The sequence below is a fragment of the Kosakonia sacchari SP1 genome, from assembly GCF_000300455.3.
Taxonomy (GTDB): Bacteria; Pseudomonadota; Gammaproteobacteria; order Enterobacterales; family Enterobacteriaceae; genus Kosakonia; species Kosakonia sacchari.
This window is the reverse complement of sequence record NZ_CP007215.2, coordinates 2,818,851-3,277,270: the sequence shown is the minus strand read 5'-3', so window position 1 is coordinate 3,277,270 and position 458,420 is coordinate 2,818,851. Positions and strand designations below refer to the sequence as shown.

The window sequence follows — 458,420 nt, the reverse complement described above, 5'->3', positions numbered from 1 at the left end:
ATGCTGAAAACAGGCCGCGTTGAGCTGGTTACGAATCGCGACGTTATCGGTGCAATCCAGCACCAGGTCATGGGCGGCAATCTGTGTGAGCAGCGCCGTGTCATCAAGCAGGGCGTTGATGGCGGTGTATTGCACATTCGGGTTGATGCGCAGTAACGATTCGCGCGCCGAGTCCACTTTTGCCACGCCGATATCCGCGTCGCTGTGCAGCGTTTGACGTTGCAGGTTAGAGAGCGCCACCGTATCAAAATCGAGCAGCGTCATCTGCCCGATACCCGCCGCCGCCAGATATTGCGCAGCGGCGCAGCCGAGGCCGCCGAGCCCGACCACCAGTACGCGAGCGGCTTTTAACCGCTCCTGGCCGTCGAAATCAAAACCGCGCAGAATAATCTGTCGGTTATAGCGCATCATCTCCGCGTCACTAAGTTCTTCAGCCATCTTTAGCCTCCGAAGAGATGGTTAAACATCTCGACATCCACCCATTCACCGGCTTCGACATTGCCTCGTTCGCGCTCCAGTACCACAAAGCAGTTACCCTGGCTAAAGGAGCTAAAAATATGTGAACCCTGGTGACCGGTGCTGCGCACTTCCAGCGTGCCATCGTCGCCACGGCTTAACACCCCGCGCTGAAAATCGAGACGTCCCGGCGACTTTTTCAGGCGCTCCACCGCACGGGCGCGAAAACGCAGCGGCTGCGTATCGGCGGTGTTACCACTCAGTTTCGCCAGCAGCGGTTGTACCAGCTGATAAAAGGTGAGCGTCGCGGAAACCGGGTTACCAGGCAGGCCGCAGAACCAGCTGTTCTTCAGTTTGCCAAAGGCGAACGGTTTACCCGGCTTGATCGCCAGTTTCCAGAACGCGATTTCGCCCAATTCATCAAGAATAGTTTTGGTGTAATCGGCTTCGCCCACCGACACGCCGCCGGAGCTCAGCACCACATCGGCCTGGCTGTCGGCAGCGATAAAGGTGTCGCGCAGCTTCTGCGGATCGTCCGGCACGATGCCAAGGTTAATCACCTCATAACCGAGCTGGCTCAGCATCAGATGAACGGACAAGCGGTTGGTATCGTAGATTTGTCCGTCAGCCAGCGGCTGGCCCGGCAGTTGCAGTTCGTCGCCGGTGGAAAACAGCGCCACGCGCACTTTGCGCAGCACACTGACATCGGCAATACCCAGTGAGGCAATAACCGGCAGCTCGGCGGCGGTCAGTTTTGTGCCCGCCGCAAAAACGCTGGCACCTTGTCGAATATCTTCGCCCGCGCGGCGAATATTCTGGTTAGCCCGCACTTCGGCGGTAAAACGAATACCGGCATCGGTCTGTTCTGTTTGTTCCTGCATTACTACCGCGTCGCATCCGGCGGGGATCGGCGCGCCGGTCATAATGCGTATGCAGGTGCCTGCCGGCCACTCGCCGTCGAAGGGCTGTCCGGCAAACGCTTTACCCGCCACTGGCAGGGCGTCACCGCTTTGTACTTCCGCCAGCCGCACGGCGTAGCCGTCCATCGCCGAGTTATCAAAACCTGGTACGTTCAGCGGAGAGATAATATCTTGCGCCACCACGCGACCAAAGCAGGCCACCAGCGGCAGGGTTTCGCTTTCAGTCAGCGGTGAAATGCGTGACAGCATCTGTGACAGGGCCGTATCGAGTGAGATCAGGCCGTTTGATGATTCCATAGTTAATATCCAGTCAACGCGATGAAGCGGCCATTATGGCAGAAAAGAGAAGGCCTCAACATGCCTTACGCCTACCCCGTTGTAATGACATTGCTTTACATCGTTGTAACGACTTTCTATATTCAGAAATCCCTCCAGGCGCAGAGAAATCCAGGCGGCACAAATGGTTAAAGCGGTAATCGCAATACACGGCGGTGCGGGTGCTATCGGCCGTGCGCAGATGAGTCCGGAAAAAGAGCAACGTTACGTACACGTGCTTTCGTCAATTATCGAAACCGGGCAGCGCATGCTGGAAGCGGGCGTTAGCGCACTGGATGTGGTAACGGAAGCGGTGCGGCTGCTGGAGGAGTGCCCCTTATTTAACGCTGGTATCGGCGCGGTATTTACCCGCGATGAAACCCATGAGCTGGATGCCTGTGTGATGGACGGCAACACCTTACAAGCGGGCGCGGTGGCGGGTGTCAGCCGCTTGCGCAATCCGGTGCTGGCGGCGCGTCTGGTGATGGAGCACAGCCCGCATGTTTTCATGATTGGCGAAGGAGCGGAAAAGTTTGCCTTTTCCCACGGTATGGAAGCGGTATCACCGAGCCTGTTTTCCACCCCAGAACGCTTTGCACAACTGATGGACGCGCGGGACGCCGGGCACACGGTGCTGGATCACGGCTCCGCGCCGCTTGATGAGAGCAAAAAATTTGGCACTGTGGGTGCGGTGGCGCTGGATAAGCAGGGCAACCTGGCGGCTGCGACATCGACCGGCGGCATGACCAATAAATTACCGGGCCGCGTGGGCGACAGCCCATTACCCGGCGCAGGCTGCTATGCCAATAACGCCAACGTGGCGGTCTCCTGCACCGGCACCGGCGAAGTATTTATCCGTGCGCTGGCGGCTTACGATATCGCCGCGCTGATGGAGTACGGTGGTTTGAGTTTGCAGGAAGCCTGCGACGCGGTGGTGATGGAAAAACTCCCGGCGCTGGGCGGCAGCGGTGGGCTGATTGCGGTTGATCGCGAAGGCAACGTGGCGTTGCCGTTCAACAGTGAAGGGATGTATCGCGCGTGGGGTTACGCGGGCGATGCGCCAAGCGTGGGCATTTATCGTGAATAATGCGAGTGGGGTTGAGCGGATGGAAACCGACGCTAACGTGGTGCTGGATGTCAGTAATCTGAACGTCGCTTTCAGCCATGACAAGCAACTCGTCCCGGCGGTTCGCCGTCTCTCCTTTTCCCTTAAACGCGGCGAAACGCTGGCGATTGTCGGCGAATCCGGTTCTGGTAAATCGGTTACCGCGCTCGCGTTGCTGCGCCTGATTGAGCAAGCGGGCGGCGAAGTGAGCTGCGATCACATGCGCCTGACCCGGCGTAACCGGCAGAATGTGGAACTCACCCGGCTGAGCGCATCGCAAATGCGCAGCGTGCGCGGCGCGGATATTGCGATGATTTTTCAGGAGCCGATGACCTCGCTCAACCCGGTGTTTCCGGTAGGCGAGCAGATCGCCGAGTCGATACGCCTGCACCAGAAACTGGGGCGCGAAGACGCCATGATGGAAGCGCGGCGTATGCTCGATCTGGTGCGTATCCCGGAATCGCAGTCGATTTTATCCAGCTTTCCACACCAGCTTTCCGGCGGCATGCGCCAGCGCGTAATGATTGCGATGGCGCTCTCCTGTCGCCCGGCGGTACTGATTGCCGACGAACCGACCACCGCGCTGGATGTCACGATCCAGGCGCAGATCCTGCAACTCATCGCCGTGCTGCAAAAAGAGATGTCGATGGGGGTGATTTTCATCACGCACGATATGGGCGTGGTCGCCGATGTTGCCGACCGCGTACTGGTGATGAACCAGGGCGAAGCGGTGGAAACCGGCAGCGTAGAGCAGATTTTCAACCATCCACAGCACCCGTATACCAACGCGCTGCTGGCAGCGGTGCCCAAACTGGGGGCGATGCATGGCAGCACGCTGCCGCGCCGCTTTCCGCTGATTTCGCCAAAAAACCAGGCGCATCAGGAAGCGGAAATCGAGCAGGATACGGTGGTGCCGGGCGAGCCGATTTTGCAGGTGCGCGATCTGGTGGCGCGCTTCCCGCTGCGCAGCGGCATTCTTAATCGCGTCACCAAAGAGGTGCACGCTGTGGAAGGGGTGAGCTTTGATCTCTGGCCGGGCGAAACGCTGTCGCTGGTGGGCGAATCCGGCAGTGGTAAATCTACCACCGGGCGCGCGCTGCTGCGCCTGGTGGAGCACCAGAGCGGTTCCATCACCTTTAACGGTGAGCGCATTGATACGCTGGCGGATAGCCAAATGAAACGAATCCGCCGCGATATTCAGTTTATTTTCCAGGATCCATACGCCTCGTTGGACCCGCGCCAGACCGTTGGCGATTCGATTATTGAACCGCTGCGGGTACACAATTTATTAGGGGCAGAAGAGGGCCGGCAGCGCGTGGAGTGGCTGCTGGAGCGCGTCGGTCTGAAGCCGGAACACGCATGGCGCTACCCGCATGAGTTTTCCGGCGGACAGCGCCAGCGTATTTGCATCGCCCGGGCGCTGGCGCTCAACCCGCGCGTGGTGGTGGCGGACGAATCTGTTTCGGCGCTGGATGTCTCGATCCGCGCGCAAATCATTAATTTACTGCTCGATTTGCAGCGTGAGATGGGCATTGCATTTCTGTTTATCTCACATGATATGGCGGTGGTAGAGCGCATCAGCCACCGCGTCGCGGTGATGTACCTTGGGCAAATTGTTGAGATCGGCCCACGGCAGGCGGTGTTTGAAAACCCGCAGCATCCGTATACACGTAAGTTAATGTCGGCGGTGCCGGTTGCCGACCCTGCGCACCATCACGCGCAGCGTGTGTTGTTGTCTGATGACATGCCCAGCAATATCCGCAAACGTGGCGAGTCAATGCAACGCGTGCAGTTGCAGAACGTGGGGCCGGGGCATTTTGTTGCCCGTTCGACGCCCGGCAGCACGCAATCCCGTTTTTAACTGAGCACTGGCAGGGTTCTTCAGGAGAGCAACATGACACAATTCATTTCACGGCACTGGCGGGGACTTGCCGGCGTGATGTTTGCGCTGACCGCCATCCCGGCCTTTGCGGCGAAAGATGTGGTTGTCGCGGTGGGATCCAATTTCACTACCCTCGACCCGTATGATGCCAACGACACGCTATCGCAGGCGGTGGCGAAATCGTTCTATCAGGGGCTGTTTGGCCTCGATAAAGATATGCTACTGGAAAACGTGCTGGCAGAGAGCTATAGCGTTTCCGCTGACGGCATGGTTTATACCGTCAACTTGCGCCACGGTGTAAAGTTCCAGGATGGGACGGATTTTGACGCCGCAGCGGTAAAAGCCAACCTCGATCGTGCCAGTAATCCGCGCAATAGCCTGAAGCGCTATAACCTGTATAAAAATATCGCGAAAACCGATGTGGCGGATGCCTACACGGTAAAAATTACCCTTAAGCAGCCTTTTTCCGCGTTTATTAATATTCTCGCGCACCCGGCAAGCGCCATGATTTCTCCGGCGGCGCTGCAAAAATATGGCAACGACATTGGTTTTCACCCCGTAGGCACCGGCCCATATGAACTGGAAGCGTGGAACCAGACCGATTACGTGAAAGTGAAGCGATTCGCCGGGTACTGGCAGCAAGGTTTACCCAAGCTGGACTCCATTACCTGGCGGCCGGTGGTGGACAACAACACCCGCGCGGCGATGCTGCAAACCGGCGAAGCGCAGTTCGCGTTTCCCATTCCCTACGAACAGGCGGAAGTGCTGAAAAGAAACAGCAAGCTGGAACTGGTCGCCAGCCCGTCGATTATGCAGCGTTACATCAGTATGAATGTCACGCAAAAACCGTTCGATAACCCGAAAGTGCGCGAGGCGATCAACTACGCCATTAACCGACCGGCACTGGTTAAAGTGGCGTTCGCCGGTTTCGCGACGCCCGCCACCGGCGTTGTACCGCCAACCATTGCCTATTCACAGGCCTATCAACCCTGGCCGTACGATCCGGCAAAAGCCCGAGAACTGCTAAAAGAAGCCGGTTATCCGCAGGGGTTCAGCACGACTTTGTGGTCGTCGCATAACCACAGCACCGCGCAGAAAGTATTACAGTTTACCCAGCAGCAACTGGCGCAGGTGGGTATTAAAGTGCAGGTAACGGCGATGGACGCCGGGCAGCGCGCAGCGGAAGTGGAAGCCAAAGGGCAAGCGCAGAGCGGCGTGCGCATGTTCTACACCGGCTGGTCGGCCTCGACCGGCGAAGCAGACTGGGCGCTGTCGCCGCTGTTCGCCTCGTGGAACTGGCCGCCAACGCAGTTCAACACCGCGTTTTACAGCAACCCGCAAGTGGATAAAGACCTCGCCGAGGCGCTAAAAACCACGGATGCTGCGGAGAAAGAGCAGTTGTACAAACAGGCGCAGGATCTCATCTGGCAGGAGTCGCCGTGGGTGCCGCTGGTGGTGGAAAAGTTGGTTTCAGCGCATAACAAGAAGCTCACCGGTTTCTACATTATGCCCGATACCGGGTTCAGTTTTGATAACGCGGATTTGGTGAAATAACTCACTCCACCTCGCAGAGCAAAAGGAGGCGTGAGGGAACGCACAATGCAAAATTATATTATTAAACGTTTGCTGGGCCTGATCCCGACGCTACTGATTGTGGCGGTGCTGGTGTTTCTGTTTGTCCACTTGCTGCCGGGCGATCCGGCGCGGTTGATTGCCGGGCCGGAAGCCGATGCGCAGGTCATTGAGCTGGTGCGCCGTCAGCTTGGGCTGGATCAACCGCTGTGGCGACAGTTCTGGCACTACATCGGCAATGTGCTGCAGGGTGATTTTGGAATATCGATGTCTTCGCGCCGCCCGGTGGTGGAGGAAATCGCCAGCCGTTTTATGCCGACGCTGCTGCTGACCATTACCAGCATGTGCTGGGCGATGCTGTTTGGCCTTGGCGCGGGGATTGCCGCCGCCGTGTGGCGCAACCGCTGGCCGGATCATCTGGGTATGGCGCTGGCGGTAACGGGCATGTCATTCCCGGCGTTTGCGCTCGGCATGTTGCTGATGCAGATCTTCTCGGTTGAACTCGGCTGGCTGCCGACCGTCGGTGCCGACAGCTGGCAGCACTATATTTTGCCGTCGTTAACGCTCGGTGCGGCAGTGGCGGCGGTGATGGCGCGTTTTACCCGCGCCTCGTTCGTGGACGTGCTCAACGAGGACTACATGCGCACCGCGCGTGCCAAAGGCGTGAGCGAGCGCTGGGTTATTCTCAAACATGGTCTGCGCAACGCGCTGATCCCGGTGGTCACCATGATGGGGCTGCAATTTGGCTTTTTGCTCGGCGGCTCCATTGTGGTGGAGAAAGTCTTCAACTGGCCTGGGCTGGGCCGTTTGCTGGTGGACTCGGTGGAGATGCGCGACTACCCGGTGATTCAGGCCGAGGTGCTGCTCTTCTCGCTGGAGTTTATTCTTATCAACTTAGTGGTGGATGTGCTCTACGCCGCCCTTAATCCCGCGATCAGGTACAAGTAAGGATGCGATTATTAAACTGGCGTCGACAGGCGGTGTTAAACGCCATGCCCGTAGTCAAACCGGGGCATGTGCGCACGCCGTGGCATGAATTCTGGCGACGTTTCTGTCGCCAGCCGCTGGCGATGGCCGCCGGGATTTTTGTGCTGCTACTGATCCTGCTGGCGATTGTCGCCCCGTGGATAGCCCCGTTCGATGCGGAAAACTATTTTGACTACGACCGGCTCAATGAAGGGCCGTCTCTGGTGCACTGGTTCGGCGTCGATTCGCTGGGGCGCGACATTTTAAGCCGCGTGCTGGTCGGCGCGCAGATTTCGCTTGCCGCCGGTCTTTTTGCGGTGCTGATTGGCGCGCTCATCGGTACGGTGCTGGGATTGCTGGCGGGTTACTACGAAGGTTGGTGGGATCGCCTGATTATGCGCATCTGTGATGTGCTGTTTGCGTTCCCCGGCATTCTGCTGGCGATTGCGGTGGTGGCGATAATGGGCAGCGGCATGGCGAATGTGATCATCGCCGTGGCGGTGTTCTCCGTTCCGGCATTTGCCCGCCTGGTGCGCGGCAACACGCTGGTGCTCAAGCAACAAACTTTTATTGAATCCGCGCGCAGCATCGGGGCCAGCGATGCGGTGATCCTGTTTCACCATATTCTGCCGGGTACGGTGTCATCGATTGTGGTCTATTTCACCATGCGTATCGGCACGTCGATTATCTCAGCCGCCAGCCTCTCATTTTTAGGTATGGGCGCACAGCCGCCAACGCCGGAGTGGGGAGCGATGCTCAATGAAGCGCGTGCGGATATGGTGATTGCGCCGCATGTGGCGCTATTCCCTTCGCTGGCGATTTTTCTGACGGTGCTGGCGTTTAACCTGCTGGGTGATGGCCTGCGCGACGCGCTGGACCCGAAGATTAAGGGATAGGAAATTCCCTCTCCTGCATGAGGAGAGGGAGGAAAGGTTTAAACGCGGGAACCCCACAGATCGTATTCGTCGGCGTTTTCCACTTTCACGCGGATAATGTCGCCCGGTTTAACACCGGTTTCGCCGTTCAGGTACACCGCGCCGTCGATTTCCGGGGCGTCTGCCATGCTGCGACCAATCGCGCCTTCTTCGTCCACTTCATCGATGATTACCAGAATTTCGCGACCGATTTTTTCCTGCAAGCGCTCGGCGGAGATCTGCTGTTGCAACTGCATAAAGCGGTTCCAGCGCTCCTCTTTCACCTCTTCCGGCACCTGATCGGCCAGTTCGTTGGCGGTTGCACCTTCTACCGGGCTGTATTTAAAGCAGCCGACGCGATCCAGACGCGCTTCTTTGAGGAAATCGAGCAGCATCTGGAAATCTTCTTCTGTTTCGCCAGGGAAACCGACGATAAAGGTGGAACGCAGGGTCAGTTCCGGGCAGATTTCACGCCACTGCTTAATGCGCGCCAGTTGCCTGTCGACCGCGCCGGGGCGCTTCATCAGCTTGAGAATGCGCGGGCTGGCGTGTTGCAGCGGGATATCCAGATACGGCAGGATTTTGCCTTCCGCCATCAGCGGAATGACGTCATCAACGTGCGGGTACGGGTAAACGTAGTGCAGACGTGTCCAGACACCAAGTTTCGCCAGTTGCTCGCACAGGCCAACCATGCTGGTTTTTACCGGCTCGCCGTTGTGAAAGCCCATGCGGTGTTTTACATCCACGCCGTAGGCGGAAGTGTCCTGCGAGATCACCAGCAGCTCTTTCACGCCCGCATCGACCAGACGTTTGGCTTCGGATAACACGTCGCCAATCGGGCGGCTCACCAGATCGCCGCGCATTGACGGGATAATGCAGAACGTGCAGCGGTGGTTACAGCCTTCGGAAATTTTCAGGTAAGCGTAGTGGCGCGGCGTCAGTTTGACGCCCTGTTCCGGTACCAGACTCAGGAATGGATTGTGCTTCGGTTTCGGCACATAGTGGTGAACATGTTCCAGCACCTGCTCATAGCTGTGCGGCCCGGTTATCTCCAGCACTTTCGGGTGCACTTCGCGGATCTGATCCTCTTTTGCGCCGAGGCAGCCGGTCACAATCACCTTGCCGTTTTCATTCAGCGCTTCGCCAATCGCTTCCAGCGATTCTTGCACCGCGCTGTCGATAAAACCGCAGGTGTTGACGATAACCATGTCGGCGTTGTCATAGCTTGGCACCACGTCATAGCCTTCGGTACGCAGCTCGGTGAGGATACGTTCGGAATCCACCAGGTTTTTCGGGCAGCCCAGCGAGACAAAGCCGATTTTCGGCTGCAGGTTCACATTGCTCATAGTTCAAAAATTAATCAGTTATAGGATCTTAGGGCAGGGATTGTACAGGGCTCTTGCCTGGATTTATAGGGTAATTAAGCGGGAGCGCAAGGAATTCTGAACAGCAACATTCGGCTTTTGGGCGAGAAAAGTGTCGCTGACGCGGCAACGCGGGCTGAAACCCCAACAACGGATCCTGTGTTACCGCGTCAGGATTTGCGAGCACGCTTCCAGTAATAGCACTCTCTTCAGGAAGTTAGCTTTAAAGCCTTGTCGCTTGTGCCACTTATCTTTATGTTTGCTCTGCGCCTGCAGAATCAGCCGTCGGGATTAGCCTCCTTGAAACGGTGTAGTAACACGTGGTGTCGCGTGTCCGGTCATAGCGCTTTTGACCCTATAAAAGCTATGTTGACAGCTTGGTTTGTTGATGGTTGTATTGTGCAACTATCCATTTCCCTCTGAGGTAACAACGTGGCTGCTGACCAATTGATCAACACTATTCGTAGCGCATCAAGGCGGATGGTGCGTGAGCTGGGCTTTATGAACAGCACGCTTGCAGCGACGGATTATTCCCCTTCCGCAGTACATACTTTGCTGGAAGTGGAAAAGCAGGGCGCGATGACGGCAGCGCAACTGGTGCAGATCCTCGGGCTGGAGAAATCAAGCGTCAGCCGTATGCTGAGCCGGCTTATCGCCGCCGGTGAATTGCAGGACGTTCCCTCGGCTGAGGATGCGCGCTATAAAACCTTGCAGTTGACCGCGCAGGGCAAAGCGAGCGTCACGCGTATTAACAGCTACGGCGCCATGCGAGTGCGTGAGGCGCTGCAGCATCTGACTTCTGCCGAACAGGAGGCGGTAGCTCGCGGCTTGTCGGCCTATGCCACAGCGCTTGAAGCCTGCCGCCAGGGTGCGCCGCTTCCGGCCCGTGAAAAGCCAGAAATCGTCACCGGTTATCTGCCGGGAATGATTGGCCGCATCAGCGAAATGCACGCCAGCTACTATTCGCAACATTATGGTTTCGGCTATTTTTTTGAAAGCAAAGTGGCTGCGGGCCTGGCCGAATTCGCCGGGCGTCTGGATAATGCGCGCAATAATATTTGGCTCGCGGTACATCAGGGCAAAATCGTCGGGTCGATTGCCATTGATGGGGAAGATTTAGGCAATAACGAGGCGCATCTGCGCTGGTTTATTCTTGATGATGAATGCCGTGGCACCGGCATTGGGCGTCAATTGCTCGCCAAAGCGATGCAGTTTTGCGATGAACAACAGTTTTCCGCCGTGCAGCTCTGGACATTCAGCGGGCTGAACGCCGCACGTGCACTTTATGAATCTTTCGGCTTCACCCTGAACAAGGAGTGGCAGGGCGAACAGTGGGGAAGCTCAATGCTGGAACAACAATTTACCCGCAGCAGGGAAATAGCGCAGCGTTAAGTTCGTTGCGCTATTAGCGGTTAGCCGTTAATAGCGCCTTGTATGTCCCGAACAGGCAGGCTTTTAACCGCTATGCCTGGACCTTATTTTCCCGTTTTTTCGGCGATTTTTTTATCGATATAGGTTTTGAGGATCTGCTGCTGCGCCGCGACAACATCACTTGATGACACCGCTTGCAGCAGCCCGGCGAGCGTTTCATTGTCTGGCCCCTCCGTTACCGTAATTTTCAGGGTATACGGCGTCACTTTTGCCAGCTCAATGGTTTTGCCGTGCGTAATTACCGCTTTTTGATTGTAATAGCGACCAACCTCTACTTTATCGAATTCCATCGTGACATCATTGCCACCAAAATCTATCGCCACGGTTAACCCGTGATGATTATTAATGCCGTATGGTCGCAGTTGTTTGGGGTAAAAAAGAGAATACGGAACAAACGATAATCGATCTTCGCTACGCTGGATTTTAATTTGCATGGCAAAGCCGAGATTGCTGGTTAATTGCCCGGCCAGAAGTGGCGTATTGTAATATTGATAGGGTAATCCGGGTGTTGTCAGGTTATTTTTCCCCGAACCGCCAAACTGACCATAAACCAGCGTCAAGCATTGCGCGCTGGAAATAATCGTGGTTTCATTCGGATAAATATAAGCATTTACCGGATAGGGTTTTGCCATATTGCTGCCAACTTTTGATATTAGCGAAAAGCCATATTTAAGGGTTTCACTAAGGATCGGCGTAGCCACCGCTAGTAATAGCGCGGCGGCTTCATTAGAACCTCTGTCCTCATCTAATGCCGCTGGGCAGGGCTCTCCCGATATAAACGCGCGCATCTCTTCAATTCCACCCTCTTTTATTGCCTGCGGGTTATAACTCACAGTGTTTACATGCTCACTTGCACACCCTGCCAGCAGTGCGCTGATAAAGAGAAGTGTTCTTTTTACAGGCATAGGGGATTACCTCTTAAAAGGGGAGTTTTGATTTCGGTACAGCGTAATTAGCCAGTAATTTTTCGCTGTCTAATTTGCACATCTCTTTACTGAGGGTCTGTTTTGATGAAATATGTATGCCACTTATTACAACGCTATTTTCTTTTTTGCTTTTCGTCACATTAACGATTGGCGCCCCGGAAAAACCCTCAAGCACAGTACACAGATGAATAAGACAGTTATCGTTGATATAAACCACTTTGCAGCTTTTATTTTGTTGGTTATCGGTTGCTGCCATATTAGAGGCCGGATAACGGTCCGGGATAATTTCAAGGGATGAAATAGCTACCCCCGGTATCCATAATTCATCATTAACGTCGGCTTGTTGCCACTGAAGAGGGGGCGAGACAATATCGATTTTATCAATCGTTAACGCAGCATAATCGCAATAACTTCCCTCGATTTTAAAACACACTTTGCCATTTTGTTTACTGACTTTCCTCGACTCGCCATTACTAAAATAAGCCGTATCAACATTACAATGCGCAGCGGTAACAACGGTGGTGGTGTTGATTAAAAAGCCGGTACACGCTTCTAATGAAGATCGCAGATAAACAACCGAAGGAATAAATTTAGCGGCATATCGAAATGTCTCAACGTTATTCTTTTCCAGCTTTTTTTGACAGCGGGTAATGACTAATTGCGCCGATTCTTTATTGCCGCGGGTACGATAAAAGTCAGCCGTAGCTGAATCACAGTCTGGTGTATTTTCCGCAATGCTGCTTGCCGGTAACTTCAGTTTCTCTATGACATTTTTATTATCTTCGTTACGCGTCGGGTACTGATTAATACCCTCCTGCTGCATGTCGCGGATGGCCAGATTGAACAGAATTGATTCTTGCTCAGCGGATTTTATTCCCTTCGCGAACGGATGTTTTTTGAGTAAATCATCCGTCTGGTATTGCTCAATATCTGGCCTGTTATTGCCGAGGGGGCTGGTTTCGCGAGCATCCACCTGCTTGATTAAGCCACATAAAATAAGCAGCAAAAGAGAGGGTATCGCTCGCATGGTCACGATCCAGAATGTGGAGGTATTGCTGAATTATCAGACGCAGCGGGGCAAAGTTTTCTCATACGAAAGTATGATTTTTGTTTCCAGATAAGAAGCCTGTAGCGGTTATCAGACGAGACCGCAGGATAGGCCATTTTGGTTGCAATCAATAATGATTCGCATTAACTTTGCTGCTGTTAGTTTCTGGTACCAGGGAAGGATAATGTTCACGCGTTCATTTAAAAATGGCTCTACATTCCTGCGGTTAGGCGCGTTTAACGCAGGGGGTTTTTCTATCTTTAGCGCAGTGATTCGCCAGTTGGCGGCGGTTTTGCTGTTGCTCTGCGCGGCTAACGGTTATGCCCGCCCGGACATGACGCCGTTGGGGCCGAATATCGCCGACAAAGGCTCTGCATTTTACCATTTCACCGTCAACACCTTTGATTCTGCCGACGGCAAGCGCCATTACAAAGTGTGGACTGCCATCCCGAATAAAAAACCGCCCGCCAGCGGTTACCCGGTGCTCTATCTGCTGGACGGCAACGCGGTAATGGACCGCTTATCTGATGACCTGTTGCAAAAACTGTCGCTGCGCGATCCGCCCGTGCTGGTGGCGATTGGCTATCAGACCGCTCTGCCGTTTGATTTAACCGCCAGAGCGTACGATTACACGCCCGCAACGCAAAGTAGCCCGCAAAATTTGCGTGGCAGAACCGGTGGTGGTAGCGCGGTTTTCCGCACGTTACTGGAGCACACCATTGCGCCGCAGGCTGAGAAAGATCTCGCTATCGACCCGCAAAAGCGGGCGCTGTGGGGTCACTCTTACGGGGGATTGTTCGTGCTGGAGAGCTTTTTGTCGTCCGACTTTTTTCACACGTTCTACTCGGCCGTTCCTTCGTTGGATCGTCATAACGCTGCGCTGCTCAACGCACTTGAGCAGGTCGATGAAGCGCAGGGCAGCCAGAAATCACTGTGGTTTATGGAAGGCGACGGCGACAGAAAAGCGCGGGACGAAAACGCCACGTCGGACGTGTTAAATGCGGTAAGCCAGACGGTTTCACGCCTGCGTAGCAGAGGGATATCGGCGACTTACCGCCTTTACCCAGGCCTCACGCACGGCGCGATGTTTGCAGCGTCAATGCGCTTGGCGCTGTTAGATATTTCCGGCGAGACACTTGCCGAAGCACAGTAAAAGAGGCCGCGAATGCGGCCTTCTGCGGCTTAGCTCAATGCATAAATCGCAGCGAAAATGGTAGCGGGAATACACCAGTCTTTGGTGAACTCTTCAAGCGCTTCCAGATTCTCTTTGAAATGTGCCAGCATGATATCAATTGCCTGCGCTTCGTCTTCTGCCTGGGTTTCAAACGGCATTTTGCGAAAGCCCTCAGCTTTAAGCTGGCGCACTTCTTCGGCGGACAAGGCTTTTTTCTCATAGACATTCACGGCAATGTCACTGGAGTAGAACACATAGGTTTTCATGACATCTTCCTTGTAAATGAAACGGTTGGGGCAATTGCGTTATCGGCATCAGGCTACGTTCGTTTACCCTGCACGATGTAAATTATTACTATGCGCTTCGCTTACGCGGCAAAAAAGCCCCTGGTTTTCGTCTTTTCTCGTGCTCACCAGCGCACAAAATTCATGCTAATTTGAACGTTTTCCGCACGTGTTAAGGGCAGAGTTATGGCAAGTTTCGACGTTCAGGAATGGCGTAAAGAGGATTATCTGGTAACAACCGATGCCGAAAAGCAGGACATTGCTGCTATCCACCGTTATCTGACGCGATCCACATGGGCGATAGGGATTGACCGGGAAACGGTGGCGACCTCTGTACAAAATAGCCTTAATTTCGGCCTTTTTCATGGTGATGAGCAGATAGGTTTTGCCCGGTTAGTTACCGATTACGCCACCTTCGCGTATCTGTGTGATGTGTATGTTCTGGAGGCGTATCAGGGGCAAAAACTGGGGAAATGGTTAATCGCCTGCTGCCATGCGCACCCGGTTTTTGAAAAACTGCGGCGGATTGTTCTCTTTACTTCCACTGCGCCCTGGCTGTACGCGCAGGCGGGTTATGTGCCAATCAACCGGCCCGATTACACGTGGACGATTGCTCGCCCGGATATCTACAGGAGCAGGAACAACCCGACGGAAAAGTAACGCGTCTGCACCATCGCGTTAAAAGTGGGTGATGCAGTTAACGCGTTGCCATTGCTATGCCGTTCCCGCGCTGGTAAAACCGTCCGGTTTACCAACAAAGGAAAGGGAAAAACGATGCGCACGGCAATCATGAAGATTCTGGCGGGGCTGCTGTATGTGGTGCTCGCCTTTTTTATTAGCGCTGTCATCAAGCCGGTTAACCAGTTCTGGGAATGGTCATCGGGCTGGTTATTTGATCTGCTCTGGCGGCATCAGTTGATTACCGATACCTACGAATGGGGAATGGATCCGCCGAGCACCATTATGCTGGTGATAATTGTGCTGGTGATCGCCTGGCTTTTAGCGCGCGGCGTGAAAGTGCTGCGCGCTAAAATGGGTCTCTAAGGGCGGCGTTTCACCAGCCATATTCAGAGTAGGATTGCCCGGCGGCAATCTGCTCAATCGCCTGTTTGACATAACCAATCGTGTTTTCAGGTAAATCGTTAATGGCGTGCCAGCATAAATCGCCATGTTTCTCCGGCTCGGCGATAAACGGTTCGCCCTGCCAGCGTGTGCAACTGAAAAAGTGCCCCATCCACGAGCGATTCTCTGTCCAGACATGCAGCGTATGCGCCAACTGAAGATCATCCGGCGCGATAATAACGCCTGTCTCTTCGTTGGCTTCCCGTGCCGCTGCTGCCCCCAGCGTTTCGTACTGCTCCAGACCACCGGCGGGTAAGCTATAGCAACCGTCCATCCAGCCTGTTCCGGTGCGTTTAAGCATGCAAATCTGCTTCTCTTTTCTCAGCAACACAAATACCGCAATCGATAAGTTATAGCGTTCTCGCTTCATTTGATTTCCACTATTTTTTCCCATTTCGCGACGCACTCCTGCGGCAGCCAACCCTTTTCCCCGTTCGTTTTCTGCGCGTAATACCAGCCGTTGAGGGCGTGAATCAGCGTAAGCGATTCTCCCGCATGCACGGTTAGTTCATGAGCGCAGTAGTCGTCAAGCGCACTTCCTTCACACGCGCTGAGTGGTGCGAAAAGTTGCTGCGGTGCCCAACCACTTTTCCCCGATGCTAACGTCACCCATACCCAGCCACGCCACTGCAAATCACAGTGGCTTATCAGCACGCGTTCGCCTTTGCCGACCGCAATCGGATCGGGATACGCCGACGTGTAATCGCGGATAACTTTCGCCTGGGGTAGCACCGCTTTACACCATGCCATTATTACCGTGGCGCAAAAATGCCGGGCGCTGGTTTAGTCGTTCAAACCACGCATCGATAGCGGGAACGGGCGGGTGGTCAAACGGTGTCATTTTCCAGCGGTTGACCGACAGCCCCAGCACCACATCCGCCAGCGTAAAGGTGTCGCCTGCGGCGAATGCTCCGGTGCGCTGCAACTGCTGTTCCAGAATACCGATGCAGTGATTCCACTCTTTGATGCCTGCTTCGATGGCTTTCGGGTCGTTAAATGCCGGATTTTTGCGCGCCAGCGCCGGGAAAACATAACGCCAGGCGTTGTTGAATTCGGTGGCCTGCCAGTCCATCCAGTGTTCGACGTCGGCGCAGGCTTGCGGCTCACCGGGGAGCAAATCTTCACGCCCGGCTTTACGCACCAGATAACGGCAAATCGAGTTGGACTCCCACAGTACAAAGCCGTCATCAATCAGGACCGGCACCATTGCGTTGGGGTTCATGGCGCGAAATTCTTCCGTTTCCGTGGAGGCAAAACCGCTGCCATAATCTTCTTGAACATAATCCAGCCCGGCTTCTTCGCAGGTCCAGAGCACTTTGCGCACATTTATCGACGTTGTTTTACCAAGAATTTTAAGCATGTTGCAGGTGTCCATTCGTGTAATTAATCGTTTAAAAACAATACACCAGACAAATGCATTCTGACCACTGGCAGATGAGTTACAACCTGCAGCAGCGCTTCGCGGTCGCTCATGACGTTAGTGATGCCAAACACCCCGGATAAAACGCAATGTATGGCACACGTAAGTGTGGGAACCGCGCTCCAGTAAAGTGGTGTAGGTATTCAGGCTCTGGTGGCGATGGGTAAGATTGAGCGAGTGAGTTGATTCATTTGTGAAATTTATGAATTGCAGGGCGCGCGCGACATGGCAAATTACGGCGGCTGGCGAGCGTGGCTCACTTTAAGTGAAATGTAAAGGTCCGGCAGACAAAATTAAATATTGACCAGACGCATGCTTTTGTTCAAAAAGCGACCATACTATGATCCTACACTGGCTGACAAGGGGGAAGATGTATGACCGTTGATGAACTTGCGCGTCGTCTGCTGACGAAGTTGATTGCTGCCCGAAGTGACCTTGCGGCCTATATCCAGATGCGAAAAGCGAAAGGGTATATGTCGGTCAGCGAAAATGATCGTCTGCGTGAACGCTTCTTTGCCCTGGCGCTGGAGATCCGCGACAAAGGCGAACGGCTAAATGAAATGCCGGATCGCGACTCACGTAGTGCGATATACCGCGCCGAGGAAGCGCTCTCCTCAGCAGCTGTTTGTCTGATGAGCGGGCGACAGGATTGTCCCACCTACATTTCGGTGAATGTCGATAAGCTGGAACGTTCGCTGAATGTGCTTAATTACTGCATTCAGTATCTGAACGAGCATTCACCGCTCGAAGAAGCCTGATACCAGGGGGAGGAAACTCCCCCTTTCTGTGTTTACCTCCTCCGCGTTGCCCCCGGTTTTACTGCAACAATCGCGATGCCCATGCGGTTGTGTATAGGGAGTGTAAAAGTCGCTTTTGCCGGCGCTGTGCGGTCTACCCTTTATCAGAATAAAAAACTGCATAAAGGAGCGCCGTATGCGCCAGATCCCGCTGCTTTTTCTGTTTCTCTCAATCTCTGTGTTTGCCGCGCCTGCTGCGGTAAAAGTCGATGTATTGCAAACCAAACTCGATCACCCCTGGGCGCTGGCTTTTCTGCCCGATAATCAGGGCATGTTAATTACCCTGCGCGGTGGGCAACTGCGTTTGTGGCAACAAGATAAGGGGATTTCCGACCCGATTACTGGCGTTCCCGAAGTCTGGGCGCATGGTCAGGGGGGCTTGCTGGATGTGGCGCTGGCACCGGATTTTGCCCAGTCGCGCCGCGTGTGGCTGAGCTACGCCGAAGCGGGTCAGGATGATAAAGCCGGAACGGCGGTGGGGTATGGACGTCTTAGCGAGGATTTTAAACGCCTCGACGATTTTAAGACGGTGTTTCGCCAGCAGCCAAAACTCTCCACCGGTAACCATTTTGGCGGTCGGCTGGTGTTTGATGGCAAAGGCTATTTATGGATTGCGCTGGGCGAAAATAACCAGCGTTCGACGGCGCAGGATCTGGATAAATTGCAGGGCAAACTGGTGCGGCTGACGGACCAGGGCAAGGTGCCGGAGGATAACCCCTTTGCCGGTAAAGCGGGGGCGCGAGCGGAGATCTGGTCTTACGGTATTCGCAATCCGCAGGGAATGGCGATGAACCCGTGGAGTAACGCGTTGTGGCTCAACGAGCATGGCCCGCGCGGCGGCGATGAGATCAACATTCCGCAAAAGGGTAAAAATTACGGCTGGCCAATTGCCACATGGGGCATCAACTATAGCGGGCTGAAGATCCCGGAAGCGAAAGGGGAGATTGTCGCCGGTACCGAGCAGCCGATCTTTTACTGGAAAAAATCCCCGGCGATCAGCGGTATGGCTTTCTACAATGCCGATGTGTTCCCGCAGTGGAAAAACAAACTGTTTATCGGCGCGCTGAAAGATGAAGATGTCATCGTCATGAGCGTGCAGGGCGAGAAGGTGACAGAAGATGGCCGAATTCTTGGCGATCGCGGGCAGCGTATTCGCGATGTACGGGTTGGCCCCGACGGTTATCTCTATGTGCTGACCGATGAATCAGACGGCGCGTTGTGGAAAGTCAGTCCGGCCTCCTGAAGCAGAAAGGGGATATTCCCCTTTCTTTATTCAGCGTATTAGTCGTGGCTTTTTTCTTTCTGCCGTTAACAGGGAAAAGCTATATTTTGTTTTTATATAAATGTTTTCTGTTAATTGTTTTTAAATAAAATAATGCCGCCATTTTTATTTTTATAGCGGCTGGCTATATGGCGTCTTTTATTTAAGTGCCAGCAGCGATTGCCGATAACTGAATATCTTAGAGTATGCGTTAAAGGAGAAGTAATAATGCATCATCAAGGTATTTCGGGGGCGTCGACGGATATTTATGAATTGATTTCCCGCATTGGCAACGTCACCCGCATGTTACGAAGTAGCCTGCGTGAGTTAGGTCACGATATCACCATTGTTGAACTGGCTAACTCTATCCCGGATGCGCGTAGCCGGTTGCAATATGTGGTTGATCTTACCGCGCAGGCATCGGGTAAGACGCTCAACTATATCGAACTGACACAACCCCTGCAGGAGCAACTGAGCCAGCAAGCCAGCCAGTTGCTTGCGCAATGGCAGCAGCATAATGATGAAGCCGCAAGTATCGACGAGACGATGGCGCTTGCCCGCGCCACGCGTGATTGGCTGGGTTCAGTGCCGACTTGCACCGAAGCCACCAAATCTTACCTGCGGGAAATTATGATGGCGCAGGATTTCCCGGATACCACGGCGCGGATTATTTTGCGCATGATGGCGTTGCTGGAAAATATTGAGAAAGAGTTCCTGAATGTGCTGTTAGAAAACGTACCGCGAGAAGGGCGCGCGGCCATCAATAAAGCCTGCGCTGATTCAGCTACGCAACCGACCGGGCAAGAGGATATTGACGAGTTGCTGAATAGCCTTGGCCTGTAATTTATGTTGTAAGTGCTTCACCCTCGTTGTTGTGCTTATTGATATCCTCTAATTGTTCTTTTGGTGAATGCAATATTATTGCATTCACTTTTTTTGCTGTTTATCTCGCATAAAAAACGCATTCCTTTCAATAAAAAAATCCCGCAATGCCATCAACATATGCGGGATAAAAAAGAAAAATAAATTCGTTATGCTCAATGAAGCCCGCCCTCATGACAAAGCGGGTGTTAGTCAAGGAATTACATCTTTGAAATCCGCTCTGAAGGAGGTAAGCGGATTTCACACCACTTAACGCAGCAGGGACAGCATGGTTTGAGGAACCTGGTTAGCCTGCGCCAGTACGGAGCTACCAGCTTGTTGCAGGATCTGCGAACGGGACATGTTAGAAACTTCTGTCGCGTAGTCAGAATCCTGAATACGGCTGCGCGCTGCCGACAGGTTGTTCGTCGTATTGTTCAGGTTGGAAATCGTTGATTCAAAACGGTTCTGGGAAGCACCGAGCAGGCTGCGTTCAGTATCCACGGCTTTGATGGCTTTATCCAGATCGGCCAGCGGATTACCGTCGGTGGTGCCGCCGGAGCTGACAACGCCCTGCAGCACGTCGAAACCATGCGCGTCAGTAGAACGTGCGCTGCCGTTGACGATCTGGCCTGTTGTTGCGGCCGTTGCACCGGTGGTGTTGTAGAGGTTGAATGCGTCGCTGCTGCTCACGGTAATGCTGATGGTTTCACCATCTTTCGCGCCAACCTGGAAATTATACTGGCTGTCGCCCGAGCCGGTATTCAGCACTTTCAGGCCGTTAAAGTCGGTCTGGGTGGTAATACGGTTGATCTCTTCCATACGCTGGTTAACTTCCGCCTGGATGGAGTCGACATCGGATGCTGAGTTGGAGCCATTCTGCGCCTGCACAGTCAGGTCGCGAATACGCTGCAGGTTATTATTCACTTCGCTCAGTGCGCCTTCGGTGGTCTGCGCCAGTGAAATGCCGTCATTCGCGTTACGCACCGCAACGGAAAGGCCATTAATATTTGACGTGAAACGGTTAGCAATTGCCTGACCAGCCGCATCATCTTTTGCGCTATTAATACGCAGGCCGGATGACAAACGCTCAATAGACGTTCCTAAAGAAGACTGAGATTTGCTCAGGTTATTTTGGGTCATTAAAGACAAGGTGTTGGTATTAATAACGGCCATTTCATTTCTCCAGAAATAAAGAATTAATCTATCAGTATTGCCCAATATCGCTGGGCGAAATGGATATCGTCCGCAGGGAATAAAACTTTAAATTTAAATGCCTAATAGTTTATTTTTATAAATGAAACGATTTAATGCGATGATTTTATGGCTAATAGTGGTTGTAAATATATTTTAATTGCCGCTGGAATATTCTATCTTAATAATATTTATAGGTATGCCCGATCATAATTCCGGATAGGTTGTCGATAAATAAGAATAACCGTACCAACTTGTTTTAGTATTGCTAAACTATAATTAAGTATTATTGAATGATCTTGGCGAAAAGATTATTTTTTGTAAGTTTAAAGCAGGTAAATTCGCTTTTCCTGACGCAAGGATGCTGTTAGGCTGATATTTAAATAGGTTGTTGTCTTCGACGTTATTTGTCTGAAAAGGTTAAATGTTGCCCATTGTGTGGGTACTAAAAGCAAATTCTTACATTATTGCATCGTTGCATCCTATTAAACGGTTGACGATATGAATTAACAATTAAAGTTTTGTGCCAGATTTTCGATTACTGATAAGAAAGAATACAGCGTTGTTTATATAACAAATAACTGAATAGTTGTGCCGAAAATGGCACTTAAATTAAATTTAGCACGAAAAATCACGCATCAGTCGCGGTTGTGTTTGCTACCCTGGCTGAAATATAAAAGGCTTATGTTGTGTGATGTTTTTGTGTTTTTTGTCTGCACACGGGAGAGTTGGCTTTATGAGAACGCAAGATTTGGAATACTTCGTCGCGTTGATAAAACATATGAATTTTCAGAAGGCGGCTGAGGAGTGCGATGTTTCTCAACCCACCCTGAGCATTCAAATCAAAAAACTGGAAGAGGAATTAGGCATTCCACTACTGCATCGTAAAGGCAAAGGGTTTAGCCTGTCGCCGATCGGTTTGCATTTGTTGCCGCTGATTGAAAATATTCTTCGTGAGGTACATAACCTGCATGAATTAGCCCAGCGGCTGCGTTTTCAGCCGGTTGGCGTTATCAATATTGGTGTCACCCCGACGCTTGGTTCCTATATATATGAAGATCTGTTCAGCGCCTTCAAAGAAAAATTCCCGGATAATGAGATCAAGCTCCATGAAGTCAGCGAAGATAATTTACTGAATATGTTAGGAAAAGGGCAATTACAGTTGGGATTACTGATTGGGCCTATTGATAACGATAACTTCCTTGAAGCTCAGCTCTATGAAGAGCAATTTGTCCTGGGCGTAAACAACAGCCATCCGCTGTCTCAACAAGAAGTGATTGATCTCAATGAGTTGAAAAAACATAAGCTCATTATGACCACATCGATGCCAGAACATCTCAATCTTGAACCTGGCAGCGAGGAGATACTCAACCATGCACGGAGTATTTCAAACGATCTGGAAACCATCAGATATATGGTAAAACATTCGGATAATGTCTCCTTTTTCCCGAAACTTTCAACGCTTGGTAACGAACACAATAGTATTAAATATATTAATATCAAAGATAATAATTTATCGCGCCGGGTTTTTATGATGGTGCGTGAAGGCGATATTATGAAGGAAAAATATTATAGTTTTGGCAGCGATGTCGGTGGCCGAATTAACGCAAGGCTGAATACGTTGTAGTGATTTTATTGTCTTAATTAAACGGTAATCACGGCGACATGATCGCTGGCTATAAAAATATGTTGAGATACAAACATTACGTTTTTGATAAGTGTTTGTCTCTCAGCAGTAGTGCTGGGTCTTTTTAGAATGTGTCTTTTTTATCGCGCTTAATCGTCAATAAAACGCCGGGTGTAGACGCTGGCAAATTTATGATGTCAGAGGTGACTCATGTTTCTTAACTCAAAATATACCAACGTTCATCGATCGCTACTTGCCATTATCAAACTTGCATTGAATGAGCATGCATTTGAAAACAAAAGGACAGATGCCTGCGTTGCGCTGAAAAAATTGATGGCCCTGTATAATGAGCTTCGCGATGAACTGACGCTGCAGCCATATCCGCCAGAGTTGACCGATTTTTTATTTACCTATGAGTGTGCGTTGATAACATTGGATGATTATTTAAATTCCAGCTCCCCCAGAGAAATGAGTAACGCCATTAGCACCTGCTTTCAATATATAGAAACCGTCCCGGTATTGCTTCGGCGTGTTTCGGTTCAGTACCGCATGCAAGCCATGTGAAAAATAATTATTTAGCAGTAACGAAAATCTTATATCACTTTACGAGATGGGTATGATGGATAATATCGCCACTGAGCAGTTGGGTCTTTCATTAGAACGGGCTAATTTTTTAAAGAAAAGATCACAATCATTTCTGTCGGTCGCCAGACAATCTGGCTTAGCCGGTCACGCTTTTACTCAGCGGGATGACGCGCTGAGTGATGATCATGCTGCGGTAATTTCGGGTATAGAGTGTGGCGAAGAGGTGGCGCTTTTGCAGGAGAGTTTGCAAAATATCGATTTTGCTATCCATAAACTCGACGCGATAAATAATGACGAAGTGGCCGAACCTGACGTGATGCCGTTTTATCAGGATGCAATCGAACTCCTTGATGAGGCAGAAGCGCTGCTGGAGGAGTGCTGTGAAGTAGATCTGATGGACTACGCAATGGATGAGATCGAGTGGGATGAAAGTAGCCTGGCTCCTTTAGAAGACGACCCGCTGTTTGCGGATGGCGAGGGTGATGAGGAGTAACCTCTCTGCGCCTGGACGCGAGACCGGCGAATTGCCGCGTGGGAGGACCGGATGGCGCCGGACGCATTTTACCATCAACAGCAGGTGATAATGCCAGCGCCACCGGTCAAAAAAATACTCAGGTTACCGGGATCATTACCGCGTTTTTGAAGCCGGGGCGTTCGCACAATTGCGCATACCAGCGTTGCAGGTTGGCGTGCGGTGCCCAGCGTAATCCGGGAATGTTGTAAAGGTTATAGATAAACGGAGCGACGGCAATATCCCCGCAGCCAAACGCTTCCCCGGAAAGCCACGCCTGTTTTGCCAGCACATCGTCGAGCAGCGCGAACAGCTCATCCAGCGCGTTTTTATTGGCTTCAATCGCGGCGTTGTCACGCTGTTCCGGCGCGGTGCGCACCAGTCCCTGTAATAGTGGGCCATGTTTTGGCGAAAGGGTGCTCAGCGCCCAGTCCATCCACTTTTCCCCTTGCGCACGCTCAGCAGGGGATTCCACCCACAAACGGCCCTGGCCGTACTGCGCCGCCAGATAACGCACGATGGTGTTGGATTCCCACAGCACCACATCGGTTTCATCATCACGCAGCAGCGGCACCAGACCATTCGGGTTCATTGCCAGATACTCAGGCTCATGGTTCACGCCGAATTCTCTGCCCGCCAGAATATGCTGGTACGGTAATTCCAGCTCTTCCAGCAGCCAGCGAACTTTTTTGACATTAGTCGAGTTATTTCTGCCCCATAGCGTTATCATTTTTACCTCAGTGGTGTGAATGAGTGTCGGTGTGACATTCATCGTGTGCCAATCTCCGTCATTCTTCAAGTTGCAGATGCGCGGGTTTTGTTACCGGTTCCTTCGTAAGCGTCGCTCCTTCGGTGCCAGCGCAAGCACGGCTCAACGCGCAAGGTGCAACTCGAATTATTCAGGGGATAAATATTCAGCACAAACGGCACGCACCACGCGGTTATTGCGTAAACTTTAAAAACTTTACCCAGTGACGGTTTTTTTCGTTCCGTTTGTGCGCTATTACTGACCGTTTGTTGCGGCACGGTGTTGTGACGTTTTTGAATGGATACTCGGGTGGCCCCTATGACGCATTTCTCTTTATCCCTTCGCAGCCTGGTTGCGGGCTCTGCGCTGTTGATGCTTTTCTCCCCTTCGTTGTACGCGGTGGAACAAACGCCGGGTGCGCCTACCGTCGATGCGAGGGCGTGGATCCTGATGGATTACGCCAGCGGTAAGGTGCTGGCAGAAGGCAACGCTGACGAGAAGCTTGATCCTGCCAGCCTCACGAAGCTGATGACCAGCTATGTAGTTGGCCAGGCGTTGAAAGCCGGAAAAATTCATCTCACTGATACAGTGACCGTCGGCAAAGACGCCTGGGCGACCGGTAACCCGGCGCTGCGTGGTTCCTCGCTGATGTTCCTGAAACCCGGCGACCAGGTTTCCGTTGCCGATCTCAACAAAGGCGTGATTATCCAGTCCGGCAACGATGCCAGTATCGCTATCGCAGATTTCGTGGCGGGCAGCCAGGACTCATTCGTAAGCCTGATGAACAGCTATGCGCAAAAACTCGGCCTGACCAATACCACCTTTAAAACGGTGCACGGCCTGGATGCGCCGGGGCAGTTCAGCACCGCGCGCGATATGGCGCTGCTCGGCAAGGCACTGATTCATGATGTGCCGGATGAGTATGCCATTCATAAAGAAAAAGAGTTCACCTTCAATAAAATCCGCCAGCCGAACCGTAACCGGTTGCTGTGGAACACCGGCATGAACGTGGATGGCATGAAAACCGGCACCACCGATGGCGCGGGTTACAACCTGGTGGCCTCGGCGACGCAAGGTGATATGCGCCTGATTTCCGTAGTGCTGGGGGCGAAAACGGACCGCATCCGCTTTAATGAGTCGGAAAAATTGCTTACCTGGGGTTTCCGTTTCTTCGACACGGTCACGCCTATTAAACCTGACGCGACATTTGTCAGCCAGCGCGTGTGGTTTGGCGATGAGAGTGAAGCGAAACTTGGCGCGGGTGAAGCAGGATCTATCACCATTCCTAAGGGGCAACTGAATAACCTGAAAGCCAGCTACACCTTAACGCAGCCGGAACTGCAGGCTCCGCTGACCAAAGGTCAGGTGGTGGGCACCATCGATTTTCAGTTGAACGGTAAAACGATTGAGCAACGCCCGCTGGTGGTGATGGAAGCGGTGAAAGAGGCCGGTTTCATTGGCCGGATGTGGGATTTTGTGTTGCTGAAATTTCATCAGTGGTTTGGCGGCTGGTTCTCCTGATACAACCTCGACCGTGCCCAGCCGGGCACGGTCAATAGAGCAACGTTAACTGGTGTTTTTTTGCTTCGTTCTCCAGCGCCTCGTCGGGGCGACAATCACTGACCAGCACATCAAAGCGGCTCAATGGCCCCATGCAGGCCGAACGCACTTTGCCGAACTTGCTGTGATCCACCACCAGAACGTGGTATTGCGCGCAGGCCATCGCCCAGTGTTTTACCGGCAACTCTTCCAGATTAAAACAGGTCGCGCCTTGCTCGGCATGCACGCCCGCCGCCGAATAAAAGGCGATATCCGGGCGCAGATTATTCAGCGTTTCGTTGAAATTCAATGGTTTGAAAATGGCGTTACTGGCGTGAAACTCACCACCACTGAGAATGGCGCGACACTGCGGTTTTTCCTGTAATGCCAGAAAGGTATTCAGCGAGTAACAGACGCCGGTGAAGGGCAGATCGTCCGCAATGGCTTCAATGATCCATGGCGTGGTGGTGCCACAATCGAAAAAGGCCATCTGATGTGCTTTAAGTAGCCCGGCGGCAAGTTTTGCCGCGTGGCGCTTCTCTTCTACCAGACGATTTTTTTGGTCGCTTAACAGATAATGGCTGGCGGAGCGCGGCTCCAGGACGATGTAACCGCCCAGCAGCACGACCGGCGCGCTGTTGGCGCTGAGATCGCGGCGAATGGTCATTTCAGATACGCCAAGCAGCGTCGCCGCCTCTTTCAGGTGCAGTTTATCGCTGCGCTTGAGCGCCGCCAGCAGCTGGCCTATCCGTTCGTCGCGTCTTGTTTCCATAATTCCCCTGAATAAAAGAAAGCCCTGCATTGAGCAGGGCGTTCATATTACCTTTGCCTCAGGGCTTAGTCACGTACCCAGCCGCGGCGAATCAGCATGGCGAAACAGGCTCGATAGAGTTGTTGCACACTGTGGTAGAGCGCCGGGCCAAAGCCTTGCCAGAGGATTTGCGCCGACAAACAGCCGCCGATACCCACCAGCAGCGCGCCGAGCATATCCAGCGGCCAGTGCACGCCAAGATAAACGCGTGACCACGCGATGGTCAGACCGATGACCATCAACAGCGCGCCCGACCACAAACGGTGCCAGGCAAGGAAAGCGACCGCAAAGGTGAAGATCACCGTGCCGTGATCGCTCGGGAAAGAACTATCCGGCGCGTGGTGCAGGAAGTTGTAGCCCACGCGATCGGCAAAGGGGCGATCGTGCGGGAAAAAATGCCCCAGCAACGCCGAACAGCAGAGACTGACCAGCATTGCCAGCGTGACTTTTATCACCAGTTGGCGTTGCGCATTCACTTGCTCGCGTGGACCCCATAACCAGAGGCCAACCGCCAGCAGCGGCACAATGCTGATCAAATCGCTGGCGGCAAAATCGGCAAACGCAATCAGCCAGCGCGGAGAGTCTGGCGTGGCGTTAATCCAGTAAAAGAGGGTGTAATTCAGGCTCTCTAACATACGCTTGTTACTCTTTGATGAAATAAGCAAAATTGACGCGAAAGCGCCCACCATAAAAGCGGCATGGTCAACGGTAAAGGGGTTTTGTCTTACTCATCTGAGAGTTAGACGATTCCTGGAGCGTACCACTGAGGGCGTATCTTACGGCTGCGCACTTAAGTGAACCTTAAACGAACTGAAATGTGCTTTATTTAATCTGTGACAGAAAATTTCCTATCGCTGCATAGCGGCATTGATTACACTCTGCGCGATTTTTCATAGATGAAGAGATTGCATGCAAAACCATACCTTAACGAGCCAACGTCTGGGACGACGGGCGCTACTGTTTCCCCTCTGCCTGGTGCTTTACGAATTCTCTACCTATATCGCCAACGATATGATCCAGCCCGGCATGCTGGCCGTGGTGGAGCAGTACAACGCCGGTATTGAGTGGGTGCCAACGTCAATGACCGCTTACCTTGCGGGCGGCATGTTTTTGCAGTGGCTGCTAGGGCCGCTGTCGGATCGCATTGGCCGTCGCCCGGTGATGCTAACCGGCGTGGTGTGGTTTATCGTTACTTGCCTGGCAACACTGCTGGCACAGGACATTGAGCAGTTCACGCTACTGCGGTTTTTGCAGGGTATTAGTTTGTGCTTTATTGGCGCGGTCGGTTACGCGGCAATCCAGGAATCTTTCGAAGAAGCGGTGTGCATAAAAATCACTGCGCTGATGGCAAACGTGGCGCTGATAGCGCCGCTGCTAGGCCCGTTGGTGGGTGCTGCGTGGGTGCATGCCGCGCCGTGGCAGGGGATGTTTGTGCTGTTCGCGTTGCTGGCGGCATTTGCCTTTTTTGGTCTGCAACGGGCGATGCCGGAGACCGCCACGCGGCTTGGTGAAAAGCTCTCCTTTAAAGCCTTGTGGCGCGACTATGCCGAAGTGATGAAGAACCTGCGTTTTGTCGCCGGGGCGCTGGCGACAGGTTTTGTCAGCCTGCCTTTGCTGGCGTGGATTGCCCAGTCGCCGATTATCATCATCAGCGGTGAGCAGTTGAGCAGCTATGAGTATGGCCTGTTGCAGGTGCCGATTTTTGGCGCGCTGATTATCGGTAACCTGGTGCTGGCGCGGCTTACTTCCCGGCGCACCGTGCGCGCGCTGATCATTATGGGTGGCTGGCCAATCGCGGCCGGGTTGCTGCTGGCAGCTGTCGCGACTGTTGCCTCTTCGCATGCTTACTTATGGATGACCGCCGGGCTGAGCCTGTACGCCTTTGGTATTGGGCTGGCAAATGCCGGGCTGGTGCGTCTGACCTTGTTTGCCAGCGAGATGAGTAAAGGCACCGTTTCGGCGGCAATGGGCATGTTACAGATGTTTATTTTTACCGTCGGTATCGAAATCAGTAAACACGCCTGGCTGAGCGGCGGCAATGGCTTGTTCAGCCTCTTCAACCTGGCTAACGGCGTGCTGTGGCTGGGCTTAATGGTGGTGTTTCTGCGTGATAAACGGGTGGGGAATTCGCTGGAAGGATAGGGCGGCGCTTATCAACAGCGCCGCCGCGCAATCAGCAGGTTTCAGCCTGGGTTTCCGGGGCCGGTTTGGCGACCGCGCGGGCAACCACGGCGGCAATCACCACCAGCCCCATCACCACCAGCATGGCGCTACGCAGGCCGTAGTGCTCGCCGAGAAAACCGAGCAGCGGCGGGCCGACGAGAAACGCCAGGTAGCCGGTAGTGGCGACCACGCTGACGCGGGTTGCCGCGTCCGGGCCGGTATCGCTGGCGGCGGAAATGGTCAGCGGGAAGCCGAGCGAGGCACCAAGCCCCCACAAAATCACCGAGAAGCCCGCCACCCAGGCACTATCAACGAAGATAATCAGTCCGATGCCCAGCGCACCCATCAACGCGCTGGCGCGCACTACTGTGACGCGGCTGTAACGGTCAATAAACCAGCCGCCGGCAAATCGCCCGACGGTCATTCCAAGGGTAAAACCGGTGTAGATAAGCGATCCGGACGTCGGGCTAAAGCCGTGCCCGTCCACCATCAATAGCGGCAGCCAGTCGTTGGCGGAACCTTCGGCAAATGCCATTGCGAGCACCACCACGCCAATCAGCAACAGTTGAGTATCACGCCAGAACGGCTGCCTTTTTTCCCCGCGCGCTTTCTCCTCGGCGGAGTCTTTGCCGGTGCCATGCGGAATGGCAGAAATCGCCAGTATGATGGGAACAATCGCCACCAGTGCCGCCGCCAGAATGTGCCAGTTGGCCGCCAGGCCAATAGCGGTAACGCTCATACCAATGCCTGCGCCGACCAGCGTGCCGAAGCTGTAAAAACCGTGCATCATTGGCAGCACGGTTTTGCCCATCTCACGCTCGACTTCCGCACCTTCTATGTTCATTGCCACTTCGCCCGCACCCAGACTGCCACCAAAAAGAGCCAGGCCGATGGCAAATAACAGCGGAGACGCCAGCCACAATGCGATACTCAGCACCATCATGCCGATGACGCTGAACGACATACTGGCGCGGATCACTTTTCGTGCGCCAAAGCGCTTTACCAGCCAGCCGGAGGAGAGAATGCCGCTCATCGAACCGACCGACAGGCCAAACAGCACCACGCCCATTTCCGCGGTGGAGACCGATAAAATATCGCGGATTGCTGGCGTTCGTGTGGCCCATGACGCCATTAATAGCCCCGGTATAAAGAAGAAGGTAAACAGCGCCCACAAGCGATGTTGCAGGGCTTTTCGCGATGCATTTTCAGTCATATTTTCACTGTGAAAAAGAAAAGATAAGACAACACTAGCAAGGAAGTGTACATTTGTACATAAATGAGTGAGAGGATCTATGGCCCGAAGACCCAACGACCCGCAGCGACGTGACCGCATTCTGCAAGCGACGCTGGATACCATTGCCGCACATGGGATTCAGGCGGTGACGCACCGTAAAATCGCCTGCTGTGCTGATGTGCCGCTGGGCTCAATGACCTATTACTTTTCCGGTATCGATGCGTTGTTAGAAGAGGCTTTCAGCTTGTTTACCCGCCAGATGTCGGCGCAATACGCCGCTTTCTTCGACGGTGTTGACAGTCAGGCAAAAGCCTGTGAGGCGCTAACCGAGCTGATTTACAGCGCTCAGGTGACCACCACGCGCAATATGGAACTGATGTATCAGTTGTATGCGTTTATGAACCGCCAGCCTACGCTGAAAAATGTGATGCAAGACTGGATGCGCACCAGCCAGACCACGCTGGAGCGCTGGTTCGAACCGATGACGGCACGTGCGCTGGATGCGTTTATCGAAGGGATGACGCTGCATTTTGTGGTCGATCGCGAGCCGCTGAGCCGCGAAGCCATTCGCTTAATGATCGGGCGTCTCGCCGGACAGTGAGCGATACGCGTTGTCGATTAATGCACAGGCGCGATGGCTTGCGTCAAGAGCAAGACACAATTCTACGTCTGCTGAAAAACCCCGTGCGTGGAGTTCGTTAGCGGACGCGCAGTGACGGAGATCGCTGAATTCGCTGTCATGAAAGGCAGCCTTTGCTGCTTGTGCTTCGGGCGATAGCTTACGCGCACCAAGTGCGGCGATAATGGCACCCGCAGCCAGATAATCCTCCACCGCCGGGCGCAGGCTGCCATCCGGCCAGCGTTCCCCGGCCGGGATCAGCAAAATACGCTCAAAACCTGCACAAGCCTTCGCAGTTGCCAGTCGGTTGCGAAAACACCCGCTAAATACTGCGCCGCCGCAGTCGCGTGCTTTAAACGAAAGGGTGGAACCGTTAGGCGAGGGGAGCACCAGCCGGTGTCCGGCGGGAATAGGCAATAGCGAGGCGGGCGAGAGCGTGTATTTGCCTCCGGCAAAGGTGCGGTTGAAGCTGGCAACATCGGCATGGTTTTCCTGCGCGTAGCGCTGCGCGCTGGCATCTTTCCACGGCCACGGGTAAATCAGCGCCTGGTTATCGGTGGCGATGCTAACGCACGTGGAGAATGACATCACGTCGACAATCACCACACAATCGGCTTCCCGCGCCAGGTGCTCCGCTGCAGCTAAACCCCACTCCAGCCGTACATCGAACGGCCTTTGGCTGTACCACTGTGCACACATTTTCTGCTCCTTTATTCCACGCGAAAAACATCGGGATGTTTTTCCGTTGCGGCCTCATGGAAAATATCCCCCAGCCAACCGGGGATCTCTGCTTCGCTTAATTCACCAGGAATAATGATGTTATAAAGCCGCGAATGCTTGCCTTCGCTTTTGTCCACGCGGAACACCTGCCAGTCATCCGCCACGCGCTTCACACCAATATAACGACCAAAAACGTTGTAAATCAGCATTAGGGGGCTCCTTGCAGTATCGGGTGATGGTTAAAAAGAGCACAATGAAGAACAAGGCGCTGGCGATCGCTTTAGTATTAATGCAAAAATAGGAAATTCAAACAACCTGTTGAAAAGGAATAGAATGTTGTTAAACACCGTAATGTGGCTGATATCCGCGGCAGCGTTTTTTGCCTGGATCTTTGGGATCACTTTAAAAAATACCTTTGCCACAAATGCGAAACATTTTGGCCTTTTTCTGCTGGTGCATCTGATATTAAGTGGTGCCGCCATTATGCTGAAAAAGCACGGCGTTGCGGGTGTTAGCAGAGACTCCGGTCCGTGGGTGTTTACCGGTCTCAGGTTGTTTTTGAAGTGTTATATGGCGTTTGCAATGATCATAACGGTGAGTTTTTTCCTTGCGCTTATCAGCAAAGGTGCGCAACAGATGACACACTTCCATAAAACTTATAACGCCGCCAATCTGCACCGCAACCCGCTTAAATTCTACCTGCGCCGTGAATCGGGGATTGTATGGGGCTACGGGCTCTGCTTTTTAGCGGGGGGTGTTTATGCGCTGTGGGCGATATGGTTTCGCGTGGTGTTCTAAGACGTTCTTGGCTGCGATTGTTCAACCGTCGCTTTTTTGTCGATATCGACAGATATTTTATGCGCGGCGTATAAACAGAATAGAATAATAATAAGATGCCCTAACTTTATCCCTCGCTGACTATTCATAATGGAAAAGAGTACAGCATTGTTGCGTTTTAATATGAAATAACACCATACATTGGCAAATAAGAAAATGAATAATACCGTTAATACAAAAGCGATTTGCATAAGGCTTTTATAGGTCACTTGAGGTTCTCTGTAAAAGAGAATCGCGAACGCCATTAATGATATTGTCAGTAACGCTGTAGAAACCCCGCTGGACCACAGCAGCAGATCGCTGGTCACTTTGCGCAGTGCTGCGCCAAGCTTGCCTCGCAGGGTCTCCATTCCCCAGGTATCGGGTTTCATGGCTTCCATATCTTTCATGAAAAAGGATACCGGGGCAATAATAAATAACACCATCCAGCCGTAATTAAGTTGCGGCATACTTTTATCTAAAAAACTAAGCAGATATTTTGCGACATCAAAATTCGCCGTTTTTCCTGCAATATAAAATGAAATAATGGAGATAACGCACCACATGCCGATTTTATAAAAAACATCGCGGTATAATGATTTTTTTAACCAGCTTTCGAGTCTATTTTCTTCCGCTTTCATCGTTTTCCCGTTATAGCGAGTAGAGCTGTTTCGGCATCGATATTACCAAATCTGCATTGCTTCGCCAGAGTCAGAGGAAAGGCGAAACACAGGCTTCTTATCGGTTCAAACCGATCAGGGCAATGAAAAAAGGCAACAAAAAACCCATTTATGTAAATGGGTTTTCAAAAACAACGACTTGTATAAAAATCAATGAATTAGGTTTGTGATGAGGAGGGGCAACTAAGGGGTAATGCCAACCTCTGCCGCCACTTTGTCGCCATTAAGTAGATTAGGGTATGCTATCAATTTGAAGGCTACTCAGACATTAGCTAAAGTAAGCTGGTCATATCTCACCTTCGATGCAACATCGCAGCATCGAACATTTTTTCAGTGGTGTAAACGCTTATGTTCTTGACTTATTGAAATTTGAGAAGATTATGATACTCCTAAGTAATTATATGTTAAATTATTTACCCACGAGGATTGACAATAATATTTTCTATGAAAATGATTGAGTTTTTATTTTTTTTAAAAACTGATTATTGTTTTAATTTATAAAATAATTCAATTTTTATAATTGAAGAGCGTTACTGGAGAAGTTAAATGATAGGGAATGGGGATTGTGATGACTAGGGCTGAAAAAGTTTTTGTTTATTTGCTTGCTTTCTTTGTTTTATTTTGTTTGAGGAATCCTATGATGGAACTTAGTACATGGGTGTTAACTAAAGGTAATAATATTGCTTGTTCGTATAAAGAATTGATTCAGTTCTTTGTAGCTTTTGGCACTTTGAGTTCTGTTTTTGTAGCATTGTATATTGCTACTAAAAATAATCGCAGAGATACTTTTGAACGTAATTTTTCTTTACTTCTTGAACAACATAATGATCAACTTAAAAGTTTGCTTTCAAGGAAAGATTTTGGTGATAAACTATCATCCATATTAGGACTTGGAAGTGAAAAAGATCTGATTTCATGCAATAAAAGAATGCACCAATTAGACGCGTATTATGGAAGTTATTTTCGTGTACTTTACTACTTGCTTAAGCATATCGATAAAAACTATTATGGTGCTGATTTTCTTGGTAAAAAAAGAAAATTTTACACAAGTATGGTTCGTTCATTCTTAGGTTCTGAAATTACACTCCTTTTAATTATAAATATTTCTCATGGGAATGAGGAGAACCAATATCGTGAGTACAGACGTTTAATTGAAAAATACATGTATTTAGAACATCTCATATTAGACGGGGATACGTTTGCTTCAGGTTGCTCTGAATCAGTTAGGAATGGCCTGATGTTAGAAGATTCTTATAATACAGAAAATTATGTGACTGGGCTAGAGGTGTTGGATGATATATGTAAGGAGTATCCAATATCTTCGTTTGGAAATAACGACTGGAAAAAGCTTGTTCTAAAAGTTAAAGATAAGAATTCGAATGGTGTTCCCTAATCGTTCCAATTATTGTTATGTGGGGTGATAAATATAAATGCTCACCCCTTTATGGGCTTACAGGGCTAAAAATTAATTTTTAAGATTCAATCATTGTGGCGAGTGGATTGAACCTGAGTGCCGTTTCTAAGTGATCTGGAGCGAGATGAGCATAGCGCATGGTCATTTTTATGTCGTGGTGCCCCAGTATTTTTTGCAATGCAAGGATGTTGCCGCCGGACATCATAAAGTGTGCTGCGAACGTATGGCGCAGTACATGAGTTAGCTGCCCACGGGGAAGCACAATCGATGTTTTCTCCATCACCGCCAAAAACTGAAAGTAGCAATCGTTGAAGAACTTGAAGCCGTCCAGCGCAATAATTTCTTCGTACAGCTCTTTGCTGATCGGAATGCTGCGGTTTTTCTTGCCTTTGGTTCTAACGAAGGTGATGCGGTATTTAGTGACCTGCGAACGGGTGAGATTCACCGCTTCGCGCCAGCGTGCGCCGGTACTGAGGCAAATTTTGACAACCAAAGCGAGAAGGGCGCTCTGACGGCTACAGTCGTATAGGAGTTCCGTTATTTGCTCATGCGTCAGCCAGGCCATCTCCTTTTCTGCGATGGTGAACTTACGCATATTCTCCAGCGGGTTCGGCGCGGTCCATTCCCCGAGGCGTGCAAGCTCACTGAAAACACCGCTTAAATAGCTCTGCTCAAGGTTGATGGTTACCGGGCTGGCTCCTTTCTTCCATTTCTCGTTAAAGTAGATTTCGCCGGTGAGACGTTTATCGCGGTAGTGCGCGAACATTTTGGAACTGAGATCGATAGCGAGAGGATTTCCGAGGGCATCGACCATCAGGAGCAGCTTGTCATAAACGTGCTCGCCAGCCGTCAAGGATTTACCGTGCAGTTTGAACCAGAGTTCTACGACGTCTTTAAGTGTCCGGCGATCTACCGATTCTCCAAGCCAGGGCTTAGTCTCTGCCTCATCCATCGTATGGCGTTCAAAAGCCAATGCCTCGCCTTTGGTGGCGAACTGCTTACGTACACGGCGACCGCTGCGCCCTGTGGGGTAGCATTCACAAATCCATTTCCCGTTTTCGAGTTTCCGTACTGTCATAAAAAAGCCCTCATATCTGAGGGCTAAATTTAACTGTGTGTTTGAACAGTGGTCAATGTTTAATGGTCTGCAATCAAACATTTCATTGAAGTAGGAAAACTTTTAAAGCGTTTTTAAATATTCTAACTGGATCTTCCATACCTGCACCTCCTTTTAAAATATGATAATCGCTTATTTCAGCCCATCTGTTTTTTTGTTTTTCATCAGAAGGAAGCAAAGGAGAACCCTCCGGCATATATTTATAAGTTATACCAAATAATTCATAATAGTAAATATCTGTGTTGTATTGGTCTGATTGATATGGGAGTCTATTAACACCGAAGAAATCGATTATTAACTGAGGGTCTACTTTATCTTCTAAATAATCAAGTGCCAGTTCGCGGCTAAATGCATAGAAAATTACCGCGAGTGTTCGATAATTGCAATAGCCGGGTATGAATTTTTTGCTTATCCCATTTTGAGATAAGATTTGGTAAATTTCTAGATATCTTGATAAAGTTTCAACTTCCCGCAGCGACAAGCCTTTTAAGCTAATGAATTTTTGGACTATATTAATGCTGCTCTCTTCAACATCTTTTAGGTTTTCAGACTCGTTACATAGCATTCTCCAATGAGAATTCGAAGCCAGAATATTATCATAATTGTTTTCAGTGAAAGTAACCGGAAGGCTGTAAGTGAATTTTATAAATTTATCAAGGTATCTTTCTGAATTAACAGCAGAGCCATAAATATGATTTATTGATGCTTTCAGTTGTGAAATGTTAGCAACTAACAAGAAATTAAGATTGTCAGTATCAAATACGTGCTTTATGTTCTCTATAATTGAAATGGCAAAGCTAGGTTTACATCGATCTAATTCGTCAATAATAATAGTAACTTTATTATTTCTAGTTAATTCTCCAAGAACTTCCTTGAGCGCAAATAGATGTTTCTTCGCTTCAATATGCTCGTCAAGCAGTGCTTCTACAGTACCATCTATAGCTGAGTTAGCAGCATCTTTAATAGCATCTTCAAATCCATCCGCAATATCATCTGCATTTTGTTTTAAAACCCAACCAGCTCCAGCTTTAAGCACAGTCTTGATCCCAAATCTCAATGCTGGTAATGCCTTTGATATTAACTCCTTCTTTTCACTCTCCGGATATAATGCAACAATTGCAGCCATTATCGTTAATATGGGTGCATCATTATGATCTTCAGTAAATGCATCAACGTATACGACCTTGTGCCCAGAATCGTTACTTTCAATTAATGCCGCTAATTTTTTTGAAAATTCTGTTTTACCGGTTCCCCAGTCGCCATCGATAACAATAGGGGATATTTTTAATGGTGACTCGAGTAAGCTTATTATTTTTTCCGCAATGCTTTTTCTTTTATACTCATCTCTGCTTTCAAAATTCATAGCATCATTCATATGAAGCCACCTTAGTTTTTAGCACATGTTTTCTTTGACTTACTTATAGTTCCATCGTTGCATACGAACTTTCCATCAGATGTGCAATGTGAAACGCCACCTTTCTTACCAGAACATGGATAATTTTTGGCAAAACTTGTAATGGGAAGAATTACAAATAAACAAACAAGTATATTTCGTATGGTGTTAGAAAACATATTTATTTCCTTATAAATTAACTTGCAAAATTCACTATCGCGCTTGTAATTTTTCCGATGATATCAATTTCATCTATTCTGCATTCAAAGGAGCTGTTACTGCCCTCGACATTTATACGATGCCCTGGCAGCCGGGTCAGCTTCCTGATAGCAACTTCGCCATCGATACCAACGATCCACTTACCATCACGTACATCTCCATAATCCTTATCACAGATATACTTTGATGTGCCATCGATCACAACAAAAGGGTTTTTCAGGTTTACAGGCAAAAAGTTGTTATCGAAAACGTAAAAACCATCAGGAAGTAGTTTTCCACTTGATAAAATCTTCTTTTCAATCTCTTTGATGTTTTCTTTTTGTGAACTTTTTAATGTGCCCTGACCAGTAGTTAGCCAGTTAAGCGACGTGCCAGTCTCAAGTGCGCACTGAATTACCCATTCAGCCGGGAAAGAGTCGCGCATGTAGCGCGTTGCAAGGGTACTTTTTGAAATCCCTAAATGGTCACACAAAGCTTGTCTCGTCTTAAAGCCATAGGCTTCAACCATTCGCTCTATAGCACCACGGCCGCCTTTTTCCAGATTCATGATCACCTCAAGTGAACTTTTGTCTTGACGATTTCATGGTGCGATCGTATGTTTATGGTGTTCACAAAATACAAACGATCAGTATTCACCCTGATTAATCATTGCTAAACGAGGAATGTTGCATCATGAGACCTAACATTTCAATCACTCTCATTACCCCCCACGTCACTATCGAAAGATATAGTGAACTCACAGGGTTATCTATCGACACCATCAACGATATGTTGGCGGATGGACGTTTGCTCCGCCATCGTCTTCGCAAGGACAAAAAGCGTGAAAAAGTGATGATCAACATCGCGGCAATGACGGTTGATGCCCTTTCTGATTGCAACGTGACTATCAACTAGTTCCATTCTGAGACTTTGCGGAGTAGCTGACTATGTTTGACTATCGCGTTTCACAACAACCGTATTTCAATGATGCCTGCCGTGCTTTCGCACTGCGCCATAATATGGCGAAGCTGGCGGCGCGTGCCGGAATGAACGTCCAGATGCTGCGTAACAAGCTGAACCCCTCGCAGCCGCACCAACTCACAGCAGCAGATATCTGGTTGCTGACCGATCTCACGGAGGACTCAACACTGGTCGATGGTTTCCTGGCGCAGATCCATTGCCTGCCGTGTGTTCCGGTGAATGAGGTAGCAAAAGAGAAATTGCCGCATTACGTCCTGAGCGCGACCGCTGAAATCGGGCGTGTCGCCGCCGGCGCGGTATCCGGTGAGGTGAAAACCACGGCGGGCCGCCGCGATGTGATCAGCAGCGTTAATGCCGTTACGCGCCTGATGGCACTCACTGCGGTGTCATTACAGGCGCGTTTGCATGTTAACCCTGCGATGGCAAGCGCGGTGGATACCGTCACCGGCCTTGGTGCGTCGTTCGGTTTGCTCTGAGGTGGCTATGTTGAGAAAAGAGCCATCATTCGCATCACTGCTTGTCAGGCAAAGCCCGGCAATGCATTACGGACACGGCTGGATACTTTTACCCGGCGGGAAAAAATGGCATCCATCTATTGAAGTGGTTCCCCGCCAGCAGGCTGTGCGGGGAACAGGAAGGACGAGAGTGCTTAAACCCCTGAACAGTTAACGTGGCAGGCACCCAGCGAACCAGGCGAAAAGTTTTTCCTGAAAGCTGAGGTTAACGTCATCGGTCAGACCACAGGCAATAGCCGCTCTTTTATAGGCCGGATTTAACAAAGAACCGAAAGTTGCGGAATCAGAGTGGTGCAGGGTTTTCAGTTTTTGTGCGATCAGTTGCGGGGTCAATTCATCCCCCTCATAAAGCAATTCACCATACTGACGGCTTTGTACGTTTGCCCGTTCAGAAATAATTGCGGGTTGCCACACAAGTTGAATTGTCGCGATAACGACGACAGGTAAAGCGAATAACCAGCTCAGGCTCATATTCGTAAATACAGCAGTTCCGCTAATAAGCTGGATCGCCGTCATTAATTTATCTGCTCTGCCATGAAACGTTGCTGTCATTGCTTCAAGGTAATAGCAGTAGGTTAAATGAAAATACTCGGAGCTTTGCTTAATCATGCCGGTTCCTATTTTTTATCTTGCCCCGGCTGTGGTTGCGGTGCAGGCGCGGGGCGAGGCAGTACGTGAAAATTGTCAGTGTCTGACATCAGGTTTCTCCTTGAGGGGGTAGATGGTTGTTGGCGCAAATAGTCTACCACCAGGGCACGCGCCGGGCGTGTTGAAAAATCCCGGCATATTTTCAAAAGGATGAACAAGGGGGGAACGATGGCTATTGAAGGCGATGTAGCGACTGTTCCAATAAACATTGGTCAACGTCTCGATGGGCTAAACCATATCGCGGAATTAAGAGCTAAAGTGTTCGGCCTGAATATTGAAGCCGAGCTTGAACGGTTCATAAAAGATATGCGTGATCCGCGAGACGTAAATAAGTTACAGAACGAGCGGGCACTGGCAGCCCTGTTCTTTATGGCAAAAATTCCGGCAGAACGTCACGGCGTCAATATTAGTGATCTGACTACTGACGAAAAGCGGGAACTGATTAAAGCAATGAATCATTTTCGTGCAGTGGTGAGCTTATTTCCAAAACGGCTAACCCTGCCGGATTAAACCAAACCAGAAATAAATGGCGTAAACCCGCCGGGCATTCCTTTGCCTGAATTCAGGAGAAGTTAAATGAAAAATACCCAGACACGTAAAACGCAAACCGGCCCTGACGATGCGGGAGTGAATATCCTGCTCACCGAGGCCCGGCTGGATGAGCGCAAAAACCGGGCATTTGCGGTTTCCATCCGCATGGAAGCCCTGGCGATTCATATTTTGCAGCAGGGAATGAATGGCATCGAAGCAGCGGAATTGCTGCGCCGTGAAGCTGCCCGCTGCGAGGCGGAATCAAGAGGGGACTGGCACTAATGGCAGACTCAATGGATCTCGTACAGCAGCGCGAGGAAGAAGAACGCCAGCGCCACATTCACACTGCCCGGCGCACCACACCGGGTATTTCCCGTTTGTTCTGTATTGAATGCGACGCGCCAATCCCGCCAGCGCGACGCCGCGCCGTTCCGGGCGTGCAGTGCTGCATCACCTGTCAGGAAATCGCTGAGCTGAAAGGGAAGCATTACAGCAGAGGCGCGTTGTGATCATGTGCGGTAATGGACGTTCCCTGTGAAGCCTTTAGCTCCGGTGATGAATAACCCTGGCGGCGCAGATAAAGCCGCCACAGTTTATTCATGGAATGCCCCTAAAAAAGCAGTTAACCCTTATCTGGACCCGGCGGAAGTTGCGCCGGCTTCTGCGCTTTCAAACCTGATCGCTCTTTACGCTACGGATAACGAGCATGAACGGCTGCGCCGCGAGGCGCTGAGTGATGAGGTCTGGCAACGCTATTTTTTCAATGAGAACCGTGATCCGTTTCAGCATGAAATCGAGCAGGATCAGCTACTAAGCCGCGTCACAATGGCGCACGAACAGCAGCGCTACAACCCTGATTTGGCGATTCTGGCTGACGTTCGCGCCATGCCGCCACATATCAGCAAGCCACTGCTGGAGCGGATTAATTACTTCCGCAGCCTGGGCAGAGTGAAAGCCTGGTCCCGCTACCTGCGCGAAACAATTCGTCCGTGCCTCGAGCGGCTGGAGCGCGTGCGCTGCAGTCAGGTATCTGCCTCGTTCCGATTTATGGCGAGCCAGCAAGGGCTGGACGGGCTGCTGGCACTGCCTGAAATGAATCAGGAACACGTTAAGCGCCTTTCCACGCTGGTTGCGGCGCATATGAGCATGTGTCTCGATGCGGCCTGCGGCGAGCTGTTTGTTACCGACGACGTTAAGCCCGAACAGATCCGCAAGTCGTGGGAACGAGTTGCCGCAGAGGCTATGCGCCTGGAGGTGATACCGCCAGCATTTGAGCAGCTACGCCGCAAGAAACGACGCCGTAAGCCAGTGCCTTATGATCTGATCCCCGGCTCGCTGGCGCGGATGCTGTGCGCGGACTGGTGGTATCGTAAGTTGTGGCAGATGCGCTGTGAGTGGCGCGAGGAACAGCTACGCGCCGTTTGCCTGGTCAACAGAAAAGCCTCGCCGTATATCAGCCTCGAGGCCGTGATCCACAAACGCGAGCAACGCCGCAGAGCGCTGGAGTTTTTCCGCTCGCACGAGCTGGTCAATGCCGACGGCGACGCGCTGGAGATGGAAGACGTAGTAAATGCGAGCAGCAGCAATCCAACGCACCGCCGCAATGAAATGATGGCCTGCGTTAAAGGGATGGAGCTGATCGCGGAAACGCGCGGAGACTGTGCGGTGTTTTACACCATCACTTGCCCGTCACGCCTTCACGCAACCCTCAACAACGGCAGGCCAAACCCGAAGTGGAGCACTGCCACGGTTCGCCAGAGCAGCGATTATCTGGTGGCGACATTCGCCGCTTTTCGCAAGGCAATGCATAAGACCGCGCTGCGCTGGTATGGCGTCCGTGTTGCAGAGCCGCACCATGACGGCACCGTGCACTGGCATTTGCTGTGTTTTATGCGCAAAAAAGATCGCCGTTCCATCACCACACTGCTGCGTAAATTTGCCATCCGTGAAGACCGCGAGGAACTGGGGAACGACACCGGGCCGCGCTTTAAGTCAGAGCTTATCAACCCGCGCAAAGGCACGCCGACCAGCTATATCGCCAAATACATCAGCAAGAACATCGACGGGCGCGGGCTGGCTAAAGAAATCAGTAAGGAAACCGGCAAATCACTGCGCGATAGCGCCGAGCATGTCAGTGCCTGGGCGTCGCTGCATCGCGTTCAGCAATTCCGTTTCTTTGGCATTCCAGGGCGGCAGGCATATCGCGAGCTGCGTTTGCTGGCGGGGCAGGTGGCGAGAGTGCAGAGCGACAGCAAAGCGGGCGTGCCGGTGCTGGATAATCCGCGTCTGGATGCGGTGCTGGCTGCCGCCGATGCCGGCTGTTTTGCCACTTACATCATGAAGCAGGGCGGCGTGCTGGTTCCCCGCAAGCATCACCTTATCCGAACAGCCTACGAGCTGAATGATGAACCGGGCGCTTACGGCGATCACGGCATCCGTATTTATGGCGTCTGGTCCCCGATTGTAGAGGGCAGGATCTGCACGCACGCCATGAAATGGAAAGTGGTGCGTAAGGCCGTTGACGTTCAGGAGGCGTCAGCCGACCAGGGCGCTTGCGCCCCTTGGACTCGTGGCAATAACTGTCCCCCTGTTGAAAAAATGAACTATTTCGAGAGTGATCCAGAGGAAACAGGCGAGGCAGATCCACCGCCTGATTTCCACAATATGAGCAAAAAGGAGCTGCGTGAGCTAAACGCGCGGCTGCGGTTGGTGAAACCGAGACGCCGGAAGGGGTACAAGCAGGATATTACCGAGCACCAACGGCTGCAGCTTGAGGCGGAATTGAAGTCCCGAGGATTGGCGGGCAGTGAACCGGAGATTGATTTGCTTCTGCGCGGCGGCAGCATTCCCTCCGGGGCCGGGATGCGTATTTTTTATCGGAACGGCAGGCTGCAGGAAGATGACAAATGGCGACAGTGGTATTGATATTTCGGCGTCAATAATTCATGCGGTTAATGATGTTAACTCGTTGAGTTAGTTGAAGTTAGAAAATGATTTACTTTCGGAAATTGCTGTTATACTGTTTTTATAAACAGTGTATTTATATACAGTTATCTGTATCAAAATTTAAGTTATAGGAGAGTAACATGCAGGATTATTTTTTGGAGTCGGTGAAGCTCCAGCGTATTGATTTTTTTATCAAGCTTGTCGCGATGAGTGAATGCAGCAACGAAGAAAAGGGGCTGGCGATCCAGTGGGTTTCAGAGCTGACCGACGAGCTGATGGCGAAGATCCGCAGCCATGAATACAGCAAATCAATGGAGGCCTCCAGCTAACCGCTGCGGGTTAAATTCGAGAACGTTGCCAGGGGAAAGAATGCTAATTCTGACGCTGGCAAGGTTGAACAACGAGCGCAGCGAGGCGTTAGCAAGTCGTGCATGGCTATGCTGCATGGATTCGCATGATCCCGTGAGGATCGTTTTTACCCCGGCCCGCCAGTTCTGGCGGGCTTTTGCTTATGTCATGCAGGCGCATGAAAACCACTACATAAAGCGGGCAGGCGTGGCGGGGATACGAGCGCGCGCTGAGCACACTATAATTGAATGTTGAATAATATGTTTCTATTAGTAAAATGTGAGAAGAAAACTTCAAAAAAATAGTTGCAGTTATATAAAGGATGAGGATTGATGTCATTCAAAATCAGATATATCATTCCCTGTATGTCAAACATTAATGTAAGTTATCATGCAAAAAGCAAATCTTTGGGATTGGGTTAAGGCTCTATTGTCTGTTGTTATTGTTTTTTTTGTTTCATTGAAATTTTACAACTCTACTTTTACAATGAATTTCGACTTCATTGCCTTGCTCTCAACTGTGCTTGCTTTATTTTCGGTTGGCCTATCAGCTGTTTTTTATTTCAAAGCGACTGAAACAAGCAACAGTTTTTATGATAATACATTTAAGTTCACAAAAGATATCGCAGGGTTACTTATTAGGATTGAAAGTGGTTTTGGTGAGAGGTTAAAGAGTTTAGATGAAAGCTATAATTCAATGAGGAGTATGATGTCTCCTGGGAAGAATGGCGATGTTACTGAAACAAAAGAAAAAATTGAATTAGAAGAAACTGAGCTTAATAAAGTTAAAGCTGAGCGCTCTAAGCTAATTGAGCAACTGCTAGAAAAAGCTAATCTTGAACATGAAGAAAAAGAAAAGATTCAGCATACTTTAAACTCGAAAGAAGAGGAGTTACAGAATCTTCAGTTTGAACTTGCAAGGTTAAATAAAAGATTGTTGACTGCGCAACTAAAAGACCGAGAGCAAGTCACCATGGCTGCAGATATGCCAGGACGCAACGATGCACAGGATAGGGTTGAAATGAATATGATTACTAGGGTGATTCCAGATTTAATGACTGCCATGGGTGTGCCTGACGGAAATTATAAAATAAACTTGCGAGATGTAATTAATTTTTTTAATCGAAAATATTGGAAAGATGGCCGCAGTCCCTTTTCTCAAGATATGGTTGAATTAGGTTATTGCAGTCCAGAGAGTGGTCTTAATTTTAGTGGCGCAAGATATATGCGCAATCTTATCAAATCCAAAATATAATGTATGGTTTTTATGACGGTGATGTAATTAAAATTATCACCGTCATAAATTTATTTGGTGTCGTTGTTAATACGGAAAGATAGCCATCTTTTTAAAATGGCACTTTTAGAGAGGCTATGATTGGTTACCAGTTTTATGCCATGGTAAGGTTTGTAGCCAGATTTTAATGCTTCCTCAGAAAAGTAAATTTTTAAATCTTTAGGATTAAAAGCTATCATTCCTAAATCAAATAAAGTATGTATGTCACTCCTTAATAATAACCCATTGCTAATATGATTGTGGCTGTCATTCCGATATGCATCGATGTGCGCAGCCTCGAGAATATCTACAAGCTCGCAACCAGTGACTGCGCATATGGGATTGGACTTTAACAGCTTATCCCGGAACGTTTTTTGTCCACGCCTTTGTTTGATTTGCCTATATGCAATTTTTCTTTGATCTCCTTCAAGTAAATCAGGCTGATCATTTTCAGCATCCTCTGAATTAAGAGGGAAAACTAATTCCGGTAGATTACCAATCAATTCTTTAGCCCAGTGAAGATTTACTTCTTGTATGGACAATTGGATATTGTAGCGTGGACTTTCTGTTTCTAGATTAAGTAAAGATACGTCTTTAAGTTCTTTGAAAAAGGAACCGTAGTTAGCTATAAATTCTGTTGCAGGTTCTAAAACTATTCTTCGTTCATCAAATTCATGCCCTTTGTCACAACGCCACCTAGGTTTTATTGTTTCTCTCGGGCGAATTTTTTTTGCATTACATTCCATATGGGGGCATTTATATACTATTTTATTTGTGCTGCGAGTTTCTAGCTTTTCTATAATAGATACGCCTAAAATTTTCTCTCTATCTCTGATTATTACAATGTCCCCTTGCTTCACCTTCTTGTGATTAGGTACAGAATCGTTATAACGATAAAAAACTGATGAGTCATCGTGGTAACCATCATTTCCCCAGTATCTAAGATCACCTTTCTCGATTGCTTTGAAGGACCACGCTTGCTGTGCCATGAACTTATCCTAATGCGTAAATTTATAGTTCGTTCTATCGAACAGCAAAGCATATTGATTTACAAGGATTATTATTCCAGTATGTATGACTCAAATCGCAAAACCTCTCCTTCTAACCAGTTGTTTACTTCTGTCATTCTTTTCTGTAGCGGTAGTAATTCATTCCTAACAAACACCATACTGGCCTTCTCTACATCCCCAAACCCCCCAACATTATTCGGCATTATCCCCATCATCTGCGGTGGTACGCGGTGCGCTGCCATCATGTCGTCCCGGCTTACGTTCTTGATGTTCAGAAACTCATCTTTTGCCGCCACCTCTGACAGCGGGATGATCTGAATGCCGTCTTTTTTTCCGTTGGGTGAGTACATGAACAGGTTGCGGAAGTTGCCCGGTCCCTTGGCACTTTTCATTGCCTGGCGGATGTTGTTTACGTCCTCCTGATTCTGCGCTGCATCGGTCATATACATGATAAAACCCGCATGGCTGCCGTTGATGTAGTACTTGCGGCGGAACAGCGTGGCGGACTCGTTAAGCAGCGCAGAAGGAATGGCGGACAGGTACTCCGGCAGGCCGTAAATCTCCTGGTTTAAATCCGGTTCCATCAGGTGAAAGATGCTGCCTTTGGTGAATTCATACGGCTGCGTGGTCATGCCGTACTGCACAAACCAGTAGGTATCCAGATCCAGACCACGGCGGGTATATTTCGCCAGCGATGGCTCCAGTGAAAGGATACCGCCAAGCCGGTTGGTGCGCTTCTCCAGATAGGCGTTACCAAACACCAGATAGTCCTGCACAAAACGGCTGAACGCCTGCTGGCTAAGCAGCGGATGCGGGATAAACGTGCTGGTCAGAATGTTGCGCTTAACGGCAATCGGTGAGCTGTGATGCACGGCGGCACGGTAGGTTCGCGCTAATCCGTCAAAGCTGACCGGCGGCTCATACCAGCGATCCATCGGCACACACTCCACGTAATCCAGCAGTTCGCGGCGGTCCAGCACCGGAATGGGATCGCCAAAGCTGAACGCCTCCGCAGAAAGGGTATTGCCTGGCTGCTCAACCGTATCCGTTGGCGCAATGCTGGTGAGGGCGTCGTGTTCACTCATCAAAAAATCTCCACAATATTGCTGGTATTGGCGGATTCGCCCTGCAGCGGTTCGTTAAACAGCGCGTGCATCGTTGCCCAGGCCAAATCGGCGTGGCTGGCTTCTTCGCTGCGGCTGGCTTCGTAAGTAGGGCGGTTGCCGCTGGCGGTGGTGGCGCGGCGGATAGCCATAAACGACTGCGCAATGTCGGTGTGCCCGGCGTCAAACTCCAGACGGCGGTGGCTGATAATGTCGTAGGCCTTGAGCACCAGGGCGTTTTTGACATTGGGGTTGTAGACAAACTCCCGCACGGCGGGAAAGAACGCTTTGACGTTCTCGTAAACACCGTGACCGACGCCGGTGGAGTCGATGCCGATATAGGTCACGTTGTACTGCTGCGTCAGTTTTTTGATGGCGTCCGCCTGCGCGCGGAAGTCCATGCCGCGCCACTGGTGGCGCTCCAGAATGCGGAATTTACCGCCCGGAACGGCTGGCGGTGCCACCACCACGCACCCGGCACTGTCGCCGTTCTGTGTACCTTTCGCCGGGTCATAACCGATCCAGACTTCGCGCCAGCCAAACGGTCGCAGCGCCAGCGCCTGAAAATCGGACCAGACTTCCCAGCTATCCACCATGCACGCCTGCAGCTCGCTGAGCGGGAACACCGACGCCAGATCGTCAATAAATTCACACATCAGCAGGTTCTGGTATTCATCCGGGCTGTATTCCATGCGCAACTGGTCGATGTCGAACAGGTTACAGCCGCCGCGCACCGCGTCCTCTACGGTGACGATCTGCCGATACTGCCCGTCCGGGCAAAGCAGGCCGGGTGCCAGATTGCCGTGGGTCAGGTCAATATCCACTTTGTCCGCTTTGGCGCGGCCCCGGTTGAACAGCGCGCCAGACCAGAACGGATAAGCGCTGTGAGTCAGGCTGGACGGCGTGGAAAAGTAGGTTTGGCGCCATTTTTTATGAATGGCCATCCCGGAGGCGACTTTACGCAGCTCCTGGAATTTCGGTATCCAGAAATATTCATCAAGATACAGATTGCCGTGGTAGCTCTGCGCCGTGCGGGCATTGGTGCCGAGGAAGTACAGGCACGCGCCATTGCTGAGCGTCATCGGGTCGCCTTTCAGCTCCACCTCAACCTCTTTGGCAAAGTCGATGATGTACTGCTTAAAGACGTGCGCCTGCGCTTTACTGGCTGACAGGAAAATCTGGTTGCGCCCGGTGGTGATGGCGTCAATCAGCGCCTCGCGGGCAAAAAAGAAAGTCGCCCCGATCTGGCGCGATTTAAGCAGATTGCGGATACGGTGGCGGTTGCCTGCGTTGAACCAGTGGCGCTGGTAATCAAACATGGAGCTGTGAAAAACGTCCTGCAGCTTCTCGATCTGCTCATCGGTAAAAACATTCTTTTCCGGCTGCCGGCGCGGGCCTTTGTTACGGTTGGCAACGTTCGGGTTTAAATCCGCTTCGTTCCCGCCATCATTGAATTTGCCGATCCGGGCATGACGTTCCGACTGGCGCGCCAGCAGGTCAATCTCTTTGAAGTCTTTCCCCTCTTTCTGCTCCTTCATGATGAGCTGGCAGTAACGCGCGGCGGTGGTGAGCTGCATCTGATCCAGCGGCCCAAAACTGCCCCACTTGTCGCGTTTCTTCCAGCTATGAACGGTTGCAACTTTCTCACCCAGCATTTCAGCAATGCGGGCGACGCGGTATCCCTGAAAATAGAGCAGCATGGCCTGCCGGCGGGGATCGAGGTCTGCGGGTGTCAGTGTGGTGTTCATGGCACAAGGTTACGGCCTTGAGTCAAGGCTTTCCCCGGCTTCGTTTTGTATAGCGGAGGGTACAAGCGCCGCGCGTTGTTTCACTCCACCATCACCGCAACCATAAGGCTCCAGTAAGTTTTTTAACGGAGCACGGTTCATGACAGTGAAAGCAAAGCGTTTCCGTATCGGGGTGGAAGGTGCCACCACCGACGGGCGCGAAATCCAGCGCGAATGGCTGGAACAGATGGCTGCCAGCTATAACCCGACTTTCTATACCGCGCTGATTAACCTCGAGCATATCAAGTCCTACTCCCCGGACAGCGCCTTTAACCGCTACGGCAAAGTAACGGCGCTGGTTGCCGAAGAGATCCAGGACGCTCCGCTGGCGGGCAAGATGGCGCTTTATGCCGATGTTGAGCCGACGGACTCCTTAGTGGCGCTGGTGAAGAAAGGTCAGAAGCTTTTCACCTCCATGGAGGTTAGCCCGAAATTTGCCGACACCGGCAAAGCCTACCTTGTTGGCCTGGCTGCCACTGACGATCCGGCGAGCCTCGGCACTGAAATGCTGGCATTCAGCGCCAGCGCCACGCATAACCCGCTGGCAAACCGCAAACAGAACCCGGAAAACCTGTTCACCGCCGCAGAAGAAACGGTGATTGAGCTGGAATTTCAGGACGACAAACCCTCGCTCTTTGCCCGTGTCACCGCGCTGTTCACCAAAAAAGAGCAGACCGATGACGCGCGTTTCTCTGATGTGCATAAAGCCGTTGAGCTGGTCGCTACCGAGCAGCAGAACCTGAGCGAACGCACGGACAAATCCCTGTCCGACCAGGATAAGCGCCTTTCCACGCTGGAGTCCTCCCTGCAGGAACAACAGACCGCCTTTGCCGAGCTTGAGCAGAAGCTGAGCCAGGAAGACAGCCGCAAAGATTACCGCCAGCGCGCGCCGGGCGGTGACGCACCGGCAGGCACACTGACCAATTGCTGATGGAGCATAAAACCCGATGAAAAAGAAAACCCGCTTTGCCTTCAATGCCTATCTGCAGCAACTGGCGCGCCTGAACGGTGTGGAGGTAAAAGAACTCTCCAGCAAGTTTACCGTGGAGCCATCCGTGCAGCAGACGCTGGAAGACCAGATCCAGCAATCCGCTGCATTCCTGACGCTGATTAACATCACGCCGGTTGCGGAGCAGTCCGGTCAGTTGCTGGGGCTGGGCGTAGGCAGCACCATTGCCGGAACCACCGACACCACCACCAAAGAGCGTGAGCCGACCGATCCGACGTTGATGGAGGACGCGGAATATAAATGCGAGCAGACCAACTTTGATACGGTGCTGACCTACGCCAAGCTGGATCTGTGGGCCAAGTTCCAGGACTTTCAGGTGCGTATCCGCGACGCCATCGTTAAGCGTCAGGCGCTGGACCGCATCATGATCGGCTTCAACGGCGAGAAGCGCGCCAAAACCTCCAGCCGTGCTGATAACCCACTGCTGCAGGACGTGAACAAGGGCTGGCTGCAGAAAATCCGCGAAGACGCGCCCGATCACGTGATGGGCAGCGCAACCAAAGACGGCGTAACCACTAAAGGCGCTGTGAAGGTAGGCAAGGGAGGTGACTACGCTAACCTGGACGCCGTGGTGATGGATGCCGTCAACGAGCTTATCGACGCCGTGTATCAGGATGATGACGATCTGGTTGTTATCTGCGGGCGCGAGCTGCTGTCCGACAAATATTTCCCGCTGGTCAACAAAGAGCAGGAAAACAGCGAGAAGCTGGCAGCCGATCTGATCATCAGCCAGAAACGTATGGGCGGCCTGCAGGCCGTGCGTGCGCCTTACTTCCCGGCGAATGCCCTGCTGATCACCCGTCTGGATAACCTCTCCATCTACTGGCAGGAAGACACCCGCCGCCGCTCTGTTATCGACAACCCGAAACGCGACCGGATTGAAAACTTTGAATCCGTTAACGAGGCGTATGTGGTTGAGGATTACCGCTGCGCGGCGCTGGTTGAAAACATCGAAATCAGTGATTTCAGCGCGTCTTTGGCCTCGTCAGAAACCCCTGAAACCGAAACCGGAGAGTAACGCATGAGCCTGAGTCCGGCACGGCAGCACCGCCTGCGCATTCAGGCCGAGCAGGCCGCCCGTGAGGGCGGCAGCGTTCGCCACACAACGGGCTATGACCTGATGCTGCTGCAACTGGCAGAGGACCGCCGCCGTCTCAAGGGCATCCAGTCCACGGTGAAAAAGGCGGAAATCAAGGTGGAACTGCTACCGAAATATGCCGCCTGGGCTGATGGCGTGCTGGCTGCCGACGGCGCGCAGCAGGACGACGTGCTGATGTACGTGATGCTGTGGCGTATCGATGCCGGCGATTATGCCGGTGCGCTGGAAATCGGGCGCCATGCGCTGCGCCATGGCTGGGTGATGCCGCTGGGCAATCGCAACGTGCAAACCGTTCTGGCAGAAGAAATGGCAGACGCGGCGCAAAGCGCGCTGCTTGCCGCCACCGCTTTTGATGCCGGTCTGCTCCTGCTGGCGCTGGATCTGACAACGGATTTCGATATGCCGGACCAGTCGCGGGCGCGCCTGCATAAAGCCATCGGACTGGTACTGAGTGAAAGCAACCCGGCATCGGCTCTGAATCACATCACCCATGCGCTGCAGCTTGATCCTCGCTGCGGTGTGAAAAAAGAAAAACAGCAACTGGAGCGCAGACTGCGCAACGACCGCTAAAGAACGTGCCCCGCGCACGGGCGGCACGGGGTGGCGAAAGGCATTGCCACATCAAAACCCCGTCCACCGCCCACTTATTCAGGAGAAACCCGCATGAAGTTTGTTGCCCCCGAACAGGCACCGGAGCAGGCGGAGGTCATCAAAAATACGCCGTTCTGGCCTGATGTGGATCTGTCGGAGTTTCGCAGTGTGATGCGCACTGACGGCACGGTGACGCAGCCACGTTTAAAGCAGGTGGTGCTTACGGCAATTTCAGAGGTTAACGCTGAGCTTTACGACTTTCGCCACCGCCAGCAAATGCTGGGTTATCGGGCGCTGGCTGAGGTTCCGACGGAAATCCTCGACGGCAAAAACGAGCGAATCCGGTACTACCACAACGCCGTTTATTGCTGGGCGCGCGCCGTGCTCAATGAGCGCTACCAGGATTACGACGCCACGGCGTCCGGTGTTAAGCGCGGGGAGGAACTGGCAGAGGCCAGCGGTGATCTGTGGCGTGATGCCCGCTGGGCAATCAGCCGGGTGCAGGATGCCGCGCATTGCACGGTGGAGCTTATCTGATGAAAGTGCGTGCGCACCAATATGACACGGTGGATGCGCTCTGCTGGCGGCATTACGGGCGCACGCAGGGCGTTACGGAGCAGGTGCTGCAGGCCAATCCGGGGCTGGCAGAGTATGGCCCACTTTTACCGCACGGGCTGCAGGTGGATCTGCCGGACATTACGGCAGCCACCACGATGCAGACCGTCCAGCTATGGGACTGAATGATGACGCTTGAAAGAATAAGTGCCTTTACCACGTACTGCATCGCCGTGGTGCTCGCGTGGCTGGGCGAGTTGTCGCTCAAAGATGCCTCTACGGTCGGCGGCGTGCTGATTGGTGTGCTGATGCTGGCGATCAACTGGTACTACAAGCACAAGACATACCTGCTGCTGCGCGCGGGGCAAATCACGCGGGAGGACTATGAATCCTTCAATCGCTAAGCGCTGCCTTATCGGCGCGGTGCTGGCTATCGCTGCTACATTGCCCGGTTTTCAGCAACTCCACACCTCCGTCGAAGGACTGAAACTGATTGCCGATTACGAAGGATGCCGGCTGCAGCCTTATCAGTGCAGCGCGGGGGTATGGACCGACGGAATTGGCAACACGTCCGGCGTGGTGCCCGGTAAAACCATCACGGAACGGCAGGCGGCGCAGGGGCTGATCACCAACGTGCTGCGCGTGGAGCGACGGCTTGAAAAGTGTGTAGCGCAGCCGGCGCCGCAAAAGGTCTATGACGCGGTGGTGTCATTCACTTTCAACGTCGGCACCGGCAACGCCTGCAGCTCCACGTTGGTTAAATTGCTGAACCAAAAGCGCTGGGCGGATGCGTGCCGCCAGCTACCGCGCTGGGTGTACGTCAACGGGGTGTTTAATCAGGGGCTGGAAAACCGCCGTAAGCGGGAAATGGCCTGGTGTCTGCAGGGTGTCAGCTCGTGACGCGCACGCTGGTGATGGTATTGGTGCTGCTGGCGGCGCTGGGCTGGCAGTCGTGGCGGCTCAACAACGCCAGCCACACCATCGAGACGCAGGGCGCGACGCTGGCAAGCCAGGCGCAGGAGCTGGCAAAGAAAAACAGCCAGCTGATCGGCCTGTCCATCCTGACCGAAACCAACAGCCGGGAGCAGACGCGGCTTTATGCAGCAGCGGAACAAACCACCGCGCTGCTGCGAAGTCGCCAGCACCGGATCGAGGAGTTGAAACGTGAGAACGAGGATTTGCGCCGCTGGGCTGACACTCCTTTGCCTGCTGATATTATCCGGCTGCGCGAACGTCCGGCCCTTGCCGGAGGTGCAGCTTACCGTGAGTGGTTGTCCGGGAGTGACGCAGTGCCGGCTGGAAAGATCAGCGCCGCGCAATAACGGCGATTTGAATGCGCTACTGGATGAAACAGAGGCCGCCTGGGCGCGCTGTGCCGACAAAGTGGACACGATAATTGCGTGTCAGGAGCGAAACAGTGAACAAGCCGCAGTCTTTACGCCACGCCCTGAATAAAGCAGTGCCTTACGTCCAGGACAACCCGGACAAGCTGCATCTTTTCGTGGATAACGGATCACTGGTAACAACCGGTGCCAGCTCCATGTCATGGGAATACCGCTATACCCTGAATGTGGTGATCGAAGATTTCAGCGGTGACCAGAATCTGCTGATGGCTCCGGTGCTGCTGTGGCTTCGTGCCAACCAGCCGGACGCCATTAATAACCCGGAGCTGCGCGAAAAACTGTTCACCTTTGAAGTGGATATACTGCGCAACGATATCTGCGATATCAGCCTTAACCTGCAGCTTACCGAGCGCGTGCTGGTCAGTGCCGACGGCGCGATCTCAACGGTTGAGGCGGAGCAGGAACCCGACGAGGCAGAAGAAATGTGGACGGTGAAACGTGGATAATCTGCACAAAGTGGATGACTGGCTAACGGCGCTACTGGCGAATCTGGAACCGGCAGCGCGTAAACGCATGATGCGCGAACTGGCGCAGGAATTACGCCGCAACCAGCAGAACAATATTCGGCTGCAGCGCAACCCGGACGGAACCGCTTACGAACCGCGGCGGGTAACTGCCAGAACCAAAAAGGGGCGCATCAAGCGCCAGATGTTCGCCAAACTCCGCACTGCCAAATACCTGAAAACTGCAGCCAGCGAGGACTCAGCCAGCGTGCAGTTTGCAGGACAGGTGCAACGCATTGCGCGGGTGCATCATTACGGCCTCAGTGATCGCGTTAGCCGTAACGGACCCGAGATCCGCTACCCACAGCGACGCCTGCTGGGTGTGAATGATGAGGTGGAAACCGTCACCCGCGACACCTTGCTGCGCTGGCTAGCTAGTTTTTAATTTACGTTAAATATTGGTAACTTTTTTCTATTTCTGATTTATTAAAAGCAGCGATTTTTTTATTTATATACAAATCAATAAACATAGCCTGTCCCATCATAAAGAAAAATGACAGGGATAAATAAACAATAGGTATTAAGATCATTAGACCTAGTGAGTTTTTATTAGCTACTTTGGATAGCTCGTCTTTTTTCTTGGGGTCTAGCATATATCCGCAAATGAATTCTTTGGTTTCAGGTTTTATTGATGTGATTTTATCTAATGCGCTTTTATTGATGCAAGTATCTGGCGAGATACTCCAGGTTGGAGCGTTTGGCTGATTCCTTGCTTCTTCCTGCTTTATCCAAAATGAGTCTTTAGTTTCTTTATGAGTGTAATCAATCCATTGTATAGGGCCACGAATAACGATATCGGTAAAATGATAAAAACCAATTAGGGATGTGAATATTATGGAGAAGCCAAAGCTAGCGAGAAATACTTTATTAAATTTGTTGTGTGGTTTGGTGCTTAACTTGTATCTGCAAAAGCTAAGCCTGATTAAGGGTTTTGCAATTCCTATATTAGATACCAAAAAATCTTCTTCTGAGTGAATTTTATTCAACCATGACCAAAATGAGGATACGCCACCTGCCAGCCATTTAAATATTAGGCCTCCAATCGCGGTGGCTAAGAAAGCGTTTATTTTATCAAATTCCATCTGGCATTCCTCTTTTTTAACTATCAGTGAGTATATGTATCAGAGACCAGACAATGAAGCACCGTTCTTTAAATATGAAATCACGGGCAATCTGACACCATGAACGCACAACTTACCGAAATCATGCGCCTTATCACCAATCTGATCCGCACCGGCATTGTGACCCAAGTGGACAGGGAAAACTGGCTGTGCCGGGTGAAAGTCGGCGAACTCGAAACCAACTGGATTAACTGGCTGACGCTGCGTGCCGGCGGTGCGCGTACATGGTGGTGTCCGTCGCCGGATGAGCAGGTGGTGGTGCTAAGCATGGGCGGCAATCTGGAAACCGCTTTTGCGCTGCCCGCGATTTATTCCAATCAATTTGCACCGCCGTCGGATTCCCTGGACGGCTGCGTGACGGAGTACCCGGACGGAGGCTGGTTTGAATACGAACCCGCCACCGGGCGCTGGTTCGTCAAAGGCATTAAATCCATGGTGATTGAGGCGGCAGACAATATCACCCTGAAAACCGGCGAGTTCGCGGTGGAAGCCAATACCACGCGCATTAACAGCGAGGTGGTGATCAATGGCGGCGTCACCCAGGGTGGCGGTGCCATGAGTTCCAACGGGATCGTCGTGGATAATCACGCCCACATAAAAGTGAAAGCGGGCGGTGATACCTCGGGAGGCCCGGTATGACACTCTATATTGGCATGAGCCGGAATGACGGGCAGACGATGACTGACACAGAGCATCTGCGCCAGTCGGTGCGCGATATTCTGCTGACGCCGCAGGGTAGCCGGCTTGCCCGCCGGGAATACGGTTCCTTGCTCTCCGCGCTGATTGACCAGCCGCAGAACCCGGCACTGCGCCTGCAGATCATGTCTGCAGTCTATGTGGCGCTGACCCGCTGGGAGCCACGGCTTACGCTGGATACCATCACTATCAATAGCAGCTTTGACGGCGCCATGCTGGTAGAGCTTACCGGTCAGCGTAATAGTGGCGCGCCTGTTTCCTTTTCCGTATCCACAGGAGCAGACAATGCCGGTTATTGACCTTTCCCAACTCCCCGCACCGCAGATTGTGGACGTACCGGATTTTGAGACGCTGCTGGCTGAACGTAAGGCGACATTCATTGCGCTTTATCCTGCAGAAGAACAGGCCGCCGTTCGGCGCACCCTGGCCCTTGAATCAGAACCCGTCACCAAGCTGCTGCAGGAAAGCACCTACCGCGAAATCCTGTTGCGCCAGCGTATCAACGAAGCCGCGCAAGCTGTCATGGTGGCGTATGCCATCGGCGGCGATCTTGAGCAACTGGCTGGCAACTACAACGTCAAACGCCTGACGGTAACACCGGCTGACAACAACGCCGTGCCGCCGGTTGCAGCGGTGATGGAAAGCGACGAGGCGCTGCGCTTGCGTGTTCCCGCTGCGTTTGAGGGGCTGTCCGTGGCTGGCCCGACGGCAGCCTATGAATTTCATGCTAAAAGCGCGGACGGGCGCGTGGCGGATGCCAGCGCAACCAGCCCGGCGCCGGCTGAGGTGGTGCTTACGGTTCTAAGCCGCGAGGGGGATGGCGCGGCAGAAACTGACCTGCTGGCGGTGGTTGAGCAGGCGCTTAACAGCGAAAATGTGCGCCCGGTTGCAGACCGTCTGACGGTACGCAGTGCCGAAATTATCCCCTACCGCGTGGATGCGACGATCTTTCTTTATCCGGGGCCGGAAGCTGAGCCAGTAATGGCAGCGGCAAAATCCAGCCTGCAGAAGTATATCGCCAGCCAGACACGGCTGGGACGTGATATCCGCCGCAGCGCTATTTATGCCGCGCTGCATGTTGAAGGTGTGCAACGTGTGGAGCTAGCGTTGCCGCTGAGTGATGTGGTGCTGGACAAGACGCAGGCGGCATCCTGCACGGAATGGCGCGTTACCAACGGGGGCACGGATGAATAGCCTGCTGCCGCCCGGTTCATCACCGCTTGAGCGCCGACTGGCGCAGAGCTGCAGCGCAATTACCGATTTGCAGGTGCCGCTGCGTGATTTGTGGAACCCGGCAACGTGTCCGGTCAGCTTTCTGCCGTATCTGGCGTGGGCATTCTCCGTTGACCGCTGGGACGAAAGCTGGACGGAGAGCGTCAGGCGCCGGGTGGTGCAGGATGCTTTCTATATCCATCAGCACAAAGGGACAACCAGCGCCGTGCGGCGCGTGGTGGAGCCGTTCGGTTTCCTGATCCGCATCATTGAGTGGTGGCAGATCGGCGAGACGCCGGGGACGTTTCGCCTGGACATTGGCGTGCAGGACCAGGGCATTACTGAAGAAACCTATTTCGAGCTGGAACGCCTGATCAGCGACGCCAAACCCTGCAGCCGTCACCTTGTCGGCATGTCCATCAACCTGCAGACCAGCGGGCCGTATTTTACGGGCGCAGCCAACTATAGCGGCGAAGAGATCACCATCTATCCGTACATCAATGAAACCATTATTTCCGGCGGCACTGCTTACGAGGGCGGCGCGGTCCATGCTACTGACACAATGAGAGTGCATCCATGAGCCAAAAATTCTATACCCTGCTGACGGAGATCGGCGCGGCAAAACTGGCAAGCGCCGCCGCGCTTGGTGTGCCACTAAAAATTACCCAAATGGCTGTGGGGGACGGTGGTGGCGCGCTGCCAACGCCCAGTGCCCAACAAACCACGTTGATTGGCGAAATGCGCCGGGCTGCGCTGAACATGCTGTATATCGATCCGCAGAACAGCAGCCAGATTATTGCAGAGCAGGTGATTCCTGAAACCGAAGGCGGTTGGTGGATTCGTGAGGTCGGCTTGTTCGATGACACCGGCGCGCTGATCGCCGTAGGTAACTGCCCGGAGAGTTACAAGCCGCAACTGGCTGAGGGCAGCGGGCGCACGCAGACCGTGCGGATGATACTGATTACCAGCAGTACGGATAACATCACGCTGAAGATTGACCCCTCCGTGGTTCTGGCAACCCGTCAGTATGTGGATGACAAGGTGCTCGAGCTTAAGGTGTATGTAGATGACCAGATGGCAAAACATCTTGCTGCTGCTGATCCTCATCCACAGTATGCGCCCAAAGAAAGCCCGACATTCACCGGCACGCCAAAAGCGCCGACGGCGGCGGCAGGAAACAGCACCACGCAAATTGCCAGCACCGCTTTTGTACAGGCTGCGATTGCAGCGCTGGTTGGCTCCTCGCCTGGGGCGCTGGACACGCTCAATGAACTGGCATCCGCGCTCAGTAACGATCCTGACTTTGCCACCACCATGACAAATGCCCTGGCGGGTAAACAGCCACTGGACGACACACTCACAGCCCTGAGCGGTAAAGGTGTTCCTGCTTTACTGAAATATCTTGGTTTGGCAGAAGCGAAATTTGTTACCAGCCGGGGCAGGAATGCAAATGGTGGCTGGGTTGTATGGTCAGATGGTGCCATTGAGTTATACGGAATGAGTGGTGTCCACGACAGAGGCAAAGCGACGATCACTTACCCAATCGCACTGCCTGAACTTTCGCGATACATCAGTATCGCTGAACGTATCTCGGGTGACAGGACTGATAACATGCTTCATGTTTCCATGATTATTGATAGTGAAGTCACTGCCTCCGGTTTTACCGCTCGTTGCCAGCAATATGATGGCACAACGTCGTCAAACTCATTCTCATGGAGGGTAATGTATGCGCCTGTTTAATCCGGTAACAATGACAGAGGTTTTACCTGGCTTTCATGATGTGACTGGTGCCGTGGAATTACCGGACGATAACTGGTTTTTCACAATGGTTGAGATCCCCGAAGGGAAACAATTGTCGGTCGACAAAAATGGCAGACCGGTACTGGTGGATGTTTCAGCCGAACGCAAGTGATTGAAGCCCCCGCCTCTGCGGGGATTTTTTTACCCCGCCCATTGTGCCATTCCTTAAACAAAGCCCGCCGCGTGCGCCGCGCGTATATCAACCAGAACATAGGCGCATCCCAGTAAACCAGAGAGACTGCCTTATGGCTCAGGATTACCATCACGGGGTGCGCGTTGTTGAAATCAACGAAGGCACCCGACCCATTACCACGGTGAGCACTGCCATCGTGGGCATGGTCTGCACCGGCGATGATGCCGATGCGTCTGTGTTTCCCCTCAATAAGCCGGTACTGCTTACCGATGTGCTGACCGCCAGCGGTAAAGCGGGTGAGTCCGGCACGCTGGCCCGTTCGCTCGATGCGATTGCTGACCAGGCTAAACCCGTCACCGTCGTTGTGCGCGTAGCGCAGGGTGAAAGCGAAGCGGAAACCACCTCCAACATTATCGGCGGCGTAACGGCTGACGGTAAAAAAACGGGTATGAAAGCGCTGCTGTCGGCGCAGTCGCAGTTTGGCGTCAAGCCGCGCATTCTCGGCGTGCCGGGGCACGATACGCAGGCGGTTGCCACGGAGCTGCTGAGCGTGGCGCAGAGCTTGCGCGGGTTTGCCTACCTCTCCGCCTACGGCTGCAAAACTGTGGAGGAAGCCATTGCCTACCGCGCTAATTTCAGCCAGCGCGAGGGGATGCTGATCTGGCCTGATTTCATCAATTTTGACACCGTGCTGAATGCAGATGCGACGGCTTACGCCACTGCCCGTGCGCTCGGTCTGCGCGCCAAAATCGACGAGCAGACCGGCTGGCACAAAACCCTGTCCAACGTAGGCGTGAACGGCGTTACCGGCATTTCCGCCGATGTGTTCTGGGATCTGCAGGACCCGGCAACCGACGCCGGGCTGCTTAACCAGAATGACGTGACCACGCTTATTCGCAAAGACGGCTTCCGCTTCTGGGGTTCCCGCTGCCTCAGTGATGATCCGCTGTTTGCTTTTGAGAACTACACCCGCACGGCGCAGGTACTGGCTGACACCATCGCAGAAGCGCACATGTGGGCGGTGGATGGCGTGCTTAACCCGTCGCTGGCCCGCGACATTATCGAAGGTATCCGCGCCAAACTGCGCAGCCTGAAATCGCAGGGCTACATCATCGGCGCAGACTGCTGGCTGGATGAGTCGGTGAACGATAAAGACTCCCTGAAAGCCGGCAAGCTCACTATCGACTACGACTACACGCCGGTGCCGCCGCTTGAAAACCTGATGCTGCGCCAGCGCATCACCGATCAGTACCTGCTGGAATTCTCCAGCCAGGCCAGCGCGTAAGGGGACACCATGGCTTTACCACGCAAGTTAAAACACCTGAACCTGTTCAATGACGGGAACAACTGGCAGGGCATCGTCGAGTCCCTGACGCTGCCGAAATTCACTCGCAAGTTTGAAAAGTATCGCGGCGGCGGCATGTCGGGCGCGGTTGATGTGGATATGGGGCTGGATGACGGCGCGCTGGACACGGAGTTTTCCATTGGCGGAATGGAGTCGCTGATCTTCAAACAACTGGGTAAACCGACCGCTGACGCTGTGCAACTACGTTTCACCGCCTCCATTCAACGTGATGACACTGGCGAAGTGCAGGCCGTAGAACTGGTCACGCGCGGACGCCCCAAAGAGGTGGATTCCGGCGAACTGAAAACAGGGGAGAGCAACGCCAGCAAAGTCAGCTTCACCAACAGCTACGCCAAACTGACCATCAATGGTGAGGTGCTGTACGAAGTTGACCTGATCAACATGATTGAAATGGTGAACGGTGTGGATTTGCTGGAAGCACACCGCAACGCCCTGGGCCTCTGATAACGCTTAACGGCGCGGGCTTCCGCGCACTGTTTCCGATTTAAGGACATAACCATGAGTGACAAAGCAAACGAAAAAACGGTGGTGCTGGATACCCCCATTCAGCGCGGAAAAAATCAGATCACAGAGGTGGTGCTGCGCAAACCGCAATCCGGCGCGCTGCGGGGCACCCGCTTGCAGGCCATCATGGATATGGATGTGAGCGCCATGATGACGGTGATCCCGCGAATCTCCACGCCCACACTCACCCCGCAGGAAATGGCAGAACTGGATCCGGCGGACCTCACCGCAATGTCCGTGGAGGTGGTCACTTTTTTGTTGAAGAAATCGGTGCTTGCCGATTTGCCGACAGTCTGACCGTTGATGACCTGGTGGCAGACATCGCCACCATTTTCCACTGGTCGCCGTCCGTCACTGACGCTATGCCGCTGGCTGAGGTGCTGGAGTGGCGGCATAAAGCGATCCTGAGAAGCGGGGCCAGCGATGAGTGACAACAACCTGCGTCTGCAGGTGGTGCTTAATGCGGTTGATAAACTCACCCGCCCATTCAAAAGCGCGCAGGCCAGCACAAAAAAGCTGGCTGCTGCGCTGAAATCCAGTAAAGACACGCTTAAATCGCTGAATGAGCAGGCCGGAAAAATAGATGGATTCCGCAAAGCGCGTTCACAGCTTTCCCTGGCTGAAAAGGATCTTTCAGCCGCAAAACAAAAAGCCGCAGCGTTAGCGATTCCGCACGCCGCGAATACGCGTGAAATGGCTCAGCAGATCAGGCAATTTGCACAGGCTAAAGCCCGCGTTAAGGCGCTGCAGAGCACATATGATGGCCTGCGTCAGTCCGTTCACCTCCAGCGTAAGTCGCTTAAAGAAGCCGGCATCGACACGAAAAACCTAAGCAGTGAACAGAGGAAGCTGCGTAAAAGCGCGGACCAAACCAGACAAGCGCTGGACAAGCAACAAAAATCGCTGAAACGGTTGGGGGAGCAGCAGGCGCGCATGAATGCCGCGCGCGCTGACTATTCCCGCCGTCTTGAAGTTCGGGATCGTATTGCCGGCGCTGGCGCCACCACCACCGCAGCGGGAATGGCAATGGGCGCGCCGGTCATGGCGGCAGTGAAAAGCTATGCCAGCATGGAAGATGCGATGAAAGGCGTGGCAAAGCAGGTTAATGGCCTGCGTGATGATAACGGCAACCGCACGGCCCGGTTCTATGAAATGCAGGACGCCATCAAAGCTGCCAGCGAACAGTTACCCATGCAAAACGGTGCGGTGGATTTTGCCGCACTTGTCGAGGGTGGCGCCCGCATGAACGTGGCGAATCCCAGTGATTCATGGGCCGATCAAAAACGCGATTTATTAGTCTTTGCTGCCACGGCTGCCAAAGCCTCCACGGCGTTTGAGCTTCCGGCGGACGAGCTTTCCGAAAGCCTCGGAAAAATTGCCCAGCTTTATAAAGTACCGACCCGCAACATTGAGCAATTGGGTGATGCGCTGAACTACCTGGACGACAACGCCATGTCAAAAGGGGCGGACATTATCGATGTTCTGCAGCGCATGGGCGGCGTGGCGGACCGTCTGGACTACCGCAAAGCCGCTGCGCTTGGTTCGACATTTTTAACGCTGGGTGCTGCGCCGGAAGTGGCAGCCAGTGCCGCTAACGCAATGGTGCGTGAGTTGTCGATTGCGACCATGCAAAGCGACCGGTTCATGGATGGCATGGATCTGCTGAAAATGAAGCCGGAAGTGCTGGAAAAGCAGATGACAAAGGATGCCATCGGCACTATTCAGCGCGTTCTGGCAAAGGTTAATAAGCTGCCGGTGGATAAACGCCTCTCAGTTATGACCATGCTTTTCGGCAAAGAGTATGGCGATGACGCCGCGAAGCTGGCAAACAACCTGCCGGAGCTGCAACGCCAGCTCCTGCTCACGTCCGGTAATGCTGCCAATGGCTCTATGCAAAAAGAGTCCAGTATCAATAAAGATTCGCTGTCCGCGCAGTGGCTGCTGGTTAAGACCGGGGCGGAGAACGCCTTTAGCAGTCTCGGTGAAACCCTGCGCGAGCCGCTGATGGCAATCATGGGCACCGTGAAGCAAGTCACCGGCGCATTTCGCCGCTGGATCGAAGAACACCCGAAGCTCGCCGGGGCGCTCCTGAAAGGTGTGGCTGCGCTGGCGTCGATTGCGGTTGTGCTGGGGACGGTGATGCTGGCGGTATCCGCTGTGCTTGGCCCTCTGGCACTGATGCGCCTGCAATTCTCCATCCTGGGCATAAAAGGCGGCGGTGCGTTTGGTCTTATCACCAAAGCTCTTGGCAGCGTGGGTAAGGGGATTGTGTGGCTGGGCCGCCTGATGTTCGCCAATCCGATCCTCGCGGTGATTGGGCTGATTGCCATGGCGGCTATTTACATCTGGCAGAACTGGGACACGCTGGGGCCGAAATTCAAAGCCATGTGGGATGCCGTTTGCGCTGCCACCACGGCGGCGTGGGAATGGATTAAACAGACCGCCAGCAACGCATGGGAGGGTATCAAATCCCTGTTTTTCAATTACACCCTGCCGGGCCTGATTGCCAAAAACTGGGAGGCCATCAAGAGTGGAGTGTCGCAGGCGTGGGCCAGTGTTAAACAGACCATTGCAGAAAAATGGGCTGCGATTCTGGCTGACGTTGCCGCATTGCCGGCGAAATTCCAGCAGATGGGCAGCGCCATCATTGACAGCATTCTGAACGGCATCAATGCGAAATGGGACGCGTTGAAAAACAAACTCGCTTCCGTCACGGATTACCTGCCGGACTGGATGACCGGCAATAATAGCGCAGCGGGCAAAACGCAGGTGCGGGTAGTTGGCGGCGCGGCAGTCGCTGCGGTTCCGTTTGCCGGCATGTATGACAGCGGCGGTGTCATTCCGCGCGGTCAGTTTGGCATTGTTGGCGAGAATGGCCCGGAAATTGTTAACGGCCCGGCACAAGTGACCAGCCGCAGGCGCACGGCGGCGCTCGCTTCGGTGGTTGCCGGCATGATGGGGGCTGCAGCCGCACCGGCAGAAGCCGTGCCGCTCCATCCGATGAGCCTGCCCGCAGCAGCATACCGTGCGCCGTCTGAGCCGACGACCCGCCAGTCGCCTGTGATGCATTTTGAAACCCATGCGCCGATCACCATCTATGCGCAGCCGGGGCAGAATCCGCAGGATATTGCCCGCGAAGTGGCAAGGCAACTGGATGAACGGGAACGTCGCATCCGGGCGAAAGCACGCAGCAACTTCAGTGACCAGGGGGGATATGATTCATGATGATGGTGCTGGGGTTATACGTTTTTATGCTGCGTACCGTGTCCTATCAGGAATTGCAGTATCAGCGCAACTGGCGGCACGCGACCAACAGCCGGGTGAACCGCCGCCCGTCGACACAATTTCTTGGCCCGGATAATGACTCCCTGACGCTTTCAGGTGTCCTGCTCCCTGAAATCACCGGCGGCAGGCTGTCATTGCTGGCGCTGGAGCAAATGGCAGAACGGGGTAAAGCATGGCCTTTAATTGAGGGCAGCGGCACTATTTACGGCATGTTTGTGATCGAGAACCTGAGCCAGACCAAAACAGAGTTTTTCGCCGGCGGTGAAGCGCGCCGGATTGAGTTTTCCCTGACACTGAAACGCGTTGATGAATCGCTGACCGACATGTTTGGTAACCTGGGCGATCAGCTTCGTAATCTGCAGGACACCGCCGCATCGACGATTGGCGATATCAAAAACACGGTGGGAGGATTACTGCCGTGAATTATGACCCTCATAGCAAAACGCCGGCTTTCAGCATCACCATTGCCGGCAAAGACGTGACGGAATTGCTTGATGCGCGCCTGATGAGCCTGACGCTGACAGATAACCGGGGCTTTGAAGCGGACCAGCTTGATCTCGAACTGGATGATGCCGACGGGCAAATTGTCCTGCCGCGACGCGGAGCGGTTATTAATCTGTCGCTGGGATGGAAAGGGCGGCCGCTTTTCCCCAAAGGGGCATTCACCGTGGATGAGATTGAACATACCGGCGCACCGGACAAGCTGACCATCCGCGCCCGCAGTGCCGATTTCCGCGAAACGCTGAACATCCGCCGGGAAAAATCATGGCACCAGACAACCGTGGGGGCGGTGGTAAACGAAATTGCTGCCCGGCATAACCTCAACATGGCGCTGGGTAAAGACCTGGCGGACAAAGTACTGGATCACCTCGACCAGACCAATGAAAGCGATGGCAGTTTCCTGATGCGGCTGGCGCGCCAGTTTGGGGCGATAGCGTCCGTAAAAAATGGCAACCTGCTTTTTATCCGCCAGGGGCAGGGAAGAAACGCCAGCGGTAAACCGCTGCCGGTTATCACTATAACGCGGCAGGCCGGTGACGGTCATCGGTTTACCCTGGCCGATCGCGGCGCGTATACCGGCGTGATCGCCAGTTGGCTGCATACCCGCGAACCGAAGAAGAAAGAGACAACCAAAGTTAAGCGCCGGCGAAAGAAAACCGCTGCGGCAAAAGAGCCGGAAGCAAAGCAGGGGGAATATTTAGTGGGTACGGATGAAAACGTGCTGGTTCTAAGCCGTACCTATGCCAACCGCAGCAATGCGGAGCGTGCCGCAAAAATGCAGTGGGAACGTCTGCAGCGTGGGGTGGCGTCATTCTCCATGCAGCTTGCAGAAGGACGGGCAGATCTCTACACCGAAATGCCGGTAAAGGTGAGCGGCTTTAAGCCGCCAATTGATGATGCAGAGTGGACCATCACCACGCTGACGCACTCCGTCAGCCCGGACAGTGGATTTACGACCAGTCTGGATCTCGAAGTGAAAATAGATGAGTTCGAAATTGAATGATTAGTTCCATATTGAGAACAATAAGGTATCATTATTGCGAACTGGTTAAGAATGAGGGCTGAAAATAATGATGAATTGTCCACTATGCGGGCAGGCCGCGCATACCCGCAGTAGCTTTCAGGTTTCCAGTGAAACCAAGGAACGATACAACCAGTGCACCAATATTGAATGCGGGCATACTTTCGTCACGCATGAAACCTATGTTCGCTCTGTGTGCCGACCGCAGAAAATCAGCGCGGCTCCGCCTCATCCAAAAGGAACGCAGGGGCAATTAGCTTATTGATTCTGACCCGCCGCTGGCGGGTTTTTTATTGCTTGAAGCTGTCATATTCAAACGCTGTCGGATTGTATTTTAGGCATATACTCTCAAATAAGAATTATCTTAAACAGCAAAGACTGAGGCTGGTCACTACAATTTTTTTGATTAATCTTTCCCGATGCATATTACGTGAGATGGATTTTATGGATGCAAAAATGATAGCGAAGGGCATTCTCGATGGCCTGGCTTCAATACCAGAGAGTGCTTATTTATCAGGAGTGAGAACGTGGGATTCACTGGGCGTTATAGACCGCAAGACCAGAGCCCGCAATGAAATTGAAAACGAGCGTTTTTTTCTTGTGCTCAAAAGTATGGCAACAAACGAATCACCGCTCAGACAACTTGTGTCCACTGTAATAACTGATTTTTATAAGAAGTTGGACGAAAAAGGCAAACAGGCCATTAATGAAAAGTTGCATTATGCTGATGCGAAATTGGGTAGTCGGGTAGGTGCTCAGGCTTTTATAACCCAGAAGATCGCAGAAATGATAATCCACCGTGTGCGCATGAAAAAAATCACACAGCGTCTGGTGCGTGTCGGTTCCGCTTTTACTTTCAATATTATTATGATTCAGGGGCTGATTGAGGAATCAGCAAGAGCATCGCGGCGGATGCAGTCCAGTTATCCAGAGACATATTACAAAGTATCTCCCATGAATCTGGATATGGTTTATTTTCTCGCTGAAAAAGAACTGGAACCTTATCTGATGTATATCCACAGTCACCCGATTCAGTGCAAAGGAATTGAGAATGAAATCTGCAAAATCCTCTCCCGCTAAGTTTTGCAAATTCATCGGGCTTCAATCTGCCAGTCTGGTTGAAGGGGTTTCGACCTGCATTTGTTCCTTTGCTGCTTTCGGTAGCCTGTTTGTTTTGGATGGCTGGTTTAAGTTGGCTGGATTTATAGGGTTCTTTATCCTGGCCTATCTGATCGCGTGGTTAATGGATGTTCTGAAAGGCGATGCGTAAAAGCATTTAGGCACAGAGGCGACACACAAACCAAAGGGGTTGAGTATTGACCCTGACCCGAAATCCTGTGCCATCCAGAAACAGAATGCCGGCATAATCTACACTCCCTGAACGGAGGTGGTGCCGTTGAAAAGCCTCCCGAACCGAACACTCACAGTCACCCCATGCAGTGTAAAGGGATACAGGATGAAATCTGCAAAATCCTCGCAAAATAGCGTTTCTGAAAAAATATGGGTGCATGCGGTCAACATGTTCGATGCTCTGGGGACGGGGATCTTGTCTATCGCGGCTTTTGCTTGCCTTATTGTCCTTGATGGCTGGGTTCTTAAGTTGGGCGGGTTTTTAGGCTGCTTTGCATTAATTTGCCTTGTTATCTTTCTGTCGGACAAACTTAAAGGCAAGGGTAAGTAATTTTACTGTGTCGCCACTTTGTCGCCTTTACTAAATTTCCACGACTGAAAGTGCTTGATTACAAAGACAATAAAATCAAGGCAACAAAAAACCCATCAACCTTGAACCTAAGCGGCGGGGTTGATGGGCTCCACAAAATGGGGACATCAAAGAAAAGCAGTGGCACTAGTTATGACTGACGCCCCACAAAAAAGTTCTGCGCATAACTGAAATATTTCTCAGCTTCAGACTTATCCGAGACCCGGCCAGATAATGATGATCAATGTCCCCGCAAGCGTCAGTAGAACGTTAGCGATGGCGTAGGTTCCCGCATAGCCCAGCGCCGGGATATTGCTGCGCGCTGTATCGCTGATGATCTCCATTGCCGGGGCGCAGGTGCGTGCGCCCATCATCGCGCCGAACAGCAAAGCACGGTTCATTTTCAGCACATACGCGCCAAACAGAAAACAAATTAACACCGGCACCAGGCTGACAATAAGCCCGGCAATCAGCATCTGACCGCCCACTGCGCCAAGACCGTTGCCGATGCCGCTACCGGCGCTTAAGCCCACGCCCGCCATAAATACCATCAGGCCAAATTCTTTCACCATCATCAGCGCGCCCTGCGGGATGTAGCCGAAAGTCGGGTGGTTGGCACGCAGGAAGCCAAGCATGATCCCGGCGAACAACAGGCCGGCAGCGTTACCCACGCCGAAGCTGAAAGAGCTGAACTGGAAGGTGATCATGCCGATCATCAGGCCAACAATAAAAAACGCGCAGAAGGCGAGCAGGTCGGTGACCTGGCTGTGAATAGAGATAAAGCCGATGCGGTCAGCAATGGTTTTTACACGACGCGCGTCACCGCTGACCTGCAAAACGTCGCCTTTGTTGAGCACAATATTGTCGTCAATCGGCATCTCGATCTGGCTGCGGATCACGCGGTTAAGAAAGCAACCATGATCGGTCAGCTTGAGCTGCGCCAGACGGCGGCCCACAACGTTGTGGTTTTTGACCACTACTTCTTCGGTGACGATACGCATGTCGAGCAGATCGCGATCGAACACCTCTTTGCCGTTGCGAAAACTCGGGTCAAGGCGCGCGTGGGCATCCGGGTAGCCGACCAGCGAAATCTCGTCACCCATTTGCAGCACGGCATCACCGTCGGGGCTGGCGAGAATGCCGTTGCGACGAATGCGTTCAATATAACACCCGGTCTGGCGGTAGATCCCGAGCTCGCGCAGGTTTTTACCGTCGGCCCATGCCACCAGCTCCGGCCCCACGCGGTAGGCGCGGATCACCGGCAGGTAAACTTTACGGTGCGCATCGGTATCCAGACCGCGTTCACGGGCGATCTGCTGGGCGCTGGTTTGCAGATCCTGGTGCTGCAATTTCGGTAAATAACGTGCGCCGAAAATCAGGCTCACCAGACCAATCAGGTACGTCAGGGCATAACCGAGGCTCAGGTTATCCAGCGCGCTGGAGAGTTGTCCACTCTCCATACCTGAATGGCGCAGCGTGTCGCCCGCACCCACCAGAACAGGTGTGGAGGTCATTGAACCCGCCAGCATACCCGCCGTCAGGCCAATATCCCAACCGAACAGTTTGCCAAGGCCTAACGCAATTAACAGCGCGCTGCCAACTAATACCAACGCCAGCATGAGGTAATTCTTGCCGTCGCGAAAAAAAATAGAGAAAAAGTTTGGCCCAGCTTCAACTCCGACACAAAAAATAAACAGCATAAAGCCAAGGTTAAGTGCGTCCGTGTTAATGCTGAAATGTTGCTGGCCTAATAATAATGAAACCACTAAAACGCCAATGGAATTACCGAGTTGAACAGAACCCAGTCGTAATTTACCGAGACAAAGTCCGAGTGCCAGAACGACAAACAATAACAGTATGTAATTCCCGTTTAACAAATCTGCGACGTTTATATTCACGGAGGCTAACTTCTTGTTTACTTGTAAGCTGTTGAAAGAAATGGTTATTTGAGCTAGTGTTTTGCTAATGCGCTGGCGTATGAAAAAAGCGGTGCAACACCAGACACTCCTCACAAAACAAAAACAGGCCGCTAGTTTAATCGTATTAGATTACAACGGCTAGTGAGAATCGCGTATTTACGTGGGTGCTTTTCTGGCACGGATTGCCGCAACGCTTTATCTGTCCGGACATTCTTTTGAACGAGTTGTTAGTGCGATAGAGAAAAAGTCAGGAGGCGTGTTTGAAGAACAGGCGAAGTCGGGTCGGCGTTATTTGCTGCGCATTACTTTTTATTGCGGTGTGTTTGTTGCTGGTCATAAATATGAAAGGCGCGCTACCCGTGTCTGGTAATCCTGAATTAGGCTTACTGCTTTTCACGCTTCCTGGTATTGTCGGTGGGCTGATTGCTCGCCGACGCAAAGCGATCGTGCCGCTTTTCGGCGCCGTGCTGGCGGCTCCATTCTGCTATGTACTGATTTACCTGCATTTAGCACCTTCGCAGTCGAACTGGCAGGTTATTGCCTGGTTGTTCAGCGCGATTTTCTGGTGCGGAATGGGCGGGTTATTCTATCTTTTCGTGCGCAAAATTCTGCGCTGCAAAAAATAAAACGCCCTCAATAAGAGGGCGTTGCTTGGCTCAGGCAAACAGGCCGAAATGTTCTTTGGCGTAGGCCTCGAAATCGGTGCAGCCGCCAATGTGTTTCTGGTCGAGGAAAATCTGCGGCACAGTTTCTACCGGTTTCCCGACGGTTTTTTCGAGGTCGGCTTTGGTGATGCCTTCCGCGTGAATATCCACGTAGCGATAGTTAAAATCGTCACGCTCGGCGGTCAGTTTTTCTGCCAGTTCTTTTGCGCGTACACAGTATGGGCAGCCAGGGCGGCCAAAAATTACAGCAAACATACTCTCTCCCAAATCTGAAGGTAACTGCCGGTTATCATGACCATAACTGCGCGTAATGAAAAGCAGGTTATGCCTGTTGCTTTAATCTTTACAACCTTTCAGCGCAAATTGCGGATACTGCGACGGCGCAGGCTTCGCCTATACTGAGGGACTTGTTTATTTGGGAGATTATTCATGACACCAACTATTGAATTGCTGTGCGCCCATCGTTCCATTCGCCATTTTACCGATCAGCCGATTACCCAGGCGCAGCGCGAGGCGATTATCGCCAGCGCGCAGGCGACATCCAGCTCCAGTTTTTTGCAATGCAGCTCGATAATTCGCATCACCGATCCGGCACTACGCGAGCAACTGGTGACGCTTACCGGTGGGCAGCAGCACGTGGCGCAGGCGGCGGAATTTTGGGTGTTCTGCGCTGATTTCCATCGTAATTTCCAGATTTGCCCAGAGGCGAATCCAGGTCTGGCGGAGCAGTTGCTGCTCGGCGTAGTCGATACCGCGCTGATGGCGCAAAACGCCTTCACTGCGGCAGAATCGCTCGGGCTTGGCGGCGTTTATATTGGCGGAATTCGTAACAGCATTGAAGCCGTAGGTGAGTTATTGCAAGTGCCAAAACATGTGCTGCCGCTGTTTGGCCTGTGCCTTGGCTGGCCGGCGGATGCGCCGGATAAGAAACCGCGTATGCCTGCGCAACTGGTGGTGCATGAAAACCGCTATCAGCCGCTGGATAAAGATGTGCTGGCGCAATACGACGAGGAGATCGCCCACTACTATATGACGCGCGACAGCAATACGCGGCGTGACACCTGGAGCGACCATATTCGCCGCACCATCATTAAAGAGAGCCGCCCGTTTATTCTCGACTATTTGCATAAACAGGGATGGGCGACACGCTAATTCCCGTTCATCCTGCACGTCGCTGCGTGTATCATACGCCTGCTTTGACAGGTCTTTTTAGAGAGGTGCAGGGTGAAAATTGCCATATTGTCCCGGGATGGAACGCTCTATTCGTGTAAACGCCTGCGCGAAGCGGCGATGCAGCGCGGTCATCTGGTCGAGATCCTCGATCCGCTTTCCTGTTATATGAATATCAGCCCGGCGGCTTCGTCCATTCACTATAAAGGCCGCCAGTTGCCGCATTTCGATGCAGTGATCCCGCGTATCGGTTCGGCCATTACCTTCTATGGCACCGCCGCGCTGCGTCAGTTTGAAATTCTTGGCAGTTATCCACTCAATGAGTCAGTGGCGATCACTCGCGCCAGAGACAAGCTGCGCTCGTTGCAGTTACTGGCGCGTCAGGGGATTGATCTGCCGGTAACCGGCATTGCCCATTCACCGGACGATACCAGCGATCTGATTGATATGGTCGGCGGCGCGCCGCTGGTGGTGAAGCTGGTGGAAGGGACGCAGGGCATCGGCGTGGTGCTGGCAGAAACCCGCCAGGCGGCAGAGAGCGTGATTGACGCTTTTCGTGGTTTGAATGCGCACATCCTGGTGCAGGAGTTTATTGCCGAAGCGAAGGGAACCGATATTCGCTGTCTGGTCGTCGGAAATGAAGTGGTCGCCGCCATTGAACGCCGGGCGAAAGAGGGCGATTTTCGCTCCAACCTGCATCGCGGCGGCAAGGCGCTGGTGGCACATATCAGCGAACGTGAGCGTGAAATCGCGCTGGCTGCCGCGCAAACGCTGGGGCTGGATGTGGCTGGCGTCGATATCCTGCGCGCCGAACGCGGCCCGCTTGTGATGGAAGTTAACGCCTCACCGGGGCTGGAAGGCATCGAAAAAGCCACCGGCATTGATATTGCGGGTCGCATGATCCAGTGGATCGAACGCCAGGCAACGCCGGGTTTTTGCCTGAAAACCGGCGGTTGATGTGATTTTCCCGCGCAATTAATGGTACGTTCTGGCCTTTTTGCGTAAGCTATGGCCAATTTTTTTGCTAAGAGAGCACTGCTTTATGGATTCACTCGTCGTTCCGGGTCTGGACACGCTGCGTCACTGGCTGGATGAACTGGGCATTAACTTTTTTGAGTGCGATAACTGTCAGGCGCTGCACCTGCCGCACATGCAAAATTTTGATGGCGTGTTTGATGCAAAAGTCGACCTTGTTAATGACGTTGTGCTGTTTACCGCCATGGCTGAAGTCAAACCGTCCGCGCTGCTGGCGCTGGCCGCCGATCTCTCCGCCATCAATGCCAGTTCTTTGACCGTGAAAGCGTTTCTCGACATTCAGGATGATAATCTGCCGAAGCTGGTGGTGTGCCAGTCTTTATGCGTCGGGCCTGGCATAACGTTTGAACAGTTCGCCTGGTTTATGCGCCAGAGTGAAGAGCAGATTTCCATGGTCATTATGGAAGCCAACGCACATCAACTGCTGTTCACGCCAGGCGAAGAAGAGATGGCGGCAGATGAAGAGTCGCACAATTTTCTCCACTGACTCTGCGCAGCATTAACGCAGTCGCTGCCATGGCGGCTGCATAATAAATATTTTTATTCTGCTATTAACCTTTCCTTAAAGAATTTTTCACCGCTATTCCTCGTGTAACGGCTTATCACATAGACGTATCCTGCATAAAAAATTGATAAAAGGCGTTTTTTAATCTGACCTATAGCCTCAAACCCTGGCTACAGTTATTCTTGCGATGCTTAAAACAGCATGCGGTGTCAGCCGGAAGCGTTTTCTTCTCCGGGACTGTGCAGAGTGACAAAATATGCATGATTCTTGCATATCTTATGATGCGTACATTTAGTTCGTATGTTAACGGACTTTCCAGAAGGAATGAGATATGACCGCCTTGAGCAAAAAATGGGTATCAGGTCTTGTCGCGGGTGCGTTGATGGCTGTCTCTGCCAGCACGCTCGCAGCCGAGCAAAAGACACTGCATGTTTATAACTGGTCTGATTATATTGCGCCGGACACCGTCGCGAATTTTGAAAAAGAGACGGGCATCAAAGTCGTTTATGACGTGTTTGACTCTAACGAAGTGCTGGAAGGCAAATTGATGGCGGGCAGCACCGGCTTTGACCTGGTGGTGCCTTCCGCGAGTTTCCTTGAGCGCCAGTTGGCCGCCGGGGTATTCCAGCCGCTTGATAAGAGCAAACTGCCGAACTGGAAAAACCTCGATCCGGACGTGTTGAAAATGGTCGCCAAGCACGATCCTGACAACAAATACGCTATTCCGTATCTGTGGGCAACCACCGGTATCGGCTATAACATTGACAAAGTGAAAGCCGCACTTGGCAAAGACGCGCCGGTAAACAGCTGGGATCTGGTGCTGAAACCGGAAAACCTGGAAAAACTGAAAAGCTGCGGCGTCTCATTCCTCGATGCGCCGGAAGAGATTTTTGCCACCGTGCTTAATTACCTCGGCAAAGATCCGAACAGCAGCAAAGCGGATGATTACAGCGTTGCCGCAACCGACCTGCTGTTAAAGCTGCGTCCGAACATTCGTTACTTCCACTCTTCTCAGTACATTAATGACCTGGCAAATGGCGACATCTGCGTGGCTATCGGCTGGGCGGGTGATGTGTGGCAGGCGGCAAACCGTGCGAAAGAAGCGAAGAATGGCGTAAATATCACTTACACCATTCCGAAAGAGGGCGCGCTGGCGTTCTTCGACGTCTTCGCAATGCCGGCTGATGCCAAAAACAAAGACGAAGCGTATCAGTTCCTCAACTACCTGATGCGCCCGGATGTGATTGCCCATATCAGCGATCATGTGTTCTACGCGAACGGTAACAAAGCCTCTGTTCCGCTGATCAGCGCAGAAGTGCGTGATAACCCGGCTATCTTCCCGCCGCCGGATGTTTTCGCCAAACTCTTTACGCTGAAAGTCCAGGATCCGAAAATCGACCGCGTGAGAACGCGCGCCTGGACTAAAGTTAAAAGCGGCAAATAATTCAATCACCTGAGTGGTGATAAGGCTGCACCGTGGCGGTGCGCCTGCCCCAAAAATGGACAGAGGTGATGCCGCCTCTGTCCAGTCATTTGTACGACAACTCGTTGAAACGGGTTGATGTTTTTGCCGGAGAGCACTTGAGTGAATGACGCTATCCCCCGCCCACAGGCGAAGAGCCGCAAGGATCTGACGCCGCTACTGGAAATTCGCAATCTGACCAAATCCTTTGATGGTCAGCACGCCGTTGATGATGTCAGTCTGACCATTTATAAAGGTGAAATTTTTGCCCTGCTTGGCGCGTCCGGCTGCGGTAAATCAACGTTGCTGCGCATGCTCGCTGGTTTTGAGCTGCCTACCCACGGGCAAATCATGCTCGATGGTGTAGACCTGGCGCATGTGCCGCCTTATCTGCGCCCGATCAACATGATGTTCCAGTCCTATGCGCTCTTTCCGCATATGACCGTGGAACAGAACATTGCTTTCGGCCTTAAACAGGACAAGTTGCCGAAAGCAGAAATCGCCAGCCGCGTGGCTGAAATGTTGCACCTGGTGCACATGAGCGAATACGCCAAACGCAAGCCGCACCAGCTTTCCGGCGGCCAGCGCCAGCGTGTGGCACTGGCGCGCAGCCTGGCGAAACGCCCGAAACTGCTGCTGCTGGATGAACCGATGGGGGCGCTGGATAAAAAGCTGCGCGACCGGATGCAGCTCGAAGTGGTGGACATTCTTGAACGCGTCGGCGTGACCTGCGTCATGGTGACCCACGACCAGGAAGAGGCGATGACCATGGCCGGGCGTATCGCCATCATGAACCGCGGTAAGTTTGTGCAGATCGGCGAACCGGAAGAGATCTACGAGCACCCGACCACACGTTACAGCGCCGAGTTTATCGGTTCTGTGAATGTGTTCGAAGGGCTGCTGAAAGAGCGTCAGGACGATGGTCTGGTGATCGACTCGCCGGGGCTGGTGCATCCGCTGAAAGTGGACGCCGATGCGTCGGTGGTGGATAACGTGCCGGTGTATGTGGCGCTGCGTCCGGAAAAAATCATGCTCTGCGAAGATCCGCCAGCCGACGGCTATAACTTTGCCGTCGGGGAAGTGGTGCATATCGCCTACCTTGGCGACCTCTCTATTTATCACGTGCGTTTGCAAAGCGGGCAGATGATCAGCGCCCAGTTGCAGAACGCGCATCGCTACCGTAAAGGCGCGCCAACCTGGGGCGATGAAGTTCGCCTCTGCTGGGATGCCGATAGTTGTGTGGTTCTGACGGTTTAAGGAGCGGCGATGAGTACACTGGAGCCACCGTCCCGCGTCGCAAAACCGGGCGGTTTTACGTTATGGCTGGGGCGCATGCAGATGCGTCACGGGCGCAAACTGGTTATTGCGCTGCCCTATATTTGGCTGACTTTGCTATTTCTGCTGCCGTTTTTGATTGTGTTCAAAATCAGCCTTGCAGAGATGGCGCGGCAGATCCCGCCGTATACCGATCTTATCGAGTGGGCGGACAGCCAACTGACGGTAACGCTGAATATCGGCAACTTCCTGCAACTTACCGACGACCCGCTCTATTTTGAAGCCTATCTGCAGTCGTTACAGGTGGCGGCGATCTCAACGATTTGTTGTCTGCTGCTGGGGTATCCGCTGGCCTGGGCTGTGGCGCACAGCAAACCGTCGACGCGCAATATTTTGCTGCTGCTGGTGATTTTGCCGTCATGGACCTCGTTTCTGATCCGCGTGTATGCGTGGATGGGGATCCTGAAAAACAACGGCGTGTTGAATAACGTCCTGATGTGGCTGGGCGTTATCGATCAGCCACTGACGATTCTGCATACCAACCTCGCGGTGTATATCGGCATTGTTTACGCCTATTTGCCGTTTATGGTGCTGCCGATTTATACCGCGCTGACGCGTATCGATTATTCACTGGTAGAAGCCTCGCTGGATCTCGGTGCGCGCCCGCTGAAAACCTTTTTCAGCGTGATTGTGCCATTGACCAAAGGTGGAATTATCGCCGGTTCGATGCTGGTGTTTATCCCGGCGGTTGGCGAGTTTGTCATCCCGGAACTGCTCGGCGGCCCGGACAGCATTATGATTGGCCGCGTGTTGTGGCAGGAGTTCTTTAATAACCGCGACTGGCCGGTAGCCTCGGCGGTGGCAGTGATTATGCTGCTGTTGCTGATTGTGCCGATCATGTGGTTCCACAAACATCAGCAGAAACAAGGGGAGGACCAGGCATGAACAACTTACCGGTAGTGCGCTCTCCGTGGCGCATTTTGATCCTCGTGCTCGGTTTTACGTTCCTGTACGCGCCAATGCTGATGCTGGTGATCTACTCCTTCAACAGTTCAAGGCTTGTCACCGTATGGGCAGGCTGGTCGACGCGCTGGTATGGCGAGCTGTTTCACGATGACGCGATGATGAGCGCGGTGGGTTTAAGCCTGACCATCGCGGCTTGTGCGGCGACGATGGCGGCGGTGCTGGGGACTATCGCGGCGGTGGTAATGGTGCGTTTTGGGCGCTTTCGTGGCTCAAACGGTTTCGCCTTTATGATAACGGCGCCGCTGGTGATGCCGGATGTGATCACCGGCTTGTCGCTGCTGCTGTTGTTTGTGGCGCTCGGCCATGCGATTGGCTGGCCTGCCGATCGCGGGATGCTCACTATCTGGCTGGCACATGTGACTTTCTGTACCGCTTATGTTGCCGTGGTGATCTCCTCGCGCCTGCGCGAACTGGATCGCTCCATTGAAGAGGCGGCAATGGATCTTGGAGCAACGCCGCTGAAAGTGTTCTTTGTCATCACGCTACCGATGATCATGCCGGCGATTGTTTCCGGTTGGCTTTTAGCGTTTACCCTGTCGCTGGATGACCTGGTGATCGCCAGTTTTGTTTCGGGGCCGGGAGCGACGACATTGCCGATGCTGGTCTTCTCCAGCGTGCGCATGGGGGTGAACCCGGAAATCAACGCGCTGGCGACGCTTATTCTGGGCGTGGTCGGGATTGTTGGTTTTATCGCCTGGTATTTAATGGCACGGGCGGAAAAACAGCGGATCCGTGATATCCAGCGTGCAAGACAAGGCTGAACTTATTAGAATCGTGAAATTGTGTTGCTGATGCCGCGCTTGTCGCGGCATTTTTCACAGGGAAATCATCGGATTGGGGTTCTTCAAGAAAACCGTTCACCACGCGAAATTGAATGTACCGGCACTGGTGCAGGTGGCGGCCATCGCCATTATTATGATTCGCTGCGTTGATGTATTGATGGTGTTTAATTTGCTGGGATGGCGCGGCCTGCTCGATTTTGTGCAACGCAGCGCGCAGACCTGGAGCCTGACGCTGGTTTTTCTTGGCAGCCTGTTTTTAGTGTTTGTCGAAATTCTTTGTGCTTTCTCGGTGGTGAAAGGGCGGCGCTGGGCGCGCTGGCTCTATCTCGGCACGCAAGTGGTGGCAACCGGTTATTTATGGGCCGCTTCGCTCGGGTATGGTTACCCGGAACTCTTCAGCATTGCCGGTGGTTCCCGACGTGAGATTTTCCACGCATTAGTGATGCAAAAACTCCCCGATCTGCTGGTGTTATTCCTGCTGTTTGTTCCCGCGCCCAGCCGACGCTTTTTCCGCCTGCAATAACGGTGGTACAATCCCGGCCCCGCAAAATGAAAGGCTTTACTATGCAGTGCGCTCTCTTTGATGCTGGTCGTTGCCGTTCCTGTCAATGGATAGAACAACCGGTCTCGCAGCAACTTACCGCGAAAATGGACGATCTCCACACGCTGCTGGATGGCTTGCCTGTAGCGCAGTGGTGTTCGCCAGTGAGTGGCCCGGAGCAGGGATTTCGTAATAAAGCCAAAATGGTGGTTAGCGGCAGTGTGGAAAAACCGCTGTTTGGCATGTTGCATCGCGACGGTACGCCCGAAGATTTGACCGAGTGTCCGCTCTACCCGCACTCTTTCGCCCCGGTTTTTGCCGCGCTCAAACCGTTTGTTGCCCGCGCCGGGTTAACGCCTTACAACGTGGCGCGTAAACGTGGTGAGCTGAAATACCTGCTGCTGACCGAAAGCCAGCAGGATGGCGGCATGATGCTGCGCTTTGTGCTGCGCTCAGAAGCGAAACTCGCGCAATTGCGCGCGGCCTTGCCTGTGCTTCAGGCGCAATTGCCGCAACTGAAAGTGGTTTCTGCCAATATCCAGCCGGTACATATGGCGATCATGGAAGGTGAGACGGAGATTTTTCTCACCGGGCAGCAGGCGCTGGCGGAAAACTTTAACGGCGTGCCGCTGTGGATCCGCCCGCAGAGCTTTTTCCAGACCAACCCGACCGTTGCCAGCGCGTTGTATGCGACCGCCCGCGATTGGGTGCGAACGTTGCCGGTTACCCATATGTGGGATCTGTTTTGCGGCGTCGGCGGTTTTGGTCTGCACTGCGCGACGCCGGAGATGCGCCTGACCGGTATTGAGATTGCCCCGGAAGCGATTGCCTGCGCCACACAATCAGCGCAGGCGCTTGGTTTACAAAACCTGCACTTTCAGGCGCTGGATTCAACCCAGTTTGCTACCGCTTCGCACGACATTCCTGATTTGGTGCTGGTCAACCCACCGCGGCGCGGAATTGGTGCGGCGCTGTGCGACTATTTAAGCCGCATGGCACCGCCGTACATCATCTACTCCAGCTGCAACGCCAGCACGATGGCGAAAGATATTCGTCTGCTGTCGGGGTATCGCATTGCGCGCGTTCAACTGTTCGATATGTTCCCGCATACCTCGCATTACGAGGTGTTGACGCTGTTGGTGAAGCAATAAAAAAAGCCGCGAGAGCGGCTTTTCTGTCAGAACCAATATGCGTTACTGCGGGAACCACTGATCGCTGATTTTCTGATAAGTACCATCAGCTTTAATCGCTTTCAGCGCGGCGTTCAGTTTTTCCAGCAGCGCTTTGTTATCCGGGCGCACCGCAATGCCAAGACCCGTGCCGAAGTATTGCGGATCGGTCACTTTCGGTGTCGCTACGCCCAGTTGCGGGTTGGTTTTCAGCCACTCGTTGACCACGGCGGTGTCACCGAACACGCCATCGATACGGCCATTTTTCAGGTCGATAATCGCATTCTGGTAGCTGTCATAAGCCACGGTTTTCACTTCCGGGTGCTTATCCTGCAGGTATTTCTGGTGCGTGGTGCCGTTTTCCATGCCGATACGTTTGCCTTTCAGATCATCAAAAGATTTAAAGGCATCTTTTTTGGCGATTACCAGCGCAGAGTTAGCGTAGTACGGGTCAGTGAAAGCGACCTGTTTGCTACGCTCCGGGGTGATATCCATACCGGAAATCACTGCGTCATATTTTTTGAATTTCAGCGACGGGATCAGGCTGTCGAAGGCGTGGTTGGTGAACGTACAATCGGCCTGCATCTGTTTGCACAGCGCGTTTGCCAGATCGATATCAAAGCCGACGATTTTGTTGCTCGCATCCATCGATTCAAACGGTGGATAAGTGGCAGAAACACCGAAGTTAATTTTATCTGCTGCAGAGGCGCCAGCGGCGAACGAAGCGAGAAGGGCGGCGAGTATCAGTTTTTTCATTATCGAACTCCTGTCGGTCAATCTTATTGTTGTTGCCGTGTCTAAAGCGTGACGCTAACCATGCCATTAAATGAATTTATATTCAATAAAAATGCTTAAATATATTTTTATGGAAATAAAAAAGGCGAGTAATGAAACCATTAGCTCGCCTTTGTTTACTATTTATGCAATTAATTGCGGCGTTCGAAGGCCAGCGCTTTACGCTCAATCAGACGCATCATCAGCGTTAACAGACCGTTGACCACCAGATAAATTAACCCCGCGGCACCGAAAACGGTGACGTCATAAGTGCGCCCGTACAGAAGCTGACCATGGCCCATGACTTCCATCAGCGTGATGGTGTAGGCCAGCGAGGTACTTTTAAACACCAGCACTACTTCGTTGGAGTAGGACGACAGCGCGCGTTTAAATGCATAAGGCAGCAAAATCGCCAGCGTATCTTTCTTGCTCATGCCGAGCGCGCCGCAGGATTGCCACTGCCCGTCCGGAATAGCGCGAATCGCGCCATAGAATAGTTGTGTGGTGTACGCCGCACTGTTCAGCGACAGCGCCAGCAGCGCGCACAGCCACGGTTCAGAGAGCAGATGCCAGATAACCGGATAGTTTTGCAGCGACGGGAACTGCCCCGGACCGTAGTAAATCAGGAAGATCTGCACCAGCAGCGGCGTACCGGTGAACAGCGTGATATAGCCGCGCACAATGTGCGTCAGCACTGGCGTTTTCAGCGTTAACACAATGGTGAACAGCAGCGATAAGATCAGCGCCACAATCAGCGACGCCACGGTGAGCGTCAGGCTGGTGTGCAGGCCTTTGAACAGCTCTGGTAAAAACTCGAGCATTATTCCGGCCTCCGTTCAAAGCGGGTTGCGCGCATATCGATGCGTTTAAGCACCCACTGGCTTAACAGGGTGATAACCAGGTAAATCACCGCCGCCACGATATACCAGGTAAACGGCTCCTGCGTACGGGTAGCAATGCTTTTGGTTTGCAGCATCAAATCGTTCACGCTTATCAGCGATACCAGCGCGGTATCTTTTAACAACACCAGCCACTGGTTACCCAGCCCCGGCAGCGCGTGACGCCACATTTGCGGCATCACCAGGCGGAAAAAGATAGCCCCTTTTGACAAACCCAGCGCCTGACCAGATTCCCGCTGTCCGTCCGGTACGGCTTTCAACGCACCGCGCAGGGTTTGCGAGGCGTAAGCCGCATACAACAGGGAGAGCGCAATCACACCGCACAGAAACGGGCTGACATCAAAGTTCTCAATCTGCATCTGCACCGGGATCTGCACCACGCCCAGATTGATGGTGAAACCATCAGAGAGCGTCAGCAGCAGCTGTGACGAGCCGAAATAGATAAACAGAACCACCAGGATCTCCGGCAAGCCACGCAGCACGGTGACCAGCGCGGTGCCAATCCAGGCAATAGGGCGCCACTTTACGGACTCCCAAACGGCAAAGATCATCGCCAGAATCAGGCCGATGATCAGCGCACAAACGGCAAGGCCGACGGTCATCCCGGCGGCGCTTGCTAATGGAAACATTTCGTTCATTAAGGATTACTTCTGGAACCATTTGTTATAGATGGTCTGGTAAGTCCCATCTTTCTTCACTTTTTCCAGCGCGGCATTGAATTTCTGCTGCAGATCGGTGTTGCCCTGACGTACTGCGATACCCAGACCAGTACCGAAGTACTCTTTGTCGGTTACTTTATCGCCAACTGCCGCCAGTTTCGCGTCCGCTTTCAGCCATTCTGTGACCACCGCAGTGTCACCGAACACGGCATCAATACGGCCGTTTTGCAGATCCAGACGCGCGTTCTGGTAGCTGTCGTAAGGAACGGTGGTGATTTCCGGGTGCTTGTCGTTAATGAATTTCTGGTGCGTGGTGCCGTTCTGCACACCAACACGTTTGCCTTTCAACTGGTCAATGCTGGTGAATTTACCCTGCTGACCGACAAACAGCGCGGAGTTGTCGTAATAAGGCGTGGTGAACAGCACCTGCTTTTCACGTTCCGGGGTGATGTCCATACCGGCCATCACCGCGTCGAAACGGCGGAATTTCAGGCTCGGGATCAGGCTGTCAAACGCCTGGTTGGTAAAGGTACAGGTCGCGTCGATCTCTTTACATAGTGCGTTCGCCAGATCGACATCGAAACCGACGATTTTGTTATTCGCGTCGGTGGATTCAAACGGAGGGTAGCTCGCCTCGGTAGCGAAACGGATAGTCTGGGCTGCTGTAGCGGTAAGGCTTACGCTTGCAAGTAGTGCGGCAATCAGTACTTTTTTCATTGTCATTAATCCCGATTCTTCAGTGAGATAGGTAATATTTAAACGCGTCGGTCTGCGGCACGGCAAAGCAGCCCGCATCCCCTTGCTCAACAATGTGACCATTTTCCATGTACACCACGCGGCTGGCGGTTTTACGCGCCACTTCCACTTCGTGGGTCACGATAACTTGCGTGATGCCGGTTTCAGACAGCTCACGAATGATACTGACGATTTGCGCGGTGATTTCCGGATCGAGCGCGGCGGTAGGTTCATCAAACAACAGCACCTGCGGCTCCATCATCAGCGCGCGGGCGATAGCGACACGTTGTTGCTGACCACCGGATAAATGCAGCGGAAAACGATCGCTATACGGTTTAAGGCGTAAACGCTCCAGCAGCTTCTCGGCACGCGCCAGCGCTTGATCTTTGCTTAAACCGAGCACGCGGCACGGCGCTTCAATCAGGTTTTGCAGCACGGTCAGATGCGGCCAAAGATTATATTGCTGAAATACCATGCCCACGTTCTGGCGCAATTCGCGAATCGCTTTATCAGACGGGGTTTTGGCAAAATCGAAGTGATTGCCTGCAATGCTTAACTGGCCGGAACGCGGCATTTCGAGCAGGTTGAGTACGCGCAACAGCGAACTTTTACCCGCACCGCTTGGGCCGAGCAGCACCAGTGTTTCCCCTTGCGGGCAATCCAGTGTGATATCGAACAGCGCCTGGTGTGCGCCGTAAAAGCAATTGATGCTGTTTAATTTAATACTCATCGAAGCAGTCTGATAGCAATTGAGGCCGCAAATAGTAACGTTGACAGAATAGTTATGCAATATTTGTGCGTTAAAACTTAAAAATAAACCAACTTCCTACATAAAGTTAGCACAAAATACCGAGCGGTGCGGGAACCAGGCATAAATGTCGGCATTCACCGTGGAATGCCAGACATTTTACGGGGGTTATCTATTGCAGCATGAAATAATTACCGATGTTCTACCGACTGACGTAGCGTTCCGGCGGGCGCATGAACGGTGCCGCCGAGATAGCGCACATCGTCTACCGCCCAGCACTGGCCTTCGCGGATCATCAGCACTTCATCCCGCCAGCTTTGGTCACCTTTGGTGAGCGTGACGCGCAGCGGAATATTTCGTGCATCGGTATTCGGAATGGTCGATGCGCTGGCGACGTCAGCCTTTTCAGGGGTGACGTTGCGGCTGGAGAACGGATCCGCTTTTAAAAGCGTGGCATTGCGTGAATCACGGCTGGCGGCGGTGAGCATTTTGCTCAGATCATCGCTCAGATAGGGGCGCAGCGTAGTCCAGTCGTTACCGGGGTGCGCGATGCGGTAGTCATAAAATTGCTGTGCTACGGAATCCGGGCCGCCTTCCACACACGGGCCAACGCGCGCGCCCGTATCCTTAAATGCAGGCGTTACCGTGGTGCAGGCGCTCAACAGCAGCGCGCATGGCAAGGCGAGAGTCAAAACTGAATAGCGCATATTGATTTCCTTATTTCTCTTCAGAAGTCACGACCTTTCAAGAATAGTGTATTGATCTGATAATGTGTGGTGTAACGCATTGAACGTTAAAAGGAGAAACCGATGCAGTTTTCAACCACACCGGCGCTGGAAGGGCAACCGATTGTCGAGTACTGCGGGTCGTTACCGGGGAAGCGATTCTCGGGGCGAATATTTTTCGTGACTTCTTTGCCGGCATCCGCGATATCGTTGGCGGCCGCTCCGGCGCTTATGAGAAAGAGCTACGCAAGGCGCGTGATATCGCGTTTCGCGAACTCGGCGAGCAGGCTAAAGCGCTGGGTGCAAACGCGGTGGTGGGCATTGATGTTGATTACGAAACGGTGGGCAAAGACGGCAGTATGCTGATGGTGTGCGTCAGCGGTACGGCGGTGAAAACGCGGGCATGAAAAATATCGCATTACTGTTGCTGGCACTCCTGCTCGCAGGTTGCGCCAGTGAAAAAGGCATTATTGATAAAAACGGTTATCAGCTTGATACCCGGCGGCAAGCGCAGGCGGCGTATCCGCGAATTAAAGTGTTGGTTATTCATTACACTGCCGATGATTTTGATGTGTCGCTGGCCACTCTGACGGATAAGCAGGTGAGTGCGCATTACCTGATCCCGGCAGAACCACCGCTGCATCACGGTAAACCGCGGATCTGGCAACTGGTGCCAGAGCAGGAGTTAGCCTGGCACGCAGGGGCAAGTTTCTGGCGCGGCGCGACACGCATCAACGATACCTCCATCGGTATTGAGCTGGAAAATCGCGGCTGGCAACGTACCGCTGGCGGAAAACAATTCGCACCTTTTGCGCCCGCGCAAATTAATGCATTGATTCCTCTGGTAAAAGATATAATCTCGCGCTACAACATTGCGCCGCAAAATGTTGTCGCACATGCGGATATCGCACCGCAGCGTAAAGACGATCCCGGCCCGTTGTTCCCGTGGCAAACGCTGTTTTCCCACGGGATTGGCGCCTGGCCGGATGCGCAGCGTGTGGCGTTTTACTTAAATGGTCGTTCTGCGCATGAGCCGGTAGATACGACTTCCCTGCTTGATTTACTGGCGCGGTACGGTTACGACGTGAAACCGCAGATGTCGCCCGCAGAGCAAAAACGGGTAATTATGGCGTTTCAAATGCATTTCCGTCCGGGGCTGTGGAACGGCATTGCTGACGCTGAAAGCCTGGCGATTGCCGAGGCATTACTGGAAAAATATGGCCAGGCGGGGTAATTCCCACGGCTTTTTTATGACGAGGTCAATGGAGATGAGGTTTCGCATCCTGTCAGGCGCGCTGCTGATGGCGGCTTTTTCTGCCCATGCCGCGCCAAACCCGGTGACGGTGTTCAGTTGTGCTTACTGGGATAAATCCACGGATAACGTGGAAAAACTCGATAAATGCGTTGAAGTAAAAGACGGCAAGCTCAAATTCCTGCCTGCGTTGTTTGCGAAAACTCGCGACGTCGAGGGGATGTCGTGGGTCGGTCTGTATGATTATATGCGCGCAGCCGGATTGATGGACGCCGATTACTATGTGCGTTCGCCGGACAGTTACCTTTCCGTTGTGCACTTTGATAATGGCCCGGACTGGTTTGTTGAAGGGCTGGTGCGCTCGCGCCAGAACGGCAAAGTAGGCTACTGGGACGACAATTTCCGTAACCGCATCGCGCCACAGTTCGATTACGGCTGGCAGTTTAAAGAGGGCAGAGCACTGGTGTGTAACGGCTGTAAACCGCAAAAGGATGGCGAGCATACCGCGCTGATCGGCGGGGAGTGGTTCTATATCGATAAAAGCGGGCAGAAAATTTCTGACGTCAAATCCGGCCCGTTTTAAATCATTCAGCGGTGCAGTTTGCCGTGGTCTTTTAACCAGTACGCCGTGCGTTTGATGCCTTCATCCAGCGTCACAATCGGCGTATAGCCCAGTTCCTGCTGGGCGCGGCTGATATCCAGCGTGAAATCAAAATTGAGCTTCGACACGCCATAATGGGTGAACGCAGGTTCTTTGGCGCGTTTATCACCGAAATGCTCCATGCTGCGCGCTACCATATCCAGCATCGCGTAGGGCACCGAGCGAATCCGGCAGTGAATACCCAGTTCATCAATTAATGTCTGCACGATGCTGCGCAGCGAGCGCGGCTCGCCGTTGGTAATGTTGTACGCCCGCCCGGAAGGCAGCTTATCGCACTGAGGCTGGCTGGCGAGCCACATCGCCTGCACCGCGTTTTCGTAATAGGTCATATCCACCAGCGCATCGCCGCCGCGCGGCAGCAACACGCTGCGGTAGTGGTGCATCATCTGCGCCAGACGCGGAATAAAGACTTTATCGTGCGGACCAAACAGGCTTTGCGGGCGCAGAATAGTGAAACGGGTGTTGGGGTTAGCCTGCGCCAGCAGATCGATCACCTGTTCCCCGGCCGCTTTGCTGCGGGCAAATTCGTTGGCGAAACGCGCCGGGCGAAAGTCTTCACTGATTTCGCGATGGTGGTGATAGTCAAAATAGAGCGAAGGGGAGGAGATATGAATAAAGTTGCGTACGCCCCAGGCGACGGCCCACTCACCGAGACGGCGAGTCGCGCGCACATTTGCCAGATCAAACGCTTCCTGGGTTCCCCACGGTGACGTGAAGCTTGAGCAGTGCCACAGCGTGTCGATCCCGGCAAGCATCACTTTTGCCTGCGAGGAGACCAGCTCGGTCAGATCGGCGTGCACAAATTCAGCGCCCATTTTACTGAGTAACTTGCCCATGGCTTCGTTACGACCAGTGGCCCTGACGATAATTCCTTTTTGCCGCAAATACTCGACCGCGTTTCGGCCTAAACCGCTGGTTGCGCCCGTGACCAGTACTTTCATATCGATCCATTGTGTTGAAAAGGCTTTATCGCGGGCATTCTTCCGTGAATTACGCTCTGATGCAATGGGATGACGAAAAGAAAAGCGGTGAAGCTCAGACTTTTTCTCTATTTTGTTCTGCAAGATGGGCAATGCGCTGCGCCATGCCGCGAAAAATAAACAGATGTGCCGGGAACATCAATAACCAGTACCACAGCCCCGGCATACCGTGCGGATGCCACCATGCGCGGACATCCAGCAGCCGGTGATCGCCTTTATCGGTCAGCGTAAAGCTGAGCCGCCCAAGCCCCGGCGCCTTCATACCAAACAGCAGCGCCAGTTGCTGCTCTGGCTCGACAATGATCACTTTCCAGCTATCAACTGCGTCACCGGTTTGCAAAAACGGGTGCGCAGGTCGACCACGCGGCAATTTGTGACCGATTAAATTATCCAGCAACGCCCGGGTTTGCCACAGAATGTTGCCGAAGAAGTAACGCTCTGTGCCGCCGATACGGTTAACCACTTCCCACAATGCGCTCAGACTGGCAGTGGTTTTCACTGTGTAACCCGCTTGTTTTGGGTAGTAACCATATTGTGGACGCCAGCGGGAAAACGCCTGTGGGTCGTAACCCCAGTCGCTGGAGTTGACCAGTTTTTCCTCTTCCTGCAGGGTACGGCGCACCGCGTCATCAAACGGGATCAGCGTCTGCGGGATCAGGCGGCGCAATTCGGTATCATCTGCCAGCAAATCATGCTTTAAGCCCTGAATTAACGCTTTGGCGATGGTCGGCGGTACCGAGGTAATGAGGTGTAAAAACCAGACGGAAATCAGCCGGGTAGGGAGGGGGAGCGGGATCAACGGGCGATGAACGCCGCTTACGCGCATAAAGTGATTGAACTGCTGCTGATAGCTCAGCACTTCCGGCCCGGCGGCCTCAAACACCCGGTGTTCCTGCGCGGGGTGCTGAAGCAGTTCGACCAGATAATGCAGTAAATTTTCCAGCGCAATCGGCGTGGTGCGTGAGCGCACCCAGCGCGGCGGCGTTAATACCGGCAGGTTAAACACCATGTCTCGCATCACTTCGAAAGCGGCGGAACCTGCACCAACAATGATGCCGGCGCGTAATTCGGTAACGGGAATGCCCGCCGCGCGTAGCAAATCGCCGGTGTATTGCCGGGCCAGCAGGTGGTCGGAATTCGTTTCGCCCTTCGCCTGCAACGAACTGAGAAAGATAACCTGCTTAACCGACGACCCCTGCAGCGCATCGCGCACATTCAGCGCGATTTGCCGCTCGTGGGCGACGAAATCACCGCTTTCGCCCATGCTGTGCACCAGATAATAGACCGTATCGACATCAGTCAATAACGCGGGCAACTCCTGCGGCCACCAGAGATCAACACGATGGCAACTGACGCCCGGCAGTTGTTGCTTTTGCAGGCGAGTTAAGTTTCTCGCGACCGCTTTGATCTGATGACCTTGCTGGCTGAGCGCTTCGACCAGCCGTTGTCCAATATAGCCGCTGGCACCAAGCACCAGGATCCGCTGCGCCACGTTCCGCTCCTTAGTGCTGTAAAAAGGTCTGCCAGTGGCGAACCACGTCTTCCAGTTGCTGACGATTAACATCCAGATGCGTGACCAGGCGCACCACTGGCGAGGCGTTGATCAACACGCCGCGCTCGCGCAGATACGCGCCCAACGCTGGCGCATTATCGCCCACCCGAATAAACAGCATATTGGTGTCGTGGCGCATCACATCTGCGCCAATCTCTTTCAGTTGCGCGGCCAGCCACGCGGCATTCGCATGGTCTTCTTTCAGCCGCGCGACATTGTTTTGTAATGCATAAACGCCCGCCGCCGCCAGAATCCCGGCCTGACGCATGCCGCCGCCGGTCATTTTGCGCCAGCGATTAGCGCGGGTGATATACGCTTTATCGCCCACCAGCAGGGAGCCTACCGGCGTGCCGAGACCTTTCGACAGGCAAATGGTGAACGAGTCGCAAAATTGGGCGATCTCTTTCAGCTCGCAGCCATATTCCACCAGCGCGTTGAAAATGCGTGCTCCGTCGACATGAAGCGACAATCCGCGTTCGCGGGTAAATTCCCACGCCTGTCGCAGGTAGTCGCGCGGCAGCACTTTGCCGTTGTGGGTGTTTTCGAGGCTCAGCAGTTTGGTACGAGCGAAGTGAATATCGTCGGCTTTGATTTTTGCCGCAACTTTATCCAGTGGCAGCGTACCATCAGCGGCGGCATCGATCGGTTGCGGCTGGATACTGCCAAGCACCGCCGCGCCGCCCGCTTCGTAGAGATAGTTATGCGCTCCCTGGCCGACAATGTACTCTTCACCGCGTTCGCAGTGGCTGAGCAGGGCGACCAGGTTGGCCTGGGTGCCGGTCGGCAAAAACAACGCCGCCTCTTTACCGCTGAGTTCGGCGGCGTAACGTTGCAGTTCATTGACCGTCGGGTCATCACCGTAAACGTCGTCCCCGACCGGGGCGGCCATCATCTGTTCCAGCATGGCGCGGCTCGGGCGGGTTACGGTATCACTGCGTAAATCGATCACGGCATTTCCTTATCTTACGATGGGTAATGCCCTCTGTTTTACCTGAGCCAGTTGGTTTTCGCCAGTTCGATCACCTCATCGCCGCGCCCGCTAATGATGGCGCGCATCATGTAGAGACTAAAGCCTTTGGCCTGTTCCAGCTTGATTTGCGGCGGGATCGCCAGCTCTTCTTTCGCCACGGTGACATCCACCAGCACCGGGCCATCGATCGAGAAGGCACGCTGTAGGGCATCGTCAACATCGGCTGATTTTTCTACGCGAATACCGGTAATGCCGCAGGCCTCGGCGATACGTGCAAAGTTGGTATCCTGCAGTTCTGTACCATCCGTCAGGTAGCCGCCCGCTTTCATCTCCATCGCCACAAAACCGAGCACGCTGTTATTGAAAACGATAATTTTCAGCGGCAGTTTCATCTGTACCACCGACAGGAAATCGCCCATCAGCATGCTAAAACCACCGTCGCCACACAGCGCAACCACTTGCCGTTGTGGGAATGTGGCCTGAGCGCCCAGCGCTTGCGGCATGGCATTGGCCATCGAACCGTGGTTAAAGGAACCAATCAGGCGGCGTTTGCCATTCATTTTCAGGTAACGTGCAGCCCAGACAGTCGGCGTGCCGACATCGCAGGTGAAAATGGCATCGTCGTCAGCGAAGTGGCTAATTTGCTGCGCCAGATATTGTGGATGGATCGCTTTGTCGCTCGGTTTTGCCAGATCATCCAGCCCTTTGCGCGCCTTGCGATAATCCTCCAGCGCTTTGTCGAGGAATTTGCGCTCGGTTTTTTCCTCCAACAACGGTAACAGAGCGGCAAGGGTGGCTTTGATATCACCCACCAGCGCCATGTCTACTTTGCTGTGCGCACCGATACTCCCCGGATTGATATCGATCTGGATAATTTTCGCATCAGTGGGGTAGAACGCGCGGTAAGGGAATTGTGTGCCGAGCAGCACCAGCGTGTCGGCATTCATCATGGTATGGAAACCCGACGAGAAGCCAATTAAGCCGGTCATTCCCACGTCAAAGGGGTTGTCATACTCCACATGCTCTTTACCGCGCATGGCGTGGACAATCGGCGCCTTTAGCTTACCGGCAAACGCTAGCAACTCTTTATGCGCCCCGGCACAGCCGCTGCCGCACATCAGCGCAATGTTAGTGGAATAGCGCAGCAGTTGCGCCAGTTTGTGCAACTCCTGTTCGGCGGGGGTAACAACCGGCTGCGGTGCGCTATACCAGTGGCTGCTGGCGCTTTCAGGTGCAGGTTTCAGCGCGACATCACCCGGCAGTACCACCACCGACACACCTTTGTTGAGAATGGCTTTGCGCATCGCGATCGCCAGCACCTGCGGGATCTGTTCCGGGTTTGACACCAGCTCGCAGTAGTGGCTGCATTCGCGAAACAGCTCCTGCGGATGGGTTTCCTGGAAATAGCCGCTGCCGATCTCACTGGAAGGGATATGTGCGGCAATTGCCAGTACCGGAACATGGTTGCGGTGGCAGTCGAACAAGCCATTAATCAAATGCAGGTTTCCTGGCCCGCACGAACCTGCGCAGACAGCCAGCTCGCCGGTCAGTTGCGCTTCTGCGCCTGCGGCAAAGGCGGCAACTTCTTCATGGCGGGTCGGCATCCAGTCGATGGTGCCCATGCGGTTCAGGCTGTCACTTAAGCCGTTAAGGGAATCGCCGGTGACTCCCCAAATGCGTTTTACGCCTGCCTGCTCCAGCGTTTTGGCGATATACGCGGCCACTGTCTGTTTCATCTACGACGCTCCTTTTTGTGATCTTGCCTACAAGCTTAGACAATGAATGCGTCACAAAGCGGATTTAGAATGAGCTTTTATAAAACAGGGGTTTATTTTTGTTACAGATCGGAATAGTCTGACACAGGTCGATGAAAACAGGAATCATTTCAAATGGTTAAATCATTGTTAAACTCAGTTAATAAAATGTTTTCGCATGAAGATTTTGGCCGTCTGCTGCTGCGTTTGATGGTCGGCGGGCTGATGCTATTCCACGGGCTGCACAAATTAATTGGCGGTATTGATGGGATTGCAGGAATGCTGGCGGCGAAGGGGCTTCCCGGTTTTATCGCTTATGGTGTGCTGATTGGTGAAGTGCTGTGCCCGATCCTGATTATCCTCGGCGTACTGACGCGTCCTTCTGCGCTGGTGCTGGCTTTCACCATGATTGTGGCCTGGTTGCTGGTCGGCGTGGGTAAAACCGGATCGCTGGATGCGACTGGCGCATGGGCGATTGAGAGCATGGTGTATTACTTTATTGCGGCGCTGGTGATTGCGTTTATTGGTGCGGGTCGTTACTCCGTTGCACCTGCCTGGAAGTAAACGGTTTTAGGAAAAGCGCCCTTCAGATGAGGGGCGCTTTTTTATTACGGATTATGCCAGTACTAAATCACCTTGCGGGTGGCAGGAGCAGGCCAGCACGAAGCCGTCGGCAATCTCTTGTTCCGTCAGCGTCATGGTGCTGCTGACGGTATATTCACCAGAAACTACCTGTGTTTTACAGCAACCGCAGACACCGGCACGGCAGGCAGCATTGACCGGCATTTTATTGCTTTCCAGCGCATCCAGCAGCGTGCTGCCTACTGGCGCATAGAAAGTTTTCATCGGCGAGAGTTTGCTGAATTTCAGTCCGCTGGTCGCGGCTTCAGCCACTGGCGTAAAAAATTTCTCTTTAAAGAAACGCGTCACGCCAAGCGCTTTGACTTCGCTTTCAACCCAATCCATATATGGCGCCGGACCGCAGGTCATTACCGTGCGTGCCGCCAGTTCCGGCACCTGGCTCAGCAACTCGCGGCTCAGACGACCAGAGGCAAAGCCCGCCGTGGCGTTATTTTCCGCCACCAGCGTGACCGGGTAATCCTGCCATTCGTCGGCAAAAATCACGTCTTCCGGCGAACGCACGTTAAAGATCACCTGTACGTCAGCATACGGACGGTAATGCGCCAGCCAGCGACGCATTGACATAATCGGTGTCACGCCGCACCCTGCCGCCAGCAGCAACAACTTATCGTTCGGTTCGTTATCGCAGGTGAATTCCCCTTGCGCATCGGAAAGCCACAGATAATCGCCACGTTTTATTTCCCGTGTCAGCCACTGAGAACCTGCGCCATCATCAATACGGCGTACGGTCAGCGTGATGTATTCGCTAACGCCCGGCGTGGACGAAATGGTGTAGGCCCGCAGCGTATCCGCGCTGTTGCGGATACTCACCAGCGCGTATTGCCCGGCGCGATACGGGTAGTAATCGTGGCACAACAGCGACAGTGTCCAGACATCCGGTGTTTCCTGCTGGATATGGTGAACCTGCATACGCCACGGGCATTGAGGGGTTGGCATGGTCATGGTTAGCTCCTTACGCGCTCAGCAACTGCTGCATATCCTGTTCAACGGTCGTGACCTGGCGCAGGCCGAATTTCTCATTCAGCACAGCCAGCAGATCCGGCGTCAGGAATCCCGGTGCCGTCGGCCCGGTGACAATATTCGTCACACCCAGCGAGAGCAGGGTCAGCAGGATGACAATCGCTTTTTGTTCGAACCAGGAGAGCACCAGCGACAGCGGCAAATCGTTAACGCCACAGCCCAGTTTTTCCGCCAGCGTCACCGCCAGGATGATGGCTGAGTAAGCATCGTTACACTGACCCGCATCAATCAGGCGCGGCAGGCCTTCAATGTTGCCAAAGTCGAGTTTGTTGAAGCGGTATTTACCGCAGGCCAACGTCAGGATCAGGCAGTCATCCGGCACCTGGGTGGCGAAATCAGTGAAGTAGCTACGTTCACCGCGCGCGCCGTCACAGCCACCGACCAGGAAGACGTGACGCAGTTTTTCACGGCTCACCAGATCAATCAGTGAATCCACTGCGCCAAGCAGCGTCTGGCGACCAAAACCGACGGTGATCAGGTGTTCGATTTCGCTGAACGGGAAGCCGGACATCTGTTGCGCCTGGCGGATCACCGGTGCGAAATCGTCGCCTTCCAGATGGTTGACACCCGGCCAGCCGACGATGCTGCGTGTCCAGATACGGTCGTCATAAGACCCAACGGTCGGATCGATAATGCAGTTGGAGGTCATGACGATGGGGCCCGGGAAGCGGGCGAATTCTACCTGCTGGTTCTGCCAGCCGCTGCCGTAGTTGCCGACCAGATGTTTGAATTTGCGCAGTTCCGGGTAGCCGTGCGCCGGCAGCATTTCACCGTGGGTATAGACGTTTACGCCGGTGCCTTCGGTTTGTTGCAGCAAGTTGTAGAGATCTTTCAGGTCATGACCGGAAATCAGGATACATTTACCGGCAACAGCTTTGACGTTGACCTGAGTCGGCGTCGGGTGGCCATAAGTGCTGGTTTCACCGGCGTCCAGAATGCTCATCACACTGAAGTTCATCTGGCCAATTTCCATTGAACATTCGAGCAGGGCATTCATATCAGAAGGCCAGGTACCCAGCCACGCCATGATGTTGTGGTAACGGGCGTAGATCTCGTTGTCGTACTGGCCCAGCACATGGGCGTGTTCCATATAGGCCGCCGCGCCTTTCAGGCCGTACAGACAGAGCAGACGCAGACCAAGGATGTTTTCGCCAATCGCCGCTTTGTCTTTGTTCGGCGTGAATTCAGCCGCCTGGCGTTGCAGATCGCCGAGATCGTCGCTGACCAGTTGCAGGTCGGCCATCGGGTTATCGACGTGGGCATGAGGATCGATAGCGAGGCAACGGGCTTTCAGCGCTTCACGTTTGGCAATCGCCTCGCGCGCGTAGCCGACAATACGCACGGAATCGAAGTTAACGTTGGTGAGGGTAGAGAAGAAGGCGCGCGGCGCGAAGTTATCGATCTCGTGGTCAATTAGATCGTAATCACGTGCTTTGCTGGCCCAGGCGGAGAGCCCTTGTAACGCGGCAATCAGTAGATCCTGCAGGTCGGAGGTTTCAGCGGTTTTACCGCACATCCCCTGCGCGTATGCACAGCCGTTGCCCGCCGGAGTTCGGATGGTTTGTTCACATTGCACACAAAACATGGTCACACCTTTATGTTAAAGTTATATTTGAAATGCATGTTTAAGATTATGCTGCTGTCCGGAGGCTTAAAAGCGATTTTGTTGGCAATTTAAGGGGATATTGATTTAGCGCAAGTTTGGCGGCAGGCATCTACCGCCAATGAAGTATCAGGCAGAGAAAAAGGCCATTAATAGCGGCACCAGCAAGCTGAGAATAAACCCGTGCACAATGGCGGCGGGCACCAGTTCCAGGCCACCGGAGCGCTGGAGGACCGGCAGGGTGAAGTCCATCGATGTTGCCCCCGATAACCCAAGCGCGGTAGAACGGCTGCGACGTACCAGACCTGGGATCAGCATGATGGCAATCAACTCGCGCGCCAGATCGTTAAAGAAGGCGGCGCTGCCGATCACCGGGCCGAACGATTCGGTAAGCAGGATGCCCGACAACGAATACCAGCCAAATCCCGATGCCATGGCAAGGCCCGTTTTCAGCGGCAGGCCGAGGATCAGCGCATTAATCACGCCGCCAATCAGTGAGCTGGCGGCAACCACCACGGCAATAATCATTCCCCGGCGGTTGAGGACAATCTGTTTCAGCGTCATGCCGCTGTTACGCAACTGAATTCCCACCAGCAGCAACAGGAAGATTAGCGTGTATTCGCTGGCTTCCGTGGCATAGCGTAAAAACGCCACCCCGGAAAGCCCAATGGCGAAACCGATCACCACCACACCGCACAGACGCAGGGACTCCAGCGCCATCGCAATCCGTGAAGGCAATTTTTCTTGCTGGTGCTGGTGATGCCAGGGCAGTGTACGCTCCAGCCACAGCAGCGCAGCAGCGTTACATAGCAGGATCACCACCACGCTGACCGCCGAATAGTGCAATATTGCCAGTAAGTTCGCGCTGAGATTATCGAGAAAGGCGAGGCTTATCCCCATAAAAAAGAGGATCAGATAGACAATCCAGCTGAGTAATTTATTGATAAGTTTGAGCGCAGCAGTGTGACGCAGGGGAACCAGATAACCGATGACCAACGGCAGAAGAATAATTAACAGTCCTGAAAGCATGAAGCGCCCGAATCCTTGCAAAGTGAAAACACCGGGGAACACACTACCCAAAGGTGGAAAATGAGTAAAGCTGCAAAAAATAAGAAAGATTATGCAAAAGACCCAGTAAAAAACCGGGTCTCTATATTACGTGCGTTTTTCCAGCAGCGTACGGTAGATAACGCCACCGAGGATACCGCCGATAATCGGCATCACCCAGAACATCCATAACTGCTCTAACGCCCAGCCGCCCTGGAAAATCGCCACGGCGGTGCTGCGAGCCGGGTTAACTGAGGTGTTGGTGACCGGGATGCTAATCAAATGGATTAAAGTCAGCGCCAGGCCAATGGCGATAGGCGCAAAACCGACAGGTGCATTTTTATCTGTCGCTCCATGAATCACTAGCAAGAAACCGCAGCTCAGGACAATCTCAATAATAATGGCGGAATACATTGAGTAATGTCCTGGTGAATGTTCTCCGTAGCCGTTGGAGGCGAAACCGCTGGCCGCTGCATCGAAACCGCTTTTACCGCTGGCAATTAAATAGAGCACGGCTGCGGCAATAATGCCGCCAGCCAATTGCGCGAGAATATATCCCACCACCTCTTTTGCCGGAAAACGGCCGCCAGCCCACAGGCCGAGCGTCACTGCCGGATTAAAATGTCCGCCGGAAATATGCCCGACGGCAAATGCCATGGTCATGACCGTTAAACCGAACGCCAGCGCCACCCCGGCAAAACCAATGCCGGTTTGCGGAAACGTTGCCGCCAGCACTGCGCTGCCGCAGCCGCCAAATACCAGCCAGAATGTGCCAAAACATTCCGCCGTTAATTTTCTAAACATAGCCACCTCAATAAAAACAGAAACGGGCCCGCGCCCGTGCCGTGTGTCAGACATCAATGGATGCGTGAATAAAAGCGTGCGTATTGTAGGGAGTAGCAAAATAAAATAACCAGTTATAAAAACCAGTAAATTGATTTCAAATAGATAATTTATCGCAAGTCATTGCTTTAAGTTGGTGTTAAGTTTTTACTTAATTCAATAAACAAGAAATATATGCTATTTAATATTGTGGTTCATTTTTTAAAATATAACAATGATGGAGCCATCGCATATATTTCAATGAAATATTGCACTTAGCGCGTGTTCTGCCGCTTTTCGTCCCGCTATACTCCTTCAAGAATAGACGGAAAAGCCCAGAGATGCCGGAGGAAGAATGATTCTGGAGCGCGTGGAAATTGTCGGCTTTCGTGGCATTAATCGTTTATCGCTGATGCTTGAGCAGAACAACGTATTAATTGGGGAAAACGCCTGGGGTAAATCGAGCCTGCTGGACGCGTTAACCCTGCTGCTGTCACCGGAAACGGATCTCTACCATTTTGTCCGCGATGATTTTTGGTTCCCGCCGGGGGATCTGCAAGGGCGCGAACATCATCTGCATATTATTCTGACGTTCCGCGAATCCGAACCCGGCCGCTACCGCACGCGGCGTTATCGCCCGCTGGCAGATTGCTGGGTTGCCGGGAATGACGGTTATCGCCGCCTGTTCTATCGGCATGAAGGCGAACTCTCCGACGATGGCAGCGTAATGACGCTACGCGGTTTTCTCGATGCGCAAGGGAATTTGCTGCCGCTGGAGGACATTGATGAAAGTGCCCGCCATCTGGTGCGGCTGATGCCAGTACTGCGGCTGCGTGATGCGCGCTTTATGCGCCGCATCCGTAACGGCAGCGTACCGGACACACCGTTGCTGGAAAACACCGCGCGTCAGCTTGATTTCCTCTCCCACGAATTAATCTCCCGCCCGCAAAATTTAACCGACGCGCAGATACGCCACGGGCTGTCAGCGATGGTGCAATTGCTTGAGCACTATTTTGCCGAGCAGGGCAGTGGCGCTTCACACCAGCGCCTGATGCGTCGCCGTTCACATGATGAGCAACGTAGCTGGCGCTATCTCGACATTATTAACCGCATGATTGATAAGCCCGGCGGGCGGATGTACCGGGTTATCCTGCTGGGATTTTTCGCTACGTTGCTCCAGGCGAAAGGTTCTGTTCATCTCGACCGTGACGCGCGGCCGCTATTGCTGGTGGAAGATCCGGAAACGCGGCTGCATCCGATCATGCTCTCTGTGGCCTGGCAGTTGCTGAACTTGCTGCCGCTACAAAAGATCACTACTACCAACTCAGGTGAGTTGTTGTCATTAACGCCCGTTGAACATGTTTGCCGCCTGGTGCGCGAGTCTTCGCGTGTGGCGGCCTGGCGTCTTGGCCCTGGCGGTTTAAGTGCCGAAGATGGGCGGCGCATTGCGTTTCATATTCGCGTTAACCGACCTTCTTCACTGTTTGCTCGTTGCTGGTTGCTGGTGGAAGGGGAGACGGAGAACTGGGTTATCAATGAACTGGCGCGGCAGTGCGGCCATCATTTCGATGCTGAAGGGGTAAAAATTATCGAATTTGCCCAGTCAGGCTTAAAGCCGCTGATTAAGTTTGCGCGCCGCATGGGCATTGAATGGCATGTACTGGTGGATGGTGACGAAGCCGGGAAGAAGTATGCCGCCACCGTGCGCAGCCTGCTCGATAACGACAGGGATCAGACGCGCGAGCATCTGACGGAACTTCCGGCGCTGGATATGGAGCACTTTATGTACCGCGAAGGGTTCGCCGATGTCTATCACCGTATCGCGCAGTTACCGGAAAATGTGTCGATGAATATGCGGCGTGTGATTATCAAAGCAATTCACCGCTCGTCAAAACCGGATCTGGCGATTGAAGTGGCACTGGAAGCGGGCAGACGCGGCGTGGAGTCGGTGCCGCATCTGTTTCGGAAAATGTTTTCCCGCGTGCTCTGGCTGGCACGCGGGCGGGCAGATTAGCTCTGGCAGTGAGCGGCAGTCTGCGCCTGCAGGCTGTCGAGCAACTCGTAGCGGCGGCGATACTCAGAACGCTTTTTGCTGGCGATCTCTTCCATCGGTTTGCGCGGCATCACCAGCGGCAGCACAAAGTCGCCGTGCTGGTCGGCAACGGCACCCAGCGATTCCCAGAAGCTGTTGTAATCGGCATGCAGCAACCCTTGTTTTTTCTTGCGATAACGGGCGTTGCGATAGATATGCGTTTCATTGCTGACGGCGCGGATCTCTTCCACTTGCAGAAATTTCGCCATCGTCATAGCGGTTTCCACCAGCAGACGTTTCGGGAATAGCCCATGACACGCTTTGGTCGCTACCTGAATCGCCTCATGCGGAACATGCGCTTTCGCGCCCTGCAGCCCACCAATATAGAGCGTGGTTTTACCGGTGAACTGGCACAAAGCAAAGGTCAGTTCCGCAAGTATGGTGTCTTGCGCATCGCAGAATACCAGTGTCGCTTCGCCCTCTTTATCCAGCATGAAATCTGAACGCAACCGCAGCGAATAGGCCTGCTCATCTTTACCGGTGAGCACAGCCAGCGTGAGGCCGGCTTTGCTGAGATAGCTGTTGATGAGTGACGCGGGCAGCAGGCGAATCATGTTTTCATAGTGCCAGCAAATAGCGTGCGCCGTTTGCGTACGGTTCATATTGGTTGACAGCCACGGGCGGTGTAAACGGCACGGCAGCCCAGGCTGAACGTGCAGCATCTGCGCCAGGAGAGGTTGCTGGACCAGGCGTGCCAGATAGCTCGCGGTGCTGACCGGCGTGGTCAACGAACGCAGCAAAAATTTACGGCGATATGCCGGGTTCTGCCAGGCGCGGCCTGGCATTAGTTCACCGGAGATTAAACAACGAAAGAGCTGCCCGGCGGTTTTCGGCAAAGACAGTTCAGCATGGGGGAGGTCGGCAATGGTGGACATGGTGCAATCCAGAGGTAACAAGAATTAGCACACTTCAGCACAAACAAGCTCAACGGCAGCTAAATGAAATATGGAGAAAATAAGAATTTTCTGTTTCGTTGATATTTTGTTTAGTTAAAAATGGTTTGATAAACCGCATGTCCGATTATCCGGGATTTTTATGAAACTGAAGGGAAAACGCAGGACGGTAATGATTGTGCTGGCAGTGGTGGTGTTACTGGCGGCAATTTGGTTGTGGGGCAAACTTAATGCCCCGGTGGTTCAGTATCAGACGCTGATTGTGCGGCTAGGTGAATTACAACAAAGTGTGCTGGCGACCGGGAAACTGGATGCGCTCCGTAAGGTTGATGTTGGCGCTCAGGTAAATGGTCAGTTAAAAACGCTGTCGGTGAATATCGGCGATAAAGTGAAGAAAGATCAGCTCCTGGGCGTAATCGACCCCGATCAGGCAGAAAACCAAATTAAAGAAGTAGATGCGACCTTAATGGAACTACGGGCGCAGCGCCGACAGGCGCAGGCTGAACTGAAGCTGGCGCAGGTGACGTTAGCGCGTCAGCAACAGCTGGTGAAAAGCAATTTGATCTCCCGCCAGGATCTGGACACCTCGGCGACGGATGTGGCGGTAAAAGAAGCGCAAATCGGTACCATTGATGCCCAGATCAAACGTAACCAGGCCACGCTGGATACCGCGAAAACCAACCTTGATTACACTCGCATTCTTGCCCCGATGGCCGGTGAAGTGACGCAAATTACCACGTTGCAGGGTCAGACGGTGATTGCCGTGCAACAAGCGCCGAACATCCTGACGCTGGCTGATATGAGTACGATGCTGGTGAAGGCGCAGGTTTCCGAAGCGGATGTCATCCACCTGAAGCCTGGGCAGAAAGCGTGGTTCACCGTGCTTGGCGATCCGGGAACGCGTTATGAAGGTGAGCTTAAAGATATTCTGCCGACGCCGGAAAAGGTCAACGATGCGATTTTTTACTATGCGCGTTTTGAAGTGCCAAACCCGGAGGGCGTGCTGCGCCTTGATATGACCGCGCAGGTGCATATCCAACTCACCGGTCTGAAAAATGTGATCACTATCCCGCTGGCGGCACTTGGCGATCCGGTAGGGGACAACCGTTACAAAGTGAAGGTGCTGCGTAATGGTGAAACCCGCGAGCGCGAGGTGACACTGGGCGCGCGGAATGATACGGAAGTGGTGGTGACGAAAGGCCTGGATGCGGGTGAAGAAGTGGTGATTGGCGAGAAAAGCGGAGCGGCGCAATGACCGCATTGCTGGACCTGAATAATATCCGCCGCAGTTATCCGTCTGGCGATGGCCAGGTCGAGGTGCTAAAAGGCATCACGCTGCGCATTAATGCCGGCGAAATGGTGGCGATTGTTGGTGCATCCGGCTCCGGTAAATCCACGCTGATGAACATTCTGGGTTGCCTGGATAAACCCTCCAGCGGCACTTACCGCGTGGCAGGAACAGATGTGTCGTTGCTCAGTAGCGATCAGCTTGCGCAACTGCGCCGCGAACATTTCGGTTTTATCTTTCAGCGTTATCATTTGCTTTCCCATTTGACGGCTGCGCAGAACGTCGAAGTTCCGGCGGTGTATGCGGGGACGGAACGCAAAGCACGGCTGGAGCGCGCAAAAGCATTACTGACCCGCTTAGGGCTGGGGGAGCGGGCAGATTATCAGCCGTCGCAGCTTTCCGGCGGCCAGCAGCAGCGCGTGAGTATTGCCCGCGCGTTGATGAATGGTGGCCAGGTGATTCTGGCCGATGAACCGACCGGCGCACTCGACAGCCACTCTGGCGAAGAGGTGATGGCAATTCTGCATCAGTTGCGTGATCGCGGGCACACGGTAATTATCGTGACGCACGATCCGCAGGTGGCCGCGCAGGCAGAGCGGGTGATTGAAATTCGTGATGGCGAGATAATCCGTAACCCGCCAGCCAAAACGGAAGCCGCTGCGCCTGCGAATCATGACGCGGTTATGACGCACGCCGGGGGCTGGCGGCAATTCGCCAGCCGTTTTCAGGAAGCGCTGACCATGGCCTGGCGCGCTATGGCGGCCAACAAAATGCGCACCTTGCTGACTATGCTTGGCATTATTATCGGTATTGCTTCGGTGGTCTCCATTGTGGTGGTCGGTGATGCCGCTAAACAGCTGGTGCTGGCGGATATTCGTTCGATAGGCACTAACACTATTGATGTCTATCCCGGCAAAGATTTTGGCGACGACGAGCCGCAATACCAGCAGGCGCTGAAATACGACGATTTGCAGGCGATTCAAAAACAGCCCTGGGTTAAATCTGCCACACCTGCCGTTTCACAAAACCTGCGTTTGCGCTACGGCAATATTGATGTGGCGGCGAGCGCCAATGGCGTGAGCGGGCAATATTTTAATGTGTATGGTATGACCTTCAGCGAAGGCGCCTCGTTTAATGACGAGCAACTGAAAGGCCGGGCCCAGGTGGTGGTGCTGGACAGTAACACCCGCCGTCAGTTATTCCCCAATAAAGCCAGCGTCGTCGGCGAGGTGATCCTGGTTGGTAACATGCCGGCGACGGTAATCGGCGTGGCGGAGGAAAAGCAGTCAATGTTTGGCAGTAGCAAAATCCTGCGCGTCTGGCTGCCGTATAGCACCATCTCCGGGCGTATTATGGGGCAGTCCTGGCTAAACTCTATTACGGTGCGGGTGAATGAGGGCTACAGCAGTGAACAGGCGGAACAGCAGCTCACGCGGTTGCTCAGTTTGCGCCACGGTAAGAAAGATTTCTTCGTCTGGAATATGGACGGGGTCTTGAAAACGGCGGAAAAGACCACACGTACTCTTCAGCTGTTTTTGACGTTAGTGGCGGTCATTTCGTTGCTGGTTGGCGGTATCGGTGTGATGAATATTATGCTGGTGTCGGTCACCGAGCGGACGCGTGAGATTGGCATCAGGATGGCCGTTGGTGCCCGGGCCGGCGATGTTTTGTCGCAGTTTCTGATTGAGGCGGTATTTGTTTGCCTGGTCGGTGGCGCGCTCGGCGTTACGCTATCCATGCTGATTGCCTTTACCTTGCAGCTCTTTTTACCGGGCTGGGAAATTGGTTTTTCACCGGTGGCGCTGTTAACGGCGTTTTTATGTTCGACGTTTACCGGTGTGCTGTTTGGCTGGTTGCCTGCGCGTAATGCCGCGCGGCTTGACCCGGTGGATGCGCTGGCTCGCGAGTAATAAAAATGCCAGCCGATTGGGCTGGCATTTTGACTGCGGCATGTACACAATGTGATAACAGGCTTCAGGCCATGGCTTCCACTTCTACGGGCACGATGACGCTGGCGTGATTGCCTTTAGGGCCCAGGTGTACATCAAACCGGACAGTCTGCCCGGCTTTTAACGTTCTGTAACCATCCATTTGAATGGTGGAGTAATGCGCGAAGATATCTTCGCCGCCGCCTTCAGGGCAGATAAAACCAAACCCTTTGGCATTGTTGAACCACTTAACAGTACCCGTTTCCATGCTTCGACATCCTTCGTAAATCTTATTTAAGTAAGATGGAATGAACCGGTGGTAGAGCTAGCGGGCTGTTCAAAACCTCGCCAACTCTCGACTGTACAATTTAGATAATTCGTATAACGCGTCAAGCATTTGGCAGGGGTTCTGGGAGGCGGCGCATCAAAATTTTGAAGCAGTTAACGCTATTACAAAGGAATGTGACAGCCGTCGCGAATGACAACGATAGATGATTGTTATCTGACATCTGATGTAGATTGAAAATACATCTAGACTCATGTAATCGGCCGATTAAACGCTGCCGGAAACTGTAACCTAAGATGAAACGCTAACGATGGGTAAGAGTAATAGCTGGCTGGATTTCGACCAATTGGCGGAAGATAAACTGCGCGACGCGCTGAAACCGCCATCCATGTATAAAGTTATGTTAATGAACGATGATTACACGCCGATGGAATTTGTTATTGACGTGCTACAAAAGTTCTTTTCTTATGATGTAGAACGTGCAACGCAACTGATGCTTACGGTTCACTATCACGGTAGGGCCATTTGTGGTGTTTTCACCGCCGAGGTTGCCGAGACGAAAGTCGCAATGGTGAACAAGTACGCCAGGGAGAACGAGCATCCGTTGCTGTGTACGCTGGAAAGAGCCTGAATGCAGGCATAAAACTTGGGGGAGGTGCCTATGCTCAATCAAGAACTGGAACTCAGTTTAAACATGGCTTTCGCCAGAGCGCGCGAGCACCGACATGAGTTTATGACCGTCGAGCACTTGTTACTGGCGCTGCTCAGTAACCCATCTGCCCGCGAAGCGCTGGAAGCGTGTTCAGTGGACCTGGTGGCGCTGCGGCAGGAACTCGAAGCCTTCATCGAACAAACCACACCCGTTCTACCCATGAGCGAAGAGGAGCGCGACACGCAGCCGACGCTCAGCTTCCAGCGTGTTCTTCAGCGCGCGGTGTTTCACGTTCAGTCATCCGGGCGCAGCGAAGTGTCCGGCGCGAACGTGCTGGTTGCCATTTTTAGTGAGCAGGAGTCGCAAGCGGCTTATCTGCTGCGCAAACATGAAGTAAGCCGCCTTGACGTGGTGAACTTTATCTCTCACGGCACGCGTAAAGACGAGCCAGGCCCATCATCTGACGCCACTGGCAGTAGCAGTAGCGGGCAGGTGAACAGCGAAGAGCAGGCAGGAGGGGAGGAACGTATGGAAAACTTCACCACCAACCTTAATCAGCTTGCTCGTGTGGGAGGAATCGACCCGCTGATTGGCCGTGGTAAAGAGCTTGAGCGTGCGATTCAAGTTCTGTGCCGCCGCCGTAAAAACAACCCGTTGCTGGTGGGTGAATCTGGCGTAGGTAAAACCGCCATCGCCGAAGGGCTGGCGTGGCGTATTGTGCAGGGCGATGTGCCGGAAGTTATGGCTGATTGCACAATTTACTCGCTGGATATCGGTTCTTTGCTCGCCGGTACCAAATACCGTGGCGATTTCGAAAAACGTTTCAAAGCACTGCTGAAACAACTTGAGCAGGACAATAACAGCATTCTGTTTATCGATGAGATCCATACCATCATCGGTGCAGGCGCTGCGTCTGGTGGGCAAGTGGATGCCGCAAACCTGATCAAGCCGCTGCTTTCCAGCGGTAAAATCCGCGTTATGGGTTCCACCACTTATCAGGAATTCAGCAATATCTTTGAAAAAGATCGTGCTCTGGCGCGTCGCTTCCAGAAAATTGATATCACTGAGCCGTCCGTTGAAGAAACGGTGCAGATTATCAATGGCCTGAAACCGAAATACGAAGCGCACCACGATGTGCGTTATACAGCGAAAGCGGTGCGTGCGGCGGTAGAGCTGGCGGTGAAATACATCAATGATCGCCATCTGCCCGATAAAGCGATTGATGTTATCGACGAAGCGGGCGCGCGTGCGCGTCTGATGCCGGTAAGCAAACGCAAGAAAACCGTTAACGTGGCGGATATCGAATCGGTGGTGGCCCGTATCGCGCGTATTCCTGAGAAGAGCGTTTCTCAGAGCGACCGCGACACGCTGAAAAATCTTGGCGATCGTCTGAAAATGCTGGTTTTCGGCCAGGATAAAGCCATTGAGGCATTAACCGAAGCCATCAAAATGAGCCGTGCAGGGCTGGGTCAAGACCATAAACCGGTCGGTTCCTTCCTGTTTGCTGGCCCAACCGGCGTGGGTAAAACCGAGGTGACAGTGCAGCTGTCAAAAGCGCTGGGCATTGAGCTTCTGCGTTTTGATATGTCCGAGTATATGGAACGCCATACTGTCAGCCGTTTGATTGGCGCGCCTCCGGGCTATGTAGGTTTTGATCAGGGTGGTCTGTTGACCGACGCGGTGATCAAACATCCACACGCGGTGCTGCTGCTTGATGAAATCGAAAAAGCGCATCCGGACGTCTTCAACTTACTGTTGCAAGTGATGGACAACGGAACGCTGACCGATAACAACGGGCGCAAAGCTGATTTCCGCAACGTGGTGTTAGTCATGACCACTAACGCCGGGGTGCGCGAAACCGAGCGTAAATCCATTGGTCTTATCCACCAGGATAACAGCACCGATGCGATGGAAGAGATCAAAAAGATCTTTACGCCGGAGTTCCGCAACCGTCTGGACAACATTATCTGGTTCGATCACTTGTCGACTGAGGTGATCCATCAGGTGGTCGACAAATTTATTGTCGAACTCCAGGTGCAGTTGGACCAGAAAGGCGTATCGCTGGAAGTCAGCCAGGAAGCTCGCGACTGGCTGGCAGAGAAAGGATACGACCGCGCAATGGGCGCTCGCCCGATGGCGCGTGTTATCCAGGACAACCTGAAAAAACCGCTGGCCAACGAACTTCTGTTCGGTTCGCTGGTTGATGGTGGCCAGGTCACGGTAACGCTGAATAAAGAGAAAAATGAGCTGGAGTATGGCTTCCAGAGTGCGCAGAAGCACAAACCGGAAGCGGCACATTAATCTTTGCGATTCAGGTCTAAAAACCGGGTGATATCAGCCCGGTTTTTTTATGCCTGCAAAAGCAGCTTCAAATTTCTCTGGTTTCGATACGACTGCGCCCGTGGCTTTTAGCAACATAAAATGCACGATCTGCTTTATCAATTAAACGTTTGTAATCCGGGTGGTAAACGAACCCGGCGACGCCGATGCTAACGGTGACCGAAAAGTGTTGCGCCGGCGCGACTTCAATTGTCAGCGCGGCAATTTTTTGCCGCAGCGCTTCAAGAATAATCTTCGCCTGTAACAGGTCAGATTCGACCAGCAGCACCATAAACTCTTCTCCGCCATAGCGGAAAACGTAACTACTGCTGCGTAAATGATCGTAGGTGACAGCGGCTACCGTTTTGAGCGTGGTAACGCCCGCGCGGTGCCCGAAGCTGTCATTGATTTTTTAAAGTGATCAATATCCAGCATCGCCAGAATAAAGGGTTTACGCACATTCAGTGCCAGCGAGATCTCCTGGCGCATAATGGTGGGAATAAAGCGGCGGTTAAGCAGCTGCGCCAGCGGATCTTTACCATTTCCAGCTCTCCCAGCGCATCGAACATCGCGGCTAGCAGGCAGTGGATTTGTCCGGTAAGTTGCCAAAAATTACGCGTTTGCCAGGCGTGGATCGAAACAGAAAGGAAGCTCTTTTACGGTTTTTAGCAGCTTATTAAAAGCAGGATGAAGCGGGTTAAGAATCGCATTATTCTCAAGCGGAATAACGCATGACGGCAGCACCAGTGCGACGGCGCTGTTGGCTTCCAGCCAGGTGGTACCTAAATCCATTGTCGAAAGCGGTGCGGGGTTTTCATGCCAGTCTGGCGGTAGCCATTGCTTATCCAGATGTTCAATATCCTTGTCAGGGATCTCAATACTGAACAGCCCATACTGGTTCAGAACCGTGTCGCTGTGCACATGTACCAGCATTTCGAGTGCGGCAAGTGAAACGGACGAAGCGACGTAAACCGCCGGATGACCCTTGTGATTCCAGCGCCCGCCATAAAGATTTGCACCGCTGCCTGTCCAGGCTTCGCTGGCGTAGCGGCGCGTTACCAGTCGATAGAAGATCACGCAAATACTCCGTGCTCCAGCCTGCCGAGCAGGTCGGTTACTTCCAGCGCGCCACTTTCGGTGGCAATCAGCGAAATCGGCGCTACGTTGCCAAGGCCGCGAATGGGGGTTTCCAGCCAGTCCCACGCCATCTTTTTGCTACCGAAAAACTGTACCGCAGCATCAACAACCCTCACCAAACGCGCAATGCGCTCACTTTCTTCCGGCGTGAGTGTGCGGCCGGCGCTTTTGCGACGCGCGACATTGCGTTCATTAATACCGGTGACGCGCAGAATGTCGGAGCGGGACATTTCTGTCCATTCATGAATATTGTCGAGAATGCTGACAGGCAAGCCCTCGTTTAACATCTGAACGAGTTTTAGCCCTCGGTTGGCAGGGAAACCGGCAAAGCGCCAGAGCGCATTTTCGACCGGTTTTTGATCCGGACTCCAGGTTCTCATTTTTCCTCCCGTGTGATGACATTTGTCAGGTTTAATTATAGACAATTGTCGTTATTGGTTAAAGTCTAATCAGGAAGGAGGTGTGTAAGAAAAACAAAAGACCGGGGGTTACCCGGCCTTCAAAATAGGTGCACTTAGCTGTGCTGATGGAAGATCTTAGCGGCTACGGAAGACAATGCGGCCTTTGCTCAGGTCGTACGGGGTCAGTTCCACAGTCACTTTATCGCCCGTCAGAATGCGGATGTAGTTTTTACGCATTTTACCGGAGATATGCGCAGTGACCACGTGACCGTTTTCCAGTTCTACGCGGAACATCGTATTAGGTAACGTTTCAAGAACGGTACCCTGCATCTCAATATTGTCTTCTTTGGCCATCTAATCCTCGGGGGTATCACTACCATAATTTTTGAACCGGCAAGATAATGCCGAAGTTCGTCTGTTAAGTAAAGATTTGCGCTGATAAAACGCAGCAAAACGACTTTTGCCAATTACCCTCATGCCACAGCCAGGACGCGCTAAAAGCGCAACCGTAAAGGGGAGCGGTGGAGTAAAGCGAAGGGCATCCCTGATACGAACAACTCCCGGATGGGGCGGGGCAACAGGCAAAAGCTGCTCTGAGCGTCCATTATAACACCCTGATAAAAAATGTGCCGAAAACATTCTTCAGAGCGATGAAAACAGCGTTCGGGGCACCCAGAAGTGGGAAGAGAGAGGTAATTTGCGCATTTTCTCGAGATGTAAAAGGTAATCCCGACGCGGGATCTCAATGGCGCCGAGCGACGCAGTATGGTTGTTCAGGACCTGGCAATCAATTAGCTCGCCGCCCATGCGTACAAATTCGCCGCTGAAAACAAGCAACGCTGTTTTGGAGGCATTTATACGGCGACTAAACATTGATTCACCGCAAAACAGCGCACCTTGCGATACGCCGTACATACCACCTACCAGCTCGTTACCTTCCCAGACTTCAATCGAGTGCGCATGCCCAAGCTCATGGAGACGATGATAAGCCATCACCACGTCAGGCGTGATCCACGTACCTTCATCGCGATCCTGCGAGCAGCCATCGATCACCTGGCCAAAAGCATGATTCAGCGTTACGCGATAGGGAGAGGTTTTATGAAAACGCTTCATACTGCGGCTGACATGGAATGTGTCCGGCCACAGCACGGCACGCGGATCGGGAGACCACCACAGGATTGGGTCGCCAGGCGAGAACCAGGGGAAAATACCACGCTGGTAGGCCATCAACAGACGCGCCGGGCTGAGATCACCGCCCAGCGCCAGCAGTCCATTGGGTTCACGCAACGCCGCTTCGGGCGAAGGAAAAGCGATTGAATGACGAGAGAGCTGCACCAGGCGCATGTCTTCTGTGCTCCACAACGCGACAAGGGACCCTACTTACTATCGTCATTTTGGCCGTTCCACTTTAACGTTGCCGTTACAGAAACGGCAAAATGACGAATAGCTACTACAGACGCTGCTTAAACTGGTAGTACCGACCCTGTTTCGCCATTAACGCTGCGTGATTACCTTGCTCAATTATTTGTCCGTTGTCCATCACAATTATCCGATCGCAACGCGCCAGCCCGCGCAGACGGTGTGTGACCATCAGCAGGGTTTTGCCTTTCATCACTTCGCCCAATAATTCAAGGATTTGGCTCTCGGTAGCAGCATCCAGACCTTCGGTCGGTTCGTCCAGAAGCACCAGCGGGGCATCATGCAATAACGCACGAGCAATCGCCAGACGGCGTAGTTCACCACCGGATAGCTGGCGTCCACCTTCGCCAAGCCAGGCGTTCAGCCCATTATCCTCAAGCAGTTTTTCCAGCCCGACACGGTTTAGCATCGCACTCAGTGTATCGTCATTAGCCTGCGGTGAGGCCAGCAGCAAGTTATCTCGCAGCGTCGCGCTGAACAGATGCACGCGCTGGGGCACCATGCTGATAAGTTTGCGTAAATCAGCTTCCGCAAAGCTTGCAAGCGGCTGGTCATTGAGACGAATCTCTCCATGCTGCGGATCCCATGCGCGCGTCAGTAATTGTAATAATGTGGATTTGCCGCACCCGGTTCGACCAAGGATCGCCACATGTTCTCCGGCAGCAATCGATAAAGAAATTGAGTCTAGTGCACGCTGTGGCTGGCCGGGGTAGTTAAACGTCAGGGCATCGAATCGCACGGCCACATCTGTTGGCGTGGCGGCACTATTTTGCGGGAACGTCACTTCTGGCTGGCATTCCGTTACCTGCGTGATACGTATGGCGGAAGCAATAACCTGGCCCATGTGCTGGAACGCACCGGTTACCGGGGCCAGCGCTTCGAAAGCCGCAAGCGCACAGAAGACAAACAGCGCAATCAATGCGCCAGGCTGCGTGTTACCACCAATATCGGCGGACGCAAACCACAGCATAACCAATACCGCCGCACCGCTGATGAGTAGCATTACGGCTTGCGAGACGGCACTCAGATCGGACTGACGGCGCTGGGCGTCATGCCAACTAAGTTCGGTGTTCTCTAACTGCGCACGATACCGCTGGCTGGCACCAAAAATGGTTAACTCCGCCTGGCCTTGCAGCCAGCTGGTTAATTGCTGGCGATACTCTCCGCGCAGAGCGGTCAGGTTTTCACCGGTAGGTTTGCCCGCGCGGTAAAATAACGGCGGCAGGATAATCAAGGTTGCCAGCATGATTCCGCCCAACATCAGCGCCAGCGGTATGTCCAGTACGCTTAAACCCAAGGTGACAACGATGATCACCACCAGTGCACCAACCAGCGGGGAGATCACGCGCAGGTATAGGTGATCGAGCGTGTCGACATCGGCGACGACGCGGTTCAGTAGCTCGCCCTGGCGAAAACGCACCAGCCCGGCAGGGGAGAGGGGGAGCAGTTTACTGAATGTCGAAACGCGCAAATGTTCCAGAACGCGAAACGTCGCATCATGGCTGACCAGCCGTTCAAAATAGCGCCCGGCAGTACGAATAATCGCTGCGCCACGCACACCGGCGGCGGGCAGCATATAGTTAAAACTGTAGATGCCCGCGACGCCAACCACGGCGCACGCAGAGAGGAACCAGCCGGAGAGCGTCAGCAGGCTAATGCTGGCCAGCAAAGTGATAACGGCGAGAATAACCCCGAGCATCAACATCCACTTGTGGCGTTTATACAGTGCGAGATAAGGCAGTAATGCGCGCATTTAAATCTCCTCCTGGCGATGGGCAAGGAGATCCGCGAAGATCCCCTGCGCAGCAACGAGTTCGGCGTAGCTACCTTGTTCCATAATCTGGCCATTCTGCATGACCCAGATAGCATCCCAGTCGGCCAGGTTTTCTAACTGGTGCGTCACCATCAGGGTCGTTTGCTGGCGCGAAGCATCGGCAAGCGCCTGCATCACGCGTTGCTCACTGTGGGCATCAAGGCTGGCGGAAGGTTCGTCCAGTAGCAGCAGTTTGCAGGGAGAAAGCAGCGCACGGGCAACGGCTACGCGCTGTGCCTGGCCAACAGAGAGACGTACCGCCTGATCGCCAGGCTGGGTCTCCAGCCCCTCTGGCAGCAGTGGCAGAAACTCGCTGACCCAGGCTTTATCCAGAACGGTTTGCAGCTCCGCATCGCTGGCCGTGGGGCGTGACAGCAACACATTTTCGTGCAATGTGGTGGCGGGAAGTTGCGGATTTTGCCCAACCCAGCTTATCGCTTCGCGCCAGCTATCCGGATCTAACTCACTCAGTTCGACACCGTTAACACGTAATGAACCTTCATAAGGCAGAAAACCAGAAAGCACATTGATCAGCGAACTCTTGCCGGAGCCGCTTCTTCCTACCACGACGACGCGCTGACCTGCGGACAGGGAAAAATTGAGCGGCCCGGCGAGCACCGCGCCTTCGGGTGATTTCAGCAGCAAATCGCTTGCCGTTAGCGTTACCGGCTCATCGGTTTTCAGCGTAATATTCCCTCGCTGCGGATGTGCGAGCGGTGCTTCCATAAATGTTTTCAGGCTATCCGCTGCGCCAATCGCCTGGGCTTTAGCGTGATAAAAGGTACCGAGATCGCGTAGCGGCTGGAAGAACTCGGGCGCCAAAATTAACGTGAGAAAACCAGCGAACAAGGTTACGCCAGCCCCGTAGTGACCAAAATTCAGCTCGCCAAGATAGGAAAAACCGAAATAGACCGCCACCAACGCAATCGATAACGAGGTGAAGAACTCCAGCACACCGGAGGACAAGAAGGCCATGCGCAGTACTTCCATGGTTCGGCTGCGAAAATCCTGCGAGGCTTGACGAATATTTTCTGTTTCCGCCGCGCCCCGGCCAAAAATGCGCAATGTCTCCATCCCCCGTAAGCGGTCAAGGAAATGACCGCTCAGGCGCGCCAGCGCTTTAAAGTTACGGCGGTTGGCGTCTGCCGCGCCCATACCAACCATCGCCATAAAGAGCGGAATTAACGGAGCTGTACCCAGCAATATGAGCGCCGCTGCCCAGTTAATTGGGAACAGGGTGATAACAATCAGTAGCGGTACGCTCGCCGCCAGCGCCATTTGCGGCAAGTAGCGAGCATAGAAATCGTGCATATCATCGATTTGCTCAAGTATCAACGTGGCCCAGCTTCCGGCGGGTTTCCCCTGGATCCACGCCGGGCCGGCCTGATGTAGGCGATCAAGGACCTGACGGCGGATTTCGAAGCGAATATGCGCACCTGCATGGAAACCGACACGTTCACGTAGCCAGACTACCCAACTGCGCAGGATAAAAATCAGGACCAGCAAGATGAAAGGCAGTAGCAGGGCTTCGCGCGGGATATTCTCCACAATCATATGGTTCAGAATACGCGCCATAATCCAGGCTTGCGCGACGATCAGCACGCCGCTGACCACGCCGAGCAGGCGGGAGAGCGTCAGCCAGCGACGGGAAATAATACTTTGCTGTTTTAACCAGCGGGTCAGTTCTTGTTGACGGGTTTTATTCATTGCGCGCTTTGCAGGTGAAGTTATCGGATTTTTGAGCTGGCGCAATGTTACATCGGGGCAAAAATAAAGGCGACTTATAGTCGCCTTTTTTACCTTTGTTACTGAGTTGTAAAGATTATTTGCGCTCAGCAAGCCCGTCGAGATAGCGTTCTGCATCCAGCGCGGCCATACAACCCGTGCCCGCAGAAGTGATCGCCTGACGGTAAATATGATCCATGACATCACCGGCAGCAAAGACGCCAGGAACGCTGGTTTGCGTGGCATTGCCATGAATACCGGACTGCACTTTGATGTAGCCGTTTTCCAGCGCCAGTTGACCTTCAAAGATGGCAGTGTTCGGACTGTGACCAATAGCCACAAACAGACCTGCAACTTCCAGCGATTCGATGTTGTCTGCATTCTGCGTATCGCGCAGGCGCAGACCGCTAACGCCCATCTGGTCGCCCGTTACCTCTTCCAGCGTACGGTGGGTGTGCAATACGATATTGCCGCTTTCCACTTTATCCATCAGGCGCTTGATGAGGATTTTTTCCGCACGGAAGGTGTCACGGCGATGAATTAGATGCACTTCAGAGGCAATATTTGCCAGATACAGCGCTTCTTCCACTGCGGTGTTACCGCCGCCAATCACCGCGACTTTCTGGTTGCGGTAGAAGAAACCGTCACAGGTTGCGCAGGCGGAAACGCCGCGACCTTTGAATGCTTCTTCTGATGCCAGGCCCAAATAACGCGCAGACGCGCCAGTGGCAATAATCAATGCGTCGCAGGTGTACTCGCCGCTGTCGCCAGTCAGGCGGAACGGGCGATTTTGCAAATCCACGCTGTTGATATGATCGAAAATGATTTCGGTATCAAATTTGGTGGCATGCTCATGCATGCGTTCCATCAGCAGTGGCCCAGTCAGATCGTGCGGGTCGCCCGGCCAGTTTTCCACTTCAGTGGTGGTGGTGAGCTGGCCGCCTTTTTCCATACCGGTAATCAGCACCGGCTGCAGGTTTGCGCGCGCAGCATAGACCGCAGCGGTATAACCGGCAGGGCCTGAACCAAGGATAAGCAGCTTACTGTGTTTGGCCGTACCCATGAGATCCTCATTGTTGTTTGGCAGACATTGGGCTGGATTGTAGGGAATTTACTGGCGTAAAAAAAGGGTACAGCGATTTTGTTAACGATATGTGTAATAGAAAGGACCGATGGCTGAAGGGCTGGTAACCGCCTAAATATAATAACTCCTACTGAAAAAGGGGCAGTTATAAGGTGATAAAATGATGATTAGGGAACGACCCTGATGAATATCTGGCATGTTGTACTAAAAAAAGATGTTTTGCTTTGACAATCCCCTGCGCATTTGCGAAAACATCAAAGGAAGAAAAAAAGCAGTGTTTCGCGCGTGATCCAAATTCATGCATGTAAATGCCATTTTTACCGGGCTAGCGAAATCTACGTATGGCGTGGACAGACGCCATTCGTGATATCGATAGCTGCCCCAGGCACCGGTCTTCTCAATACTGCCCCTGGGATTACGTGACGCGCTAATTAAAATTACGCGCCGCGTAGCGCGACGGGCAAAGACTCTGAACAGTGAAGTGCACAGGGTCAAGACAGGAGTAGGGAAGGAATACAGAGAGACAATAATAATGGTAGATAGCAAGAAGCGCCCTGGCAAAGATCTCGACCGCATCGATCGTAATATTCTGAACGAATTGCAAAAAGATGGGCGTATTTCCAACGTCGAGCTTTCTAAACGAGTGGGGCTTTCCCCAACGCCATGCCTTGAGCGTGTGCGCAGGCTGGAAAGACAAGGGTTTATTCAGGGCTATACAGCGCTGCTGAACCCGCATTATCTGGATGCATCACTTCTGGTATTTGTTGAGATTACTCTGAATCGTGGCGCGCCGGATGTGTTTGAACAATTCAACGCCGCAGTGCAAAAACTTGAAGAGATTCAAGAGTGTCATCTGGTTTCAGGCGATTTCGACTACCTGTTGAAGACGCGTGTGCCGGATATGTCGGCTTACCGCAAACTGCTAGGGGAAACCCTGCTGCGTCTGCCTGGCGTTAATGACACCCGCACATATGTGGTAATGGAAGAAGTCAAACAGAGCAATCGTCTGGTAATTAAGACGCGCTAATACGGAACAGGTGCAAAATCGCTGTTTTTTGATTACACTCCTGTTAATCCATACAGCAACAGTGCCGGGGAGACCCGGCGCTGTTGTCCGTTTTAGCATCAAGGACCTGGAGAGCCTGTCTTGAGCCAGGAATACACCGAAGACAAAGAAGTCACACTGACCAAGTTAAGCAGCGGACGTCGACTCCTGGAGGCGTTGCTGATCCTCGTTTCACTTTCTGCCGTCTGGTTAATGGCAGCGCTTCTCAGCTTTAACCCGTCCGATCCGAGTTGGTCGCAAACGGCCTGGCATGAGCCTATCCATAATCTTGGCGGCGTGCCTGGCGCATGGCTTGCCGATACGCTGTTTTTCATTTTTGGCATCATGGCTTACACCATTCCGGTGATCATTATCGGCGGATGCTGGTTTGCCTATCGCCATCGGGCCAGTGAAGACTATATCGACTATTTTGCTGTATCGCTGCGCATGATTGGCGCGCTGGCGCTGATCCTCACTTCTTGTGGTTTGGCGGCGATTAATGCGGATGATATTTGGTATTTTGCCTCAGGCGGCGTCATTGGCAGCTTGCTCAGTACCACGTTACAACCCTTGTTGCGTAGCAGTGGCGGTACACTGGCGCTGCTCTGTATCTGGGCCGCCGGTTTGACGTTATTCACCGGGTGGTCATGGGTGACCATTGCCGAGAAAATCGGCAGTGTGATCCTCAACATTCTCACTTTTGCCAGTAATCGCACCCGTCGTGATGACACCTGGGTCGATGACGAAGAGTATGAAGAGGATGATGAAGATAAAGGTGATACGGACCTTCCGCGCGAATCTCGCCGTACGCGTATTTTGCGTGGCGCGCTCGCGCGGCGAAAACGCATTGCCGAAAAGTTTGCGAATCCGATGGGGCGCAAAACGGATGAGGCGTTGTTCTCCGGTAAGCGAATGGATGACGATGAAGACGATATTGCTTATAGCGCTCGCGGCATCCCTGCGGATGCTGACGATGTGCTGTTCTCCGGGCATCGCGCAACTGAATCTGAACAGGAATACGATCCGCTGCTAAATGGTCGCAGTATAACGGCACCTGTTGCCGCCGCTGCGGCCGCGACGACTGTCGCTGCGCAGGCTTATGCCGCGCCGGTTGATCCGGTTGCGCAGGCGCCGCAGGAAATTGAATGGCTCTATGCGCAGCCACCGGTTCAACAGACCGCTGCGTATCAGCCAACGCCAGACGAGCAGAACTCTCTCGCATCTTACCAGCCTGTATCAAACCAATCGGTTTCACATGGAGCTGAATATCCGGCTGCACAATTCACTGAACCACAGTGGCAGCAACCTGTCGCGCAGGATAGCTGGGTGCCAGAAGCTCCGGTGACGGCACAGCCGCAAGAAGAAGATATTTATACGCATCCAGTACACGATCCGTTGCCATGGCAGGCTGAGCCACAGCCGCAGATCTCCCCTGCGCCAGAACGCGTAGTTGAGCCTGAACCTGTCGTTGAAGAAGTCAAACAGACTCGTCCACCGCTCTATTACTTCGAAGAAGTAGAGGAGAAACGTGCACGCGAGCGTGAGCAACTGGCGGCATGGTATCAGCCGATTCCTGAGCCTGAAAATAGTGAACCGGTCTCGAAGCCGACTGTGCCGACTATGCCATCGATACCGCCGGTTGAAGCAACCGTTGCGCCAGTTACAGCCGGAGTACAGCAGACCGCCAGTAGTGTCGCCGCAGCAACAACTGCTGCAGGTCCGGTGTTCAGCCTTGCAGCCGGTGGTACACCACGTCCGCAGGTGAAAGAGGGGATTGGCCCGCAACTGCCACGTCCGAACCGGGTGCGTGTACCGACGCGCCGTGAACTGGCTTCTTATGGTATCAAGCTGCCGTCTCAGCGGATGGCCGAAGAGCGCGCGCGCGAAGAAGATGAAACGCGCCATCCTAATGATCAATTCTCAGAAGACGCCGCTGATATGCAGCAGCAGGATGAACTGGCACGCCAGTTTGCCGCCACGCAGCATGATCGCTATGGTGATGGATACCAGCATGAGACGCCGCAATTCCAGTCGCAGCATGCTGTACCGAGTGAAGAAGACGCAGAAGAGGCGGAGCTTGCACGTCAGTTTGTGGCGTCGCAGCAGCAGCGGTATGCAGGTGAACAGCCTGCCGGGGCGCAGGCATTTATGCCGGAGGACTTTGCGTTCTCACCAATGAAGACGCTGGTAGATGACGGCCCAGGTGAGCCGCTGTTCACACCTGGTGTAATGCCGGAGCAGGAACCGTCTGCAGCGCAGCATCACCAACAACCGCCGCAGTATTATCAGCAGCCAGCTCACCAACCTATTGCACAGCCGCAGCAGTATCAGCAGCCGGCGCAGCAACCTGTCGCACAGCCGCAGCAGTATCAGCAACCGGCGCAGCAACCTGTCGCACAGCCGCAGCAGTATCAGCAACCGGCGCAGCAACCTGTCGCACAGCCGCAGCAGTATCAGCAACCGGCGCAGCAACCTGTCGCACAGCCGCAGCAGTATCAGCAGCCGGTTCATCAACCTGCTGCACAGCCGCAGCAATATCAGCAACCTGCTGCACAACCGCAACCGCAACCGCAACCGCAACCGCAACCGCAACCGCAACCGCAACCGCAACCGCAACCGCAACCGCAACCGCAAGAGAGTCTGATTCACCCGTTGCTAATGCGTAATGGCGACAGCCGCCCGATGCAAAAACCGACGACACCGCTGCCGTCGCTGGATTTGTTGACGCAGCCGCCAGCGGAAGTTGAACCGGTAGATACGTTTGCGCTGGAACAGATGGCGCGCCTGGTGGAAGCACGGCTGGCGGATTTCCGCATCAAAGCTGATGTGGTCAATTATTCTCCAGGTCCGGTTATCACCCGTTTTGAGTTAAATCTCGCCCCTGGTGTGAAAGCTGCGCGTATTTCGAACCTTTCCCGCGATCTGGCGCGTTCGTTGTCGACCGTTGCTGTGCGTGTGGTGGAAGTTATTCCGGGTAAACCGTACGTTGGTTTGGAACTGCCGAACAAGAAACGACAAACCGTTTACTTGCGTGAAGTGTTGGACTGCGTGAAATTCCGCGAAAACCCGTCGCCGCTGACTGTCGTGCTGGGTAAAGATATTGCAGGCGACCCGGTAATAGCCGACCTGGCGAAGATGCCGCACCTCTTGGTTGCGGGTACGACCGGTTCCGGTAAATCGGTAGGCGTGAATGCCATGATCCTCAGCATGTTGTATAAAGCGACGCCGGAAGAGGTGCGCTTTATTATGATCGACCCGAAAATGCTTGAGTTGTCAGTGTATGAAGGGATCCCGCATCTGCTTACCGAAGTCGTCACCGACATGAAAGACGCTGCCAACGCCTTGCGCTGGAGCGTCAATGAAATGGAGCGTCGCTACAAGCTGATGTCGGCGCTCGGCGTACGTAACCTGGCGGGCTACAACGAGAAGATCGCTGAAGCAGCGCGAATGGGCCGCCCGATCCCGGATCCTTACTGGAAGCCGGGTGACAGCATGGATGTTGAACATCCAGTGCTGGAAAAACTGCCGTATATCGTGGTGCTGGTGGATGAATTCGCCGATTTGATGATGACCGTCGGTAAGAAAGTGGAAGAGCTGATCGCGCGCCTGGCGCAAAAAGCGCGCGCTGCGGGTATTCACCTGGTGCTGGCGACCCAGCGTCCGTCAGTGGATGTCATTACAGGCCTGATTAAAGCCAACATCCCGACACGTATCGCGTTTACCGTTTCGAGCAAAATTGACTCGCGTACCATTCTTGATCAGGGCGGTGCTGAATCGCTGCTGGGGATGGGGGATATGCTCTATTCCGGCCCGAACTCGACTTCTGCACCGGTACGTGTACATGGTGCATTCGTTCGTGACCAGGAAGTGCATGCTGTTGTGCAGGACTGGAAGGCGCGCGGGCGTCCGCAGTATGTCGATGGCATTACCTCGGATAGCGAAAGCGAAGGTGGTGCCGGTGGCGGTTTTGAGGGGGGAGAAGAGCTTGATCCGTTATTCGATCAGGCTGTTAATTTCGTGACCGAAAAACGCAAAGCTTCTATCTCCGGCGTACAGCGCCAGTTCCGTATCGGCTATAACCGTGCAGCGCGTATCATCGAGCAGATGGAAGCTCAGGGGATCGTCAGCGAACAGGGGCATAACGGAAACCGTGAAGTGCTGGCTCCGCCGCCGTTTGACTAATATTTTAACAGCGCCATTCTGCCTCCATTTGCGGGAATTATCGACAATGGAGGCAGATTATGGAGATGATTAACGATATTTATTAATTTTTTCTAACTCATTCAATTCATCTTTCAAAGTAGATAAGCTATCACTTTCTTGGGTGATAGCAGTAGTGTTAAGGCCACATTCAGAAGCGGAGCTTGTATAGGTCACTGTTTCGAAATACTTTCCGGAACTATCATGGTTGCCATGATAGCACTTATATGTAACTGGTTGGTTATTTCCATTTGCAATAGCCGCTTTCAATACCTCAATTCTTCTTGGTAACCATTCATAACTCTTCCAATCAATAAGTAACTGATCCTCGGGGTTTATTAAAAAAGCATCCAACGTTGTAGATGCTCTATCGCTGTATTTTTCCACAGTGACTTCCATCACAGCTGTTTCTTGCTCGTGATTTCCATAAATCCTTGTAGCCCAACATTTCATAGGATATTCAACAACATGGTCAAAGTGCGGCCCATTTATGCTTCTGACGTTGGTAATGGCCACAACATCACGCTCAGATGTTGTATGAGTTCGATTATAGTAATTAATAAATTGAGGGGACTTAAAATACTCGTTAGCGCAAAACAGGAATGGTGCCCTATTGGAATTTGTCCTGTCGTCTAAAAATACCCAGTTAGTTAAATATCCATCCGTAGTGAGTGCCTTACAACCTGCTAGAAATAATGGCAGTGTCAATATTAATAGCCTAATATTCATAAATATTCCCTGTTAACTCTACTGTTGATAAAACTATTAAAGATGAGCTTAAGTTAAATTACTGATACGTTATGACGTAATTGTTGGATTGTATTATGTTCAGATGATTACGAATATACTATAGGATTTTTTAAAGGCGATAGAAATTATGAACTTATTTTCAAGAAGATGAGCGTCTTTAGAGATACAGGCTTTTGCTTAAGTGCAAGGCTTGGCTGATCGATTTCAGTTTTTTTACCAGGAAACTACGCTGCTGAATTGTTATAGTAGGGGAAGTTTTTTGCTTAGTCAGTTGACTGGCAGAATGGGAAAATTTAAGGAATCAAGATGAAAAAAATTGCCATCGCCTGCGCTTTATTTGTCAGCTTTGCCGCCAGCAATGTCTGGGCTGATGCTTCCAGCGACCTGAAAAGCCGTCTCGATAAAGTCAGCAGCTTTCATGCTACCTTCACTCAAAAAGTGACCGACGGCAGCGGTGCTGCGGTGCAAGAAGGTCAGGGTGATCTGTGGGTGAAACGCCCGAACCTGTTTAACTGGCACATGACCCAGCCGGATGAAAGTGTTCTGGTGTCAGATGGTAAAACGCTGTGGTTCTATAACCCATTTGTTGAGCAGGCAACAGCGACCTGGCTGAAGGACGCCACGGGTAACACGCCATTTATGCTGATTGCCCGTAATCAGGCAAGCGACTGGCAGCAGTACAATATTGAGCAGAAGGGTGACGATTTTGTGCTGACGCCGAAAGGCAATAACGGCAACCTGAAACAGTTCACTATCAACGTGGGGCGTGATGGCACTATCCATCAATTTAGCGCCATTGAGCAGGACGATCAGCGCAGCAGCTATAAGCTGAAATCACAGCAAAACGGCACCGTTGATGCGTCTAAATTTACCTTTACCCCGCCGAAGGGCGTAACGGTTGACGATCAGCGCAAGTAAGAGGCGTGCATGAGTAACATGTCGCTCGACTTTTCCGATAATGCGTTTCAACCTCTGGCCGCACGTATGCGGCCAGAAAATTTAGCGCAGTACATTGGTCAGCAACATCTGTTTGCGCCGGGTAAGCCGCTCCCGCGTGCGATTGAAGCCGGACACTTGCACTCAATGATTCTATGGGGACCGCCGGGAACGGGGAAAACCACGCTCGCCGAAGTGATTGCACGTTATGCCAGTGCAGATGTGGAGCGTATTTCGGCAGTGACCTCCGGGGTGAAAGAGATCCGCGAAGCCATTGAGCGTGCGCGTCAAAACCGCAATGCCGGGCGCCGTACCATTCTGTTTGTCGATGAAGTTCATCGCTTTAATAAAAGCCAGCAGGACGCTTTTCTGCCGCATATTGAAGATGGCACCATTACTTTTATTGGCGCGACAACGGAAAACCCCTCTTTTGAACTCAATTCTGCATTGCTGTCTCGTGCGCGCGTTTATTTGCTTAAATCGCTGACCACCGAGGATATCGAGCAGGTTTTAACGCAGGCGATGGAAGACAAAGCGCGTGGTTACGGCGGGCAGGATATTGTTCTACCGGATGAAACCCGGCGAGCGATTGCCGAATTGGTTGGCGGTGATGCGCGCCGGGCACTTAATACGCTTGAGATGATGGCGGATATGGCGGAACTCGACAATTCCGGCAAGCGTGTATTAAAGCCAGAACTGCTCACGGAAATTGCTGGTGAACGCAGCGCCCGCTTCGACAACAAAGGCGATCGTTTTTACGATTTGATTTCCGCATTGCATAAATCGGTCCGCGGCAGTGCGCCGGATGCTGCGCTTTATTGGTATGCACGAATTATTACTGCCGGTGGCGATCCTTTATATGTCGCGCGGCGCTGTCTGGCGATTGCCTCTGAAGATGTTGGCAACGCCGATCCGCGTGCGATGCAGGTTGCTATTGCCGCATGGGACTGTTTTACACGCGTTGGTCCTGCCGAAGGCGAACGTGCCATCGCGCAGGCGATTGTCTACCTTGCTTGTGCGCCGAAAAGTAATGCGGTTTATACCGCCTTCAAAGCGGCACTGGCAGATGCGCGCGATCGCCCCGATTACGACGTGCCGGTTCATCTGCGTAATGCGCCAACCAAACTGATGAAAGAGATGGGCTACGGGCAGGAGTATCGCTACGCGCATGACGAGCCCAATGCCTATGCCGCCGGGGAAGAATATTTCCCACAAGAACTGGCACAGACACGCTATTATCACCCCTCGACAAGAGGCCTTGAAGGTAAGATTGGTGAAAAGCTCGCCTGGCTTACCGAACAGGATCATAAAAGCCCTATAAAACGCTATCGCTAGTGCGGGCGTTGCGGTAAGGTTACGGCTTACACCATCGACCGCAGGCTGCGGTCGTATTCTTTTATTTCAATTCGATAAGCACAGGAAAAGCATGCTCGATCCCAATCTGCTGCGTACCGAGCCAGACGCAGTCGCTGAAAAACTGGCACGCCGGGGCTTTAAGCTGGATGTAGATAAATTACGCGCGCTTGAAGAGCGTCGTAAAGTCTTGCAAGTTAATACGGAAAACTTGCAGGCGGAACGCAACTCGCGATCGAAATCCATTGGCCAGGCGAAAGCACGCGGGGAAGATATCGAGCCTTTACGCCTGGAAGTGAACAAACTGGGTGAAGAGCTGGACGCGGCTAAAGCGGAGCTGGAAACCCTGTTGGCGGAGATCCGCGACATCGCGCTGACAATCCCTAACCTGCCAGACGATTGTGTTCCAGTCGGCCGTGACGAAAATGACAACGTTGAGGTCAGCCGTTGGGGTACGCCGCGCAAATTTGATTTCGACATTCGCGATCACGTGACGCTGGGTGAAATGCACAGCGGGCTGGATTTCGCCGCCGCGGTGAAACTTACCGGCTCTCGCTTTGTAGTGATGAAAGGGCAGATTGCGCGCATGCATCGTGCGCTGGCGCAGTTCATGCTGGATTTGCACACCGAACAGCATGGCTACGCAGAGAACTATGTTCCGTATCTGGTCAACCAGGATACGCTGTACGGCACCGGGCAGTTACCGAAATTCGCGGGTGATTTGTTCCACACTCGTCCGCTGGAAGAAGAAGCAGACAGTAGCAATTACGCGTTGATCCCGACAGCGGAAGTTCCGCTGACAAACCTGGTGCGTGATGAGATCATTGATGAAGATGATCTGCCGATCAAAATGACTGCGCACACGCCATGTTTCCGCTCAGAAGCGGGATCTTATGGGCGTGATACGCGCGGTCTGATCCGTATGCACCAGTTCGATAAAGTTGAAATGGTGCAGATCGTTCGCCCGGAAGATTCCATGGCGGCGCTGGAAGAGATGACGGGTCACGCGGAGAAAGTGTTGCAGCTGCTGGGGCTTCCCTATCGTAAAGTGCTGCTGTGCTCGGGCGATATGGGCTTCGGCGCTTGCAAAACCTACGATCTGGAAGTGTGGGTACCGGCGCAGGACACTTACCGTGAAATCTCTTCCTGCTCTAACGTCTGGGATTTCCAGGCTCGTCGTATGCAGGCGCGCTGCCGTAGCAAGTCCGACAAGAAAACTCGCTTGGTACATACATTGAATGGTTCCGGTCTGGCCGTTGGCCGTACGCTGGTGGCGGTAATGGAAAACTATCAGCAGGCTGATGGTCGAATTGAAGTGCCGGAAGTACTGCGTCCGTACATGAACGGCCTTGAGTTCATCGGCTAATCATCTGCATGTAGTGAATGTTAATTCTGAAAGCGCCTGCGGGCGCTTTTTTGTCTATTTAAAACCCCTCCTGCGAGTGGTTCAGCAGTAGGTTCAGGTTTAACGTTGACAGAACTGGCTGAAGCTTATTCTCATTTTTTTGGTACGCTCTTCACGGATGAAAACAATGCAGCCTGCTGTGGAGGGTAATAATTTTTACGGTATCTGTTTCAGCCTTTTTATGCCGGCATTCATCATGAATTTTTTCGACCGATAATTCTGCCTGTTAGCAAAAGTATTCTTTTATTTTCAATAGTGTGAATCATGTCGTCCATTGTTAGGCCCAACGCTGGATAAGTTTTACGAATCGTCGTGGTGCAAAACGTGTCAGCGTCCAAAATCCGTGGATTGACAATGTTCTTTCCGGTGGCATGATGCGCACGCAAACTGAATTTCCTCACGGTTTTTATCCATGTCCATCTATACCCGGCCAGTGCTGCTATTGCTCTGTGGCTTAATGCTGTTGACGCTGGCGATCGCGACGCTAAATACGCTCGTGCCGCTCTGGCTCGCCCACGAAAACTTACCGACCTGGCAGGTTGGGATGGTGGGTTCTTCTTATTTCACTGGCAACTTGCTGGGTACGTTACTGACCGGGCGTTTAATTCGCCGTCTGGGTTTTAACCGCAGTTATTATCTTGCTTCACTGATCTTTGCCGCAGGCTGTGTTGGCCTGGGGCTAATGATTGGCTTCTGGAGCTGGATGGTTTGGCGCTTTGTCGCTGGTGTGGGCTGCGCGATGATTTGGGTGGTCGTGGAAAGCGCCCTGATGTGCAGCGGTACATCGCGCAATCGTGGGCGCCTGTTAGCAGCTTATATGATGGTTTACTACGTCGGCACAGTGCTTGGCCAGGTGATGGTCAGTAAGTTGCCGACAGATCTGATGAGCGTACTGCCGTGGACGACTGCGCTGGTGTTGGCGGCGATCCTGCCGCTGCTGTTTACCCGCATTGTCAACCAACAGAACGAAGAACAGGCTCCGACCTCGGTATGGCCGATGTTGCGTCTGCGCCATGCTCGCCTGGGTGTGAATGGCTGTATTATCTCCGGGATCATCCTTGGTTCGCTGTACGGCTTGATGCCGCTCTATCTTTCGCACCAGGGGATTAGCGATTCGGGGATTGGTTTCTGGATGGCGCTCATGGTCAGTGCCGGTATTGTAGGGCAGTGGCCGATTGGTCGGCTGGCAGATCGTTTTGGTCGCCTGCTGGTGCTGCGTGTGCAGGTGTTTGTCGTGATCGTGGGTTGTTTTGCGATGTTGAGTAATGCCGCTATGGCTCCTGCGCTTTTTGTGCTCGGGACCGCAGGCTTTACCCTTTATCCGGTAGCGATGGCATGGGCCTGTGAGAAAGTGGAACATCACCAACTGGTGGCAATGAACCAGGCACTGCTATTGAGTTACACCATTGGCAGCCTGCTTGGTCCGACGCTGACCGCAATGTTGATGCAAAGCTACTCAGATAGCTTGCTATTTATCATGATCGCGGGTGTGTCGTTTATCTATCTGGTGATGCTGATGCGTAAACCCGGGCATCATCCAACGCCGGTGGCGCATGCCTGATATGTGCTGTTTCATAAATAAAAAAGCCACAACTCAACGATGTGGCTTTTTTGTCTCAGAGATGGCTCAGTACATCACTTTGTGACCGTACTGCTCCAGGATGCCTTTTACGCGCTCCATGGTCTCTTTCTTCGGCGGGTGAATACCGTCCAGCTTATACTCTTCACCCATCGCCACCCATTTATGTTTACCCAGCTCGTGATAGGGAAGGAGTTCGATTTTCTCAACGTTACCCATATCGCGGGTGAATTCACCAAGGCGATGTGCGGAATCGTCATCATCAGACCAGCCTGGCACAACGACGTAACGGATCCATACGTTGATATTTTTCTTTGATAAATATTGTGCGAATTCGAGGGTCCGGTGATTAGATACGCCGACCAGATTCTGGTGGATCTCATCGTTCATTTGCTTGAGGTCGAGCATCACCAAATCGGTAACTTCCAACAATTCATCGATCACTGGATCGTAACGGCGTACAAAGCCGTTGGTATCGAGGCAGGTGTGGATGCTCTCTTTTTTACAGGCGCGAAACCAGTCGCGAACGAATTCCGCCTGCAAGATTGCTTCCCCACCGGATGCCGTGACGCCACCGCCGGAGGCGTTCATAAAGTGCCGATAGGTAACGACGTCTTTCATCAGTTCTTCAACGGTGATTTCTTTGCCACCGTGTGTATCCCATGTATCGCGGTTGTGACAATACAGGCAGCGCATCAGGCAGCCCTGGAAGAAGGTGATAAAGCGGATACCCGGGCCGTCGACCGTGCCGCAGGATTCAAAGGAGTGGATGCGACCAATAACTGACATTGCGGTGTTTTCTCCAGATGTGGCCCATCCGGGGCCTGTGTCTGCGCAGTTTAATTCCTTCTGCGCTAAGTCTGTTTTGGCAGACATCCAGCAAGTATAGATGGCTGACGAAGCACACTTCAGGTGTTAAAAAGGCCCCACAGTCGTGGAGCCTTTATTATACGCTTTTTACTGCGTAGTTTCAGTCAATACCATTACATGGTCTGAGTGAATGTACGAGTGATAACGTCCTGCTGCTGTTCTTTAGTCAGGGAGTTAAAGCGTACGGCATAACCAGAAACACGGATGGTCAGCTGCGGATATTTTTCCGGGTTTTCCATCGCGTCGAGCAGCATTTCGCGGTTCATCACGTTCACGTTCAGGTGCTGACCACCTTCGATGGACGCTTCATGATGGAAGTAACCATCCATCAGACCCGCCAGGTTGGTTTTACGTACTTCGTCGTCTTTACCCAGCGCATTCGGCACGATAGAGAAGGTGTAAGAGATACCATCTTTAGCGTAAGCGAACGGCAGTTTAGCAACGGAAGTCAGAGAGGCAACAGCACCTTTCTGGTCACGACCGTGCATCGGGTTAGCACCCGGTCCGAACGGAGCACCAGCGCGACGGCCATCCGGGGTGTTACCTGTTTTCTTACCGTACACAACGTTAGAAGTGATGGTCAGAACAGACTGAGTCGGGATAGCGTTGCGGTAAGTGGTCAGTTTCTGAATTTTCTTCATGAAACGTTCAACCAGGTCAACCGCCATATCATCAACGCGAGCGTCGTTGTTACCAAACTGCGGATATTCGCCTTCGATTTCGAAGTCGATAGCCAGACCGTCTTCGTCACGAATCGGTTTCACTTTCGCGTATTTGATAGCAGACAGGGAGTCAGCCGCTACGGACAAGCCAGCGATACCGCAAGCCATGGTACGGATAACGTCACGATCGTGCAGCGCCATCAGTGAAGCTTCGTAGCTGTATTTGTCGTGCATGTAGTGGATGACGTTCAGCGCGGTGACGTACTGTTTAGCCAGCCAATCCATGAAGTGATCCATACGATCCATCACTTCGTCGAACTTCAGAACGTCGCCTTTGATAGGTTCAGATTTCGGACCTACCTGCATTTTCAGTTTTTCATCAACGCCGCCGTTGATTGCATACAGCATGGTTTTCGCCAGGTTAGCGCGAGCACCGAAGAACTGCATTTGTTTACCCACAACCATCGGGCTTACGCAGCAAGCGATAGCGTAGTCGTCGTTGTTGAAGTCAGGACGCATCAGATCATCGTTCTCGTACTGCAGAGAAGAGGTATCGATGGAGACTTTCGCAGCAAATTTTTTGAAGTTCAGCGGCAGTTTTTCAGACCACAGAACAGTGATGTTCGGTTCCGGAGACGGACCCATGGTGTACAGGGTGTTCAGGAAACGGAAGCTGTTTTTGGAAACCAGCGTACGACCATCAACGCCCATACCACCGATAGATTCAGTTGCCCAAATCGGGTCGCCAGAGAACAGTTCATCATATTCAGGGGTACGCAGGAAGCGGACCATACGCAGTTTCATGACCAGGTGGTCAATCATTTCCTGAGCGTCTTGCTCAGTGATTTTACCTGCTTTCAGGTCACGTTCGATGTACACGTCCAGGAAGGTGGATACGCGACCAAAGGACATTGCAGCGCCGTTCTGAGACTTAACAGCGGCCAGGTAACCGAAATAGGTCCACTGGATTGCTTCCTGAGCGTTGGTAGCCGGACCAGAGATATCGCAACCGTATTTTGCTGCCATCTCTTTGATCTGACCCAGTGCGCGATGCTGTTCAGCAATTTCTTCACGCAGACGGATAGTCGCTTCCAGGTTTACGCCGTTTTCCATGTCAGACTGCAGAGACAGGAACTGAGCGTATTTGTCTTTCATCAGGTAGTCGATACCGTACAGTGCAACGCGACGGTAGTCACCGATGATACGGCCACGACCGTAAGCATCCGGCAGACCAGTCAGAACACCGGATTTACGGCAGTTCAGAATATCTTTGGTGTAAACATCGAATACACCCTGGTTATGGGTTTTACGGTATTCGGTGAAGATTTTTTTAAGAGCAGGATCCAGCTCGCGGTTGTACGCTTTGCAGGAGCTTTCAACCATTTTGATGCCGCCGAACGGGATGATTGCGCGTTTCAGCGGAGCTTCAGTTTGCAGGCCAACAATTTTCTCTAACGATTTGTTGATGTAACCAGCGTCGTGAGAAGTGATGGTTGATGCAATGGAGGTGTCAAAATCAACTGGCGCATGGGTGCGGTTTTCCAGTTTAACGCCTTCCATGACTTTGTCCCACAGTTTGGTGGTCGCGTCAGTAGCGCCAGCCAGGAAGGACTCATCGCCTTCGTACGGGGTGTAGTTTTTCTGGATAAAGTCACGTACGTTGACTTCTTTCTGCCAGTCGCCTTTCGCAAAACCTTCCCAGGCTGTGGCTAATTTTTCATTAAGCTCGGACATGTAACACCTACCTTCTTAAGTGGATTTTTTATTTACTGCCTGAAACAACCATTAATGATGATCGTTGCCACGCAGGTAAATGACCCAGTATGTCAACCCGACTAATAATCCTCCACCGATGATATTCCCGATTGTTACAGGGATCAGGTTATCAGTGATGAAATTCATAATGGTCAGGTGAGAGAAACTTTCCGGGCTGGAGCCAACGGCGGTCCAGAACTCCGGGCTTGCAAAGTTGCGAATTACAATACCCATCGGGATCATAAACATATTCGCAATACTGTGTTCAAAACCGCTGGCAACAAACATCGCCACCGGCAGAACCATAATCATGGCCTTATCCATCAGGCTGCGGCCGGAATAACTCATCCACACGGCCATACACACCATCAGGTTAGCCAGAATACCCAGCGCCACTGCTTCGACAAACGTGTGATGTACCTTATGGTCAGCGGTTTGCAGTACATTTAAACCCCAACCGCCGTTGGCGACCATATACTCGCCAGATAACCACATTAACAACACAAACAGCAGCGCACCCACCAGGTTGCCGATATAGACGTTAATCCAGTTGCGGGCCAACTGCCCCCAGGTAATACGCCCACTGGCTTTCGCCACGACAATCAGTACGGTTGAAGTAAAGAGATCGGCACCGCAAATGATGCAAAGGATCAACCCCAGGGAGAAGCAGACACCACCGATAAGTTTAGCAATACCGTACGGCATTGCGCCGGTACCTGTGGTGGCGGTGATGTAGAAAACGAAAGCAATGGAGATAAACACGCCTGCGGTAATCGCAAGATAGAAAGTCTTAAGCGGATGTTTAGTCGCTTTATAGACACCAGCTTCTTCGGCAACTTTGGCCATCTCGGCTGGAAGAATAAGATCAAAAGGGTTGTCAGCTTTCACACTAACTCTCTCTTTATTAAGTCGGCGACGAGATACTAACAAAGCATTATAGAAGAGAATTTGATATGGATCATATCTCGCCTGGCTTATAGGACCGCAAAGCGTATGGTTTTTCTACGATCGCGGAGTAACTTGTTGATTATCATAATAAAAATAAAGTTTAAGAATTACAAAATGAGTTGAATTTTTTTATGCGGTCTCCCAAACAACAGTTAATTAAAATGGAGTAATCACCATAATAAGTAACAATATTAGTTTTAATGGATAATTATATTTACCCATATTTAACTTTAATATTACATATGGTTGTCATCGCCAAATAATAAATAAAAAGGGGCAATGAAATTGCCCCGTAATATAGCGTAGACCGTTCATTAAGCCTACATATTGTCGTACTACTTGTCGTTATTTCGACCAGAACGTACGTTTAGCTCGTTGTAATTTTTCGTAAGCCGCTAACAAAGACTGGTGTGCGGAGAAGGCTTTCAGCGAACCGTCTGCAGGCTGGAGATCGTAGAACGGTGCTTCACCGCTTAACGCGGCGCTGGCGGCTTCAACCGCTTGCGCACCATACATACGTACGAATGCATTCAGGTATTGCAGCGGCTCGCGATCCTCTTCCTGCGCCAGTAACAATAATGTCTGCAGGCAGCGGTAGTAGTTGGCCCTTTCGGCGCTAAAGATCGAGGCGTTGAATTCCATCGTCCATTCAGTCCAGGCCAATGCCTGATCCAAATCGCCGCCTGCCAGCGCCAGCATCGCTTTTAGTTCACCAATGCGCAGCGTGTACCAGCCATTGTCTTTGCCGGTCGCCAGACCCAACAGTTCACGAACGCGGGTGAAGTCATCATGACCTTCGTCATCAAGCTGTGAAATCAGGTTGAGGTACTCCTCTTTTTCCCATTCACTGCCAGGTAAAGAGAGGATGGTTTCGCGCAAATGGCTGCCCATGGTGTTGTTCGCCAGCCACAGATCTTCCGCCGGATAAATATCGGACATGCCAGGCACCAGGATACGGCAGGCGTAAACGCCCAGATGTTCATAATCGACAATGTAGACTTCTTTATCTTCCGCCTTAAAGATAGCCATAAGTGTGGCAAACTCTTCTTCCGTCGTGCCAGCGAAGCTCCAGTCAACAAACGGATAATCGGCATCTTGCTTGAACAGGTCCCATGAGATCAAACCGCTGGAGTCGATAAAGTGCGTTTCGAGGTTGGCATGCTCGGCCACTTCTTCATCATCAAAGGTTGGCGGTGTGAACACATCCAGATCTTTCAACCCGCGGCCTTGCAGCAGCTCGGTAACGGTACGCTCAAGCGCCACGCCGAAATCAGGATGTGCACCAAAAGAGGCAAAACAGGTGCCGTTAGCCGGGTTGAACAGGACAACGCAGATAACCGGATATTTACCGCCCAGCGAACCGTCGTAAGCGAAGATCGGGAAACCTTCCGCTTCCAGTTTAGCAATCGCTTCGACAACGCCTGGATAGCGCGCCAGTACATCCTGCGGAATTTCTGGCAGGCTGATGCTCTCGGCAATAATGCGATTTTTAATATGGCGTTCGAACACTTCGGACAGCCCCTGCACGCGGGCTTCATTGCGCGTGTTCCCGGCGGACATACCGTTAGAAACGTATAAGTTGCCGACGATATTCATCGGGATATAAACCGTCTGCTCATCAGACTGGCGGGTAAACGGCAGGGCGCAGATACCGCGCTCATCGTTGCCGGATTGCAGATCAACGAGCATCCCGGCAGCCAGTTCGTTCTGCGGGTCGTAGTAGGCGCGCAGACGCGCATCCAGAATGCCTTCCGGCAGGGAGTCATCTTCCGGCAGCGGGAACCATTTCTCATTCGGGTAATGAACGAATGGACCTTGTGCGATTTCATCACCCAGCCAGAAATCAGCGAAGAAGTAGTTGGTGGACAGACGCTCGAAATACTCGCCCAGTGCAGAGGCCAGCGCAGCTTTTTTGGTCGCGCCTTTGCCGTTGGTGAAGCACAGCGCGCACTCTTTATCGCGAATATGTACAGACCAGACGTTTGGCACCGGGTTCAGCCATGAGGCCTCTTCGATGTTAAAGCCGAGATCGGTGAGCTTTTGCTGGAAGCGGGCGATGGAATCTTCCAGCGCGGCGTCTTTGCCGGGAATAAATGTTTGAGTCATGGCGGTCACTTTTTTCGTACGTAAAGCGCGCAATGATACGGGTTTTGCGTGACTGACGCTATCTTCCACGTCTGACCGACGAAAATAAAACTTCTGGCTATGATTAAGAAAAGTAACGAACTGTTCAGGCATAAAAAATGAAAGCGTTTGATCTGCATCGTATGGCGCTCGACAAGGTCCCTCTTGATTTTCTCGGGGAAGTCGCACTGCGTAGTCTTTACACCTTTGTTTTGGTCTTTTTATTTCTCAAAATCACCGGGCGACGCGGCGTACGCCAGATGTCCCTGTTTGAAGTGCTGATAATCCTGACATTGGGGTCGGCCGCCGGGGATGTCGCTTTTTACGATGATGTGCCAATGCTGCCGGTGCTGGTGGTTTTTATCACTTTAGCGTTGCTCTATCGGTTTGTGATGTGGTTGATGTCGCACAGCGAAAAACTGGAAGATTTGCTGGAAGGCAAACCGGTTGTCATTGTCGAAAACGGCGAATTGGCATGGGACAAACTGCATGCGGAGAACATGACCGAGTTCGAGTTCTTTATGGAGCTACGTTTGAATGGCGTGGAACAACTCGGACAGATTCGTCTGGCAATAATGGAAACCAACGGTCAAATCAGTGTTTACTACTTCCCGGACGATGAGGTGAAACCCGGGTTGTGTATTTTGCCTGAAGGATGCAATGAGCGTTTCACGACGGTTCCCGAGGCGGGGGACTATGTTTGTGTCCGCTGCAGTAAAATCGTCGCCATGCAAAAAGGGGAAAAGCAATCTTGCCCGCGTTGTGCAAATCCGGAATGGTCGAAGGCAAGCCGGGCTGTTCGCGTGACATAACAGCGTTTTTATCGGGTCTGCGTTGAGCAAACAACACTTTCTGCTATGTGAGTTAGCGCACATCTTGCCACTGGCGTCCATTACCCGTTGCGGCGCGTAGCGCTGAATGATAAAACCGATGTCACAGGAATAACTTATTGCTTTATAGCGTGGTGAGGGGAAATGACTCAGGTCTTTAATTTTAGTTCTGGCCCGGCAGTATTACCGGCAGATGTGCTCAAACAAGCGCAACAAGAGCTGTGCGACTGGCAAGGTCTTGGAACGTCGGTGATGGAAATTAGCCATCGTGGTAAAGAGTTTATCCACGTGGCGGAAGAAGCAGAAAAGGATTTTCGCGACCTGCTGAATATTCCCTCTAACTATAAGGTTCTGTTCTGTCACGGCGGCGGTCGCGGCCAGTTTGCGGGCGTTCCGCTGAACTTGCTGGGCGATAAAACCACCGCTGATTACGTTGATGCGGGCTACTGGGCGGCGAGTGCGGTAAAAGAAGCGAAAAAATACTGCTCACCGAACGTTATTGACGCCAAAATCACTGTTGATGGTCTGCGTGCGGTGAAACCGATGCGCGACTGGCAACTGAGCGATAATGCGGCCTATCTGCACTACTGTCCGAACGAAACGATCGACGGTATTGCGATCGATGAAACACCGGACTTCGGTGATGTAGTCGTTGCCGCTGATTTTTCCTCAACTATTCTCTCTCGCCAGATTGACGTAAGCCGCTTTGGTGTGATCTACGCAGGCGCGCAGAAAAATATCGGGCCAGCGGGTTTGACGCTGGTGATTGTGCGCGAAGATCTGCTGGGTAAAGCGCATCAGACTTGCCCGTCGATCCTTGATTACACCGTGCTGAACGAAAACGACTCGATGTTTAACACGCCGCCGACCTTTGCCTGGTATCTCTCCGGGCTAGTGTTTAAGTGGCTGAAAAAACAAGGCGGCGTGGCGGCAATGGACAAAATCAACCAGCAAAAAGCCGACCTGTTATACGGTGTGATCGACAACAGCGATTTCTACCGCAACGACGTGGCGAAAGCGAACCGTTCGCGAATGAACGTACCGTTCCAGTTAGCAGACAGCGCGCTCGATAAAGTCTTCCTTGAGGAGTCGTTCGCTGCGGGTCTGCACGCGCTGAAAGGCCACCGTGTTGTCGGTGGGATGCGCGCCTCTATCTATAATGCGATGCCGCTGGCTGGCGTACAGGCGCTCACTGACTTTATGGTCGATTTCGAACGCCGCCACGGTTAATCACCCTGTTTTGACGTACCCCCGTAGTCTGACTGCGGGGGTTTTATTCTGTTTGTTGAGAGTGAAGTTTCATGGAATCCCTGACGTTACAACCCATCGCGCGAGTAGATGGCACCATCAATCTGCCTGGTTCAAAGAGTGTCTCCAACCGCGCCTTGTTGCTGGCCGCATTCGCGCGTGGCACGACTGTTCTGACTAACCTGCTGGACAGTGATGATGTGCGCCACATGCTCAATGCCCTCAGCGCGCTGGGGGTTCATTACACGTTGTCTGCCGATCGCACCCGTTGTGAAGTGACGGGTGTTGGCGGCCCGCTGCACTCAACAAAAAAACTGGAACTGTTTCTGGGTAACGCTGGAACCGCCATGCGTCCGTTGGCCGCTGCGCTGTGCCTTGGCGAGAACAATATTGTGCTGACTGGTGAGCCGCGCATGAAAGAGCGTCCGATTGGCCATCTGGTTGATGCGCTTCGTCAGGGCGGGGCAAAGGTTGATTATCTTGAGCAGGAAAATTATCCGCCACTGCATTTGCGCGGTGGCTTTACTGGTGGTGAAGTGAGTGTCGATGGCAGCGTTTCCAGCCAGTTCTTAACCGCATTGCTGATGACAGCCCCGCTGGCGCCCAACGACACGGTTATCACCATCAAAGGTGACCTGGTATCCAAACCGTATATTGATATCACGCTGCATCTGATGAAGACCTTCGGTGTTGAGGTTGAAAACCAGCAATATCAACGCTTTGTTGTGCGCGGTGCGCAGCAATATCAGTCACCGGGCCATTATCTGGTCGAAGGCGATGCGTCTTCTGCTTCTTATTTCCTCGCGGCCGGCGCAATCAAAGGCGGTACGGTGAAAGTAACCGGTATAGGCCGTAACAGCGTGCAGGGCGATATTCGTTTTGCCGATGTGCTTGAAAAAATGGGCGCAACCGTTGTCTGGGGTGATGATTATATTGCCTGCACGCGTGGTGAGTTGAACGCAATCGACATGGACATGAACCATATTCCCGATGCGGCAATGACCATTGCGACGGCAGCGCTGTTTGCCAAAGGCTCGACCACTCTGCGCAACATCTATAACTGGCGCGTAAAAGAGACCGATCGCTTGTTCGCGATGGCGACGGAGCTGCGTAAAGTTGGGGCCGAAGTGGAAGAGGGCGAAGACTATATTCGCGTAACACCGCCTGCCAGGCTGCAGCTTGCGGAAATCGGAACGTATAACGATCATCGTATGGCGATGTGCTTCTCGCTGGTGGCGCTGTCTGATACGCCGGTCACTATTCTTGATCCGAAATGTACAGCGAAGACTTTCCCGGACTATTTTGAGCAATTAGCCCATATTAGTACGCTGGCATAATTTCTCCCTTTTGCGGGCTGGTGTAAATCAGCCCGCTTCCCGCGCAATTATTCTACACTCAGTTGCATCCTCTTCGGTTATTCGCACGCAACAGTAACGGTTGTGGGCATTGGCGCGTATAATGCGCGCGGTTATGTAACGATATGCCTTGATTAAGGAGAGAAAGATGACAGCAATTGCCCCGGTAATCACCATTGATGGGCCAAGCGGCGCGGGTAAAGGCACGCTTTGCAAGGCAATGGCGGAAGCGTTGCAATGGCATCTGTTGGACTCAGGCGCAATTTATCGTGTTCTGGCGCTTGCCGCGCTGCATCACCATGTCGATGTTTCTTCCGAAGATGTTTTGGTTCCGCTGGCAGCGCACCTGGATGTGCGTTTTGTCTCAACAAATGGCCATCTGGAAGTCATTCTGGAAGGCGAAGATGTCAGCAGCGAAATCCGTACTCAGGACGTGGCGAATGCAGCCTCGCAGATTGCAGCGTTCCCGCGAGTGCGTGAAGCGTTATTACGTCGCCAGCGCGCATTCCGTGACGCACCAGGCCTTATCGCCGACGGGCGTGATATGGGGACTGTGGTTTTTCCGGACGCGCCGGTAAAAATTTTTCTTGACGCTTCTTCTGAAGAGCGTGCGCATCGGCGCATGCTACAGTTGCAGGAGAAGGGCTTTAGTGTTAACTTTGAACGCCTTTTGGCCGAGATAAAGGAACGTGACGATCGCGATCGAAACCGCCCTGTTGCACCGCTGGTTCCCGCTGCCGATGCTTTAGTACTGGATTCAACCAGTTTAAGTATTGAGCAAGTGATTGAGAAAGCGCTACAATATGCTCGCCAAAAATTGGCTCTCGCGTAAGCGACCGAATTCGTAGTACCTGCTGCAATGGAGTGTGAGCAGGCATGTGAAACAACCCCATCCGGCATGAAGCCAGGTGGACGTTAAATTGAAGAATCCTGAAGATTATCAATATGACTGAATCTTTTGCTCAACTCTTTGAAGAGTCCCTGAAAGAAATCGAAACCCGCCCGGGTTCTATCGTTCGTGGTGTTGTTGTTGCTATCGACAAAGACGTAGTTCTGGTTGACGCCGGTCTGAAATCTGAGTCCGCCATTCCGGCAGAGCAGTTCAAAAACGCCCAGGGCGAGCTGGAAATCCAGGTTGGTGACGAAGTTGACGTTGCTCTGGATGCAGTAGAAGACGGCTTCGGTGAAACCCTGCTGTCCCGTGAAAAAGCGAAACGTCACGAAGCTTGGATCACGTTGGAAAAAGCTTACGAAGACGCTGAAACTGTTACCGGTGTTATCAACGGCAAAGTCAAGGGCGGCTTCACTGTTGAGCTGAACGGTATTCGCGCGTTCCTGCCGGGTTCCCTGGTAGACGTTCGTCCGGTCCGTGACACTCTGCACCTGGAAGGCAAAGAGCTTGAATTCAAAGTAATCAAGCTGGACCAGAAACGTAACAACGTTGTTGTTTCACGTCGTGCGGTTATCGAATCCGAAAACAGCGCAGAGCGCGATCAACTGCTGGAAAACCTGCAGGAAGGCATGGAAGTTAAAGGTATCGTTAAGAACCTCACTGACTACGGTGCATTCGTTGATCTGGGTGGCGTTGACGGCCTGCTGCACATCACCGATATGGCATGGAAACGCGTTAAGCATCCGAGCGAAATCGTAAACGTTGGCGACGAAATCACTGTTAAAGTGCTGAAATTCGACCGCGAACGTACTCGTGTTTCCCTGGGCCTGAAACAGCTGGGCGAAGATCCGTGGGTAGCTATCGCTAAGCGTTACCCGGAAGGCACCAAGCTGACTGGCCGCGTGACCAACCTGACCGACTACGGCTGCTTCGTTGAAATCGAAGAAGGCGTTGAAGGCCTGGTTCACGTTTCCGAAATGGATTGGACCAACAAAAACATCCACCCGTCCAAAGTTGTTAACGTTGGCGATGTAGTGGAAGTTATGGTTCTGGATATCGACGAAGAACGTCGTCGTATCTCCCTGGGCCTGAAACAGTGCAAATCCAACCCGTGGCAGCAGTTCGCAGAAACCCACAACAAGGGCGACCGCGTTGAAGGTAAGATCAAGTCTATCACTGACTTTGGTATCTTCATCGGCCTGGACGGCGGTATCGATGGCCTGGTTCACCTGTCTGACATCTCCTGGAACGTTGCAGGCGAAGAAGCAGTTCGTGAATACAAAAAAGGCGATGAAATTGCTGCCGTTGTTCTGCAGGTTGACGCAGAGCGTGAGCGTATCTCTCTGGGCGTTAAACAGCTCGCAGAAGATCCGTTCAACAACTACGTTGCACTGAACAAGAAAGGCGCAATCGTAAACGGTAAAGTTACGGCAGTTGACGCTAAAGGCGCGACCGTAGAACTGGCTGACGGCGTTGAAGGTTACCTGCGCGCTTCTGAAGCTTCCCGTGACCGCGTTGAAGACGCAACTCTGGTTCTGAATGTTGGCGACGATGTTGAAGCTAAATTCACCGGTGTTGATCGTAAAAACCGCGTAGTTAGCCTGTCTGTTCGTGCGAAAGACGAAGCTGACGAGAAAGATGCAATCGCTTCTGTTAACAACAAACAGGAAGAAGGCAACTTCTCTAACGCTATGGCTGAAGCTTTCAAAGCAGCGAAAGGCGAGTAATATCAAGCGCTCTGAATTATTTACGCTGTACCAGGACGTAAGTCACACGACTGCAGCGTGAACGATGATGAGTTACTTGACAGATCACAGGATTCGTCCTGTAATCAATGACAAAGGGCGGCTACGGCCGCCCTTGTTAAAGCTAGTAAAGCTAATTTTGCGTTGAAGGAAACCGGAGGAATCATGACCAAGTCAGAATTGATTGAAAGACTTGCAAGCCAGCAGTCGCATATTCCGGCTAAAGCTGTGGAAGATGCTGTAAAAGAGATGCTGGAGCATATGGCCTCTACTCTTGCCCAGGGCGAGCGCATTGAGATCCGCGGTTTCGGCAGTTTTTCCCTGCACTATCGTGCACCTCGCACCGGGCGTAACCCGAAAACAGGCGATAAAGTGGATCTGGAAGGAAAATACGTTCCGCACTTTAAACCGGGTAAAGAATTACGCGACCGCGCCAATATTTATGAGTAATTTTTAGCTACACGCTGAAATTAACTTTGACGAAAAAAGCACCTGTAGGTGCTTTTTTTGTTTCTCTGACCTCTTCATTTCTGAAGCTGCTTCGCACAATTTTGCAGATGTCCTGCAAGTGCGTCGAAAGCACCCAGCCTGCACCGCAAAACGGTTATTACAAACGGAAAACACTGGCGACAGCGGGCATACTCTCCACGCAACAAGGAGGTATGCATGACATTACCGGCATTAGCGATATGCCTCATAATTGGGATTTTGCCATTACAGTGGATGCCTTCACTACCATCCACACGATGTGTGTGGTTTCTCATTGCCATAGGATGTCTATTCGCGTGTTTTCGACCTCGTCTATTTCGATACAGCGCAGTCACATTACTTGCATTCGCATGGGGAGTGCTGGCAGCAATGCAGGCTGTCTGGCCTGCCGGGCACATAGCTGGTGCGACTCACCAGGCTGAAGTGGTAATTACCGATACGGATCATATGACACGGCATTGGGGAAAAATCACTCGTCTGGATGGTAAGCGCTTGTTGCCATCACCAGGAATAAGCCTCTATGGCCAGTATTTGCCTGAGCCAGTTTGTACCGGGCAGCGATGGACAATGACGATTAGAGCACGTGCCGTCCACGGGCAATTGAATGATGGTGGTTTCGATACGCAGCGTTATGCAATGGCTTCCCACCTGCCGCTGAGTGGCCGTTTTATTGATGCCCGCCTGACCGAACCCCAGTGCACATGGCGCGCGCGCTACCTGCAATCATTAACCGAAACACTGACTAAATACCCCTGGCAGCAGGTGATACTGGCGTTAGGGATGGGCGAGCGCACAACGCTGGATGCCAGTGTTAAAGAGATCATGCGGCAGACCGGTACGGCGCATTTGATGGCGATATCAGGGTTACATATTGCTCTGGCGGCAATGTTGGGATGGCTGATTGTTCGTGGTGTGCAATGTTTCTTTCCCGGCGGCTGGATTAGCTGGCGTTTACCCTTGCTTATTGGCGTAGGGTTTGCAGTAAGTTACGCCTGGCTGACCGGGCTACAACCGCCTGCATTGCGTACCGCTATTTCTCTTAGCGTCTGGGCCGCGTTACGGCTATCCGGGCGATTGTGGTCACCCTGGCAGGTATGGCTTTGTTGTATTGCCGCTATCTTATTCACCGATCCCCTTGCCGTGCTATCAACCAGTCTGTGGTTGTCTGCTTTCGCAGTAGCCGCGCTGCTGTTTTGGTATCAATGGCTACCGGCCTCTACAAAACAACATACCTGGCTGGTCCAGAGCAGTATTAATTTGCTTCATTTACAAGTGGGGATGACCTTATTACTGCTCCCTGTGCAGTTGTCAATTTTCCACGGTATAAGCCTGAGCTCGTTAGCGGCAAATTTGCTGGCCATCCCGTTGGTGACTTTTATTACCGTACCGCTCATTTTACTGGGAATGTTGCTGCACCTGGTTGGCCCTGCAACGGGGGAATTGGCTTGCTGGTACCTTGCAGATAAGACACTGGATTTCCTGTTTGCTTTTCTGCATTGGCTACCTGCCGGATGGCTTAATGTGGATATGCGCTGGCAATGGCTGTCCTGGTTGCCGTGGCTGGAGCTAATTTTCTGGCGTTTGCATTTATGGCGGAGCATCCCGGCGCTTTGTCTGGCATGCCTGACATTGCTTACTCTGCCGTTCTGGCGCACAGAACGGCAAGGGGAGTGGGCGGTGCATATGCTGGACGTGGGGCAGGGCCTGGCAATGGTAATTGAACGTAATGGTAAAGCAATTCTTTATGATACAGGTGTTGCGTGGCCCGGCGGCGATAGTGGGCGGCAGCTAATTATTCCATGGCTGCGTTGGCATGCTTTACAGCCTGAAGGCATTATTCTGAGTCATGAACATTTGGATCATCGTGGTGGACTGGACTCACTGATGAATGCCTGGCCGCAATTATGGATTCGTAGCCCGCTGGGGTGGGCTGCTCACCAACCATGCTTTCGCGGTCAGCAGTGGCAATGGCAGGGGCTAACATTTACCGTTCATTGGCCGCTAAGCGATGTCGAGGCCAAAGGTAACAACCGTTCTTGTGTAGTCAGAGTCGATGACGGTCAACACAGCTTCTTGCTCACAGGGGATATTGAAGCGTCGGGGGAGATGGCGATGCTGAGCCACTATTGGACGCATTTGCAGTCTACACTAGTGCAGGTGCCTCACCATGGAAGCAATAGTTCATCATCGCTGCCCTTTGTGCAGCGAATTGGCGGCGAGGCTGCGTTGGCCTCGGCGTCGCGTTACAACGCGTGGCGGTTCCCCTCGAAAAAGGTGATTGATCGCTACCGTGAGCAGGGATATCGCTGGTACGACACGCCGCATCAAGGGCAGTTAACGGTATCGTTTTCGCCACAGGGCTGGGAAATCCATAGCTTACGAGATCAACTTTTACCGCGTTGGTATCATCAGTGGTTTGGCGTCCCCAGTGATAACGGGTAGAATATGCGGCTATTTCAACAAGTGCTGGTTTTTTGAATGCATAACGACAAAGATCTCTCCACGTGGCAGACATTCCGCCGATTATGGCCAACTATTGCGCCTTTCAAAGCGGGTCTGATCGTGTCGGGGATAGCGTTAATCCTCAACGCAGCCAGCGATACCTTTATGCTATCGCTGCTCAAACCATTACTGGATGATGGTTTTGGTAAAACCGACCGCTCTGTGCTGCTGTGGATGCCGCTGGTGGTTATTGGGTTGATGATCCTGCGTGGTATCACCAGCTACATCTCCAGTTACTGCATTTCCTGGGTTTCCGGAAAAGTGGTGATGACCATGCGTCGTCGCCTGTTTAGCCATATGATGGGCATGCCGGTCTCATTCTTTGATAAGCAATCCACCGGTACTTTACTTTCGCGTATTACCTATGATTCTGAACAGGTTGCTTCTTCTTCCTCCGGCGCGTTAATTACCGTCGTGCGTGAAGGGGCTTCGATCATTGGCCTGTTTATCATGATGTTCTGGTACAGCTGGCAGCTCTCTTTGATCCTGATTGTGCTGGCGCCGATCGTTTCGATAGCGATTCGTGTGGTTTCCAAACGCTTTCGCAACATCAGTAAAAATATGCAAAACACGATGGGCCAGGTGACCACCAGTGCGGAGCAGATGCTGAAAGGACATAAAGAAGTGCTGATGTTTGGCGGCCAGGAAGTCGAAACCAGCCGTTTTGATAAAGTCAGCAATAAGATGCGTTTACAGGGCATGAAAATGGTCTCGGCATCGTCTATTTCCGATCCTGTTATCCAGCTTATTGCGTCACTGGCGCTGGCGTTTGTGCTGTATGCCGCCAGTTTTCCAAGCGTAATGTCCACCTTGAGTGCGGGTACTATCACCGTTGTCTTTTCATCAATGATCGCGCTTATGCGCCCATTGAAATCCCTGACCAACGTCAATGCTCAGTTCCAGCGTGGTATGGCGGCTTGCCAGACACTGTTTGCGATTCTGGATAGCGAGCAAGAAAAAGACGAAGGCACGCGTGTGATTGAACGTGCGCGTGGCGATATTGAGTTTCGCAACGTGACTTTCACCTATCCGGGGCGTGAAACGCCAGCATTGCGCAATATCAACCTGACGATTCCGGCGGGCAAAACCGTCGCCCTGGTGGGGCGTTCCGGTTCGGGTAAGTCGACGCTGGCAAGCCTGATCACGCGTTTTTATGATGTCGATGAAGGGCAAATCCTGATGGATGGCCACGACTTGCGCGAATATAAGCTCACTTCGCTGCGTGACCAGGTTGCGTTGGTATCGCAAAACGTACATCTGTTTAATGATACGGTTGCCAATAACATTGCTTATGCACGTACCGAAGAGTACAGCCGCGAAGAGATTGAGCAAGCAGCGAAAATGGCCTATGCCTACGATTTTATCAATAAGATGGATGAGGGGCTGGATACGATAATAGGGGAAAATGGCGTGCTGCTTTCAGGCGGTCAACGCCAGCGTATCGCGATTGCCCGTGCGCTGCTGCGCGATAGCCCGATCCTCATTCTTGATGAAGCGACCTCGGCCTTGGATACCGAATCTGAACGTGCCATTCAGGCCGCACTGAACGAGCTGCAAAAGAACCGTACCTCACTGGTTATTGCTCACCGTTTGTCGACCATCGAACAGGCCGATGAAATTGTGGTGGTGGAAGATGGACGTATCGTTGAACGCGGCACCCACGCGGATTTGCTGGAACAACGTGGTGTCTATGCTCAACTTCACAAAATGCAGTTTGGCGAATGATTGCACGCATCTGGTCGGGTGAATCTCCCCTGTGGTTACTGTTGCTACCGCTCTCCTGGCTCTACGGCCTGGTGAGCGGTGCTATTCGTTTCGCCTACCGCATTGGTTTAAAAAAATCGTGGCGTGCGCCCGTTCCTGTTGTAGTTGTCGGCAATCTGACGGCAGGAGGCAACGGTAAGACGCCCGTTGTTATCTGGTTGGTGGAGCAACTACAGCAGCGTGGCATCCGTGTTGGTGTGGTGTCGCGTGGTTACGGCGGTAAAGCGGAGCGTTATCCGCTCGTGCTGACATCTGAAACCTCTACGGCCCAGGCGGGGGATGAACCGGTTCTGATTTATCAACGTACTGGCGCGCCGGTTGCGGTTTCCCCCGTCAGAAGTGACGCCGTCAGTGCGATCCTTGCGCTATACCCGGTACAACTGATCATTACGGATGATGGTTTGCAGCATTATAAGCTGGCGCGGGATAAGGAAATTGTCGTTGTTGATGGCGTCAGGCGTTTTGGTAATGGCTGGTGGTTGCCCGCAGGGCCGATGCGCGAGCGGGCGTCGCGTTTAAAAAGTGTGGATGCCATCATTACTAACGGCGGTGTAGCCAGAGCGGGAGAGATCCCAATGCGCTTGCGGCCTGGGCTGGCGGTTAATATGCTTACCGGCGAACGCCGTGACGTTCACACACTGCTCAATATCGTTGCGATGGCAGGGATCGGTCATCCACCGCGTTTTTTTGCTACTCTCACCGAGTGCGGAGCGACGCTGCAAAAAACGGTGGCGCTTGCCGATCATCAGGTGTTAACGCTGCATGATGTTAAGCCACTGGTGAAACCAGGGCAAACACTGGTGATGACCGAAAAAGACGCAGTTAAGTGTCGGTCGTTTGCTGAGGATAACTGGTGGTATTTGCCTGTAGACGCGCAGCTTGAGGGCGAGCAGGCGCAAGAATTACTGCAGGAATTGTTCACTCTGGCGCGCTGACGGTGGTCGCATCGGCTGCGCCCTGTTACTTAAACAGGAACTCCCATGTCCGTGCCGCAACTTTCTCTGACTGCTGCTCGTCATCTGCACCTCGCAGCCCAGGGGCTATTACGTAAACCTTCCCGTCGGGCAAAACCGGACAATATTCTCTCCACTATTCAGCGCATGTCGCTGCTGCAAATTGACACCATTAATATTGTTGCCCGCAGCCCTTATCTGGTGCTTTTTAGCCGCCTTGGGCACTACCCCCAGCACTGGCTTGATGATGCGCTACGCAACGGTGATTTGATGGAGTATTGGGCGCATGAAGCCTGCTTTCTGCCGCGCGAGGATTTTGCGCTGGTGCGCCATCGCATGCTGGCACCAGATCAAATGGGCTGGAAGTATCGCGAAGCGTGGATGCAGGAACATGCGGCGGAAATTGAGCAGCTCATTGCACATATTGAGCAAAATGGCCCGGTGCGTTCGGCTGATTTTGAACATCCACGTAAAGGTACCAGCGGCTGGTGGGAATGGAAGCCGCATAAGCGGCATCTGGAAGGGCTATTTACGGCCGGAAAAGTGATGGTGGTGGAACGTCGCAATTTCCAGCGTGTTTATGATTTAACGCAGCGGGTTGTGCCGCACTGGGATGATGCTCGCGACCTGCTGTCGCAGGATGCGGCGGAGTATCAGATGCTGGAAAACAGCGCCCGCAGTTTAGGGCTGTTTCGTGCGCAGTGGCTGGCGGATTACTATCGCTTACGGAAAGTGGCATTACCGTTAGTGCTGGAGAAGATGCAGGACGCAGGCACCATTTATCCCGTCAATGTCGAAAACATTGGTCCGGCCTGGCTGCATGCCTCTTTATTACCGCAGCTTGAACAGGCGCAGGCTGGCAAACTTGCCGCTACTCACAGCGCGGTGCTTTCACCGTTTGATCCGGTGGTATGGGATCGTAAGCGAGCCGAGCAACTGTTCGATTTTAGCTACCGTCTGGAGTGCTATACCCCAGCCCCTAAACGGCAATTTGGCTATTTTGTGTTGCCATTATTGCATCGTGGGCGACTGGTGGGGCGTATGGATGCAAAAATGCACCGTAAAGCGGGCATGCTGGAGATTATTGCGATGTATCTGGAAGATGGCGTTAAACCCGGGCATTCGCTGGAAAAGGGGCTGTTAGGTGCCATTACCGAGTTTGCCCGTTGGCAGGGAGCTCTGCGGATTACGTTCTCGCGATTGCCCGAGGGGTTATTTGCCGCATGCCGCGCCGGGCTGGAAATAGACGCGGCGTAAGAAATGAATATGATAAGCTTAAACCGTTAATTATCGGTGTATCAGGAGGAAAGATGGATCACCGTTTACTTGAAATTATTGCCTGCCCGGTGTGTAACGGCAAACTGAATTACACCCAGGATAAACAAGAGTTAATCTGCAAAATCGACAGCCTCGCCTATCCGGTGCGGGAAGGTATTCCGGTATTACTGGAAACCGAAGCACGTTCATTAACTGCCGAAGAGAGCCGGCCATGAGTTTCGTTGTTATTATTCCCGCGCGTTATGCTTCCACACGCTTGCCTGGCAAACCTTTAGTCGATATTAACGGTAAGCCCATGGTGGTGCATGTGCTTGAGCGCGCTCGTGAATCCGGTGCTGAGCGTATTATCGTGGCGACGGACAACGAAGAGGTGATGCATGCAGTACAGGCGGTTGGCGGTGAAGTCTGTATGACCCGCGCCGATCATCAGTCCGGAACGGAACGCCTTGCTGAAGTCGTGGAAAAATGCGGTTTCAGTGACGATACCGTCATCGTCAATGTGCAGGGTGACGAGCCCATGATCCCGCCAGCGATTATTCGCCAGGTGGCAGAAAACCTCGCCGCGCGTGATGTGGGAATGGCAACGCTGGCGGTACCCATTCACAGTGCGGAAGAGGCATTCAACCCGAACGCGGTGAAAGTGGTCATGGACGCCGAAGGTTACGCGCTCTACTTCTCCCGCGCCACGATCCCCTGGGATCGCGATCGTTTCGCACAATCTCGTGAGACGATTGGCGATACATTCCTGCGTCATATCGGCATTTATGGCTATCGCGCCGGTTTTATCCGCCGTTATGTCAGCTGGCAAACCAGCCCGCTTGAGCAGATAGAGATGCTGGAGCAACTGCGTGTGCTCTGGTACGGCGAGAAAATCCACGTTGCTGTTGCCAGTGTGGTGCCGGGTACCGGTGTGGATACTCCTGAAGATTTGGCGCGCGTCCGTCAGGAGTTGCGTTAATCCTTCCATCCCCTCCACTCGGAGGGGATTTGCCGCTTGCTGGCGAAATTCTCATGCTGTTTTGATCTCATCTGGATGACATCTGTGCTATCGGCGCTCATTATAAAAGCAGTCATCTTTGTGAGGGCAATCTGCTATGGAACAACTGCGCGCTGAACTGAGTCATCTGTTGGGTGAAAAACTGAGTCGCATGGAGTGCGTCAGCGAAAAGCCGGATTCCGCACTCTGGTCGCTGTATGACAGTCAGGGAAATCCGATGCCGCTGCTGGCACGAAGTTTTTCAACCCCTGGCATTGCGCGCCAGTTAGCCTGGAAGATATCAATGCTGGCGCGCGGCGGGGCTGTTCGCATGCCGGTTGTTTACGGCGTCATGACGCACGAAGAGCACCCGGGGCCGGATGTACTGCTCATCGAACGCTTACGCGGCGTACCGGTTGAAGCGCCAGCGCGCACCCCTGAGCGCTGGGAGCAACTCAAAGACCAAATCGTTGAGGCGCTGCTTTTCTGGCACCGCCAGGATAGCCACGGTTGTGTTGGCACCGTTGACAGTACCCAGGAAAATATCTGGCCTTCCTGGTATCGCCAGCGCGTGGAAGTGCTGTGGACCACGCTCAACCAGTATCACAACACCGGGTTGACGATGCAGGATAAGCGCGTGCTGTTTCGTACTCGCGAGTGCCTACCCGCGTTGTTTGAGGGTTTTAACGATAACTGCGTGCTGGTGCATGGCAGTTTTAACCTGCGCAGTATGTTGAAAGACGCCCGCAGCGACCAGTTACTGGCAATGGTTGGGCCTGGCATAATGCTCTGGGCGCCGCGCGAATATGAACTGTTCAGGCTGGTGGACGGTGCGCAGGCAGAAGGATTGCTCTGGCATTATCTTCAGCGCGCGCCGGTGGCGGAATCCTTTCTGTGGCGGCGCTGGCTCTACCTGTTATGGGATGAAGTGGCGCAGTTGGTGAATACCGGACGGTTTAACCGCGCTAACTTCGATCTTGCCTCAAAATCACTGCTCCCCTGGCTGGTCTGAACTGCCTTTCAACCACTGCCAGAGACGCCCTAACGTTTCATAACCCACCCGGTCGCTGTGCATCAGCCACACCGGGGAGGGGATAATGCGTTCCCACGGATTAAGCGGAGAGGCAATTGCCAGCTGGTTTGCCGGCGCGGGCAATGGATGCAGGCCAGCATGCTGGAAGAAAATCATGGCGCGTGGCAGATGAGACGCCGAGGTCACCAGCAGGAAAGGCGCATCACCAATCGCCTGTTTAACCGCAAGCGCTTCCCGCTCGGTATCTTTCGGTTGATCCAGCGTCATGATGGCGCTACGCGGTACGCCCAGGCTTTCAGCGACACGCGCACCCGCTTCCGCCGTGCTGACCGGGTTGGTTTGCGCCGCCGCACCGGTAAAAATGATTTTCGAACCGGGGTTGGCCTGCCACAGACGAATGCCCTCCGTCAGGCGCGGCAGGCTGTTATTAATCAGGTTTGAACTCGGCGCCCACGCGTCGTTCCAGGTATAACCGCCGCCGAGAATCACAATGTATTTTACCTGTTGAGTACCGCGCCAGGTGGGGTAGGTGTCTTCGATCGGTTGTAAAAAGCGATCGGCTACGGGCTGCATGCTCGACAGCAATAAAACCAGCCATCCGACGCTGATAAGAACTTTGCCGGTTTTCTGCCAGCGGCTAAACCAGATCAGAGCAATGCCCAGCCCGATCAGCAAAAGCAAAAAAGGCAGAGGCAGCATCAGGCCGCCGATGTATTTTTTAAGGGTAAAAAGCACCGTCTCCGTCTCCTTTTTGACCATATAGCAGGCCTTTTGCGCCGATCTTACACCAGATGGGTTCATTATCGGCACGGCTGTGACAAAATAGCGGTTTTGCCAGGAGCGTGGAGCACCCATGAAGGATCGCAATTTCGACGATATTGCCGAGAAGTTCTCGCGCAACATCTACGGCACGACGAAAGGTCAACTGCGTCAGGCGATTCTGTGGCAGGATCTTGATGCCCTGTTGACCCGGATGGGCAACGAGCCATTGCGCGTGCTGGATGCTGGTGGCGGGGAAGGCCAGACGGCGATTCGCATGGCGCAGCTAGGCCATCATGTCACGCTCTGTGATGTGTCGAAAGCGATGATCGCGCGTGCTCAGGCGGCGGCCGAAGAGAAAGGTGTGAGCGGTAACATGCATTTTATACAATGCGCCGTTCAGGACGTTGCTCAGCATTTGGAATCGCCGGTTGATCTGATATTGTTCCATGCTGTGCTGGAGTGGGTCGCAGAACCGGTTCCTGTACTGCAAATATTGTGGTCAGTGCTGCGCCCCGGCGGTGCGTTGTCATTAATGTTTTACAATGCCGACGGCTTGCTGATGCACAATATGGTGGCAGGAAATTTTGACTATGTGAAAGTCGGTATGCCGAAGCGCAAAAAACGTACCCTTTCCCCGGATTTTCCGCGTGCTCCTGCGGATGTTTATGGCTGGCTCGAACAGATTGGCTGGCAGGTAACGGGCAAAACGGGTGTGCGCGTGTTTCACGATTATCTGCGCGAAAAACATCAGCAGCATGACTGCTTTGACGCGCTACTCGAACTGGAAACACGCTATTGCCGCCAGGAACCCTATATTAGCCTTGGCCGCTATATTCACGTGACCGCGCTTAAGCCGCAAATCGATGAAAGGACAAACGATGAGTGAATTTTCCCAGACAGTCCCCGAACTGGTTGCCTGGGCCAGGAAAAATGATTTCTCCATCTCGCTGCCGGTCGACAGGCTCTCTTTTTTGCTGGCCATCGCCACGCTCAATGGCGAGCGTCTGGATGGGGAAATGAACGAAGGTGAACTGGTAGACGCCTTTCGTCATGTGAGTGATGCGTTTGAGCAAACCAGTGAAACCATTGCCCAGCGTGCCAATAACGCCATTAACGACCTGGTGCGCCAGCGTTTGTTAAATCGCTTTACCAGTGAGCTGGTGGAGGGCAATGCCATCTACCGTCTGACGCCGCTGGGCATTGGCATTACTGACTACTACATTCGCCAGCGCGAGTTCTCCACGCTGCGTCTTTCTATGCAGCTTTCCATTGTGGCCAGCGAGTTAAAACGCGCCGCAGACGCGGCACAGGAAGGCGGAGACGAATTTCACTGGCATCGCAATGTTTATGCGCCGCTGAAATACTCGGTCGCGGAGATTTTTGACAGCATCGATCTGACTCAACGCCTAATGGATGAACAGCAGCAACAAGTCAAAGATGATATTGCACAACTGCTGAATAAAGACTGGCGTGCGGCCATCTCCAGTTGTGAATTGCTGCTGTCTGAAACCTCCGGTACGTTACGCGAACTGCAGGATACGCTCGATGCCGCCGGGGATAAGTTGCAGACTAACCTGTTGAGCATTCAGGATGCGACCCTTGGGCGCGATGATCTTGAATTCCTCGATCAACTGGTCTTCAACCTGCAAAGTAAGCTGGATCGTATTGTGAGCTGGGGTCAGCAGGCCATCGATCTGTGGATTGGTTACGATCGCCACGTACACAAATTTATCCGTACCGCTATCGATATGGATAAGAACCGCGTCTTTGCTCAGCGTTTGCGTCAGTCGGTACAATCCTATTTCGATGCGCCGTGGGCGTTAACCTACGCCAGCGCCGACAGGCTGCTGGACATGCGTGATGAAGAGATGGCGCTGCGTGATGAAGAAGTCACAGGTGAGTTGCCGCCGGATCTGGAGTACGAAGAATTTAACGAAATCCGCGAGCAACTGGCGGCGCTTATTGAGCAGCAACTGGCAATATATAAGACCAAAGGTGTACCGCTGGATCTCGGCCTGGTGGCGCGCGAGTATCTGGCGCAATATCCGCGCGTTCGTCATTTCGACATTGCGCGCATCGTGGTTGATCAGGCGGTACGTCTTGGCGTAGCGCAAGCAGATTTCACCGGACTGCCGCCGAAGTGGCAGCCGATTAATGATTACGGAGCCAAGGTACAGGCGCATGTCATCGACAAATATTGAACAAGTGATGCCGGTTAAACTGGCACAGGCGTTGGCTAACTCTCTGTTTCCGGCACTGGACAGCGCATTGCGCTCAGGGCGACATATCGGCCTCGACGAGCTGGACAATCACGCATTTTTAATGGATTTCCAGGAGTATCTGGAAGAGTTTTACGCGCGCTATAACGTTGAGCTGATCCGCGCACCGGAGGGGTTTTTCTATCTGCGTCCGCGCTCCACCACGCTTATCCCGCGTTCGGTGCTCTCCGAGCTGGATATGATGGTGGGCAAAATTCTTTGCTATCTCTACCTCAGCCCGGAACGTCTGGCGAATGAAGGGATCTTCACCCAACAAGAACTGTACGACGAGCTGATGTCGCTGGCGGATGAAGCGAAGTTGCTGAAGCTGGTAAATAACCGTTCTACCGGTTCCGATCTTGACCGACAAAAACTGCAGGAAAAGGTGCGCTCCTCGCTGAACCGCCTGCGCCGTCTCGGCATGATCTGGTTTATGGGTAACGACAGCAGCAAGTTTCGTATCACTGAATCCGTATTCCGCTTTGGCGCCGATGTGCGTTCGGGCGATGATGCGCGTGAAGCGCAGCTGCGCATGATCCGCGACGGTGAAGCGATGCCTGTCGAAAACCATCTGCAGCTCAATGATGAGCCTGAAGATAATCAGCCGGATAGCTCGGAGGAAGAGTAATGATTGATCGCGGTAAATTTCGTTCGCTGACGCTGATTAACTGGAACGGCTTTTTTGCCCGTACGTTTGACCTTGATGAGCTGGTGACGACGCTCTCCGGGGGCAACGGTGCCGGCAAATCGACCACAATGGCCGCTTTTGTTACGGCATTGATCCCGGATTTGACGCTGCTGCACTTCCGTAACACCACCGAAGCGGGCGCGACCTCAGGGTCTCGTGATAAAGGCCTGCACGGTAAGTTGAAAGCCGGTGTCTGTTATTCGGTGCTGGATGTCATCAACTCGCGCCATCAGCGCGTGCTGGTGGGGGTGCGTTTGCAACAGGTCGCGGGTCGCGATCGCAAAGTGGATATCAAACCGTTTGCTATTCAGGGCTTGCCGACCTCGATGCTGCCGACGCAGCTGCTGACGGAAACGCTGAATGAGCGGCAGGCGCGCGTACTTTCACTGCAAGAAGTGAAAGACAAGCTGGATACGATGGAAGGGGTGCAGTTCAAGCAGTTCAACTCCATCACCGATTACCACGCGCTAATGTTTGACTTAGGGATTGTCGCGCGTCGTTTGCGTTCGGCCTCCGATCGCAGCAAGTTCTATCGCCTCATTGAAGCCTCGCTGTACGGCGGGATCTCCAGCGCCATTACGCGTTCGCTGCGCGACTATTTGCTGCCGGAAAACAGCGGCGTGCGCAAAGCGTTCCAGGATATGGAAGCGGCACTGCGTGAAAACCGCATGACGCTGGAAGCGATTCGCGTGACTCAGTCGGATCGCGACCTGTTTAAGCATCTTATCAGCGAAGCCACCAATTATGTGGCGGCAGACTATATGCGCCACGCCAACGAACGGCGGGTGCATCTGGACAAAGCGCTCGAGTTTCGTCGCGATCTGTTTACCTCGCGCCAGCAACTGGCGGCAGAGCAATATAAGCATGTCGATATGGCGCGCGAACTCTCCGAACATAGCGGTGCGGAAGGGGACCTGGAGGCCGACTACCAGGCTGCCAGCGATCACCTGAATCTGGTGCAAACCGCGCTGCGCCAGCAGGAAAAAATCGAGCGCTACGAAGCGGATCTCGACGAACTGCAAGTTCGTCTTGAAGAGCAGCATGAAGTGGTTGCCGAAGCCGCCGAGCGTCAGGAAGAGAACGAGGCCCGCGCCGAAGCCGCCGAGCTTGAAGTAGATGAACTGAAAAGCCAGCTTGCCGATTACCAGCAAGCGCTGGATGTCCAGCAAACTCGCGCCATTCAGTACAACCAGGCATTGCAGGCGTTGCAGCGCGCGAAAGAGCTGTGTCAGCTGCCGGATTTGACGCCGGAAAGCGCCGACGAATGGCTGGAAACTTTCCAGGCGAAAGAGCAGGAAGCGACGGAAAAACTGCTGTCGCTGGATCAGAAATTAAGCGTGGCGCAAACCGCGCATAGTCAGTTTGAGCAGGCGTACCAATTAGTAGCTGCGATCAATGGCCCACTGGCGCGTAACGAAGCCTGGGATGTGGCGCGCGAGCTGCTGCGTGATGGCGTTAATCAACGCCATCTGGCCGAGCAGGTGCAGCCGCTGCGTATGCGCCTGAATGAACTGGAACAGCGTCTGCGTGAGCAGCAGGATGCCGAGCGTTTGCTGGCTGAGTTCTGCAAGCGTCAGGGCAAACAGTATGACGCAGAAGATCTTGAAACGCTGCACCAGGAACTGGAAGCGCAAATCGCCGCCCTCTCTGACAACGTTTCCGCCGCTGGTGAGCAGCGCATGGCGATGCGTCAGGAACTGGAACAGTTACAGTCTCGTATTCAATCGCTGACCAAACGTGCGCCGGTATGGCTGGCGGCGCAGAGCAATCTGACGCAACTGTGTGAGCAAAGCGGTGAGCAGTTCGAGTCCGGGCAGGACGTGACAGAGTATCTGCAACAACTGCTTGAGCGTGAGCGTGAAGCCATCGTTGAGCGCGATGAAGTGGGCGCGCGTAAACGTGCTGTCGATGATGAAATCGAACGTTTAAGCCAGCCTGGCGGTGCCGAAGATGGCCGTCTCAGTGCGCTGGCGGAGCGTTTTGGCGGTGTACTGCTGTCGGAAATCTATGACGATGTCAGCATTGACGATGCGCCGTATTACTCCGCGCTATACGGGCCATCGCGTCATGCGATTGTGGTGCCGGATCTGTCGCAGGTCGCCGAAATGCTGGAAGGTCTGGAAGACTGCCCGGAAGATCTCTATCTGATCGAAGGGGACCCGCAATCCTTCGATGACAGCGTGTTTAGTGTTGATGAGCTGGAAAAAGCGGTTGTGGTGAAAATCGCCGATCGCCAGTGGCGTTATTCACGCTTCCCGACGCTGCCGCTGTTTGGCCGCGCGGCGCGTGAAAGCCGTATCGAAAGCCTGCATGCAGAGCGTGAAGCGCTGGCGGAGCGTTTTGCCACGCTCTCTTTTGATGTGCAGAAAACGCAGCGCCTGCATCAGGCATTCAGCCGCTTTATCGGTAGCCACCTGGCGGTGGCATTTGAGGACGATCCGGAAGCGGAAATTCGCACGCTCAGCAGCCGCCGTGGCGAGCTGGAGCGCGCAATCAGCAACCATGAAAATGACAACCAGCAAAACCGCGTGCAGTTTGAACAGGCGAAAGAGGGCGTTGCCCAGCTTAACCGCTTGCTGCCGCGCATCAATTTGCTGGCTGACGATACCCTTGCCGATCGCGTGGATGAAATTCAGGAGCGTCTGGATGAAGCGCAGGAAGCGGCGCGGTTTATCCAACAGTTTGGCAACCAACTGGCGAAACTTGAACCGGTTGTTTCCGTACTGCAAAGCGATCCGGAGCAGTTTGAACAGTTAAAAGCGGATTACGCCACCTCGCAGCAGGTACAGCGTGATGCCCGCCAACAAGCTTTCGCCCTGGCGGAAGTGGTACAGCGCCGTGCGCACTTCAGCTACTCCGATGCCGCTGAAATGTTTAACGGTAATAACGATCTCAACGAAAAACTGCGCCAGCGCCTGGAACAGGCAGAAGCGGAACGCACCAAAGCGCGTGAAGCGATGCGTAGCCATGCCGCGCAATACAGCCAGTACAACCAGGTACTGGCTTCGCTGAAGAGTTCGTTCGATACCAAAAAAGAGTTGCTCAACGATCTGCAAAAAGAGCTGCAGGATATTGGCGTTCGCGCCGACAGCGGCGCAGAAGAGCGGGCGCGTATCCGTCGTGACGAGCTGCATGCGCAGCTCTCCGGCAACCGCGCACGCCGTAACCAGCTGGAAAAAGCCATCACCTTCTGCGAAGCGGAGATGGATAACCTGACGCGTAAATTGCGCCGTCTGGAACGCGATTACCATGAAATGCGTGAACAGGTGGTTACCGCGAAAGCAGGATGGTGCGCGGTGATGCGCATGGTGAAAGACAGCGGTGTTGAACGCCGTCTGCACCGCCGCGAGCTGGCCTACCTTTCTGCCGATGAATTACGCTCGATGTCGGATAAGGCGCTCGGTGCTCTGCGTCCGGCAGTTGCGGATAACGAACATTTACGCGATGTGCTGCGTCTCTCGGAAGATCCGAAACGCCCTGAGCGCAAAATCCAGTTCTTTGTCGCGGTGTACCAGCATCTGCGTGAGCGTATCCGCCAGGATATTATTCGTACCGATGATCCGGTTGAAGCCATCGAACAGATGGAGATCGAGCTTAGCCGCCTGACGGAAGAGTTGACGTCCCGTGAACAGAAGCTGGCGATCAGCTCGCGCAGTGTGGCGAATATTATTCGCAAAACCATTCAGCGCGAGCAGAACCGTATCCGTATGCTGAACCAGGGGCTGCAAAGCGTCTCTTTCGGCCAGGTGAACAGCGTGCGCCTGAATGTGAATGTGCGGGAAACCCATGCCACATTGTTGACGGTGCTTTCTGAACAGCACGAGCAGCATCAGGATCTGTTTAACAGCAGCCGCCTGACTTTCTCGGAGGCGCTGGCAAAACTGTATCAGCGTCTGAACCCGCAAATCGATATGGGGCAGCGCACGCCGCAAACCATCGGCGAAGAGTTGCTGGACTACCGTAACTATCTTGAGATGGAAGTGGAAGTTAACCGTGGCTCCGATGGCTGGCTGCGTGCGGAATCCGGTGCGCTATCGACCGGTGAAGCGATTGGTACCGGGATGTCGATTCTGGTGATGGTGGTACAAAGTTGGGAAGATGAAGCGCGTCGCCTGCGCGGCAAGGATATCTCCCCATGCCGCTTGCTGTTCCTTGATGAAGCTGCGCGTCTGGACGCCCGCTCTATCGCTACGCTGTTTGAGCTGTGCGAACGTCTGGAAATGCAGCTCATTATCGCGGCACCGGAAAATATCAGCCCGGAAAAAGGCACCACCTACAAGCTGGTTCGTAAAGTCGTGCAAAATCATGAGCATGTGCATGTTGTCGGTCTGCGTGGTTTTGCCGCGCAACTGCCGGAAACGCTTCCCGGCACGGCGGATGCATCGTAAATCAGCCTCATGCGAAAGGGCGACAGCAATGTCGCCCTTTTTGTTTGCGGAAAGCTATTGCCAGCCCGCGTTTAATCTTTAAACTTCTTTACATTAGGTAAGGCAAATGCTTTTTTGTCTTTATATACTGAGAGAAAGGTGACGAATTCGTCACGAGCAATGTAAGAGAAACAGGGGGCAAGGGATGTTGCTTAAGAAGTCGTATGGTCGTCGAATGTCGGCGCTGAGTTTATGCCTGGCATTCGCATTCGCTCCACTGTTTACTGTGCAGGCCGATGAGCCTGAAATCGTGCCTGTGGATAGCTCGGCGACGCCAGGTGAGCAGCCAACTGTGCTGCCGCAGCCGCAAGAACAGTCGCCTGCGACGGCGATGTTGATCGGCGTTAAATCTTTCCCGTCCGGCGTTTCCGTTGCCGATGTGCGCACACAACTTCAGTCACAATTACCTGCCAACTGGACGCCGGTCTATATGGATCAGCTCGCTGCGTTGTATGCTGCGCGTGGGCAGAAACCGATGTGGGATAACCGCGACGCGGTACAGGCGTTTCAGCAGCAACTGGCTGAAGTGGCGATTGCAGGGTTTCAGCCACAATTCACTACCTGGGTTGAATTACTGACCGATCCGGCTGTTTCCGGCATGGCGCGCGATGTCGTGTTGTCTGACGCGATGCTGGGTTATTTGCACTTTGTTTCGGGGATTCAGTCAAAGGGGCAGCGCTGGCTTTATAGCGACAAACCTTATGCACTCGCAACGCCTGCCATTTCGGTCATTAACCAGTGGCAACTGGCGCTGGACAATGGATCTCTGACTGGTTTTATCGATCATCTGGCACCGCATCACCCGCAGTATGCTGCTATGCACCAGTCACTATTGGCGCTGGTGGGGGATTCGCGCCCGTGGCCGCAAATCACCAGTACGGTAACGTTGCGTCCGGGGCAGTGGAGCAATGATATTCCGGCGCTGCGTGAGATCCTGCAGCGCACCGGTATGCTGGATGGCGGACCAAATATTGCCTTACCTGGTGATAACGTCGCTGTCAGCCCTTCAGCTCAGCACGTGAAAAAAGCGTCGCAGACGCGCGCGGCATATGACCGACAGCTGGTGGAAGCGGTCAAACGCTTCCAGTCATGGCAAGGGTTGCATGCGGATGGCGTGATTGGTCAGGGCACGCGTGACTGGCTGAACGTGAGCCCTTCACAGCGTGCCGGATTGCTGGCGCTGAATATCCAGCGCTTGCGTTTGCTGCCGGGTACACTTTCGACCGGCATTATGGTCAATATTCCTGAATATTCGCTGGTTTATTACCTCAACGGTAACCAGGTGCTGGCCTCACGGGTGATCGTGGGCCGCCCGGACCGCAAAACGCCGATGATGAGCAGCGCGCTGAACAACGTGGTGGTTAACCCGCCGTGGAACGTGCCGCCAACGCTGGCGCGTAAGGATATTCTACCGAAGGTATGGAACGATCCGACTTACCTTGAGCGCCACGGCTACACCGTATTGCGAGGATGGAATAGTAAGGAAGCGATTGACCCGTATATGGTTGACTGGGCGACCATAACGCCCGCGAACTTACCGTTCCGTTTCCAGCAGGCTCCCGGTGCACAGAATTCGCTGGGACGCTATAAGTTCAATATGCCGAGCTCGGATGCTATCTATCTGCATGACACGCCGAACCACAATCTGTTCCAGAAAGAGGCGCGGGCATTGAGCTCGGGCTGCGTACGCGTCAACAAAGCCTCTGAGCTCGCTAATATGCTGTTGCAGGATGCGGGATGGAACGACACGCGGATTTCGGATGCGCTAAAACAGGGAGATACGCGTTATGTCAATATTCGTCATGATATCCCGGTCAATCTCTATTACCTGACTGCCTTTGTCGGTGCTGACGGGCGGACGCAGTATCGCACAGATATTTACAATTATGATCTGACGGCGCGATCGGGTGCACAAATCTTATCGAAAGCTGAACAATTAATCAGATAAATGAAGCAGTTTCAGTCAGCGTGTTGTCGTAATAACTGGTAGAAAATGGGCTCTGGAGGCTACAGAGCCCGTATTTACTGGGATGAGGCAGCCTTGACGTGGTGTTTGTAGCCCGGTAAGGTGCCTCTCGTGCGCTATAAGAGTGCATAAATTTTGTTCAACATTGCTTATCTGTAGAATTTATTATCATGGATAAATTTGACGCTAATCGCCGCAAACTGCTGGCGTTGGGTGGGGTCGCACTCGGTGCTGCCATCTTACCAACACCGGCTTTTGCCACCCTTTCCACGCCACGACCGCGTATTTTGACGCTGAGCAATCTTAATACCGGTGAATCTATTAAAGCTGAGTTCTTCGATGGCAGGGGCTATATTCAGGATGAATTAGCAAAACTTAATCATTTTTTCCGTGATTACCGCGCGAATAAAATTAAAACCATCGATCCTCGTTTGTTCGACCATCTTTTCCGTTTGCAAGGGCTGCTGGGAACACGCAAGCCGGTGCAACTGATCTCCGGTTACCGTTCTGTTGATACCAACAATGAACTACGCGCGCACAGCCGCGGTGTGGCGAAACAGAGCTATCACACCAAAGGTCAGGCTATGGATTTCCATATTGAAGGGATTTCGCTGAGTAATATTCGCAAAGCCGCGTTATCTCTGCGTGCAGGTGGTGTAGGATACTACCCCAGCAGCAACTTTGTGCATATTGATACCGGGCCGGTAAGGCACTGGTAAAACTCAGGCTGAGCTACAGGAGCAGTATGAACTATCGTATTATTCCGGTTACCGCGTTCTCCCAGAATTGTTCGCTTATCTGGTGTGAGCAGACCCAACTTGCCGCCGTGGTCGATCCCGGTGGTGACGCCGAACGGATTATTCAGGAAGTGGACGCTTCTGGCATGACCCTCACGCAGATCCTGCTTACACATGGTCACCTTGATCATGTTGGCGCGGCAGCCGAACTGGCACAGCATTATGGTGTGCCGATTATCGGCCCGGAAAAAGAAGACGAGTTCTGGCTGCAAGGCCTGCCGGCACAAAGCCGGATGTTTGGTCTGGAGGAGTGTCAGCCGCTGACGCCCGATCGTTGGTTAAGTGAAGGCGACAGCGTAACGGTGGGGAAAATAACGCTGCAGGTATTGCACTGTCCCGGTCATACGCCGGGGCACATTGTGTTTTTCGACGCACAATCCCGCTTGCTGATTTCCGGCGACGTGATTTTTAAAGGCGGCGTGGGGCGCAGCGATTTCCCGAAAGGCAACCATGGGCAATTGATTGATTCCATCAAGCGCAAATTGTTGCCACTGGGCGATGATGTTACTTTCCTTCCCGGACATGGCCCGATGTCTACGCTGGGCAATGAGCGGTTGCACAATCCGTTCCTGCAAGATGAATTACCGGTCTGGTAAATAAAAAAGGGTCGCTTCGGCGACCCTTTTTGTTACTGCCGTAACTTACAGTACGGCAACGATAGCTTCGCACAGTGGTGACATATTATCCGGCGTCATGCCTGCGACGTTAATGCGTCCTGAAGCAACCGCGTAGATACCAAACTCTTCACGCAAGCGCAGCACCTGCTCTTTGGTCAGGCCGCTGAATGAGAACATACCGTTCTGTTTGGTGATAAAGCTGAAATCGCGGTTAGCCCCTTTCTCCTGCAAGGTGTTAACAAACAGCAGGCGCATACGCTGAATGCGCTGACGCATGTCCGTTAACTCTTGCTCCCAAATGGCACGCAGAGCCTCGTTACTGAGAATGGTTGCAACCACGGAAGCGCCGTGCGCTGGCGGGTTAGAGTAGTTGGCACGAATAACGGCTTTCATCTGGCTGAATGCGCGATCGGCGCTTTCCGCGTCCGCGCTCACCAATGTGCAGGCACCGACGCGTTCATTGTACAGACCAAAGTTTTTCGAGAACGAACTGGCAACCAGCAGCTCTTTATGCAGCGCAGCAAACGCGCGTAATCCTTCAGCATCTTCTTCGAGACCTCGAGCAAAGCCCTGGTAAGCGAAGTCGAACAGCGGCAGCCAGCCTTTTTCAACGGACAGTTTCGCCAGTGTTTCCCACTGTTCCAGCGTTGGATCGATACCTGTCGGGTTATGGCAGCAGCCGTGGAACAGCACCACGTCGCCAGCCTGGGCGTTATTCAGGCTTGCCAGCAAACCGTCGAAGTCCAGCGCATGGTTTTGCGCGTCGTAGTAAGCGTACTCACACACTTCCAGACCGGCTGAATTAAACACGCCTTTGTGGTTCGGCCAGCTCGGGTTGCTCACCCAAACTCGTTTTGCAGAGGTGTTTTTGGCTAGGAAATCCGCCGCCACACGCAGGCCCCCCGTACCGCCAGGCGTTTGCGCGGTGCGCGCACGTTTGTCATTGATAATCGCGCTGCCTTTGCCGAACAGCAGTTCCTGAGTGCAACGGCCAAACTCAGGAATACCGTCGATACCGAGATAGTTCTTGGTGGTTTCATTTTCCAGCAGATAAAGCTCGGCTTTTTTAACGCTGGTCAGCACCGGGGTCTTGCCGGTTTCATCTTTATAGACACCGATGCCTAAGTTGATTTTATTGGGGCGTTCATCGGCGCGAAACAGATCGGCCAGACCCAGAATGGGGTCGGCAGGGGCGGCGGTTATATTCTCAAACATGACGAGGTTCCATTTTGATGACAGAAGGGAGATCCGCTATCAGGTTAACGGCTGACACAGGAATTGCCAACCGTTTGCGATAAAAAGCGCGATGCTTTTCAAAACTCATCGTGATTTATCTTGCAGGCATAAAAAAACAGGGCCAAAGGCCCTGTTTGATATGCATATAACAGTCGAGGGTGACTGATTAGAACTGGTAAACGATACCCACTGCTACGGTGTCGTCAGAACCTACACCCAGTTTGTTGTCTTTATCAATCTGGTTGATGATGTAGTCAACATAGGTAGACATGTTTTTGTTGAAGTAGTAGGTTGCACCAACTTCAACATAGTTGATGTAATCTTCGCTACCGATACCTTCAACATCTTTCGCTTTAGATTTGTAGTAAGCGATGGACGGACGCAGACCGAAGTCGAACTGGTACTGTGCAACGACGGAGAAGTCCTGAGTTTTGTTCAGGTAACCGTTAGACTTAGCGGTGTCTCCAGGCAGAGTTGTTTTCAGACGGGTCGCGTTGCGAGTTTCACCGTACAGTGCCGCCAGGTAGATGTTGTTAGCATCGTATTTGATACCGGTTGCCCACTGCTCAGCTTTCTCGCCTGTTGTACCGTAGGTTGTCAGAGCTTGCTGAGTATTGGTACGATCCGCTGCGCCGTATGCACCAACGATACCAAAACCTTCAAAGTCATAGCTTACAGAAGTCGCCCAGCCGTCGCCGTTGGAACGAGTAATGTCATCTGCAGAATCTGTCAGTGATGTAGCACGCTCGTTTTTACCCAGGTACTGAACGCCGAAGTTCAGACCATCAACCAGGCCGAAGAAGTTGTGGTTACGGTAAGTCGCCAGACCGCCGTTACGGCTGGAGAAGAAGTTATCGCTGTTCGCGGTATCACCACCAAACTCTGGCAGCATATCGGTTACACCGATTGCATCGTATACCAGACCGTAGTTACGACCATAGTCGAAAGAACCGAAATCGCCGAATTTCAGACCAGCAAATGCCAGACGAGTTTTGTTACCGCTTTGAGCATCGGTACCACCTTCAGAGTTGTTACCCTGGAAGTTGTACTCCCACTGGCCGTAACCGGTCAGTTGGTCGTTGATTTTGGTTTCGCCTTTGAAGCCCAGACGTGCATAAGTCTGGTCGCCGTTGCCGCCGTAGCTGTTGGCACCGTTGTCTTTAGAGAAGTAGTGCAGACCTACAGCTTTACCGTAGATGTCTACTTTGTTGCCGTCTTTGTTGTAGATTTCTGCAGCGTTAGCTGCACCGGCTGCCAGCAGAGCAGGGATAACCACTGCCAGAATATTGCGCTTCATCATTATTTATTACCCTCATTGGTTTTTTTGAACACCTGCCACTGCCGCCAATAAATTCCGTCAAAAAAAATTTACGGAACTATCGATGAGAGTTTGGTGTCTTTCTGTGTCTGAAAGGCATCTTTCCAAACATAACAACGTTTCGCTACCCTGAAAGTGCTACAAATGTCTTAAAGCAGTAACAAAAAGAAATATTGTGTAAGATTTTGTGTATTTCGGGGAACTTTGTGAACCATCTCAAAGTTCAGCACTGGGCGCTGGTTTAATGAGCGACATCATTGCTATTTATATGAATTACTTATATTTAATTAAGCTAAAGGCTTTTCTTATCCGCTAAACGCTCGTGCCGTGTGTTTTCTTATAACGGCATTTAGCCGTCCAGATAGCTGTGCGTATTTTAACCAAAAGTGCTAATTAACAGGCTGACATATTCCGCAATAAACAGAGTGGGTGATTTCTGTACAGAAGTTTTTCAGGTGTAAAAAGGTGCAAAGAAGAGTAAAAAACGCGGTGGGGATCGATGATGACACTTGTGAACTGTTAATAAAAGTTGACGGGCGTCACATAAATGAAAAAGGCCAGCGATAACGCTGGCCTTTAGAACATCAGAATGTTGCGGAGCGCGGAGTACGCGGGAACGGGATCACATCACGCACGTTCTGTACGCCGGTCACATAAGCAATCAGGCGTTCAAAACCGAGACCGAAGCCGGAGTGCGGTACAGTGCCGTAACGGCGCAGATCGCGATACCACCAGTAATCTTCTTTATTCAGCCCCATTTCTGCCATGCGGGCATCCAGGACATCAAGACGCTCTTCACGCTGAGAACCGCCGATGATTTCACCGATACCCGGCGCAAGCACATCCATCGCCGCCACGGTTTTACCATCTTCGTTAAGACGCATATAGAACGCTTTAATATCTTTAGGGTAGTTTTTCACCACCACCGGTGCTTTGAAGTGTTTCTCGGCCAGGTAACGTTCATGTTCAGAAGCCAGGTCAACGCCCCAGTAAACCTGGTTCTCGAACTTCTCACCGCATTTTTCGAGAATGGCGACCGCATCGGTGTAATCAACCTGGGCGAAATCGGCCGCAATGAAGCGCTCCAGACGGCCAATTGCGTCTTTGTCCACGCGCTCTTCAAAGAACTTCAGGTCATCCAGACGCTCTTCCAGCACCGCTTTAAAGGCGTATTTCAGCATCGCTTCAGCCAGACGTGCGTTATCGTCGAGATTGGCGAAAGCGATTTCCGGTTCCAGCATCCAGAACTCCGCCAGGTGGCGACTGGTGTTGGAGTTCTCCGCGCGGAAAGTCGGGCCGAAGGTATAAACCTTGGACAGGGCGCAGGCATAGGTTTCCGCATTTAACTGGCCGGAAACGGTCAGGAACGCTTCTTTGCCAAAGAAATCTTTATCAAAATCAACTTTGCCTTCCGCGGTACGTGGCAGGTTTTCCATATCCAGCGTGGAGACGCGGAACATTTCGCCTGCGCCTTCGGTATCTGACGCGGTGATAAGCGGCGAGGAAACCCAGAAGAACCCTTGTTCGTCAAAGAAGCGATGCAGCGCCTGCGCCAGCGTGTGGCGAACGCGCGCAACTGCGCCAATCAGGTTAGTGCGCGGGCGCAGGTGGGCGACTTCGCGCAGATACTCAATACTATGGCGTTTTGCCGCCATCGGGTAGGTATCCGGATCTTCAACCCAGCCGGTGACTTCGACAGAGGTCGCCTGAATTTCCAGACTCTGGCCTTCGCCCGGTGACGCCACAACTTTGCCGGTCACAATTACCGAGCAACCGGTGGTCAGGCGTAAAACATCCTGATTGTAATTGGGCAGAGAATTATTAATAACGGCCTGTACAGGATTAAAGCAGGAGCCGTCATAAACGGCGAGGAAGGAGATACCAGCTTTAGAATCTCGGCGGGTGCGTACCCATCCGCGTACGGTGACTTCACTGTCAACGGCAACACGGCTATGGAATACGTCGGCTACAGGCACAACGCTCATAATATTCTCTCTGTTAATAGTCGGAAAAAATAAACACTTGTCCGCCCGATTAGGGGGGATATCTATGTTACCTGGCGTACGCCATCAGACAAGCAGAATTCGCAGGAACAATTAATAAATTATTGGCAAAAAAGAAGGGAGCCTCCAGGCTCCCTTCTATTAACTGGCTTTTTTGACCTGCGGCAGGTCAAATGCTTCGCGTAAGGCGCGGACAAACGCCTTGTCATGGCAGATAGTTTTCCCGGGGCTGTCGGATAATTTCGCCACCGGTTTTCCATTGCACTCAACGAGCTTGATAACAATATTCAGCGGTTTCACGCCGGGAATATCACACGTCAGGCGTGTTCCGATACCAAAGCCCAGCTTGACGCGATCGGCAAAGTGGCAATAGAGATCCAGCGCTTTATTCAGGTCCAGATTATCCGAGAATATCAGCGTCTTCGACAGAGGATCGATGCCGAGTTTCTCATAGTGATCAATCGCTTTTTCGCCCCATTCCACCGGATCGCCAGAATCATGGCGCAGGCCCTGGTAGCGGGTTGCGAATTCCGGGCCGAAGTCACGCAAAAACGCATCCATCGTAATGCAGTCTGTTAACGCGATCCCTAGTTGGTTTGGGTACTCTTCAAGCCAGGCTGCGAGCGCCGCGCGCTGGCTGGTGGCCAAATCGGGGCTGATCTGCTGGTGGGCCTGGAACCACTCATGCGCCTGGGTTCCCATTGGCGTCAGCGACAGACGGCGAGCCAGATCATAATTGCTGGTGCCGATAAACCACGGTTCCTGTTGCAACCGTTCGACGATCGCTTGTTGCACATCGCGGGAGAAACGTCGGCGTGTACCGAAGTCCATAAGACGGAAACCGGACATATCTACCTGCGCGGTGCGCGCAGCGAAATCCGCCAGTTTATCTTCCAGATGCAGCAGAGCCTGCTGAACGCCAGTCTGCGGCGAACGGCAGCGGTGAACCACTTCACTGATTACTGCCAGCAGCGGTACTTCCCACATGATCACTTCACGCCACGGGCCGGAAAGGCTGATATGCAGCTTGCCGTTGTCGTTAGTAATCGTGACCTGGCGAGGGTCGTAACGAAAATGACGTAGCCAGTTAAGGTAGTCAGGCTGGAAGAAGGGGAGGCCGGACAGCCACAGATACTCGTCATCTTGCAGACGCAACGACTGCATGGAGTCGACCTGTTCGCGGATAGCATCGGCATAAATACCGAGCAGGTCATCGCCGCGACAGCGGAATTCAGCCGTGACATGCACGTCATAATAGTGGTGGAACACCGCTTGCTGCATGTGCAGCTTATAAGCGTCGGTATCCAGCAGCGTTTGCAGACCAGAGAAAGCGAGTTGAGTCATGGTGCGCAGTAGCATCCTCTTACAGGAGCGTTTAGTACAATAAACAAAGCAGAATGTCGCTGGAGTATACCTTGTTTACCTGGTTATTGAACCCTGATCACACCATAAGGCGTTGAATGGGTCGATGGCATTTCGTGCCGACTGTTATAAAAATGTAGCAGACAGAGCTTTTCCCTCTGAAAAGATGAAGATTCTGCGTGGCGCGTTTGCGGCAACCGGAATAGACTGGAGTCGTAACCAACAGAAGATGCTAAAGGTTTTTTATGACACAACAGCCACAAGCCAAATACCGCCACGACTACCGTGCGCCGGACTACCTAATTAGCGATATTGACTTGACCTTTGACCTTGACGCCGCCAAGACCGTCGTCACAGCGCTGAGCAAAGTGTCACGCCATAGCGCCTCTGCTGTGCCGCTGCGCCTGGATGGCGGCGAGCTGACCCTGATTTCCATTCACGTAAATGATGAGCCCTGGACCAACTATAAAGAAGAAGGCTCCCAACTGGTGATCGATGGCTTGCCAGAGCGTTTTACCTTGCGCATTGTGAATGAGATAAGCCCGGCCGCGAACACCGCGCTCGAAGGGCTATACCAGTCCGGTGAAGCGCTGTGCACGCAGTGCGAAGCGGAAGGCTTCCGCCATATTACCTGGTATCTTGACCGCCCGGATGTTCTGGCGCGCTTTACCACCAAGCTGATTGCCGATAAAACCCGCTATCCGTTCTTGCTCTCTAACGGCAACCGCGTTGATCAGGGCGAGCTGGAGAATGGTCGTCACTGGGTACAGTGGCAGGATCCCTTCCCGAAACCCTGCTATCTGTTTGCGCTGGTCGCCGGAGATTTCGACGTGCTGCGCGACACGTTCACCACCCGTTCCGGGCGTGAAGTGGCGCTGGAGCTATATGTCGATCGCGGCAACCTCGATCGTGCGCCGTGGGCGATGACCTCGCTGAAAAACTCCATGAAATGGGACGAACAGCGTTTCGGCCTCGAGTACGATCTCGACATCTATATGATTGTCGCGGTCGACTTCTTTAATATGGGCGCCATGGAAAACAAAGGGTTGAATATCTTCAACTCGAAATACGTGCTTGCCCGCACCGATACCGCTACCGACAAAGACTACCTTGATATTGAGCGCGTGATTGGTCACGAATACTTCCATAACTGGACCGGTAACCGCGTAACCTGCCGCGACTGGTTCCAGCTCAGCCTGAAAGAAGGCTTGACAGTGTTCCGCGATCAGGAGTTCAGCTCTGATCTGGGTTCCCGTGCGGTAAACCGCATTAATAACGTGCGCACCATGCGCGGTATGCAGTTCGCCGAAGACGCCAGCCCAATGGCGCACCCGATCCGCCCGGATAAAGTCATTGAAATGAATAACTTCTACACCCTGACGGTGTATGAAAAGGGCGCGGAAGTAATTCGCATGATGCATACGCTGCTTGGCGAAGAGAATTTCCAGAAAGGGATGCAGCTCTATTTTGAGCGTCATGACGGTAGCGCGGCGACCTGCGACGATTTCGTGCAGGCTATGGAAGACGCGTCAAACATCGATCTGTCGCATTTCCGCCGCTGGTACAGCCAGGCCGGTACGCCGGTGGTGACGGTGCACGATGATTACAACCCGAACACCGAGCAATACACGCTGACCATCAGCCAGCGCACACCGCCGACCGCGGAACAACAAGACAAACTGCCGCTGCACATTCCGTTCGATATCGAACTGTACGATAACGAAGGTAAAGTGATCCCGTTGCAGAAAGACGGGCACCCGGTACATAACGTCCTCAACGTCACTCAGGCGGAACAGACTTTTATCTTTGATAACGTCTATTTCCAGCCGGTACCGTCGCTGCTGCGTGAATTCTCCGCGCCGGTGAAACTGGAATATAAGTGGAGCGATCAGCAACTGACCTTCCTGATGCGCCACGCCAGTAACGATTTCTCTCGCTGGGATGCGGCACAAAGCCTGCTGGCAACACACATTAAACTGAACGTTGCGCGCCACCAACAGGGCCAGGCGCTGTCGCTGCCATTGCACGTCGCGGATGCTTTCCGCGCGATCCTGCTGGACGAAACGATTGATCCGGCGCTTGCTGCAGAGATCCTGACGCTGCCGTCGGCAAATGAGATCGCCGAGTTGTTTGAAACCATCGATCCTGTAGCCATCGCGGCGGTACGTGAAGCGCTGACGCGCACGCTTGCCACCGAACTTGCTGATGAGTGCCTGGCGGTTTACAACGCGCATAAACTCGATAGCTACCGCGTTGAACATGCGGATATCGGCAAACGTTCGTTGCGCAACACGTGCTTGCGTTACCTGGCGTTTGGCGATGCGCAACTGGCAGACAAACTGGTGAGCCAGCAGTATCACGACGCCGATAACATGACGGATGCCCTGGCGGCGCTCTCGGCGGCGGTTGCGGCGCAACTGCCGTGCCGTGATACGCTGATGCAAGAGTACGATGACAAGTGGCATCACGACGGCCTGGTGATGGATAAATGGTTTATCCTGCAGGCCACCAGCCCGGCGGAAGATGTGCTGCAAAAGGTGCGCAGCCTGTTGAAGCATCGCTCGTTCTCCCTCAGCAACCCGAACCGCATCCGCTCGCTGATTGGCGCTTTCGCCGGCAGCAACCCGGCGGCGTTCCATGCGCTGGATGGCAGCGGTTATCAGTTCCTGGCCGAGATGTTAACTGAGCTTAACAGCCGTAACCCGCAAGTGGCATCGCGTCTGATTGAGCCGCTGATCCGCCTGAAACGCTATGATGCTAAACGTCAGGCGATGATGCGTGCGGCGCTGGAGCAGCTAAAAGCGTTGCCAAACCTTTCCGGCGATCTGTACGAGAAAGTCAGCAAAGCGCTAGCGTAATAACAATGCCGCCTTCACCGAAGGCGGCATTGATTTTCCCCGTAAAGGGCATGCCGAAACCGTTATAAAGAAGCGTCTCCCAGTCCGTGATTTAACCTTCAAACCAATCGAACCGAGCCAGAGCCTGTTGATGATCACGCTGGCAGAGCGGTGTTCAGTGACTAATCAGCCTTAACGGGCGCGAAATGTGTCGGTTACTACAGAACATTAAGCGTGACGAGTTTTTGGTAACGGAACGGTTTCCGACTCGCCGCGTTTCATCACCCGGTTCAATACTTCCGCTTCTAGCTCCGCTAGCCTTACCGAACCCAGGCGGCGTGGACGCGGCAGATCGATGGCTAAGTCCAGCCCGATTTTTCCTTCTTCTATTAACAGTACGCGATCCGCCATCGCCACCGCTTCACTGACATCATGCGTCACCAGCACCACTGTGAAACCGTGTGTCTGCCATAATTGTGTGATGAGCGCCTGCATCTCCAGTCGGGTTAATGCATCCAGCGCACCTAACGGCTCGTCGAGCAGCAGCAACCCCGGTTGATGTACCAGCGCCCGCGCCAGCGCGACTCGCTGTTTCTGCCCGCCGGACAACGCCGCTGGCCACTCGCTGCCTCGCTGTTCCAGCCCGACCGCGCGTAACGCATCCTGCGCGGCTTCCCGCCAGCGACCTTTCAACCCTAAACCGACATTATCGATCACTGACTTCCATGGAAGTAACCGGGCATCCTGAAACATCATCCGCGTGTCATTTTGAATATTCGCCAGCGGCGTACTGCCTGCTAACAGCTTTCCGGCATTGGCGGTTTCCAGCCCGGCCAGCAGGCGCAGCAACGTGCTTTTGCCTCCGCCGCTGCGGCCTACCACGGCGACAAACTGCCCGGCGGCAATATGCAGATCCAGCCCGCTCAGCACGGTGTTATTGCCGTAATGCTTACTCACGCCATTTAATAACAGCGGGATCCCCTGAGTGAGTCGCGCAGTATTCATGCTGTTGCCTCCTTCACGTGATAAGCGGGATGCCAGCGCAGCCACAGGCGCTCCAGCAATTGCGCACTGACATCGGCCAGTTTACCGAGCAGGGCATAAAGGATGATGGCGACCACCACGACATCCGTTTGCAGGAACTCTCTGGCGTTCATCGCCAGGTAGCCAATTCCGGCGTTAGCGGAAATCGTCTCCGCCACAATCAGCGTCAGCCACATCAGGCCGAGCGCAAAGCGTACCCCGACCATAATCGACGGCAGAGCGCCGGGGAGGATCACATGAGCAAAGAGCGCAAAACCGGATAAACCGTAGCTGCGCGCCATCTCCAGCAATCCCCGGTCGATATTACGAATGCCGTGCCAGGTATTGATGTAAATGGGGAACAACGTACCAAGCGCTACAAGAAAAATTTTCGCGCTCTCATCGATACCAAACCACAAGATAACTAGCGGGATCAGCGCTAGATGCGGCACATTGCGCAACATCTGGATGGAGGTATCCAGCAGACGTTCTCCCCAGCGCGATAACCCGCTAATCAACCCCAGTGCCAAACCGATACTGCCGCCAATTGAGAAACCAATCACTGCGCGCCAGGAGCTGATCGCCAGGTGTTGCCACAATTCACCGCTCACGCTTAATGTCCAGAACGCTTCCAGCACGCCTTCCGGTGAGGGCAGAATGCGCGTGGAGAGTAAGCCGGTGGAGGAGGCGATTTGCCACACAACCACAATCCCCGCCGGCAGCAGCCAGGGGGCAATGTGCAGGAGCCATTTCTTTTCTGCCGCCATAATTGCCTCAGCTTTGCGCCACTTTTCGGGGAATAAATTCGTTCGCCACCGTTTCGCCCTGCAGTTGTAATGGCTGTGGCTGCGGAATTTGCGGCACCGCGACATCAAGGTGCGGGAACAGCAGTTCGCCGACGCGATATGCCTCTTCCAGGTGCGGATAGCCGGAAAGAATAAAGCTGTCGATACCAAGCTCTGCGTATTCATTGATTCTTGCCGCGACCGTCGGGCCATCGCCCACCAGTGCGGTTCCCGCACCGCCGCGCACCAGCCCAACGCCAGCCCACAGGTTGGGGCTGATCTCCAGTTGATCGCGTTTACCGCCATGAAGCGCCGCCATCCGCTGTTGACCGACGGAATCCTGACGAGAGAAGGCGGCCTGCGCTTTAGCAATGGTGGCATCATCCAGGTGAGCGATCAGGTTATTTGCTGCCTGCCAGGCTTCGGCATTCGTTTCCCGGACAATCACATGCAGACGAATACCGAAGCGCACTTTACGTCCGTGGGCGGCGGCTTTGGCGCGTACCTGTTCAATTTTTTCTTTTACCTGCGCCGGCGGCTCGCCCCACGTCAGATAGAGGTCAACCTGTTCAGCGGCCAGATCTTGCGCCACATCGGACGATCCGCCGAAATAGAGTGGCGGTCGCGGCTGCTGCACCGGCGGGAAAAAGAGTTTCGCGCCGCGCACATGAATATGTTTGCCCTCAAAATCTACAGTGTCGCCTTCCAGCAGACGACGCCAGACGTGAGTAAACTCCGCAGAGGCTTCATAACGCTGCGTATGATCGAGAAACACGCCGTCTCCGGCCAGTTCCTGCGGATCGCTGCCGGTCACCAGGTTAAAAAGCGCACGTCCATTTGAGAGCCTGTCCAGTGTGGCCGCCTGGCGTGCAGCGACGGTCGGCGACGTGACACTGGGGCGCAGGGCGACAAGAAACTTCAACCGCTGCGTCACCGGGATAAGTGAGGCGGCGACCAGCCACGCATCTTCACAGGAGCGACCGGTGGGGATCAGCACTCCGCTGAACCCTAAACGATCCGCCGCCTGCGCGACTTGTTGTAAATAAGCATGATCTACCGGGCGCGAGCCGTGGTCCGTCCCTAAATAGTGACCATCGCCGTGGGTGGGTAAAAACCAGAACAGATTTAAGCTCATGACTTGGCTCCTTGGTTGGCCGGTTGCCAGATACGGGTGCGAATATCGACTTTTTTCGGCAGCAAATGGTTCTCATAGAAGAGATCGGCCGTTTGCTGTTGCAGTGCGGCGGTGGTGTCATCGACCGGTGAGATTTTGGTCGGTGGGCGGTGATCGAAATAGCTGGCAATCACCGGCTGGGGCAGCCCCAGTGTTTTGGCAAACAGCGCGATGCTTTCGTCACGCTGGCTAAGGGTTAACGCGTCGGCTTCGCTAAAGGTATTCAGCACGCCCTGAATAAATGCCCCGTTTTTTTCCGCATAAGGACGCGACGCTAAATAGAAGGAGCCGGTCTGTTTCAGTGTGGTGCCGTCTTTTAATACGCGCACGCCACCCTGAAGCAGGGCCGCCGAGTAGTAAGGATCCCAGATGGCCCATGCATCAACGTTACCTTGCTGGAACGCGGCACGTGCATCCGCAGGTGTCAAAAACACGGGCTGAATATCGCTGAATTTTAGCCCAGCCTGTTGCAGTGCGCGCAGCAGTAAATTGTGTGAGCTGGAGCCTTTCTGGAAAGCGACTTTATGTCCCTTCAGGTCGGCAACCGTTTTAATCGGGCTGTTTTGGGCAACAAGGATCACTTCTGCTTTCGGCTTCGGCGGTTCAACGCCGACATACAGAAGATCCGCGCCAGCGGCTTGCGCAAAAATCGGCGGAATGTCGCCCGTGCTGCCGAGATCGATACTGCCAATATTCAGCGCTTCCAGCATTTGCGGGCCTGCCGGGAATTCCGTCCAGGTGATTTTGGTGTTCGGGTAGCGTTTTTCCAGCAGGTCATAGCTTTTTGCCAGCACCATGCTGACACTGCCTTTCTGGTAACCAATACGCAAACTCTCCGGTGCCGGTTCGGCGGCCTGTGTCCAGGCGGAAAGTGTCAGTAAACCGCTTAATGCCAGCCATTGTGCGCGGTTTTTGAACAGATTAAACATGCGCGACTCCTTGCGGCAGGTGGAAATCCGGCGCCTGGATATCCCGGCGGTGCAGCGCTTGCCAGAAAGTTTCCAGCGCTTTATCCAGACGGGTTTGCAGGTTGGGCGTCAGACTGGGCTTGTGCTGATAATCTAGCACCTGACTATCATCGGCGAAGACGCCATGCAGGATCTCTTGCGCTTTCAGCGCGCTGAGTACCGGCTTAAGGGCGTAATCCACCGCCAGCATGTGCGCAACGGTGCCGCCAGTGGCCAGCGGCAACACCACTTTGCCTTCCAGCGCCCGCTCGGGCAGTAGATCGAGCAGCGTTTTCAGGGAGCCGGAGTAAGCCGCTTTATAGATCGGTGTGGCGACAATCAACCCATCTGCCTCGTTAAGTTGCCCAATAAATGTTTGCAACGCGGGGCTATCAAAGCGGGCATAGAGGAGATCTTCCGGCGCGAAATTTTGCAAATGCCAGTGACACACTTCGATCTCCTGCGCATTCAGACGCTCGCGGGCATACTCCAGCAACGCGCTGGAGCGGGAGGGAAAGCGCGGGCTTCCGGCCAGGGTGATAACTCTCATAATCGCTCCTTATAACCAATTGTTTGCTTTTAGATAACATTCATAACAATTGAAGGCAGTGTGGCAGAGTCGATTTATTCCACTAAATGATTTATTCGATGAAAATATGCTGAAATTTGCATAAAGGAGAGGGGTTAGAGAAAACGATTGCGTCGATTCGTCTTTTTTTGCCGCAGGTCAATTCCCTTTCGTCGGGTAATCACTGATAATACGCCCCCGGTTTGCAACCGGGAATCCAGGAGAGTTCATGTACTACCCCTTCGTTCGTAAAGCCCTTTTCCAGCTCGATCCAGAGCGCGCTCATGAATTAACGTTCCAGCAATTACGCCGAATTACCGGCACGCCTTTCGAAGCCCTTGTACGTCAGCGTGTACCGGAGAAGCCGGTCAAATGCATGGGGCTGACCTTTAAAAACCCGTTGGGGTTAGCGGCCGGGATGGATAAAAATGGCGAGTGCATTGATGCGCTGGGCGCGATGGGGTTTGGCGCCATCGAAATCGGTACCGTAACGCCGCGCCCGCAACCCGGTAATGACAAGCCGAGGATCTTCCGTCTGGTTGATGCGGAAGGACTGATCAACCGCATGGGTTTCAATAATCTTGGCGTGGATAACCTGGTTGAGAACGTAAAGAAATCACACTTCGACGGTGTGTTGGGCATTAATATTGGCAAGAATAAAGACACGCCCGTCGAGCAGGGTAAAGATGACTACCTGATTTGTATGGAAAAAATCTATGCCTATGCCGGTTATATCGCCATCAATATTTCTTCGCCGAATACGCCCGGTTTACGCACACTACAATATGGCGAAGCGCTGGACGATCTGCTTACGGCAATTAAGAATAAGCAAAACGATCTGCAAAACCTGCATCATAAATATGTTCCGGTAGCCGTAAAGATCGCACCAGATCTTTCTGAAGAGGAATTGATCCAGGTGGCCGATAGTTTAGTTCGTCACAATATTGATGGTGTTATTGCCACTAATACCACGCTTGAAAGATCGCTGGTACAGGGAATGAAACATTGCGACGAAACGGGTGGGTTAAGTGGCCGTCCGTTGCAATTAAAAAGCACGGAAATTATTCGGCGGTTGTCGCAAGAATTAAACGGGCGCTTGCCGATTATTGGCGTAGGCGGCATCGACTCGGTGATAGCGGCTCGCGAAAAAATTGCCGCCGGGGCGTCACTGGTGCAAATTTATTCGGGCTTTATTTTTAAAGGCCCACCGCTGATTAAAGAAATCGTTACCCATATCTAATCTTTTATCCCTTCCTGCACAACCAGGGCTTTATTTCCCGCCCTGGTTGTTTTATATTCCACCACTGTTGCTAATTTAAACATTTTAGTCTTTTATTATTTAGGTAATAAACGAGGCGGCAAACAGGATGAAAAAGTTACAGGATGTTTAGGGGAAGGGGAGAGGAAAATGCGAATTAAACCTGACGATAATTGGCGCTGGTATTTTGATGATGAGCATGATCGCATGATGCTCGATTTAGCCAATGGCATGTTATTTCGCTCTCGTTTTGCCCGTAAGATGCTGACACCAGACGCTTTCTCGCCGTCTGGTTTTTGTGTTGATGATGCTGCGCTTTATTTCTCCTTCGATGAAAAATGCCGCGATTTGCCGTTATCCAATGAGCAACGGGCTGAACTGGTGCTTAACGCGCTGGTAGCGATTCGCTTCCTCAAGCCGCAAATGCCGAAAAGCTGGCACTTTATGACGCATGATTCCCTGTGGACGCCTGTTACGGGCGAAGGCGCTTGTGTCTGGCTGAGCGATACGCAGGAGTGTGTGAATCTGCTGGTGGTTGAACCGGGTGAAAATGCTGCGTTGTGTCTGCTGGCGCAACCCGGCGTGGTGATTGCCGGGCGCACCATGCAACTGGGCGACGCGATTAAAATTATGAATGATCGCCTCAAACCACAGCTGCATACCAATGCAATTCAGCTCGAACAGGCGGTTTAAGCCTCCAGTCGCAGCGATGTTTTCGGCACACAGCTACAGCAGAGAATTGAACCATCCGGCGCAACCGCTGATTTCTTCAGCGCACTGACTTCACCTTCCACTACGCGAATACGGCAGCAACCGCAAATCCCCGCGCGACACGAGTAGGGTACGCGAATTCCCTGGTTTTCCAGCTGTTCCAGCAACACTTGTTGGTTATTGCCGCGAAATGTTTGACCTTGCCAGTTGATTTCCACCGTCCCTGCGGGTTGTGCATCCTGTTCAACAGACTCTTCGACTTCGCCAGCGCCGTATGTTTTCGCGGGCCTCGTTGCCAGCACGACTACCTCATCGCCGACGCGAATCACACCGCTGTTACGGGCAATCAGGTTTTGACCAAAATCGATGGCGCCATTGTCCTGCGCAGTGCGAAAACGCTGTAAGGTCGCGAGAGGTTCACCGGAAGGGTGTTTTTGCCCGCGCTCCGGGCTGACGGTAGTGAACACGCAGCGGCTGCACGGTTTCACAACGTCGAAAACCACCTCGCCAATACGCACCACTTTCCAGCTGTCCTCTTCCCACGGCTGCGCGCCTGTTACCACCAGGTTGGGGCGAAACTGCTCCATTTTCACGCTGGCCGGGCAACGGTTTTGTACATCACGCAGCGAGGCTTCGTTAGCCAGCAGATACGGAAAACCATCGGCGAAAGATAACGCTACGTCCTCGTGGTGTTTGACGCGGCGGGTTAATTCAGGCCCAACCCAGCGCAATTGCACCTCGCGCGCAAAAAAGCCACTCAGCCAGCGGTTAATCTCTTCGGGTGCGATAAGGGCCATAAAGTGGTTACCCCACACTTCCGTGGGCGCGGCGTCGAGCGCAAACTCGGCAAAGCGAATCACCGCGCTGCTACCATCCGGTGCGGTCAGGTGCAAACCATCGGTTAACGGTGAGGGCGTAAAGCGCACCATCTGCGGATACTGTCGTGCGGTAATAAAAGTGCCATCGGGTTGCGTGACCATAAAAACACGGTCAAAAGCGAGGCCGCTGATATCGGCAAGTGCATGCGTCAGGCCAATACCGCGCATGGATTTTACCGGATGAATAAAAAGACGTGAAAGCGTTGGCACGTCTTCCCCCTGTCTGATGAAAATTAGCCCTCAACTTTATGACATGAACGCCAGATTAGCTATAATGCGCAACAATTTTCGTTGAATGTAAGTGACATTATGATTTCTCTGTTTGCCAGTACGGCCCGCGGGCTGGAAGAGCTGTTAAAAACTGAACTGGAAAAACTCGGCGCTGTTGAGTGCCGGGTGGTTCAGGGTGGTGTCCATTTTGAAGGGGACACGCGGCTCCTGTACCAGAGCCTGATGTGGAGTCGTCTGGCTTCGCGCATTATGCTGCCGCTCGGGGAGTGCAAGGTTTACAGCGATCTTGATCTCTACCTCGGCGTGCAGGCGATCAACTGGACAGAGATGTTTAATCCGGGCGCAACCTTCGCCGTCCATTTTAGCGGCCTGAACGATGAAATCCGTAACAGTCAGTACGGGGCGCTGAAAGTCAAAGATGCCATCGTCGATAGCTTTACCCGCAAAAATCTGCCGCGTCCGAATGTGGAACGTGAGATGCCGGATCTGCGTATTAACGTCTGGCTGAACCAGGATACGGCGAATATCTCCCTTGATCTGAGCGGCGAAGGTTTGCACCTGCGCGGCTACCGCGATCGCACCGGGATGGCGCCGATCAAAGAGAACCTGGCCGCCGCGATCGTGATGCGTTCTGGCTGGCAGCCTGGCACTCCGCTGCTCGATCCGATGTGCGGTTCCGGGACACTGCTGATTGAAGCTGCGATGGCAGCGACCGATCGCGCGCCGGGTCTGCACCGTGGCCACTGGGGTTTTGGTGGTTGGGCGCAGCACGATGAAGCGTTGTGGCAAGAGGTGAAAGCCGAAGCGCAAACGCGTGCGCGTGCGGGGCTGGCAAATTACGCCTCCCATTTTTATGGTTCAGACAGCGACGCGCGCGTTATCGATATCGCCCGTAAAAACGCCCGCCGCGCCGGGATTGGCGAGCTGGTGACGTTTGAGGTGAAAGATGTTGCCGGGCTGAGCAACCCGCTGCCAAAAGGCCCGTACGGTACGGTGATCAGTAACCCGCCGTATGGTGAGCGTCTGGAGAGTGAACCGGCGCTGATCGCGCTGCACAGCTTGCTGGGCCGTCTGCTGAAAGCGCAATTTGGCGGCTGGAATCTGTCGCTGTTTAGCGCCTCGGTTGATTTGCTGAACTGCCTGCAACTGCGCGCTGAGCGCCAGTTTAAAGCGAAAAATGGCCCGCTGGACTGCGTGCAGAAAAATTACCATCTGGCGGAAAATACTGGCGAAGCGAAAGCGCCGGCAATGGCCGAAGATTACGCGAATCGCCTGCGCAAAAACGTGAAAAAGCTGGAGAAATGGGCGCGTCAGGAAGGTATCGAATGCTATCGCCTGTACGATGCCGATCTGCCGGACTACAACGTCGCGGTCGATCGCTATGCCGATTGGGTGGTGGTGCAGGAGTATGCCGCGCCGAAAACGATTGATGCGCAAAAAGCACGTCAGCGCCTGTTTGACATCATCGCCGCCACCATTCAGGTGCTGGGAATTGCGCCAAACAAACTGGTGCTAAAAACCCGTGAACGGCAGAAGGGCAACAACCAGTATCAGAAGATGAATGAAAAGGGTGATTTCATGGAAGTGAGCGAATATAACGCTCGCCTGTGGGTCAACCTGACCGATTATCTGGATACCGGTCTGTTCCTCGATCACCGTATCGCGCGCCGTATGCTCGGCCAAATGAGTAAAGGAAAAGATTTCCTGAATCTTTTCTCTTATACCGGCAGCGCCAGTGTGCATGCCGGTCTGGGCGGTGCGCGCTCGACGACAACGGTGGATATGTCACGTACCTATCTGGAGTGGGCCGAGCGCAACCTGCGTCTTAATGGTCTGAGCGGTCGAGCGCATCGCCTGATTCAGGCCGACTGCCTGGCGTGGCTGCGCGATACTGATGAGCAGTTCGATCTGATCTTTATCGATCCGCCGACCTTCTCCAATTCCAAACGTATGGAAGAGTCTTTCGATGTGCAGCGCGACCATATGGCGCTGATGGAAGATCTCAAACGCCTATTGCGTAAGGGCGGCACGATTATGTTTTCCAATAACAAACGCGGTTTCCGTATGGATCTCGACGGGCTGGCGAAACTGGGTCTTAAAGCACAAGAAATCACCCAAAAAACGCTGTCGCAGGATTTTGCCCGCAACCGTCAGATCCACAACTGCTGGCTGATTACCGCAGCCTGAAAGGATAAATAAATGTCATTAATCAGTATGCATGGCGCGTGGCTGTCGTTCAGCGATGCGCCGCTTCTCGATAATGCTGAGCTGCATATCGAAGAAAACGAACGCGTGTGCCTTGTCGGGCGTAACGGCGCGGGGAAATCGACGCTGATGAAGATCCTCAACCGGGAAGTTAACCTGGACGATGGTCGCATTGTGTATGAGCAAGATTTGGTGGTGGCTCGCCTGCAACAGGATCCGCCGCGTAATGTTACCGGCAGCGTCTACGATTTTGTCGCTGAAGGGATTGAAGAGCAGGCCGAGTATCTCAAGCGCTACCATGAGGTTTCTCACCTGGTGATGAGCGATCCGAGCGATAGAAACCTCGCTGAGTTAGCGCGTGTACAGGAGATGCTGGATCACCACGGTCTGTGGCAACTGGAAAACCGCATCAACGAAGTGCTGGCGCAGCTTGGGCTGACGGCGGATATGTCGCTCTCTGCTCTTTCCGGCGGCTGGTTGCGTAAAGCGGCGTTAGGGCGCGCGCTGGTGAGCGGTCCGCGCGTGCTGTTGCTCGACGAACCAACCAACCACCTGGACATTGAAACTATCGACTGGCTGGAAGGGTTCCTGAAATCTTTCGGTGGCACCATTATCTTTATCTCTCACGATCGTTCGTTTATTCGCAATATGGCGACCCGTATTGTCGACCTCGATCGCGGCAAGTTGGTTTCCTATCCGGGCAATTACGATCAGTATCTGCTGGAGAAAGAAGAAGCCCTGCGCGTGGAAGAGCTGCAAAACGCGGAGTTTGATCGCAAGCTGGCACAGGAAGAGGTGTGGATCCGCCAGGGCATCAAGGCGCGTCGTACGCGTAACGAAGGCCGCGTCCGCGCGTTAAAAGCCATGCGCCGCGAGCGCAGTGAACGCCGTGAAGTGATGGGCAGCGCGAAGATGCAGGTGGAAGAAGCCTCCCGCTCCGGCAAGATTGTTTTCGAGATGGAAGACGTCAATTACGGCATTGATGGCAAAGTGCTGGTGCGCGATTTCTCTACGCAGGTGCAGCGCGGCGACAAAATTGCGCTGATCGGCCCGAATGGCTGCGGTAAGACTACGCTGCTGAAATTGATGCTCGATCAACTCAAAGCCGATAGCGGGCGTGTCCATGTCGGCACCAAGCTGGAAGTGGCCTATTTCGATCAGCACCGCGCCGAGCTGGATCCGGATAAAACGGTGATGGACAACCTTGCTGAAGGGAAGCAAGAAGTGCTGGTGAATGGCAAGCCGCGCCATATTCTGGGTTACTTGCAGGACTTCCTGTTCCATCCGAAGCGGGCGATGACGCCGGTACGTGCGCTCTCTGGCGGGGAACGCAACCGGCTTTTGCTGGCGCGCTTGTTCCTGAAACCCAGCAACCTGCTAATTCTCGATGAACCAACCAACGACCTGGATGTTGAAACGCTGGAGCTGCTGGAAGAACTTATCGACGCCTATCAGGGTACGGTTCTGCTGGTGAGCCACGATCGTCAGTTCGTTGATAATACCGTGACCGAATGCTGGATCTTCGAAGGCGAAGGCCAGATTGGTCAGTATGTTGGCGGCTATCACGATGCCCGTGGTCAGCAAGCAGCGTCGCAGATGCAAAAACAGGACGCCGCGAAAAAAAGCGTGGAAGCGCCGGTCGCCAAAGCAGAAACTGTCAAACGCAACAGTAACAAACTAAGCTATAACCTGCAGCGTGAACTGGAACAATTACCGCAAAAGCTGGAACAGCTGGAAGCGCAACTTGGGGATTTGCAAGCGCAGGTCGCCGATGCCAGTTTCTTTAGCCAGCCGCACGACCATACGCAGAAAGTCTTAGCCGATATGGCTTCGGCGGAGCAAGCGCTTGAGGAAGCGTTTGAACGCTGGGAGTATCTGGAGGCTCTGAAAAACGGCGCATGAAGGGAGCCTGTATGTGTGAACACCACCACGCCACTCGCCACATTCTCTGTTCGCAATGTGACATGCTGGTGGCGTTACCGCCGCTGCAACATGGACATAAAGCGGCTTGCCCGCGTTGTGGGACAACGCTTACGACCGAGTGGGACGCGCCGCGGCAGCGTCCCACTGCTTATGCTATCGTCGCACTGTTTATGTTATTGCTCTCCAACCTTTTTCCCTTCGTAAATATGAAAGTGGCGGGCGTTGCCAGTGAGGTGACGCTGCTGGAAATTCCTGGCGTTATGTTCTCGGAAGATTACGCCAGCCTTGGTACTTTCTTTCTGTTGTTCGTGCAGTTAGTTCCAGCGTTTTGCCTGGTGACGATCCTGCTGCTGGTTAATCGCGTACCGATGAATTTTCGCCTGAAAATTGGTCTTGCCCGCGTGTTATTCCAGCTTAAAAGTTGGGGAATGGCAGAGATCTTTCTCGCCGGGGTACTGGTGAGTTTCGTCAAACTCATGGCTTATGGCGATATTGGCATCGGCAGCAGTTTCATTCCCTGGTGCCTGTTCTGTCTGCTGCAACTGCGGGCGTTTCAGTGCGTAGACCGCCACTGGCTGTGGGATGACATTGCGCCAGCGCCCGCTGTTGCGCAACCGCTACATGTTGGTGTACCGGGTATCCGCCAGGGGCTGCGATCTTGCCCTTGCTGTACGGCGATAGTGGCGATTGACCAGCCGGTTTGCCCACGCTGCCATACTCACGGTCATGCGCGTCGGCGCAACAGTATTCAGTGGACGCTGGCGCTGCTGATGACCGCTATCATGCTCTATCTACCCGCCAATATTTTGCCCATCATGGTGACCGATCTGTTGGGCGACCGTATGCCGTCGACCATTCTGGCTGGAGTGATTTTGCTGTGGAGTGAGGGGTCGTATCCGGTCGCGTTAGTGATTTTTATCGCCAGCATTATGGTGCCGACGCTGAAAATGATTGGCATCGCCTGGCTGTGTATTGATGCGAAAGGGCACGGAAAGCGCGATTGCGAACGCATGCATTTTATTTATGAAATAGTGGAATTCGTTGGGCGCTGGTCAATGATTGATGTGTTTGTTATTGCCGTACTGTCTGCGCTGGTGCGGATGGGGGGGCTGATGAATATTTATCCTGCGATGGGTGCGCTGATGTTTGCGCTGGTCGTTATTATCACGATGTTTGCGGCAATGACTTTCGATCCGCGTCTGAGTTGGGATCGCGAGCCACAAACGCACCATGAGGAGTCGTTAAAGCATGGAGAATAAGAGTGGGGAAGCCAGGGTGCAAAAGGTGAGAAACTGGTCACCGGTGTGGATTTTCCCGATTGTGACGGCGCTGATTGGGGCCTGGATCCTTTTCTATCATTACAGCCATCAAGGGCCGGAAGTCACCTTAATCACCAATAACGCCGAAGGAATTGTCGGCGGTAAAACGACGATTAAAAGCCGCAGCGTGGACGTTGGCGTAGTGGAGAGTACGACGCTGACCGATGATCTTACCCACGTTGAGATCAAAGCGCGGCTCAATTCCGGCATGGAAAAGCTCCTGCATAATGACTCGGTGTTCTGGGTGGTGAAACCGCAGGTGGGCCGCGAAGGTATTAGCGGGCTTGGCACGCTGCTTTCTGGTGCCTATATCGAACTTCAGCCTGGTGTGAAAGGCAATGCACCAGAGCGCTATAACTTGCTCGATTCGCCACCGCTGGCACCGCCGGATGCGAAGGGCATCCGCGTGATCCTTGACAGTAATAAAGCGGGGCAATTAACCGCTGGCGATCCGGTGTTGTTCCGTGGCTATCGCGTGGGTTCGGTGGAAACCAGCACCTTCGATACGCAAAAACGGACCATGAGCTATCAGCTGTTTATTAACGCGCCGAACGATCGGCTGGTGACCAGCAATGTACGTTTCTGGAAAGACAGCGGTATTGCCGTCGATCTCACCTCTGCCGGGATGCGCGTTGAGATGGGTTCGCTGACGACGCTGTTCGGTGGCGGTGTCAGCTTCGATGTGCCGGATGGCCTGGATTTGGGGCAGCCGGTGGCGGAAAACAGTGCTTTTAAATTGTATGACGATCAGCGCAGTATTCAGGATTCGCTATACACCGAACACGTTGATTATTTGATGTTCTTTAAAGATTCTATCCGTGGCTTGCAACCCGGCGCGCCGGTTGAATTCCGCGGCATCCGTCTTGGTACGGTGAGCAAGGTGCCGTTCTTTACGGAAGGTATGCGCCAGGCGCTGAATGATGATTACCGTATTCCGGTTCTGATCCGTATTGAGCCTGAACGTCTGGCGAACCAATTGGGTGAAGATCCGGATATGAGCGCACATCTGAATGAGCTACTGAAGCGTGGTCTGCGAGGCTCGTTGAAGACCGGCAATATCGTTACCGGCGCGCTGTATGTTGATCTCGACTTTTACAATAATGCCCGGGCGATCAGTGGTATGCACGAGTTCGCAGGCTATCCTATCATCCCGACTGTGAGTGGTGGACTGGCACAGATCCAGCAACGGTTAATGGATACGCTGGATAAAATCAACAACTTACCGTTGAACCCGATGATCCAGCAGGCGACGAGCACGCTATCTGAAAGCCAGCAAACGCTCAAACGTCTGCAAACGACGCTGGATAACCTCAACAAATTGACCGCCAGCCAGTCGATGCAGCAACTGCCTGCAGATATGCAAAGCACACTACGCGAGCTCAACCGCAGTATGCAGGGCTTCCAGCCGGGCTCCGCCGCCTATAACAAAATGGTGGCAGATATGCAGCGTCTCGATCAGGTATTGCGTGAACTGCAACCGGTGCTGAAAACGCTTAACGATAAGAGCAACGCGCTGGTATTTGAAGCGAAAGGGAAACCCGATCCGCAGCCGAAGAGGGCAAAAGAATGAGGAAGAGCGCATTAGCGATACTGGCGTTATTGCTGACAGCATGCAGTAGCGGTGGTGATAACAAAAGCTACTATCAGCTGCCTTCGCCATCGCAAGTAAAAGCGCAGGCGACAGCCGGGCAGAACCAGGGAAATCGTCAGCTATGGGTAGAGCAGGTTTCGGTACCTGATTTTCTCGCCGGCAATGGCGTGGTGTACCAAACCAGCGATGTGCAGTACGTCATTGCAACGAACAATTTGTGGGCCAGCCCGCTCGATCAGCAACTGCGTAACACGCTGGTGTCCAATCTGAGCAATCAGTTGCCTGGCTGGGTGGTCGCCTCGCAGCCGTTAGGAAGCGAACAAGATACGCTAAATGTAACTGTAACCGGTTTTCATGGTCGCTATGATGGGCGCGTGATTGTAAGCGGTGAATGGCTGCTTAAACATCATGGACAACTGGTTAAGCGTCCCTTCCATATTGAGCTGAAACAGCAGCAGGATGGCTATGATGACATGGTGAAAATGCTGGCTCAGGGCTGGCAGCAAGAAGCGGTCAGTATTGCGAATGCGCTAAATCGTCTGCCATAAGTAAATCTTAAGTCTATGAAAACTGCCACAGATAAAATCTATGGCGGTTTTTTTATGTTTGGGGACAAACCATTAGTTGTGCTGGCTCACATTTTTTGTACAAATGAACTTTTGTGTAGCTCACATTTATGACACTGGCGTGAATTTTGCGCATTGACGACGAAGTCTATTCAAGGTATTTGTGACCTGTGGTTGCGCATTAAGTGACCACTGTTTTCTTTTCCACCAGATCAAATAATGAGGGAAACGAGGCATGAAGAGACAAAAACGCGATCGCCTGGAACGGGCACATCAACGTGGTTATCAGGCTGGTATTACCGGGCGCCCGAAGGAAATGTGTCCCTACCAAACCCTGAATCAAAGGTCCGAGTGGCTGGGAGGCTGGCGGGAGGCCATGGAGGACAGGGCAGTCATTGCCTGATTCTGTCTCTTTAAAAAAGAAACCTCCGCATTGCGGAGGTTTCGCCTTTACTGGGGTAAGTAACCCGGTATCAGAAATTAGACGTATCCTGGAACAGACCTACTTTCAGATCCGCAGCAGTGTAGATAACGCGGCCATCAACCAGCACTTCACCATCTGCCAGCCCCATAATCAAACGACGGTTTACAACGCGTTTAAAGTGAATACGGTAAGTCACGGTTTTCGCCGTTGGCAGCACCTGACCGGTGAATTTCACTTCGCCTACGCCCAGCGCGCGGCCTTTACCTTCGCCGCCGAGCCAGCCCAGGTAGAAACCAACCAGTTGCCACATAGCATCAAGGCCGAGGCAGCCTGGCATCACCGGGTCGCCAATGAAATGGCAGCCAAAGAACCACAGATCCGGGTTGATATCCAGCTCAGCTTCAACATAGCCTTTATCGAAGTTACCGCCGGTTTCAGTCATTTTGACCACACGGTCCATCATCAGCATGTTCGGTGCCGGCAATTGCGGGCCTTTTGCGCCAAACAATTCGCCACGACCAGAGGCAAGAAGATCTTCTTTTGTATAGGATTCGCGTTTATCTACCATGTTCTCAGTAAGCCTTATTTGTAGTTTCGGACGCAGGATAGCTAACACGTGTACGCTGAACAAGTCCGATCAGTTTCGGATAAACCAGTTCAACCAGCGAAGCGGCCACGGGAAGCGGTGGCGCGCATCCTGCTGTGTTGCCTGCGCGATACGTTCCTGGATGAGTTGCTTAAGGTTGTTTTGCCCGTCGGCATCCCACGGCAAGCCCGTTAATAAGGGTAGTGCATCCATCATGTCATCTACTGCCCAGATAAAAAATTGCTGCGCTTGGATAGCATCCAGAAGTTCCTGCTGCAGGCAGAGATGGCGCACATTTGCCGAAGGAATAATCACACCTTGTTTGCCAGTGAGCTGGCGCTGCTGACAAATAGCGAAGAAGCCTTCGATTTTTTCATTCAGCCCGCCGACTGGTTGGGAGCGACCAAATTGATCAACTGAGCCGGTAATAGCAATGCTCTGATTAAGCGGAACTTCAGACAGCGCGCTGATTAATGCGCACAGTTCAGCCATTGATGCGCTGTCTCCGTCGACTTCGCTATATGATTGTTCAAAAGTCAGTGAGGCGGAGAAGGGGATCTGTTGTTCCAGTTCCAGTTCCGCCATCAGGAACGCTTGCATGATCATCATGCCTTTGGCGTGGATATTACCGCCCAGCTCAGCTTTGCGTTCAATATCGTTAAACTCACCATCGCCAACATGTACCACACAACTGATTCGCGAGGGTTCACCAAAGGCTCGTGGATGTCCCGGAAACTCGATAACGGACAGCGCATTGATTTGGCCGATGCGTTCTCCCTCGGTTTCGATCAGGATTTGCTCAAGCAGGATCTCATCCTGCATGCGTTCCGCCAGGAAGCCTTCACGCCACTCTCGCTGAGCAAGCATTGTCTGGAACTCTTCCGCGCTGAAGGTTTCATCGGTAGACATTGCTGCCACTTCGCGCAGTTGCCGTGACAACCACATTGGGCAAAGTGGTAACGTTTCCTGATCGCCTGTGTAGCGGACGGCTTCACGAATGAGCTTTGTCCATGCGTCAACTGCAGGGGCAGGCAAGTGCGCATCGCGTGCGGTTTGCTCGACCCACTGACGCCATATGGACATCGTTTCGGCATCGGCAATTTGCAGCGTTTCTTCGTATTCGCTGTAAATAGCCTGCGACGCGAGTTCCGGCTCCATTTCCTGGAAATCCGCCAGTGATTCACGTTCACCCACCAGGATGACTTTGAGATCCATTGGCATAGACGGCACTATGACGGGCAGGGGGCGCGATTCATCAAAGGAAACCCAGTCGAAACGGCGCTGCGTTACCATGGTTTTCAGACGCATCCACAAAAGCGGTTGTGCGAGAAGAGTACGTAGGGAAATTATCAATACTCCACCGTTTGCCTGATGGACGAGGCCGGGTTGTAACGTGATTTCCTGATTAAACTGGCGAAGGCAGCCGAAAAGTTGTTCTGCCTCTACCCAGTCGGCTATCACGGTAGGTTTATTGCCGATAAAATTTGCCTGAGCATCAGCCGAAGGTTCAAAGTGAATCGCGGAACCATTGACATGATATTGGCCGCCAGAAAAAGGGCGGGCTTCGGGGATGAGCATTTCGGTGGCGCTGGCGATAAGCGCAAGATATTCGGCTTCTTCTGGCGCTTTAGCCAGCAAAAAGCGTGACGTCGCCTGCGGATAGAGCAATTGCTCCAGCGCGTACTGTAATCGGGGTTGCGTATCGGCCAGGGAGAAGTCCGTTTCGCGGGCTAATTCGGACGATTCAAATACTTCCTGATAGCTGGTGGTATCAGGAACCAGGTCGTTCCATTCAAGTTTTGTAATGGTCAAAGTCGTTTTTTTAGTCTGATGTCAAAGGCGCGATTATACCGTAAACGTTCGTGCAGCACACAGTCATTAGACGCTTTCGCGACGCGAACGCTATTGACCTAACCGAGGTTGTGATTTCTTTTCAGCAGAGTTGGAAAAAACTGATATTCTGGACTGAGTTACACGGTCACGTTGAGAGCGCAATGAAATATCAACAACTGGAAAATCTCGAAAGCGGCTGGAAATGGAAGTATCTGGTAAAAAAGCATCGTGAAGGGGAATTAATCACGCGCTACATTGAAGCCAGTGCCGCTAAAGACGCGGTCGATTTATTGTTGACACTCGAAAATGAACCCGTACAGGTCAACGATTGGATTGTACAGCATATCAATCCGTCATTGATTAACCGGATGAAACAAACTATTCGCGCCCGCCGCAAGCGGCATTTCAACGCCGAACATCAGCATACGCGTAAAAAATCGATCGATCTGGAATTTGTGGTCTGGCAGCGTCTGGCTGGGTTAGCGCAGCGCAGGGGGAAAACGCTTTCTGAAACGATTGTGCAACTGATTGAAGATGCTGAACACAAGGAGAAGTATGCCTCTCAGATGTCTACGCTGAAGCATGACCTGCAGGCATTGCTCGGGAAAGAATAGGTGCGTATTATCCCAGGCTTTTATTTCAGGCAATAAAAAACCCCGCTGATGAGCGGGGTTTTTTTTAGACGGGAACTTAAGCCTGCGGCTGAGTTACAACGTCTTTGCTACCTTTAACTTCGATCTCAACGCGACGATCCGGAGCCAGGCAGTCGATCAGCGCTGCACGCGGTTTCACGTTGTCACAGGTGCTGCCAGTAACCGGGTTGGATTTGCCCATGCCACGTGCGGAGATTTTGTTAGCCGGGATACCTTTAGAAACCAGGTAATCAACTACGGACTGTGCACGTTTCTCAGACAGACCCTGGTTGTAAGCGTCAGAACCGATACGGTCGGTGAAGCCCAGAACCACTACGGAACCGTCTTTCGGATCCAAGTTGCTCAGCTGACCATACAGCTGATCCAGCGCCTGCTGACCTTCCGGTTTCAGCGTCGCTTTGTTGAAGTTGAACAGAACGTCAGACTTCAGAGTGAAGTGTTTGGTCTGTACTTCCGGAGCCGGAGCCGGAGCCGGAGCAGCTACTACCGGAGCAGCGTCTTCCTGCTGGCCGAAGCGGTAGGAAACACCTACGCTCAGCATGCCGTTGTCCGGACGAGCACCAACGGTGTTTGCATCACCGATGTTGTTAACCCACTGGTATTCCAGGCGGGTAGCGATATCGCGGGTAACTGCCCACTCAACACCACCAGCGAAGACCGGGGAAACACCGGTATCGTGATCTTTGAAGCCCTGGTTGTTCTGAGCGTCTGCACGCCAAACCATACCACCCAGACGAGTGTACAGGTCCAGATCGTCAGTTACCGGGTAACCCAGTTTAGCAGTCAGCTGAACGCCCTGAGCTTTGAACGCGCCGTTAACGGTGTCGCCTTTGTACGGCATACGACCCAGCCAGTCATAGCCCAGTTCGAAACCTACGTACGGGTTAACCTGGTAGCCACCGAACGCACCAGCACCCAGTTGGCTTTCGTGGGTCGGGCCATCGTTCTGCCATACCGCACCTTTGTCATGATACTGGGACCAACCCAGTTTACCACCTGTATACCAGGTGTTATCTTTCGGAGCGGCCTGCGCTACGGTAGCGAAACCAGCCAGTGCCACTGCAATCGCGATAGCTGTCTTTTTCATTTTTGCGCCTCGTTATCATCCAAAAATCGCCATGGGAATCTCTGTTGAGAAGCCACGGTTAAATCCTTCACCGGGGGCATTGCTCACTGACAACTCTGCAGATATCTTTACCGATATCTTTGGCTTATGCCGAGCACCCCTGGCGATGTAAAGTCTACAACGTAGTTGGAAACTTACAAGTGTGAACTCCGTCAGGCATATGAAAAAAAAGGCTTTGTATACACAATATTTAACACTTCTGATGAATCTTTCGCCACGGCTATTTCTGTGCAAAGCGCGCTACACAGGCTTTCACGCTGTATTTTGACGATAAATTTGAAGTCCTACCCTTACGCAAAAAACATCCTAGGAAAACTCCTAAATTTACTCAATGATACAAATTCGAGTGAATTTTTATCCCGGAAAGCTGTCTCGCAGCCAGAGGATCGTGGCGTACAGGTCGCATAACGAAGCCTATTGCATTGCCTTCTTCTGCCGCCATAGCTAATTGGCGATGTTCCTCAGCGGTGAGCTCTTCAGAATGCCAGCCAATAACGACGCTATAGTTACCGGTGCGCAATGCACGAATCATTGAGTCCAGTGTTACGCTTGGAGAAAGCTGGTTCACCTGCATCACCTTGGTAAGGGGTAATCCAGCGGATTGCACCCACTCACGGCTGAGTTTTTGTTGAGGCGTCAACCACAACTGCCAACGGGATTGTTGCCCGAGTTGCTGCAGCAAAGGCAGCAAAAGAAGCTGCGTCATCCAGGGCTGGTCCTCACGATAGACCATTTCGCTAATCAGCCCGGTAGTGATGCTTGAAGGCTCAACGTGGTTCAATTTGTTGAGTGTAGAAGCGAGTGTTGTCGAACGATTAGCATAGTCTGAAGTGTACATAATCAATCCAGCCCTGTGGGTTACTGTATGTTTATACAGTAACCTGTACATGCTCAGAGATCAACCTCATTTTCTGAAACTATCTCGCATTTTTGTTTTGTCCCTGCCACGTAATGAAAAATTTGCTTGCCGTCTTGCTCACAGTTGCCTATGTTCCTGCGTAGTGGTTTCACTAATTTAAAACTGGCTTTTACTACGTGATTTATAAGGGAAAAATCATGGAAGACCTATCTTATCAACGGATATATCAGTCGCGCGAATACCTCATGCCTCTCGGAACAATTTGTCACCGCGCTCATTTTGGCGGTTACAGCTTGTCAGTGGATAAAACTGTTTTCGCTATGGTTGCCGAGGGGGAACTCTACCTTCGGGCTTGTGAAGAGAGTGCGCAATACACGGTTACGCAAGATGCTCCTTTGCTGGTATTCAACAAACGCGGGCGTCAGGTTTCGTTAAATTATTACTTCGTTAACGAGAGCCTGTGGCGTGATCGCTCGTTACTTCTGCAACTTTCGGCACTTTCACTCGATGCTGCCCGGCGTGATAAGGATCGGCGCAGTGCCAGAATGCGATTGCGCGATCTGCCTAACCTTACTTTTCAACTTGAAGCTCAACTCCATGAAGCGGGGGTACTGGATGCGCATACACTGCGGATGCTCGGGGCAAAAGTTTGTTGGCTTCGATTGAGAAAAACAAATAAGCACCTGAGCGCGAAAGTGCTTCTCGCCCTGGAGGGCGCAATTGTCGGGCTTCACGAGGCTGCGTTACCGGCGCCTCGACGCCGGGAACTGATGGAGTGGTTTAAGGGGGTGTTGAAGAAAGGGGCAAATCCTTATTGAGTGATTTGGCTTTTCAGACGGCACACTTCAGGCAATAAAGCGATCAGCAGGCCAATCTGTTGCAGTACCAGTGGCTCTTTGCTATCCGGGCGCGGTTCCAGGTGTTTAATGCGTTGGGATAGATCGACAAGGGTATCCTGCACACGCTTTTGGTCTGCTGGTAGGTGATGCAGGGCATCGTCAACATAGCAGACTGCATCATCAAGCAAACGTAGGATATCCGGCTGGGTGAGTTGCTCACGATGTGCGCCAAGCGCGGAAATATAACTGGTAAAGGTATGATTCAAGCATAATAAACGGAACGCGGCATCGCGAAGTTCAGGTGAGGTTCCGGGTTCGGAAGACATATTTGAAACGACCGATGCCAGTTCCGCATCACGGTTATAGGCATTACGTCTTGCGATGCGGTAAGCAAGCCGGTTATCGCGTCCCTGATGGTACTGTTCAAGGATGGCATCAAGGTAGCGGCAGTTCGCGTCGAAGGCTTGCTCAGTGACGCGGGGCAGGTGCCGAAAACGCCAGTCCGGCCAGATAAAACTCACTGCCGCCCAGGCGATAGCACATCCAATAAGCGTATCAATAATACGGGGAAGCGCGACTTCAAATCCTTCGCCCAGCAAATTAAAGCACAGCAACACCAGCAATGTGATGAACATCGTGGCATGCGCGTATTGCACTGTTCGAAATGCAAAAAACAGTACGCCGGTGATGACGATGAGTATCAGTTGCCCTTCATGTGAGGGAACGAAGTAAAGTACCGGCAATCCGATCGCAACGCCAATCAGCGTACCAATTACGCGTAATGTCAGGCGGTGGCGAGTAGCGTTATAGTTCGGCTGGCAGACAAAAAGACTGGTCAGTAAGATCCAATAACCATGCTGTAGCCCCGTTATTTGGATAAAAGCATAACCGATACATAACACCACCGACATGCGCACTGCGTGACGAAAGAGTGCGGATTCGGGCGTCAAATTATTACGTAACCGCTGTCGTATGTCGTTAAAACCACTCAGACTATCGTCCGAAAGCTGATTTTCAGTGTCATTTGATAATGAGGGCTGTGATTGCCCGGATTCAATAGTTGCTAACTGAGCGTCAATAGCCCTTAGGTTATCCAGAAGAAAACCAAGCGCTTTCATATGCTTCTGCGGTGTGATGCCATTAGCGCGAAGGCGATCAAGGGCCGCGTCAAGGTGGATAAATGCCCGTTCGAAGCGAGAATCATGTTGATACGGAGTGCGAAGCAAGATGGCGCGTGATAACTGAGCGCATGCATGCGATTGCATGGAAAGTAAGCGCTGAAAGCGGAACATTACATCGCTGTAACGGAAGTGTTCGCGCAGTGTTTTGTATTGAATATGTGACGAACTGGCTCGTTCGTGAATATCTTGCGCCGCAAAATAGTAATGTAATGTTTGACGTGTGCCGCGCTGCCCACGGTCTCCGCGCAAGCGCGTGAGCAACGTGGCTTTAGTTTGATTGAGCGTGTTCACTAACAGCCCATTCGCCAGGGCTAAATCATAGAGCGGCGCCTGACTATCATCTTCAATATCCGGGTCGAAAAGGCGTGATTTCAGTTCAAGATAATGTGCCAGTTGTTCATAGCAGCGAGCCAGGTTGTCTTGTAGGGCGCGAATGGGGAAAACCAGATGTCCGACTAGCGTAAGCAAGTTAAACCAGATGGCCCCGGCTAATAGCAGCAGTGGTTGCTGATACCACTGTTCGAATAGAGAAATCCCCAGCATGGTGTAGACCGCAATGAGCAGTGCACCAAAAGCAATGGTGGCGTAGCGCTGTCCAAGCCCGCCAAGCAGGATAAAACCAATGGTGGATGTCACAAGACCAAGCGCAAACAACCATGGCCACGGGAAGAGTAACTCCACAGATGCAGACGCAATAAAAAAGCATACCAGCGTAATTATCAGGTTTTTCAAGCGCCCCGTCAGGCGGTCATCCAGGTCGGCAAGCGCGGCGGCAACGACGCCAAGCGTTAACGGGATGGTCAGTTTCACCTCGCCGAGTAGCCAGGGCAGCAAAGCAGTCCCGCAAAGCGCAATAAAAATTCTGACGTTATAGAGCCAGGCACTGTTCCATGTATAACGGCGAAGCAGAGGACTTAACATAATGACAAGCGATCCGATTATTGAAAACGACGGTGCGCATTGGCTTCACGGGCTGCGCGAGCGGTTTCTACAGAGACCACTCGTCGGCCAACTGGCCACAGCGCAATCGCAGCGATTTTAAAGTTCGCGACGCCAACGGGAATGCCGATGATGGTAAGACACTGCGCGATACCGGCGGTAATATGCATAATGCATAGCCACCAGCCAAACAGAACAAACCAGACAATATTCAGTAACGTTCCGCCCGCATTTAATAGGCTGTTTTTGCTCTGTGGTTCGAGTTCATCAATGTGAATGGCTTCATTTCCCCAGGGGATAAGTGAGAGCTTTGTGATTTCCCAGCAGGAGCGTGTCAACGGCAGAGTGATAATGAGCAGGGCGCTGATTATTGTTGCGAGTAGCCATCCGAATGTTGTGGCGAAACCACCAAGCACAAAATTTAGAATATTCAAAACAGTACGCATAAAACCTCAGTACAAACTGGTCGGTAGTGAATGCCAGTAATTGTAACGATTATTTGGGCTGGAGCGCCAATTCTCTGGCAGGTAAACTGGCAATTATTGTCACAAGTTGAGAACGATAAGTCATGGAACTGAAAGCGACCTCACTGGGAAAACGTCTGGCGCAACACCCTTACGATCGCGCAGTCATTCTGAACGCCGGCATTAAAGTGGCAGGTGACAGACACGAATACCTTATCCCTTTCAATCAGTTGTTAGCGATTGAATGCAAGCGAGGGCTGGTGTGGGGAGAAATGGAATTTCAGCTTGCCGACAACAAAGTGGTTCGTCTTCACGGAACGGAATGGAGCGAAACACAGCGCTTTTACCATCTTTTAAATGAGCGCTGGAACCGATGGAGTGCGGAAATGAGCGAGGTCGCTGCCGGGGTTTTATCTGAGCAACTGGAGCTGATTTCCGGGCGTATTGAGCCAACGAAATGGCTTACCCGCAAGCAGCTTCAGGGGCTACAGCAGCAATTGCAGCAGGCGTTTGCTGCATTGCCGATTCCAACAAGCCGATTACCTGAGTTTGATAATTGCCGTGAGCTCTGGCGCCAGTGCCAGTCGTGGCTGACGGATGTTGAGAAGCGCCGGGCAGAGCACAATCAAACTTATACTGAAACGATGGTTACTCAGTACGCCGCTTTTTTTGAGCAAGTCGAAACATCTCCTTTAAACCCGGCACAGGCTCGTGCCGTGATCAACGGTGAACACTCTTTATTAGTGCTTGCTGGCGCGGGCAGCGGAAAAACTTCGGTTCTGGTAGCCAGAGCTGGCTGGTTGCTGGCTCGTGGCAAAGCCTCGGCGGATCAAATCCTTCTGCTCGCGTTTGGTCGCAAAGCTGCCCTGGAGATGGATGAGCGTATCCAGCAACGGCTACATACCGAAGAGATTACCGCGCGCACTTTTCATGCGCTGGCGTTATATATCATCTCCCAGGGAAGCAAAAAGGTGCCCGCGTTAAGCGAGCTGGAAAATGATACGTCGGCTCGCTTGTCCTTGCTAACAGACACCTGGTGCCAGCAGTGCAGTGAAAAGAAAGCACAGGCGAAAGGGTGGCGTCAGTGGCTGGAAGAAGAGATGGAATGGGAAGTTCCTGAAGGCAATTTTTGGGAAGATGCAAAATTGCAACGCCGCATCGCTCCACGTCTCGATCGTTGGATTGGACTGATGCGCATGCATGGTGGTGCACAGGCGGAGATGATCGCCAGCGCACCAGATGACGTTCGTGATCTGTTCAGTAAGCGCATTAAACTAATGGCGCCGATTTTAAAAGCGTGGAAAGCCGAGCTAAAGTCTGAAAACGCCGTTGATTTTTCCGGGTTGATTCATCAGGCAATCAATGTGCTTGAAAAAGGGCGTTTTATTAGCCCATGGAAGCATATTCTGGTTGATGAATTTCAGGATATTTCACCGCAGCGCGCGGCTTTGCTGGCTGCGTTGCGTAAGCAAAACTCACAAACGACACTGTTTGCTGTCGGGGATGACTGGCAGGCTATCTACCGTTTCAGCGGCGCGCAACTTTCCTTAACCACCGCTTTCCATGACTATTTTGGTGAAGGCGATCTCTGCGCGCTGGATACGACTTATCGTTTCAATTCACGTATTGGCGAAGTGGCGAATCGCTTTATCCAGCAGAACCCATGGCAGCTTGCAAAGCCATTGAATAGTTTGAAAACAGGCGATAAAAAAGCAGTGACGCTGATGGCGCAGGATCAACTGGATGCACTATTAGATAAGCTCAGTGGATATGCAACGCCGGAAGACAGGATCCTGGTTCTGGCTCGTTATCATCACGGAAAACCTGCCGTTCTGGAGAAAGCAGCCACCCGCTGGCCGAAACTTCAGCTCGATTTTACGACTATACACGCCAGTAAAGGGCAACAAGCGGATTATGTGATTGTTGTGGGGCTGAAAGAGGGCGCGGATGGTTTTCCTGCCCCGGCGCGGGAATCCATTATGGAGCAAGCCTTGTTGCCGCAGGCGGAAGAGTTCCCTGATGCGGAAGAGCGGCGATTGTTGTACGTCGCGTTGACGCGCGCACGCCATCGCGTCTGGTTGTTGTTTGATAAAGATGAACCGTCACGCTTTGTCGACACGTTAAAATCGCTGGATGTGCCAGTCGCGCGAAAACCGTGAAACGAAGGCGGCCGCTGCGGCCGCCAGGACTTATTTCAGACGCTCAGCGAGGTAACGTTGGTAGTCCGGGATGAGGATGTCGACGCTGTTATTAAACTGCGGAGAGTCGATAATAAAATCAGCGGTAGATAAATTGGTTGCAACCGGAATATTCCACACCGTTGCAAGACGTAAGAGGGCTTTCACGTCAGGATCGTGCGGGACAGCATTAAGCGGGTCCCAGAAGAAAATCAGTACGTCGATTTTGCCTTCTGAAATCAACGCGCCGACTTGCTGGTCGCCGCCCATCGGGCCGCTCAGCATTGCGTTGACTTCAAGGCCGGTTGCTCGCTGAATCAAATTTCCGGTTGTACCAGTCGCATAGAGCTCATGCTTGGCCAGTACTGGCTGGTGACGTTCTACCCATTTCATTAATGATTGCTTGCAATGGTCGTGTGCGACCAGGGCAATATGTTTGCGCACGGGTAAGGTGCGAGTGGTTGATTCCATAATCCGCTTCCGTCAGTGATTTTCGCTACAGATTACTGGAAGCATCTGATGCTGCAAGAGAAGTGGATAAAAAAATCCGAAAATGGTCGAGTGGGTCTGTTTGATTTACACTTTGGTGACATCGCCGGGAGGAGAACATGAAAGAAACCGATATTGCCGCTATTTTACAGTCGACCCAAACTATTGCGCTGGTTGGAGCAAGTGATAAACCCGACCGACCAAGCTACCGCGTAATGAAGTATTTGCTGGACCAGGGTTATCATGTGATTCCCGTCTCGCCGAAAGTAGCAGGCACTACCCTTCTTGGGCAGCAGGGTTATGCAACGCTTGCCGATGTGCCAGAAAAGATCGACATGGTGGATGTTTTTCGTAATTCGGAAGCGGCGTGGGGGGTTGCTCAAGAGGCGATTGCCGTTGGCGCGAAAACGCTTTGGATGCAATTAGGGGTGATTAATGAACAAGCCGCTGTGCTGGCGCGTGAGGCGGGGTTAAGTGTAGTGATGGATCGCTGCCCGGCGATTGAGATCCCGCGGCTCGGTCTGGCGAAATAAAAAATACCCCGCATCTGGCGGGGTATTTTTAGTTGCGCAGGCGCGGAGCCTGAAGCTGTCGGCGAATGGTTCGCGCCAGTTCGTCCATGGATGGCTGCTCCGGATGTTCATCCGTAATTTCGCTTGTCAGTTGTGCTTCTGCCAGATATGTGTGCACTGGCTGGCCATCATCATCTTCCATCACGACATGATACCAGGGCAGCGCGCGGAGTTCGTCGTTCACCGCCAGTTCGTCTGCTGACGGTTCATCCAGTGAATACTCAGGATCGATATCGACCACTACGCCAAGATACCCCAGCAGTGAGTGGCGAACTTGCTGACCGATACCGAATTTGCTGGCAATCATTGTCACCTCCCGGGAACCTTACATACCCGCAGATATGCGGGCGCGGTTCCAAATTTCAAGTTACATGACGCGGCAGGCAAACCCTTTCAGATACAGCCCTTCCGGGTAGGTAGCGATCACAGGATGATCGGCGGCCTGACGGAACTGTTCTATAAATTGTACATCACGACCAGCATCTATTGCGGCGTCAGCAATGATTTTCTGAAATAAATCTGTGGCCATCAAACCGGAACAGGAGAAAGTGAGCAGTACACCGCCGGGATTGAGGAGCTGGATCGCCAGCATGTTGATGTCTTTATAACCGCGACAGGCGCCCATTAACTGGCTTTTGTTTTCCACGAACTTTGGCGGGTCCATCACGATGACATCGAAAGTTTCGCCCTGATCGCGATATTTGCGCAGTAGTTTGAATACGTCGTCGCGAACAAATTCTGCTTTGCTTAAATCCAGCGCGTTCAGCGTAATGTTCTGTTTTGCGACATCCAGCGCTTCCTGCGAGGTATCCACACTAACGACCTGGCGGCATCCGCCCATCAGCGCGGAAACAGCAAAGCCGCCGGTGTAGGAAAAGCAGTTTAATACGCGCTTGTCTGCCACGTAGCGACGTGTTGCCAGCCGGCTGTCACGCTGATCGAGGTAGTAACCGGTTTTATGCCCACCCTGAATATCGACAAACAACTTCATGCCGTGTTCTTTAATAGGCAACAATGCGGGCGGCAGTTCGCCGGCCACCACCCCTTGCGAGAGTTCCAGCCCCTCTTTTTTACGCACGGCAACATCGCTGCGATCGTAAATCGCACATTGTGGATAGAGTGACTGGAGCGCTGAGATAATGGCTGGTCGCTGGTATTCAGCCCCTGCGCTAAGAAGTTGAAGAACAAGAAAATTATCGAAACGATCAATGGTTACGCCTGGTAACCCGTCTGATTCGCCAGCAATCAGGCGATAGCTGTCGAGACCATCGCGTTGCGCCAGCCAATCTCGCCACTGCTGCGCTTGTTGTAGGCGACGGGTGAAGAACGCGATATCAATGCTTTCATTTTTATCGAAAGTCCAGACGCGAGCACGAATCTGCGATGCAGGAGATAATGCTCCACGCGCCAGCCACTTGCCCTGATGATCGACGATATCAACTGTTTCACCGAGGCTGGCTTTGCCTTCCATTCGCGCTACCGCGCCGGAGAAAATCCAGGGATGACGGCGAAGCAGGGATTTTTCGCGCCCTTTGGCTAACACTAAACGTACACTCATATTCGGCTATTCTATAAACTGAAGAAAATGGGCGCTATTGTCACGGGTTCACCGGGCAAATGCAACGAGCCTGAGTCGAAAGGGGGTCAAAGATGGCACATGTCTGCACAATCGCCTGGGTACACGGAATGGTGCAGGGCGTCGGGTTTCGCTATACCACACAGCACGAAGCGCAGAAGCTGGGTTTAACGGGGTATGCACGTAACCTTGATGATGGCAGCGTTGAAGTGGTTGCGTGCGGTGACGAGCAAGCGGTCAATCAGTTGGTTGCGTGGTTAAAAGCAGGGGGGCCGCGTAGTGCCCGGGTTGACAGAGTGCTTGCCGAACCGCATCAACCCGGCAGGGAATGGACAAACTTCGGTATTCGCTATTAGATGCACTTCACCGGTTTTGGCAAACCCGCGATCTTTGTCGCCTGTTTAGCAGGCCCTTTTGGAAACAGGCGGTACAAATAGCGGCTGTTGCCTTTTTCTTCGCCAAATTTATTCGCCATCGCTTTTACCAGCATGCGAATGGCGGGAGACGTATTGAATTCCAGGTAAAATTCGCGCACAAAGCGCACCACTTCCCAGTGCTCAGGAGAGAGAACTATGTTCTCTTTCTCTGCAATGACAGGCGCTAAGGCTTCACTCCACAGAGTCGTGTCTTTTAGATAGCCTTCGCTATCGGTTTCGATTTCTTTACCTTCAAAGATCAACATAATTTTTCGCAGCGTTAGTCAACAACGGCGGAAGTGTAGCAAAAAATAAAGCCCCGCATAAGCGGGGCTAATCGGGAGTCAAGATTGTTTAATCTCGATTGGCGAAACCCAGAATACTCAATAGGCTGACAAAGATGTTGTATAGCGACACATAAAGGCTGACAGTGGCGCGGATGTAGTTGGTTTCACCACCATGGATGATATTGCTGGTTTCATACAGGATAGCGCCGCTGGAAATCAGGATGAATACAGCGCTGATTGCCAGGTGCAACGCTGGCAACTGCAAGAAAATGTTCGCGACCATGCCAATCAGTACTACCACTACACCCGCCATCAGCATGCCACCGAGGAAGGACATATCCTTGCGTGTCGTTAACACGTATGCGGAGCAGCAGAAAAAGACCAATGCAGTGCCGCCCAGTGCCAGACCAATCAGATCGCCCATTCCTGCTGAGAGATATGCATTAAGCATTGGCCCGAGGATGTAGCCGAGGAAACCAGTGAACGCGAACGCAGCCAGAATACCTGTCGGTTTGTTCGCCAGCTTATAAGTTAGGAACATTAAACCGTACATCCCAACCAGCGTCAGGATCAGGCCCGGAGAAGGCAACATTAATACGGTGCTGGCAGTCGCCGTAATTGCGGAAAACGTCAGCGTTAAGCTTAAAAGGAAATAGGTGTTACGCAGAACTTTGTGCGTACTTAGCAGGGAAGTACGGTCACGCGATGAAGTAATAATACGATCCATGAGTCACTCTCTTATGACAGATGTAATTGTTTGCAGAGTCTAAAAAAGTCTCTCTTGCTGACAAAGTTGTTTTACCCATCTTTACTCATAAAGCAGCGGTGCTGACACAGTGTTTCATGCGCAGTAATGAGCGCTACGCAGCATAAAGGAATAAATGTGAGGCAGATCCATACTGGTGTCTTATATGTCACTGAAATCTATTGCTATATAACTATTGGGACGCTAAGAGTGTAATCGCGGCGTGACAAAGTACATTATTAAGGCGAAAGGACATGAAACCACAAACACGTAACCACATTGCACTTTCATTATTCACTATCGGCATTCTGAGCGCATGCTCTGGCGCGTTTGCCGCGACGGTACCCGCAGGAACAACGCTTGCTGAAAAACAGGAGCTAGTGCGTAACAATGGCAGCGAGCCTGCATCGCTGGATCCACATAAAGTGGAAAGCGACGTCGAGTTCAACATTATCAGCGATATTTTCGACGGGTTGGTTGCAGTTAAGAAAGATGGAACCATTGAACCTCGGCTGGCGGAAAAATGGGAGAACAAAGATAACACTGTCTGGATTTTCCACTTACGCCCGGGGATCACATGGTCTGATGGTACGGCGATCACGGCAAAAGATGTGGTCTGGAGCTGGCAACGTTTAGTCGATCCGAAAACGGCATCCCCTTATGCCAGCTATCCCGGAAATATTCATATTGTTAATGCCGCTGATATCGCGCAAGGAAAAAAAACGCCTGATACGCTTGGTGTGAAGGCGTTAGACGATTCAACGCTGGAAGTCACTTTGACGCAACCTACGGCATCTTTCCTGCCGATGCTGGCGCATCCATCTCTGGTTCCGGTAGACAGCGTGTTGATCAATCGTTTTGGTGATAAATGGACAAAGCCGGAACATATTGTGACGAGTGGTGCTTATAAGATCACCGATTGGGTCGTTAATGAACGCATTGTTGCCCAGCGCAATACACGTTATTGGGATAATAAAGCGACGGTGATTAATAAGGTCACTTACCTTCCTATCAACGCTGAAACTGCGGACGTTAACCGCTATAAAGCCGGTGAGATTGATATTACCTACACTATTCCTGTGAATCAGTTTGCGCAGTTAAAGAAAACGTTAGGCGCTCAGGTGCATGTTGCTCCGCAACTGGCGACTTATTATTACGAGTTTAATACCACTAAGCCGCCCTTTAACGATCCACGAGTCCGCCGCGCACTCAATATGGCGCTGGATAAAGATGTCATCGCGGATAAAGTGATGGCACAGGGGCAGCGCCCTGCATGGGTAGTGAGCCAGCCAGAAATTGGTGGTGTGAAAATAGCATCACCTGATTACGCATCATGGCCGCGGGAAAAACGACTGGCCGAAGCGAAAAAACTCCTTAATGAAGCTGGCTTTAATGATGAACACCCACTGAGTTTCAGCCTTCTTTATAACACGATGGAAACACATCAGCGGATCGCGATTGCCGCAAGCTCAATGTGGCAAAAAAATCTTGGCGTTAATGCAAAGCTGCAAAACCAGGAGTGGAAAACCATGCTCGATACCATGCATACGGGTAATTTTGATGCGGTACGGTATGCATGGATTGCAGATTATGCTGATGCAGCCACTTTCCTGAATAATTTCCGTACCGGCGACAGTGAAAACACGAGCAAATACAGCAATCCGGCGTATGACGAAGCCCTGAAAAGTGCAGCGAAAGCAAAGGATATTGCTGAGCGTGGTAAATATTATCAGCAGGCAGAGGATATCCTTGGAGAGGATGTTCCGGCTATCCCGGTTTATCATTATGTTCGTACGCATCTGGTGAAGCCTTGGGTGGGTGGGTTTGCGCCCGATAGCCTGGGGGTATACCTGACAAAAGATATGTACATTGAGAAACACTGATCTTAGATGCGCTGAATAAACGGTCATTGTGCTGGTATTTCAATCTAACAACACGATTTTGATGGTTTTTCAGGCAAACAAACATTCCCGGGCTTTACATGAGACTCGAGGATGTTTATAGTGCGCCTCACACCGGAAGTGTGGCCGAGCGGTTGAAGGCACCGGTCTTGAAAACCGGCGACCCGAAAGGGTTCCAGAGTTCGAATCTCTGCGCTTCCGCCAAATATAAAGCCCCAGCTTACTAAGTAAGCTGGGGCTTTTTTTATTCCGAAAAATCAGCTATGGGTGCATTCAATCCATTTCTGGGCTTGTATAGGGAATGCGTGAATTACATTGATGTTCAATCAGCCTGGCTGTTGTTATTAAAGATGAAAGCAGGGGAGAACTGGTTTGGTCGTCCCCATCAGGCAAATTTAATGACCTTCGCTTACTTTTTTTAGCGGGCGCAAAAGAACAGCGGCCGTTTACCAATGGTGAAGAGAAATCCTTGCGATCCTTGAGGATGGATTGAATACGTGATGCTTTTATTCGGATAAACGTAAAAGCCGGGCAACACAGTAGCGATGACTTTATCCGGTAAGGTTTCCAGGCTATCGACTTTGTTTATCCCGGATGACTGAAAATTGTAGGTGCCGCGATTTTCGGTCCAGGTAAAAGAGATATCTCTTCGTATAGTGCCTTCTGGGTGCGTGTTTTCCAGATAACTTCCGCTTACTGAAACGATTCCACTTCTTTTTTCGTTATTGTACATAAAATCGAAAGTAATGTTGGCTTGTGTGCCTTTATGAAAAACAATCATTGAAGCGCTACAACTCTCAGCATTTCTATTTTTTATAAGCAATGAGTAATAAAAATATCCCGCCACAATCCCTACGCTTATAAAAATCAGACTTAGAAATAAGATTGCTTTTTTAGTCACCGTTTACTCCCCTGATTAAAAGTGAAATGCATCCTGGTGATGATGTTGTCGAGAATTTATTCTTGCAGACTAAAGCAGCGAGTGATGGTGAAGTCTGTGATGTTGGGAAATAGATCCAGGGATAATTTTTACAATTCAAACCGGAGTCTTTAATAAGAGATTTATATTTCAGGTAATATTCATTGTTATCATGGCTGTCATCCTTAGTGTAAAAATAACAACCATCTTCCTTTTCAATAAATTTATAACTTTCAAAAAAATCAGCATCATTATTAATATTCCATGCCAGGTAAACGACGAGTAGACCTACGATAAATGAGGCTGAAGCAGCGAAAACTCCATTCGACATTGCAAATGGCTTCTCTTTCGTAATCGTACGAGCGTCTGTTTCCGCAGGAAGAACTTGATCGTTCACATCATTCTTGGGCTGATTAAACACTTCAGGAATGTTATAAGTTGTTTGATTACTGGTAGTAGAAACAGGGAAAGGTGTAGCCGGTTCGTTATCGTTTCGCCTGGAGATTTTTACACTGTCATCTATCTGAAAACCTTTCCGGGGAATGGTTGCAATAAGTCTTCTGTCTGTCTCACCAACAGCACGCAGTCCACGGCGAACAATGGATATATTTTGGTAGAGCGTGTTCGTTGGAACTAACATTCCTTCTTCTTCCCAAACTTTCTTAAAAAAATCTTGTTGAAGTACAATATCTGGAGATGCTTCAAGCAGTAAGAGAAGGCAACGGCTGGCTGGCGATGTAAGCGTGACATTCATTTCAGGGTTATTTACTGAGGACAGTCTTTTCATTCCCGGTCTGAATTCAATGTTGTCGTTGATAATCCAGTACATATATATTCCAAAGCAGCCAGAGGCTGTGTCCTTTATTAGCAATGTATGTAATAGGTTAAAATGTCAGGTTATTAATTTCAGCATAACAATAGATATATTGCTATGTTTTTTACAACAATCGAAGCTGTCAGACTGATGATTGTATCGTAGATTGATTATTAACCAGTGCTATTGATACAACAACCTAAAAAAATCTTGATAGTTAGCCCGGTCCTGCTGAGTGCCAGAGTCAGGTATATATCTTAAATTTAATTTTGTTGCTTTAAAATCTTATTTAAGAGTGCAAAGTTGAAGGGCTATTCTTGCGAGAATACATATTTATAAAATATATAATTGCTTGATGCTAATGGCATGATGTTTCTCTATATGGTGTTTAAGGTTGAAGGGGGCAGGATTATCCCAGAATAGATGTTTTAGCGCTCTATTATGTGCTGAAATCACTGTTAAACCACCAGTGGTTGATCTGACAATAGCAAAGATAATTAACTGAATGCATAATTTTTGATTATGTATTATGTCAACAATATTACCACTGAAATAATATTGGAAGTTTAACGGGTGTTGATTTTTATTCTTTAAGGATAATTAAGTTGTTTTGGCTGTTGTTATGAAGATAATGGCAGTTGTTAGGCGTTCTCATACTTTTAATTTTTTTGAGGTTATGGAAAATAAATTTTATTTCTTAGCTTTCATTTTGCTATGCAGTGCTCGTGCGTATGCTGATACTCAGTTAGAACGACTAGCCAAAGAACAGCAAAAAAATGATAACAACACCGCTCTGGAAAACCGGATTGATAAAAAAGATGTTTTCTCGAAAGTTGAAGATAAAAATGTTATAGATTTTAAATTGCCCTCTGAAAAGGATTGTTATCCTATTGTAGAACTTATCCTCGAAAACGAATTTTTGGATAATAAAATGATTCGAAATATAAAGGATGAGATCTCGAACAGTTGCCTTGGTACGAAAGGTATTGAATATGTTGCGACGTACTTGCAGGATTATTATATAAAGGCCGGATATGTAACAACTCGCGTGAATATTCCTGTACAAAACTTAAAGGGAAAAAAGTTACAGCTAACTATTTCAACAGGAAGGATCAATAAGGTAATCATTGCAAAAGATGACATCAGAAGTTGGATCCTGCCATTTACATCAGGTGATATTCTTAATCTGCGAGATATTGAACAGGGGCTGGAGAATTTGCAGAAAGTTCCAGGTGTTGATGTTAAGATCAATATCGTGCCAGGAAATCGCGACGGCGATAGCGATATTGTGATCAACACTAATCGTAATAAATTATGGAATATCAGGACGACGTATAATAACTGGGGTGATAGAAGTACAGGAAAAATACTTACAGGTATTTCAGGTTATTTGTACAACTCTGCAAGGCTTGGCGATCTTTTTTATTTGGCGGGTACCAGCAGTACAACTGGCGGATATAAAAGCATCAGCACCTTTTATAGCATACCTGTAGGTTTTTGGGATTATGAAGTTTTCTACAGTAGTAGCATGTCTCGCCAGCGTGTAGGACTGAGTTATTGGGATTTAAACTATCAGGGAAAAAATCAATACTTTAGTTTAAAAGGAACCCGAACCCTTTTCCGCAATACGGATAAAAAAATAACCGGGAGCGTAGAAATATTAAGGCGTAGAGTTGCGTATCAATTGGGTGGCGTGGATTTAGCGCTGCAAGAGCGAGATATGGGTAATCTGCGCCTTGGGTTGAATTTTAAACAAAATCTCCAGGATGCGACGTTAGACTCCTCCCTTAGCTGGCAGCGTTTTATGACTTGGTTGGGTGGTGAGAAAACACCAGATATGGTGTCAGGGGATGTGAGTTCTACAAGCCAAGTTTTTAATCTGAATACAAACTATGTTAAATGGTTCAATGCCGAACCTTTGCTCTATTATTATGAATTAAATATGGGTGCTCAATTTTCGCAATCATCGTTAACACTACAAGATCAATTTACAATCGGCAGTCGATGGAACGTTAGAGGCTATGAAACCAGTACGGGATTAGACGGAAATAAAGGATTTTATATCCAGAATACATTCCATTTCCCTATCGGGGATTATAACTCTGAATTATATTTTGGTGCGGATTATGGACAGATTGCAGGTGAGATATACCCACAAAATGCTTTGGATGGGAAAAGGATAATTGGGTCAATCATTGGGGTTAAGGGAACAATTAAGTCACTAGGATATGATATTTCTTTATCAGCTCCCTTAATATCCCCGGCTGGCCTCGTTGAAGATCAATTTATATCTAATTTTAATATAACTTATCAACTGTAACCTTATGGAAAATGCAGGAATACGTATCGGTACCGATATCGTTGAGGTAGAACGGATCACCAACGCGATTAACAATGGCGGCGTGTATTTTTTACAGCGTGTATTTACAAAAAATGAGATAATAAAAATTAATGCCAATGAACCTGATTTTGAAAGGGCATCCGGATTCTGGGCAGCGAAAGAATCAATTGTTAAAGCGCTTGGTTGTGGTTTCCGGAATGGAGTGTGCTTTAAAGATATTGAGATAAATCATGATGAATATGGTTGTCCCTCTTTCTTATTTACTGGAAGATTGAACGAAGTAATAAAGGAAAGTGGTGTTGTTGACGTGTCACTTAGCATATCGCATTGTCGTACTCATGCCGTAGCTGTATCTGTTGTTAACTCAATTGTGTGTAATGGAAATGTATAAATATAATGATCTAAAAGGCAAAACAGTTTTGATATCAGGAGCCAGTGGTGACATTGGTATTGCCATCTGCGAAAAATTTCTGGAGCAAGGATGTGAAGTCTACGCATTGTATAATACCAATGCGGATCGTTTAAACGAGCTAAAAGAAAATGACTCAGTAGGGCAAAGATTAAATATATTGCAATGTGATATAGCTGATCCTGAAAAGGTGGCTACATTAATGACATATTTAAATGCTAAAGTAACGAAAATCGATGTATTAGTGAATAACGCCGGTATTGTTAAAGACAGTCTCTTTGCGTCAATGACTTTTGAAGACTTTAGTACTGTTATTGATACAAATATGCTGAGTACTTTCAGATTAACGAAGGAAGCTTTAATGCTGTTGAGATGTTCAGAAAGTCCCGCGATTATCAATGTTGCGTCTATAGCAGCTGTCATTCCAAGTGTAGGCCAGGTTAATTACAGTGCGTCAAAAGGTGCTTTGCTCGGTTTTACCAGAACATTAGCCGCAGAATTGGCCCCTCGAGGTGTGCGAGTGAACGCAGTTGCTCCTGGAATGATTGAATCGAGGATGGTAAAGAAAGTTTCTCGTACTGTGGTGCGTGAGGTTACTCATTCCATCCCTTTGAAACGTTTAGGGCAGTGTCAGGAAGTAGCAAATACAATTGTGTATTTAAGCTCTTCTGCCGCCAGTTATATTGTTGGCCAAACTATCGTGATCGATGGTGGCCTGGTTATGCGGTGATTTATGTCCAGATATTCTATTCCTTCAAAACTTTTTCTTGAAATGGGCGGGTGGCGGCAACCCTTATTAATGGTTGACAGAATAGATGATTATAAATATGGGGAAAATGGGTATGTGCAGATCGTAAAGCATATTACTTATAATGAACCCTATTTACTTGGCCACTTTCCAGATGACCCTATCATGCCCGGTGTTCTCATTGCGGAGATATTTGGTCAGGCAAGTGAGTATTTTTCATTTATTACTGATATTTGTGATATTTATTTTGAAGAGTTTGGTGTTGAATTAAAAAGCTTACGAGATATTTATGCGAAAATCCATCAGCAAGAGTTATTGGATATCATTCGAAAAAGACGTTCGCAAGTGCGTGGCGTATTAGCAGCGCAAAATTTAAAATTTAAAGATATTGCTTATCCGGGAGATACGATCGAGGTTACAAGCAAGCTGGCATTTTCAGATCCAACTGGGTTTAAGCACTATTCCGTGACGGCTAATGTGGGTAAAAAGTTAATTAGTCAGGGAACAATAATTAACTACCGTGAAGCGAAACACATCATTAATGGGACATAAGCAATGACAACGATGCATGATAATATCCAGGAACGTAAAAATGTACTTTTCACAATCAAAACCGAAATCATCCAGCGATTAAATATTCAAAGGGATGAAACGCAAATTGATGACGATACACCATTATTTGGTAACGGTTTAAAGCTGGATTCAGTGGACGCGACAGAAATTATTGTTTTACTTGATAAGGTTTTTAATATCCAGGTAAGTGAAGGAGACGATCCTTCTTACATGCGTAGCATTAATAATTTGGCATCATTTGTTATTACAAAAAAACGTTCCTGATTTTTTGATCAATTTACCCGAAGAGGTTTTATGAAGTCTCTTAATGATTTGCATCTGGAAAACAATGCCTGGATGGGCATTTATAATAATCACACTGTACCCGTAGCGTATCACGATCTTGCAATTGAATATAAAGCAGTCAGAGAAAATGCCTTACTCGTCGATTATTCACATATGTCTATCGTTAGTGTGATGGGCGATGATGCATGGGCTGTAGTGAATCATATGGCCTCTGCAGATATCTCAATCATTCGCGATGAACAAGGTATCTATTCATTGGTATTAAATGAGGATGGAACCATCCGTGGGGACATGTATGTGCTCTGTACCTCTGACGGTTATTACCTCCTTTCAGAAAACATCCCGGCGTCGGAGATAATCGAACGTCTTACTTCAATTTTAGAAAGCAGTGAAGAACTTGATATCGTTGAACTGCCGGAGATTAACTCTATGGCAGATAGCGGCTGGGGCGCTATTATGCTGGAAGGACCTTACTCCTGGGAAGTTATGTCAGAAATATATGGCTACGACATTATTGGTTTACCTTATTTTGAATACATTAATGAGGCCGATGAACTGGTCATCTTCCGCTGTGGAAAACATGGCGAATTTGCCTATATGGCCATTGGTCAGGAACCCGCTCTGGTGAAATTATGGGAAAACATCCTTTCGATTGGTGATAAATATGAATTGAAAACAGGTGGTATTCAGTACCAGGATATTGTTCGTCTTGAAAACACCGGATGGGATGAAAGTATTTTTTCCGGGTATAGCAAAAACCCGATTGAGCTGCAAATGCAATGGGCAATTCAATACGATAAAGAAAATTTTATTGGCAAGTCAGTGATAGAGCCACAGTCCCATAACCAGGGGGAGCGTAAACTCGTTGGTATGCTCCCAACTGCAGAGTGCAGTGGTATTAAATCTGATGATAAAGTTTTGGTTGAGGGTAAAGAGGTTGGCATTATTGTTAAATCCGGGTTTTCCCCTGCGCTACAATCTTTTATCTCGCTAGCTTTGATTGATAATGACTATGCTTTGGCGGATATCCCAGGGTTTGAAATTTTAACGGCAGAAGAAAATATCCCGGCCAGAACCCAAAGCGTGCCGTTTTTATATAACTTAAGTATGTTGGTTAATCCGGCTGAGCATAGTTATATTGATTCATCAAAGTCAAAGCGAATTATGTGACTCTAATAATTAAAATAAAAGTAAAGCGGCAGATATAAATATGTTGCTTTACTTTGGCTATTTATTGTGTGCTAAAAGGTTTTCTACTCCGGGGGATAACGATGAAGACAAACCGAAAACGAGTTGTAATTACAGGCATGGGGATTTTGTCATCCCTGGCCGAAACCATTGAAGATTTCAAAAAAGCGCTATTTGATAAGAAAAATGGTGTCGGCGACAGTGAGCGGTTTACAGCGTGGTTTGAAAATGCTCGTGCAGCGGAAGTTCTTCACGAAATAGATTATTCAGGGATCCCCGAAGACATCATTCATTCATTGGATAACGCTGCCTTATGGGCATACAAAGTGGGCAAAGATGCCCTGACTCAGGCTGGGCTTGTCGATAACAAAGCATGCCTGGATGAGACAGGGTTAATTGTTGGCGTTTCTTCCGCTGGCACAGAAGCGTTTCTGCCAATTTTCGAGCAGCGAATGGAGGATTTCTCGCTTCGTAAGGCTATTTATTCGGGGGGATTTTCTTCCTGTTGTTCAAGTGTTTCGACACTCTTAGGCCTTAAAGGCGGCGGGGAATTGGTCGCAACAGCCTGTACTGCCAGTCCTAACGCGATCGGGATGGCTTTTGACTATATCCAAAATGGTAAAAGTAAGACCATGCTGGCTGTCGGTACAGAACCGATCTATCTGCCGACGTTTGCTGGATTTTACGCTTTGAACGTAATGCACCCCGACACCTGCACTCCCTTTTCAGGTCAGTCTGGTATGTCTATCGGCGAAGGTGCCGGCGCGATCGTGCTGGAGGATTATGAACACGCTATCGCTCGCGGAGCCAATATTTACGGTGAGATTCTCTCTTACGCGACCTCCTGCGATGCCTACCACGAAACCGGCCCGGATCCCCGAGCCAGTGGTGCTGTACAGGTCATGCTTAAAGCCATGGAAAATGCTGGCGTAAAACCGGAACAAATTGATTACGTCAATACACACGGTACAGGTACCGAAGCGAATGACCGTATTGAAACGCTGGCGATGAAGAAAGTGTTTCCTGATAACGATCATTTGCTTGTCAGTTCAACAAAATCTTATTTCGGCCACAACATTGGTGCTGCAGGCATCGTTGAGCTCATCGCTTGCCTCGTGACGCTTCCTGAAAATAAAGTTTTACCGACTCTCAATTTCTCAATTGCGCGGCCAAATTGCGACCTGGACTATGTCGCTAATGAGTTTCGAGAAAAAGAAATTAATATCTTTATGAAAAATAACTATGCATTTGGTGGAAATAACTGCTGCATGGTGGTGAGTACAAAACCAGGAACGGTACCGGTCAGTCAATATGACCGTAAGCGTGTGGCTATTACTGGCGCAGGAGCCGTAACGGCGATTGGTCACACGGTTAATGACATTTTGCACAACGTCTGCCAAAAAAATAACGAACCCGTATTGGGCGGTGTTACGTTTCCTGATGACACCCTCGCAGAAGCGCGGGAATTGTTACGGGTGCTGGTAGCCACAAATCAACTCGAAGAAATTTTTGGCGATGAAGCCGCCATGAGCAACGGAACATTTCCGGAACAGGAACCGGATTTTAAGACCTTTCAGGTAATGGGGCTGGAGCCGCGTAAACATCTGCGCCGTTTTGATGCCCGAAAGGCAACACGTGGCGCTACGTTTGCACTTGTTGCACTGACCGAATCGTTGAATATGGCAAAACGTAAAATAAAACGTGATGGCGAAGAGCTCGGTATGATCATGGGGATGTCTCGTGGCCCTCAGGAGACAACTTATAAATATTTGCAGAGCCTGAAACCTGATCCGCGGAAAGTGAGTACCTCAGAGTTCCCGGGCTCGCTAATGAATTCTATTGCCACTTTCTGCGGGATTTCTGAAGGTATTAAAGGTTATACCACCACACTCGCTACCGGCGAGAACGCGGCACTCGGTGCATTAACCTATGGCTATGAGATTATCCGACAAAACCTGCAACCCCATGTGATAGTGGGCGGTGCTGATGAATATTTCCCCTCACTGTCTCTCTATATGGATGCGCTAACACAGAAAATCCATATGACTTCTGATGTCAACGATTATCAGATTTATGGTGAGCAGCCAAAGGGATTCATTCCCGGCGAAGGGGCTTGCATGTTGCTACTGGAGGACCCTGATGCTGCGGTAACGCGTGGTGTCGAAGTGATGGCCGAAATTGCGGGCTACGGTAAATCCAGCAGTAATAGTTACTTTGACGCATCGTTATTGAATGAAAAATCGTCAGCAATGTCGCTGGCCATTGAACGTGCGCTTAATGATGCTGGGGTTAATGCCGCAGATATCGATTTGGTTTGCGGCAGTAGTAATGGCAGTAAAGAAAATTCGCAAATTGAAATCGACGCCATCTACAACGTTTTCCAGGAAGAGAATCCACGGGTTCCGGTTGTTAACTATAACGCTTATTTCGGGTTCGTGGCTTCATCTGCCGGATTGCTCAATCTTTTGGTTCTTATTGATTGCATTAAAAAGCAAAAAGTGCCGGCTATTCCCTATACGCAAGTGTTCTTCGATTCACGTATAAACTTTGTACGGAGCCCTCAAAATTTAACGCTTAAGCATGTTCTTCTGGTTGGGGCAACAGAAGGCGGAAACTATTATGCATTCGTAATTAAGGAATAGAGCAATGGATAATGCGGCTATCATTGCTGGTTACAGTCTATATTTACCCTTTGCTGAAAATTATAGTCAGTTGATCAATAATCTTCGCGTCGGTAAGCGTGTTAATGAAAACTATTGGTTTGCATCTGATGAAGTAGCGCTGAAATGTGGGTTTAGAGGAAATAAGCGCGTGGCGAGGCTAGATCAGATAGATGATAGCCCATTAGCATTATTACATCGGTTAATTGATGATGCACTGGTTCAGGCTAATCTTAGTAAAAGCGCGCTTACCGGCGAAAGGGTAAGGGTATATTTAACCGGGCTGGGGCCTCGTGTTGATGGCATGGACTATAAATCTTTCTATGATCACAATGACGTTGAGGATCTTAAATGTTCACCATCAATAAGTCGGCTTCATGTAAACAATATGTCGCAGGATGAACTCGCCTATAACATTGCGCATAAATATCAATTAAAATATCTTCCGCCTAATTTACATTGCACCAGTAATTCATCATTGACTGCGGTTCATCTTGGTTGCCAGGCGATCGATAATGACGGGGCAGATATTGTTTGTGTAATTAATTGTTCAAAAATTAAAACGCAAGATATTTGGTTTCTCGAAAATCAATCTATGCTTGATAGCGAATCAGTACAGCCCTTTGGTCAAAATAGCAGATCGGTTTTATTTGCAGAGGGGTATTGCGTCATATTACTTGAGAGTAAAGCACATCGACAGGCCAGAGGAAGAAATGGGGGAGTACAGCTCAAATCCACCTATGCGCAAATTAGTGCGAGTCGCAGTAATGATTCAGCATGGTTAAGCGCCAATATTATTAAGGTAATCGGTAAAATATTGGATGATGCGAACGTTGGCCTCGGCGATTTATGCGCAATTATTCCTCATGGCAACGGTTCATCAAACAGCGACAAGGCAGAAGCCAAAGCAATAGCAATGCTTTCAGACAAGCAACCTGTTCCGGTTCTCGCATATAAAGGACAACTGGGTTACACCACAACGGGCTCAGGGATCGTCGATTTGATTATTGGTGAGCACTCCCTTCGCCAACGCGAATTACTTACTCCGGTAAGTAATGATGACATTATCGAAGAAATTGCGAGTCAGTTGTTGACTGACATCGGCGTCATCAAACATGAAAAGAAACATTTGCTCAAAACGGGACTTGGCGTTGATGGATCAATTATCGGTATCGTCATGTCTGATACCCGCATTTGAGATTAGTAGATATGAAAAATGAAATGTATCTGTCGTCATTTTCGCTTTTGGAACCAGACGAGATTTTTTATTTCTATGCTCCTCACTGGTTAAATGCCTGGGAGGCGTATTTGTATAATCAGGCGCTTAAATCCACCTCGGCAAGTGGCTGGGCGTTTAAGCGATTTGGCACTGATAAAGATACTTATGCGCGGGAAATGATACGTAAACCGCGTTATATTGATTATCTTGAGTCCATGGAGCAAGCCGCTGATGCCGCATTGCAACAGATGACCCCAAGAGATCGTATGTTATTGCTAAAATCGCGTGCTGCTTTCATTTATATCGATGCATGGGGTGAATCATCTGTCTTTGAAAATATCACCAGTGCACTGCATACTTCGATGATTGATACATTACCCAAAAATATCTTGAAAAAATTCTCAATCAAAAACGTGACTTGTAAAGTACGCGGAGAGAAGTTTTCACTAATACAAGCGATGCAATTAGCACAGGATTATCTACACTGGCAGGTTTTTGATTTTGTAATTATCTGCGGAGCGTACAGAACAATTCCCGTATTGGTCTTTTCAGACGAAGATACTCTTGCTATTAAAGGTAGCGTCAAATCGAAGCAAAAAAATGGTGTGCAACTCTCAGTCGAACGGACAGGGTGTTTTATTTTTAGCTTGCGCGAGAGTGGGCTAAGAGTCAGCTGCGGTAAGTATATCGCCCATGGCAACGTGGATGACATTCAACGTGAGATGACGAAGGATTTATCGGAAGATGATCTGCTTACCTTTTCTGGTAGAAAAGAGAATGTCATGCGAATAATACCTCAAACTTGCATCAATGTTGTCGATCTGAATGATATTTATGGCGCGAGTGGTTGTCTTACGCCTGCGCTGAGTTGGGAGTATCTACTTAACAATACGCATCCTGAAAAAAAGATGCGCACAATATTATCTGATAACTTCGGTGGGTATAGTTATTTTGATACTCTGTTTTCGTCGGGGGTAAATTATGAGCAATACAATAAAAGAACTCCCCGCAATCTTTATGCAGGATATTTGTAAAAGTTTTGGTATAAACGAAAATAAGGTCGATGCGCTAAAAAACATTAACCTTGAAATTAAGAAAGGTGAGTTTGTGGCGCTATGTGGGCCTTCCGGCAGTGGAAAAAGTACGTTGCTAAATATTCTTTCGGGTATCGATACGCCTTCCACCGGAACTGTCATGTTTCTCAATAATGTTCTTAATGATATGCCTGAAAAACGGTTAGCGTATATGCGAAGCAAATACGTAGGGTTTATTTTTCAGTTTTTTAACCTTATTCCAGTGCTCAGCGTTTTTGATAATGTATTTTATCCCCTTGTTCTGAATGCACATTTCAATAAGAAAGACGCGAAAGAACGCGCTTTACATTTCCTGGACAGCGTGGGGCTTGCCCATTTAGTTGATCGCAAACCCGGTCAGTTATCGGGGGGGCAACAGCAACGCGTTGCGATTGCCCGCGCGCTTGCGCATGAACCCAGAGTTGTCGTCGCCGATGAACCGACCGGGAACCTGGACTTAACAACGGGCGAGGCCATTTTAGAGTTGTTAATGAATATAAATCAGCAGACCAGCACCACATTTGTTATTTCCACGCATTCAACCCAGCTTAGAGATAGCGCCAGGCGGGTAATTGAAATTAAAGATGGAGTGTTAGTACATGGCTCAGATGCGTAAGTATTATTGGCCTCTCTGGGTGGGGTTGGTCTTTGCTGTGGTAGCGAATAGTGCTTATGCAATGCCTGCCCCGGAGGCCGATAAAGTGATACAGCACGGTCTCCCTGAACAACCCGAAGCGTTAGTGAAAACGACGCAGGCGCTTTTTCAGGAATTTGTAAAAACGAAGAACGTTACGTCGCTGATCTTTTATTCATATGGAATGCTACGGCAGGCGAATCACTTTTCGGCTGTTAATGATTTTATCCATGCTTCGGAATATGCCAAAACGGGCTTTTTTTATCTTGATGAAGCGGTAGATTCACATGACGAAAACCCACGGATTAGATATCTACGTGCACGGATCGACGCTTATTTACCTGCTGTAATAGGGCGTTGTGTGGTAACACTCGACGATACTGAACGGTTATTAAAAGAAAAAAATGTATTTGAGAAAGCTATAGTAGAACATATTGAGTATATGCGTTATAGAGCCCTGGTAAACTGTAATCAACATCAGCAGGCTGAATTGCTAATGGAAAAAATAAAGACGCAAACCGCCGTGGCTGCGAAGTTCCTGAGCCCAAACTTTCATACTGAACCGGAGTTGGATATGAATGAAGTTTCCCAGGTTGTTATTCCATTACTTAAAGGCGAGTAGTTCTACATGCACATGCTTTTAATGAATTTAGCTGTTCTCGTGATAATGTGTTTTGTCTTTTATTGTCTGTTTTTTAAGTTCAGGGATGCAAAGTTTTCATTTTTAAACTTGTTCAGGCATAAAAAAAGAACAGTTTCAACCACGATTGCCATTATGCTAGGTGGTGTGTCTATTTTTCTGTATGGTGGATTCATTGATTATTCTTTTTGGATTTTGAAGGAGCAGACGATTAGAACAAATATCGGACATGTACAGATCTATAATCCAAAATATTTTGAGACATCAAATAAAAGCCGCAGCCTGATCGCGGATTATGCAAACCTGAAAAAAGAAATACTCAATGACCGTGCATTGTCTGATGATATTTCAACTATTTCAGGACAACTAGAATTTAGTGGCGTCATATCACAATACGAAAATGAAACCTCCAGTTTTTTTTCAGGGTTAGGTGTAGAACCCTTGCCATCGTTAAAGCTTGGTTCTTTCGATAAGGTTATTTCTGGCAGTGACTTATCTCGAGTGAAAACCAATGAAGCTACCCTCGGAGAAGGGCTTGCCGGAACACTAAATGCTCATTATGGTGACTGGCTTGATATAATCACTGTCAATACTCATGGTGGTCAGGGCGCTCTTTCATTGAAGTTACGCGGCATCTTTTCCTCAGGGATTAAAGATTATGATGATGTTGCGATGAAAATGCCCTTAGCAACAGCACAAAAATTAATGGGTACAGATGGCGTAAGCAAGGTATTAATCTTGCTTAAAAAAGACAACACCGATATGTTCATCGACAGGTTGCGGCATTTTATTGATGAACATCATTTACCATTGATAGTTAAAAGCTGGAAAGATGCTTCGATTTTTTATCAACAGGTAGAGAGCTTACTTTCAGGTATTTATTTCTTTATCAAGCTCATTGTGGCCCTCATCGTCATTTTTATGATCGGTAATGCGATGACAATGAATATTATAGAGCGTACGAGAGAAATCACCACGCTGCGGGCTATGGGTTTACAGCCATTACATATTTCGCGGTTGTTTCTGCTTGAAGGTATATTTATTGGCACCCTCGGCGCGGTTGGAAGTCTTCTCATCGGCTTCATTCTGGCAGGTATCATTAATCTGCACGGTATCGCCATGCCTCCGTCCCCCGGGCAAACGCAAGGCTATACTGCATTCATTAAAACTAACAACGTCGAGTTGATATGGTTAACGTTTGTATTGCCTGTGCTAACCTCCTCGTTAGCGTCAATACTACCGGCTTTGCGAGCATCCAGATTAAATATATCCGATGCATTTAAATTTTCGTAAGGGTAAATATGCCTGGCGTAGCTAGTTTTCGAATCGTTATAGTGTCTGTTTTTTTTATCATGATAAATGTCAGCGCGGCGGCTGCAATCGAAGCGTCAGATATTATCCGGCGCGCTGACGAAATTCGCTCACCCAATAAACCTTTTCGCTATACGGTTACTGTGCTTGAGTACAAAGATGGTGTGGGAAAAGAAGAAAATAAACAGATTCTTGATATATCAATGCGTTTTATGAAACCTGAAAAAGGAATGCCAGCTGATGCTCGTTCTCTGGCTCGTTTTATTTATCCCCCCAGGGATAAAGGTAATATCATGTTATCTGATTGGTATGATTTATGGTTTTATACGCCCACGCTTCGACGCCCTATACCAGTATCGCGAGAGCAAAGGTTGGTTGGGCAGATTTCTAATGGTGACGTTATCGTTACCAACTTTGAATATTCTTATAGCGCAACGCTGGCCGGAGATAAGCCTTGCGGGGAATCGATCTGCTACGAACTCGTTTTGCTACGCAAATCGGATGCAGTGACATACCCAAAGATTATCTATTTAGTTGAAAGAGAGAATTATCATCCGTACAAGGCTTCTTATTATTCAATGGACGATAAACTGCTTAAAACAGTCAAGTACGAAAATTTTCAAAGGGTGCTAGGGGAAATGCGACCAATGAAAATTGTTGTGCGAGATGCAAAACATAGTAAAGGTTATTCTGTTATGGAGTACAGTGATGCCAGGTTTGAGTCTTTACCTGAGTCAAATTTTACCCGGGAATATATTCAGCGAGGTGCTAAGTGAGTTGCCGAATAAATCTGGTGACTTTATCAGTTATACTGTTACCTGTTAGTCTCTTTGCAAGTTGTCTTTCTGGTTCAGATATTCAAAAAAACGCTGATGTGACGCTGTCATTGCAAGGCTCTTATACAAAAAAGAAACCATCAATATGGAATGTTGAAGGAAAGAATGCCTATGTAAAAAATAATATTAATAATAGCGCGGGCGTAAAATTCAGTAGTGGTTGCTCGCTTATCGAGGAACGGCTGAATTTAGAACTATCACTTTATGGATTGACTTATTACCCATGGCGAACGCTGGGGAAGTTTGAAAAGGATAACCATCGTTCGCGAATGCTACTGAATCAGGCAAAACTTACGTTTATCGCTTCTGACAGCATTCGTCTGGAAGCCGGTAAGCTCAGAGATAAACCGGGTATTTTTTTTCTTAAATCGCCATCGGCTCTGCTAACCAATTACTATGCAGGATTTAAAAATGACCGCCTTTATACTCCGGCAATGAAGCCGGTTTATACCGAATCTTTTTGGGGGGCAAGCATCGTTCATGACACAAGGGATTACGGGCTGGCTTTCACTGTCGCACCTCGGTTAGCACGAATAAAAAAACGCTATGAGACGTCAGGCAATTGGTCTGCTGATCAACGATCTAATTCCAGCGAACGTTATTTGTTAAGCTATACAGAATATCGGCTTAAAAAGCATACTCCGTCAATTAATGTGATGTTAGGAGAATCTCGCTCTGTTGCTTTAACTGACAGTTTTAATTACACGCCGCAATGGATTATCAATGCTGAGATTGCCTTGCATTCAACCCAACAATGGCGGCATTTTTCACCGCAAAGTGCCGCTGCGGTGCAGAGTTATTCTTTCCCCTCTTCGCTCTATACCACCAATGATAACCAGGGCGTTGAAGTGGCTATAGGGGGGCAGTACACAACAGATAACTTCAGTTTGTTTGGCATCGAATACTATTTCCAAAGTGAGGGATATTCTGCACGCGAGTGGCGGCAACAAACTAATTTTGTTGATTATCTCAATACCAAAAATCAGTATGCTGTATTAGACCAGGTGTTTGATGCGTATAAATATCTTATGGGGGCAGAAATAAGTAATGTCGCCAATAAAAGTAATTTACAAGGCAAACACTACATCAATGCATATGCAAGTTTGGCTTTCAAAGGTGGTTCTGGTTTACAACCCTATATTATTACAAATATGGTAGATTACAGTTCGCTAATCGGGATGCACTACTCGACGCCATTGGATTATTTCGATGGGAAAGTTGAAGGTTATGCTGGTATGTTTTCAGCATTTGGCTCGCGGGATGCCGAGTTTTCCCACTTTGGTAGAACAGTCGGTTTTTATCTGGGAGTTGAATATCATTTATAAGGATATTATTTATGGATATAAATAGTACATCACAGCCTGTTGTTTTTCTTTTCGCTGGCCAGGGGAATCCTGTTATCGGAATGGGGGCTGATTTATGGAATATAAATCAAACAACACGTGCCATTTGGGATTGCGCCAGTGATATTTCGGGTATGGATATCAGGCGATTATGTTTAAAGGGGCCAATGAATCGCTTGATCCAGACAACAGTGCAACAAATTGCTGTAACCGCGATGAATGCAACGCTCTATACCCTTTGTAAAGACAAATTTGATAACACAAACGTTATAGGTTCATGCGGGCACAGCGTCGGGGAATATAGTGCTCTTTATGCTGCCGGAGCAGTAACACTAGAAAATTTGTTTCGCCTGATTCAGCTTCGCTCGCACGTGATGGATGAGGTTAGTAGAAAATACAAAGGTTATATGTTGGCGGTGAAAGACATCGATCATACGGCTCTCAGTCAAATGATTATTGAATCTGATCTACCAATCGATATCAGTTGTGATAATAGCTGCCGACAACAAGTTGTCGGCGGAACAATAGCTGCGCTTAATGAATTCTCTCGTCAGCTCCGTGCTGACGGTCATGAGACAGTGAAGCTTGGCGTAAGCGGTGCCTGGCATACGCGTTTGATGGCCGAAGGCGTACCCTTCATGCGCCAATACCTGTCTGATTTTGAATTTTGTCCTCCCCAACATGATGTCGTCATGAATGTGACGGGCAAGGCAGAAAATGAACCGGCAGAGATCAAAGAAAACCTCTCCTTGCATTTGACACATACGGTTAAATGGGCGGATTCAATGTCGTTTTTTTTAACCAATAACAGGCCAGTCTTATTCGTCGAAATTAGCAATAAAGCTTACCTTGGGAAAGTATTGAAGGATTTCGTAAACTTTGACCCTGAGATGATATTGCATTGCAGGGGATTATTTTCAATTTAATGGTGCTATTGTGATTCCAGACTATCTCAAATTTATCCGTATTCAGGACAAAAAAATACTACCCTTTCTCTTCCTTGTCGTTTTTATTATGATTGGTTTTTATTGGAAAAATAATGATTATGAATTAAATCACAGTGACGTTTATTATCTCAGTGGTATAGCAAGCATTTTACTCTTTAGCTCAATTTACGAACTTAAAGCTTTTTGGGCATATAAATGTGTTACTAAAGCAATCGATTTCAGTTTTTTTCCTGGAAAGAAACTCGGAAGGATGGAAACATGGTGTTCTCATCCTTTCGTTGCCAGTGTTTTATTTACTGTCGTCCTTGGGGTAATTATACAAGGGTTTTTTTTTCTTCACTTACCGATGTATATACTGATTCCTTTGCTGGCGATTTTACCGATCTTTATGTACATCGTGTTTCGGATCTTAAGAACCAGTTATATTAAGCAAGTTGCAACTGCAGCAGTTGATAAGGTGAAATATAAGCATCTTTATCGCTATATTTTTGCCTCCCTTTCTCTTGGCATTATTTTAAATTTACTGACTGTTTCTCCTTTGAAACGTGAGACGGATTTTTCATTGCTGGCTGGCGTTTTCTCTGTCAGAGTAGTGGTTGCAATGTTTATTTTGTGTTGCATTGTTTTGATGATGAATTTGCTTTTTACTCGTTTGTCAAAACGTTATATCTTTCTCGGTAGATTATTTCTAAAAGAAATTGACTTTTATTTTTCAGTTTCATTGCCATGGCCTGCATTCTATGACAAACCTTTTTGGGCGAGAATAATCCTGTTACTGATCATAGAGTTTGTATGGATCATTCTCGTTAGCATGCTGTTGGCATGGTCCGGATGGCAACTCTGGTTTGAGATCTATTTCCTGGTCTGCTTTTTACCCTGTATCGGCTTTAACTATTTGCATATTTATGCGCTTTGGCATCGGGATTTTCTGATGGCTTGTGACATGTACTTCAGGTGGGGAACGATCGAAAAACAGACACATCTTTGGTGATAAAAGTAAACCGCCTGTAGCATTTATATTTCTACAGGCGGTGACGATCTTGTGTGCATGTTTTAAAAGCTGTAGTCCAGTTCTCTTATACTGGCAGGAGAGGTGAAAAACGTTGATGATTCTTCAAGTAGTTTATCTTTTATTAAAAGCAGGTCACTTATTTTTTTTCCCCCTAATTTTTTGCACGCCTTGTTACGATAAGCGTAAACTCTTTTGGGCGGTATATTAAGTGTTTTAGCTATCAGATGAATGTTTTTGCCTTTTAGTGATTCTTTGAGAATAGTATTCTCGATATCACTGAGTTCACTATCTCTGATCGAAACCTCTTTTTTCTTTTTTACCACAACTCTAATCGCACGGCTTATGTCGAGAAGCGAGTCTCTGGATTTGATGACCAGGTCAGCATCATTAATCACGATATCTCTCGCGGCACCTAGAATAACCAGCAATTTACAGACTTTATTAAGTGGTGAGATCGCCTTGGCATAGGAGCTGTTTTTTGCATCCAGATGAAGGATTACGACGTCATCTGGTGTAAGTTGGTTAGTAAGTGAAGAATCTAATTCATGTGCAACTATGTCCCATCCTTTCGATTTGGCTAGTGAAATAATTCCATTTTGGAAATAAACATCGTCACTGATTGTATAAATATTCATGTGTTTGCTCGATATCATGTTGAATAATTCGAAAGATAATTCCTGGATTATAAGTAGGCAGGAGTGGAACCTGTAATTAAATAATCTTAAATAAGACCTTGTAATTAGATAAAGTCATGACGGAATAGATTGTAATTGCACATTTGCGGTCTATACTTCTCAAATGTGCTGCTTAATATTGTTCTTTTAATGTAGGGTGAAATTAATCCTTTGGTTTTAAGTGAAAATTATTTTTTTATTTTGTGGATTGCTTTTTATTTGGCATATAATTTCGTTTCTTTAAAAAGACTGGAGAACATTCAACATTTGTTGTGAGTTTCCGGCTTGCGATATTCAGCATAGTGATGAGGGCAAGCAGAGCGCGCGTTAACTATCGTAAGGGTTTAAGTAATGGAAAATTATCTTAAATTGATTAAAAGTGAGTGGACTCATCTCATTGATAAAACAGATGATCGTATTCGCTTTTTAGCTGCAGAAGTTGGCAAAACTCATGCACATATCCTGAGTCAGGAGTTCTACCGCATTGTGCTTACGGATCCTCATGCTGAGGAGTTCCTTTCCAATGAACAGGTAGAAAGAGATCTTAAAAGCGCTTTGGAAAAGTGGATTATCGATGTGTTGACTTGCCAGGTCGCTGATATAGATAAGGTTATTGCAATTCAGCAACACGTTGCTTCGATCCATGCACGCATTGGCATTTCGGTTGAAATCGTTGAAATGGGCTTTCGGGTTCTTAAAAAAATACTTTTCCCTGTTATCAATTCCTCAGCTCAAGAGGCAGCAGATAAGCTTGAAGTTTACCATTACGCCATTAACAGTATTGATCTGGCTATGGAAGTGATGTCGCGGGCTTTTACCTTTACGGAACACAACTCAGCGAAGGAGGATGAGAATTACCGCATTTTCTCCTTGCTGGAGAATGCGGAGGAAGAAAAAGAGCGCCAGAGTGCTGCGTTGTTAAGCTGGGAAATTGACCTTATCTACAAAATCATTATGGACGCCGATCTCGGTAACAGCCTGTCCCTCAGCCAGTCTGACTTTGGTCTGTGGTTCAACCATAAAGGCCGTCATTACTTTAGTGGTATCGCTGAAGTCGGGCATATATCGCGCCTCATCCAGGATCTCGATGAGGTTTTTCGTAATACGCGCAATACACCCAGAGCCTTAAGTAACAGAACGCTACGTATCAAATTTCTTATTCAGATCAGAAATACCGTTTCGCAGATTATTACCATGCTGCGTGAGCTTTTCGAGGAGGTTTCCCGGCATGAAGTGGGAATGGATGTGCTGACAAAACTCCTTAATCGACGCTTTTTGCCCACCATATTTAAACGCGAAATTGCCCATGCCAAGCGTATGAACACCCCGTTGTCGGTATTAATTATTGATGTTGATAAATTTAAACAAATTAACGATACATGGGGGCATCATACTGGCGATGAGATTTTACGCAAAGTCTCCAACGCTTTTTATGACAATGTTCGCAGCAGTGATTATGTTTTCCGTTACGGCGGTGATGAGTTTGTCATTATTTTAACCGAGGCGACGGAGTTTGATACTTTGCGTATTGCTGAGCGCATCCGCGGGCGTGTTGAGAAAACCAATGTTATTTCCCCGTCAGGTGAAAATATTGCCTTGTCCCTTTCTATCGGAGCGGCAATGTTTAGTGGTCACCCTGATTACGAACGCTTGATACAGGCTGCTGATGAAGCACTCTATATTGCAAAAAATAAGGGACGCAATCGCGTTGAATTATGGAAGGCACCAGATTGAACTGTCTGGATAAAATTAGCGCTATATTAGCTTGAACGGTATAGATCTTCTTTTCGTATTTTTTGAAAGGGAGAAGTCATAATTGGCCGTGATTAGTGAGACTGAAGCAGCTATGATTTTGGCGGTCATTAGCAGGCATGGTCGAATTAACCGCTTTAAGCCAAGCTACTTTGTTCGTCATCAGATTTTTCTCTGTCTGGTCTTGCTGAATTATCCGCATTTGTTACTCTTTTCTCTTTATGTCAATGGATGGCAGAAGTGAAAATTTGCTCTTATTTGCTCGCGCTCACACTCGGGTTCACCACTACGGCTGCCTGCGCGCAGCAGACATATATTCCGGTGCTGTTAAATCTTTCGACACTGCTCGATTTCAACCCGGTCAAAGGCCCTGTCAAAACTATCGATTCCGTGGGTACCGATGATAAAGGTAACGAGGTTTATACGCTCCACATGGCGTTATCCGCAGAGGGCTGCGTACAGACGTTACGTCGCGATGATAAGTCCAATAACAGCCATATCAATTTTGTGAAAGAAGAAAAGGCGTTAAAAGGGACATTTAATGGCCAGCCTGTTGCTTATGGACTGGATGACAAATGCAATTTAATGAGCCGCGATGACAGTGACGGGCATCTCGATTACAAAACCAATGCGCAAGGCTTGCTGGGCGAGACGATGCTACGGACACTAAAAATTACCGATCACTTCTACGACACTGCTGGCAATATCAAAAAGGTGCAATATTACTCAGGCGATCTCGTCGCCTCTTCAACCAGCATTCGCTACCCTGATAGCGTCAATAAACCGCTCGATTATACGATGGTCAATGAATCTGCTCTTGATGCCCGTTTTAATTTCACGGCGGTGAGTGAATGCCAGTACGACGAAAGGCAAGTTCCTGTCCTTTGCCACGTAAAAGTCACCCCGGCAAACTCCGGGAACGCGTTGACGCATATGACGGTCGCTACCCGCGCGAGTTTTTACTGAGTAATAAAATGAAGCCGTGGGTTGGCTCTGCTTTACTTACAAATTGCGACGGTGCCGCCGTCGACCAGTAATTCCGTGCCAACCACATAAGCGGACTCATCCGACGCAAGAAACAGCGCGGCCTTCGCCAGCGCCGTCGGTGTTCCCATTCTTCCTGACGGCGCCAGATCTTTAATTTTACTTTGCAGCGCCTCCTGTACAGAGCCGCTCAAATCCCTGCTTTGTCCCGATTGCATGTGTTAAATATGGCGGTGCGATTTAGTGAGTTGCAGCGCCGTTTCATCCATGACGCCAAAAAGAGCTGACCCGCGAGTCACTGTTGTTTGAGCAACGCGGGCGGGTCTCCCGGCAGGGTTATCCGGAAGTCCCGCCGTACGTCGAATATTGCATTACGCCGTTGGGGTGAACCTTACGAAGCGCGTTAGAGCCGGTGGCTGAAGGGATGCGTACTCACGCGATAAGTTAAAACGTTAAGCGCGTGAGTAACGTGAGGCCGGTTTGCCATTGCGCGAAGCGCTAAACAGCGCCAGCCGTGCCGCTTCCCAGTTATCCCACAGCTGTAAATCTTCAACTGGCGGAACCGTGACCAGCTCTCCCTGATCGAGCCCAGCCAGCGCCGCATCGACCAAATCTTCGCTGGTCATTACCGAGCCTTCAGGTAGCGCATCAAGTGTAATCCCGGAATGCCCCCAAATTTCAGTCGCGGTAGCGGCTGGCAGAACGGCCTGAATACGAACATTACTTCCGGCGAATTCTTCCTGCAAACCACGGGTGAAATTAAGCACCCACGCTTTTGTCGCGCTGTAAACCGCGCTGCCCGCACGAGCATGGAAAGCAACGACTGACGCAATATTAATGATGGTTCCCTGATCGTTTTCCACAAAACGCGGCAATACTGCCAGCGTCAGACGCATCAGCGCCGTCGTATTCAGCGTATTGATGGCTTCATGTTGATCGGCATTGCTGCTGAGGATAGGGGCAAGATTTGCTGCACCGGCATTATTCACCAGTAGACTTATTGTCGTATCGTCACGTAAAACCGCTTCAACCTGCTGGATGCCCTCAGCCGCGCTGAGATCAGCCACCAGAGTGCTGATTTTTACGCCATGGCGATGCTGCAAATCATCGGCAAGTGTGTTTAAACGATCGCCGCGACGCGCAACCAGCAGCAAGTCGTAACCGCGGGCTGCAAGACGGTCGGCATAGATGGCGCCAATCCCTGAAGAGGCGCCGGTAATCAGTGCAGTTGTCATTTTTTCGTACCTCGATATTAAATGGTTTTATCATAAAGCTAAATCTAGCTTCTGATATTTGGTTTTATAATGCAACCATATGAGGCGACAAAAAGTGCGGTTTTATAATCGTTAGAGATAACAGGCTGAATTGTCAGATTTTGGCAGTACGCAGTTGCACGTCCTCTGGCTGCAATTCACGGCCATCCTCGGCGCGCAAAGCCAGTTTTTGTAATGGGCGATGTGTATGGCTATCGACCAGTACGCTGGCGGGTTCACCCTGGTCAAACAACCATTCTTGCCCCCATTGCGAGAGTGCGACCAGCACCGTTTGCAGAGAGCGGCCTTTTTCTGTCAACACATATTCCTGCCAGGCGCTGCCATCAGAGGCGGGTTGCGTGCGCAAAATACCTTCATCCACCAGCAGCTTAAGACGTGCCGTCAGCATGTTTTTGGCAATACCCAGGTTTTTCTGAAATTCACCAAACCGCGTAACGCCTGCTAATGCATCACGCACAATCAGCAAGGACCACCAGTCGCCAATAATATTGAGTGAACGAGCAATAGGGCAGAAAGTCTCTTCAAAGCGGGTACGTTTCATTACGATTCTCCGGTTAATAGTTTAATTATAAAACCACGCTACGCAGCTTCATACTGCTTTTTGCGCCAGTGCACACTCCGGGGATCTTGTGCGAGTGAGTTGTCATGAATGTGTCACAATCTAATTTCGGGTAGAAAAATAAGGAAAGCACAATGAAAACGGTTTTTTGGCTTAGCGCAATAGCCACCACCATGGTACTTCCTGCCGCGATGGCGCAAACGGCACCACAGGGTTATCAGTTACAGCAAGTGTTGATCATGAGCCGTCATAACTTACGTGCACCGCTGGCGAATAATGGCAGCGTGCTGGAACAATCTACGCCTAACAAGTGGCCAGAGTGGGATGTGCCCGGCGGTGAGTTGACCACCAAAGGCGGCGTGCTGGAAGTGTATATGGGGCACTATATGCGCGAATGGCTTGCGGAGCAGAAACTCATCGCTACGGGCGAGTGCCCGGCACCAGAAAGCGTTTACGCCTGGGCTAACAGTCTGCAACGTACTGTCGCAACAGCGCAGTTCTTTATCAACGGCGCGTTTCCTGGTTGTGATGTCCCGGTACATCATCAGGAAAAGATGGGCACCATGGATCCGACCTTCAATCCGGTGATCACCGACGAGTCCGCCTCGTTCGGCCAGCAGGCGGTGAAAGCGATGGAAACTCAGCGCCAGCACTATGCGCTGGGAGAGAGCTATAAACTGCTGGAAAAAATCATCCACTACCAGCAGTCGCCAGCCTGTAAAGAGAAACAACAATGCTCACTGGCAGATAGCACCGATACCTTCAGCGCGAAATACCAGCAGGAGCCGGGAGTTTCCGGGCCACTGAAAGTGGGGAACTCGCTGGTAGACGCGTTCACCTTGCAGTACTACGAAGGGTTCCCAATGGACCAGGTGGCGTGGGGCGAAATCAAAACTGATCAGCAATGGAACATTTTGTCGAAGCTGAAAAATAGCTACCAGGATACGTTGTTCACCTCGCCGGAAGTGGCGCGTAATGTGGCCAAACCACTGGTGCAATACATCGACAAAACGTTGGTGGAAGAGGCTGGTCGCGCGCCGAAACTCACCCTGCTGGTGGGACATGACTCTAACATCGCTTCATTGCTCACGGCGCTCGATTTCAAACCTTATCAGTTGCATGACCAGAACGAACGCACGCCGATTGGCGGAAAGATCGTTTTCCAGCGCTGGCATGACACGGCAGGTAATCGCGATCTGATGAAGATTGAATATGTTTATCAGAGCCGCGATCAGTTGCGTAAAGCCGAAGCGTTGACCCTGAAATCCCCGGCACAGCGTGTCACGCTGGCCTTAAAGGGTTGCCCGGTAGATGGCGAAGGGTTCTGTCCGATTGATAAGTTCAACGCGGTGATGCGCGACGCGGCGAAATAAGCGAAACGAAAAGCTCCCCCGCGACGGCGAGGGAGCAGGATGCTACACGTTCTGCCGTTCTATGGTTTGCTCGCCCCAGAAAAGCGAATCTTTATCGGTTTTTTCAAAGGCGCGCAATAACACCTCATCGCTGCCTTCCTCCCAGATTTTTTCTGCCAGCTTTTCGTCATAATCGGCGAGTTCAAAGATCGCCTCGGCAATTTCCGGCGACGTATTACGTAAACTGGCCCATTCACCCACGCGATGGGCTTTTGCTTCTTGAGTTGGCATCTGTCTCCTCCTGTAGAAGGTTAACCGTTGAGTTTTACTGCCAGGCCCGCAACGTATTCGCCCTGATAACGGGCAATTGCCAGCTCTTCATTACTGGGCTGTCGGGAACCGTCAGCACCGGCAATGGTCGTTGCGCCATAAGGTGTGCCTCCGCGAACCTGCGAAATATCGAACAACTCCTGGGCAGCGTAGCCAATAGGCACAATCACCATTCCATGATGTGCAAGCGTAGTCCAGGTTGACGAGATTGTATGTTCCTGGCCACCGCCAGTGCCGGTGGAGCTGAAAACGCTCGCCAGCTTGCCGTACAACGCGCCCGAGGCCCACAACCCACCGGTCTGATCAAGGAACGTGCGCATCTGTCCGGACATATTGCCGAAACGCGTCGGCGTACCAAAAATGATGGCGTCGTAGTCAGCCAACTCTTGCGGCGTGGCGACGGGCGCGTTTTGCGTCTTACCACCTGATTTCAAAAATAGTTCTGCTGGCATGGTTTCTGGTACACGCTTGATGACAACGTCGGCACCATTCACTTTTTGCGCACCTTCGGCAACGGCATGCGCCATCGTTTCAATATGTCCATACATTGAATAATAAAGCACCAATACTTTGGCCATTTGCATCACTCCTGATTTGATGATTTCCGGCAGCAGTTCGCTGCATTCTTTTTAAGCGTATGACGTGATGGCAAGAGTGCAAATCAGAGCGCCATTTCTTTGATAAATAACAATTTTAAAAACAAAAGCCTGGCGCTTACAATTTGTCACATATAAACGCGGCGGATTTTTGGCGAGTTAAGAGGACGTTATCGGTTTCGCTTAGGGAAGGGGGACTGTTAGTAGTGCAAGCTGTTGCAGAATATTACCATTCACTGGCTGAATGCTGTCCTTCCACTAAGCTTAGTTCCACGCGGTGCAGATAAAGGCACTGCCTTTGCACCGTGCGGTGAAAGAATCCTCTTTTACTGAACGCAGTATGATGTCTGATATTTCACTCATCTGGAGGTAAGCATGGCAAACCATCGAGGTGGATCAGGTAACTTTGCTGAAGACCGTGAAAGAGCATCAGCAGCAGGCCGTAAAGGTGGCCAGCAGAGCGGGGGGAATTTCAAAAACGATCCCCAGCGTGCCTCAGAAGCCGGTAAAAAAGGGGGCAAAAATAGCCATGGTAGCCGCAGTAACAGCTAGTAATGGCGGCTGACAGCCCTGACCGGTTGTCAACCACGCCCGCCGCCGGGGAGACCCGGCGGTTTTTTTATCCTTGCACCGTCTGCGATGCCAACGCACACTAGCGTTTTTTCTCTGTTGCCGGTTGTGATATGTCTCTCTTCCGTTACGCCTTCTCAGTCAAACCTCAGGAAGCGCTGCTGATCCTCATTACCATGTTCTGGGGCGGAACGTTTCTCGCCGTGCAATACGCTGTAACGATGAGTGGCCCGTTCTTCTTCGTGGGGGCGCGCTTTGCCACTGCCGCGCTGGCGGTGGGGATACTCTCAGTGAATATCTTGCGTGGCTTAACCTGGCTTGAAGTGAAGGCAGGCGTCGTCATCGGCGTCGCTATCGCCCTGGGCTACAGTTTGCAAACCTGGGGACTCCAGTCTATTTCCAGCAGCAAATCCGCCTTTATTACCGCCATGTATGTGCCCCTGGTGCCGTTATTACAGTGGCTGTGTCTGGGACGATTGCCGGGGTTAGTGTCTTGTGTCGGCATTGCGCTGGCGTTTACCGGTTTGTTGTTTCTCTCCGGGCCGGAGGGGAACCTGCTGGCGCTGGGGGAGGGGGAAATCATCACGCTTGCCAGCGCGCTGGCGATTGCCGCCGAAATTATTCTGATCAGCGCCTGGGCCGGAAAAGTCAATGTTCGCCGGGTGACGGTAGTGCAGTTGCTCACCGCATAGCTGGTGTCTTTTGCCGCCATGGTGCCCGCCGGAGAAACCATACCGTCACTGACGACTGGTTTGTTACTGGTTGCGCTGGGCCTGGGTATTTTTAGCGCCATTATCCAGGTGGTAATGAACTGGGCACAGCGCAGCGTGTCGCCAACACGCGCCACGGTTATTTATACTGGCGAGCCAGTGTGGGCCGGGATTTTTGGCCGCATTGCCGGTGAGCGGTTACCGCTGTTAGCACTTTTGGGCGGCGCGTTGATTGTGCTTGGTGTGCTGGTGAGTGAACTGAAGCTGAAAAAGAGAAAAACATCTTCTGCCGCCGTAGCAACCGAGGCTGAGCAGGAGTCGAGATGGTGAAGGAGGGGGTGATGGCACAGGATGCAGCGAGCGGCGCCGGCAAACGCAAGCGCGCGGTGAGCGAGAAACGACAGGCGATTTTAACGGCAGCGCTGGATCTCTTTTCCCGGCTTGGTTTTCATGGCGCGCGCCTCGAACAGGTAGCGGAGCTGGCGGGGGTATCGAAGACCAATTTGCTCTATTACTACCCGTCGAAAGAGGCGCTTTATATTGCCGTGTTGCGCCAGATCCTCGACATCTGGTTAGCGCCGCTGAAAGCGTTTCGCGAGGATTTCGCACCGCTGGCGGCCATTCGCGAGTACATCCGTTTAAAGATGGAGGTTTCGCGCGATCATCCTCAGGCATCCAAACTGTTTTGCCAGGAGATGCTCCAGGGCGCGCCGCTGCTGAAAGCGGAACTGACCGGCAGTCTGAAAACGTTGATTGACGATAAATCGGCGATTATTGCGGGCTGGGTAGCCAGCGGCAAACTCGCCGCTGTCGACCCGCATCATCTTATCTTTATGATTTGGGCCTCAACGCAGCATTACGCCGATTTCGCCACTCAGGTGGAAGCGGTCACCGGCTCGACTCTGCAAGATGAGGCTTTCTTTCAGCGCGCGGTGGAAAACGTTCAGCACATGATCATCGAAGGCATCCGCGTGCGTTAATGACCCGGCGGTAATGGGCAGCTCAGGTCACCTTCGCCACATTGCAGCAGCGATGCCAGCCAGGCTTCACGCTCATTGGTTTTATCTGTCAGGCACTGGTTTTGCACCATCTGCTGGGCGCTGCCGCCCTCCACGCCAGAACTGACAAACGCGCAGTCGCTGTCGCGCAGGGTTATCCAGCTCTGCTGCGCTTTTTTCAGCATCGCCGCTTGCGGCGGCGTCGAACGTTTAAGCGCAGCCTGGAAGGTTTGATTAAGTTTCTTATCCGCGGCCTGGTATTGACCGGCAGTACAGCTGTTAAGCTGAGATTGTGTGGAGGCGTTATCGCACTCATCGGCCAGTACCGGGCTGCTGAGTAACAGCGCCGCCAGCGCCAGCATACGCGTTTTCATCACTTCCCCTTATTTCGCAAGGCGTTGAACCAGCGCTTTTATTAACATAGCCCTTCGCGAAAGTCACCCGCACAGCTGGAGTTTTGGGTAGCGTGTCAGCCAGCGTTTTTCATCAACCCGCTGGTCGAAAAGGTGGCGCTTCTCGTGCTGAAAACGAGGTGTCGGTTGCAGACGCAAGCAGAATAAATCCGCCAGCCCAAAAGGGGCGATAATCGTGAGGCGATCGTCTTTGTCTAAATGTACCGCTACGGCTGTCGCTGTTTCCGGCCAGTGCCAGAGGGCTTCGTCAAGCGAGGCGTACGGTGCATCGCCATTACGCGTGTGCATACGCGCCTGATTTTTAACCGACCAGGCAATATCGCCCGAGCGCTGGCGCAACTGTGCTTCCAGCTCTGCATCGCGTTCGGCACGCGTGTCCGCAGGCTCACGCCAGATAACATCCACATCCCCGGTGTGCGTGCGCGGCGTAAAGCCGTGCAATTGATCCCAAACGGCATCGCGTATAAACCCGGCGCCAATCCAGCACCCTTCGTGGGTTGCCTGCACCATTGCCAGGGCCGCCATTCGCTGTGAATCGGCGCGAAGCAGTGCTTCCAGTTCAGCCGCATAGCGCATTGTTACGCTCCGTTATCCATTAAGCCGCAAGGAGTACAAGGTTATCGCCACTGCTGGCGGGCGAGTATCGTTTTACGTTGAAAATAATGCAGTTGGCGTTGTTGCCTTGATCGTTTCAGTTCTCATTTTTAAAAACTTCTGGCGGTTGATAGGGGGTTTTGTTGTGTGAAAATATCTTCCACAACCCCTAAAATGAAAATAAATTGTTAATGATATGTTTATTGTTTGGTTTTATTTAACAATTTCAGCGCCATCGTTAGAGAGTTTTTGTCTTTATTTAACTTTATGTTAACCATGGATGATCTTAAATTTAACTTATTTGGGCTTATATCACATTTTTAAAATTCGCATTGTTTTGCCTCTTCCCTTCGTTGCTAACCTCCATTCCGCGACTTTCCTCTGTCCTCAAGAAAGGTACAACTATGAAATTCAAACTCGCATTACTCAGCGCAGCCCTCATTTCTGCCAGCATGGTGTCCGGCCAGGCGTTTGCGGCACAAAAATATGAGATCGCGGTGGTTGCTAAGGTGACCGGTATTCCATGGTTTAACCGCATGGAAACCGGGGTCAACGAAGCGGCGAAAAAACTGGACGTCAATGCGTACCAGACCGGGCCATCAACGCCGGATCCGGCGCAGCAAGTGAAAGTGATTGAAGATCTGATCGCCAAAAACGTCAACGCCATCATCGTGGTGCCGAACGATGCGAAAGTGCTGGAGCCGGTGCTGAAAAAAGCCCGTGACAAAGGCATTGTGGTACTGACGCATGAATCGCCGGACCAGCAAATTGGTCAGTGGGACATTGAAACCATCGACAGCGAAAAATATGCGCAGGCCAACGTCGATGAACTGGCAAAAGATATGGGCGGTAAAGGTGGTTACGCCATTTATGTCGGCTCTCTGACAGTTCCGCTGCACAACGCCTGGGCTGATTACGCCATCAAATATCAAAAAGAAAAATACCCGGATATGTTCGAAGTCACCTCGCGATTGCCGGTCGCCGAGAGCATCGACAAATCCTACGCCACCACCCTCGATTTAATGAAAACCTACCCGCAAATGAAAGGGGTGATTGGCTTTGGTTCGCTGGGGCCGATTGGCGCCGGGCAAGCCGTGCAGAAGAAACGGGCAAAAGACAAACTGGCTGTAGTGGGCATCGCGATGCCGGGTCAGGCCGCGCCGTATCTGATGCGTGGTGACATCAAAAAAGCGCTGCTGTGGGATCCGCGTGACGCCGGTTTTGCGCTGGTGACCGTCGCCGACCAGTTGTTGCAAGGAAAAGAAGTGACGCCCGATCTGACTATCGATGGGTTGGGCAAAGCCGATGTTGATATGAATAAGAAAGTGATCCGTTTTAATAAGATCCTCGAAGTGACCAAAGATAACGCACAATCACTCGGTTTCTGAGCCTTTCAGGCCACACCAGGGAACCGGAATGCCGGCCGTCAGGCCGGCCTCTTCCGCCGCAGATTTTAACCTCGCGCCCACCCCGGGCGCTGGCAGAGGTATTGTCGATGACCGACACCACCGCATTTATCACTCTTGAGAATATCAGCAAGCGATTCCCGGGCGTGCTGGCGCTGGATAATGTGAATTTAACGCTGGAGAAAGGCGAAGTTCACTGTCTGGCGGGGCAAAACGGCTGCGGAAAGAGCACTATCATCAAAGTTATCTCCGGTGTTTATCACCCGGAAAAAGGCGCTAACATCGCGCTCGATGGCAAGCTTTTTCACCAGCTCACGCCGCAACTTTCAGCGCACTACGGAATTCAGGTTATCTACCAGGATCTGTCGCTGTTTCCTAATTTTAGCGTGGCGGAAAATATCGCCATTCACCGCTACCTTCCCGGTGGCGATATCTGGGTGCGTCGTAGCGCGATGAAAGCACAGGCGCTGGCGGCCATGGATCGCATTGGCGTGCGCCTCGATCCGGATAAAAAAGTGGAAAAACTCTCTATCGCCGACCGCCAGTTGGTGGCGATTTGCCGCGCGATTGCTGCCGATGCCCGGCTGGTGATTATGGATGAACCCACCGCGTCGCTCACCCGCCAGGAAGTGAATGGATTGCTGCGCGTGGTCAATGAACTGAAAGCCGCCGGCATTTGCGTGGTGTTTGTCAGCCACCGTCTGGATGAAGTGATGGAAGTGGCCGATCGTATCAGCGTGATGCGCGACGGCAAATTGATTGGTACCTGGCCGGCAAGCGAACTGGATAGCCACGAACTGGCGTATCTGATGACCGGCCAGCGTTTTCACTACAGCCCGCTACCGGAAAAACCCCCGGTGGATCAATCACCCATGCTGGAGCTACGCCACCTTAGCCGCAAAGGCAAATATCGCGATATCAATCTGGCGCTGCGCAGCGGCGAAATCGTGTCGATTGTCGGGCTTTTAGGCGCCGGACGTACCGAACTCTGTATGAGCTTGTTTGGCATGACCAAACCGGAAGATGGCGAGATCCGCATCAATGGCACGCCGGTGAAACTGCGTAACAACCATGACGCGATTCGCCACGGCATTGGTTATGTGTCAGAAGACCGGCTGACGCAGGGGCTCATCATGGAACAGTCGATTTATGACAACACTATCGTCACGGTGTTCGACAAGCTGCACACGCGCAGCGGGTTGCTTGATCACGCGAAAGCCGGGCAACTGGTGGCCGATCTGATCCGCGAGCTGAATATCAAAGTCTCCGATGCGCAGTTGCCAGTGAAAACGCTCTCCGGCGGCAATGCGCAGCGTATTGCCATCGCTAAATGGGTGGCCACGCAGCCGCGCATTCTAATTCTGGATTCACCCACGGTTGGCGTGGACATCGCCAACAAAGAGGGGATCTACCAGATTGCCCGCCAACTGGCGGAGCAGGGGATGGCGGTGCTGATGATTTGTGACGAAATCCCGGAGGCTTATTACAACAGCCATCGCGTGCTGGTGATGCGCCAGGGGGAACTGGTGGCCGAATTTAATCCGCACCGTTGTACAGAGCACGAAATTGCCGAGGTGGTCAATGCGTAACGCGTCCTTTTCCCGCCTTGTCGGGCAACATGAATTCTGGCTGGGGCTGTTGGTTATCGCGCTGGCGATTTTTCTCAGCGCACGTACCGATGAGTTTCTCTCCCTCGGCAACCTGACGGATGTCGCCACCAGTTACGCCATCCTCGGGATTCTGGCCTGCGGACTGTTTGTGGTGCTGATTTCCGGCGGCATCGACATTTCATTTCCGGCGATGACCGCCATTGCCCAATACGCCATGGCCAGTTGGGTGATTGCCCACGGTGGTAATTTCGCGCTGGCGTTAGGGCTTTCGATGGTGGTCGGCCTGCTGCTCGGGTTAGTCAACGGCTTTCTGGTCTACTGGCTGCGCGTGCCTGCCATCATCATTACCATCGCCACGCTGAATGTTTACTACGGCCTACTGGTGTATGCCACCAAAGGGACGTGGCTGTACGGTTTCCCGGACTGGTTTATGAACGGCATCAACTGGTTCTCGTTCACCGCCGCCGATGGTTACGACTATGGACTGACGCTGCCGCTGCTGTGTCTGGGCGCGACCATTATTCTGACTGCCGTGTTAATGAATTACACCCGGCTCGGCCGTCAGATTTATGCAATGGGCGGCAACCGCGATGCGGCGTCACGCCTCGGCCTGAACCTGCTGAAGCTGCACTTTTACGTCTACGGTTTCATGGGCATCCTCGCGGGCGTCGCGGCTGTGGTGCAGGCGCAAATTACTCAGTCTGTCGCGCCCAACTCGCTGCTCGGGTTTGAGCTGACGGTACTGGCTGCGGTGGTACTTGGCGGCACCAGCATGTCCGGCGGGCGCGGAACGCTGACGGGCACGCTACTGGGCGTTGTGCTGCTGGCCTTCTTGCAAAACGGCTTAACGCTGCTGGGCGTCTCTTCTTACTGGCACACGGTGTTTAGCGGCGCAATTATTCTGGTGAGCATTAGCGCCACCGCGTGGAACGAAAAACGCAAACTTGCGAGGGAGTTATAAGATGAAATCCATCGTCCGAATTCTGCCCGGTGATGCCATCATCCGCTTGCAATGCGTGATTATCATCGTCGTGGCGCTGGTTTTCTCTGCGCTGCTCGGCAGCCGTTTTTTCAGCGTCGCTAACTTCCAGTCGATTGGTTCGCAGTTGCCGATTCTGGGCATGCTGGCGCTGGGCATGGGTATCACCATGCTGACTGGCGGCATTAACCTGTCGATCATTGCCGGTGCGAACGCCTGTTCGCTGGTGATGGCGGCAGTAATTGTCAGCCACCCGGATGACCCGCTGTTCCTGGCGCTGGCGTTACTCGCCGGGCTGCTGGTGGCGGTGGCGATTGGTACGCTGAACGGTGCGCTGGTGGCGTGGATTGGTGTTTCGCCGATTCTGGCGACACTCGGCACTATGACACTGATCTCTGGGCTGAATATTCTGTTCTCAAATGGCACGGTCATTTCCGGTTTTCCGGCGGCTATTCAGTTTCTTGGCAACGCAACACTGCTTGGCATCCCGGTCGCGCTGTTGCTGTTTATTCTCGTTGCGCTGCTGCTGTGGGTGTTACTCGAACACACGACGCTTGGGCGCAGTCTCTATCTGGTTGGCTCAAACGAGCAGGCCACGCGCTACAGCGGTGTGAATACCGTTCGCGTACAGATTTCGGTCTACATCATCTCCGCACTGTTGGGCTGGGCGGCCGCTATTTTGATGATGGCGAAGTTCAATTCGGCGAAAGCGGGCTACGGTGAGTCTTATCTTCTGGTGACCATTCTGGCGTCGGTGCTGGGCGGCATTAACCCGGACGGCGGTTTTGGCCGCGTGCTGGGGCTGGTGCTGGCGCTGGTAGTGCTGCAGATGCTGGAGAGTGGCTTTAATTTGTTGGGCATCAGCAGTTATCTGACGATGGCGCTCTGGGGCGCGGTGCTGATCCTCTTTATCGCATTACAAAATCGAAAAGCCTGAGAGCGGGAGAAAAAGAATGGCGAGCTACTTTATTGGTGTGGATGTTGGCACCGGCAGCGCACGTGCAGGCGTCTTTGATCTGACCGGCAGAATGGTCAGCCAGGCGAGCAGGGCGATTGAGATTTACCGCCCGCAGGCCGACTTTGTGGAACAATCTTCCGACAATATCTGGCAGGCGGTGTGCAACGCGGTACGCGATGCGGTCAACCAGGCAGACATTAACCCGATTCAGGTTAAAGGCCTCGGTTTTGACGCGACATGTTCGCTGGTGGTGCTCGACAAAGAGGGCAACCCGCTGACCATTAGCCCTTCGGGGCGCAGCGAGCAGAACATTATTGTGTGGATGGATCACCGCGCCATCTCGCAAGCGAACCGTATCAATGCCACGCACCACCGGGTGCTGGATTACGTGGGCGGGATCATCTCGCCGGAGATGCAAACGCCGAAACTGCTGTGGTTAAAACAGCACATGCCGAACACCTGGGCCAACGCCGGGTATTACTTCGACCTGCCGGATTTTCTCACCTGGCGGGCGACCGGCGATGACACCCGATCCCTGTGTTCCACAGTGTGCAAGTGGACGTATATGGGCCATGAGGATAAGTGGGACACCAGTTATTTCCGCCAGATTGGCCTTGAAGATTTGCTGGAGCACGACGCGGAGAAAATCGGCCGCTACGTGAAAACCATGGGCGAGCCGCTGGGTCGCGGGCTGACGCAGCGTGCGGCGACAGAAATGGGACTGATGCCCGGCACGGCGGTCAGCGTGTCGATTATTGATGCTCACGCAGGCACGCTGGGAACGCTCGGCGCCAGTGGGCCTTCGGGGGAAATGGCAGATTTCGATCGGCGCATCGCGCTGATTGGTGGTACATCTACCGGCCATATGGCGATTTCACCGCAGGCGCGTTTTATCGGCGGCGTGTGGGGGCCTTACTTCTCGGCGGTGCTGCCAGGTTACTGGCTGAATGAGGGCGGGCAGTCGGCGACCGGGGCATTAATCGACCATATGATTCAGTCACACCCATGCTACGAAACGCTGCTCGCTCAGGCGAAAGCGCAAGGGCAAACCATCTATGAAGTGCTGAATGCGCTGCTGCGCAAGATGGCGGGCGAGCCGGAAAACATCGCGTTTTTAACGCGTGATATTCACATTCTGCCGTACTTCCACGGTAACCGTTCGCCGCGCGCGAACCCGACATTAACCGGCGTGATCAGCGGGCTGAAACTCTCGCGTACGCCGGAGGATATGGCGCTGCATTATCTGGCGACCATTCAGGCGATTGCCCTCGGTACACGGCATATTATTGAAACCATGAATCAGAGTGGTTACAGCATTGACACGGTAATGGCGAGCGGCGGGGGCACCAAAAACCCGATCTTTGTTCAGGAACATGCCAATGCCACCGGCTGCGCGATGTTGCTGCCGGAAGAGAGTGAAGCGATGCTGCTCGGCGGGGCAATGATGGGCACCGTGGCGGCGGGCGTGTTTGACACTTTCCCGGAAGCCATGTCGGCGATGAGCCGCATTGGCAAGACGGTGACGCCGCAAACCAACCGCATCAAGCAGTATTACGATCGCAAATACACTGTCTTCCATGAGATGTACCAGGATCACATGAAATACCGTCAGCTGATGCAGGAGGAGGCATGAGCGACAGCTGGCGCCAGGCCTGCGGTGCCTGGCAAATCTATAGCGAAGAGATGGCGGCGCTGAGCCACCATCTTAACGATGCGTTGTGGAATGCGTTAATGGCGGAATTGCGCGGCTGTCGCGGCAAAATCGCGGTCACCGGCGTGGGAACATCCGGCATTGCGGCACGCAAGATTGCTCATATGCTGGCGTGCGTTGAGCGTCCGGCTATCTATCTGAATGCCACCGATGCCGCGCACGGTGATTTGGGGTTTCTGGATAGCAACGACCTGGTCATTATGTTGTCGCGCGGCGGTAATTCCGATGAGCTAACGCGGCTGCTGCCGGGGCTTGCACAGAAGGGCGTGCCGCTGATTAGCGTGACGGAAAACGCCGATTCCGCTATCGCCCGGGCTGCGTGGCTGGTGATTTCCACCGGCGTGCAGCGCGAAATTGATCCGCTTAATATGCTGGCGACTACCTCCATCGTGCTGACCCTGGCGATTTTCGATGCCGCCTGCGCCTGCCTGATGAGCGAAAGCGGTTATTCAAAAGAGACGTTACTGTCGGTGCATCCCGGCGGGGATGTCGGGTTGACGCTCAGAAAAAAAGCGCCGTAAGGCGCTTTTTTGTTACATGCTCAGTAAAATAAAAAACGCGGGCCTTATATTATTTATATTGATTTAGTCACGTAAATAAATTACTTCGCTGTCAGATTATTCAGTGTGAAATTCTTTAGCCAGATGCGTTTTGAATCCACATTCGTGGCAGAGTATGCCGTTATGATCGTGATGTTATATTCTTTGTTTTGCTCAAAATGGTAATTAACTGGAAGGCATTGGCCGGGGTTAACGATATAGGTCGGATTATCAAAATGATCCGCTTGCCAAATTTCCTGCATTTGCCTGTTACTATCGCGTGTCGAAAGCGTCAGCCGAAGCAATTTTGCCTGACCCTGTTCAATAGTGGGGTCGCCTTTTACTGAGACACAAAGTTTATTATCTTTTTTCGTGACATCAGCAATGCGAAATGGCGTGTTTTCACCCACGCAGCCGGTAAAAAGTGGCGTTAAGATAATCGGTATATACCATTTCATTTCCATAAGCTCCTTTTATCCGTAGGTGAAGCCAGAAAATACTGTAGCGTATTTTGGTACTTCGCGAGCAAGTCCGGTCCATGAATCCCTTGAAAATCAGTAACGCCTTTCCAGACATTATAACCTGCGGTAATCAGGGTAAAGTAATCAGCAATAATGTTAGCTTGTTGCTCCATGGGATAGTCAGCCAGTGTTTTTTCTTTAGGCAGGGAGTATGTATACCTTACGTACTTACTAATCAGCCCTCTAATTCTGACACCCATTCCCATCTGATGTTGCCAAATGTGGGCAAATTCATGTATGAACCAGTTTTTATCAGACGAGCTTTCCGCTGAAAAATCTTCTTTAAAAATGGGCTCTGGCCAGTACATGTTTCCATTCGGCGTGACCGCAGTATCCTGGTCTTGAAGATTAAAAGGGAAATAGCTGCCCTTATAAATCCTTACTGATCCATAATTGATCGTATCTTTGAAAAGAATACGGGCCATTCTGATTTCGCCAGCGGTGAGTGGTCTGAATGTATCTTTCCCGGTTGCCACCTTGATCTCTTTTTTATCTATAAATTTGGCTTCAGATTTTTCTACTCCCGGTTAAATGAGCTGTCAATGAACGCGTTCTGATTGTGCTGACTCATATCAGTAGTTCTATTTCCTCGCTTATAAAAATAAAGCCCCGCAATGCGAGGCTTTGGATTATCCAGTTACTCTGCTTCAGCCAATCGTCATCAGGCTGGCGTTGCCACCGGCAGCGGCGGTATTAACGCTCAACGAGCGTTCCACCCACAGGCGTTCAAGCAGGATGTTGGTTTCACCACGCGCAAAGCCCTGAACCGACACAATCGCACCATTGCGTGCGGCGACATTTTCGCACAGCGCCACCAGTTGGTCGGAATCACCGTGGAAAATCACCGCATCAAACGTCTGCGCCATTAACGCATCGGCTTTGGCAAACTGAATACGTTTGCTGACGCTTTCCGGCAGCTGTTTTGCTACATCGCGGTGCAACGTATCGTCCGGCCACAGCACCTGGCTGCCGCAGGCGATGACGGCTGCAAGTTGAATCAGCGCGTCCTGTTCGTTATCCGCCACGCACAGTACCCGCTCGCGCGGTACCAGCGTCCAGCTGTTGCGCTCGCCGGTCGGGCCTTGCAACAGACGCTGGGTTCCGGTCTGCGCCAGTTCGCCAAACTGCGTACACAACTGTTGCAGCGCAGAGTTATCTTTCGCCCACGCACGCAAGGCTTCCAGCGGTTGCTGCAGCGACGTTTTAAGCTGAGCATCCAGCGGGTGTTGTGCATCATGCCGGGCGAGGGTTTTCAGCACCGCGTTTTCCGGTCGGCTGCCTAACAGGCGGTATAGATAGAGTGGCCCGCCAGCTTTCGGCCCGGTGCCGGACAACCCTTCACCGCCAAATGGCTGCACGCCTACCACCGCGCCCACCATATTGCGGTTCACATATAAGTTGCCGACATGGGCATTGCCGGTAACCTGAGCAATGGTTTCATCGATACGGGTATGCACGCCGAGCGTCAGGCCATAGCCGGAAGCGTTAATCTGCGCGATTAATTGATCCAACTGGTTACGGTGATAACGAACCACGTGCAGCACCGGGCCGAAGACCTCTTTTTTCAGCTCGTCAAAACTTTCCAGTTCAATCAGTGTTGGCGCGACAAAGGTGCCGGTGCGCCATTCGCGCGCATCTTCGCTATTTTCACGCACCGCCTGGTACACCTTGCGCCCTTTGGCCTGCATGGCCTGAATATGTTTGTCGATATTCGCTTTCGCTTCGGCATCGATCACCGGGCCGATATCGGTGGTCAGTCGGCCTGGGTTACCCATGCGACACTCTGCCATCGCGCCGCGCAGCATGGTCAGCGTGTGATCGGCAATATCATCCTGTAAGCAGAGCACGCGCAGGGCTGAACAGCGCTGGCCTGCGCTATCAAACGCGGAGGCCAGCACGTCGATGACCACCTGCTCGGTAAGCGCGGAGGAGTCGACAATCATCGCGTTCATCCCGCCAGTTTCGGCGATAAGCGGCGTCGGACGGCCCTGGGCATCAAGATGTGTGGCGATACTGCGTTGCAGCAGCGTCGCCACGTCGGTGGAGCCGGTAAACATCACGCCACGCACGCGCGGATCGGCGGTAAGCTGGGCGCCTACGGTTTCGCCGCGCCCTGGCAGTAACTGTAAAACACCCGCCGGGACACCGGCTTCCAGCAGAATGGCCACGCCCTGAGCGGCAATCAGCGGTGTCTGCTCGGCAGGTTTTGCCAGCACGCTGTTGCCCGCCGCTAACGCTGCCGCAATCTGACCGGTGAAAATCGCCAGCGGGAAGTTCCACGGGCTGATACACACCACCGGACCCAGCGGGCGATGCGTTTCGTTATCGAAATCTGCACTCACCTGGTCTGCGTAGTAGCGCAGGAAATCGACCGCTTCGCGCACTTCGGCAATGGCATTGCTGAAGGTTTTACCCGCTTCACGAACCAAAATGCCAATTAACGACTGCATTTGATCTTCCATCAGCACCGCGGCGCGCTGAAGAATGGCGGCGCGTTCTTGCGGCGGCGTGGCAAACCAGATTGGTGCATGACTAACGGCGTTTTCCAGCGCCTGGTTAACCTGCGCTTCGCTGGCTTCCACCACATAACCAACGGTGTCTTTCGGTTCGGCAGGGTTGATCACCGCGACGGGTTCGCCGTCCACGACTACCTGTTCCAGCGTTGGACGGGCGTACCATTTCTGCGCCGCGCTGGCGAGCAGCGAGGAGGAGAGCGAGGCCAGCCGGTGTTCGTTCGCCAGATCCAGGCCCGCGGCGTTGATTCGGCCTTCGCCATACAGCGCACGGGGCAGGGCGATTTTCGGGTGCGGCAAGCCAACCTGACCTTCCTGGGCGGCGATTTTTTCCACTTCGCTCACCGGATCGGCGACCAGCGCGTCCAGCGGCAGCGTATTGTCGGCAATGCGGTTGACGAACGAGGTATTCGCGCCGTTTTCCAGCAGACGGCGCACCAGGTACGCCAGCAACGTTTCGTGGGTACCGACCGGCGCATAAATGCGGCACGGGCGGTTCAGTTTGCCATCGGCCACTTTACCCACGACTTGCTCATACAACGGTTCACCCATGCCGTGCAGGCACTGGAATTCGTACTGGCCCGGATAGTAGTTTTGCCCGGCAAGCTGGTAAATAGCTGCCAGCGTGTGGGCGTTGTGGGTGGCGAACTGCGGATAAATAAGGTTCGGCACCGCGAGCAATTTTTTCGCGCAGGCGAGGTACGAAACATCGGTGTACACCTTGCGGGTATAAACGGGATAGCCTTCCAGCCCTTCCATTTGCGCGCGTTTAATTTCGCTGTCCCAGTAAGCGCCTTTAACCAGGCGGATCATCAGACGGCGACGGCTGCGTGTCGCCAGATCCACAAGATAATCAATCACAAACGGGCAGCGCTTCTGGTAGGCCTGAATAACAAAACCGATACCGTTCCAGCCTGCCAGTTCTGGCTCGAAACAGAGTTTTTCCAGCAGATCGAGGGAGATTTCCAGACGATCGGCCTCTTCGGCGTCAATATTAATGCCGATGTCATACTGGCGTGCCAGCAAGGTGAGGGATTTCAGGCGCGGATAGAGTTCATCCATTACGCGGTCGTATTGCGCACGGCTGTAGCGCGGGTGCAGGGCGGATAACTTAATTGAAATTCCCGGCCCTTCATAAATGCCGCGCCCGTTGGAGGCTTTGCCAATGGCGTGGATCGCCTGCTGGTACGACACCATATACGCCTGCGCGTCGGCTGCGGTCAGCGCCGCTTCGCCGAGCATGTCGTAGGAGTAACGGAAACCTTTCTCTTCCAGTTTGCGCGCGTTAGCCAGCGCTTCGGCGATCGTTTCGCCGGTAACGAACTGTTCGCCCATCAGGCGCATTGCCATATCCACGCCTTTGCGGATCAGCGGTTCGCCACTTTTACCAATAATACGATTCAACGAATGCGAGAGATTGGCTTCGTTATGCGTGGAGACCAGACGGCCAGTGAACAACAGCCCCCAGGTGGCGGCATTGACGAACAGCGACGGGCTGCGCCCAATGTGTGACTGCCAGTTACCGTTGCTGATTTTGTCGCGGATCAGCGCATCGCGGGTGGCTTTGTCGGGAATACGCAGTAACGCTTCGGCCAGACACATCAGCGCCACGCCTTCCTGCGACGAGAGGGAAAATTCTTGTAACAGGCTTTGCACCATGCCAGCGCGGCCGGAGGCGGTTTTCTGGTTACGCAGTTTTTCTGCTAACTGATGTGCCAGCTTATGGGCATTTTCCGCCACCGGCTGCGGCAGGCGGGCTTGTTCCAGCAACATGGGCACCGCATCGGTTTCCGCCCAGCGCCATGCGCCGGTGATCGCGGCACGGGAAACGGACTGCGGCAGGATCTGCTCGGCAAAATCGAGAAACGGCTGGTGGCTGTCATCAACCACTACGGCACTGTCGTCTTCCTGCGCGGTGGCGGAGGCGGTCACCAGTTCCGGCAGGCCTTCGTTGTTTTCCAGCTTTTCCAGAAAATTGAAGATGGCTTGTTTAATCAGCCAGTGCGGTGTGCGGTCGATGGTCGCCGCGGCGGCTTTGATCCTTTCGCGTGTTGCGTCATCAAGCTTGACCCCCATGGTGGTGGTGCCCATGCTTTGCTCCTGTTTTTTACATTGTTTTGCGGTTCAGGCAGAAATATCCATCATGTTGCAACTTTGTGCAACCTTGTTAAATGTGACCTGGCTGGCAAGGTAAGAAATGAATGAAATGTTAACGGCTGGTAATTGCTAAAGGCGCTGAACAATTCGCTGGCAAAGCAGGTTTTATGCGGCAGATAACACTTTTTAAAGGTGCAACCTTTAAAAGTGTGACAGAGTACAACCTATAGGAAATTGTTATCAGAGCCGGGATGAATTTGATGTAAATGCTGTGTTAAATCAATTGTGAATAAGTGAGGCATCCGGCAGGATACGGGCGCTTCAAATAATCTAAACGCCCCAGCGCCTCGTTCCGGTGCTGGAAAAAAGCGGCAAGCAGTATTTGCCGACGAAGAATCCTGGAGACTTTTTAATGGCAATAAGCACACCGATGCTGGTGACTTTTCTCGTTTATATCTTTGGCATGATACTTATCGGTTTCGTCGCCTGGCGTTCGACGAAAAACTTCGATGACTATATTCTGGGCGGCCGCAGCCTTGGGCCGCTGGTCACTGCGCTGTCGGCGGGGGCATCGGATATGAGCGGCTGGCTGCTGATGGGGTTGCCTGGCGCGATTTTTATCTCAGGTATCTCTGAAAGCTGGATCGCCATTGGCCTGACGCTGGGCGCGTGGATTAACTGGAAACTGGTGGCCGGGCGTTTGCGTGTCCACACCGAAGTGAACAATAACGCGCTGACCTTGCCGGACTATTTCACCGGCCGTTTTGAAGATAACAGCCGCCTGCTGCGGATTATCTCGGCAGTGGTGATTCTGCTGTTTTTCACCATCTATTGTGCTTCTGGCATTGTTGCCGGCGCGCGCCTGTTTGAAAGCACCTTCGGCATGAGCTACGAAACCGCCCTGTGGGCCGGTGCCGCTGCGACGATCATTTACACCTTTATTGGCGGCTTCCTGGCGATCAGCTGGACCGATACGGTACAGGCCAGCCTGATGATTTTCGCGCTGATCCTGACCCCGGTGATTGTCATTATTTCCGTTGGCGGTTTTGGTGATTCGCTGGAAGTGATCAAGCAAAAAAGCATTGAAAACGTCGATATGCTGAAAGGCCTGAATTTTGTCGCCATCGTCTCGCTGATGGGCTGGGGACTGGGATATTTCGGCCAGCCGCATATTCTGGCGCGTTTTATGGCGGCGGATTCCCATCACACTATTGTCCATGCGCGTCGCATCAGTATGACGTGGATGATCCTGTGCCTGGCGGGCGCGGTCGCGGTGGGCTTTTTCGGCATCGCCTATTTCAATGAAAATCCGTCTGCTGCGGGCGCGGTTAACCAGAACGCCGAGCGCGTGTTTATCGAGCTGGCGCAAGTTCTGTTCAACCCCTGGATTGCCGGAGTGCTGCTGTCGGCGATCCTCGCCGCCGTGATGTCAACGCTGAGCTGCCAGTTGCTGGTGTGCTCCAGCGCGATCACTGAAGATTTCTACAAAGCGTTTTTGCGTAAAGGCGCAAGCCAGCGCGAGCTGGTGTGGGTTGGCCGTGCGATGGTGTTGCTGGTGGCGCTGGTGGCGATTGCGCTGGCGGCGAACCCGGAAAACCGCGTGCTCGGCCTGGTGAGCTACGCCTGGGCGGGCTTCGGGGCGGCGTTTGGCCCGGTGGTGCTGTTCTCGGTGATGTGGTCACGCATGACGCGTAACGGTGCGCTGGCCGGGATGATCATCGGTGCGGTGACAGTGATTGTCTGGAAACACTACGCCTGGCTGGATCTGTATGAAATCATTCCGGGCTTTGTTTTCGGCAGCATCGGTATTGTGGTGTTTAGCCTGCTGGGCAAAGCGCCTTCCGCGCAGATGCAGCAGCGGTTTGCCGAGGCAGATGCGCATTACCGCTCTGCGCCGCCATCGCGTTTACAGGCTGAATAAATTACCTCTTATGAAAAACCCGCTGCGGCGGGTTTTTTTATTGCTAAATAGTTGTAATTACGCTGTTATCTCACAACAAATAACAATGAGGATAACAATATGACGTTAAAGACAGGGTTCACTGCACTGATGATGGCGGGTTTACTGGTGGGTTGCGTTTCGCCTGCTGCAAAACAACCGGGTGCGGCAGCACAAACCTGCAAGGCTGAAAACCAGATGCAGCAAACCACGCTCTATTACGGCTTAACCCGCCAGGGCGGCAAAGCGATTACCACGCAGGAGTGGCAGCAGTATGTGGATAACGATGTCACGCCGCGTTTTCGTGACGGGTTGACCACATTTGATGCGCAGGGGCAATGGCTGGGAAGTAACGGGAAAGTATCAAAAGAGCCAAGCAAGGCGCTGATGCTGATCCACAGCGTGGATGCGCAAAGTGATGCGAAAATCGATGCGCTGCGTGATATCTACAAATCACGCTTTGCCCAGGAATCGGTGATGCGTGTCGATCAGCCGGTCTGCGTACAATTCTGATGTAAAGGCCCACTTGCGCGAAGTGGGCCAGTAAATTACAACACCACGCCTGCGAAAGCCGCCGAAAGCAAACTCACCAGCGTTGCGCCGTACACTAAGCGCAGACCAAAGCGGGAAACCGAATTCCCCTGTTGCTCGTTCAGCCCCTTAATTGCCCCCGCCACAATGCCGATAGAGGCAAAGTTGGCGAACGACACCAGGAACACAGAGAGGATACCCAGCCCGCGTGGTGTCATCTGCGCGGCGATTTTTTGTAGCTCAATCATCGCCACAAATTCGTTCGCCACCAGCTTGGTTGCCATAATACTGCCCGCGTGCAGCGCATCGCTCAGCGGAATGCCAATCAGCCATGCCAGTGGATAAAACACATAGCCAAGAAGTTGCTGAAAGCTGATGCCGAACAAGGCGGAGAAGAGGGCGTTGATGGCGCTAATCAGCGCAATAAAGCCAATCAGCATTGCCAGAATAATCATCGCCACTTTGAAACCCGCGAGGATGTACTCCCCGAGCATCTCAAAGAAGCTTTGCGATTCGTTGAGCTTTTCAAGTTTGACCTCGGCTTCCGCTTCCGGGCGCGTCGGGTTAATAACCGACAGCACAATAAAGGTGCTGAACATATTGAGGACCAGCGCGGCGACCACATATTTCGCGTCCAGCATGGTCATATATGCGCCGACAATCGACAACGACACTGTCGACATCGCCGTTGCTGCCATGGTGAACATGCGGCGCGAGGAGAGATCCGCGAGGATGCCTTTATAGGCAATGAAGTTTTCCGACTGGCCGAGGATCAGCGAGCTGACGGCATTAAACGATTCCAGTTTGCCCATGCCGTTCAGTTTTGACAGTAACGTGCCTATCAAACGGATAAAAATAGGCAGAATGCGCCAGTGCTGCAAAATGCCGATCAGCGCGGAAATAAAGACGATAGGGCACAGCACGCCGAGGAAGATAAAGGCCAGCCCTTTTTCGCTCATCCCGCTGAAGACAAAGCTGGTGCCTTCGCCCGCGAATTTCAGCAGTGCTTCAAAGAAACCGGAAACGTATTTAATCAGCGTTAACCCGCTTTGCGCGTGCAGGAAGAACCACGCCAGCGCCAGTTCAATGACAATTAATTGCAGGATGAAGCGAAAACGAATGTGTCGGCGGTCAAAACTCACCAGCCAGGCCAGCGCGAGGATCACCACCAGCGCCAGCAAAAAATGGAAGAAGTTAGTCATGTCTTTAATTTTGCAGGTAAACGAAACGGGGCGTTTATTTAGCCACAGCGCCGGAGTGGGGTAAATATAAAGTTAAAGATTTGTAAGCTATGTTTTTGCTTTATTTCAACTGCTTCCGCATAACGCATAAACCGCACGGTTAGCCTGCTACGCGGTTACATCCAGTTATCATTCTCAACATTTTTCGCTTGAGTTTCCTTGCGCCGTAATGATAATCACTATCAATGCAATTTACTTTTCTTTGCAACCATTGACCGCGCATGACATTAGGGGTTTCCTCCATGTTTGTTCCATTTTTGATTATGTTACGTGAAGGCCTCGAAGCGGCGCTGATCGTCAGCCTGATTGCCAGTTATCTGAAACGTACCCAGCGTGGGCGCTGGATAAACGTGATGTGGATTGGTGTTTTTCTTGCCGCCGCGCTCTGCCTTGGGCTCGGTATTGCGATCAATGAAACTACCGGCGAGTTCCCGCAAAAAGAGCAGGAGCTGTTTGAAGGTATTGTCGCGGCGATAGCCGTAGTGATCCTCACCTGGATGGTGTTCTGGATGCGCAAAGTGTCGCGCAACGTCAAAGTGCAACTGGAGCAGGCGGTCGACAACGCGCTGGCGCGCAGCCATAACCACGGTTGGGCGCTGATCCTGATGGTCTTTTTCGCCGTGGCGCGCGAAGGGCTGGAATCGGTGTTCTTTCTGCTGGCGGCATTCCAGCAGGATGTCGGCGTCTGGCCGCCGCTGGGCGCAGTGCTGGGTCTGACCACGGCGGTGGTGCTCGGTTTCTTGCTTTACTGGGGCGGCGTGCGTCTGAATCTCGGCGCGTTTTTCAAATGGACCAGCCTGTTTATCCTGTTTGTCGCGGCCGGGCTTGCCGCAGGCGCAATCCGCGCGTTTCACGAAGCGGGATTATGGAACCACTTTCAGGACGTGGCCTTCGATTTCAGTAACGTACTCACCACGCATTCCCTCACCGGTACGCTGCTGGAAGGTATTTTTGGTTACCAGGAAACACCAAGCGTCAGCGAAGTGGCGGTCTACTTTATCTATCTGATCCCGGCGCTGGTGATGTTTGTTTTACCGCCTCGCGCGGGGACGCAGCCTTCACGGGCGGCACCGTAATCGCTTTATAGTTACAACATACTAATTAAGGGAAAGGGCATGGCAATTCATTTTCGTCGTAGTGCATTACAGGCCGGGATGGCGGCATTAATCTCCAGTGCTTTCGCGGTGCAGGCTGCAGATATCCCGCAGGTGAAAGTTACGGTTACGGACAAGCAGTGTGAACCGATGAACCTGACGGTGAACGCGGGTAAAACGCAGTTTATTATTCTCAACCACAGCCAGAAAGCGCTCGAGTGGGAGATCCTTAAAGGCGTGATGGTGGTTGAAGAGCGTGAAAATATCGCGCCAGGTTTTAGCCAGAAACTGACGGCCAACCTGCAGCCGGGCGAGTATGAGATGACTTGCGGTCTGTTAACCAACCCGAAAGGTAAGCTGGTGGTGAACGGTGAAGCGACGGCCGATGCGGCAAAAGGTGACGCGCTGCTGAGCCTGAGCGGAGCCATTACCGCGTATAAAGCGTATGTGGTTGCCGAAACGGCGCAGTTGGTTTCCGGCACCAAAGCGTTCACCGATGCGGTAAAAGCGGGCGATATCGAAAAAGCGAAAGCGCTGTACGCGCCGACGCGCCAGCACTACGAGCGTATTGAACCGATTGCTGAGCTCTTCTCCGATCTCGATGGCAGCATTGATGCCCGTGAAGATGATTACGAGCATAAAGCCGCCGATCCGAAATTCACCGGTTTCCACCGTCTGGAAAAAGCCCTGTTTGGTGATAACAGCACCAAAGACATGGGCAAATATGCCGATCAGCTCAACTCAGATGTGGTTGATTTGCAAACGCGCATTAATGAGCTGGCGTTCCCGCCATCCAAAGTGGTCGGTGGTGCAGCCGGTCTGATTGAAGAAGTGGCTGCGAGCAAAATCAGCGGTGAAGAAGATCGCTACAGCCACACCGATCTGTGGGACTTCCAGGCCAACGTTGATGGCGCACAAAAAATCGTTGATTTGCTGCGTCCGCAATTGCAGAAAGATAACGCCGAACTGCTGGCGAAAGTCGATGCCAACTTCAAGAAAGTGGATACCATCCTTGCGAAATACCGCACTAAAGAGGGGTATGAAACCTACGATAAGTTGACCGACGCCGATCGCAATGCGCTGAAAGGGCCGATCACCACACTGGCGGAAGACCTGGCGCAGCTGCGCGGCGTACTGGGGCTGGACTAACACCATGAAGCAAGATGATAACAACGACGTCAGCGAACCTTCCCGGCGCCGTTTATTAAAAAGTATGGGCGCGCTGGGAGGCGCGCTTGCGCTGGCTGGCGGATGCCCGGTAGCACATGCGGTAACACCAAAGAGCGCTCCGGGGACGCTTTCGCCTGATGCGCGTATGGAGAAGCAGCCTTTCCTGGGCGCGCATCAGGCCGGTATTTTGACGCCACAGCAGGCGTCAATGATGCTGGTGGCGTTTGACGTGCTGGCTGCTGATAAAGCCGACCTTGAACGGTTGTTCCGCTTATTAACGCAGCGCATTACCTTTCTGACCACTGGCGGCCCGGCTCCGGATACCCCGAACCCACGCTTACCGCCGATGGACTCCGGGATTCTTGGGGCGTATATCGCGCCGGATAACCTGACGATGACGGTTTCCGTAGGCGAATCGCTGTTCGATCAACGTTTTGGTTTGCGCGCGCAGATGCCGAAAAAGCTGCAAAAGATGACGCGTTTCCCTAACGATTCGCTTGATGCGGCGCTGTGTCACGGCGACTTGCTGATCCAGATTTGTGCCAACACACAGGACACGGTGATTCATGCGCTGCGTGACATCATTAAGCACACGCCGGATTTACTCAGCGTGCGCTGGAAGCGGGAAGGGTTTATCTCCGACCATGCAGCGCGCAGCAAAGGCAAAGAGACGCCGGTTAACCTGCTGGGCTTTAAAGATGGCACTGCCAACCCGGACAGCAGCAATAATACGCTGATGAACGAGGTGGTGTGGGTGACGAAAGAGCAGGGCGAACCGGCGTGGGCGGTGGGCGGCAGTTACCAGGCGGTGCGTATTATCCAATTCCACGTGGAGTTTTGGGATCGCACACCGCTGAAAGAGCAGCAGACCATTTTCGGGCGTGATAAGCATTCCGGCGCGCCGCTGGGCATGAAAAATGAGCATGACGTCCCGGATTACGCCAGCGATCCGGACGGTGATGTCATAGCCCTCGACAGCCATATTCGTCTGGCGAACCCGCGGACGAAAGAGACGCAGTCCAGCTTGATGATGCGGCGTGGTTACAGTTACTCGCTCGGCGTGACCAACTCCGGTCAGCTGGATATGGGGCTGTTATTCGTCTGTTATCAGCATGATCTGGAAAAAGGCTTTCTGACGGTGCAAAAACGTCTGAACGGCGAGGCGCTGGAAGAGTACATTCGTCCGATTGGCGGCGGTTACTTCTTTGCGTTGCCCGGCGTACAAGCAGCAAACCGCTATCTGGCGCAATCTCTGCTCGAAGCGTGAAGATCCTATCCTGCCCGCTATCGGGCAGGATATTCTGTTATCTGTTGCATCCTGACATACTTTTTCTGCCATCCAGATATCATTTTTTCGTATGAGAAAGTATCTGTTATCTTTCTGTAATATTCATAACCGAGACTCTGTTCAACGACGCAGGGGTCATGCGCGTTATGGTTTCGTAAAAATAATGTTGCAATGATGCTAATCTTTGATGTAATTAGTGAGAGCGTTATCCCCTGCGGTGATGAAGTTTTTCTGGAGATCGCGGATGGTAAAGTCCAGTAGCGGACAGACAAAAAGACCACGCAAAACCCGGCACGGAGGTGCGACCTCCGGCAGCGACTTCTTCACCCCTGAATTTTCCTCCTTCTTTTTCATTCCTGATGTTGACGATGTGGCAGCCGATGCTGTTCGTCGCGTTGGCACGTCATTTTCAAAGGCAAGTCATGGCTTACAAGGAAGCCAACCCTCAGACGTTTGTGCGCATAATCGCGTCGATAGCGACGTGTGTGATGTAAACCAACAACTCAAGGTGCTATCCATGGGAAGACAAAAAGCAGTGATCAAAGCTCGTCGTGAAGCGAAACGCGTGCTGAGACGTGATTCACGCAGCCATAAACAACGTGAAGAAGAGTCGGTCACCTCGCTTGTGCAGATGAGTGGCGTAGAAGCAATTGGCATGGCGCGGGACAGCCGTGATACTTCTCCAATTGCAGCGCGTAATGAAGCTCAGGCGCACTACCTGAATGCTATCGAGAGTAAACAACTGATCTTTGCAACCGGCGAAGCCGGCTGCGGGAAAACGTGGATCAGCGCGGCGAAAGCGGCGGAAGCCCTGATCCATAAGGACGTGGACAGGATTATTGTAACCCGACCGGTTCTGCAGGCCGACGAAGATCTCGGTTTCTTACCCGGTGATATTTCGGAGAAGTTCGCTCCCTATTTCCGGCCCGTCTACGACGTGCTGTTGAAACGCCTGGGGGCGTCCTTTATGCAATACTGCCTGCGACCAGAGATCGGTAAGGTGGAAATCGCGCCGTTCGCCTATATGCGTGGACGTACCTTTGAAAATGCGGTGGTCATTCTCGACGAGGCTCAGAATGTCACGGCTGCGCAAATGAAAATGTTTTTAACGCGCCTCGGGGAGAACGTGACCGTTATTGTCAACGGTGATATTACCCAGTGTGACCTGCCATCCGGTGTGAAATCGGGTTTGAGCGACGCGCTGGCACGTTTTGAGGAAGATGAGATGATTGGCGTTGTACGCTTTAATAAAGACGACTGCGTACGCTCCGCGCTCTGCCAGCGCACGCTGAAAGCGTACGACTGACGGCGTTGATAGTTAGCGTTAAAACCCGGGAAACCGGGTTTTATTTTTTGCGGGGGGCAAACAGGCCGCGCTCTAACCCCGTCACCGATCTTCATCCCCTTGTGATAGGCGTAAAAGGCCACCTTTCCAGGCAAGCTCCTCTTTGAAAGGTGATGGCCGCGAACGGAACAAAACCATTACGGCTCAATAAGGACGTATAAATAACCGGATCCGTGTCGCGCCAGCTGACTGCGTGAGCCTGTTTTTCCAGCGAATGATTAAGCATTTGAAATGTGCAATATGTAATTCAACAGAACCTGACCGATGCTTTTGCCTGCGGTAATTATGTGTTTCAGCGCTTTTCTCGCCGCCAGGAGGTTGTGGTCAGTTAAGATCCGCTTCGCTTGCCGCAACACGCACGTATTCTTTGAGGATTGATGACTGATATTTTCCGGGGGCGTTCTTTATAAAATGGCTATCCCTGCTGCCGGAGCCCCTAAGGGAGGGGATATCTGGCACGTCATCACTCTTATCCCTGTGTTCACCCTGCCTGGTCTGGAGTGCTTTTTCTCCCTTACAAAAATCGCAGATCCGTACAGGATTTGCTGTCTGTTGATGAATCCATATTGATATCAGCGCGTTACATTTTCTTACGCAAAGCTGCCTTGATGAAATAATAACGCAATTGAATTAATGAAAAGTGAACGATGCCTGTTGCCGCTTTATCATGGTACTGGCTTACTGGTGATCCCGGAGGCACTTTTCAACCACGATGGGTCACGCAATTGGGTATCTGAAGAGCGCGTGCGCGCTGGAACGTCATGTGCTGCTTATAACAAAGCTCTTACATCCAGAAATGAAATAGTAACCATTGGTTATATTTGCGCAGGTAAATTAGTCCTGGCGCCATTTTAGAGGGATGATGATGAAGATTTTCGTATCGACACTCTGTATGTCCGGAAGTTTTTTTACGGGAGCCTCTGCGCCCATTTGTCTCAGTGCCCTTTCATCACTCTTAAGCGAACGCATGGCGTTAATGAGAGACGTTGCAGCCTGCAAAGCGAAGTACCATTTGCCGGTGGAGGATTTAGCCCGGGAACAAAAAGTGCTGTCGCAGGCGCGAAGCACTGCGCGCGAGGCTGGGCTGGAACCGAAGTCCGTAGAGCCGTTTATCAGTGCGCTGATGAATGCGGGAAAAGCGATACAGTATCGCTATCTGGCAGACTGGTTGCCTCGACCAGAATCATTTGTCACCCTCCTGGATCTTGATGGGATCAGACGGCGTATTAATGAACTGGACAAGCATCTGCTAATGGCTATAAGTCAGCGGCTTCGGGCAGGGACGCTCTCTTATACCGACCGGGCTGTGCTGGCGGAGAAAACAGTGTCCCCAAATCTTACTGACGCTGAGAAGGATAATTTACTGGATACCATGCGCTTTATTCAGCGTGCCCCGCAGGCACCCGATGCAGGGATAACCTGAAAGACAACATCACGATCTTACAAATATGCACCGAACCGATTGCTCCGTGCCGGTAAAAAGCAATATCAGTGATATTCACACTATTAATGAGGTTATGCTGCGAGCATTGATTAGATAATGTTATTGTGTCCAGGTTTAATTTTATAAAGATAAACTTATCTAATGAAAATTAGAGCGTCACTGTTTACGTTCTCGACTTTTATTTTACTTTGTTGCACTGTCGTTTACTTTTATGCCTCTGGATAACAACACTAATTATATGAAGTGAAACTAATGGCATTAATAACTATTTGCGGAGTGAACATGGGATATGACGCGCGTAATTTTATTAACTCTATCGTTAAAAATTTTAAAGAATCCATTGGAATAATGAACGTGTTGTTACTGGAACCTGATGAGCCCGACGCTTTGCGCTTATTGTACCTAAAACTGGACGTTATCAGGGCAGGCATTGAGCAGGATGTCCGCATGTTAACCAAAGCCCGTCTGGACAGCAACGCCGCACTTTGCCTTTACCAGGTACATAATGCGTTAAATGCTTTGAACTATTGCATTGGGATTGTCAGAAATATCCCGTTAAATCAGCAGTTTTATTACGATTTAGAAGATCTAAAGCGTATTGTGAACACTCTTGATGCAACATCCGGACGTGTTTTTACTAAACGGGATGGTAATGAGTACACATAAAGAGATATCTGTATTGCATGAAGTTAAAACGAAAGCAGCATGAAAAACCAATGCGGTTTGCTAAATCTCTTTCGCTTTAAGTGTAATGAATTAATACTGATTGATAATCGTGGAAATAAAAAAGGGGAAACATCTTATCACTTTTTCTCCGCTGAACTTAAACGCCAATTCAACTAAGTACGAATTCGGCAGTTTTTTATCGCAGCACTTTAACCATACTTCAACAATGCTAATGTCGGGATGATTATGTTTTCTCTGCTCCGTAATGTGAAAGGAATAATTGCCAGCCTCATTGTTTTCCCGGTATCAGGGTTCAGCGCGATGCTATTGGCCCAGAATAACGCTGATATGCCAGAACCAGTGCTGCCCGCGCATATCTGCGCAAGGCTGGCTTCTTCGTCAGGAGACGATACCCGACGGCTTCAGGCGGCGATGGATAACTGCCCTCGGGGTGAGGCATTACAACTCCTTGCGGGTCGTTTCTCCAGTGGACCGCTGACCATGAAGTCTGGCGTCACACTCTGGATCTCGCGGGGGGCAATGCTGGTTGCGAATAGTGACCCACGTGTTTATGACAAAAATGGCCATTGTGGCACGGTCGATCATAAAGGGAATGGCTGTCGGCCCTTTATTCTTTTTAAAAGCACGGACGGGGGCGGCATTGTCGGGGAGGGCGTTATTGATGGGCAGGGCGGTAAACCGATACAAGGACAGGAAGAGTCATGGTGGCAACTGGCTCGCCGCGCGCAGACGGAAGGCGGGGCGCAGAATGTTCCTCGCCTGATTGAAATAGAAGATGCCTCGCATATTATTTTTCACGGCATCACACTGCGAAATTCGCCTGGATTCCATGTCACGCTGAAAAACGTCCAGGATGCGACGTTCTGGGGCGTGCGTATTGATACCCCGGTGAATGCCCGTAACACCGACGGAATTGATCCCATTTCGTCGCAGAATATCCTCATCGCCCACAGCTTCATCAGAACCGGTGACGATAATGTGGCAATTAAAGCGGGCGCAGGCGGCGCCACGCGTCATGTGGTTTTGGTGGATAACCATTTTTACTGGGGACACGGGATGTCGATTGGTAGCGAAACGCTTGGCGGTGTCAGTGACATTCGGGTTCGTGATTTGACGCTTGACGGCACAACCTCGGGGCTGCGTATCAAAAGTGACATCAGCCGGGGCGGCGTTGTCAGCGATGTGCGCTACGAAAATGTTTGTATGCGGGGGAATCGCCGGCCGCTTGACTTTGATACCCGATATGATGCGCATGCGATCGGTAACAACATTCCCGTCTACCTCGATATCTCCCTGAGTCATATTGCCGGCGAAACCGGCCAGTTGGTACTACGCGGTTATGACGCCGTTCATCCTCTGCAATTTGCCCTGAACGGCGTGTCTTTCAACAACACTGCCCGTTGGCTTATTGAATCGGCGAAGATCGTCATTGGCCCCGACGGTGTCACACCTGCGCCGCCGGGAGAAACATCGTTACCACGATCGGCTGTCCCGGCGGATTGCGCAAAAAACTGGATCCCTTTCCCGATGACGGATGCATCTGAAGACTAAAAGGCACGCGAATGAAGTCTACTGGTGCTGATTATGCTGACAGTTCATAAACAGAGCATTATTTGGCACAGTCAGCGATGGCGGGAACAACAGCCCTCCTGCAAAGGAGGGCTGTTTGTTATCAGCAATCTTCGATGATCAAATACGCTGCGTTTACCGGACCATGAACGCCCACGACTTTTATCAGTTCAATGTCCGCTGTTGAACTGGGTCCTCCGATCAGGTTGATACAGGAAGGCATCCGCTCACCCGCCAGCGCTTTTTGATGTAGCGTTTGCGCCAGTTGTGACACGCGAGGAAGAATATTGCTTTTGCGCAACACAAAAATAGAGGAGGCGGGTAACAAACTCAGGGCTCTGCCGCGTTCAGGCGCAGAGAAAAGCACGACACCGCCCGATTCGGTTAAGCCATATTCTGCGTACACCACCCCAATTTTCGCCAGCTCAGCCTTGCGGATATTCTCTTCGCCTTTGGCCGGATCCCAGATGAAGGCATCATAAACTTCTTCAAGACGATGAGTGATGCCCAGCTCTTTCAACCGTGCATCGCCGCTGATGACAATTGGCTGACCGCCATATTTTTCGCATAAATTCAGCACGGCTTCGCCAGCCTTTTCCTCGCGGGTCAACTCACAGTGCGCCAGCATTACCGTTGAGGCGACATGGATAAATTCATCACAGCGTTGCTGTGGGCTTAGCCCGGTGAGACGTGTTTGCGCGTAGTTGTTAACAGGTGGCATTGCCTGCTCAGGCTGGTAACGAATCTCCCTTCCCAGTGCCTGGCTAATGGTGGTCAAAAATGCCATTCGGTTATCCATTCTTTTTCCCCTGCGCCTGATGTTTTTTGAACCAGCTACGAAAACTTTCGCCATCCGCTTCCGGCAGGTCACGCGCTTGCGTCCAGTCGCCGATCGCACCGATGTTGAGCGGTGTTTTGCCCCCTTTGATAAACCAACTGGCCACCTGCGCCCCGGCAATCATGCCGACTTTCCACAATCCTGGATGACTGTTGGCGTAGGCGAACATTTTCATCGCCCGCTGTTCCGCTTTAGGCGTTAACCCTTCCTCTGCCATCACCCGTCGATGGCGAAGGATCAGTTTGGACAGGGGAATTTGTACCGGGCAGACGCTATCGCACGCAGTACACAGCGAACAGGCATAGGGAAGATCTTTGAAATCTTTATATCCGCCGAGTAAGGGGGAGATGACCGCACCAATCGGACCTGGATAGATAGAACCGTAACCATGTCCGCCGATATGGCGATACGCGGGGCAGGTATTCATACACGCGCCGCAACGGATACAGCGCAACACATCGCGAAAATCGGATCCCAGCACCGCCGAGCGACCATTATCAATAATGACCAGATGGAACTCTTCCGGCCCATCCACGTTATCCGCCTCGCGGGGCCCTGTAAGCCAGGTGTTATAACCGGTCAAACGCGCCCCTACCGCGCTGCGGGCGAGCATCGTAATGAGAACATCCACTTCTTCAAACGTTGGCGCAATACGCTCCATCCCCATCACGGCGATATGCGTTTTCGGTAGCGTCGTGCACATCCGGGCATTGCCTTCATTGGTGACCAGACACACAGAGCCTGTTTCAGCCACTGCGAAATTACAACCGGTGACGCCGACTTCTGCGCTCAGGAATTCCTGGCGGATCTTCTGGCGGATAAACAGGGTCATGGCCTCCGGGGTTTCCGGGCCGTCATAACCGAGATGTTCATGCAGGACGCGGCGGATCTGATGGCGGTCTTTATGGATAGCGGGAACGACGACATGCGACGGCGGGTCCTGATCCAACTGCAGAATATACTCGCCAAGATCGGTTTCAATGACCTGGATACCGGCATCCTGCAGTACCGCGTTCATGCCAATCTCTTCGGTCACCATCGATTTGGACTTCACCACTTTGCGGGCGTTTTTGGCCTGCGCCACCTTTAAAATGTAGCGCGTGGCGTCTTCTTTTGTTTTCGCAAAGAAAACGTGACCGCCATTTTCCGTAACTTTCTCTGAAAGCTGATACAGATAGGCGTCCAGATTATCCAGAACGTGTTCACGGATCTGACTGGCGCGCTCGCGCCACTCTTCCCAGTTGCCCAGTTCTTCAACCATACGCTGGCGATTAATGCCAATTCGTTGCTGCGCGTTCGCGACCGCTTTACGCATAATAGGATCGTCTAACTGCTGGCGGATCCGTGATTTAAAATCTGCATTGCTGGTTTTTAAAGACACGATGTTCTCCTCCCGTTAGCGGCTCATCAGCACTTCGGCAATATGCATAACTTTCACATTTCGGCCTTCGCGCTGAAGACGCCCGCCAATATTCAGCAGGCAACTGACATCCGCGCCAATCAGATACTCTGGCTGCGCATCCATCAAATGTGCCGTTTTTTCCTTCACCATCTCGCCAGAAATTTCTGCCATTTTTACGGAAAAGGTGCCGCCAAAACCGCAGCAGGTTTCCTGCTCGGCAAAGGGAAGCAGCTCCAGACCTTTAACATGATTCAGAAGTGTCAGTGGCTCTTGCGTAACACCCAGCTTGCGGGAAAGGCTACAGGAAGGATGGTAAACGGCTTTCCCTGGCAGACTCGCACCGACGTCGACAACGCCAAGTTTATTGACGATAAAAGAGGTGAGATCGTGCATTCTGGCGGCCACTTTTTCGGCGCGCAGCGCCCATTCAGGCTCGTCGGTCAGATACCCTGGGTAGCTTTTGATGGCGTACGTGCAGGAGCCTGCTGGGGAAATAATCGGATCATCGTTTTCCTCCAGCGCGGCGATCAGGTTTTTCATGCCCGGGATCGCTTCTTTTGTATAACCGCTGTTCATGGCTGGCTGACCGCAGCACCCCTGTTTTTCAGGGAAGGTGACCTGGCAGCCGAGTTGTTCGAGCAATAACACCGAGTCGCGCGCCATCCGCGATTTCAACGCATCACCAATACAGGTGACGTAAAAATTGACGTTCATTGGAAACTCCATTGCTTTTTATCGAGTAGCGTTATTCCGCGATGCGGTGGCGTCAGGCCATAAACCAGTAATAGAAAAGGCCGACCTTAAGCCCAAGAATGAAGATGTAAGCGGCACAGTACTTCATGGTGCCAGTCATAATCGTGCTGCCCTGACCCTCCATTCGCGTGGCGGAGACGGCGATGGCAATACTTTGCGGGGAGATCATTTTCCCGCCGGTCGCCCCGGCGGTATTGGCCGCGGCGAGCCAGTTCGGATCAATATGCAGTTTTTCCGCCGCCATGGTTTGCAGCTTGCCGAACAGGACGTTGGAGTTGGTATCGCTGCCGGTGACAAAGGTGCCAAGCGCGCCAATAACCGGTGATATAAAGACAAACGCGCCGCCGGTGAGATGCACCATTGTTTGTGCCAGCGTGGAAATGAGCCCGCTGACATCCATCACGGTCGCCAGCGCGACGATTGCCATAATCGCGATAATGGAGTTTTTAAGCTGAAGAAGGGTTTCGACAAATACCTGCAACATTCCTTTTGCTGACGCCCCCTGGATAAAGCCGCCAATGAGGGTTGCAAAGATGATAAGCATGCCGGGAGTGGCGAGCCATTCCACCTTGAGCGTGAGTATTTGACCATTTGCCAGCGGGAAGTGCAGCACCGACGCAATCTGTGAAACGGCTGCTTTAATGCCAGGAAAAAGCGGTGAGCAGAGCAGAATGAAAACAAACATCAATATATAAATGGAGCAGGTTCTGAGCAGCACCACCGGAGAGCGCGGCGCGGTTTCCGCTTTATGTTTATTATCGACCCGCCATTCAGGTTCGGTCTTGCCGTTGCGCGCACGGCCAGCCAGCGCCACCACAATCAGGCTCACCAGACTGCCCGCAAAGGCAGGCAATTCCGCCCCGAGGTGAATGGCGACGAAGTACTGTGGGATCAGCGTTGCCACGCCGCACAGCAACGTAATGCCGAACACGCCACGGATAGCCCGAACGCCGCCGCCAATGACGCAAATGATCACAAACGGCAGCAGGATGTTGAACGCGGCCAGTTGCATGATGATGGTGCCGCCGAGGGCGTTAACCGGTAAATGCACCTGTTCGGCAAGTATCGTGACGGGAATACCGACAGCACCAAACGCCGTGGGCACGGTATTGGCAACCAGCGAAGCGATAGCGGCTTTCAGGGGCGGAAAACCAAGCGTAATCAGAATACCGATAGGAATAGCGACTGCGGTCCCGTAACCGGCTGCCGCTTCCAGAAAACCGCCAAAGCACCAGGAAATCAGCAGCACCTGAATGCGTTTATCGTCGCTGATGCCGATAAGAACATCCCGCAAGATGTTAAGTGCGCGGGTCGCTTGCATCACGTTGTAACTGAAAATCGCCCCCAGGATCACAATCACAATTGGCCAGAGACCTTTGAGGGCGCCGTATGTCAGGGCGGCGCGCAACGTTTCTGTTGGCATCTGCCAGAATACCATCGTCAACCCGCACGTTAATGCGAGCGTAATGAGCACGGAATAATGAATCGGTGTTTTCACTTTCAGTATTAAAAAAACCATAAGCATGAGCGGAACGAGGCCCAGCGCAAAAAGGAGGTATTCGGGCATTATCAAGTCCTGTTTTTAAATGTCGGTTGTTTTGTGTGACAAATGACAGGACGTGTTTATAACCGACTGTGTGCAGAGAAAACGTTCGAATGGATCGCTTCAGCAAATAAAAAAACTAAAAAAACCAACAAAAGATACGCATATATTTAAAGGTTGTTAATTTTTATTTAAATTTAGATACCACGATTAACCAATATAACAATATAGGGGTAGTTAAATTTAAACCCGGCATCATCCAGGCAAACCGGGTAAATATTGCGCTTAATTGTCCATTTTATTTTTAACGAACGTCGACAAACATGAAGATATGCAGGTGAAAATATCACCATGGATAAGCTCGTTTTCCGGCTCACAAGCGCATTACCGTTATGACGCTGGTTAAATCTGCAACCCCATCAAAGAGATCGACCGCGAAGCGGGGTTACATGTACTGGGAAATCTGATGGTGTTGACACGTCTGGTAGCAAAAAGATCACAGACGCTGATGACGATGACTTATTAAAACTTTTCTGCTGCCTGTAACACGCAGAAGAATTTCAGGTTAGGAAACATTATTTAATCCGTGGATCTTTGCGCAACGGGTGAGTTTAGCCGCGGGATTAATATCAAAGTAACGACTCGTGTGTGTCAGTGGAGGGGATTATTCGGCTAATTACGGCAAGTTGTTTGGCCTGGGAGATGAAATTCTCAGAAGGAGAAGAGGGTCGGGATAAAGTTTTTAGCGGAAAAAATAAGGGGGGCGCAAAATGATGATGCGGTTTGTAAATAATTACCGCCACTTTTCTTCATATCAGCGATAACACTTAAGCCGTGCAAGCAGTGCCGATTTTTTCAATGCGGCTATTTTGATGCAACGTCAAACCGCATGTGCCTGGCTGCCCGTAATATCGCTGGCCTGCAGTTATCAGGCCGACGATTTCATCCTGAACGCGTGTGCGAAAACCACGACGTGTTATGAGGATTGCTGGCGTAATTGCTGCGCCTGAGGGCAGCCGATACTGCGACGCCATGCGCCGGGTGCCTGGCCATACTGGCGCTTGAAACTGCGGTTGAAGGACTGCTGGGAGTCAAAGCCTAACGCAATCGCCACGTTCAGAATCGGCTCGTCGCTGTGGGTTAAGCGCTCAATCGATTTTTGCAGTTTTTGCGCGCGGATATACTCGGCGAGACGGTAACCCGTATGCTCTTTGAAGAGGCGCTGGAGGTGCCATTTCGAATAGCCGGCTCGCCTGGAGACAGTTTCAATGTCCAGACGACTTTCCAGGTTGTTGTCGATCCAGTCGAGTAAATCGTGAATAAATGCGCCAGTGTTCATCTTGTTATCCTCACGCCGCTTATTTAAAAGCATCTTTGTCTGTTGCATTTAAAAGTGGCCTGTTTTCGCATTAATTGCAAGTTTTATTGTTGCATTTAAATCCTTGCCAGAAACGCGACTTTTCCCCCTGACTCAAACAGCACATAAAGTGTATCAATTATTCTTGCACTAAATTTAGCGCCTCCCTACAATCCCCGCGATAGTGTATTGGCAACTGTTACAGTTTTGTGGCGATGAACGGCACAAATGGCCTGAAGCCAGCCCGGACAAAGGAAGTTGCGTAGCGTCTCCCCGCTGCGTCTTGCCCGGCGGCTACAATTAGCGGAATAAAAATAATGAGCCTGCAGAAACCTTGGGTTAACTTTCATCTGAATGCACTGGGAGCGATGTTGCTCTCCGTCGTGCTCGTCGGATGCGATAACGGTGTCGCGCAAAATGCCGTGCCACAAGCTCCCGCCGTCAGCGCCGCTGACGTGGTAGTGAAATCTATTAGCCAGTGGGATAGTTTTAATGGTCGGATTGAAGCGGTGGAGAGTGTTCAACTGCGCCCCCGCGTCTCCGGCTACATTGATAAAGTGAATTACACCGACGGCCAGGAAGTGAAAAAGGGCCAGGTGCTGTTCACCATTGATGACAGAACCTACCGCGCCGCGCTGGAACAGGCGCAGGCGACGCTGGCGAGAGCCAAAACGCAGGCCAGCCTGGCGCAAAGTGAGGCTAACCGTACCGATAAATTAATCAACACCCACCTGGTTTCCCGTGAAGAGTGGGAGCAGCGCCGTTCGGTCGCCGTTCAGGCGCAGGCCGACATTCGCGCCGCGCAGGCGGCTGTTGACGCCGCGCAACTTAACCTGGATTTCACCAAAGTGACCGCGCCTATCGATGGTCGCGCCAGCCGGGCATTGATCACCAGCGGTAATCTGGTCACTGCGGGTGACAGCGCCAGCGTACTCACCACGCTGGTCTCCCAGAAAACCGTTTACGTCTACTTTGACGTGGATGAGTCAACCTACCTCCACTATCAAAACCTCGCCCGCAGCGGGCAGGGGGCGTCCAGTAATCACCTGGCGCTGCCGGTAGAAATTGGCCTGGTCGGTGAGGATGGCTACCCGCATCAGGGCAAAGTGGATTTTCTGGATAATCAGTTAACGCCGAGTACCGGCACGATCCGCATGCGCGCGCTGTTGGATAACGCGCAGCGTCAGTTCACACCGGGGCTGTTTGCCCGCGTACGTCTGCCGGGTAGCGCTGAATTCAAAGCCACGCTTATTGACGACAAAGCTGTGCTGACCGATCAGGATCGCAAATATGTTTATATCGTTGATAAAGAGGGGAAAGCGCAGCGTCGTGATATCACGCCGGGGCGTCTTGCTGCCGGTTTACGCATCGTGCAGAAGGGGCTGAACCCTGGCGATAAAGTCATCGTCGATGGTTTACAAAAAGTGTTTATGCCGGGGATGCCGGTTAACGCGAAAACAGTGGCCATGAACGCCAGCCCCGCTCTCAACTGATCCCTTATCTGAGAATCCGACACATGGACTTTTCCCGCTTTTTTATCGACAGGCCGATTTTCGCCGCGGTGCTGTCGATTCTGATTTTTGTCACAGGATTGATCGCTATCCCGCTGTTGCCGGTGAGCGAATATCCTGACGTCGTTCCGCCAAGCGTGCAGGTGCGTGCGGAGTATCCAGGCGCCAACCCGAAAGTGATTGCCGAGACGGTGGCGACGCCGCTGGAAGAAGCAATCAACGGCGTTGAAAACATGATGTACATGAAATCTGTCGCAGGCTCCGACGGCGTGCTGGTGACTACCGTCACTTTCCGTCCGGGGACAGATCCCGATCAGGCACAGGTTCAGGTACAAAACCGCGTATCGCAGGCCGAGGCACGTTTGCCGGAAGATGTGCGGCGTCTGGGCATCACTACCCAGAAACAATCACCGACGCTGACGCTGGTGGTGCATCTGTTTTCGCCCAACGGTAAATACGATTCACTCTATATGCGTAACTACGCGACGCTAAAAGTGAAGGATGAACTGGCGCGTCTGCCCGGTGTCGGCCAGATTCAGATTTTCGGCTCGGGCGAATACGCGATGCGCATCTGGCTGGATCCCAATAAAGTGGCGGCGCGCGGCTTAACTGCCTCGGATGTGGTGACGGCGATGCAGGAGCAAAACGTGCAGGTTTCCGCCGGGCAACTTGGCGCGGAGCCGCTGCCGAAAGAGAGCGATTTCCTGATCTCGATTAACGCTCAGGGGCGTCTGCACACGGAAGAAGAGTTTGGCAATATTGTGCTGAAAACGGCGCAAGACGGTTCGGTCGTTCGCCTGCGCGATGTGGCGCGTATTGAAATGGGTTCGGGCAGCTATGCGCTGCGTTCTCAGCTTAATAATAAAGACGCGGTCGGGATCGGTATCTTCCAGTCTCCGGGCGCGAACGCCATCGATTTGTCTAACGCGGTGCGCGCCAAAATGAACGAACTGGCCACGCGTTTCCCGGAAGATATGAAATGGGCGGCACCTTACGATCCGACTGTGTTTGTTCGCGATTCCATTCGCGCGGTTGTGCAAACGCTGCTGGAAGCTGTAGTGCTGGTGGTGCTGGTGGTGATCCTGTTCCTGCAAACCTGGCGCGCGTCGATTATTCCGCTGATCGCGGTGCCGGTATCGGTCGTGGGAACGTTCAGCATTCTCTACCTGCTCGGCTTTTCGCTTAATACCCTGAGCTTGTTCGGGCTGGTACTGGCGATCGGTATCGTGGTGGATGACGCCATCGTGGTGGTGGAAAACGTCGAGCGAAATATCGAAGAGGGGCTTGCTCCGCTCGCGGCGGCGCATCAGGCGATGCGTGAAGTGTCCGGGCCGATTATCGCGATTGCGCTGGTGCTGTGCGCGGTGTTTGTGCCGATGGCGTTTCTCTCCGGCGTAACCGGTCAGTTCTATAAACAGTTTGCGGTGACAATCGCGATTTCGACGGTGATCTCTGCCATCAACTCGCTGACGCTCTCTCCAGCTCTGGCCGCTTTGCTGTTGAAGCCGCACGGCGCACCGAAAGACTTCCCGACGAGGCTTATTGACCGTCTGTTTGGTTGGCTTTTCCGTCCGTTTAACCGCTTTTTCCATCGTAGCTCGAACGGTTATCAGGGGCTGGTGGGCAAAACGCTTGGTCGACGTGGTGCGGTGTTTGTCGTTTATGTTCTGCTGCTCTGTGCCGCTGGCGTGATGTTTAAAGCCGTACCCGGCGGATTTATTCCGACGCAGGATAAGCTCTATTTAATTGGCGGCGTGAAGATGCCGGAAGGCTCTTCGCTGGCCCGTACCGATGCGGTGATCCGCAAAATGAGCGAAATCGGTATGAATACCGAAGGCGTGGATTATGCGGTCGCTTTTCCTGGGCTTAACGCGTTGCAGTTCACCAACACGCCAAATACCGGGACGGTCTTTTTTGGCCTGAAACCGTTCGATCAGCGTAAACATACCGCGGCGGAAATTAACGCTGAGATCAACGCTAAAATCGCGCAAATCCAGCAGGGCTTTGGATTCTCCATTTTGCCGCCGCCGATTTTAGGGCTGGGTCAAGGTTCTGGCTATTCGCTGTACATCCAGGATCGCGCCGGTCTTGGCTATGGCGCGCTGCAAAGCGCGGTGAATACGATGTCTGGTGCGATTATGCAGACGCCGGGGATGCATTTCCCCATCTCAACCTACCAGGCTAACGTTCCGCAGCTGGATGTGCAGGTTGATCGTGATAAGGCGAAAGCGCAGGGCGTGTCGCTGACCGATCTGTTCGGTACGCTGCAAACCTATCTGGGCTCGTCTTATGTGAACGATTTCAACCAGTTCGGCCGCACCTGGCGCGTGATGGCGCAGGCCGACGGGCCGTTCCGCGACAGTGTGGAAGATATTGCGAATTTGCGCACCCGTAATAATCAGGGAGAAATGGTGCCGATCGGCAGTATGGTGAATATCAGCACCACTTACGGGCCGGATCCGGTGATTCGTTACAATGGTTATCCGGCGGCGGATCTCATTGGTGATGCCGATCCTCGCGTTCTCTCTTCCTCACAGGCGATGACGCAACTGGACGGGATGTCTAAGCAGATACTGCCGAACGGGATGAATATTGAATGGACGGACCTGAGCTACCAGCAGGCCACTCAGGGGAATACGGCGCTGATTGTCTTCCCGGTCGCGGTTCTGCTGGCGTTTCTCGTGCTGGCGGCGCTGTATGAAAGCTGGACGCTGCCGCTGGCGGTGATCCTTATCGTTCCGATGACGATGCTCTCCGCGCTGTTTGGCGTCTGGCTGACAGGTGGCGATAACAACGTGTTCGTGCAGGTTGGTCTGGTGGTACTGATGGGGCTGGCATGTAAAAACGCGATTCTTATCGTGGAGTTTGCCCGCGAGCTGGAAATTCAGGGGAAAGGGATCATGGAAGCGGCGCTGGAGGCGTGCCGCCTGCGTTTACGCCCGATTGTGATGACCTCCATCGCCTTTATTGCCGGCACTATTCCGCTGATCCTCGGTCACGGCGCGGGTGCAGAAGTGCGCGGCGTCACCGGGATCACGGTGTTCTCCGGTATGCTGGGGGTGACGCTGTTTGGTCTGTTCTTAACACCGGTGTTTTACGTTACGCTGCGTAAATTCGTGACGCGCGGTAAACCGGTAAATGACGTTTTGCCTGCGTAATTTGTTGCAGATACAAAAAAACCGCCTTCATTGTGAAGGCGGTTTTTTTTCGTAATAAGCAAATAATTAAGACGTTTTTTTATACTGAGCGATAAGTTCCGGCACCGGATCCCAGCCGTTGGTATCGGCTTTTTTCACCTCTTCCAGCGCGCTTGCCACAGTATGGCGCGCTAATACCTGTAACGACGCCTGCTCCGCTTCTTCGGCGATAGACTTGAAGTACCAGCAGGCGTTGGCGCTGACCACGCAGCGGGCCGGTACGTCAGGACGCGACGCCCACAGTTTTTTATCTTCGATAACGGAAAGGTAGATATCGCGCAGGGTGATCTCTTCCGCCGGGCGGCCAAGGTGAATAGACCCGTTGCGGCCAAGCGTTGAGACGATAATGCCGTCACGCGTGAGCGGCACCATTAATTTGCGGATAAAGCTCGGATTCGCTTCCAGGCCGTAGGCCAGAATCGCACTCGTCGAACGTTCACCCACTTGCTCCGCCATCGCTACGCTGAGAACCATCTGCAAAGCTGTCGGGAAGCGGTAATCTAACATTTTATAGTCCTGGGTTGCGGTGAATCTTGTTCTTTTTGGCACCGCAGAGGTGAATAAGCAATGAGCAACAATATAACAAATGCGGTAATTTTTTTGAAGCAATCAACACTTAACGAGCCCCGTAAAAAAGAGTTTCCGCTGCCGTCACATGGAGGAAAAGTATTCATCCGCGCACGGGTTCTTGCACTCAAATTCATCGTTCAGATCCGCGGCACGCTACCTGCCGTGTAATTCAAGCCTGGCGCATCATGGCGACGCTCAAAAATACGACGGATAAATGCTGGCCTATTATCCAGACACTTCAATGGCTTTACTGTGCTCATTCTCCCGGTAGACGATCATGCCTGAATGTTTAGAACGTCTTTTCTGGCACAAAGGGGCAGTTCTGGGGAAACGATGTTCTGCATCGGCGGGAAGTGGGTAGTCTGATCTTCAAAAGAAAGCCATTGCGATACAAATAGTCTTCTGCACGATTAACGGGAAGGGGCTGCCAGTACAGATGCGCAGGTCACCTGTAGAGCATATTTTCCAGAAGATGTTGCGGGATGTTCTGCTGACTCCGGGCAGTAAATCGCTTTGCTATCAGGGCCAGCCACCCAGTAGGGGAGATAAGCGCTTCCCCTACCTTCAATGGCGGCATGACCCCGACCCCGACTCTGCTCAGAAATGAGAACGGACATTAACACCAGTCATAAGACAGGAATATCAGTTAGCTGATGCGGTTGGTCTGATGGTTATTTCTGTTGTATCAACGCTCTCAGGAGCCTCAATGACCTGCCGCACGGCACGGGCGATATCCGCAGGTTTAAGTGCCACAGCGCGGTACACATCCATCGCCGCCCTGGTTTCCGGATGCGTAATGGTTGAGGCAAGTTCACTTTCCACAACACCCGGATTGACACAGGTCACGCGAATATTTGGGCTTTCCTGGCGTAAACCATCTGAAATCGCGCGTACCGCGAATTTCGAGGCACAATAGACGGCGGCGGTTGGCACGACGGAAAGGGCACCGATAGAGCCAATATTGATTATCTGACCAGAGCCCTGCGCTTGCATCACGGGAAGCACAGCGCCAATGCCCCAGAGCACGCCTTTGATATTCACGTCGATAATTTGCTCCCATTCATCCTGTTTGCCGGCGGCAAGCGGAGAGAGCGGCATGATGCCCGCATTGTTGATGAGAACATCGACGCGGCCCCATTTATCCAGCGCGGCCTGCACGAAGCTGGTCATCGACTGGCGGCGGGTGACATCTAACTCACGGGCCTCAGCAATACCGCCCGCGCTGCGTATTTCTGCGGCAATGGCGTCAATACGCTCCAGTCTGCGAGCCCCTAATAACACCTTCGCACCTGCGTTTCCAAGCTCTCTGGCCATACCTTCTCCAATCCCGCTTGATGCGCCGGTAATTAATATCACTTTTTCCATAGCATGCTCCTTCAGTTGAGTTCGAAACGATCATAGAACGCAACGATTGGTTCCAGTATCCTGCTTTTACTGGACTCACTGGTTAGCACTGTTAAACAATGAAAATAGATCTCAACCTTTTACCGGTTTTTATCGCGGTGGCAGAAGAGCGTAATTTCAGCGCTGCCGCCGCTCGACTGGGCGTCACCCGATCGGCGATCAGTCAGGGAATAAGACGACTTGAAGATGCGTTTGGCACAATGCTGGTAATGCGTACGACGCGCTCAGTAACGCTGACGGAGACGGGAGAACGGCTGCGACAATCCCTGTCATTGCCGCTATCCAGTATTGAAACGGCGTTTGAAGAGGTTGCGTCGGAGAAGGTGCCGCGCGGATGTTTGCGGATTGCCGTGACCTCGATAGCCGAAGCATTTCTTTCCGGTCCGCTGATCGCCTCGTTTGCGGCGGCCAACCCTGCTGTGACGGTTGATATTGTCGTGACGGATGAAGAGTTTGATATTGTGGCTGCGGGTTATGACGCGGGCGTAAGGCTGGGAGAGGTGATCGAAAAGGATATGATTGCTGTCCCGCTGACCGAAAAACAACGTGAAATGGCGGTTGCCTCGCCTGCGTATCTCGTGACGAACAACGCCCCCACACATCCGCGTGAATTGATCCATCACCGGTGTATCGGCTGGCGTCCTGCCAAAGATGTCGCTCCTTATCGCTGGGAATTTGAGGAGGCGGGTGAACCTTTCAGCCTGGCGATTGAGCCGCAGATCACCACTAATGATCTGCGCCTGATGTTGCGGCTGGCGCTTGCGGGTGGCGGCATTACGTTTGCCACGGAGGATACGTTCAGACCGTTTGTTAAAAACGGGCAGCTTGTCTCATTGCTGGATGATTATCTGCCTTATTTCCCGGGCTTCTATCTCTACTTTCCTCATCGCCGCAATATGGCACCTAAGCTACGTGCCCTGGTCGACCATGTCAGGCAATGGCGACAGCAGGAGATTTAACGCCGATATTTGTTTTGCCTTGCGCGCTGATAGTGACCTGTTGTCATGAGCGATGTCTGTTTATGACGCTCAGAATAGGGCTGTGAGGGGGGATTGATTCGCTGCGCTCACCCTACGGGCAGATTCCTCGCGGGCTCGTCATCTGTCCAACTGGCTGGGCCAGTTGTCGAACCCCGGTCGGGGCTTCTCATCCCCCCTGCGGGAGTGCGCTATGCGAAAAAAAGCCCGCATTTACATGCGAGCTCTTCTTTGAATGATGGCGGTGAGGGGGGGATTCGAACCCCCGATACGTTGCCGTATACACACTTTCCAGGCGTGCTCCTTCAGCCACTCGGACACCTCACCACATTGTATCGCTGCCAGCCAGTACAGGGGGCAACGGGCGCTACTATAGGGAGTTGTACTGAAACGGTCAAGCAAGATTTTAAGCTTTCATGACTGTTCGCTTAAGGTGTGAGCAATGCGAAGATTTGCTGCGAAATCTGTATGCTTACCGGTCTATAAAGCAAAGCGAACAGGTACTGCGGTTGTCTTGCATTACACGTGAGTAAGCTTTGTTAATTCGCACGCAATTCTCAAAATTGTAAGACGCAATTTTTTCAGATGGACCGGCTCGATTTCACCACGCACCCGGCGAAATTTTGTCGCTCGACGCCGGACAAACCGTGTTTATTCCTGCTTCCACATTGGACTGGACGCTGAACATTACAGGGACATTATGTCGTGTTTATGCCTGATGTAAGGTGTACGAATCAATGGGGCTGCTATCTACTTGAAATCCTCGTTCAGCATTTTTCTGAGAAATAGCTCTAGAAAAAAAAAGCCCCGTCAGGGGCTTCGTGTCTGTAAAGACTATATACGCAGCGCTGATTTAGAAGCGATATTGCAGACCAGCGGTAATGGTATAGTTTTTGTTGGAAATGCCTGCAGCATCTCCGCCAATAGATGCTGATTGTCCACTGGTGGTATCAATAATCTGCGTACCGCCTTTGCCTTCTTCATAGCTGCTATAGGTGAATTCGGCAAAGACTTTGGCTTGCGGCGTAACGTAATAGCCGGCATCAATTGACGCACCGTAATAGCGTGAGTTGCTCGTTTTTTCACGGAAGGTCAGATCACGCATGTAGTGTTCATCGTTGTCATGAGCTTTGACCCAATCACTAAATTTGAACAGGGCGTTAAATTCAAAGTCATTAATACGATATTGGCCCGCGAGGCCAATGTACGGCATTGAGAAACGCTGGCTATAACCAATGCCACGCTCGCCTGCCGGGAAGTTTCCGGTATACGCGCCGTTATCGTAGTTGTAAGAACCGCCGGTCGCCGTCCAGCTAAAACGTGTTTCCTGATAACCAGCAACCACGCCAGCTTTATAGTTTTCGTCCTGGAAAACCCAGCCTTTTACATTGAGATCGTATTCATTGGCATAATTCACATCCGTACTCGGATGTGAGGAGTGATCTGTCCAGTCTCTCTGGCTGGCGTTCTGCCAGTCGTAATCATCCATATGACCGGAGCCAGATGCCAGAGATGTCCAGCCACGTGCGTTCAGTGTCAGAAAAGAGTACGCGTTCCAGGAAATGTCACCCTTCAGAATAGCGACATTTTTAAGTTTCCAGTCCAGCTGGCTGATCTTACGCCCTGTCACTTCGTCATAGACCATTTCATGGGATTTTCCGGCCAACATCCCGCCAGAAGCTGAAACAGTAACGCTCTCCGGGGATAAATCCGGTGTATATTGCATAGGATCCGCATAAGCTGCTGCTGAAAGAGCGGCCATCATCATCACTGCAACACTACTTTTTTTCATTTTTATTTCCCTAAACCAAATTTAATCAATAAGTTGCGTCTGAATTTTAAAGGTCATACAAATAGGAAGCAACTGCCAGTTTTGGTAATTTTTATAATTATTTTCAACGGACGACGGCCACATTGTATTCATTCTGAACCGGCGAACTATTGATGAGGGTTATGAAAAAGCGGTGCCGTTGAGTGGAAATAGTGGATATTACTAATCCTTACCGGAGTAGTCATTGTGAGTGTCAGGCACCATCCAGACTGAAGTATTTAAGGCTTGGCTTTTTCTGCGTCAGACTGTGAACGACATTGCGTAGCTTGTTACCAGCAACCGCGCTTTGCTCAACGCTGACCAGAGTGCCAATACCGCCTCTTCCTGCGGCGGGGGCTGGGATGCACGTTTTCACGGCGCTGGCGTTTTGTCTTTCTTCGGATCCAGATATTTAAGCAGGCGCGTCATTTTACTTTCTGCAGGGATATACCCGGGTTTGCTTGCATCAATCCAGCTTTCATCAGCTTCTGGATGAGGCCCGGTAAGCACAACCTTGCCTTTCCCATAGGTGTAGGCCGCCATTGCAACGTCACCATTCAGGTAATAAGCGATGGGGGTATAGCCGGGGCTTTTAGTACGGTTACTCAGATAGGGGCCATCCTGATAGTAAAACGATTCCTCTTTGCCTCCCCATTTTACGAAAAGCGTGTAATCACCTTCGTCATTAGCCTCTGCACCCGGCCGGCCAGCTTCTGAATCAAGGGGAGCATTAATAAGCCCTATCCAGTCCTTGTCCGCAAGATAAGCGCCCATACATAACCCAAGATAACCCTTACCAGAACGCACAAATTCCCGGATAGCGTTAGCGCCTTCATCACCTATCGCATTGTAAGCCGCAGGAATATCCTGTCCGCCTCCGGGCTGAATATACAAATCAAACTTCTTCAGGTTCTGGCGGTTTAATTTGAGCTTTTCGTTCTCGCCGATGTAGCTGATGGCGAGTTTCAGGCCGGTATTAACGAGCGATTTTACAACCATTTCTGAGCAGCCCTCGCAACCCGCTTCCCCCCGATAAACCGCGATATCCACAGGTTTGCTGTCTGCAGAGTGAGCCGGAGGTGTATATCCTGTCGTGAAGAGAGCCAGCACAGCGGTAAGCATAAAAATGTTCAGGTAGCGTCTGTAAGGGCGAACTCCAGATTTCATTAAATATTCCTGAATTTTTAGATGACAATGGGGAAGGGCAAAACGGCAAATTAGCGCGTACTCTCTGATTGACACGCAATCAGAATGCCTTAAAAGCGCGTTGCCAGGCCTGAACCATCATTAATCCTGTCGTGTCATTTTCACCACAACCCCAGACGTCAGCCTTTCGCTCACCGCTTTCCTGCTTCAGGGCTGGAGTAAAAACGGACACCGTTTAGCTTCCATGAGATACATCCACTTTATCCGTTAAATTCTCAACGTTTCTATAACCGCGCGCAGAACGGGCGGCACATTGAGGTGCAGATAATAGAGATATGAATCTTCCAGACGCGGGTATTTGCCAGAAACCCGGTGTTCGCGTATCGCGCATGGCGAAAAAGGTTGTGCTGTCGACGGGCAGGTTTGTGCCATCCACGAATGGCGTAATAAAGGGGAAAGCGCTGGTGGCGATCCCCTCTATTTAAGAAGGGCAAACTAGCTTTGTTGACAGAAGCGCAGCCGGTTGCCAAACGGGTCGTGGACTTCCATGACGTCTCCCCAGTCTTGCTTCACGATTTCCGGGCGACCGTACCCATATTGTTTGCCGTGGAGTTCATCTCTGAGCAACGCAATATTATTCAGAGGGATAAATATCGTTGCGCCCGGGCTGGCGTCACCGTGATGTTCAGAAAGATGTAACTGCAACCCTTCTCTGGCAATGCCCATATACAGCGGTAAGCCAGGCCCGAACCGGTGTTCAAACTCAACGCTGAATGAGAGAAATTCAAGATAGAACTCCTCTGCTTTGCGGACATCGAAAATTCGCAGGATGGGGATGGGTTTGCTGAATTGGATTTGAGACTGTGGGATCTGCGGGGGCAACGTTGCTGCCGCTGTGTTCCAGTCTTTGAAGCCTAACTGGTGTGCAACCGTTTCGAGTGCGGTGGAATAAGAAAGCTTATGTTCACGCAACTCAAGAGAGGCTTTTAACTTTGCAGCCATTTGTTTGGCTTGCTCGATGGAAAACATATTTTCTCCTGTTGTCAGGAAATGGTGGTGCTCGCATTACCACGTCCCGACCATCAAGAGTTTTAAAATTAATGAGGTTGAGGACAAACATGCTTTCACCTTTTCCTTTCAGGAAGCGAGCGGCGGGCAGCACGAGCCCTGAGTGAGAATACCCAGGCTCGTGAAACGCCACAAGTTTCCAGGTTCGAAAGAGGAGAGTGGCTACCAATTCAGGTAGTTAGGGTGAATGGATGACTGTATTCGAGACGTTCTGCTCATAATCCTTCAATACAATTCACAATGCTCTATTTTTATAGGCTAACCATTCTACCCAGATATTTTCTGCATCGAGATCGGGATAGCCCCGGCTTGCAAGCATGTCATGGGCAATGTCCGTTGGTAAGTTAATAGCGGTAGCATTATCCCGTATCGACTCAACCTCATGCCGGCTCAATTCGCGGCCGGTTTCTTTTTCCTGTGCTTCAAGCAATGCCACAAGAGAAGGGATGAATACAATTGTCAAGGGTGATCATACTCCGTGATTTGCTGAATTAATTATCCTTACATGTATTGTCTCTCAGAGCACTTTCTTTATAACAATTGTGTGAATGTTATTGCAGCATGAGTGAGAGGTGCTAACGTCCGCTTCGTGCTGTGAGTTCAACGGATATTGCAAGTATATCGATAGATTGATGAGCAGGGATAAAACCGTTTTTCATTTGAACGGGGTTTACAGGCGATAGTGTGATAGGGGAAATAATATTGTGAATAACGATATTTCAATAAATTATAACTTTTAAATATTTTTCTTTCTGACGGTCTATTATCTTTGGTATTTTCCATCGTTTATCGTTGTAAACTCACGCTTTCGTTGTCCATTCATTATTAAAAACCCTATAATGAAATTCATTGCTTGTTGATCCTTTGAAGAAAACCGCATCTTTCAACTCGTTAATTTTTTTAAGTTTCAAAGATTCAACTAAACCAATTGAAGCTATATTACGAGAGTCAATCAATGCGTCGATATGAGATAACTTATAATTATTGAATAAAAAATCTATTACCATCCGCACACACTGTTTTGCTATCCCTTTTTTTTGATACATCCCAAACACATGATAAGCAATATATGCCCAGTTTTTTTCAACCATAATGGTCGACTGGACATATCCAAGGTATGCACCAGACTGACGATGTATAATCACCCAGTTTAGCCAAATTTGACTCTTATCTGGCGAATAACACTGAGATATTCTCTCATAACGCGCTGTTAACTCATCCAGGTTTGCCGGTGGGTTGGTCGGTATAAACTTATAATCGTCAATAGAACATAATCCTGCATACATTTCGTTAGCATGAGATTTATCTAAGGGCTCCAGGATATATAAATCCGACATCAAAGGCTCAATTAATTTAGCATTCACAGTGAGGCCCTCCTAAAATATGATATGCGGAAATTACCTTTTAGCCACAATTCGCATTTCCACAAGTGCGTTTTCTGGAATGAATTCTGCTACACCAATAGCAGACCATGCCGGGTACGGCGCCTTTATATACTCATCTTTTACTTTAGAAAAAACGTCTATATGTTTTTTAAGATCAATATGGAAAGTGGTCATCTCAAGTATATGTTCATAGCCCAAACCGGCGGCGTTTAAATAAACACCCAGCTTATAAAACGCATCGTGGAATTGTTCTTCAGGATGCTTACTTATCGGTTTGTCCTTGCGTGCCGCGGTAACGCCTGAGAGATACACTGTGCCATCAGCGTCGATGATCGGGGAGAAGTGCCAGTCGTCGAAATAATGCTGAAATTCTTCAGGAACTATCGATTTTTTCATGATTTTTCTCAAATTGATGACTTAATAAATGCCAGCATGCACCAAACCGTTATGCTCTGTGGCAATTCCGTCAGGATTATCATCCACCCGCCGACGAAACAGGAATTCAGATGTCATTTACATTGAATCTGTTTCGGCAAGGTATCTGGCCAACCCCGCCATCACTTCCGGGAAATCTGCGCTGATCCCCTCGCCGAAAGCTTTAGCCTGGGGGCCATGGGTCCTGATCGCATAAATCACGATACTTTCATCGGATCCGGATGCCTCAATACGATGTTCAACGTTGACTCGTGTTTCATCCACCCAGGTCTCGTCAATAAAATATTTTTCTTTAGAAACATCAGTAAGCTGACTACGGACAACTTCTCCTTCAGGTAACGTCATTGTGAACCATGTTCCCGTATGAAATGGCCCCTCGATAGTGATTGACTTTACGCCTGGGTTCCATCGCTTCCAGTTATCGGTATCGACAAAGGCCTGCCATATTGCTTTTGGCGTGCTTCCCACAGTGAGCGTATAGCGCTTGCTCCAGGCGTTGTCTTCATTCATAAAATTGCTCATCAGATAGAGTAAGTGGACATCGTGAATGTGTACTTATAATGGCGTAACGGCAAAAATGCCAAACCTCATTTTTCGTTCAGGAGAGTCAATCTCGTTCAGGCAGGCATCTCAACACCTAATTATTCGCCAACAGACCAGTGAAAGGGCTTTGAGATTTGATGCCCGGTGGCGCTTTAAACGCTAATTTGAATGGTTAAAAAATGTCCGCCTCACGCGCAAAGCCGCCTGTCAGATAGCTTGTATTATCGGTTTTGACGCTCACTGAGAAAAAAGCACACTGTCCCGTTACCGGGATGCTGGCCGGGACCAGCCTGGCCAGTACATCAGCAGGGCAAGGAACAGCATCGTTGATTCTGCGAGTCGGGTGGATTTCAATAACGAGTGGCGTGCATAAATCATCTTTTACTGTACCAGGGGAGGTAAAGCCTCAGGGTTCCCCCCCAGAATATTCCGTCAATAAGCCCCGTCAGCCCGCCAAACAACATGCAAAAGCTGGTGGTTGACCTTAATCCAGGCTGCAGATAAAGGGCCGATGTCAGGGCAAACTTCATACTAAAAGCAATCACAATCAATCCCAGAGTCAGCGGTGTCCCGGCTCTGATGATCATGCCTGGATTATCTGTATTTCTCAGCGGTGGCTGTGAGCGCCATAATCGGTATCCGAGTGCGGTGCCTGCAAACAGCCCTGCGGTCATCATTGTAAGGCTTACTCCAACCCGCTCCGTCTCGGTGATAACGCCATACGCTCCCCAGGCAAGAAAAAGTACCGGGAGTAAAAACAATCGTCCGATTGCCATCTTCCGGTCATAAAGCGCAGCAAAACCGCGACGTAGTAAAAAGGCCAGCAATATCCATACCCATACGGGTGTTTCTCTTAAAAAATGTGCCATATCCATAATTTGTCCCGGTTACGAAAGTGGATCTTTTTTTTCAGCACCGGTGAACCGTCACACCTTAATTTTTCAGCGACACTCATCGCTGTTAACGTCCACTGCAATGCCGGTGATGAGACTGACATATCAGGCTGGCACTGCACACGACATCGCCATGACGGCAAGGTGACACATCAGTGACACAGGCCGGACTCGCGACATGACAAGCCTGGTCAGCGGTATTAAAGACCAGCCGGTTCAGTTCTGCCAGCATGCGGTAAGCAGGGCCGTTACGTTGTGTACGCAGTGAACCAGCTTTCTGGTAAACCGGCAAATTCCGCTTATTTCACTTTAAAAAAGCGCCGTCATGCTTTGACGGCGCAGGTGATCCCAAGACCTGCGACAAAGGCGATTGCGTAATAAATCATGCTCATGCGTTTCATACCTGCCAGTGCGACTGCGCCAGCGGCAGGAAGGTTTCTGCAAAAAAAGGGGGACTGTGTGATTAGAACGGGGGAGCTGAATAACTCCACGCTGGTAGCTCGTCCGCTTAGCCGGTTTCGCTGGGTAACCTGTGCCTCTCCGGCGTATCTCAGGGAATACGGGATTCCGCAGTCGCCCGATGAATTGTTGCAGCATCGTGCGATCCATTACTTTTCCGGCTCAGCCAGGCGTACGGGTGAATTGCGTTTTGCGCGTGGCGCTGAGACGCTGTCCGTTCCTGTTAATGGCGATGCGCCTGTTAACGAAACGGGGCGCTATATAAAAATGTGTCTCGAAGGTTTCGGACTGGCGCAGCTTGCCGGGCGCATTGTCTCAGAGCATCTGCAGGAAGGAAGGCTCATTGAGGTGCTTGCAGACTGGCAACCGCCACCAGTACCGGTCACTTTACTGTATCCGCATCAACGCTTTCTTTCTCCCGCCGTGCGCACATTTGCAGACTGGATAGCCGACATTATCTGATCTTGCCGCTACTCTGAGCGGCCATCCCTGGATGGCCGTCGTATGCATGCTTAAACCTGCGTCATGCCGCCATCAACGCAAATCTCTGCGCCGGCAATGTAGCAACTCTCGTCACTGGCGAGGAAAAATGCGGCGTTTGCAACTTCTTCAGGTTGGCCCATTCTGCCGAGCGGTATTGCGCTGGTTAAGCTTTTACGCACTTCATCAGACGTTGCCGCCATCATTTCAGTGTCGACAGGGCCGGGCGCGACAACGTTAACACGGATACCGCGAGTCGCAAGTTCACGTGTCCAGGTGCGGGCAAAAGAGCGCAGCGCGGCTTTACTGGCCGAGTAGACACCATAGCCATGTGTGCCGAGAACATCAGCAATAGAACCGATGAGAACGACACTGCTGCCGGGTTTCATCAACGGCAATGCTGCCTGCAGGGCAAAGACGGGGGAGCGAACATTCAGGCCAAACGTCTGGTCAAAATGCTGCTCACTTACCTCTTCAAGCGGGGCGTATTCCGATATTCCCGCATTGATTATCAGGATATCGATGTGACCTGATTTTTCTGAAACCGTCTGCATGATACGGCTCAGTTCGTTCTTCTGACTGACATCAGCCTGCAGTGGAATCGCGGTTCCTGATATTTTGCTTTTGGCTGTCTCAAGTTCTTCTTCCCGTCGGGAAGTGAACCAGGTGACGGCCCCCTCAGCGGCTAAACGCTGGCTGATCGCCAGCCCAATTCCTTTCGCACCACCCAGTACCACAGCGACTTTTTTCTCTATTCTGCCCATCTGATTTCTCCGATTGAGGTCGAAACCAGATGATATAAATTCTATACTTAATATCAATTACGCACTTTCGCTATACCAACTATAAGTGACTATATCGCCATGCAAGAAAACCACGATAACTGCCTGATAGACCAGAGAAATACCCGACTGGTGTTAGAACACATCACCAATAAATGGTCGATATTAATTCTGACCGTACTGTGTACGGAACCTTGCCGGTTCAATGAACTTCGCCGACGTCTGGACGGAATTACCCACAAGGCGCTGGCCGATGCGCTGAAACGGCTGGAGCGAAACGGTTTAATTAATCGCCAGGTTCTGTCCACTTATCCGGTGAGTGTGGAATACACCATTACGCCGCTGGCGCAGTCACTGCAGCAGCCTTTTATTGCGCTGGCGAATTGGGCGCAGGAGTTTGGTCCGGCCATTGCACTGGCGCAGGCTGAATACGATCGAACGCATGCGGATGAAAATAAATGCGAAAGTCAGGTTGAGGCCTGAGCAATGCGCCTGATCCTCTGAATAACGGCGAACAGGCTAACCCCGGGTGTTTATTCCCGGGGCCGGGGTTAATCCGATAAAAGATACCGGCTGCTTTGTCCTTTATTACCAGGGCCAACTGTTGTTCTCGTAATCGAGGAAAAGATGGCTTCTGGCGTTTCGGTGTTGCTCAATCACACTGATCATGCCCTCGACGCTGGTTTTTACATCAATCTCCGCGTTCACTGTACCATCCAGCGTGCCCATCGCCGTTGCCACCCAGCCAGGATGAATGGAGAGTACCGTCTGTGCTCCCTGGCTGATATCCATATAAATACAACGCGCCAGCATATTCAGTGCCGCTTTACTGGCCCGGTAAAGCTCAATACCGATCCCCGGTTCGGTATTGCCGGCAATGCTGCCCCGGTGCGATGACATGAAAACCAGGCTTCCCTCAGGTTTAAGTACCGGCAGGAGATGCCGGGCCAGGCGGGCAGGGCCAAACGCATTGGTCAGCATAATTTGCTGGAATTCCGCGTCAGACGCCTGCAACACGGATTGATGCAAGGGACCGTAAATACCGGCCACCATAAAAATTACGTCAAACTGCTGTTCGCGGAGCCTGCCGATAAGTGGCCCGATATGGGCGCTGTTGGTGACATCCATCTCACCGGTCATCAGCTTGCCAGGGTAACGCTCTGCCAGCGTGAGCAGGGCGGAGATATCCGCATCCGGTAAATGGGTGGCGAAAACGTCCCAGCCCCGCTCCAGATAGGCTGCTGTCAGCCCGTGCCCCAGCCCTTTCTCGGCTCCGATAATTAAAATGCTCTGCTTTTTCATCATGGGCTCCTTGTTACTGTGCGGTATAACCGCCGTCAGCGATTAATACCGTTCCCGTCACGAAGCTGGCTTTGGGCGAGGCAAGCCAGATAATGGCTTGCGCAATTTCTTCCGGCTGAGCCACCCGCCCAAGTGGATGCGCGTGGCCGTAGCTGGCAAGCGTCGCCCGACTGTCTTCGACTATGCCGGTCAGAATATTTGTTTCGACGACGCCGGGGGCGACGGCATTAACCCGGATGTCATACTCAGCCGCTTCCAGCGCCAGTACTTTCGTCAGTTGCGCGATGGCGCCTTTCGAGGCCGAATAAGCGGACGTGGCTTTCATGCCTACCATGCTCACCACGGACGCCACATTAACGATCGCGCCTTGCCGGCGGGGCTGCATCACCTTCAGGCTTTCCCGGCTCAGGAGAAAATACCCTCTGGCATTAATGGCCATAATGCTGTCCCACTCTTCAACGGATGTGTCGGTGGCGAGCTTATTCAGGGTTTTGCCCGCATTGTTGATGAGAATGTCCACGCCGCCGAATTCCGCCTGTGCAAGAGTGACAGCGCTGATCGCTTCCTGTTCCTTGCTGACATCGCATATCTGTGTCACCACCTGATTGCGCTGTGCCAGGGCATGAACCGCCGGGTCGATATCCAGCGCCAGCACCTTCACGTCATGGCTAACGAGATGTTTTACAGTGGATCTGCCAATATCCCCTGCGGCGCCCGTAACGATTGCCACTTTGTTCTGTAATCCAAAAAAATCTGCCATTTTTCTTCCTCAAATTTTGCATTGCGTCGCCTGAACGGCATCGTCTTCATCAGCCGATATGAGTGTTGAGAGGGAAAAGCGGTGCGACATAGGCAGGCGCGGCAGATGATCGCGAGATGTCTCGAAACGACGTTTCCGGTCAGTTCCTGCCAGACGCTTGATTCAGAATGAACTTGCATCACTTCTCCTCTTTGTTTTGCTGCAAAAAGAGTATGAGAAGCAGAGCAATGCAACAATGAAGGTTTCTGTACAAAGATTATCTTTTTCTGTCAGAATTTGGTTCGATAACCTGATAAAGGCGAAAAAGTTTATCCTTTTGTATATTCGGGGGCGCAGTGTCCGAACTTACCTCAAGCCTTACACGAAAAATGATCCCGGCTTTGCTGGCGCTTGCGCCTGATGAGGGCTACTCGCGCACCCGCATGACGGCGATAAAGCTGTTGCGGGTCAATGCGTCGATGCCCCACACGCCCGTCCTTTACGAACCGTGCATTGTTATTGTTCTGCAGGGAAAGAAAACCGCTTTGATGGGCGGGCGGGAATTCACCTACGATCCCGGACATTATCTGGTGGTCTCCGCGCCGCTTCCTTTCAGCAGCCAGACGACTGCCAGCCAGCAAGAACCGCTGCTGGCGATGTCGGTATCGCTCGATGTCGCCACGATTGCCGAATTACTGGTTGAAATGGGCGAAGGCGAGGTAAGTGGAAATGCGCAGGCGGGAATGATGTTTTCCAGCCCGCTGGGGGAAGAACTGGCCGATACGGTGTATCGCCTTCTACTGGCGCTTTCTGATGAGGAGCAGGCCAGAATTCTGGGGCCGGGGATTCTGAAAGAACTTTATTATCGCGTCCTGATTGATACGCAGGGAGCCTCCATCAGAGCGGCGCTCTCGGGAAAAGGGCATTTCAGGCAAATCGCTGGCGCTATTCGCACCATGCATACCCGGTTTATGGAGCCTGTTGACGTGGAGATGCTGGCGAAAGAAGCGGGCATGAGTTCTCCCTCTTTTCATCGTCATTTCAGAGCCTTTACCGGCACCACACCGAAACAGTATCTGATTTCCATCAGGCTGCACCAAGCGCGGTTTTTAATGGTGAAGCGCAATGTCACGGCCAGTGAAGCCGCTTTCAGGGTTGGCTACCTCAGTCCGACACAATTTAGCCGGGAATTTCGCCGGTTCTTTGGTTGCCCACCGCAAAAGGAAGCTCAGCGCTTACGCCATTTATTAAAAGTGAAAGCCGAATCGTACTGGCCTGAATAACCGCTTCCCGGCCGGAATGTCGTGCCAGTTAAAGAACGGATAAGCGCGGTTCATGCGAACATGAATGGTAAAACCGTGCGAAACATCGCGCCGTTACGATTCGATGTTGCATTCAGAATGCGGTTTCCAGTGAGTCTGTGACGCAGTAATCATCATCTACCAGTGGCAAATACCGCCACTTATCGAATGCGGTACAAGGGTGCGAAATACCACAACCCACCCAGTCGCCGGGCTTTAACCCATCCTCTTGCGGCAGTAACAAATAGGCGTGCTGATCGTTCACCTCGCTGATGCGCATGCCCGACGCTGCACGAGGGGCACTGCCGTCAACGTTGCGCACCCACAGCGGATTGGGCAGATCCTGATCGAACGGCACATCACGGCGTCCGAAATCAACAAACGCCAGGCCAGGCTCGGGGCGCGACAACACCCGTCCCCAGATCTCCAGCGCAGCGGTGAAATGATGCGTTGCACCGGGCTGCGCAAAAGGCGCAATTCGCGCGTACAGGCCGCTGTCGTGCGCCATGTAAGCTCCGGAGCGAATCAGCGGCGTCATGGGCAGGGGCAGGTTCGCGGACGTGAAACACGCTGAGACCACGTCAAACCACGCGCCGCCGCCGGCACTGAGGATAATCTGCTCGCTGGCAAACAACTGCTTTTCAGCCAGCAGCGCCGCCGTGGCGATCAGCATCTGGCAGTAATCTTTGACGCGCTGCACGCCTGCGGCATCACGTCCTGCACCGAGTGCGCCTTCATAACCCGCAACACCCACCAATTGCAGGGCCGGGCTGGTGGCAATCGCGGCGGCAATCTCCAGGGCTTCAGCGGATGAACGGCAGCCGGTTCGTCCGCCGCTGACCGACATTTCCAGCAGTACCGCAATACGGCTGTCGCCGAGATGTTGCTCCAGCAGACGAACACCTTGCAGCGAATCGACGTAGCACAGGAAATTATGGTCGGGATGCTGCTGTTGCCATTCGCCTATCCAGCGAATGCCGGCAGGATCGACCAGTTCATTGGCGAGGAAGACGTTACGAATGCCGAACTGGCGCAACGCGCGAACCTGCGCAGGGGTGGCGGCGCTCAAACCCCAGGCACCGCCTTCCGTGACGGCGCGGCGCAGGATCGCCGCAGACATTGAGGTTTTGCCGTGTGCCGCCAGCATGACGCCTTGCTCACGACAAAACGCAGCCAGCTGACGCAGGTTATTCTCCAGCGCGGATTGCTTCATCAACATCAGTGGGGAAAACACCTCAGGGCTGTTAAAGACCGGGGTGCCGTTAGCCAGCGGCTGATTACCGGAGCCGGCGACCGATTTAAAACGCGGCGCAGGGTGCAGCGCATCCAGCGCGCCGTCCGCCTGCAGGGGAAAGTGAATCGACATCATGCCTCCTGTTAGTGCTCAAGCACTCGCGATAAGAACTGCTGGGTGCGAGGATTGTGCGGATTGACGAAGATCTGCTCCGGCGAACCCTGCTCGGCGATCACGCCCTGATCCATAAACACCACGCGATCAGCTGTTTTACGCGCAAAACCCATCTCGTGGGTGACGACCACCATGGTCATACCTTCACGCGCGAGACTTCGCATCACCTCCATCACTTCGCCAACCAGCTCGGGATCGAGCGCTGACGTCGCTTCGTCGAAAAACATAATTTTCGGCTCCACTGCCAACGCGCGAGCAATCGCCACACGCTGTTGCTGGCCGCCGGATAGCTGAGCCGGATAATGATGCGCGCGCTCGGCCAGCCCGACTCGGGTCAGGGCTGCCATACCGCGTTTATTGGCTTCGGCTTCGGACAGTTTCTGCGCTTTAATTAACGCCAGCGTCACGTTACCGAGCGCGGTTTTATGGGGAAACAGATTGAACTGCTGAAACACCATGCCAACGTGGCCGCAGATCTCGCTGCTGCGTTTGCGGTCGTGCAGCGGTACTTCATTTACCCAGATTTCCCCGCCATCGGCGGTTTCCAGCCCGCTCATGATGCGTAATACGGTACTTTTGCCGGAACCGGATGCGCCAATCAGCACCAGCACTTCGCCGGGCGACACATCAAGGCTTATCTCTTTCAGTACCTGGGTTGAGCCAAAGGATTTAGTAATCCGGCTTAGCGTAATGGCGGATTTGCTCATGATAACTGGCTCCTGGTTTGATGATGTTGAACCCAACGGGAAAGCGGAAAGCAGACAACGAAGTAGAGCAGGGCGACCAGGCCGTAAATCACCACCGGCTGACCGATGCGATCGACAATGGCCTGACCCTGGTGCATCAATTCCGACATGCCGATCATGCTGACAATCGACGTATCTTTAATCAGCGAAAGATACTGACCCACCAGCGGCGGCAGCACGATGCCGCGCGTCTGCGGCAGGATCACGCTAAGAAACGTCTGGCGTTTTGAAAGACCAAGGATCCATGAGACTTCCCACTGGCCTTTGGGGACAGCTTCAATTCCGGCGCGGAATACTTCGGCAATGTAAGCGCCCTGATAAATGCTTAGTCCGAGGATACCGGCGGCGAACAGATTGATTTCATAGCCGAAGTACGCCACGCCGAAGTAGATAAACATCAGCGTGATCAGTACCGGCGTGCCGCGAAACAGCTCGGTATAGAACACGGCGATCTGTTTAGCGACCGGCAAACGGCTGGTGCGTAACACCGCTGCCAGTAAACCGAGCAGCGTGCTGCCGACGATAGCGGCGACGGAGAGCAGTAACGTGATGACCAGGCCTTTCAGCAGGATTGGCAGCGAGTTGATGATAAGTTCGCTCATAGCGCATTCTCCCGTTTCGCTGGGTTAATCAGCCATTTTTTTGCCCACTGCCAGCCGGGCTTTTTTACCGGTGTCACCAGCGGCGGATGGAACATCCGGCGTCCTGCCAGGTTACCAAGCCAGGAGAACAGGTTGCTCAGCACCAGATAGACCAGCGCGACAATACTGAAGGTCTGGATGTAGAGCAGGGTACGCGCATTGATCACCGTTGCGGTGCCGGTCAGTTCCGGCAGCGCGATGGCGGAGAGCAGCGACGTGCCGAGCAGTAGCTGAATCAGGTTATTGATAATGGCAGGCCACACCGCGCGTGCGGCCTGCGGCAGCACGACGCTCAGGAAGATTTGCCGGCGCGGGATCCCGAGGATATACGCCGCTTCCAGCTGGCCTTTTGCGACCGACTGGATACCGGCGCGGAAGGTTTCCGACAGATAAGCCCCCACGTTAATCCCCAGCGCCAGCACGCCTGCACTAAAGGCGCTCATAGTGATACCCAACGACGGCAGGCCAAAAAAGATAATAAAGATTTGCAACAGCACCGGGGTATTGCGGATGAACTCGACGTAGCAGTGGCTGAGCCAGCGTACCGGCGCCAGTGGCGAGGATTTTGCCAGCGCGGCAAGTAATCCAAGTGCCACTGCCAGTACAAACGCCAGCAGCGTGACCTGGAGCGTGAGCCAGGCGGCCTCCAGAAAAGTGTCGGCGTAGCGCCACAGGGTTAGCCATTGATAACTCATGGTGTGACTCCTTCAGGCGGTGCAGCATCGGCTGCTGCACCGCGGGCGAACAATCAGTATTGCGGATTCAGCGGGTAGCGTGGTTTACTGCCGAACCATTTCTCATACAGCTGTGCGTTTTCGCCGGATGCGTTGATTTCAAAAAGGAATTCGTTCAGGTAGTTGGTCCATATCTGGTCGCCCTGTTTCACACCGAAGGCGTTGTACTCCAGCGGCACCAGCGCTTCGTTGGTCACGGTCAGCGACGGATCGAGTTTCGCCTGATAGGCGAGGAAGTTGTTATCTTCGATCATCGCATCAGCCTGTCCCTGTTTCACCGCCAGAATCGCTGCCTGGGATGAGTCGTACTCCTGAATTTTCACGTCGATGCCAAGGTTGCGTACTTCATCACCGTTGGTGGAACCTTTCACCGTGGCGATGGTTTTTCCGGCCATGTCATGTGCGGACTGAATGCCGCTGTTTTTGCGCACCAGCATGGCTTCACTCGCCACGACATACGGGTTGGTGAAACCGATCTCTTTGGCGCGCTCCAGATTGCGGGTGAAATTACAGAACACCACGTCGACTTTGTTGGTTTGCAGGTTAGGGATGCGGTTGGCACTGGTGGTGTTGACCATCTCCAGTTTGACGCCCATCTCTTTCGCCAGCGCTTTAGCCAGATCGACGTCATAACCATCCGGGTTGCCGTCTTTATCGTAAAAACCAAACGGGGCAAAGCTCAGGCAGTCGCCCACGCGCAGTGTGCCGCGCTGCAGGACGGTTTGCAGTGCAGACTGCGGCGCCGCACCGGCTTCTTTTTTCTCTTCGGTCGGCGTACAGCCCACCAGAGCCAGCAATACCAGCGCGCCGGCCAGTGCTGTGGCACTTAATTTCAGCGATGTCGTTGCATTCATTTTTTATGCTCTCTTTTAATGTTTGACGAGACGGTGTAATACCGTGTCACCCGTAATAAGTCAGGCGATCGCCCGCGCAGCGGCAGCGCCGATTATTTCGGGGATATTCCAGTGAAAAAGCAAAAGCATTAATTAATAACAGGCGGCCCTGGTATTGACGAAGAAAAAATAAAAACGCGCAGCCTGTTTTAACGGTTTTAATTATTTGCGGTCAGCGCGGAAACATTTCATATCCACTTCCACTTTGCAGTCGACCACTAAATCCTGCACGCTACAAATACGCGCTGGCGGATTATCACTAAATATCTCTCTGAATACTTTATTAAATGAACTGAAATAGCGCGCGTCGGTTAATACCGCCGTAACGTGTACAACATCTTCCACGCGATAACCTGCTTCCCGCATGATGGCGAGACAGTTATCGAACGCCAGTTGCGTCTGTTCGATGATACCGCCTTCAACCACTTCGCCCTCGCGCATCGGTGTCTGGCCCGAGATATACAGCCAGCCATCGGCCTCAACTGCCCGTGCGAACGGCAGTTTCTGCCCACCCGTACCGGTGCCGCCTTCAATGCCATAACGCGTAATCGTCATGCAACGCTGCTCCTTTTTGTTCTGAAGAATACCCGTCAGTAGCGGGTGATTGTTGTCTGGTATATCAGACTGATATCTGCAATATCGGATAGAGCAAGATTTGCACAGGTTTTTTGTTTTTGCAATATATCGCGAGGAATTTAATTTCTCGTGATGTCGTTGCGATCGCAAAATAAAAAAGTAATTAAGGTAATTCCTGTCTGGAAATGTTACCGCTGTCGTTATTTAAAAAATCAATCTGCACCTCATGCGCTAAAATGAGGCCCCAAAATGGAACAAAGAAATATAAACACTGGCACTGAAATTTTAATTAACGGGGATGGGTTAACGGTGCCGCCGGGTGTATGATGCTTATCTTTTTTACTGTCTGGCGCGACCGCCCGACTGCATCAGGAGAATTTGCTTATGCCGGACGAGAAGCCATCGCGAGCGCGCGGTGTTGACCGGGTTATCGACATTTTTCGCCAGTTGCATATCGCTCGTCAGCCCATGGCGATGCGCGATTTGATCGACGCCACCGGCGCGCCGCGCTCCAGCGTATATGAACTTGTTAACCTGCTGAGTGAGGCCGGGTTGCTTGAACTGGATGCCGACGGCGCGGTGTTCTTTGGTCGTGAAATGCACTATTACGGTGCGGACTACATGGCGCATAACGATCTTATCCGCCGCTCACATCAGTTAATGGTGGAGTTAGTGGCCCGTCATGGCGAGACGGTGCAGCTCTGTATGCTGGAAGGGAATAAGTACACCGTCGTGCTGTCGGAAAGTAATGCCCACCCGTTCAAAATCACCTCTGATGTCGGGGTGCGGGTACCGATTCCCTGGACTGCTACCGGTCGCCTGCTGCTCAGTAACTGGTCGGACAGTGCCATTCTCGATCTTATCCCCGAAGAGGATTACCGTTTGGCGAACGGGCAGATCCTCGACAAACAGGCATTCCTCGAAGATATACATCGTGCCGGGCAACTGGGATATTGCCTGACCGAAGGCTTATCAGAGAGTTTTACCTGCTGCATGGCCGCACCGATTCGCTCCCGAAGCGGGCAGGCGGTGGCCGCAATCTGCTTTATGGTGAGTCGTGATACGCCGGAGGAGCGCCGTCAGATGTTGCTCAAAGAGCTGATCGTTTCCGGGCAAAAATTATCGGATTTCACCTGAGCCTCTATTTCCTGTGACGGGAAATACTGGATTTCCGGCTCGCCGGGTTACACCAGAGGGCGCAGAGTTGTATCGCTTGCGTCGTTGCGCTGCGAAAGCCCGCTGGTGTAGGCCCGCAGAACGCCCAATTCCCACAGCCACAGACGTTTTCAGTCCAACGGCGGGGCATCCGAATACCCGACATCCTCATCTTGTTTCTTCCCGGTAGTGCGCTGAAAAAACCGCTTTCCTGATCTCTGTACTCCCTTGCTTCTGCGTGTCTCAACCCGGATGCTGGCCTTTTGTTGATAATAACGATATAAAGAACCTTATAACGGACATTTAGACATCTATACGTTTAGAAGGTGATATGCAGACACAACCAGAAAATGGCGAGCTTAAGCGCACCATGAAAACCCGCCATTTGATTATGCTGTCATTGGGCGGCGTCATTGGCACAGGGTTATTTTTTAATACCGGATACATCATCTCTACCACCGGTGCGGCAGGGACTCTGCTGGCGTATTTGATTGGGGCGCTGGTCGTCTGGCTGGTGATGCAGTGCCTTGGCGAGCTTTCCGTAGCGATGCCGGTAACAGGCGCTTTTCATGTCTATGCAGCGCGCTATATTGGTCCGGCGACCGGGTATACCGTGGCATGGCTCTACTGGCTCACCTGGACAGTTGCACTGGGTTCAAGTTTTACCGCCGCCGGGTTTTGTATGCAGTACTGGTTCCCGCACGTTCCAGTCTGGATATGGAGCGCCCTGTTTTGTGCAGTGATTTTTTGTCTTAACGCGATTTCAACGCGCTTCTTTGCCGAAGGGGAGTTCTGGTTCTCGCTGGTTAAAGTCGCGACCATTCTCGTTTTTATCATCCTGGGCTGCGGGGTGATTTTCGGCTTTATCACCATGAAAGATGGTTCACCGTCGCCAGGGCTTGCTAACCTCACCAGCGAAGGCTGGTTCCCACACGGCGGTTTGCCCATTCTGATGACCATGGTGGCGGTGAACTTTGCTTTTTCCGGTACTGAGCTTATCGGTATCGCGGCGGGTGAAACGGAAAATCCGCACCAGGCTATCCCGGTCGCGATCCGCGCGACGATTGCCCGCTTGATCCTGTTTTTTATCGGCACCGTTTTTGTCCTTGCCGCGCTGGTTCCGGCGAATGTGGCAGGGGTTGAGAAGAGCCCGTTTGTGCTGGTCTTTGAAAAAATCGGCATTCCGTATGCGGCCGATATTTTTAACTTCGTCATCCTCACCGCTATTCTTTCCGCGGCGAATTCCGGGCTCTATGCGTCGGGCCGTATGTTATGGTCGCTGGCAAACGAAAAAACGTTGCCGGGCTGTTTTGCCCGCGTCAACAAAAATGGCGTGCCGTTGACAGCGCTGTCTGTCTCTATGCTTGGCGGTCTGCTGGCGCTGTTATCCAGCGTGATTGCCCCTGATACTGTCTTCGTTGCGCTCAGTGCCATTTCTGGCTTTGCCGTTGTCGCAGTATGGCTCAGCATCTGTGCTGCCCACTTTGTCTTTCGTCGCCGCCACTTGCCGTCGGGCAAGCCATCTGCGGCATTGAAATACCGGGCACCCTGGTATCCGCTGGTGCCGGTACTTGGATTCGTGCTGTGTCTGCTGGCCTGCATCGGGCTGGCGTTCGATGCGGATCAGCGCATTGCGCTCTATTGTGGTCTGCCGTTTGTCGCCCTTTGCTACGGTGCCTATTTTCTCACCCGGAAAACAAAATTGAAGGAGGCTGACTATGCCGCAGAGTAATTCCCTTGCCACGCTGCTTGAACATCATCCCTTTGCCGTGCTGGATGGCGCACTGGCCACTGAGCTTGAAGCGCGCGGATGCAGCCTTGTCGATAATCTCTGGTCTGCCAAAGTGTTAATGGAAAATCCGCAGCGTATTCGGGATGTGCATCTGGATTACTTCCGCGCGGGGGCACAGATAGCCATTACCGCCAGTTACCAGGCCACACCCGCTGGTTTTGCGGCGCGCGGGCTGACTGAGGCGCAGTCGAAAGCGCTGATTGAACAGAGTGTGCAACTGGCAAAAGAGGCGAGTGACATTTATCGCTCAGAAAACCCCAACGCCGGTCCGCTGCTGGTGGCGGGCTCTGTTGGGCCATACGGTGCTTATCTGGCAGATGGCTCGGAGTATCGCGGCGACTACGCGTGCAGCCGCGAAGTGTTTCAGGCATTTCATCGCCCGCGGATTGACGCGTTGCTCAATGCTGGCGTCGATCTGCTGGCCTGTGAAACGTTACCTTCTTTCGCCGAAATCGAAGCACTGGCAGATCTGTTATCTGACTACCCGCATGCGCAGGCATGGTTCTCTTTTACCTTACGTGACGACAAGCACTTGAGCGATGGCACTCCGCTGGTTGACGTGGTGAAGGCACTGTCTGGCTGCTCACAAATCGTTGCGCTGGGGATTAACTGTATTGCGCTGCATAAAACCACCGCCGCTCTCAAACATCTGCAAAGCCTCAGTGCGCTGCCTCTGGTTGTCTATCCGAACTCTGGTGAAACCTATGACGCCGTTACCAAGGCGTGGCATACACACGGCGAGAGCTGCGGATCCTTAGCGGCATATTTGCCCCAGTGGTTAGCGGCAGGAGCGAGAATTATTGGCGGATGCTGCCGGACGACCCCACAGGATATTGCCGCGCTGAGTGAACGCCGTTAACGGCGAAGAAATTTGCAGGGTTCGTGGGCCGAAACTTAGGGCCCGCGATGCCTTTCATCCGGCTGGCATGAAGGTGAATCGCTCTCGGCGTTATCGATGGCTGGCGAAAAGTTTGTTTGTGTCTGGCAACAGATAACCATCAGCCTGATGGCAGCGGTTCAGCCTGTGCACTGCCTGGCGGAAACATCCGTGGCTGAATCCGGATTGAAGAGTGAGACGTGACGGGGAAAAGGCGCGGAAAATTAACGTCTTTTAATCTTCCAGCCATTTGGTTGAGGGCGATAATTCCTGAGCCGTATCGTACGCGGACCTGGCGCCCCTGAAATACTCTGCAGATGAAATAATCCACGACCATAACGGCATCATTCTCACCAGCATCTCTTTTCCCGCATCGGTAATGGCATAAACGACCCGCGGTGGTTTCTCCTGAAAATCACGGCGGGAGATGAGCCCGTCACGCTCAAGATGACGCAGCGTTCGCGTCAACATTCTTTGCGTTACACCAGTAAGGTCGCGGCGTAATTCTCCGTGGCGAAGCTCTCCGCTGGTGCCCAGTAAATGCAGCACACCCAGCGACCAGCGATTTCCTGCGTGCGCGAGGATCTCACGTTTCAGTCCCTCATTATCGTTGCTTAATTGCGCACAAAATTCTTTCGAAAATTGCAGCAGCGCTTCCCGCTCGTAATCCATATCCCCTCCGGTATCACTCGTGTACCTGATTGAACCAGGTTCTGCCAGCTGTCAGGATGGCGCAGTAATACGACAGGAGGCAATAATGAAATTTGAAAACAAACCTGAAGATACTGTTCTCATTCTCGGCGCAGGAGAGCTGGGATTGCCGGTATTGCGTGCGATGAGCAGTAAAGTTCAGGAACATTCACCGGTGAAAATCAGTGTGTTGCTCAGAAGCAACGCCGCGCATGCCACATCCGGCCCGCTAAGGACACGGCTGGATGAACTCATGAAGCTGGGTATTGCTGTGGTTGAAGGCGATCTCCAGCAAAACAGTGTTGATGAACTGAGTGCGTTGTTTAGCGCCTTCAGTGCCATTATCAATTGCAGTGGTTTTGTTGGCGGGCCGGGAACGCAGATAAAGATTACGCAGGCGGTATTAAAGGCGGGAGTACCTCGCTATTTCCCGTGGCAGTTCGGTGTTGATTACGACGTTGTCGGTAACGGCAGCGGGCAGCCGGTCTGGGATGAACAACTCGAGGTTCGCCACCTTCTGCGCGCGCAGAGCACAACTGAGTGGGTTATTGTTTCAACGGGAATTTTTACCAGCTACTTGTTTGAACCTGGCTTTGGTGTGGTTGACGCACAACATAAAGTTGTCTGTGCTCCAGGAGACTGGAATTATGCGGTGACACTGACGACGCCTGAAGATATCGGCCGGCTGACTGCTGATATTTTCTTTCATCAGCCCGCTTTTCGTAATGAGATTGTCTATATCGCAGGGGACACGCTGACGTACGGTGAGATTGCCGATTTACTGCAGGCTCATTGGGGAACGTCGGTAAAAAGAACATTACTGGACAGGAAGAAGCTACAGGAAGATGTAGCGCATAATCCGGATGATGTCGGCGCAGCCTACCGGCTTGCTTTCGCCCGGCCTGACGGGGTGGCGTGGAAAAAGGAAGAGACGTTCAATTATCGTCAGGGAACGCAAACCACCACCGCGCGGCAATGGCTTGCCAGCCAGCATAAAATTTAACTTTCCCGTATTGTCGCAAGCACCACCCGCACCCTCAGGTAATGGAAGCCTGCCCGCACTAGCGATGCTCGACTATCCCGTTCAGATTTTAACGACGATGACGCTTTCGACAATCAATATCAATATGCGCTGAAGCCTGATGGGCAGGCTTCAGCGCCTGGCCGTTATTTTTACCTGGTCGTTACGGTTTTAAAGCGCATTGCTATCACTATTAACAGAATGACACCGGCGCCCATGATGAGCCACGCGGTAGTCAGTGACGCACCGCTGTCACGCACGATCCCGGCGATTAATGGCATCAGCGCCGCAATCAGGTAGCCGCCACCCTGCACCCGAGACAGGAGTTTCCCTGCTTCAGCCGGCGTTCGCGCATGATCAAATGTCACGATGAGCGATAGCGGGAACAGTGCGCCGATGCCGGTGCCAAGTAGCAATGTCGACACAACTGGCGTGGTTCCCGGAGCAAGGACAAGACACATCAATCCTGCCAGCAACACCAGCAGCACGGTGACCAGCGGAACACGGCGGTCAGGGAATCGGGAGATCAGGGCTGAAACGGCAAAGCCCGCCACAACTTCCGTTAACGTAAGCCAGGCCAGCATATATCCGCTGCTGCGTGCGCTCCAGCCCGCCTGGATATAGAGAGGAGGTAGCCACGCCAGTACCAGCGTATAGGCGCCTGTACCGATGCCAAAAAACAGCAGTAACAACCCTGTCCGGGAGGAAGATAATGTCACCTCTGCGAAGACCGTTTTTTCTGCCGGGCGGTGCCTGGCCCATGACAGCCAAAATATCAGGGCAAGAAGGGTTAACAAACCGGCTATGGCCAGCGTAGGCTTGAGATCAAGCCGGGTGAACAGCGGCTCGGCAGTGGCGGCAGCCAGCGCCGCGCCGGCCATAATACCGGTGCTGAACAGAGACATAAACGTGCTGGCCGATTGCGCATACTCCTTTTTTATCAGGGCTGGCATTAACGCCTGGATCATGCCAATACTTGCTCCACCCGCTAACGCCGTGCTCATAAGCCCGGTGAGTGACGTGCTAAAACCGCGAAATAAACAGGCAAAGAGCAAGATCGAAAGTCCTACTGTAATTCCCCGGACGGCACCGGTTCTGGCTAAAAGCCATGGTCCACTTAGCGCAACCAGCCCCATCATTGCGACCGGCAGGGTGGTTAGCAGGCTGAATTCTGTGGCTGATAATCCCGCTTCACGCTGTAAAACCGGAAATAACGGCCCGATGGAAGCCAGAATGGGGCGAAGATTCAACCCGATCAAAAAAGCGATAGATGCGAACATAAAGAGCGAAGATGTTATACGTTTCACGACGGGATCCTTTCAGGCATGTGATTGCTCCAGCAAAAATGCCGCAAACATTTATCTTAACATTAAGATAAATGTGTTCCCTGTGTAAGATGAAGCGCACAACTCGATAAATACCCCTATTTAAGGTGTGAAAATGCAAGACCATATCGATTTCGTTGTCAGCCAGTGGGACAGCGCAATGCCTGAGCTGGACGTCTCTTCAATGAAAATTTTTGGCCGAATGTTAAGGGTGATGAAACATCTGGCTAAGATGCGTGCCCAGGCGCTGGAGCCGTTCGGTTTTCGCGATGGTGAATTTGACGTCCTTGCCACGTTGCGTCGCGCCGGTGCGCCTTATTGTCTTTCTCCAACGCAGCTATATCGATCGCTGCTGGTCACGTCCGGAGCGATGACAAATCGTCTTAATCATCTGGAAGAGCAAGGGCTCATTGAGCGCCTTCATGATCCGGATGACAAACGCAGCTCACTGGTTAGCCTGACACCTCAGGGGCAAGAGCGTATCGAACAAGCGCTGATCGTCCACACGGCAACGCAAAACGCGATACTCGCCAACTTATCCGAAGAGCAACGGGAGCAGCTTGAATCGCTCTTAAGGCAGTTGTTGCTGACATTTCCAGGCTGAAAAAGATAGCGCTTGCACCGCCGGGTGGGTGTCACCCCGGTGTGGGATGGCGTCATGGATTGTGGCGCCAGCAAGAAAACGTAGGATCGATCGTATCGCTCAGGGCGGCGGGAACCGGCGCGCAGACAAACCGTATCAACGCATATGTCGGTCAGTCCGGTCATATCCGGCAAAAGGTGGGGCAGGGCAGCGAACACCCGTCCGCGACCTGAAAAGTAAAGATTCATTGTGCCAAAGGTAACAAGATGGCATCTGGCAAGCTGCACTATCAGCCAATTTTGATGACAAGTTTGCCGGTCACGTGGCCTTCTGCGCTTACCCGATGTGCATCGGCGGTCTGGTGCAATGGATATATGTCTTCGATATGAAGTTTAAACAGGCCATCGGCACAGAGGCGGGCAATTTTTGCGAGGACCAGTTCCGGTTTTTCAGGCGGGCCGTGGGAAAATTTCGCGCCATAGTGCTCTGCAGAAAAATCCGCGACGGAAAGTACGTGAGCGGGATTTCCCACGATGGAAATTAATTCAGGTATGACCCCTGAACCCGCAACGTCAATGGCAGCATCGACGCCCATCGGCGCTAAATGAGCAGTTCGTTCCTGTAAACCGGGGCCGTAAGTCGTCGCAATGGCGCCTAATGAGGCGAGATAGCCATGTTTAGGGGAACTTGCTGAACCAATAACGGTAATGCCGCGCAGGCAGGCGAGTTGGACGATCGCCGTTCCTACACCGCCTGCCGCCCCGCTAACCAGCAGCGTCTGTCCCGTTTCAATATTTACTTCATCAAGAGCACGACTGGCCGTATCAACAATCACGGGCAAGCCTGCTGCTACCTCAAAAGATACTGTAGCGGGTTTAGCTGCCCAGTGTGTGAGGATGGCTTTCTCCGCGACGGTGCCATCACCAAAACCGAATACCGCATCGCCGATGGCAACGCCGGAAACGCCATCGCCAATCTCATCAACAACGCCGCTGGCTTCCACGCCCACCGTGAGTGGAAACACCACATCCTCGAATGCCTGATACTGCCCCTCTCTGCGTTTCCAGTCCGATGGATTCACCCCGGCACAATGCACCGCAATACGAATCTGCCCTGGTCCGGCATGAGGAACAGGAATTTCATCAATGCGTAATTCATCAGGCCCACCGAAAGCGTGATAACGGATCGCCTTCATCGTGTTACTACCGTTTAAGCACGAAGGATGAGAAAAAGCAGGAAGGGAACGGACGGATAAAAGCAGATCAGAATTTGAGTTTGGCATAGGTACGCTCCGTTTATCATGCCGCTACCGACGGGTAGCGATAAGCGTTTTCGCCATTTCATGGCAGCAACGCGGTAGATTTCGAAGACGCTGGTCAAACTGTATGGAAACAGAATCGACGTGTACGCGATCAGTTCAACAGCAGAAATGATCGTTTTTCGCGACGTGCTGGTGAGCCTACTCAGGCTGAAATAAGCTGTCAATAGTGCCCTCGCTATTGCTTTTTTACGTCGTCAGTCAGGGGCATTATTGATAAATAATGACTGCCGACATGCCTGCCCCTTGCTCGGTTGCGGGTAGCCGGGAGCGGATGTTATTAACATGGCGATAGGTTACTTTCTGGGGAGCAGATCACGGCTTTTCGCTCTCAACACCACACGATTTTTTACCTTAATCCATAATGGGGACGTCGCTGTTCTCATGCTACGTTTTTCCACAGGGAGCATGTCAATGTCGATAACATCAATAAATTCAAGGGATTTATGTAACCTGAATACGGAGTGCTTGATGGTCACCACACATGTTTTTATCGCGGTTAGTCTTGATGGTTTTATCGCCCGAGAGGATGGCGATATTGAGTGGCTGTTGCAGCGCGATGATCCGACAGAAGATCATGGTTATGCAGCATTCATCGCGGACAAAGATTGGATCGTGATGGGTCGAGGCAGCTATGAGAAGGTGCTGACCTTTGACGAATGGCCTTATGACCGACCCGTGTTGGTGCTCTCCCGACAGCTAAGCGATACTCCCGTGCCCGAGAAGCTGAAGGGCAAAGTGCAGTTCTCATGCCGCACGCCACGGGAGGTGCTGGCTGACCTGGCGGTGCAAAACGCGCATCGCGTCTATATTGATGGCGGGCAGGTAATACAGTCGTTCCTGCGCGAAGGTCTGGTCGCCGATATCGTGATCACTACCGTTCCTGTCCTGCTCGGTTCGGGAAAACCGTTGTTCGGAGCCCTGATCGGGGATAGAGATTTGACTCTGTTATCAAGCCGCAGCTTCCCTTCGGGTCTGGTGCAGTCGCACTATCGGCTGACGTCATAAACCGCATATAAACGTAGCGGCAACCTCCGCTAAAGCTATCGTACCGCTCTGCTGCCAGCGGTACTGTTTTACTTCAGCGACCTTGCCTCAGCTCACTGAAAAGGAGTGCATCACTCAGCGTCAACACCTGCCCACATATAGTGGTTATCAACGCCTTCAGCTCGCTCAAAAATGAACCCTAAAGCGCGGTAGAAATCATTCGCCGGGCTCGCTTTCAACGCGATGAGTCGGATAGCTTTCCCAAGGAGCCTGGCTTTTTGCTGTATGCGTTTTACAATCTCTTTCCCCACGCCCTTACCCTGAAATTTATTGTTGATATAGAAGTGATCCAGATAGAGGTACGTCGGGAAATCCCGCAGCACGTAAAACCCCACGATCTCATCCTGGGAGCAGAGGATGAACGTCTCTTTATCCGTAAATGTCGAAAGGAAGCGTTCGCGTGCTCTGATGGGATCGAATCTGTTGATCGCCTCAAGACTCGGGCGCATAGCCTCAACGCGGAGTTCAGCCAGCATTGGCGCCTCATCAGCAAGAGCAGGGCGGATAGTGAGATTTAAGGGCAAAGGAACCTCGCATCGTGTTGGTGGTTTTCTACGCAGAATAACACGCTCTTCCAGACCACCAGCGCAGTACAGCGTGAGAATTCGCTCGTGGTTGGGCAATCAAGAATAATGTCATCACTGCGCTGTGATAAATGTTTTTCTTAACAGTCACTTATCTCCGGTTAATACCCGTGTCGACCGGTTCAGACAGCGAACCAGCCGGAGGGATATTGCTCGCAGATGAACGCCACGAAAGCCTTAACTTTGGGGCTCTGAAGGCGACGGGATGTGTGTAGCACCCAGAGTTCAGTCAATGTATCGGCTTCTCCCCAGCACACCAGCTCACCTTTTTCCAGCTGTTGGCTGACAATAGATTGCGGAAGCATCGCCGCGCCGGCACCCGCCAGGGTGGCATCCCGCACGGTCAGAAGAGAAGAGAGGCGCATCACCGGTTGCGGCGCGAAACGACGCTGCCCGCCCTGAACGGTCCAGAGCTCGCCGTCAGAATAAGTTGACATCACGAGCGCCGGGATCTCAGGCGCGTTTTGTGCATCGCCTGGCGGCATCTCAAGCGTGGGAACCGCCACCAGCACCTGTTTGTCTCTGGCAAACTGCCTGCCAACCAGCGCGCTGTTTTTGTGCGGATTAATACGGATCGCGACATCAAAATGCTCATCCACCAGGTCACTCATCCGGTTTTCAGCAATTACTTCCACATAAATGCGCGGATAGTGACGGCGAAATTCAGCCAAAAGCTGCCCAAGAGCCAGTTGCGAAAAGAGCAGCGGGGCCGCAATACGCAGCCATCCGGAGGGATTTTCCGACGCTTCCCGCGTGGATTTGACCGCTTCATCAATATCACGTATTGCGCCAACGGTGCGTGACAAAAGCCGTTCACCGGCCTCAGTGATGTGCAATCTCTGCCCGCCGCGCTCAATAAGACGCACACCGAGTGCCTCTTCAAGATCCGTCAGCCTGCGTGAAAGGGTTGCTTTGGGTTTTCCGCTGGCGCGACTGGCCGCGCCGATCCCGCCCGAAGCCGCGATGAGGTGGAAATCTTTGAGGGCATTAATATCCATGGAGTGTCTCATTTATGGAACGAACCATCTAAAAAATAGCATCTTCAAAGCGAAAATGGATCGCGATAGTGTTTGTTCACACCAACCAAACACCACGGAGTAAATACCATGACCATCCTGATCACCGGAGCCACCGGCCGCGTCGGCCGCAATGTTGTTAACCAACTTCTTCGCCGCGGCGCCGATTTCCGCGTGCTAACCCGTGACCCCGCAAAGGCCGGCTTTGCCGCAAATGTAGACGTTGTGAAAGGCGATTTGCTGGATATCGACGCCTTACGCGCCGCCTTCAGCGGTATCAAAACGCTGTTTTTACTTAATGCGGTCACGAGCGACGAATATACCCAGACGATGATTACCCTCAACATTGCCCGCGAGTGCGGCATTCAGCGCGTGGTTTATCTCTCTGTCTTTGGCGCCGATGTTGCCGTCAATGTGCCGCACTTCGCCGTGAAATATGGCGCCGAGCGCATGCTTAAAGAGATGGATTTTAGCGCCACGATCCTGCGACCAACCTACTTTATCGACAATGAGGTCATGATTAAGGATGTGGTCATGAATCACGGTGTTTATCCGATGCCGATCGGCGGGATTGGCCTGGCGATGGTAGACACACGCGATATCGCCGAGGTCGCGGCCATTGAATTGATACGACGCGATCAAGCGAGCGGAAAATTGCCTGTCGAGACGATTAATCTCGTTGGCCCCGATACGCTGACCGGCGAGAGCGCCGCCGCCGTATGGAGCGAGGTGCTGGGCCGCGAGATTATCTACGGCGGAGATAATCCGGGGGCATTTGAAGCAAGCATGGCGGAATTTATGCCGAAATGGATGGCCTACGAAATGCGTCTGATGGCTGAGCGCTACGTCAGCCACGGCATGCTCCCGCAGGATGGCGACAGAGAGCGTCTGGTCACACTTCTTGGCCGCCCGTTGCATACCTACCGCGACGTCGTGACGGCACTTGCCGCGCAATAACATGCCCTTCTGGCACGCGGGCGTGGGCTTAAGGAAAAGCCTGCTCCTTGCTTAACGCCGGGGAAGGTATTTGCGGGATCTTCTGGCGTCTGAAAACGCCTGGTGGAACGCCCACATAGTGAGTGAATGCCACGTTAAAGGCACTCGCTGACTGATAGCCGACGTGAAAGGCAATTTGTTCGATTTTCTCTTTGCTGCTGACCAGCGCTTTTTTCGCTAACGACATGCGCCAGAAGAGAAGATATTGCCCCGGCGGCATTCCGACTGTCTCACTGAAAGCGGCAAAAAAAGCCGAGCGGGACATGGCGGCGTGGCGGGCAAGCTGGGCGATTTGCCACTCAACACCCGGTTTTTCATGGATCAGATGCAGCGCGACGGCGATCTTTTCATGTTGCAGCCCTTTCAGGATGCCAGCTGTTTTCGGCAGATCATCATTACTGCGTAACGACTCGACCAGCAGCAGCTGTAAAAGCCGCATTAATACCTCGTCGCGCCCTGGTCGCCTGGCCCGGCTTTCATCCAGCAGAAGTTCAAGCAAGGTGGCGAAACGCCGTTGCCCTTTAATCAGGATCTCATTTGGCAGCAAAGAGACGATGAGTTGCTTATCCGGCGTATCGAATTCACAGTGGCCGACAGACATGATCAGATCGGCTGGCCCGTTTGTTGCGCCAATCCGCACATGCCCTTCGCTGATAATCGTAGGCGTTGTGATGTCAGTTGAGCCAGCTCCACCCGCGTTGGTGTTCTCGAAATCGTACGCTGCGGGTATCAGAATAAAATCACCGGCAACCAGCAACGTTGGACCTTTGCCGTTAACAGTGATCAGGCATTCGCCTTCCAGCACGGCGCAGTAAAAGGCCTCTCCGCCAGATTCCCGAACAATACGCCACTGCCCGCGCCCTTCAACGAGTTTTGAATGCGATGGCCTGGGGTTGAGCAGGGCAACAATATCGGTCAATGGATCTGACATTGGACTCTCTCTAAAGTTTACGCGACGTTTGATTATATATTGTCCTGCTGGTGGCCGCTATGATCGCTGCTCTTGCCATCAAAGAGGATCACATATGTCTACTGTACTGATTACCGGTTGCTCTTCAGGTTTTGGCCTTGCCGCCGCAAAACTTTTTTTACAGCAGGGTTGGGAAGTGATTGCCACCATGAGAACGCCTGACCCGACCTGTTTGCCCGCAAGCGACAAACTGACGATCCTGCCGCTCGATATCACTTCGGTGCAGAGTATTAACCATGTAGTGCAAGCGGCGGGCGCGATTGATGTGCTGGTGAATAATGCGGGTTTTGGCGCACCTGTACCGGTCGAGCTTACGCCGCTTGCCACCGCGCAGCAGTTAATGAACACCAATGTGCTGGGAACGTTGTCATTAACTCAGGCGTTTCTGCCGCTAATGAGAGAGAAGAAATCAGGGGTAATCATTAACGTCTCTTCATCCGTGACGACCCGGGCGATGCCGCTGATTGGCCTTTATCGCGCCAGTAAAGCGGCGCTGAATGCATGGAGCGAGTCGCTCGCCATTGAAGCCAGGCCTTTTGGTATTCGTGTTCACGTGGTGTTACCGGGGCGCTCCCCGGAAACGAAGTTCGGCGAGAATGCGCGCGAGTATTTTGCAGGCATCGACGATCCCGCTTATGGGCAAATGGTGCAGGAGTTTATCCAGAGTGTGGGTGATAGCAACTCACCCGTGACGCATGCGGATGATGTTGCGAATGCCATTCTCGCGGTTGCTCAGGATACCAATGCTCCGTTCTACACCGCCGCAGGTGAAGATGCCCAAATGATGCTGAAAGAGGCGCAGCATCGCTCACCCTTCTCTTACTAATTGCGCCGAACGAGAACGGGAGCCGTAAAAAAGTCGCAGAGGGGATATTCCCCTCTGCGTATTCGCAAATCGTGATGACTCCCGATTTCCATCTCTTCGCTGCGGCGAGAATGTTTTGCAAGGCCGCGACAATTTACCTTTTGATACTGGAAAACAGGCCGCGCGGCGCGTAACAAGCGTGGATGTGAAAAAACGGACGCTCAATTGACTGGGCGAATTCGGTGGTCATTCGTTCAGCTGATTAACGTTGATTACGTTACTTAAGTGAAAGGCTAGCCGGTGCTGAAGACAGACCGCTGGAGCGCCGGATAAGCCGGATACTTAATCCAGCGCCCGTGGCGAGACATACCGCCATCGCCAGCAGCGCGACGATAAAGGCATGCGTGATATTCGCACTGCTTTTACCGTTACCCAACATCCTGTAAAAAATGCCGCCGATGACAGCGACGCTCAGCGCCGTGCTGATTTGTAATGCCGAACTGGTGACGCCGGCAATCATGCCTGAAAACTCTGGCGCAACGCGGCCGGTTACCATCCGCACCAGTGTTGGCATCGCCAGCCCCTGGCCAAGACCGGTCACAAACAGCAGTACGGTGAGCGGCAACATGGCAGGCGCATTGCCCGTCAGCGTATGGGCAACTAACCATGCCAGACCTGCTAACCCCGCCGTTTCGCATCCCATCCCGATGGCGCTCAGATAATTTCCGACAAACCGCCGCAAGTAAGGCGTCAGCAGCGGCCCAATCAGAAAGCCAACGCCAAACGGCAGAAAAAGCAGGCCTGCGCTCAGGGCGTTTACCTGCAACGCGCCCTGTAGGTAGACAGAAAACAAAAGAAAGAAGGCCGCGATGGAATAAAACAACAACACGATCGTCAATCCCTGGCCCAGCCCTGGCGCGCGTAACACGGCAGGATTAAGTAACGGCGAACCGCCAGTCTGACCAAGGCGACGTTCATAACGCCATAACAACGCGCTTAGCAACGGGAAAGCAAGCAATAACAGCCACGTCCACCACGGCCATCCCGCCTCATGGCCTTCAATCAACGGCACAATCAGCGTACTGAGTGTGACGGTTGCCAGCAGCATGCCAATGGGGTCCAGCCGCTGCGCAGATTGTGCCCGCGTCTCTTTCAGCAACGGCAGTCCAAAGAGAATGACCAGTAGCGCCACCGGCAGGTTAACGAGAAAAATAGCCCGCCATCCCAGCCCAAACAGATCCGCTGAAATCAGGATGCCGCCCAACACCTGGCCAATAACGGAGGCGAGGCCAAACACGGCGCCATATATGCCCAGCGCTAACGGCTTCTCCGCTTCCGGAAAAATGGCCTGTACGGATGCCAGCGCCTGGGGCGCCATAATGGCGGCTGTGGCACCTTGTAACATGCGCCCGGTAATCAGTACCCACGGGGACCAGGCTACACCGCACAACAGCGATGCAGTCGCAAAACCGAGAAGCCCAAGAAAAAACATCTTCCCGCGACCATAAATATCGCCCAGTCGACCGCCGGTAATAAGTGTTACCGCATACACGCCCGCGTAGGATGAAATGACCAGCTGTTCAGCGGAAAAAGAGGCACCCAGATCGCTCTGAATAGCAGGTAGCGCAACATTGACGATAAAAAAATCGAGCGGCGGCAAGAATGCGCCGACCAGTAAAATGACAAACATCGCCCAGCGACGCGGCTCGGCTTGCGTGAGGCTATGTGCCGGCATAGAACACTCCATCGGTAGCGGTTCCGTCCCCGGTAAGAGACGTTTTGTTATGGCAAAAATTGTGCGGTTAATCTGTTTGGGCATGCTGGTTCGGGGCGTTTCGCCCCGATGCGACCCTGCAAGTGGGGAAAATCAGCGCATGCCGCCAGAGGCCAGAATTACCTCACCGGTTATCCATCCCGCGTCGTCTGAGGCGAGAAATGAGACGATCGGAGCAACATCCTGCACCTGACCGATGCGACCGAGTGGCGTGTGCTGTTCATTCCATCTCTGAAAGTCCGAGTTCATCGCGCCCGCACTGTGGCTACCTTGCGTTTCGATAAGGCCAGGGTTGACCGCATTGACGCGAATTCCCCGCGGGCCAAGCTCGCGTGAGAGTACGCCGGTGATGGCGTCAATCGCGCCTTTGGTGCCGCTGTAGATGGCGCTTTCGGCAATAAAAACGTGGGTGACGAACGAACTGATGTTGATGATGCTGCTGCCTTTACTGAGGTGTGGCACGGCTGCGCCAGTCAGCAACAGCGGGCCCAGAACATTGATGTCGAACTGCCTGCGATAAAGGGCTTCAGTGCTCTCTTCAATACTGGCGAACTGATAAATCCCGGCGTTATTCACCACAATGTCCAGACGCCCGAACGTGTCAATGGCCGAGTTGACCAGCGCCTCGACTTCTGGCTGGTGGGTGACATCTGCCGCAACCGCCACGGCCTTCCCACCGGCGGCTTCAATATCGGTAACCACTTTATCGGCACCACTTCTGCCTGAGGCGTAATTGACGATGACTTTCGCGCCGTCAGCCGCCAGTTGTCGGGCAATGCCTGCGCCGATACCGCTGGAGCCACCGGTCACAATGGCAACTTTGTCTTTTAATTTGTGCATATCTTCAGCTTCCTGATCACACCGCCTGGGGCGGTTTGGGTGAGGAGGCTATGGTGATATCTACATAATTGTTTTGGAACTGACACTTTTGTATATTCGATGTTCATTTTTGAACGGAGAGACAATGGTATGGAGTGGGGCGACGTCCGGATATTTCTTGCTGTCATGCGTAAGGGCTCTTTTGGCGAGGCGGCCCGCAGCCTTGGCGTGAGCCATCCGACGGTTGGGCGCAGAATAAAGGCGCTTGAGGATGAGGCGCAGCAGGCGCTATTTCGCCGGACAAGGGATGGTCTGGTGCTGACGGATGCCGGCGACAGGGTGATGACGCTGGCAGAAGCGATGGAAAACTCCGCGCTGGCGATGGAGCGGCGCCTGGCAGGAAACCACGAGCGTCTTGAAGGGATATTGCGGATATCGTCAGCCGAGTGGTTTGCTAATTATGTTCTGGCCCCTGTGCTGGTCGAACTGACGCGCCGCCATCCAGCGATTGTGCCGGAAATTATCGCCAGTTACCGCTTACTTAATCTGTCGCGCCGTGATGCCGACATAGCATTTCGCATCGTTCCCTTTACCGAACCAGATATTGTTCAGCGTCGGCTGATGAGCATGCCCTACGCGCTGTATGGAACGCAGGAAACCGCGCATCTCGCGGAGCACGACCCGGCCGCAGTGGGGCTTATTCTTATGAATACGGCACAATCCCACTTTTCTGATGTCGCCTGGCTGCTCGACAGATTTCCGCAGTCGCGGCGTGTGTTCACCAGCACCAGCCGGGCCGTTCAGGCGCAGATGTGCCAGCGGGGAATGGGGATTGCCGTGCTGCCACGGCCGCTTGGCGATGCCATCCCCGGATTGCAGAGCATTCGCATGCCGGAGCCGCCACCGTCCAAAGATATCTGGGTGGGATATCACTATGATCTGCGGCATATGGATCGCCTGCGGGTCATGCTGGATATTGTCGATGCCTTGCTGGCGGATCCCGCCCCGTCCGCAACGTGAGCCTGCTCTTCTGCTGATTCGCCAGCGGCGGTGAATAGATTTTATCCTGGCCTGGGTTGATGCTTTCGAATTTTCAATGTGTTGAGTTCCGCCCCGTTCTCTGAACCGGGGCGGAACGCAGAGGTTTTATTGGCCGTGCGCAGCCATAAGCTGGCGGGAAGCACACGACGAACAACAATCAGAAGCGATATGTCACCAGCAAGCTTCCTGTGGGCGATGTTTTTCGTTGCACAATCGGGCTATTGCGCGCATCCCCCGTCAACTGCGTAACGCCTGCTGCGGCAACTACACTCCAGTCCTGGTTGAACTTGTGGGTCCAGGTAAGATTCGTTGACCAGGCATAAATTCCCGCGCCGGGGTCATATCGGGTAAAGCCCGATGCGGCTGACTGGGAGGCACTGACCCCGTAGTAAGTCTGCATATACTTTTCAGTTCCCCAACTGCCGGTCAGCGCCAGCGTCACGGAGTTGTTCGATGAGGTATAGAGCGGGCTATTAATGCCGAAATGCAGGGCCGCACCATTGTTTCGCTGTGAAACCGGCACCTCAGCCTGCAATTGCAAATTAAGCCAGTCGGTCACTCCGTACCCCAGGCCAAGCACACCGAGAGCCGAGCCTTTGACATCGCCCATACCGCGCAGGTAGTCGCTGCCGTCGCTTAGCGAGTCGCTGTTCACGTCGCGATCCTTACGGCCTGCGCGATAGCTCAGCGCCGCGTTGTAATCGAACTTGCCGATGTTATTGCCGTAACCGATGCCCCGTGTGGTGCTAACGAAGAAACCATTTGCCATTGTGTAATCAAGCACCAGAGCCGTTGTGACGCGGCTTTTATCCGCGCCAGAATAGCGTGGCGTAACATTCGCGCCGCCTCCCAGGGTCAACGCATTGCCCGGATCCTGTTCTGCCGCCAGTATCGGGGTGGCCAGTAACGCCAGGACCGCGCCCGGCAACATTTTTTTCAGGCTGCGCCCCGAAAGTGGAAGGGGGAACTTATGACGCAGTTTGATGTTTCTCATTAAAGAAGTCCTTGTGGATTCAAATGATTACGATACAAGCAGGTGTTAAACGCCAGAACGCTCATTTTGTATGCGCATCCTAAAGTTCTCATGAGCCAAAAATGAAGAAAGGATGAAGCAAGTACAGGCGCTGCAAAGCTGGTAGATTTCCTGCTACCGTTTTTTTCTTCAGACGTTCTTCATTCACTGTTGATACCGTAACCATTGTGAAAATTCTCTTAATCGAAGACGACCTGGATCTCGGCAATGGCGTGCGTATCGCCCTTGCAGATCAAGGATTTGATGTCATATGGGTTCGCCGCAAAGAAGATGCGCTGCATCAGCTCGATGCCTGCGTGCCTGAACTTGTGTTGCTCGACCTCGGCTTACCCGACGGCGATGGCATGAGCCTGATGGCGCGCTTGCGTCAGCAACTCAAGGGCATTCCCATCATCATCCTGACGGCGCGTGGCACACTGCACGATCGCCTCTCCGGGCTGGACGCCGGTGCCGACGACTATCTCGTCAAACCGTTTGTTCTCGCCGAGTTATTGGCCAGAGTGAGGGCGCTTGCGCGGCGCAGTTACGGTTTTGAGAACGAGGCGATAGAGATTCGCGGATTATCGCTTCATGTGCCGACGCGACGCGTGACGGTGAATGCACGGCATGTTGAGTTGACGGCAAGTGAATACGCACTGCTTGAAACGTTGATGTTGCGTACTGACCGCGTGCTGACACGCAGTTTTCTGGAAGAGAGGATCTTTGGCGCCAAAGAAAATATGAGTAATGCGCTCGATGTGCATATGGGAAATTTGCGTCGCAAAATCGGCGACGGCTATGTGCGAACGGTGAGGGGCGTTGGGTATGTCATTGATACCGTCCCGATCCAGAAGGGGGCAGGTTGATGCGAAATTTTTGGCACCATCTGAGAACCCCAACGTTTGTCAGGCGCATTATGGTAGCCCAAATGCTACTGCTCACACTGCTCTGGTGTCTTTTTCTGACTTACGTTTTGTGGGAGGACTTGCGTAGCCCGCCGATATTAACGGGCAACAAGACGTACGAAACCATTTTTACTGTGGTTGAGAGTATGGACGATCGCCCGCAGGAGCGAACGCATGTGTTGGCTGCGCTCAGTAAAGCGGTGCGGGAAGATTATGGCGGAGGTGAAGATCCAGAGCTCTCGATCAGCCTTATCGTGCGCAAGAACAAAGCGATAATTTATGCCTCTGATGGCGCACCGGCCGGGGTGACAAACACCCGCTATGGAAAAATTGAGCGAATTCAAAGTGAAGGCCGCGCCTGGACCAGCCGCACCCTGAAGTCCGCGCACTCCGACACGGAAGTCACACTCATCACCCCTGCCGGAGGCTGGAACTTCTTTATCTATCTGAACTCGCGTGGCTACTACGTCATGCCGCTGCTGGTATGCATTCCTTTTCTTTTGTTTCCAGCGTGGCTGTCCATCCGCATTGCAATGCGCCCGTGGAATAAGGTGGTAAATGAAGTTTCTCTGCGCACGCCGGACGATCTCTCGCCCTTAAACGCCGTGCCAAAGCACAGGGAGCTTCACCAGATGGTCGACGCTGTAAATGGGTTTCTTGCCAGGGTGCGAGAAAGCTCTGAACGGGAACGCATTTTCATTGCCGATGCCGCTCACGAGCTGCGTACCCCGCTGGCTGCGATGCGAATCAATGTTGAGGCTTTGCAGTCCTATGTCAGCAATGACAGTCAAAAAGAGTTGCTGACAGGGATTATTCGCAGCAACAGCCGTGCGGCTCGTCTGGTCAATCAGTTGCTGCTGATGATGCACAGCGAAGCGCGCATTGACACGGTTATGGAGCCTGTGCCGCTGACAACGCTCATACAAGAACGCATGGCCGGGCTGGCACCGCTCGCGGCTGAGCGCAGGATTGAGCTTGAATTTTATGCTGAAGATGAAATCTGGATAACAGGTGTCCGCGAACGGTTGATGTCGCTTATCGATAACCTTATTGAAAATGCCGTGAAGTACAGCCCTGAGGGCGGGCGGGTCGAGGTGGCGTTACGATCCTTAGAAAAATCCACTCAGTTGCGTGTTGCAGATGCCGGGCCCGGTATTCCCGTTGAATTGCGTGAGCGTGTGTTCGACCGGTTTTTTCGCGATCCTAATCAGATGCAAAGCGGGAGTGGGCTGGGGCTTGCCATCGTCAAAGCGGTTGCGCAGCAACACAACAGCAGCGTAAGCCTCAATACGTCCGCAGAAGGTGGGCTGATAGTTACGGTGGATTTCCCACATCACAAGCCCGCCTGAAAGAAAGCACAACGCTGATCCGCCCAGGCGGGGGGCATCTACTGGAATGATGGAGTTAAAAGTGAAATACGTTGCTCTGGCAAGCCTGTTATTTTCGCTCTCACTCAGCGGGTGCGCGATTACCGTCAGTGAACTAAAGAGCAGCCAATCCTCTTTTGACGGCAGTTTCGTGAGCAAGACAGGGTCTTCTGATACCTATCGAACCATCAGGCACATGGCAAGACAGTGCCTCGAATATGAGGCATATTCAGGCAATCCGGTCATCGTATTAAGCGAGTTTGACGGTGAGCGCCAAACAGGTGAGATCAATCAAAAGTTCCTTTCACAGGGATTATTGATTAACAACACGCTCATTGAGATAGAAAACCGGGATGGCGACAACGCACAGGTCAGCCTGTATACAACCAAGAACCTCTTGAGCACGGGTATCCGCTCGCCTAAGATAAGTGATATCAAGCGCTGGGCTGGCGGCGATAAAACGTGCTAGCGCGACACTTGCGTATCACGCAGTACTACCGCAAAGCATCCCGGGTTATATGACTTGCGCCACATTGATTAACACACCGCAGTTTGAGTTATACCTTCGTCAGAAGGGAACTACTGCGAACATCCGCTTTTCATTCTGAGTGGACATGATCGCCCATGGACGAACGCTTCGACCATGAACGGACGTTCATAGTCATGATGCATATGTCACTGGCAATGCTTTAAGCTACCTGCACGGTAATGTATTGATTAATAGAATGATTATAAATCATCCATCTTGCTAACCTCTTGCCATAATTGATCTTTAGAGGTATTCATTTCTTTCATAATCAGTGTCATTCGATGTCTTTCTGAATTAACTGGCTTATAAATGTACCCCTCGTCTCCATTAATTCTTTCGATGACATTATTCTTAAGCATCAAATCAACTATCAATGTAATTGCTTTCTTTTCTTGCTGGTTTTTGAATCCCTTGATGAAAGATCGCTCTTTTCGCCCCCGACCATGCTGAAGATAAACTCGCCTTATGCAAGAAAGCAAAGCCATTTGATGGAGTCCAAAACCTAGGGATTTTATTTTTGATGTTGTATTAACAGAGCTAAATTGGCTGACTTTGCAACCAACAAAGTAATTGGGAAGTGCTGAGGCATCTGACACACCTGAGACTGTATTTATTTCACAATTATCAATAAGTAAACTCCCTTTAGGTTCAATATAACAATCACTAATATCTACAGATTCAATAATACATGAGTGAATGTTTAAATTTCCCAATGGTATATTGCTTAATTCTATTTTCTCTATAAAACAATCTTTTATTTGAATGTTTCGAAAGTCAACTAATTCATCACTGCTACCTTCGAAAAGAAATGCACAAAGTAAATCAGCAGCAGCTTGGGAATTCGTATTTGACCAGTAAGATATTTTGCTGATAATTTTCGTTGCTTCATTTATGTTAATTTTGTAAAAAAACAATCTTTGACCAAACTCTCTTAACGGATTTATCCAGTTTGATTTTTTTATGGCTTCATCAGAATCATAATGTGAAACCATATACTCTGCTCGCAAACCATCAAGCATATACATATCTATAAATTGATAGTCAGAGCTATCATTACCTACACGACCAAAAGATGGCAGCCGAGAAAGCATAATTGCTGATTCATCTGTTACCGTTCTTCCTGTTATATTATTAAAGATAATGCTTAGCTCATTATTGCTTATTGGTCCAAAATCATTGCTTTTCGTTCTTGTAAGATTTGCCAACTCTATTAATATTTGTTTTATAATTGCAGAGTCTAAAATAGCTTTGTTTATATTTGCCTCTCTATGACAAATAAAATCTAAGAGACTATCCCAAAATTCGTACTCATTATCATCGGATAATAAATCCAATCTCTCTGAAATGCTTGCTATCATTTGGAATATTAAAGGCTTCCATGGAGCCCAAGGAGGTATTACTAAACCGGGGCATCCAATATTTTGCATGTACTCTTTCATTTCATCTTCGCTGAATTGATCTTTACATTTAATATATATGGTTTCTCTCTCATTCAGCCCTAGAAATGAGAACATCTCTGAATCGCTATTGAAATAATTCTCTCTTCCCGTTATTAATAATCCGCCCTGGACATTAGTTATTAGATCTCTTACACCGGCCAATGCGTCTTGTTTGGCCTTACTTAGTTTGCTTGGTTCATTGCTCCAGTTCTGTGAACCAATCTCATCAAAACCATCAAGCATAAATACGGATTTTTTAAAGGTTAATAGTTTTACTGAATTATTTACTATTTCCGGAGGAAATGATAAGTCTTCAAAATGCCTTCTAACAATTTCATTTGCTCTCTTCAGACTCCAATTCTCTCTTAAGTTTATAACGAAACAATATGACGGGTCATTTTGATTTGAATAATTATCAAAAAGCTCACTTAAGCACCTGCTTTTTCCAGAGCCAAAACTTCCAGTCAATATAACTTTGGCTCCTTTATCTAAAAGTGATTTTATATCGCTTATTTTAAATTCTTTCTGCGTTTTTGCCTCTACGTATTTAACAGGGACATATGGGTTATGATCTAATTTCCCGGTCCATGGATCAATTGCACTGCCAATGTTTTTTTGTCTACGAGTGAAGATATAATTCTTGTAATCTAAAAATCTTCTTTCAAACTCATCTAAAGTCAGTAAGTCTATTTTAAAATCTAAAGCAGTCCCTTTCATCAAGTCCGTAGGTTCTTTTTCTAATATTAACAAACATTTAACAAATGCACCTTCAGATGCTTTTTTCATCCTTAAGGAAGCTAGTTTATGTATGTCTGCTCTTACCTTTTCGAGTGTGTGATTTTTAGTAACCTCAATACAAATATAGTGATCCTCTTCAATTTTAATAAAACAATCAAATTGCATTCCACTTATATTTATCGAACTCGAATCTCTATTGTAAATCAACCTTGAGAATTGCTTTACTCTATTTTCTAAATCTGTCCAGTTCATTATTTTACCTTTTTATAGATGGTTTGGGTTTTAACTGATGTCAGTATTTCTAATCGGTATTCGTTTCTAAGAAATTCATGAAATTATGATAAGAATGAAATCTCGTATTCGGCACTAAAAATTTTAGCAGAAACTTCGATATAAACGTCCCATGCACAATATTAATCATTGCACGTGTAATCCAGAAATAGAGAGATGGTTTAAATATCATGGAATATATCATATAGAATCACTTTCCTTTTCTCTTATTTAAAGCATCATTGAGATCATTCTAATTGCAAAATTCCTTGGAGTAAAACTAATTTAATCTATTGGAATTTATGAGGCTATCAGCATCACATTGTTAGCTGAGCAAAGGGAGAAAGTACGAAATACATATTAGCGAAACCTATTTAACGCGATCATAATGAATTATATGAATCCGTACAGCGTAAGTTCTCATTCTATTAGTTGACCCATTGATGCTAACCTCTGCTCCTTGCTCAAAACTGCCTCTCATGCCTGCTCAAAGAGCAGGCTTAGCGGGTGATTTTCGTTATGTTAAAGAAGTGAGCGGATCGCAGCCATAACGCCCGACGTCTACCCGCAGATCTCACGGTGAAACCAGCCACCACAGAATATTTACGGCTGCTGTTTATGAAGCTCACGCTGCGCAAGCTGTAAGGTGATTGTTTCGATACGCTCGGCCATTTCCCGGGTCATTTCGGTCAACTGAGTATTTTGTTTTAGCAATTCCAGCAGTTGTGCCGACTGCTCCTCGGCGAGTATCTGGCGTTTCGTCATTGCGTCGTCCAGATCTTCGCGGTGTTGTGCATCCGCCAGCGCATGCGCCTGATCGCGTTCCGCCTGGCGGGTTTGCGCCAGCAGGATCAGCGGTGCTGCATAAGCCGCCTGAATACTGAACGCAAGGTTGAGAAGAATAAAAGGATAGGGATCAAACTTCACGACACCTGCAACGTTCAGAACAATCCACACGATCACTGCGATAGTCTGTCCAATAAGAAATATCGGCGTACCAAAAAAACGAGCGAACGCTTCTGCTTTCAACGCAAACCACTCGTCGCCAAAAGTATGCGTAATACCTTTCAGGGGGCGATATAACCGAAATTTTTTATCTGTGTGCATATCATAAACTTCCTGCTGGTGGAGGTTGCCAGAATCGCCGAAACGTTTTTCATCATTGGGTACGACAGCCCAATCATAAAAATATACGTTACGGATGTTATACGTCAGGTAAAGCGCCTGCATAAAACGTATCAACCTCCACATTATCCCATCGCCAATATGATGGCTTGTGGCTGGCAAGTTCGCCCGGAACACCGCGAACGGTTCCTGATGATCCTGGCCTGCTGCCCATCTATTAACACGTGCCATCACGGGGGAAAATGGCGAACTTCCGTTTCTCACTCAGAGCGAGCATCATCTCTTCTGGTTCCGCCGCCAGGGGCGGATACTAGCGCCCTGGAGTTTTGAGCAAGTTGCAAAACCTGGAAGCCGCGCCAGAGCCCAAAAATCACCGTTGTTATTATGGAATTAACACTTACTCATCAAGGTATATGACATGTCGTTTAAGGTACGTGAAGCTAACGCTGAGGATTACGATGTATGGTTAAGGCTCTGGAACGGATATTTGCAATTTTCTGGCAGTACGCTGAGCGATGCCGTTACCTTATCGACCTGGCGTCGGGTGTTGTCTCCAGACTCTGATGTCATATGCCTGCTTGCGGAAGCCGAACAGGGCGTGGTTGGTTTTGCGATGTGCGTGTTGCATGAGGGAACGTGGGTAACAGAGCCTCATTGTTATCTTGAAGATCTTTTTGTTGATGAGCATATGCGTGGTCTTGGCGCGGGAAAAGCGCTGATTGAGGCAATATGTGATGAAGCCCGGACGAAGTCATGGTCTAAAGTCTATTGGGTGACCAGAGACTCCAATCCTGCGCGGGCCCTGTACGATAAGCTTGCCGTACTGGATAATTTTGTCCGATATACCGTCAAAATTTAAATACAGGGATATTTGAACCCAAATTACAGCGTCGCCTAAATAGCCGTCGATGATATTTTCGTGGACGGCTTTGCGCCAGTAGCTAATTCCCAGGCTCGCTATTCAACAGCGTGTCGTGCAGTTTATTTCTGTTCCTCCTTTAAAAATGGCACGAACGGAAAGATGTCACTCCGCCTCATCTTGTATATCTCCATCCACACTCATTAAAAAAGGATGCATGAAGATGCTGAGAGGTAAAAGAGCGGTTATTACCGGTGGCGGCGGGGGATTTGGCCGGGCGCTTTGCGTGTGGTTAGCGCGAGAGGGTATCGAGGTGGATTTTTGCGCACGGCGGGCTGAGGATATGCAAAAAACCTGCAACATAATTACTGCCGAAGGCGGCATGGCTAAAGGGTATATCTGCGATTTAACCCGGCCTGAGTCCCTTTCTCAGTTTTCTTCACAACTGTTAACTTCAGACAAGCCCATCGACATTTTAATCCTCAATGCGGCTCAGTGGTTGTCAGGGACGTTAGACGATCAACCTGACACAGAAATTATCACGACCATCAGTTCAGGACTGACGGGTTCGATTTTACTGACGCAGGCATTGCTGCCGGGGTTAAGACGTTCAGACAGTGCTGATATCGTCTCCATTATCTCTTCATGCGGGATCCCGAATTTTACGGATTCAATTGCCCATCCTGCTTTTTTTGCCAGCAAACATGGGCTTAGCGGGTTTACAACGAAATTGTCACAGCAGTTATCTGAAGAAAATATACGCGTAACCGGGCTGTACCCGCCGGATTTCGAACTGACCGGGGTAGATACGGCTGTCGATAATCACTCCAGAATGGGGGAACGACTACTGGATGGCCGATCAATTTGGGAAACGATTCGTTTTGTGCTGACTCAACCGCGTAGTTGCCATATCAGTAGCATCTACTTTCAGGGGCCAACTCGTGAAGATCTGAGGGGTAGGGGCTCAGTCCCCTGACGCTAAACAGAACGGCCTCCGTCCACTAAAGGCCGTTTATGTAAAGTAGAGATGCTTCAGTGACTGCAAATCACTTGTCCGTAATCGCCATATAAAGTTAAGGTAATAGCATGCAATTATCACTTGCGGCCCATAATTCAGATGCGTAGATCAACGGATTATGTTCTTAAAGAGCAACAGCTTTTCCGCGACAAGCGTTTTATTTTTCTCGGCGAATCCATACATGGTGTGGCGGAATATGCTCAATTAAGAAAGGATATAGCGGAGCGCTATTTTAAAAAATCGGCTGTATTGATATTTGAAGCGGATAGTAAAGGGATGTTATTTTCGCATCAATATAATGAAACTGCCATTTGCCGACTTCAAAACTTCCCCAGGATATTACGTACGCAGGAAACCTTAAATTTACTGACATGGGCTATATCCCGGCAAATTCCTTGTCTTGGAATTGACGCTATTCCTCGTCGATCTGTAACTGCCTTCCCCCCGGAATGGCAACCCATTCAACAACGAGAAAGGGATGAATATTTCAGGGCCCGATCGGGAATAAACTTTTTTACATGGCGTGACTTCCGCATGGCTGAAAATTTGATCAACTTAACTTCAGCATATCCAGAACACCGGATGTTAATAATGCTTCACAATCTCCATATAAAACGGCGCGGTAGCCTTGAGAAAGCAGAATTACAGTTAAAATCCGTACGAGAATATTTTGAGGATGCATTTCCCTTGCAAAGCCATTCTATTGCTCAGCTTGCCCAATGTGGCAGTGCTTTACACAATGATTTAACGCTATTTGATTTTCAAATTACCGATCCTCTTTCTGTCGAACTTTTATCCGCTGCGGCGGCGCACACTTTGCTTACAGCGGAACAAATACCTGATGCAAGCACTGCATGGCATCATGCTTTCGAACGTGAAACCGTCTCACCCAAAAATCAGTATGAGGGGTGTTTTATCTTTAAAGAGGTGCATCCCCCGATAATTATTTCATTATAAAATTCAGCGGATTATGCATAACCTCGCTTAGCCAGCACAGCATTTCAGGCTTTAGCGAGCGGCTTCATGCGAAAACTGATGCCCATACGATTAATGGCATTCATAGTGGCAATAACAATGGTCAGTTCAACCAGATCTTTTTCACCGAATACAGAAAGCGCTGCGGAATATGCTTCATCGCAAGCGTGTGTTTCACTGATACGCGTAATTTCTTCTGCCCATGCGAGCGCCGCTTGCTCAGTATCCGAGAATAAATAGGTCGCTTCGCGCCAGACAGGCACCAGGACGATCTTTTCGACGGACATACCAGCCTTGATAAGGTCGCGAGTATGTATATCGATACAATGCGCACAACCATTAATCTGTGAAACGCTTAAAAAAATTAAGTGAATAAGATCAGCGGGTAAATTTGTCCCGGTAGTAGCGTAATGATGGAGCGCTCCGATAGCCTTTCCACCTTCTGCAGAAACCTGAAACCAGTTTGGACGCTTCATACTTGTCTCTCCTTTTGAAATTGTTGAGGCACTCTCTGTTTATTATTCCGATGTCATAAAGAGCCATTACGACGAATTTGAATCAGCACGTCTGCTCAGACGTTGTGATATTAGCCATTCATGACATAAATAAAAGAGACAAATACTGAGTAAGAAGGTAGGACATTCACAGAAAAATTCTCTTCCAGTTAAACAGAGAGAACAATTCGTTAAAGACGATTCGCGAGTAATGATTAAAACACGATTAATATCCGCTTCTCATTCATACCAAACCTTCAATCCAACGCGTCGTGCCTGTGGAGCACGCCTCCAGCTCATCTGCACTTCAAAACAGCAAGCTTTTCGTTATCACTCACGGAATGCTTTTCCCTTTTTCGAAAATTATTTTTGAGATAATGGTTGACGAGGTAGAACGATCGTTCTACCTTTGTCGCATGAACAAGAAAACGACCGATACCCGAGAAAAAATCCTGTCTAGCGCAGAGCAATTGATCTATCAAAACGGTATTCATGCCACCGGCATGGACCTTCTGGTCAAGACCTCAGGCGTAGCAAGGAAAAGTATTTACCGCTATTTCGCGACCAAGGATGACGTGGCTGCCGCCGCGTTGAATGAACGTGATGAACGCTGGATGCACTGGTTCAGAACTGAATCTGATAAAGGCGACACCCCTCAGGATCGCATTTTGAATATGTTCACTGTTCTCAGGGGCTGGTTTGAATCAGAAGGCTTTCGTGGTTGTGCATTTATCAATACAGCCGGAGAAGTGGGCGACCCTGACGATCCCGTTCGCCAGATAGCAAAACTGCATAAACAGAAATTGCTGGATTACACGCTCGAACTCACAGAGCAATTAAATATCGAGCAACCTGCCGCGCTGGCCAGACAGCTACTGATTCTGATGGAAGGCGCTATCACCATGTCCTACGTAATGGGGGATTGCAGCGCCGCCGACAGCGCACAGGACGTTGCGAAACTCTTGCTGGAACAGGCCTCTTCATAACGCCTGCGTATCAAAAAATTATTTCTACTGCTATATCCGAACTTACAGGAGGCCTTACCATGTCCGAAACACAAACTCGCCCGCCACTTCCTCCTTTCACTCGCGAATCGGCGATTGAAAAAGTGCGGCTCGCTGAAGATGGCTGGAACAGCCGCGATGCCGAAAAAGTCTCACTGGCCTACTCACTGGATACCAAATGGCGTAACCGCGCCGAGTTTGCCAATAATCGTGAAGAGGCCAAAGCATTCCTTGCCCGTAAATGGAAAAAGGAACTTGAGTATCGTCTTATTAAAGAGTTATGGGCGTTTGACGGCAACCGCATCGCGGTCCGGTACGCTTATGAATGGCGTGATGACTCAGGCAACTGGTTCCGCTCTTACGGCAATGAAAACTGGGAATTTGAAGCAGATGGCCTGATGAAACGTCGCTTCGCCTGTATCAACGACATGCCTATCAAAGAGAGTGAACGCAAGTTCCACTGGCCGCTGGGACGCCGTCCGGATGATCATCCAGGTCTGTCGGAACTGGGCCTGTAAATTTGTCGCTAAGCCCCGGATACAGTGGTAGCCAGGGGGCTTTTTCTCCACGCAAAAGTCGCGCTACATATTCATTAAAATCAGGAGTCGATTCCGTTGCTGTCAATGGCGTTATGCGTTTGACTGGCCGTAACGTGACGCAAGTTTGTCGAGAAAGGTGAATAATTTCCTGTTCATTTCGCTGTAATCATTCGCCCGCAGTTCGTCTGGCGACTGGACGAAACGATATTCAGCGGCGCGGCGCAAATCGTTGTCGGAATGGGCAATCAATAATTCGACGATCTCCGGTGTCAGTTCCATATGACACTGAAACCCGTAAACCCGATCAGAGTAAGCGACTATCTGGCGTGGGCATCCCTCGCTCCAGGCGATAATTTCCGCCTCAGGCGTAAGCCCCGGCATATCGTTATGCCAGTGACCAACGGCAAGGGTATTGCCGAAGTGAGAGAACATCTCGTTCATCACACCTTTCTCGGTCATAAAAATGGGAAACGTGCCAATCTCTTTTTCCGGACTGTGAGCAAAAGGGGCACCCAATGCTTCGCCAATCAGTTGAGCGCCCAGGCAGACACCGATGACGGCTTTACCTGCATTCACCGCCGAGGCAATCAGCATCTGCTCAGATTTAGAATCAAAATGCGCGCACTCTTCCACACTGACGGAGGGATCCTGGGGGCCGCCCATGACCACCAGCAGATCGATGTCCCGTGCATCTGCGGGAAGTGGTTGACCGGCATAAACGCGGGAAAAGGTTATCTGATGGCCGCGACGTGTGGCCCAGGTTTCGTAAGCGCCAGGCGCTTCGAAACGTTCGTGAACAATGAAATGTACTCGCATAGACGTATGCTCCTGTAAAACGGGTCACAAACTGAATTAAGCGCGCTTTACCCTGCCAGCCTAATCACGCAGGTAAGGTCAGCCAGGTCATGGTAAACAAGAGGTTCTCATCTGAAATGCCAGTCAGCATTGATAAAACGCCAAGACATGATGAAGCGACGGGGTGGTCAGGAACGGCCATTTCTTACCGCCGTGGGGAGGTCGATCCCGCGCATTACCACCTTGAAGGGCAGCTATTATTTGCCACCAGAGGGGTAATGCTGGTTGAAGCCGCTGACAGACAGTGGGTTATTCCCCCGCAGCGCGCCCTCTGGATCCCACCGCTTATGGTTCACTCTTACAGCGTTCTGTCAGACACGGAATTACGGGCTGTCTACGTCAGCAGTAGCCTGATTGCGGCCTGTACAAACTTCAGCAGGAACAGCCAGGTTCATACCATTAGCGCGACGCCACTGGTGAAAGAGCTAATAAATGGCCTTTTTATGGGTGAATATAACGCGCCGATAAAGCGAAAAATGGCGCTTTTACTGCTGGATATTCTCAGCGAGGCACCCTCCGGGGGCGCAGAACTTCCCATGCCGCGTGATGAACGTTTATTTCGTGCCGCAAGAGAGCTGGTGTTCAGCCATCACTGGAACGCGTCGCTGATCGACCTGGCTGACATTGCGAACATGTCGGAACGGACTTTTTCACGTCAGTTTTTACGTGACACCGGATTCAGCTTCCGGACATGGAAACAGCGAGCCAGGATATACGCATCCTTAGATCTGCTCGCTGATAACGCCCCCGTAAAACAGATCGCCTATCAGCTCGGCTTCTCATGCCCTGCGGCGTTTTCTGCGGCATTCCGTTCTGTGATGGGGACAACGCCCGGTGAGTTTTAACCTGAGCGCGGCGGGGAAGTGAAATAACGACCGGTAATCAATGTCGGTATCAGTCAAAGTAGGGTTTTAACATTTCTTCAGTCCAGTTCATAAACGCTCTTACACGCTGCGACAAGTTGCGCCGGTGCGCGACAACAAAAAATGCAGCAAGCGGCGCGGGGCGAAACTGGGGCAACACTTCAACCAGTGCGCCACTATTGATGTGGGGCAAAAGGGGGGAATAGCCTCCCTGAATTAAGCCTAACCCCGCCAGTCCCGCCTCATGATAAGCCGGTACGCTGTTGACTCTTATGGTGCCTGGTAACATTACAGAGCGGTAACCCTCGCCTGCCAGATACTCCCATCCGTCAGGTTTCGAACCAAAGTTGCGCATATAATGAACCATCCTGTGCCCCTGACTGAGAAGATCATCAATCGTCTGCGGAACACCGAAACGATCAAGATAGCGGGGACTGGCCGCGTTGATCATGCGCAGATGCCCCAATGGGCGTGCAATAAGCGTTTCATCAACAATGGGGCCGAGGCGAACCACGCAGTCAAACCCTTCCTGAACCAGATCGACACGGCGGTCAGTACTTGAAAGTTCGATTTCCAGTTCAGGATGTGCATCCAGCAGCTGCGGCAAAGCAGGGATCACCACGCTTTGTGCCAGTACCGCCGGCATATCCACGCGGCCGGTGACGCTTCGTTCCGTTCATTTGCACGCTTGCATATGGCATCGACTGTGGTGGCAAGCCGATTTAGCTATCACAGGATCTCCCGCATTCAGAAATCCTCCTTCTGCACAAGGCGCACGGGATTATTGCCCTGGCAATGAGCGTCAGCGCTGTTTATTCCGCTGGCCCTGGCATGCTGATTAGCGGGTTCTGATTAACCTCCCTCAACCGGGCTAAAACACGGCTTCCGTCTGGAAGGGGGGAAAGTGGTACAGCATCCCGTCGATTTGTTCCAGAATCTGTCAAAAACACCAAAAACCTTACTGGAATATTTTTTGAAAGCTGACACGGCTGACAAAAAGATTCTCGATATTTCACAGCCATTTTTCAATTTCTTTTACGCTGCTGAATCTCTTGAAGAAAAACATGAATAACAGGCAGTTACTCAGCCGAACGTTGCGGACAATCTGAAAAGTCTGGTCGCCAGCAGTAACGTGACGCCCGTCGGCATACATATAGCCTCCGGTTTGCGAGGCGACTCCAGCCTGTTCCGTGATAAATACCCACTCGCTACTCACAGCGCCAGCGGGTGCTTTGTCTAAGGCCGGGCGTAAGTTCCTTGCCACATCAGAGTTTGAATATGCAGTCATGTCTGTCCTTCAGCTTCATGCCTTATGTATTAGTTACCTTGCCTGACAAAAAAGTACCAACGCGCATGTTGCTGTCCATACCGTTCAGTTTCATCAGAATGTACGCATCTTAATGAAAATAATATGGATATCAGCAAAATAAAGTCATCCAGGGAAATAACGCGTTACGACGATATTATCTTTTATAGAAACAATGTGTGGCATTTTAAAAATGTGAGCGGCAGAACGTTTTTTTCTAAAACGTCATTTTGTCTTATTCAATGCGATTTTATATGAAAACGCTGCACGATTTAAATTAAAGAATTTCAAATAAATGTCGTTATTACACCTAATTCAACCAGACGAGTGCCGCCATTATGACATGGAAAAATACCCAGGGCCGAATAGGCCTGCTGCTTATAAGCTTTTTCGTTATCTTATTGATAGTTACCTATATTGTTATCAAACTATTCGTCTCCCCGCAGATTATTGAAACTGAAACCAAAAATATTCAGGCGACGGTTGAATTACAAAGTAACGCGATTAAAGAGCAGATGAACCGTGTTAAGGCTCAGCAACGCTCCATCACTGAACTGGTTGTTGGTCTGCAAAGTGAGCAAATCGATGGATTATTACCGCACCTGGTTAACCAATACGGGGATTTAAACGTATTCGGCGGTGGGATTTGGCCTCTTCCTGGTCAGCGCGATCCGGCTCGGGACAAATTCAGTACCTTCTATGCCCGCGACGCAAGCGGCAATTTGCAGGTCAATACCGTCTGGAACCAGCCTGAATCGGCAAAATACTGGGAGCAGCCCTGGTATAAAGACGGCATGAATGCGCCGAAAGGCGAGTGTGCGTGGGCGAAAGCCTATCAGGATGCGGCCAGCCCGCAGCCGCGCACTAACTGTGCAATGGCGATCTGGAAAGACGGCAAAGCCTGGGGCGTGGCGACCATCGACGTGACGCTGGGCTTCTTTAACCAGCTGGCTGTCGACATGGGCAAAGCGGTAAACGGCAGCGTACTGATTGTTGAAGCGGACGGTAAAATCGTCGGTAACGGCTCTTCCGTACAGGATAAACCTGCGCTCTCAAACGTCCTCGATCTTGGTATTCCGGCGGCGGCACCGTTAATTAGCCTGTTAGGTCAGGGTAAAACAACGGAAGTGCGCGGGAGCTATGAGGGTGAAGACGGCGCGCATTCCCTGTTCGTTCTGCCCATCAGCGGCAGTCCGTGGTTCATGGCGGTTGATATTCCGAGCAGCCACCTGGTGAGTATGTCTGACGCTATTATGACCAAACTCACCATCGTGCAGGCGATTATCGGAATTCTTATCGTCTTTATCATGATGATTATTGTGCGCAATATTTTCCATAATGTGACGTTGCTCAATCGTAATATTGAAGCGCTTTCCAGCGGTGGTGCGGATTTAACGCAGCGCCTTGCGCAAAGTAAGAGCCCGGAATTTAACGCCATTATCAACAACTTCAATAAGTTTATTTCGTTCCTTAATGAGCTGATGCAGCAGGTAGGGAATAGCACGATGGCGATTTCATCGGCTTCGCGCCAGATTGCCAGCGGTAACCTGAACCTCTCCTCGCGCACCGAAGATCAATCGGCCTCGATCGTGGAAACGGCAGCGTCCATGGAAGAACTGACCAGCACCGTGCGCCTTAACGCAGAGAACGCGTTGCAGGCGAACAAACTGGCGGAAGAGGCGTCGGCGGTAGCGAAACAAGGGGCCAGTGTGGTTAACAACGTGGTCTCCACGATGAATAACATCAATGAGTCCTCCTCTAAAGTGGTGGAAATCATTAGTGTGATTGACGGCATCGCCTTCCAGACCAACATCCTGGCGCTTAACGCAGCTGTAGAGGCAGCAAGGGCGGGTGAGCACGGGCGTGGCTTCGCTGTGGTGGCTGGTGAGGTTCGTTCTCTGGCGCAGCGTAGTGCGCGCTCGGCTCAGGAGATCAAAAAGCTGATTGAAGAATCGGTGAGCAGCATTGAGCAGGGCAGCGGACTGGTTCGCCAGGCAGGTACAACGATGGACGGCCTGATGGAAAAAGTGGAAAGCGTGGGTGTGCTGATCTCAGAAATCAGCTCTTCCAGCGATGAACAAAGTCGCGGGATTGCCCAGATCAACATCGCCATCAACCAGCTCGACAGCGCCACGCAGCAGAATGCGGCGCTGGTGGAAGAGGTGGCGGCGGCCGCGCAGTCCATGGAAGAACAAACCGTCCAACTCGAAAACGTGGTTGGTAGCTTCAAGCTCTGACATAAAAATAGCCGACTCGGCAGAGTCGGCTTTCAGATATCTTGCAAGTCAGTTTAAATATCCGTGTTAATTATTCAGCCCATTCCGTACCAGTACCGGAGGCCTGAAAAGACAGCCATTCCCGTTAATACAGTAACAAACAGACTTCTCGTGATAATGCCGGATGCTGTAGCGGCAAATGCCGCAATCAATGATAGCGAAAGCCCTGTACTGGTTAATGACGGCTTACTGAGTAATTCACTGGCAATAATCGCCGCCATGATGGCGGAAGGAATGAAACTCAGCCAACGTTGAACCGGGCCTGGCAAACTGAATCTGGACAATAGCAATATTGGCAGTGTTCTCATCACTGCGGTCGCCATTGCTGATAGGATAATTGCCAAAATAATGGGTCTTTCCATGTTAGCTTCTCGTCCTCTCAATAAATCTCAAAAAAATCGTCGCGCTTGTTGCTGATATGATTGCTGCGACCATAACAACGACGCTGCTATCCAGATAATGTGACGAAAATAGGGTGATGATGACTGCGGTGATAATGGTAAAGCTCTCCAGCATTTTTCTTTTACTGGCAAACCAGGTCATTAGCACGAGGCCAATAAACATTGATACCAGGCTGAAGCTGAGCCCTTCCATGAGTGAAACCGGAACCACAGAGGCAAGCCATGCACCTGCCACACTTGCGATTACCCAGTTCAGCCATGCGGAAATATTCAATCCAAACATCCATGAAAAGGGGAGCGATCCATGTCGGCTGGCATACTCAGCGGCAACACCAAAGGTTTCATCCGTCAGTAGCAGACCATTAAGCAATTTTTTACGGGTGCTCTGTTTGCGGAAATAAGGACTTAAGGATGAACTCATAAGGAGATAGCGCAGGTTAATGAGCACAACGCTTATCATCACAGAAGACATTTCTGCGCCCGCCGCCCACAGAGAATAAAACAGGAATTGCGCCGAACCCGCATACAATGCACCGGCTAACAGCGCTACCTGAAAAATACTAAACCCCGACAAAGTACCCATTGCGCCAGCGGCAAATCCGATACTCCAGTAACCCGGAATTGTCGGCATACAGGCCAGTACGCCAGCGCGGAACATGCTGATAAAAGGGGGATCGTTGGTAACATGAATTTGAGACATCTATAGTACCTGCTTCTAAATCATCGGTGAGCACTCTATTCTAGGAATACGGCTGCTTCACGATAGGAAAAAGCTGCTCTGCATTTCACACATCTTATCTGCGCGGAAAATGAGGGGGCACATGGATAACAACAAGGAAAACATCGTTTTATGGAAAGATTCTGGTCTGTTTAATGGAACAGAATTCCTGCTGGCATCCTGTTATGAGCACAGTTACCCGGCGCATTTTCACGAAGAGTTTGTCATTGCCGCGTTTTCCCGCGGGGCTCAGCGGAATAGCGTATGCCGCAGAACGGGCATAGCCACGGCCGGGTCGATAATGGTAATACACCCGGGGGAAGTTCATACGGGGGAGGCTGTGGAGCGCGAAATGGGTTGGGATTATTGCGCCCTGTATCCATCAGAACAGTTACTTCTCGATATCGCTTATGAGCCTGACGCAGGAAACAAGTCGCTGAATTTTGGGTGCCAAAATATCCATCAGGATATCGCCCTGGCAAATACGCTCATCGCTGCTTCTGCAACACTTCGTTCTTGTCCCGATACGTTGGAAAAGGAGTGCACGTTATACGGCGTTTTAAGCGCGTTCATTTCCAGATATGGAATATTGACGACAAAAAATTCTACTTCCGCTGATCCGCGAGCAGAGGTGAGCCGGGGTCTGGAATATATTCATGATCTCTACGACCAGAATATTAATATCAAAGATATCGCAGATGCCGCTGAGATGAGCGAGTTCTATTTTATGCGCCTATTCCGCGCCAGTACCGGGATGTCGGTGCACAAATACCTCAACCAAATCCGGCTTAATCGGGCTAAAAAGTTGCTTTCAGAAGGCGTCAAGGCCACGGTGGTTGCGCATCGCGTTGGTTTTTTTGATCAAAGCCATCTCAACAGGAATTTTAAGGCTCAGTTTGGTATCACTCCAGGCAGGTATGCTGAAAGTTGTGTCTGAGGTAACGACCAGATATGCAGCCGTTTAACCACAGGATCTTTTTTCGCTTTTAGCGAATTTTCAGCGCGACTTGCCTGGCTGCTTTGTACCAGAAATGGACACTAATAACATTGTAAGAGATTACTTTATGAGGAGCAGGTCACTGCTTGTCACGCCATCCTGGATTCAACACTATGCGATTTTTTGCCCTAATCCATAAAGGCAACATTGTTACTCTCATGCTACGTTTTTCCACAGCGAGCATGTCACTATTGCTAACCTCCCTAAACTTAACAAGATAGGTAATCTGAATACGGAACACTTGATGGTCACCACACATGTTTTTATCGCGGTCAGTCTTGATGGTTTTATCGCCCGAGAGGATGGCGATATTGAGTGGCTGTTGCAGCGCGATGACCCGACAGAAGAGCATGGCTATGCGGCATTCATCGCGGACAAAGAGTGGATCGTGATGGGGCGAGGCAGCTATGAGAAGGTGCTGACCTTTGACGAATGGCCTTATGATCGACCCGTGCTGGTGCTCTCCCGACAGCTAATCGATACCCCCGAGCCCGAGAAACTGAAGGGCAAAGTGCAGTTCTCATGCCGCACGCCAGGGGAGGTGCTTGCTGACCTTGCGGCGCAGAATGCGCGTCGCGTCTATATTGATGGCGGGCAGGTAATACAGTCGTTCCTGCGCGAAAGTCTGGTCGCCGATATCGTTATCACTACCGTTCCTGTCCTGCTCGGTTCGGGAAAACCGTTATTCGGCTCCCTGACCGGGGATATAGATTTGACTCTGTTATCAAGCCGCAGCTTCCCTTCGGGTCTGGTTCAGTCGCACTATAAGCTGACGCCATAAACGACATATAAACATAGCGGTTAGTTGGCGCGGGAAGTTAAGGGCTGGCGAAATAATGCCGCTGGCGCGGCGTTATAATCATGGCGGGCTGCACAATTAGCGGGATCGTAAATTTTCAATTGCGCTGTCGCTTAGCGTTAACACCGATTTAACGCTGACGCTTATTCGGTCGATAATGGCCTGCCGGGGGCCAAGACGCCACGCATCACTGTTATAAAAATATGCCTGTGAGGATTCCAGGTGGGGGAGGCTGTCATAAGCTCTGATCAGATAGTAAGCATCATCATCATGGGCTGATAGACCGAAAGAAACGATATCCATACCGGCTGAACGGTGAAGTGGCGCACTCTCCTCCGTCATGATCTTGTGAAACGCTTTTCCTGTTCCGGGTTTGAGGGTGTACAGCAAAAATTCCACTGCTTTCATCTTCGATATCCTGCCTATTTTTGATTGCGAATTATTGCGCCCTGCAGCCGTGAGAGTCGACGGAGCACGGATTCTGTTCTGAGCGTTTCCTGCGAGTCAAAGCGAAAACCACTGATTATGACGCATTGTTTATCGCCGCAGGCCGCTAATTTAAAAATGTTTAAGCATATGCTCCAGAAACGCGCGTACCGCCGGATTGGAACGGCGACTTTCGTGCCAGACAGCCGAAATATTACGTCGCTCCACCGTAAAATCGGCGAGTACGGGAACTAACTTTTTATCTCTGACCAGGGAAGCCACCATAAAATTCGACGCCATGCCTATTCCGGCTCCGGCAGTCATTGCGGCTATGGCGGCCTCGCTGGCATCAACAATCACTGTTGATGAAGGTACGATTTCAATCTCCCGCTCACCGACACGGAACGGCCAGCGAAAAAGTTGCCCCGTGTTCTGATAACGCAGATTAATCGTTTGGTGTCCGATTAAGTCATCAGGATGTTGCGGTGTGGCGCAACGGGCTAAATATTCGGGCGAGGCATAACACCCTATTTGATACGGCGGGAGGCGACGCGCCAGCAGGTTTGAATCCGCAAGATCGCCGATTCGAAAGGCAAGATCAATATTCTCATCAACGATGCTTACCACCTGATCGTTCAACCGTAAATCGATCGTCACTTTTGGGTGAAGGGCGCAAAATTGCGCAAGTACAGGGGCGATCATATGAATACCCACCGGTAACGATGCCGCAATGCGTAACGTACCTGCCGGTTCCGCGCGGCTGCGTTTTGCTACTTGTTCGATCTCCTCGGCATCCCGTAGCAATCGCAACGCACGTTCATGCAGTTCGCGGCCTTCGGCCGTTAGCACGAGCGAGCGTGTCGTTCGGGTGAATAAGGTGACGCCGAGATGCTTCTCCAGCCGTTGGATACTTTTACTGATTGCGGAAGGGGAAACGGAGAGCGAGCGGGCAGCGGCGCTATAACTACCCAGAGCGCCGGCGCGAGCGAATGCGATAAGACCCGTGAGTCTTTCAAAACCTATTTGTTCCTTCATGGCACAATTAAAGCGAAATACAGCCACATTATCAATCTTGGATATTAGCCGTATGCTCTGTTACCTGAGTTGTTTTTAGAGCGAGACGGTAATGACTGAGATGATGAAAGCTGTACAGCTACATGCGTTTGGTGGGCCAGAAAACCTGCTTTATGAAGAGGTTCCCCGGCCTCAGGTCGGAAACGACGAGGTTCTTGTTCATGTGCAAGCGGCCAGCCTTAACCCGCCAGACTGGTATCTGCGTGACGGCTATCGGGCACTTCCGCCTGAATGGTGGCCCGAACCTTCCTTTCCACTCATTTTAGGGACTGACATATCAGGTGTTGTCGCAGCGGTCGGTAAACATGTTACCGGGTTCAGCATCGGCGATGAGGTCTATTCGATGGTGCGTTTTCCTGAAAAGGTGATGGAGGGCAGTGGCGCTTATGCTGAATATGTCAGTGTTCCTTCGTCGGAACTGGCACTGAAACCTCGTGGGATAGAGCATGTTCAGGCTGCAGGTGCTCCAATGTCGCTGCTCACGGCCTGGCAGTTTCTTATCGAAACGGGGCACAACGCACCGAATCCTTTCCAGCCTTTTCCACATAAAGCCGTTCCATTGAAAGGTCAGACCGTGTTGGTTAATGGCGCCGGTGGCGGCGTGGGACACCTTGCCGTTCAGCTTGCCCGCTGGAAAGGTGCGCGGGTCATTGCCGTGGCTTCCTCGCGCAATGAGGCACTTTTACGCGAGCTGGGAGCAGACGAGTTTATCGACTACACCAAAACCGCAGCCGAGAGCGTAGTAAAAAATGTTGATCTCGTTTTTGATGCGGTGGGTGGCGCAAATATGGCGCGCTTTCTGCGCTGTATCAGGCCTGGCGGTGCCCTCTTTCTGGTTAATCCGTTGGGCTTTTCCGCACATTCTGAAGCCGCGCAAAAAGCGGTGACGGTGTCATCGACGCAAGTGCGCTCCAGCGGTGCGCAATTAGCGCAAGCAGGCCGTCTTCTGGAAGAGGGGGGTGTCCGGGTGGTAATTGATAGCACTTATCCGCTAGCACTGGCATCTGCGGCCCATCAGCGCGCAGCAATGGGCAATATTCAGGGCAAAATTGTACTGACTAATGTTTGATAATCATGTCCCCGGACGGCCTGGCAGAGCGATCGGGGATGACAGATACAAGGCAACGCTATGCTCATCATTTGCGGTTATGTGAATATTAAACCCTCTGATTTACCACGCTTTATGGCCGACATGAACGTACTCGCGCAAACCGTGCGTAAACGTGCAGGAAACCTCTCGTATGACGTGGCAGTAGAGGATCATCTTGCCGGAAGCGTGCTCATATCGGAACGCTGGCAAGATCAGGATGCGCTGACCGCGCATCTTGCCGCTCCTCACACCCGGGCATTTATCACCCGCTGGCAGGAACGGATGACGGCAGAAATCCTGAAATATGATGCCTTTAACGAAAGAGGACTTCTGGATATGAAATGACAATGTGATAGCGATGAATTTTGATCCGCGGCTGTTTAAAAACGCTGACGGCGTTTTGTGCGGGCAGCCCACTCACTGCATTGCTGGTCTGTCCAACTGGTTGCGTCAGTTGTCGAACCCCGGTCGGGGCTTCTCATCCCCCTGGTGGAGTGCGCTATGCGAAAAAAAAGCCTGCAGTTGCCTGCGAGCTCTTCTTTGAATGATGGCGGTGAGGGGGGGATTCGAACCCCGATACGTTGCCGTATACACACTTTCCAGGCGTGCTCCTTCAGCCACTCGGACACCTCACCACATTGTCTTCCCGGTGTTACCGGGACGGGCGCTAATGTAGGGAAAACCCGGAACGCCGTCAATCCTCTTTTTCAATAAATTAGCGCGTTTAGACAAACTTCAAACAACCTGCTTCTTAAACGTTCTGAAATCGCTTTTTTTCTCGTCACGGTACTTTCTCCGCGTGGTACGGGAGAAATTTGTTATGCTGAGCGGCCTTTGCGAAAAATCATAATTGTTCCGGAAAAGAACCGGATACATCACATCAGATTCTGGAGTTGATATGGACATTATCTTTTATCACCCCTCATTCAATAACAATGACTGGATCCGCGCATTGCGCCAGGCGCTGCCGCAGGCAAATATCCGCGTGTGGACGCCGGGCGATAATGCCCACGCCGATTACGCGCTGGTCTGGCATCCACCGGTTGAGATGCTCAAAGGCCGACACTTAAAAGGCGTTTTTGCATTGGGGGCGGGAGTGGACTCGATTCTTAGCCAGTTGCAGGCTCATCCTGAAATGCTTCCCGAGTCTATTCCGCTGTATCGCCTGGAGGATACAGGCATGGGGCTGCAAATGCAGGAGTATGCCGTGAGCCAGGTGCTGCACTGGTTCAGACGCTTTGATGATTACCAGGCGCTAAAATTGCAGGCGAAATGGCAACCGCTGGATGAATATGAACGTGAAGACTTCACCATTGGCATCCTCGGCGCGGGCGTGCTCGGTACGAAAGTGGCTGAAAGTCTGCTTCTGTGGGGGTTCCCGCTGCGTAGCTGGAGCCGCAGCCGTAAAAACATACCCGGCGTGACCAGCTTTGCGGGTGGCGAGGAGTTGCCCAACTTTCTGCATGGCACACGAGTGCTAATCAATCTGCTGCCAAACACCCCGGAAACGGCAGGTATCATTAATGCTGCGTTGCTGAACCAGCTCGCTGACAACAGCTACCTGATAAACCTTGCGCGCGGCGTACATGTTGTCGAGCGTGATTTGCTTGCAGCCCTGGAGAGCGGCAAGCTGAAAGGCGCCATGCTCGATGTCTTTCGCCAGGAGCCGCTACCATCCGATAACCCGTTGTGGGCGCATCCCCGCGTGGCGATGACGCCGCACATGGCGGCGACGACACGTCGCAGTGAAGCCGTGGCTTTTATCGCGCAGGCTATTCAACGTATTGAGCGAGGTGAAGCGGTCAGCGGGCGGGTAGACAGAGCGCGTGGTTATTGACAGACGCCCGGTATCGCCGGGTTTTGTCATTAAACTCGCGAACGATAACTGCTATCCTTTGCAGAAATAACTACAGGAGTGAGTCATGTATCCCGTTGACCTGCATATGCATACCGTCGCCAGCACCCACGCTTACAGTACGCTTCACGATTATATTGCCGAGGCAAAACGCAAAGGGATCAAACTCTTTGCCATTACCGATCACGGCCCGGATATGGCGGATGCGCCGCACTACTGGCACTTCGTGAATATGCGCATCTGGCCACGTCTGGTCGATGGCGTGGGCATTTTGCGCGGTATTGAGGCCAATATTAAAAATACCGAGGGTGAAATCGACTGCACCGGACCGATGGTGACGTCGCTGGATCTGATCATTGCGGGTTTCCATGAGCCGGTGTTTCCGCCGCAGGATAAAGCCACTCATACTCAGGCCATGATTGCGACTATCGCCAGCGGCGATGTTCATATTATTAGCCACCCCGGTAACCCGAAATTTGACATTGATATTCCGGCCGTTGCCGCTGCCGCCGCGAAATATGGTGTCGCGCTTGAAATTAACAATTCGTCGTTTGTCCATTCGCGCAAAGGCAGCGAGGCCAATTGCCGCGCCGTGGCTGCCGCAGTGCGGGATGCTGGCGGCTGGGTGGCGCTGGGCTCGGATTCTCATACGGCGTTTACGCTGGGCGATTTCAGTGAGTGCCGTAAGGTGCTGGATGACGTCGGTTTCCCGGAAGATCGTATTCTGAATGTCTCGCCGCGTCGTCTGCTGGATTTCCTCGAATCCCGCGGCATGGCGCCAATTCCCGAATTTGCCGAACTTTAATACTGACTGGAACAACTGAATGAACGAATTTTCAATTCTCTGCCGTGTACTGGGCTCGCTGTTTTACCGCCAGCCGCAAGATCCTCTGCTGGTACCGCTCTATACCATGATCCGTGAGGGTAAACTGGCGGAAAGCTGGCCGCTGGAGCAGGATGTGCTGCTTGAACGGTTGCAGAAAAACTGCGATGCGCAGGCACTGGCGGCCGATTACAACGCGCTGTTTGTCGGCGAAGAGTGTCGCGTCTCGCCTTATCGTAGTGCCTGGGTGGAAGGTGCTACGGAAGCGGAAGTGCGTTCTTTTTTGTCCAGTCGCGGCATGCCGTTGACCGATGCGCCGGCCGATCATATTGGGACGTTACTGCTGGCGGCCTCATGGCTGGAAGATCAGGCCGCAGAAGATGAAAGCGAAGCGCAGGAAACCTTATTCGCCGAGTATATCCTGCCCTGGTGCGGCACCTTTTTTGGCAAAGTTGAAGCCCATGCGACAACGCCGTTCTGGCGCACCATGGCACCACTGGCGCGCGATGCGATTGCCGCAATGTGGGATGAGTTGCAGGAAGAATTAGAAGAGTGATTGTGATTTTAGTCACAATTAAAGTGCAACGAGATGTTTTGGTTTTCAAATAGTGTGCGCATTGTCGCATCTCAGCGGCGCGCATCTGCTATGATGCGCGCCATGAACATTCTCCTTTCTATCGCAATTACGACAGGCATTCTCTCCGGCATTTGGGGTTGGGTGGCCGTCTCTCTCGGTTTATTAAGCTGGGCCGGTTTTCTCGGCTGCACCGCCTATTTCGCATGCCCACAGGGTGGAGTGAAAGGTCTGCTTATTTCCGCCTGTACGGTAATGAGCGGTGTGGCCTGGGCGCAGGTCATTATTCATGGCGCAGCGCTGGCTCCGCATCTGCAGATCGTCGGCTATCTGATGACCGGTGTGGTGGCGTTTTTGATGTGCCTGCAGGCCCGGAATCTGCTGCTCTCTTTTGTGCCGGGGACATTTATTGGCGCCTGCGCGACATTTGCCGGGCAGGGCGACTGGCGGCTGGTCATCCCGTCGCTGGCGGTTGGGTTAGTGTTTGGCTATGCCATGAAAAACAGCGGGCTGTGGCTGGCTTCTCGGCGCGCGCAGCCGCTGCTTAAAGGGCAAGAAAAAGCGTGACCGGAAGTCACGCCTTTCTTTTTCAGGACTCCGGCGGCACCGCCATTTCGCGGTATTTTGCCAGCACGGGGTTATGACGATCGGCGCCTTGTTGCAAATCCCATAGTCCCCGATCAATCCCGTCATTTATCAACAAAATCACCCCGGTTTCAATCGCCGACATTAGACAGAGCATCACCGGTTCGTTGGCGGTATAGCCAATTTCTCCCTCCAGTAGCCGTTGGTAGTCAATAAAGCGAAATACCCCGGCTTGTACTTCATAGGAGAGGATGGTTTTACTGGTGTTGACCGACGAGAGAATTTCCCCGGTCGTGACATTAATCACCCGTAAATTCACCGCAATTTGATCCAACTGATATTGTGTGTCTCCGCCAATGCCGAAATAACGCGCACCCACACCGCCGGATTTTACATTGCTCTCGTAGCCAATAATGGATCCTTCAATCATGATATTTGCGGCAGTCAGAGAGGGAAGAGGGACGCGATTATTGATGGCCACCGTTCCGTTTTCTTGCGCCGCACGAATGATTTTTCGTTCATTTAGCAGATTCTGTAAACCCTGGCGTTCCAGTGGGACAAACCAGCGAGAATCTTTCAGCGCCGTCACCAGCATTGCGGTCGCGCTTTGCGGGACGGCGGTGGAAAAGTTACTTGCCGGATAGGGTTTAAATTGCCCGGTTTCATCCTGGATGTTATACACCGAGACGAAAATTTTTCCGCTTGGCATCGGCAGATGTGTCAGATCCTGATAACTTTGCGCCCGCGGCAACAGCGTCGGTTTAGCGGCTTGTTTTGGCGGCGCAGTCAGGCAACCGCTTAATAAACACACGGCGAATAAAATAAATAGACGCGACATAGTTGTTGTCCTGTTAGACAGTGGCTTAAAAGTCCGTTGAACCGCTTTGCAAGCCCGACACCTGAATTGTTGATGTCTTGCCGGTTTTTCTGTCGGTGACATTTAATTGCAGTTGTCCATCTTTGTTGGAAATATCCACGATAAAATCGCTGGTCACCATTCGCCCAGGTTTACCGGTATTAATATTGGTAAGTAGCCCGCCCAATATTTGTGATTGTATTGCCTGGGTGAAATTATCCAGCGCGGAAGTGGTTTCCACGCCGTAATCCTTATAGCTGGGATCGGTATAAGAATTTTGTGCCTGGGCGCTATTTAATAAAAATGCACCGTTATTAGGATTACCGCCGAAATTAGGATTACGAAACTGGAATGTCATGGTTCCCGCCCAGCATGCAGGCGCGACAAGCAACAGCGCAAGCAGGGTATATATGCTACGCATAATAGCCTCCGGAGATTTAACGTATTTTAGAATTCATCACTCGCCATATCGCCAACGCTCAGCAGCGCCTGGTTTATTTGCAGGTGATCGATCGCTTGCTGGGTTTGCGCCAACGCGATTTCAACATTTTTCTCAAAATCGCGGTGCGTCGGGAAAAGAAAAGTCTGGTAGACGACACTCTGATTGACGATTATCGTTATCCAGCTTCCCCAACGGGCGCTAGGTCGTTCATTAATGGTTAAATTCCCTTTCCAGCTACTTTCCCACTTATCACTAAATGCACGATAAAAATCGTGTCCGACAGACGATACCGTGTGATCGGCTAACAGCCCGGGAACTTCAACTTCAACAGCCGATACGTTTACGCTGGCAAACAGTAAAACGGCGGTTGCCAGACGACACCCATAACGTTTCATAGCGTTAACGCCTGAGATTATCGTTAGCCCAGGAGACGGCTTGCGTACGGTTTTTTACAGCTATCTTCCTGAAAAGATTATAAAGATGGGTTTTAACTGTATTTTCACTAATGAACAGCGAACGGGCTATTTCAACATTTGATGCACCGATACGCAGCTTATTAAGGATCTCTTTTTCGCGGTGGGTAAGCAGTGCAGATTCAGTGCTGTAGTAACGATAATTCCCGGCATGAGTGATGAGATAACTCGCCAGTTTTTGCGAAAAATAGCACTCACCACGTTGCACACCTTGTAACCCGTCGACCAACTGGCTTCTGTCCTCTGAAATGTAAAATACACCCGTAATATTTGGCCAGTTTTCTACATTCTGGAATGGGTAATCAAGAGGGGTATTCATCAGCAATAGCTTAATATCACCATTCTTTTGTGACAGGATATTCTGCCATTGTTGAATCAGTTTTTTATCTGCATCAATCATGTCGAATAAGACAATGCTCAATGCGGGAATGTCATCGAGAGGTCGTTGAATATTATGGAGCTTTCCGGGCAATGATAGCGCGAATTTTAAATGTTGCAGAAGCGCTGTTGCCTGTAATGAGGGTTTGGTTATTAATAATAAAACTGAAATAGCTGAACTATGGACTTCACTAAACATGATGAAACCCCGCGTATTTGTTTTTTGTTCATCAACTTCAACCCCGGTTATTCACCAGAGAAACCAGATGTACTGTCGGATGCGCTATTCTGTGTTCAGGAATAAGTGATCAGCCCGTGTAAGGGAGAAATAATACAAAGTAATGAGTGCTGCGAATTCAATCTAACGCTTGCTAACCTTAAAGCAAGTGTGAATCATGTAACAGAATGTAAAATTAAATATTGAAATGTTATTTTGATGTTCTGGTTCGTTGATATACAAACGCTAAAACAGCGTGAGTTTCAAAAGGATGTTGTGCGAAAATTTATAATAAGAACAACAGCCTGACTTTTTTTGGCTTCAGGTTTTCCTTATTTTTGCGTTTTGCTGTTGCCACCTATCATTTGCATTGACAGTTATAGCATCGGGATGACTATTTAAGAAAAATCATCTGATGCGGTCTCTGCTGCAAATGGGGGATAATTTTTCTTCATGCTTAAGAATGATATGAGTAATGAAAATCCAACTTGCTGGTGAGATATTTTCTTTTTATCCACGGCATACTCAGTTTTGCAACCCGGTATTAACAAATAAGTTTGGCGGTGACAGCATGAAGAACAAAATAGCCTTTATGATGTTAACCCTGCTAGGAATGCCGTGCCTCGTAACAGCAGCCGGATATGACCTGGCAAATCCGGAATATAATCTGGCGGTGAATGAACTGAGTCAGGCACCTTATAATCAATCAGCCAATATCGATCAACATGGTGCGAGTAATAATGCGCATATTGATCAACGAGGTTCTAAATTATTAGGTGTTATTTCGCAAAATGGCGGAAACAATTCAGCGCAAATTAATCAGTCCGGAAGTTATAACCTTGCTTATATCGATCAGGCAGGTAGCGCCAACGATGCAAGTATTACGCAGGGTGCTTATGGTAATAGTGCAGTTATTATTCAGAAAGGCTCGGGCAACCGGGCAAATATCACGCAGTACGGTACGCAAAAAACGGCAGTAGTGGTGCAACGACAGTCGCAAATGGCTATTCGCGTTATTCAACGTTGAAAGCGTTGCGACTTTAATCTCAATCCAACGGGGGTTTACCATGAAACTTTTCCAAGTGGCAGCATTCGCAGCGATCGTTGTTTCAGCAGGCGCATTTGCAGGCAGTGTCCCGCAGTATGGCAATGGCGGCGGCCATGGCGGTGGCAGCAATGGTCCAAATTCTGAACTGAGCATTTATCAATATGGCAGCGCCAACGCCGCCCTTGCTCTGCAAAGCGATGCACGTGAATCTGACCTGACTATCCATCAGTATGGTTCCGCCAACGCCGCCGATGTGGGCCAGGGTTCTGATGCCAGCTCTATCGATCTGGTACAGAACGGGGCGCAAAACAATGCCACTATCGATCAGTGGAATGGCCGCAACTCTGATATTTCTGTGAGCCAGTACGGTGTGGGTAACGGTGCGCTGGTTAACCAGACCGCATCGGGATCTAGTGTCACTGTCCAGCAAACCGGTTACGGTAACCACGCTACTGCGAATCAGTACTGATCCCCCGGGCAGGAATAAACAGGGCTGCGGCCCTGTTTTTTTGGAGGCGCTATGCATACCTTATTATTGCTGGCGGCGTTATCCAGCCAAATCACGTTCAATACCACCCATGACGGCGACAATTACACCATTACCCCGCTGGTGCAGGTTACGCAGGATTGTGTTTGCCAGGTGCAGATTATTACCGAGCGCGAAGGCGCTGCGGGTGTGAGCCAAAGCCGGCAACGAAACACAATGACGCTCCCGGCGAATCAAACGACCGCGATTTCGCGCATTCGCTTGAATATTTCCGCGCGCGATAACGTCAAAATTATCGTCACGGTGTCTGATGGTCAGTCGCTGCATCTCGCTCAGCAGTGGCCTGCCGAATAATAATTTTCATAATCCACTCAGTGACAAACATATTCCCCATCTGAATGCTAATTTTAATTAAGGAGCATGCTAACGGTGCCGATATTTAACGTATCAATGGCCGAAGCTCAACCGTCAGGGATGAGTGACTTACGAGGTGTTTATGCGTCTGTTTCATGCGTTCGTGTTGCCTGTTGCCTGCTTTTGCATAATGTCATCTGCCTATGCGGGAACTCAGCTGGCAGGAGGGGCAATCCATTTTCGTGGTGCCATCGTTGAAGGCGGCTGCGAAACCCACACTCAGAACCAAAATCTGCGGCTCTCCTGTCTGCAAGACAATAAAATGCAGACTCAGCAAATCCATATCACTGATGTAACCGGGCAATCACTCTTTCCACAGGTTGCGCAAGTCCAGATGCGCTATCTTGATGCGCAGCAATCCCGCGCCGAGGTTACCATCACCTATAACTGATGATTTTGAATATGTTGCCCTTGCTATTTCCGGGTACACTTAACGGTGTTAACGGGTTACTGGCCGGAAAGGGGGCAAGAATGCAACCACGTATGCAGGTGCTTCAGGGGGATATCACCACGCTTGAAGTGGATGTGATTGTGAATGCAGCAAACTCATCACTGCTCGGCGGCGGTGGTGTGGATGGCGCGATCCATCGTGCCGCTGGGCCAGCTTTGCTCGACGCGTGCCGACAGGTACGTCAGCAGCAGGGAGAGTGTCCGCCAGGCCATGCGGTGATCACGGCAGCAGGAAATTTAAAGGCGAAGGCGGTGATCCACACGGTTGGACCGGTCTGGCGTGGCGGAGAGGAGAATGAAGCGCGCTTGCTGGAGGATGCATACTGCAATAGCCTTCTGCTGGCGGAAGCCAATAGTTACACAAGCATTGCTTTTCCCGCTATCAGTACCGGCGTGTATGGTTACCCAAAAGCCGCGGCGGCAGAAATCGCCGTTAATACCGTTGCTACACATCTCATTCGTCGGCCTCAACTCCAGCAGGTAATCTTTGTTTGTTTCGATGACGAAATGACGCAGCTTTACCAGCGCTTACTGACTCAGCACATCCAATAAGGCGCGGCTGCTCTGCGGGCAGGGCAGCCGGAAACGTTATCTGGCGTGAGCATGACGCTTCGTGTCGTTTTGTTGCGGCTTGCCGGAAAAAAGGAAGCGTAGCAGCGGAATGCGCAGATGGATTTCATACAACAGCACCGCAATGCCAATGACGAAAACCAGTCCGGTAAGAAAACCAAGGAGATTGGACTGGATATGCGGTGTGATCCACGCGCCAAATAGCAACGTCAGCGGATGGTGTACCAGATAGATAAACAAGGACGCGTTCACGAAATAACTGACGCGCGCTGACTGGAAGTTCAGCAATTTGTGGCCCAATGAAAAGACCACATTGACCATCCACAGCCCCAGCAGCATGGTGATAACCGCCTCGGTTTCGTACATCCAGCCATCACCACTGCCATAGCGCTGGTTAAGCAAATAAGCACCAAAGGCCAGCGCTGAACCGAGCATGCACCATGGTGAAGGCGTGGTGAAAAGTGACTTCAGTCGCGAGTTAATGAATGCCAGCGCACCAAGAATAAAGAACGGAATGTAGAACAACGTCTGCATGACCGCAAAATTAAACAGCGCGTCACGCAATATATCCGGATAGCTCATCAACACAATTCGACGCAATGCAGCCCAGGCGATACCTAACAGCAGGAACCAAAGCGACAGTTTCGCCAGCGAAATATTACCAGCCAGCCAGTTAGCGCTATTTTTTAGTTTTTTAAACAGCACCATGCTAACCGTGGTTAATACCACAAGGACTAATAAGAACCATAAATGGGAGATGAGTTCCCATGACAGCGTGTTGAATTTGTCATAAGTCGATAGGGTGTGCCATTCAGCCGTTTTATCCTTCACATATTGCAACATAATAAATTGCGGCAGCGTCAGCAGCGGGATCGCGGTGAGCATTGGGATGCCGACGCGCTCAACACGCAGTTTCCACCAGCGCTTAAGCGGGTAACGCAAATACAACATGTATGAAAAATAGCCGGAAATAACAAAAAACACCTGCATACGGAACGCATGTATGGCGTCATTGAACAGCGTTAGCCACCATGAAGGGTAGGCGCTGTTTACGTGCCACATATGGCTGGAGTAGATCAGCGAAATATGAAACGGGATCCCAAGCAGCATCAACCACGCGCGTATGGAATCAAGGAAATATTCTCGTTGTGCGGGGGTTTTGGTCATATCACTCCGTACATTCTCAGACTTTTCGTCTTATCCATAAGACAAATAATGATTACATTCGCAACCAACCCTACACTATGACCGATAACCTGTCTCCAGGATAAGCCTGCAAAACGATAAAGGGTTAGTTTCATTTGCTTATTCATTGAGCCTGCAGGGAGAACAATGCGGGGATTCAGTTGTCGGATTGCCTGAGTTTCCATTAAAATGGATCGGATCGATTTAAGCACACAAAGGGGGAAGTGCTTAGTTATTATGAAACCTAAATTACGAATGATGAAAATGCGTTGGGTAGGTGCTGCTGTTCTGTTGTCACTTTATACGTCATCAGGCTGGGCCTTTTCTATTGACGATGTCGCAAAACAGGCACAATCACTGGCCGGTAAAGGCTACGAAGCACCCAAGACCAATTTGCCCTCTGTGTTCCGTGAGATGAAATACGCGGACTATCAGCAGATCCAGTTTAACCACGACAAAGCCTACTGGAACGCGATCAACACCCCATTTAAGCTTGAGTTTTATCACCAGGGTATGTACTTCGACACGCCAGTGACCATCAACGAAGTGACGACCACTGCCGTACGTAAAATCAAATACAGCCCGGATTACTTCAATTTCGGCAACGTCCAGCACGATAAAGACACGGTCAAGGACCTCGGTTTCGCCGGTTTCAAAGTTCTGTACCCCATCAATAATAAAGATAAAAACGATGAAATCGTCAGCATGCTGGGCGCAAGCTACTTCCGTGTGATTGGTGCAGGGCAGGTATATGGCCTTTCCGCTCGCGGTCTTGCCATTGACACTGCGTTGCCATCTGGCGAAGAGTTCCCGCGTTTTCGCGAGTTCTGGATTGAGCGTCCAAAACCGACTGACAAACGCCTGACCATTTACGCGCTGCTGGACTCACCGCGTGCAACAGGCGCATACCGTTTTGTGATCATTCCAGGCCGCGATACCGTGGTGGATGTGCAGTCCAAAGTTTACCTGCGCGACAAAGTGGGCAAACTCGGTGTTGCGCCGCTGACCAGTATGTTCCTGTTTGGGCCGACTCAACCCTCTCCTGCAACCAACTATCGCCCGGAATTGCATGATTCCAACGGCCTATCGATGCTGGCAGGCAACGGCGAGTGGATTTGGCGTCCGCTGAACAACCCGAAACATCTTGCTGTAAGCAGCTATGCGATGGAAAACCCGCAGGGCTTTGGCCTGCTGCAGCGTGGTCGTCAGTTCTCCCGTTTTGAAGATATCGATGACCGCTACGATCTGCGTCCGAGCGCGTGGGTGACACCGAAAGGCGAGTGGGGCAAAGGTAAAGTCGAACTGGTCGAAATCCCGACCAATGATGAAACTAACGATAACATCGTCGCTTACTGGACGCCGGATCAACTGCCGGATCCGGGTAAAGAGATGAACTTCAAATACACCATCACCTTTAGCCGTGACGAAGACAAGCTGCATGCGCCAGATAATGCATGGGTACTGCAGACGCGTCGCTCCACAGGGGATGTGAAACAGTCGAACCTTATCCGTCAGCCTGACGGAACTATCGCGTTTGTGGTGGATTTCACCGGCCAGGATATGAAAAAGCTGCCGAAGGATACCCCAGTAACCGCGCAAGCCAGCATTGGCGATAACGGTGAGATTGTGGAAAACACCGTTCGCTATAATCCGGTTACGCAAGGTTGGCGTTTGATGTTGCGCGTGAAAGTAAAAGATCCGAAGAAAACCACGGATATGCGCGCGGCGCTGGTCAACGCCGACCAGAACCTGAGTGAAACCTGGAGCTATCAGCTACCTGCCAATGAATAAGACAACTGAGTATATCGACATGTTGCCGCTTTCCGCCTCGGAAAAAGCGGCGCTGCCGACAGAGAGCATTCGCAGCGTGCATGAGGCGCTGGATAAAGAGCATACGAGCTGGACGCGTGAAGATGATACGCCGCTGGGTTCTGTGACAGCACGTCTGGAACATAGCTGGCCGGATTCGCTCGCCGAAGGGCAATTGATCAAAGACGATGAAGGACGCGCGCAGCTTCAGGCGATGCCGAAAGCCAAACGCTCCTCGATGTTCCCCGATCCGTGGCGCACTAACCCGATTGGCCGTTTTTGGGATCGTCTGCGCGGGCGCGAAGTTGCGCCCCGTTACCTTGCGCGTTTGACCAAAGAGGAGCAAGCGCACGAGCAGAAATGGCGCACCGTCGGTTCTATCCGTCGTTATATCCTGCTGGTGCTGACGCTGGCGCAAACCGTCGTCGCCACCTGGTATATGAAAACCATTCTGCCTTATCAGGGCTGGGCGCTGATCAATCCAACGGATATGGCGGGCCAGGATCTGTGGGTTTCCTTTATGCAGCTCCTGCCGTATGTGCTGCAAACCGGTATCTTGATCCTGTTCGCGGTGCTGTTCTGCTGGGTTTCCGCCGGGTTCTGGACTGCGTTGATGGGCTTCCTGCAACTGTTGATTGGCCGCGATAAATACAGTATTTCGGCCTCGACAGTGGGCGATGAACCGCTAAACCCGGAGCATCGCACAGCGCTGATCATGCCTATCTGTAACGAAGACGTGGATCGCGTGTTCGCGGGCTTGCGCGCAACCTGGGAATCCGTGAAAGCAACCGGCAACGCGGCACACTTCGATGTCTACATCCTGAGCGACAGCTACAATCCGGATATCTGCGTAGCTGAGCAGAAAGCCTGGATGGAGCTTATTGCAGAAGTGCAGGGCGAAGGGCAGATTTTCTACCGTCGCCGCCGCCGTCGCGTAAAACGCAAAAGCGGTAATATCGATGACTTCTGCCGTCGCTGGGGCAGCCAGTACAGCTACATGGTGGTGCTGGATGCGGACTCCGTGATGAGCGGTGAGTGTCTGACCGGGCTGGTACGCCTGATGGAAGCGAACCCGAACGCAGGGATTATCCAGTCGTCACCGAAAGCGTCCGGGATGGATACGCTCTATGCGCGCTGTCAGCAGTTTGCGACCCGCGTTTACGGGCCGTTGTTCACCGCGGGTTTGCACTTCTGGCAACTGGGTGAATCCCACTACTGGGGCCATAACGCTATTATCCGCGTGAAACCGTTTATTGAGCACTGCGCGCTGGCGCCGCTGCCGGGTGAAGGCTCGTTTGCCGGTTCGATTCTGTCGCATGACTTTGTCGAAGCCGCGCTGATGCGCCGTGCCGGTTGGGGGGTGTGGATTGCTTACGATCTGCCTGGCTCGTATGAAGAGTTGCCGCCGAACCTGCTCGATGAGCTGAAACGCGACCGCCGCTGGTGCCATGGCAACCTGATGAACTTCCGCTTGTTCCTGGTAAAAGGTATGCACCCGGTTCACCGCGCCGTGTTCCTCACTGGCGTGATGTCCTACCTTTCTGCACCGCTGTGGTTTATGTTCCTTGCGCTTTCCACGGCTTTGCAGGTGGTGCATGCGCTGACGGAACCGCAATACTTCCTGCAGCCGCGCCAGTTGTTCCCGGTGTGGCCGCAGTGGCGTCCAGAGCTGGCTATCGCGCTTTTCGCTTCGACAATGGTACTGCTGTTCCTGCCGAAGCTGCTGAGTATCATCCTGGTATGGTGCAAAGGGCCGAAAGAGTATGGCGGTTTTATTCGTGTAACAATTTCTCTGTTGCTGGAAGTGCTGTTCTCGGTGTTGCTTGCGCCGGTGCGTATGTTGTTCCACACCGTGTTTGTGGTCAGCGCGTTCCTTGGCTGGGAAGTGGTATGGAACTCGCCGCAGCGTGACGATGACTCCACGCCGTGGGGTGAAGCTTTTATGCGCCACGGTTCTCAGCTGCTGCTGGGGCTGGTGTGGGCTGTCGGGATGGCGTGGCTTGATCTCCGCTTCCTGTTCTGGCTGGCACCGATTGTCTTCTCGCTGATCCTGTCGCCGTTTGTGTCGGTTATCTCCAGCCGGTCTACTGTCGGTCTGCGCACCAAACGCTGGAAACTGTTCCTGATCCCGGAAGAGTATTCTCCGCCGCAGGTACTGGTGAATACGGATAAATACCTGGAGCTGAACCGCTCGCGCAGCCTGGAAGATGGCTTTATGCATGCGGTGTTTAACCCGTCATTCAACGCGATGGCAACGGCGATGGCAACGGCTCGCCACCGCGCAAGTCACGTGCTGGAAATTGCCCGCGATCGTCATGTTGAGCAGGCGCTAAACGAAACACCAGAGAAGCTGAACCGCGATCGTCGCCTGGTATTGCTGAGCGACCCGGTTACGCTGGCGCGTATGCATTATCGCTTGTGGGCGGCCCCTGAGAAATATCTGTCATGGGCGAGCTACTATGAAACGCTGAAGCTTAACCCGCTGGCGTTAAAGGCAAAGTAAGCCGACATTAAGGAAAATACCGGCCTGAGAGCCGGTATTTTTTTATCTGTATCAAAGAAGAAGAGGTTGCCTGTGAGAGTGATTTTAGTGGTATTCATGGCGTGGCTGCTTAGCGGTTGCGGCAGCATCGTCAGCCGGACAATCCCCGGCCAGGGACACGGTAATCAGTATTACCCTGGCGTTAAGTGGGATGTCCGCGACTCGGCGTGGCGCTACATTACCGTGCTTGATCTTCCCTTTTCACTGGTGTTTGACACACTTTTGTTACCGCTGGATGCTAATCACGGCCCTTACGAGTAATCAGCGCTCATCCCACTCATCAGCGGCTGTCTGTCCTTCTTCGGTATCAAGAGGCGGTTCCAGCTGGAATTCACCTTCGTCCCATTCGTGCAGCGTATTCTCTTCCTGCCACTCTTGGCTTATCTCGATTTCATCGAAATCACCGTCAAAGACACTTTGCGCGGCTTCACCGCTCAGAAGAGGCAGACACTCACCTGGCTCTTCTTCATCCGCAAAAAACTCAGCGCGCCACGCGATATCGCCATCCTGAAGAACATACTTTTGCACATTGAATTGCTGCACGCTGATTTCTTCTTCATCAAGATCCGGGTTATCGGCAATGAATAATTCCCGCGCGGCATCAATTGCTTCCGACAGTGTTGAGTAATACTCCAGTTCAGCTTCGGCCATATCATCGCTCCTGAGATAACAGTAAAAAAGGTATGCACAAACCTATAGACGTTGGTTTTGCGAGCGTCAAATTTGTCATAACTGAATCAGCGATTTCATGGCATAACGAGAAACGTGTAGTGCTGAATAACAGTTCGCCTGCGGGAACGGTAACTGATGCTTGTGGCTGCGTCTTATGTTTAATGTGTCGCAGTAGAGATATTGTCAGCCGCGCCAGTTATCCCGCTTTCGACTTTGATTGGCCCGGGAAATATGCACGAAACAGCTTCGTTTTCAGCGCTACTCCTGGCGTTGAACGCTGCGGGTTGCCTCGGTTCTGGCGCGACGGGCAGGGCGCTGCAAACTGAACCATGAATAAATGGCATTAAACAGAACAACGCCCGCCGTCACGCAAAATACCGCGCGAAAACCATAGCTGGCCGACACCGCCGCACCCATCAGCGGACCGGTAACATTTCCAATATCGCGAAAAGACTGGTTGTAACTGAATATCCGCCCGGCAATTTGATTAGTGGAGTTGTAGACCAGCAAGGTTTGCACCGCAGGAAGCAGCGCTCCGTCAGCAGCACCGAGCAGGAAGCGCAAAATGCCCAGTTGCCATGGAGTTTGCACCAGGGACATTGGCAACAGTAACAAGACGGAGATTATCAATGCCGCGACCAGAATTTTCTCCGGGCCGATTTTGTCTCCCAATTTGCCCAGACGGGGCGCGCTAAGCAGTGCCGCGACGCCAGGCACGGAGGCAATCATGCCGCTGATAAAAGCAATATTACTGACATTACCGGCCAGATCGCGCACATAAAGGGTCAGAATCGGCGCAATAGAACCCGTCGCCACCTGGATGATCATGGTGGTGATAAACAGGCTCAGTACCAGTTTGGGGCTTTTTAGCGAGGCGAAAACCTCTTTGAAGTGCAACATCTCGCGTTTTGCTACCGGGGTGAAATTTTCGCGGATGCAAAGTAGTGTGAGCAGAAAACAGATAAAAAGCACAGACGCGGTAATAAAAAAGACCATCCGCAAGCCCCAGGTATCAGCCAGCAAACCGCCAGCCAGCGGGCCAAGCAGCGCGCCGCTGACGCCTCCCGTCGAGAGCGTACCCAGCGCCCAGCCGCTTTTGTTGCGTGGCATTTGCGTGGCGATCAAGGCATTGGCGTTGGGGATAAAACCGCCCAGTAAACCGAGCAGCGCCCGCAGCACCAGAAGTTGCCAGACATTGTGTGCAATGCCCATTAACGCCATAACAATCGCCATACCGAGTGCGGAACGCAGTAGCATGATTTTCCGTCCTTTACGGTCGGCAAGGCCGCCCCAGAAGGGAGACGCGATGGCAGAGAACAGGAAGGTGATGCTAAAGACTAAACCGGACCACATATTGAGCGCGCCGGGATCGGTGATGCCAAGCTGCTCGACATAGAGGGGAATAAAAGGCATTACCAGGCTAAACGCCGCGCCGGTGAGAAAACAGCCAAACCAGGCCACGGTGAGATTGCGCTTCCAGTTTATTGGGGCATCAGAGTGAGACATAATCGTCCATAACAGCACACATTAATAATAGTCGATAGCAAGCATGCTAATTATGCGCCCGGGTTATGATTGCCGCAATGCGCTGACGCAGGTTTGTATGACAAAAAAAGAGCCTGCATTTGCAGGCTCTTTATCGATTCAGTAGCGAGAGGGGACGCCTTCCGGGCGCGTTTTGAAGCGGCGATGCAGCCACATATATTGCTCTGGCGCCATCATAATGCAGCGCTCAACCACTTTGTTCATCCATGCGGCGGTGGTTTCTGCGTCATCGAGCGGAGGGGAACATTCTGGCTCAAGGATAATCAGTTCATACCCTTTGCCGCCCGGTTTACGGCGTGGAACAAAAGGTACGATACAGGCCTGAGACATGCGTGCCAGCATCCAGGTTCCGGACGTGGAAGCCGCATCTTTAACGGCAAAGAAAGGGGCGAAAACGCTGGCGCGCGGGCCGTAGTCATGATCGGGCGCATACCAGACGACATCACCCGCTTTCAGGGCGCGGATCATACCTTTGAGATCTTTACGGTCGATCATGCTTTTATTAGAACGCATGCGACCCCAGGTTTGCAGCAGGTCAATAACCGGGTTGTCATTAGGGCGGTAGACTCCAATCCCCGGTTCGTTCAGACCAAACATGCGGGCACCAATTTCCAGCGTCAAAAAATGTACGCCGATCAGCAAGATTCCTCGGCCTTGCGCTTGCACGCTTCTGACATGTTCAAAATCGATAACGTCCATCCAGCGTGACATCCGGCGATCGGACCAGAACCAGGCCATGCCGGTTTCCATCAAACCCATGCCAACCGATTCAAAATTTTTCGCGACCATTTTCTGGCGCTCTGTTTCGCTCATGTGCGGAAAGCAGAGTTCGAGGTTGCGCTGCGCAATACGCGCACGACGTCTCATCAGGCGCTGCGCCAGGCGACCAATGCCGCAGCCGATGCGGTAAATCACGGGATAGGGGAGTTGAACAACTAACCACAGCATGCCGACCCCGAACCAGAGAGCCCAGTAGCGCGGGTGGAGAAGCGATGCCGTAAACTTGGGTAAATGCGTCATGACTGTCCTGTTTGAAGCAACAATTCCCTGTATTCTCGCATTTTTTCGGAATTAACCAAAACCAGGGCGCACAGAATGCCTGTTTTGTCAGGAATTGTTGCGTCGTAATCGTTAGAATGAGAGAAAATGTAGCGCAAAATGTGTGGATGTAAATTATCAGTATTTGCTTTATGATGCCGCCGTTTTTTCACCCCTAACTTTGCAGGACACGTACACCATGCCAGTGTTACATAACCGCATCTCCAATGATGAACTGAAGGCGCGGATGCTCGCGGAAACGGAACCCCGCGTTACCGTCTCGTTCTATAAGTATTTCTCGATTATCAACCCGCAAGCCACGCGCGACGCGCTCTACCAGGCTTTTAGCCAGTTGAACGTGTTTGGCCGTATTTACCTTGCCCATGAAGGTATCAATGCGCAAATCAGCGTGCCACAAAGTAAATTCGACGCCTTTCGCCAGGCGCTTTATGCGTTCGATCCGGCGCTCGACGGCCTGCGTTTAAATATCGCGATTGATGATGACGGTAAATCCTTCTGGGTGCTGCGCATGAAAGTCCGCGACAGGATTGTTGCCGACGGTATCGACGATGAGAGTTTTGACGCCAGCGATGTGGGGGATTATCTGAAAGCGGCGGAAGTGAATGCCATGCTCGACGATCCTGATGCAGTGTTCATTGATATGCGTAATCACTACGAATATGAAGTCGGACATTTCGCCGGTGCGCTGGAGATCCCGGCGGATACGTTCCGCGAGCAGTTACCGAAAGCGGTCGAAATGATGCAGGAACATAAAGACAAGAAAATCGTTATGTACTGCACCGGCGGTATTCGCTGCGAGAAAGCAAGCGCCTGGATGAAGCATAACGGTTTCAATAAAGTGTGGCATATCGAAGGCGGTATCATTGAATATGCGCGGCGCGCGCGCGAACAGGGCTTACCGGTACGTTTTATCGGTAAAAACTTTGTGTTTGACGAGCGTATGGGCGAGCGCATTTCCGATGACGTTATTGCCCATTGCCACCAGTGCGGCACACCTTGTGATTCCCATACCAATTGTCGTAATGACGGCTGCCATTTGCTGTTTATTCAATGTCCGGCCTGTGCTGAGAAATTTAACGGTTGCTGCAGTGAGCTGTGTAAAGAAGAGAGTGCACTCCCGGAAGAAGAGCAGCGTAAACGTCGCGCCGGTCGGGAGAATGGCAACAAAATCTTTAACAAATCCCGTGGTCGTCTGAATACCAAACTGGGCATTCCGGATCCGGAATAAAAGCTGAGGAGAGGGTTGCCCCTCTCCCGCAATCTTACTTCTGGCGCACGCCTTCCACGGAAATAATCAGTTCAACGTCCTGCGACGCCGGGCCCAGATCGGTGGTGATATTAAAGTCTTTCAGCTTAATTTTGCCGGAAGCTTCAAAGCCTGCGCGCACACCGCCCCACGGATCGTTGCCCTGACCCATCAGTTTCGCCGCCAGCACCACCGGTTTGGTGACGCCGTTCAGCGTCAGGTTTCCGGTGATATCCAGCCCGTCACCCGCTTTTTTCACCTCAGTTGACGCAAAGGTCGCCTGCGGGAATTTGGCGACATTCAGGAACTCAGCGCTGCGCAAGTGTTTATCACGCTCTGCGTGGTTGGTATCGACACTGTTAGTGTTAATGGTGACGTTCACTTTATCCGAGGCCGGGTTGGCCTCGTCAAAGCTAAAAGTCCCGTCGAAATCTTTAAACGTGCCATAGAGCCAGCTATAGCCGAGGTGCTGGATACGAAAATTAACGAAGGCGTGCTGACCCTCTTTATCAATTTTGTAATCCGCAGCGATAGCAGAACCCGTAGTAAACAGCAGCGAAGCGAGAGCGAGTCCCGGCAGGATTTTCTTCATATTATGCTCCAGAGTCAGGCGACGATTTTCCCAGCATGCGCTTGAGAGTGACGTCTTTATCGATGAAATGGTGTTTAACGGCGGCAAGGCCATGCAAAACAGACAGCACGACGACTGTCCATGCCAGCCAGAGGTGAATATTTCCTGCAAGGTCGGCTTGCGATCCGGCATCGGCAAGCGTTGCGGGGATCTCGAACAGCCCAAAAACGCTGATGGGTTTACCGTCAGCTGTGGAGATCAAATAGCCGCTGAAAAGAATGCCGAACAACAATAGATAGAGCGCGATATGGACAAACACAGCGCTGATATGCGTCAGACGTGAATAGCTGGCGAGCGGCTTTGGCGGCGGGGAAAAAAAACGCCACACGACCCGGAACACGAGGCCCAGCATGAGCAAAATGCCGATGCTCTTATGCAGCTCAGGCGCTTTATGATACCAACCGTCGTAATAGCTCAGCGTCACCATCCACAGACCCAACGCGAACATACCATAAACCACAATGGCCACCAGCCAGTGCAGCACAATGGAAACGGCGCCGTAGCGCTCAGGTGAATTGCGTAATGGCATAATTGTTAAGTATGGTTAATAATTGGTTAAATTAAAATGGCGGGAGAGAAACAATATTGCAACTCAAATTTACGATATTGGATCGTTATTTTTTCTATATCATCATTTTTGAATAACTTTGCGGGATAATGTTCAGCGCATTAGGTTGATTGGGGTGTAAGTTCTGAATTTATTAAGGTTTTATTGCGCTGGTAATATTTAAATATTCTGCCCTTGAAATATGTTTTTATAAATATTTGTCAATTTTTGTCAGTGTTTATCAGGGTAACCATACGATATAGATAATATCGATCAGCGCGATAAGTAACCACAGAGCAATATAAATCATCAAATGCTCACGCACGTTATTTATTAAGAAATGAAACAGACGGTGCATATTCTCTCCGCAAAAATGCAATAAGCGACCCCGAATGAGGCCGCTGAAGGTTTACCCGGCAAAGCGGGACAGTGAGAAAGGTTGCAAATCAAAATGCGAGCTTTTGCCGTGGGCAAATTCACAGGCGATCTCACCCAACACTGGTGCAAATTTGAAACCGTGCCCGCTAAGGCCTGTGACAATCAGCGTGTCCGGGAAGCCCGGCAGCGTATCAATAATAAAGTCTTCATCCGGAGAGTTATCGTAAGTGCAGGATGCACCGTACAAACACCCACCGATGCCGGGCAGGAACTGGCGCAGAAAAGCGAAACATTCGGAACCATCACCCGGTTCTTCGCCAAATGGCGTACGCTGCTGCGCTTCGCTGATAAGCTGCCCACCGTTGTGGCGGCCGATTTTTAATTCATTCTCTTCTGCCGGGAAACCGTAATACTGGTCGCCATTGGGCATTTCGCCGGTAAATGCCGGGAATTTGTTTTTGGTGCTGTAGCGGCCATCGGCCTGGAACCATGCAAAAACTTTGCGGACCGGTTGTATCGGCAGTTCGGGCAGCAGTTTTTGCACCCATGTCCCCGCGCTGACAAGAACTTTTTTGCCGTGGAATGTCCCTTCCTGGGTATCGATACTGATGCCGTCATCATGATGATGCAGCGCAGTGACCGGACAATTGAACAGCTGAGCGCAGCCCGCCTCTTTGGCAAGGCGGATCCAGGTCTTTATCGCCAGCTCGCTACGCAGCACACCGGAGTCTGCTTCAAACAGGCCGATGTAATCGTCGGGGACGCGGATTTCCGGCCAGCGTGCCATCAGTGACGGGGCATCGAGTTTTTCGACGACCAACTGCCAATGCGCTGCGCTTTGCGCGACGTTAGCCAAAAAAGCGGAATCAGCCGGACCAATGTTGATAACGCCTGTACGGTCAAACACCGCTTCGCCGCTTTCCGCCGCCAGTTGCTCCCACAACTGCTGGGCGCGCAACACCAGCGGAACATATTTCTCGCCTTCGCCGTAAGCATGACGGATTAAACGCGTATCACCGTGGTGGCTGCCTTCCTGATGCGGCGGCAGGTGAGCGTCGGTCATCAGCACGTTCAGCCCGCTTAGTGTGGCGTAATAGCCTGCCGCAGCACCGACAGAGCCGCTGCCAATAATAATGAGATCGTATTTCATGGTGGTGTTCTCCAGGCAAATGCGTGTTCAGGAGGGTAATTAACCTGGGAACGTTATACAAGGACAGAAATAAGAAAGGCACCACAAGGGTGCCTGTTGAGTCTATATAGCGCATTGTTGCTAATGCCTGCGATACTCATCTTCCTGGTAGTCGCCCGATTCAATCTTGGCAATGCCCGCTTCGAGTATCGATATAAACTGGCGGGCAACATCGGTCGTTAACCACAACGTCTGGCCGACTTCGGTCTCTTCCTGAGCGGCTCTGTTTGGGGTCTGGTAATGCAACCGGAGCATCAGTGCGTCGTAGCTATCCACGGTGCTGATGTCCCATCCGACCAGTGGATGGGTCTGGATGACTTCATTATTCTTTACCATCATAACCCCTTTATTGGCGTGTTTAATTCGACAACGACTCTTGAGGTTCAATGCGTGTTTTATTTGAAGCTTTTTCAGTATACCAACAAGTGGAGGAGTAGATCGAATAATTAAACACTCTGCAACATGTTTTTTCGGCCGTTAGATTTTTTTGAATAAGAAAACGGGCTCTTAACCATATATTTTTATTAAAAAAGATCTACGCCAGGATTGTGCTGAAAAAAACAACAAAAAAAGCCGGGGCGACCCGGCAATAAGCACAAACTTAAAGAGAAATTAGTCGGTGATAAACCAGTCGTCGGCGCTTTCCCAGGTTTCCTGCAAAATTTCAGTTATGCGATCTTTATCTTCTTTTGCACCGCCTAAAACCGAAAGATTATTTGCTGCGGCATAGCGAACCGTAATTTTGTTTTCGCGATCGGGGTAACAATTGTTCAGACGACGAGATAACTCGCCCGCCAGCGCATCAACAGCGCCAGGCGGTAAGGGTGTGGTTTTGGCGATAGTCACTTCAATGCGCATAATAGCCCCCTGTGTAATTTACTGTATGTTTATACAGTTAAGCGAAAAATATTACAACAGGGAGCGATAATTTTTTTATTTAACGCGCCAGCGCACGGTTTCACCCGCCAGGAAAGGCACCAGCGAATCTTCCGGCAGCGCAATTGTCTCTGGTACCAGGCACTCTTCACGCACCAGTTCAACCAACGTTTCGTTCACCGGTAAGCCATAGAATCGCGGTCCGTTGACTGAACAGAACGCTTCAAAATGCTGGAGGGCGTTCATCTCTTCAAACACGGTTGCATAACTGCCAAGCGCGGTGGGGGCGTTGAAACAACCGGCGCAGCCGCAACTGGCCTCTTTACGATGACGCGCATGCGGCGCGGAGTCCGTACCGAGAAACGCGCGAGTAAAACCGCTGGCAACCAGTTCGCGCAGCGCCTGCTGGTGAATATTACGCTTCAGGATCGGCAGACAATACAGGTGAGGGCGCACACCACCTACCAGCATATGGTTTCGGTTAAACATCAAGTGTTGAGGGGTGATGGTCGCGGCCAGCAGCTCATTGCCTTCACGTACATAGTCTGCGGCATCTTTGGTCGTAATATGCTCAAACACCACTTTCAACCCCGGCAGGCGCTGGCGCAGAGGTTCCATGACCGTTTCGATAAACCGTGCTTCGCGATCGAAAATATCAATATCTGCGTGTGTCACTTCGCCATGCACCAGCAGCGGCATCCCCAGTTTTTCCATCCGTTCCAGAACCGGCATAATCGCATCAATGCTGGTAACACCATGGCTGGAGTTGGTCGTGGCATTCGCCGGATAGAGTTTCGCTGCCGTAAACACCTGCTCGTTAAAGCCGCGTTCGACTTCATCGGCGTTCAGGCTGTCGGTCAGGTAGCAGGTCATTAAGGGCGTAAAATCATGCCCGGCGGGCACAGCATCAAGAATACGCTGACGGTAGGCGATGGCCGCATCCACGGTGGTAACAGGGGGAGCCAGGTTCGGCATGACAATGGCGCGGGCGTAAGTTTCGCTGGTCCATGGCACCACGGTTTTTAGCATTTCGCCATCACGTAAATGGACATGCCAGTCGTCAGGACGGCGGATTTTCAAAACCTGGGGTTGAGTCATTGGAGTGCTCCGGCTGGTGAGAAACAGGTGTTTTTTGCCGGGCACTAAGAATAAGCGGAAACGTTTTCGTTTGCATCTTTTTCCTGAAAAAAAGGGCGCTCGCGGCGCCCTGTCATTTAGTCTGTGAGGGGAATGATAATTTCGCCCGGTTTCACCTCAATCCCTTTGGCATATTTTTTCGCCAGCGCCTCGCCTTTGCTGCTGTCTTCTTTCAGCACATAGGCAGGACGTTGGTTAAAATAATTGCGTAGCGACTGATTAAGATAGGGCATCAGCGTTTGTAACACGGTCTGCATTTTTTCCGGTGACACGGTGGCGTTAACCACTTCCATCTCCTGCAGGTAAATCGCGCCTTTTTCCTTATCAAATACCGGCAACGCTTTGAGCTTCAATTTGATAATGGCTTTCTGGTTGCCAAATAGCGAGGTCATATCCAGATTCGCATCACCGGTCAGCGTGATTTTATTGGGTTCTTCGCGACCGATTTCACTGGCCAGGTTATTCAGCACAATATGGGCATCCGCAACGCCGGGCACACCAATGTCTTTGGCGAAGTCGTTACGTTTTTGTAGCGCCTGGTTAATCTCCTGTTCGCTGATAGAATATTGGGTCAGTTGATTGCACCCCACCAGCACACCGCTCAACAGTAATACTGCGGCAAAAATGATTCTCTTCATGAATTCCTCAACGTGATCGCCATGCTACGACGCAGGGGCGTAGCATGCGACACACGCTAAATAAAGGCCAGCGGAAAAAGCTGAAAGGCATGACGGAAGCGGGTGCGCTTCCGTCACGGGCGGTTAAATAGCCATCGATGACAGCAAGTTAATTTGTGTCTGTTTCGCCATATTGTCGCGGTACGCTGCAACGCGGCTTGGCCAGTTGATACCGCTTACCAGCGTCAGGTTACGTAGCAGCGGGAAGAGATGAATATCATCATCGGAGAGTTCCCCGTTCACCGCGTTGGGCTGAACAATCAGTTTATCCAGCGCACGTAAATCGTCGCTGATATTTTTCGCTAGCCCTGTGGAATGGCTGAGGTGCTCGGCAAAATCGCCAATGGCGGCCTCTTTTTTGGCAACGAAATAGGCCCGCGCCTGCGGCGTGGAAAATTCATCAAACGGCGATTTCGCGAAGCGCGGGATCAACAGCTTATTAACGTAGCCATTCACCTTACGCAGCCATTCTTCAATTTTCGGGTTTTGCTTGCCGGTGAGCAGCGGTTTGCCATCAAGCTTATCGACATAGTGAACAATATCCATGCTTTCCGGCAGATAGCGACTGTCATCCTTTTGCAGGATCGGCGCCATTTTCTGGCCAATCATTTTTGTGGGTGTGACTTCGTCATCATTGAGCAGGATCTTGAGTTCGACGGGGATGTTCTTAAGGCCGAAAATCATGCGGGCTTTAACGCAGAACGGGCAGTGATCGTAAATGTAGAGTTTCACGTTTCTCCTCCATACTGGCTTATCCATCAATTACCAGTATGGAAGAGGGAAAACCTGCGCGCAAATCAGGCACCGGGTTCAAGCATGGTCGGACGAATACGTTTGTGACTGAATTGCCACAGCAGCGCCATAGAGGTGATCATCCCGATAACGCCAAGCATCATCCACGGCAGTTCCGGCTGATTAAATGCTTTCCCGGCGTCAAACAGCCAGCCGCCACCGGCATAACCAAGCGCGCCCCCGAAGGCCAGCCCAAGACGGCTGAAACCCATATAGCTGCCGCGCGCACGGGCATCGGCCAGCTGTGCGCTTAACGTTTCGCGCGCTGGCTCGGCAATAATGGAGCCGATGTAGAAGGTGCAAATCAGCGTAAAGAGTTGCTGCAGCGTGCCGACCATCCCCACCGGCAACAGGCTGAATGACATCACCAGCAGACCCGCCATCAGGCGATGCTCAAGGCGAAAACGTTTTTCACTCCAGCGAGCAATGGGGTAGAGCAGCGTCAGCGACAGACAGGCTTCAATGGCGTACATCCACTTCACTGCCGCCGGGGAACCGGCAATGTCGTTCACCATAATCGGCAGCATCAACATAACCTGCACCGCCAGCATGTAATAACCGGTAAGGGTCAGCACGTAAGTCACAAAGCGCTTGTCACGCAGTACGCGCGTCAGACCTTCGCGCACCGGCGCTTTCACCGTCGAGAGTTTCCAGGCAGGCAGCAGCCAGGCGTTAAACGCGGCACACAAGATAAACATCAACGCACCAGCTGCGCACACCAGACGAAAGTCATATTGCAGCAGCCAACTGCCGAGCAGCGCGCCAATAACCGCGCCCGCGCTGTCCTGCATCATTAGCAGCGAGAAAAAGCGGCTACGCTGATTGGGGCGCACTAGTTTCACCACCAGCGCGGAGCGCGGCGGATCAAACAGCGTGCCGCCCAGCCCGGAAAGAATACAGGAGAGCCACAGCAGCCAGGGTTCATGTGCCACCGCCATCGCGGCAAAACCGCCTGCGCGCATCAGCATGCCGGTGACAATCAGCGGCTTGGCACCGAAACGGTCGGCAATCGCACCGCCGAAAATCCCCAAACCTTGTTGAATAAACTGACGCAAACCGAGGGCAATGCCGACCATTAACGCCGCCCAGCCAAGCTGGTCAACAAAGCGGATAGAAATCAGTGGGAAGACAACGAAAAAGCCGAGAACAACCAGCATATTATCGACAAGCAGGAAATATTTACCCAGGCTCCTTGCCTGCGATATGCGCGCCATTTCCCCTCCGGGAAATAAGAAAGATAAGACCTTCTTATTCTGCGGTTTCGTCGGGCCTTTTCCCATCTTCGCGGTGACAATATTTTTTTATCAACATCTGCCTTTGATTGAGACTTTTCATCGAAAATGGTGTTTGACGCAGAAAATGCCATGTTGCTGTTTTCCCACAGCGCCAGAGCAACTGTATAGTAAAGGGAAGGGGTTAAAAGTGTCGTAAAACGGAAGGAGTGGTAATGCATGTTTGGCTATCGCAGTAACGTGCCGAAAGTACGCTTAGTAACAGACCGCCTGGTGGTTCGCCTGGTGCATGAGCGCGACGCCTGGCGGCTGGCGGATTATTACGCCGAAAACCGCCAGTTTTTAAAGCCCTGGGAACCCGTGCGCGATGAAAGCCATTGTTATCCTTCCGGTTGGCAGGCGCGCCTGAGCATGATCAATGAGTTTCATAAGCAGGGTTCCGCGTTCTATTTTGCGTTGCTCGATCCGGAAGAGAAAGAGATAGTCGGCGTGGCGAATTTCTCAAACGTGGTGCGCGGCTCTTTTCATGCCTGTTATCTGGGGTATTCCGTCGGCCAAAAATGGCAGGGGCAGGGGCTGATGTTCGAAGCGCTCACCACGGCAATTCGCTATATGCAACGCACGCAACATATGCATCGCATTATGGCGAACTACATGCCACACAATAAACGCAGCGGTGATTTGCTGGCGAGGCTTGGCTTTGAAAAAGAGGGCTATGCCAAATCGTATCTGTTAATTGACGGGCAATGGCGCGATCACGTGCTTACCGCATTAACCACGCAGGAATGGACCCCCGGTCGCTAAGGAGTTTTGATGAAGTATCAATTAACCGCCGTAGAGGCGAGGGTGATTGGCTGTCTACTGGAAAAACAGGTGACGACGCCGGAGCAATATCCGCTCTCCATTAATGGTGTTGTCACGGCCTGTAATCAAAAAACCAACCGTGAACCGGTGATGAACCTTGCTGAACACGAAGTGCAGACGGTGCTGGATGAACTGGTCAAGCGCCATTATCTGCGCACGGTAAGCGGTTTTGGTAACCGGGTGACAAAATATGAGCAGCGTTTTTGTAATTCTGAATTTGGCGATCTCAAACTGAGTTCTGCCGAGGTGGCGCTCATCACCACGTTATTACTGCGCGGGCCGCAAACGCCGGGCGAGTTGCGCACCCGCGGCGAACGCATGCATCAGTTCAGCGATATGGCTGAAGTGGAAAATGCGTTAGAACACCTGGCGACGCGCGAAGACGGGCCCTATGTGGCGCGCCTGCCAAGAGAGCCAGGCAAACGCGAAAGCCGCTTTATGCATCTTTTCAGTGGCGATGTGCAGACGCTGGTGAATGTTGTTGAAGACGTCAGCCCGGCGGAAGCGTCACTTGCCGCGCGCGTCGACGCGCTGGAAGCGGAAGTGGCTGAACTGAAGCAGCGTCTGGATTCGCTACTCGCACATCTGGGAGATTAACGGTGACAACTTTACGTATCGGTGTGGTAGGGCTTGGCGGCATTGCGCAAAAAGCCTGGTTGCCTGTGCTAGGCGCAGCAACAGACTGGACGCTGGCGGCGGCCTGGTCGCCAACGCGGGAAAAGGCACTGCGCGTGTGCGAAACCTGGCGCATTCCGTATGCCGATTCTCTGACTTCCCTGGCGGCACAATGCGACGCGGTGTTTGTCCACACCTCAACGGCTTCACACTATGCGGTCGTCAGTGAGTTGCTCAATCTCGGTGTCCACGTCTGCGTGGATAAACCGCTGGCGGAAAATTTACAGGACGCGGAGCGGCTTATCGAACTGGCCGCGCGTAAAAAGCTGACGCTGATGGTCGGGTTTAACCGCCGTTTCTCCCCGCTGTACCGCGAGTTAAAACAGCAGATACCACAGGCCGCCTCGCTGCGAATGGATAAACACCGTACCGACAGCGTCGGGCCGCATGATTTACGCTTCACCCTGCTGGATGACTACCTGCACGTTGTGGATACCGCACTGTGGCTGGCGGGCGGTGCCGCGCAATTAAAAAGCGGCACACTGCTGACCAATGATGACGGTGCCATGATTTATGCCGAGCACCATTTCAGTGTTGAACACCTGCAAATTACCACCAGCATGCATCGCCGGGCGGGCAGCCAGCGTGAATGGGTTCAGGCGGTGACAGACGGTGGGTTGTTCGACATTACCGATATGCGGGAGTGGCGCGAAGAGCGCGGGCAGGGCGTTGTCGCCCGTCCAGTGGCGGGCTGGCAGAGCGTGCTGGAACAGCGCGGTTTCGCCGGATGCGCTCGCCATTTCATTGAATGCGTGCAAAATCAGACAGTTCCGGAAACCGCAGGCGAGCAAGCGATCCTCGCCCAGCGCGTTGTAGATAAGCTCTGGCGCGAGGCGATGAGTGAATAATGCCCGGTAACATCTGGCGATAGTAATTCGCCTTTTTCCCTGTAGACTAAGCGCTTCGCTGTACATCAACGCCTGCATTGCAGGCGTTGTGTCTTATGGAAACCAGAATGAACCTATTAAAATCGCTGGCGGCTGTCAGCTCCATGACGATGTTTTCCCGCGTGCTGGGTTTTGCGCGCGATGCCATTGTGGCTAGGGTATTTGGTGCGGGAATGGCGACCGATGCCTTTTTCGTGGCGTTCAAACTGCCGAATTTATTGCGCCGCATTTTTGCAGAAGGGGCGTTTTCTCAGGCCTTTGTGCCGATCCTCGCCGAGTACAAAAGTAAACAGGGTGAAGATGCGACGCGGGTTTTTGTCTCCTATGTCTGCGGGTTGCTGACGCTGGCGCTGGCGATTGTCACCGTGGCCGGGATGCTGGCGGCGCCGTGGGTGATCCTCGTCACCGCACCGGGTTTTGCCGATACGGCGGATAAATTCAACTTAACCTCGCAGCTGCTGCGCATTACCTTTCCTTATATTTTGCTGATCTCGCTGGCGTCGCTGGCCGGGGCGATCCTTAATACCTGGAACCGTTTTTCGGTGCCGGCGTTTGCGCCGACGTTCTTAAATATCAGCATGATTGGCTTTGCGCTGTTTGCCGCTCCCTATTTTCATCCGCCGGTACTGGCGCTGGCCTGGGCCGTTACGGTCGGCGGAGTGCTGCAACTGGTGTATCAGCTGCCGCACCTGAAGAAAATCGGCATGCTGGTGCTGCCGCGCATCAGCTTCCGAGATGCCGGGGCGATGCGGGTGATCAAACAGATGGGGCCGGCGATTCTTGGGGTTTCGGTCAGCCAGATCTCACTTATCATCAACACCATTTTCGCGTCGTTTCTGGTTTCTGGTTCCGTATCGTGGATGTATTACGCTGATCGCCTGATGGAGTTTCCCTCCGGCGTGCTTGGCGTGGCGCTTGGTACCATCCTGTTACCGTCGTTGTCGAAAAGTTTCGCCAGCGGTAACCACGACGAATATTGCCGCCTGATGGATTGGGGTCTGCGGCTCTGTTTTCTGCTGGCGTTGCCCAGCGCCGTGGCGCTCGGCATTCTGGCGAAACCGTTGATCGTTTCGCTGTTCCAGTACGGCAAATTCACCGCATTTGATGCGTTAATGACGCAGCGCGCTCTCATCGCCTATTCAGTGGGGCTTATGGGGCTTATCGTGGTGAAAGTGCTGGCACCAGGCTTCTACTCGCGGCAGAACATCAAAACGCCGGTGAAGATTGCCATTGTCACGCTGGTGATGACGCAATTGATGAACCTTGCGTTTATCGGGCCGCTGAAACACGCCGGGTTGTCGCTGTCGATTGGTCTGGCGGCTTGTCTGAACGCCGGGTTGCTCTACTGGCAGTTGCGTAAGCAGCAGATCTTTACGCCGCAGCCGGGCTGGGCAAGTTTCCTGCTGCGTCTGGTGATCGCGGTGTTGGTGATGGCCGCGGCGTTAGTGGGCATGCTGTATGTCATGCCGGAGTGGTCAACTGGCACTATGCCCTATCGCCTGCTGCGGTTGATGGCTGTCGTGCTGGTAGGGGTGATGGCCTATTTCGCCACGCTTGCGCTGCTGGGCTTTAAAGTGAAAGAGTTCGCGCGTCGGACTACAGCGTAAGTTTGTTCAGCGAAGTAGAAGCGAGAAAAAGAAAAGCAAATTGCCAGGGAATTATCCCTGGCAAAGAAGACGGGTCTTATTAAATCGAGATTTTCTTTCCGCCACGGCTGGCGGAAGCGGTATAACCATTCGCGCCGTACAGGCTCGGTTCCTGATGCGGCTTTAGCAGTTCCAGCGCTTGCTGGTTACGCGCAATTTGTCCTTCCAGCAGCCATCCGTTGTGCTGGTTAAGGTCGCGCAAATGCTGCGTTTTCTGCGTAATAGTTTGCCAGCGATCGGCGATATCGTCGTTCGCGCTATGTTGCGCTTTTTGTGTCGAACGACGCTGTTGCTCCAGGTAATCCAGTGTCGCGAGCAATGAGCTTTTTTCTTCCGTGATACGCTGCAGTGCGCTGCTTTGAATGTTACCTACGGAAAGCTGTTTTTGCTCAGCATCCATCACGTCTTTAAGAGCGCTCAGGATAACTGTCATTTGATCAAGAATGTCTGACAGTCGATTCATACTGTTATTTACTCTGCAAGTAACTCTTCGCTTCATCAATCAGGGCATCGGCGATCTTGCCGGTGTCCATCTTCAGTTCACCATTACGGATTGCGGTTTTCAGCTGTTCCACGCGTTCCATATTGATGTCATTCGCGCCAGCCTGCATCAGCTTGGTCTGCGCGCCGCTGAGGGTCACGCTGGTGCTGTTTGCCGTAGCCGCTTTTTCCAGACGCGTTTTCTGCGTTTGGGTCTCGTTAGTTTCGCGCTGTTGAACGGAACTAACCGGTTTTAAAGACGATGTGCGATCAATGCTCATAGTGTTGTCCTCATCGAGGTATCCCGGCGTTTCGGGCCTGATATCTTTAGTCGTTGCTTAATTATCGGCAGGCGACATGAATTCTTTAAAAAGATTATAGGTTAATCAGAATATTCCCATCAGCGTTCACTGTACCGCTGACAATCTGCCCTGAAGCCATGCGCACACGGGCGTTTTGCGCCACTGCCGCATTGTTCAGTGCCTGACCTTCGCCGTTCACACTAAAGCCATCGCCCGACGCCACGACCTGTACACGCTGACCCGCTTTAACCCGCCACGCCTGGCGCAACATTGACAGTTGAATCGCCTGGCCTGGGGTAAGATCGCGCAAACTGACCGCATCCTGCGCCTGGGTAATATCCAGCATCGTTCTCGGCGGCAACTGATCGAGACGGCCGCGTTTTAGCGTTACGCTGCCGGGCTGCAACAGGCTGCCTCGGGCAACGGACTGCGCTGCCACCACATAGTTACCGGTCGCCTGAACTTCCACCTGCAAATAGCGCTTCACTCCTGCGCAATTCGCCAGCACGTTCAGGTTCCCCCACAGTTTCGCGTTCCCGAGCACGCTCAGCGCTGGCTGCTCGCAACTGGGCAACAGATTTTGCGGGGTGCGTATATTTACCACTACCTCGTCGCTAAAGCCAGCAAGACGTTGAGCAAAAAATGACGTCAGCTGTGCTTGCAAGTCAGCGGCCTGAGCAAAGGCGCTTAAAAACAGTAAGGTCGCGGCTAAACCGCCTTTCAACGTGTTCATCGCAGACTCCTGCCTGTTGAGTGGTTGAGGGGATTTTAACCGCATGGTCAACCTATCAACGCAATAAATAGCGACGCATTTTGCCCTTATTCCAGCGATAAGTTTGTCAGCGGAGATTTAAGCTGTTGGCTAAATAATTGTCATCAGTGGGGGAGCCATGCTCGATAAACTTGATGCCGCACTTCGTTTCCAGCAAGAAGCGCTGAACCTGAGCGCCCAGCGTCAGGAAATTCTGGCGGCAAACATCGCCAACGCCGATACCCCGGGGTTTCAGGCGCGCGATATTGATTTCGCCAGCGAATTGAAAAAAGTCATGGAGCGTGGGCGTGCTGAAGGCAGTGGCGTGGCGTTGACCATGACCTCTTCGCGCCATATTCCGGCGCAGGCGATGAGCGGACCGTCTACCGATTTGTTGTACCGCATTCCGGATCAGCCCTCGCTGGATGGCAACACCGTGGATATGGATCGGGAACGTACGCAGTTCGCTGACAACAGCGTTAAATACCAGACCGGCCTGACCGTGCTGGGTGGGCAGATCAAAAGCATGATGAGTGTTCTGCAACAGGGGAACTAATTAAATGGCATTACTGAATATCTTTGATGTCGCAGGCTCCGCGCTGACCGCGCAGTCCAAACGTTTGAACGTGGCCGCCAGTAACATGGCGAACGCCGACAGCGTGACCGGGCCCGATGGTCAGCCGTATCGCGCTAAGCAGGTTGTGTTCCAGGTGGATGCTGCGCCCGGGCAAGCGACCGGCGGTGTAAAAGTTGCTGATGTGATTGAGAGCCAGGCACCGGACAAACTGGTTTACGAACCAGGTAACCCGCTGGCTGACGCGAATGGCTACGTCAAAATGCCCAATGTTGATGTGGTCGGCGAAATGGTGAACACCATGTCTGCGTCCCGCAGCTACCAGGCGAACGTTGAAGTGCTTAATACCGTTAAGGGCATGATGCTCAAAACCCTCACGCTCGGACAGTAAAGGAGACGCGCATGTCTATCGCCGTAAGAGTGGATGACCCGACAAATAACGGTGTCTCCTCAACCAGTAACAACACCAGCACAACCGGGACAAACAGTGCATCCGACCTGCAAGGCAGCTTTTTGACGCTGCTGGTCGCGCAACTGAAAAACCAGGACCCGACTAACCCGCTGCAGAACAACGAACTGACCACTCAGTTGGCGCAAATCAGCACCGTGAGCGGGATTGAAAAACTGAACACCACCCTCGGTTCGATTTCCGGACAGATCGACAACAGCCAGTCACTGCAGGCAGCAAGCCTGATTGGGCATGGCGTGATGATCCCGGGACAGACCATTCTGGTGGGTAAAGAAACTTCAACGCCGTTTGGCGTGGAACTAACGCAAGCCGCCGATAAAGTGACCGCTACCGTGACCAGCAAAGACGGTACCGTGGTGCGCACTATCGATATTGGCTCGCTGACTGCCGGTGTCCACACCTTCAGTTGGGACGGCAAGATGACGGATGGAACAGCGGCACCCGATGGCTCTTATAAAGTCTCTATCGCCGCCAGCTCTGGCGCAACACAGCTGGTTGCCCAGCCGCTGCAGTTTGCACTGGTGCAAGGTGTTACCCGCGGCAGCAACGGTAGCACACTGGATTTAGGTACTTACGGTACCACCACACTCGACGAAGTACGGCAGATTATCTAAGCCAAAACACTTATCAGGAGTAAGTCATGGCCTTTTCACAAGCGGTCAGCGGCCTAGATGCTGCGGCCACCAACCTCGATGTCATTGGTAACAACATTGCCAACTCCGCCACCTATGGCTTTAAATCCGGCTCTGCGTCCTTCGCCGATATGTTTGCCGGTTCTAAAGTGGGTCTGGGCGTAAAAGTTGCTGGTATCACTCAGGACTTTACCGACGGTACAACGACCAACACCGGTCGTGGTCTGGACGTGGCGATTAGCCAGAACGGTTTCTTCCGCATGGTTGATACCAACGGTTCTGTTTATTACAGCCGTAACGGCCAGTTCAAACTGGATGAGAACCGCAACCTGGTCAACATGCAGGGTATGCAACTGACCGGTTACCCGGTTGCGGGTACACCGCCTGTCGTGCAGACCGGTGCTAACCCAACGACGATTAACATCCCAACGACCGTGATGTCGGCGCGTGCCACCACCACGGCGACGATGCCGATGAACCTGAACTCGACGGCGACCATTCCGACGACGACACCGTTCGATCCGACTAACTCGGATACCTACAACAAAAAAACCACGGTAACGTCTTACGACAGCCTGGGTAACGAACATGCGGTTGACTGCTATTTCGTTAAAACCGCCGCTAACACCTGGGATGTCTACACCAAAGACTCCAGCATCTCCGGCTCTTCTTATGAAAAAGCCGCGCAGATGTCGTTCAGCTCCAACGGTACGCTCACTTCCGTGACTAACTACACCGAAGTGCTGCCGGCTACTACGCCGCGTACCTGGAACCTGAACGCTGCACCGAACGCGCAGCCGCAGATCAATATCGCGCTGGCCAGCCTTAATGGTTCTGCTGCCAGCACTTACTCGCTGAGCTTCCTGAACTCCATGCAGCAGAACACCGGCAGCAGCGGCGCAGCCTCTGTTGACCAGGATGGTTACCCGCCAGGATCACTGGTGAGCTACGCCATCAACGATGACGGTACCGTGGTGGGCAGCTACTCCAACGAGAAAACGCAGGTGCTGGGTCAGATCGTGCTGGCGAACTTTGCTAACAACGAAGGCCTGAAATCCGAAGGGGATAACGTCTGGTCTGCGACCACCGCTTCCGGCGTTGCTATCGTGGGTACAGCGGGTTCCGGCAACTTCGGTAAGCTGACCAACGGCGCACTGGAAGCATCAAACGTGAATCTGAGTAAAGAACTGGTGAACATGATTGTCGCGCAGCGTAACTATCAGTCGAACGCGCAGACCATCAAAACCCAGGATCAGATCCTTAACACGCTGGTTAACCTGCGTTAATCGTCTGACGGGATGGCTTAATGGATCACGCAATATACACCGCGATGGGCGCAGCCAGCCAGACGCTGAATCAGCAGGCTGTCACCGCCAGCAACCTCGCGAATGCGTCCACGCCAGGCTTTCGCGCGCAGCTTAATGCGCTGCGCGCGGTACCGGTAGAAGGGCTTTCACTGCCTACCCGTACGCTGGTAGTGGCTTCTACGCCTGGCGCCGATATGACGCCTGGGCAACTTGACTACACCTCGCGTCCGCTGGACGTGGCGTTGCAGCAGGATGGTTGGCTGGCAGTTCAAACGGCGGACGGCTCAGAAGGATATACCCGTAACGGTAATATCCAGGTGAGTTCAACCGGCCAGTTGACCATTCAGGGGCATCCGGTGATTGGCGACGGCGGCCCGATTTCGGTACCGGAAGGTTCGCAAATTAGTATCGCGGCTGACGGTACGATTTCATCGCTGAACCCTGGCGATCCGGCGAATACTATCGCGCCGGTCGGCAAGTTGAAGCTGGTGAAAGCGAATGCGCAGGAAGTGGTGCGCGGTGATGACGGGCTGTTCCGTCTGAGCCAGACCGCACAAGCGACCCGTGGTACGACATTGCAGGACGACCCGTCTATTCGCGTGATGTCAGGTGTGCTGGAGGGCAGTAACGTCAAGCCGGTTGCCGCGATGACCAACATGATCGCCAGCGCCCGTCGTTTCGAAATGCAGATGAAAGTCATCAGCAGCGTCGACGATAACGCCCAGCGCGCCAACCAATTGCTGTCAATGGGCTAATTAAACAGGACTACTTATGATCAGTTCATTATGGATCGCAAAAACCGGCCTCGACGCCCAACAAACCAATATGGATGTCATCGCCAACAACCTGGCGAACGTCAGTACCAATGGTTTTAAGCGCCAGCGCGCGGTATTTGAAGATTTGCTGTACCAGACAATTCGTCAGCCTGGCGCACAGTCTTCAGCACAAACAACGCTGCCTTCGGGTTTGCAGATCGGTACCGGTGTTCGTCCGGTAGCCACCGAGCGTCTGCACAGCCAGGGCAATCTGTCTCAGACCAACAACAGTAAAGATGTGGCGATCAAAGGGCAGGGCTTCTTTGAAGTACTGCTGCCGGACGGTACCTCGGCGTATACCCGCGATGGTTCCTTCCAGGTCGACCAGAACGGCCAGCTGGTAACGGCGGGTGGTTTCCAGGTGCAGCCTGCGATCACCATTCCGGCGAACACTCTGAGCATCACCATTGGCCGCGACGGCGTGGTCAGTGTGACGCAGCAAGGTAACGCCGCGCCGGTTCAGGTTGGCCAGTTAAACCTGACCACCTTTATGAATGACACCGGTCTGGAAAGTCTTGGTGAAAACCTGTACGCGGAAACGCAGTCGTCTGGCGCGCCAAACTCCACGACGCCGGGGCTGAACGGTGCGGGGATGCTGTATCAGGGGTTTGTGGAAACCTCGAACGTAAACGTGGCGGAAGAGCTGGTGAATATGATCCAGGTTCAGCGCGCTTACGAAATTAACAGTAAGGCAGTATCGACCACCGATCAGATGCTGCAAAAACTGACGCAACTCTAAGGCGTTATCCGGTGCGGTAAATGCCGCACCGGAACCCTGATTTCGAAGATGAATGCAATGCAAAAATACGCCGTGCGCAGCTATCCGATTATGGCTTTAGTGGCATTAACCCTGACGGGATGTGCCTGGGTTCCATCAACGCCGTTGGTTCAGGGGGCGACCACCGCTCAGCCGATTCCGGGACCGGTGCCGATGGTAAATGGATCGATTTATCAGACTGCGCAGCCGATAAACTACGGCTATCAGCCACTGTTTGAAGACCGCCGTCCGCGTAACGTGGGCGATACGCTGACGATTGTTCTGCAAGAGAACGTCAGTGCCAGTAAGAGCTCGTCGGCAAATGCCAGCCGTGACAGCAAGGCCAGTTTCGGCATGGATACCACGCCGCGCTACCTGGAAGGTCTGTTTGGTAATTCCCGTGCCGATCTCTCTGCTTCCGGCGGTAATACCTTTAACGGCAAAGGTGGCGCCAATGCCAGCAATACCTTTAGCGGCACGCTGACCGTGACGGTCGATCAGGTGCTGATCAATGGCAATTTACATGTGGTGGGTGAAAAACAGATAGCCATCAACCAGGGCACTGAATTCATCCGCTTCTCAGGTGTCGTGAACCCACGCACCATCAGCGGCAGCAACACGGTTCCGTCCACACAGGTGGCGGACGCGCGCATCGAGTATGTCGGCAACGGCTACATCAACGAAGCGCAGAACATGGGCTGGCTGCAACGTTTCTTCCTCAACTTATCGCCGATGTAACCGGGGTGAATTATGTCTAAGTATTTGACTGGTATCGTGTTAGCGCTGGTGGCGACCTTCGCCCAGGCTGACCGTATCCGGGATCTCACCAGTGTACAGGGCGTACGTGAAAACTCCTTAATTGGTTATGGCCTGGTCGTGGGGCTTGATGGTACAGGTGACCAGACGACCCAGACGCCATTTACTACTCAAACTTTAAACAACATGTTGTCGCAGATGGGGATTACGGTTCCTACCGGCACCAACATGCAGCTGAAAAACGTGGCGGCGGTGATGGTCACCGCGCAGTTCCCGGCGTTTGCACGCCAGGGGCAGACCATCGATGTGGTGGTCTCCTCAATGGGTAACGCGAAAAGCCTGCGCGGCGGTACGCTGCTGATGACGCCGCTGAAGGGCGTTGACAGCCAGGTTTATGCGCTGGCGCAGGGTAACATTCTGGTCGGCGGCGCAGGTGCTTCCGCAGGCGGCAGCAGTGTGCAGGTTAACCAGCTTAACGGTGGGCGTATCACTAACGGTGCGGTCATCGAGCGTGAATTGCCGACCCAGTTTGGCGCAGGTAACACCATTAACCTGCAGCTGAACCAGGAAGATTTCAGCATGGCGCAGCAGATTGCCGACACCATCAACCGTAACCGTGGTTACGGCAGCGCGACCGCGCTGGATGCGCGTACCGTGCAGATCCGCGTTTCTAACGGCGGCAGCTCGCAGGTCCGTTTGCTGGCAGACATCCAGAATATGGAAGTCGGCGTTACGCAGCAGGATGCGAAAGTCATTATTAACTCGCGTACTGGCTCGGTGGTGATGAACCGCGAAGTGGCGCTGGATAACTGTGCCGTCGCGCAGGGTAACCTGTCGGTGACGGTGAATCAGCAGGCCAACGTGAGCCAGCCGAATACGCCATTCGGCGGCGGTCAGACGGTGGTGACACCGCAAACGCAGATTGATTTGCGCCAGAGTGGCGGCTCGCTGCAAAGCGTCCGTTCCAGCGCCAACCTGAACAGCGTAGTCCGCGCGCTTAACGCGCTCGGTGCTTCCCCGATGGAACTGATGTCCATCCTTCAGGCGATGCAAAGCGCAGGCTGCCTGCGTGCGAAACTGGAGATCATCTAATGTTGACTGACAGCCGACTGTTGACGAGCGCGGCATGGGACGCGCAATCACTGAATGAACTGAAGGCGCAAACCCGGCAGGATCCTGGCGCGAATCTGCGCCCGGTTGCCCGCCAGATGGAAGGGATGTTCGTGCAGATGATGCTGAAAAGCATGCGCGAAGCGTTACCGAAAGACGGTATTTTCAGCAGTGATTCAACGCGGCTGTACACCAGCATGTATGACCAGCAAATTGCACAACAGATGACCGCGGGCAAAGGCCTTGGCCTGGCCGATATGATGGTTAAGCAGATGGCGGGCGATCAGGCGCCTGTAGAGCCTGCCGATCAGATGCAGCAGGTGCCGATGAAGTTCCCGCTGGAAACCGTGACCTCCTATCAAAACCAGGCGCTGACACAGCTGGTGCGCAAAGCGATGCCAAAAGTGCCGGAGGACGGCGACGAGCCGTTAACCGGCGACAGCAAAGACTTCCTTGCCCAGCTTTCACTGCCGGCGCGTCTTGCCAGTGAGCAGAGCGGCGTTCCGCACCACCTGATCCTCGCGCAAGCTGCGCTGGAATCTGGCTGGGGCCAGCGCCAGATCCCGCGTGAAAACGGTGAGCCGAGCTTTAACATTTTTGGTGTTAAAGCCACGCCTGGCTGGAAAGGGCCGACCACGGAAATCACGACGACAGAATATGAAAACGGCGAAGCGGTGAAGGTGAAAGCCAAGTTCCGCGTTTACAGCTCGTACCTTGAAGCGCTCTCCGATTATGTGGGTATGTTGACGCGTAATAAACGTTACTCGGCGGTGACCACTGCCGCGACGGCGGAGCAGGGCGCGCAGGCGTTGCAGAACGCCGGCTATGCGACCGATCCTAACTACGCCCGTAAGCTGACCAGCATGATCCAACAGCTTAAATCGATGGGTGAAAAGGTCAGTAAAGCCTACAGCACGGATATCCAAAATCTGTTCTGAAATATCTCAAGTTTTGCCCTGGGTTGCCGATAATCGTCAACAGGACTCATGTCTGAAAGTGTATAAGGAACCTCCATGTCCAGTTTGATTAACAGCGCCATGAGTGGGCTCAACGCAGCCCAGGCCGCGCTTAATACCGCCAGTAATAACATTGCCAGTTATAACGTAGCGGGTTATACCCGTCAGACGACGGTGCTCACCTCAGGCAACAGTACCCTGACCGGTGGCGGCTGGGTGGGTAACGGTGTACTCGTTACCGGTGTTCAGCGTGAGTATGACGCCTTTATTACTAATCAGCTGCGTGCAGCGGAAAACCAGAACAGCGGTTTGACCACGCGTTACCAGCAGATGTCAAAAATTGACGATGTGCTGTCGGATACCACTAACTCACTGTCAACCAGCCTGCAGAGCTTCTTTTCCAGCCTGCAAACGCTGGTAAGTAACGCCTCTGATCCGTCATCCCGTCAGGCAATGCTGGGTAAAGCGGACGGTCTGGTTAACCAGTTCAAAGTGGCCGACCAGTACCTGCGTGATCAGGATAAACAGGTAAACCTGTCGATCTCTTCAAGTGTTGATCAGATCAACAACTACTCCACGCAAATTGCCAAACTTAACGATCAAATTTCCCGTCTGACCGCGGTAGGTGGTGGGGCTTCCCCGAACGACCTGCTCGATCAGCGCGACCAGTTGGTCAGCGAACTGAATAAAATTGTCGGTGTTGAAGTCAGCGTCCAGGATGGCAACACCTACAACATCAGCATGGGTGATGGTTACTCTCTGGTGCAGGGCAGCGATGCGCGCCAGTTGGCGGCCGTCCAGTCCAGCGCCGATCCGGCACGTACGGCCGTGGCGTATGTTGACAAAACCGCAGGCAATATTGAGATCCCGGAAAAACTGATCACCACCGGTTCGCTGGGCGGTTTGCTGTCGTTCCGTTCGCAGGATCTTGACCAGGCGCGTAATACGCTTGGACAACTGGCGCTGTCGTTTGCTGATGCGTTCAACAAACAACATGAACAGGGTTTCGATGCGGATGGTACTCAAGGCGGCCAATTCTTTACCATTGGCGCGCCATCAACCACCAGCAACTCCAAGAACACCGGTGATGCCGTACTGACCGCAGCGGTCAGCGATAGCACAGCGGTGCAGGCGACGGATTATAAAGTGGCATACGATGGGACGAACTGGAAAGTCACCCGACTGTCCAACAATACCACTACCACCGTGACGCCAGATCCTTCCGATGGCACGCTGAATTTCGACGGTCTGAAAGTTAGCATTAACGCCACCACTGGCCCGAAAGCCAACGACAGCTTTACCGTTCGTCCGGTGAGCAATGCGATTGTGAATATGAGCGTGGCGATTACCGATGAGTCGAAAATCGCCATGGCTTCTGTCGCCGGTTCCGGTGCGAGTGATAACCGCAACGGCCAGGCGATGCTGAATCTGCAAAGCGCGAAAGTCGTCGGCGGCAACAAAACGTTTAACGATGCGTATGCCACGCTGGTCAGCGATGTGGGTAACAAAACCTCGACGCTGAAAACCAGTTCCACCACGCAGACGAACGTGGTGACGCAATTGACCAAGCAGCAGCAGTCCATCTCCGGGGTTAACCTCGATGAAGAGTACGGTAACCTGCAGCGTTATCAACAATATTACCTGGCGAACGCTCAGGTTTTACAAACTGCAAGCACGCTGTTTGATGCGCTGCTCGGCATTCGCTAAGTAAGGGGTGAAAAATGCGTATCAGTACTCAAATGATGTACGAACAAAGCATGCGCGGCGTGACCAACTCGCAGAGCGCGTGGTTGGGTTACGGCGAGCAAATGGCGACCGGGCAGAAAGTTAACCGCCCGTCGGACGATCCCATTGCCGCTTCGCAGGCCGTGGTGATTTCGCAGGCGCAGGCGCAAAACACCCAGTATGAGACAGCGCGTACTTTCGCCAAGCAGAAAGTGTCGCTGGAAGAGAGCGTATTGCAGCAGGTGACGTTAGCTATCACTGGCGCACAAGGCACCATTGTTAAAGCGGGCAACGGTTCGCTGAGTGATGATGACCGCGCTTCTCTGGCAACCGAGTTGCAGGGCTACCGCGATCAGCTGCTGAACCTTGCGAACAGTACCGACGGTAACGGCCGCTATATCTTTGGCGGCTATAAAACGGAAAGCGCGCCGTATGATGCCACGGGCACATATAGCGGTGGTAACCAGGCGATTTCCCAGCAGGTTGACGCCTCGCGTACCATGGTTATTGCACATACGGGCACTGAAGTTTTCAACCATATCAGCAGCAACGCCACGCCAGAACCGATTGATCCGGCTACCGGCCTGCCGGGTACCTCGGAAACCGATCTGTTCAAAATGCTCGATACGGCGATTACCGCACTGAAAACCCCGGTCGCGGGTGATGAAACAGCCAAAGCGGCAGCGCAGGCAGTAGTGGATAAAACCAGCCGTGGTCTGGGTAACTCCCTGAACAACGTGTCGACTGTTCGTGCTGAACTGGGTACGCAGTTGAACGAACTGGACACCCTCGATGCGTTGGGCGATGACCGTACGGTTGCGCTGAAACAGCAGAAGAGTGATTTGATCGACGTGGACTGGAACTCGGTGATTTCGTCTTACACCATGCAACAAGCCGCGCTGCAAGCATCCTATAAAGCGTTCACCGATATGCAGGGTCTGTCGCTGTTCCAGATGAATAAGTAATGTTTTCATTTTGAGCATGTCTTGAAACTGGGCATGTTCGGTATGCCCGCTCCATCACCCCGGAGCGGGCTTTTTTTTATCCTACGCTTTCTGCGCAGCTTGCTGGAGTTGACGGGCGTCGAACAGGCGAATCAGCAGGGCAACCAGACCCGACACCGTTGCCAGCACCACCACACCCTGCCATGACGCGACGGAGTACAGTTTACTGCCCAGCACAGATCCCAGCGCCATGCCAATGAACACACCGGTAAACAGCAGCGCATTCAGACGACCGCGCGCTTGCGGTTCAAGACCGTAAACCAGGTTCTGGTGAGCAACCAGACTGGATTGCAGACCCAGGTCGAAGCCTACCGCCGAGAGGGCAATCAGTGCCAGTTGACCATGCGGCGGCAGTACCGGCAGCAGGAACATCAGGGCGAAAGAAATCGTCACCAGACCCGCGCCTAACTGTGTGACTTTTTCGGCGCCCACTTTATCTGCCAGGCCACCTGCCAGCGGTGCCGCTAACGCACCTGCCGCACCGGCGATACCGAAAGTCCCCGCTACTGCGCTGCCGAACTGATATTTTTCCAGCAGCATCAACGCAAGGGTTGACCAGAACGCGCTAAACCCAATGGATAAAAAGCCCTGGGCGAAAGCGGCGCGGCGCAGTGCCGGATAGCGTTGCCACAGGTGCGCCATTGATTTCATCAGTGCCGGGTAGCTCAGCGTGGAGTGCGTCGCAAAGCGCGGCAGCACCGACCACATCAGCACACCAATCAGCGCAATGCTGACTGCGGCAAGCTGGTACATGATACGCCAGCCGAATGCCGCGCCGACAAAGCCGCTGACGGTACGGGAAAGCAGGATCCCGAGCAGTAAACCGGTCATCACCGTGCCGACCATTTTCCCCTGTTTGCCCGCCGGTGCGAGAATAGCCGCCGCCGGGACAATATCCTGCGCCATCGTTGCGGCCATGCCCAGTAACAGGCTGACAATCAGCAATGAAGGCAGATGGCTGGTCAGGCTACAGGCCAGTAACAGCAGCGCCAGTGCCGCGCTTTTAAACAGGATCAGACGGCGGCGGTCATGGCGGTCGCCCAGCGGCAGCAGAAACAAAATACCCAGCGCATAACCGGCCTGGGTGAGCGTCGGAACCAGGCCCATACCGTTGACGGTTAAGTGCAGGTCGCTGCCCATTAATGGCAACAGCGGTTGCGAATAGTAAATAGCCGCGACGCTGAATCCGGCGCCGAGCGCGAGGGCAAAAATGACCCAGCCAACAACATCTGACGAAAGAGAATGACGGTTCATAACAGGTTCCCCAGGAACGTTTGGTGTGAATAACGAAGTGAGGCCATTTTTACGCAGCCGGGCATGGCGCGGTAGCCAGCGGAGTGGTAAAACGGTTATACGTGAAACGTATAGGTAAGATAATAATGAAACGGCAAGAGCGTATAGATAGGGTGGATTTGATGCGGACCTACATCCGTATCGTGGAGGCCGGGTCGCTGTCGGCGGCGGCACGCCAGCTCGATACGACTCAGGCGACGGTCAGCCGTCGTTTGCAGTCGCTGGAGTCGCTGCTTGGCGTTAAGTTGCTCTTGCGCACCACCCATGCGATGAAGCTGACGGATGATGGCGAACGCTGCTACCAGCATGCAAAGCGCGTTGCGGATGCCTGGGTGGCGCTGGAAGACGAACTGAGCCAGTCCGACGACGAGCCGGTGGGGATTTTGCGCGTGCGCGCGCCGCATGCTTTTGGTCAGGAACAACTGCTCGGTCCGTTGACCCAGTTTCTTGAACGCCATCCGCAACTCTCCGTTGAATGGATGCTCAATGACAAGAATGTTGATTTTCTCAGTGCCAACATCGATTGCGCCATTCGCGTTGGGGCTGAAGTGGATCCGGCAACGGTATCGGTACTGCTGGCAGAAGTTCCCAGATCTATCGTGGCGTCACCGACGTTGCTGGCGCGCTTTCCCGCTGTTGACACACCGCAGCAGCTCTCCGCGCTGCCGTGGATTGCGCTCAGTACGTTCTACCAGCATGAAATTCATCTTAGCCATCTGCAAAGCAGTGATACGGAGCAGGTGGCGATTGCACCACGGCTTTATACCGACAGCCTGTATGCGGCCCGCAATACCGCCATTGGCGGGCTGGGCGTGACATTGATTTCCAGCTGGGCGGTGGAAGAGGAGCTGCGCAGTGGCAAGCTGGTAGCGCTGTTGCCGCAGTGGCAGGCCGCGCCGCTGCCGGTTCACCTGGTTTATCCGTGGGCGCGCTATTATCCCGCGCGGTTGCGGAAATTTTTACAACTGATGCGTGAAGTGATGCCGGGGCTTGGCGGTATGCGCCATCCTGTGCGGCAGGCATAAAAAAGCCGACCCGAGGGTCGGCTTTTTACTGCCTGTGAATTACTCAGCAACTGGCGGTTTCGTCGCGGGCGCGGTCGCGGCGTGCGTGGCGCTGTGGCCACCCGCAGAACCTTTACCTTCGAAGACGAAGTGCGGGCGTACCCAGTCACTGTGACGCGGCGCGTCCGGCACATAGGCAGGCGCTGGCGCTTTGGTCATTGGCGCGGTAGCCACTTTGCGTGCTACCGGAGCAACGTGCGCTACTACCGGCGCTTTCACCGGATCGGCAACAACTGGCGCAGCCGTTTCTTCGGCTGTTTCCTCTACCGCATCAGTGGCTGGTGTTTCTGCTACTGACGCGACTTCCTGCTGTGCGGGTTCGGCTTCTTCAGCTACTTCCTGCGCAACAGTTCGATCTTCTTCAGCAATCAGCTGCGGTTGTTCATCCACCGGCGTGTCGATGACTTCCGGGTGGGTGGTTTCAACGGCAACCGGCTGCGGTGCTTCAACCGCGGCTTGCGGTTCAACCACTACCGGCTCGGCATTTTCAACCGTCGCCTGCGGCTCAACAACGTCCGCTTGCTGATGCGCAACCAGTTGTGCTTCAGCCATAGCCGGAGCGATCTCCTGCTCAGGGGCGGCGGTGTTTTCAACGGCCAGTTCCTGAGTCTGCTGCTCTTCCTGCTGGCGCGGAACCGGGTAGCGGATCCACACTTTACCGGACGCCATTTCCGGTGACGCACAGGCGACGGTCAACGGCATGGCAGATTGCAGCGGATAGCGTTCATCACGGTAGCGACGGCGACGCTGACCACTCACGCGCAGGTGGCGCGGAGAACGGCGTGAACGGCGCGGCATCGCGTTTTCGCGTGCTTCAGCGTTTTCATCCTGTTCCTGTACCGGTGCGGTTTCAACCACTGCTGGCAGATCGACTTTCGCCAGTTGCGTGTTTTGTACTGCGACGTCCTGTGCGGTGGTTTCTTCAACGCGGGTTTCTATGTTGTTATCACCACCAATACGTACTTTCTGGCTGAGCTGACGCTGTTTACGACGCGGCATGACCTGCACGCGCTCTTCCTGTTCAGTTTCCTGAGCAGGTTGTTCATCGCGGTTCAGCTCTTTGACATCCTGCTGTGCCTGGCGTTTATCATCGTTACGACGACGGTTACGCTCACGGCGTGGTTGCTGCTGCTCGTCACGCGATTTCGCTTTTTCTGTTTCATCAACAGCGGCCGGCTGGCGAGATTCACGGGCTTCAGCGTTTTGCTGTGATTTCTCACGACGGTTACGACGATTCTCTTCGCGACCTTCGCGGTTATCACGGCTTTCGCGCGCCTCGTTGCCCTCACTGCGGTTGTCACGGCGGTCATTACGATCGCGGCGGTTGCCCTGGCGTGATTTACGGCGATCCTGCTGACGCTCTTGCTTCTCGTCTTTTTTCTCTTCTTTTACTTCAACCGGCGCCGGAGCAGGTTCACTCGCGAACAAGCCTTTCAGTGCAGAGACGAAACGACTAAGCAGGCCTGGCGCTGCTGCTGGTGTTGCGGCAGGTTGCGCCTGGCTCGCGCTCGCGGCCGGTGCTTGTGGTGCTGGCGGAACGTCTGGCATAACGAAAGTAGCCAGTGCTGGTTGTTCAGGTAACTTACGCTCGGCGTACTCTTCTTCAGACGGCAGCGCCATCTCTTCTTCGTGCAGTTTCGGCAGCAGATAGCTCAGCGTTGGCGTCTCTTCGCCTTTACGCACGCGCAGCACGGAGTAGTGCGGCGTTTCCATCTGGTCGTTTGGCACGATCACGCAGCGGACGCCACCCTGACGGGCTTCGATAGCGCTTACCGCGGCACGTTTTTCGTTCAACAGATATGACGCGACCGGAACCGGCACAATCGCATGCACTTCCTGGGTGTTTTCTTTCAGCGCTTCTTCTTCAATCAGACGCAGAATCGACAGCGACAGGGATTCGTTATCACGGATGGTGCCGGTGCCGCTACAACGCGGGCAGACATGATGGCTGGATTCGCCCAGCGACGGGCTCAGACGCTGGCGGGACATCTCCAGCAGGCCGAAGCGGGAAATATGGCTGATCTGAATACGCGCACGATCCTGACGCACCGCTTCACGCAGGCGGTTTTCCACCGCACGCTGGTGGCGCACCGGGGTCATATCAATAAAGTCGATAACAATCAGGCCACCCAGGTCACGCAGACGCAACTGGCGAGCGATCTCATCTGCCGCTTCCAGGTTCGTGTTAAAGGCGGTCTCTTCAATATCGCCACCGCGCGTTGCGCGAGCGGAGTTGATATCGATCGCGGTCAGCGCTTCGGTGGAGTCAATAACGATAGAACCACCGGACGGCAGACGGACTTCACGCTGGAAAGCGGATTCAATCTGCGACTCAATCTGGTAATGGCTGAACAGCGGGATTTCCCCAGTGTACAGTTTAATTTTGCTGCTGAAATCCGGACGACCCAGCGCAGCGATATGCTGGCGAGCCAGCTCAAGCACTTTCGGGTTATCGATAAGGATTTCGCCGATATCCTGACGCAGATAGTCACGGAAGGCGCGCACAATTACGTTGCTTTCCTGATGGATCAGGAACGGAGCAGGGCGGCTTTCAGCGGCTTTCTGGATAGCTTCCCAGTGTTTCAAACGGAAGCTCAAATCCCACTGCAGTGCTTCGGCGGATTTGCCCACGCCTGCAGTGCGTACGATAAGACCCATACCATCCGGTAATTCCAGGCTGGAGAGCGCTTCTTTCAGTTCGGTGCGATCGTCGCCTTCAATACGACGAGAAATGCCGCCCGCACGCGGGTTGTTCGGCATCAGCACCAGGTAGCTGCCCGCAAGGCTGATAAAAGTGGTGAGTGCTGCGCCTTTGTTGCCGCGCTCTTCTTTATCAATCTGGACGATAACTTCCTGACCTTCACGCAGTACGTCTTTGATGTTCGGACGTCCATGCGCGTTGTAATTAGCGGGGAAGTATTCGCGGGCGATCTCTTTGAGGGGGAGGAAACCGTGACGCTCGGCACCGTAATCAACGAATGCGGCTTCAAGGCTGGGTTCAATGCGGGTGATTTTACCTTTGTAGATGTTCGCTTTTTTCTGCTCGTGTCCCGGGCTTTCGATATCCAGGTCGTACAGGCGTTGTCCATCAACAAGTGCGACACGCAACTCTTCTTGCTGAGTTGCGTTGATTAACATTCTTTTCATCGTAACTTACTCATTATTCTTACATTGACGACTAAGCTGCGGGCAAGATAACGCCTTTCCGGGGGAGAACCGATGGCCTCGAGACTATTCACGTCGCCAACCTCACGGTTGTCGCTCGCTAAAGAGGCGCAGTGTGTCGGTTGCCTGTGTTTCCTGTGGAAAACACAGCGCAATTATCAGGGGAACAGCCTGGGAAAAACTCTCCAGAGAAGATTCCATCTACCGGTAAGGACTGCAACCCGCAGCCCGCTAACTGCCTGAAAGTTCAATACGTCTTACGCCATTGCTGCGTGTATGATCGGACAGGCAAAACTGGTCATTCCGCTCATTTACTTGTTTTAACAAGATTCAACACGGAAAACCGCAACATTATTCCTTGCGAACCCTGTTATAGCAAGCTGACTTTTACCATTTATCACCCGGTTACTCACAGTTTTTTCACCTTTGCCCGGAGATTGGTTTAATAACCGCCGAATCAACTGTGTAAAACGAAGTTACCGAGTTAATTGTAAATATAAGCATAGAAAAATGAGTGGCGCTATTCAGCGTGGCTATTTAGAATCGCCTCCCATGAAAACTGAGACACCATCCGTAAAATTTGTTGCTATTACCGCCGATGAAGCGGGGCAACGTATCGATAATTTTTTGCGTACCCAGCTCAAAGGGGTACCTAAAAGCATGATTTACCGCATCCTGCGCAAGGGTGAAGTGCGGGTGAATAAAAAACGCGTAAAACCAGAATATAAACTGGAAGCGGGGGATGAAATCCGTATTCCGCCGGTACGCGTGGCTGAAAAAGAAGAAGAGGCGGTTTCTCCGCATTTGCAAAAAGTTGCCCAGCTAACCGACGTCATCCTCTATGAAGACGATCATATCCTGGTGCTGAATAAGCCGTCTGGCACGGCGGTTCACGGCGGTAGCGGGCTGAGCTTTGGCGTGATTGAAGGCCTGCGCGCGTTGCGCCCGGAAGCCCGTTTCCTTGAGCTGGTTCACCGTTTAGATCGTGACACCTCCGGCGTTTTGCTGGTGGCAAAAAAACGTTCCGCGCTGCGTTCGCTGCATGAGCAGTTGCGCGGTAAAGATATGCAGAAGGATTATCTGGCGCTGGTTCGCGGCCAGTGGCAGTCGCATGTCAAAGTGGTGCAGGCACCCTTGCTGAAAAATATTCTGCAGAGCGGCGAGCGGATAGTGCGGGTGAACAGCGAAGGCAAGCCTTCAGAAACGCGTTTTAAAGTTGAAGAGCGCTATGAATTCGCGACCCTGGTGCGTTGTAGCCCGGTGACCGGACGTACGCATCAGATCCGCGTACATACTCAGCATGCCGGCCACCCGATTGCTTTTGATGATCGCTATGGCGACCGCGAATTTGATAAACAGCTGGCGTCGACCGGATTGTCACGACTGTTCCTGCATGCAGCGGCACTTAAGTTCACGCATCCACATACGGGCGAGACTTTACGGATAGAAGCGCCGCTTGATGAGGCACTCAAACGTTGTCTGCAAGTATTACGCAACGCGAAGTAATCTCTTCCCCCTTGCGTCTGCGAGGGGGAAAACGTGGTTTGCTTACGGCTTCAGCCATCTGTCGAGCCACGGAAACACTTCACTTTGCTGCTCCTGATAAAAGACGTGTCCCAGCTCAGGCCAGCTTTTCGTCACCAGTTTGTCGTTTGCCTGCTGCGAAGACCAAACCCGATGCACTTTGTCGAAAGCGTCTTTTACCGCCTCTGCCGGGAATAGCTTGTCTTTGCCACCGCTGAAAATCAGCATTGGCTTCGGCGCGGCGATGCTGGCGATATCCGGAATATCCATATGGGCGGGCATCCCTGGATGCAGCATATAGAAAGCAGACTGGCCGCGTAGCACGTTATTACCGGGTTGCATCAGGCCGTTATAAGTTCCAAACCACGAAATAACCGCTGTAGCCGCGACTTTTTCGCTCAACGCCGCCAGTTGCCAGGCGCGAAAACCACCCATTGAGAACCCCAGCACGCCAACGCGTTTACTGTCCACTCCGGCGTGCGCGGCGATAAAATCGACCGTGCGCATATCTTCATAGGCTACTTCGCCTGCCAGCGAGCGCCCCAGATTGAAGTAGTTGCTGGCCAGCGCTTGTTGCTGCTCATAAACCATCGGACCGCGATCGCCCCATCCGGGGCTGTCGATAGCGATGACCGCATAACCCCGGCTCGCCAGTTCATCGCCAATGAATTTTCCGCTGAAGAATTTGTCAGCCCACGCTTGTGCACTGGCGAGTTGTTCCGCGTTACCCCATGGGCGGATCAGCTTCTCTTTGCCGATATCAAATTTCGAACCATGATCATGCAACAGAACGATAGCAGGATGCGGGCCGGGTGTTTTCGGCATCAATAACAGGGCGGAAATGCGGTTATCATCCGTAATATTCAGCGATAATTTTTCAGCGGTGTAGCTACCGCGATCTTCTTTGGCTATCGAGTGAGGGGAAAAGGGTTTAGTGGCATCCGGGGTGAGCAGGGCGCTGCGAAATAGCTGGCGGCTGTGTGCTTGCCACTGGTGGAAATCTTTGAAGTGGCCTGATAACCACGAATCGGGATAGTGCAGCTGCGCTTTTAGCGTTTGCCAGCTTGCCGGAAGATTGCCTTCAACAACGCCCGTTGTTTGCCACTCATCTTGCGCATACACATTGCCGGACGTCAGCAGTGCAAACATCAGCGGCAACGTACGTAAAATCTTCATCACCTCTCCTTAAATTAAAACGTCGTTTTAATATTGGTGATGAATGTAGCGTTTGACTAAAAAAGAAACTGTGATCGCGAAAGCATTAGCTTAACAATGGGTTACAATGTTCACGCCGCAGCATCTGGCACAACGCGATCAGCGGCAGACCTACCAATGTATTAGGGTCGCGTCCTTCAAGACGTTCAAACAGCGCAATACCCAGCCCTTCGCTTTTGAAACTACCGGCACAGTTAAGCGGGCGTTCTTTGCGCACATAGTCGTCGATTTCCTGTTCACTTAAGCGGCGAAAATGGACGTCGAAAGGCTCACATTCCGTTTGCAAATGACCGGTTGCGGAATTAAACAGCGCCAGACCAGTATAAAAAGTCACAATATTGCCGCTGGCCTTCATTAATTGCTGGCGGGCATTCTCTTCCATATGCGGTTTCCCGGTAATTTCACCGTCAAGCACGCACACCTGATCGGAACCAATAATCAAATGTTGAGGGTATTTTTGCGCCAGTGATTGCGCCTTTTCCTGCGCCAGTCTGAGCACTAAATGGCGAGGCGCTTCGCCTGCATGCGCTGTTTCGTCTGTCTGCGGCGCGGCGCATTCGAACGGTAAACCGAGCTTGTCGAGCAGGGCGCGGCGGTAGGGAGAAGTGGAAGCGAGAATAATTTGCGACATATTTTTTTCACCAAATATGGCTTAACAATGACAGGCATTTTAAACTGTAGGCCGCAATGTGTGCGAATTATTGGCAAAAGGCAACCGCAGGCTGCCTTTTTCTTTGACTATATGACGTTACAAAGTTAATATGCGCGCCCTATGCAAAAGGTAAAATTACCCCTGACTCTTGATCCGGTTCGCACGGCTCAAAAACGCCTTGATTACGAGGGTATCTATACTCCCGACCAGGCGGAGCGTGTCGCTGAATCTGTAGTCAGCGTAGACAGTGATGTGGAATGCTCCATGTCGTTCGCTATCGATAACCAACGTCTTGCCGTTTTAACCGGTGATGCGAAAGTCACGGTATCGCTCGAGTGCCAGCGTTGCGGGAAACCGTTCACCCATCAGGTCTACACCACGTATTGTTTTAGTCCTGTCCGTTCAGACGAACAGGCTGAAGCACTGCCGGAAGCGTATGAGCCGATTGAGGTTAACGAATTCGGTGAAATCGATCTGCTGGCGCTGGTCGAGGATGAAATCATTCTCTCCCTGCCAGTAGTTCCGGTGCATGATTCTGAACACTGTGAAGTGTCCGAGGCGGACATGGTCTTTGGGGAACTGCCTGATGAAGCGCAGAAACCAAATCCATTTGCCGTATTAGCCAGCTTAAAGCGTAAGTAATTAAGGAGTAAGGTCCATGGCCGTACAACAGAATAAACCAACCCGTTCCAAACGTGGCATGCGTCGTTCCCATGACGCGCTGACCGCAGTCACCAGCCTGTCTGTAGACAAAACTTCTGGTGAAACCCACCTGCGTCACCACATTACCGCCGACGGTTTCTACCGCGGTCGCAAGGTTATCACTAAGTAATCACGCGCAAGCGTGATGAAGCTTAGTGAGGATTTCCCCGCGTAAGCGGGGATAGACCGAACCAGGCTGCGACGATACCTTGACACGTCTAACCCTGGCGTTAGATGTCATGGGGGGAGATTTTGGCCCATCCGTGACAGTGCCTGCAGCTTTGCAGGCACTGAACTCTAATTCTCAACTCAACCTTCTTTTAGTCGGCGATCCCGACGCTATCACGCCATTACTTGCCAAAGCTGATTTCGAGCAACGCTCGCGCTTGCTTATTGTTCCTGCCCAGTCAGTTATTGCCAGTGATGCGCGCGCCGCGCAGGCTATTCGTAATAGCCGTGGTACCTCTATGCGCATGGCGCTGGAGTTGGTCAAAGAAGGTCGCGCCCAGGCCTGTGTCAGTGCGGGAAACACCGGTGCACTGATGGGCCTGGCGAAAATGCTGCTCAAACCGATTGACGGGATTGAGCGCCCGGCGCTGGTGACCGTGTTGCCTCATCAACAGAAAGGCAAGACCGTTGTGCTGGATCTCGGGGCAAACGTCGATTGTGACAGCACGATGCTGGCGCAATTTGCCGTGATGGGCGCGGTGATGGCTGAAGAGATCCTCGGTATTGCCAACCCAAGAGTGGCGCTACTGAATATTGGTGAAGAAGAAACCAAAGGGCACGATAGCATTCGTGATGCTGCGGCATTATTACGCTCCATGTCCTCAATGAACTACATTGGTTATCTTGAAGCGAACGAATTATTGACCGGCAAAACGGATGTGCTGGTGTGTGACGGTTTTACCGGAAACGTCACATTAAAAACCATGGAAGGTGTTGTCAGAATGTTTCTTTCGCTGCTGAAATCGCAGGGTGAAGGAAAAAAAAGGTCGTGGTGGCTGATTTTATTAAAGCGTTGGTTACAAAAAAGCCTGACAAGGCGATTCAGTCACCTCAACCCCGACCAGTATAATGGCGCCTGTCTGTTAGGATTGCGCGGCACTGTGATTAAGAGTCATGGTGCGGCGAATCAGCGCGCATTTTGCGTAGCAATTGAGCAGGCAGTGCAGGCGGTGCAGCGGCAGATTCCACAACGGATCACCGCTCGCCTGGAATCTGTGTATGCACACTCGTCTTCGTCTGCAACGGATGGCGAAAATCAGAGCGTGTGTATATTACCCAAGAGTGACTGAGCGTACATGTATACGAAGATTATTGGTACCGGCAGTTATCTGCCTGAGCAGGTTCGGACAAACGCCGATTTAGAAAAAATGGTGGAAACCTCTGACGAGTGGATTGTCAGCCGTACAGGGATCCGTGAGCGCCGCATTGCCGCTGCAAACGAAACAGTTTCGACCATGGGCTATGAAGCCGCTAAGCGTGCGCTTGAGATGGCGGGCATCGATAACGATCAGATTGGCTTGATCATTGTTGCTACCACTTCTGCAACGCATGCCTTCCCTAGCGCCGCTTGCCAAATCCAGAACATGCTGGAAATCAAAGGCTGCCCAGCGTTTGACGTTGCTGCTGCCTGTGCGGGCTTCACCTATGCGCTGAGCATCGCCGATCAGTATGTTAAATCCGGTGCGGTGAAACATGCGTTGGTCATTGGTTCTGATGTACTAGCACGCACATTAGATCCAGACGACCGCGGTACGATTATTCTGTTTGGCGATGGCGCCGGCGCTGTTGTTCTGGGCGCTTCCGAAGAGCCAGGCATCATCTCCACACATATGCACGCAGACGGGAGTTACGGTGAACTGCTGACGCTGCCTAATCTTGATCGTGTGCATCCGGAAAACCCGATCTATCTGACGATGGCGGGTAACGAAGTATTCAAAGTTGCGGTGACAGAGCTGGCGCGTATTGTTGATGAAACATTGACGGCCAATAATCTTGAGCGCAGCGAGCTGGACTGGCTGGTGCCACATCAGGCTAACTTGCGCATTATCAGCGCCACAGCGAAGAAGCTCGGTATGTCGATGGATAGCGTCGTCGTTACGCTGGATCGCCATGGCAACACCTCAGCAGCTTCCGTTCCCAGCGCGCTTGATGAAGCGGTACGCGACGGACGCATTAAACCGGGACAACTTGTCCTGCTGGAAGCGTTTGGTGGCGGGTTCACCTGGGGCTCGGCGCTGGTTCGTTTCTGAGTATAAGGATAAAAAAATGACGCAATTTGCTTTTGTGTTCCCGGGACAAGGCTCCCAAACCGTCGGTATGTTAGCTGATATGGCTGCAGCTTATCCGGTGATTGAAGAGACATTCGCTGAGGCATCAGCTGTTCTGGGTTATGATCTCTGGTCTCTGGTGCAACAAGGCCCGGCGGAAGAACTGAACAAAACCTGGCAGACACAACCGGCGCTGCTGGCCGCTTCTGTCGCGCTTTGGCGAGTATGGCAGCAGCAGGGTGGTAAAGCGCCTGCGCTGATGGCGGGGCATAGCCTGGGCGAATACTCCGCATTAGTGTGTGCGGGGGTTATCGCGTTTGCGGATGCGGTTCGTTTGGTTGAACTGCGTGGAAAATTCATGCAGGAAGCCGTGCCGGCGGGTACTGGCGCGATGTCTGCTATTATCGGCCTGGATGATGCTTCTATTGCCAAAGCATGTGAAGAATCTGCACAAGGGCAAGTTGTCTCTCCGGTGAACTATAATTCGCCAGGCCAGGTGGTCATTGCCGGTCATAAAGAAGCTGTTGAGCGCGCAGGTGCTGCTTGCAAGGCTGCAGGTGCCAAACGTGCGCTGCCGTTGCCGGTGAGCGTACCGTCGCACTGTGCTTTGATGAAGCCTGCCGCAGAAAAACTGGCCGCTGAATTAAATAACATCGATTTTAACGCGCCGCAGATCCCGGTTGTAAATAACGTGGATGTGCAGTGCGAAACGACGCCAGAAGCGATTCGCGATGCGCTGGTGCGCCAGCTGTACAGCCCCGTGCAATGGACGAAGAGCGTTGAATTTATGGCATCGCAGGGCATTGAACATCTGTATGAAGTTGGCCCGGGTAAGGTCCTCATCGGCCTGACTAAACGTATTGTTGACACCCTGACTGCATCTGCGCTCAACGAGCCAGCTGCCGTGTCAGAGGCACTTGCGCAATAAAAGAGGAAGACCATGAGTTTTGAAGGAAAAATCGCACTGGTAACCGGTGCAAGCCGCGGTATTGGTCGCGCTATTGCTGAGACCCTCGTTGCCCGTGGCGCGAAGGTAATCGGTACGGCGACCAGCGAGAGCGGCGCGCAGGCGATCAGCGACTATTTAGGTGCGAACGGCAAAGGTCTGCTGCTGAATGTGACCGATGCTGCATCAATCGAATCTGTTCTGGAAAACATTCGCGCAGAATTTGGCGAGGTTGATATTCTGGTAAATAATGCCGGAATCACCCGTGACAATCTGCTGATGCGCATGAAAGAGGATGAGTGGAACGACATTCTCGACACCAATCTTTCATCTGTTTTCCGTCTGTCAAAAGCGGTAATGCGCGCTATGATGAAAAAGCGTCATGGGCGTATTATCACTATCGGTTCTGTGGTTGGTACCATGGGAAATGCTGGTCAGGCCAACTACGCTGCGGCGAAAGCGGGTCTTATCGGTTTCAGTAAATCGCTGGCGCGTGAAGTTGCGTCCCGCGGTATTACTGTAAACGTTGTTGCTCCGGGTTTTATTGAAACGGACATGACGCGTGCGCTGTCTGATGATCAGCGTGCGGGTATTCTGGCGCAGGTTCCTGCGGGTCGCCTTGGCGGTGCTCAGGAAATCGCCAGTGCGGTTGCATTTTTAGCCTCTGACGAGGCAGGTTACATCACTGGTGAAACCCTGCACGTCAATGGCGGAATGTATATGGTTTAACCACGATGAAAATTATTTGCGTTATTAGGGCGAAAGGCCTCAAAATAGCGTAAAATCGTGGTAAGAACTGCCGGGATTTAGTTGCAAATTTTTCAACATTTTATACACTACGAAAACCATCGCGAAAGCGAGTTTTGATAGGAAATTTAAGAGTATGAGCACTATCGAAGAACGCGTTAAGAAAATTATCGGCGAACAGCTGGGCGTTAAGCAGGAAGAAGTTACCAACAATGCTTCCTTCGTTGAAGACCTGGGCGCTGATTCTCTTGACACCGTTGAGCTGGTAATGGCTCTGGAAGAAGAGTTTGATACTGAGATTCCGGACGAAGAAGCTGAGAAGATCACCACCGTTCAGGCTGCCATTGATTACATCAACGGTCACCAGGCGTAAGTGAACATCTCCAGGCGGTCACTCGACCGCCTGAGTTTTATCTGTAGTTATCCCACGAATCTCTTTTTTTATCCCTCCCTGGAGGACAAACGTGTCTAAGCGTCGTGTAGTTGTGACCGGACTTGGCATGTTGTCTCCTGTCGGCAATACCGTAGAGTCTACCTGGAAAGCTCTCCTTGCCGGTCAGAGTGGCATCAGCCTGATCGACCATTTCGATACTAGCGCCTATGCAACCAAATTTGCTGGCTTAGTAAAGGATTTTAACTGTGAAGACATCATCTCGCGCAAAGAACAGCGCAAGATGGACGACTTCATTCAATATGGAATTGTGGCTGGCGTTCAGGCCATGCAGGATTCCGGCCTTGAAGTCACAGAAGAGAACGCATCCCGTATTGGCGCAGCGATTGGTTCTGGTATCGGCGGCCTCGGCCTGATCGAAGAAAACCACAGCTCCCTCGTCAAGGGTGGGCCGCGTAAAATCAGCCCGTTCTTCGTACCTTCAACAATTGTCAACATGGTGGCAGGTCATCTGACTATCATGTTCGGTCTGCAAGGTCCGAGTATTTCCATCGCGACAGCGTGTACCTCTGGTGTGCATAACATCGGCCATGCGGCGCGTATCATCGCTTACGGCGACGCCGACGCAATGCTGGCAGGCGGCGCGGAAAAAGCCAGTACGCCGTTAGGCGTGGGTGGTTTTGGCGCAGCGCGCGCGCTGTCTACCCGCAACGACAATCCGCAGGCGGCAAGCCGTCCGTGGGACAAAGAGCGTGACGGCTTTGTTCTCGGCGATGGCGCTGGCATCATCATGCTGGAAGAGTATGAGCATGCGAAAAAGCGCGGCGCGAAAATTTATGCTGAAATCGTCGGCTTTGGTATGAGCAGCGATGCTTACCATATGACGTCTCCGCCGGAAAACGGTGCGGGTGCCGCGAAGGCGATGGTTAATGCCCTGCGTGATGCCGGCATCACTCCAGCCCAGATTGGCTATGTTAATGCGCACGGTACGTCCACGCCGGCGGGCGATATGGCTGAAGCGCAGGCTGTGAAATCGGTATTTGGCGACGCGGCTCGCACAGTAATGGTCAGCTCGACCAAATCGATGACCGGCCATCTATTGGGGGCGGCAGGCGCAGTAGAATCTATCTACTCGATCCTCGCCCTGCGCGATCAGGCTGTTCCGCCGACCATCAACCTGGATAACCCGGATGAAGGTTGCGATCTGGATTTTGTGCCGCATGTTGCACGCCAGGTGAGCGGTATGGAGTACACCCTGTGTAACTCCTTCGGTTTTGGTGGCACCAACGGCTCATTGATCTTCAAGAAAGTCTGATCATTTATCTGTGTACTAAAGGCCCGCTTGTCGGGCCTTTTCTATTCAGGTTTATCCCCTTGTCCTGCGCTTTTCATCCTGCCAAACTGTCCGGCCAGACGCATAAGGAGCCCCCTATGTTCTTGATTAATGGTAAAGAGCAGCAATGGCTTGCCGCCAATGATCGGGCGACGCAATTTGGCGATGGCTGTTTTACCACCGCGCGCATCCTTGACGGGCAAATCCAGTTTCCTGATGCGCATCTCCAGCGTCTGCGTCTTGCCTGTAAACGGCTCCAGATCCCTTATCTAGACTGGGACGTACTGGCGCGGGAAATGACCCACCTCGCGAGAGAAAAAGAAGAGGGTGTGGTGAAAGTTATTATCAGCCGTGGCAGTGGCGGACGAGGCTATAGCGCAGCTGGCTGTGAAGCGCCGACGCGGATAGTGTCGGTATCAGCAAGCCCTGCGCATTACGCTCGCTGGCGGCAGGACGGGGTAACACTGGCGCTGAGTGATATTTGCCTCGGGCGCAATCCGATGCTCGCCGGGATAAAACACCTTAACCGCCTGGAGCAGGTATTGATTCGTACCGGGCTTGAGCAGACCTCTGCCGATGAAGCGCTGGTACTGGACAGCGAAGGCTGGCTGATTGAATGCTGCGCCGCCAATATCTTCTGGCGGCAGGGTAAGAAGGTCTTCACGCCGCGCGTTGATCAGGCCGGTGTTAATGGCATTATGCGTCAATATTGTTTGCGCCAGTTGAAAACTTCCCCTTTTGAGGTTGTCGAAGTCAATGCGCGGCATGATGTGTTGATGCTGGCCGACGAAGTCGTTATTTGTAACGCGTTGATGCCAGTTGTTCCCGTCCGTCAGTGGGCAGAAAAGCACTGGTCAGCGCGCGATTTATACCACTTTTTAGCCCCCTTGTGTGAGCGCATAAATCCGTCATGAAGAAAATGTTACGCGTAGTTCTCCTCCTGTTGGCTTTGCTGGTTATCGCAGCGGGAGCCGGTGTCTGGAAGGTTCGCCAGTTAGCGGACAGCCAGATCCTGATTAAAGATGAAACCATTTTCACGCTGCCCGCCGGAACTGGTCGGGTGGCGTTGGGTGAATTGCTGTATCGCGAAAAGGTAATTAATCGCCCGCGCGTGTTCCAGTGGCTGCTGCGACTGGAGCCTGATCTTTCACATTTCAAAGCTGGCACCTATCGTTTTACACCGAAGATGACCGTGCGCGAGATGCTGCAGTTACTGGAGAGCGGGAAAGAAGCACAGTTTCCGCTGCGTCTGGTTGAAGGCATGCGCCTGAGTGATTACCTCAAGCAACTGCGCGACGCACCATATATTAAGCACACACTGAAAGATGATGATTACGCCACGGTGGCCGAGGCGCTGAAACTGGAACACCCGCAATGGGTTGAAGGTTGGTTCTGGCCCGATACCTGGATGTACACCGCTAATACGACCGACATTGCGTTGCTCAAGCGCGCGCATCAGAAAATGTCGCGTGCGGTGGAGCAAGCCTGGGAAGGGCGCATGGAAGGGCTACCGTATAAAGATCAGAATCAGTTGGTAACCATGGCGTCGATTGTCGAAAAAGAGACGGCTGTCGCCAGCGAACGCGATCAGGTGGCATCCGTCTTTATCAACCGCTTGCGCATTGGGATGCGCCTGCAGACCGATCCGACGGTTATCTACGGGATGGGCGCGCGTTATAATGGTAAGCTGTCGCGCGCCGATCTGGAAACGCCGACCGACTATAACACCTATGTGATTAGCGGCTTACCGCCGGGCCCCATTGCCACACCCGGTGAGGCCTCGCTGAAAGCGGCGGCGCATCCGGCGAAGACGCCGTATCTCTATTTCGTCGCGGATGGTAAAGGCGGACATACATTTAATACCAATCTCGCCAGCCATAACCGGGCAGTGCAGGACTACCTAAAAGTACTTAAGGAAAAAAATGGGCAGTAAATACATCGTTATCGAAGGGCTTGAAGGCGCAGGGAAAACCACGGCGCGCGATGTCATCGTTGAGACGCTGAAAGAGCTTGGCGTCGGTGAAATGGTGTTTACGCGTGAACCAGGCGGTACGCTGCTGGCAGAAAAATTGCGTAGCCTGGTGCTGGATATCCGTTCCGTTGGTGATGAAGTCATTACCGATAAAGCCGAAGTTCTGATGTTTTACGCAGCCCGGGTTCAACTGGTAGAAACCGTCATTAAACCCGCACTGGCGCGTGGTTGCTGGGTGATCGGCGATCGCCATGACCTCTCAACGCAGGCGTACCAGGGTGGCGGACGAGGCATTGATCAGACCATGCTTGCCACGCTGCGCGATGCCGTACTGGGAGATTTTCGCCCGGATTTGACGCTCTATCTGGATGTCACGCCGGAAATCGGCCTGAAACGTGCACGTGCGCGTGGCGAGTTGGATCGCATTGAACAAGAGTCGCTGGATTTCTTTAATCGTACCCGCGCGCGCTACCTTGAACTGGCTGCGCAAGATGGACGCATTCGCACCGTTGATGCGACTCAACCGCTGGATAAAGTGATTGCCGACATCCGCCAGACGGTAACAGTCTGGGTGCAGGAGCAGGGCGCATGAAATGGTATCCGTGGCTGCGTCCCGATTTTGAGCAACTGGTTGCCAGTTATCAGAGCGGTCGTGGGCACCACGCGTTGCTGATCCACGCCCTGCCGGGGATGGGTGAAGATGCGTTGATTTACGCCATCAGCCGTTTCCTGTTATGTCAGACACCTGAAGGCCATAAAAGCTGCGGTCACTGCCGCGGCTGCCAGCTTATGCAGGCTGGAACGCACCCTGATTACTATGCACTGGCACCGGAAAAAGGAAAATCCGCGCTGGGCATTGATGCGGTGCGTGAAGTGAGTGAAAAGCTTTACGAACATGCGCGGCTGGGCGGCGCGAAAGTGGTGTGGATCCAGGATGCTGCGTTATTGACCGACGCTGCCGCCAACGCGTTGCTGAAGACGCTGGAAGAGCCCCCCGCGCACACCTGGTTCTTCCTCGGCTGCCGCGAACCGGCGAGATTATTAGCGACCTTGCGCAGCCGCTGCCGCTTGCACCACCTTGCGCCTCCCGCAGAAAACTATGCCTGCAGCTGGCTTGCACGGGAAGTTACCGCCTCGCATGAGTCGATTCTGACCGCACTACGTTTGTGCGCCGGTTCGCCTGGTGCGGCAGAAGCGCTGCTTCAGGACGATGCCTGGGCGCAACGGCAGACGCTTTGCCAGGCGGCAGAGGCAGCGCTGAATAACGGTGACTGGCTGGCGATGCTTCCGACGCTCAACCACGATAAAGTGGCTGAGCGTTTACAGTGGCTCTCTGCGTTGCTGCTTGATGCATTAAAAATGCAGCAAGGCGCGACGTTGCTCAGCAATGTTGATGCCTTAGCGCTGGTAGAAAAGCTGGCGCGCCAGGTGCAAGCGCCAACGCTACACGCGCTACTGCATGCTATTTTTACCTGTCGTGAACAGTTGCTTAGTGTGGTTGGGGTTAACCGCGAGTTGCTGCTGACTGATTTATTGTTAACGCTGGAACGTTACCAGCAAACAGGCGTAACGCTTCCTGTCTCCCATCTGTAAGAGAAGATTATGTTTTTAGTTGATTCGCACTGCCACCTCGATGGCCTTGATTACCACTCTTTGCACAAAGACGTTGATGACGTGCTGGCGAAAGCTGCCGCGCGCGATGTGAAGTTTTGTCTGGCGGTGGCCACGACATTACCGGGTTATCGCGCAATGCGTGAGCTGGTGGGGGAGCGCCCGAATGTGGTCTTTTCCTGCGGTGTGCATCCATTGAACCAGGATGAAGAGTATGACGTCGAAATGCTGCGCCAACTGGCAGCGGAAGAGGGCGTTGTGGCAATGGGCGAAACCGGACTGGACTATTTTTATACGCCGGAAACGAAGCCACGCCAGCAGGAATCCTTCCGTAACCATATCCGCATTGGCCGTGAACTGAACAAGCCAGTGATAGTCCATACGCGCGATGCGCGAGAAGACACGCTTGCGATTTTGCAGGAAGAGCGCGTGACGGATTGCGGCGGTGTGTTGCACTGCTTTACTGAAGATCGCGAAACGGCGGGTAAGCTGCTGGATATGGGGTTTTACATCTCGTTCTCTGGTATCGTCACTTTCCGCAACGCTGAGCAGTTGCGTGATGCCGCTCGTTACATTCCACTCGATCGCTTACTGGTCGAAACCGATTCGCCTTATCTCGCTCCGGTGCCGCATCGCGGCAAAGAGAACCAGCCAGCGATGACGCGCGATGTGGCGGAATATATGGCGGTGCTGAAAGGCGTTTCTGTCGAAGAGCTTGCGCAACAGACGACACAGAACTTTGCCCGTTTGTTCCATGTTGACCCATCCCGCCTGCAATCTGCCTGATCTGTCAGCTTATTTTAGTACTCGTAATTAATAAACGATCGGAGTAAAGTTCACCGCCATAAAAAAGGCGGTGGCGGTCGTTTTTCATACGAAAGCCGACACCTTTTGTAAATCAGTGTGAGTTTCGTGACCGGCGCTAGCTGAAACGTGATAGCCGTCAAACAAACTTTTACTGATTTATTTTACTCTGTGTAATAAATAAAGGGCGCTTAGATGCCCTTCCCACGGCGCGGTTCTCCCCCCTCGCCAATGCGTGAAAGCGTAGAAAAAAGCACTAATACTCAGGAGCACTCTCAATTATGTTTAAGAATGCATTTGCTAACCTGCAGAAGGTCGGTAAATCGCTGATGCTGCCAGTATCCGTACTGCCTATCGCAGGTATCCTGCTGGGCGTCGGTTCTGCAAACTTCAGCTGGCTGCCAGAAGTGGTTTCCCACGTTATGGCCGAAGCGGGCGGTTCCGTTTTTGCTAACATGCCGTTGATCTTCGCTATCGGTGTTGCGCTTGGCTTCACCAATAACGACGGCGTTTCGGCGCTGGCCTCCGTTGTTGCCTACGGCATCATGGTGAAAACCATGGCTGTGGTTGCGCCGCTGGTTCTGCATTTACCTGCTGAAGAAATTGCCGCAAAACACCTGGCTGATACCGGTGTGCTCGGCGGTATTATCTCCGGCGCGATTGCTGCGTATATGTTTAACCGCTTCTATCGCATCAAGCTGCCTGAGTATCTGGGCTTCTTCGCTGGTAAACGTTTCGTGCCGATCATCTCCGGTCTGGCCGCGATTTTCACCGGCGTGATCCTCTCCTTCATTTGGCCGCCGATCGGTACTGCGATCCAGACCTTCTCCCAGTGGGCCGCTTACCAGAACCCGGTTGTGGCGTTCGGTATCTACGGTTTCATTGAACGTTGCCTGGTGCCGTTTGGTCTGCACCATATCTGGAACGTACCTTTCCAGATGCAGATTGGCGAGTTCACCAACGCGGCAGGTCAGGTGTTCCACGGCGATATCCCGCGTTATATGGCGGGTGACCCGACTGCGGGTAAACTGTCTGGCGGCTTCCTGTTCAAAATGTACGGTCTGCCGGCTGCTGCTATCGCTATCTGGCACTCTGCAAAACCGGAAAACCGCGCGAAAGTGGGCGGTATCATGATCTCCGCAGCGCTGACCTCGTTCCTGACCGGTATCACCGAGCCGATCGAGTTCTCCTTCATGTTCGTTGCGCCGATCCTGTATGTTATCCACGCGATTCTGGCTGGTCTGGCATTCCCGATCTGTATCCTGCTGGGTATGCGTGACGGTACCTCGTTCTCTCACGGTCTGATTGACTTCATCGTGCTGAGTGGTAACAGCAGCAAACTGTGGTTGTTCCCGGTTATCGGTGCGTGCTACGCGGTGGTTTACTACACCATCTTCCGCGTGCTGATCAAAGCGCTGGATCTGAAAACCCCGGGTCGTGAAGACACCACTGAAGAGAGCAAAGCTGGTGTTACCAGCGAAATGGCGCCGGCTCTGGTTACGGCGTTCGGCGGGAAAGAGAACATCACCAACCTGGATGCGTGCATCACGCGTCTGCGTGTCAGCGTGGCTGACGTAGCGAAAGTGGATCAGGCTGGCCTGAAGAAACTGGGTGCTGCGGGTGTGGTTGTTGCTGGTTCCGGTGTGCAGGCAATTTTCGGTACTAAATCCGATAACCTGAAAACCGAAATGGATGAGTACATCCGTAACAACTAAGCCATAGTCTGGGGAGACTGAGGGAGCCTGATGGCTCCCTTTTTTATTGCCCACTGAAAACCACGTTCATGGGGGTGGTCAGTAGCAGGTTTTGGTTGCGGATTTACATTTCACGGAGCAGACAGCGATTTCCTTTTCAGACCGTGGGTATGCCTCTTCTGGCGCAATCAATGTGTTTTTTATAACGGCGAAGTTTCAATGTTCTGAAAAAGCAAAGGAGAAAGACCGTCGCCGCCAGCAGGCTGTGTGCGGTTAACCGCCTCCGCTCCTACACACTCGCTGTGATTGCCTCCGAATGTGGCTCACAAACGTGCCCACAAACTCACGTCAGGTTTAGCGATAAACGTACGGCGGTAAAAGGTCTGCCATAAACGGCCCGTAGATACTGGCTGGGGGCAGAATGCAGGGCAGTTAAAACATAATCTTTAGAGCATAAAAAGCCCGCGTGTCGTACGGCGGGCTTAGCGAGTATACAGCTGTGATTATCAGAAGCTGTAACTGGCACTTATGGAGAAGTTACGCGGCGCACCGTACACACCATAAGTGCCCAGATAATCGTAATACTCTTTATCGAACACATTGTTCAGATTGGCTTGAACCGCAAAGTTTTTGGTTGTCTGGTAGCGGGTGAAGAGATCCACCACCGTATAACCGCTCTGGGTGATGCGCATATCGCCGCCCGGGCCTTTGATATCCTGCCAGGTTTTATTCTGCCAGCGCGCGCCGCCGCCAACGGAAAGTTCCGGCAGCATCGGCAACTGGTAACGCGTGAACAATTTCATCGTCGTGCGCGCCTGTTCCGGGTTAACGGCTACACCGTCACCATCTTCAGCCATAAACCGGCTGGCACCAAAGGTGAGCTGTAAGTTGTCGGTGAGGGCACCATTGAGTTCAAATTCGACACCTTTGCTTACGGTGCCGTTGACGGATTTATACGCTGTCTGGCCGCCGGAATTCGGAATGTACTCGCCGGTCGATACGGCAACGTGATCCTGCTCGGTACGGAATACCGCCAGGGTCGCCGTCAGACGTGTGTTATACCAGTCGCCCTTGATCCCGGCTTCATAGCTTTTACCGGTCGTAGGTTCCAGGAACTCGCTGTTGATATCGCGCTGGCTGGACGGTTCAAAAATAGAGGTGTAGCTACCGTAAACAGACCAGGTGTCATCAATGTCATAAATCAGACCAGCGTAGGGCGTGACGTCATCGGACTTGCTGGTACGGATCTCATCCGGCTTACGTTCCAGATTATATTTTGCGCTCCATTCGGTATAACGCGCGCCGAGGATCAAGTGCAGCGGATCGGCCAAAGAGATACGCGTTGCCGCATACAGTGATTTCTGGCGGATCACATCGCGCTGGTAGAGCGCCCACTCAGACCAGCTCGGGTCGGCCAACGTGTTACCGTTATAGTTATGAATGTTGCCGACATCCATCAGGCCGGAATTATCATTAACCGGATAGGCGTTGTCATAATTGTTGCGCTGGCGGCTGTAGCTGCCACCGAACATCACTTCATGCTGGCGACCAAGCAAATCGTACCCACCGCGCACAAACGCATCGATGGAGTCTTGTTTGCGCTCGCCACGGTTCCAGCCGCCCCATGCGCCTTGCCACTGTGAGGCATCATACAGACCGGTGGTTTTATCCGGGTAACCGTCGATATACATCAACTTGCTGTCGAAGTTGGTTTCCGCATGCATAGCGTTAACTTTCGCTTCCCAGCCGTTATCAAAACGCTGAGTCAGGTTGGCGAAAATTTTTGAAGAATCGACATTGGAGTAAGCCCAGTTAGCAGCGGTGTTGAAACCGCGACGGAAATGCGTGCGGCTGCCGTCGCTGTATAGCGAGGGGAAACCGCCCCAGGTTGGGCTGTCTTCTTCACTTTCCTGATAGTCGTAGCCAAGAGAAAGGGTGGTGGAGTCGGTGATATCCGCATCCACTACGCCGGTGATGAATTTTTTGCGGTAGTGATTACGTTCAACCCACGAATCTTTATCCTGGTAACCGGTGATAACCCGGCCACGCACGTCGCCGGATTCGGTCATTGGTGCTTGCAGATCCAGCACATAGCGCTGATCGTCCCAGCTACCGTAAGTCGCGGTTGCGGTTCCTTTAAACTCTTTGCTGTCTGCATGTTTACGCACCATGTTGACATAAGCAGAGGGATTACCTGTTCCGCTCATCAGACCGGCCGCGCCGCGCACCACTTCAATTTTGTCATAGATTGCCGTGTCGCCTGCGGTATCACCAAAATTCCAGCGGTTATCAAGGAATGTCGGCATATCTTCATAAGCAAAGTTACTGACGAAAAAGCCGCGCGCGAAGAAGTTCGTGCGGTGGGTATCAATGCGCGATGCGCTGACGCCAATCGTATTATCCAGCACTTGTTCGATGGTATTTAACTGCTGATCCTGCATACGCTGCTGGCTGACCACACTCACTGATTGCGGGATGTCACGCGGAACCAGTAATAGCTTGGTGCCTGTGGTGGTGGTTTTCACGCTGTAGTCTTGTGCCTGGCTGTCAGCGGTGCTTAACGCTGCGCCATCAACCACAATCGTATCTTCAGATGCTGCAGCGGTATCTGCCGCAAACGCAGCAGAGGGGACTAAAGCCATTGCAATGCAGGCGGCAAGCAGAGACGGTGTAGCGGCTAATGAACGCGCTTCGCCCCTGGCGTGATGAATGAAAGACATGAATAAACCCTTAATGGTGCGTTAGAGGGAAAGCCTTGTAGCGATACGTTGTCGCGTCAGGCGGGTTTTGTAATTCGTCTGATAATAATTGCGCATGAAAATGCAAATGCGAAATATACGCATTCACCACATGAATGTAAACAGATGTAATATTCACTACTGAAATGCCGTTTCACCGCAGCGCGGCTTAAACGCGGGAGATTTGCACCCTAACAGCACGGGAAAGGTGAAAGAAAAACAGCGTTTTGGTTGAAACAACAAGAGAATCTCGATCATACTCTAGGGCACGTAATTGACGACGGCTGCGGGCTGGCTCCGCGTACATAAAAGGAAAACGTCATGGCCGAAGAAACCATTTTCAGTAAAATCATTCGCCGCGAAATTCCCTCGGATATTGTTTACCAGGACGAACTGGTCACCGCTTTTCGCGATATCTCTCCGCAGGCTCCAACTCATGTCCTGATTGTGCCAAACATCCTGATCCCAACCGTGAACGACGTGACCGAAGCGCATGAGCAGACGCTGGGGCGCATGTTGACCGTTGCGGCGAAAATCGCCCGTGATGAGGGGATTGCTGAAGACGGTTACCGTTTGATCATGAACTGTAATCGTCATGGCGGGCAGGAGGTTTATCATATCCATATGCACCTGCTCGGCGGGCGCGCACTGGGGCCGATGCTGGCTCATAAAGGTCTTTGATATGATGAACGGGCGTGTCGCGTTATGGCTGGCAGCGCTGGCGCTGGTGGGATGCAGCTCACGTCCAACGATCCCGGTCGCCGACGACCAGACGTTAGTAATGGAATCGAGCATTCTGGCCTCAGGGATTATCGCGCAGCCGCCGACGTTAAATACGCAGGAACTCCAGCCTTCCGCGTCTTCACGGTTGTTTAATGAACGACAGCAGCCCGTTACCGTGCATTATCGTTTTTTCTGGTATGACGCCAGAGGTCTGGAAATGCACCCGCTGGAAGCGCCGCGAACCGTCACGATCCCGGGGAATTCGGGCGTGACGCTCTATGGCAGCGCCAACTATTTGGGTGCGCACAGCGTCAGACTTTATCTTTACCTGTAAGGGGTGACTCTTGATTAAAACTATTGGACGCTACGCGCTTTTGACAACCCTGGCCGTGTTGCTTGCGGGCTGTATTAGCGATCAGCAACCCGCGCCAGTTGATCAGGCGGGTGGTGCAGGCGCACCTCAACAACCCACGCCGGTACAGCCGCAACAACCGGTGCCTGAAGTGCCTTCTGTCCCCACGCTGCCGCAGCAGCAACCGGGGCCAATTGAGCACCAGGATCAAACGGGGCAACCCGCGCCGCGCGAGCGTCATTTTGACTGGAACAGCGCCGTTCAGCCGATGGTCGGTAAAATGTTGCAGGCCAGCGGTGCGAACGCAGGCAGCGTGCTGTTAGTGGATAGCGTCAATAACCGAACCAACGGTTCCATCAACACGGGCGAAGCAACAGGTGTGGTGCGCAACGCGTTAGCCAATAACGGTAAATTCACGCTTGTTACCGAGCAGCAACTGGCGGTCGCGAAGCAACAACTGGGGCTCTCTCCCCAGGACAGCCTCGGTACGCGCAGTAAAGCCATCGGTATTGCCCGTAATGTCGGGGCGCAGTATGTGCTCTACTCCAACGCGACCGGGAATGTCAACGCACCGGCGCTGCAAATGCAATTGATGCTGGTACAGACCGGCGAAATTATCTGGTCGGGTAAAGGTGCGGTTCAGCAACAATAAACAGACGCGTGACGCGGTGCTGTCACGCTACTTTCCGACTTATACTCCCGTCGCCAGCCAAAATACCGGCCTCAGCGGCGGGAGTTGTCTTATTAGCGATGGACGGCATACGCTGGTGCTGCGAAAACGGCACCAGGCGACATCATCGCCTTTTCTGCGCCAGTATCGCTTACTCCGCCGCTTGCCAGCGTCAATTACGCCGCGTCCGCGCTTATTCACCGGCGAGTGGATGGCGGTCGATTATCTCCCCGGCGAGGTCTGCGCCGGGCTGCCGCAGGCCGGGGTGCTGGTGCCGTTACTGTACGATTTACACCGACAACCGCTGTTTGGCTGGCGGATAACTTTATTGCCGCTGCTTGATGGGTATTGGCAGCAGAGCGCACGTTCGCGGCGGACACCGTTCTGGCTGCGCCAGTTAAAGCAGTTGCGCCAGCAAAAAGAGCCTGTGCCGCTACGGCTGGCACCATTACATATGGATGTCCACGCCGGAAACCTGGTGCAGAGCGCTTCGGGTTTGCGTCTGATCGACTGGGAATACGCGGGCGATGGCGATATCGCACTGGAATTGGCGGCAATATGGACGAAAAACGAAGCAGAGCGACAGACACTGGTGAATCACTATGCGCAACAGTCTGCCATCAATCCTGCTCAACTGTGGCTCCAGGTCCGGCGCTGGCGCCCGTGGGTTTTGATGCTGATGGCTGGCTGGTATGAGTGCCGCTGGCAGCAAACGGGCGATCAACAATTTATTACGCTGGCGAATGCAACATGGCGTCAGTTAGCGACAAAAGAATAAGAGAGGTAAATGTGGGCCCAGTGATGTTGGATGTGGAAGGGTATGAACTGGATGCGGAAGAGCGCGAGATTCTGGCGCACCCGCTGGTTGGCGGCCTGATCCTCTTTACCCGTAATTATCACGATCCCGGGCAATTACGGGAACTGGTGCGCCAGATCCGCAGCGCTTCGCATCATCGTCTGGTGGTGGCGGTCGATCAGGAAGGCGGGCGCGTACAGCGTTTTCGCGACGGATTTACGCGTTTACCCGCCGCACAATCTTTCGCTGCTTTGCATGGGCTGGAAGAGGGTGGACGACTGGCTCAGGAGGCGGGGTGGCTAATGGCCAGCGAAATGATCGCCATGGATATCGACATCAGTTTTGCCCCGGTGCTGGATATTGGGCATATCAGCGCGGCGATTGGCGAGCGTTCGTATCATGAAGACCCGGTGAAAGCGCTGGCTATGGCGACGTGCTTTATCGACGGGATGCACAGCGCTGGGATGAAAACCACCGGTAAACACTTTCCCGGTCATGGGGCGGTTACGGCCGATTCCCATAAAGAAACGCCACGCGACCCGCGACCGCAAGGCGAGATCCGTGCGCATGATATGACGATTTTCCGCAACCTGATTGAGCAAAACAAACTCGATGCGATTATGCCCGCGCATGTGATCTATACCGACGCGGATCCGCGTCCGGCCAGCGGCTCGCCATATTGGCTGAAAACCGTATTACGCGGTGAGCTGGGTTTTGACGGCGTGATTTTTTCGGATGATTTGTCAATGGAAGGTGCGGCGATCATGGGAAGTTACGCTGAACGTGGACAAGCATCGCTGGATGCCGGTTGCGATATGATCCTGGTCTGTAATAATCGTAAAGGCGCAGTACGCGTGTTGGATAACCTGTCGCCGATCAATGCACAACGTGTTACGCATTTGTATCATAAAGGTTCATATTCTCGTCAGGAGTTGATGAGTTCAGCGCGCTGGAAGGCGGCTCATAACGAGCTGGAGCAGCTGCATGCACGCTGGCAGGAGCACAAAGAGGCTCGTTAATTCCTGCGGACGCGATGTCGAAGTGGTGAGGATACCATGATTATCTATTTACACGGTTTTGACTCAAACAGCCCCGGCAACCATGAAAAAGTGTTGCAGCTGCAATTTATTGATCCGGATGTGCGCCTGATTAGCTACAGTACGCGCCACCCGAAGCATGATATGCAGCACCTGCTGAAAGAAGTGGATAAGATGTTGCAGCTCAATATCGACGAGCGTCCGCTGATTTGCGGTGTTGGCCTTGGCGGTTACTGGGCAGAGCGCATCGGTTTCCTGTGCGATATCCGTCAGGTGATACTCAATCCTAACCTGTTTCCTTACGAGAACATGGAAGGGAAAATTGACCGCCCGGAAGAGTACCAGGACATTGCCACCAAATGCGTGTCCAACTTTCGTGAGAAAAATCGCGATCGTTGCCTGGTGATCCTCTCGCGCCAGGATGAAGCACTGGACAGCCAGCGCTCAGCCGGGGAGTTGCACCCCTACTATGAAATTGTCTGGGACGAAGAACAGTCGCATAAATTCAAGAACATCTCACCGCATCTCCAGCGAATTAAAGCCTTTAAAACCCTCGGTTAATTCCCTTCCGGCAGGTTATCTCACCTGCCGGCGCTATTTTTATCTGTGCGTTTCGCCGGGCATTATTTTGTCTGTCGGCTACACTTGCTCATCTTTTAAGCATCAAAACTTGATGCATATCAATTTTGGTATGACCATTGAACCGTTCGTGTTATTCTCGACGTCAATATCTGGTTGTAAGTGCGTAACCTGTTGTTAATTAAAGGCTATTTTTATAACTTTTAATTAACAATTGGTTAATATTTTAGGGGGTCACGTTGACTACACCATTGAAGAAAATTGTGATTGTAGGCGGGGGTGCTGGTGGTCTGGAACTGGCGACGCAGTTAGGTAAAAAGCTTGGCCGCGGAAAAAAAGCGAAAATCACGCTTGTCGATCGTAATCACAGCCATTTGTGGAAGCCGTTGTTGCATGAAGTGGCAACCGGTTCGCTGGATGAGGGTGTCGATGCGCTGAGCTACCTGGCACACGCGCGTAATCACCATTTTCAGTTCCAGCTTGGCTCTGTCGTGGATATTAACCGCGAAAGCAAAACCATTACGCTTGCTGAATTGCGCGATGAGAAGGGCGATTTACTGGTGCCAGAACGTAAACTGGCCTATGACACGCTGGTAATGGCGCTCGGCAGTACCTCGAACGACTTCAACACGCCTGGCGTGAAAGAGCACTGTATTTTCCTCGACAACCCGCACCAGGCTCGCCGTTTCCACCAGGAGATGCTCAATCTGTTCCTGAAATACTCGGCAAACCTTGGCGCTAATGGCAAAGTCAACATTGCGATTGTTGGCGGTGGGGCAACCGGCGTTGAACTTTCTGCGGAGCTGCACAACGCGGTGAAACAGCTGCACAGTTATGGTTATAAAGGTCTGACAAACGAAGCGCTGAACGTGACGCTGGTGGAAGCCGGCGAACGTATTCTGCCTGCGCTGCCGCCACGTATTTCCGGTGCCGCGCATAACGAGTTGACCAAAATGGGCGTACGTGTACTGACTCAAACGATGGTGACCAGCGCCGATGAAGGCGGTCTGCACACGAAAGAGGGCGAATATATCAACGCCGATCTGATGGTGTGGGCGGCGGGTATTAAAGCGCCGGACTTTATGAAAGAGATTGGCGGGCTGGAAACCAACCGCATTAACCAGCTGGTGGTCGAACCAACATTACAAACCACCCGCGATGCGGACATTTACGCAATTGGCGATTGCGCGTCGTGTGCACGACCGGAAGGTGGTTTTGTACCGCCGCGTGCGCAGGCTGCTCACCAGATGGCAAGCCTTGCTTTGCATAACATTCTGGCGCAGATCAAAGGTAAGCCGCTGAAATCGTACGTTTATAAAGATCATGGTTCTCTGGTTTCCCTGTCCAATTTCTCGACGGTTGGCAGTCTGATGGGCAACCTGATGCGCGGTTCGATGATGGTTGAAGGCCGTATCGCACGCTTTGTGTATATCTCGCTGTACCGTATGCACCAGGTTGCGCTGCATGGGTATTTCAAAACGGGCTTGATGATGCTGGTCGGTAGTATTAACCGGGTGATCCGCCCGCGTCTCAAATTGCACTAACACTGTTCTGCTCCCTGCGGCTTTACCTGCCAGGGAGCAGCATATCGCTCTACAGGGGGCGTAAAACCGCTCAGATAACTCTGAATGTCGTCATTTTCCTGCCCACTATCCCTCTTTTTACGTTCTTTCTGATTGGCTTCCTTGCTTGCGAAGTTGCAAAATTGTTACCAATAGCAAACAGGGAGAGAATCCTGATGAACAAATCAATGTTAGCGGGTATCGGTATTGGCGTGGCCGCTGCACTGGGCGTTGCCGCAGTTGCCAGCCTGAACGTGTTTGAGCGCGGTCCTCAGTACGCGCAAGTGGTTTCTGCGACGCCAATCAAGGAAACGGTAAAAACGCCACGTCAGGAGTGTCGAAATGTGACAGTGACGCATCGTCGACCCGTACAAGATGAAAATCGAATTACCGGTTCTGTTCTTGGCGCGGTGGCGGGTGGCGTGCTGGGGCACCAGTTTGGTGGTGGTCGCGGTAGAGATGTCGCCACGGTCGTTGGTGCGCTGGGCGGCGGTTACGCCGGTAATCAAATTCAGGGCGGGATGCAAGAAAGGGATACCTACACCACGAATCAGCAACGTTGCAGCACCGTGTATGACAAGTCAGAAAAAATGCTCGGTTATGACGTGACGTATAAAATTGGTGACCAACAGGGAAAAATCCGCATGGATAAAGATCCTGGTACGCAAATCCCGCTGGATGGCAATGGTCAACTGGTTTTGAATAACAAAGCGTAAAACAGAAGTACTCTGCATGTTGGCTCCTCATCGCTCAGGCTGAGGAGCCTTTTTTCATTAAAAAAGCCTCACATTCCTGCAAGGCTTTAATCAGTCAAATGAAGTCGTGTTGGCGAACCAGCAGCAGGCCTGTTATCACAATTGAGATAAACGCAAACAGTACTGAACCACCCAACAAAACCCACAGACCAAATAATAATGTTATTACTATTAACACTTTAATGAATGGTAATAGCAAAATCATCTCCATTTTCCTTCTGCATGTGTTAAGTACAGGTAAATACCCTTTATCCTCGGAAGTCGTTTAATTCAGCACTTAGGGTGAGAGCAAAGGAAAGCAAGTACATAGCTGCATCATCATGATGCTCATTATTTGTATCATCCGGACTAATCATTAGCCGCGAAATAATCACAATTAAGAATAGCAAAGCGGGGGAAAACGCTGATAGATTTTACCTATTGTTGAAATGTGATATCTCTATCACAGAGGCGAGATGAGACGGTTTCCCGTCTCATTTTTTTTCAGGCTTTGATCAAATCTGGCCACAACCGCAGGGTGGTTTGAATGATTTGCAGCAGTTTTTCACAACTTGCGCCTTCACGCGCGCTGATAGACATACCCTGCAAGATACATCCTAAAAACTGTGCTAATACAAGCGTGTCAACCGCTTGCGGAATTTCGCCGCGTAGCTGGCGAGCGGTGAGAAACTGACGCAGCGTCTCTTCCTGCTGCGCATGTCGGGATTTTATGGTGTTCGCAATTGCCTGTGACGATGCCGCCAGCGTCGCCGAGGTGTTGATCATAAAGCACCCAGCGGGCGTATCCGTGCTGGTAAAGCACTTCGCCACGGCGGTGAAGTAATCCCGCAGCGCGCTTTCCACCGATTTTTCTTCGCACAACAACTGCGCTTCGTGCTGACGTGCGAATCGGGTGATGTAACGATCGAGGACGGCGCGAAACAGTCCCTCTTTGTTGGTGAACTCGGCATACAGCGTCGGCGCTTTCGCCCCGGTCGCTTCGACGAGATCGGATAATGATGTGGCTTCGTAACCATGTTGCCAAAATAGCGTCATGGCTTTGTCGAGCGCCGCTTCCCTGTCGAACACTTTCGGTCGGCCACGGCTTTTTTTGGTGCAACTACTGACTTCACTGGTCATATCGCCGCCTAACCTTTGTTAGTTTGTTGAACGACCATTATAAAAATATTCCCGCCAGATAACCAGCAGCAAATTAGCACATATTGATAAATTCTATCTTTATGAATTTTAAATGAATTTTATTTTATTTAACGATCATTATAAAAATGAATTGACGCATGATGCAGATCACATCTACGATTTGTGTATCGATCGTTAACTTAATGTTTAACGACATCCTTCACCTGCATCCAGGAAAGACATCATGAAAAATATCACTGCGCTGTTTACTGCTGCTGTGCTGAGTTCTCTCTCTTTCGCCAGTTTCGCTGCTGTTGAAGTGCAATCTGCTCCGACAGGCCAGCAGGAAGTGGCGACCATTGGTGTGCGTGCGAACTCCAACCTCGCTTCTGTTGAAGATCAACTGGCACAGAAAGCCGATCAGATGGGCGCGAAATCGTTTCGCATCACTTCTGTGACCGGCTCCGATAACCTGCACGGCACGGCTGTTCTTTACAAATAAGCGCAACATATTACGTCAGAGTTATATAAAAAAGGCCCCGCGAATTATCGCAGGGCCTTTTTTTACGTCGGCAGGGCAGTTACATCACCTGCGACACATTTTCAATATGGCGGTTGATATCGACCGGCATCCCGGAACGCACTTCCATCGCATGGCTCATCACTGCTGCATCGCTGCGCGCATCATCTTTGAACGCTTGCATCGCGGCGTTCAGCACGATGGGTAACGTTTTAGGATCATCGTTAATCGATTTCGATAGCGGCTGATGCACTTCAACCAGCCGTCTGCCATCGGGTTCAACTGACGCTTTGATCGGCGTATTGATGATATTCACTGGCGTACCCGGGGAAACCTGGGCAAACAGATTAGAAATGTCTTTGTCACGCAGGCGAATGCAGCCGGAGCTAACGCGCATACCAATACCGAAATCGGCGTTAGTGCCGTGCAGCAAATAGACGCCACCAAACGCGGCAAGGCGAATGGCGTGGTGTCCCATCGGGTTATCCGGCCCGGCAGGCATCACTGCGGGAAGATTTATTCCCTGTGCTTTATAGCGCGCGCGAATATTCGCGGTCGGTGTCCAGGTGGGGTTCGCGCGTTTATCAGAAACCGTGGTGACCATGGTGGGCGTCAGCGTGTCGCCACCCAGTTGGCCAATGCCGATTGGGTAAACCGTGACTTCGTTTTTACCTGGCGGATAGTAATAGAGGCGCAACTCGGCGAGGTTGATCACAATGCCTTTGCGCGGCACATCGGGCAGCAGCGTTTGCAGCGGAATAGTCAGGACGCTGCCCGCGCGCGGGACATACGGATCGATACCGGGGTTGGCCTGCAAAAGCGCAAGGAACCCCACATTATATTGCTTAGCAATCGCCTCCAGTGAACCGCCGTCATTCTGCACGACATGAAAACGGTTCTCGCCAACGAGGTTACTGCCGGAAGGGGGTAAAGGCCAGGTATTAGCGCGTGCGGGTAGGGCGAGAGCGACAGTGGCGGCCAGCAGCGCGAGCCAGTGAACGAAACGCGACATTTTTATCATTACCATAATCCATGTAAATCATAAGGTTATTGCTATAAGGCTGTGTGATGGAATTATGGTAGGTCAGCGTGTAGGGAAACCCTGGGGTATTGCAAAATATTTGTAAATGTTGAGGAAAGTAAGGGTGCCGGGTCGTGCGACCCGGCCCGGATCATTTTTGTCACGCTACCGCGTTTTCGGCGAGTTGCTGCATAAAGTTACGAACCCAATCCATCCGCACTTTGCGCTCGCTGAGGTCCTGCATAAATTTCAGCCGCGTTGGGCCATCGAGGCGGAAATGTTGCGGTTGTTTCTGCAGCAAGCCAATCAGCCACGCCGGGTTGACATGATTTTTCGCGTTGAACTCAATCATGCCGCCTTTCTCGTTGCCTTCCAGCTTGCGGATCCCCAGTTTTTGCGCCTGCTGGCGCAAGCGGGCAATATCCAGCAGGGTACGCGCCGCATCAGGCAACAGGCCGAAACGGTCAATCAGCTCGACTTTAATCTCCTCCAGTGCGTTCTCATCTTTGGCGCTGGCGATGCGTTTATAGAATGACAAGCGCGTGTTGACGTCAGGAATAAAGTCATCCGGCAACAGCGAAGGCATACGTAATTCAACTTCAGTTTGCTGGCTGGTGAGATCTTCCAGCGACGGTTCACGGCCGGCTTTCAGCGCATCGACCGCGTTTTCCAGTAGCTCCATATAGAGTGAGAAGCCGATGGTTTCCATCTGCCCACTCTGGTCTTCGCCCAGTAGTTCTCCCGCGCCGCGAATTTCCAGATCATGCGTTGCCAGCGCAAAGCCCGCGCCTAAATCTTCCAGCGAGGCGATAGCCTCCAGGCGTTTTTGCGCATCGGTGGTCATGGCTTTAGGATGCGGCGTCAGCAGCCAGGCGTAGGCCTGGTGGTGCGAACGCCCGACACGCCCACGCAGCTGGTGTAGCTGGGCAAGACCGAAGTGATCGGCGCGTTCAATAATGATGGTGTTGGCGGTCGGAATATCGATCCCGGTTTCAATAATGGTGGTGCACACCAGCACATTGAAACGTTGATGGTGGAAATCATTCATCACCCGCTCCAGCTCGCGTTCACGCATCTGGCCGTGACCGATGGCGATGCGCGCTTCTGGCACCAGTTCCGCCAGCCGGTCGGCGGCTTTCTGAATATTTTCCACATCATTGTAGAGATAGTAGACCTGCCCACCGCGCAGGATCTCACGCAGCATCGCCTCGCGCACCACCAGATTGTCGTACTCGCGCACAAAAGTTTTCACTGCCAGGCGTCGTGCGGGTGGGGTGGCGATAATCGACAAATCGCGCATCCCGCTCATCGCCATATTCAGCGTACGAGGGATCGGCGTGGCGGTCAGCGTCAGGATATCCACATCGGCGCGCATCGCTTTAATACGCTCTTTGTGACGAACACCGAAACGGTGCTCTTCATCGACAATTAACAGACCGAGATCCTTCATCTTGACATCGCTTTGCAGCAGCTTGTGCGTGCCAATCAGAATATCGATTTTCCCCTCGGCGGCTTGCTCCAGGATCTGCGCCTGCTCTTTGGCGCTGCGAAAACGTGAAAGCATTTCGATGCGCACCGGCCAGTTGGCGAAGCGATCGCGGAAGTTATCGAAGTGCTGCTGAGCGAGCAGAGTGGTGGGCACCAGCACCGCCACCTGCTTATTATTCTCGACCGCGAGAAATGCGGCGCGCATCGCGACTTCAGTTTTACCGAAGCCGACATCGCCACACACCAGGCGGTCCATTGCCAGCGGCTGGCACATATCGCTGAGCACCGCGTTAATAGCCTGCGCCTGATCCGGCGTGGTTTCAAACGGGAAACTGTCGCAGAAAAGTTGATACTGCTCTTTGTCATGTTTAAAGGCGAAACCCGCTTTGGCGGCGCGCTGTGCGTAAATATCCAGCAGTTCTGCGGCAACATCGCGCACTTTTTCCGCCGCTTTTTGCCGCGCGCGCGACCAGGCATCGCTGCCCAGTTTATGTAGCGGCGCGTTCTCTTCCGCACCACCTGCGTAGCGGCTGATTAAATGCAGCGACGAAACGGGCACGTACAATTTGGCATCACCCGCGTAGGTCAGCATCAGGTATTCACCTTTGATGCCGCCCGCTTCCAGCGTGGTCATACCGGCATAACGCCCCACGCCGTGCTCCAGGTGCACCACTGGCTGGCCGTCATGCAGCTCGGCGAGGTTGCGGATCAGGGTATCCGGGTTGATGGTGCGTCGTGTATCCTGGCGGCGACGCGCGACGCGTTCACCGAGCAGATCGCTTTCACAAATCAGCGCACGGCTGCGCAACGTATCGATAAAGCCATGTTCTGCTGAGCCGATCATCAGATATGCGCCAGGCGCTTCGGCTTCGTCGAGACGCATAATGCGCTTAGGCGCAACTTTGATGCGTGCCAGCAGTTCAATTAATGCCTCGCGACGACCTTCACTCTCAACGGAGAACACCACCGGTCCGGCGAAGGATTCCAGGAACTTACGCAGGTTATCGAGCGGCGATTTCTGCTGCGCCTGTACCGCCAGATCCGGTAACGACCGATAACCGAGGTTAACATGTGCGGCTTTGTCGGACAGTTGTTCGGTTTTTAACTGGATGCGCGGCCATTTCTTCAGCTCGCTATAGAGTTCATCAACGCGAAGCCACAGCGTCTCCGGCGGTAGCAAAGGGCGCATGGGATCAACACCACGATTCTCAAAACGCGCCTGCGTCTCCTGCTGGAAGCGCTCGGCGCTGTTTTCCAGATTACCAGTGTTGACCAGCAAGGTGTTTGCCGGGAAATAACTGAACAACGGCGGTAGCGGTTCGCTGAAAAACAGCGGTTGCCAGTACTCAATCCCGGTAGGCAACGTACCTTTGCTGACTTGCTGGTAGATATGCTCTGCGTCGCGTTTGACCTCAAATTTATCGCGCCACTGGCTGCGGAACAGCTCAATGGCGTTTTTATCGGTCGGGAATTCGTGCGCGGGCAGTAAGTTAATTGCTTCGACTTCTTCCAGCGTACGCTGGGTATCGGCGTCGAAAAGACGCAAACTATCGATTTCATCGTCGAAAAAGTCGAGGCGGAAGGGTTGCTCGCTACCCATCGGGAAAAGATCGAGCAGCGCGCCGCGCGTGGCGTATTCCCCATGCTCCATAACCTGATCAACATGGCGATAGCCCGCGCTATCCAGTTGGCTGCGCAGTTCATCGCGCGACAAACGTTGCCCTTTTTTCATCACCAGCGCATGGCCATGCAGGTAACTGTGCGGGCAAACGCGTTGCATCAGCGTATTTACCGGAACAATCAGCACGCCGCGCTGCATGGAGGGGAGTTGATATAACGTCGACAGGCGGGAAGAGATAATTTCCTGATGTGGCGAGAAACTGTCATACGGCAGCGTTTCCCAGTCGGCAAGGTTCATCACCAGGTTATCAGTAAATTGACCAATCTCATCTTGCAAGCGCAGCGCGTTTTGCATATCCGGCGCAATCAGCACGACCGGGCCAGGATGGCGCTCAATGATTTCCGCAACTTCGGTGGCGCAGGCAGCACCTGTCAGTTCGCCAAACTGGCGCTGGTCGCCTGCTTTGACAGGCAGGGAATAACGGTATTGTTCAGGCATGGGGATATCAAGATCTCGTTATGGATATGCCCCCGTTATGGGGGCATATCCCTGATACGCAATACCATTATTATCTGTGATTAGGCGGCTTTAGCCAATACGACGTGCGGGATTAACGCGCGTGCACCGTTGTGAGATGTTTCGTTGGCGGCGTGAAAAAGAGATCGGCGAACAGCGCCGACGACAATTTTCGCACCATCAGCCCAGCCAGCGTACAAATCAGCAACGTGGCGAACGGATAGACTAGCAGCAGCGCCAGTTCGACCGTTTGCGGCCATGCGCCTTCGTTCATGGGTTTGAGTAGCGCAAGGCTGATAGCCTCAATCAGAATGCGATGCGTGGTGTAAATCGCCAGCGTATTAGATCCGACCACGTTCAGCAGGCTCTTTTCGTTGGGTGGAAAACGCTGCTCCAGCATCTGGAACAAACGCATAATGCCCACGATGGAAAGCAGGCACAGCGGCAGTGGCATATTGAACATCCACAGCCCGAAAGCCACCACGGCCGCCAGCGCGAACAGCAACCCGTAACGGCGGATCGACACAGTTTTGACCCACTCCATTACGCTTGCCCCATACCAGGCACCGAGCGAATAGAAAATCATATTGCGCACCACGCTGTTCATCCCCCACCACGGCAGCGGCAGGTAATTAATCGCCAGGCTTGCCAGGATCATCAGCGCTAATACCGGTACTTTCCAGTTGCTGAGCAGTTTACAAAGCGTGAAATAGACCACCAGCGCATAGAGATACCACAAGCTGGTGCTGGCGGTGAGCATGCCCTGCGCGAACTCGCGCCAGTTCTCCGCGTAAGCCGCGTTGGCGGCATTACTCAGATCGCGCTGCGGCGCAAGCCAGTCATTAATCTGGCTTAGACCAGCCCATTGCAATATGCCCCACAGCGCCAGCACATAGACGATGCTCCAGATACGCTTATCGAGCGTTTCTTTCCACGGCACATCGTCTATATAACGGCGAATAAGATAGCCGGAGATGAAAAAGAACACCGGCATACGAAACGGCGCGAGATAGAGGTTGAAATAAATCCAGCATTTAGAGAGCGTTTGCGACCATGGATGCTGGAAAGTCGACAGGTGCGGGTAAAACGTGATGACTGAGTGATAAACTACGACCAGACAAATACATAACCCCTTGATTTGATTAATCCATAATGCTTTCTGTTTCATTAACACGGTTGCCTGTTTTGCCAAATTCTGGCCATTGATCCTGGTCAGGCATGAGGACGATGTATTGGGGAAGTGTCTGTATTTGTTCATTTTCGGATTAAGGTGAGGGGGAGTTAACGGTCAACAGCCGTACAAACAAACGGAAATGCAAACTGGCCGATGGTTGTTTATTGGTTTGATTTCACGGAATTTTTCCTTATCTGTCTGACGAATACTTACCGTTTCACTCATTTACGCTCTGTGCTTTCGCTTATATACTCCTCACTCTGCTATCAGCAACCAGACGGATTTCATGTACCAGCCTGTCACTCTTTTCATAGGCCTGCGCTATATGCGCGGGCGCGCAGCGGACCGCTTCGGCCGCTTTGTCTCCTGGCTGTCAACCATTGGCATCACCCTCGGTGTTATGGCGCTGGTAACGGTGTTATCGGTGATGAATGGCTTTGAACGCGAGCTGCAAAACAACATCCTGGGGTTGATGCCGCAGGCCACGCTCACCACGCAAAACGGCTCACTGAATCCAGCGCAACTCCCGGCAAGCCAGGTCAAATTGCAGGGCGTGACGCGTATCGCGCCGCTCACTACCGGCGATGTGGTGTTACAGAGCGCGCGCAGCGTGGCGGTTGGCGTGATGATGGGCATCGATCCAGCACAACCCGATCCGTTGACGCCGTATCTGGTCAATGTCAAACAAAGCTTCCTGCAAGCGGGCAAATACAACATTATCCTCGGCGAGCAACTGGCTGGTCAGTTGGGCGTGAACCGTGGCGATCAAATTCGCGTGATGGTGCCGTCTGCCAGCCAGTTTACGCCGATGGGTCGCTTGCCGAGTCAGCGCCTGTTTACTGTAGTGGGTACATTTGCGGCGAACAGCGAAGTCGACGAATACCAGATGCTGGTCAATATTGATGACGCTTCACGACTGATGCGCTACCCGGCGGGGAATATCACCGGCTGGCGTTTATGGCTGAACGAGCCGCTGAAAGTCGATGTGCTCAGCCAGCAAAAATTGCCGGAAGGCACCAAATGGCAGGACTGGCGCGATCGTAAAGGCGAGCTGTTCCAGGCCGTGCGGATGGAAAAAAATATGATGGGACTGCTGCTGAGCCTGATCATCGCCGTGGCGGCCTTCAACATTATTACCTCGCTGGGTTTGATGGTGATGGAAAAGCAGGGCGAGGTCGCGATTTTACAAACCCAGGGCTTAACGCCACGGCAAATCATGCTGGTGTTTATGGTGCAAGGGGCGAGCGCCGGGATTATTGGCGCGCTGCTGGGTGCCGGGCTGGGGGCGTTGCTCGCCAGTCAGTTGAATAATTTAATGCCGATTATCGGCGCGTTTCTTGATGGCGCAGCCCTGCCGGTGGCGATTGAGCCGCTACAGGTGATTGGTATTGCGCTGGTGGCAATGACCATCGCGCTGCTCTCTACGCTTTATCCTTCCTGGCGCGCTGCCGCCACTCAACCCGCCGAGGCTTTACGTTATGAATAAGATCCTGTTGCAATGCGACAACCTGTGCAAACGCTATCAGGAAGGCAGTGTGCAAACCGACGTACTGCATGATGTCAGCTTTAGCATGGCGGAAGGGGAGTTAATGGCGATTGTCGGCAGTTCCGGCTCCGGCAAAAGTACGCTGTTGCACCTGTTGGGCGGGCTGGATACGCCGACCTCGGGCGATGTGATTTTCCGTGACCAGCCGATGAGCAAACTCTCCTCCACCGCCAAAGCGGAGCTGCGTAACCGGGAGTTAGGCTTTATCTACCAGTTTCACCATCTGTTGCCGGACTTCACCGCGCTGGAAAACGTGGCAATGCCGCTGTTGATTGGCAAAAAGAAACCGGCGGAAATTAATGAACGTGCTCTGGAAATGCTGCGCGCGGTTGGGCTTGAACATCGCGCCAGCCACCGTCCTTCCGAGCTTTCCGGCGGCGAACGCCAGCGTGTGGCGATTGCCCGCGCGCTGGTCAACAATCCGCGCCTGGTACTGGCGGATGAACCGACCGGGAACCTCGATGCCCGTAACGCAGACAGCATTTTCGAACTGCTGGGCGAACTGAATAAAATGCAGGGCACGGCTTTCCTCGTGGTGACACATGATTTACAACTGGCGAAACGCATGAACCGCCAACTGGAAATGCGCGATGGCCGCCTGAATACTGAAGTCACCCTGATGGGGGCCGAGTAATGGCCTCCCCCCTCTCTTTACTGATTGCGCTGCGTTTTAGCCGTGGTCGCCGCCGTGGCGGTATGGTGTCGCTGATTTCGGTGATCTCCACCGTTGGTATCGCGCTGGGTGTGGCGGTGCTGATTGTCGGTTTAAGTGCGATGAACGGTTTCGAACGTGAACTGAACAACCGCATTCTGGCGGTGGTGCCGCACGGTGAAATCGAGCCGGTGAATCAGCCATGGACGAACTGGGACACGGCGCTGGAAAAAGTGAAAAAAGTGCCGGGCATCGCCGCCGCTGCGCCCTATATTAATTTTACCGGGCTGGTGGAAAGTGGTGCGAATCTGCGCGCGATTCAGGTGAAAGGCGTTGACCCGGCGCAGGAATCACAGCTTAGCGCTTTGCCGAAATTTGTGCAGGGCGACGCCTGGCAAAATTTTCGTGCCGGTGAGCAGCAGATCATTCTCGGTAAGGGCGTAGCCGATGCGCTGAAAGTGAAGCAGGGCGACTGGGTTTCCATCATGATCCCCAACTCCGATGAGGCGCATAAACTGCTGCAACCCAAACGCGTGCGTTTGCATGTGACGGGCATTCTGCAACTGAGCGGTCAGCTTGATCACAGCTATGCGATGATCCCGATGCAGGATGCGCAGCAATATCTGGATATGGGCGCAAGCGTTACCGGTATCGACATCAAAGTAAATGATGTGTTTAACGCCAACAAACTGGTGCGCGACGCCGGTGAAGTGACCAACAGCTACGTCTATATCAAAAGTTGGATCGGCAAGTACGGCTACATGTATCGCGACATTCAGATGATCCGCGCCATAATGTATCTGGCGATGGTTTTAGTGATTGGCGTGGCCTGTTTTAACATTGTCTCGACGCTGGTCATGGCGGTAAAAGACAAGAGTGGTGATATTGCCGTGCTGCGCACGCTTGGGGCGAAAGATGGGCTTATCCGCGCCATTTTCGTCTGGTACGGTCTGCTGGCGGGCCTGCTTGGCAGCATCAGCGGTGTGGTGATCGGCGTTGTCGTGTCGTTGCAATTAACGCCAATCATTAACGTGCTTGAGACGCTTCTCGGCCATCAGTTCCTGTCGGGGGATATCTACTTTATCGATTTCCTGCCATCGGAGCTGCACCCGCTGGATGTCGTCTATGTGCTGGTGACGGCGCTGGCGCTAAGCCTGCTGGCAAGCTGGTATCCGGCGCGCCGGGCGAGCAATATTGATCCTGCACGAGTGCTGAGCGGGCAGTAATTCCGCGTGGAACGGGCCACAACGAAGGAGTGGCAATGAATTACGGATTTGATATCGGCGGCAGTAAAATCGCGTTGGGCGTCTTTGACGCCAACCGGCGCTTACAATGGGAAAAGCGCGTCGCCACCCCGCACGACAGTTATGAAGCGTTTCTGCGCGCCATTGCCGATCTGGTTACCGAAGCAGATGCGCATTTCGGCGTCAAAGGTAGCGTCGGCGTTGGTATTCCCGGCATGCCGGAAACCGCCGACGGTACGCTGTATGCCGCTAATCTTCCCGCCGCCAGCGGTCGACCGCTGCGCGCCGACCTTACTGCGTTGCTTGGGCGCAATGTGCGTATCGACAACGACGCCAACTGCTTTACGCTCTCCGAAGCCTGGGATGACGAATTCCGCCAGTATCCGCTGGTGATGGGGTTAATCCTCGGTACTGGTGTTGGCGGTGGGCTGGTGGTCAATGGCAAATCCATCTCTGGCCGTCGCTTTATTACCGGTGAGTTCGGTCATATCCGCCTGCCGGTGGATGCGCTGGGGCTGATGGGCTTTGATTTCCCGCTGACTCGCTGCGGCTGCGGAAAAATCGGTTGTATCGAAAACTATCTCTCTGGTCGCGGTTTTGCGTGGTTGTACCGACACTTCTATCATCAATCCTTGTCAGCGCCGGAAATCATAACGCGCTGGGAACAGGGCGATGCGAAGGCGCTGGCGCACGTAGAACGTTACGTGGATTTGCTGGCGGTGTGTCTGGGGAATATTCTGACCATCGTCGACCCGGATCTGCTGGTGATTGGCGGCGGTTTATCGAATTTCAGCGCGCTGACCCGGCTGTTGCCGGCGCGTATCGCGCCGCATCTGTTACCGGCAGGCGATGTACCGCGTATCGAACGCGCGCGCCACGGCGATGCGGGCGGGATGCGCGGCGCGGCCTTTCTTCACCTCACTGACTAATCTGAGAGGATGCTATGCAATCGCGACGTTCACATCGTCTCAGCCGTTTTCGCCGTAACAAGCGCCGTTTGCGCGAGCGCTTACGTCAGCGAATTTTTTTCAGAGACACAATGGTGCCAGGCGTAATGGAAAAACCAAGAGTCGTCGTTCTGACGGGAGCGGGCATTTCCGCTGAATCCGGTATTCGTACCTTCCGCGCGGCAGACGGGCTGTGGGAAGAGCATCATGTTGAAGACGTGGCGACACCGGAAGGTTTCGCCCGCAATCCGCAACTGGTGCAAACCTTCTATAACGATCGGCGCAGGCAACTGCAACTGCCAGATATTGTGCCGAATGCCGCGCATCTGGCGCTGGCGAAGCTGGAGCAGGCGCTGGGCGATCGCTTTTTGCTGATCACGCAAAACATCGACAACCTGCACGAACGCGCGGGCAATAAAAACATTATCCATATGCACGGCGAGCTGCTGAAAGTGCGCTGTTCGCAAAGCGGGCAGGTGCTGGCGTGGACAGGCGATGTCACGCACGATGACAAATGCCACTGCTGCCAGTTCCCGGCGCCGCTGCGCCCGCATGTGGTGTGGTTTGGCGAAATGCCGCTGGGGATGGACGAGATCTACAGCGCGCTGGCAATGGCGGATGTGTTTATCGCGATTGGCACATCCGGGCATGTCTATCCGGCCGCCGGGTTTGTGCATGAAGCGAAACTGCAGGGTGCGCACACCGTAGAGCTGAATCTCGAACCGAGCCAGGTCGGCAGCGAGTTTGAAGAGAAGCATTACGGGCTGGCAAGCCAGGTCGTGCCGGAATATGTCGAAAAGCTGCTGAAAAAGCTTTAACGATCAACGCCATCCTTTTTAGCTACGAGGATGGCGGTTTACCGCGCTTTTTGCTCATCTGTTCGCCACGCGCAAGCGTGAAAATAGCCGGTAAGTTCCCCGTAAGACAACGCCCCTGATGATAGCGTTTCCACCGCTAACAGGAGCCTCATCATGGGTGTTGTGCCACGTTGTGTTGTCGCAGCAAGTCTCGTCTCTGTTGTCTTTGCCGCCCAGGCCGAAGAACCGCCGGTTTGGGGAGTTGGCGTCGGCGTGATTAGCACGCAAAAGCCTTACCAGGATAGTGGCCGTCAGTACACCCCGATCCCGATTCTGCATTATGAAAACCGTTATTTCCGTTTTTTAGGCACGGCGGCTGAAGTTAAATTGCCCGCGCTGCATCTGAGTGAAACCCAACAGCTCAATTTCGGTCTAATAGCCCGTTACGACGGCGCAGGCTATTCGTCCGATGATGCCGATATCCTGAAAGGGATGGCGAAACGCAAAGGCGGATTCTGGGGCGGAGCGGGCATTGAGTGGCAAAACCCGGTGGTGGATCTATTTGCCGACTGGACGCACGATCTTTCCGGCAACAGCAGTGGGCAGCGTTTACGCCTGGGCGCAGAAAAAAGCTGGCATCTGAGCGAGCAATTTACGCTGACGCCGCGCCTGGTCGCCAGCCGTTATAACAGCAACTATGTCGATTATTATTACGGCGTGCGCCGTAGCGAAGCACGTCCGTGGCGGCCTGCGTACCGTGCGGATGCGACGATTAACACCGAAATGGGCGTACGTAGCCTGTACGCATTCAATGAGCATCACTCGCTGATGGTTGATGTGGAAATGACGCTGCTGGCGTCAGAAATTAAGGACAGCCCGCTGGTGAACAGGACTAACGAAAACCGCATCTTTATGAGTTATCTGTACTATTTCTGATGAGCCGAATATTACTGATTGAAGATCACGACCATCTGGCGCGCCTGATTGCTAAAGGGCTTGCGGCGGCGGGAATCGCTGCGGATATTGTCGGGCGCGGCGATGCGGCCTGGACGGCGATAGCGCAGGTCTCCTACCAGGGGCTGGTGCTCGATCGCGGCTTGCCCGATGGTGATGGTATCCAGCTGTTGTATCGCCTGCGCCAGGCGCAGGTCGCGATCCCCTGTTTGATCCTCACCGCCCGCGATGCGCTGCACGATCGCGTCGAAGGGCTGGAGGCGGGCGCGGATGACTATCTCCCTAAGCCGTTTGCCATGGAGGAACTGGTGGCGCGCGTGCGTGCCTTGTTGCGCCGTCCGGTGCAAAGCCAGCCGCTGCAACCGGCGTGGGGCGATTTAACCCTGTCGCCGGAAACCAGCATTATGCAGTGTGGCGAACAGCACATTGCGCTGGCGCCTGCGGAGCTGCAAATCATGTTAGCGCTGGTGGGCAAGCAGGGCGGCGTCGTGCGCCGCAGCCGGATGGAAGCCGCCGGATGGGGCTTAAGCGATGCGGTGACGCCAAACGCGCTCGACGTCGCGCTGCACCGGTTAAGGCGCAAGTTAACGGCGATTGGGTCGCGCTTGCAGATTGTTAACCTCAGAGGATTAGGCTATGCCATCCGGGAAAAAACGTTGGCTGAATAGCCTTGCGCTGAAGATCCTGCTGGCGTTTATCGCCGGAGCGCTGCTGAGTATCGCGTTGCTGGTGCTGTCCGGGCGGCTGGTGAAAGAGCGCTTACCGGGAATGGATCTTTCTGACTACACCCACAGACTCGCTCAGGAATTACAGTTTGACTCGCGCGGACAGCCGACCGGATTCAACAACGGCGATCAGTATCCACTGTGGATTTACCAGAGCATCACCGATGATGTGGCTTATCGTGTGCTGGATGACGAAGGGCTAATTGTGCTGATGTCGCCCGGTGCGCAGCACTGGCCGACGCTGACACCGCAAGTATCACGAGAGTTTAAATTTACCCTTAACGGCATGATTTACGATGGCGCGACTGAACCGTATGTTCTTGCAGGTAAAACCTGGTGGATCCAGATGGCCGCCAGCTCACGCATTATCGATTTTCTGCATCGCGGATTTGCCTTGCCGTTTATCCGCTTCGGTATTGAATTGTTCAGCCTGGTGCTGCTGGTGGTATTCGGGCTGTGTGCGTGGGTGACGCTGAAATATTCCCTGAAACCGCTGCGCAATGTTTCAACGGAGGCGGCGCTTATTTCGCCGCGATCGCTGGATGCCCGTCTGCAAACGCACGGGGTACCGACAGAGATCTCCCCGCTGATTGATAGCTTCAACAAGGCGCTGGCGCGGCTGGAGAAGGGGTATCGCAATCAGCAAGATTTTCTGGCGAAGGCGGCGCATGAGTTAAAAACGCCGCTGACGCTAATACGTGCAGAAGTCGAGCTGATGGATCAACGACTCGACGCACGCGAGCCGCTATTGTTGCAGGTCGAGCATCTGGCGCGTCAGGTTCAGCAGTTATTACTGCTGGCAGAGGCCAGTGAACCGCTTAGCTACCGGTTTGCTCCGGTTGATGTACCGGCGATTGCCCGCGATAGCGTGCAGTTTCTTCAGCGTATTGCCGTTGACGCACAGGTTTCGCTGACCCTCACGATGGCGGAGGAGTCGCTGCGCTGGCGCGCCGATCGCGGGGCGTTATTCACCCTGCTAAAAAACCTGATCGAGAACGCTATCCAGCACGCGCCGCCCGGTACGCTAGTGCATATAACCGTCAGCGAAAAGGGATTTACGGTACGCGATGTCGGGCCGGGCGTGGCGGAAGAGGAATTGCCTTTGCTGTTTTCACGTTTCTGGCGCGGCGCGCATCGACGCGATAGCGGGGCGGGACTGGGGCTGGCGATTTGCCATGAAATTGCGCTAGCACACGGCTGGACGTTGCTGGCGGAAAATGCCTGCCCGGGGTTGCTTCTGACGGTGTCGACCGGGTGAGCGACCCGGTCGACGATAGCGTTAACGGCCCGCTTTTAACTTCTGGTAATACTCTTCATAAATGGCGCTGGCGCTACCAACATCGTTTTGCCATTCACCTTTCTGGATGGTTTCGGCATCCGGATAGAGAGATTTATCGTTTGCCACCTCAGGTTTAAGCAGCTTACGCGCCGCCAGATTTGGCGTCGGGTAGCCGATGGTTTCCGCCACCTGTTTGGCGATTTCCGGGCGCAGCAGGAAGTTAATCAGCTTCAGGGCGCCGTCGACGTTTTTCGCATTAGCGGGAATCGATAAGCTGTCCATCCAGAAAATACCGCCTTCTTTTGGCCACACCACTTCCAGTGGCGTTCCCGCCTGGCGCGCAACCCAGGCGGAACCGTTCCATACCATGCCAAGGTTCACTTCGCCTTCCATATACGGGTTCGCCGGGTTATCAGAGTTAAACGCCGCCACGTTCGGCATCAGTTTTTGTAGCTCTTTATACGCGGCTTCAATCTCTTTCACATCGGTCGTGTTGCCGGAATAACCGAGTTTGCGCAGCGCCATCTGGAACACTTCGCGCGCATCATCGGTTAACAGCAGGCTTCTTTTGTATTCCGGTTTCCACAGATCCGCCCAGCTGGTGATGGTTTTCGCATCGATGGCGTCAGTGTTAACACCAATCGCCGTCGCACCCCAAATGTACGGAATCGAGTAATCGTTATTCGGATCGAACGGTTTGTTAAGCATCTCGGGATCGAGATTGTTGAAGTTGGTCAGCTTCGTTTTGTCGATCTTCTGGATCATGCCCTCTTTGCGCATTTTGTCCACGAAGTAGGTCGACGGCACCACCAGGTCGTACGCACCTTCTTTGTACGTTTTGAGCTTGGCGTACATGGTTTCATTCGACTCATAGGTCGAATAAATAACCTTGATGCCGGTCTCTTTGGTGAACTGCTCCAGTAGGCCCGGCGGCACATACTCGGTCCAGTTATAGAAGTAGAGTGTTTTGTTGTCGTCAGCGTGTGCGGCGCTCATGCCGAGGGCTAGCGCGCCCGCCGCGAGCAGGTGGCGTGACCATTTTTTCATTCAAACGTCCCCTGAGTTAGAGCCTGTCTTGCAGGCTATTTTATTTGCCATTCCGGGTCTGGACAGTGCCCGAACGCCTCACGTACTGCGGCGTCTGTGCGCTACCCGCCCCGATCTGGCTGCATCCATTACGCCTTGCGAGGCAGGCTTTTTGTTTTCGTCGTATCACGCGCAATCAACTGGCTGGCAATCACCAGCACCAGCGACAGCACCAGCAGGATTGTCGCCAGCGCGTTCACTTCCGGCGATACGCCGACTTTGACCATCGAGTAAATCTTCAATGGCAGAATTTCATATCCCGGTCCGGTGACGAAAGAGGAAACCACGACGTCATCCATCGACAGGGTAAAGCTCAACAGCCAGCCAGCGGCGACAGCGGGCATCGCCAGCGGCAGGATGATTTTGCGCAAGATAGTCATCTCACTGGCACCCAGATCTTTGGCCGCTTCCAGCATCCGCACATCAAACCCTTTCAGCCGTGAGAACACCGTGACCACCACAAACGGCAGGCAGAAGGTGATATGTGAAAACAGCAGCGACCAGAAACCCAGCTGCACGCCGAGCAGCATAAACAGCACCAGCAGCGAAATTGCCATCACGATATCCGGCGACATCATCACCACAAACAGCATGCCGCTAACAAACGGTTTGCCGCGAAAACGGTAGCGGTAAAGCGCCACGGCGGTCAGCGAGCCAATCAGCGTCGCGAACGTTGCCGACAGCACCGCCATCGTCAGCGAGTGCTGCGCCGCCTGCAGCAGGCTGTCGTTATTCATCAACAGGCTGTACCACTGGGTGGAAAAGCCCTGCCAGTTGATGCCAAAGCGTGAGCTGTTAAAGGAATTGACGATCAAAATAATGATCGGGATATAAAGGTAAGCGTAAATGGCGGTCATAAAACCGCCGCGCAGCAGTCGACCGATCATTCGAGCTCCACCTTCTTATTCAGCAATCGCGCGGCGCGCCAGTAAACCAGCAGCATCAGCCCCATCACGATGGTCAGCGTGATGCTGGTTGCCGACCCAAACGGCCAGTCGCGGATGTTCAGAAACTGGCTCTTAATCACGTTGCCGACCAGCAGGTTTTTTGCGCCGCCCATCAAATCCGAGACGTAGAACAGCCCCATCGCTGGAAGCATCACCAGCAAACAACCGGCGACAATCCCCGGCATCGTCAGCGGAATAATGATGCGTATAAAGGTTTGTAGCTTGTTGGCACCCAAGTCTTTTGCTGCTTCCAGCAGCGGTTTCTCGAGCTTTTCGATACTGGAGTAGAGCGGCATCACCATAAACGGCAGCAGAATGTAGACCAGCCCGATAATCACCGCGCCGGGGGTAAACATAATGCGCAGCGGCGTATCGATAACGCCCAGCCACAGCAGGAACTCGTTAAGATACCCTTTGGTGCTGAGGAAAATTTTCAGCCCATAGATGCGGATCAGCGAGTTAGTCCAGAAAGGGACAATCAGCAAAAACAGCAGTAACGGGCGCGCCTTTGCGGGCAGTTTCGCCAGAAACCAGGCAAACGGGTAGCCCAGCGCCAGACACGCCAGCGTGGCGATAAACGCCATGTTGAGCGAGTGCAGCAGCACGTCGAAATAGAGCGGATCGAGCAGCCTGGTGTAGTTATCCAGCGTGAAGACCAGTTTGACGAAGTTTGCGTCGTCGCGGGTCAAAAAGCTGGTGGCGATAATCATCAGGTTGGGTAGAAAAACAAACAGTACAAGCCAACCGACGATGGTCGCGATCACGCCATTCTGGAATTTACTTGTACTCTTCATCAGCCAGTACGACCTCCCAACTCTCTACCCAGTTGATGGCCATTTTCTGGTCCAGCGAATGGTCAAAATCCGGATCGTCTTCATTAAAGAACTCGCTGACCATCACCATCTTGCCGTTTTCCAGCTCGACCATCGATTCCAGCGTCATCCCTTTATAGTTACGTTCGCGCACATAGCCAATTAGCCCTTCGGCTTCGGCAATATCATGGATCTCTTCGACGCGCAGATCTTCCGGGCGCAGCAGCACGTTCAACTGCTGACCTTTTTCCACCGCGAAGTTGACATAGATATTGCACTCGCGGCCTTCGACATTTGCCCGCACACGGCTGTCGTCCATACGCTCAATTACCGTGGCGCTGAAGATATTGATTTCGCCAATAAAGCTGGCGACAAACAGGTTTTTCGGCTCTTCATAAATTTCGCGCGGCGTGCCGTCCTGCTCGATGCGCCCGTCGCGCATCACCACGATACGATCCGACATGGTCAGCGCTTCTTCCTGATCGTGGGTTACAAAGACAAAAGTAATACCGAGTTTACGCTGCAACGCTTTCAGTTCGTTCTGCATCTGCTTGCGCAGCTTATAATCGAGCGCGGAGAGGGACTCATCCAGCAGCAGTAAGCGCGGTTTATTCACCACCGCGCGGGCAATGGCGACACGCTGTTGCTGGCCGCCAGAAAGCTGGTGTGGTTTACGCTGGGCGAAAGCATCAAGCTGCACCATGCGCAGCGCTTCGGTGACGCGCGGGGTAATTTCTTGCGCCGGGGTTTTTTGCATCCGCAGGCCAAATGCCACGTTCTCGAACACGGTCATATGCGGGAAGAGGGCGTAACTTTGAAAAACGGTATTCACATGGCGATGTTCTGCCGGAACGTGGGTGATATCCTGGGCATCAAGATGAATATGGCCGACATCAACGCTTTCCAGCCCGGCGATCAGGCGCAGAACCGTGGTTTTACCGCAGCCAGAAGGGCCAAGCAGCGTCAGAAATTCGCCGTTATTGATGGTGAGATTAAAATCAGAAATGACATTTTTGCCATCAAAGCTTTTGCGAATACCGGCCAGTTGCACCAGCGGTGAACGCGAACGCGATTGTGTGTTCAATTATTTACTCTGTCCCGTGTTTGCGCATCAAAAGTGATATCCGATGCGGGGTTTGTGATGAACCACCTTCAGGGTTGTGCACGATTTAAGGGCTGGCATTCTACGGCAAACCCATGAAATCGCCAATTGTTGTTCTCTTTTGTCCGCGCAACACCACATGTTCTCAACAATACTGACTACGCCGCGCGCAATTTTGAAAATATTGCCGTTTACGGGGTAAAAGTGACCTGACGCAATATTTGTCTTTTCGCGCTTACTGATAATGTTGTGACATTTTGTAGGGGGGCTTCATGGACAAATTATTAGAGCGTTTTTTGCAGTACGTTTCTCTGGATACTCAATCAAAGCCCGGCGTCCGCCAGGTGCCGAGCACAGACGGCCAATGGAAGCTCCTGCGTTTACTTCAGAACCAACTGGAAGAGATGGGGCTGGAAAATGTGACATTAAGCGATAAAGGCACGGTGATGGCGAAACTGCCGTCGAATGTGCAAACGCCAGTTCCGGCCATCGGTTTTATTTCTCATGTCGACACCTCGCCGGATTACAGCGGCAAGAATGTTAACCCGCAAATCGTTGAAAACTATCGCGGCGGCGATATTGCGCTGGGCATTGGCGATGAGATCCTCTCGCCGGTGATGTTCCCGGTGCTGCACCAGATGCTGGGCCAGACGTTGATCACCACCGACGGCAAAACGCTGCTTGGCGCGGACGACAAAGCCGGCGTCGCCGAAATCATGACCGCGCTGGCGGTGCTGAAAAAGAAAAATATTCCGCATGGCGACATTTGTGTCGCCTTCACGCCGGATGAAGAAGTGGGCAAAGGGGCGAAGCATTTTGACGTCGAGAAATTCGGCGCGAAATGGGCCTATACCGTTGATGGCGGCGGGGTGGGCGAACTGGAGTTTGAGAACTTCAACGCGGCGTCGGTGAACATAAAAATTGTTGGCAATAACGTGCATCCCGGCACGGCGAAAGGGGTGATGGTTAACGCCTTGACGCTCGCCAGCAAAATTCACGCGCTGGTGCCGGAAGAGGAGAGCCCGGAACAGACCGAGGGCTACGAAGGTTTCTATCATCTCACCAGCATTAAAGGCACGGTTGATCGCGCCGACATGCACTACATCATCCGCGATTTTGACCGCAAAAACTTCGAAGCGCGTAAACGTAAGATGATGGAGATCGCCAAAAAAGTTGGCAAGGGTCTGCATCCGGACTGCTATATCGAACTGGTGATTGAAGACAGCTACTACAATATGCACGAGAAAGTGGTCGAGTTTCCGCACATTCTGGACGTGGCGCAACAGGCCATGCGCGACTGCGATATTGAGCCGGATCTGAAACCGATCCGCGGCGGCACTGATGGGGCGCAGCTGTCGTTTATGGGATTACCCTGTCCGAACCTGTTTACCGGCGGCTATAACTACCACGGCAAACATGAGTTTGTAACGCTGGAAGGTATGGAGAAAGCGGTGCAGGTGATTGTACGCATCGCCGAACTGACCGCCAAAGCTGAGTAAACCTTCTCTCATTGCCCGGTAGCAAACGCCGCCGGGCAATCTCAGGCATTAATCTTCAAAGAACCAGTAACCGCTGTTAACCAGCGCCGCCAGCATGGCGAGGAACGAGGGATCTTCCAGCGCATCGCCGAGCAGCTCTCCCGTCAGCACGATATGGCTGGCGAGTGCCTCCTGCGCCGGGCGGTGCGGGGAGTTGATCCGCTCGCCGTTGGCGAACACATCTTCACCGATGCGCAATACGCGCAAGCCGCCAAGGCGCACCAGTTTGTCGCCTTGTTGCAGCGCATCGTAAATCTCATCCGGTTGATAAGGCGGCTCTGGCGGCGCGACATCCAGTTCGTGGCGTGACTGGGAGATAAATTCGCCCATCCACTCCCTGAACTGCTCCGGTTGATTAATCAGCTCCAGCATCATTCCGCGCAGTTTATCCAGTTCGTGCGGCAAAATATCCGCCGGATGGTCGCGCAACTGTACGTCTGGATCGCTGTAACGCTGGCTGCCGAGCTCACGTTGCAGAACATAATCGGCGAAACCACTGATTAGCTCGCGACCGCTTGGCGCGCGAAAGCCCACCGAGTAGTTCAATGAATTTTCCAGCGAATAGCCTTCGTGCGGGAATCCTGGCGGAATATAGAGGATATCGCCCGGCTCCATCTCTTCATCAATAATGGCTTCGAACGGATCGACCTGAAGCAGATCCGGGTGCGGACAGTGCTGCTTGAGCGGCGTTTTATCGCCGACGCGCCAGCGGCGACGGCCGGTTCCCTGAATAATAAACACATCATACTGATCGAGATGCGGACCAACCCCGCCGCCGGGCACTGAGAATGAGATCATTAGATCGTCGGTGCGCCAGTCGGGCAAAACGCGGAATGGGCGCATCAGCGCTGCGGCCGGCTGATGCCAGTGGTTCACCGCCTGCACCAGCAGTGACCAGTTGTTCTCGCCGAGGTGATCGTAACTTTCAAAAGGACCGTGCCCGACCTGCCATTTGCCATCAAGGTGGCTAACCAGCCGGCTGTCTACTTCATTTTCCATTGCCAGCCCTGCCAGCTCATCGGGGCTTATCGGGTCGACGAAATTCTTAATGCCACGCTTCAGCACCACCGGGCGTTTTTGCCAGTAGCGTTGAATAAAGTCTGGCCAGTTTATCTCTACGTGATATTCCATATGCGTTTCCGGCAAATAATCAGTGGCTGAATAAAGGATCATAGTAATGCTGATATGTCATTTTGTCTGCGTAACGATGTGACATAAAAGTAAAAAGGAGCCATATGGCTCCTTTTTGTTCTTTTTGCCCGCGCTGTGACGGTGAAGGATTAATCATTGCCCGCCATCGTCTGCTGACGGCCAAAAATAACTTCCATTTTCGCACCACCGAGCAGGCTTTCATCGGTCAGGATCTGCCCTTCGTACTGATCAACAATTTCTCGCGCCACAGCAAGCCCAACCCCCTGGCCGGGGCGTAACGTGTCGGCGCGCTGCCCGCGATCAAACACCATCTCACGTTTCGCCGCAGGAATTCCCGGCCCGTCATCTTCCACCAGAATATGCAGCGTATCATCGCTTTGCCGGGCAGAGACTTCGACAAACTCCAGGCAGTATTTGCAGGCGTTATCCAGCACGTTACCCATCACTTCCATAAAGTCGTTTTTCTCACCGACGAAACTGATTTCCGGTGAAATATCGAGCGTAATATTGACGCCTTTGCGCTGATAAACTTTATTCAGCGCTGAGGTGAGGCTGTCGAGCAAGGGAGCGACCGGGTGCAGTTCCCGGCTGAGCAAACCACTGGAACCGCGCATGGTTGCCCGGTGCAGGTAGTAACCAATTTGCTGGGATATCCGGCTGATTTGCTCCAGCATCACCGGTTCAGCGTCGCTGACGGTCATTTTCTCGCCGCGCAGCGATCGCAGGGTACTTTGCAGCACCGCTAACGGCGTTTTCAGGCTGTGAGTCAGATCGGTGAGAGTGGTGCGGTATTTGTCGTACCGTTCGCGTTCGCTTTTTAACAACCGGTTGAGGTTGCTCACCAGGCTGGTGAGTTCGCGGGTGGTTTCCGGATTGAGCTGCTCACGATGGTGCTCTTCCAGCTCGCGCACTTCGCGCGCCAGATCTTCAATGGGCCGCAAGCTCCACCACGCCGCCAGCCACAACAACGGCACGACTAACAGCAGGTTGGCGGCGAGCACGTAAACGAACCAGCTCCACACCATATAAGAGCGTTTAAGCTCAATGGGGATGGTATCGACCACCACAATGGTTAACTGCGGCATGTGCGCCGTTGCCGGGTAGATATTCACTGCGACCGAGTGCGTCATCTCGGAGCTGCTGTCATCATCGCGGATCTCTTTCAGCTTCTGGGCAACCGAGTGGTCGTCATCAATCAGCGTACTACTGTTATCGACATCGGCTTCTATCTCATGAAAGCCGTTAGCGGTAAGCCAGTCCGGCTCAATGAGATTTTGCAGCCACGGTACGTCTTTCTGCGACCAGATAAGATTACCCTGCTGATCGTAAATCAGCGCCACCGTCGGGCTTTGCAAATTGAGGGTGTCAGGCAGATCCACACTGAGTCTATGGTTATCCCAGTGCGCCAGGGTATAAAACAGGTTGCTTTCGCCACGCAGCAGGCGAAAGGTCGTTTTGTCGAAGCTGACGCTATAACCCACCAGCGCCACCATACCGTAGGCCAGAGAAAGCACCATCACGACGGCGGCCGTGGCGAGTAAAAAACGAACCCGCAGAGAAAGCGGCAGAAAATGCCGCAGCAGCCGTCTCATTTCGGCAGTTCGAACAGGTAGCCCTGGCCGCGCACGGTGGTGATAACGTCGTCAGGATAGAGCGTCTGGATCTTCTTACGTAACCGCCCCATTAATACGTCGATGGTGTGGCTTTCACGCAGCTCGGCGTCGGGGTAAAGCTGTAGCATCAGCGAATCTTTGCTGACCACTTTGCCACTGTTGCGGATAAGCGTTTCCATAATGGTGTATTCGAAAGCGGTGAGTTTTACCACGTCGTCATTAATGGAGAGTTCACGGCGGGAGAGATCGACCTGGAACGGCGGCATGGAGATCAACTGAGATGCGAGGCCGCTGTTGCGGCGCATCAGCGCCTGGATACGCGCGACCACTTCTTCAATGTGGAACGGTTTGGTGACGTAGTCATCTGCACCGGCACTCAACACTTCCACTTTGTCCTGCCAGCCTTCGCGTGCGGTAAGCACCAGTACCGGCAGCGTGACGTCATGGCTGCGCCAGCGGCGGATCAGCGACAGACCATCTTCATCCGGCAAGCCGAGATCGACAATGGCGATGTCCGGCAGGTGTTCGTTAAGAAAGTAATCCGCTTCCTTTGCATCTTCTGCGGCGTCGACCTGATGTCCTAACTCCTGCAACTGAACCTTTAAATGGTGACGCAACAGAGCATTATCTTCCACAACGAGTACGCGCATCGTCAGAACTCTCCATATATTTTTGATATAAATAGTTTAACGCTGATTGTGGTGCGCAGGGGATAAACATTTCTTAAACCGGGGGAGAAAGAAACCCTCTTTCGCGGCGGAAAGAGGGCTAACAGCAACGGCGGGGGATTATTTCAACTCATCAACCATAGTGATGGCACGACCAATGTAGTTGGCCGGGGTCATCGCTTTCAGGCGCTCTTTTTCGTTTTCCGGCAGCGCCAGGCTGTCGATAAACTGCTTCATGCCTTCGGCATCAACGCGTTTACCACGCGTCAGCTCTTTCAGTTTTTCGTACGGTTTTTCGATGCCGTAGCGGCGCATTACGGTCTGGATCGGCTCGGCCAGCACTTCCCAGTTATGATCCAGCTCGTCGAGCAGGCGGTCGCGGTTCACTTCCAGTTTGCTCACGCCTTTCAGCGTCGACTGGTAAGCGATCAGCGCATAACCCACGCCAACGCCCAGGTTACGCAATACGGTGGAGTCGGTCAGATCCCGCTGCCAGCGGGAAACCGGCAATTTGCTGGCCAGGTGCTGCAACACGGCGTTGGACAGCCCAAGGTTGCCTTCTGAGTTTTCAAAGTCGATCGGGTTAACTTTGTGCGGCATGGTTGAAGAACCAATTTCGCCGGCGATGGTTTTCTGCTTGAAGTGGTTCAGCGCGATGTAACCCCACACGTCACGGTCGAAATCGATGAGGATGGTGTTGAAACGCGCCATGCAGTCAAACAGCTCGGCAATATAGTCATGCGGCTCAATCTGCGTGGTGTACGGGTTCCACTGAATACCCAGCGAGGTGACAAACTCTTCGCTGAACTGATGCCAGTCCACTTCCGGGTAAGCGGCGATATGGGCGTTGTAGTTGCCGACTGCGCCGTTGATTTTGCCCAGAATTTCCACCTGGTTAAGCTGGCGGAACTGGCGTTCCATGCGGTAAGCCACGTTCGCCATCTCTTTACCCAGGGTCGACGGCGTTGCCGGCTGGCCGTGAGTACGGGAGAGCAGGGGGATATCACGGTACTGAACGGCCAGATCTTTTACCGCCTCGATGATCTTGCGCCAGTACGGCAGGATCACCTCGTCGCGCGCGGTTTTCAGCATCAGCGCGTGAGACAGGTTGTTGATGTCTTCTGAGGTGCAAGCGAAGTGGATAAATTCAGACACGGCGTGCAGCGCCGGGATATCAGCCACTTTCTCTTTCAGGAAATACTCCACCGCTTTTACGTCGTGGTTGGTGGTGCGTTCGATGGTTTTGATGCGCGCGGCATCTTCTTCGTTGAAGTCCTCAATGATTTTATCGAGGTAACCGTTTGCGTCGGCAGCAAAAGCAGGAACTTCCTTGATCGCCGCGTGGGTCGCCAGTTTTTGCAGCCAGCGTACTTCAACCTGAACGCGAAATTTCAGCAAACCGAATTCGCTGAAGATGCCACGCAGTGCGCTGACTTTATCGCCGTAACGTCCATCGACAGGGGAAACGGCGGTCAGGGAGGATAATTCCATAAGTCACAACTCCGGGAGGTTAACAATGAGCGAGAATGTGTTTGGCCTGCGTCGACAGGCGATTTCGGGAAAACATTAACTGTAGACGACCGCCGCCAACCTGGTGCCACAGCACCGCAGCGCGGATACCGGCCAGCAAGGTGGCGCGGACTTTCGCCTGCACCTGCGGGCTTTGCAGCACGGCAGGCGAGCCGGTGACCTGAATACGCGGTCCCAGCGGGCTGATAACGTCGACATAGATGGCGGCCATCGCGCTAAGCAGGGTTTCTGACTGCAGGTCAAAATGCTCAAGCTGGCGTTGTAAGCCAGCAATGCGGTTACCGAGCGTCTCCATCGCGCCTTTGCTGGCAGCGAGCTTACGCTCCAGCACCATCATACTGAGCGTGTAGCGGGTCAGCTCACCGTTGAGACCCTGGCGGTTGCTGGCGTTCAGCACGCCGAGCAGCGTTTCCAGCCCGGTGCGCAGGTTGGTTTCGCTGCCGCCAAAGACGCCTAAGGTGGAGTCTGGATTCAGGTCGATTACGCTATTTAACGAGACATGCAGCGCGTCAGCGTCACAGTGTCCCTGGTGCGCCAGTTGCTGCACCAGACGAGCCGACTGGCAAATTCCCGCCAGCGCCAGGGTAATATCGTAATAGTTCTTCGCCACACTCACTCCTTTATCTGCCCGTCAACACATCGTTGCTGCGGGCGTTGGCCAGTCCGGTTGTGCAAAAGGTCTTTTAAAGGGGCAGCGGCAGACGCTGCTCAATAATTCCGCCACCGAGGCACACTTCGCCCAGGTAGAATACCGCTGATTGCCCCGGTGTAACCGCGGCAACCGGTTCATCGAAGCGCACATCAATGCGATCATCATCCAGCGCGGTAACCGTGCAGGGAATATCTTCCTGGCGATAACGCGTTTTTACCGTGCAGCGCAGCGTGCCTTGCAGCGGCTCGCGATCAACCCAGTGCAACTGTTGCGCAATCAGCCCGACAGACATCAGGCGCGGGTGATCATGTCCCTGGGCGACAATCAGGATATTGTTTTCAACATCTTTATCGACCACGTACCACGGTTCTTCGCTGCCTTCTTTGGTCCCGCCGATGCCCAGCCCTTTACGCTGGCCGAGCGTGTGATACATCAGCCCCTGGTGCTCGCCGATCTCTTCACCGTCAACGGTGAGGATTTTACCCGGCTGGGCGGGCAGATAGCGGCCAAGGAATTCGCGGAATTTACGCTCGCCAATAAAGCAGATACCGGTCGAGTCTTTTTTCTTCGCCGTCACCAAACCCAGTTCTTCGGCGATTTTACGCACCTGCGGCTTTTCAAGTTCGCCGACCGGGAACAGACTTTGCGCGATCTGCTCATGACCGAGCGTATAAAGGAAGTAGCTCTGATCCTTATTGCCATCGAGACCGCGCAGAAGACGGCTTTTGCCGTCAACGTCGGCGCGGCGCACATAGTGGCCGGTGGCAATATAGTCAGCGCCCAAATCTTCGGCGGCGAACTCAAGGAAGGCTTTGAATTTGATCTCTTTGTTGCACAGGATATCCGGGTTCGGCGTGCGTCCGGCTTTATATTCAGCCAGGAAATGCTCGAACACGTTGTCCCAGTATTCTGCAGCGAAATTGACAGTGTGAAGCTCAATACCGAGCTTGTCGCAAACGGCCTGCGCGTCGGCAAGATCCGCCGCCGCAGTGCAGTATTCCTCGCCGTCATCCTCTTCCCAGTTCTTCATGAACAGGCCTTCCACCTTGTAACCTTGTTGTTGCAACAGGTAAGCGGAAACGGAAGAGTCGACACCGCCGGACATGCCGACGATCACTTTTTTTGGGCTATCAGACATAGAATACTCGCGACTAAGAACTTCAGGGCGGCGTATTCTAGCACGGGCTGGCGGCTCAGGCATCCCCTGTAAACGGCCAGTTAAATTCTGCGATGGTTTCCAGCGGCAGGCGCTTGCCCGTCTGGTAGCAGCGAATGCTCTCCGCAACCAGCGGCGAACGCAGGTTTGAGGCGTTGAGGATCTCGTCGGCGGTGACCCAGTGGCAGCAATCGATGTCGCTGTCATGCGGCTCAGTGGCGCACATTTCGTTAAGCTCGACGGCAAACAAAAAACGCAGGAATGGGGTGCGATCCGGTGCCAGCCATTGGTGCATGCGGATAAAATGCTGCGGCTCGGCGTGAATGCCGGTCTCTTCCCACAGCTCACGCTTTGCTGCTTGCAGCAGGGTTTCGTCGGCTTCGAGGTGGCCTGCGGGTTGATTCCACAGCGCCTTGCCGCGAATGGTTTCTTCAACGACCAGAAATTTACCCTGCGCGTGTACCACGCAAGCGACAGTCACATGGGGTTTAAACATCATAGCCTCCCTGATTAAGCGTCACGCCATTCGCCTGTAGCGAGATTATCCAGCGTGTAGTTTCCCATAGCGTAGCGGATGAGGCGCAGGGTAGGGAAGCCAACATGCGCAGTCATGCGCCGCACCTGTCGGTTACGTCCCTCATACAGGGTGATTTTCAGCCAGGCTGTCGGAATCGATTTGCGCTCGCGAATCGGCGGATTACGTGGCCACAACCAGCCCGGCTCCTCGACGCGTTCAACGCCTGCTGGCAATGTCGGACCGTCGTTCAGTGTCACCCCGGTACGCAGCGCTTCAATTGCATCCGGTGTCGGTTCTCCTTCCACCTGCACGTAATAGATTTTGCCGGTACGTTTGCCCGGCTGCGTCAGGCTTGCCTGTAATGCGCCGTCATTTGTCAGCACCAGCAGCCCTTCGCTGTCGCGATCCAGGCGGCCTGCGGCGTAAACACCCTGTACCGGAATAAAATCTTTTAGCGTGCTGCGTCCGGCTTCGTCGGTGAATTGCGGCAAAACATCGTAGGGTTTATTGAACAGAATCACGCGTTTTGGTTGGTTTTGTGGTTCAGACCTGGTGGCTTGTCGTGAGCTGAATCGCTTAAGGCGGTGATTTCTAAAAGAAGTTTTGTTCATGGTATTTTCAGTAGTTATCAATTGCCGCATTATAGCTGAATCACGATTGCCTTTCATGGAGCCTGAGTATCGGTTAGTATGTTCGGGCTCATTACAATTCATTAACAAAAACGGTTTGCTCTGTGTGAATCACGTAACAGGTGAGCGGACGCAGTCTGAGCGCCCCGGCATGAAGTCAGCGAGCAAACAACCAGAAGCGCTCGAAGGAGAGGTGAATGGAAAGCAAAGTAGTTGTTCCGGCGGAAGGTAAAAAGATCACCCTGCAAAATGGCAAGCTCAACGTTCCGAATAATCCGATTATCCCGTTCATTGAAGGTGACGGTATCGGCGTGGACGTGACCCCGGCGATGCTGAAAGTGGTGGATGCCGCCGTGGAGAAAGCCTATAAGGGCGAGCGTAAAATTTCCTGGATGGAAATTTATACCGGTGAGAAATCTACCCATGTTTACGGCCAGGACGTCTGGCTGCCGCCTGAAACACTTGATCTGATTCGTGATTATCGCGTTGCGATTAAAGGCCCCCTGACCACGCCAGTTGGCGGCGGCATTCGTTCCCTGAACGTTGCGCTGCGCCAGGAACTGGATCTGTACATCTGCCTGCGCCCGGTACGTTACTACGAGGGCACGCCGAGCCCGGTAAAACACCCGGAACTGACCGACATGGTCATCTTCCGTGAAAACTCAGAAGATATTTACGCGGGTATCGAGTGGAAAGCCGACTCTGCCGATGCAGAGAAAGTGATCAAATTCCTGCGTGAAGAGATGGGCGTGAAGAAAATTCGCTTCCCGGAACATTGCGGTATTGGCATCAAACCGTGCTCCGAAGAAGGCACCAAGCGCCTGGTGCGCGCCGCGATTGAATACGCAATCACTAACGACCGTGATTCTGTAACGCTGGTGCACAAAGGCAACATCATGAAGTTCACCGAAGGCGCGTTCAAAGACTGGGGCTACCAGCTGGCGCGCGAAGAGTTCGGCGGCGAGCTGATCGATGGCGGCCCATGGCAGAAAATCAAGAACCCGAAAACCGGCAAAGAGATCATCATTAAAGATGTGATTGCCGATGCGTTCCTGCAACAGATCCTGCTGCGCCCGGCAGAATACGACGTTATCGCTTGTATGAACCTGAACGGTGACTACATCTCCGACGCCCTGGCGGCGCAGGTTGGCGGTATCGGTATCGCTCCTGGTGCGAACATTGGCGACGAGTGCGCGCTGTTCGAAGCGACTCACGGCACGGCGCCGAAGTACGCAGGTCAGGACAAAGTGAACCCGGGTTCAGTGATCCTTTCTGCGGAAATGATGCTGCGTCACATGGGTTGGGTTGAAGCGGCTGACCTGATCGTCAAAGGCATGAGCGGCGCGATTAACGCCAAAACCGTGACCTACGATTTCGAACGTCTGATGGAAGGCGCTAAACTGCTGAAATGCTCAGAGTTTGGCGACGCGATTATCGCGAACATGTAATCCGCCTTGCGGGTTAAACAAGAACGGGAGCCGGATGGTTCCCGTTTTTTTTATGGACTGCAAAAAATCTTCCCCAAAACTGGACAGAAATTAATCCCTTTTCGTACTGACAATTGTCCAGTCTTTACCGCGATCGTCATTATATTTATCGGTCATTTTTCTTGATTTATGACCCAATAAATTCTTCGTACAAAATTCTTATGCCTAAAATCCGGATTATATTTCTCACCAGCGCGTTACCAGATGTGAGATAAAAAGTGCTGTTGGAATCGCACGATCAGTAGGCATTTCCCTCACCCGGCAGGACCCAACACCATACATTTGGAACTTGCCAGCAAATCATTGAGGCATGCTGTTAAGTTTCTCTCTTAATTCTAGTATTTTATTGTAGTATTCAGTACCTTGCTTAATCTGCTGCAGATGTCTATCAACCATCTGGCTGAAAGAACGCCCTTGCTTATTCACTGGGTTAGGGTTAGCTCCGTGCTCCAGCAAAAAGTCAACTTTATCCAAATCGGCTTTAAAAAAAGCGTCAACAAGCGGAGTATTACCCAAGGTATCTAGGATATTTACATCGGCACCCCGTTCTATTAACAATGCAAGCGTGCCTGTATTTTTTGAATTTAATGCTGAGAAAATAAGAGGAACATTTAATAATTTATCGCGAGAATTTGGATCAAGCCCGCCGTCGATAAGCGCTTTAAGCCAGATATCTTTATCTCCCATCGCCATCATTTGTGCAGGAGTGCCTGGCATATTCGGTTGAGCTTGCTGGGGATCTGCACCAGCGCGTACAAGCTCGGTGACAATATCTAACCTTTTTTGAGCGTTGCCGTTATACATGGCCTCATTAAGCGCAAAAAAAAGCAGAGTCAGTTGTTCATTTCCTGGGGTGTTCAGATCAGTCACTTTTGACAGTCGAAGAACTGATTCACTGTCTGCAACCTGGATAGCCTTAGCCAGAATCAGTTGCGGGCCAGAAAAATATTTTTCAGGTTCTACCTTTTTCATATCATTACACGCCGATAAAAAAACAAACAGAAAAGAAAAAAGCATCACGGATGCGAGTTTTTTCATGCTAAACCCTACTTTTAATGATTCTAATATCCTCATCCTTTTGTACCTCAATGCAGTCTATTACCTGTACCATACCGTGTTTGTCCAGCATGCTTCCAGTACCGCCAGCAAGCTCGGTTGGTTTACCTATCGCATTAGGTAACATATTTGAAGCGCCTGCTTTTAGTGCAAAAAGGGATGTGTCAAAATTCGCATCTGCCAGATCCTCAATGCTCACTTCCTGAATTTTAGTCAGCATCTCTCCATTAACTCTGTAGGCGGATATTGCAGAGCCATCACCCATAAGTTGGGCACCATATTTTTCAACCGTATCGTGATTGAGCCCTGCGGCATTGAATGTCCACGTTTGCTGACCGCTGGCCATCCCGGCTGCAGAAGCTAGTCCACCGCCAAGAGAATGACCAGCTATGTCAATTTTGCTAGCATTTTCTGCAATCATGCGACCAATATTTACTGCTTTTTCATAATATGATGAGTTAAAGCCTGCTCCCTGAGCAAAGTTATTGCCCCAGTCGGCCATTTTATCTGGTCGCGTCCCTCTGAAAACAACTGTTGGATTCATATCATCTCCAAAGACATATGTGTCAGGGGCATAAACGCGACTAAAAAAATTGGGGTCAACCGACTCGTCAAACAACATCTCGCGTTTTAAGCCAAGAGAGGACAATGCATTCTCATCATTACTTATATCAACCCACCCCTCAGGCACATCCGGCATAGATTCGAGAGCATTTATGGGCTGTCCCGCACGTCCATAAATATTCTGCGCAAGCTTAGCCTTTTCAACCGCCACATTATTTTCTGCCAGCCGGTTAGCTGCGGTCTGCGCATCGGGATACACGCTACGCTGGCCTTTACTGATGAGATTTTTTCTCTCCTGCCAACGCTCGGCTTTTGTGAGCGGGCGAGTGGGCCCATCCATTCGGCTACGACGGCCGCCACCCGAGCTGGGTTCTTCACCTCGCATGGGTGAATTAGTGCGCGTAAATTGCCCTTGAGGAATATCTGTTGGAGGGGGGCGTTTTCCGAATGTACTGACCATTTCTTCATATCGGCGGGTGATAGAGCTGACAGGATAAGTAACGGACAGGCTCGTCGAAAAAAGCTGAAGGCGTCCTTCATTATCAATAAAGAACAGGGCTGTCACCGGGGACCACAAACGGAAACTGTCATCAATAGCCACCATAGTGCCACATTCAAGATCGACTGCAACGGCAGTACGTATATCCCGACCAGACTGATTGGGATTTGCGCCGCTACGTGAGCGAAGCGTGTCCTGACGGCTTAGCATCGTGCTTACCGAAGAGGGAGGCATCATTCTGATTCTTTGCAATGCAAGTTGAGGGTGGATAATGAATGAAAACCGCCACGGAGCGACTTTATCCTCAAAAATATACGTCAATGACATGTAATTTGTCATGATATCGGCTCCCGGTTCACGCCATTCCATTTACGGGTATGCATTGTTCTCCAGAAGAGAAATAATTGCTCTGCGGGACGGAGGCCGCAGTCTGGTCGCTGGCAAACTCCTGCCCGGTCGGATAAAGAAGTATATAAATTCGAAATTTACAGTAATGACGCCAAAAGTCGCCTACCAAGACCAGTGGGTATGGATACGGGGGATCCACATACACGCAAACAGCATCAGTACCTGGTTCGGCTATTTCCTGGTAAGTGTTATGGGGACGTTTGGTCGGCTCGGAAGAATTTGAGTCCTCGCGCCAGAGCCCATGAAAATGGGTTAAACGGACTCCCACGAAGCGAACAGCTACTTACGATAAGTCGTGTTATCGCAGGTTTATGCACTGGTTTATAAGCGCATGTTGGTCAAACCCGACGCATAAGCGACAGGCTATGTTGTGCCAAAAAGTGGCTATCAAACCCCAAAAACAACTTTTAACAATCACGGGTTATCAGTCAGCACAAATTCAATGTATCAAAAGCAAAGATCGGTTATTTGTTAATTTTATCTATACAATAACAATGATCTTATTAACCAACATAGCGCCACATGGGCTGGGTTGAAGCGGCTGACCTGATCGTCAAAGGCATGAGCGGCGCGATTAACGCCAAAACCGTGACCTACGATTTCGAACGTCTGATGGAAGGCGCTAAGCTGCTGAAATGCTCAGAGTTTGGCGACGCGATTATCGCGAACATGTAATCCGCCTCGCGGTTTAAACAAGAACGGGAGCCGGATGGTTCCCGTTTTTTTATGGTTATATATCAGCCTAATTAAAAATAAGCATCCGCTATATGGTTGAGGTAATAAACATTATTTATTCTAATAATGTGTGCTCACTTTTGAGGTATAAAGATCATGTTTAAACGTCGCACTCTTAAGGCTGCATTTGCGGCGGTGATTTCGTTGGCCCTATTTTCCGCGCCTGTGTTCGCAAATCCTGGAAACGGAAACGGAAACGGAAACGGAAATGGAAATGGAAACGGCGGTAATGGCAATAGCGGTAACCATGCTAATAAAGGTAATAACCCTTCCTCTGATGAGCAGGTTAACCGTAAAAACTATGGAAAGCCGGACCATGTTGAGTCAGATATCAGTGTCTCGCGCGCCCGGTCTCTTGCAGTCAACTACGGCCTGACCGGCTATCAGTCTCTCCCGCCGGGGATTGCGAAAAATCTTGCCCGTGGCAAACCTTTGCCTCCGGGAATTGCGAAAAAAGCAGTACCGGCATCCATGCTTGGTCAGTTGCCTTATTATCCCGGTTATGAGTGGCGCATTGTCGGAAACGATCTGGTTCTGGTCGCGCTGAGCACCGCTATTGTTACCGCGATCATCAACGGTGTTTTTGATTAACACGGCTCGCGTTTTACCTTCAAGGCCTCGCAATGTGCGGGGCTTTTTTATACGCAAAAAAAGAAAGTCATGAATTCTGTGAATGTTTAATAAGGTCGTTTTGCTATTGGAATTTGCCAGAAGAAAAGGCAACGATTGAAATTATCTTCTGCTGCTCAGTGAGTGCTACGTTTAGCACGATGACAGACGAGTAAAATACTTTTTTGACTTAAGGTAAATCCAGACCGCCGGAATATAATTGCCAGTCGCTATTTGTTAGATTGTCCTCGTTTATAAGACAAGCCTTACAAAAGGAAGATGATGAAAATTAACGCCGAACATGCGTTGCTATTGGTGACGTCATTATTACTCCTGGGTTGTACACAGACCGGTTCTGCAACGCAGCGCGCAGAGGCGAACGCTGAAGTTGATAATATGTTTGCCGGGTATAAAGGGACACAGGCAACTGCGGCGGAAAGCGATATCAACCACTATGCAGGGCAGATCAAATCGGCAATTGAGAACCACCTTTTTGAGGCGGGTCGTTACGCCGGAAAATCCTGTACGCTACAAATCAGGCTTGCTGAGAATGGCGCATTAGAAGATGCGCAGCAGACAGGCGGCGATCCTGCACTCTGCCGCGCGGGTATTACCGCTATCAGGCAAGCGAGACTCCCGAAACCGCCTTCCCCGGCTGCTTATGCGGCCTTCAAAAACGCGACGCTGGAATTCAAGCTCTAATGGGTAATACAAGTGAGCACAGATAAGCGGCACACGACTGCCAGTGCAAGGGGGAAAATTACTCCTGCACCAGCCACATGTCCGACTCTTCAAACATCTCCTCAAGCATACGGTTGAGCTTTTCACGATCGCTTTTGCTGGCGTCGCTGTTGAGGCCATTGGCCTGCATCGGTTTTACGCGCACATCAGCATCAGGAAAGATGCGACGCACACGTTTAGTCAGTTCTTCGAGGATAATCTCTTTAGCGCCGGGTAAACCCGCAACATTACGCTTGTCATAAACCAGTTCAACAAACACAAGGCAGCCCTTTTCACTGTTTTTTCGTACAGCACTTATACTGGATGAAAAGCCAGTATTCAAGTGAAGAATCCTTTTTCGTTCAACGAAGGTAAGATATTTGGGCCGCAGTGGAAGGCGTTGCACAAAAAATCCCGCACGAGGCGGGATGGTAGGCGAGGTTAATTGACGCTTTTTTTCTTTTTAAAGTTCTCATCGTTTATCACATGCTGGAACGAATCCAGTATCAAGCCTGAGATCCGTAATACATCTTCGGGATGGTCGAGATAGATTCGTGTGCCATCATGTTCCAGCCCCGCGCGTGCCACTTCATTTAGAGCAATAGTCGTCAATTCAATAGGCAACTGAATAGATGAGCGATTTTTCTTATCAAAATAACGAACAATCCAACGGTTGGTTTTTCCCTGATAGAGCACGCTGTAATACGACTCGGTATCTTTTGGCTGCAGATCTTTTTCCGGCCCGATAATCGAGACAATTTTTTCATATAGCGCGCGTTCATTATGCGTCGTAATAATGTTGGGATTGTCTGGATCGATATGATCCGCTTTTTCATCAATTGATACCGCTTCGTCGATGCCCTGGTTTGCCAGCTCTTCCCGGATAGGCTGATGGGCGGTAAGTCCGGAGACCACCATCGCGCTGACGGAACGCTGAACCGCCTCTCTTACCAGCGGGGTGATCGCATCAATAAATCGCTGATTGAGCTGTCGACCAATATTGGCGCGTGAGGCGACATACCGAACAAATTCTGAATCCACCTCTTTCAGGCTGGCAGTGATAACTTTAGAGAATGAAGAGATATAGACGCTCTCTTCAGCAAGCGTTCGTAATGCTTCCGGTTTGAATTTGTCGTGGCGAAAGCGGAAGAGTTGTTCGGCGTCTGCGTCGGTAATATCGTCCATGCGAATGCGCAAAAATGGCGTGGGATCCATAATGTTTTTTTCCTGCAGATCGGTAAAAAAACGCCACTCCTGGCCATTCGTAATCGCGGAAATTGTCACTTCTGGCGTGCAGTTAAAGTATCGGGAAAGCTGTGGGCAGTGATTATCGATTTTTTCTTTATACGGTTTTGCTTCGATGAACATGACAGGGACACCCTGGCAAAATAACGCATAATCAACACGTTCGCCCGCTTTAACACCGGGAAAGTCGGCGCCATATTCCGCTCTGACTTTTTGCGGGTCGTAAGCATTGAAGCCGAGAATATCTAAAAAAGGCAGGATCAGCGCTTGTTTGGTGGTTTCTTCCGTTGTGCAGTGAACGCCAACGTTTTTGACGTGCTCGATATGGTTTTTAAGTCTTAGTTTGAAGTTTTCCATTTCTTTCCCATAACCTTAGAGTGTGTAGTCACTCAAACAGAATCAACGATTTCGGGTTAATAATACCTGTCCGCATGTAGCTGCTATTTCAGTCTGGAACGAATTAACTCAATGCTTAAATGGTTACAACGCTCTTATCTTTTTAGTCAGCGTTTGCTAATGCTGAAAGTAATTCATTTCCTATGATTTTATTGCGCAGGAAATAAGTAATCTCACCAAGCGTCTGGATACTCCATGATCCAGATCATCATTGACAGATGAGTCAGCGCGAATCTTTATTTTCGATCGCGATAATGTTTGCGAGTTAACAAATTTGAATATGGATTCAATACCCATGGAAGAAATATCTCATCTTCAGGCCGATATATTTTAGCGCGGGTCAGTTCCTATGCTCGATTGTTTAAAAAACGGGTAAACCTGTGCCAATAGTCGGCAACAGCAAACAAGCCATGAAGCACACTATTTTTAGCGATCTGGTTCATGTCGGGCATGGCCGAATTTTCATCGATCGCCACTGAGGTTGCCTCCTCAGAGCCAGTGATAAAGATATCTACCCGCTTAATAATGAAGATGAGTATTAGCTTAATTAATTTCACTTAAAACCTGCTTTCGCCATGCACATAGAGACATTATCCGTTGAGCTAATCTACGCTTCAGCCGCATTTTGTGCGTACTCCTGTGCGCCGCTGCTGTGGTGTGGTACTGTTGTACCTATAAGCGGTATGTATTGTTTTACAGGAGTTGTTGTGTTTGCCGAATATGGAGTTCTCAGTTACTGGTCCTATTTTATCGGTGCCATTTTCATCATTTTACTGCCAGGCCCGAATACCTTTTTTGTATTAAAAACCAGCGTTGCTCATGGATTACGCAATGGCTACGTTGCAGCAAGCGCCGTGTTTATTGGTGATGCGGTCTTGATGTTTCTGGCTTATGCAGGCGTCGCCACACTGATTAAAACCACGCCGGTATTATTCAATATTGTTCGTTATCTGGGGGCGTTTTATCTGCTCTATCTTGGTATCAAAATGTTGTACACCACGCTTAAACGCGGCGCGAAAGAAGAGGGCGATCATGACGTGCATAAAGGCGATATCTTCAAGCGGGCGCTGATATTAAGCCTGACGAATCCGAAAGCGATTTTGTTTTATGTCTCTTTCTTTGTGCAATTTATCGACATTACCTATGCAAGACCTGGAATGTCATTCTTTATTCTCGCCAGTACGCTTGAGCTGATCAGTTTCTGTTATTTCAGTTTCCTGATCGTTTCCGGTTCGTATCTCACACAGTGGGTAAAAACCAGGGAAAAGCTCATCCGGTTGGGTAACTCACTATTGGGGCTCGTTTTTGTTGGTTTCGCCGCGCGCCTGGCGACGCTGCAATCCTGAACCCTGGGGCAATAGAGATGCGTTTCTACATCGCGACTTACCGAAATGCTTTCCGCCGAAGCCATACATTGAGCGGGAAACAACTGGCCAAATTTCTGCTTTATAGCATCGGGTTTTTTGCGCTGTTGATGGGGCTGTATCTGTTGGCGTGGCAAGTGGTGATTTATACACCGATGGTAGATTATTTAACCGCGCCAGGTGTGATGCAATTTTCAATTTATGCCGTTCATTTTTTCCAGTTTATCGTCTTGCTGCCCGTGGTTATCCTCCTTATGAAAATGGTGACCACTTATTTTTGTCGCAAATAATTATTCCACTGCAATGACCTGATTGCTGAAAAACCACGTCCGAAGACGTGGTTTCAACACGCTCACTGCGTTAATTCTGGCATATGATCCATCACAAATTTCAACACCTTCTCACCATCCATTGACGCGAAAGGATAGCTTTCAATGATGGCAATCGGTGCTTCTTCAGCAATATGGCGTTTGAGTTCATCAAGTTTGTACTGGATGTGCGGCGCAACCAAAAAACAGTCAAAAGCAGGGGCGACGCTGGCGAAATTATCCAGGCCGACAGCGCTGACGAGCAGGGGATAACCGTGCTCATTCGCCGCTTTTTGCATCTTTTTGGCCAGCGATGTGGCGGTATTGCCAAAAAGACAACATATTAATAGTTTTTTCATAGGTGCCTCCTGTGGTAATTGCGACCACACTATGCCCACTGTTGGCGAGAAAATGAGCGCAATATCCAGGTTTACACCATGTAATACGAAAGTTTATGCGGGCATGATTCAAAGCAGTTTATTCATGTTATAGCCGGTAATCTGGTAACCATTCGCTTCATAAACTTTCCTGGCACATTCGTTTTCGGCCGCCACGCGAAGTTTAATTTGCCGAATTCCCGCCGCACTAAGACTGGATTCCAGAGATTGCATTGCCTGACTTCCCAAACCTTTGCCGCGAAAGGCAGGCCGCAGGAAAAAATCATAAATAAAAGCGGATTTATCGATGAAGTCGGCTCTGTACCACAGCGATCCAACAATCTGTGTAACGCCATTGTCGACAAGCGTAATAGTCGTCAATGAATGGCCTGGCGTTTTCTGCGCCGCAGGCAAACTGGTTTCGATTTCACGCCTGGCTTGTTCTGTCGCCTCGGCGAGGGATAAACGATAATTTGCTGCAATTTCTGAAGCATAATCAGGGATGAAATAAGCAACAAAATCAGCGAATTCAGCCGCTGACATGGGACGTAACCGAATCATTTTCAACCTCAATGTATTCTCCGGGCGTTTTCGCCCGGAGTGCTCTTCGCAAAGGGTTAGCGAAACACCGATATCGCTTCCGCCAGGCGAATGGCCTGCTGGTTCATGCGACCGGTCGCTTCCGCCCCTTCTTGTACTCGTTGTGCATTCTGATGGGTGATCTTATCCAGATCCTCCACCGCCAGGCTGGCTTCGCTCAACGCTGAAGCCTGCTCGGCGGTTGCTGCGCTGATCTGAGCTATCAGCGAGGTCACATTTTGCACTTGCTCAACGATCTCCTTCATGGTTTTTCCCGCGTCGTCCGCTAGTTGGCTGCCAGAATTAACATGCGTAACGCTGTTTTCAATCAACTCTTTGATTTCGCTGGCTGCACGCGCACTGCGCTGCGCCAGACTGCGTACTTCTCCTGCAACGACGGCAAATCCTTTACCTTGCTCACCCGCTCGCGCCGCCTCAACCGCCGCGTTCAGCGCCAGAATGTTTGTCTGAAAAGCGATACTGTCGATAATACTGGTGATACTGGCGATTTGCCGTGAACTTTCCGCAATCGCCGACATCATTTCTATCATCTGGTGCATCACCTGGCCACCTTGCTGTGCGGCATCGCGTGTACCTTGTGACAAGGCGGTGACTTCAGCGGCGGTTTCCCGGTTACTTTTTACCGTGGCGGTTAATTCGTTCATCGTCGCGGCCGTTTGCTCAACGTTCGCCGCCGCCTGTTCTGTCTGGCGGCTCAGGTCATCATTGCCTTGTCGCAGAGATTCTGAGGCTTTCAGGACGGTCATCGCCTGGCCGCTGACATCATTGACCAGCCAGCGGAACATTAGCCCGAGCTGGCTTATCGCGCGCAATGTTATGCCGACTTCATCTACCCGATTCAGTTGATCCACTTGATGTGCTTCGCCGCTTGCCACCTGTAAAGCCTGGCGGCACAACCGCTCAATCGGGCGGACAATTTGCAGCTCCAGCCAGATATTGATAAACAGCAGCAGGAGCGCCATAAAACTGGCGAAACTACCCAGTTGACCGGGCGTCAGATCATGTCCCCAGGCAGCGGCAAGGCTGAATAACAGCGCGACGATCAACGCAGAACGCAGTCGCCAGCGCAGAGGCATGGTGACAAACAGAGAGCGCCAGCGCATCAGACCCGTGCGGATAATCAGCCCTTTATGGAAACGCCGGCCGTTCGCCTGGCCTTCACGAAACTGGCGATAAACTTCTTCGGCGGCAGTAACTTCCTCTGCCGCTGGTCGGGTACGTACCGACATGTAGCCCTTCACTTTGCCCTCGCGAATGACCGGAATCGCGTTAGCGCGCACCCAGTAATGATCGCCATTACTGCGGCGATTTTTTACCAGCGCAGTCCAGGGTTCTCCTTGTTGCAATGTCGACCACATATCGGCAAACGCCTGCTTTGGCATATCCGGATGGCGCACCAGATTGTGCGGCTGGCCTTTGATCTCCTCCAGCGAGAAGCCGCTGACATCAATAAATGCATCATTGGCATAATTGATGTAACTGTCCGGATCGGTGGTGGACATTAACGTTGCATCATTATCGAAAACGTACTCTTGCTGTGTAACGGGCTCATTGTTGCGCATAGTGAGTATTCTCGGGAAAAAGAAAGGGCATTGGATATTTCTAAATTCTTATATCTATTTACGGCATGGTTCACTCAGAGCTTTATATTTTTTGACACGCCTCTGATAACCGTAAAACAAAAAGAGGTTTTACGCCATAAACATAGGCATACAAAATAAACGTGCTTTAATTATGGTTGGGTAAAGAAAACATTATATATCTGGAATTTTTAGCGCCTGGTCAGAAAAGTCGTTTGTGAACACGCCAGATAGTTAGGGTGCTGACGAATATTTAAGATAAGGCGCATAAAGAAATAGCTGAATCGTTCTCTGGCTCACTAAAACCAGCAATGAGTATTTCCGCTACGCACGGATTCAGCTAATCTGAAATGAACAACAACGAAAGGATTGTTCATATGAAAGCTACTGTCGTTCATCACGAACACCGCATTGGGTTTATTGTTATCCGCGACGAGAATGGCGAGTTTGCTGTCGCGGAGCTACTGGGGCGCTACGATGTCGAAAGGGGCGATGTCGTGTCCGGCGAGCTGCAGACCAGCGGCGGCGGAACGCTATTCAATGAGACGCAAGATGAGTCGATGGATGTTTTTATGAAGGGGTACGGGCTATCAGAGCAGGATGCGATAAGCTATATCCTGCGTACTCATTAAACAGCGTCAGTATGTGCGGCTCGCCCCTTGCGGGCGAGTTGACGAAAGCCTTCACATTTTTATCCGGGCCGGGCATTTTTTCTCTAGAAAAGACGTTTTTCTGTTGCCATGCAGGACCTTAAGCTAAATTCTCTGTCCATTGACTGAGGAATACGCAAGGGCAGTTGCAGACGATTCTGCAAGACAATTATCCGACTCTGCGTAATGCTAATGTCAGATTAACGCATTATCTTTTTTCTCATACTTTAGAATTTTTTATGTTTTTACCTTTCAGGTATTTAAAGTTAATGAGCTTAGGATAGATGATGAATACGATCCCGCATAAGATCCATCAGGTCTACACCAGGGGGTTGGCAGCACTACCAACCGAAGTGCATGCCTCCATCGAAAGACTCAGGCAATTAAATCCCGGCTGGGAATATTATTTTTATGACGAGAAAAAAATACTGGCTTACCTGCATGAGCACTATGATCAGGAAATGCTGGCGTTATATGAAAAAATAAACCCTCAGTATGGCGCTGCGCGCGCGGATTTTTTCCGCTATTTATTAATGTATCGCGAAGGTGGCGTTTATTTAGATATCAAAAGTTCTTGTACTGTGCCGTTTAGCGAAGTCATTCCACCAGATTGTGAAATATTATTATGTAACTGGGATAATAAACCACAGGGTTGCGATAATAATATGGGCAAACATGAAGAGCTCGCTTTCCTCAAAAACGGAGAGTACCAACAATGGAATATTATTGTCGCACCGGCTTCACCCTATATTAAAGCCGTTATTGATGAGGTCGTTGCTCGACTCAAACGCTATAAACCGTGGCGCTATGGTGTCGGAATGCGAGGGGTGCTAAATACCACCGGGCCGATCCCATTTACGTTGGGTATTGAAAAAGTACGTAAGTGCGAGCGTTTTCGCCAGCAGGAAAACCACCGTGACGTGGGGCTGGTCTATCGCAACGTCAGTAAAAAAGTCATTAAGCAATTCAATGCCAGCCACTATAGCAAGTTACGATCGCCTGTTGTTACTCTGACCGGGGTCGATCATTTCTATTATTTGCTCTGGCGCGCTTTCGTTTTTCCGTTCTGGCGTTTGAAGAAAAATACGATTAACGAGAGCAAAAAGGTGCTGAGCAAGCTGAAGTCGAGATGTACCTGAAGGGAAGAGAGAAGGCCAAAAGAAAGATGGCAGTTTCGACATCAAAACTGCCAGCGAAGATTTTTTGAGATTGTTAAAGCGTATATCCATCACTTGCGCACTTTATAACCTTTTGGCATAAAGTGCGCAAACGCAAATTTTTCTGCGGTTGGATTGATAAAATTTATGATCAGCGTATTAATTCATCACTATTGCTGATTGACCAGCCCCTGCGACATGTCAGGAACTGGTCACAAGACGCTATGCCGGGGTGCGCTGCTCATGCAGTTTGAAAATTTGCACCATCGCTAACAGATTCTCGGCCTGCTGCTGCATCGCGTGCGCGGCGGCTGAGGATTCCTGCGACAGCGTAGCGTTCTGCTGTGTAGCGGCATCCATCTGGGTAATGGCGATGTGCACCTGATCGATGCCCGTACTTTGCTCATTACTGGCCAACGAAATCGTCTCCACCAACTGGCTGACGCGTCCCACGCTTTGCATGATCTCTTCCATGGCGTTACCGGCGTTTTTCACCAGTTTATTACCTTCATCAATACGGCTGACTGAGCGCTGGATCAAATCACTGATCTCTTTCGCCGCTGTCGCGGAGCGTTGCGCCAGCGCCCGGACTTCTGCGGCGACAACTGCAAAGCCGCGGCCTTCGGTTCCTGCGCGTGCGGCTTCAACGGCAGCGTTCAGCGCCAGAATATTGGTCTGGAAGGCGATACTGTCGATAACGCCAATAATGTTGCTGATTTCCCCAGAGAGCAGATTAATTTCACTCATTGTGGTGACTACTTGTTCAACCACTTCGCCGCCCTGGTTTGCCACACGGGTCGCTTCACGGGTGATATCGCTGGCAACACGCGAATTCTCTGCGTTGTTTTTTACTACCGAGGTGAGTTCTTCCATCGACGCCGCCGTTTGTTCCAGCGCGCTGGCTTGCGCTTCGTTACGCGATGAAAGCTCACGGCTGCCACTGGCGATTTGCTGTGACGCACCGGCGATCGTTTCAGTCCCGGAACGCACGCCGGTCACGATGCGTGTCAGGTTGCCGTTCATCTCCTGCAGGGCGTGCATCAGCTCGGCGGTTTCATCGCGCCCGGATACCACGATAGCAGACTGTAAATCACCGGCTGCGACATTACGGGCAACCGAAACTGCCTGCGCCAGCGGGTGAGTGATACTGCGGATCAGCCACCAGGTGATCAGCATGCCAACCATCAACGTGAATGCCATCACCAGCATCAGCATCAGGCGTGTCTGCTGGTAATGCTCATGATTACTCGCCTCGGTCTGTGCGCGAATAAGCTCCGCTTGTTTCAGCGTGCTGGCGACCATCTCATCAATCATCCGTGTCGGCTCGCGATCGATTCCCGTTACCAGGTGATCGACGCGCTGGGCGCTGGTGGCGTCCTGAACATTGTACTGTTGCAGCGCAGCCAGATAATGGCTTTCCAGTTCAGCGTGTAAATTGATGGTTTTAATGGCCTCGGTATTGGGCAGCCCAATTTGCGGCAGCAGTTCGCTGAGCGTTTTCAACAGCGCCTGCGTTTTCTGGCTCTGTTCGACAAAGGCGTTTTTATACTTGTCGAACGCTTGTTGTCCCTGCGTGCCGCGCAGCAGGGTGTTTTTCCACTCCTGCACCTGAATCTTAAACTGCACCTGCGCGTTGCGGGCCGTATCGATACTCTCCGCAACCACCTTCTCCGTGGCCATGATCTGTTGGTTTTGTACTAATCCGCTGGCGTTAATCGACAACCCGCGAATACCCATAAACAGCGTTGCCAGTAAAAGAATGGCCGCCAGGAAACCGAGCCGTTGCCCGATAGTGAGATGGTTGAGCTTCATCAATCGATACTTCCCATAGTCAGTGAGGCGCAAAAAAGAGCGCACATCAGCAATATCGACGGGTTTAAGCGCAGCTTTAATGGGGGAAAGGGCAGTAAGCACGCAGAATTTGGGTTAACTATTTGAAGCGGAATGTAATCGATGTTTTATGACATTTTCGTGACACGGCCTGACTGTTGCGAAATACAACAGTCAGGCTAATTTATCGGCATTACGAACCGTACAAATGTTGCTGCTGCGGCTCTGTCGCGATCTTCGACAATAAGCGGAACGGTTTGTTATCCGCGAGCCAGGCCGGGATCTCCTCGGGCGACAACGGGCGTGAGAAAAGATAGCCCTGTGCCTCATCGCAGCCGTACTCGGCAAGCATTCGCGCGGTTTCCAGATCCTCAATCCCTTCCGCCAGCACCACATAATGCAACTCTTTGAGCATCATAATGACGTTGCGGGCAATAATCCGGCTGCCGGTGTCAGTGGTTACCTGGCTAACCAGCGAACGATCGAGCTTAATCACATCAATGGGGATGCGTCTTAAGTAACTAATATTGCTGTATCCTGCACCAAAATCATCCAGCAAAATGGTAAAGCCGAGCAATTTTAAACGGTCAAGTTCTTCCAGTGCCGGATCGCTTTCCAGCACTTTCTCCGTCTCAAGGCATTCAATGCGAACATCCGAGGTGAACAGCCCGGCGGCCAGCACGTTCTGTTCCAGCTCATCGGCAAATCCCGGACGCGAAAAATCACTGACCGTAACGTTAATTGACACCGGCAGCAGAATACCTTGTTGTTTCCAGCGTTGAAGCTGAGAGATCACCGACTTAATCACCCACTGCGTCAAATCCGTCATCAACGTGGTTTTTTCCGCCAGCGCCACAATCACCGCCGGTGAAATTTGACCCAGTTCCGGGTGCTTCCAGCGTAACAGCGCTTCCACACCTTCGGTTTTGCCGGAACGCAGCGAAATTTTGGGTTGAAAAACGAGGTAGAGCTGATCGGTGGCCTTAATTGCCTCGCTGAGATCGTAGAGCAGTTTAAAATCTTTATTCCGTTTGTGATCGAGGATCGGATTGAACTGCAACACCCGAATCTTTTCGCGAATCGATTCATGCAGCGCGCTGATGCCCTGACGCACAATCTCCTGCACGTTATCGTCCTGCGGCGAAAATTTCACATAGCCTGCGTGAATCGTTAGGTTGATATCGATATCACCGGTGATTTTCGCCTTTATCCCGGGCAATTTTTCTGCCCGTTTCGCCAGCGTCAGCGCATAGTCCATATCCACCAGCACCGCGTAACGCCCGGTGGTAAAAGCATACAACGTGGTCTCTTCTTTCAGCCTTAAACGCAAACGCAGCAGTGGTCCGAAACTGCGCAGCATCTTCTCCAGCGCTTCCACGCCCAGGTAGCGGGATAACTCATACGCGCGCGGCATATCAATGCAGTCAAAAATCATCAGGGCGTAGCTACCGCTCGTTTTTTCCAGCGTCAGCCGCTCCATCTCTTTCACCAGAAACTGACGATTCGGTAAACCGGTGAGGGCATCGATTAAGCCAATGGTATAGCAGGACTCAAGATAAACAGTGGCGAGTGCGGCGACGCGGTGGAAATTGGTTATCTGGCGGGATGTCGGCGTGTAGATTTCAGGATGACTGACACATAACGTGCCCAGCACCGTACCTTCTTTATTTATCATCGGTGCTGAAGCGTAAAAAAGAATATTTCCGCTTTTTACCAAAGGTTGATGATTAAAACGTTCATCGAGCCGGGTATCAGAACTAATAACGGTCTGGCAACCGTGCAGTGAATATTGGCACATGGTCTGTTCGATACGAATTTTGACGTGCTCAATGGGGATATTCTTAACATATTTGATATATTGATATTCGTCGTCGAATGTTGTGATAAAACATCCTTCGACGCCCATCACTTCACATGCCAGACGTGCAAATTCGGCTAGCGCTGCATCGCGGGATTTGTCTTCCTTACTCAGCAGCTCCAGCGCGGCAAGCCGTTTGCTTTCGCTTTTTTTGAGACCAGTGAACATAGCGAGCTCCTGCCCAAATCAATGAGTTGGTGGTGTTCTGTTCAGATGACTCCATCATGCGCTTAGGCTTACGGCTTAATAAAAATCCTGACGCGCAATTACCACCAACCGAATTGGGTTCCGGCCACAGCAATAACCGCCACGATGAGCATAATGATGGTTGTCTTTTTCACGAAAACTCCTTGGCTGGCGATAATCGCCAGAAATCAATTGTATAAGAAATAGAAGAAAATGAGATTTTTCTCAAGCCTTCGCGTCACAGAGATTCACTTAATTGAGACGAATAAAGGGTTTTTTTTCTTTATTCTTCTTCACGTGATACATCGCTTCATCCGCCGCTTGTAACGCACCGTCAGCATCGGTCAGTTGCGGGTTGATTTCGATGACGCCCACGCTGGCGCCTGGGTAGAAAATCCGTTTTTCCCCGAGCTGATATTCGCCGGTAATGCGTTTATCGAGGCTCTTTCTCAGCGACATCAGATGCATTCCCTCCGCCTGCTTCAGCGGTCCGCCAAGGCAAGCGAGTAAAAACTCATCCCCGCCAAGACGCCCGACAATATCGTCTTTACCGCGATCCGCCGCCAGCCGTTGACCCACGTCAATCAGAAACTGATCGCCAGCCTCATGTCCCAACTGGTCATTGATACCTTTGAAATTATCAAGATCGATAAACGCAATAATCACGTGCATTTCCAGATGGCGGGCGAGGGAAAACAGCGTGGCGAGATTTTCGAAGATAGCGCGCCGGTTGGGTAAACCTGTCAGCGCATCGGTGTAGGAGTAGGCGATCAGCGCCGCGTTTGCTTCGCGTAACTGGTCAACAAGACTCTCTTTTTCAATGAATTGCGCAATCAACCCGGCAAACAGCCGCAGGACCTGTTCGCCACGCACGCTCAGCGATTTTTTGGCATGACTGGCGGCGCACAGCGTGCCGTAAAGCGAACCGTCGGTCAGATGAACCGGGGTACTTAAATAGGTGGTGATGCCCAGCGCCTGCGCCGCTTCGCAATCTTTCCAGCGGTTGGCAACGTCATTGCTGAACGGGCAGCCCTCATCCAGCGCGCGCTTGCACAGACTATCGCCCCACGGCAGGGAGAAGCCCTCCGGGATAGCAAGCTGTCTACTGTTATGTGAATAGACAATATGTTGCAGGCGGGGATTGTCACTAATGATTGTTAAGTACGTCGATTCCATATCCGTCACCATTTCCAGCATTTCCAGAAACTGGCGAACTAAACCTTCAAGCGAGTGCTCTTTTGACAGCGCTTCAGAGACACGGGCGAGAATGAAATCGGACATGACTTTTTTACTCCTGTGCCCTGATGATATGGACATTAAAGCTGAAGATTTTATGGCGCGTCATTAAATCATGAAAGAAGCGTGATTTACATATCGTTGCGGGATGGCAGTAAAAAGTAGCAGGCGGGAACGAAAAAAAGCCCCGTTGATGAAGCGGGGCAAAAACTCATTGATTACGGAATGATGTTCTCTGGTCATGGGTGAGAACGAGGCTAACTATACCCGCTCAAAGTGCAGTAAGAATGGAGAAATCATGGAGATATCTCTGTTGCGTGGCTATGCTGGAAAGCGGTTTACAGGCGATTTAAGGAAAAAAAAGATGCGTTATTGGTTACTGGCGTTACCTGTTGTTCTCGCGGCGTGTTCTTCCACACAGCCTGAATCTCCCCGCCACCCCCAAATCGGTATGGCTAACCCGGCGGCGGTTTATTGCCAGCAGCGGGGCGGCGAACGCGTGCCGGTGCAAAGCCCGCAGGGTGTTCGTACGGAGTGCAAATTGCCGGGCGGCGAAGTGATCGATGAATGGGCGCTGTGGCGGCGCGATCACCCGTAATCGCACCACGTGACAATCGCCGGGTTGCCAGGGTACACTTCGCACTCAGAATTATCCTATTTTTAGCTGGCGCGGGAGCGCATGAGAGAAGCATGTTCCAGTTACGTCCGGGCAGCCCGGCTTTAATTATCGGCGCCCAAACCGCCAATGGCCGCAGCAATATTGGCAAATCCGTTGAGCTTTTTGGGCTGTGTCAGCCCGGCGAGCGTTTTCTTAATCCGGTGAACGGCGTGGTAACAGAAATGCCGCATAATGCCGCGCGTGCGCTGTGGCTGGTGACCGGCGATGTGACCGCTTTTGATGGTCAGCATGGCTTCGCGTTTGTGCGCGCCGAACATTTGATGCCGCTGCAGCCGGACAGCGAACCTCAGGATGTGCGCGAGCGCGTTATCGGTTAAGCCAGCGAGCGCAGCCACTGAGCCAGCACCAGTGCGTGGTTCTGCTCACTGTTTTTTGCCGCGTATAACAGCGTGACGGTACCTTTTTTCCCGCGTGCCGCCAGCGTTTTTCCTTCCGCTTCCTGCGCGGCAAGTTCCTGACGGTAGCTTTCACTGAACGCGGCGAAATTAATGGCGTCGCCGTGAAACGCTTTGCGCAGCTCCGTTGACGGTGCCAGCGTTTTATTCCACTCATCACAGGGTAAATCGCTTTTCTTAATACCGCGCGGCCAGAGCCTGTCGACTAACACCCGATAGCCGTCGTCATCGGCGGCGGGATCATACACCCGTTTGCATTGGATCATGGTTATCTCTCCCTCTCGTTAATCCACGCCACCAGCGCAGGTAATTGCTGGTCGGAAAAGACGCGAATGCCGTGTTCTTCCAGTAGCGCAGCCGCGACACCCATACCTTGCTGCCGCGTACCGCTGAAGGTTCCATTATAGATAAACTGGCTGCCGCAGGTGGGGCTACCATCGGTGAGCAATGCTGCGCGGCAACCCGCGTTTTGTGCAGCCTGCAGCGCCAGCCAGGCGGCTAACTGATAGTGTGCGGTAACATCCCGCCCATCGTTTTCGACAATCCGCGCCTGTTCGCGCATCACGTCTGCGCCATGGCCTGCGACAATCTCTGCCGGTCTTCGCGGCACGGGTAAACCAGCGGCCAGCTCCGGGCAGTGGATCACCAGACGTTCTTCCTGCTGCCAGCGTCGCAGCGCCTCATGTAGCGCCGCTTTAGCACTGCCGTTATAACGCACGTTGAAGCCCATCAGACATGCACTGACGAGAATTTTGGTTTGGTGCATAGTTTTCGCCTTAATGCCTTGCCGGAAATGTATTTTTCATAATTTTACATGATATATGCCCGCTGATTTTAAGGTGTTGTGATTACATTAAAAGACAGCTAAGGTGATATTCCTTATGTTATTCGTTATCCGCTCCGGCATAAGGACACTTTCATGCATCACATTCCTCCGAAAAAAACATTACGCATCGCGTTGGTCGGCGATTACAGCCACGACGTTGTCGCGCATCAGGCTATCCCGCTGGCGATTGACGATGCCGCCGCCGTGCTGGAAATCACCGCAGATTACGACTGGTTACCCACCAGCGAAATCAACAGCGATGAAGATCTGGTTGGCTATGACGCCATCTGGGTTGTGCCGGGAAGCCCCTATAAAAACGCCAATGGCGCGTTTATTGCCATCAAATACGCACGTGAAAACGCGGTGCCGTTCCTCGGGACGTGCGGCGGCTTCCAGCATGCGGTCATTGAATATGCCCGCAACGTGCTGGGCTGGGCAGATGCGGCGCACGCCGAAACGGAAAACATTGGCCGGATGGTGATCACGCCGCTGACCTGTGCGCTGGTGGATCAAAACGGTGCTATCGAGCTGCGTCCTAACACGTTAATTGCCCGCGCTTATGGTCGCGAGCTGATTGAGGAAACCTACCGGTGCAGCTTTGGCGTAGCAGAAGAGTTTGCCCGCGAGCTGGAAAGCGGCGATCTGCGGGTTACCGGTTGGGATGAAGATGGAGAAATCCGTGCCGTTGAGCTGGTGACGCACCCGTTTTTTGTCGCCACCTTGTTCCAGCATGAACGCGCGGCGCTCGCCGGGCGTCCGGTGCCGCTAGTTCAGGCGATGCTGCGTGAGGCATGTGAATAAAAAAACAGGCCTGCGGGCCTGTTTTTGTTTGTACCCCCTAAACCTCTCCTGGAGAGGGGGAGTGATTTTCACGTATTACACTACTTCGCGATCGCGCCCGGCGAATGCTCCGCACGCCGCCATAACGACCGATAACACAGCACACGCTAGCAGCGGAAGATGCCAGTCGCCGCTGGCATCATGAATTTTCCCCATTAGCGGCGGCCCGCAAGCCGCCAGCAGATAGCCGACCGATTGCGCCATACCGGACAGTGCGGCAGCCTGATGAGCGGTGCTGGCACGCAGCCCGATAAACGTTAACCCAAGGATCATGGTCGCACCGGAGCCAAAGCCAAAAACAAGGGTCCAGAGCGTGGCATGGTCCGGCACCAGCCACAATCCCAGAGAACCGACGGCGCACAGCAGCGCGACCACGACAGCGATACCGCGCTGATCTTTCAACCGGTGCAGAACCAGCGGCACCAGCAGGCCTGGCATTGCCGTCGCCAGTTGCAAAATACCGTGTACAGAACCCGCCTGCGCGTCACTAAAACCCTGGGCTATCAGAATCGACGGCAGCCAGCCAATCACGATGTAATAGATTAATGAGTTGATCCCCAGAAACAGCGTGACCTGCCAGGCAAGCCAGGAGCGCCAGATCCCGCGGTTATGCAGCGCGCCAGCGCTACTGAGTGCCGCAGGTGCGCCGTGGCGCAGCCTGGGGAGCCACAGCAACAGCGCCAGTAACGGAAAGATCATCAGCATCAATAATGCGCCATGCCAGCCCGCACCGTATTGCGCCAGCGGCACAACTACCGACGAGCCGAGCGCCGCCGCTGCGCCCATAGTGAGTGAGTAAGCGCCCGTCAGTTTCGCCACATGCTGGGCGAAGTCGCGTTTTATTATCCCCGGCAGCAGCACGTTGCCGAGCGCGATCCCGCAGCCGATGATCGCTGTCCCCGTAAACAGCAGCAGTGCTGAGGGCAGGGAACGAAGGGCGATACCAAGGCAAATCAGCACCATCGCCACGAACAGGCTGCGTTCCATACCGAAACGGCGCGCCACACCGGCCGCCAGCGGCGATATCAACGCAAAAGCCAGCAGCGGCAGGGTGGTGAGCATGCCGGTTTGCGCGGTGGTTAACCCATATTCCGCACGAATCGCATCCAGCAGCGGCGCTGCGCCAGTAAAGGTGACGCGCAGCGTGGTGGCAATCATCAGGATCCCGGCAATCAGCAGCACGCTTTGCTTACCGCGGGAGGGGAGGCGGTTAGTCATTGTCTTCTCTGAAAAAATAACAGGTCGCTACGATAACGTTTTTTTCTGCGGTTTGAATCAAGCTAGAATGACACTTTATCGCTAAAGTCGGACAATTTAATGCACGGACTTGGGCTCGGTGGCTACGATCCTGACAGCCAGCAGGAAATGGCGGTGGCGTTCAGCATCACCGTTGAAGAGAGTGAACAATTGATCCCGGCGCATCACCATCGCAAAGGGCAACTTATTCTGGCATTGAAAGGCGCGATCACCTGCGAGGTCGAACATGCCCGCTGGATGGTGCCACCGCACCATGCGATGTGGCTTCCGGGGCAGGTTCCGCACAGCAACCGCGCCACGGCGAATGCACAGCTCTGCTTCCTGTTTGTTGAACCCTGGTCGGTGGTGATGCCGGAACATTGCTGTACGCTCAAAGTTTCGGCACTGGTACGCGAGTTGATCCTCACATTAGCCACCCGCACGCCTGCCCAGCGGCGGCAGCCCGCCACCCGGCGGCTGGTGCAGGTGCTGTTTGATGAACTGCCGGCACAGCCGCAAATGCACTTGCAGTTACCGGTTTCCGCACACCCGAAGATCCGCCAGATGGTCGACAGCATGGAAAGCAATCCGGCAGACAGGCAAACACTGGCACAGTGGGCGCAGGTGTTTGCCATGAGTGAGCGCAATCTGGCGCGTCTGGTGGTGAAAGAAACCGGGCTAAGCTTTCGTCGCTGGCGGCATCAGATGCAGTTGATCCTCGCGCTACGGTTATTAATTGATGGTCATCCGGTACAGCGCATTGCGCAGGCGTTAGGGTATGACTCGACGACTGCGTTTATCACCATGTTTAAAAAGGGGCTTGGGCAGACGCCGGGGCGTTATCTGGCGGCGCTCGGCGAAGCGTGACATTTTCTGCTCTCTATTCCGTTTCTTTTATGTGGGTTTAGTGCGTTTGTTCTGGCAGGGCGTGAAAGATAAGTAGTAAGTATGGGATGGTTGTTTTTAATAACTTTTTCAGATAATCAATGCACTTTTTGATATTTGTCTGATGAATAAGGTTGTGTGACTTTAGCGCTCAATTAACACAATAACAGGGCATAAGGATTAGCATGGCAACCTCATTACACACGAAAAAAACAGGCGCAATTAGCGCACTGGCGCTGCTTTCAGCGCTCTCTTTTTCCGCGCACGCGGACAAACTGGCGGATATCAAAGCCGCAGGCGTCGTCAAGGTGGCGACGTTTGACGCCAACCCGCCGTTCGGCGCTATCGATCCTAAATCGCATGATATCGTGGGTTATGACGTCGATTTTGCCAAAGCGCTGGCAAAAAGCCTCGGCGTAAAACTGCAACTGGTGGCGACGAACCCGGCCAACCGCATTCCGCTGTTGCAATCTGGCAAAGTGGATTTGATCGTTGCGGATATCACCATCACCCCGGAACGCGCACAGGTGATCGACTTCTCCACGCCGTATTTTGTCACCGGTCAGCAATTCCTCGTACCGGCTTCTGCGGCCGACAAGCTGGATGCCTACAGCAAAGCGCGCATCGGCGCGGTAAAAGGCACCACCGGTGAGCAAACGCTGCACCAGCGTTTCCCGCAAGCTCGCGTGCTGGCCTATGATGATATCCCGCTGGCGCTGACCGCGTTACGTAACGGCAACGTGCAGGCGATCACCCAGGACAGCACCATTCTGGCCGGACTGCTGGCGGAAGCGCCGGACAAAGCGAAATTCAAAATCCTGCCGGAACTGTTGTCAAAAGAGGAGATCGGCGTCGGCGTCAGCAAAGGCGAAACCGCACTGCTTAACGCAGTCAATGCTGAACTGGTCAACCTTGAGAAAAACGGCGACGCGGCAAAAATCTACGACACCTGGTTTGGCCCGCAAACCAAAACGCCCGCTCCACGCAGCTTTACCATAGAAGCGAAGTAACTATGCTGGCAGGTCTATTTTCTACCTCTGTGGCGGATGCCACAGAGGCTTTGCCCGTGGCGAAAGGCACGGTGGAGTTCCGCCAGGCGAGCAAACGCTACGGCGACAACGTGGTATTAAAGTCGATTGATTTACGGGTTACCGCCGGGGAGGTGCTGGCCGTGTGCGGGCCGTCGGGTTCAGGTAAATCAACGCTTATCCGTTTGATTAACCAGCTCGAAACCCTGAGCGGTGGGGAGATCTATGTTGACGGCCAGCCGACCAGCCAGTTGAAAGGGCGCCAGCTTCGTGAGTTGCGCCGCCATGTCGGTTTCGTCTTTCAGCAATTTAATCTTTATGCCCACCTCAACGCGCTGGATAACATTACGCTGGCGTTATGCCGTATTCACGGCAAGACCGCCGCCGAGGCGCAGGCCATCGCGCTGGCGTTGCTGGCTCGCGTTGGCTTGCAGGATAAAGCGCATCACTATCCGGCGCAGCTTTCCGGCGGGCAGCAGCAACGCGTGGCAATCGCCCGTACGCTGGCCGCCGATCCGCATATCATTCTGTTTGATGAGCCAACCTCGGCGCTTGATCCGGAGATGATTGGCGAAGTGTTGCAGGTGATGAAATCGCTGGCGCACAGCGGCATTACGCTGATTGTGGTGACCCATGAGATGCAGTTTGCCCGGGAAATTGCCGATCGCGTGATCTTTATCGACGGGGGCGAAATCATTGAGCAGGCAGCACCGGCGCAATTCTTCTCTGCCCCGCAGCACCCGCGCGCACAGCGCTTTTTACAGAAAGTGCTCAACCCGCTGCACGCGGATAGCAAGGAGTTGTAATGGCGCTGCATCTCGACTGGGCGGGCGTGCTGACCGGGCAGCCCGCACAATGGATCATTTCCGGTTTTCTTACCACCCTCTGGGTTACCGTGGCGGGAACCGTACTGGCGACGGTATTGACGGTACTGCTGCTGGCGCTGCGTCTGGCCGGTGGCCAGGTCGGGCGGGGGGCGGTGGCGGCGTGGGTGTCGCTGTTTCGCAATACCCCGCTTCTGGTGCAGTTGTTGTTCTGGTATTTCGCTGCCTGGAATGTACTGCCGCAGAGTTTCCGCCAGTATGTTAACGACGACCACGCATTCAGCATTTTGCCGGGCGATGTCTGGTGGTTTACGCCAGAGTTTCTCTCCTCGGCCTGGGCGCTGGGGCTGTTTACCGCTGCTTTTCTGGTTGAAGAGATCCAGGCGGGTCTGCACGCGGTGCCGCGTGGACAGATTGAAGCCGCGCAGTCGCAGGGCTTTGGTCCGCTGGCGTTATTCCGTTGGGTGCTGCTGCCACAGGGGTTACAGAATGCCTGGCAGCCGGTAGTGGGGCAGTATCTGAATCTGATGAAGCTCTCTTCACTGGCGACCGGCATTGGGCTGGGGGAATTAACTTACCAGACCCGGCAAATCGAGAGTTTTAACGCCCACGCGCTGGAAGCGTTTGCCATCGGCAGCGCGCTCTATTTGCTGCTGGGTCTGGTGATGAGCGTGTTGTTTAACCTGCCACGCCACTGGCGGGCGCTGCGCCGTGCAGCGGAGGTGCAACATGATCGCTAATATCACCGTGATCACCGATAACCTCGACTATTTACTGTGGGGGCGGGCGGCGCAGGGCGAGCCGGGTGGGGTGCTGTTATCGCTGATGATGACTGTCGGCGCGGCGATTCTGGCGTTTCCCGGCGGTATACTGCTGGCGTGCTGCGCATGGCGCTTTCGCGGCTGGCCACGCAAAGTGCTCTTTCTTTGGGCGGAGTTGATTCGCGGCATTCCGCTGATCTTCGTTATCTTCTGGCTGTGGTTTTTACTGCCCTGGTTAACCGGTGCCGATCTTCCCGGTGCGGTGACCGTGACGCTGGCGCTGGCGTGGTTTACCTCGGCGGCGGTGATGTATTCGACGCTGGCTGCGCTCGGGGCGTTGCCGAAAGGGCAGTATGAAGCCGCGCTCAGTAGCGGGTTTGGCAGTGCGCAAATCCTGCGGCTGGTGCTGTTGCCGCAGGCGTTACGCAACGCGTTGCCGTCGTATATCGGTTTGCTTATCGCGCTGCTGAAAGACACGTCGCTGGCTTTTATAGTCAACGTACCGGAACTGACGACTGTCGCAGGTCAGGTGAATAACCGGGTGCAGGTCTATCCCGCCGCGCTATTTGTCTTTACCGGGCTGGTCTATTACCTGCTGTGCAGCGCGCTGGAGTTCACGGTCAAACTGTGGCAGCGGCACAACTCACTGCCGGCCAATTAGCAGCGAAACTAACCCTGCCGCAATCAGTGGCCCGACCGGAACGCCCCGGAACAGGGCCACACCCAACACGGTGCCGACCAGTAATCCCGCCACCAGCGACGGTTGTGAACTCATCAATGTTACGCCGCGACCACCCAGCCACGAGACAAAAATACCGACCGCAATCGCAATCAGCGATTTCCAGTTCACAAAAGAGTGCAGCAATGTCGAGGGCGGTAATGAACCGCTGGCAATCGGCGCCATTACGCCAATGGTGAGGATAATAATGCCGACGGTCAGCCCCTGTTTTTCAATCCACGGGAAGAAGGTATTGAGTGGAGTGATGCGTACAATGATCAGCACCAGAATGGAGACCGCAACGGTGGTGTTATGGCTGACAAAACCCAGCGCCGCGAGCGCCAGCAGAATAAACAGCGTGGTATCAAACATCAGAAATTCCTTGCCAACAAAGAAACCTGTTTACTCTACGCATAAAGCAGTGATGAAACAGGCTTTTTTCATGCAGGCAGACAATTTCAGGCAGTTGCCAAAAGCGAAGGGCAGTTTTTAATCAAAAGTCGGCTGAATTGTCATCAACGATTCATAATTCGGAGATATGAATTAGTCACTGCCAGGCTTTTGCGAGTTACCATCATGCCTTCAGATGTGTTGATTATCACCGCGCTGTTCCTTACGCTGGCCGCCGGGCTGGTGATTTCCGTGTTGATTCTGGAAAGAAGCGGCTGGTAAGCCGGACAAGCGCGTTATTCGCGGCGAAAATCCACCAGTTCCGGCTGGGCGATGCGCAGGTAGTCGCCAGTATTCATGATCACCGATTTCTCCAGTAATCCGGCGTTAAAGGCGATGTCATCAAAGCGCTGAAACAGTACCGGGTCGGCAACCAGGTGCAGATCCGGGTGAAAGCTGAACGGGGGAATGGCGCCAAACACGCACGCCGTCAATTCATCCACTTCCGCCGGGCTTGCCAGCGAGGCTTTACTGCCACCAAAGTGCTGCGCTAAGCGTGAAAGGTCGGCCTGTAAGTCGGCGGCCAGGATCGCCAGCACATGCTTCTTCACTCCGTTACCTTTGATCTTACACAGCAGTGCTTTCGCGCCCTGACCCAGCGCGGTACCGCGAATTTCACTGACGGCCTCGCATTTGCCGACGGCCTCGTGTTCAACAACGCGAAAGCGCGCGTCGTGCTGTTCAAGCAGGTTTATCAAATGCTGGTGGACGTTACGGCTGGCAATTTCAGACATGTTCACTCCCGATGAAAACGTTGAAGATTAAGAATAATTCACGCACCGGGAGATGAAAATAAAAAAGCCGCCTTAAAGAGGCGGCGAAAAAATACAAGCACTACAAACAACGCTTTTTGTGTGTACTGTTAGTTTCTTTTCAAAAGGTAGCCATACGCTACCAGGCTCAATGCGTTCATCAGGATGAACTGAGCGCAACAGCACCGACGCAAACGTTATCCACGCCCGCCGTGCCACAAATGTTTCGATGAGACTACTGTGCCACATTTACGCGCGGGCAAGAGGGTAAATAGCCGCTATTTTGTACGGCAATTCATCCATTAGCCCGGCAAAATGCGTTTTTTTACCCAGATGCGCAATGAAGAGACGCAGCCGGAAAGGGTTCCCGGCTGCGGAGGTTTAACTGGTAGATGTCGTCTGTTTATGGAACAGTTCGCGGAATACCGGGTAGATGTCCTCCTGATCGCGAATATGTTGAATGGCGAAATTATCGAACATCGTTTGCAGGTGTTCATATTCGCGCCATAACGTCTGGTGCGCCCGGCGGGTGATTTCGATATAGCTGTAGTAACGCACCACTGGCAAAATTTTCTTCGCCAGGATTTCGTGACACAGCGGTGAATCGTCCGCCCAGTTATCGCCGTCCGACGCCTGCGCAGCGTAGATATTCCACTGCGCCGGGTCGTAACGATCTTTAACCACTTCATCCATCAGTTTCAGCGCGCTGGAAACGATGGTGCCGCCCGTTTCTTGTGAGTAGAAGAACTCATGTTCGTCCACCTCTTTCGCCTGCGTATGATGGCGGATATAGACCACTTCGACATTCTTATAGGTTCGGCTCAGGAACAGATAGAGCAGAATATAAAAACGCTTGGCCATATCTTTGGTCGCTTGATCCATAGAACCCGAAACGTCCATCAGGCAGAACATCACCGCCTGGCTGGAGGGTTCCGGCCGTTTTTCGTAATTTTTGTAGCGTAAGTCAAAGGTGTCGATAAACGGCACGCGCTCAATTTTTGCCCGCAGTTCCGCAATCTCTTTACGCAGACGCTCCTCTTCAAGTAATTGCGCAGGTTCGCTTTTTGCGACCGTTTCGAGGCTGCTTTCCAGTTCGCGCAGCTCACGACGTTTTCCCGCCGTCATGGCTGTGCGGCGCGCCAACGAGTTTTGCAACGAACGTACGACGCTGATATTCGCCGGTACGCCGTTGGCGGTGTAGCCCGCGCGGTGCGTTTTGAACTCATTAAGCTGCCGTTGCTGGTTCTTTTTCAGGTTCGGCAGTGCCAGATCCTCAAACAGCAAATCGAGGTACTCATCTTTGGAGATCTGGAAAACAAACTCATCCTGGCCTTCACCGTCAGGGCTGGCTTCGCCCTGGCCGCCACCACCGCCACCGCCGCCTTGTGGGCGCTCGATGCGGTCATTTTGCACAAAATGATCGTTTCCCGGATGTACGCGGTGGCGCAAGCCGCCACGCCCCTGATGGAACATCGGTTCGCTGATATCTTCCGTCGGGATGGAGACGGATTCGCCATTCTCTACGTCGGTTACCGAACGCTTGTTGATCGCTTCGGAGATCGACTGCTTTATTTGCGCTTTATAACGGCGTAAAAATCGCTGGCGGTTAACCGTGCTTTTATTTTTACCGTTCAAACGCCGGTCAATGAACCAGGTCATAGTTCCCTCCCGCTGCGTATGCCAACGTTGCAACAGGCCGCGCGCAGAGCGCGGCCTGCGCGTTGTTATGATGATTTACGTACACGCAGATACCATTCGCACAACAGGCGAACCTGCTTGCGGGTGTAGCCTTTCTCCATCATACGGTCGACAAAATCGTCGTGCTTTTTCTGCTCGTCGGTAGAGGTTTTGGCGTTGAACGAAATCACCGGCAACAGCTCTTCGGTGTTCGAGAACATTTTTTTCTCGATTACCGTGCGCAGTTTTTCGTAGCTGGTCCAGTTCGGGTTGCGTCCGTTGTTATTAGCGCGGGCGCGCAGCACGAAATTAACGATCTCATTACGGAAATCTTTCGGGTTGCTGATCCCAGCCGGTTTTTCAATTTTTTCCAGTTCCGCGTTCAGGGATTCACGGTCAAACAACTGGCCGGTATCCGGGTCGCGGTACTCCTGATCCTGGATCCAGAAATCCGCATAGGTGACATAACGATCGAAGATGTTCTGCCCATATTCGGAATAGGATTCGAGGTAAGCGGTCTGGATCTCTTTGCCGATAAACTCGGCGTATTTCGGGATCAGATAGCCTTTCAGGAATTCCAGGTAACGTTCGGCCAGCTCCTGCGGGAACTGCTCACGTTCAATTTGTTGTTCCAGTACGTAGAACAAGTGAACCGGGTTGGCTGCCACTTCAACATGGTCGAAGTTGAACACGCGCGAGAGGATCTTAAAGGCAAAACGTGTCGACAGGCCGTTCATCCCCTCATCGACACCGGCGTAGTCGCGGTATTCCTGATAGGACTTCGCTTTCGGATCGGTGTCTTTCAGACTTTCACCGTCGTAGACGCGCATTTTCGAGTAGATGCTGGAATTTTCCGGTTCTTTCAGACGCGAAAGAATCGAGAAGCGGGCCAGCGTTTCGAGCGTTCCCGGCGCACACGGCGCATGGGAGAGCTCACTGTGGTTGAGCAGTTTTTCGTAAATTTTCATCTCTTCCGAGATGCGCAAGCAATAAGGCACTTTGACGATGTAAACACGGTCAAGGAACGCCTCGTTGTTTTTGTTGTTACGGAACTGCACCCATTCGGATTCGTTCGAGTGGGCGAGGATGATGCCGTTAAACGGCAGGGCGGAGATGCCTTCAGTACCGTTGTAGTTGCCCTCCTGCGTGGCGGTCAGCAGGGGGTGCAGCACCTTGATCGGCGCTTTAAACATTTCGACGAATTCCATGATCCCCTGGTTTGCGCGGCACAGTGCGCCGGAGTAACCGTAGGCGTCAGGATCGTTTTGCGCGTGGTTTTCCAGTTTACGGATATCCACCTTCCCAACCAGTGCCGAAATGTCCTGGTTGTTCTCATCGCCTGGTTCCGTTTTGGCAATCGCAATCTGTTCCAGAATCGACGGCCAGACTTTTACCACGCGGAATTTGCTGATATCTCCGCCAAACTCGTGCAGGCGTTTGGCGGCCCATGGCGACATAATAGTGCCGAGATAACGGCGCGGGATGCTGTACTCTTTTTCAAGAATTTGCGCGTCTTCCTGCGGATTAAACAGGCACAACGGGTGGTCGTTAACCGGGCTACGTTCGCCGTTGGCGCTCAGCACGTAAATTGGCACCCGCTGCATTAAGGATTTCAGACGTTCGGCCAGGGACGATTTACCCCCGCCCACCGGGCCGAGCAGATAGAGGATCTGTTTCTTCTCTTCCAGACCCTGCGCGGCGTGTTTGAGGTATGAGACGATTTGCTCAATCGCCTCTTCCATTCCATAAAATTCTTCGAACGCGGGGTAGCGTCCGATAACCCGGTTCGAAAAGAGACGGGAAAGCCGTGGCTCCTGGGCAGTGTCTACCATCACAGGTTCCCCTATGGCCATCAGCAGCCTTTCAGCAGCATTCGCATAGGCGCTGCGATCTTGCTTACAGATGGCAAGAAACTCCTGCAGAGTGAACTCTTCGTCCTTGGCAGCTTCATAACGCTGGCGATAGTGATCGAATATATTCATGGCATGCCGTCCTTTCGTAATCTGTGGGAACAGTACAGCTATCAGTTTTTCCACTTTTAGCGTCGCAAACCAACGGGATAAAAATTATGCTCCGTCCTATTTGTTATGAGCGTGTATCCAGCTTTGATCAAGTTATCACTGAAGAAGATTCTGATGGCAGAGGGGCTTTTTTCGGCCTGTATTTGGATTAAATATCTATTGGATGGAATTTATACAGATTTTTTATATTTGATATGGGGTTTCTGCGCTGGAAAATGCCAACATTTTACATCGGGCGAATGTTGGTAAATTTTTACAGGATGTGCGGGATCGCAAGTATAGAAAAAGTGACGCCGTCATGGTCACTTCATCGGAGCAGAACGATAACCGACAACAGAAGTACGCGAACTGTGTTAAAGGATGATGACAGGCAAGATTTCCATGGCGGTTGTCGCCAGCAAAACGAAAGAAGCGGTGCCAGGAGATAACGCCCGACACCGCAAAACGACATGTTAGCCGCGGTGCTCTTCAATGTATTGCGCGAGGTCCGCAGGGGTTTTCAGCACGCTGGCGACTTCCGTTGGCGGGATCATGCAGCCGTAAACGTCCTGCACTTCCAGCACCATATCAACGGCGAGGATGGAGTCGAGAATATCGGACTCAATCAGCTCGTCGTGAAAGCCCACTTTGCGGGATAAAATCTTTTCAAACAGCGCGAGAATTTCTTGTTCCATGATTTTTCCTGTCTACTCAGTTGCTGCGGGCATGGGTGTCCAGCAGTTTACGGTCGATTTTGCCGTTAGGGTTCAGCGGCAAAGCCTCCTGGATAATGATTTGCGACGGCACCATGTATGGCGGCACCACCTGTG

The 458,420-nt window shown here is 52.2% G+C and carries 453 protein-coding genes, 3 tRNA genes and 9 pseudogenes (2 of these 465 cut by a window edge); 265 read left to right on the top strand and 200 right to left on the bottom strand.

What is annotated here, in order from left to right:
• A protein-coding gene (moeB, locus tag C813_RS38515; RefSeq protein WP_017456047.1) for a molybdopterin-synthase adenylyltransferase MoeB crosses the window boundary here: on the bottom strand, positions 1-438 show its 5' portion. It extends 315 nt beyond the left edge of the window; only the first 438 of its 753 coding nucleotides appear in the window; its start codon is at positions 436-438; the stop codon falls past the left edge of the window.
• A 2-nt stretch (positions 439-440) separates the two neighbouring features.
• Complete coding sequence (gene moeA, locus C813_RS38510; protein WP_017456048.1) at positions 441-1,673, bottom strand: molybdopterin molybdotransferase MoeA; 1,233 nt, start codon at positions 1,671-1,673, stop codon at positions 441-443.
• Positions 1,674-1,836: 163 nt separating this feature from the next.
• On the opposite strand from moeA, the gene iaaA reads away from it, so the two are divergent.
• From iaaA to gsiD, 5 genes are read left to right on the top strand one after another with little or no spacing between them, the layout of a single operon-like run.
• A complete protein-coding gene (iaaA, locus tag C813_RS38505) occupies positions 1,837-2,778 on the top strand; it encodes a beta-aspartyl-peptidase (protein WP_017456049.1) in 942 nt (313 codons plus the stop codon).
• A 19-nt stretch (positions 2,779-2,797) separates the two neighbouring features.
• The gene (gene gsiA / locus C813_RS38500; RefSeq protein ID WP_167578995.1) at positions 2,798-4,657 is read left to right on the top strand and encodes a glutathione ABC transporter ATP-binding protein GsiA; all 1,860 of its coding nucleotides are present in this window, start codon (positions 2,798-2,800) and stop codon (positions 4,655-4,657) included.
• Positions 4,658-4,690: 33 nt separating this feature from the next.
• Positions 4,691-6,232, top strand: coding sequence for a glutathione ABC transporter substrate-binding protein GsiB (gene gsiB / locus C813_RS38495; RefSeq protein ID WP_017456051.1), 1,542 nt, complete (start codon positions 4,691-4,693; stop codon positions 6,230-6,232).
• Positions 6,233-6,277: 45 nt separating this feature from the next.
• Positions 6,278-7,198 (top strand): glutathione ABC transporter permease GsiC, encoded by a 921-nt coding sequence (gene gsiC, locus C813_RS38490; protein WP_017456052.1) that lies wholly within the window; start codon positions 6,278-6,280, stop codon positions 7,196-7,198.
• 2 nt (positions 7,199-7,200) lie between these two features.
• Positions 7,201-8,112 (top strand): glutathione ABC transporter permease GsiD, encoded by a 912-nt coding sequence (gene gsiD, locus C813_RS38485; protein WP_017456053.1) that lies wholly within the window; start codon positions 7,201-7,203, stop codon positions 8,110-8,112.
• 38 nt (positions 8,113-8,150) lie between these two features.
• Here gsiD and rimO read toward each other — a convergent pair whose 3' ends face one another.
• Complete coding sequence (gene rimO, locus C813_RS38480; RefSeq protein WP_017456054.1) at positions 8,151-9,476, bottom strand: 30S ribosomal protein S12 methylthiotransferase RimO; 1,326 nt, start codon at positions 9,474-9,476, stop codon at positions 8,151-8,153.
• Between the two features lie 450 nt (positions 9,477-9,926).
• Here rimO and C813_RS38475 point away from each other — a divergent pair, with 450 nt between their 5' ends.
• Complete coding sequence (locus tag C813_RS38475) at positions 9,927-10,886, top strand: bifunctional helix-turn-helix transcriptional regulator/GNAT family N-acetyltransferase (RefSeq protein ID WP_025263683.1); 960 nt, start codon at positions 9,927-9,929, stop codon at positions 10,884-10,886.
• 83 nt (positions 10,887-10,969) lie between these two features.
• Here the strand turns inward: C813_RS38475 and C813_RS38470 are convergent, their stop codons facing one another.
• A complete protein-coding gene (locus tag C813_RS38470; RefSeq protein ID WP_040016490.1) occupies positions 10,970-11,830 on the bottom strand; it encodes a hypothetical protein in 861 nt (286 codons plus the stop codon).
• Between the two features lie 13 nt (positions 11,831-11,843).
• A complete protein-coding gene (locus C813_RS38465; RefSeq protein WP_017456057.1) occupies positions 11,844-12,878 on the bottom strand; it encodes a trypsin-like serine peptidase in 1,035 nt (344 codons plus the stop codon).
• A 205-nt stretch (positions 12,879-13,083) separates the two neighbouring features.
• Between C813_RS38465 and C813_RS38460 the strand changes: the two genes are divergently transcribed.
• Positions 13,084-14,052: an alpha/beta hydrolase gene (locus C813_RS38460; protein WP_017456058.1), complete on the top strand. Its 969-nt coding sequence runs from the start codon at positions 13,084-13,086 to the stop codon at positions 14,050-14,052.
• Between the two features lie 29 nt (positions 14,053-14,081).
• Here C813_RS38460 and C813_RS38455 read toward each other — a convergent pair whose 3' ends face one another.
• Complete coding sequence (locus C813_RS38455; RefSeq protein ID WP_017456059.1) at positions 14,082-14,339, bottom strand: hypothetical protein; 258 nt, start codon at positions 14,337-14,339, stop codon at positions 14,082-14,084.
• Between the two features lie 204 nt (positions 14,340-14,543).
• Between C813_RS38455 and C813_RS38450 the strand changes: the two genes are divergently transcribed.
• Complete coding sequence (locus C813_RS38450) at positions 14,544-15,017, top strand: GNAT family N-acetyltransferase (protein ID WP_017456060.1); 474 nt, start codon at positions 14,544-14,546, stop codon at positions 15,015-15,017.
• A gap of 114 nt (positions 15,018-15,131) precedes the next feature.
• A complete protein-coding gene (locus C813_RS38445; protein ID WP_017456061.1) occupies positions 15,132-15,401 on the top strand; it encodes a hypothetical protein in 270 nt (89 codons plus the stop codon).
• A gap of 10 nt (positions 15,402-15,411) precedes the next feature.
• On the opposite strand, the gene C813_RS38440 is transcribed toward C813_RS38445, so the two are convergent.
• The 3 genes from C813_RS38440 to C813_RS38430 are packed head-to-tail and all read right to left on the bottom strand — an operon-like array spanning position 15,412 to position 16,839.
• Positions 15,412-15,849, bottom strand: a complete 438-nt coding sequence (locus C813_RS38440) for an NUDIX hydrolase (protein ID WP_017456062.1) — start codon at positions 15,847-15,849, stop codon at positions 15,412-15,414.
• Positions 15,846-16,229, bottom strand: a complete 384-nt coding sequence (locus C813_RS38435; RefSeq protein WP_017456063.1) for an SH3 domain-containing protein — start codon at positions 16,227-16,229, stop codon at positions 15,846-15,848. Before C813_RS38435 ends, C813_RS38440 begins: the two co-directional genes overlap by 4 nt.
• Positions 16,216-16,839 carry a glutathione S-transferase family protein gene (locus C813_RS38430; RefSeq protein ID WP_025263681.1) on the bottom strand — a complete coding sequence of 208 codons (624 nt, stop codon included), beginning with the start codon at positions 16,837-16,839 and terminating at the stop codon, positions 16,216-16,218. Before C813_RS38430 ends, C813_RS38435 begins: the two co-directional genes overlap by 14 nt.
• Positions 16,840-17,273: 434 nt before the next feature.
• Between C813_RS38430 and C813_RS38425 the strand changes: the two genes are divergently transcribed.
• From C813_RS38425 to C813_RS38415, 3 genes are all read left to right on the top strand, one after another.
• Positions 17,274-17,657 carry a biofilm formation regulator BssR gene (locus C813_RS38425; RefSeq protein WP_017456065.1) on the top strand — a complete coding sequence of 128 codons (384 nt, stop codon included), beginning with the start codon at positions 17,274-17,276 and terminating at the stop codon, positions 17,655-17,657.
• 175 nt (positions 17,658-17,832) lie between these two features.
• Positions 17,833-18,939: a PQQ-dependent sugar dehydrogenase gene (locus C813_RS38420; protein ID WP_017456066.1), complete on the top strand. Its 1,107-nt coding sequence runs from the start codon at positions 17,833-17,835 to the stop codon at positions 18,937-18,939.
• 246 nt (positions 18,940-19,185) lie between these two features.
• Complete coding sequence (locus C813_RS38415; RefSeq protein ID WP_017456067.1) at positions 19,186-19,800, top strand: protein phosphatase CheZ; 615 nt, start codon at positions 19,186-19,188, stop codon at positions 19,798-19,800.
• Between the two features lie 288 nt (positions 19,801-20,088).
• Here C813_RS38415 and C813_RS38410 read toward each other — a convergent pair whose 3' ends face one another.
• Positions 20,089-20,994 carry a flagellin N-terminal helical domain-containing protein gene (locus C813_RS38410; protein WP_017456069.1) on the bottom strand — a complete coding sequence of 302 codons (906 nt, stop codon included), beginning with the start codon at positions 20,992-20,994 and terminating at the stop codon, positions 20,089-20,091.
• Between the two features lie 754 nt (positions 20,995-21,748).
• Between C813_RS38410 and C813_RS38405 the strand changes: the two genes are divergently transcribed.
• The 3 genes from C813_RS38405 to C813_RS38395 all read left to right on the top strand — a co-directional run bounded on the left by C813_RS38405 (position 21,749) and on the right by C813_RS38395 (position 23,717).
• Positions 21,749-22,639: a LysR substrate-binding domain-containing protein gene (locus C813_RS38405; RefSeq protein ID WP_017456070.1), complete on the top strand. Its 891-nt coding sequence runs from the start codon at positions 21,749-21,751 to the stop codon at positions 22,637-22,639.
• A 210-nt stretch (positions 22,640-22,849) separates the two neighbouring features.
• The gene (locus C813_RS38400) at positions 22,850-23,203 is read left to right on the top strand and encodes a hypothetical protein (protein WP_017456071.1); all 354 of its coding nucleotides are present in this window, start codon (positions 22,850-22,852) and stop codon (positions 23,201-23,203) included.
• A 52-nt stretch (positions 23,204-23,255) separates the two neighbouring features.
• On the top strand, positions 23,256-23,717 hold the full coding sequence (locus tag C813_RS38395) for a hypothetical protein (RefSeq protein ID WP_238593039.1): 462 nt from the start codon (positions 23,256-23,258) through the stop codon (positions 23,715-23,717).
• A gap of 118 nt (positions 23,718-23,835) precedes the next feature.
• On the opposite strand, the gene C813_RS38390 is transcribed toward C813_RS38395, so the two are convergent.
• Positions 23,836-24,465 (bottom strand): glutathione S-transferase family protein, encoded by a 630-nt coding sequence (locus C813_RS38390; protein WP_025263679.1) that lies wholly within the window; start codon positions 24,463-24,465, stop codon positions 23,836-23,838.
• A 336-nt stretch (positions 24,466-24,801) separates the two neighbouring features.
• Between C813_RS38390 and dacC the strand changes: the two genes are divergently transcribed.
• Positions 24,802-26,004 carry a serine-type D-Ala-D-Ala carboxypeptidase gene (gene dacC, locus C813_RS38385; protein WP_017456074.1) on the top strand — a complete coding sequence of 401 codons (1,203 nt, stop codon included), beginning with the start codon at positions 24,802-24,804 and terminating at the stop codon, positions 26,002-26,004.
• 31 nt (positions 26,005-26,035) lie between these two features.
• Here dacC and deoR read toward each other — a convergent pair whose 3' ends face one another.
• Positions 26,036-26,794 (bottom strand): DNA-binding transcriptional repressor DeoR, encoded by a 759-nt coding sequence (gene deoR, locus C813_RS38380; RefSeq protein ID WP_017456075.1) that lies wholly within the window; start codon positions 26,792-26,794, stop codon positions 26,036-26,038.
• A 65-nt stretch (positions 26,795-26,859) separates the two neighbouring features.
• Entirely contained in the window at positions 26,860-27,468 is a 609-nt protein-coding gene (gene ybjG / locus C813_RS38375; protein ID WP_017456076.1) for an undecaprenyl-diphosphate phosphatase, read from the bottom strand.
• Between the two features lie 274 nt (positions 27,469-27,742).
• Between ybjG and C813_RS38370 the strand changes: the two genes are divergently transcribed.
• Positions 27,743-28,975, top strand: a complete 1,233-nt coding sequence (locus tag C813_RS38370) for an MFS transporter (protein WP_017456077.1) — start codon at positions 27,743-27,745, stop codon at positions 28,973-28,975.
• 31 nt (positions 28,976-29,006) lie between these two features.
• Here the strand turns inward: C813_RS38370 and C813_RS38365 are convergent, their stop codons facing one another.
• A complete protein-coding gene (locus C813_RS38365) occupies positions 29,007-30,209 on the bottom strand; it encodes an MFS transporter (RefSeq protein ID WP_017456078.1) in 1,203 nt (400 codons plus the stop codon).
• 79 nt (positions 30,210-30,288) lie between these two features.
• Here C813_RS38365 and C813_RS38360 point away from each other — a divergent pair, with 79 nt between their 5' ends.
• Positions 30,289-30,831, top strand: coding sequence for a TetR/AcrR family transcriptional regulator (locus C813_RS38360; RefSeq protein ID WP_017456079.1), 543 nt, complete (start codon positions 30,289-30,291; stop codon positions 30,829-30,831).
• Here the strand turns inward: C813_RS38360 and C813_RS38355 are convergent.
• A complete protein-coding gene (locus C813_RS38355; protein ID WP_017456080.1) occupies positions 30,802-31,548 on the bottom strand; it encodes a 2-phosphosulfolactate phosphatase in 747 nt (248 codons plus the stop codon). The two genes, C813_RS38360 and C813_RS38355, sit on opposite strands and share 30 nt — an antisense overlap.
• Positions 31,549-31,559: 11 nt before the next feature.
• On the bottom strand, positions 31,560-31,778 hold the full coding sequence (locus C813_RS38350) for a DUF7661 family protein (protein ID WP_017456081.1): 219 nt from the start codon (positions 31,776-31,778) through the stop codon (positions 31,560-31,562).
• Positions 31,779-32,151: 373 nt separating this feature from the next.
• Here C813_RS38350 and C813_RS47555 point away from each other — a divergent pair, with 373 nt between their 5' ends.
• Positions 32,152-32,367, top strand: a complete 216-nt coding sequence (locus tag C813_RS47555; RefSeq protein ID WP_238593038.1) for a hypothetical protein — start codon at positions 32,152-32,154, stop codon at positions 32,365-32,367.
• Here the strand turns inward: C813_RS47555 and C813_RS38340 are convergent.
• Positions 32,364-33,026, bottom strand: a complete 663-nt coding sequence (locus C813_RS38340; protein WP_017456083.1) for a hypothetical protein — start codon at positions 33,024-33,026, stop codon at positions 32,364-32,366. The two genes, C813_RS47555 and C813_RS38340, sit on opposite strands and share 4 nt — an antisense overlap.
• Positions 33,027-33,621: 595 nt before the next feature.
• On the opposite strand from C813_RS38340, the gene C813_RS38335 reads away from it, so the two are divergent.
• A complete protein-coding gene (locus C813_RS38335; protein WP_017456084.1) occupies positions 33,622-34,458 on the top strand; it encodes a putative phage abortive infection protein in 837 nt (278 codons plus the stop codon).
• 79 nt (positions 34,459-34,537) lie between these two features.
• Here C813_RS38335 and C813_RS38330 read toward each other — a convergent pair whose 3' ends face one another.
• From C813_RS38330 to C813_RS38320, 4 genes are all read right to left on the bottom strand, one after another.
• Positions 34,538-35,557, bottom strand: a complete 1,020-nt coding sequence (locus C813_RS38330) for a phage integrase (protein ID WP_017456085.1) — start codon at positions 35,555-35,557, stop codon at positions 34,538-34,540.
• A gap of 82 nt (positions 35,558-35,639) precedes the next feature.
• Complete coding sequence (locus C813_RS38325) at positions 35,640-36,971, bottom strand: KAP family P-loop NTPase fold protein (RefSeq protein WP_017456086.1); 1,332 nt, start codon at positions 36,969-36,971, stop codon at positions 35,640-35,642.
• A gap of 11 nt (positions 36,972-36,982) precedes the next feature.
• Positions 36,983-37,168, bottom strand: coding sequence for a YdcA family protein (locus tag C813_RS46495; RefSeq protein ID WP_083200633.1), 186 nt, complete (start codon positions 37,166-37,168; stop codon positions 36,983-36,985).
• Between the two features lie 17 nt (positions 37,169-37,185).
• Entirely contained in the window at positions 37,186-37,755 is a 570-nt protein-coding gene (locus C813_RS38320) for a phage repressor protein CI (RefSeq protein ID WP_017456087.1), read from the bottom strand.
• A 125-nt stretch (positions 37,756-37,880) separates the two neighbouring features.
• Between C813_RS38320 and C813_RS38315 the strand changes: the two genes are divergently transcribed.
• Genes C813_RS38315 through C813_RS46490 form a run of 3 tightly spaced genes read left to right on the top strand, consistent with a single transcriptional unit; the run spans position 37,881 to position 38,837 of the window.
• Positions 37,881-38,102 (top strand): hypothetical protein, encoded by a 222-nt coding sequence (locus C813_RS38315; protein ID WP_004223867.1) that lies wholly within the window; start codon positions 37,881-37,883, stop codon positions 38,100-38,102.
• 32 nt (positions 38,103-38,134) lie between these two features.
• The gene (locus C813_RS38310; protein WP_017456088.1) at positions 38,135-38,644 is read left to right on the top strand and encodes a phage regulatory CII family protein; all 510 of its coding nucleotides are present in this window, start codon (positions 38,135-38,137) and stop codon (positions 38,642-38,644) included.
• A gap of 7 nt (positions 38,645-38,651) precedes the next feature.
• Positions 38,652-38,837, top strand: coding sequence for a phage filamentation protein Fil family protein (locus tag C813_RS46490; RefSeq protein WP_017456089.1), 186 nt, complete (start codon positions 38,652-38,654; stop codon positions 38,835-38,837).
• Here the strand turns inward: C813_RS46490 and C813_RS38305 are convergent.
• A complete protein-coding gene (locus C813_RS38305) occupies positions 38,834-39,292 on the bottom strand; it encodes a hypothetical protein (protein ID WP_017456090.1) in 459 nt (152 codons plus the stop codon). The two genes, C813_RS46490 and C813_RS38305, sit on opposite strands and share 4 nt — an antisense overlap.
• Positions 39,293-39,499: 207 nt before the next feature.
• Between C813_RS38305 and C813_RS38300 the strand changes: the two genes are divergently transcribed.
• The 6 genes from C813_RS38300 (at position 39,500) to C813_RS38270 (ending at position 44,410) form a co-directional block, all read left to right on the top strand.
• On the top strand, positions 39,500-39,841 hold the full coding sequence (locus C813_RS38300; RefSeq protein ID WP_017456091.1) for a DUF5347 domain-containing protein: 342 nt from the start codon (positions 39,500-39,502) through the stop codon (positions 39,839-39,841).
• 66 nt (positions 39,842-39,907) lie between these two features.
• On the top strand, positions 39,908-40,144 hold the full coding sequence (locus C813_RS38295; protein WP_017456092.1) for a DUF2732 family protein: 237 nt from the start codon (positions 39,908-39,910) through the stop codon (positions 40,142-40,144).
• Positions 40,144-40,371, top strand: a complete 228-nt coding sequence (locus C813_RS38290; protein WP_017456093.1) for a TraR/DksA family transcriptional regulator — start codon at positions 40,144-40,146, stop codon at positions 40,369-40,371. Before C813_RS38295 ends, C813_RS38290 begins: the two co-directional genes overlap by 1 nt.
• Before the next feature lie 46 nt (positions 40,372-40,417).
• A complete protein-coding gene (locus C813_RS38285; protein ID WP_017456094.1) occupies positions 40,418-42,787 on the top strand; it encodes a replication endonuclease in 2,370 nt (789 codons plus the stop codon).
• A gap of 161 nt (positions 42,788-42,948) precedes the next feature.
• A complete protein-coding gene (locus tag C813_RS38280) occupies positions 42,949-43,137 on the top strand; it encodes a hypothetical protein (protein WP_017456095.1) in 189 nt (62 codons plus the stop codon).
• Between the two features lie 409 nt (positions 43,138-43,546).
• On the top strand, positions 43,547-44,410 hold the full coding sequence (locus tag C813_RS38270) for a hypothetical protein (protein ID WP_017456097.1): 864 nt from the start codon (positions 43,547-43,549) through the stop codon (positions 44,408-44,410).
• Between the two features lie 50 nt (positions 44,411-44,460).
• Here the strand turns inward: C813_RS38270 and C813_RS38265 are convergent, their stop codons facing one another.
• The 3 genes from C813_RS38265 to C813_RS38255 form a co-directional block, all read right to left on the bottom strand.
• The gene (locus tag C813_RS38265) at positions 44,461-45,417 is read right to left on the bottom strand and encodes an HNH endonuclease (protein WP_017456098.1); all 957 of its coding nucleotides are present in this window, start codon (positions 45,415-45,417) and stop codon (positions 44,461-44,463) included.
• A gap of 71 nt (positions 45,418-45,488) precedes the next feature.
• Positions 45,489-46,523: a phage portal protein gene (locus C813_RS38260; protein WP_017456099.1), complete on the bottom strand. Its 1,035-nt coding sequence runs from the start codon at positions 46,521-46,523 to the stop codon at positions 45,489-45,491.
• On the bottom strand, positions 46,523-48,289 hold the full coding sequence (locus C813_RS38255; protein WP_017456100.1) for a terminase ATPase subunit family protein: 1,767 nt from the start codon (positions 48,287-48,289) through the stop codon (positions 46,523-46,525). Before C813_RS38255 ends, C813_RS38260 begins: the two co-directional genes overlap by 1 nt.
• 139 nt (positions 48,290-48,428) lie before the next feature.
• Between C813_RS38255 and C813_RS38250 the strand changes: the two genes are divergently transcribed.
• From C813_RS38250 to C813_RS38205, 11 genes are all read left to right on the top strand, one after another.
• The gene (locus C813_RS38250) at positions 48,429-49,259 is read left to right on the top strand and encodes a GPO family capsid scaffolding protein (RefSeq protein WP_017456101.1); all 831 of its coding nucleotides are present in this window, start codon (positions 48,429-48,431) and stop codon (positions 49,257-49,259) included.
• A gap of 16 nt (positions 49,260-49,275) precedes the next feature.
• Positions 49,276-50,355, top strand: coding sequence for a phage major capsid protein, P2 family (locus C813_RS38245; protein WP_017456102.1), 1,080 nt, complete (start codon positions 49,276-49,278; stop codon positions 50,353-50,355).
• Positions 50,356-50,358: 3 nt separating this feature from the next.
• On the top strand, positions 50,359-51,006 hold the full coding sequence (locus tag C813_RS38240) for a phage terminase small subunit (RefSeq protein WP_017456103.1): 648 nt from the start codon (positions 50,359-50,361) through the stop codon (positions 51,004-51,006).
• A gap of 93 nt (positions 51,007-51,099) precedes the next feature.
• Positions 51,100-51,564, top strand: coding sequence for a head completion/stabilization protein (locus tag C813_RS38235; protein WP_017456104.1), 465 nt, complete (start codon positions 51,100-51,102; stop codon positions 51,562-51,564).
• Entirely contained in the window at positions 51,564-51,767 is a 204-nt protein-coding gene (locus tag C813_RS38230; protein WP_017456105.1) for a tail protein X, read from the top strand. Before C813_RS38235 ends, C813_RS38230 begins: the two co-directional genes overlap by 1 nt.
• A gap of 3 nt (positions 51,768-51,770) precedes the next feature.
• The gene (locus tag C813_RS38225) at positions 51,771-51,986 is read left to right on the top strand and encodes an HP1 family phage holin (protein ID WP_025263677.1); all 216 of its coding nucleotides are present in this window, start codon (positions 51,771-51,773) and stop codon (positions 51,984-51,986) included.
• Positions 51,967-52,482 (top strand): lysozyme, encoded by a 516-nt coding sequence (locus C813_RS38220; RefSeq protein WP_017456107.1) that lies wholly within the window; start codon positions 51,967-51,969, stop codon positions 52,480-52,482. Before C813_RS38225 ends, C813_RS38220 begins: the two co-directional genes overlap by 20 nt.
• Before the next feature lie 14 nt (positions 52,483-52,496).
• A complete protein-coding gene (gene lysB / locus C813_RS38215) occupies positions 52,497-52,904 on the top strand; it encodes an Rz-like lysis system protein LysB (protein ID WP_040016548.1) in 408 nt (135 codons plus the stop codon).
• On the top strand, positions 52,789-53,037 hold the full coding sequence (gene lysC / locus C813_RS47550) for an Rz1-like lysis system protein LysC (RefSeq protein ID WP_238593060.1): 249 nt from the start codon (positions 52,789-52,791) through the stop codon (positions 53,035-53,037). The genes lysB and lysC overlap by 116 nt, the downstream gene beginning before the upstream one ends.
• Positions 53,000-53,431, top strand: a complete 432-nt coding sequence (locus C813_RS38210) for a phage tail protein (protein WP_025263675.1) — start codon at positions 53,000-53,002, stop codon at positions 53,429-53,431. Before lysC ends, C813_RS38210 begins: the two co-directional genes overlap by 38 nt.
• Positions 53,424-53,873 (top strand): phage virion morphogenesis protein, encoded by a 450-nt coding sequence (locus C813_RS38205; protein ID WP_017456110.1) that lies wholly within the window; start codon positions 53,424-53,426, stop codon positions 53,871-53,873. Before C813_RS38210 ends, C813_RS38205 begins: the two co-directional genes overlap by 8 nt.
• A gap of 1 nt (position 53,874) precedes the next feature.
• On the opposite strand, the gene C813_RS38200 is transcribed toward C813_RS38205, so the two are convergent.
• Positions 53,875-54,570 carry a DUF6216 family protein gene (locus C813_RS38200; RefSeq protein ID WP_017456111.1) on the bottom strand — a complete coding sequence of 232 codons (696 nt, stop codon included), beginning with the start codon at positions 54,568-54,570 and terminating at the stop codon, positions 53,875-53,877.
• A gap of 99 nt (positions 54,571-54,669) precedes the next feature.
• Here C813_RS38200 and C813_RS38195 point away from each other — a divergent pair, with 99 nt between their 5' ends.
• The 17 genes and pseudogenes from C813_RS38195 (at position 54,670) to C813_RS38125 (ending at position 66,808) form a co-directional block, all read left to right on the top strand.
• Complete coding sequence (locus tag C813_RS38195) at positions 54,670-55,248, top strand: phage baseplate assembly protein V (protein ID WP_017456112.1); 579 nt, start codon at positions 54,670-54,672, stop codon at positions 55,246-55,248.
• Entirely contained in the window at positions 55,245-55,604 is a 360-nt protein-coding gene (locus C813_RS38190) for a GPW/gp25 family protein (RefSeq protein WP_017456113.1), read from the top strand. Before C813_RS38195 ends, C813_RS38190 begins: the two co-directional genes overlap by 4 nt.
• On the top strand, positions 55,591-56,499 hold the full coding sequence (locus C813_RS38185; protein ID WP_017456114.1) for a baseplate assembly protein: 909 nt from the start codon (positions 55,591-55,593) through the stop codon (positions 56,497-56,499). The genes C813_RS38190 and C813_RS38185 overlap by 14 nt, the downstream gene beginning before the upstream one ends.
• Positions 56,492-57,097, top strand: coding sequence for a phage tail protein I (locus tag C813_RS38180; protein ID WP_017456115.1), 606 nt, complete (start codon positions 56,492-56,494; stop codon positions 57,095-57,097). Before C813_RS38185 ends, C813_RS38180 begins: the two co-directional genes overlap by 8 nt.
• Positions 57,094-57,933, top strand: a pseudogene (locus C813_RS38175) (phage tail protein); the annotation flags it as partial. The gene C813_RS38180 and the pseudogene C813_RS38175, both read left to right, overlap by 4 nt.
• A gap of 310 nt (positions 57,934-58,243) precedes the next feature.
• Entirely contained in the window at positions 58,244-58,429 is a 186-nt protein-coding gene (locus C813_RS38170) for a hypothetical protein (RefSeq protein WP_017456117.1), read from the top strand.
• Between the two features lie 133 nt (positions 58,430-58,562).
• Entirely contained in the window at positions 58,563-59,735 is a 1,173-nt protein-coding gene (locus C813_RS38165; protein ID WP_017456118.1) for a phage tail sheath protein, read from the top strand.
• Positions 59,736-59,744: 9 nt separating this feature from the next.
• Positions 59,745-60,260 (top strand): phage major tail tube protein, encoded by a 516-nt coding sequence (locus tag C813_RS38160; RefSeq protein WP_017456119.1) that lies wholly within the window; start codon positions 59,745-59,747, stop codon positions 60,258-60,260.
• Between the two features lie 54 nt (positions 60,261-60,314).
• Positions 60,315-60,617, top strand: coding sequence for a phage tail assembly protein (locus tag C813_RS38155; RefSeq protein ID WP_017456120.1), 303 nt, complete (start codon positions 60,315-60,317; stop codon positions 60,615-60,617).
• A 14-nt stretch (positions 60,618-60,631) separates the two neighbouring features.
• Entirely contained in the window at positions 60,632-60,751 is a 120-nt protein-coding gene (locus tag C813_RS46485) for a GpE family phage tail protein (RefSeq protein ID WP_017456121.1), read from the top strand.
• Entirely contained in the window at positions 60,744-63,545 is a 2,802-nt protein-coding gene (locus tag C813_RS38150) for a phage tail tape measure protein (protein WP_017456122.1), read from the top strand. The genes C813_RS46485 and C813_RS38150 overlap by 8 nt, the downstream gene beginning before the upstream one ends.
• Positions 63,542-64,027: a phage tail protein gene (locus C813_RS38145; protein ID WP_017456123.1), complete on the top strand. Its 486-nt coding sequence runs from the start codon at positions 63,542-63,544 to the stop codon at positions 64,025-64,027. Before C813_RS38150 ends, C813_RS38145 begins: the two co-directional genes overlap by 4 nt.
• The gene (locus C813_RS38140) at positions 64,024-65,109 is read left to right on the top strand and encodes a phage late control D family protein (RefSeq protein WP_017456124.1); all 1,086 of its coding nucleotides are present in this window, start codon (positions 64,024-64,026) and stop codon (positions 65,107-65,109) included. The genes C813_RS38145 and C813_RS38140 overlap by 4 nt, the downstream gene beginning before the upstream one ends.
• 67 nt (positions 65,110-65,176) lie before the next feature.
• Complete coding sequence (locus C813_RS46480) at positions 65,177-65,392, top strand: ogr/Delta-like zinc finger family protein (protein WP_017456125.1); 216 nt, start codon at positions 65,177-65,179, stop codon at positions 65,390-65,392.
• A gap of 179 nt (positions 65,393-65,571) precedes the next feature.
• On the top strand, positions 65,572-66,207 hold the full coding sequence (locus C813_RS38135) for a hypothetical protein (RefSeq protein WP_139164738.1): 636 nt from the start codon (positions 65,572-65,574) through the stop codon (positions 66,205-66,207).
• On the top strand, positions 66,179-66,397 hold the full coding sequence (locus tag C813_RS38130) for a hypothetical protein (protein ID WP_017456127.1): 219 nt from the start codon (positions 66,179-66,181) through the stop codon (positions 66,395-66,397). Before C813_RS38135 ends, C813_RS38130 begins: the two co-directional genes overlap by 29 nt.
• 186 nt (positions 66,398-66,583) lie before the next feature.
• Positions 66,584-66,808, top strand: a complete 225-nt coding sequence (locus tag C813_RS38125; RefSeq protein ID WP_017456128.1) for a hypothetical protein — start codon at positions 66,584-66,586, stop codon at positions 66,806-66,808.
• Between the two features lie 230 nt (positions 66,809-67,038).
• Here C813_RS38125 and C813_RS38120 read toward each other — a convergent pair whose 3' ends face one another.
• Positions 67,039-68,724, bottom strand: coding sequence for an aspartate:alanine antiporter (locus C813_RS38120; RefSeq protein ID WP_017456129.1), 1,686 nt, complete (start codon positions 68,722-68,724; stop codon positions 67,039-67,041).
• A gap of 281 nt (positions 68,725-69,005) precedes the next feature.
• Here C813_RS38120 and ybjM point away from each other — a divergent pair, with 281 nt between their 5' ends.
• Positions 69,006-69,371 carry an inner membrane protein YbjM gene (gene ybjM, locus C813_RS38115; protein WP_017456130.1) on the top strand — a complete coding sequence of 122 codons (366 nt, stop codon included), beginning with the start codon at positions 69,006-69,008 and terminating at the stop codon, positions 69,369-69,371.
• A gap of 30 nt (positions 69,372-69,401) precedes the next feature.
• On the opposite strand, the gene C813_RS38110 is transcribed toward ybjM, so the two are convergent.
• The gene (locus C813_RS38110) at positions 69,402-69,665 is read right to left on the bottom strand and encodes a GrxA family glutaredoxin (RefSeq protein WP_017456131.1); all 264 of its coding nucleotides are present in this window, start codon (positions 69,663-69,665) and stop codon (positions 69,402-69,404) included.
• A 174-nt stretch (positions 69,666-69,839) separates the two neighbouring features.
• Here C813_RS38110 and nfsA point away from each other — a divergent pair, with 174 nt between their 5' ends.
• The 9 genes from nfsA to rlmC all read left to right on the top strand — a co-directional run bounded on the left by nfsA (position 69,840) and on the right by rlmC (position 78,357).
• A complete protein-coding gene (gene nfsA, locus C813_RS38105; protein WP_017456132.1) occupies positions 69,840-70,562 on the top strand; it encodes an oxygen-insensitive NADPH nitroreductase in 723 nt (240 codons plus the stop codon).
• A 72-nt stretch (positions 70,563-70,634) separates the two neighbouring features.
• Entirely contained in the window at positions 70,635-71,537 is a 903-nt protein-coding gene (rimK, locus tag C813_RS38100; RefSeq protein WP_017456133.1) for a 30S ribosomal protein S6--L-glutamate ligase, read from the top strand.
• 85 nt (positions 71,538-71,622) lie between these two features.
• Positions 71,623-72,102 carry a type III secretion system chaperone family protein gene (locus tag C813_RS38095; RefSeq protein ID WP_017456134.1) on the top strand — a complete coding sequence of 160 codons (480 nt, stop codon included), beginning with the start codon at positions 71,623-71,625 and terminating at the stop codon, positions 72,100-72,102.
• A gap of 349 nt (positions 72,103-72,451) precedes the next feature.
• The gene (potF, locus tag C813_RS38090; RefSeq protein WP_017456135.1) at positions 72,452-73,564 is read left to right on the top strand and encodes a spermidine/putrescine ABC transporter substrate-binding protein PotF; all 1,113 of its coding nucleotides are present in this window, start codon (positions 72,452-72,454) and stop codon (positions 73,562-73,564) included.
• Between the two features lie 141 nt (positions 73,565-73,705).
• The gene (gene potG / locus C813_RS38085; protein ID WP_017456136.1) at positions 73,706-74,839 is read left to right on the top strand and encodes a putrescine ABC transporter ATP-binding subunit PotG; all 1,134 of its coding nucleotides are present in this window, start codon (positions 73,706-73,708) and stop codon (positions 74,837-74,839) included.
• Between the two features lie 9 nt (positions 74,840-74,848).
• Positions 74,849-75,802, top strand: coding sequence for a putrescine ABC transporter permease PotH (potH, locus tag C813_RS38080; protein WP_017456137.1), 954 nt, complete (start codon positions 74,849-74,851; stop codon positions 75,800-75,802).
• On the top strand, positions 75,799-76,644 hold the full coding sequence (gene potI, locus C813_RS38075; RefSeq protein WP_017456138.1) for a putrescine ABC transporter permease PotI: 846 nt from the start codon (positions 75,799-75,801) through the stop codon (positions 76,642-76,644). Before potH ends, potI begins: the two co-directional genes overlap by 4 nt.
• Positions 76,645-76,717: 73 nt before the next feature.
• Entirely contained in the window at positions 76,718-77,188 is a 471-nt protein-coding gene (locus C813_RS38070) for a YbjO family protein (protein WP_017456139.1), read from the top strand.
• 41 nt (positions 77,189-77,229) lie between these two features.
• Positions 77,230-78,357 carry a 23S rRNA (uracil(747)-C(5))-methyltransferase RlmC gene (gene rlmC, locus C813_RS38065; RefSeq protein WP_017456140.1) on the top strand — a complete coding sequence of 376 codons (1,128 nt, stop codon included), beginning with the start codon at positions 77,230-77,232 and terminating at the stop codon, positions 78,355-78,357.
• Between the two features lie 42 nt (positions 78,358-78,399).
• Here the strand turns inward: rlmC and artJ are convergent, their stop codons facing one another.
• From artJ to C813_RS38035, 6 genes are all read right to left on the bottom strand, one after another.
• The gene (artJ, locus tag C813_RS38060) at positions 78,400-79,131 is read right to left on the bottom strand and encodes an arginine ABC transporter substrate-binding protein ArtJ (protein WP_017456141.1); all 732 of its coding nucleotides are present in this window, start codon (positions 79,129-79,131) and stop codon (positions 78,400-78,402) included.
• 170 nt (positions 79,132-79,301) lie between these two features.
• Entirely contained in the window at positions 79,302-79,970 is a 669-nt protein-coding gene (gene artM, locus C813_RS38055) for an arginine ABC transporter permease ArtM (RefSeq protein ID WP_017456142.1), read from the bottom strand.
• Positions 79,970-80,686 (bottom strand): arginine ABC transporter permease ArtQ, encoded by a 717-nt coding sequence (gene artQ, locus C813_RS38050; protein ID WP_017456143.1) that lies wholly within the window; start codon positions 80,684-80,686, stop codon positions 79,970-79,972. The genes artM and artQ overlap by 1 nt, the downstream gene beginning before the upstream one ends.
• Positions 80,687-80,692: 6 nt before the next feature.
• Positions 80,693-81,424 carry an arginine ABC transporter substrate-binding protein ArtI gene (artI, locus tag C813_RS38045; RefSeq protein ID WP_017456144.1) on the bottom strand — a complete coding sequence of 244 codons (732 nt, stop codon included), beginning with the start codon at positions 81,422-81,424 and terminating at the stop codon, positions 80,693-80,695.
• A 19-nt stretch (positions 81,425-81,443) separates the two neighbouring features.
• Positions 81,444-82,172: an arginine ABC transporter ATP-binding protein ArtP gene (artP, locus tag C813_RS38040; protein WP_017456145.1), complete on the bottom strand. Its 729-nt coding sequence runs from the start codon at positions 82,170-82,172 to the stop codon at positions 81,444-81,446.
• Positions 82,173-82,381: 209 nt separating this feature from the next.
• Positions 82,382-82,897 (bottom strand): lipoprotein, encoded by a 516-nt coding sequence (locus C813_RS38035; RefSeq protein WP_017456146.1) that lies wholly within the window; start codon positions 82,895-82,897, stop codon positions 82,382-82,384.
• Positions 82,898-82,999: 102 nt separating this feature from the next.
• Here C813_RS38035 and C813_RS38030 point away from each other — a divergent pair.
• From C813_RS38030 to C813_RS38020, 3 genes and pseudogenes are all read left to right on the top strand, one after another.
• Positions 83,000-83,322 (top strand): annotated as a pseudogene (locus C813_RS38030) (heavy metal-binding domain-containing protein).
• On the top strand, positions 83,319-84,149 hold the full coding sequence (locus C813_RS38025; RefSeq protein ID WP_017456148.1) for an N-acetylmuramoyl-L-alanine amidase: 831 nt from the start codon (positions 83,319-83,321) through the stop codon (positions 84,147-84,149). Before C813_RS38030 ends, C813_RS38025 begins: the two are co-directional and overlap by 4 nt.
• A 34-nt stretch (positions 84,150-84,183) precedes the next feature.
• A complete protein-coding gene (locus tag C813_RS38020) occupies positions 84,184-84,750 on the top strand; it encodes a WG repeat-containing protein (RefSeq protein WP_238593037.1) in 567 nt (188 codons plus the stop codon).
• 5 nt (positions 84,751-84,755) lie between these two features.
• Here the strand turns inward: C813_RS38020 and C813_RS38015 are convergent, their stop codons facing one another.
• The 4 genes from C813_RS38015 to poxB all read right to left on the bottom strand — a co-directional run bounded on the left by C813_RS38015 (position 84,756) and on the right by poxB (position 90,066).
• Positions 84,756-85,769 (bottom strand): NAD-dependent epimerase/dehydratase family protein, encoded by a 1,014-nt coding sequence (locus C813_RS38015; RefSeq protein ID WP_017456150.1) that lies wholly within the window; start codon positions 85,767-85,769, stop codon positions 84,756-84,758.
• A gap of 94 nt (positions 85,770-85,863) precedes the next feature.
• Positions 85,864-87,300 carry an SDR family oxidoreductase gene (locus C813_RS38010; RefSeq protein ID WP_017456151.1) on the bottom strand — a complete coding sequence of 479 codons (1,437 nt, stop codon included), beginning with the start codon at positions 87,298-87,300 and terminating at the stop codon, positions 85,864-85,866.
• A gap of 10 nt (positions 87,301-87,310) precedes the next feature.
• Positions 87,311-88,309 carry a low-specificity L-threonine aldolase gene (gene ltaE, locus C813_RS38005; RefSeq protein WP_017456152.1) on the bottom strand — a complete coding sequence of 333 codons (999 nt, stop codon included), beginning with the start codon at positions 88,307-88,309 and terminating at the stop codon, positions 87,311-87,313.
• Between the two features lie 38 nt (positions 88,310-88,347).
• Entirely contained in the window at positions 88,348-90,066 is a 1,719-nt protein-coding gene (poxB, locus tag C813_RS38000; protein WP_017456153.1) for a ubiquinone-dependent pyruvate dehydrogenase, read from the bottom strand.
• Positions 90,067-90,219: 153 nt separating this feature from the next.
• Between poxB and C813_RS37995 the strand changes: the two genes are divergently transcribed.
• The gene (locus C813_RS37995) at positions 90,220-90,648 is read left to right on the top strand and encodes a DoxX family protein (protein WP_017456154.1); all 429 of its coding nucleotides are present in this window, start codon (positions 90,220-90,222) and stop codon (positions 90,646-90,648) included.
• A 51-nt stretch (positions 90,649-90,699) separates the two neighbouring features.
• Here C813_RS37995 and hcr read toward each other — a convergent pair whose 3' ends face one another.
• The 4 genes from hcr to aqpZ all read right to left on the bottom strand — a co-directional run bounded on the left by hcr (position 90,700) and on the right by aqpZ (position 95,200).
• Positions 90,700-91,668 (bottom strand): NADH oxidoreductase, encoded by a 969-nt coding sequence (gene hcr, locus C813_RS37990; protein WP_017456155.1) that lies wholly within the window; start codon positions 91,666-91,668, stop codon positions 90,700-90,702.
• A 10-nt stretch (positions 91,669-91,678) separates the two neighbouring features.
• Positions 91,679-93,331: a hydroxylamine reductase gene (hcp, locus tag C813_RS37985; RefSeq protein WP_017456156.1), complete on the bottom strand. Its 1,653-nt coding sequence runs from the start codon at positions 93,329-93,331 to the stop codon at positions 91,679-91,681.
• A gap of 147 nt (positions 93,332-93,478) precedes the next feature.
• Positions 93,479-94,378, bottom strand: a complete 900-nt coding sequence (locus tag C813_RS37980; RefSeq protein WP_017456157.1) for a lysine exporter LysO family protein — start codon at positions 94,376-94,378, stop codon at positions 93,479-93,481.
• A gap of 126 nt (positions 94,379-94,504) precedes the next feature.
• Positions 94,505-95,200 (bottom strand): aquaporin Z, encoded by a 696-nt coding sequence (gene aqpZ, locus C813_RS37975; RefSeq protein ID WP_017456158.1) that lies wholly within the window; start codon positions 95,198-95,200, stop codon positions 94,505-94,507.
• A 373-nt stretch (positions 95,201-95,573) separates the two neighbouring features.
• Here aqpZ and C813_RS37970 point away from each other — a divergent pair, with 373 nt between their 5' ends.
• Complete coding sequence (locus C813_RS37970; RefSeq protein ID WP_017456159.1) at positions 95,574-97,232, top strand: ATP-dependent endonuclease; 1,659 nt, start codon at positions 95,574-95,576, stop codon at positions 97,230-97,232.
• Here the strand turns inward: C813_RS37970 and C813_RS37965 are convergent.
• On the bottom strand, positions 97,229-98,185 hold the full coding sequence (locus C813_RS37965) for a VirK/YbjX family protein (RefSeq protein ID WP_017456160.1): 957 nt from the start codon (positions 98,183-98,185) through the stop codon (positions 97,229-97,231). The genes C813_RS37970 and C813_RS37965 overlap by 4 nt on opposite strands.
• Positions 98,186-98,345: 160 nt before the next feature.
• Here C813_RS37965 and macA point away from each other — a divergent pair, with 160 nt between their 5' ends.
• Together macA and macB are read left to right on the top strand one after the other, a co-directional pair.
• A complete protein-coding gene (gene macA / locus C813_RS37960; protein WP_017456161.1) occupies positions 98,346-99,458 on the top strand; it encodes a macrolide transporter subunit MacA in 1,113 nt (370 codons plus the stop codon).
• The gene (gene macB / locus C813_RS37955; protein ID WP_017456162.1) at positions 99,455-101,401 is read left to right on the top strand and encodes a macrolide ABC transporter ATP-binding protein/permease MacB; all 1,947 of its coding nucleotides are present in this window, start codon (positions 99,455-99,457) and stop codon (positions 101,399-101,401) included. Before macA ends, macB begins: the two co-directional genes overlap by 4 nt.
• Positions 101,402-101,465: 64 nt before the next feature.
• Here the strand turns inward: macB and cspD are convergent, their stop codons facing one another.
• Positions 101,466-101,687 (bottom strand): cold shock-like protein CspD, encoded by a 222-nt coding sequence (gene cspD / locus C813_RS37950; RefSeq protein ID WP_017456163.1) that lies wholly within the window; start codon positions 101,685-101,687, stop codon positions 101,466-101,468.
• Positions 101,688-102,015: 328 nt separating this feature from the next.
• Between cspD and clpS the strand changes: the two genes are divergently transcribed.
• The gene (gene clpS / locus C813_RS37945) at positions 102,016-102,336 is read left to right on the top strand and encodes an ATP-dependent Clp protease adapter ClpS (protein WP_017456164.1); all 321 of its coding nucleotides are present in this window, start codon (positions 102,016-102,018) and stop codon (positions 102,334-102,336) included.
• A gap of 30 nt (positions 102,337-102,366) precedes the next feature.
• A complete protein-coding gene (gene clpA / locus C813_RS37940) occupies positions 102,367-104,658 on the top strand; it encodes an ATP-dependent Clp protease ATP-binding subunit ClpA (RefSeq protein ID WP_017456165.1) in 2,292 nt (763 codons plus the stop codon).
• A 67-nt stretch (positions 104,659-104,725) separates the two neighbouring features.
• Here the strand turns inward: clpA and C813_RS46845 are convergent.
• The 8 genes and pseudogenes from C813_RS46845 to trxB form a co-directional block, all read right to left on the bottom strand.
• Positions 104,726-105,281, bottom strand: a pseudogene (locus tag C813_RS46845) (GGDEF domain-containing protein); the annotation flags it as partial.
• 7 nt (positions 105,282-105,288) lie between these two features.
• Positions 105,289-105,753, bottom strand: a complete 465-nt coding sequence (locus C813_RS37930) for an RES family NAD+ phosphorylase (RefSeq protein ID WP_017456166.1) — start codon at positions 105,751-105,753, stop codon at positions 105,289-105,291.
• Entirely contained in the window at positions 105,750-106,193 is a 444-nt protein-coding gene (gene parS, locus C813_RS37925) for a type II RES/Xre toxin-antitoxin system antitoxin (protein ID WP_017456167.1), read from the bottom strand. Before parS ends, C813_RS37930 begins: the two co-directional genes overlap by 4 nt.
• A 156-nt stretch (positions 106,194-106,349) precedes the next feature.
• On the bottom strand, positions 106,350-106,568 hold the full coding sequence (gene infA, locus C813_RS37920; protein WP_001040187.1) for a translation initiation factor IF-1: 219 nt from the start codon (positions 106,566-106,568) through the stop codon (positions 106,350-106,352).
• 288 nt (positions 106,569-106,856) lie between these two features.
• Positions 106,857-107,558: a leucyl/phenylalanyl-tRNA--protein transferase gene (gene aat, locus C813_RS37915; protein ID WP_017456168.1), complete on the bottom strand. Its 702-nt coding sequence runs from the start codon at positions 107,556-107,558 to the stop codon at positions 106,857-106,859.
• A gap of 106 nt (positions 107,559-107,664) precedes the next feature.
• A complete protein-coding gene (cydC, locus tag C813_RS37910) occupies positions 107,665-109,386 on the bottom strand; it encodes a heme ABC transporter ATP-binding protein/permease CydC (protein WP_017456169.1) in 1,722 nt (573 codons plus the stop codon).
• On the bottom strand, positions 109,387-111,153 hold the full coding sequence (gene cydD / locus C813_RS37905) for a heme ABC transporter permease/ATP-binding protein CydD (protein WP_017456170.1): 1,767 nt from the start codon (positions 111,151-111,153) through the stop codon (positions 109,387-109,389).
• A 115-nt stretch (positions 111,154-111,268) separates the two neighbouring features.
• Positions 111,269-112,234: a thioredoxin-disulfide reductase gene (gene trxB, locus C813_RS37900; protein WP_017456171.1), complete on the bottom strand. Its 966-nt coding sequence runs from the start codon at positions 112,232-112,234 to the stop codon at positions 111,269-111,271.
• A 553-nt stretch (positions 112,235-112,787) separates the two neighbouring features.
• Between trxB and lrp the strand changes: the two genes are divergently transcribed.
• Together lrp and C813_RS37890 are read left to right on the top strand one after the other, a co-directional pair.
• Complete coding sequence (lrp, locus tag C813_RS37895) at positions 112,788-113,282, top strand: leucine-responsive transcriptional regulator Lrp (protein WP_000228469.1); 495 nt, start codon at positions 112,788-112,790, stop codon at positions 113,280-113,282.
• Positions 113,283-113,402: 120 nt separating this feature from the next.
• On the top strand, positions 113,403-117,482 hold the full coding sequence (locus C813_RS37890; RefSeq protein ID WP_025263671.1) for a DNA translocase FtsK 4TM domain-containing protein: 4,080 nt from the start codon (positions 113,403-113,405) through the stop codon (positions 117,480-117,482).
• Between the two features lie 69 nt (positions 117,483-117,551).
• Here the strand turns inward: C813_RS37890 and C813_RS37885 are convergent, their stop codons facing one another.
• On the bottom strand, positions 117,552-118,229 hold the full coding sequence (locus C813_RS37885; protein ID WP_017456174.1) for a hypothetical protein: 678 nt from the start codon (positions 118,227-118,229) through the stop codon (positions 117,552-117,554).
• Positions 118,230-118,556: 327 nt separating this feature from the next.
• On the opposite strand from C813_RS37885, the gene lolA reads away from it, so the two are divergent.
• From lolA to C813_RS37865, 4 genes are all read left to right on the top strand, one after another.
• Complete coding sequence (gene lolA, locus C813_RS37880) at positions 118,557-119,168, top strand: outer membrane lipoprotein chaperone LolA (RefSeq protein WP_017456175.1); 612 nt, start codon at positions 118,557-118,559, stop codon at positions 119,166-119,168.
• Positions 119,169-119,177: 9 nt separating this feature from the next.
• Entirely contained in the window at positions 119,178-120,521 is a 1,344-nt protein-coding gene (gene rarA, locus C813_RS37875) for a replication-associated recombination protein RarA (protein ID WP_017456176.1), read from the top strand.
• Positions 120,522-120,612: 91 nt separating this feature from the next.
• Positions 120,613-121,905 (top strand): serine--tRNA ligase, encoded by a 1,293-nt coding sequence (gene serS, locus C813_RS37870; RefSeq protein WP_017456177.1) that lies wholly within the window; start codon positions 120,613-120,615, stop codon positions 121,903-121,905.
• Between the two features lie 451 nt (positions 121,906-122,356).
• Positions 122,357-123,505 (top strand): MFS transporter, encoded by a 1,149-nt coding sequence (locus tag C813_RS37865; protein WP_017456179.1) that lies wholly within the window; start codon positions 122,357-122,359, stop codon positions 123,503-123,505.
• Positions 123,506-123,571: 66 nt separating this feature from the next.
• Here the strand turns inward: C813_RS37865 and pflA are convergent, their stop codons facing one another.
• From pflA to ycaO, 4 genes are all read right to left on the bottom strand, one after another.
• Positions 123,572-124,312: a pyruvate formate lyase 1-activating protein gene (pflA, locus tag C813_RS37860; RefSeq protein WP_017456180.1), complete on the bottom strand. Its 741-nt coding sequence runs from the start codon at positions 124,310-124,312 to the stop codon at positions 123,572-123,574.
• Between the two features lie 194 nt (positions 124,313-124,506).
• Positions 124,507-126,789 carry a formate C-acetyltransferase gene (gene pflB, locus C813_RS37855; RefSeq protein ID WP_017456181.1) on the bottom strand — a complete coding sequence of 761 codons (2,283 nt, stop codon included), beginning with the start codon at positions 126,787-126,789 and terminating at the stop codon, positions 124,507-124,509.
• 51 nt (positions 126,790-126,840) lie between these two features.
• Positions 126,841-127,698 carry a formate transporter FocA gene (gene focA / locus C813_RS37850; protein WP_017456182.1) on the bottom strand — a complete coding sequence of 286 codons (858 nt, stop codon included), beginning with the start codon at positions 127,696-127,698 and terminating at the stop codon, positions 126,841-126,843.
• A gap of 405 nt (positions 127,699-128,103) precedes the next feature.
• Positions 128,104-129,864, bottom strand: a complete 1,761-nt coding sequence (gene ycaO / locus C813_RS37845; protein ID WP_040016547.1) for a 30S ribosomal protein S12 methylthiotransferase accessory factor YcaO — start codon at positions 129,862-129,864, stop codon at positions 128,104-128,106.
• Positions 129,865-130,001: 137 nt separating this feature from the next.
• Between ycaO and C813_RS37840 the strand changes: the two genes are divergently transcribed.
• From C813_RS37840 to C813_RS37780, 13 genes are all read left to right on the top strand, one after another.
• Positions 130,002-130,694, top strand: coding sequence for a DUF421 domain-containing protein (locus C813_RS37840; RefSeq protein WP_017456184.1), 693 nt, complete (start codon positions 130,002-130,004; stop codon positions 130,692-130,694).
• A gap of 162 nt (positions 130,695-130,856) precedes the next feature.
• On the top strand, positions 130,857-131,942 hold the full coding sequence (serC, locus tag C813_RS37835) for a 3-phosphoserine/phosphohydroxythreonine transaminase (RefSeq protein WP_017456185.1): 1,086 nt from the start codon (positions 130,857-130,859) through the stop codon (positions 131,940-131,942).
• A gap of 71 nt (positions 131,943-132,013) precedes the next feature.
• A complete protein-coding gene (gene aroA / locus C813_RS37830; RefSeq protein WP_017456186.1) occupies positions 132,014-133,297 on the top strand; it encodes a 3-phosphoshikimate 1-carboxyvinyltransferase in 1,284 nt (427 codons plus the stop codon).
• A gap of 166 nt (positions 133,298-133,463) precedes the next feature.
• Positions 133,464-134,147 (top strand): (d)CMP kinase, encoded by a 684-nt coding sequence (gene cmk, locus C813_RS37825; protein ID WP_017456187.1) that lies wholly within the window; start codon positions 133,464-133,466, stop codon positions 134,145-134,147.
• Between the two features lie 113 nt (positions 134,148-134,260).
• The gene (gene rpsA, locus C813_RS37820) at positions 134,261-135,934 is read left to right on the top strand and encodes a 30S ribosomal protein S1 (protein ID WP_017456188.1); all 1,674 of its coding nucleotides are present in this window, start codon (positions 134,261-134,263) and stop codon (positions 135,932-135,934) included.
• Between the two features lie 183 nt (positions 135,935-136,117).
• Positions 136,118-136,402, top strand: coding sequence for an integration host factor subunit beta (gene ihfB / locus C813_RS37815; RefSeq protein WP_007374142.1), 285 nt, complete (start codon positions 136,118-136,120; stop codon positions 136,400-136,402).
• Between the two features lie 216 nt (positions 136,403-136,618).
• Positions 136,619-138,883: a ComEC family protein gene (locus C813_RS37810; RefSeq protein ID WP_017456189.1), complete on the top strand. Its 2,265-nt coding sequence runs from the start codon at positions 136,619-136,621 to the stop codon at positions 138,881-138,883.
• Positions 138,884-138,919: 36 nt separating this feature from the next.
• Positions 138,920-140,668 (top strand): lipid A ABC transporter ATP-binding protein/permease MsbA, encoded by a 1,749-nt coding sequence (gene msbA, locus C813_RS37805; protein ID WP_017456190.1) that lies wholly within the window; start codon positions 138,920-138,922, stop codon positions 140,666-140,668.
• Complete coding sequence (gene lpxK / locus C813_RS37800; RefSeq protein ID WP_017456191.1) at positions 140,665-141,642, top strand: tetraacyldisaccharide 4'-kinase; 978 nt, start codon at positions 140,665-140,667, stop codon at positions 141,640-141,642. The genes msbA and lpxK overlap by 4 nt, the downstream gene beginning before the upstream one ends.
• A gap of 45 nt (positions 141,643-141,687) precedes the next feature.
• Positions 141,688-142,917 carry a winged helix-turn-helix domain-containing protein gene (locus C813_RS37795; protein ID WP_017456192.1) on the top strand — a complete coding sequence of 410 codons (1,230 nt, stop codon included), beginning with the start codon at positions 141,688-141,690 and terminating at the stop codon, positions 142,915-142,917.
• 53 nt (positions 142,918-142,970) lie between these two features.
• Complete coding sequence (locus C813_RS37790; RefSeq protein ID WP_017456193.1) at positions 142,971-143,153, top strand: Trm112 family protein; 183 nt, start codon at positions 142,971-142,973, stop codon at positions 143,151-143,153.
• Positions 143,150-143,896 (top strand): 3-deoxy-manno-octulosonate cytidylyltransferase, encoded by a 747-nt coding sequence (gene kdsB / locus C813_RS37785; protein ID WP_017456194.1) that lies wholly within the window; start codon positions 143,150-143,152, stop codon positions 143,894-143,896. The genes C813_RS37790 and kdsB overlap by 4 nt, the downstream gene beginning before the upstream one ends.
• 136 nt (positions 143,897-144,032) lie before the next feature.
• The gene (locus C813_RS37780; RefSeq protein WP_017456195.1) at positions 144,033-144,926 is read left to right on the top strand and encodes a YcbJ family phosphotransferase; all 894 of its coding nucleotides are present in this window, start codon (positions 144,033-144,035) and stop codon (positions 144,924-144,926) included.
• Here the strand turns inward: C813_RS37780 and elyC are convergent.
• Entirely contained in the window at positions 144,903-145,682 is a 780-nt protein-coding gene (elyC, locus tag C813_RS37775; protein ID WP_025263670.1) for an envelope biogenesis factor ElyC, read from the bottom strand. The two genes, C813_RS37780 and elyC, sit on opposite strands and share 24 nt — an antisense overlap.
• 118 nt (positions 145,683-145,800) lie before the next feature.
• On the opposite strand from elyC, the gene cmoM reads away from it, so the two are divergent.
• From cmoM to C813_RS37740, 7 genes are all read left to right on the top strand, one after another.
• On the top strand, positions 145,801-146,595 hold the full coding sequence (gene cmoM / locus C813_RS37770) for a tRNA uridine 5-oxyacetic acid(34) methyltransferase CmoM (RefSeq protein ID WP_017456197.1): 795 nt from the start codon (positions 145,801-145,803) through the stop codon (positions 146,593-146,595).
• Positions 146,588-147,910 carry a chromosome partition protein MukF gene (gene mukF / locus C813_RS37765; RefSeq protein WP_017456198.1) on the top strand — a complete coding sequence of 441 codons (1,323 nt, stop codon included), beginning with the start codon at positions 146,588-146,590 and terminating at the stop codon, positions 147,908-147,910. The genes cmoM and mukF overlap by 8 nt, the downstream gene beginning before the upstream one ends.
• The gene (gene mukE / locus C813_RS37760) at positions 147,891-148,595 is read left to right on the top strand and encodes a chromosome partition protein MukE (RefSeq protein ID WP_017456199.1); all 705 of its coding nucleotides are present in this window, start codon (positions 147,891-147,893) and stop codon (positions 148,593-148,595) included. The genes mukF and mukE overlap by 20 nt, the downstream gene beginning before the upstream one ends.
• Positions 148,595-153,043: a chromosome partition protein MukB gene (mukB, locus tag C813_RS37755; protein ID WP_017456200.1), complete on the top strand. Its 4,449-nt coding sequence runs from the start codon at positions 148,595-148,597 to the stop codon at positions 153,041-153,043. Before mukE ends, mukB begins: the two co-directional genes overlap by 1 nt.
• Before the next feature lie 184 nt (positions 153,044-153,227).
• Positions 153,228-155,030, top strand: coding sequence for a L,D-transpeptidase (gene ldtD, locus C813_RS37750; RefSeq protein ID WP_017456201.1), 1,803 nt, complete (start codon positions 153,228-153,230; stop codon positions 155,028-155,030).
• A gap of 188 nt (positions 155,031-155,218) precedes the next feature.
• Positions 155,219-155,767, top strand: a complete 549-nt coding sequence (locus C813_RS37745; RefSeq protein WP_017456202.1) for a YcbK family protein — start codon at positions 155,219-155,221, stop codon at positions 155,765-155,767.
• 26 nt (positions 155,768-155,793) lie between these two features.
• Positions 155,794-156,441 (top strand): MBL fold metallo-hydrolase, encoded by a 648-nt coding sequence (locus tag C813_RS37740; RefSeq protein WP_017456203.1) that lies wholly within the window; start codon positions 155,794-155,796, stop codon positions 156,439-156,441.
• A gap of 45 nt (positions 156,442-156,486) precedes the next feature.
• On the opposite strand, the gene C813_RS37735 is transcribed toward C813_RS37740, so the two are convergent.
• From C813_RS37735 to pncB, 4 genes are all read right to left on the bottom strand, one after another.
• Positions 156,487-157,677, bottom strand: coding sequence for an amino acid aminotransferase (locus tag C813_RS37735; RefSeq protein WP_017456204.1), 1,191 nt, complete (start codon positions 157,675-157,677; stop codon positions 156,487-156,489).
• A 187-nt stretch (positions 157,678-157,864) separates the two neighbouring features.
• Complete coding sequence (gene ompF, locus C813_RS37730) at positions 157,865-158,998, bottom strand: porin OmpF (protein ID WP_017456205.1); 1,134 nt, start codon at positions 158,996-158,998, stop codon at positions 157,865-157,867.
• Between the two features lie 602 nt (positions 158,999-159,600).
• On the bottom strand, positions 159,601-161,001 hold the full coding sequence (gene asnS / locus C813_RS37725; protein ID WP_017456206.1) for an asparagine--tRNA ligase: 1,401 nt from the start codon (positions 160,999-161,001) through the stop codon (positions 159,601-159,603).
• 159 nt (positions 161,002-161,160) lie between these two features.
• Positions 161,161-162,363: a nicotinate phosphoribosyltransferase gene (gene pncB, locus C813_RS37720; protein WP_017456207.1), complete on the bottom strand. Its 1,203-nt coding sequence runs from the start codon at positions 162,361-162,363 to the stop codon at positions 161,161-161,163.
• A 263-nt stretch (positions 162,364-162,626) separates the two neighbouring features.
• Between pncB and pepN the strand changes: the two genes are divergently transcribed.
• Positions 162,627-165,239, top strand: a complete 2,613-nt coding sequence (pepN, locus tag C813_RS37715; protein ID WP_017456208.1) for an aminopeptidase N — start codon at positions 162,627-162,629, stop codon at positions 165,237-165,239.
• Between the two features lie 207 nt (positions 165,240-165,446).
• Here the strand turns inward: pepN and ssuB are convergent, their stop codons facing one another.
• The 5 genes from ssuB to ssuE are packed head-to-tail and all read right to left on the bottom strand — an operon-like array spanning position 165,447 to position 169,697.
• Positions 165,447-166,223 carry an aliphatic sulfonates ABC transporter ATP-binding protein gene (gene ssuB, locus C813_RS37710; RefSeq protein WP_017456209.1) on the bottom strand — a complete coding sequence of 259 codons (777 nt, stop codon included), beginning with the start codon at positions 166,221-166,223 and terminating at the stop codon, positions 165,447-165,449.
• Positions 166,220-167,008: an aliphatic sulfonate ABC transporter permease SsuC gene (gene ssuC, locus C813_RS37705; protein WP_017456210.1), complete on the bottom strand. Its 789-nt coding sequence runs from the start codon at positions 167,006-167,008 to the stop codon at positions 166,220-166,222. Before ssuC ends, ssuB begins: the two co-directional genes overlap by 4 nt.
• Before the next feature lie 7 nt (positions 167,009-167,015).
• On the bottom strand, positions 167,016-168,161 hold the full coding sequence (gene ssuD, locus C813_RS37700) for an FMNH2-dependent alkanesulfonate monooxygenase (RefSeq protein ID WP_017456211.1): 1,146 nt from the start codon (positions 168,159-168,161) through the stop codon (positions 167,016-167,018).
• The gene (locus C813_RS37695) at positions 168,158-169,129 is read right to left on the bottom strand and encodes a sulfonate ABC transporter substrate-binding protein (protein ID WP_017456212.1); all 972 of its coding nucleotides are present in this window, start codon (positions 169,127-169,129) and stop codon (positions 168,158-168,160) included. The genes ssuD and C813_RS37695 overlap by 4 nt, the downstream gene beginning before the upstream one ends.
• Complete coding sequence (gene ssuE, locus C813_RS37690; protein ID WP_017456213.1) at positions 169,122-169,697, bottom strand: NADPH-dependent FMN reductase; 576 nt, start codon at positions 169,695-169,697, stop codon at positions 169,122-169,124. Before ssuE ends, C813_RS37695 begins: the two co-directional genes overlap by 8 nt.
• 247 nt (positions 169,698-169,944) lie before the next feature.
• Here ssuE and pyrD point away from each other — a divergent pair, with 247 nt between their 5' ends.
• Positions 169,945-170,955, top strand: coding sequence for a quinone-dependent dihydroorotate dehydrogenase (gene pyrD / locus C813_RS37685; RefSeq protein ID WP_017456214.1), 1,011 nt, complete (start codon positions 169,945-169,947; stop codon positions 170,953-170,955).
• 168 nt (positions 170,956-171,123) lie between these two features.
• On the top strand, positions 171,124-171,666 hold the full coding sequence (gene zapC / locus C813_RS37680) for a cell division protein ZapC (protein WP_017456215.1): 543 nt from the start codon (positions 171,124-171,126) through the stop codon (positions 171,664-171,666).
• Here the strand turns inward: zapC and C813_RS37675 are convergent.
• Positions 171,663-172,772 carry a YcbX family protein gene (locus C813_RS37675; protein WP_017456216.1) on the bottom strand — a complete coding sequence of 370 codons (1,110 nt, stop codon included), beginning with the start codon at positions 172,770-172,772 and terminating at the stop codon, positions 171,663-171,665. The two genes, zapC and C813_RS37675, sit on opposite strands and share 4 nt — an antisense overlap.
• A gap of 99 nt (positions 172,773-172,871) precedes the next feature.
• On the opposite strand from C813_RS37675, the gene rlmKL reads away from it, so the two are divergent.
• The 6 genes from rlmKL (at position 172,872) to rmf (ending at position 180,800) form a co-directional block, all read left to right on the top strand.
• Positions 172,872-174,980, top strand: coding sequence for a bifunctional 23S rRNA (guanine(2069)-N(7))-methyltransferase RlmK/23S rRNA (guanine(2445)-N(2))-methyltransferase RlmL (gene rlmKL / locus C813_RS37670; RefSeq protein WP_017456217.1), 2,109 nt, complete (start codon positions 172,872-172,874; stop codon positions 174,978-174,980).
• 12 nt (positions 174,981-174,992) lie between these two features.
• Entirely contained in the window at positions 174,993-176,900 is a 1,908-nt protein-coding gene (locus tag C813_RS37665; RefSeq protein WP_017456218.1) for an ABC transporter ATP-binding protein, read from the top strand.
• A gap of 11 nt (positions 176,901-176,911) precedes the next feature.
• Positions 176,912-178,180: a membrane integrity-associated transporter subunit PqiA gene (pqiA, locus tag C813_RS37660; protein ID WP_017456219.1), complete on the top strand. Its 1,269-nt coding sequence runs from the start codon at positions 176,912-176,914 to the stop codon at positions 178,178-178,180.
• Positions 178,170-179,810, top strand: coding sequence for an intermembrane transport protein PqiB (pqiB, locus tag C813_RS37655; protein ID WP_040016487.1), 1,641 nt, complete (start codon positions 178,170-178,172; stop codon positions 179,808-179,810). Before pqiA ends, pqiB begins: the two co-directional genes overlap by 11 nt.
• Complete coding sequence (gene pqiC, locus C813_RS37650) at positions 179,807-180,379, top strand: membrane integrity-associated transporter subunit PqiC (protein ID WP_017456221.1); 573 nt, start codon at positions 179,807-179,809, stop codon at positions 180,377-180,379. The genes pqiB and pqiC overlap by 4 nt, the downstream gene beginning before the upstream one ends.
• 253 nt (positions 180,380-180,632) lie before the next feature.
• Positions 180,633-180,800, top strand: a complete 168-nt coding sequence (rmf, locus tag C813_RS37645; protein ID WP_017456222.1) for a ribosome modulation factor — start codon at positions 180,633-180,635, stop codon at positions 180,798-180,800.
• Positions 180,801-180,870: 70 nt separating this feature from the next.
• On the opposite strand, the gene fabA is transcribed toward rmf, so the two are convergent.
• The gene (fabA, locus tag C813_RS37640; protein ID WP_017456223.1) at positions 180,871-181,389 is read right to left on the bottom strand and encodes a bifunctional 3-hydroxydecanoyl-ACP dehydratase/trans-2-decenoyl-ACP isomerase; all 519 of its coding nucleotides are present in this window, start codon (positions 181,387-181,389) and stop codon (positions 180,871-180,873) included.
• A gap of 69 nt (positions 181,390-181,458) precedes the next feature.
• The gene (locus C813_RS37635; RefSeq protein ID WP_017456224.1) at positions 181,459-183,219 is read right to left on the bottom strand and encodes an AAA family ATPase; all 1,761 of its coding nucleotides are present in this window, start codon (positions 183,217-183,219) and stop codon (positions 181,459-181,461) included.
• A gap of 182 nt (positions 183,220-183,401) precedes the next feature.
• Between C813_RS37635 and matP the strand changes: the two genes are divergently transcribed.
• Positions 183,402-183,854, top strand: a complete 453-nt coding sequence (gene matP, locus C813_RS37630) for a macrodomain Ter protein MatP (RefSeq protein WP_020457269.1) — start codon at positions 183,402-183,404, stop codon at positions 183,852-183,854.
• Positions 183,855-183,930: 76 nt separating this feature from the next.
• On the opposite strand, the gene ompA is transcribed toward matP, so the two are convergent.
• A complete protein-coding gene (ompA, locus tag C813_RS37625) occupies positions 183,931-184,980 on the bottom strand; it encodes a porin OmpA (RefSeq protein ID WP_017456226.1) in 1,050 nt (349 codons plus the stop codon).
• Between the two features lie 367 nt (positions 184,981-185,347).
• Positions 185,348-185,857, bottom strand: coding sequence for an SOS-induced cell division inhibitor SulA (sulA, locus tag C813_RS37620; protein ID WP_017456227.1), 510 nt, complete (start codon positions 185,855-185,857; stop codon positions 185,348-185,350).
• 218 nt (positions 185,858-186,075) lie between these two features.
• Between sulA and C813_RS37615 the strand changes: the two genes are divergently transcribed.
• On the top strand, positions 186,076-186,696 hold the full coding sequence (locus C813_RS37615; RefSeq protein ID WP_017456228.1) for a TfoX/Sxy family DNA transformation protein: 621 nt from the start codon (positions 186,076-186,078) through the stop codon (positions 186,694-186,696).
• On the opposite strand, the gene yccS is transcribed toward C813_RS37615, so the two are convergent.
• Positions 186,690-188,819 carry a YccS family putative transporter gene (gene yccS, locus C813_RS37610; RefSeq protein ID WP_017456229.1) on the bottom strand — a complete coding sequence of 710 codons (2,130 nt, stop codon included), beginning with the start codon at positions 188,817-188,819 and terminating at the stop codon, positions 186,690-186,692. The genes C813_RS37615 and yccS overlap by 7 nt on opposite strands.
• 17 nt (positions 188,820-188,836) lie before the next feature.
• The gene (locus tag C813_RS37605) at positions 188,837-189,283 is read right to left on the bottom strand and encodes a YccF domain-containing protein (RefSeq protein ID WP_017456230.1); all 447 of its coding nucleotides are present in this window, start codon (positions 189,281-189,283) and stop codon (positions 188,837-188,839) included.
• Between the two features lie 122 nt (positions 189,284-189,405).
• Here C813_RS37605 and helD point away from each other — a divergent pair, with 122 nt between their 5' ends.
• Complete coding sequence (gene helD, locus C813_RS37600) at positions 189,406-191,460, top strand: DNA helicase IV (RefSeq protein ID WP_017456231.1); 2,055 nt, start codon at positions 189,406-189,408, stop codon at positions 191,458-191,460.
• Between the two features lie 30 nt (positions 191,461-191,490).
• Here helD and mgsA read toward each other — a convergent pair whose 3' ends face one another.
• Positions 191,491-191,949 carry a methylglyoxal synthase gene (mgsA, locus tag C813_RS37595; RefSeq protein WP_017456232.1) on the bottom strand — a complete coding sequence of 153 codons (459 nt, stop codon included), beginning with the start codon at positions 191,947-191,949 and terminating at the stop codon, positions 191,491-191,493.
• Positions 191,950-192,086: 137 nt separating this feature from the next.
• On the opposite strand from mgsA, the gene C813_RS37590 reads away from it, so the two are divergent.
• On the top strand, positions 192,087-192,500 hold the full coding sequence (locus tag C813_RS37590) for a CoA-binding protein (RefSeq protein WP_017456234.1): 414 nt from the start codon (positions 192,087-192,089) through the stop codon (positions 192,498-192,500).
• Between the two features lie 28 nt (positions 192,501-192,528).
• Here the strand turns inward: C813_RS37590 and hspQ are convergent, their stop codons facing one another.
• Both hspQ and rlmI read right to left on the bottom strand, forming a co-directional pair.
• Positions 192,529-192,846: a heat shock protein HspQ gene (gene hspQ / locus C813_RS37585; protein ID WP_017456235.1), complete on the bottom strand. Its 318-nt coding sequence runs from the start codon at positions 192,844-192,846 to the stop codon at positions 192,529-192,531.
• A 60-nt stretch (positions 192,847-192,906) separates the two neighbouring features.
• Positions 192,907-194,097: a 23S rRNA (cytosine(1962)-C(5))-methyltransferase RlmI gene (gene rlmI / locus C813_RS37580; RefSeq protein WP_017456236.1), complete on the bottom strand. Its 1,191-nt coding sequence runs from the start codon at positions 194,095-194,097 to the stop codon at positions 192,907-192,909.
• A gap of 92 nt (positions 194,098-194,189) precedes the next feature.
• Here rlmI and yccX point away from each other — a divergent pair, with 92 nt between their 5' ends.
• Complete coding sequence (gene yccX / locus C813_RS37575; RefSeq protein WP_017456237.1) at positions 194,190-194,471, top strand: acylphosphatase; 282 nt, start codon at positions 194,190-194,192, stop codon at positions 194,469-194,471.
• Here the strand turns inward: yccX and tusE are convergent.
• Together tusE and yccA are read right to left on the bottom strand one after the other, a co-directional pair.
• On the bottom strand, positions 194,468-194,797 hold the full coding sequence (gene tusE / locus C813_RS37570; RefSeq protein ID WP_017456238.1) for a sulfurtransferase TusE: 330 nt from the start codon (positions 194,795-194,797) through the stop codon (positions 194,468-194,470). The two genes, yccX and tusE, sit on opposite strands and share 4 nt — an antisense overlap.
• A gap of 88 nt (positions 194,798-194,885) precedes the next feature.
• Positions 194,886-195,545 (bottom strand): FtsH protease modulator YccA, encoded by a 660-nt coding sequence (yccA, locus tag C813_RS37565; protein WP_017456239.1) that lies wholly within the window; start codon positions 195,543-195,545, stop codon positions 194,886-194,888.
• Positions 195,546-195,817: 272 nt separating this feature from the next.
• On the opposite strand from yccA, the gene C813_RS37560 reads away from it, so the two are divergent.
• Both C813_RS37560 and C813_RS37555 read left to right on the top strand, forming a co-directional pair.
• Positions 195,818-197,446, top strand: a complete 1,629-nt coding sequence (locus tag C813_RS37560; protein WP_017456240.1) for an ABC transporter substrate-binding protein — start codon at positions 195,818-195,820, stop codon at positions 197,444-197,446.
• Between the two features lie 134 nt (positions 197,447-197,580).
• Positions 197,581-197,668, top strand: a tRNA-Ser gene (locus tag C813_RS37555).
• 214 nt (positions 197,669-197,882) lie between these two features.
• Here C813_RS37555 and C813_RS37550 read toward each other — a convergent pair.
• On the bottom strand, positions 197,883-198,365 hold the full coding sequence (locus tag C813_RS37550; protein WP_017456241.1) for a hypothetical protein: 483 nt from the start codon (positions 198,363-198,365) through the stop codon (positions 197,883-197,885).
• Positions 198,358-199,212 carry a winged helix-turn-helix domain-containing protein gene (locus C813_RS37545; RefSeq protein ID WP_017456242.1) on the bottom strand — a complete coding sequence of 285 codons (855 nt, stop codon included), beginning with the start codon at positions 199,210-199,212 and terminating at the stop codon, positions 198,358-198,360. The genes C813_RS37550 and C813_RS37545 overlap by 8 nt, the downstream gene beginning before the upstream one ends.
• A 595-nt stretch (positions 199,213-199,807) precedes the next feature.
• Here C813_RS37545 and C813_RS37540 point away from each other — a divergent pair.
• From C813_RS37540 to C813_RS37470, 16 genes are all read left to right on the top strand, one after another.
• Positions 199,808-201,517, top strand: coding sequence for a ShlB/FhaC/HecB family hemolysin secretion/activation protein (locus tag C813_RS37540; RefSeq protein WP_238593036.1), 1,710 nt, complete (start codon positions 199,808-199,810; stop codon positions 201,515-201,517).
• 19 nt (positions 201,518-201,536) lie between these two features.
• A complete protein-coding gene (gene acpS, locus C813_RS46460; protein WP_071957296.1) occupies positions 201,537-201,929 on the top strand; it encodes a holo-ACP synthase in 393 nt (130 codons plus the stop codon).
• The gene (locus C813_RS37535) at positions 201,922-202,677 is read left to right on the top strand and encodes an SDR family oxidoreductase (protein WP_017456244.1); all 756 of its coding nucleotides are present in this window, start codon (positions 201,922-201,924) and stop codon (positions 202,675-202,677) included. The genes acpS and C813_RS37535 overlap by 8 nt, the downstream gene beginning before the upstream one ends.
• Positions 202,678-202,680: 3 nt before the next feature.
• The gene (locus C813_RS37530) at positions 202,681-203,247 is read left to right on the top strand and encodes a hotdog family protein (RefSeq protein ID WP_025263668.1); all 567 of its coding nucleotides are present in this window, start codon (positions 202,681-202,683) and stop codon (positions 203,245-203,247) included.
• 3 nt (positions 203,248-203,250) lie between these two features.
• A complete protein-coding gene (locus C813_RS37525) occupies positions 203,251-203,532 on the top strand; it encodes an acyl carrier protein (protein WP_017456246.1) in 282 nt (93 codons plus the stop codon).
• A gap of 30 nt (positions 203,533-203,562) precedes the next feature.
• On the top strand, positions 203,563-204,723 hold the full coding sequence (locus C813_RS37520; protein WP_017456247.1) for an aminomethyltransferase family protein: 1,161 nt from the start codon (positions 203,563-203,565) through the stop codon (positions 204,721-204,723).
• Between the two features lie 101 nt (positions 204,724-204,824).
• Entirely contained in the window at positions 204,825-207,383 is a 2,559-nt protein-coding gene (locus C813_RS37515) for a beta-ketoacyl-[acyl-carrier-protein] synthase family protein (protein WP_025263667.1), read from the top strand.
• Positions 207,384-207,387: 4 nt separating this feature from the next.
• Positions 207,388-208,599 carry a beta-ketoacyl synthase N-terminal-like domain-containing protein gene (locus C813_RS37510; protein WP_017456249.1) on the top strand — a complete coding sequence of 404 codons (1,212 nt, stop codon included), beginning with the start codon at positions 207,388-207,390 and terminating at the stop codon, positions 208,597-208,599.
• A gap of 11 nt (positions 208,600-208,610) precedes the next feature.
• Positions 208,611-209,654 carry a hypothetical protein gene (locus C813_RS37505; RefSeq protein WP_025263666.1) on the top strand — a complete coding sequence of 348 codons (1,044 nt, stop codon included), beginning with the start codon at positions 208,611-208,613 and terminating at the stop codon, positions 209,652-209,654.
• Positions 209,602-210,309: an ABC transporter ATP-binding protein gene (locus C813_RS37500; protein ID WP_017456251.1), complete on the top strand. Its 708-nt coding sequence runs from the start codon at positions 209,602-209,604 to the stop codon at positions 210,307-210,309. Before C813_RS37505 ends, C813_RS37500 begins: the two co-directional genes overlap by 53 nt.
• The gene (locus C813_RS37495) at positions 210,293-210,949 is read left to right on the top strand and encodes a hypothetical protein (protein ID WP_017456252.1); all 657 of its coding nucleotides are present in this window, start codon (positions 210,293-210,295) and stop codon (positions 210,947-210,949) included. Before C813_RS37500 ends, C813_RS37495 begins: the two co-directional genes overlap by 17 nt.
• Positions 210,950-210,955: 6 nt before the next feature.
• Positions 210,956-212,260 carry an ABC transporter permease gene (locus C813_RS37490; protein ID WP_017456253.1) on the top strand — a complete coding sequence of 435 codons (1,305 nt, stop codon included), beginning with the start codon at positions 210,956-210,958 and terminating at the stop codon, positions 212,258-212,260.
• A gap of 59 nt (positions 212,261-212,319) precedes the next feature.
• Positions 212,320-213,054 (top strand): outer membrane lipoprotein-sorting protein, encoded by a 735-nt coding sequence (locus C813_RS37485; protein WP_238593059.1) that lies wholly within the window; start codon positions 212,320-212,322, stop codon positions 213,052-213,054.
• A gap of 17 nt (positions 213,055-213,071) precedes the next feature.
• Complete coding sequence (locus tag C813_RS37480; RefSeq protein ID WP_238593035.1) at positions 213,072-214,439, top strand: hypothetical protein; 1,368 nt, start codon at positions 213,072-213,074, stop codon at positions 214,437-214,439.
• An 11-nt stretch (positions 214,440-214,450) separates the two neighbouring features.
• Positions 214,451-215,383 carry an ACP S-malonyltransferase gene (locus tag C813_RS37475; protein ID WP_017456256.1) on the top strand — a complete coding sequence of 311 codons (933 nt, stop codon included), beginning with the start codon at positions 214,451-214,453 and terminating at the stop codon, positions 215,381-215,383.
• A 10-nt stretch (positions 215,384-215,393) separates the two neighbouring features.
• Complete coding sequence (locus C813_RS37470) at positions 215,394-216,395, top strand: hypothetical protein (RefSeq protein ID WP_017456257.1); 1,002 nt, start codon at positions 215,394-215,396, stop codon at positions 216,393-216,395.
• Between the two features lie 62 nt (positions 216,396-216,457).
• On the opposite strand, the gene C813_RS37465 is transcribed toward C813_RS37470, so the two are convergent.
• Positions 216,458-217,051 (bottom strand): helix-turn-helix transcriptional regulator, encoded by a 594-nt coding sequence (locus tag C813_RS37465; RefSeq protein ID WP_231943017.1) that lies wholly within the window; start codon positions 217,049-217,051, stop codon positions 216,458-216,460.
• A 390-nt stretch (positions 217,052-217,441) separates the two neighbouring features.
• On the opposite strand from C813_RS37465, the gene C813_RS37460 reads away from it, so the two are divergent.
• Together C813_RS37460 and C813_RS37455 are read left to right on the top strand one after the other, a co-directional pair.
• The gene (locus C813_RS37460; protein WP_017456259.1) at positions 217,442-218,824 is read left to right on the top strand and encodes a diguanylate cyclase; all 1,383 of its coding nucleotides are present in this window, start codon (positions 217,442-217,444) and stop codon (positions 218,822-218,824) included.
• Between the two features lie 258 nt (positions 218,825-219,082).
• The gene (locus C813_RS37455) at positions 219,083-219,808 is read left to right on the top strand and encodes a YnfC family lipoprotein (protein WP_017456260.1); all 726 of its coding nucleotides are present in this window, start codon (positions 219,083-219,085) and stop codon (positions 219,806-219,808) included.
• A 32-nt stretch (positions 219,809-219,840) separates the two neighbouring features.
• Here the strand turns inward: C813_RS37455 and C813_RS37450 are convergent.
• A pseudogene (locus tag C813_RS37450) lies at positions 219,841-220,017 on the bottom strand (SDR family oxidoreductase); the annotation flags it as partial.
• Positions 220,018-220,127: 110 nt separating this feature from the next.
• Here C813_RS37450 and C813_RS47665 point away from each other — a divergent pair.
• On the top strand, positions 220,128-220,214 hold the full coding sequence (locus C813_RS47665; RefSeq protein ID WP_322788272.1) for a winged helix-turn-helix transcriptional regulator: 87 nt from the start codon (positions 220,128-220,130) through the stop codon (positions 220,212-220,214).
• 64 nt (positions 220,215-220,278) lie between these two features.
• Here C813_RS47665 and C813_RS37445 read toward each other — a convergent pair whose 3' ends face one another.
• Together C813_RS37445 and C813_RS37440 are read right to left on the bottom strand one after the other, a co-directional pair.
• Complete coding sequence (locus C813_RS37445) at positions 220,279-221,061, bottom strand: SDR family NAD(P)-dependent oxidoreductase (protein WP_017456262.1); 783 nt, start codon at positions 221,059-221,061, stop codon at positions 220,279-220,281.
• Positions 221,062-221,194: 133 nt separating this feature from the next.
• Positions 221,195-221,641, bottom strand: coding sequence for a winged helix-turn-helix transcriptional regulator (locus C813_RS37440; protein WP_017456263.1), 447 nt, complete (start codon positions 221,639-221,641; stop codon positions 221,195-221,197).
• A gap of 152 nt (positions 221,642-221,793) precedes the next feature.
• On the opposite strand from C813_RS37440, the gene agp reads away from it, so the two are divergent.
• Positions 221,794-223,032 (top strand): bifunctional glucose-1-phosphatase/inositol phosphatase, encoded by a 1,239-nt coding sequence (gene agp / locus C813_RS37435; RefSeq protein WP_017456264.1) that lies wholly within the window; start codon positions 221,794-221,796, stop codon positions 223,030-223,032.
• 42 nt (positions 223,033-223,074) lie between these two features.
• Here agp and C813_RS37430 read toward each other — a convergent pair whose 3' ends face one another.
• Together C813_RS37430 and wrbA are read right to left on the bottom strand one after the other, a co-directional pair.
• On the bottom strand, positions 223,075-223,302 hold the full coding sequence (locus C813_RS37430) for a YccJ family protein (protein WP_017456265.1): 228 nt from the start codon (positions 223,300-223,302) through the stop codon (positions 223,075-223,077).
• 20 nt (positions 223,303-223,322) lie between these two features.
• Positions 223,323-223,919, bottom strand: a complete 597-nt coding sequence (gene wrbA / locus C813_RS37425) for an NAD(P)H:quinone oxidoreductase (protein WP_017456266.1) — start codon at positions 223,917-223,919, stop codon at positions 223,323-223,325.
• 393 nt (positions 223,920-224,312) lie between these two features.
• On the opposite strand from wrbA, the gene C813_RS46455 reads away from it, so the two are divergent.
• From C813_RS46455 to rutR, 3 genes and pseudogenes are all read left to right on the top strand, one after another.
• Positions 224,313-224,489 carry a con-10 family general stress protein gene (locus tag C813_RS46455; RefSeq protein ID WP_017456267.1) on the top strand — a complete coding sequence of 59 codons (177 nt, stop codon included), beginning with the start codon at positions 224,313-224,315 and terminating at the stop codon, positions 224,487-224,489.
• A gap of 131 nt (positions 224,490-224,620) precedes the next feature.
• A pseudogene (locus C813_RS37420) lies at positions 224,621-225,547 on the top strand (DMT family transporter).
• 11 nt (positions 225,548-225,558) lie between these two features.
• Positions 225,559-226,197: an HTH-type transcriptional regulator RutR gene (gene rutR / locus C813_RS37415; protein WP_025263664.1), complete on the top strand. Its 639-nt coding sequence runs from the start codon at positions 225,559-225,561 to the stop codon at positions 226,195-226,197.
• On the opposite strand, the gene C813_RS37410 is transcribed toward rutR, so the two are convergent.
• On the bottom strand, positions 226,194-226,589 hold the full coding sequence (locus C813_RS37410; protein WP_017456271.1) for a lysozyme inhibitor LprI family protein: 396 nt from the start codon (positions 226,587-226,589) through the stop codon (positions 226,194-226,196). The genes rutR and C813_RS37410 overlap by 4 nt on opposite strands.
• 63 nt (positions 226,590-226,652) lie before the next feature.
• A complete protein-coding gene (locus tag C813_RS37405; protein ID WP_017456272.1) occupies positions 226,653-227,204 on the bottom strand; it encodes a nucleotidyltransferase family protein in 552 nt (183 codons plus the stop codon).
• Positions 227,205-227,626: 422 nt separating this feature from the next.
• On the opposite strand from C813_RS37405, the gene C813_RS37400 reads away from it, so the two are divergent.
• The 6 genes from C813_RS37400 (at position 227,627) to C813_RS37375 (ending at position 234,407) form a co-directional block, all read left to right on the top strand.
• The gene (locus tag C813_RS37400) at positions 227,627-228,610 is read left to right on the top strand and encodes an autoinducer 2 ABC transporter substrate-binding protein (RefSeq protein ID WP_017456273.1); all 984 of its coding nucleotides are present in this window, start codon (positions 227,627-227,629) and stop codon (positions 228,608-228,610) included.
• A 107-nt stretch (positions 228,611-228,717) separates the two neighbouring features.
• On the top strand, positions 228,718-230,217 hold the full coding sequence (locus C813_RS37395) for a sugar ABC transporter ATP-binding protein (protein ID WP_025263663.1): 1,500 nt from the start codon (positions 228,718-228,720) through the stop codon (positions 230,215-230,217).
• Positions 230,210-231,199, top strand: a complete 990-nt coding sequence (locus tag C813_RS37390; protein ID WP_017456275.1) for an ABC transporter permease — start codon at positions 230,210-230,212, stop codon at positions 231,197-231,199. The genes C813_RS37395 and C813_RS37390 overlap by 8 nt, the downstream gene beginning before the upstream one ends.
• A gap of 1 nt (position 231,200) precedes the next feature.
• Positions 231,201-232,154, top strand: a complete 954-nt coding sequence (locus tag C813_RS37385; protein ID WP_017456276.1) for an ABC transporter permease — start codon at positions 231,201-231,203, stop codon at positions 232,152-232,154.
• A 16-nt stretch (positions 232,155-232,170) separates the two neighbouring features.
• A complete protein-coding gene (locus C813_RS37380; RefSeq protein WP_017456277.1) occupies positions 232,171-233,808 on the top strand; it encodes an FGGY-family carbohydrate kinase in 1,638 nt (545 codons plus the stop codon).
• Positions 233,805-234,407, top strand: a complete 603-nt coding sequence (locus tag C813_RS37375; protein ID WP_017456278.1) for a KpsF/GutQ family sugar-phosphate isomerase — start codon at positions 233,805-233,807, stop codon at positions 234,405-234,407. The genes C813_RS37380 and C813_RS37375 overlap by 4 nt, the downstream gene beginning before the upstream one ends.
• Positions 234,408-234,487: 80 nt before the next feature.
• Here C813_RS37375 and C813_RS37370 read toward each other — a convergent pair whose 3' ends face one another.
• The 3 genes from C813_RS37370 to putA form a co-directional block, all read right to left on the bottom strand.
• Positions 234,488-234,889, bottom strand: coding sequence for a putative T6SS immunity periplasmic lipoprotein (locus C813_RS37370; RefSeq protein WP_017456279.1), 402 nt, complete (start codon positions 234,887-234,889; stop codon positions 234,488-234,490).
• Positions 234,880-235,422: a hypothetical protein gene (locus C813_RS37365; protein WP_025263661.1), complete on the bottom strand. Its 543-nt coding sequence runs from the start codon at positions 235,420-235,422 to the stop codon at positions 234,880-234,882. Before C813_RS37365 ends, C813_RS37370 begins: the two co-directional genes overlap by 10 nt.
• A 171-nt stretch (positions 235,423-235,593) precedes the next feature.
• Positions 235,594-239,550: a trifunctional transcriptional regulator/proline dehydrogenase/L-glutamate gamma-semialdehyde dehydrogenase gene (gene putA / locus C813_RS37360; RefSeq protein ID WP_017456281.1), complete on the bottom strand. Its 3,957-nt coding sequence runs from the start codon at positions 239,548-239,550 to the stop codon at positions 235,594-235,596.
• 418 nt (positions 239,551-239,968) lie between these two features.
• Here putA and putP point away from each other — a divergent pair, with 418 nt between their 5' ends.
• Both putP and C813_RS37350 read left to right on the top strand, forming a co-directional pair.
• On the top strand, positions 239,969-241,477 hold the full coding sequence (gene putP / locus C813_RS37355; RefSeq protein ID WP_017456282.1) for a sodium/proline symporter PutP: 1,509 nt from the start codon (positions 239,969-239,971) through the stop codon (positions 241,475-241,477).
• A 99-nt stretch (positions 241,478-241,576) separates the two neighbouring features.
• Positions 241,577-242,008, top strand: a complete 432-nt coding sequence (locus C813_RS37350) for a DUF3574 domain-containing protein (protein WP_017456283.1) — start codon at positions 241,577-241,579, stop codon at positions 242,006-242,008.
• Positions 242,009-242,043: 35 nt separating this feature from the next.
• Here the strand turns inward: C813_RS37350 and C813_RS37345 are convergent, their stop codons facing one another.
• Positions 242,044-243,228 (bottom strand): NupC/NupG family nucleoside CNT transporter, encoded by a 1,185-nt coding sequence (locus C813_RS37345; RefSeq protein WP_017456284.1) that lies wholly within the window; start codon positions 243,226-243,228, stop codon positions 242,044-242,046.
• A gap of 281 nt (positions 243,229-243,509) precedes the next feature.
• On the opposite strand from C813_RS37345, the gene efeU reads away from it, so the two are divergent.
• The 7 genes from efeU to C813_RS37305 all read left to right on the top strand — a co-directional run bounded on the left by efeU (position 243,510) and on the right by C813_RS37305 (position 251,846).
• Positions 243,510-244,343, top strand: a complete 834-nt coding sequence (gene efeU / locus C813_RS37340; protein WP_017456285.1) for an iron uptake transporter permease EfeU — start codon at positions 243,510-243,512, stop codon at positions 244,341-244,343.
• Positions 244,344-244,382: 39 nt separating this feature from the next.
• Entirely contained in the window at positions 244,383-245,510 is a 1,128-nt protein-coding gene (gene efeO, locus C813_RS37335; protein ID WP_017456286.1) for an iron uptake system protein EfeO, read from the top strand.
• Positions 245,511-245,514: 4 nt separating this feature from the next.
• Complete coding sequence (gene efeB / locus C813_RS37330; protein ID WP_017456287.1) at positions 245,515-246,798, top strand: iron uptake transporter deferrochelatase/peroxidase subunit; 1,284 nt, start codon at positions 245,515-245,517, stop codon at positions 246,796-246,798.
• 538 nt (positions 246,799-247,336) lie between these two features.
• A complete protein-coding gene (gene phoH / locus C813_RS37320; RefSeq protein WP_017456289.1) occupies positions 247,337-248,125 on the top strand; it encodes a phosphate starvation-inducible protein PhoH in 789 nt (262 codons plus the stop codon).
• A gap of 898 nt (positions 248,126-249,023) precedes the next feature.
• Entirely contained in the window at positions 249,024-249,587 is a 564-nt protein-coding gene (locus C813_RS37315; protein ID WP_017456290.1) for a chorismate mutase, read from the top strand.
• A gap of 303 nt (positions 249,588-249,890) precedes the next feature.
• A complete protein-coding gene (locus C813_RS37310; protein WP_017456291.1) occupies positions 249,891-250,274 on the top strand; it encodes a hypothetical protein in 384 nt (127 codons plus the stop codon).
• Positions 250,275-250,622: 348 nt separating this feature from the next.
• Positions 250,623-251,846, top strand: coding sequence for a glycoside hydrolase family 28 protein (locus C813_RS37305; RefSeq protein ID WP_238593034.1), 1,224 nt, complete (start codon positions 250,623-250,625; stop codon positions 251,844-251,846).
• A gap of 121 nt (positions 251,847-251,967) precedes the next feature.
• Here C813_RS37305 and C813_RS37300 read toward each other — a convergent pair whose 3' ends face one another.
• The 5 genes from C813_RS37300 to C813_RS37280 form a co-directional block, all read right to left on the bottom strand.
• Positions 251,968-252,663, bottom strand: a complete 696-nt coding sequence (locus tag C813_RS37300) for a LutC/YkgG family protein (protein ID WP_017456293.1) — start codon at positions 252,661-252,663, stop codon at positions 251,968-251,970.
• Entirely contained in the window at positions 252,656-254,083 is a 1,428-nt protein-coding gene (locus C813_RS37295; protein WP_017456294.1) for a LutB/LldF family L-lactate oxidation iron-sulfur protein, read from the bottom strand. Before C813_RS37295 ends, C813_RS37300 begins: the two co-directional genes overlap by 8 nt.
• A gap of 15 nt (positions 254,084-254,098) precedes the next feature.
• Positions 254,099-254,818, bottom strand: coding sequence for a (Fe-S)-binding protein (locus C813_RS37290; RefSeq protein ID WP_017456295.1), 720 nt, complete (start codon positions 254,816-254,818; stop codon positions 254,099-254,101).
• 52 nt (positions 254,819-254,870) lie between these two features.
• Positions 254,871-256,424, bottom strand: a complete 1,554-nt coding sequence (locus tag C813_RS37285) for an L-lactate permease (protein ID WP_017456296.1) — start codon at positions 256,422-256,424, stop codon at positions 254,871-254,873.
• A gap of 952 nt (positions 256,425-257,376) precedes the next feature.
• Positions 257,377-257,739 (bottom strand): helix-turn-helix domain-containing protein, encoded by a 363-nt coding sequence (locus C813_RS37280; RefSeq protein WP_017456297.1) that lies wholly within the window; start codon positions 257,737-257,739, stop codon positions 257,377-257,379.
• A 335-nt stretch (positions 257,740-258,074) separates the two neighbouring features.
• On the opposite strand from C813_RS37280, the gene C813_RS37275 reads away from it, so the two are divergent.
• Positions 258,075-259,250, top strand: a complete 1,176-nt coding sequence (locus tag C813_RS37275) for an efflux RND transporter periplasmic adaptor subunit (protein WP_017456298.1) — start codon at positions 258,075-258,077, stop codon at positions 259,248-259,250.
• 23 nt (positions 259,251-259,273) lie between these two features.
• Positions 259,274-262,426, top strand: a complete 3,153-nt coding sequence (oqxB, locus tag C813_RS37270; RefSeq protein ID WP_017456299.1) for a multidrug efflux RND transporter permease subunit OqxB — start codon at positions 259,274-259,276, stop codon at positions 262,424-262,426.
• Positions 262,427-262,492: 66 nt separating this feature from the next.
• Here the strand turns inward: oqxB and C813_RS37265 are convergent, their stop codons facing one another.
• A complete protein-coding gene (locus C813_RS37265) occupies positions 262,493-262,972 on the bottom strand; it encodes an RrF2 family transcriptional regulator (protein ID WP_017456300.1) in 480 nt (159 codons plus the stop codon).
• 60 nt (positions 262,973-263,032) lie between these two features.
• On the opposite strand from C813_RS37265, the gene C813_RS47325 reads away from it, so the two are divergent.
• Positions 263,033-263,203 carry a hypothetical protein gene (locus tag C813_RS47325; RefSeq protein ID WP_156773076.1) on the top strand — a complete coding sequence of 57 codons (171 nt, stop codon included), beginning with the start codon at positions 263,033-263,035 and terminating at the stop codon, positions 263,201-263,203.
• 474 nt (positions 263,204-263,677) lie between these two features.
• Here the strand turns inward: C813_RS47325 and C813_RS37260 are convergent, their stop codons facing one another.
• Complete coding sequence (locus C813_RS37260) at positions 263,678-264,400, bottom strand: SDR family oxidoreductase (protein WP_017456301.1); 723 nt, start codon at positions 264,398-264,400, stop codon at positions 263,678-263,680.
• Positions 264,401-264,498: 98 nt separating this feature from the next.
• Here C813_RS37260 and C813_RS37255 point away from each other — a divergent pair, with 98 nt between their 5' ends.
• Positions 264,499-265,398: a LysR family transcriptional regulator gene (locus C813_RS37255; RefSeq protein WP_017456302.1), complete on the top strand. Its 900-nt coding sequence runs from the start codon at positions 264,499-264,501 to the stop codon at positions 265,396-265,398.
• A gap of 257 nt (positions 265,399-265,655) precedes the next feature.
• Here the strand turns inward: C813_RS37255 and C813_RS37250 are convergent.
• From C813_RS37250 to C813_RS37240, 3 genes are all read right to left on the bottom strand, one after another.
• Positions 265,656-265,743 (bottom strand) — tRNA-Ser (locus C813_RS37250).
• A gap of 526 nt (positions 265,744-266,269) precedes the next feature.
• Complete coding sequence (locus tag C813_RS37245; RefSeq protein ID WP_017456303.1) at positions 266,270-267,208, bottom strand: omptin family outer membrane protease; 939 nt, start codon at positions 267,206-267,208, stop codon at positions 266,270-266,272.
• Positions 267,209-267,598: 390 nt separating this feature from the next.
• Entirely contained in the window at positions 267,599-268,348 is a 750-nt protein-coding gene (locus C813_RS37240) for a BPL-N domain-containing protein (RefSeq protein WP_046199730.1), read from the bottom strand.
• Positions 268,349-268,707: 359 nt separating this feature from the next.
• On the opposite strand from C813_RS37240, the gene C813_RS47320 reads away from it, so the two are divergent.
• A complete protein-coding gene (locus tag C813_RS47320; RefSeq protein ID WP_158512904.1) occupies positions 268,708-268,857 on the top strand; it encodes a hypothetical protein in 150 nt (49 codons plus the stop codon).
• Positions 268,858-268,867: 10 nt separating this feature from the next.
• On the opposite strand, the gene C813_RS37235 is transcribed toward C813_RS47320, so the two are convergent.
• The 6 genes from C813_RS37235 to C813_RS37215 all read right to left on the bottom strand — a co-directional run bounded on the left by C813_RS37235 (position 268,868) and on the right by C813_RS37215 (position 272,678).
• Complete coding sequence (locus C813_RS37235; RefSeq protein ID WP_017456306.1) at positions 268,868-269,401, bottom strand: glyoxalase superfamily protein; 534 nt, start codon at positions 269,399-269,401, stop codon at positions 268,868-268,870.
• Positions 269,402-269,675: 274 nt separating this feature from the next.
• The gene (locus C813_RS46450; protein ID WP_071957276.1) at positions 269,676-269,903 is read right to left on the bottom strand and encodes a hypothetical protein; all 228 of its coding nucleotides are present in this window, start codon (positions 269,901-269,903) and stop codon (positions 269,676-269,678) included.
• Between the two features lie 337 nt (positions 269,904-270,240).
• The gene (locus C813_RS37230; RefSeq protein WP_040016486.1) at positions 270,241-270,804 is read right to left on the bottom strand and encodes a GNAT family N-acetyltransferase; all 564 of its coding nucleotides are present in this window, start codon (positions 270,802-270,804) and stop codon (positions 270,241-270,243) included.
• 33 nt (positions 270,805-270,837) lie between these two features.
• Positions 270,838-271,221, bottom strand: a complete 384-nt coding sequence (locus C813_RS37225; RefSeq protein ID WP_017456308.1) for a Rid family hydrolase — start codon at positions 271,219-271,221, stop codon at positions 270,838-270,840.
• A 117-nt stretch (positions 271,222-271,338) separates the two neighbouring features.
• Positions 271,339-271,770: an SRPBCC family protein gene (locus C813_RS37220; protein WP_017456309.1), complete on the bottom strand. Its 432-nt coding sequence runs from the start codon at positions 271,768-271,770 to the stop codon at positions 271,339-271,341.
• A gap of 407 nt (positions 271,771-272,177) precedes the next feature.
• Positions 272,178-272,678 carry a DUF6622 family protein gene (locus C813_RS37215; protein WP_017456310.1) on the bottom strand — a complete coding sequence of 167 codons (501 nt, stop codon included), beginning with the start codon at positions 272,676-272,678 and terminating at the stop codon, positions 272,178-272,180.
• 456 nt (positions 272,679-273,134) lie between these two features.
• Between C813_RS37215 and C813_RS37210 the strand changes: the two are divergent.
• A pseudogene (locus tag C813_RS37210) lies at positions 273,135-273,617 on the top strand (LysR substrate-binding domain-containing protein); the annotation flags it as partial.
• 50 nt (positions 273,618-273,667) lie between these two features.
• Here C813_RS37210 and C813_RS37205 read toward each other — a convergent pair.
• Positions 273,668-274,399: an SDR family NAD(P)-dependent oxidoreductase gene (locus C813_RS37205; protein ID WP_017456312.1), complete on the bottom strand. Its 732-nt coding sequence runs from the start codon at positions 274,397-274,399 to the stop codon at positions 273,668-273,670.
• Positions 274,400-274,498: 99 nt separating this feature from the next.
• Between C813_RS37205 and C813_RS37200 the strand changes: the two genes are divergently transcribed.
• Positions 274,499-274,900 carry a winged helix-turn-helix transcriptional regulator gene (locus tag C813_RS37200; protein WP_017456313.1) on the top strand — a complete coding sequence of 134 codons (402 nt, stop codon included), beginning with the start codon at positions 274,499-274,501 and terminating at the stop codon, positions 274,898-274,900.
• 105 nt (positions 274,901-275,005) lie between these two features.
• On the opposite strand, the gene C813_RS37195 is transcribed toward C813_RS37200, so the two are convergent.
• Together C813_RS37195 and C813_RS37190 are read right to left on the bottom strand one after the other, a co-directional pair.
• Positions 275,006-275,722 (bottom strand): SDR family oxidoreductase, encoded by a 717-nt coding sequence (locus tag C813_RS37195; protein ID WP_025263659.1) that lies wholly within the window; start codon positions 275,720-275,722, stop codon positions 275,006-275,008.
• 10 nt (positions 275,723-275,732) lie between these two features.
• Entirely contained in the window at positions 275,733-276,479 is a 747-nt protein-coding gene (locus C813_RS37190) for an SDR family NAD(P)-dependent oxidoreductase (protein ID WP_017456315.1), read from the bottom strand.
• Positions 276,480-276,814: 335 nt separating this feature from the next.
• Here C813_RS37190 and C813_RS37185 point away from each other — a divergent pair, with 335 nt between their 5' ends.
• Positions 276,815-277,741 carry an AraC family transcriptional regulator gene (locus C813_RS37185; RefSeq protein WP_025263658.1) on the top strand — a complete coding sequence of 309 codons (927 nt, stop codon included), beginning with the start codon at positions 276,815-276,817 and terminating at the stop codon, positions 277,739-277,741.
• A gap of 112 nt (positions 277,742-277,853) precedes the next feature.
• On the opposite strand, the gene C813_RS37180 is transcribed toward C813_RS37185, so the two are convergent.
• The 6 genes from C813_RS37180 to C813_RS37155 form a co-directional block, all read right to left on the bottom strand.
• Positions 277,854-279,125 carry an alanine racemase gene (locus tag C813_RS37180; protein WP_017456317.1) on the bottom strand — a complete coding sequence of 424 codons (1,272 nt, stop codon included), beginning with the start codon at positions 279,123-279,125 and terminating at the stop codon, positions 277,854-277,856.
• Between the two features lie 11 nt (positions 279,126-279,136).
• The gene (locus tag C813_RS37175) at positions 279,137-279,874 is read right to left on the bottom strand and encodes an amino acid ABC transporter ATP-binding protein (RefSeq protein ID WP_017456318.1); all 738 of its coding nucleotides are present in this window, start codon (positions 279,872-279,874) and stop codon (positions 279,137-279,139) included.
• A complete protein-coding gene (locus tag C813_RS37170) occupies positions 279,871-280,515 on the bottom strand; it encodes an amino acid ABC transporter permease (protein ID WP_017456319.1) in 645 nt (214 codons plus the stop codon). Before C813_RS37170 ends, C813_RS37175 begins: the two co-directional genes overlap by 4 nt.
• On the bottom strand, positions 280,512-281,249 hold the full coding sequence (locus C813_RS37165) for an amino acid ABC transporter permease (protein ID WP_017456320.1): 738 nt from the start codon (positions 281,247-281,249) through the stop codon (positions 280,512-280,514). The genes C813_RS37170 and C813_RS37165 overlap by 4 nt, the downstream gene beginning before the upstream one ends.
• 53 nt (positions 281,250-281,302) lie before the next feature.
• Entirely contained in the window at positions 281,303-282,142 is an 840-nt protein-coding gene (locus C813_RS37160) for an ABC transporter substrate-binding protein (RefSeq protein ID WP_017456321.1), read from the bottom strand.
• Positions 282,143-282,343: 201 nt separating this feature from the next.
• Positions 282,344-282,736: a RidA family protein gene (locus tag C813_RS37155; protein ID WP_017456322.1), complete on the bottom strand. Its 393-nt coding sequence runs from the start codon at positions 282,734-282,736 to the stop codon at positions 282,344-282,346.
• Positions 282,737-283,141: 405 nt separating this feature from the next.
• Here C813_RS37155 and C813_RS37150 point away from each other — a divergent pair, with 405 nt between their 5' ends.
• From C813_RS37150 to mmuM, 3 genes are all read left to right on the top strand, one after another.
• Positions 283,142-283,894: an IclR family transcriptional regulator gene (locus C813_RS37150; RefSeq protein WP_017456323.1), complete on the top strand. Its 753-nt coding sequence runs from the start codon at positions 283,142-283,144 to the stop codon at positions 283,892-283,894.
• 349 nt (positions 283,895-284,243) lie between these two features.
• Positions 284,244-285,644, top strand: coding sequence for an S-methylmethionine permease (mmuP, locus tag C813_RS37145; protein WP_017456324.1), 1,401 nt, complete (start codon positions 284,244-284,246; stop codon positions 285,642-285,644).
• The gene (gene mmuM / locus C813_RS37140) at positions 285,631-286,563 is read left to right on the top strand and encodes a homocysteine S-methyltransferase (RefSeq protein WP_017456325.1); all 933 of its coding nucleotides are present in this window, start codon (positions 285,631-285,633) and stop codon (positions 286,561-286,563) included. Before mmuP ends, mmuM begins: the two co-directional genes overlap by 14 nt.
• A gap of 252 nt (positions 286,564-286,815) precedes the next feature.
• Here mmuM and C813_RS37135 read toward each other — a convergent pair whose 3' ends face one another.
• On the bottom strand, positions 286,816-287,253 hold the full coding sequence (locus tag C813_RS37135) for a winged helix-turn-helix transcriptional regulator (protein WP_017456326.1): 438 nt from the start codon (positions 287,251-287,253) through the stop codon (positions 286,816-286,818).
• Between the two features lie 85 nt (positions 287,254-287,338).
• Here C813_RS37135 and C813_RS37130 point away from each other — a divergent pair, with 85 nt between their 5' ends.
• Positions 287,339-288,274, top strand: coding sequence for an aromatic alcohol reductase (locus C813_RS37130; protein WP_017456327.1), 936 nt, complete (start codon positions 287,339-287,341; stop codon positions 288,272-288,274).
• A 170-nt stretch (positions 288,275-288,444) separates the two neighbouring features.
• Here the strand turns inward: C813_RS37130 and C813_RS37125 are convergent, their stop codons facing one another.
• Positions 288,445-289,572, bottom strand: a complete 1,128-nt coding sequence (locus C813_RS37125) for an MFS transporter (protein ID WP_017456328.1) — start codon at positions 289,570-289,572, stop codon at positions 288,445-288,447.
• Positions 289,573-289,732: 160 nt separating this feature from the next.
• On the opposite strand from C813_RS37125, the gene C813_RS37120 reads away from it, so the two are divergent.
• The gene (locus tag C813_RS37120; protein WP_017456329.1) at positions 289,733-290,221 is read left to right on the top strand and encodes a MarR family winged helix-turn-helix transcriptional regulator; all 489 of its coding nucleotides are present in this window, start codon (positions 289,733-289,735) and stop codon (positions 290,219-290,221) included.
• A 268-nt stretch (positions 290,222-290,489) separates the two neighbouring features.
• Here C813_RS37120 and C813_RS37115 read toward each other — a convergent pair whose 3' ends face one another.
• Complete coding sequence (locus C813_RS37115; RefSeq protein WP_017456330.1) at positions 290,490-291,395, bottom strand: NADP-dependent oxidoreductase; 906 nt, start codon at positions 291,393-291,395, stop codon at positions 290,490-290,492.
• Between the two features lie 594 nt (positions 291,396-291,989).
• Between C813_RS37115 and C813_RS37110 the strand changes: the two genes are divergently transcribed.
• Positions 291,990-292,526 (top strand): dihydrofolate reductase family protein, encoded by a 537-nt coding sequence (locus C813_RS37110; protein ID WP_017456331.1) that lies wholly within the window; start codon positions 291,990-291,992, stop codon positions 292,524-292,526.
• A gap of 110 nt (positions 292,527-292,636) precedes the next feature.
• Here C813_RS37110 and C813_RS37105 read toward each other — a convergent pair whose 3' ends face one another.
• Together C813_RS37105 and C813_RS37100 are read right to left on the bottom strand one after the other, a co-directional pair.
• Positions 292,637-293,041: a GNAT family N-acetyltransferase gene (locus C813_RS37105; protein ID WP_017456332.1), complete on the bottom strand. Its 405-nt coding sequence runs from the start codon at positions 293,039-293,041 to the stop codon at positions 292,637-292,639.
• A gap of 230 nt (positions 293,042-293,271) precedes the next feature.
• Positions 293,272-294,147: a LysR family transcriptional regulator gene (locus C813_RS37100; protein WP_017456333.1), complete on the bottom strand. Its 876-nt coding sequence runs from the start codon at positions 294,145-294,147 to the stop codon at positions 293,272-293,274.
• A 108-nt stretch (positions 294,148-294,255) separates the two neighbouring features.
• Between C813_RS37100 and C813_RS37095 the strand changes: the two genes are divergently transcribed.
• The gene (locus C813_RS37095) at positions 294,256-295,122 is read left to right on the top strand and encodes an SDR family oxidoreductase (RefSeq protein WP_017456334.1); all 867 of its coding nucleotides are present in this window, start codon (positions 294,256-294,258) and stop codon (positions 295,120-295,122) included.
• A 28-nt stretch (positions 295,123-295,150) separates the two neighbouring features.
• Here the strand turns inward: C813_RS37095 and C813_RS37090 are convergent, their stop codons facing one another.
• Positions 295,151-296,092 carry an AraC family transcriptional regulator gene (locus C813_RS37090; RefSeq protein WP_017456335.1) on the bottom strand — a complete coding sequence of 314 codons (942 nt, stop codon included), beginning with the start codon at positions 296,090-296,092 and terminating at the stop codon, positions 295,151-295,153.
• Between the two features lie 94 nt (positions 296,093-296,186).
• On the opposite strand from C813_RS37090, the gene C813_RS37085 reads away from it, so the two are divergent.
• A complete protein-coding gene (locus C813_RS37085; RefSeq protein WP_017456336.1) occupies positions 296,187-296,957 on the top strand; it encodes an SDR family oxidoreductase in 771 nt (256 codons plus the stop codon).
• 256 nt (positions 296,958-297,213) lie between these two features.
• On the opposite strand, the gene C813_RS37080 is transcribed toward C813_RS37085, so the two are convergent.
• Together C813_RS37080 and C813_RS37075 are read right to left on the bottom strand one after the other, a co-directional pair.
• Positions 297,214-298,671, bottom strand: a complete 1,458-nt coding sequence (locus C813_RS37080) for an MFS transporter (RefSeq protein WP_017456337.1) — start codon at positions 298,669-298,671, stop codon at positions 297,214-297,216.
• Between the two features lie 132 nt (positions 298,672-298,803).
• The gene (locus tag C813_RS37075; RefSeq protein WP_017456338.1) at positions 298,804-299,550 is read right to left on the bottom strand and encodes a glucose 1-dehydrogenase; all 747 of its coding nucleotides are present in this window, start codon (positions 299,548-299,550) and stop codon (positions 298,804-298,806) included.
• Positions 299,551-299,679: 129 nt separating this feature from the next.
• Between C813_RS37075 and C813_RS37070 the strand changes: the two genes are divergently transcribed.
• On the top strand, positions 299,680-300,549 hold the full coding sequence (locus C813_RS37070) for a LysR family transcriptional regulator (protein WP_025263656.1): 870 nt from the start codon (positions 299,680-299,682) through the stop codon (positions 300,547-300,549).
• 178 nt (positions 300,550-300,727) lie between these two features.
• Here C813_RS37070 and C813_RS37065 read toward each other — a convergent pair whose 3' ends face one another.
• Complete coding sequence (locus C813_RS37065; protein ID WP_017456340.1) at positions 300,728-301,564, bottom strand: MipA/OmpV family protein; 837 nt, start codon at positions 301,562-301,564, stop codon at positions 300,728-300,730.
• 206 nt (positions 301,565-301,770) lie between these two features.
• Here C813_RS37065 and C813_RS37060 point away from each other — a divergent pair, with 206 nt between their 5' ends.
• Genes C813_RS37060 through C813_RS37050 form a run of 3 tightly spaced genes read left to right on the top strand, consistent with a single transcriptional unit; the run spans position 301,771 to position 304,323 of the window.
• On the top strand, positions 301,771-302,448 hold the full coding sequence (locus C813_RS37060; RefSeq protein ID WP_017456341.1) for a response regulator: 678 nt from the start codon (positions 301,771-301,773) through the stop codon (positions 302,446-302,448).
• On the top strand, positions 302,448-303,836 hold the full coding sequence (locus tag C813_RS37055; RefSeq protein WP_025263655.1) for a sensor histidine kinase: 1,389 nt from the start codon (positions 302,448-302,450) through the stop codon (positions 303,834-303,836). The genes C813_RS37060 and C813_RS37055 overlap by 1 nt, the downstream gene beginning before the upstream one ends.
• A 49-nt stretch (positions 303,837-303,885) precedes the next feature.
• Positions 303,886-304,323 (top strand): hypothetical protein, encoded by a 438-nt coding sequence (locus C813_RS37050; protein ID WP_353891277.1) that lies wholly within the window; start codon positions 303,886-303,888, stop codon positions 304,321-304,323.
• A 260-nt stretch (positions 304,324-304,583) separates the two neighbouring features.
• Here the strand turns inward: C813_RS37050 and C813_RS37045 are convergent, their stop codons facing one another.
• Complete coding sequence (locus C813_RS37045) at positions 304,584-306,812, bottom strand: NACHT domain-containing protein (RefSeq protein ID WP_017456344.1); 2,229 nt, start codon at positions 306,810-306,812, stop codon at positions 304,584-304,586.
• A 621-nt stretch (positions 306,813-307,433) separates the two neighbouring features.
• Positions 307,434-307,937 (bottom strand): DUF1003 domain-containing protein, encoded by a 504-nt coding sequence (locus C813_RS37040; protein ID WP_025263654.1) that lies wholly within the window; start codon positions 307,935-307,937, stop codon positions 307,434-307,436.
• A 436-nt stretch (positions 307,938-308,373) separates the two neighbouring features.
• Here C813_RS37040 and C813_RS37035 point away from each other — a divergent pair, with 436 nt between their 5' ends.
• The 3 genes from C813_RS37035 to C813_RS37025 all read left to right on the top strand — a co-directional run bounded on the left by C813_RS37035 (position 308,374) and on the right by C813_RS37025 (position 310,789).
• The gene (locus C813_RS37035) at positions 308,374-308,814 is read left to right on the top strand and encodes a GNAT family N-acetyltransferase (protein ID WP_017456346.1); all 441 of its coding nucleotides are present in this window, start codon (positions 308,374-308,376) and stop codon (positions 308,812-308,814) included.
• A 223-nt stretch (positions 308,815-309,037) separates the two neighbouring features.
• A complete protein-coding gene (locus C813_RS37030) occupies positions 309,038-309,790 on the top strand; it encodes an SDR family oxidoreductase (RefSeq protein ID WP_025263653.1) in 753 nt (250 codons plus the stop codon).
• A gap of 141 nt (positions 309,791-309,931) precedes the next feature.
• Positions 309,932-310,789 carry a TraB/GumN family protein gene (locus C813_RS37025; protein WP_017456348.1) on the top strand — a complete coding sequence of 286 codons (858 nt, stop codon included), beginning with the start codon at positions 309,932-309,934 and terminating at the stop codon, positions 310,787-310,789.
• Positions 310,790-310,833: 44 nt separating this feature from the next.
• Here the strand turns inward: C813_RS37025 and C813_RS37020 are convergent, their stop codons facing one another.
• Positions 310,834-311,283: a carboxymuconolactone decarboxylase family protein gene (locus C813_RS37020; RefSeq protein ID WP_017456349.1), complete on the bottom strand. Its 450-nt coding sequence runs from the start codon at positions 311,281-311,283 to the stop codon at positions 310,834-310,836.
• Between the two features lie 434 nt (positions 311,284-311,717).
• On the opposite strand from C813_RS37020, the gene C813_RS37015 reads away from it, so the two are divergent.
• Positions 311,718-312,287 carry a TetR/AcrR family transcriptional regulator gene (locus tag C813_RS37015; protein WP_025263652.1) on the top strand — a complete coding sequence of 190 codons (570 nt, stop codon included), beginning with the start codon at positions 311,718-311,720 and terminating at the stop codon, positions 312,285-312,287.
• Between the two features lie 59 nt (positions 312,288-312,346).
• Positions 312,347-312,823: a nuclear transport factor 2 family protein gene (locus C813_RS37010; RefSeq protein WP_017456351.1), complete on the top strand. Its 477-nt coding sequence runs from the start codon at positions 312,347-312,349 to the stop codon at positions 312,821-312,823.
• Between the two features lie 111 nt (positions 312,824-312,934).
• On the opposite strand, the gene C813_RS37005 is transcribed toward C813_RS37010, so the two are convergent.
• Positions 312,935-313,660 (bottom strand): type 1 glutamine amidotransferase, encoded by a 726-nt coding sequence (locus C813_RS37005; protein WP_017456352.1) that lies wholly within the window; start codon positions 313,658-313,660, stop codon positions 312,935-312,937.
• A gap of 116 nt (positions 313,661-313,776) precedes the next feature.
• Here C813_RS37005 and C813_RS37000 point away from each other — a divergent pair, with 116 nt between their 5' ends.
• Positions 313,777-314,544, top strand: a complete 768-nt coding sequence (locus C813_RS37000) for an AraC family transcriptional regulator (RefSeq protein ID WP_025263651.1) — start codon at positions 313,777-313,779, stop codon at positions 314,542-314,544.
• Between the two features lie 49 nt (positions 314,545-314,593).
• Here C813_RS37000 and C813_RS36995 read toward each other — a convergent pair.
• Positions 314,594-315,217, bottom strand: a pseudogene (locus C813_RS36995) (LysR substrate-binding domain-containing protein); the annotation flags it as partial.
• A 357-nt stretch (positions 315,218-315,574) separates the two neighbouring features.
• Complete coding sequence (locus C813_RS46440; RefSeq protein WP_238593031.1) at positions 315,575-315,850, bottom strand: hypothetical protein; 276 nt, start codon at positions 315,848-315,850, stop codon at positions 315,575-315,577.
• A 356-nt stretch (positions 315,851-316,206) separates the two neighbouring features.
• Between C813_RS46440 and C813_RS36990 the strand changes: the two genes are divergently transcribed.
• Positions 316,207-318,105, top strand: a complete 1,899-nt coding sequence (locus C813_RS36990) for a methyl-accepting chemotaxis protein (protein ID WP_017456356.1) — start codon at positions 316,207-316,209, stop codon at positions 318,103-318,105.
• 74 nt (positions 318,106-318,179) lie between these two features.
• Here the strand turns inward: C813_RS36990 and C813_RS46435 are convergent, their stop codons facing one another.
• Together C813_RS46435 and C813_RS36985 are read right to left on the bottom strand one after the other, a co-directional pair.
• A complete protein-coding gene (locus tag C813_RS46435; protein WP_065368778.1) occupies positions 318,180-318,506 on the bottom strand; it encodes an AzlD domain-containing protein in 327 nt (108 codons plus the stop codon).
• A 1-nt stretch (position 318,507) separates the two neighbouring features.
• Positions 318,508-319,245 carry an AzlC family ABC transporter permease gene (locus C813_RS36985; RefSeq protein WP_017456357.1) on the bottom strand — a complete coding sequence of 246 codons (738 nt, stop codon included), beginning with the start codon at positions 319,243-319,245 and terminating at the stop codon, positions 318,508-318,510.
• Between the two features lie 121 nt (positions 319,246-319,366).
• Between C813_RS36985 and C813_RS36980 the strand changes: the two genes are divergently transcribed.
• Both C813_RS36980 and C813_RS36975 read left to right on the top strand, forming a co-directional pair.
• Positions 319,367-320,200, top strand: a complete 834-nt coding sequence (locus C813_RS36980) for a helix-turn-helix transcriptional regulator (protein ID WP_017456358.1) — start codon at positions 319,367-319,369, stop codon at positions 320,198-320,200.
• Positions 320,201-320,504: 304 nt separating this feature from the next.
• The gene (locus tag C813_RS36975; RefSeq protein WP_017456359.1) at positions 320,505-321,041 is read left to right on the top strand and encodes a dihydrofolate reductase family protein; all 537 of its coding nucleotides are present in this window, start codon (positions 320,505-320,507) and stop codon (positions 321,039-321,041) included.
• Between the two features lie 96 nt (positions 321,042-321,137).
• Here C813_RS36975 and C813_RS36970 read toward each other — a convergent pair whose 3' ends face one another.
• Positions 321,138-321,467: an NIPSNAP family protein gene (locus C813_RS36970; protein ID WP_017456360.1), complete on the bottom strand. Its 330-nt coding sequence runs from the start codon at positions 321,465-321,467 to the stop codon at positions 321,138-321,140.
• Positions 321,468-321,617: 150 nt separating this feature from the next.
• Positions 321,618-322,520: a LysR family transcriptional regulator gene (locus C813_RS36965; protein ID WP_017456361.1), complete on the bottom strand. Its 903-nt coding sequence runs from the start codon at positions 322,518-322,520 to the stop codon at positions 321,618-321,620.
• A 91-nt stretch (positions 322,521-322,611) separates the two neighbouring features.
• Between C813_RS36965 and C813_RS36960 the strand changes: the two genes are divergently transcribed.
• Positions 322,612-323,628: an NADP-dependent oxidoreductase gene (locus C813_RS36960; RefSeq protein WP_025263650.1), complete on the top strand. Its 1,017-nt coding sequence runs from the start codon at positions 322,612-322,614 to the stop codon at positions 323,626-323,628.
• A 60-nt stretch (positions 323,629-323,688) separates the two neighbouring features.
• Entirely contained in the window at positions 323,689-323,994 is a 306-nt protein-coding gene (locus C813_RS36955) for a putative quinol monooxygenase (protein ID WP_017456363.1), read from the top strand.
• Positions 323,995-324,197: 203 nt separating this feature from the next.
• Here the strand turns inward: C813_RS36955 and C813_RS36950 are convergent.
• A tRNA-Ser gene (locus tag C813_RS36950) sits at positions 324,198-324,284 on the bottom strand.
• Positions 324,285-324,547: 263 nt separating this feature from the next.
• Here C813_RS36950 and ghrA point away from each other — a divergent pair.
• From ghrA to C813_RS36930, 4 genes are all read left to right on the top strand, one after another.
• Positions 324,548-325,486: a glyoxylate/hydroxypyruvate reductase GhrA gene (ghrA, locus tag C813_RS36945; protein ID WP_017456364.1), complete on the top strand. Its 939-nt coding sequence runs from the start codon at positions 324,548-324,550 to the stop codon at positions 325,484-325,486.
• An 85-nt stretch (positions 325,487-325,571) separates the two neighbouring features.
• Positions 325,572-326,309, top strand: coding sequence for a phosphatase (locus tag C813_RS36940; protein WP_017456365.1), 738 nt, complete (start codon positions 325,572-325,574; stop codon positions 326,307-326,309).
• A 19-nt stretch (positions 326,310-326,328) separates the two neighbouring features.
• Positions 326,329-326,883, top strand: a complete 555-nt coding sequence (locus C813_RS36935) for a TorD/DmsD family molecular chaperone (RefSeq protein WP_017456366.1) — start codon at positions 326,329-326,331, stop codon at positions 326,881-326,883.
• A 102-nt stretch (positions 326,884-326,985) separates the two neighbouring features.
• Positions 326,986-327,468, top strand: a complete 483-nt coding sequence (locus C813_RS36930) for a DUF1097 domain-containing protein (RefSeq protein WP_202969603.1) — start codon at positions 326,986-326,988, stop codon at positions 327,466-327,468.
• A gap of 22 nt (positions 327,469-327,490) precedes the next feature.
• Here the strand turns inward: C813_RS36930 and csgG are convergent, their stop codons facing one another.
• From csgG to csgD, 4 genes are read right to left on the bottom strand one after another with little or no spacing between them, the layout of a single operon-like run.
• Positions 327,491-328,324: a curli production assembly/transport protein CsgG gene (gene csgG / locus C813_RS36925; RefSeq protein ID WP_017456368.1), complete on the bottom strand. Its 834-nt coding sequence runs from the start codon at positions 328,322-328,324 to the stop codon at positions 327,491-327,493.
• A gap of 25 nt (positions 328,325-328,349) precedes the next feature.
• Positions 328,350-328,763 (bottom strand): curli production assembly/transport protein CsgF, encoded by a 414-nt coding sequence (csgF, locus tag C813_RS36920; protein ID WP_017456369.1) that lies wholly within the window; start codon positions 328,761-328,763, stop codon positions 328,350-328,352.
• Between the two features lie 26 nt (positions 328,764-328,789).
• Positions 328,790-329,179 carry a curli production assembly/transport protein CsgE gene (csgE, locus tag C813_RS36915; RefSeq protein WP_017456370.1) on the bottom strand — a complete coding sequence of 130 codons (390 nt, stop codon included), beginning with the start codon at positions 329,177-329,179 and terminating at the stop codon, positions 328,790-328,792.
• Positions 329,180-329,183: 4 nt separating this feature from the next.
• Positions 329,184-329,834 carry a biofilm master transcriptional regulator CsgD gene (gene csgD / locus C813_RS36910; protein WP_017456371.1) on the bottom strand — a complete coding sequence of 217 codons (651 nt, stop codon included), beginning with the start codon at positions 329,832-329,834 and terminating at the stop codon, positions 329,184-329,186.
• A 589-nt stretch (positions 329,835-330,423) separates the two neighbouring features.
• Here csgD and csgB point away from each other — a divergent pair.
• The 5 genes from csgB (at position 330,424) to ymdB (ending at position 332,803) form a co-directional block, all read left to right on the top strand.
• Positions 330,424-330,879, top strand: a complete 456-nt coding sequence (csgB, locus tag C813_RS36905) for a curli minor subunit CsgB (protein ID WP_025263649.1) — start codon at positions 330,424-330,426, stop codon at positions 330,877-330,879.
• A 40-nt stretch (positions 330,880-330,919) separates the two neighbouring features.
• Positions 330,920-331,369, top strand: a complete 450-nt coding sequence (csgA, locus tag C813_RS36900; protein WP_017456373.1) for a curli major subunit CsgA — start codon at positions 330,920-330,922, stop codon at positions 331,367-331,369.
• Between the two features lie 51 nt (positions 331,370-331,420).
• Complete coding sequence (csgC, locus tag C813_RS36895) at positions 331,421-331,741, top strand: curli assembly chaperone CsgC (RefSeq protein ID WP_017456374.1); 321 nt, start codon at positions 331,421-331,423, stop codon at positions 331,739-331,741.
• A gap of 142 nt (positions 331,742-331,883) precedes the next feature.
• Entirely contained in the window at positions 331,884-332,192 is a 309-nt protein-coding gene (locus C813_RS36890; protein ID WP_017456375.1) for a fimbrial protein, read from the top strand.
• An 80-nt stretch (positions 332,193-332,272) separates the two neighbouring features.
• Positions 332,273-332,803 carry an O-acetyl-ADP-ribose deacetylase gene (ymdB, locus tag C813_RS36885; RefSeq protein ID WP_017456376.1) on the top strand — a complete coding sequence of 177 codons (531 nt, stop codon included), beginning with the start codon at positions 332,273-332,275 and terminating at the stop codon, positions 332,801-332,803.
• 36 nt (positions 332,804-332,839) lie between these two features.
• Here ymdB and mdoC read toward each other — a convergent pair whose 3' ends face one another.
• Complete coding sequence (gene mdoC, locus C813_RS36880) at positions 332,840-333,988, bottom strand: glucans biosynthesis protein MdoC (RefSeq protein WP_017456377.1); 1,149 nt, start codon at positions 333,986-333,988, stop codon at positions 332,840-332,842.
• A 273-nt stretch (positions 333,989-334,261) separates the two neighbouring features.
• Between mdoC and mdoG the strand changes: the two genes are divergently transcribed.
• From mdoG to C813_RS36865, 3 genes are all read left to right on the top strand, one after another.
• Positions 334,262-335,797 carry a glucans biosynthesis protein MdoG gene (mdoG, locus tag C813_RS36875; protein ID WP_020457411.1) on the top strand — a complete coding sequence of 512 codons (1,536 nt, stop codon included), beginning with the start codon at positions 334,262-334,264 and terminating at the stop codon, positions 335,795-335,797.
• Positions 335,790-338,318, top strand: a complete 2,529-nt coding sequence (mdoH, locus tag C813_RS36870; RefSeq protein WP_017456379.1) for a glucans biosynthesis glucosyltransferase MdoH — start codon at positions 335,790-335,792, stop codon at positions 338,316-338,318. The genes mdoG and mdoH overlap by 8 nt, the downstream gene beginning before the upstream one ends.
• 96 nt (positions 338,319-338,414) lie before the next feature.
• Positions 338,415-338,618, top strand: a complete 204-nt coding sequence (locus C813_RS36865) for a YceK/YidQ family lipoprotein (RefSeq protein ID WP_017456380.1) — start codon at positions 338,415-338,417, stop codon at positions 338,616-338,618.
• On the opposite strand, the gene C813_RS36860 is transcribed toward C813_RS36865, so the two are convergent.
• The 3 genes from C813_RS36860 to C813_RS36850 all read right to left on the bottom strand — a co-directional run bounded on the left by C813_RS36860 (position 338,619) and on the right by C813_RS36850 (position 341,594).
• A complete protein-coding gene (locus C813_RS36860; protein WP_086869972.1) occupies positions 338,619-338,993 on the bottom strand; it encodes a MysB family protein in 375 nt (124 codons plus the stop codon).
• Between the two features lie 294 nt (positions 338,994-339,287).
• Positions 339,288-340,535 (bottom strand): multidrug efflux MFS transporter MdtG, encoded by a 1,248-nt coding sequence (gene mdtG, locus C813_RS36855; protein ID WP_017456382.1) that lies wholly within the window; start codon positions 340,533-340,535, stop codon positions 339,288-339,290.
• 138 nt (positions 340,536-340,673) lie between these two features.
• Positions 340,674-341,594, bottom strand: coding sequence for a Kdo(2)-lipid IV(A) acyltransferase (locus C813_RS36850; RefSeq protein WP_017456383.1), 921 nt, complete (start codon positions 341,592-341,594; stop codon positions 340,674-340,676).
• A gap of 217 nt (positions 341,595-341,811) precedes the next feature.
• Here C813_RS36850 and trhO point away from each other — a divergent pair, with 217 nt between their 5' ends.
• Positions 341,812-342,861 carry an oxygen-dependent tRNA uridine(34) hydroxylase TrhO gene (gene trhO / locus C813_RS36845; RefSeq protein ID WP_017456384.1) on the top strand — a complete coding sequence of 350 codons (1,050 nt, stop codon included), beginning with the start codon at positions 341,812-341,814 and terminating at the stop codon, positions 342,859-342,861.
• 34 nt (positions 342,862-342,895) lie between these two features.
• Here the strand turns inward: trhO and C813_RS36840 are convergent, their stop codons facing one another.
• From C813_RS36840 to mdtH, 10 genes are all read right to left on the bottom strand, one after another.
• Positions 342,896-343,471, bottom strand: a complete 576-nt coding sequence (locus tag C813_RS36840; RefSeq protein ID WP_017456385.1) for a YceI family protein — start codon at positions 343,469-343,471, stop codon at positions 342,896-342,898.
• Between the two features lies 1 nt (position 343,472).
• A complete protein-coding gene (locus C813_RS36835) occupies positions 343,473-344,039 on the bottom strand; it encodes a cytochrome b (protein ID WP_017456386.1) in 567 nt (188 codons plus the stop codon).
• Positions 344,040-344,298: 259 nt separating this feature from the next.
• The gene (locus C813_RS36830) at positions 344,299-344,415 is read right to left on the bottom strand and encodes a DUF2770 family protein (protein ID WP_017456387.1); all 117 of its coding nucleotides are present in this window, start codon (positions 344,413-344,415) and stop codon (positions 344,299-344,301) included.
• Between the two features lie 51 nt (positions 344,416-344,466).
• Positions 344,467-345,585 (bottom strand): N-methyl-L-tryptophan oxidase, encoded by a 1,119-nt coding sequence (gene solA, locus C813_RS36825; RefSeq protein WP_017456388.1) that lies wholly within the window; start codon positions 345,583-345,585, stop codon positions 344,467-344,469.
• A 120-nt stretch (positions 345,586-345,705) separates the two neighbouring features.
• On the bottom strand, positions 345,706-345,960 hold the full coding sequence (bssS, locus tag C813_RS36820; RefSeq protein ID WP_017456389.1) for a biofilm formation regulator BssS: 255 nt from the start codon (positions 345,958-345,960) through the stop codon (positions 345,706-345,708).
• A 276-nt stretch (positions 345,961-346,236) separates the two neighbouring features.
• Positions 346,237-346,482 carry a DNA damage-inducible protein I gene (gene dinI / locus C813_RS36815; RefSeq protein WP_017456390.1) on the bottom strand — a complete coding sequence of 82 codons (246 nt, stop codon included), beginning with the start codon at positions 346,480-346,482 and terminating at the stop codon, positions 346,237-346,239.
• Between the two features lie 75 nt (positions 346,483-346,557).
• Positions 346,558-347,598 carry a dihydroorotase gene (pyrC, locus tag C813_RS36810; RefSeq protein WP_017456391.1) on the bottom strand — a complete coding sequence of 347 codons (1,041 nt, stop codon included), beginning with the start codon at positions 347,596-347,598 and terminating at the stop codon, positions 346,558-346,560.
• A gap of 116 nt (positions 347,599-347,714) precedes the next feature.
• Complete coding sequence (locus C813_RS36805; protein WP_017456392.1) at positions 347,715-348,275, bottom strand: lipoprotein; 561 nt, start codon at positions 348,273-348,275, stop codon at positions 347,715-347,717.
• A gap of 123 nt (positions 348,276-348,398) precedes the next feature.
• A complete protein-coding gene (gene grxB / locus C813_RS36800; protein ID WP_017456393.1) occupies positions 348,399-349,046 on the bottom strand; it encodes a glutaredoxin 2 in 648 nt (215 codons plus the stop codon).
• Positions 349,047-349,111: 65 nt separating this feature from the next.
• Positions 349,112-350,320 (bottom strand): multidrug efflux MFS transporter MdtH, encoded by a 1,209-nt coding sequence (mdtH, locus tag C813_RS36795; RefSeq protein WP_017456394.1) that lies wholly within the window; start codon positions 350,318-350,320, stop codon positions 349,112-349,114.
• A gap of 237 nt (positions 350,321-350,557) precedes the next feature.
• Here mdtH and rimJ point away from each other — a divergent pair, with 237 nt between their 5' ends.
• The 4 genes from rimJ to murJ all read left to right on the top strand — a co-directional run bounded on the left by rimJ (position 350,558) and on the right by murJ (position 354,371).
• A complete protein-coding gene (gene rimJ / locus C813_RS36790; protein ID WP_017456395.1) occupies positions 350,558-351,142 on the top strand; it encodes a ribosomal protein S5-alanine N-acetyltransferase in 585 nt (194 codons plus the stop codon).
• A gap of 9 nt (positions 351,143-351,151) precedes the next feature.
• Positions 351,152-351,799, top strand: coding sequence for a YceH family protein (locus C813_RS36785; RefSeq protein WP_017456396.1), 648 nt, complete (start codon positions 351,152-351,154; stop codon positions 351,797-351,799).
• A 2-nt stretch (positions 351,800-351,801) separates the two neighbouring features.
• Complete coding sequence (locus C813_RS36780) at positions 351,802-352,725, top strand: Gfo/Idh/MocA family protein (protein ID WP_017456397.1); 924 nt, start codon at positions 351,802-351,804, stop codon at positions 352,723-352,725.
• Positions 352,726-352,832: 107 nt separating this feature from the next.
• The gene (gene murJ / locus C813_RS36775; protein ID WP_017456398.1) at positions 352,833-354,371 is read left to right on the top strand and encodes a murein biosynthesis integral membrane protein MurJ; all 1,539 of its coding nucleotides are present in this window, start codon (positions 352,833-352,835) and stop codon (positions 354,369-354,371) included.
• Between the two features lie 79 nt (positions 354,372-354,450).
• Here murJ and flgN read toward each other — a convergent pair whose 3' ends face one another.
• From flgN to flgA, 3 genes are all read right to left on the bottom strand, one after another.
• Positions 354,451-354,873, bottom strand: coding sequence for a flagella biosynthesis chaperone FlgN (gene flgN, locus C813_RS36770; RefSeq protein WP_017456399.1), 423 nt, complete (start codon positions 354,871-354,873; stop codon positions 354,451-354,453).
• Positions 354,874-354,877: 4 nt separating this feature from the next.
• Positions 354,878-355,171: a flagellar biosynthesis anti-sigma factor FlgM gene (flgM, locus tag C813_RS36765; protein WP_017456400.1), complete on the bottom strand. Its 294-nt coding sequence runs from the start codon at positions 355,169-355,171 to the stop codon at positions 354,878-354,880.
• A 94-nt stretch (positions 355,172-355,265) separates the two neighbouring features.
• Positions 355,266-355,925, bottom strand: coding sequence for a flagellar basal body P-ring formation chaperone FlgA (gene flgA / locus C813_RS36760; RefSeq protein WP_017456401.1), 660 nt, complete (start codon positions 355,923-355,925; stop codon positions 355,266-355,268).
• Between the two features lie 157 nt (positions 355,926-356,082).
• Here flgA and flgB point away from each other — a divergent pair, with 157 nt between their 5' ends.
• The 11 genes from flgB (at position 356,083) to flgL (ending at position 366,009) form a co-directional block, all read left to right on the top strand.
• A complete protein-coding gene (flgB, locus tag C813_RS36755) occupies positions 356,083-356,499 on the top strand; it encodes a flagellar basal body rod protein FlgB (protein WP_017456402.1) in 417 nt (138 codons plus the stop codon).
• 4 nt (positions 356,500-356,503) lie between these two features.
• The gene (gene flgC / locus C813_RS36750; protein WP_017456403.1) at positions 356,504-356,908 is read left to right on the top strand and encodes a flagellar basal body rod protein FlgC; all 405 of its coding nucleotides are present in this window, start codon (positions 356,504-356,506) and stop codon (positions 356,906-356,908) included.
• An 11-nt stretch (positions 356,909-356,919) separates the two neighbouring features.
• On the top strand, positions 356,920-357,600 hold the full coding sequence (flgD, locus tag C813_RS36745) for a flagellar hook assembly protein FlgD (protein ID WP_017456404.1): 681 nt from the start codon (positions 356,920-356,922) through the stop codon (positions 357,598-357,600).
• Positions 357,601-357,626: 26 nt separating this feature from the next.
• Positions 357,627-358,904, top strand: coding sequence for a flagellar hook protein FlgE (gene flgE, locus C813_RS36740; protein WP_017456405.1), 1,278 nt, complete (start codon positions 357,627-357,629; stop codon positions 358,902-358,904).
• A gap of 20 nt (positions 358,905-358,924) precedes the next feature.
• A complete protein-coding gene (locus C813_RS36735) occupies positions 358,925-359,680 on the top strand; it encodes a flagellar basal body rod protein FlgF (RefSeq protein WP_017456406.1) in 756 nt (251 codons plus the stop codon).
• A 16-nt stretch (positions 359,681-359,696) separates the two neighbouring features.
• Complete coding sequence (gene flgG, locus C813_RS36730; RefSeq protein ID WP_017456407.1) at positions 359,697-360,479, top strand: flagellar basal-body rod protein FlgG; 783 nt, start codon at positions 359,697-359,699, stop codon at positions 360,477-360,479.
• A 57-nt stretch (positions 360,480-360,536) separates the two neighbouring features.
• Entirely contained in the window at positions 360,537-361,235 is a 699-nt protein-coding gene (gene flgH / locus C813_RS36725) for a flagellar basal body L-ring protein FlgH (protein ID WP_040016541.1), read from the top strand.
• 12 nt (positions 361,236-361,247) lie between these two features.
• Positions 361,248-362,345: a flagellar basal body P-ring protein FlgI gene (locus C813_RS36720; RefSeq protein ID WP_017456409.1), complete on the top strand. Its 1,098-nt coding sequence runs from the start codon at positions 361,248-361,250 to the stop codon at positions 362,343-362,345.
• Entirely contained in the window at positions 362,345-363,301 is a 957-nt protein-coding gene (flgJ, locus tag C813_RS36715; protein WP_017456410.1) for a flagellar assembly peptidoglycan hydrolase FlgJ, read from the top strand. The genes C813_RS36720 and flgJ overlap by 1 nt, the downstream gene beginning before the upstream one ends.
• A 75-nt stretch (positions 363,302-363,376) precedes the next feature.
• Complete coding sequence (gene flgK, locus C813_RS36710; RefSeq protein ID WP_017456411.1) at positions 363,377-365,026, top strand: flagellar hook-associated protein FlgK; 1,650 nt, start codon at positions 363,377-363,379, stop codon at positions 365,024-365,026.
• Positions 365,027-365,040: 14 nt separating this feature from the next.
• Entirely contained in the window at positions 365,041-366,009 is a 969-nt protein-coding gene (gene flgL, locus C813_RS36705; RefSeq protein WP_017456412.1) for a flagellar hook-associated protein FlgL, read from the top strand.
• A gap of 81 nt (positions 366,010-366,090) precedes the next feature.
• Here the strand turns inward: flgL and C813_RS36700 are convergent, their stop codons facing one another.
• Complete coding sequence (locus tag C813_RS36700; protein ID WP_017456413.1) at positions 366,091-367,302, bottom strand: MFS transporter; 1,212 nt, start codon at positions 367,300-367,302, stop codon at positions 366,091-366,093.
• Positions 367,303-367,463: 161 nt separating this feature from the next.
• On the opposite strand from C813_RS36700, the gene C813_RS36695 reads away from it, so the two are divergent.
• A complete protein-coding gene (locus C813_RS36695; RefSeq protein ID WP_407656209.1) occupies positions 367,464-368,366 on the top strand; it encodes a LysR family transcriptional regulator in 903 nt (300 codons plus the stop codon).
• A 39-nt stretch (positions 368,367-368,405) separates the two neighbouring features.
• Here C813_RS36695 and rne read toward each other — a convergent pair whose 3' ends face one another.
• Positions 368,406-371,552, bottom strand: coding sequence for a ribonuclease E (rne, locus tag C813_RS36690; protein ID WP_017456415.1), 3,147 nt, complete (start codon positions 371,550-371,552; stop codon positions 368,406-368,408).
• 570 nt (positions 371,553-372,122) lie between these two features.
• Here rne and rluC point away from each other — a divergent pair.
• On the top strand, positions 372,123-373,076 hold the full coding sequence (gene rluC / locus C813_RS36685; RefSeq protein ID WP_017456416.1) for a 23S rRNA pseudouridine(955/2504/2580) synthase RluC: 954 nt from the start codon (positions 372,123-372,125) through the stop codon (positions 373,074-373,076).
• Between the two features lie 42 nt (positions 373,077-373,118).
• On the opposite strand, the gene C813_RS36680 is transcribed toward rluC, so the two are convergent.
• Positions 373,119-374,270, bottom strand: coding sequence for a dienelactone hydrolase family protein (locus C813_RS36680; protein WP_017456417.1), 1,152 nt, complete (start codon positions 374,268-374,270; stop codon positions 373,119-373,121).
• Between the two features lie 85 nt (positions 374,271-374,355).
• Entirely contained in the window at positions 374,356-374,940 is a 585-nt protein-coding gene (locus C813_RS36675; RefSeq protein ID WP_017456418.1) for a Maf family protein, read from the bottom strand.
• 141 nt (positions 374,941-375,081) lie between these two features.
• Here C813_RS36675 and yceD point away from each other — a divergent pair, with 141 nt between their 5' ends.
• From yceD to ptsG, 14 genes are all read left to right on the top strand, one after another.
• On the top strand, positions 375,082-375,603 hold the full coding sequence (gene yceD / locus C813_RS36670) for a 23S rRNA accumulation protein YceD (protein WP_017456419.1): 522 nt from the start codon (positions 375,082-375,084) through the stop codon (positions 375,601-375,603).
• 16 nt (positions 375,604-375,619) lie between these two features.
• Positions 375,620-375,793, top strand: coding sequence for a 50S ribosomal protein L32 (gene rpmF / locus C813_RS36665; RefSeq protein ID WP_007374494.1), 174 nt, complete (start codon positions 375,620-375,622; stop codon positions 375,791-375,793).
• A 79-nt stretch (positions 375,794-375,872) separates the two neighbouring features.
• Positions 375,873-376,961, top strand: a complete 1,089-nt coding sequence (plsX, locus tag C813_RS36660) for a phosphate acyltransferase PlsX (protein WP_017456420.1) — start codon at positions 375,873-375,875, stop codon at positions 376,959-376,961.
• Between the two features lie 6 nt (positions 376,962-376,967).
• Positions 376,968-377,921 carry a beta-ketoacyl-ACP synthase III gene (locus C813_RS36655; protein ID WP_017456421.1) on the top strand — a complete coding sequence of 318 codons (954 nt, stop codon included), beginning with the start codon at positions 376,968-376,970 and terminating at the stop codon, positions 377,919-377,921.
• Positions 377,922-377,937: 16 nt separating this feature from the next.
• A complete protein-coding gene (gene fabD / locus C813_RS36650) occupies positions 377,938-378,867 on the top strand; it encodes an ACP S-malonyltransferase (protein WP_017456422.1) in 930 nt (309 codons plus the stop codon).
• Between the two features lie 12 nt (positions 378,868-378,879).
• Positions 378,880-379,614 carry a 3-oxoacyl-ACP reductase FabG gene (gene fabG, locus C813_RS36645; RefSeq protein ID WP_017456423.1) on the top strand — a complete coding sequence of 245 codons (735 nt, stop codon included), beginning with the start codon at positions 378,880-378,882 and terminating at the stop codon, positions 379,612-379,614.
• Positions 379,615-379,768: 154 nt separating this feature from the next.
• A complete protein-coding gene (acpP, locus tag C813_RS36640; protein ID WP_000103754.1) occupies positions 379,769-380,005 on the top strand; it encodes an acyl carrier protein in 237 nt (78 codons plus the stop codon).
• Between the two features lie 91 nt (positions 380,006-380,096).
• Positions 380,097-381,338, top strand: coding sequence for a beta-ketoacyl-ACP synthase II (gene fabF / locus C813_RS36635; protein ID WP_017456424.1), 1,242 nt, complete (start codon positions 380,097-380,099; stop codon positions 381,336-381,338).
• A gap of 116 nt (positions 381,339-381,454) precedes the next feature.
• A complete protein-coding gene (pabC, locus tag C813_RS36630) occupies positions 381,455-382,270 on the top strand; it encodes an aminodeoxychorismate lyase (RefSeq protein WP_017456425.1) in 816 nt (271 codons plus the stop codon).
• Positions 382,267-383,289: a cell division protein YceG gene (gene yceG, locus C813_RS36625; protein WP_017456426.1), complete on the top strand. Its 1,023-nt coding sequence runs from the start codon at positions 382,267-382,269 to the stop codon at positions 383,287-383,289. The genes pabC and yceG overlap by 4 nt, the downstream gene beginning before the upstream one ends.
• Positions 383,279-383,920 carry a dTMP kinase gene (gene tmk / locus C813_RS36620; RefSeq protein ID WP_017456427.1) on the top strand — a complete coding sequence of 214 codons (642 nt, stop codon included), beginning with the start codon at positions 383,279-383,281 and terminating at the stop codon, positions 383,918-383,920. The genes yceG and tmk overlap by 11 nt, the downstream gene beginning before the upstream one ends.
• A complete protein-coding gene (gene holB / locus C813_RS36615) occupies positions 383,917-384,921 on the top strand; it encodes a DNA polymerase III subunit delta' (RefSeq protein ID WP_017456428.1) in 1,005 nt (334 codons plus the stop codon). The genes tmk and holB overlap by 4 nt, the downstream gene beginning before the upstream one ends.
• 9 nt (positions 384,922-384,930) lie before the next feature.
• On the top strand, positions 384,931-385,725 hold the full coding sequence (locus C813_RS36610) for a metal-dependent hydrolase (RefSeq protein ID WP_017456429.1): 795 nt from the start codon (positions 384,931-384,933) through the stop codon (positions 385,723-385,725).
• Positions 385,726-386,024: 299 nt separating this feature from the next.
• Entirely contained in the window at positions 386,025-387,458 is a 1,434-nt protein-coding gene (ptsG, locus tag C813_RS36605; RefSeq protein ID WP_017456430.1) for a PTS glucose transporter subunit IIBC, read from the top strand.
• Positions 387,459-387,943: 485 nt separating this feature from the next.
• On the opposite strand, the gene fhuE is transcribed toward ptsG, so the two are convergent.
• Positions 387,944-390,157 (bottom strand): ferric-rhodotorulic acid/ferric-coprogen receptor FhuE, encoded by a 2,214-nt coding sequence (gene fhuE / locus C813_RS36600; RefSeq protein ID WP_017456431.1) that lies wholly within the window; start codon positions 390,155-390,157, stop codon positions 387,944-387,946.
• Between the two features lie 339 nt (positions 390,158-390,496).
• Between fhuE and hinT the strand changes: the two genes are divergently transcribed.
• The 8 genes from hinT (at position 390,497) to C813_RS36560 (ending at position 396,610) form a co-directional block, all read left to right on the top strand.
• A complete protein-coding gene (hinT, locus tag C813_RS36595; protein WP_017456432.1) occupies positions 390,497-390,856 on the top strand; it encodes a purine nucleoside phosphoramidase in 360 nt (119 codons plus the stop codon).
• 1 nt (position 390,857) lies between these two features.
• Complete coding sequence (locus C813_RS36590) at positions 390,858-391,232, top strand: YcfL family protein (protein ID WP_017456433.1); 375 nt, start codon at positions 390,858-390,860, stop codon at positions 391,230-391,232.
• Between the two features lie 10 nt (positions 391,233-391,242).
• Positions 391,243-391,902: a penicillin-binding protein activator LpoB gene (gene lpoB, locus C813_RS36585; RefSeq protein ID WP_017456434.1), complete on the top strand. Its 660-nt coding sequence runs from the start codon at positions 391,243-391,245 to the stop codon at positions 391,900-391,902.
• A complete protein-coding gene (thiK, locus tag C813_RS36580) occupies positions 391,883-392,698 on the top strand; it encodes a thiamine kinase (RefSeq protein ID WP_017456435.1) in 816 nt (271 codons plus the stop codon). Before lpoB ends, thiK begins: the two co-directional genes overlap by 20 nt.
• 11 nt (positions 392,699-392,709) lie before the next feature.
• Positions 392,710-393,735, top strand: coding sequence for a beta-N-acetylhexosaminidase (gene nagZ, locus C813_RS36575; RefSeq protein ID WP_017456436.1), 1,026 nt, complete (start codon positions 392,710-392,712; stop codon positions 393,733-393,735).
• Positions 393,736-393,771: 36 nt separating this feature from the next.
• Positions 393,772-394,314 carry an alpha/beta hydrolase YcfP gene (gene ycfP, locus C813_RS36570; RefSeq protein ID WP_017456437.1) on the top strand — a complete coding sequence of 181 codons (543 nt, stop codon included), beginning with the start codon at positions 393,772-393,774 and terminating at the stop codon, positions 394,312-394,314.
• A 257-nt stretch (positions 394,315-394,571) separates the two neighbouring features.
• Entirely contained in the window at positions 394,572-395,876 is a 1,305-nt protein-coding gene (locus C813_RS36565; RefSeq protein ID WP_017456438.1) for an NAD(P)/FAD-dependent oxidoreductase, read from the top strand.
• A 194-nt stretch (positions 395,877-396,070) separates the two neighbouring features.
• On the top strand, positions 396,071-396,610 hold the full coding sequence (locus C813_RS36560) for a glycine zipper 2TM domain-containing protein (protein ID WP_017456439.1): 540 nt from the start codon (positions 396,071-396,073) through the stop codon (positions 396,608-396,610).
• A gap of 522 nt (positions 396,611-397,132) precedes the next feature.
• On the opposite strand, the gene C813_RS36555 is transcribed toward C813_RS36560, so the two are convergent.
• The gene (locus tag C813_RS36555; protein WP_017456441.1) at positions 397,133-397,768 is read right to left on the bottom strand and encodes a TetR/AcrR family transcriptional regulator; all 636 of its coding nucleotides are present in this window, start codon (positions 397,766-397,768) and stop codon (positions 397,133-397,135) included.
• A gap of 244 nt (positions 397,769-398,012) precedes the next feature.
• Between C813_RS36555 and bhsA the strand changes: the two genes are divergently transcribed.
• On the top strand, positions 398,013-398,270 hold the full coding sequence (bhsA, locus tag C813_RS36550; protein WP_017456443.1) for a multiple stress resistance protein BhsA: 258 nt from the start codon (positions 398,013-398,015) through the stop codon (positions 398,268-398,270).
• A gap of 79 nt (positions 398,271-398,349) precedes the next feature.
• Here the strand turns inward: bhsA and ldtC are convergent, their stop codons facing one another.
• The 3 genes from ldtC to C813_RS36535 all read right to left on the bottom strand — a co-directional run bounded on the left by ldtC (position 398,350) and on the right by C813_RS36535 (position 404,102).
• Positions 398,350-399,309 carry a L,D-transpeptidase LdtC gene (gene ldtC / locus C813_RS36545; RefSeq protein ID WP_017456444.1) on the bottom strand — a complete coding sequence of 320 codons (960 nt, stop codon included), beginning with the start codon at positions 399,307-399,309 and terminating at the stop codon, positions 398,350-398,352.
• A gap of 160 nt (positions 399,310-399,469) precedes the next feature.
• Entirely contained in the window at positions 399,470-402,916 is a 3,447-nt protein-coding gene (mfd, locus tag C813_RS36540) for a transcription-repair coupling factor (protein ID WP_017456445.1), read from the bottom strand.
• A gap of 112 nt (positions 402,917-403,028) precedes the next feature.
• Complete coding sequence (locus C813_RS36535; RefSeq protein ID WP_017456446.1) at positions 403,029-404,102, bottom strand: acyltransferase family protein; 1,074 nt, start codon at positions 404,100-404,102, stop codon at positions 403,029-403,031.
• A gap of 292 nt (positions 404,103-404,394) precedes the next feature.
• Here C813_RS36535 and lolC point away from each other — a divergent pair, with 292 nt between their 5' ends.
• The 8 genes from lolC to C813_RS36495 all read left to right on the top strand — a co-directional run bounded on the left by lolC (position 404,395) and on the right by C813_RS36495 (position 412,231).
• Positions 404,395-405,594 (top strand): lipoprotein-releasing ABC transporter permease subunit LolC, encoded by a 1,200-nt coding sequence (gene lolC, locus C813_RS36530; RefSeq protein ID WP_017456447.1) that lies wholly within the window; start codon positions 404,395-404,397, stop codon positions 405,592-405,594.
• Entirely contained in the window at positions 405,587-406,288 is a 702-nt protein-coding gene (gene lolD / locus C813_RS36525) for a lipoprotein-releasing ABC transporter ATP-binding protein LolD (RefSeq protein WP_017456448.1), read from the top strand. The genes lolC and lolD overlap by 8 nt, the downstream gene beginning before the upstream one ends.
• On the top strand, positions 406,288-407,532 hold the full coding sequence (gene lolE, locus C813_RS36520; RefSeq protein ID WP_017456449.1) for a lipoprotein-releasing ABC transporter permease subunit LolE: 1,245 nt from the start codon (positions 406,288-406,290) through the stop codon (positions 407,530-407,532). The genes lolD and lolE overlap by 1 nt, the downstream gene beginning before the upstream one ends.
• 35 nt (positions 407,533-407,567) lie before the next feature.
• Positions 407,568-408,479 carry an N-acetylglucosamine kinase gene (gene nagK, locus C813_RS36515; RefSeq protein ID WP_017456450.1) on the top strand — a complete coding sequence of 304 codons (912 nt, stop codon included), beginning with the start codon at positions 407,568-407,570 and terminating at the stop codon, positions 408,477-408,479.
• Between the two features lie 14 nt (positions 408,480-408,493).
• Positions 408,494-409,315 (top strand): Sir2 family NAD+-dependent deacetylase, encoded by an 822-nt coding sequence (gene cobB / locus C813_RS36510; RefSeq protein WP_017456451.1) that lies wholly within the window; start codon positions 408,494-408,496, stop codon positions 409,313-409,315.
• Between the two features lie 153 nt (positions 409,316-409,468).
• Positions 409,469-410,230: a MipA/OmpV family protein gene (locus C813_RS36505; RefSeq protein WP_017456452.1), complete on the top strand. Its 762-nt coding sequence runs from the start codon at positions 409,469-409,471 to the stop codon at positions 410,228-410,230.
• The gene (locus C813_RS36500) at positions 410,230-410,916 is read left to right on the top strand and encodes a response regulator transcription factor (protein ID WP_017456453.1); all 687 of its coding nucleotides are present in this window, start codon (positions 410,230-410,232) and stop codon (positions 410,914-410,916) included. The genes C813_RS36505 and C813_RS36500 overlap by 1 nt, the downstream gene beginning before the upstream one ends.
• Positions 410,885-412,231: an ATP-binding protein gene (locus C813_RS36495; protein WP_017456454.1), complete on the top strand. Its 1,347-nt coding sequence runs from the start codon at positions 410,885-410,887 to the stop codon at positions 412,229-412,231. Before C813_RS36500 ends, C813_RS36495 begins: the two co-directional genes overlap by 32 nt.
• 21 nt (positions 412,232-412,252) lie before the next feature.
• On the opposite strand, the gene potD is transcribed toward C813_RS36495, so the two are convergent.
• From potD to potA, 4 genes are all read right to left on the bottom strand, one after another.
• Positions 412,253-413,299: a spermidine/putrescine ABC transporter substrate-binding protein PotD gene (gene potD / locus C813_RS36490; protein WP_017456455.1), complete on the bottom strand. Its 1,047-nt coding sequence runs from the start codon at positions 413,297-413,299 to the stop codon at positions 412,253-412,255.
• Positions 413,300-413,427: 128 nt separating this feature from the next.
• Complete coding sequence (gene potC / locus C813_RS36485; protein WP_017456456.1) at positions 413,428-414,225, bottom strand: spermidine/putrescine ABC transporter permease PotC; 798 nt, start codon at positions 414,223-414,225, stop codon at positions 413,428-413,430.
• Complete coding sequence (potB, locus tag C813_RS36480) at positions 414,222-415,079, bottom strand: spermidine/putrescine ABC transporter permease PotB (RefSeq protein WP_017456457.1); 858 nt, start codon at positions 415,077-415,079, stop codon at positions 414,222-414,224. The genes potC and potB overlap by 4 nt, the downstream gene beginning before the upstream one ends.
• Positions 415,063-416,181: a spermidine/putrescine ABC transporter ATP-binding protein PotA gene (potA, locus tag C813_RS36475; protein ID WP_017456458.1), complete on the bottom strand. Its 1,119-nt coding sequence runs from the start codon at positions 416,179-416,181 to the stop codon at positions 415,063-415,065. Before potA ends, potB begins: the two co-directional genes overlap by 17 nt.
• Positions 416,182-416,471: 290 nt before the next feature.
• On the opposite strand from potA, the gene pepT reads away from it, so the two are divergent.
• Positions 416,472-417,698 (top strand): peptidase T, encoded by a 1,227-nt coding sequence (gene pepT / locus C813_RS36470; RefSeq protein WP_017456459.1) that lies wholly within the window; start codon positions 416,472-416,474, stop codon positions 417,696-417,698.
• 48 nt (positions 417,699-417,746) lie between these two features.
• Here pepT and C813_RS36465 read toward each other — a convergent pair whose 3' ends face one another.
• From C813_RS36465 to rluE, 8 genes are all read right to left on the bottom strand, one after another.
• Complete coding sequence (locus C813_RS36465; protein WP_017456460.1) at positions 417,747-418,868, bottom strand: ribosomal protein uL16 3-hydroxylase; 1,122 nt, start codon at positions 418,866-418,868, stop codon at positions 417,747-417,749.
• Positions 418,869-419,017: 149 nt separating this feature from the next.
• Entirely contained in the window at positions 419,018-420,481 is a 1,464-nt protein-coding gene (phoQ, locus tag C813_RS36460) for a two-component system sensor histidine kinase PhoQ (RefSeq protein WP_017456461.1), read from the bottom strand.
• On the bottom strand, positions 420,478-421,152 hold the full coding sequence (gene phoP / locus C813_RS36455) for a two-component system response regulator PhoP (RefSeq protein WP_017456462.1): 675 nt from the start codon (positions 421,150-421,152) through the stop codon (positions 420,478-420,480). Before phoP ends, phoQ begins: the two co-directional genes overlap by 4 nt.
• Before the next feature lie 138 nt (positions 421,153-421,290).
• Positions 421,291-422,661 (bottom strand): adenylosuccinate lyase, encoded by a 1,371-nt coding sequence (purB, locus tag C813_RS36450; protein ID WP_017456463.1) that lies wholly within the window; start codon positions 422,659-422,661, stop codon positions 421,291-421,293.
• A 19-nt stretch (positions 422,662-422,680) separates the two neighbouring features.
• Positions 422,681-423,310, bottom strand: a complete 630-nt coding sequence (gene hflD, locus C813_RS36445) for a high frequency lysogenization protein HflD (RefSeq protein WP_017456464.1) — start codon at positions 423,308-423,310, stop codon at positions 422,681-422,683.
• 73 nt (positions 423,311-423,383) lie between these two features.
• A complete protein-coding gene (gene mnmA, locus C813_RS36440; RefSeq protein ID WP_017456465.1) occupies positions 423,384-424,490 on the bottom strand; it encodes a tRNA 2-thiouridine(34) synthase MnmA in 1,107 nt (368 codons plus the stop codon).
• Between the two features lie 55 nt (positions 424,491-424,545).
• The gene (locus C813_RS36435) at positions 424,546-425,004 is read right to left on the bottom strand and encodes an NUDIX hydrolase (RefSeq protein ID WP_017456466.1); all 459 of its coding nucleotides are present in this window, start codon (positions 425,002-425,004) and stop codon (positions 424,546-424,548) included.
• Between the two features lie 14 nt (positions 425,005-425,018).
• Complete coding sequence (rluE, locus tag C813_RS36430) at positions 425,019-425,666, bottom strand: 23S rRNA pseudouridine(2457) synthase RluE (RefSeq protein WP_025263644.1); 648 nt, start codon at positions 425,664-425,666, stop codon at positions 425,019-425,021.
• A gap of 185 nt (positions 425,667-425,851) precedes the next feature.
• Here rluE and icd point away from each other — a divergent pair, with 185 nt between their 5' ends.
• Complete coding sequence (gene icd, locus C813_RS36425) at positions 425,852-427,102, top strand: NADP-dependent isocitrate dehydrogenase (RefSeq protein WP_017456468.1); 1,251 nt, start codon at positions 425,852-425,854, stop codon at positions 427,100-427,102.
• Between the two features lie 90 nt (positions 427,103-427,192).
• Here the strand turns inward: icd and C813_RS46835 are convergent.
• The 3 genes and pseudogenes from C813_RS46835 to C813_RS36415 form a co-directional block, all read right to left on the bottom strand.
• Positions 427,193-427,291 (bottom strand): annotated as a pseudogene (locus C813_RS46835) (hypothetical protein); the annotation flags it as partial.
• 150 nt (positions 427,292-427,441) lie between these two features.
• Positions 427,442-428,179 (bottom strand): ankyrin repeat domain-containing protein, encoded by a 738-nt coding sequence (locus C813_RS36420; RefSeq protein WP_017456469.1) that lies wholly within the window; start codon positions 428,177-428,179, stop codon positions 427,442-427,444.
• A gap of 1 nt (position 428,180) precedes the next feature.
• On the bottom strand, positions 428,181-429,599 hold the full coding sequence (locus tag C813_RS36415; protein WP_017456470.1) for an alpha/beta hydrolase family protein: 1,419 nt from the start codon (positions 429,597-429,599) through the stop codon (positions 428,181-428,183).
• Between the two features lie 585 nt (positions 429,600-430,184).
• Here C813_RS36415 and C813_RS46415 point away from each other — a divergent pair.
• From C813_RS46415 to tolA, 3 genes and pseudogenes are all read left to right on the top strand, one after another.
• Positions 430,185-430,343, top strand: a pseudogene (locus tag C813_RS46415) (NADP-dependent isocitrate dehydrogenase); the annotation flags it as partial.
• Between the two features lie 156 nt (positions 430,344-430,499).
• Complete coding sequence (locus C813_RS36405; protein ID WP_017456473.1) at positions 430,500-430,994, top strand: anti-virulence regulator CigR family protein; 495 nt, start codon at positions 430,500-430,502, stop codon at positions 430,992-430,994.
• A 297-nt stretch (positions 430,995-431,291) separates the two neighbouring features.
• The gene (gene tolA / locus C813_RS36400; protein WP_238593030.1) at positions 431,292-431,714 is read left to right on the top strand and encodes a cell envelope integrity protein TolA; all 423 of its coding nucleotides are present in this window, start codon (positions 431,292-431,294) and stop codon (positions 431,712-431,714) included.
• A gap of 58 nt (positions 431,715-431,772) precedes the next feature.
• Here the strand turns inward: tolA and C813_RS36395 are convergent, their stop codons facing one another.
• The gene (locus C813_RS36395) at positions 431,773-432,012 is read right to left on the bottom strand and encodes a DinI family protein (RefSeq protein ID WP_017456475.1); all 240 of its coding nucleotides are present in this window, start codon (positions 432,010-432,012) and stop codon (positions 431,773-431,775) included.
• Between the two features lie 161 nt (positions 432,013-432,173).
• Positions 432,174-433,334: a type I restriction endonuclease gene (locus tag C813_RS36390; RefSeq protein ID WP_017456476.1), complete on the bottom strand. Its 1,161-nt coding sequence runs from the start codon at positions 433,332-433,334 to the stop codon at positions 432,174-432,176.
• 746 nt (positions 433,335-434,080) lie between these two features.
• Between C813_RS36390 and leuE the strand changes: the two genes are divergently transcribed.
• Entirely contained in the window at positions 434,081-434,719 is a 639-nt protein-coding gene (gene leuE / locus C813_RS36380; protein WP_017456478.1) for a leucine efflux protein LeuE, read from the top strand.
• A gap of 17 nt (positions 434,720-434,736) precedes the next feature.
• A complete protein-coding gene (locus C813_RS36375) occupies positions 434,737-435,027 on the top strand; it encodes a hypothetical protein (RefSeq protein ID WP_017456479.1) in 291 nt (96 codons plus the stop codon).
• 62 nt (positions 435,028-435,089) lie between these two features.
• On the opposite strand, the gene C813_RS36370 is transcribed toward C813_RS36375, so the two are convergent.
• The 3 genes from C813_RS36370 to C813_RS36360 all read right to left on the bottom strand — a co-directional run bounded on the left by C813_RS36370 (position 435,090) and on the right by C813_RS36360 (position 437,584).
• Positions 435,090-435,404 (bottom strand): PTS sugar transporter subunit IIB, encoded by a 315-nt coding sequence (locus tag C813_RS36370; RefSeq protein ID WP_017456480.1) that lies wholly within the window; start codon positions 435,402-435,404, stop codon positions 435,090-435,092.
• A gap of 108 nt (positions 435,405-435,512) precedes the next feature.
• Positions 435,513-435,983: a GNAT family N-acetyltransferase gene (locus C813_RS36365; RefSeq protein ID WP_025263643.1), complete on the bottom strand. Its 471-nt coding sequence runs from the start codon at positions 435,981-435,983 to the stop codon at positions 435,513-435,515.
• A 56-nt stretch (positions 435,984-436,039) separates the two neighbouring features.
• Complete coding sequence (locus tag C813_RS36360; RefSeq protein WP_017456482.1) at positions 436,040-437,584, bottom strand: methyl-accepting chemotaxis protein; 1,545 nt, start codon at positions 437,582-437,584, stop codon at positions 436,040-436,042.
• Between the two features lie 395 nt (positions 437,585-437,979).
• Between C813_RS36360 and C813_RS36355 the strand changes: the two genes are divergently transcribed.
• Positions 437,980-438,234, top strand: a complete 255-nt coding sequence (locus tag C813_RS36355) for a hypothetical protein (RefSeq protein ID WP_017456483.1) — start codon at positions 437,980-437,982, stop codon at positions 438,232-438,234.
• Positions 438,235-438,536: 302 nt separating this feature from the next.
• Positions 438,537-439,391 (top strand): glycosyltransferase family 32 protein, encoded by an 855-nt coding sequence (locus C813_RS36350; RefSeq protein ID WP_017456484.1) that lies wholly within the window; start codon positions 438,537-438,539, stop codon positions 439,389-439,391.
• 240 nt (positions 439,392-439,631) lie between these two features.
• Here the strand turns inward: C813_RS36350 and C813_RS36345 are convergent, their stop codons facing one another.
• The 3 genes from C813_RS36345 to C813_RS36330 all read right to left on the bottom strand — a co-directional run bounded on the left by C813_RS36345 (position 439,632) and on the right by C813_RS36330 (position 444,564).
• On the bottom strand, positions 439,632-441,221 hold the full coding sequence (locus tag C813_RS36345; protein ID WP_017456485.1) for a methyl-accepting chemotaxis protein: 1,590 nt from the start codon (positions 441,219-441,221) through the stop codon (positions 439,632-439,634).
• Positions 441,222-441,432: 211 nt separating this feature from the next.
• Entirely contained in the window at positions 441,433-443,265 is a 1,833-nt protein-coding gene (locus C813_RS36340; RefSeq protein ID WP_017456486.1) for a sensor domain-containing diguanylate cyclase, read from the bottom strand.
• Positions 443,266-443,535: 270 nt separating this feature from the next.
• Positions 443,536-444,564 carry a sensor domain-containing diguanylate cyclase gene (locus tag C813_RS36330; protein ID WP_017456488.1) on the bottom strand — a complete coding sequence of 343 codons (1,029 nt, stop codon included), beginning with the start codon at positions 444,562-444,564 and terminating at the stop codon, positions 443,536-443,538.
• A gap of 319 nt (positions 444,565-444,883) precedes the next feature.
• On the opposite strand from C813_RS36330, the gene C813_RS36325 reads away from it, so the two are divergent.
• Positions 444,884-445,117: a putative hemolysin gene (locus C813_RS36325; RefSeq protein WP_017456489.1), complete on the top strand. Its 234-nt coding sequence runs from the start codon at positions 444,884-444,886 to the stop codon at positions 445,115-445,117.
• A 92-nt stretch (positions 445,118-445,209) separates the two neighbouring features.
• Positions 445,210-445,515, top strand: coding sequence for a hypothetical protein (locus C813_RS36320; RefSeq protein ID WP_017456490.1), 306 nt, complete (start codon positions 445,210-445,212; stop codon positions 445,513-445,515).
• Here C813_RS36320 and C813_RS36315 read toward each other — a convergent pair.
• Together C813_RS36315 and C813_RS36310 are read right to left on the bottom strand one after the other, a co-directional pair.
• The gene (locus C813_RS36315; RefSeq protein WP_017456491.1) at positions 445,512-445,859 is read right to left on the bottom strand and encodes a DUF488 domain-containing protein; all 348 of its coding nucleotides are present in this window, start codon (positions 445,857-445,859) and stop codon (positions 445,512-445,514) included. The genes C813_RS36320 and C813_RS36315 overlap by 4 nt on opposite strands.
• A 2-nt stretch (positions 445,860-445,861) precedes the next feature.
• Positions 445,862-446,359 carry a DUF523 domain-containing protein gene (locus C813_RS36310; protein ID WP_017456492.1) on the bottom strand — a complete coding sequence of 166 codons (498 nt, stop codon included), beginning with the start codon at positions 446,357-446,359 and terminating at the stop codon, positions 445,862-445,864.
• A 153-nt stretch (positions 446,360-446,512) separates the two neighbouring features.
• Between C813_RS36310 and C813_RS36305 the strand changes: the two genes are divergently transcribed.
• The gene (locus C813_RS36305; RefSeq protein WP_017456493.1) at positions 446,513-447,220 is read left to right on the top strand and encodes a CTP synthase C-terminal region-related (seleno)protein; all 708 of its coding nucleotides are present in this window, start codon (positions 446,513-446,515) and stop codon (positions 447,218-447,220) included.
• Between the two features lie 75 nt (positions 447,221-447,295).
• Here C813_RS36305 and C813_RS36300 read toward each other — a convergent pair whose 3' ends face one another.
• Entirely contained in the window at positions 447,296-448,477 is a 1,182-nt protein-coding gene (locus C813_RS36300; protein ID WP_017456494.1) for a CynX/NimT family MFS transporter, read from the bottom strand.
• Between the two features lie 99 nt (positions 448,478-448,576).
• Here C813_RS36300 and C813_RS36295 point away from each other — a divergent pair, with 99 nt between their 5' ends.
• The 5 genes from C813_RS36295 (at position 448,577) to C813_RS36275 (ending at position 452,654) form a co-directional block, all read left to right on the top strand.
• Complete coding sequence (locus C813_RS36295) at positions 448,577-449,362, top strand: AraC family transcriptional regulator (protein WP_017456495.1); 786 nt, start codon at positions 448,577-448,579, stop codon at positions 449,360-449,362.
• Between the two features lie 203 nt (positions 449,363-449,565).
• Positions 449,566-450,390, top strand: coding sequence for an ABC transporter substrate-binding protein (locus C813_RS36290; protein ID WP_017456496.1), 825 nt, complete (start codon positions 449,566-449,568; stop codon positions 450,388-450,390).
• A 2-nt stretch (positions 450,391-450,392) separates the two neighbouring features.
• Positions 450,393-451,214: an amino acid ABC transporter ATP-binding protein gene (locus C813_RS36285; protein WP_017456497.1), complete on the top strand. Its 822-nt coding sequence runs from the start codon at positions 450,393-450,395 to the stop codon at positions 451,212-451,214.
• On the top strand, positions 451,214-451,972 hold the full coding sequence (locus tag C813_RS36280; protein ID WP_017456498.1) for an amino acid ABC transporter permease: 759 nt from the start codon (positions 451,214-451,216) through the stop codon (positions 451,970-451,972). The genes C813_RS36285 and C813_RS36280 overlap by 1 nt, the downstream gene beginning before the upstream one ends.
• Complete coding sequence (locus C813_RS36275) at positions 451,962-452,654, top strand: amino acid ABC transporter permease (protein WP_017456499.1); 693 nt, start codon at positions 451,962-451,964, stop codon at positions 452,652-452,654. Before C813_RS36280 ends, C813_RS36275 begins: the two co-directional genes overlap by 11 nt.
• Here C813_RS36275 and C813_RS36270 read toward each other — a convergent pair.
• The 6 genes from C813_RS36270 to C813_RS36245 all read right to left on the bottom strand — a co-directional run.
• Positions 452,637-453,083 (bottom strand): DUF441 domain-containing protein, encoded by a 447-nt coding sequence (locus tag C813_RS36270; RefSeq protein WP_017456500.1) that lies wholly within the window; start codon positions 453,081-453,083, stop codon positions 452,637-452,639. The two genes, C813_RS36275 and C813_RS36270, sit on opposite strands and share 18 nt — an antisense overlap.
• 314 nt (positions 453,084-453,397) lie before the next feature.
• Positions 453,398-453,895: a YbaK/prolyl-tRNA synthetase associated domain-containing protein gene (locus C813_RS36265; protein WP_017456502.1), complete on the bottom strand. Its 498-nt coding sequence runs from the start codon at positions 453,893-453,895 to the stop codon at positions 453,398-453,400.
• A 399-nt stretch (positions 453,896-454,294) separates the two neighbouring features.
• Positions 454,295-455,572, bottom strand: coding sequence for a YeaH/YhbH family protein (locus tag C813_RS36260; protein ID WP_017456503.1), 1,278 nt, complete (start codon positions 455,570-455,572; stop codon positions 454,295-454,297).
• 65 nt (positions 455,573-455,637) lie between these two features.
• Positions 455,638-457,572, bottom strand: a complete 1,935-nt coding sequence (gene yeaG / locus C813_RS36255) for a protein kinase YeaG (protein WP_017456504.1) — start codon at positions 457,570-457,572, stop codon at positions 455,638-455,640.
• Positions 457,573-458,063: 491 nt separating this feature from the next.
• A complete protein-coding gene (locus C813_RS36250; RefSeq protein WP_017456505.1) occupies positions 458,064-458,285 on the bottom strand; it encodes an acyl carrier protein in 222 nt (73 codons plus the stop codon).
• 16 nt (positions 458,286-458,301) lie between these two features.
• Positions 458,302-458,420, bottom strand: the final stretch of a protein-coding gene (locus C813_RS36245; RefSeq protein WP_017456506.1) for an AMP-binding protein. Its footprint extends 1,315 nt past the window's final position; the window shows 119 of its 1,434 coding nt (coding positions 1,316-1,434); its start codon lies off the right edge, out of view; its stop codon occupies positions 458,302-458,304.

Bases quoted from the DNA above. Each gene is read 5' to 3' on its own strand.
- C813_RS37810 (WP_017456189.1), top strand. From the start codon at position 136,619: ATGACATTACCGGCATTAGCGATATGCCTCATAATTGGGATTTTGCCA.
- C813_RS36695 (WP_407656209.1), top strand. From the start codon at position 367,464: ATGCGGACCTACATCCGTATCGTGGAGGCCGGGTCGCTGTCGGCGGCG.
- C813_RS38190 (WP_017456113.1), top strand. From the start codon at position 55,245: ATGACACTCTATATTGGCATGAGCCGGAATGACGGGCAGACGATGACT.
- C813_RS38160 (WP_017456119.1), top strand. From the start codon at position 59,745: ATGGCTTTACCACGCAAGTTAAAACACCTGAACCTGTTCAATGACGGG.
- C813_RS37155 (WP_017456322.1), bottom strand. From the start codon at position 282,736: ATGACGATTACGCGTTATGGCATTGAAGGCGGCACCGGTACGGGTGGG.
- C813_RS37400 (WP_017456273.1), top strand. From the start codon at position 227,627: ATGAAATTCAAACTCGCATTACTCAGCGCAGCCCTCATTTCTGCCAGC.
- rne (WP_017456415.1), bottom strand. From the start codon at position 371,552: ATGAAAAGAATGTTAATCAACGCAACTCAGCAAGAAGAGTTGCGTGTC.
- C813_RS36265 (WP_017456502.1), bottom strand. From the start codon at position 453,895: ATGTCTGAAATTGCCAGCCGTAACGTCCACCAGCATTTGATAAACCTG.
- C813_RS38020 (WP_238593037.1), top strand. From the start codon at position 84,184: ATGAGGTTTCGCATCCTGTCAGGCGCGCTGCTGATGGCGGCTTTTTCT.
- C813_RS38420 (WP_017456066.1), top strand. From the start codon at position 17,833: ATGCGCCAGATCCCGCTGCTTTTTCTGTTTCTCTCAATCTCTGTGTTT.
- C813_RS38455 (WP_017456059.1), bottom strand. From the start codon at position 14,339: ATGAAAACCTATGTGTTCTACTCCAGTGACATTGCCGTGAATGTCTAT.
- ycfP (WP_017456437.1), top strand. From the start codon at position 393,772: ATGATTATCTATTTACACGGTTTTGACTCAAACAGCCCCGGCAACCAT.
- C813_RS38320 (WP_017456087.1), bottom strand. From the start codon at position 37,755: ATGAATCTGGAAAAAGGCGGCCGTGGTGCTATAGAGCGAATGGTTGAA.
- C813_RS36865 (WP_017456380.1), top strand. From the start codon at position 338,415: ATGGCGTGGCTGCTTAGCGGTTGCGGCAGCATCGTCAGCCGGACAATC.
- C813_RS46495 (WP_083200633.1), bottom strand. From the start codon at position 37,168: ATGTTTTCTAACACCATACGAAATATACTTGTTTGTTTATTTGTAATT.
- C813_RS37665 (WP_017456218.1), top strand. From the start codon at position 174,993: ATGTCATTAATCAGTATGCATGGCGCGTGGCTGTCGTTCAGCGATGCG.
- C813_RS46455 (WP_017456267.1), top strand. From the start codon at position 224,313: ATGGCAAACCATCGAGGTGGATCAGGTAACTTTGCTGAAGACCGTGAA.
- csgE (WP_017456370.1), bottom strand. From the start codon at position 329,179: ATGAAACGTTATGGGTGTCGTCTGGCAACCGCCGTTTTACTGTTTGCC.
- C813_RS37235 (WP_017456306.1), bottom strand. From the start codon at position 269,401: ATGTTTTCCATCGAGCAAGCCAAACAAATGGCTGCAAAGTTAAAAGCC.
- artQ (WP_017456143.1), bottom strand. From the start codon at position 80,686: ATGAACGAAATGTTTCCATTAGCAAGCGCCGCCGGGATGACCGTCGGC.
- C813_RS37520 (WP_017456247.1), top strand. From the start codon at position 203,563: ATGAAGTCTCTTAATGATTTGCATCTGGAAAACAATGCCTGGATGGGC.
- C813_RS37995 (WP_017456154.1), top strand. From the start codon at position 90,220: ATGGTTAAATCATTGTTAAACTCAGTTAATAAAATGTTTTCGCATGAA.
- trhO (WP_017456384.1), top strand. From the start codon at position 341,812: ATGCCAGTGTTACATAACCGCATCTCCAATGATGAACTGAAGGCGCGG.
- C813_RS37130 (WP_017456327.1), top strand. From the start codon at position 287,339: ATGAAATTTGAAAACAAACCTGAAGATACTGTTCTCATTCTCGGCGCA.
- C813_RS37195 (WP_025263659.1), bottom strand. From the start codon at position 275,722: ATGATGAAAAAGCAGAGCATTTTAATTATCGGAGCCGAGAAAGGGCTG.
- C813_RS37515 (WP_025263667.1), top strand. From the start codon at position 204,825: ATGAAGACAAACCGAAAACGAGTTGTAATTACAGGCATGGGGATTTTG.
- C813_RS38235 (WP_017456104.1), top strand. From the start codon at position 51,100: ATGAAGTTTGTTGCCCCCGAACAGGCACCGGAGCAGGCGGAGGTCATC.
- oqxB (WP_017456299.1), top strand. From the start codon at position 259,274: ATGGACTTTTCCCGCTTTTTTATCGACAGGCCGATTTTCGCCGCGGTG.
- mdoG (WP_020457411.1), top strand. From the start codon at position 334,262: ATGATGAAAATGCGTTGGGTAGGTGCTGCTGTTCTGTTGTCACTTTAT.
- C813_RS38355 (WP_017456080.1), bottom strand. From the start codon at position 31,548: ATGTGTGCACAGTGGTACAGCCAAAGGCCGTTCGATGTACGGCTGGAG.
- hcr (WP_017456155.1), bottom strand. From the start codon at position 91,668: ATGACCATGCCAACCCCTCAATGCCCGTGGCGTATGCAGGTTCACCAT.
- C813_RS36260 (WP_017456503.1), bottom strand. From the start codon at position 455,572: ATGACCTGGTTCATTGACCGGCGTTTGAACGGTAAAAATAAAAGCACG.
- pflB (WP_017456181.1), bottom strand. From the start codon at position 126,789: ATGTCCGAGCTTAATGAAAAATTAGCCACAGCCTGGGAAGGTTTTGCG.
- purB (WP_017456463.1), bottom strand. From the start codon at position 422,661: ATGGAATTATCCTCCCTGACCGCCGTTTCCCCTGTCGATGGACGTTAC.
- yceG (WP_017456426.1), top strand. From the start codon at position 382,267: ATGAAGAAAATGTTACGCGTAGTTCTCCTCCTGTTGGCTTTGCTGGTT.
- C813_RS38365 (WP_017456078.1), bottom strand. From the start codon at position 30,209: ATGACTGAAAATGCATCGCGAAAAGCCCTGCAACATCGCTTGTGGGCG.
- C813_RS36655 (WP_017456421.1), top strand. From the start codon at position 376,968: ATGTATACGAAGATTATTGGTACCGGCAGTTATCTGCCTGAGCAGGTT.
- C813_RS36315 (WP_017456491.1), bottom strand. From the start codon at position 445,859: ATGATCCAATGCAAACGGGTGTATGATCCCGCCGCCGATGACGACGGC.
- C813_RS36330 (WP_017456488.1), bottom strand. From the start codon at position 444,564: ATGTCCGATTTCATTCTCGCCCGTGTCTCTGAAGCGCTGTCAAAAGAG.
- serS (WP_017456177.1), top strand. From the start codon at position 120,613: ATGCTCGATCCCAATCTGCTGCGTACCGAGCCAGACGCAGTCGCTGAA.
- C813_RS36700 (WP_017456413.1), bottom strand. From the start codon at position 367,302: ATGAACCGTCATTCTCTTTCGTCAGATGTTGTTGGCTGGGTCATTTTT.
- C813_RS37290 (WP_017456295.1), bottom strand. From the start codon at position 254,818: ATGAACGTCAATTTTTACGTCACCTGTATTGGTGATGCGTTGAAATCG.
- C813_RS38340 (WP_017456083.1), bottom strand. From the start codon at position 33,026: ATGAAAGCGGAAGAAAATAGACTCGAAAGCTGGTTAAAAAAATCATTA.
- mgsA (WP_017456232.1), bottom strand. From the start codon at position 191,949: ATGGAATCAACCACTCGCACCTTACCCGTGCGCAAACATATTGCCCTG.
- C813_RS37125 (WP_017456328.1), bottom strand. From the start codon at position 289,572: ATGTTCGCATCTATCGCTTTTTTGATCGGGTTGAATCTTCGCCCCATT.
- C813_RS36970 (WP_017456360.1), bottom strand. From the start codon at position 321,467: ATGAAAGCAGTGGAATTTTTGCTGTACACCCTCAAACCCGGAACAGGA.
- lolD (WP_017456448.1), top strand. From the start codon at position 405,587: ATGAATAAGATCCTGTTGCAATGCGACAACCTGTGCAAACGCTATCAG.
- C813_RS37070 (WP_025263656.1), top strand. From the start codon at position 299,680: ATGGAGTGGGGCGACGTCCGGATATTTCTTGCTGTCATGCGTAAGGGC.
- C813_RS36590 (WP_017456433.1), top strand. From the start codon at position 390,858: ATGATGAACGGGCGTGTCGCGTTATGGCTGGCAGCGCTGGCGCTGGTG.
- C813_RS36505 (WP_017456452.1), top strand. From the start codon at position 409,469: ATGGGTGTTGTGCCACGTTGTGTTGTCGCAGCAAGTCTCGTCTCTGTT.
- C813_RS36930 (WP_202969603.1), top strand. From the start codon at position 326,986: ATGAACATTCTCCTTTCTATCGCAATTACGACAGGCATTCTCTCCGGC.
- C813_RS38265 (WP_017456098.1), bottom strand. From the start codon at position 45,417: ATGGCACAGCAAGCGTGGTCCTTCAAAGCAATCGAGAAAGGTGATCTT.
- C813_RS38335 (WP_017456084.1), top strand. From the start codon at position 33,622: ATGGGGATTGTGATGACTAGGGCTGAAAAAGTTTTTGTTTATTTGCTT.
- C813_RS38410 (WP_017456069.1), bottom strand. From the start codon at position 20,994: ATGGCCGTTATTAATACCAACACCTTGTCTTTAATGACCCAAAATAAC.
- flgJ (WP_017456410.1), top strand. From the start codon at position 362,345: ATGTTGACTGACAGCCGACTGTTGACGAGCGCGGCATGGGACGCGCAA.
- flgL (WP_017456412.1), top strand. From the start codon at position 365,041: ATGCGTATCAGTACTCAAATGATGTACGAACAAAGCATGCGCGGCGTG.
- asnS (WP_017456206.1), bottom strand. From the start codon at position 161,001: ATGAGCGTTGTGCCTGTAGCCGACGTATTCCATAGCCGTGTTGCCGTT.
- ihfB (WP_007374142.1), top strand. From the start codon at position 136,118: ATGACCAAGTCAGAATTGATTGAAAGACTTGCAAGCCAGCAGTCGCAT.
- csgG (WP_017456368.1), bottom strand. From the start codon at position 328,324: ATGTCGCGTCTATTTATTTTATTCGCCGTGTGTTTATTAAGCGGTTGC.
- C813_RS37000 (WP_025263651.1), top strand. From the start codon at position 313,777: ATGCCAGTCAGCATTGATAAAACGCCAAGACATGATGAAGCGACGGGG.
- pepN (WP_017456208.1), top strand. From the start codon at position 162,627: ATGACACAACAGCCACAAGCCAAATACCGCCACGACTACCGTGCGCCG.
- C813_RS37080 (WP_017456337.1), bottom strand. From the start codon at position 298,671: ATGCCGGCACATAGCCTCACGCAAGCCGAGCCGCGTCGCTGGGCGATG.
- rmf (WP_017456222.1), top strand. From the start codon at position 180,633: ATGAAGAGACAAAAACGCGATCGCCTGGAACGGGCACATCAACGTGGT.
- C813_RS38445 (WP_017456061.1), top strand. From the start codon at position 15,132: ATGCGCACGGCAATCATGAAGATTCTGGCGGGGCTGCTGTATGTGGTG.
- solA (WP_017456388.1), bottom strand. From the start codon at position 345,585: ATGAAATACGATCTCATTATTATTGGCAGCGGCTCTGTCGGTGCTGCG.
- C813_RS38225 (WP_025263677.1), top strand. From the start codon at position 51,771: ATGACGCTTGAAAGAATAAGTGCCTTTACCACGTACTGCATCGCCGTG.
- C813_RS38230 (WP_017456105.1), top strand. From the start codon at position 51,564: ATGAAAGTGCGTGCGCACCAATATGACACGGTGGATGCGCTCTGCTGG.
- C813_RS36500 (WP_017456453.1), top strand. From the start codon at position 410,230: ATGAGCCGAATATTACTGATTGAAGATCACGACCATCTGGCGCGCCTG.
- ssuC (WP_017456210.1), bottom strand. From the start codon at position 167,008: ATGGCGGCAGAAAAGAAATGGCTCCTGCACATTGCCCCCTGGCTGCTG.
- C813_RS37005 (WP_017456352.1), bottom strand. From the start codon at position 313,660: ATGCGAGTACATTTCATTGTTCACGAACGTTTCGAAGCGCCTGGCGCT.
- C813_RS36390 (WP_017456476.1), bottom strand. From the start codon at position 433,334: ATGGAAAACTTCAAACTAAGACTTAAAAACCATATCGAGCACGTCAAA.
- C813_RS37120 (WP_017456329.1), top strand. From the start codon at position 289,733: ATGCAAGACCATATCGATTTCGTTGTCAGCCAGTGGGACAGCGCAATG.
- lrp (WP_000228469.1), top strand. From the start codon at position 112,788: ATGGTAGATAGCAAGAAGCGCCCTGGCAAAGATCTCGACCGCATCGAT.
- C813_RS37240 (WP_046199730.1), bottom strand. From the start codon at position 268,348: ATGCTTACCGCTGTGCTGGCTCTCTTCACGACAGGATATACACCTCCG.
- pyrD (WP_017456214.1), top strand. From the start codon at position 169,945: ATGTACTACCCCTTCGTTCGTAAAGCCCTTTTCCAGCTCGATCCAGAG.
- C813_RS38200 (WP_017456111.1), bottom strand. From the start codon at position 54,570: ATGGAATTTGATAAAATAAACGCTTTCTTAGCCACCGCGATTGGAGGC.
- poxB (WP_017456153.1), bottom strand. From the start codon at position 90,066: ATGAAACAGACAGTGGCCGCGTATATCGCCAAAACGCTGGAGCAGGCA.
- C813_RS37965 (WP_017456160.1), bottom strand. From the start codon at position 98,185: ATGTCCACCATTGCCGACCTCCCCCATGCTGAACTGTCTTTGCCGAAA.
- artM (WP_017456142.1), bottom strand. From the start codon at position 79,970: ATGCTCGAGTTTTTACCAGAGCTGTTCAAAGGCCTGCACACCAGCCTG.
- C813_RS37050 (WP_353891277.1), top strand. From the start codon at position 303,886: ATGGAGTTAAAAGTGAAATACGTTGCTCTGGCAAGCCTGTTATTTTCG.
- C813_RS37315 (WP_017456290.1), top strand. From the start codon at position 249,024: ATGATGATGAAGATTTTCGTATCGACACTCTGTATGTCCGGAAGTTTT.
- C813_RS36680 (WP_017456417.1), bottom strand. From the start codon at position 374,270: ATGAAGATTTTACGTACGTTGCCGCTGATGTTTGCACTGCTGACGTCC.
- lpxK (WP_017456191.1), top strand. From the start codon at position 140,665: ATGATTGCACGCATCTGGTCGGGTGAATCTCCCCTGTGGTTACTGTTG.
- ptsG (WP_017456430.1), top strand. From the start codon at position 386,025: ATGTTTAAGAATGCATTTGCTAACCTGCAGAAGGTCGGTAAATCGCTG.
- gsiA (WP_167578995.1), top strand. From the start codon at position 2,798: ATGGAAACCGACGCTAACGTGGTGCTGGATGTCAGTAATCTGAACGTC.
- C813_RS36285 (WP_017456497.1), top strand. From the start codon at position 450,393: ATGCTGGCAGGTCTATTTTCTACCTCTGTGGCGGATGCCACAGAGGCT.
- potI (WP_017456138.1), top strand. From the start codon at position 75,799: ATGAACAACTTACCGGTAGTGCGCTCTCCGTGGCGCATTTTGATCCTC.
- C813_RS37280 (WP_017456297.1), bottom strand. From the start codon at position 257,739: ATGAACACTGGCGCATTTATTCACGATTTACTCGACTGGATCGACAAC.
- agp (WP_017456264.1), top strand. From the start codon at position 221,794: ATGAAAACGGTTTTTTGGCTTAGCGCAATAGCCACCACCATGGTACTT.
- C813_RS37385 (WP_017456276.1), top strand. From the start codon at position 231,201: ATGAAATCCATCGTCCGAATTCTGCCCGGTGATGCCATCATCCGCTTG.
- C813_RS38435 (WP_017456063.1), bottom strand. From the start codon at position 16,229: ATGGCATGGTGTAAAGCGGTGCTACCCCAGGCGAAAGTTATCCGCGAT.
- C813_RS36340 (WP_017456486.1), bottom strand. From the start codon at position 443,265: ATGTTCACTGGTCTCAAAAAAAGCGAAAGCAAACGGCTTGCCGCGCTG.
- C813_RS36735 (WP_017456406.1), top strand. From the start codon at position 358,925: ATGGATCACGCAATATACACCGCGATGGGCGCAGCCAGCCAGACGCTG.
- C813_RS36720 (WP_017456409.1), top strand. From the start codon at position 361,248: ATGTCTAAGTATTTGACTGGTATCGTGTTAGCGCTGGTGGCGACCTTC.
- murJ (WP_017456398.1), top strand. From the start codon at position 352,833: ATGAACCTATTAAAATCGCTGGCGGCTGTCAGCTCCATGACGATGTTT.
- C813_RS37780 (WP_017456195.1), top strand. From the start codon at position 144,033: ATGGAACAACTGCGCGCTGAACTGAGTCATCTGTTGGGTGAAAAACTG.
- C813_RS38400 (WP_017456071.1), top strand. From the start codon at position 22,850: ATGTTTCTTAACTCAAAATATACCAACGTTCATCGATCGCTACTTGCC.
- tusE (WP_017456238.1), bottom strand. From the start codon at position 194,797: ATGTTGATCTTTGAAGGTAAAGAAATCGAAACCGATAGCGAAGGCTAT.
- rimO (WP_017456054.1), bottom strand. From the start codon at position 9,476: ATGAGCAATGTGAACCTGCAGCCGAAAATCGGCTTTGTCTCGCTGGGC.
- C813_RS36840 (WP_017456385.1), bottom strand. From the start codon at position 343,471: ATGAAGAAAATCCTGCCGGGACTCGCTCTCGCTTCGCTGCTGTTTACT.
- rimJ (WP_017456395.1), top strand. From the start codon at position 350,558: ATGTTTGGCTATCGCAGTAACGTGCCGAAAGTACGCTTAGTAACAGAC.
- cspD (WP_017456163.1), bottom strand. From the start codon at position 101,687: ATGGAAACGGGTACTGTTAAGTGGTTCAACAATGCCAAAGGGTTTGGT.
- C813_RS37305 (WP_238593034.1), top strand. From the start codon at position 250,623: ATGCCAGAACCAGTGCTGCCCGCGCATATCTGCGCAAGGCTGGCTTCT.
- dinI (WP_017456390.1), bottom strand. From the start codon at position 346,482: ATGCGCATTGAAGTGACTATCGCCAAAACCACACCCTTACCGCCTGGC.
- C813_RS38220 (WP_017456107.1), top strand. From the start codon at position 51,967: ATGAATCCTTCAATCGCTAAGCGCTGCCTTATCGGCGCGGTGCTGGCT.
- csgA (WP_017456373.1), top strand. From the start codon at position 330,920: ATGAAACTTTTCCAAGTGGCAGCATTCGCAGCGATCGTTGTTTCAGCA.
- efeB (WP_017456287.1), top strand. From the start codon at position 245,515: ATGAAGCAAGATGATAACAACGACGTCAGCGAACCTTCCCGGCGCCGT.
- C813_RS37490 (WP_017456253.1), top strand. From the start codon at position 210,956: ATGCACATGCTTTTAATGAATTTAGCTGTTCTCGTGATAATGTGTTTT.
- C813_RS37020 (WP_017456349.1), bottom strand. From the start codon at position 311,283: ATGAAGCGTCCAAACTGGTTTCAGGTTTCTGCAGAAGGTGGAAAGGCT.
- holB (WP_017456428.1), top strand. From the start codon at position 383,917: ATGAAATGGTATCCGTGGCTGCGTCCCGATTTTGAGCAACTGGTTGCC.
- lolA (WP_017456175.1), top strand. From the start codon at position 118,557: ATGAAAAAAATTGCCATCGCCTGCGCTTTATTTGTCAGCTTTGCCGCC.
- C813_RS38270 (WP_017456097.1), top strand. From the start codon at position 43,547: ATGCAAAAAGCAAATCTTTGGGATTGGGTTAAGGCTCTATTGTCTGTT.
- C813_RS38430 (WP_025263681.1), bottom strand. From the start codon at position 16,839: ATGCTTAAAATTCTTGGTAAAACAACGTCGATAAATGTGCGCAAAGTG.
- flgN (WP_017456399.1), bottom strand. From the start codon at position 354,873: ATGAATCGACTGTCAGACATTCTTGATCAAATGACAGTTATCCTGAGC.
- C813_RS36805 (WP_017456392.1), bottom strand. From the start codon at position 348,275: ATGAAGAGAATCATTTTTGCCGCAGTATTACTGTTGAGCGGTGTGCTG.
- fabG (WP_017456423.1), top strand. From the start codon at position 378,880: ATGAGTTTTGAAGGAAAAATCGCACTGGTAACCGGTGCAAGCCGCGGT.
- C813_RS38405 (WP_017456070.1), top strand. From the start codon at position 21,749: ATGAGAACGCAAGATTTGGAATACTTCGTCGCGTTGATAAAACATATG.
- potD (WP_017456455.1), bottom strand. From the start codon at position 413,299: ATGAAAAAATGGTCACGCCACCTGCTCGCGGCGGGCGCGCTAGCCCTC.
- pabC (WP_017456425.1), top strand. From the start codon at position 381,455: ATGTTCTTGATTAATGGTAAAGAGCAGCAATGGCTTGCCGCCAATGAT.
- sulA (WP_017456227.1), bottom strand. From the start codon at position 185,857: ATGTACACTTCAGACTATGCTAATCGTTCGACAACACTCGCTTCTACA.
- phoQ (WP_017456461.1), bottom strand. From the start codon at position 420,481: ATGAGACGGCTGCTGCGGCATTTTCTGCCGCTTTCTCTGCGGGTTCGT.
- C813_RS36420 (WP_017456469.1), bottom strand. From the start codon at position 428,179: ATGAAAAAACTCGCATCCGTGATGCTTTTTTCTTTTCTGTTTGTTTTT.
- C813_RS38300 (WP_017456091.1), top strand. From the start codon at position 39,500: ATGGCTATTGAAGGCGATGTAGCGACTGTTCCAATAAACATTGGTCAA.
- kdsB (WP_017456194.1), top strand. From the start codon at position 143,150: ATGAGTTTCGTTGTTATTATTCCCGCGCGTTATGCTTCCACACGCTTG.
- C813_RS38195 (WP_017456112.1), top strand. From the start codon at position 54,670: ATGAACGCACAACTTACCGAAATCATGCGCCTTATCACCAATCTGATC.
- cydD (WP_017456170.1), bottom strand. From the start codon at position 111,153: ATGAATAAAACCCGTCAACAAGAACTGACCCGCTGGTTAAAACAGCAA.
- C813_RS37970 (WP_017456159.1), top strand. From the start codon at position 95,574: ATGATTCTGGAGCGCGTGGAAATTGTCGGCTTTCGTGGCATTAATCGT.
- C813_RS38425 (WP_017456065.1), top strand. From the start codon at position 17,274: ATGACCGTTGATGAACTTGCGCGTCGTCTGCTGACGAAGTTGATTGCT.
- C813_RS38240 (WP_017456103.1), top strand. From the start codon at position 50,359: ATGAGCCTGAGTCCGGCACGGCAGCACCGCCTGCGCATTCAGGCCGAG.
- mmuP (WP_017456324.1), top strand. From the start codon at position 284,244: ATGCAGACACAACCAGAAAATGGCGAGCTTAAGCGCACCATGAAAACC.
- C813_RS37445 (WP_017456262.1), bottom strand. From the start codon at position 221,061: ATGACAACTGCACTGATTACCGGCGCCTCTTCAGGGATTGGCGCCATC.
- C813_RS36370 (WP_017456480.1), bottom strand. From the start codon at position 435,404: ATGAAAAAACTATTAATATGTTGTCTTTTTGGCAATACCGCCACATCG.
- clpS (WP_017456164.1), top strand. From the start codon at position 102,016: ATGGGTAAGAGTAATAGCTGGCTGGATTTCGACCAATTGGCGGAAGAT.
- flgB (WP_017456402.1), top strand. From the start codon at position 356,083: ATGCTCGATAAACTTGATGCCGCACTTCGTTTCCAGCAAGAAGCGCTG.
- C813_RS38155 (WP_017456120.1), top strand. From the start codon at position 60,315: ATGAGTGACAAAGCAAACGAAAAAACGGTGGTGCTGGATACCCCCATT.
- C813_RS37530 (WP_025263668.1), top strand. From the start codon at position 202,681: ATGTCCAGATATTCTATTCCTTCAAAACTTTTTCTTGAAATGGGCGGG.
- C813_RS36465 (WP_017456460.1), bottom strand. From the start codon at position 418,868: ATGGAATATCACGTAGAGATAAACTGGCCAGACTTTATTCAACGCTAC.
- C813_RS36310 (WP_017456492.1), bottom strand. From the start codon at position 446,359: ATGCACCAAACCAAAATTCTCGTCAGTGCATGTCTGATGGGCTTCAAC.
- C813_RS37190 (WP_017456315.1), bottom strand. From the start codon at position 276,479: ATGGCAGATTTTTTTGGATTACAGAACAAAGTGGCAATCGTTACGGGC.
- C813_RS38330 (WP_017456085.1), bottom strand. From the start codon at position 35,557: ATGACAGTACGGAAACTCGAAAACGGGAAATGGATTTGTGAATGCTAC.
- aqpZ (WP_017456158.1), bottom strand. From the start codon at position 95,200: ATGTTTAGAAAATTAACGGCGGAATGTTTTGGCACATTCTGGCTGGTA.
- C813_RS38465 (WP_017456057.1), bottom strand. From the start codon at position 12,878: ATGCGAGCGATACCCTCTCTTTTGCTGCTTATTTTATGTGGCTTAATC.
- lysB (WP_040016548.1), top strand. From the start codon at position 52,497: ATGGTATTGGTGCTGCTGGCGGCGCTGGGCTGGCAGTCGTGGCGGCTC.
- mfd (WP_017456445.1), bottom strand. From the start codon at position 402,916: ATGCCTGAACAATACCGTTATTCCCTGCCTGTCAAAGCAGGCGACCAG.
- C813_RS38095 (WP_017456134.1), top strand. From the start codon at position 71,623: ATGGATTCACTCGTCGTTCCGGGTCTGGACACGCTGCGTCACTGGCTG.
- C813_RS36850 (WP_017456383.1), bottom strand. From the start codon at position 341,594: ATGACGCATTTACCCAAGTTTACGGCATCGCTTCTCCACCCGCGCTAC.
- C813_RS47325 (WP_156773076.1), top strand. From the start codon at position 263,033: ATGAGCAACAATATAACAAATGCGGTAATTTTTTTGAAGCAATCAACA.
- C813_RS36300 (WP_017456494.1), bottom strand. From the start codon at position 448,477: ATGACTAACCGCCTCCCCTCCCGCGGTAAGCAAAGCGTGCTGCTGATT.
- C813_RS37510 (WP_017456249.1), top strand. From the start codon at position 207,388: ATGGATAATGCGGCTATCATTGCTGGTTACAGTCTATATTTACCCTTT.
- mnmA (WP_017456465.1), bottom strand. From the start codon at position 424,490: ATGTCTGATAGCCCAAAAAAAGTGATCGTCGGCATGTCCGGCGGTGTC.
- rpmF (WP_007374494.1), top strand. From the start codon at position 375,620: ATGGCCGTACAACAGAATAAACCAACCCGTTCCAAACGTGGCATGCGT.
- zapC (WP_017456215.1), top strand. From the start codon at position 171,124: ATGCGAATTAAACCTGACGATAATTGGCGCTGGTATTTTGATGATGAG.
- C813_RS36355 (WP_017456483.1), top strand. From the start codon at position 437,980: ATGAAAGCTACTGTCGTTCATCACGAACACCGCATTGGGTTTATTGTT.
- infA (WP_001040187.1), bottom strand. From the start codon at position 106,568: ATGGCCAAAGAAGACAATATTGAGATGCAGGGTACCGTTCTTGAAACG.
- C813_RS36835 (WP_017456386.1), bottom strand. From the start codon at position 344,039: ATGCCATTACGCAATTCACCTGAGCGCTACGGCGCCGTTTCCATTGTG.
- C813_RS36320 (WP_017456490.1), top strand. From the start codon at position 445,210: ATGTTCCAGTTACGTCCGGGCAGCCCGGCTTTAATTATCGGCGCCCAA.
- C813_RS38130 (WP_017456127.1), top strand. From the start codon at position 66,179: ATGAAATCTGCAAAATCCTCTCCCGCTAAGTTTTGCAAATTCATCGGG.
- C813_RS37495 (WP_017456252.1), top strand. From the start codon at position 210,293: ATGGCTCAGATGCGTAAGTATTATTGGCCTCTCTGGGTGGGGTTGGTC.
- C813_RS37300 (WP_017456293.1), bottom strand. From the start codon at position 252,663: ATGGATAACCGAATGGCATTTTTGACCACCATTAGCCAGGCACTGGGA.
- hspQ (WP_017456235.1), bottom strand. From the start codon at position 192,846: ATGATTGCCAGCAAATTCGGTATCGGTCAGCAAGTTCGCCACTCACTG.
- ssuB (WP_017456209.1), bottom strand. From the start codon at position 166,223: ATGAATACTGCGCGACTCACTCAGGGGATCCCGCTGTTATTAAATGGC.
- C813_RS37485 (WP_238593059.1), top strand. From the start codon at position 212,320: ATGATAAATGTCAGCGCGGCGGCTGCAATCGAAGCGTCAGATATTATC.
- clpA (WP_017456165.1), top strand. From the start codon at position 102,367: ATGCTCAATCAAGAACTGGAACTCAGTTTAAACATGGCTTTCGCCAGA.
- C813_RS38255 (WP_017456100.1), bottom strand. From the start codon at position 48,289: ATGAACACCACACTGACACCCGCAGACCTCGATCCCCGCCGGCAGGCC.
- pncB (WP_017456207.1), bottom strand. From the start codon at position 162,363: ATGACTCAACTCGCTTTCTCTGGTCTGCAAACGCTGCTGGATACCGAC.
- C813_RS37065 (WP_017456340.1), bottom strand. From the start codon at position 301,564: ATGAGAAACATCAAACTGCGTCATAAGTTCCCCCTTCCACTTTCGGGG.
- bhsA (WP_017456443.1), top strand. From the start codon at position 398,013: ATGAAAAATATCACTGCGCTGTTTACTGCTGCTGTGCTGAGTTCTCTC.
- C813_RS37430 (WP_017456265.1), bottom strand. From the start codon at position 223,302: ATGCCAACTCAAGAAGCAAAAGCCCATCGCGTGGGTGAATGGGCCAGT.
- C813_RS37390 (WP_017456275.1), top strand. From the start codon at position 230,210: ATGCGTAACGCGTCCTTTTCCCGCCTTGTCGGGCAACATGAATTCTGG.
- C813_RS38325 (WP_017456086.1), bottom strand. From the start codon at position 36,971: ATGAATGATGCTATGAATTTTGAAAGCAGAGATGAGTATAAAAGAAAA.
- wrbA (WP_017456266.1), bottom strand. From the start codon at position 223,919: ATGGCCAAAGTATTGGTGCTTTATTATTCAATGTATGGACATATTGAA.
- C813_RS36345 (WP_017456485.1), bottom strand. From the start codon at position 441,221: ATGAAGCTCAACCATCTCACTATCGGGCAACGGCTCGGTTTCCTGGCG.
- flgH (WP_040016541.1), top strand. From the start codon at position 360,537: ATGCAAAAATACGCCGTGCGCAGCTATCCGATTATGGCTTTAGTGGCA.
- phoH (WP_017456289.1), top strand. From the start codon at position 247,337: ATGGGAAGACAAAAAGCAGTGATCAAAGCTCGTCGTGAAGCGAAACGC.
- cmk (WP_017456187.1), top strand. From the start codon at position 133,464: ATGACAGCAATTGCCCCGGTAATCACCATTGATGGGCCAAGCGGCGCG.
- C813_RS37795 (WP_017456192.1), top strand. From the start codon at position 141,688: ATGTCCGTGCCGCAACTTTCTCTGACTGCTGCTCGTCATCTGCACCTC.
- C813_RS37590 (WP_017456234.1), top strand. From the start codon at position 192,087: ATGAAAGAAACCGATATTGCCGCTATTTTACAGTCGACCCAAACTATT.
- C813_RS37535 (WP_017456244.1), top strand. From the start codon at position 201,922: ATGTATAAATATAATGATCTAAAAGGCAAAACAGTTTTGATATCAGGA.
- C813_RS36250 (WP_017456505.1), bottom strand. From the start codon at position 458,285: ATGGAACAAGAAATTCTCGCGCTGTTTGAAAAGATTTTATCCCGCAAA.
- C813_RS38015 (WP_017456150.1), bottom strand. From the start codon at position 85,769: ATGAAAGTACTGGTCACGGGCGCAACCAGCGGTTTAGGCCGAAACGCG.
- serC (WP_017456185.1), top strand. From the start codon at position 130,857: ATGACTCAGGTCTTTAATTTTAGTTCTGGCCCGGCAGTATTACCGGCA.
- C813_RS38165 (WP_017456118.1), top strand. From the start codon at position 58,563: ATGGCTCAGGATTACCATCACGGGGTGCGCGTTGTTGAAATCAACGAA.
- C813_RS46490 (WP_017456089.1), top strand. From the start codon at position 38,652: ATGTTGAGAAAAGAGCCATCATTCGCATCACTGCTTGTCAGGCAAAGC.
- msbA (WP_017456190.1), top strand. From the start codon at position 138,920: ATGCATAACGACAAAGATCTCTCCACGTGGCAGACATTCCGCCGATTA.
- rluE (WP_025263644.1), bottom strand. From the start codon at position 425,666: ATGCGGCAATTGATAACTACTGAAAATACCATGAACAAAACTTCTTTT.
- C813_RS37100 (WP_017456333.1), bottom strand. From the start codon at position 294,147: ATGGATATTAATGCCCTCAAAGATTTCCACCTCATCGCGGCTTCGGGC.
- nagK (WP_017456450.1), top strand. From the start codon at position 407,568: ATGAATTACGGATTTGATATCGGCGGCAGTAAAATCGCGTTGGGCGTC.
- bssS (WP_017456389.1), bottom strand. From the start codon at position 345,960: ATGGTAAAGAATAATGAAGTCATCCAGACCCATCCACTGGTCGGATGG.
- C813_RS37840 (WP_017456184.1), top strand. From the start codon at position 130,002: ATGAAAGCGTTTGATCTGCATCGTATGGCGCTCGACAAGGTCCCTCTT.
- C813_RS37790 (WP_017456193.1), top strand. From the start codon at position 142,971: ATGGATCACCGTTTACTTGAAATTATTGCCTGCCCGGTGTGTAACGGC.
- C813_RS37380 (WP_017456277.1), top strand. From the start codon at position 232,171: ATGGCGAGCTACTTTATTGGTGTGGATGTTGGCACCGGCAGCGCACGT.
- C813_RS46480 (WP_017456125.1), top strand. From the start codon at position 65,177: ATGATGAATTGTCCACTATGCGGGCAGGCCGCGCATACCCGCAGTAGC.
- artP (WP_017456145.1), bottom strand. From the start codon at position 82,172: ATGAGTATTAAATTAAACAGCATCAATTGCTTTTACGGCGCACACCAG.
- flgG (WP_017456407.1), top strand. From the start codon at position 359,697: ATGATCAGTTCATTATGGATCGCAAAAACCGGCCTCGACGCCCAACAA.
- C813_RS36675 (WP_017456418.1), bottom strand. From the start codon at position 374,940: ATGTCGCAAATTATTCTCGCTTCCACTTCTCCCTACCGCCGCGCCCTG.
- C813_RS36365 (WP_025263643.1), bottom strand. From the start codon at position 435,983: ATGATTCGGTTACGTCCCATGTCAGCGGCTGAATTCGCTGATTTTGTT.
- artI (WP_017456144.1), bottom strand. From the start codon at position 81,424: ATGAAAAAAGTACTGATTGCCGCACTACTTGCAAGCGTAAGCCTTACC.
- C813_RS36375 (WP_017456479.1), top strand. From the start codon at position 434,737: ATGCGTTTCTACATCGCGACTTACCGAAATGCTTTCCGCCGAAGCCAT.
- C813_RS37220 (WP_017456309.1), bottom strand. From the start codon at position 271,770: ATGAATGAAGACAACGCCTGGAGCAAGCGCTATACGCTCACTGTGGGA.
- C813_RS38150 (WP_017456122.1), top strand. From the start codon at position 60,744: ATGAGTGACAACAACCTGCGTCTGCAGGTGGTGCTTAATGCGGTTGAT.
- C813_RS37285 (WP_017456296.1), bottom strand. From the start codon at position 256,424: ATGCCCGAATACCTCCTTTTTGCGCTGGGCCTCGTTCCGCTCATGCTT.
- C813_RS38185 (WP_017456114.1), top strand. From the start codon at position 55,591: ATGCCGGTTATTGACCTTTCCCAACTCCCCGCACCGCAGATTGTGGAC.
- flgM (WP_017456400.1), bottom strand. From the start codon at position 355,171: ATGAGCATTGATCGCACATCGTCTTTAAAACCGGTTAGTTCCGTTCAA.
- C813_RS37560 (WP_017456240.1), top strand. From the start codon at position 195,818: ATGAAACCACAAACACGTAACCACATTGCACTTTCATTATTCACTATC.
- C813_RS37345 (WP_017456284.1), bottom strand. From the start codon at position 243,228: ATGACTAACTTCTTCCATTTTTTGCTGGCGCTGGTGGTGATCCTCGCG.
- C813_RS36935 (WP_017456366.1), top strand. From the start codon at position 326,329: ATGAACGAATTTTCAATTCTCTGCCGTGTACTGGGCTCGCTGTTTTAC.
- C813_RS37200 (WP_017456313.1), top strand. From the start codon at position 274,499: ATGCAAGAAAACCACGATAACTGCCTGATAGACCAGAGAAATACCCGA.
- pepT (WP_017456459.1), top strand. From the start codon at position 416,472: ATGGACAAATTATTAGAGCGTTTTTTGCAGTACGTTTCTCTGGATACT.
- pqiC (WP_017456221.1), top strand. From the start codon at position 179,807: ATGAGGAAGAGCGCATTAGCGATACTGGCGTTATTGCTGACAGCATGC.
- C813_RS36290 (WP_017456496.1), top strand. From the start codon at position 449,566: ATGGCAACCTCATTACACACGAAAAAAACAGGCGCAATTAGCGCACTG.
- flgD (WP_017456404.1), top strand. From the start codon at position 356,920: ATGTCTATCGCCGTAAGAGTGGATGACCCGACAAATAACGGTGTCTCC.
- yeaG (WP_017456504.1), bottom strand. From the start codon at position 457,572: ATGAATATATTCGATCACTATCGCCAGCGTTATGAAGCTGCCAAGGAC.
- pyrC (WP_017456391.1), bottom strand. From the start codon at position 347,598: ATGACTCAACCCCAGGTTTTGAAAATCCGCCGTCCTGACGACTGGCAT.
- potH (WP_017456137.1), top strand. From the start codon at position 74,849: ATGAGTACACTGGAGCCACCGTCCCGCGTCGCAAAACCGGGCGGTTTT.
- dacC (WP_017456074.1), top strand. From the start codon at position 24,802: ATGACGCATTTCTCTTTATCCCTTCGCAGCCTGGTTGCGGGCTCTGCG.
- C813_RS36560 (WP_017456439.1), top strand. From the start codon at position 396,071: ATGAACAAATCAATGTTAGCGGGTATCGGTATTGGCGTGGCCGCTGCA.
- C813_RS37885 (WP_017456174.1), bottom strand. From the start codon at position 118,229: ATGAATATTAGGCTATTAATATTGACACTGCCATTATTTCTAGCAGGT.
- flgK (WP_017456411.1), top strand. From the start codon at position 363,377: ATGTCCAGTTTGATTAACAGCGCCATGAGTGGGCTCAACGCAGCCCAG.
- C813_RS38110 (WP_017456131.1), bottom strand. From the start codon at position 69,665: ATGTTTGCTGTAATTTTTGGCCGCCCTGGCTGCCCATACTGTGTACGC.
- C813_RS36785 (WP_017456396.1), top strand. From the start codon at position 351,152: ATGAAGTATCAATTAACCGCCGTAGAGGCGAGGGTGATTGGCTGTCTA.
- C813_RS37310 (WP_017456291.1), top strand. From the start codon at position 249,891: ATGGGATATGACGCGCGTAATTTTATTAACTCTATCGTTAAAAATTTT.
- nfsA (WP_017456132.1), top strand. From the start codon at position 69,840: ATGACACCAACTATTGAATTGCTGTGCGCCCATCGTTCCATTCGCCAT.
- ycaO (WP_040016547.1), bottom strand. From the start codon at position 129,864: ATGACTCAAACATTTATTCCCGGCAAAGACGCCGCGCTGGAAGATTCC.
- hinT (WP_017456432.1), top strand. From the start codon at position 390,497: ATGGCCGAAGAAACCATTTTCAGTAAAATCATTCGCCGCGAAATTCCC.
- C813_RS38290 (WP_017456093.1), top strand. From the start codon at position 40,144: ATGGCAGACTCAATGGATCTCGTACAGCAGCGCGAGGAAGAAGAACGC.
- C813_RS37035 (WP_017456346.1), top strand. From the start codon at position 308,374: ATGTCGTTTAAGGTACGTGAAGCTAACGCTGAGGATTACGATGTATGG.
- efeO (WP_017456286.1), top strand. From the start codon at position 244,383: ATGGCAATTCATTTTCGTCGTAGTGCATTACAGGCCGGGATGGCGGCA.
- flgE (WP_017456405.1), top strand. From the start codon at position 357,627: ATGGCCTTTTCACAAGCGGTCAGCGGCCTAGATGCTGCGGCCACCAAC.
- ymdB (WP_017456376.1), top strand. From the start codon at position 332,273: ATGCAACCACGTATGCAGGTGCTTCAGGGGGATATCACCACGCTTGAA.
- pqiA (WP_017456219.1), top strand. From the start codon at position 176,912: ATGTGTGAACACCACCACGCCACTCGCCACATTCTCTGTTCGCAATGT.
- lolE (WP_017456449.1), top strand. From the start codon at position 406,288: ATGGCCTCCCCCCTCTCTTTACTGATTGCGCTGCGTTTTAGCCGTGGT.
- rluC (WP_017456416.1), top strand. From the start codon at position 372,123: ATGAAAACTGAGACACCATCCGTAAAATTTGTTGCTATTACCGCCGAT.
- yccA (WP_017456239.1), bottom strand. From the start codon at position 195,545: ATGGATCGTATTATTACTTCATCGCGTGACCGTACTTCCCTGCTAAGT.
- C813_RS36415 (WP_017456470.1), bottom strand. From the start codon at position 429,599: ATGACAAATTACATGTCATTGACGTATATTTTTGAGGATAAAGTCGCT.
- rlmC (WP_017456140.1), top strand. From the start codon at position 77,230: ATGCAGTGCGCTCTCTTTGATGCTGGTCGTTGCCGTTCCTGTCAATGG.
- C813_RS38245 (WP_017456102.1), top strand. From the start codon at position 49,276: ATGAAAAAGAAAACCCGCTTTGCCTTCAATGCCTATCTGCAGCAACTG.
- fabA (WP_017456223.1), bottom strand. From the start codon at position 181,389: ATGGTAGATAAACGCGAATCCTATACAAAAGAAGATCTTCTTGCCTCT.
- csgD (WP_017456371.1), bottom strand. From the start codon at position 329,834: ATGTTTAGTGAAGTCCATAGTTCAGCTATTTCAGTTTTATTATTAATA.
- rlmI (WP_017456236.1), bottom strand. From the start codon at position 194,097: ATGAGTGTACGTTTAGTGTTAGCCAAAGGGCGCGAAAAATCCCTGCTT.
- hcp (WP_017456156.1), bottom strand. From the start codon at position 93,331: ATGTTTTGTGTGCAATGTGAACAAACCATCCGAACTCCGGCGGGCAAC.
- C813_RS37275 (WP_017456298.1), top strand. From the start codon at position 258,075: ATGAGCCTGCAGAAACCTTGGGTTAACTTTCATCTGAATGCACTGGGA.
- C813_RS38395 (WP_238593039.1), top strand. From the start codon at position 23,256: ATGATGGATAATATCGCCACTGAGCAGTTGGGTCTTTCATTAGAACGG.
- ssuE (WP_017456213.1), bottom strand. From the start codon at position 169,697: ATGAGAGTTATCACCCTGGCCGGAAGCCCGCGCTTTCCCTCCCGCTCC.
- C813_RS46435 (WP_065368778.1), bottom strand. From the start codon at position 318,506: ATGGAAAGACCCATTATTTTGGCAATTATCCTATCAGCAATGGCGACC.
- C813_RS37010 (WP_017456351.1), top strand. From the start codon at position 312,347: ATGTCCGAAACACAAACTCGCCCGCCACTTCCTCCTTTCACTCGCGAA.
- C813_RS47555 (WP_238593038.1), top strand. From the start codon at position 32,152: ATGATCATAACGGTGAGTTTTTTCCTTGCGCTTATCAGCAAAGGTGCG.
- phoP (WP_017456462.1), bottom strand. From the start codon at position 421,152: ATGCGCGTACTCGTTGTGGAAGATAATGCTCTGTTGCGTCACCATTTA.
- macB (WP_017456162.1), top strand. From the start codon at position 99,455: ATGACCGCATTGCTGGACCTGAATAATATCCGCCGCAGTTATCCGTCT.
- C813_RS37055 (WP_025263655.1), top strand. From the start codon at position 302,448: ATGCGAAATTTTTGGCACCATCTGAGAACCCCAACGTTTGTCAGGCGC.
- yccS (WP_017456229.1), bottom strand. From the start codon at position 188,819: ATGTTAAGTCCTCTGCTTCGCCGTTATACATGGAACAGTGCCTGGCTC.
- mukF (WP_017456198.1), top strand. From the start codon at position 146,588: ATGAGTGAATTTTCCCAGACAGTCCCCGAACTGGTTGCCTGGGCCAGG.
- C813_RS36555 (WP_017456441.1), bottom strand. From the start codon at position 397,768: ATGACCAGTGAAGTCAGTAGTTGCACCAAAAAAAGCCGTGGCCGACCG.
- C813_RS36495 (WP_017456454.1), top strand. From the start codon at position 410,885: ATGCCATCCGGGAAAAAACGTTGGCTGAATAGCCTTGCGCTGAAGATC.
- mukE (WP_017456199.1), top strand. From the start codon at position 147,891: ATGTCATCGACAAATATTGAACAAGTGATGCCGGTTAAACTGGCACAG.
- pflA (WP_017456180.1), bottom strand. From the start codon at position 124,312: ATGTCAGTTATTGGTCGCATCCACTCCTTTGAATCCTGCGGCACGGTC.
- rutR (WP_025263664.1), top strand. From the start codon at position 225,559: ATGGCACAGGATGCAGCGAGCGGCGCCGGCAAACGCAAGCGCGCGGTG.
- mdoC (WP_017456377.1), bottom strand. From the start codon at position 333,988: ATGACCAAAACCCCCGCACAACGAGAATATTTCCTTGATTCCATACGC.
- ompF (WP_017456205.1), bottom strand. From the start codon at position 158,998: ATGATGAAGCGCAATATTCTGGCAGTGGTTATCCCTGCTCTGCTGGCA.
- C813_RS36980 (WP_017456358.1), top strand. From the start codon at position 319,367: ATGGATAACAACAAGGAAAACATCGTTTTATGGAAAGATTCTGGTCTG.
- C813_RS37105 (WP_017456332.1), bottom strand. From the start codon at position 293,041: ATGCTGGCTGAACTCCGCGTTGAGGCTATGCGCCCGAGTCTTGAGGCG.
- C813_RS37115 (WP_017456330.1), bottom strand. From the start codon at position 291,395: ATGAAGGCGATCCGTTATCACGCTTTCGGTGGGCCTGATGAATTACGC.
- C813_RS37095 (WP_017456334.1), top strand. From the start codon at position 294,256: ATGACCATCCTGATCACCGGAGCCACCGGCCGCGTCGGCCGCAATGTT.
- icd (WP_017456468.1), top strand. From the start codon at position 425,852: ATGGAAAGCAAAGTAGTTGTTCCGGCGGAAGGTAAAAAGATCACCCTG.
- C813_RS46440 (WP_238593031.1), bottom strand. From the start codon at position 315,850: ATGACTGCATATTCAAACTCTGATGTGGCAAGGAACTTACGCCCGGCC.
- rlmKL (WP_017456217.1), top strand. From the start codon at position 172,872: ATGATTTCTCTGTTTGCCAGTACGGCCCGCGGGCTGGAAGAGCTGTTA.
- C813_RS37370 (WP_017456279.1), bottom strand. From the start codon at position 234,889: ATGGAAATGAAATGGTATATACCGATTATCTTAACGCCACTTTTTACC.
- cydC (WP_017456169.1), bottom strand. From the start codon at position 109,386: ATGCGCGCATTACTGCCTTATCTCGCACTGTATAAACGCCACAAGTGG.
- C813_RS37245 (WP_017456303.1), bottom strand. From the start codon at position 267,208: ATGAAAAAAAGTAGTGTTGCAGTGATGATGATGGCCGCTCTTTCAGCA.
- C813_RS37160 (WP_017456321.1), bottom strand. From the start codon at position 282,142: ATGAATGCAACGACATCGCTGAAATTAAGTGCCACAGCACTGGCCGGC.
- C813_RS37500 (WP_017456251.1), top strand. From the start codon at position 209,602: ATGAGCAATACAATAAAAGAACTCCCCGCAATCTTTATGCAGGATATT.
- mdtG (WP_017456382.1), bottom strand. From the start codon at position 340,535: ATGTCTCACTCTGATGCCCCAATAAACTGGAAGCGCAATCTCACCGTG.
- C813_RS38135 (WP_139164738.1), top strand. From the start codon at position 65,572: ATGGATGCAAAAATGATAGCGAAGGGCATTCTCGATGGCCTGGCTTCA.
- C813_RS36295 (WP_017456495.1), top strand. From the start codon at position 448,577: ATGCACGGACTTGGGCTCGGTGGCTACGATCCTGACAGCCAGCAGGAA.
- mmuM (WP_017456325.1), top strand. From the start codon at position 285,631: ATGCCGCAGAGTAATTCCCTTGCCACGCTGCTTGAACATCATCCCTTT.
- fhuE (WP_017456431.1), bottom strand. From the start codon at position 390,157: ATGTCTTTCATTCATCACGCCAGGGGCGAAGCGCGTTCATTAGCCGCT.
- ompA (WP_017456226.1), bottom strand. From the start codon at position 184,980: ATGAAAAAGACAGCTATCGCGATTGCAGTGGCACTGGCTGGTTTCGCT.
- C813_RS38125 (WP_017456128.1), top strand. From the start codon at position 66,584: ATGAAATCTGCAAAATCCTCGCAAAATAGCGTTTCTGAAAAAATATGG.
- C813_RS38460 (WP_017456058.1), top strand. From the start codon at position 13,084: ATGTTCACGCGTTCATTTAAAAATGGCTCTACATTCCTGCGGTTAGGC.
- mdoH (WP_017456379.1), top strand. From the start codon at position 335,790: ATGAATAAGACAACTGAGTATATCGACATGTTGCCGCTTTCCGCCTCG.
- C813_RS37505 (WP_025263666.1), top strand. From the start codon at position 208,611: ATGAAAAATGAAATGTATCTGTCGTCATTTTCGCTTTTGGAACCAGAC.
- C813_RS37265 (WP_017456300.1), bottom strand. From the start codon at position 262,972: ATGTTAGATTACCGCTTCCCGACAGCTTTGCAGATGGTTCTCAGCGTA.
- matP (WP_020457269.1), top strand. From the start codon at position 183,402: ATGAAATATCAACAACTGGAAAATCTCGAAAGCGGCTGGAAATGGAAG.
- C813_RS36955 (WP_017456363.1), top strand. From the start codon at position 323,689: ATGCTCATCATTTGCGGTTATGTGAATATTAAACCCTCTGATTTACCA.
- C813_RS36610 (WP_017456429.1), top strand. From the start codon at position 384,931: ATGTTTTTAGTTGATTCGCACTGCCACCTCGATGGCCTTGATTACCAC.
- C813_RS38360 (WP_017456079.1), top strand. From the start codon at position 30,289: ATGGCCCGAAGACCCAACGACCCGCAGCGACGTGACCGCATTCTGCAA.
- lolC (WP_017456447.1), top strand. From the start codon at position 404,395: ATGTACCAGCCTGTCACTCTTTTCATAGGCCTGCGCTATATGCGCGGG.
- yccX (WP_017456237.1), top strand. From the start codon at position 194,190: ATGGCACATGTCTGCACAATCGCCTGGGTACACGGAATGGTGCAGGGC.
- C813_RS38470 (WP_040016490.1), bottom strand. From the start codon at position 11,830: ATGCCTGTAAAAAGAACACTTCTCTTTATCAGCGCACTGCTGGCAGGG.
- C813_RS38035 (WP_017456146.1), bottom strand. From the start codon at position 82,897: ATGCGCTATTCAGTTTTGACTCTCGCCTTGCCATGCGCGCTGCTGTTG.
- C813_RS36270 (WP_017456500.1), bottom strand. From the start codon at position 453,083: ATGTTTGATACCACGCTGTTTATTCTGCTGGCGCTCGCGGCGCTGGGT.
- C813_RS37015 (WP_025263652.1), top strand. From the start codon at position 311,718: ATGAACAAGAAAACGACCGATACCCGAGAAAAAATCCTGTCTAGCGCA.
- C813_RS37865 (WP_017456179.1), top strand. From the start codon at position 122,357: ATGTCCATCTATACCCGGCCAGTGCTGCTATTGCTCTGTGGCTTAATG.
- C813_RS38315 (WP_004223867.1), top strand. From the start codon at position 37,881: ATGAGACCTAACATTTCAATCACTCTCATTACCCCCCACGTCACTATC.
- gsiC (WP_017456052.1), top strand. From the start codon at position 6,278: ATGCAAAATTATATTATTAAACGTTTGCTGGGCCTGATCCCGACGCTA.
- ssuD (WP_017456211.1), bottom strand. From the start codon at position 168,161: ATGAGCTTAAATCTGTTCTGGTTTTTACCCACCCACGGCGATGGTCAC.
- C813_RS36535 (WP_017456446.1), bottom strand. From the start codon at position 404,102: ATGAAACAGAAAGCATTATGGATTAATCAAATCAAGGGGTTATGTATT.
- ldtC (WP_017456444.1), bottom strand. From the start codon at position 399,309: ATGATAAAAATGTCGCGTTTCGTTCACTGGCTCGCGCTGCTGGCCGCC.
- C813_RS37165 (WP_017456320.1), bottom strand. From the start codon at position 281,249: ATGAGTTATCAATGGCTAACCCTGTGGCGCTACGCCGACACTTTTCTG.
- C813_RS37205 (WP_017456312.1), bottom strand. From the start codon at position 274,399: ATGGGCAGAATAGAGAAAAAAGTCGCTGTGGTACTGGGTGGTGCGAAA.
- C813_RS37350 (WP_017456283.1), top strand. From the start codon at position 241,577: ATGACGTTAAAGACAGGGTTCACTGCACTGATGATGGCGGGTTTACTG.
- C813_RS36280 (WP_017456498.1), top strand. From the start codon at position 451,214: ATGGCGCTGCATCTCGACTGGGCGGGCGTGCTGACCGGGCAGCCCGCA.
- rpsA (WP_017456188.1), top strand. From the start codon at position 134,261: ATGACTGAATCTTTTGCTCAACTCTTTGAAGAGTCCCTGAAAGAAATC.
- C813_RS36965 (WP_017456361.1), bottom strand. From the start codon at position 322,520: ATGAAGGAACAAATAGGTTTTGAAAGACTCACGGGTCTTATCGCATTC.
- yceD (WP_017456419.1), top strand. From the start codon at position 375,082: ATGCAAAAGGTAAAATTACCCCTGACTCTTGATCCGGTTCGCACGGCT.
- C813_RS37030 (WP_025263653.1), top strand. From the start codon at position 309,038: ATGCTGAGAGGTAAAAGAGCGGTTATTACCGGTGGCGGCGGGGGATTT.
- rarA (WP_017456176.1), top strand. From the start codon at position 119,178: ATGAGTAACATGTCGCTCGACTTTTCCGATAATGCGTTTCAACCTCTG.
- C813_RS36405 (WP_017456473.1), top strand. From the start codon at position 430,500: ATGTTTAAACGTCGCACTCTTAAGGCTGCATTTGCGGCGGTGATTTCG.
- fabD (WP_017456422.1), top strand. From the start codon at position 377,938: ATGACGCAATTTGCTTTTGTGTTCCCGGGACAAGGCTCCCAAACCGTC.
- C813_RS38145 (WP_017456123.1), top strand. From the start codon at position 63,542: ATGATGATGGTGCTGGGGTTATACGTTTTTATGCTGCGTACCGTGTCC.
- C813_RS37545 (WP_017456242.1), bottom strand. From the start codon at position 199,212: ATGTACTGGATTATCAACGACAACATTGAATTCAGACCGGGAATGAAA.
- flgC (WP_017456403.1), top strand. From the start codon at position 356,504: ATGGCATTACTGAATATCTTTGATGTCGCAGGCTCCGCGCTGACCGCG.
- csgC (WP_017456374.1), top strand. From the start codon at position 331,421: ATGCATACCTTATTATTGCTGGCGGCGTTATCCAGCCAAATCACGTTC.
- macA (WP_017456161.1), top strand. From the start codon at position 98,346: ATGAAACTGAAGGGAAAACGCAGGACGGTAATGATTGTGCTGGCAGTG.
- csgB (WP_025263649.1), top strand. From the start codon at position 330,424: ATGAAGAACAAAATAGCCTTTATGATGTTAACCCTGCTAGGAATGCCG.
- C813_RS37175 (WP_017456318.1), bottom strand. From the start codon at position 279,874: ATGAGCAAATCCGCCATTACGCTAAGCCGGATTACTAAATCCTTTGGC.
- C813_RS37215 (WP_017456310.1), bottom strand. From the start codon at position 272,678: ATGGATATGGCACATTTTTTAAGAGAAACACCCGTATGGGTATGGATA.
- iaaA (WP_017456049.1), top strand. From the start codon at position 1,837: ATGGTTAAAGCGGTAATCGCAATACACGGCGGTGCGGGTGCTATCGGC.
- C813_RS37405 (WP_017456272.1), bottom strand. From the start codon at position 227,204: ATGCGCTATGCGGCTGAACTGGAAGCACTGCTTCGCGCCGATTCACAG.
- C813_RS38250 (WP_017456101.1), top strand. From the start codon at position 48,429: ATGACAGTGAAAGCAAAGCGTTTCCGTATCGGGGTGGAAGGTGCCACC.
- moeA (WP_017456048.1), bottom strand. From the start codon at position 1,673: ATGGAATCATCAAACGGCCTGATCTCACTCGATACGGCCCTGTCACAG.
- C813_RS36940 (WP_017456365.1), top strand. From the start codon at position 325,572: ATGTATCCCGTTGACCTGCATATGCATACCGTCGCCAGCACCCACGCT.
- C813_RS37740 (WP_017456203.1), top strand. From the start codon at position 155,794: ATGAACTATCGTATTATTCCGGTTACCGCGTTCTCCCAGAATTGTTCG.
- C813_RS36975 (WP_017456359.1), top strand. From the start codon at position 320,505: ATGGTCACCACACATGTTTTTATCGCGGTCAGTCTTGATGGTTTTATC.
- C813_RS37695 (WP_017456212.1), bottom strand. From the start codon at position 169,129: ATGTTTAATCTGTTCAAAAACCGCGCACAATGGCTGGCATTAAGCGGT.
- C813_RS38390 (WP_025263679.1), bottom strand. From the start codon at position 24,465: ATGATAACGCTATGGGGCAGAAATAACTCGACTAATGTCAAAAAAGTT.
- C813_RS38180 (WP_017456115.1), top strand. From the start codon at position 56,492: ATGAATAGCCTGCTGCCGCCCGGTTCATCACCGCTTGAGCGCCGACTG.
- C813_RS38295 (WP_017456092.1), top strand. From the start codon at position 39,908: ATGAAAAATACCCAGACACGTAAAACGCAAACCGGCCCTGACGATGCG.
- C813_RS36435 (WP_017456466.1), bottom strand. From the start codon at position 425,004: ATGTTTAAACCCCATGTGACTGTCGCTTGCGTGGTACACGCGCAGGGT.
- flgA (WP_017456401.1), bottom strand. From the start codon at position 355,925: ATGAACACGTTGAAAGGCGGTTTAGCCGCGACCTTACTGTTTTTAAGC.
- C813_RS37460 (WP_017456259.1), top strand. From the start codon at position 217,442: ATGGAAAATTATCTTAAATTGATTAAAAGTGAGTGGACTCATCTCATT.
- ghrA (WP_017456364.1), top strand. From the start codon at position 324,548: ATGGACATTATCTTTTATCACCCCTCATTCAATAACAATGACTGGATC.
- gsiD (WP_017456053.1), top strand. From the start codon at position 7,201: ATGCGATTATTAAACTGGCGTCGACAGGCGGTGTTAAACGCCATGCCC.
- gsiB (WP_017456051.1), top strand. From the start codon at position 4,691: ATGACACAATTCATTTCACGGCACTGGCGGGGACTTGCCGGCGTGATG.
- artJ (WP_017456141.1), bottom strand. From the start codon at position 79,131: ATGAAAAAACTGATACTCGCCGCCCTTCTCGCTTCGTTCGCCGCTGGC.
- C813_RS37090 (WP_017456335.1), bottom strand. From the start codon at position 296,092: ATGTCAGATCCATTGACCGATATTGTTGCCCTGCTCAACCCCAGGCCA.
- C813_RS36350 (WP_017456484.1), top strand. From the start codon at position 438,537: ATGATGAATACGATCCCGCATAAGATCCATCAGGTCTACACCAGGGGG.
- parS (WP_017456167.1), bottom strand. From the start codon at position 106,193: ATGAGAACCTGGAGTCCGGATCAAAAACCGGTCGAAAATGCGCTCTGG.
- potF (WP_017456135.1), top strand. From the start codon at position 72,452: ATGACCGCCTTGAGCAAAAAATGGGTATCAGGTCTTGTCGCGGGTGCG.
- C813_RS38350 (WP_017456081.1), bottom strand. From the start codon at position 31,778: ATGCTGATTTACAACGTTTTTGGTCGTTATATTGGTGTGAAGCGCGTG.
- acpP (WP_000103754.1), top strand. From the start codon at position 379,769: ATGAGCACTATCGAAGAACGCGTTAAGAAAATTATCGGCGAACAGCTG.
- trxB (WP_017456171.1), bottom strand. From the start codon at position 112,234: ATGGGTACGGCCAAACACAGTAAGCTGCTTATCCTTGGTTCAGGCCCT.
- C813_RS36325 (WP_017456489.1), top strand. From the start codon at position 444,884: ATGCGTTATTGGTTACTGGCGTTACCTGTTGTTCTCGCGGCGTGTTCT.
- C813_RS38370 (WP_017456077.1), top strand. From the start codon at position 27,743: ATGCAAAACCATACCTTAACGAGCCAACGTCTGGGACGACGGGCGCTA.
- C813_RS37260 (WP_017456301.1), bottom strand. From the start codon at position 264,400: ATGGAAAAAGTGATATTAATTACCGGCGCATCAAGCGGGATTGGAGAA.
- aroA (WP_017456186.1), top strand. From the start codon at position 132,014: ATGGAATCCCTGACGTTACAACCCATCGCGCGAGTAGATGGCACCATC.
- C813_RS37040 (WP_025263654.1), bottom strand. From the start codon at position 307,937: ATGCACACAGATAAAAAATTTCGGTTATATCGCCCCCTGAAAGGTATT.
- C813_RS37135 (WP_017456326.1), bottom strand. From the start codon at position 287,253: ATGGATTACGAGCGGGAAGCGCTGCTGCAATTTTCGAAAGAATTTTGT.
- cmoM (WP_017456197.1), top strand. From the start codon at position 145,801: ATGAAGGATCGCAATTTCGACGATATTGCCGAGAAGTTCTCGCGCAAC.
- C813_RS38170 (WP_017456117.1), top strand. From the start codon at position 58,244: ATGCGCCTGTTTAATCCGGTAACAATGACAGAGGTTTTACCTGGCTTT.
- C813_RS38305 (WP_017456090.1), bottom strand. From the start codon at position 39,292: ATGATTAAGCAAAGCTCCGAGTATTTTCATTTAACCTACTGCTATTAC.
- C813_RS36830 (WP_017456387.1), bottom strand. From the start codon at position 344,415: ATGCACCGTCTGTTTCATTTCTTAATAAATAACGTGCGTGAGCATTTG.
- C813_RS37075 (WP_017456338.1), bottom strand. From the start codon at position 299,550: ATGCACAAATTAAAAGACAAAGTTGCCATTGTGACCGGTGGCTCCAGC.
- tolA (WP_238593030.1), top strand. From the start codon at position 431,292: ATGATGAAAATTAACGCCGAACATGCGTTGCTATTGGTGACGTCATTA.
- C813_RS37745 (WP_017456202.1), top strand. From the start codon at position 155,219: ATGGATAAATTTGACGCTAATCGCCGCAAACTGCTGGCGTTGGGTGGG.
- mukB (WP_017456200.1), top strand. From the start codon at position 148,595: ATGATTGATCGCGGTAAATTTCGTTCGCTGACGCTGATTAACTGGAAC.
- C813_RS37375 (WP_017456278.1), top strand. From the start codon at position 233,805: ATGAGCGACAGCTGGCGCCAGGCCTGCGGTGCCTGGCAAATCTATAGC.
- C813_RS37465 (WP_231943017.1), bottom strand. From the start codon at position 217,051: ATGAATATTTATACAATCAGTGACGATGTTTATTTCCAAAATGGAATT.
- C813_RS38260 (WP_017456099.1), bottom strand. From the start codon at position 46,523: ATGAGTGAACACGACGCCCTCACCAGCATTGCGCCAACGGATACGGTT.
- C813_RS37045 (WP_017456344.1), bottom strand. From the start codon at position 306,812: ATGAACTGGACAGATTTAGAAAATAGAGTAAAGCAATTCTCAAGGTTG.
- C813_RS38415 (WP_017456067.1), top strand. From the start codon at position 19,186: ATGCATCATCAAGGTATTTCGGGGGCGTCGACGGATATTTATGAATTG.
- putA (WP_017456281.1), bottom strand. From the start codon at position 239,550: ATGGGCACCACCACCATGGGGGTCAAGCTTGATGACGCAACACGCGAA.
- C813_RS36960 (WP_025263650.1), top strand. From the start codon at position 322,612: ATGACTGAGATGATGAAAGCTGTACAGCTACATGCGTTTGGTGGGCCA.
- C813_RS37440 (WP_017456263.1), bottom strand. From the start codon at position 221,641: ATGAAACGTACCCGCTTTGAAGAGACTTTCTGCCCTATTGCTCGTTCA.
- aat (WP_017456168.1), bottom strand. From the start codon at position 107,558: ATGCGCCTGGTGCAGCTCTCTCGTCATTCAATCGCTTTTCCTTCGCCC.
- C813_RS38025 (WP_017456148.1), top strand. From the start codon at position 83,319: ATGAAAAATATCGCATTACTGTTGCTGGCACTCCTGCTCGCAGGTTGC.
- deoR (WP_017456075.1), bottom strand. From the start codon at position 26,794: ATGGAAACAAGACGCGACGAACGGATAGGCCAGCTGCTGGCGGCGCTC.
- C813_RS37525 (WP_017456246.1), top strand. From the start codon at position 203,251: ATGACAACGATGCATGATAATATCCAGGAACGTAAAAATGTACTTTTC.
- C813_RS38280 (WP_017456095.1), top strand. From the start codon at position 42,949: ATGCAGGATTATTTTTTGGAGTCGGTGAAGCTCCAGCGTATTGATTTT.
- C813_RS37980 (WP_017456157.1), bottom strand. From the start codon at position 94,378: ATGCTTTCAGGACTGTTAATTATTCTTCTGCCGTTGGTCATCGGTTAT.
- ldtD (WP_017456201.1), top strand. From the start codon at position 153,228: ATGTTGCTTAAGAAGTCGTATGGTCGTCGAATGTCGGCGCTGAGTTTA.
- cobB (WP_017456451.1), top strand. From the start codon at position 408,494: ATGCAATCGCGACGTTCACATCGTCTCAGCCGTTTTCGCCGTAACAAG.
- C813_RS37110 (WP_017456331.1), top strand. From the start codon at position 291,990: ATGGTCACCACACATGTTTTTATCGCGGTTAGTCTTGATGGTTTTATC.
- putP (WP_017456282.1), top strand. From the start codon at position 239,969: ATGGCAATAAGCACACCGATGCTGGTGACTTTTCTCGTTTATATCTTT.
- C813_RS37170 (WP_017456319.1), bottom strand. From the start codon at position 280,515: ATGAGCGAACTTATCATCAACTCGCTGCCAATCCTGCTGAAAGGCCTG.
- C813_RS38450 (WP_017456060.1), top strand. From the start codon at position 14,544: ATGGCAAGTTTCGACGTTCAGGAATGGCGTAAAGAGGATTATCTGGTA.
- C813_RS38285 (WP_017456094.1), top strand. From the start codon at position 40,418: ATGAATAACCCTGGCGGCGCAGATAAAGCCGCCACAGTTTATTCATGG.
- C813_RS36985 (WP_017456357.1), bottom strand. From the start codon at position 319,245: ATGTCTCAAATTCATGTTACCAACGATCCCCCTTTTATCAGCATGTTC.
- potC (WP_017456456.1), bottom strand. From the start codon at position 414,225: ATGATCGGTCGACTGCTGCGCGGCGGTTTTATGACCGCCATTTACGCT.
- C813_RS37615 (WP_017456228.1), top strand. From the start codon at position 186,076: ATGGAAGACCTATCTTATCAACGGATATATCAGTCGCGCGAATACCTC.
- C813_RS36275 (WP_017456499.1), top strand. From the start codon at position 451,962: ATGATCGCTAATATCACCGTGATCACCGATAACCTCGACTATTTACTG.
- C813_RS38440 (WP_017456062.1), bottom strand. From the start codon at position 15,849: ATGAAGCGAGAACGCTATAACTTATCGATTGCGGTATTTGTGTTGCTG.
- C813_RS37605 (WP_017456230.1), bottom strand. From the start codon at position 189,283: ATGCGTACTGTTTTGAATATTCTAAATTTTGTGCTTGGTGGTTTCGCC.
- mdtH (WP_017456394.1), bottom strand. From the start codon at position 350,320: ATGGCGCGCATATCGCAGGCAAGGAGCCTGGGTAAATATTTCCTGCTT.
- C813_RS47320 (WP_158512904.1), top strand. From the start codon at position 268,708: ATGAATCTTCCAGACGCGGGTATTTGCCAGAAACCCGGTGTTCGCGTA.
- C813_RS36360 (WP_017456482.1), bottom strand. From the start codon at position 437,584: ATGCGCAACAATGAGCCCGTTACACAGCAAGAGTACGTTTTCGATAAT.
- pqiB (WP_040016487.1), top strand. From the start codon at position 178,170: ATGGAGAATAAGAGTGGGGAAGCCAGGGTGCAAAAGGTGAGAAACTGG.
- C813_RS37735 (WP_017456204.1), bottom strand. From the start codon at position 157,677: ATGTTTGAGAATATAACCGCCGCCCCTGCCGACCCCATTCTGGGTCTG.
- C813_RS36890 (WP_017456375.1), top strand. From the start codon at position 331,884: ATGCGTCTGTTTCATGCGTTCGTGTTGCCTGTTGCCTGCTTTTGCATA.
- ybjG (WP_017456076.1), bottom strand. From the start codon at position 27,468: ATGTTAGAGAGCCTGAATTACACCCTCTTTTACTGGATTAACGCCACG.
- C813_RS37150 (WP_017456323.1), top strand. From the start codon at position 283,142: ATGCCGGACGAGAAGCCATCGCGAGCGCGCGGTGTTGACCGGGTTATC.
- C813_RS37025 (WP_017456348.1), top strand. From the start codon at position 309,932: ATGCGTAGATCAACGGATTATGTTCTTAAAGAGCAACAGCTTTTCCGC.
- tmk (WP_017456427.1), top strand. From the start codon at position 383,279: ATGGGCAGTAAATACATCGTTATCGAAGGGCTTGAAGGCGCAGGGAAA.
- csgF (WP_017456369.1), bottom strand. From the start codon at position 328,763: ATGCGTAGCATATATACCCTGCTTGCGCTGTTGCTTGTCGCGCCTGCA.
- efeU (WP_017456285.1), top strand. From the start codon at position 243,510: ATGTTTGTTCCATTTTTGATTATGTTACGTGAAGGCCTCGAAGCGGCG.
- potB (WP_017456457.1), bottom strand. From the start codon at position 415,079: ATGAAGAGTACAAGTAAATTCCAGAATGGCGTGATCGCGACCATCGTC.
- C813_RS37395 (WP_025263663.1), top strand. From the start codon at position 228,718: ATGACCGACACCACCGCATTTATCACTCTTGAGAATATCAGCAAGCGA.
- C813_RS36305 (WP_017456493.1), top strand. From the start codon at position 446,513: ATGCATCACATTCCTCCGAAAAAAACATTACGCATCGCGTTGGTCGGC.
- C813_RS37410 (WP_017456271.1), bottom strand. From the start codon at position 226,589: ATGAAAACGCGTATGCTGGCGCTGGCGGCGCTGTTACTCAGCAGCCCG.
- C813_RS37255 (WP_017456302.1), top strand. From the start codon at position 264,499: ATGAAAATAGATCTCAACCTTTTACCGGTTTTTATCGCGGTGGCAGAA.
- C813_RS37085 (WP_017456336.1), top strand. From the start codon at position 296,187: ATGTCTACTGTACTGATTACCGGTTGCTCTTCAGGTTTTGGCCTTGCC.
- helD (WP_017456231.1), top strand. From the start codon at position 189,406: ATGGAACTGAAAGCGACCTCACTGGGAAAACGTCTGGCGCAACACCCT.
- C813_RS37180 (WP_017456317.1), bottom strand. From the start codon at position 279,125: ATGTCGATTCACTTTCCCCTGCAGGCGGACGGCGCGCTGGATGCGCTG.
- C813_RS37225 (WP_017456308.1), bottom strand. From the start codon at position 271,221: ATGAAAAAATCGATAGTTCCTGAAGAATTTCAGCATTATTTCGACGAC.
- C813_RS37475 (WP_017456256.1), top strand. From the start codon at position 214,451: ATGGATATAAATAGTACATCACAGCCTGTTGTTTTTCTTTTCGCTGGC.
- C813_RS36990 (WP_017456356.1), top strand. From the start codon at position 316,207: ATGACATGGAAAAATACCCAGGGCCGAATAGGCCTGCTGCTTATAAGC.
- C813_RS38310 (WP_017456088.1), top strand. From the start codon at position 38,135: ATGTTTGACTATCGCGTTTCACAACAACCGTATTTCAATGATGCCTGC.